The sequence below is a fragment of the Desulfomonile tiedjei genome, from assembly GCA_016212925.1.
GTDB lineage: Bacteria > Desulfobacterota > Desulfomonilia > Desulfomonilales > Desulfomonilaceae > JACRDF01.
In genome coordinates this window covers 1-357,100 of sequence record JACRDF010000025.1, presented here as the reverse complement: position 1 = coordinate 357,100, position 357,100 = coordinate 1, and the positions used below count along the sequence as shown (strand labels likewise).

General features: G+C 54.0%; 295 protein-coding genes and 5 tRNA genes. 169 read left to right on the top strand and 131 right to left on the bottom strand.

Features of this window, described 5'->3' with window-relative positions:
* Window positions 1-642 precede the first annotated feature (642 nt).
* The 7 genes from HY913_12040 to HY913_12010 all read left to right on the top strand — a co-directional run bounded on the left by HY913_12040 (window position 643) and on the right by HY913_12010 (window position 10,882).
* Window positions 643-3,402 (top strand): DUF4388 domain-containing protein, encoded by a 2,760-nt coding sequence (locus tag HY913_12040; protein MBI4963999.1) that lies wholly within the window; start codon window positions 643-645, stop codon window positions 3,400-3,402.
* A gap of 1,090 nt (window positions 3,403-4,492) precedes the next feature.
* Window positions 4,493-5,329 carry a roadblock/LC7 domain-containing protein gene (locus HY913_12035; GenBank protein MBI4963998.1) on the top strand — a complete coding sequence of 279 codons (837 nt, stop codon included), beginning with the start codon at window positions 4,493-4,495 and terminating at the stop codon, window positions 5,327-5,329.
* Window positions 5,330-5,331: 2 nt separating this feature from the next.
* Window positions 5,332-5,946, top strand: coding sequence for a GTPase domain-containing protein (locus HY913_12030; protein MBI4963997.1), 615 nt, complete (start codon window positions 5,332-5,334; stop codon window positions 5,944-5,946).
* A gap of 19 nt (window positions 5,947-5,965) precedes the next feature.
* Window positions 5,966-7,222: a hypothetical protein gene (locus HY913_12025; protein ID MBI4963996.1), complete on the top strand. Its 1,257-nt coding sequence runs from the start codon at window positions 5,966-5,968 to the stop codon at window positions 7,220-7,222.
* 348 nt (window positions 7,223-7,570) lie between these two features.
* Entirely contained in the window at window positions 7,571-7,933 is a 363-nt protein-coding gene (locus tag HY913_12020) for a PilZ domain-containing protein (protein MBI4963995.1), read from the top strand.
* A gap of 130 nt (window positions 7,934-8,063) precedes the next feature.
* On the top strand, window positions 8,064-9,686 hold the full coding sequence (locus tag HY913_12015) for an FHA domain-containing protein (protein ID MBI4963994.1): 1,623 nt from the start codon (window positions 8,064-8,066) through the stop codon (window positions 9,684-9,686).
* 188 nt (window positions 9,687-9,874) lie between these two features.
* The gene (locus HY913_12010; protein MBI4963993.1) at window positions 9,875-10,882 is read left to right on the top strand and encodes a hypothetical protein; all 1,008 of its coding nucleotides are present in this window, start codon (window positions 9,875-9,877) and stop codon (window positions 10,880-10,882) included.
* Window positions 10,883-11,088: 206 nt separating this feature from the next.
* Here HY913_12010 and HY913_12005 read toward each other — a convergent pair whose 3' ends face one another.
* Both HY913_12005 and HY913_12000 read right to left on the bottom strand, forming a co-directional pair.
* Complete coding sequence (locus HY913_12005) at window positions 11,089-11,520, bottom strand: hypothetical protein (protein ID MBI4963992.1); 432 nt, start codon at window positions 11,518-11,520, stop codon at window positions 11,089-11,091.
* Window positions 11,521-11,669: 149 nt separating this feature from the next.
* Window positions 11,670-12,515, bottom strand: a complete 846-nt coding sequence (locus HY913_12000) for an MBL fold metallo-hydrolase (protein ID MBI4963991.1) — start codon at window positions 12,513-12,515, stop codon at window positions 11,670-11,672.
* 133 nt (window positions 12,516-12,648) lie between these two features.
* Between HY913_12000 and bioF the strand changes: the two genes are divergently transcribed.
* The 18 genes from bioF to HY913_11910 all read left to right on the top strand — a co-directional run bounded on the left by bioF (window position 12,649) and on the right by HY913_11910 (window position 33,992).
* Window positions 12,649-13,857, top strand: a complete 1,209-nt coding sequence (gene bioF, locus HY913_11995) for an 8-amino-7-oxononanoate synthase (GenBank protein ID MBI4963990.1) — start codon at window positions 12,649-12,651, stop codon at window positions 13,855-13,857.
* A gap of 95 nt (window positions 13,858-13,952) precedes the next feature.
* The gene (locus HY913_11990) at window positions 13,953-14,258 is read left to right on the top strand and encodes a nucleotidyltransferase family protein (protein ID MBI4963989.1); all 306 of its coding nucleotides are present in this window, start codon (window positions 13,953-13,955) and stop codon (window positions 14,256-14,258) included.
* Window positions 14,248-14,619, top strand: a complete 372-nt coding sequence (locus HY913_11985; protein ID MBI4963988.1) for a hypothetical protein — start codon at window positions 14,248-14,250, stop codon at window positions 14,617-14,619. Before HY913_11990 ends, HY913_11985 begins: the two co-directional genes overlap by 11 nt.
* Window positions 14,620-14,849: 230 nt before the next feature.
* Window positions 14,850-15,758 (top strand): MoxR family ATPase, encoded by a 909-nt coding sequence (locus tag HY913_11980; GenBank protein ID MBI4963987.1) that lies wholly within the window; start codon window positions 14,850-14,852, stop codon window positions 15,756-15,758.
* 37 nt (window positions 15,759-15,795) lie between these two features.
* Window positions 15,796-16,977 carry a VWA domain-containing protein gene (locus HY913_11975; GenBank protein MBI4963986.1) on the top strand — a complete coding sequence of 394 codons (1,182 nt, stop codon included), beginning with the start codon at window positions 15,796-15,798 and terminating at the stop codon, window positions 16,975-16,977.
* Window positions 16,978-17,625: 648 nt separating this feature from the next.
* Window positions 17,626-19,008: a radical SAM protein gene (locus HY913_11970; GenBank protein MBI4963985.1), complete on the top strand. Its 1,383-nt coding sequence runs from the start codon at window positions 17,626-17,628 to the stop codon at window positions 19,006-19,008.
* A gap of 280 nt (window positions 19,009-19,288) precedes the next feature.
* Window positions 19,289-20,173 carry a branched-chain amino acid ABC transporter permease gene (locus tag HY913_11965; protein ID MBI4963984.1) on the top strand — a complete coding sequence of 295 codons (885 nt, stop codon included), beginning with the start codon at window positions 19,289-19,291 and terminating at the stop codon, window positions 20,171-20,173.
* A 198-nt stretch (window positions 20,174-20,371) separates the two neighbouring features.
* The gene (locus HY913_11960) at window positions 20,372-21,415 is read left to right on the top strand and encodes a branched-chain amino acid ABC transporter permease (protein ID MBI4963983.1); all 1,044 of its coding nucleotides are present in this window, start codon (window positions 20,372-20,374) and stop codon (window positions 21,413-21,415) included.
* 230 nt (window positions 21,416-21,645) lie between these two features.
* The gene (locus tag HY913_11955) at window positions 21,646-22,224 is read left to right on the top strand and encodes a transposase (protein ID MBI4963982.1); all 579 of its coding nucleotides are present in this window, start codon (window positions 21,646-21,648) and stop codon (window positions 22,222-22,224) included.
* A 163-nt stretch (window positions 22,225-22,387) separates the two neighbouring features.
* Entirely contained in the window at window positions 22,388-23,557 is a 1,170-nt protein-coding gene (locus HY913_11950; GenBank protein MBI4963981.1) for an ABC transporter substrate-binding protein, read from the top strand.
* Between the two features lie 377 nt (window positions 23,558-23,934).
* Complete coding sequence (locus HY913_11945) at window positions 23,935-25,827, top strand: AMP-binding protein (protein MBI4963980.1); 1,893 nt, start codon at window positions 23,935-23,937, stop codon at window positions 25,825-25,827.
* Between the two features lie 204 nt (window positions 25,828-26,031).
* Entirely contained in the window at window positions 26,032-26,856 is an 825-nt protein-coding gene (locus HY913_11940; protein ID MBI4963979.1) for an ABC transporter ATP-binding protein, read from the top strand.
* 16 nt (window positions 26,857-26,872) lie between these two features.
* Window positions 26,873-27,667, top strand: coding sequence for an ABC transporter ATP-binding protein (locus HY913_11935; GenBank protein MBI4963978.1), 795 nt, complete (start codon window positions 26,873-26,875; stop codon window positions 27,665-27,667).
* Between the two features lie 121 nt (window positions 27,668-27,788).
* Window positions 27,789-28,595 (top strand): hydroxyethylthiazole kinase, encoded by an 807-nt coding sequence (gene thiM, locus HY913_11930; GenBank protein MBI4963977.1) that lies wholly within the window; start codon window positions 27,789-27,791, stop codon window positions 28,593-28,595.
* A complete protein-coding gene (gene thiE, locus HY913_11925) occupies window positions 28,592-29,236 on the top strand; it encodes a thiamine phosphate synthase (protein MBI4963976.1) in 645 nt (214 codons plus the stop codon). Before thiM ends, thiE begins: the two co-directional genes overlap by 4 nt.
* An 836-nt stretch (window positions 29,237-30,072) precedes the next feature.
* Window positions 30,073-31,074 (top strand): thiamine-phosphate kinase, encoded by a 1,002-nt coding sequence (gene thiL, locus HY913_11920; protein MBI4963975.1) that lies wholly within the window; start codon window positions 30,073-30,075, stop codon window positions 31,072-31,074.
* A gap of 354 nt (window positions 31,075-31,428) precedes the next feature.
* The gene (locus HY913_11915; GenBank protein MBI4963974.1) at window positions 31,429-32,256 is read left to right on the top strand and encodes a tetratricopeptide repeat protein; all 828 of its coding nucleotides are present in this window, start codon (window positions 31,429-31,431) and stop codon (window positions 32,254-32,256) included.
* 146 nt (window positions 32,257-32,402) lie between these two features.
* Window positions 32,403-33,992 carry a PAS domain S-box protein gene (locus HY913_11910; protein MBI4963973.1) on the top strand — a complete coding sequence of 530 codons (1,590 nt, stop codon included), beginning with the start codon at window positions 32,403-32,405 and terminating at the stop codon, window positions 33,990-33,992.
* Window positions 33,993-34,013: 21 nt separating this feature from the next.
* Here the strand turns inward: HY913_11910 and HY913_11905 are convergent, their stop codons facing one another.
* The 5 genes from HY913_11905 to HY913_11885 form a co-directional block, all read right to left on the bottom strand.
* On the bottom strand, window positions 34,014-34,916 hold the full coding sequence (locus HY913_11905; protein ID MBI4963972.1) for a TIGR01777 family protein: 903 nt from the start codon (window positions 34,914-34,916) through the stop codon (window positions 34,014-34,016).
* 428 nt (window positions 34,917-35,344) lie between these two features.
* Window positions 35,345-35,926 carry an FKBP-type peptidyl-prolyl cis-trans isomerase gene (locus HY913_11900; protein MBI4963971.1) on the bottom strand — a complete coding sequence of 194 codons (582 nt, stop codon included), beginning with the start codon at window positions 35,924-35,926 and terminating at the stop codon, window positions 35,345-35,347.
* A 189-nt stretch (window positions 35,927-36,115) separates the two neighbouring features.
* Complete coding sequence (locus HY913_11895) at window positions 36,116-37,114, bottom strand: ABC transporter ATP-binding protein (GenBank protein MBI4963970.1); 999 nt, start codon at window positions 37,112-37,114, stop codon at window positions 36,116-36,118.
* Between the two features lie 360 nt (window positions 37,115-37,474).
* On the bottom strand, window positions 37,475-37,831 hold the full coding sequence (locus tag HY913_11890) for a hypothetical protein (GenBank protein MBI4963969.1): 357 nt from the start codon (window positions 37,829-37,831) through the stop codon (window positions 37,475-37,477).
* A 265-nt stretch (window positions 37,832-38,096) separates the two neighbouring features.
* Complete coding sequence (locus tag HY913_11885; protein MBI4963968.1) at window positions 38,097-38,882, bottom strand: enoyl-CoA hydratase/isomerase family protein; 786 nt, start codon at window positions 38,880-38,882, stop codon at window positions 38,097-38,099.
* 225 nt (window positions 38,883-39,107) lie between these two features.
* On the opposite strand from HY913_11885, the gene HY913_11880 reads away from it, so the two are divergent.
* On the top strand, window positions 39,108-39,719 hold the full coding sequence (locus HY913_11880; protein MBI4963967.1) for a HAMP domain-containing protein: 612 nt from the start codon (window positions 39,108-39,110) through the stop codon (window positions 39,717-39,719).
* Window positions 39,716-40,483 carry a sulfite exporter TauE/SafE family protein gene (locus tag HY913_11875; GenBank protein MBI4963966.1) on the top strand — a complete coding sequence of 256 codons (768 nt, stop codon included), beginning with the start codon at window positions 39,716-39,718 and terminating at the stop codon, window positions 40,481-40,483. Before HY913_11880 ends, HY913_11875 begins: the two co-directional genes overlap by 4 nt.
* A 463-nt stretch (window positions 40,484-40,946) precedes the next feature.
* Here HY913_11875 and HY913_11870 read toward each other — a convergent pair whose 3' ends face one another.
* The 6 genes from HY913_11870 to HY913_11845 form a co-directional block, all read right to left on the bottom strand.
* Window positions 40,947-42,584, bottom strand: a complete 1,638-nt coding sequence (locus tag HY913_11870; protein ID MBI4963965.1) for an AMP-binding protein — start codon at window positions 42,582-42,584, stop codon at window positions 40,947-40,949.
* A 595-nt stretch (window positions 42,585-43,179) separates the two neighbouring features.
* On the bottom strand, window positions 43,180-43,926 hold the full coding sequence (locus HY913_11865) for an ATP-binding cassette domain-containing protein (protein ID MBI4963964.1): 747 nt from the start codon (window positions 43,924-43,926) through the stop codon (window positions 43,180-43,182).
* Between the two features lie 212 nt (window positions 43,927-44,138).
* Window positions 44,139-44,900 carry an ABC transporter ATP-binding protein gene (locus HY913_11860; protein MBI4963963.1) on the bottom strand — a complete coding sequence of 254 codons (762 nt, stop codon included), beginning with the start codon at window positions 44,898-44,900 and terminating at the stop codon, window positions 44,139-44,141.
* Window positions 44,901-45,175: 275 nt separating this feature from the next.
* Window positions 45,176-46,183, bottom strand: a complete 1,008-nt coding sequence (locus HY913_11855; GenBank protein ID MBI4963962.1) for a branched-chain amino acid ABC transporter permease — start codon at window positions 46,181-46,183, stop codon at window positions 45,176-45,178.
* A 61-nt stretch (window positions 46,184-46,244) separates the two neighbouring features.
* Window positions 46,245-47,117, bottom strand: a complete 873-nt coding sequence (locus HY913_11850) for a branched-chain amino acid ABC transporter permease (protein ID MBI4963961.1) — start codon at window positions 47,115-47,117, stop codon at window positions 46,245-46,247.
* 292 nt (window positions 47,118-47,409) lie between these two features.
* A complete protein-coding gene (locus HY913_11845; GenBank protein ID MBI4963960.1) occupies window positions 47,410-48,684 on the bottom strand; it encodes an ABC transporter substrate-binding protein in 1,275 nt (424 codons plus the stop codon).
* 832 nt (window positions 48,685-49,516) lie between these two features.
* Between HY913_11845 and HY913_11840 the strand changes: the two genes are divergently transcribed.
* On the top strand, window positions 49,517-50,185 hold the full coding sequence (locus tag HY913_11840) for a response regulator transcription factor (protein ID MBI4963959.1): 669 nt from the start codon (window positions 49,517-49,519) through the stop codon (window positions 50,183-50,185).
* Here the strand turns inward: HY913_11840 and HY913_11835 are convergent.
* Both HY913_11835 and HY913_11830 read right to left on the bottom strand, forming a co-directional pair.
* A complete protein-coding gene (locus tag HY913_11835; protein MBI4963958.1) occupies window positions 50,160-51,347 on the bottom strand; it encodes a PAS domain-containing sensor histidine kinase in 1,188 nt (395 codons plus the stop codon). The two genes, HY913_11840 and HY913_11835, sit on opposite strands and share 26 nt — an antisense overlap.
* Window positions 51,348-51,386: 39 nt before the next feature.
* Complete coding sequence (locus HY913_11830) at window positions 51,387-52,310, bottom strand: hypothetical protein (protein ID MBI4963957.1); 924 nt, start codon at window positions 52,308-52,310, stop codon at window positions 51,387-51,389.
* A gap of 333 nt (window positions 52,311-52,643) precedes the next feature.
* Here HY913_11830 and HY913_11825 point away from each other — a divergent pair, with 333 nt between their 5' ends.
* From HY913_11825 to queA, 5 genes are all read left to right on the top strand, one after another.
* Window positions 52,644-55,313 carry a valine--tRNA ligase gene (locus HY913_11825; GenBank protein ID MBI4963956.1) on the top strand — a complete coding sequence of 890 codons (2,670 nt, stop codon included), beginning with the start codon at window positions 52,644-52,646 and terminating at the stop codon, window positions 55,311-55,313.
* A 310-nt stretch (window positions 55,314-55,623) separates the two neighbouring features.
* Complete coding sequence (locus HY913_11820) at window positions 55,624-56,382, top strand: biotin--[acetyl-CoA-carboxylase] ligase (GenBank protein ID MBI4963955.1); 759 nt, start codon at window positions 55,624-55,626, stop codon at window positions 56,380-56,382.
* A 57-nt stretch (window positions 56,383-56,439) separates the two neighbouring features.
* Window positions 56,440-57,219: a DUF1189 family protein gene (locus tag HY913_11815; protein ID MBI4963954.1), complete on the top strand. Its 780-nt coding sequence runs from the start codon at window positions 56,440-56,442 to the stop codon at window positions 57,217-57,219.
* A gap of 13 nt (window positions 57,220-57,232) precedes the next feature.
* A complete protein-coding gene (locus HY913_11810) occupies window positions 57,233-57,433 on the top strand; it encodes a DUF2065 domain-containing protein (GenBank protein ID MBI4963953.1) in 201 nt (66 codons plus the stop codon).
* Window positions 57,430-58,566 carry a tRNA preQ1(34) S-adenosylmethionine ribosyltransferase-isomerase QueA gene (queA, locus tag HY913_11805; GenBank protein ID MBI4963952.1) on the top strand — a complete coding sequence of 379 codons (1,137 nt, stop codon included), beginning with the start codon at window positions 57,430-57,432 and terminating at the stop codon, window positions 58,564-58,566. Before HY913_11810 ends, queA begins: the two co-directional genes overlap by 4 nt.
* A gap of 906 nt (window positions 58,567-59,472) precedes the next feature.
* On the opposite strand, the gene HY913_11800 is transcribed toward queA, so the two are convergent.
* On the bottom strand, window positions 59,473-60,111 hold the full coding sequence (locus HY913_11800; GenBank protein ID MBI4963951.1) for a tetratricopeptide repeat protein: 639 nt from the start codon (window positions 60,109-60,111) through the stop codon (window positions 59,473-59,475).
* 612 nt (window positions 60,112-60,723) lie between these two features.
* Here HY913_11800 and HY913_11795 point away from each other — a divergent pair.
* Together HY913_11795 and HY913_11790 are read left to right on the top strand one after the other, a co-directional pair.
* On the top strand, window positions 60,724-61,866 hold the full coding sequence (locus tag HY913_11795; protein MBI4963950.1) for an RDD family protein: 1,143 nt from the start codon (window positions 60,724-60,726) through the stop codon (window positions 61,864-61,866).
* 279 nt (window positions 61,867-62,145) lie between these two features.
* The gene (locus tag HY913_11790) at window positions 62,146-62,379 is read left to right on the top strand and encodes a hypothetical protein (protein ID MBI4963949.1); all 234 of its coding nucleotides are present in this window, start codon (window positions 62,146-62,148) and stop codon (window positions 62,377-62,379) included.
* Window positions 62,380-62,825: 446 nt separating this feature from the next.
* Here the strand turns inward: HY913_11790 and HY913_11785 are convergent, their stop codons facing one another.
* Window positions 62,826-63,446 carry a hypothetical protein gene (locus HY913_11785; protein ID MBI4963948.1) on the bottom strand — a complete coding sequence of 207 codons (621 nt, stop codon included), beginning with the start codon at window positions 63,444-63,446 and terminating at the stop codon, window positions 62,826-62,828.
* Window positions 63,447-64,316: a peptide chain release factor N(5)-glutamine methyltransferase gene (prmC, locus tag HY913_11780; protein ID MBI4963947.1), complete on the bottom strand. Its 870-nt coding sequence runs from the start codon at window positions 64,314-64,316 to the stop codon at window positions 63,447-63,449. It abuts the gene before it with no gap.
* 279 nt (window positions 64,317-64,595) lie between these two features.
* Here prmC (HY913_11780) and HY913_11775 point away from each other — a divergent pair, with 279 nt between their 5' ends.
* The 3 genes from HY913_11775 to HY913_11765 all read left to right on the top strand — a co-directional run bounded on the left by HY913_11775 (window position 64,596) and on the right by HY913_11765 (window position 67,872).
* Window positions 64,596-65,393 (top strand): electron transfer flavoprotein subunit beta/FixA family protein, encoded by a 798-nt coding sequence (locus HY913_11775; GenBank protein ID MBI4963946.1) that lies wholly within the window; start codon window positions 64,596-64,598, stop codon window positions 65,391-65,393.
* A gap of 1 nt (window position 65,394) precedes the next feature.
* Window positions 65,395-66,588 carry an electron transfer flavoprotein subunit alpha gene (locus tag HY913_11770; GenBank protein ID MBI4963945.1) on the top strand — a complete coding sequence of 398 codons (1,194 nt, stop codon included), beginning with the start codon at window positions 65,395-65,397 and terminating at the stop codon, window positions 66,586-66,588.
* A gap of 147 nt (window positions 66,589-66,735) precedes the next feature.
* A complete protein-coding gene (locus tag HY913_11765; protein ID MBI4963944.1) occupies window positions 66,736-67,872 on the top strand; it encodes an acyl-CoA dehydrogenase family protein in 1,137 nt (378 codons plus the stop codon).
* 306 nt (window positions 67,873-68,178) lie between these two features.
* Here the strand turns inward: HY913_11765 and HY913_11760 are convergent, their stop codons facing one another.
* From HY913_11760 to HY913_11695, 14 genes are all read right to left on the bottom strand, one after another.
* Window positions 68,179-68,943, bottom strand: coding sequence for a hypothetical protein (locus HY913_11760; GenBank protein ID MBI4963943.1), 765 nt, complete (start codon window positions 68,941-68,943; stop codon window positions 68,179-68,181).
* 667 nt (window positions 68,944-69,610) lie between these two features.
* Window positions 69,611-70,024, bottom strand: a complete 414-nt coding sequence (atpC, locus tag HY913_11755) for an ATP synthase F1 subunit epsilon (GenBank protein MBI4963942.1) — start codon at window positions 70,022-70,024, stop codon at window positions 69,611-69,613.
* A gap of 13 nt (window positions 70,025-70,037) precedes the next feature.
* Entirely contained in the window at window positions 70,038-71,483 is a 1,446-nt protein-coding gene (gene atpD / locus HY913_11750; GenBank protein ID MBI4963941.1) for a F0F1 ATP synthase subunit beta, read from the bottom strand.
* Window positions 71,484-71,558: 75 nt separating this feature from the next.
* Window positions 71,559-72,422: an ATP synthase F1 subunit gamma gene (gene atpG / locus HY913_11745; GenBank protein MBI4963940.1), complete on the bottom strand. Its 864-nt coding sequence runs from the start codon at window positions 72,420-72,422 to the stop codon at window positions 71,559-71,561.
* Window positions 72,423-72,488: 66 nt separating this feature from the next.
* Entirely contained in the window at window positions 72,489-74,015 is a 1,527-nt protein-coding gene (locus HY913_11740) for a F0F1 ATP synthase subunit alpha (GenBank protein MBI4963939.1), read from the bottom strand.
* A 5-nt stretch (window positions 74,016-74,020) separates the two neighbouring features.
* Complete coding sequence (locus HY913_11735; GenBank protein MBI4963938.1) at window positions 74,021-74,560, bottom strand: F0F1 ATP synthase subunit delta; 540 nt, start codon at window positions 74,558-74,560, stop codon at window positions 74,021-74,023.
* Complete coding sequence (locus HY913_11730) at window positions 74,557-75,135, bottom strand: ATP synthase F0 subunit B (protein MBI4963937.1); 579 nt, start codon at window positions 75,133-75,135, stop codon at window positions 74,557-74,559. The genes HY913_11735 and HY913_11730 overlap by 4 nt, the downstream gene beginning before the upstream one ends.
* Window positions 75,135-75,560 (bottom strand): hypothetical protein, encoded by a 426-nt coding sequence (locus HY913_11725; protein ID MBI4963936.1) that lies wholly within the window; start codon window positions 75,558-75,560, stop codon window positions 75,135-75,137. Before HY913_11725 ends, HY913_11730 begins: the two co-directional genes overlap by 1 nt.
* 212 nt (window positions 75,561-75,772) lie before the next feature.
* Window positions 75,773-76,273 (bottom strand): polymer-forming cytoskeletal protein, encoded by a 501-nt coding sequence (locus HY913_11720; protein MBI4963935.1) that lies wholly within the window; start codon window positions 76,271-76,273, stop codon window positions 75,773-75,775.
* 296 nt (window positions 76,274-76,569) lie between these two features.
* Window positions 76,570-77,697, bottom strand: coding sequence for a rod shape-determining protein RodA (gene rodA / locus HY913_11715; GenBank protein ID MBI4963934.1), 1,128 nt, complete (start codon window positions 77,695-77,697; stop codon window positions 76,570-76,572).
* A gap of 15 nt (window positions 77,698-77,712) precedes the next feature.
* Window positions 77,713-79,554, bottom strand: coding sequence for a penicillin-binding protein 2 (gene mrdA, locus HY913_11710; GenBank protein ID MBI4963933.1), 1,842 nt, complete (start codon window positions 79,552-79,554; stop codon window positions 77,713-77,715).
* Window positions 79,554-80,054, bottom strand: a complete 501-nt coding sequence (gene mreD, locus HY913_11705) for a rod shape-determining protein MreD (GenBank protein MBI4963932.1) — start codon at window positions 80,052-80,054, stop codon at window positions 79,554-79,556. The genes mrdA and mreD overlap by 1 nt, the downstream gene beginning before the upstream one ends.
* Entirely contained in the window at window positions 80,051-80,896 is an 846-nt protein-coding gene (gene mreC / locus HY913_11700; GenBank protein MBI4963931.1) for a rod shape-determining protein MreC, read from the bottom strand. The genes mreD and mreC overlap by 4 nt, the downstream gene beginning before the upstream one ends.
* Before the next feature lie 148 nt (window positions 80,897-81,044).
* Complete coding sequence (locus HY913_11695) at window positions 81,045-82,082, bottom strand: rod shape-determining protein (protein ID MBI4963930.1); 1,038 nt, start codon at window positions 82,080-82,082, stop codon at window positions 81,045-81,047.
* A gap of 163 nt (window positions 82,083-82,245) precedes the next feature.
* Here HY913_11695 and HY913_11690 point away from each other — a divergent pair, with 163 nt between their 5' ends.
* From HY913_11690 to HY913_11650, 9 genes are all read left to right on the top strand, one after another.
* Window positions 82,246-84,141, top strand: coding sequence for a SurA N-terminal domain-containing protein (locus HY913_11690; GenBank protein MBI4963929.1), 1,896 nt, complete (start codon window positions 82,246-82,248; stop codon window positions 84,139-84,141).
* Window positions 84,142-84,290: 149 nt separating this feature from the next.
* Window positions 84,291-84,366 (top strand) — tRNA-Gly (locus tag HY913_11685).
* A gap of 100 nt (window positions 84,367-84,466) precedes the next feature.
* The gene (locus HY913_11680; protein MBI4963928.1) at window positions 84,467-84,985 is read left to right on the top strand and encodes a ribosome maturation factor RimP; all 519 of its coding nucleotides are present in this window, start codon (window positions 84,467-84,469) and stop codon (window positions 84,983-84,985) included.
* Window positions 84,986-84,987: 2 nt separating this feature from the next.
* A complete protein-coding gene (nusA, locus tag HY913_11675; protein MBI4963927.1) occupies window positions 84,988-86,376 on the top strand; it encodes a transcription termination/antitermination protein NusA in 1,389 nt (462 codons plus the stop codon).
* An 85-nt stretch (window positions 86,377-86,461) separates the two neighbouring features.
* On the top strand, window positions 86,462-86,758 hold the full coding sequence (locus HY913_11670; GenBank protein MBI4963926.1) for a YlxR family protein: 297 nt from the start codon (window positions 86,462-86,464) through the stop codon (window positions 86,756-86,758).
* Entirely contained in the window at window positions 86,739-89,606 is a 2,868-nt protein-coding gene (gene infB, locus HY913_11665; GenBank protein ID MBI4963925.1) for a translation initiation factor IF-2, read from the top strand. Before HY913_11670 ends, infB begins: the two co-directional genes overlap by 20 nt.
* Window positions 89,607-89,634: 28 nt before the next feature.
* Window positions 89,635-89,922, top strand: coding sequence for a DUF503 domain-containing protein (locus HY913_11660; protein MBI4963924.1), 288 nt, complete (start codon window positions 89,635-89,637; stop codon window positions 89,920-89,922).
* 58 nt (window positions 89,923-89,980) lie between these two features.
* Window positions 89,981-90,349, top strand: a complete 369-nt coding sequence (gene rbfA / locus HY913_11655) for a 30S ribosome-binding factor RbfA (protein MBI4963923.1) — start codon at window positions 89,981-89,983, stop codon at window positions 90,347-90,349.
* Window positions 90,330-91,289 (top strand): bifunctional oligoribonuclease/PAP phosphatase NrnA, encoded by a 960-nt coding sequence (locus tag HY913_11650; protein ID MBI4963922.1) that lies wholly within the window; start codon window positions 90,330-90,332, stop codon window positions 91,287-91,289. The genes rbfA and HY913_11650 overlap by 20 nt, the downstream gene beginning before the upstream one ends.
* 569 nt (window positions 91,290-91,858) lie before the next feature.
* Here the strand turns inward: HY913_11650 and glgP are convergent.
* Window positions 91,859-94,417 (bottom strand): alpha-glucan family phosphorylase, encoded by a 2,559-nt coding sequence (glgP, locus tag HY913_11645; protein ID MBI4963921.1) that lies wholly within the window; start codon window positions 94,415-94,417, stop codon window positions 91,859-91,861.
* Window positions 94,418-94,870: 453 nt separating this feature from the next.
* Between glgP and HY913_11640 the strand changes: the two genes are divergently transcribed.
* The 3 genes from HY913_11640 (at window position 94,871) to HY913_11630 (ending at window position 97,669) form a co-directional block, all read left to right on the top strand.
* The gene (locus HY913_11640) at window positions 94,871-95,392 is read left to right on the top strand and encodes a response regulator (protein MBI4963920.1); all 522 of its coding nucleotides are present in this window, start codon (window positions 94,871-94,873) and stop codon (window positions 95,390-95,392) included.
* Window positions 95,393-95,928: 536 nt separating this feature from the next.
* The gene (locus HY913_11635; GenBank protein MBI4963919.1) at window positions 95,929-97,158 is read left to right on the top strand and encodes an acetyl-CoA C-acyltransferase; all 1,230 of its coding nucleotides are present in this window, start codon (window positions 95,929-95,931) and stop codon (window positions 97,156-97,158) included.
* A gap of 157 nt (window positions 97,159-97,315) precedes the next feature.
* The gene (locus tag HY913_11630) at window positions 97,316-97,669 is read left to right on the top strand and encodes a hypothetical protein (GenBank protein ID MBI4963918.1); all 354 of its coding nucleotides are present in this window, start codon (window positions 97,316-97,318) and stop codon (window positions 97,667-97,669) included.
* Window positions 97,670-97,720: 51 nt separating this feature from the next.
* On the opposite strand, the gene HY913_11625 is transcribed toward HY913_11630, so the two are convergent.
* Window positions 97,721-97,936, bottom strand: a complete 216-nt coding sequence (locus tag HY913_11625) for a hypothetical protein (protein MBI4963917.1) — start codon at window positions 97,934-97,936, stop codon at window positions 97,721-97,723.
* A 105-nt stretch (window positions 97,937-98,041) separates the two neighbouring features.
* Between HY913_11625 and HY913_11620 the strand changes: the two genes are divergently transcribed.
* The 6 genes from HY913_11620 (at window position 98,042) to HY913_11595 (ending at window position 103,254) form a co-directional block, all read left to right on the top strand.
* On the top strand, window positions 98,042-98,890 hold the full coding sequence (locus tag HY913_11620) for a diaminopimelate epimerase (GenBank protein ID MBI4963916.1): 849 nt from the start codon (window positions 98,042-98,044) through the stop codon (window positions 98,888-98,890).
* Window positions 98,891-99,058: 168 nt separating this feature from the next.
* The gene (locus HY913_11615; GenBank protein MBI4963915.1) at window positions 99,059-99,490 is read left to right on the top strand and encodes a prepilin-type N-terminal cleavage/methylation domain-containing protein; all 432 of its coding nucleotides are present in this window, start codon (window positions 99,059-99,061) and stop codon (window positions 99,488-99,490) included.
* Complete coding sequence (locus HY913_11610) at window positions 99,487-99,981, top strand: hypothetical protein (protein MBI4963914.1); 495 nt, start codon at window positions 99,487-99,489, stop codon at window positions 99,979-99,981. Before HY913_11615 ends, HY913_11610 begins: the two co-directional genes overlap by 4 nt.
* Before the next feature lie 328 nt (window positions 99,982-100,309).
* Window positions 100,310-101,605: a class II fructose-bisphosphate aldolase gene (locus tag HY913_11605; protein MBI4963913.1), complete on the top strand. Its 1,296-nt coding sequence runs from the start codon at window positions 100,310-100,312 to the stop codon at window positions 101,603-101,605.
* 201 nt (window positions 101,606-101,806) lie between these two features.
* On the top strand, window positions 101,807-102,988 hold the full coding sequence (locus tag HY913_11600; protein ID MBI4963912.1) for a hypothetical protein: 1,182 nt from the start codon (window positions 101,807-101,809) through the stop codon (window positions 102,986-102,988).
* Between the two features lie 2 nt (window positions 102,989-102,990).
* Window positions 102,991-103,254, top strand: coding sequence for a hypothetical protein (locus HY913_11595; GenBank protein ID MBI4963911.1), 264 nt, complete (start codon window positions 102,991-102,993; stop codon window positions 103,252-103,254).
* A 187-nt stretch (window positions 103,255-103,441) separates the two neighbouring features.
* Here the strand turns inward: HY913_11595 and purE are convergent, their stop codons facing one another.
* The 6 genes from purE to ndk form a co-directional block, all read right to left on the bottom strand.
* Entirely contained in the window at window positions 103,442-103,945 is a 504-nt protein-coding gene (gene purE / locus HY913_11590) for a 5-(carboxyamino)imidazole ribonucleotide mutase (GenBank protein ID MBI4963910.1), read from the bottom strand.
* Window positions 103,946-103,973: 28 nt separating this feature from the next.
* Window positions 103,974-104,579 (bottom strand): IMP cyclohydrolase, encoded by a 606-nt coding sequence (locus HY913_11585; protein MBI4963909.1) that lies wholly within the window; start codon window positions 104,577-104,579, stop codon window positions 103,974-103,976.
* A gap of 243 nt (window positions 104,580-104,822) precedes the next feature.
* Window positions 104,823-105,716, bottom strand: coding sequence for a tetratricopeptide repeat protein (locus HY913_11580; GenBank protein ID MBI4963908.1), 894 nt, complete (start codon window positions 105,714-105,716; stop codon window positions 104,823-104,825).
* Between the two features lie 99 nt (window positions 105,717-105,815).
* Window positions 105,816-107,387, bottom strand: a complete 1,572-nt coding sequence (locus HY913_11575; protein ID MBI4963907.1) for an AAA family ATPase — start codon at window positions 107,385-107,387, stop codon at window positions 105,816-105,818.
* The gene (gene rlmN, locus HY913_11570) at window positions 107,368-108,450 is read right to left on the bottom strand and encodes a 23S rRNA (adenine(2503)-C(2))-methyltransferase RlmN (protein ID MBI4963906.1); all 1,083 of its coding nucleotides are present in this window, start codon (window positions 108,448-108,450) and stop codon (window positions 107,368-107,370) included. The genes HY913_11575 and rlmN overlap by 20 nt, the downstream gene beginning before the upstream one ends.
* A complete protein-coding gene (ndk, locus tag HY913_11565; protein ID MBI4963905.1) occupies window positions 108,450-108,863 on the bottom strand; it encodes a nucleoside-diphosphate kinase in 414 nt (137 codons plus the stop codon). The genes rlmN and ndk overlap by 1 nt, the downstream gene beginning before the upstream one ends.
* A 186-nt stretch (window positions 108,864-109,049) precedes the next feature.
* Here ndk and HY913_11560 point away from each other — a divergent pair, with 186 nt between their 5' ends.
* A complete protein-coding gene (locus tag HY913_11560; GenBank protein ID MBI4963904.1) occupies window positions 109,050-109,742 on the top strand; it encodes a SagB/ThcOx family dehydrogenase in 693 nt (230 codons plus the stop codon).
* 336 nt (window positions 109,743-110,078) lie between these two features.
* Window positions 110,079-112,172, top strand: coding sequence for a sodium-translocating pyrophosphatase (locus HY913_11555; protein MBI4963903.1), 2,094 nt, complete (start codon window positions 110,079-110,081; stop codon window positions 112,170-112,172).
* Between the two features lie 493 nt (window positions 112,173-112,665).
* On the opposite strand, the gene HY913_11550 is transcribed toward HY913_11555, so the two are convergent.
* The 3 genes from HY913_11550 to HY913_11540 all read right to left on the bottom strand — a co-directional run bounded on the left by HY913_11550 (window position 112,666) and on the right by HY913_11540 (window position 116,899).
* Entirely contained in the window at window positions 112,666-114,405 is a 1,740-nt protein-coding gene (locus tag HY913_11550) for a VCBS repeat-containing protein (GenBank protein ID MBI4963902.1), read from the bottom strand.
* Window positions 114,406-114,737: 332 nt separating this feature from the next.
* Window positions 114,738-115,403: an MBL fold metallo-hydrolase gene (locus tag HY913_11545; protein MBI4963901.1), complete on the bottom strand. Its 666-nt coding sequence runs from the start codon at window positions 115,401-115,403 to the stop codon at window positions 114,738-114,740.
* 761 nt (window positions 115,404-116,164) lie between these two features.
* The gene (locus HY913_11540) at window positions 116,165-116,899 is read right to left on the bottom strand and encodes a FadR family transcriptional regulator (protein MBI4963900.1); all 735 of its coding nucleotides are present in this window, start codon (window positions 116,897-116,899) and stop codon (window positions 116,165-116,167) included.
* A 320-nt stretch (window positions 116,900-117,219) separates the two neighbouring features.
* Between HY913_11540 and HY913_11535 the strand changes: the two genes are divergently transcribed.
* The 6 genes from HY913_11535 to HY913_11510 all read left to right on the top strand — a co-directional run bounded on the left by HY913_11535 (window position 117,220) and on the right by HY913_11510 (window position 123,762).
* A complete protein-coding gene (locus HY913_11535) occupies window positions 117,220-118,248 on the top strand; it encodes a TRAP transporter substrate-binding protein (protein ID MBI4963899.1) in 1,029 nt (342 codons plus the stop codon).
* 55 nt (window positions 118,249-118,303) lie between these two features.
* Window positions 118,304-118,771: a TRAP transporter small permease gene (locus HY913_11530; protein ID MBI4963898.1), complete on the top strand. Its 468-nt coding sequence runs from the start codon at window positions 118,304-118,306 to the stop codon at window positions 118,769-118,771.
* On the top strand, window positions 118,768-120,069 hold the full coding sequence (locus HY913_11525) for a TRAP transporter large permease (GenBank protein MBI4963897.1): 1,302 nt from the start codon (window positions 118,768-118,770) through the stop codon (window positions 120,067-120,069). The genes HY913_11530 and HY913_11525 overlap by 4 nt, the downstream gene beginning before the upstream one ends.
* 174 nt (window positions 120,070-120,243) lie before the next feature.
* Window positions 120,244-120,729: a response regulator gene (locus HY913_11520; GenBank protein MBI4963896.1), complete on the top strand. Its 486-nt coding sequence runs from the start codon at window positions 120,244-120,246 to the stop codon at window positions 120,727-120,729.
* A gap of 200 nt (window positions 120,730-120,929) precedes the next feature.
* A complete protein-coding gene (locus HY913_11515) occupies window positions 120,930-122,105 on the top strand; it encodes an ABC transporter substrate-binding protein (protein MBI4963895.1) in 1,176 nt (391 codons plus the stop codon).
* Window positions 122,106-122,265: 160 nt separating this feature from the next.
* Window positions 122,266-123,762: an AMP-binding protein gene (locus tag HY913_11510; protein MBI4963894.1), complete on the top strand. Its 1,497-nt coding sequence runs from the start codon at window positions 122,266-122,268 to the stop codon at window positions 123,760-123,762.
* A 219-nt stretch (window positions 123,763-123,981) separates the two neighbouring features.
* On the opposite strand, the gene HY913_11505 is transcribed toward HY913_11510, so the two are convergent.
* The 4 genes from HY913_11505 to HY913_11490 form a co-directional block, all read right to left on the bottom strand.
* Window positions 123,982-124,608: a formylmethanofuran dehydrogenase gene (locus tag HY913_11505; protein ID MBI4963893.1), complete on the bottom strand. Its 627-nt coding sequence runs from the start codon at window positions 124,606-124,608 to the stop codon at window positions 123,982-123,984.
* 28 nt (window positions 124,609-124,636) lie between these two features.
* The gene (locus HY913_11500; protein ID MBI4963892.1) at window positions 124,637-125,290 is read right to left on the bottom strand and encodes a CoA pyrophosphatase; all 654 of its coding nucleotides are present in this window, start codon (window positions 125,288-125,290) and stop codon (window positions 124,637-124,639) included.
* Window positions 125,291-125,550: 260 nt separating this feature from the next.
* A complete protein-coding gene (locus HY913_11495) occupies window positions 125,551-129,402 on the bottom strand; it encodes a protein kinase (GenBank protein MBI4963891.1) in 3,852 nt (1,283 codons plus the stop codon).
* 4 nt (window positions 129,403-129,406) lie between these two features.
* A complete protein-coding gene (locus tag HY913_11490; protein MBI4963890.1) occupies window positions 129,407-131,407 on the bottom strand; it encodes an RNB domain-containing ribonuclease in 2,001 nt (666 codons plus the stop codon).
* Window positions 131,408-131,798: 391 nt separating this feature from the next.
* Here HY913_11490 and HY913_11485 point away from each other — a divergent pair, with 391 nt between their 5' ends.
* The 4 genes from HY913_11485 (at window position 131,799) to HY913_11470 (ending at window position 135,978) form a co-directional block, all read left to right on the top strand.
* Window positions 131,799-132,401, top strand: a complete 603-nt coding sequence (locus HY913_11485; protein MBI4963889.1) for an SIS domain-containing protein — start codon at window positions 131,799-131,801, stop codon at window positions 132,399-132,401.
* A gap of 301 nt (window positions 132,402-132,702) precedes the next feature.
* A complete protein-coding gene (locus HY913_11480; GenBank protein MBI4963888.1) occupies window positions 132,703-133,119 on the top strand; it encodes a hypothetical protein in 417 nt (138 codons plus the stop codon).
* Window positions 133,120-133,149: 30 nt separating this feature from the next.
* On the top strand, window positions 133,150-133,323 hold the full coding sequence (locus HY913_11475; GenBank protein ID MBI4963887.1) for a hypothetical protein: 174 nt from the start codon (window positions 133,150-133,152) through the stop codon (window positions 133,321-133,323).
* A 174-nt stretch (window positions 133,324-133,497) separates the two neighbouring features.
* Complete coding sequence (locus HY913_11470; protein MBI4963886.1) at window positions 133,498-135,978, top strand: AAA family ATPase; 2,481 nt, start codon at window positions 133,498-133,500, stop codon at window positions 135,976-135,978.
* Between the two features lie 90 nt (window positions 135,979-136,068).
* On the opposite strand, the gene HY913_11465 is transcribed toward HY913_11470, so the two are convergent.
* Window positions 136,069-136,428: a hypothetical protein gene (locus HY913_11465; protein MBI4963885.1), complete on the bottom strand. Its 360-nt coding sequence runs from the start codon at window positions 136,426-136,428 to the stop codon at window positions 136,069-136,071.
* Window positions 136,429-136,662: 234 nt separating this feature from the next.
* On the opposite strand from HY913_11465, the gene HY913_11460 reads away from it, so the two are divergent.
* The 4 genes from HY913_11460 to HY913_11445 all read left to right on the top strand — a co-directional run bounded on the left by HY913_11460 (window position 136,663) and on the right by HY913_11445 (window position 139,628).
* On the top strand, window positions 136,663-137,508 hold the full coding sequence (locus tag HY913_11460) for an RNA polymerase factor sigma-32 (GenBank protein ID MBI4963884.1): 846 nt from the start codon (window positions 136,663-136,665) through the stop codon (window positions 137,506-137,508).
* A gap of 405 nt (window positions 137,509-137,913) precedes the next feature.
* Window positions 137,914-138,444: a sigma-70 family RNA polymerase sigma factor gene (locus HY913_11455; GenBank protein MBI4963883.1), complete on the top strand. Its 531-nt coding sequence runs from the start codon at window positions 137,914-137,916 to the stop codon at window positions 138,442-138,444.
* Window positions 138,441-138,992: a zf-HC2 domain-containing protein gene (locus tag HY913_11450; protein ID MBI4963882.1), complete on the top strand. Its 552-nt coding sequence runs from the start codon at window positions 138,441-138,443 to the stop codon at window positions 138,990-138,992. The genes HY913_11455 and HY913_11450 overlap by 4 nt, the downstream gene beginning before the upstream one ends.
* A gap of 18 nt (window positions 138,993-139,010) precedes the next feature.
* Window positions 139,011-139,628 (top strand): hypothetical protein, encoded by a 618-nt coding sequence (locus HY913_11445; protein MBI4963881.1) that lies wholly within the window; start codon window positions 139,011-139,013, stop codon window positions 139,626-139,628.
* 60 nt (window positions 139,629-139,688) lie between these two features.
* On the opposite strand, the gene HY913_11440 is transcribed toward HY913_11445, so the two are convergent.
* Together HY913_11440 and HY913_11435 are read right to left on the bottom strand one after the other, a co-directional pair.
* Complete coding sequence (locus tag HY913_11440) at window positions 139,689-139,934, bottom strand: hypothetical protein (GenBank protein MBI4963880.1); 246 nt, start codon at window positions 139,932-139,934, stop codon at window positions 139,689-139,691.
* Window positions 139,935-140,425: 491 nt separating this feature from the next.
* On the bottom strand, window positions 140,426-140,701 hold the full coding sequence (locus HY913_11435; GenBank protein ID MBI4963879.1) for an HU family DNA-binding protein: 276 nt from the start codon (window positions 140,699-140,701) through the stop codon (window positions 140,426-140,428).
* 184 nt (window positions 140,702-140,885) lie between these two features.
* Between HY913_11435 and HY913_11430 the strand changes: the two genes are divergently transcribed.
* Entirely contained in the window at window positions 140,886-141,110 is a 225-nt protein-coding gene (locus tag HY913_11430) for a hypothetical protein (GenBank protein MBI4963878.1), read from the top strand.
* Window positions 141,111-141,168: 58 nt separating this feature from the next.
* Here HY913_11430 and HY913_11425 read toward each other — a convergent pair whose 3' ends face one another.
* Window positions 141,169-141,876, bottom strand: a complete 708-nt coding sequence (locus HY913_11425; GenBank protein ID MBI4963877.1) for a tetratricopeptide repeat protein — start codon at window positions 141,874-141,876, stop codon at window positions 141,169-141,171.
* 1,084 nt (window positions 141,877-142,960) lie between these two features.
* Between HY913_11425 and mfd the strand changes: the two genes are divergently transcribed.
* The 3 genes from mfd to HY913_11410 all read left to right on the top strand — a co-directional run bounded on the left by mfd (window position 142,961) and on the right by HY913_11410 (window position 148,940).
* Complete coding sequence (gene mfd / locus HY913_11420) at window positions 142,961-146,530, top strand: transcription-repair coupling factor (protein ID MBI4963876.1); 3,570 nt, start codon at window positions 142,961-142,963, stop codon at window positions 146,528-146,530.
* A gap of 18 nt (window positions 146,531-146,548) precedes the next feature.
* Window positions 146,549-147,823, top strand: coding sequence for a peptidylprolyl isomerase (locus HY913_11415; protein MBI4963875.1), 1,275 nt, complete (start codon window positions 146,549-146,551; stop codon window positions 147,821-147,823).
* An 85-nt stretch (window positions 147,824-147,908) separates the two neighbouring features.
* Window positions 147,909-148,940, top strand: a complete 1,032-nt coding sequence (locus HY913_11410) for a rod shape-determining protein (protein ID MBI4963874.1) — start codon at window positions 147,909-147,911, stop codon at window positions 148,938-148,940.
* Between the two features lie 28 nt (window positions 148,941-148,968).
* On the opposite strand, the gene HY913_11405 is transcribed toward HY913_11410, so the two are convergent.
* The 11 genes from HY913_11405 to HY913_11355 all read right to left on the bottom strand — a co-directional run bounded on the left by HY913_11405 (window position 148,969) and on the right by HY913_11355 (window position 162,817).
* Complete coding sequence (locus HY913_11405) at window positions 148,969-149,745, bottom strand: alpha/beta fold hydrolase (GenBank protein ID MBI4963873.1); 777 nt, start codon at window positions 149,743-149,745, stop codon at window positions 148,969-148,971.
* Window positions 149,746-149,786: 41 nt separating this feature from the next.
* Window positions 149,787-151,034, bottom strand: coding sequence for a glucose-1-phosphate adenylyltransferase (gene glgC / locus HY913_11400; GenBank protein ID MBI4963872.1), 1,248 nt, complete (start codon window positions 151,032-151,034; stop codon window positions 149,787-149,789).
* Entirely contained in the window at window positions 151,031-151,384 is a 354-nt protein-coding gene (locus HY913_11395) for a response regulator (GenBank protein MBI4963871.1), read from the bottom strand. Before HY913_11395 ends, glgC begins: the two co-directional genes overlap by 4 nt.
* A gap of 496 nt (window positions 151,385-151,880) precedes the next feature.
* Window positions 151,881-152,621, bottom strand: coding sequence for a membrane integrity-associated transporter subunit PqiC (locus tag HY913_11390; GenBank protein MBI4963870.1), 741 nt, complete (start codon window positions 152,619-152,621; stop codon window positions 151,881-151,883).
* 47 nt (window positions 152,622-152,668) lie between these two features.
* A complete protein-coding gene (locus tag HY913_11385; protein ID MBI4963869.1) occupies window positions 152,669-153,553 on the bottom strand; it encodes an MCE family protein in 885 nt (294 codons plus the stop codon).
* 123 nt (window positions 153,554-153,676) lie between these two features.
* Window positions 153,677-154,462, bottom strand: coding sequence for an ATP-binding cassette domain-containing protein (locus HY913_11380; protein ID MBI4963868.1), 786 nt, complete (start codon window positions 154,460-154,462; stop codon window positions 153,677-153,679).
* 29 nt (window positions 154,463-154,491) lie between these two features.
* Entirely contained in the window at window positions 154,492-155,652 is a 1,161-nt protein-coding gene (locus HY913_11375) for an MlaE family lipid ABC transporter permease subunit (GenBank protein MBI4963867.1), read from the bottom strand.
* Between the two features lie 696 nt (window positions 155,653-156,348).
* A complete protein-coding gene (locus HY913_11370; protein ID MBI4963866.1) occupies window positions 156,349-158,304 on the bottom strand; it encodes an ATP-dependent DNA helicase in 1,956 nt (651 codons plus the stop codon).
* Window positions 158,305-158,388: 84 nt separating this feature from the next.
* Window positions 158,389-159,801, bottom strand: coding sequence for a hydrogenobyrinic acid a,c-diamide synthase (glutamine-hydrolyzing) (cobB, locus tag HY913_11365; GenBank protein MBI4963865.1), 1,413 nt, complete (start codon window positions 159,799-159,801; stop codon window positions 158,389-158,391).
* Window positions 159,798-161,231, bottom strand: a complete 1,434-nt coding sequence (locus HY913_11360) for a cobyrinate a,c-diamide synthase (protein ID MBI4963864.1) — start codon at window positions 161,229-161,231, stop codon at window positions 159,798-159,800. Before HY913_11360 ends, cobB begins: the two co-directional genes overlap by 4 nt.
* 377 nt (window positions 161,232-161,608) lie before the next feature.
* The gene (locus tag HY913_11355; GenBank protein MBI4963863.1) at window positions 161,609-162,817 is read right to left on the bottom strand and encodes a hypothetical protein; all 1,209 of its coding nucleotides are present in this window, start codon (window positions 162,815-162,817) and stop codon (window positions 161,609-161,611) included.
* Between the two features lie 578 nt (window positions 162,818-163,395).
* Here HY913_11355 and dsrA point away from each other — a divergent pair.
* From dsrA to HY913_11340, 3 genes are read left to right on the top strand one after another with little or no spacing between them, the layout of a single operon-like run.
* Entirely contained in the window at window positions 163,396-164,682 is a 1,287-nt protein-coding gene (gene dsrA / locus HY913_11350) for a dissimilatory-type sulfite reductase subunit alpha (protein ID MBI4963862.1), read from the top strand.
* 16 nt (window positions 164,683-164,698) lie between these two features.
* Complete coding sequence (dsrB, locus tag HY913_11345) at window positions 164,699-165,817, top strand: dissimilatory-type sulfite reductase subunit beta (GenBank protein ID MBI4963861.1); 1,119 nt, start codon at window positions 164,699-164,701, stop codon at window positions 165,815-165,817.
* Between the two features lie 20 nt (window positions 165,818-165,837).
* On the top strand, window positions 165,838-166,074 hold the full coding sequence (locus HY913_11340) for a dissimilatory sulfite reductase D family protein (GenBank protein ID MBI4963860.1): 237 nt from the start codon (window positions 165,838-165,840) through the stop codon (window positions 166,072-166,074).
* 390 nt (window positions 166,075-166,464) lie between these two features.
* On the opposite strand, the gene HY913_11335 is transcribed toward HY913_11340, so the two are convergent.
* From HY913_11335 to HY913_11325, 3 genes are all read right to left on the bottom strand, one after another.
* Window positions 166,465-167,148 (bottom strand): 50S ribosomal protein L11 methyltransferase, encoded by a 684-nt coding sequence (locus tag HY913_11335; GenBank protein ID MBI4963859.1) that lies wholly within the window; start codon window positions 167,146-167,148, stop codon window positions 166,465-166,467.
* 382 nt (window positions 167,149-167,530) lie between these two features.
* A complete protein-coding gene (locus HY913_11330; GenBank protein MBI4963858.1) occupies window positions 167,531-169,060 on the bottom strand; it encodes an Rne/Rng family ribonuclease in 1,530 nt (509 codons plus the stop codon).
* 10 nt (window positions 169,061-169,070) lie between these two features.
* Window positions 169,071-171,533: a TIGR03960 family B12-binding radical SAM protein gene (locus tag HY913_11325; protein MBI4963857.1), complete on the bottom strand. Its 2,463-nt coding sequence runs from the start codon at window positions 171,531-171,533 to the stop codon at window positions 169,071-169,073.
* 55 nt (window positions 171,534-171,588) lie between these two features.
* On the opposite strand from HY913_11325, the gene HY913_11320 reads away from it, so the two are divergent.
* Both HY913_11320 and HY913_11315 read left to right on the top strand, forming a co-directional pair.
* Window positions 171,589-171,903 (top strand): hypothetical protein, encoded by a 315-nt coding sequence (locus HY913_11320; GenBank protein MBI4963856.1) that lies wholly within the window; start codon window positions 171,589-171,591, stop codon window positions 171,901-171,903.
* A gap of 216 nt (window positions 171,904-172,119) precedes the next feature.
* On the top strand, window positions 172,120-173,571 hold the full coding sequence (locus HY913_11315) for a CoA-binding protein (protein ID MBI4963855.1): 1,452 nt from the start codon (window positions 172,120-172,122) through the stop codon (window positions 173,569-173,571).
* A gap of 547 nt (window positions 173,572-174,118) precedes the next feature.
* On the opposite strand, the gene HY913_11310 is transcribed toward HY913_11315, so the two are convergent.
* From HY913_11310 to HY913_11290, 5 genes are all read right to left on the bottom strand, one after another.
* Complete coding sequence (locus tag HY913_11310) at window positions 174,119-174,289, bottom strand: hypothetical protein (protein ID MBI4963854.1); 171 nt, start codon at window positions 174,287-174,289, stop codon at window positions 174,119-174,121.
* Window positions 174,290-174,559: 270 nt separating this feature from the next.
* Window positions 174,560-175,519, bottom strand: a complete 960-nt coding sequence (locus HY913_11305; protein ID MBI4963853.1) for a glycosyltransferase family 2 protein — start codon at window positions 175,517-175,519, stop codon at window positions 174,560-174,562.
* 207 nt (window positions 175,520-175,726) lie between these two features.
* Window positions 175,727-176,713, bottom strand: a complete 987-nt coding sequence (gene moaA / locus HY913_11300) for a GTP 3',8-cyclase MoaA (protein ID MBI4963852.1) — start codon at window positions 176,711-176,713, stop codon at window positions 175,727-175,729.
* Between the two features lie 245 nt (window positions 176,714-176,958).
* Window positions 176,959-178,281, bottom strand: a complete 1,323-nt coding sequence (gene thiD / locus HY913_11295; protein MBI4963851.1) for a bifunctional hydroxymethylpyrimidine kinase/phosphomethylpyrimidine kinase — start codon at window positions 178,279-178,281, stop codon at window positions 176,959-176,961.
* A gap of 261 nt (window positions 178,282-178,542) precedes the next feature.
* On the bottom strand, window positions 178,543-179,922 hold the full coding sequence (locus HY913_11290; GenBank protein ID MBI4963850.1) for a hypothetical protein: 1,380 nt from the start codon (window positions 179,920-179,922) through the stop codon (window positions 178,543-178,545).
* Between the two features lie 720 nt (window positions 179,923-180,642).
* On the opposite strand from HY913_11290, the gene rfaE1 reads away from it, so the two are divergent.
* A complete protein-coding gene (gene rfaE1, locus HY913_11285; protein ID MBI4963849.1) occupies window positions 180,643-182,082 on the top strand; it encodes a D-glycero-beta-D-manno-heptose-7-phosphate kinase in 1,440 nt (479 codons plus the stop codon).
* 116 nt (window positions 182,083-182,198) lie between these two features.
* Here the strand turns inward: rfaE1 and HY913_11280 are convergent, their stop codons facing one another.
* Window positions 182,199-184,316 carry an SUMF1/EgtB/PvdO family nonheme iron enzyme gene (locus tag HY913_11280; protein MBI4963848.1) on the bottom strand — a complete coding sequence of 706 codons (2,118 nt, stop codon included), beginning with the start codon at window positions 184,314-184,316 and terminating at the stop codon, window positions 182,199-182,201.
* Window positions 184,317-184,577: 261 nt separating this feature from the next.
* On the opposite strand from HY913_11280, the gene HY913_11275 reads away from it, so the two are divergent.
* Both HY913_11275 and HY913_11270 read left to right on the top strand, forming a co-directional pair.
* Window positions 184,578-184,967, top strand: coding sequence for a hypothetical protein (locus tag HY913_11275; protein ID MBI4963847.1), 390 nt, complete (start codon window positions 184,578-184,580; stop codon window positions 184,965-184,967).
* Between the two features lie 258 nt (window positions 184,968-185,225).
* Window positions 185,226-185,561, top strand: a complete 336-nt coding sequence (locus HY913_11270; GenBank protein ID MBI4963846.1) for a hypothetical protein — start codon at window positions 185,226-185,228, stop codon at window positions 185,559-185,561.
* 23 nt (window positions 185,562-185,584) lie between these two features.
* On the opposite strand, the gene HY913_11265 is transcribed toward HY913_11270, so the two are convergent.
* The 6 genes from HY913_11265 to HY913_11240 form a co-directional block, all read right to left on the bottom strand.
* On the bottom strand, window positions 185,585-187,513 hold the full coding sequence (locus HY913_11265; protein MBI4963845.1) for an aconitate hydratase: 1,929 nt from the start codon (window positions 187,511-187,513) through the stop codon (window positions 185,585-185,587).
* Window positions 187,514-188,100: 587 nt separating this feature from the next.
* Complete coding sequence (locus tag HY913_11260) at window positions 188,101-188,832, bottom strand: MBL fold metallo-hydrolase (protein ID MBI4963844.1); 732 nt, start codon at window positions 188,830-188,832, stop codon at window positions 188,101-188,103.
* A gap of 70 nt (window positions 188,833-188,902) precedes the next feature.
* Window positions 188,903-189,934, bottom strand: coding sequence for a hypothetical protein (locus HY913_11255; GenBank protein ID MBI4963843.1), 1,032 nt, complete (start codon window positions 189,932-189,934; stop codon window positions 188,903-188,905).
* 448 nt (window positions 189,935-190,382) lie between these two features.
* Window positions 190,383-191,567, bottom strand: a complete 1,185-nt coding sequence (locus tag HY913_11250; protein MBI4963842.1) for an acetyl-CoA C-acetyltransferase — start codon at window positions 191,565-191,567, stop codon at window positions 190,383-190,385.
* A 195-nt stretch (window positions 191,568-191,762) separates the two neighbouring features.
* On the bottom strand, window positions 191,763-192,839 hold the full coding sequence (locus HY913_11245) for an aspartate-semialdehyde dehydrogenase (GenBank protein ID MBI4963841.1): 1,077 nt from the start codon (window positions 192,837-192,839) through the stop codon (window positions 191,763-191,765).
* Between the two features lie 86 nt (window positions 192,840-192,925).
* Complete coding sequence (locus HY913_11240) at window positions 192,926-193,288, bottom strand: hypothetical protein (protein MBI4963840.1); 363 nt, start codon at window positions 193,286-193,288, stop codon at window positions 192,926-192,928.
* A gap of 1,003 nt (window positions 193,289-194,291) precedes the next feature.
* Here HY913_11240 and HY913_11235 point away from each other — a divergent pair.
* The 5 genes from HY913_11235 (at window position 194,292) to HY913_11215 (ending at window position 199,238) form a co-directional block, all read left to right on the top strand.
* Window positions 194,292-195,077, top strand: coding sequence for an outer membrane lipoprotein-sorting protein (locus tag HY913_11235; protein MBI4963839.1), 786 nt, complete (start codon window positions 194,292-194,294; stop codon window positions 195,075-195,077).
* 123 nt (window positions 195,078-195,200) lie between these two features.
* Window positions 195,201-195,701 carry a hypothetical protein gene (locus HY913_11230; GenBank protein ID MBI4963838.1) on the top strand — a complete coding sequence of 167 codons (501 nt, stop codon included), beginning with the start codon at window positions 195,201-195,203 and terminating at the stop codon, window positions 195,699-195,701.
* A 514-nt stretch (window positions 195,702-196,215) separates the two neighbouring features.
* Window positions 196,216-196,413, top strand: a complete 198-nt coding sequence (locus tag HY913_11225) for a hypothetical protein (protein ID MBI4963837.1) — start codon at window positions 196,216-196,218, stop codon at window positions 196,411-196,413.
* 12 nt (window positions 196,414-196,425) lie between these two features.
* Window positions 196,426-197,361 (top strand): permease, encoded by a 936-nt coding sequence (locus HY913_11220; protein ID MBI4963836.1) that lies wholly within the window; start codon window positions 196,426-196,428, stop codon window positions 197,359-197,361.
* Between the two features lie 197 nt (window positions 197,362-197,558).
* On the top strand, window positions 197,559-199,238 hold the full coding sequence (locus HY913_11215) for a radical SAM protein (GenBank protein MBI4963835.1): 1,680 nt from the start codon (window positions 197,559-197,561) through the stop codon (window positions 199,236-199,238).
* Window positions 199,239-199,369: 131 nt separating this feature from the next.
* Here the strand turns inward: HY913_11215 and HY913_11210 are convergent, their stop codons facing one another.
* The gene (locus HY913_11210; protein MBI4963834.1) at window positions 199,370-200,590 is read right to left on the bottom strand and encodes an OmpA family protein; all 1,221 of its coding nucleotides are present in this window, start codon (window positions 200,588-200,590) and stop codon (window positions 199,370-199,372) included.
* A gap of 405 nt (window positions 200,591-200,995) precedes the next feature.
* Between HY913_11210 and HY913_11205 the strand changes: the two genes are divergently transcribed.
* Entirely contained in the window at window positions 200,996-202,372 is a 1,377-nt protein-coding gene (locus HY913_11205) for a sigma-54-dependent Fis family transcriptional regulator (protein ID MBI4963833.1), read from the top strand.
* A gap of 47 nt (window positions 202,373-202,419) precedes the next feature.
* On the opposite strand, the gene HY913_11200 is transcribed toward HY913_11205, so the two are convergent.
* Window positions 202,420-202,719, bottom strand: coding sequence for a hypothetical protein (locus HY913_11200; GenBank protein ID MBI4963832.1), 300 nt, complete (start codon window positions 202,717-202,719; stop codon window positions 202,420-202,422).
* A gap of 324 nt (window positions 202,720-203,043) precedes the next feature.
* The gene (locus HY913_11195) at window positions 203,044-204,285 is read right to left on the bottom strand and encodes a molybdopterin molybdotransferase MoeA (protein ID MBI4963831.1); all 1,242 of its coding nucleotides are present in this window, start codon (window positions 204,283-204,285) and stop codon (window positions 203,044-203,046) included.
* A gap of 478 nt (window positions 204,286-204,763) precedes the next feature.
* Between HY913_11195 and HY913_11190 the strand changes: the two genes are divergently transcribed.
* From HY913_11190 to HY913_11170, 5 genes are all read left to right on the top strand, one after another.
* Entirely contained in the window at window positions 204,764-205,864 is a 1,101-nt protein-coding gene (locus HY913_11190) for a site-2 protease family protein (protein MBI4963830.1), read from the top strand.
* Window positions 205,865-205,945: 81 nt separating this feature from the next.
* The gene (locus HY913_11185; GenBank protein MBI4963829.1) at window positions 205,946-207,523 is read left to right on the top strand and encodes an NAD(P)H-hydrate dehydratase; all 1,578 of its coding nucleotides are present in this window, start codon (window positions 205,946-205,948) and stop codon (window positions 207,521-207,523) included.
* 96 nt (window positions 207,524-207,619) lie between these two features.
* On the top strand, window positions 207,620-209,002 hold the full coding sequence (locus HY913_11180) for a DUF3696 domain-containing protein (protein ID MBI4963828.1): 1,383 nt from the start codon (window positions 207,620-207,622) through the stop codon (window positions 209,000-209,002).
* Between the two features lies 1 nt (window position 209,003).
* Window positions 209,004-209,567: a hypothetical protein gene (locus tag HY913_11175; protein ID MBI4963827.1), complete on the top strand. Its 564-nt coding sequence runs from the start codon at window positions 209,004-209,006 to the stop codon at window positions 209,565-209,567.
* Between the two features lie 210 nt (window positions 209,568-209,777).
* Window positions 209,778-210,527, top strand: a complete 750-nt coding sequence (locus HY913_11170) for a metal-dependent transcriptional regulator (GenBank protein ID MBI4963826.1) — start codon at window positions 209,778-209,780, stop codon at window positions 210,525-210,527.
* Between the two features lie 52 nt (window positions 210,528-210,579).
* On the opposite strand, the gene HY913_11165 is transcribed toward HY913_11170, so the two are convergent.
* The 10 genes from HY913_11165 to HY913_11120 form a co-directional block, all read right to left on the bottom strand.
* A complete protein-coding gene (locus HY913_11165) occupies window positions 210,580-212,025 on the bottom strand; it encodes a protein kinase (protein MBI4963825.1) in 1,446 nt (481 codons plus the stop codon).
* A gap of 166 nt (window positions 212,026-212,191) precedes the next feature.
* A complete protein-coding gene (locus HY913_11160; protein ID MBI4963824.1) occupies window positions 212,192-215,560 on the bottom strand; it encodes an AAA family ATPase in 3,369 nt (1,122 codons plus the stop codon).
* Window positions 215,561-216,304: 744 nt separating this feature from the next.
* Window positions 216,305-216,652, bottom strand: coding sequence for a hypothetical protein (locus HY913_11155; GenBank protein ID MBI4963823.1), 348 nt, complete (start codon window positions 216,650-216,652; stop codon window positions 216,305-216,307).
* 62 nt (window positions 216,653-216,714) lie between these two features.
* The gene (locus HY913_11150) at window positions 216,715-220,083 is read right to left on the bottom strand and encodes an AAA family ATPase (GenBank protein ID MBI4963822.1); all 3,369 of its coding nucleotides are present in this window, start codon (window positions 220,081-220,083) and stop codon (window positions 216,715-216,717) included.
* Between the two features lie 62 nt (window positions 220,084-220,145).
* Window positions 220,146-221,024: a peptide chain release factor N(5)-glutamine methyltransferase gene (gene prmC, locus HY913_11145; GenBank protein ID MBI4963821.1), complete on the bottom strand. Its 879-nt coding sequence runs from the start codon at window positions 221,022-221,024 to the stop codon at window positions 220,146-220,148.
* A 346-nt stretch (window positions 221,025-221,370) separates the two neighbouring features.
* On the bottom strand, window positions 221,371-221,688 hold the full coding sequence (locus HY913_11140; GenBank protein MBI4963820.1) for a hypothetical protein: 318 nt from the start codon (window positions 221,686-221,688) through the stop codon (window positions 221,371-221,373).
* A gap of 61 nt (window positions 221,689-221,749) precedes the next feature.
* Window positions 221,750-225,118 carry an AAA family ATPase gene (locus tag HY913_11135; protein MBI4963819.1) on the bottom strand — a complete coding sequence of 1,123 codons (3,369 nt, stop codon included), beginning with the start codon at window positions 225,116-225,118 and terminating at the stop codon, window positions 221,750-221,752.
* Between the two features lie 666 nt (window positions 225,119-225,784).
* The gene (locus HY913_11130) at window positions 225,785-225,976 is read right to left on the bottom strand and encodes a FeoB-associated Cys-rich membrane protein (GenBank protein MBI4963818.1); all 192 of its coding nucleotides are present in this window, start codon (window positions 225,974-225,976) and stop codon (window positions 225,785-225,787) included.
* A gap of 34 nt (window positions 225,977-226,010) precedes the next feature.
* Window positions 226,011-228,380 carry a ferrous iron transport protein B gene (feoB, locus tag HY913_11125; GenBank protein ID MBI4963817.1) on the bottom strand — a complete coding sequence of 790 codons (2,370 nt, stop codon included), beginning with the start codon at window positions 228,378-228,380 and terminating at the stop codon, window positions 226,011-226,013.
* Window positions 228,381-228,391: 11 nt separating this feature from the next.
* A complete protein-coding gene (locus HY913_11120; GenBank protein ID MBI4963816.1) occupies window positions 228,392-228,706 on the bottom strand; it encodes a ferrous iron transport protein A in 315 nt (104 codons plus the stop codon).
* A 478-nt stretch (window positions 228,707-229,184) separates the two neighbouring features.
* Between HY913_11120 and HY913_11115 the strand changes: the two genes are divergently transcribed.
* Together HY913_11115 and HY913_11110 are read left to right on the top strand one after the other, a co-directional pair.
* On the top strand, window positions 229,185-230,072 hold the full coding sequence (locus HY913_11115) for an MBL fold metallo-hydrolase (GenBank protein MBI4963815.1): 888 nt from the start codon (window positions 229,185-229,187) through the stop codon (window positions 230,070-230,072).
* A gap of 89 nt (window positions 230,073-230,161) precedes the next feature.
* Entirely contained in the window at window positions 230,162-230,500 is a 339-nt protein-coding gene (locus HY913_11110) for a hypothetical protein (protein MBI4963814.1), read from the top strand.
* Window positions 230,501-230,751: 251 nt separating this feature from the next.
* Here the strand turns inward: HY913_11110 and HY913_11105 are convergent, their stop codons facing one another.
* Window positions 230,752-231,096 carry a hypothetical protein gene (locus tag HY913_11105; GenBank protein MBI4963813.1) on the bottom strand — a complete coding sequence of 115 codons (345 nt, stop codon included), beginning with the start codon at window positions 231,094-231,096 and terminating at the stop codon, window positions 230,752-230,754.
* 280 nt (window positions 231,097-231,376) lie between these two features.
* The gene (locus HY913_11100) at window positions 231,377-231,637 is read right to left on the bottom strand and encodes a Smr/MutS family protein (GenBank protein MBI4963812.1); all 261 of its coding nucleotides are present in this window, start codon (window positions 231,635-231,637) and stop codon (window positions 231,377-231,379) included.
* Window positions 231,638-232,100: 463 nt separating this feature from the next.
* On the opposite strand from HY913_11100, the gene alr reads away from it, so the two are divergent.
* Window positions 232,101-234,707: an alanine racemase gene (gene alr / locus HY913_11095; protein MBI4963811.1), complete on the top strand. Its 2,607-nt coding sequence runs from the start codon at window positions 232,101-232,103 to the stop codon at window positions 234,705-234,707.
* 607 nt (window positions 234,708-235,314) lie between these two features.
* Here alr and HY913_11090 read toward each other — a convergent pair.
* The 8 genes from HY913_11090 to HY913_11055 form a co-directional block, all read right to left on the bottom strand.
* Window positions 235,315-236,544: a cofactor-independent phosphoglycerate mutase gene (locus HY913_11090; protein MBI4963810.1), complete on the bottom strand. Its 1,230-nt coding sequence runs from the start codon at window positions 236,542-236,544 to the stop codon at window positions 235,315-235,317.
* Window positions 236,528-237,598, bottom strand: coding sequence for a threonine synthase (locus HY913_11085; GenBank protein ID MBI4963809.1), 1,071 nt, complete (start codon window positions 237,596-237,598; stop codon window positions 236,528-236,530). The genes HY913_11090 and HY913_11085 overlap by 17 nt, the downstream gene beginning before the upstream one ends.
* Before the next feature lie 418 nt (window positions 237,599-238,016).
* The gene (locus HY913_11080; protein MBI4963808.1) at window positions 238,017-239,333 is read right to left on the bottom strand and encodes a homoserine dehydrogenase; all 1,317 of its coding nucleotides are present in this window, start codon (window positions 239,331-239,333) and stop codon (window positions 238,017-238,019) included.
* Between the two features lie 226 nt (window positions 239,334-239,559).
* A complete protein-coding gene (locus HY913_11075) occupies window positions 239,560-240,783 on the bottom strand; it encodes an aminotransferase class I/II-fold pyridoxal phosphate-dependent enzyme (GenBank protein ID MBI4963807.1) in 1,224 nt (407 codons plus the stop codon).
* A 148-nt stretch (window positions 240,784-240,931) separates the two neighbouring features.
* Entirely contained in the window at window positions 240,932-241,717 is a 786-nt protein-coding gene (locus HY913_11070) for a methyltransferase domain-containing protein (GenBank protein ID MBI4963806.1), read from the bottom strand.
* 91 nt (window positions 241,718-241,808) lie between these two features.
* Complete coding sequence (locus HY913_11065; GenBank protein ID MBI4963805.1) at window positions 241,809-243,131, bottom strand: DUF1015 domain-containing protein; 1,323 nt, start codon at window positions 243,129-243,131, stop codon at window positions 241,809-241,811.
* 200 nt (window positions 243,132-243,331) lie between these two features.
* Window positions 243,332-243,772, bottom strand: a complete 441-nt coding sequence (locus HY913_11060) for a DUF3887 domain-containing protein (GenBank protein MBI4963804.1) — start codon at window positions 243,770-243,772, stop codon at window positions 243,332-243,334.
* 56 nt (window positions 243,773-243,828) lie between these two features.
* Window positions 243,829-244,299: a YHS domain-containing protein gene (locus HY913_11055; protein ID MBI4963803.1), complete on the bottom strand. Its 471-nt coding sequence runs from the start codon at window positions 244,297-244,299 to the stop codon at window positions 243,829-243,831.
* Window positions 244,300-244,461: 162 nt separating this feature from the next.
* Between HY913_11055 and HY913_11050 the strand changes: the two genes are divergently transcribed.
* A complete protein-coding gene (locus tag HY913_11050; GenBank protein ID MBI4963802.1) occupies window positions 244,462-244,824 on the top strand; it encodes an STAS/SEC14 domain-containing protein in 363 nt (120 codons plus the stop codon).
* Window positions 244,825-244,872: 48 nt separating this feature from the next.
* Here HY913_11050 and HY913_11045 read toward each other — a convergent pair whose 3' ends face one another.
* Window positions 244,873-246,285 carry a restriction endonuclease gene (locus tag HY913_11045; GenBank protein MBI4963801.1) on the bottom strand — a complete coding sequence of 471 codons (1,413 nt, stop codon included), beginning with the start codon at window positions 246,283-246,285 and terminating at the stop codon, window positions 244,873-244,875.
* 803 nt (window positions 246,286-247,088) lie between these two features.
* On the opposite strand from HY913_11045, the gene ileS reads away from it, so the two are divergent.
* The 3 genes from ileS to HY913_11030 all read left to right on the top strand — a co-directional run bounded on the left by ileS (window position 247,089) and on the right by HY913_11030 (window position 251,342).
* Entirely contained in the window at window positions 247,089-249,905 is a 2,817-nt protein-coding gene (ileS, locus tag HY913_11040; GenBank protein ID MBI4963800.1) for an isoleucine--tRNA ligase, read from the top strand.
* A 393-nt stretch (window positions 249,906-250,298) separates the two neighbouring features.
* Window positions 250,299-250,793: a signal peptidase II gene (gene lspA, locus HY913_11035; protein ID MBI4963799.1), complete on the top strand. Its 495-nt coding sequence runs from the start codon at window positions 250,299-250,301 to the stop codon at window positions 250,791-250,793.
* Between the two features lie 168 nt (window positions 250,794-250,961).
* Entirely contained in the window at window positions 250,962-251,342 is a 381-nt protein-coding gene (locus HY913_11030) for a PQQ-binding-like beta-propeller repeat protein (protein ID MBI4963798.1), read from the top strand.
* Window positions 251,343-251,541: 199 nt separating this feature from the next.
* Here HY913_11030 and HY913_11025 read toward each other — a convergent pair whose 3' ends face one another.
* Both HY913_11025 and HY913_11020 read right to left on the bottom strand, forming a co-directional pair.
* The gene (locus HY913_11025; protein MBI4963797.1) at window positions 251,542-252,432 is read right to left on the bottom strand and encodes a 50S ribosomal protein L11 methyltransferase; all 891 of its coding nucleotides are present in this window, start codon (window positions 252,430-252,432) and stop codon (window positions 251,542-251,544) included.
* A gap of 229 nt (window positions 252,433-252,661) precedes the next feature.
* Window positions 252,662-253,009 carry a hypothetical protein gene (locus HY913_11020; GenBank protein ID MBI4963796.1) on the bottom strand — a complete coding sequence of 116 codons (348 nt, stop codon included), beginning with the start codon at window positions 253,007-253,009 and terminating at the stop codon, window positions 252,662-252,664.
* A 345-nt stretch (window positions 253,010-253,354) separates the two neighbouring features.
* On the opposite strand from HY913_11020, the gene mtnA reads away from it, so the two are divergent.
* The 4 genes from mtnA to dnaK all read left to right on the top strand — a co-directional run bounded on the left by mtnA (window position 253,355) and on the right by dnaK (window position 259,018).
* The gene (gene mtnA, locus HY913_11015) at window positions 253,355-254,422 is read left to right on the top strand and encodes an S-methyl-5-thioribose-1-phosphate isomerase (GenBank protein MBI4963795.1); all 1,068 of its coding nucleotides are present in this window, start codon (window positions 253,355-253,357) and stop codon (window positions 254,420-254,422) included.
* A complete protein-coding gene (locus HY913_11010; protein ID MBI4963794.1) occupies window positions 254,419-255,996 on the top strand; it encodes a nicotinate phosphoribosyltransferase in 1,578 nt (525 codons plus the stop codon). Before mtnA ends, HY913_11010 begins: the two co-directional genes overlap by 4 nt.
* 406 nt (window positions 255,997-256,402) lie before the next feature.
* Window positions 256,403-257,023 carry a nucleotide exchange factor GrpE gene (grpE, locus tag HY913_11005; GenBank protein MBI4963793.1) on the top strand — a complete coding sequence of 207 codons (621 nt, stop codon included), beginning with the start codon at window positions 256,403-256,405 and terminating at the stop codon, window positions 257,021-257,023.
* Between the two features lie 48 nt (window positions 257,024-257,071).
* The gene (dnaK, locus tag HY913_11000) at window positions 257,072-259,018 is read left to right on the top strand and encodes a molecular chaperone DnaK (protein MBI4963792.1); all 1,947 of its coding nucleotides are present in this window, start codon (window positions 257,072-257,074) and stop codon (window positions 259,016-259,018) included.
* Window positions 259,019-259,192: 174 nt separating this feature from the next.
* Here dnaK and HY913_10995 read toward each other — a convergent pair whose 3' ends face one another.
* Both HY913_10995 and HY913_10990 read right to left on the bottom strand, forming a co-directional pair.
* Complete coding sequence (locus tag HY913_10995) at window positions 259,193-259,483, bottom strand: type II toxin-antitoxin system RelE/ParE family toxin (protein MBI4963791.1); 291 nt, start codon at window positions 259,481-259,483, stop codon at window positions 259,193-259,195.
* Window positions 259,480-259,722, bottom strand: coding sequence for a type II toxin-antitoxin system ParD family antitoxin (locus tag HY913_10990; GenBank protein MBI4963790.1), 243 nt, complete (start codon window positions 259,720-259,722; stop codon window positions 259,480-259,482). The genes HY913_10995 and HY913_10990 overlap by 4 nt, the downstream gene beginning before the upstream one ends.
* 145 nt (window positions 259,723-259,867) lie before the next feature.
* Between HY913_10990 and HY913_10985 the strand changes: the two genes are divergently transcribed.
* Complete coding sequence (locus HY913_10985; GenBank protein MBI4963789.1) at window positions 259,868-260,266, top strand: type II toxin-antitoxin system HicB family antitoxin; 399 nt, start codon at window positions 259,868-259,870, stop codon at window positions 260,264-260,266.
* 81 nt (window positions 260,267-260,347) lie between these two features.
* Here the strand turns inward: HY913_10985 and HY913_10980 are convergent, their stop codons facing one another.
* Both HY913_10980 and HY913_10975 read right to left on the bottom strand, forming a co-directional pair.
* The gene (locus HY913_10980; protein ID MBI4963788.1) at window positions 260,348-260,956 is read right to left on the bottom strand and encodes a thermonuclease family protein; all 609 of its coding nucleotides are present in this window, start codon (window positions 260,954-260,956) and stop codon (window positions 260,348-260,350) included.
* Between the two features lie 134 nt (window positions 260,957-261,090).
* Window positions 261,091-261,375, bottom strand: a complete 285-nt coding sequence (locus tag HY913_10975) for an HU family DNA-binding protein (protein MBI4963787.1) — start codon at window positions 261,373-261,375, stop codon at window positions 261,091-261,093.
* 560 nt (window positions 261,376-261,935) lie between these two features.
* Here HY913_10975 and murA point away from each other — a divergent pair.
* The 15 genes from murA (at window position 261,936) to HY913_10900 (ending at window position 278,987) form a co-directional block, all read left to right on the top strand.
* Window positions 261,936-263,201 (top strand): UDP-N-acetylglucosamine 1-carboxyvinyltransferase, encoded by a 1,266-nt coding sequence (murA, locus tag HY913_10970; GenBank protein MBI4963786.1) that lies wholly within the window; start codon window positions 261,936-261,938, stop codon window positions 263,199-263,201.
* 102 nt (window positions 263,202-263,303) lie between these two features.
* Complete coding sequence (gene hisB / locus HY913_10965; protein ID MBI4963785.1) at window positions 263,304-263,891, top strand: imidazoleglycerol-phosphate dehydratase HisB; 588 nt, start codon at window positions 263,304-263,306, stop codon at window positions 263,889-263,891.
* A gap of 11 nt (window positions 263,892-263,902) precedes the next feature.
* Window positions 263,903-264,508 carry an imidazole glycerol phosphate synthase subunit HisH gene (gene hisH, locus HY913_10960; GenBank protein ID MBI4963784.1) on the top strand — a complete coding sequence of 202 codons (606 nt, stop codon included), beginning with the start codon at window positions 263,903-263,905 and terminating at the stop codon, window positions 264,506-264,508.
* A 17-nt stretch (window positions 264,509-264,525) separates the two neighbouring features.
* Window positions 264,526-265,359, top strand: a complete 834-nt coding sequence (locus tag HY913_10955) for a transketolase (protein ID MBI4963783.1) — start codon at window positions 264,526-264,528, stop codon at window positions 265,357-265,359.
* Window positions 265,356-266,285, top strand: coding sequence for a 1-deoxy-D-xylulose-5-phosphate synthase (locus tag HY913_10950; GenBank protein MBI4963782.1), 930 nt, complete (start codon window positions 265,356-265,358; stop codon window positions 266,283-266,285). Before HY913_10955 ends, HY913_10950 begins: the two co-directional genes overlap by 4 nt.
* Window positions 266,282-267,004 carry a glycosyltransferase gene (locus tag HY913_10945; GenBank protein MBI4963781.1) on the top strand — a complete coding sequence of 241 codons (723 nt, stop codon included), beginning with the start codon at window positions 266,282-266,284 and terminating at the stop codon, window positions 267,002-267,004. Before HY913_10950 ends, HY913_10945 begins: the two co-directional genes overlap by 4 nt.
* Window positions 267,001-268,206 carry a DUF4915 domain-containing protein gene (locus HY913_10940; protein MBI4963780.1) on the top strand — a complete coding sequence of 402 codons (1,206 nt, stop codon included), beginning with the start codon at window positions 267,001-267,003 and terminating at the stop codon, window positions 268,204-268,206. Before HY913_10945 ends, HY913_10940 begins: the two co-directional genes overlap by 4 nt.
* The gene (locus HY913_10935) at window positions 268,206-269,123 is read left to right on the top strand and encodes a sulfotransferase (GenBank protein MBI4963779.1); all 918 of its coding nucleotides are present in this window, start codon (window positions 268,206-268,208) and stop codon (window positions 269,121-269,123) included. Before HY913_10940 ends, HY913_10935 begins: the two co-directional genes overlap by 1 nt.
* 22 nt (window positions 269,124-269,145) lie before the next feature.
* On the top strand, window positions 269,146-270,102 hold the full coding sequence (locus HY913_10930) for a GDP-mannose 4,6-dehydratase (GenBank protein ID MBI4963778.1): 957 nt from the start codon (window positions 269,146-269,148) through the stop codon (window positions 270,100-270,102).
* A gap of 536 nt (window positions 270,103-270,638) precedes the next feature.
* Window positions 270,639-272,600: a DEAD/DEAH box helicase gene (locus HY913_10925; GenBank protein MBI4963777.1), complete on the top strand. Its 1,962-nt coding sequence runs from the start codon at window positions 270,639-270,641 to the stop codon at window positions 272,598-272,600.
* A gap of 935 nt (window positions 272,601-273,535) precedes the next feature.
* Complete coding sequence (locus HY913_10920; GenBank protein ID MBI4963776.1) at window positions 273,536-274,252, top strand: hypothetical protein; 717 nt, start codon at window positions 273,536-273,538, stop codon at window positions 274,250-274,252.
* Window positions 274,253-274,442: 190 nt separating this feature from the next.
* Window positions 274,443-274,895: a universal stress protein gene (locus HY913_10915; GenBank protein ID MBI4963775.1), complete on the top strand. Its 453-nt coding sequence runs from the start codon at window positions 274,443-274,445 to the stop codon at window positions 274,893-274,895.
* Window positions 274,896-275,308: 413 nt separating this feature from the next.
* The gene (locus HY913_10910; protein MBI4963774.1) at window positions 275,309-276,298 is read left to right on the top strand and encodes a cation transporter; all 990 of its coding nucleotides are present in this window, start codon (window positions 275,309-275,311) and stop codon (window positions 276,296-276,298) included.
* Window positions 276,299-276,764: 466 nt separating this feature from the next.
* Window positions 276,765-277,640, top strand: coding sequence for a dienelactone hydrolase family protein (locus HY913_10905; GenBank protein MBI4963773.1), 876 nt, complete (start codon window positions 276,765-276,767; stop codon window positions 277,638-277,640).
* A 198-nt stretch (window positions 277,641-277,838) separates the two neighbouring features.
* On the top strand, window positions 277,839-278,987 hold the full coding sequence (locus HY913_10900; protein MBI4963772.1) for an ABC transporter permease: 1,149 nt from the start codon (window positions 277,839-277,841) through the stop codon (window positions 278,985-278,987).
* A 135-nt stretch (window positions 278,988-279,122) separates the two neighbouring features.
* On the opposite strand, the gene HY913_10895 is transcribed toward HY913_10900, so the two are convergent.
* Window positions 279,123-280,316: an ABC transporter permease gene (locus tag HY913_10895; GenBank protein MBI4963771.1), complete on the bottom strand. Its 1,194-nt coding sequence runs from the start codon at window positions 280,314-280,316 to the stop codon at window positions 279,123-279,125.
* Between the two features lie 24 nt (window positions 280,317-280,340).
* Window positions 280,341-280,496, bottom strand: coding sequence for a hypothetical protein (locus tag HY913_10890; GenBank protein MBI4963770.1), 156 nt, complete (start codon window positions 280,494-280,496; stop codon window positions 280,341-280,343).
* Window positions 280,497-280,727: 231 nt separating this feature from the next.
* Between HY913_10890 and HY913_10885 the strand changes: the two genes are divergently transcribed.
* A complete protein-coding gene (locus HY913_10885; GenBank protein ID MBI4963769.1) occupies window positions 280,728-281,255 on the top strand; it encodes a hypothetical protein in 528 nt (175 codons plus the stop codon).
* Between the two features lie 332 nt (window positions 281,256-281,587).
* Complete coding sequence (locus HY913_10880; protein ID MBI4963768.1) at window positions 281,588-282,382, top strand: hypothetical protein; 795 nt, start codon at window positions 281,588-281,590, stop codon at window positions 282,380-282,382.
* A gap of 27 nt (window positions 282,383-282,409) precedes the next feature.
* On the opposite strand, the gene HY913_10875 is transcribed toward HY913_10880, so the two are convergent.
* Window positions 282,410-282,625 carry a hypothetical protein gene (locus HY913_10875; GenBank protein MBI4963767.1) on the bottom strand — a complete coding sequence of 72 codons (216 nt, stop codon included), beginning with the start codon at window positions 282,623-282,625 and terminating at the stop codon, window positions 282,410-282,412.
* A gap of 35 nt (window positions 282,626-282,660) precedes the next feature.
* A complete protein-coding gene (locus HY913_10870; protein ID MBI4963766.1) occupies window positions 282,661-283,971 on the bottom strand; it encodes a ferric reductase-like transmembrane domain-containing protein in 1,311 nt (436 codons plus the stop codon).
* Window positions 283,972-284,308: 337 nt separating this feature from the next.
* Between HY913_10870 and phnD the strand changes: the two genes are divergently transcribed.
* The 13 genes from phnD (at window position 284,309) to aroQ (ending at window position 301,774) form a co-directional block, all read left to right on the top strand.
* Window positions 284,309-285,271 (top strand): phosphate/phosphite/phosphonate ABC transporter substrate-binding protein, encoded by a 963-nt coding sequence (gene phnD, locus HY913_10865; protein MBI4963765.1) that lies wholly within the window; start codon window positions 284,309-284,311, stop codon window positions 285,269-285,271.
* Between the two features lie 16 nt (window positions 285,272-285,287).
* The gene (locus HY913_10860) at window positions 285,288-287,483 is read left to right on the top strand and encodes a sigma 54-interacting transcriptional regulator (protein ID MBI4963764.1); all 2,196 of its coding nucleotides are present in this window, start codon (window positions 285,288-285,290) and stop codon (window positions 287,481-287,483) included.
* 325 nt (window positions 287,484-287,808) lie between these two features.
* Window positions 287,809-288,231 carry a response regulator gene (locus tag HY913_10855; GenBank protein MBI4963763.1) on the top strand — a complete coding sequence of 141 codons (423 nt, stop codon included), beginning with the start codon at window positions 287,809-287,811 and terminating at the stop codon, window positions 288,229-288,231.
* A 42-nt stretch (window positions 288,232-288,273) separates the two neighbouring features.
* On the top strand, window positions 288,274-289,179 hold the full coding sequence (locus tag HY913_10850) for a 4Fe-4S dicluster domain-containing protein (GenBank protein ID MBI4963762.1): 906 nt from the start codon (window positions 288,274-288,276) through the stop codon (window positions 289,177-289,179).
* Between the two features lie 17 nt (window positions 289,180-289,196).
* Window positions 289,197-290,381 (top strand): polysulfide reductase NrfD, encoded by a 1,185-nt coding sequence (nrfD, locus tag HY913_10845; protein ID MBI4963761.1) that lies wholly within the window; start codon window positions 289,197-289,199, stop codon window positions 290,379-290,381.
* A gap of 8 nt (window positions 290,382-290,389) precedes the next feature.
* On the top strand, window positions 290,390-293,617 hold the full coding sequence (locus HY913_10840) for a molybdopterin-dependent oxidoreductase (GenBank protein ID MBI4963760.1): 3,228 nt from the start codon (window positions 290,390-290,392) through the stop codon (window positions 293,615-293,617).
* 277 nt (window positions 293,618-293,894) lie between these two features.
* Window positions 293,895-294,908: a 3-deoxy-7-phosphoheptulonate synthase gene (gene aroF, locus HY913_10835; protein MBI4963759.1), complete on the top strand. Its 1,014-nt coding sequence runs from the start codon at window positions 293,895-293,897 to the stop codon at window positions 294,906-294,908.
* A gap of 79 nt (window positions 294,909-294,987) precedes the next feature.
* Window positions 294,988-295,905 carry a prephenate dehydrogenase/arogenate dehydrogenase family protein gene (locus HY913_10830; protein MBI4963758.1) on the top strand — a complete coding sequence of 306 codons (918 nt, stop codon included), beginning with the start codon at window positions 294,988-294,990 and terminating at the stop codon, window positions 295,903-295,905.
* The gene (gene aroA, locus HY913_10825) at window positions 295,898-297,244 is read left to right on the top strand and encodes a 3-phosphoshikimate 1-carboxyvinyltransferase (GenBank protein MBI4963757.1); all 1,347 of its coding nucleotides are present in this window, start codon (window positions 295,898-295,900) and stop codon (window positions 297,242-297,244) included. Before HY913_10830 ends, aroA begins: the two co-directional genes overlap by 8 nt.
* Complete coding sequence (locus HY913_10820; GenBank protein MBI4963756.1) at window positions 297,238-298,110, top strand: shikimate dehydrogenase; 873 nt, start codon at window positions 297,238-297,240, stop codon at window positions 298,108-298,110. Before aroA ends, HY913_10820 begins: the two co-directional genes overlap by 7 nt.
* The gene (gene aroC / locus HY913_10815; protein ID MBI4963755.1) at window positions 298,088-299,275 is read left to right on the top strand and encodes a chorismate synthase; all 1,188 of its coding nucleotides are present in this window, start codon (window positions 298,088-298,090) and stop codon (window positions 299,273-299,275) included. The genes HY913_10820 and aroC overlap by 23 nt, the downstream gene beginning before the upstream one ends.
* 393 nt (window positions 299,276-299,668) lie before the next feature.
* Complete coding sequence (aroB, locus tag HY913_10810) at window positions 299,669-301,285, top strand: 3-dehydroquinate synthase (GenBank protein MBI4963754.1); 1,617 nt, start codon at window positions 299,669-299,671, stop codon at window positions 301,283-301,285.
* Window positions 301,286-301,336: 51 nt separating this feature from the next.
* Window positions 301,337-301,774 (top strand): type II 3-dehydroquinate dehydratase, encoded by a 438-nt coding sequence (gene aroQ, locus HY913_10805; protein MBI4963753.1) that lies wholly within the window; start codon window positions 301,337-301,339, stop codon window positions 301,772-301,774.
* A 98-nt stretch (window positions 301,775-301,872) separates the two neighbouring features.
* Here the strand turns inward: aroQ and HY913_10800 are convergent, their stop codons facing one another.
* Window positions 301,873-303,078 (bottom strand): LptF/LptG family permease, encoded by a 1,206-nt coding sequence (locus HY913_10800; GenBank protein ID MBI4963752.1) that lies wholly within the window; start codon window positions 303,076-303,078, stop codon window positions 301,873-301,875.
* Window positions 303,079-303,558: 480 nt separating this feature from the next.
* Here HY913_10800 and HY913_10795 point away from each other — a divergent pair, with 480 nt between their 5' ends.
* Complete coding sequence (locus tag HY913_10795; protein ID MBI4963751.1) at window positions 303,559-304,440, top strand: hypothetical protein; 882 nt, start codon at window positions 303,559-303,561, stop codon at window positions 304,438-304,440.
* A 424-nt stretch (window positions 304,441-304,864) separates the two neighbouring features.
* Here the strand turns inward: HY913_10795 and HY913_10790 are convergent, their stop codons facing one another.
* Window positions 304,865-305,863 (bottom strand): omptin family outer membrane protease, encoded by a 999-nt coding sequence (locus tag HY913_10790; protein ID MBI4963750.1) that lies wholly within the window; start codon window positions 305,861-305,863, stop codon window positions 304,865-304,867.
* 683 nt (window positions 305,864-306,546) lie between these two features.
* Between HY913_10790 and HY913_10785 the strand changes: the two genes are divergently transcribed.
* Together HY913_10785 and HY913_10780 are read left to right on the top strand one after the other, a co-directional pair.
* The gene (locus tag HY913_10785) at window positions 306,547-307,536 is read left to right on the top strand and encodes a hypothetical protein (protein ID MBI4963749.1); all 990 of its coding nucleotides are present in this window, start codon (window positions 306,547-306,549) and stop codon (window positions 307,534-307,536) included.
* A 368-nt stretch (window positions 307,537-307,904) separates the two neighbouring features.
* On the top strand, window positions 307,905-308,582 hold the full coding sequence (locus HY913_10780; protein ID MBI4963748.1) for a DUF3786 domain-containing protein: 678 nt from the start codon (window positions 307,905-307,907) through the stop codon (window positions 308,580-308,582).
* A 439-nt stretch (window positions 308,583-309,021) separates the two neighbouring features.
* Here the strand turns inward: HY913_10780 and HY913_10775 are convergent, their stop codons facing one another.
* Window positions 309,022-309,633 (bottom strand): tetratricopeptide repeat protein, encoded by a 612-nt coding sequence (locus HY913_10775; GenBank protein MBI4963747.1) that lies wholly within the window; start codon window positions 309,631-309,633, stop codon window positions 309,022-309,024.
* A 471-nt stretch (window positions 309,634-310,104) separates the two neighbouring features.
* Between HY913_10775 and HY913_10770 the strand changes: the two genes are divergently transcribed.
* The 3 genes from HY913_10770 to HY913_10760 all read left to right on the top strand — a co-directional run bounded on the left by HY913_10770 (window position 310,105) and on the right by HY913_10760 (window position 312,908).
* A complete protein-coding gene (locus HY913_10770; protein ID MBI4963746.1) occupies window positions 310,105-311,370 on the top strand; it encodes an IMP cyclohydrolase in 1,266 nt (421 codons plus the stop codon).
* Between the two features lie 46 nt (window positions 311,371-311,416).
* Window positions 311,417-312,106: a lipid-binding SYLF domain-containing protein gene (locus HY913_10765; protein ID MBI4963745.1), complete on the top strand. Its 690-nt coding sequence runs from the start codon at window positions 311,417-311,419 to the stop codon at window positions 312,104-312,106.
* Window positions 312,107-312,245: 139 nt separating this feature from the next.
* Window positions 312,246-312,908, top strand: a complete 663-nt coding sequence (locus HY913_10760) for a L,D-transpeptidase family protein (GenBank protein MBI4963744.1) — start codon at window positions 312,246-312,248, stop codon at window positions 312,906-312,908.
* A gap of 40 nt (window positions 312,909-312,948) precedes the next feature.
* Here the strand turns inward: HY913_10760 and HY913_10755 are convergent, their stop codons facing one another.
* The 6 genes from HY913_10755 to HY913_10730 all read right to left on the bottom strand — a co-directional run bounded on the left by HY913_10755 (window position 312,949) and on the right by HY913_10730 (window position 319,188).
* Entirely contained in the window at window positions 312,949-313,602 is a 654-nt protein-coding gene (locus tag HY913_10755; protein ID MBI4963743.1) for a hypothetical protein, read from the bottom strand.
* A gap of 13 nt (window positions 313,603-313,615) precedes the next feature.
* Window positions 313,616-314,809 (bottom strand): aminotransferase class I/II-fold pyridoxal phosphate-dependent enzyme, encoded by a 1,194-nt coding sequence (locus tag HY913_10750; protein MBI4963742.1) that lies wholly within the window; start codon window positions 314,807-314,809, stop codon window positions 313,616-313,618.
* A gap of 512 nt (window positions 314,810-315,321) precedes the next feature.
* Window positions 315,322-315,621, bottom strand: a complete 300-nt coding sequence (locus tag HY913_10745) for a hypothetical protein (protein ID MBI4963741.1) — start codon at window positions 315,619-315,621, stop codon at window positions 315,322-315,324.
* Window positions 315,622-315,633: 12 nt separating this feature from the next.
* On the bottom strand, window positions 315,634-316,890 hold the full coding sequence (gene sat, locus HY913_10740) for a sulfate adenylyltransferase (GenBank protein MBI4963740.1): 1,257 nt from the start codon (window positions 316,888-316,890) through the stop codon (window positions 315,634-315,636).
* Between the two features lie 510 nt (window positions 316,891-317,400).
* Window positions 317,401-318,330: a peptidoglycan DD-metalloendopeptidase family protein gene (locus HY913_10735; GenBank protein MBI4963739.1), complete on the bottom strand. Its 930-nt coding sequence runs from the start codon at window positions 318,328-318,330 to the stop codon at window positions 317,401-317,403.
* Between the two features lie 384 nt (window positions 318,331-318,714).
* Window positions 318,715-319,188 (bottom strand): hypothetical protein, encoded by a 474-nt coding sequence (locus tag HY913_10730; protein ID MBI4963738.1) that lies wholly within the window; start codon window positions 319,186-319,188, stop codon window positions 318,715-318,717.
* 425 nt (window positions 319,189-319,613) lie between these two features.
* Between HY913_10730 and pheA the strand changes: the two genes are divergently transcribed.
* The 5 genes from pheA to queC all read left to right on the top strand — a co-directional run bounded on the left by pheA (window position 319,614) and on the right by queC (window position 323,426).
* A complete protein-coding gene (gene pheA / locus HY913_10725; protein MBI4963737.1) occupies window positions 319,614-320,705 on the top strand; it encodes a prephenate dehydratase in 1,092 nt (363 codons plus the stop codon).
* A gap of 88 nt (window positions 320,706-320,793) precedes the next feature.
* Window positions 320,794-321,099 carry a rubrerythrin gene (locus HY913_10720; protein MBI4963736.1) on the top strand — a complete coding sequence of 102 codons (306 nt, stop codon included), beginning with the start codon at window positions 320,794-320,796 and terminating at the stop codon, window positions 321,097-321,099.
* Between the two features lie 123 nt (window positions 321,100-321,222).
* Window positions 321,223-321,555, top strand: coding sequence for a carboxymuconolactone decarboxylase family protein (locus HY913_10715; protein ID MBI4963735.1), 333 nt, complete (start codon window positions 321,223-321,225; stop codon window positions 321,553-321,555).
* Between the two features lie 104 nt (window positions 321,556-321,659).
* Complete coding sequence (gene arsS / locus HY913_10710) at window positions 321,660-322,637, top strand: arsenosugar biosynthesis radical SAM protein ArsS (GenBank protein ID MBI4963734.1); 978 nt, start codon at window positions 321,660-321,662, stop codon at window positions 322,635-322,637.
* 84 nt (window positions 322,638-322,721) lie between these two features.
* The gene (gene queC, locus HY913_10705) at window positions 322,722-323,426 is read left to right on the top strand and encodes a 7-cyano-7-deazaguanine synthase QueC (GenBank protein MBI4963733.1); all 705 of its coding nucleotides are present in this window, start codon (window positions 322,722-322,724) and stop codon (window positions 323,424-323,426) included.
* Between the two features lie 20 nt (window positions 323,427-323,446).
* Here queC and HY913_10700 read toward each other — a convergent pair whose 3' ends face one another.
* A complete protein-coding gene (locus tag HY913_10700) occupies window positions 323,447-324,238 on the bottom strand; it encodes a hypothetical protein (protein MBI4963732.1) in 792 nt (263 codons plus the stop codon).
* Window positions 324,239-325,204: 966 nt separating this feature from the next.
* Between HY913_10700 and cysK the strand changes: the two genes are divergently transcribed.
* From cysK to lepA, 4 genes are all read left to right on the top strand, one after another.
* Window positions 325,205-326,164: a cysteine synthase A gene (gene cysK / locus HY913_10695; protein ID MBI4963731.1), complete on the top strand. Its 960-nt coding sequence runs from the start codon at window positions 325,205-325,207 to the stop codon at window positions 326,162-326,164.
* A 114-nt stretch (window positions 326,165-326,278) separates the two neighbouring features.
* Window positions 326,279-326,707, top strand: coding sequence for an HIT family protein (locus HY913_10690; GenBank protein ID MBI4963730.1), 429 nt, complete (start codon window positions 326,279-326,281; stop codon window positions 326,705-326,707).
* 614 nt (window positions 326,708-327,321) lie between these two features.
* Window positions 327,322-328,881 (top strand): CDP-alcohol phosphatidyltransferase family protein, encoded by a 1,560-nt coding sequence (locus HY913_10685; GenBank protein ID MBI4963729.1) that lies wholly within the window; start codon window positions 327,322-327,324, stop codon window positions 328,879-328,881.
* A gap of 82 nt (window positions 328,882-328,963) precedes the next feature.
* On the top strand, window positions 328,964-330,763 hold the full coding sequence (gene lepA / locus HY913_10680) for an elongation factor 4 (GenBank protein ID MBI4963728.1): 1,800 nt from the start codon (window positions 328,964-328,966) through the stop codon (window positions 330,761-330,763).
* A gap of 16 nt (window positions 330,764-330,779) precedes the next feature.
* Here lepA and HY913_10675 read toward each other — a convergent pair whose 3' ends face one another.
* The 6 genes from HY913_10675 to HY913_10650 all read right to left on the bottom strand — a co-directional run bounded on the left by HY913_10675 (window position 330,780) and on the right by HY913_10650 (window position 335,195).
* On the bottom strand, window positions 330,780-330,935 hold the full coding sequence (locus HY913_10675; protein ID MBI4963727.1) for a hypothetical protein: 156 nt from the start codon (window positions 330,933-330,935) through the stop codon (window positions 330,780-330,782).
* Window positions 330,936-331,431: 496 nt separating this feature from the next.
* Window positions 331,432-331,782 (bottom strand): hypothetical protein, encoded by a 351-nt coding sequence (locus HY913_10670; protein ID MBI4963726.1) that lies wholly within the window; start codon window positions 331,780-331,782, stop codon window positions 331,432-331,434.
* 1 nt (window position 331,783) lies between these two features.
* Window positions 331,784-332,050 carry a hypothetical protein gene (locus HY913_10665; protein MBI4963725.1) on the bottom strand — a complete coding sequence of 89 codons (267 nt, stop codon included), beginning with the start codon at window positions 332,048-332,050 and terminating at the stop codon, window positions 331,784-331,786.
* Window positions 332,051-332,256: 206 nt separating this feature from the next.
* Window positions 332,257-332,724, bottom strand: a complete 468-nt coding sequence (locus HY913_10660; protein ID MBI4963724.1) for a hypothetical protein — start codon at window positions 332,722-332,724, stop codon at window positions 332,257-332,259.
* 648 nt (window positions 332,725-333,372) lie between these two features.
* Window positions 333,373-333,597, bottom strand: coding sequence for a hypothetical protein (locus tag HY913_10655; protein ID MBI4963723.1), 225 nt, complete (start codon window positions 333,595-333,597; stop codon window positions 333,373-333,375).
* A gap of 494 nt (window positions 333,598-334,091) precedes the next feature.
* Complete coding sequence (locus HY913_10650; GenBank protein ID MBI4963722.1) at window positions 334,092-335,195, bottom strand: sulfotransferase; 1,104 nt, start codon at window positions 335,193-335,195, stop codon at window positions 334,092-334,094.
* A gap of 391 nt (window positions 335,196-335,586) precedes the next feature.
* Here HY913_10650 and HY913_10645 point away from each other — a divergent pair, with 391 nt between their 5' ends.
* Both HY913_10645 and HY913_10640 read left to right on the top strand, forming a co-directional pair.
* A complete protein-coding gene (locus tag HY913_10645) occupies window positions 335,587-336,474 on the top strand; it encodes a MaoC family dehydratase N-terminal domain-containing protein (GenBank protein MBI4963721.1) in 888 nt (295 codons plus the stop codon).
* 59 nt (window positions 336,475-336,533) lie between these two features.
* Window positions 336,534-338,111 carry an acyl--CoA ligase gene (locus HY913_10640; protein MBI4963720.1) on the top strand — a complete coding sequence of 526 codons (1,578 nt, stop codon included), beginning with the start codon at window positions 336,534-336,536 and terminating at the stop codon, window positions 338,109-338,111.
* Between the two features lie 513 nt (window positions 338,112-338,624).
* Here HY913_10640 and HY913_10635 read toward each other — a convergent pair.
* Window positions 338,625-338,813, bottom strand: coding sequence for a hypothetical protein (locus tag HY913_10635; protein MBI4963719.1), 189 nt, complete (start codon window positions 338,811-338,813; stop codon window positions 338,625-338,627).
* Window positions 338,814-338,860: 47 nt separating this feature from the next.
* Between HY913_10635 and HY913_10630 the strand changes: the two genes are divergently transcribed.
* Together HY913_10630 and glgA are read left to right on the top strand one after the other, a co-directional pair.
* Entirely contained in the window at window positions 338,861-339,361 is a 501-nt protein-coding gene (locus HY913_10630) for a 3-isopropylmalate dehydratase small subunit (protein MBI4963718.1), read from the top strand.
* Between the two features lie 498 nt (window positions 339,362-339,859).
* Window positions 339,860-341,344, top strand: coding sequence for a glycogen synthase GlgA (gene glgA / locus HY913_10625; protein ID MBI4963717.1), 1,485 nt, complete (start codon window positions 339,860-339,862; stop codon window positions 341,342-341,344).
* A 7-nt stretch (window positions 341,345-341,351) separates the two neighbouring features.
* On the opposite strand, the gene HY913_10620 is transcribed toward glgA, so the two are convergent.
* Complete coding sequence (locus tag HY913_10620; protein MBI4963716.1) at window positions 341,352-343,514, bottom strand: ATP-dependent RecD-like DNA helicase; 2,163 nt, start codon at window positions 343,512-343,514, stop codon at window positions 341,352-341,354.
* 366 nt (window positions 343,515-343,880) lie between these two features.
* Window positions 343,881-344,381, bottom strand: a complete 501-nt coding sequence (locus HY913_10615) for a hypothetical protein (protein MBI4963715.1) — start codon at window positions 344,379-344,381, stop codon at window positions 343,881-343,883.
* Window positions 344,382-344,752: 371 nt separating this feature from the next.
* Between HY913_10615 and HY913_10610 the strand changes: the two genes are divergently transcribed.
* The 5 genes from HY913_10610 to HY913_10590 all read left to right on the top strand — a co-directional run bounded on the left by HY913_10610 (window position 344,753) and on the right by HY913_10590 (window position 351,128).
* Entirely contained in the window at window positions 344,753-345,187 is a 435-nt protein-coding gene (locus tag HY913_10610) for a hypothetical protein (protein MBI4963714.1), read from the top strand.
* A gap of 252 nt (window positions 345,188-345,439) precedes the next feature.
* Complete coding sequence (locus HY913_10605; protein ID MBI4963713.1) at window positions 345,440-346,807, top strand: TolC family protein; 1,368 nt, start codon at window positions 345,440-345,442, stop codon at window positions 346,805-346,807.
* Window positions 346,788-347,885 (top strand): efflux RND transporter periplasmic adaptor subunit, encoded by a 1,098-nt coding sequence (locus HY913_10600; GenBank protein ID MBI4963712.1) that lies wholly within the window; start codon window positions 346,788-346,790, stop codon window positions 347,883-347,885. The genes HY913_10605 and HY913_10600 overlap by 20 nt, the downstream gene beginning before the upstream one ends.
* Before the next feature lie 317 nt (window positions 347,886-348,202).
* Window positions 348,203-349,390 carry a glycosyltransferase gene (locus HY913_10595; GenBank protein MBI4963711.1) on the top strand — a complete coding sequence of 396 codons (1,188 nt, stop codon included), beginning with the start codon at window positions 348,203-348,205 and terminating at the stop codon, window positions 349,388-349,390.
* Window positions 349,391-350,576: 1,186 nt separating this feature from the next.
* The gene (locus HY913_10590; GenBank protein MBI4963710.1) at window positions 350,577-351,128 is read left to right on the top strand and encodes a hypothetical protein; all 552 of its coding nucleotides are present in this window, start codon (window positions 350,577-350,579) and stop codon (window positions 351,126-351,128) included.
* 21 nt (window positions 351,129-351,149) lie between these two features.
* Here HY913_10590 and HY913_10585 read toward each other — a convergent pair whose 3' ends face one another.
* Entirely contained in the window at window positions 351,150-351,320 is a 171-nt protein-coding gene (locus HY913_10585) for a hypothetical protein (GenBank protein ID MBI4963709.1), read from the bottom strand.
* Window positions 351,321-351,425: 105 nt separating this feature from the next.
* On the opposite strand from HY913_10585, the gene HY913_10580 reads away from it, so the two are divergent.
* From HY913_10580 to HY913_10545, 8 genes are all read left to right on the top strand, one after another.
* Window positions 351,426-353,282, top strand: a complete 1,857-nt coding sequence (locus tag HY913_10580; GenBank protein MBI4963708.1) for an ATP-dependent metallopeptidase FtsH/Yme1/Tma family protein — start codon at window positions 351,426-351,428, stop codon at window positions 353,280-353,282.
* Window positions 353,283-353,447: 165 nt separating this feature from the next.
* Window positions 353,448-354,047: a nucleotidyltransferase family protein gene (locus HY913_10575; GenBank protein ID MBI4963707.1), complete on the top strand. Its 600-nt coding sequence runs from the start codon at window positions 353,448-353,450 to the stop codon at window positions 354,045-354,047.
* Window positions 354,044-355,792: a 4-hydroxy-3-methylbut-2-enyl diphosphate reductase gene (gene ispH, locus HY913_10570; GenBank protein MBI4963706.1), complete on the top strand. Its 1,749-nt coding sequence runs from the start codon at window positions 354,044-354,046 to the stop codon at window positions 355,790-355,792. The genes HY913_10575 and ispH overlap by 4 nt, the downstream gene beginning before the upstream one ends.
* A gap of 239 nt (window positions 355,793-356,031) precedes the next feature.
* Window positions 356,032-356,107 (top strand) — tRNA-Thr (locus tag HY913_10565).
* A gap of 4 nt (window positions 356,108-356,111) precedes the next feature.
* Window positions 356,112-356,196 (top strand) — tRNA-Tyr (locus HY913_10560).
* Between the two features lie 36 nt (window positions 356,197-356,232).
* Window positions 356,233-356,308 (top strand) — tRNA-Gly (locus HY913_10555).
* A gap of 102 nt (window positions 356,309-356,410) precedes the next feature.
* Window positions 356,411-356,487: transfer RNA gene (locus tag HY913_10550), tRNA-Thr, on the top strand.
* 109 nt (window positions 356,488-356,596) lie between these two features.
* Window positions 356,597-357,100: GTP-binding protein (locus HY913_10545; protein ID MBI4963705.1), on the top strand; the 504-nt coding region annotated here is incomplete at its 3' end.

Sequence of the window (357,100 nt, the reverse complement as noted above, 5' to 3'; positions counted from 1 at the left end):
ACGTGGCCTTGCGGTCGGCCCCCATAGGGGGCCACTGACGTTGATTGAGGCAGCCTGCCTCTAGTGCGACGCCTTTTACCGTCATTCCTGCGGAAGCAGGAATCCAGTATTTTCATCGAATCCTGGACCCCGGCTTTCGCCCATAGGCGTTAACTTTGGGGTCATCTTCATCGGTGTTCCGGAGGAACACCTGATAGTAGGCCGGCGATTTATCGCCGGTAAACGGGCGGTCCAAAAGAGATTTTTCAGTCCCGGAGGGACGGCTGAACGGATACTCGCAGAACTTTGGCAATCAGTCGTCCCTCCGGGACGAGAGGTCCTTTTGGTCCGCTTTCCCGGCGATGAATCGCCGGGCTACTTTCGTTCCGTCCCTCCGGGACGGACGGGATTCAGAAATAAAGTTAGCGCATATGGGCTTCGCCGGGGCGACGTCCTGTGACTCCGAGCCTGCTCGGATACATCGGGGATTTTTCCGGCTGAGCCAACGAACTCTGACCACGTGCCCAGCACGTGGGATTCTGAGTTGAACTAAATCCGCACTTAGGAGATGTTCTGCAATCTTGACAAATTAGCTGCATAACTCTAGCATCTAAGCGTGTCATAGCAGCATCGAACGAATCCTCAGGTGTGGGAATTTTCCCAATGGCAGATGCCGACAAAAGGATTGTGGCTGTAAGTTCCCGGCTCACGAAATTCATAGGAGCCAAAGCCACCAAAGAGAAGAAAATGCAGGCCGCGGCCATGCAGGCCGAGTTCACACTGCGCGACACGCTAATAATACTCTGCTATCTCGGCCGCGATCCGGACCCCGAGATCTCATCACAAGCCAGGAAGAACTTGATTCCCGCTGCCCGTAACTGGTTCAACCGGCCCGATAAACCCGAATTGCCCGAACCGATATACGAAATCGTGATGAAGGTGATTGACAGGATCGGTGGGGGGGAGGCGGCTCCGGACCTCGAACCGCAGTCCGAAGCGGTCAGCGGCAATATCGGACTTTTTGGTTTGGGAGAAATACTCCAATCCATTGATCACAACAATCGCACATCTCGCATAGCTCTGAATAACGAAGGCGAGACAGCCACAATTTATACCGAGCGCGGAAGAGTGGTCGGCGCGGTAACCGACGACTCCGACGGCATGGAAGCTTTCTTCACCGCGTTTGGATGGAGCGGCGCCTCGTTCGAATACCAGCTTGCCGAACCGGGCGAATTTCGAAACAGGATAAAGGCGAGTACGCTGAATCTGGTCATGGACGCGCTCGATCGCATGCCGGACCATGACCCCTTTGATAGCGATATCAGCAGGACGTGGCGAATTCAGGGAAACCTGGGTGTCATGAATATCTTCGAGATTGCCGAAATCTTCGAGATGAATTCGAAGCAAGCTGTCTGCCGGATGACGCGTGAAGGGGTTGAAGGGAGTTTGTTCTTCAAGAGCGGCCGCGTAGCCAACGCCACCCTGGGGGAAATGACCGGCCTGGATGCGGCCTGCTATCTGTTGGCGTGGCCCAGCGCTCAATTTGCCATAAGCCGGGGAGAAGATGAAGTCCCGGACGTAATTCACGTCGGGATGCAGAATCTCATAATCGAAGCCATGCGACTACTCGACGAGGGCGTCACGGTCACCGAGAGAATCGCATCTGAACTGGCTTTGATAAATGAGCTTTTCGAGGGAAGAGACGTCGTAACTCTTCCCGTGCTCGAAAAAGTCCGCCTTGTATTCAGTGACGATCAGCGGGCCCGCGAGGTCTTGGAAACGGACAGCAACCCGCTGGTGCGCAAGGCCATAAGGGTAAAGATTTCAAAGACCGTCCATAAATACCTCAATCCCGCCACGGATCATGAAATTCGGATGAAGGCCGCCCGAGGAGTGGTACCGCTGTCCACCAACGAGAAGCTCGTGTTGCTGAGCTATCTGTCACACGATGAATCGGTGGAAATCAGAGAACAGGCGAAGAAGACTCTGGATGAACTGGACATGCCCACTTACCGCAAGGGTCTTGAAGCCGACCTTCACCCTTCGGTCGTGGATTTCCTTGTAAGAGAAACGATAAAAGACCCTGCTTTAATTAGTGTCGCCGCATCTTCAGACAACATTTTGGAAGAAACCGCCCTGCACATACTGGAGAATTGGTCGGACCCGCAAGTATTCAGAACCATATCCGAAAATAAGAAGCTTCTGGAAAGAAGCCCTTCCGTAGCGGCCAAAATCAAGCAGATGGCCCCGAATAATGAGGAGCTGCAAACCCACATTGATGCTTTCGAAGAATCCTTGTTGCAAGGGCAGTTTGACCTCAAAGTCGAAGGGCCTCTCAATATGGTCGGGCTCGGCGGATTGTTCCGTGCAGCTCGCCAGGGTAACCGTTCAGGCACGATTGTTGTGGAGAGACCGGGCCAGGTGGGGCGAATCTTCTTGAGGCGAGGCAAGGTGATAGGGGCCCTTTGCGGCGACCTGGAGGGCATGCCTGCTCTGGAGGACATCCTGCGGCACGCGGATCACCGCTTTCGATATACGCTCCGAACCAACTTCCATGTCGAAAACCTCGACAATGCAGCAGTCGAAGAAATTCTCACCCGGCCGTCGTTGGGACCAAGTTCCGGCGAGCACGAGGGCTTGCGATTGATCTCCGGAAGCCTTGTCGTCATGGACGTGTTTGAAGTCCTTTCGTCTCTGGAAGGCACCTCCGTGCCAATAGCCATCACTGTGATCGCAGAGGAGGGACTGGGGGAAATAGTCAGGGACCGCAGCCATATCCTTCACGTACGTGTGGAGGGAAAGGATAGTCCTCTACAAGCCATGGCGGCCATGATGTCGTGGAACGGGACCCGTTTCGTTGCGCGGAAGGCCGCTGATGACTTGACTGTAACGGTTGACAAGCCTGCCAACGATTTCTTTGCTGACGCGATGAGGCTGATCCCCGACGAGATGAAGTACATGACCAGGCCTGGGGAATTGCCCGAATGGGAATTGGCTGAAAGCGAGTTTGAAAGCCTGTACCACAGGATCCTTCAGATGGGGGTGACGGAGAAGATTAAGTGCGCCATGATGGGGACCAAAGAGGCACGCGATATACTGGTGCGAGACTCCAATAAATTGGTGGCGGTGGCTGTTGTCAAGTCGCCTAAGATACAGGAATCGGAAATAGAAGCCATCAGCAAGTCCCGCAACGTGTCCGAAGAAGTGCTCCGTCACATAGCTTCCAACAATGACTGGACCAAGTCTTATACGGTAAAGCACAACCTGTGCGCCAATTCGAAGACACCCATCCCCATAGCTATGAAATTCCTGAACCACTTGCGCGAGATGGACCTGCGAAGACTGGCGAGGAGCAAGAACGTATCGTCGGTTGTGGCCACCCAGGCCCGGCGTATCGCTGAGACGAAAAAGAGTCGTGTTTGATTCCGCGCGTGGTTGCTTGAAGCCAGTCCTTCGGGATTGCACGAAAGAGCCCACAATGTAGATGAGGTCGTACAGGGTCTCCACCTGAATGTCTCTCATACCAGGTCGCGTTCAAGCACTGAAGGATCAGGTAGATCCCGCACGGACCTGAGTGACCTCAGGTCCGTGGCACCCGAAGGCCGATGCTGATTGGCTGTTGGGTGCCACTGACCCGGGAACCAGGTCAGTGCTGATTTTGGATCAAACAATCTTCACCGTTTGAAAGCGAATCCGTATCCTACCAACTTTCATGACGGGAAGCGCCACAATGAAGGATGAAAATGCCTTCGTTCCGTATTGGTGCCACGGAGGTGCAGCTAGGCTCGTCCGTGTCCGTGCACGGATGAGCTGCGCACATCCGTGGCACCATGAAACAACGAACCCATGTCTCCTTTCAGCTATGGGCCTTTCATAGGAATTTGGTTCTCGTTCCCAGGCAGAGCCTGGGAACCAGATGAACTCCGGCACTGGAAAGGTGCGCAAAAAAATACAACTCTTGTCGCTTCGCGACCTGGACGTGTGACGTCCGGGCCACCCGGCCGAAGCAATCTCGTTTTCGGTAGGACCGGCATCCTGCCGGTCATTCAGTGCGTAGGACGTGGTGATTCCGCGGTTCGCTGGAGAACCGCATCATTCGAGTTCTTTCTCGTTTTTAAAGAGCCGAAGAGCAACAGAGACACAAGAAAAACACTCCTCTGCGAAAAGTTCTCTTTGCAGAAAGAGGTTTTTTGAGATAAGCCTCCAAAAAAACCGAGCTATGTGCTAAAGTTCGGGATGCAACAGAGAGCGAAGACTAGTTAACGAAAGGCTTCGCTCAGGGGAAGACCGATGGAGGTTTTCCAGGACCCTTTTGGGAGTTCGGTGCTGGGAGCAATAGCAGAGCCGGCCGGAGATGGACGGACTCATACGAATATGTTTTCAAACATATGACTCACAGGGAAGGCCTTTTCCCAAACCTGGCGGCACGTGGGCTCCTCGCGTTTTACACGTTTGAACGAACATTGGTATCATCCGCGCGTCTGGTTCAGTAATATCAAAGGACTAAACGGAAATGACGGCACAAGATCTCGGTATTGAGGACATCTTTCAGGGGGCGGAAAAAGTGGAGATCTTCGGCAAGCTCCCGGCGCTCCTGTGGGCCTACATAGACACCGGTCGCCAGGTGATCCAGGATCTCCAAGTCAGCCCGGGCAAATCTCCGGAATCGCTCCACAAGTTGCAGAAACTCTTGGAGATTCTTAACTCTGCGGCGGAACATCTGGGTAACAAAGAACTGAAGGGGAGACTGGACCCCCACTCGCAGATGCTCTCAGCTCTGACCTCCGGCGAGACGCTGCAAGAGAGTCTAGTCCAGTCCTTTACCTCCTGCCTCGCCAAACTGGAAGAGGTCGCGGGGCAGCGCACTCCGTCCGTGGTTGAGCGGTTCCTTGGCAAGGACCTGTTGGACCAGGAACTGGACAAAGTGGAAAGAATCAAGGCCGGCCGCAGCGCAGACATTGTTGTCAGTATTGACGTGTTGAACGACGTAAGGAATTACCTCAGCAGCGAGGTCATGACAGAAGGAATCTCATCAATACTGGTTATTGACAACGCGGGGTCTCTGATCGTCAACATGGGGAATAAGATCGAACTGGACGCTGTGTCCTTGGCCGCGGTGGCCGCGGCCAACTTCGCGGCAACCGAACAGATTGCCCGGCTGATCGGAGAGAGGGACTTTGTCCTACTGTTTTATAAAGGGCATAGTGAATCGTTCCATTTCAGCCGAGTCGGTGATGAATACATAATTGTCACCATCTTCAATAACGCTCTTTCGCTAGGATTGGTGAGGCTCAAAATTGCAGAGGTAGTCACAGTCCTTGCAAAGAAGCTCCCCAAAAGGGAGGGCTGAAGATGGCATTCATAAACAAAAGCGCAAAGGAAATACAGGTTAAAATCGTTTACTACGGACCGGGTCGGTGCGGCAAGACCACCAATTTGCTGTACGTCAATCAAAAGATGAACGCTCAGTTCATGGGGAAAATGATCTCCATAGACACCAGAGGTGACAAAACACTTTTCTTTGATTTTCTACCCCTGTCGCTCGGAAAGATACGAGGGTTTAGTATCAGGGTTCAACTCTATACGGTCCCCGGCCAGGTTTTGTACAACGAGAGCCGCAAAATGGTCTTAAAAGGGGTTGACGGGGTTGTTTTTGTCGCTGACTCCATGGAAGTTCAGCAGCAGGCCAACGTAGAGAGCTTGCAGAATCTCCGCGAGAATCTCGCTGACGACAACTTGGATCTTGACGAACTGCCCCTTGTCCTCCAGTTCAACAAGCGTGACCTGGAAGGCAGTGTTATTCCGGTCCTCGAGGAGTCGGTCCTCAACCGCGACTTGAACGCACTGCTCAAGACCCCTGCCCCCACTGTAATGGCCAGCGCGCTTCAGGGCCCTGGCGTTTTTGATACATTGCGTGAGGTAAGCAAGATAACAATTAAGTCCGTCCATCATAAACTCAGAACCTAAAATCCATGCGGGTGAATTGATGGCCAAGAGAGACGAGATTGACGAGCTGGATACACTAATTGAAGAAGCGGTGGACACCTACTTTGTGGAAGCCCCCTCGAATGAGGGAGGTCCGTCCGGATTCGCTCAAACCCGTGATGACTCGTCGGATCGAAGTGCCATAGATAGTGCCGCCCCAAAAGCCGCTGCCAGTGTTTCTCTGGATGAGGCAGTGGACTCGCTTTTCATGACTTCCTTTGAACCAACTCCCGTTAAGCATCTGAGCCAACCGACGACCGTCACATCGGGAGATCCCGAAATAGACCAGGCCATTGACCTGGCTGTGGACACCTTATTTGTGGAGGAGCCGGAGACTCCGCCACCCGAGACGGCTCAACTCAGGATGTCGGATTCCCCGAACGAAGACCAGTTGGACTACTATCCCGGGCCGGAACAATCGTATTCCGACCGCGTTGATTTCGCGGGGAAGGCATTGTCAGAGATGCCTCGGGAGAAAATGAGAAGCACGCGGCAGGCCGATCTGACCTACGATGACGTCATGGCTATGGAAATCGGCCGCCACATGCACACCATGTATGATGAGACGGCCAAGGCGGAGGAGGCAGCGGAGGCAGCAGAGGCCAAGCCTGAAAAAAGACCCGTTCCCGCGCCTGCGAAGGAACTTTCCAAGGACGACGCCCTGGCCCTCAGAAAACTTCAAGAGGCCATCCTCACACTCGAATGGGAGGTCTCCAGGCGCTCAGTCACGGTATTGGCCAACGAGCTTCATAGGGTGAGAACGCGGTTCCAAGAGAATGTCACGGTCGATTTTGCCGCAATGTCCATGCGGGTGGTCCTGGATTACGTGGTGAAGCGGATGGCGCGAGCCCACCCGGAATCAATCCGGTTTCTCCTGGAAGTTACCGAGTTTCTGGAGAGAATTCTGGTCTCGCCGGGCGAAGATCCGTTGCGTGCTTTTCATCAAATACTGACCCGGTACGAACGCTACAAATCCGCCGTGCGAAAAGCGGAAGGATTGCTTGATCGAAGGCCGGCTATCCTAAGCGAACTGGAGATCAAGGACCCGGAATCCTTTGCCAACCTGGTAGACGCTCACGCGTCGACTCTGATCAAAGCCAGCCATTCGCTGGCAAACGGACTGAAACGTGTAAGAGATCCCGAGAACCTTATCAGGTCGTTCAGATTTCTTGTCACCCGATCATTTGACCGCATCCTCGAAAAAACACACAGGCAGAAGGTGGAGAAAAAAGCCAAAAGTTCGGTTCCATCAGCCTGACGGCCAGGGCCGATACCGCACGTGGCCAACATACTCGAATAAGTGTAACAATCTAGTTAGGGGGGCAAGATCAGAAAAAATTCCCCTGTACCCCTCTAATTAGAAAAAGGGTGCGAGGAAGCTGGTGCCCTACCCTCTTTGTCAGGGGGGGACGAAGAGCCATTTTGGAATGAGAGGAGAAATCCTGCACAAAAATATTTTGTGTTTTTCCGCTCGGCAACTTAAGTTCACGGTACAGACTTGAAATGCTGGACGAATGGCGTCGGAAGAGGTTAAGATTATAACGGCCCGTGTAGGGAAGGGACGCTTACTTTTCGTACACGGATGAAAATGTCTCAGGAGCAAATGATGAGCGTGGAGAATCCCACGGGATCGGCCGACAATCGCAGGAGAGCCACCAGAAAATATATGTTGTTCAAGATCCCCGCTTACGATGGGCAGTCAAGGAGATTTCTCGGGCTTGTTCAGGATATCACTGATAGTGGGGTACAGTTGTTCGGGGTCCAAGTGGAGGCCAACACCACCCGGACTTTAATAATTCAGGCGTCGGATTACATCAAGAGCGCTCCCTTGGAGTTTGATGCGGTCTGCAGGTGGAGCAGAAGGGAAAATCCCCAGGGGTATTACGTTTCGGGGTTCGAGATAGTCAATATCAGTGCTGAATCGAGGGAGAGCCTGACCAAGCTGATAGATTTCATCACTCTGGGTTGACCATGCCGAAGATTTGGAACTCATCACGGTAAGAAGAGATTCGTAGCTCAAAAAAACCTTCTCTGTTTGAAAGCAAATCCGTATCATAGGCCTTGTTACAGGGCACAGAGGGGTCGGTTCGGGAATAAAGATGTTCCAGCTCACAATCGTTCGACCTGACGGTCAAGAGGTAGAGCAGTCCTTTACAGCTCACCGGACAGTGGTGGGGCGTCAGGAAAAATGTGACCTTTGCCTGATGGACAACATGGTTTCGCGGAACCACTGCCTGATATTGCAGGAGGGGCAAAGGGTCGTAGTGAAGGATTTGGACAGCCTTAACGGCACCTGGGTGAACGGTCGTAGAATCAAGAACCGACGCGGCATCAAGGAGGGAGATGTCCTACAGATCGGACCGTTTCGGCTTATTTTCCAACCGGAAGCCTCTGCGAACATTCCCTTGCAAAGCCAAACTCTCGACATGACGCAGCTCCAGCAGGAGACCTTCGTTCACAAGCATGAGACCGAAAATGTGATGAAGCCTCTCGGCATGATCAGCAATTACCTGTCTGAGACTTCAAGCGAGCCGACACCGGTCCCCACGAAGGTTCGCCGCGAGCGCTTAAATAGGAACCTGCTCACTCTATACAGTATTACCGAGCAACTGGTAGCTACCAAGGACCTCGAAGAAATCCTCGACTACATCATGGATCAGATCTTCGAGATCTTTTCTCCATCCCAGGCAACGATCCTTCTCAAAGAAAAAGACCCCATACCCGTTCCCAGAAAGCAGCGAACCGCAGATGGGGAAGGAATCGTCCGGCCGGTCAGCACGACCATAATCAACCGAATACTTGGCGATCGTGTTTCGGTATTGACCGACAACGCGTTGGAAGACCCGCGTTTCGAGATGGGAGACAGCGTGGTCATTGACGGCATCCGGTCGGTAATGGCGGCACCGATCTGGGAAGACCGCGTGATCCTGGGTGTACTTTATGTGGATCGATTGGACATCATCGGGGGCTTCAATCCCGAGGACCTGGACCTGCTGACGGCCATCGGCCATCAGGCGGCCCTTGCCATACAGCGGTGGAAACTTACTGAAAGGCTGCGAGAAGAAGCTGTCAAGAGCGCGGTAATCCGCGAGAACCTGAGACGCTTCCATTCGTCACGGGTGGTGGATCTGATTGTAGAGGGCATGGCCGATCTGGAAGTCAAAGAAACAGTTGCCAGCATCTTTTTTTGCGACATTGTGGGGTTTACTACGTTGTGCGAGACCAGCACACCTCGCCAGCTTCAGGAGGTGCTCAACCTCTTTTGCACCACGGTGAATCGCGCGGTCTTTCATGAGCAGGGCACGCTGGACAAATTCATAGGAGATGCGGCAATGGCCATTTTCGGCGCACCCTTGCAGCAAGAAGACGCTCCGGTACGTGCGATACGGTCGGCTCTGCGGATCCGAGAGGTCCTTTCGGAGGATGTCTCGAGCCTGCCTTTTGATCTGCGATTTCGGGTGCGCTACGGCATCAATACAGGTCCGGCAATTGTCGGCAACTTCGGCTCGGACGAAAGGATGGATTACACCGTCCTGGGCCACGCTGTTAATGTGGCTTCCAGGATTTCGCAGTCCGCGGAACCTGACCAGATCCTCGTCGGTCAAGAGACCTATGACCAAATTAAAGACAAGAACCTCTTTGTCTTGGAAAAGGTTGGGACCAGAGCCCTGAAGGGACTGAAGGGCAAGTTGAGGCTTTTTGAGGTGAAGGGCTTTCTGTGAACGAATCCGGAACGGCTCACGATTGTTTGCCAGCGTTCACTTTCCCTCCGCGACGCCGATCCTTCAATGTTTCGGCACCAAATATGCGCCTGCCGATCCTCGGAAATACTCGCTGTAATATCATCATCTCCTTTGAAGACATCCCCACCTGTGGTATTGTGCCGAAACTTTGAGCGGGGCACCCAATTATGGAACGCCGACTGACCTTCAGGCTTATTCTGGATTATCTCGTCTTTCTGGTGGTACGCCTCCTGGAGGAGGTCCTCAATCTCATACCTGAGAAGTGGGCTTTTGCAACAGGACGGTTCGTCGGCAGATTGATATACGTGCTTGTTCCTGATCGCAGGGAGGCCGCGATTGAGAACCTTACCATCGCTTTCGGCAAGGAAAGGTCACCGGCTTGGATTTTGTCCACCGCGCGGCAGAGCTTTGAACACGTCGGGCAAGTGGCTGTGGAGTTCTTTCTGTTGAGACGATGGACACAGGAAGACATGGCTCAAAGAATCATCTTCGAAGGTCGCCTGCCGTATAATCTCGCCATGATGCCGGGAAACCACGGTATTTGTCTATTAAACTCCCATTTCGGCTGTTTCGAGGTCAGCGCCGCGACCATCAAATTTCTCGGTATCCGGCTGAACCTGATCGCGACCGGCATGAAGAACCCATTCCTGTCCAGGTATTTTTTTAGTCGAGGCGGAGAAGAGTCTGGAGTGACGACCTTTCCTCACAAGGGATCGATAAAGGAGCTGATCCGATTGACGCGCGAGGGCCAAATGTTGGCCTGCCTTGCAGATCAGAGGGGAGACGCGGAAAGGGGCGTGTTCGTGGATTTCTTCGGGACCAAGGCCCCGGCAAACGAGGTCTTTGCGCGAATGGCTATCCAGGGAGAGGCCTGGATATTGCCGCTATGCACTTACCGTATCGGGGACGGGAAATATCGGAGCATCTTCGGCGATCAGATACGGTTTCAGCTTACGGGCGATCCCTTAACAGACTTGACCACCGTCAGCCAGCAGTTTCACGATCAGTTCGAGAAGTGGTTGAGGATAGACCCGAAACAAGGATTCTGGCTACAGCGGAAATGGAGGCGAAAGCCTTCCCGCAGGCACTCGCGGAAAGTGGCCGGGCACCCTACAACCACCGGGGAATCCGCCCGGGATTCCGAACCGGGAACCGCTCCTGTAGATCATAGTTAAGGGCAGGCCGTGCCCGCGTCAAGAACGGCCTATTCTGTAACCCAAATCCCAATCATATCAATTCGATTTCATAGAAGTAAGGAAGGCCGGCAGGGACGCCGGCCGCTACCATGATAGGGTGGTGGCGGGCTTCCCTGCCGGCCTTCAAGAATATTACCCGTCTGATCGCGCATTCGTATCAAAAGTGAGCGCAACCAAACCCGACGCTACAAAGCGCGGGTAGGCACCGGTACACGTTTCTTTTTGTATACCTTTTTCTTTGCCTTTGCCTTGGCCGTCTTCGTGGTCTTCTTTTTCACAGCGGCCGGCTTTGCTTCTTTTTCCTCTTTCTCCTTCAGAGCGGGAACATCTTCCTCGGGTGTGGGAGAGTCCGGAAGGGCCGCCACGGCCGGGGCTTCGAGCTGATCGGCCATGCCCTTGATGCCGACCGCAACCCTATCAAGGGCCACGGCGATCTGGGAGAAAGCGAAGGCCTCGCTTAGCTGGTTGAGGGGATCAGGTATGATTCCGCGTGCCACCAGGGGCGAGCATTTGCATCCCTCCTTGCCTACGGCGTATAAGCCTACAGCATCCGATTTTCCCGGGAAGCTTGCCGCCAGAACGATACACACCGCCGCAGCGATTAGAAAAGATCGCATCTCTTTTCTCCTGGTTATAATGGGGTAGGCAGATTATACCGAAATTCTAATAAAAATCAAGAAGTTCATTCATTAATGGCCACAGGAGCCGCTTTGTGTCAACATAAGGTTTCTTCCGGACCGGTTGGCCCCTCACGGTATTATTAAGATCAGACGGAAAAGGATGTGCCTTCCCGAGCGGCTTCGACCACGCAATTTGAACCGGCCCGGCGCAGGATTTCGCGGCAACGTGCTACCATTGCGGATACCGCCTCATCGGTCCGCCAGGGATCGTGGTGGAAAAGAAGCAGCTTCTTCACCCCGGCCTCCAATGCCAGCCGCGCGACCGAGGCTACGTCCGAATGGCCCCAACCCGTCTTGATTTTCATCTCCTCGGGGACATACTGGCAATCATGGACCAGGACATCCGCTTCGCTGCAAAACACTACGAAGTCCTTGAAGCCCGTTCCAGCCCACGCGTGCTCCAGCAGCTCGTTGTCCGTGAGAAAGATAAACATGCCGGTCTGTTCCTTGAAGCTGAAGCCCATGCCTCCCTGCGGATGCTGCAACTTGTGCGAGCGGATAAGAGTGTCGTCAAGTTCGAAATGATCCCGCCGAAACTGTTGGGTATGTTCTATTCGCGCTCTGAGATCTTCAAATCTGACGGGCCATGTTCCGTCGACATAATTGGAGCTGAAGACTCGTTTAAGACCCTCCATGCCTCTGCCGAACCCATCCACCACTATGTGGCTGTTTTCTCGGAAAAGGGGCCCAAAAAAGGGAAAGCCCATGACATGATCCCAGTGAATGTGAGTTATCAACAGGTGCATGTTCACGGGATTGTCACGCTGCAACAAGGAATCTCCGAGGCTCCTGATGCCTGTCCCCGCATCAATTACTACCGTTCGCCCGGAAGAAAGTGCAATCTCAATACATGTGGTGTTGCCGCCATATATCACCGTGTCTCGACCCGGAGCGGCAATTGAACCTCTTGTGCCCCAAAAAGTAATTTTCATGGTATTCTCTTGGAACAGTCCCCAGTCATCATCAGGTTATGTTTATCTAGCAGGTAACTCCGTATGCGTCATCAAAAATTGTATTCAGGGCTCTCCTGCTAGGGCCTTAGTCAGACTGGGAGAAGCGATGGAGATGAACAAGACGGCGAAAAATCATTGGGGCCCGGAAATCGAGAAACTAAGATTTCAGGGCCTTTACCGAACCATGCCTTCAGTCGCGGGATTGCCGGGTCGCGTTATAACGGTCAATGGCAAAGATGTCGTGAATTTCTCAGGCAACAACTATCTGGGACTTGCCGGCCACCCGGAGGTGGTTCGGGCCGCGAAGGCGTCGGTCGAACACTATGGAGCGGGGGCAACCGCGTCGCGGTTGATAGCGGGCAACACCGAACTGCACCTGGAACTCGAGACCTTTATCGCTGCTTGGAAAGGAACCGAAGCAGCTGTGGTTTTCGGGAGCGGTTACCAGGCAAATGTGGGAATCCTCTCTGCCTTAGCGGATAAGGAGGACCTGATCATTTCGGATCAGTACAACCATGCGAGCATCATAGACGGCTGCCGGCTCTCTCGAGCCAAAGTCATGATCTATCCTCATCTTGACGTTGACCGGGTCGAGCAATTCCTCAAGCTGAATGGTTTTCGACGTAAGCTGGTTGTGACTGAATCCGTATTTTCCATGGACGGCGACCGAGCCCCGCTCCGACAAATTGACGATCTGTGCAAGCGTTGGGGGGCTGTCCTCATGGTTGATGAGGCCCATGCCACCGGTGTCCTGGGGCCTCAGGGAAAAGGATTGGCCGCTGAGGTCGGCGTGGTCCCCGAGATACAAATGGGGACATTGGGCAAGGCTGTGGGCTCGGCAGGAGCGTACGTCGCGGGGAGCCGCGGCCTGGTGGACCTTGTAATAAACAGGGCTCGATCCCTCATATATACCACTGCTGGGCCTCCGGGCGTCATTGGGGCTTCGCTTGCCGCTCTGAAGATAGTGGCCTCGCAAGAAGGAAACCGGAGAAGAAAAAGCCTGAAAGAGAACACGATTCTGTTTCAGGGCCTGCTGGAACGCGAACTGGGATTTTCCGCCGAGGCGAGCCATATCGTACCAATAGTAATCGGCGATTCTCGGCGCACCATGGAAGTTAGCGCGGCCTGTTTGTCAGTCGGCATCTTCGCTCATGGAATTCGGTATCCCACGGTGCCAGAAGGCGCTGCTCGGCTCAGATTCACTCTCATGAGCGAGCATACCGCTCAGGACCTTAACAAAGCGGTAGCCGTGATGGCCGCGTCGATGAGTGCCGTGAACGAAGAGCAAGACGCTAGGGTCGCATCGGTAAAGAGTCGTTGACCGCGGGAAGTCGACGAGGGTCAAAAATCCCCATAGGGATTGCTTCCTTGACAAATACCCGGCCCTGTGCGGTCTGAATTCGGGAGTGCAGCCAAATGACCAAGCCCCAAGTCTATATCCCCAAGGACCGTATAGAGGCCTTCTGCAAAAAGTGGAGGGTCAAGGAGTTATCGTTGTTCGGGTCTGTCCTTCGCGGGGACTTTCGTCCCGACAGCGACGTGGATGTTCTGGTGGAGTTGCAGCCCGGGCACGGCCTTACGCTCTACGACTGGTTGGATATGATCGACGAGCTGAAAGACATCTTCGGACGAAATGTGGACTTGGTCGCCAAGAAAGGGCTCAAGAATCCTATCCGCCGCAAGGAAATCCTTCGAACCGCGGAGGTGATCTGTGCAGCCTGATGAGCATGATGCGGGGTATCTTCTCGACATGCTGCAGCATGCGCGGGGCGTTGCCCGAGCCGTTGAAGGCCTGACCGTCGAAGATTATCTCTCGTTCCCAGGCTCCAGCCTGGGAACGCATACCGAGAGGCTCCGCCTCCTCCAGGAGTTAAGAGGTGTCAAGTCCACCTTTTCTCAAGGGGTAATCATTCACTTACGTGCGGGAGCGTCTCCCATGCCCCGAAGGGGCAGCCCAACAGTAGCCACGGGCGTAAGCCCGTGGACAATGGTCCACACAATCATTTGGATCACCGACCCTGAAGGGGTCGACCATGAATGTGAGTTGGACTTCGGGATTGGTCGACCCCTCCAGGGTCGGTGATTCAGGGCTGTAGCAGTACTTCCGGTCCACGGGTTACACCCGTGGCTACCATTGGTACGCCCCTTCAGGGCTCAGAATCCCTTCTACCTCCGCAAGACTGAATGGTTACCTCAAGGGGCATTTAGGTCGGTTGACAGCTTTTTCTGACGCTGTCCGGGCAGGGAACCCGGACGACAAGCATTCCCAGGCTGAGGCCTGGGAACGAGACAGAATACATTTGGAAGAATTGAATGTTCGATTCTATAGAATCTGTTGAAAAGAGCCTGCTGAGAGAAAAGTACATCCCGGATCGCTCGCTCGCGACGGTGCTTTATCTTGCGTGGTCTCTGAAGAAGCCCCTCTTCCTCGAAGGGGAACCGGGTGTCGGCAAGACCGAAACCGCTGCGGTCATGGCCAAAGCGTTAAACACGAATCTTATCCGCTTGCAGTGTTACGAAGGCCTTGACGCGAATCACGCACTATACGAATGGAATTATCCTCGACAGATACTCGCGATCAAACTTGGAGAAGAATGCGGAACAGAGCGCGAATTGATCGGCCGCACGATCTTCACCGAGGAGTTCCTCATCAAGCGGCCCCTCCTCGAAGCTATCCTTTCTGCACGTGAAAGGGAGCCGGTGCTGTTGATCGACGAGATAGATCGGTCTGACGAGGAGTTCGAAGCTTTGCTCCTCGAAGTCCTGTCCGATTTCCAGATCTCGATACCCGAGATCGGAACGCTCAAGGCCGTGCGCCGTCCAATGGTCATACTGACCTCGAATCGGACCCGTGACATTCACGACGCTCTAAAGCGCCGATGCCTGTATCATTGGATAGACTACCCTACCCTGGAAAAGGAAAGAGAAATCATAGCCGCTCGCATTGCGGGTATTTCCGAAGATCTTGCCCGGCAGGTGGCCCTGTTCATGAAGCGACTACGGGAGGAAGACCTTGTAAAAAGGCCCGGTGTGGCCGAGACCCTCGATTGGGCGTCAGCACTGCTCGCACTGGAGAAGCAATACCTGGATGAGAAGACCGTGGAAGATACCCTCGGCTGCATCCTGAAATATAGAGAAGATATGGTGCGTTTTCAGGACCTCTGGCAACGCGCGGATTTCCGGGACGCCCTTTTGATGGACGTCATGGAAAAGATGTGCTGATTCTGCCAAGGTAGCGCCGCCAAACTTGATTACCACAATGAAACTTAATGGCGTGTCATCGGAGACCATTCCTGAATCCTCGCTGGCAGGTGCTGTGATTTCTTTCGGCCGAATGCTGAAAGAGGCCGGGTTCGCCGTGTCGACTCCTTCGGTAATGGATGCTCTGGAGGGGATTTTACGCGTGGGGCCGGGAGATCTTCAGGCGTTCAAAACCGCGCTGAAAGCCACCTTTATGACCAGAATCGAGGAATCCGCAGCCTTTGAACGGCTCTTCAACGAGTTCTGGATTCAAGGCATGGCGGGAAAGGCTGAACAAGACCTCGCGAATTCGGAACTCGGAGGTGATGATTCCCCACCTGACGGAGAGACCTCCGAGGAAGGGCCATTTCCAGCGGAGGCCGTGCTGTCGGCCTCTCAAGAGCAGGAAGCCTGGGGTGCTCAGGCCCACGTGATGTATTCCCCTCGTGAAATCCTCAGAGAGCACGACTTCAAAGACGTTCCAGCGGGGTATGACGAAAGGATGGCACGCATCATACGCGAGATCCTTGCGCCTCTATTCCGGCGGGTTGGTGTCAGGAAACGGGCTGTTCCATATGGGACTTCTCTTGATTTCAGAAAGCTGATGCGCCGGAATGTGCGATACGGCGGTGAAATTGTAGAATTGCCTCGCCTCAAGCCGCGGCGCCGGATCAGGAGGCTGGTTTTCCTTTGTGACGTGAGCGGCTCAATGAATCCATACCTCAGATTCATGCTCCGTTTCATAAAAGAAATCCAGCAGGTTCCGTCTCGTGTGGAGACCTTTGTCTTTGCGACTCGGTTGCACCGGATCACGCCTTTCCTTTCGCGGCTGCCTTTTGCCGCCGCGCTGCAAGAGGTCTCGGACATTGTCAAAGACTGGTCCGGCGGCACTCGCATCGGGTCTTGTCTGCACGAATTCAATGCCTTTCGAGGCGGAGGGATGCTCGGGTCGTCCACTGTGCTGCTCATACATTCCGATGGATGGGACCGAGGGGACATCGCTCTGCTGGAAAGCCAAATGGCGCGTATTCATCGACGAGTGTATCGAATACTTTGGATTAACCCGCTGCTCGGCGGTCCTTCTTACGAGCCAACCTGCCGAGGCATGCAAGCCGCTCTGCCGTATATCGACTCTTTCATCCCGGGACATAACATAGCGGGCCTGGAAAGACTCGCCGGCACCCTCAGAGGCATTTTGTGAGGGGAGAGAAGAAGAAGGGAAGAAAAGTTTCCGGGGAACCCTTTTTTGTGTAAAAAGGGGTTCCCCGGACCCCTCCCAAAAAACTCTATATGGCTTGTTGTTGGGCTTCCGCTGGAGCGGAAGCCCAACAACAAGCACAGTATAGAAGCTTGTTGCAGCGATGTGAATTCATCTGTACGGCGCGCTTCGAGGAGGCTGTCTCAAAACCAATGAATACGACGGAATCGTGTTACGCGACGGGTAGCCCGGACGTTACTACGTCCGGGTCGCGAAGCGACAGGAGGTCCGGTGGCCGAACAAATTCTTGAACCTGCTATTTTAATCAATGAATCCATTGCAATACCACAGGTTCAGGCCTCTTGTTCCTTCGGAACCTGGAGGCAGTGGCCTCCGGGCCACCTAGCGGAACCAATTCTTGTTGTAGGGGCGCACGGCCGTGCGCCCCTACAAGGATTGTTTCACCCAAAAGCCCTCCTGTCGCTTCGCGACCAGCGGGTGGTACCGGCATCTTTCGTTACCTCAACAAACAGGCGAGACGCCTGTCCCACCGTACCACTTGGCGGGCCTTTGACAATCCCGTTATTGGAATGGTAACCTGGTTAAACTTGAGGACGGCACTCTGGAATTGCCAATTGAGGAGCTAAATCTATGGAATCTTCTCCAATTAAGTTCAGAAACATTAAGGGCGCGGGTGTCTTGGCGCCTTACGCAAAGCTCTTTTTCCGAGCGCTCAATCTGATGCTCAAACCCGAGAATAGGGCGATCCGCAGATCTAAAGGCGTGAGCCCGGTAGACGCCCTGTTCAATTTCGTCAAGTTATCATTCCTGCAAACTACGGTGCTCAGATATAGGCGCATGGTGCGGTTCAACAACCAAATTATCCTGGACGGCAATTTCCCGCCTGTTCCATCACGTGCGTTTGATAAGCGAATCACCAATTACATCAACAACCTGGACTTGACTGAACTTCCCTCCGGGATTGTTTCCATGTCCACCACGAACTGCTGCCCTTACTCGTGCGCTTTCTGCTCTACCAACGCTCGCAAGAACACCGAAAACGACCTCGATGAAGAACTGCTCAAGAAAACCATAAAGCAGCTTGAAGGACTCGGAGTGCCTACGATCATCCTGCACGGCGGGGAGCCGATGTTCCGGTACGATCGGTTCCTCCGGCTGGTTAAGCACGTCAGCGATACGACCTGCTTGTGGATGTTCACCACAGGGTACGGCGTCACCCCGGAAAAGGCGCTGGAGCTTAAACAGAACGGGCTTTTCGGCGCGTGGGTGAGCCTGGATCATTACGAACCCTCGGTTCACAACCGGATGAGAGGACATCCTGAGGCGTTCGACAATGCCTGCCGGGCCGTGGAATCTTTCAAGCAGGCTGGTGTTTACACATGTCTGTCACTAGTGCCGCCGCCCGATTTCTTGGAGACTGAGAATTTCAAGAAATACTATGACCTCGCCAAAGATCTGGGCGTCGCGGAGATCAGGGTAATGGAAGTGAAGCCTACAGGACGGGCGTGTCGCGGGGTCATACCGCATAGCCCGATACTTGAACAGCTTCAGAAGGACCTGCACAGAGACCCGGCTTATCGGAATTACCCGCCTTTGAGCGGACTTTCCACATGGCTTGAAAAAGATCCTGCGCTTGGCTGCCAATGCCGCTTTGAATACCTGTTCGTCACCTCAACCGGAGAAGTCCAGCCTTGCGAAGCCACCGAGATTTCTTTTGGCAACATACAAGATGAGGATTTCTTGGAAATATACAAACGAGCTTGCAAGGCTTTCCCCAAACCTGCGACAGGCTGCATTCCCATGGTGATGTATCCCGAGGTGCGGGAATTCCAGAAAGTGAAGCCCGATTTGTCTTCCCCTGAGAAATCCAAAATTTCTACGGAAATCATGGCGGGGTTCCAGGCCAAGGGAGCGATTCCGGGAGCTTACAAGCACCTTTGGTCCATGTACGAGCGCAGACTCGAAGCTTATCGGAAGCGAACGGCACAGACCAAGAATTACCCGCAGATTTAGACACGGACCTCCGGTTCTTGTGGGGCAGTCCCGCGGCTCGCGGGACTGCCCCACAAGACCATTCCCCCCACAGAACCGAATGCTCCCGCATGAGCATCGAAATACAGTTGAATTCCGCCTTTAGTTACTGTATGCTCTCTCAATTGTTAGTGGTTCGCCAACATTGGCGTAGAACAAACACCCTTTGAACAACGGCTAACACCGGTCTTTTTCTCCAATAATCAAGAAACAGGCATGAATTAGAATCGTCGCTCCACCACTGTTGTGTACGGAGGATGAGATGGACATGATTCCTCAGATCATAGTAAGCGGGCTTGCCGCGGGCGGGGTCTATGGTCTGATCGCCTTGGGATTCGTCCTGATTTACAAGGCCACGAGTATCCTCAACCTTGCTACGGGAGAATTCATGACACTTGGCGCGTTTGTGTGTCTGAGTGTCATGACTCAAATTTCCGCGCCATTTTATGTGGCCTTATTGGTCACTGTCGTTTTCGCTAGCTTGCTGGGACTCGTTATCGAACGGGTCATTCTGCGCCCGCTGATCGGCGAGCCCATTATCGCTGTAATCATGGTCACCATTGGGCTTGCCAGCATACTCAAAGGGCTTACTCACATTATATGGTCCCCTGAGTACCGTTCATTCCCTCCAATTTTTCCACCGCAACCGCTTTTCCTGGGATTCGCGATCGTCCCTTCGGGACTGCTTTGGGGGTTCATTTTCGCCATTCTCGGCACGGTAATTTTTACAGTGATTTTCCGATACACACGAACGGGCCTGGCCATGCGTGCCACCGCTGCCAATCAGCAAGCGGCTCTGTCCATGGGGATCAGCGTAAAGCGCGTGTTTGCTTTATCGTGGATCTTCGCGGCCATAACCGCGGCCGTCGGCGGCATTATCATCGGGAACATAAGCGGGATAAGCATTCACCTTGGACACATCGGTCTCAAGGTGCTGGCGGTAATCATATTGGGTGGCTTGGACAGCATTGGAGGGGCCATTCTCGGCGGATTCATCATCGGAATACTGGAGAACTTCGCCGGTGTGTACCTTGACGCGTTTTTTGGCGGCGGGATCAAGGAAGTTGTTCCATTCGTTGTCTTGGTGATAATCCTCATGATTCGGCCGTATGGCATGTTCGGGAAACCTACCATTGAGCGGGTTTGATCGCGGAAGGGCGAGGAAGTTCGTCCTCTCGTTCCCAGGTTCCAGCCTGGGAACGCATACCGGGAGGCTCCGCCTCCTCAAAAATAACGCTCTGAGGGAACCCAGAGGATGTCCGGGCTGGAGCCCGGACCGCAGACATTCCCAGGCTGGAGCCTGGGAACGAGACCTAACCGGTGCTTCTTCTGTAGAGAGTGACTAATGCGCTGCGGTGATTTCAAAGAATCATATCTGGAAGATGAAAGGATTTTTCAGACGTGGTTCGTCAAGTTCTGGCTGGGCCTCTTGTTAATTTCTCTTTTGACCCTCCCTTTGATTGCCAGCTCGTACGTATTGTACGTGGCCAATATCATAGGCTTCGCCATCATTGCCGCGGTGGGCTTGAACCTGCTCACGGGTTTCACGGGCCAGATTTCTCTTGGTCACGCGGCTTTCGTGGGAGTTGGCGGTTATGCAACTGCAATCCTCATAACTCGCTGGGGTGTTCCTTTTTGGGTGGCCCTACCGGCCGCGGGGCTGATTTCCGCTGCCGTTGGAATGTTTATCGGGGTCCCATCCCTGAGAGTAAAAGGACTTTACCTAGTCATAGCGACCCTAGCGGCCCAATTTATCCTCGAGTATATCTTTGTCCATTGGGAATCCATGACGCGAGGGATTCGTGGCATCAATGTCCCGCCGCCTCATATAGGCGGTTTCGTCTTCGACACGGAAAAGAGTTTCTATTACATCACCTTGGCGCTTGTACTGTTGGGCCTGGGTTTTGCCAGAAATCTGGTTCGAACCAAATGGGGCAGAGCTTTTGTAGCCATAAGAGATAGAGATCTGGCCGCCGAGATCATGGGCATCAACCTTTTTCGTTACAAGCTCACGGCGTTTGCTTTGAGTTCCTTTTACGCGGGAATTGCAGGAGGGCTATGGGTGAGTTTCATGAAGGTCGTCACCCCGGAGCATTTTCCTTTTTCCCTGTCAATTCAATACCTGGCTATGGTCATTGTGGGCGGTCTCGGAAGCGTTCTCGGGTCGATCTTCGGCGCGGTTTTTATGACTTTGGTTCCGGAGCTTCTGAACGTCCTTACGGGGTACGCGAAGGCTGTTTCTCCCTCTTTGGGGCCGCTGTTCATCCCCATGAAGGACGTGATTTTCGGCGCGCTGATAGTGTCTTTCCTGATTTTCGAACCACACGGGCTTGCGGAGATATGGCACCGAATAAAGAATTCCTTCACGCTTTGGCCGTTCTCGTACTGAGGTGTGGTTGTTTAACAGTGGATAGGATGCGGTAACGCCGCGATGAACGTGGGGGACCGGAGGGCCACCAGGAGGGTTGCCCCTACATGACATCATTCGGCTGGCACGGCGCGCCCCTTGTGGGCGCCCACGATCATTGGAATGGGAGGGCAACCACGAGGGTTGCCCCTACCTGACCCACAAACACGTTCGAGGAATCTGCGTCGGCTCGCAAACACCGATAGTTGCCGATGAAATATGATCCGGACAACCACCGCAGGCATTCGATTCGTCTAAAGGATTACGATTATTCGACGGCCGGGGCGTATTTTGTTACGATTTGCGCCCATAACAGGGAATGCATTCTCGGGAAGATCGTGCGCGGAGAGGTGCGATTGAACGAGCCAGGCCTTATGATTAGGAACATATGGGAACAACTGGATCAAAGATTCCCTAAGATGAAGATAGACACCTACGTGATCATGCTTAGCCACGTTCATGGCATCGTTTGGTTGGTAGGGACGCCCCTTGTGGGTGCCCCAGATCGTCGGAATGGGAGGGCAACCACGAGGGTTGCCCCTACGTTGGGCGACGTCGTAGGGGCATTCAAATCAATTACGACGGGCCAGTACATACTGGGGGCGAAAATGCTGGGATGGGTGCCGCTATCGGGTCGCCTGTGGCAACGCAACTATTACGAACACGTCATCCGTAACGAAAATGCCCTGAACGCGATTCGCGAATATATCAAGGCAAATCCGTCGCAATGGCAGGAGGACCCTGAAAATCCGGATGTCATTGGGCAACCCTTTCCCTCGTTTCCAGGCTGAAGCCTGGGAACGAGGACGAACTTTTGTGCAGCCGGCGTCATATACTGTCGGCGCGGTTCGTGAACCGCCCGAAATCAGGGCGCTTCTCGAAGCGCCCCTACATTGAACAACTGCACTCTGGGGTTTTCTTATCCACACTCAACGGTGAAAGGAGAGGTGATTCATGAGAGGAAAAGTTTTTGGAATTGCGGCCCTTCTGATTCTTACCTTGGCGCTCATTGGTTCGACGGCCTTTGCACAGGAAGAGATCAAGGTCGGAGCTGTTCAGCCTATTACCGGCCGCTTCGCCTTTGCCGGCGGTCAAATCAATGCCGGACTGGAAGACGCGCTGATGATGGCTAACGAAGATGGAGGAATCAACGGTAAGAAAATCAAGTACATAATGGAAGACGGGCAATACCAGTTGGATGTGGCGACCGCGGCTTTCAAAAGGATTATGTCCAGAGACAATCCTCTGATCATGTACGGAGAGAGCACCGGACTGGGCAAGGCCATGGCTCCGGAGATAAAGGATCGATTCAAGATTCTTTACAGCTCCACCTCTTTTTCCAGCGAACTGGCGGATTTCGCCGCGAACCCGTACATATTCGTTCCCGGCCCTACTTACAGTGACATGATTGGGATTCTGCTCCAGTACATCGCTAAAGAAAAGCCCGGAGCAAAAGTCGCGTTTTTCTACAGTGACACCGAGTTCGGCAAAGACCCCATCCCATATGGCCGCCAGAAGTGCAAAGACCTGAAGCTCGATCTGGTGGCTGAAGGCGTAGCACAGGTGGGTGCAGTGGACGTGACCTCGCAGGTGCTGGTCCTGAAGCAGAAAGACCCCGACTATGTCATCTTTCAGGGATTTGTCGTGGACCCTGTGCAAACCGTCATCAAGCAGTGCCGTGATTTCGGGATGAAATGCAAGTTCATGGGAACGTTCTGGGGCGCGTCCAAGATGATCGTGGACAACCTCGGCCCGCTGGCTGAAGGTTACATGGCGGTTAATCCCTACATGTATTGGTGGAACGATGACGTGCCGATGATCAAAAAGATCAAGGCCTATACCGCGAAGGTGCATCCTAAAGTTACGTATAGGGACAATTCCTATATGCAGGGGTTCATGACCGGCCTGCTCTTTGTCGAGTGTCTTAAGAGGGCCGACAAGGCCGGGCAACTCAACGGAGAAGGCCTGGTCAAGGCCCTGCAATCGCTGAAGGACTTTGACAGCGGCGGGTTGTCCGCTCCTTTCACCATAAAAAACAACAAGTTTCCTGTCGCGCGGGTTTGGAAGGTTAATGTGGAGAAAAAGATCCTCGAACCTGCATCCGACTGGATGACGCTGGAATGACAGTATCGGCATAGCATAGCGCAAGACTGCGGGCACGGCACGCCGTGCCCCTACAGTTAATTCGACGGCCGCGGGCTTGGGTAGGGGCACGGCGTGCCGTGCCCGCATCTAAATAGTCCTGTAGGATGTGGTGAGCGAAGCGAACCGCATCGTTCGAGGAACGCTCGTGCGATGCGAACGATGCGGTTCCCGTTAGTTACCGCATCCTACGCGAACTACCCTTGCCCCAACGCTCTCCCAAAAGAAGGGGTGGGCGCTACGAAGAGGCAGGGTAAATGTAGCGCTGGCATCTTGCCGGTAATCGAATTAGGGGCAGCCGCGGGGACCTGCCCCCGCGTTCCAACCATTTAGGCCACAGGTTTGATAGACGGTTACCAATGACTCAAACGCTCCCACATTTGTTGATGGAAAACGCCAAGAAGTTCGGCCCGGAGAAGGTCGCTCTCCGGGAGAAAGAATTCGGCATCTGGCAATCCGTGAGTTGGCAACAATATTTCGACAATGTGCGGGACCTTGCTCTGGGGCTCCTGGCCCTCGGCTGTCAGCCGGGTGACAAGCTTGCCATCCTTGGCGACAATCGGCCTCAATGGGTCTACTCCGAGCTTGCCATCCAGTCGCTCGGCGGCGCGGCCCTTGGCATTTTTCCCGACAGCCACCTAGATCAGGTGAAGTACATTATCGACCATTCCGACGCCGTGTTTCTCATAGTGGAAGACCAGGAGCAGACGGACAAGTTCTTACAGATCAAGGAAGCGTGCCCCAAGATCAAGCATGTGATCGTGGACGATATGAAAGGGATGAGATATTACGACGATCCACTGCTTGTCCCCTTTACCAGAGTCCAACAAATGGGTCGTGATCTGGCGGCGGCTGAACCGGGCCTTTTCGAGCAGACCCTCAGCCGGGTTACGGAAGGCACGGTGGCTGTCCTGGCCTACACCTCGGGGACTACCGGGCTTCCCAAGGGGGCCATGCTGACCCATCGGAACATGATAAAGATGGCCGTCAATTATGATGAAATTGATCCGACATACGTCACGGACAATCATGTGTCATTCCTCCCCCTGGCATGGGTAGGGGAACAGATGACGGGTGTTTCGTGGCATCTTTACAAGGGATTCACTGTAAATTTCCCCGAGAAAGTCGAAACCGTCGCGGAAAATATCCGTGAAATTGGCCCGCAGCTTCTGTTTGCTCCACCCAGGTTCTGGGAAAAGATGTGCTCCGACATCCAGGTCAAGATCCAGGACGCGGCGTGGATAAAGAGGTTCTTGTACAACAGATGTATGCCGATGGGATACAAAATGGCGGAGCTGAGGCTGGCAAACAAGGAGCCTGGTGCTTTGGCTTCGCTTCTTTCCTGGACTTGCTATTACTTGGTCTTTCGCTCCCTGAAGAATTACCTCGGACTAAAGAACCTGCGGAACGTCTACACTGGCGGGGCCGCTCTGGGACCGGAGATTTTCAACCTTTTTCAAGCGCTTGGGGTCAACATTAAGCAGATCTACGGCCAGACCGAAACAGCGGGGATCTCCGTTGCCCACAGGAACAAGGATATCAAGCTCGACACCGTAGGAAAGCCGATTCCTGAAATGGAGATTAAGATCTCGGACACTGGAGAAATCCTTACACGTGGTCCCACGGTCTTTGCAGGCTATTACAAGAACGACGAGGCCACACGCAAGACCCTCATTGACGGTTGGCTCCACTCCGGCGATCAAGGGATCCTCGACGAGGACGGCCATCTGTTGGTCATCGACCGCATGAAAGATGTCATGAAACTTTCCGATGGCACCAAGTTTTCGCCTCAGCTCATCGAGAACAAGCTCAAGTTCAGTATGTACATCTCTGAAGCGGTTGTTGTGGGAAAAGAGCGTCCGTTTGTCGCGGCCTTGGTGAACATGGACATGAACAATGTAGGTAAGTGGGCTGAAAACAACAAGATCACTTATACGACGTACACGGACCTATCTCAGAAGGAGCAGGTCTATGACCTGATCGCTGAGGAAATCGCGGAAATGAACAAATCGCTGCCAAAAGCTGCGCAGGTCCGAAGATTCGTGATGCTCCACAAAGAACTGGATGCTGACGACGACGAAATGACCAGAACGCGAAAGGTCAGGAGGTCCTTCGTGGAACAGCGATACGCCCAGCTTATCCAGGCCCTGTACGGAGATCAAGAGGTGCTGGACGTGGCTACGGATATCCGATACCGCGACGGCAAGGAATTCAGAATGCAAACCTCGGTCCGCATCAAAGAGGTGCCGTAGACTGGAGATTGGAAAATTGCGGGGAGGACCTTTTTGTAAAAAGGTCCTCCCCGCACCCCTCTCCAAAAACTTTTGTATCATGCTCGCTGTTCGGCTTTCCCGTCAGGGAAATCCGAACAGCGAGACAATATATGAAGCTTTTGGAACAAGGTCGATCCTCGTTCCCAGGAGCCTGGGAACCAGACGACTTGAGGTGATTATTTAATGACAGTTCCTTCAGCCAATCCGGCAGAGAGCGAATTTCAGCTCTCCGTAGACGGAATTTTTCTCAGGTTCGGCGGAGTAAATGTCCTTGCGAATGTGAGCACAGGCGTTAGGAAAGGGGAGATCTTTGCCATCATAGGCCCTAACGGCGCGGGCAAAACGTGCCTGCTAAACTGCATCAATAGGTTCTATCAACCTAGCCAAGGGCGCATATTCTTTGAGGGCCGGGATATAACGCGCCTCAAGCCGTACCAGATTGCCGGCCTGGGGATTGCTCGAACCTTTCAAAACGTCGAGCTGTTCAAGGGTATGACTGTCCTGGACAACATTAAGCTCGGTCGTCACGTTCACCTGCAAACCGGGCTGTTGTCCGCGGGGTATTATTTCGGCGAGGCAAGGCGCACGGAAATGGCGCTTCGCAAGGAAATAGAAGAGACCATCATAGACCTCCTCGAAATAGAACACATTCGCAAGAAAAAAGTCGGGACCTTGCCTTACGGGCTGCAAAAGAGGGTTGAATTGGCTCGGGCCTTGGCAATGAAGCCAAAACTGCTTCTCCTGGACGAGCCTGTTACCGGCATGAACCTGGAAGAAACGGAAGACATAGCCAGATTCATATTGGACATACACGACGAGTGGGGCGTGACGATCATTCTTATAGAGCACGATATGGGCGTGGTGATGGACATTTCGGATCGCATCGCGGTCCTGGACTTCGGGATCAAGATAGCCGAGGGCGAGCCTCCCGAAATAAGACACAATGAGCTGGTCATCAAGGCATATCTTGGCGAGAAAGACCTGGCGTACTCAAGGCTGGGAGCGTAACTGTCTGATGCAACCGATGCTTGAAGTAAACAATATTGAAGTGATCTACAGCGAAGTCATCCTTGTTCTCAAGGGCATGTCGCTCAAAGTCCATGAAGGCCAAATAGTGGCAATACTCGGCAATAACGGCGCGGGCAAGAGCACGACTCTGAAGGCGATTTCCGGCCTGCTGAAATCCGAAGACGGAGAGGTTACCGACGGAGCCATCACCTTCATGGGAGAGCGCATCGACAGGATGGACCCCGAGAAGATAGTCAGAAAAGGGATCTTCCAGGTCATGGAAGGCCGAAAAGCCTTCGAAGATTTGACCGTAGAAGAGAACCTCCTGGTGGGAGCGCACACCATTAAGAGCCGGAAACAGATAAAGCGGGACCTGGAAACGGTTTACCACTATTTCCCGAGACTGACTCAGCGGAGAGGCGTTCTTGCCGGATACATCAGCGGTGGTGAACAACAAATGCTGGTCATAGGCCGCGGGCTAATGGCCCGTCCACGGGTGATGCTGCTGGACGAGCCTTCCATGGGACTCAGCCCCATGCTGGTCGGAGAGATCTTTGAAATAATACAGAGAATAAACCAGGAGGAAAAGGTGACCATCCTTCTGGTCGAACAAAATGCCCGCATGGCCCTGAGCATCGCGGATCACGGATACGTTATGGAGAGCGGCCGCATCGTCCTGGATGACGAAGTGGAAAAGCTTAGAGAAAACGAAGACATCAAGGAATTCTACCTGGGCCTGACGGAAATGGGCCAAAAGAAAAGCTACCGCGAGGTCAAACACTACAAACGCCGCAAACGATGGCTCACGTGAAACGCTAACGGGCATGTAGCCTCTTATCGCCTCGCTTTCAAACAGTATGGCTTTCCCGCATCCTCGCTTTTGCGCGATAATACCTGTTTGCAATATCCAGATATGTGAAAGGAGTGCATGAATGTCTGCGTATGCCCGAATGGCCGGTGAAATTCTGGCCCGAATCCGTGAGTCCAAGCCGGTGGTGCACAGTATTACCAATTACGTTGTTATGAACTCTACCGCCAATGTTCTTTTGGCCATGGGGGCCTCACCAATAATGGCTCACGCCCCTGAAGAGATTGAAGACCTTTCTCTCATAACGAGCGCCCTGGTGATTAACATAGGCACTCTTTCAAAGCCGTGGATTGAATCGATGACCTTGGCCGGGCGACTGGCCATTGTGGCCGGCAAGCCTGTCGTGTTGGACCCCGTAGGCTCCGGAGCCACCAAACTCCGCACTGACACAGCCCGCGGCATCATCAAGTCTTCGCTTCCGACGGTGATCCGAGGCAATGCCTCCGAGGTACTTTCCCTCTCGCCTCAGGGAGGCACGACAAGAGGCGTGGATTCCATCCACTCCATGGAAGACGCGGTGGATGCCGCTCGATCCATTGCGTCGTCTCTCGGCACGGTGATTGCGGTCACGGGCGAACGGGACCTTGTGACAGACGGGAACCGATCCCTGATCATCAGCGGAGGAAGCCCCTTGATGGGATACGTCACCGGGACAGGCTGCGCAGCCAGCGTGATTGTAGGGGCGTTTCTGGCCGCGGAAAAGGACGCTGTAACAGCCTCCGCGGCTGCTCTGGCCTTTTTCAAGTTAGCAGGCGAACGAGCCGCGGCTGAGGCCAAGTTTCCCGGGACATTCTGGGTCAAAGCACTCGATGCGCTTTACGAGATCAGCCCTGAGGAACTGGCGTCAAACGCAAGGATCTCTGAACAATGATCGACGTTGCGTCGTGGGAGGTCTACCTGGTCACGGACCGTGCTTTCTCCAAGGGGAGATCAACCCTGGAAATAGTGCAAGCCGCGGTCAGTGGAGGAGTGTCTGCTGTCCAACTCCGCGAAAAGGACCTGGAGACGCGTGCATTTTACGAAGAAGGCCTGAAAATAAGGGCCCTATTGCGTTCCAGCCGCGTGCCGCTTATCATCAACGATCGAATCGACCTGGCTCTGGCTCTGGATGCGGATGGCATCCACCTGGGCCAGGACGATATGCCCATAAGGATCGCCAGAAAGATCCTCGGACCTGACCGAATCATCGGGATCTCTGTGAACACTCCCGAGCAAATTGACGATGAAAGCATGTCAATGGCAGATTACCTGGCAATCAGCCCGGTCTTTTTCACTTCCACAAAATCGGATATCACGAAACCTTGGGGCCTGGAAGGTGTGAGAAAAGCCAGGGCCATGACCGACCTGCCCCTCGTTGCCATAGGCTCGATCAAGAAAGAAAACACAAGGGAAACGGTCGCCGCAGGCGCGGACTGCGTCGCGGTCGTCACGGCCATAGTCTCTGCCGACGACCCGGAACAGGCAACCAGAGAACTGCTGGAACAGGTCCGTGCAGGAAAAAGAGAGCGCTGAGGGTGGGGAGAAGGAATTCCGGGGAGGGCGTTTTTGCAAAAACGCCCTCCCCGGACCCCTCCCCAAAAACTCCTATAACTTAATTATCGAGGTTCTTGCCTTTGATTAGCTTGTGGACATAGCACACAGCCAGGGCGTAATTTGCGGCAGAATGCATGGAAACCGCGTTTCTCGTTCCAAGGCTCTGCCTTGGAATGCATATCGGGAGGCTCCGCCTCCCTGGCCTGGTTGAAATGACATGGGTTTCCGGGCAGAGCCCGGATGGTAAGGGGTCCCAGGCGGAGCCTGGGAACCAGAAAAACTCCCACAATTTACTTTATCGGCACACTGCCTTCGATTCGGTTAGGAAATATCCGGATTGGATCAAGACGGCGGCCACAGGCCGCCCTACACCACCAGGAAACAGGCCGGGAAGTACGAACGTAGGACGGGCCGTGCCCGCCAGTTATCATCATAAACATCCGCGACATCATCTCGCACGCATGAGCACCAATCATGGAACTTAAAGACATAGAAGCCCACTCCCGGCACCGATCAAGGCGGCGGCCACAGGCCGCCCTACAGCACCAGGAAACAGGCCGGGAAGTACGAACGTAGGGCGGGCCGTGCCCGCCAGTTATCATCATGAACATCCATGACATTATCCAGCTCGCATAAGGTCCCATCATGGAACTTAAAGACATAGAAGCGCACGCCCAGCATCGATCAAGACGGCGGCCACAGGCCGCCCTACACCACCAGGAAACAGGCCGGGAAGTACGAACGTAGGACGGGCCGTGCCCGCCAGTTATCATCATAAACATCCGCGACATCATCTCGCACGCATGAGCACCATAATGAAACTCAAAGACATAGGTGAATTCGGCTTCATAGACAGAATCGCGCCGTTGGGCAACATCCGAACCAAGGGTGTGGTCAAGGGAATAGGGGACGACTGCGCCGTGATATCAGTGGACGGACCCAATTACCTCTTGGTCACCACTGATCTTCTGGTGGAGCGGGTCCATTTTCTGAAACAATGGGCCTCACCCGAAATAATCGGAGCGAGGGCTCTCACAGCCAACTTGTCGGACATTGCCGCATGCGGCGGCACACCGCTTGACGCGTTTATCAGCATCGCCATTCCCGACAACCTCGAAGTGGAGTGGCTCGACGGCCTTTATCGCGGTATGGCGGAAATGGCGAGGGCCTACGATGTCAACTTGCTCGGAGGCGACACTACAGGATCGAAGAGCGACCTGGTGATCAATATAGCTCTGACAGGCACAGTGGCCCCTGACCAAGTGCTGTTTCGCCACACGGCGAATGCAGGCGACATTATTGTGCTTACGGGCCCCGCCGGGTTATCGGCCGCGGGCTGTGACGTTCTGCTCCACTCTCCCGATCTTCCTGGAGAGCTATCCCGCGTCTTGACACGGGCTCATTTGGAACCCCGGCCACACATCCTCCAGGGGCGTCTACTGGCCACCTCAGGCGCGTGTACAGCCGCAATCGACGTTTCCGACGGCATCTCTTCCGACCTGGGCCACATATGCCGCGACTCGGGCCTCGCCGCGGTGGTCTACGAGAAACGGCTTCCCATAAGTGATGACCTGATCCGTGCAGGAGTCTCATTGGGAAAGGACCCCTTGGCGTGGGTCTTGAACGGCGGAGAGGACTATGTGTTGCTCGCTGCTGTCAAACCGGACAAGTTAGCGGATTTGCAGGATAACTTCAGGGCGAACGCGTTAGACCTGTTCCCTATCGGGGAATTTGTCCGCGGGGACAGCATGTCTCTGGAGCGGTCGGACGGCCGGAGGGAAGCCCTGACTTGGGGCGGCTGGGACCATTTCAGATAATACAGCGGTCCAGTTGGACGTTTCTCGCAGAAAGCTCGCGGGCTTGCCAGAAAAATGACGATTAGGTATTGTGTGGTCCGTCGCCTTGTTGTAATAGGCCATCCGGGTCTTGGGACAATTCCCGGGCGGAATGAAAAGGACGCGGACAGCATCGGCTGAGTGTCCGAATGATCGTGGTGGGTATTGAAGATCCGATCTAGCGATCACGAATACATGACGGTCTTTTCGAACACCTCTGCTAGGCCTGTGATGCAGTGCCCACCAGTTGATCTCAACAGGGCCGTCTCACCATGTGATCCTCGCATCGGCTCGCCCGGAATCACTCTTGTTGTTGAAAACCGCGTCGGCAATGGAATGAGCAGCAAGCCCCGATCGTTTCTTCGAGGCTGCCTTCTGGGGCTTTGCGCACTTATCCTGGCAGGCGGTTGCGCCAAAAAGCCTGTGCGGACTGGTGTCCCCTTTGAACTGGACAAAGTCTTTTCGGGAAAATTCTCCCCACGAGAACAAGACTGGAAAGAAGCGGGGATGCGTCTAGCAAAGGACAAGGACTTCGATCAGGCAATTGACGCGTTCAAACGCTACGTGGTGAAAGAACCTGAGGACTTCTTCGGCTTCAATGCTATTGCCGTATGCTACAAGAATATCGGCGACCACACCCTAGCCATGAAGAATTTCGAGCGTGCCCTTGAATTCGCGGAAACGGCCGAAGACAGGGCCAAGGTATTGGCCAACATCGGAAACCTTTACTTTTCCGCGGACAAACCTCAGGTGGCACTGGGCTATTACCGAGAGGCAGCCGGCGAATCGCAGAAGAACCCATTATACCTCGTGTTCATTGCCAGGACCTTCGTGGCAATGGACGAACCCGACCGGGCACGAAAAGTGCTGGTCCAGGCCGAACGCATGCACAAGGACCTGGCAAAGTACGAGCGCGACGAGGACAGAGGCCTGGGTTCCTATCTCATGGCATATTCTTATCTCGCGCTCAACGATGAGGACAGGGTCTACAGGTATCTTGAGAACGCCCTGAAGGTAAACCCGGAAAAGTACGCGGCACGACTGGAAAAAGACATTTCCGATGAGAAAAGCCTTTTTTACACCCTTAAGGATGAGCCCCGACTCCGAAAGGCCTTGCAAAAGCACTCCTCGAAGACCGCCGAGGCGTCCGAGAGAGGCTTTTAGGCCCATACACAGCCGGTTTCCGGCGATTTCCCCTCAAAGTCGGCCATTAATACTCTGGACAATGAGTTCAATCATGATAATAATTGGCGTAGGATTGAATTGCGCGTTGCGCCCGGAACGCGACCAGGGCTGCCGGAGGGCTGGTAGTGTCTGACGTCTCTCTCACGGAAAGATTCGGAAGGCTGCTCGATGCTGCCGGTCAAATGTTCTGGGAGATTGACAAGACTTTTACGGTGCTGTACGCCAACGATCTCCTGAAAAGCGTTTTCGGGGATCCCGTCGGCCAAGTATGCCACCGGTTTATGGCCGGGATAGACAAAGTCTGCACTGACTGCCCGGTGCAAAGGGTTTTTGACGGCGAAGAGAGGGCAGTTTCCGAACGCATGAGATATGACAAGGACGGGCGGCTCGTCTGGCTCGAACACACAGCGACGCCCATCAGAAATAAATCAGGGCAAGTTATCGGGGCAAGTGAATTGACCGTCGACACTACTCACCGCAGAAAAACCGAAGAATGGCTCAAGGATTCGGAACGGCTGTACCGGAATCTCGTGGAACAGGTGCCGGATGTCATTTTTTCTTTGGATGAGATGGGAAAATTCACCTTTGTTAACACTCAGATAGAGAAATTTCTGGGATACCCGGTTCACCACATACTTGAAACGCCTCTCCGAGACCACGTTGTTCCCGAGGACAGAGACCTGCTTGACAGCATGCTCCGGATGGAACCCGAAGCGATCTGGGACGAAGAAGTAGCCATTTTGGACGTGCGAGGTGAACGGAAGTTCGCTCGAATCCGCTGCAAGGCCTCGTCCGGTCACGATGGCCGGTCCATGGGATTCGAAGGGGTGATGCGTGACCGCACGGTTCGAAGACGGCTCGAAGAGGAATTGAAAGCTTCAAAGGAAGCTTTGGTCGAGAAGATAAAGATCATAGACGAACTCTATGAACATATCGTTCAATCGGGCAAGTGCAAAGCCGTAGAGGAACACACTGCGGAGGTCGCGCACGAACTCAGACAGCCCCTGGCAATCGTGGGTGGTTTCGCCCGAAGAATGGCCAGGCAATTTGAATCGGGCCAGTTCCCTGATGTGGAAAAGCAAAAGCAATACACTGAAATCATCATTACTGAAATTCAGAGGCTCGAAAGAATTCTGGACGGCCTCATCGACTTCACAAAGCGCAACTACATCCACCTTCAAAAGATGGACCCCAACGAACTGATCGAATACATTCTGGGAATTACCGAGGGCCGCGCTCGAGAGCGAGGACTTGACCTAAGAGTTAGTCTCGGGCCTGAGATAGGTGAGATTCCCCTGGATCCGGGCCGTTTTCAGCAACTCGTGCTGAATCTGCTTTCCAATGCTATTGAGGCTTCACCTTCCGGCGGGGCGATAGAATTGGAGACCGGGGTCTCTATTCCCAGCGACAAGGCCTTGAAGGCCGGGGAGCTTGCCTCTGCCGGCTATTTTGAAATGAAAATTCGTAACACCGGCCCGTTGATTCCTTTTGAGGCCATTCAGAAGATTTTCAACCCGTTTTATACTACAAAACAACAGGGCACAGGACTCGGGTTGACGGTGACAAAGAAAATCGTTGAGGATCACTGCGGTTCTATCTCAGTGAGATCTGATCTGGATGGCACGGTCTTCACCATTTGGCTTCCTCTCACCGAAACGGACAGGCAGAATGAATTGTGCTTTTATGACAGCCCTGCGCCGCACGCCACAGTTTGAACTCACAGGCATCGTATTACTTCAATTTGACAGCAAATCTCTAAGCGCCTTTTCAATTTCAGGGAAGTCGAAGGAGAACCCCTTCGAGAGTAAGACACCGGGAACTACCCTCTGTCCTTCGAGGATTATCGAGCCGAACTCTCCCAGGACCAGTCTTATCATAAAGGCTGGTCCTGGCATGAATGAGGGCCGTCCCAGGACCTTGCCTATGGCTTGCGCAAAGTCGCGATTCCGGACCGGGCCGGGAGCCGCGAAATTGACGGGACCCTGGATATCCGCGTGTTCCACCACAAAAGCATAGGCTCTGCACAAATCCCGTATGTGGATCCACGAAACCCACTGCCGCCCGCTGCCGATCAGCCCCCCCACAAAGAAGCGGAAGGGCCGGACCATTTGAGCCAAAGCCCCGCCGTCCTTTCCGAGCACCACGCCAAACCGGGTAGTAACTACGCGGACACCTCTTTTGCGTGCCCTAAAAGCCTCAGCTTCCCAGTCCCGCGCCAAAACGGCAAAGAAATCGTGGCCCCCTTGGGCGCTCTCATCCAGTTCTTCGTCCTCTGTGAAGCCGTAATACCCCACTCCTGACGTACTGAAAAGGGTCACGCGGGAGGATGACGGAATCGCGTCCACGAGATTGCGGGTTGTCAGCAAGCGGCTGTCCCTGAGGAGCTTCTTGTAAGCTGCATTCCACCGCTTGAATGCGGTTGCACCGGCCAGGTTGATCAGAACATCGTGGCCCGCGACAGACTCCTGCCATGCACCAGGTTCCATGGGCGTTCCCATCACGCAGGAAACCTTCGGAGGAAGCTTGGCCCGCGCCTGTTCGTTACGAACCAGGCCTGTCACCTCATGGCCGGCTGCCAAAAAGAACCGGCTCAGGTTTGTTCCCACAAAACCATTCGCTCCGGTTATGAAGACTCTCATTGCGCCCGCTCCCCACCCTTACTAATTAGAATTGGATTATTCACTTAGCTCAGCCCATCTGCCATTACCACGTTTTGTTCAGAGGGCTCCGATCAAATGTACGGCGCGGACCCCCGCGTCCGCCCTCGGCTGGGTCTGCGGCCCGGCTCAGGGCAGGCACGGGGAAACTGTCTCAAAACCCTAAAATGGATACATTTCTGGGTAGGGGCGCTTCGAGAAGCGCCCTGATTTCGGGCGGTTCACGAACCGCCCCTACCGACCGGCCGGTGAAATCCTCAGTTCTGAGACAGCCTCCGGGGGCCTGCCCCTACAAGACCCGGTTTCACCTCTCGCCCCGCGTCAACTCCAACTAGTCAGGCGTCGAAAAGAACCGAGCAAGGTATTCAATCCAATTAGAAGTGGCATTTGAGTGCCGTGAGAATTGTCTATTAATTGACCTCCGGGTCTTGTGCTCCCAGAATTATTTGATGCGGAGACGAGCAACAAGGTTCCTCATCCCCACTCTTTTGTTCGTCCCATTCGGAGCACATATCCGAAGATGTCGCGGGACGCGCTTCCACTATCTCAAGGTCGTATTCGAGGGTTGCACCGGACAAAGGATGGTTGGCGTCAATAACAATGGAGTCCTCCCGCACCTCCCGAATGATCACCGTGTCAGGCGCGTTGTCGCCACCGGTAAGCAGGGGCAGTTCCATTCCCGGATATGGCTCCCAACCAGGCGGGAAGTGAAAGTCGCTCTTGCTCTTCTCTATGACCAGTTCCTGATGTCGGGGGCCGAAGGCTTCTTCGGGCGGGACCGAAAAGGAAAGCTTGTCGCCGACCTCGTGTCCAAGTAGACGCAGTTCCAGACCAGGGACGACCTGGCGGTACCCGGTTACGAAGTCCATGACCTCGGGTTCACCGGCCCCTTTGAGAACCCGACCGTTGGCCACTCGAACCGAGTATCTTATCTTGACGTAAGACTTGGAGTCCTCAATTTTGTGTTGGGTCTTAGCTATCTTGTCATCCATCAGTTTCTTTCCTCCGAGGAGAACGTCGCTTTCAAACGGTGAAGAAGACCTCGGTCCAAATCAGCACTGACCTGGTGCCCAGGTCAGTGGCACCCAACAGCCAATCAGGATCGGCCTTTGGGTGTAATGAACCTGAGTTTGCTCAGGTCCGTGCCGGACCTAACAGACCATTCACTATTTGAACACAACCTAGTGTTGGTCGGGTTTGGGGGCTGGATCGCGCATCCAACATCTCACCAAATGCCCTGAAGTCTTCTTTTCAAGGACAGGCGGCTGTTTGCATATCTCCTGCACCTCAGGGCATCGATCCTGGTAAGTGCAGCCTTCGGGCAAATGCCGCAGATCGGGGACCATGCCGGAAATCACGTGGAGTCGATATTTTTGCGCTGCCGCTCCTGTTTCTATTCTGGGTATGGATTTCAGCAAACCAATTGTGTACGGGTGTTGGGGCGATTCGAAGAGATCTTTCACCGGGGCCTCTTCAACTATCATTCCGGTGTACATGACTGCGACCCTGTCGGCCATTTCCGCGATGACCCCCAGATCGTGCGTTATCAGGATGATCCCGGTGCCCCTTGTGTTCTTGATGTTGTTCATCAGTTCGAGGATTTGCGCCTGTATGGTCACGTCCAGGGCAGTGGTGGGTTCGTCCGCGAGCATGAGCTTCGGATCGCAGGCCAGCGCCATCGCTATCACCACCCGCTGGCGCATCCCGCCACTCATCTGATGGGGATAATCATCAACCCTATTGTCGGGAGACGGAATCCCGACTTTCCTGAGCATATCTACCGAGGCCGCGCGAGCCTCCGAGCGGCTCATTCCCCGATGCACCCGAAAAACTTCTGCTATCTGGTCTCCAACTTTGAAAACCGGGTTGAGAGAAGTCATGGGCTCCTGAAAGATCATCGAGATATCGTCTCCGCGGATCTCCCGCATCTTCGATTCTTCAAGCCGAAGCAGGTCCTTACCTTCGAAGAAAATCTCTCCCGAAACTATTTTCCCCGGAGGCGAAACGAGCCGCATGATGGACAGCGCCGTGACGCTCTTACCGCAACCGGATTCGCCTACCAGGCCAAGCGTCTCGCCTGGCCGCAAATTCAGATCCACATGATCCACGGCGACTGCGATTCCCTCGTCCGAAGGGAAGATAGTCTTAAGGCCCCCTATTTTTAGAAGCTGATCAGCCATGTCTTCATGTTCCCGGGGCAGTGCAAAGTTGTCTCCGTCGGGTATATATCCATTTCCGGATTTTGTGTCCGGAACGCGTCCGGGCTATTGTCGGAAGCCCGCGACTTCCACGATATTCGTTGTCCAGCGCTGTTTTACGGCGGGCACGGCCCGCCCTACAGGAGGCGTGTCGCCCAATCGTAGGGCGGGCCGTGCCCGCCGATCGCATGGGCCGGAGATAGACTTGACTGACCCACCGTCTCGGACAAAGATTTTGCCAACCGCTATAGTATAGTCACGGGGGCAAAATCACAAGAACTCGGCGCGTTGCACCATCCGCGGAAGGATGAACCAGCCGCGACTTCCGACTATTCGACTTGCTCAGATATCCAAATGGGGAAGTATGAAAAAGGCCCCGAAGAACCCTGTCCCAAAGCAGAACAAAGAGACCAGAAGAGCGAGCACAAGGAAAGAGCTTCGGTAAAGGAACGCATCGAGCGCGGAGCATACCCAAACACCGACCGCAATCAGCAGCGAAGGCGTCTGAATATCGTATTCTACGTTATGGGTAATGAACAGAGGTATGAAGTAGAGCACGACATTGAGGAGAAACAATATTCCGGCAAAGAACCGCCCGCGGACCATTTGGCCCAGACCGGGGAAAATCAGCGACAGCACTGCGGAATATACCCTTGATCGACCTTTTTTTTGTGTGCCGTCGCCCGGATTATCGGTCATGCGGCTCCTCCCGGGATTCCATTTCTGACCTGAACGGTATAATAAAAGACCTCTTGCAAGTCAATGCGCATGATTACAGTAATCGTTCAGTTACGCGGGGGAAGGAGAAGAATTGCAGCGAATCAGACTTCATCCGTTTTCCCAAAATCCCCCCTAACCCCCCTTTATTAAGGGGGGGAACTGGCATCGACTTCTTACCCCCCTTTTCTAAAGGGGGGCGAGGGGGGATTTTTGCCTCCAAAGACTGAATGGTTACTGATTACAGCTACTGCGGGTTAAAAACTGGCTTACGCTTCTCAAGAAACGCGGTCAATCCTTCTCTCCCCTCGGCATGAGCGGCACAGGAGCGAAGCGCTGCTCGCTCAAGCTCCAGATGAGTCTCAAAGGAGTTGTTGAACGAATCGGTCAGAAGCTGTTTCGCGTACCCGAACGATTGAATCGACCTCTGAGCCAACACCTCGGCCATAAATATCGCTTCGTCCAAGGCTTTACCGTCTTCCACTACCTTGGTGACCAAGCCCCATTTCCGTGCCTGTTCCGCGGAGATCGGCTGATCGAAGGCTGCAATCTCAAACGCACGGGCCAAGCCCACTAGCCTTGGAAGAGTGAATGTTCCTCCACCATCAATGGAGAGTCCATTGGAAGTGTAAGCCTGCCTGAAAACAGCGGACTTTGCCATGACTCGAAAATCGCAAGCAAGCGCCAACGAGAATCCACCGCCCGCGGCAATCCCGTTGATTGCAGCAATGACAGGCTTCCTCATGCGCCGAATCTCAAGGATAGCCTGATGGTAGCGTGCCGCCAAATTGTGGAAAGCTGCGGCAGGACCGTCGGGCCAGCTATTCACCCACTTGAGGTCACCGCCCGCGCAGAATGCGTTGCCTTGACCGGAGATCACAACGCCTCGGATCGTCTCATCAGCCGCCAAGTTGATCAGATGCTCCGCGAATACGGTTATGGTGTCCAGGTCAAAGGCATTGAATGCTTTGGGGCGGTCCAACAAAACAGTGGCTATCTCGCCGCACAGAATCGCTTTTACCGCTTCTGCCATTTCAGTCCCTCCGGGGTTCTGCAATCGACGCAATAATAACAGATTGTCCGGCCGCAAGGAATGATGAACCACCACGGCGAGGTAATCATTTGTTTTGAGGAAATCGCTTCACCTCCAATCGTCATTGCCGGGGGCCGGCCTTGCAATTTTACATGCACGGGACTATACAAAGGGCTTATCAGGCTTTCCGTGTCTCATTAGAATCCGATTGGGGAGAGATCCGCCATGGAAAAACGTTACAGCTTGGAGAGAAAAATGCTCTCTTATTTTGGCCTGATTGCGGCCGCGTCACTCCTCATAACAATTGAATTTGTGTGGGCCATACGAGAAGCCACCCCTGGCCCGGAGACGGTGACCGAGTCTGTTGCCTCGGCTTCGACCATAGTCGAGAACGTGCGCCACCGGATGGAATCTTTACGGAACAAGGCGTTCCTGATGGGCGTCGTTCAAGCTGTCGTCACCTTGATTGTTCTGGTCATGTTTATCAGGAGGATCACCGGTCCCCTTCAGAAGATGGTGGAACATTCCAGGGCGATATCTGAAGGCGATCTCAGCAGGACTATCAAGATTCACAGACGGGACGAGATAGGCCTTGTTGGAGAAACGATCAACGGGTTGACCAGTAATATTCAAGAGATTGTGGCCCTCGGGCTGTCCGTGGAGTCTTCCGTTAAGCCTCAACTTGAAAAACTTCGGGCTCGAATGGAAGACGATCCTGCGGGCCGTGATCAGCTCGATGAAATAGAGGATACGCTGGCCGGATTCAACGAAATTCTGGAGGAGTTCAAACTGTTTCCCGCTCCATTGGCCGCATCGGAGGTGAAAGAAAACCGATGACTGGTGAGTGGATGGCCCTGCCCGCGGGCTTTATCATTGCAACTCTGGCCACGCTGGTCGGATTCGGTGGCGGCATACTTTGGATGCCTTACCTGATACTTGTGGCCCAGTTGGACCCTTCCAAGGCTGTGGTGACCTCATTGGTGATTCAGGTGGGGGGCATGGGATCGGGCAGCCTGGCGGTGATCAGAGCCAAAAAGACCGACTTGGGACTGTCTTTGTACTTGGCGGCCGCTGCATTCATCGGTGTTCCCATAGGCGTATGGCTGTCCAAACTGGTATCCGCGGACTACCTGGTTTTCCTTTTAGGGGTCCTCAGCCTGGCTCTGGCTCTGGTCTTTGTTTCCACACAGGACGATTTCGAGACCTCGCTCGTGAAGAAAGTCTCTTTTCGCCGGACCGCGCCGTATCTGTGGCTGTCCACGGTCTTCGCTGTCCTGACAGGCCTTTTGTCCATGGGTGTGGGCGACTTCCTGGTGCCTATCCTTCGCAATCGACTTCGACTGAACATGGAATCCGCGATGGGGGCCTGCCTGATTGTCATGGCCGCCAATGCCACCTTGGCTGCGATACTACACGTTGCAATAGGAGACAAATTCTCCGCGGGCCTGGTACTTTGGGCACTGCCGGGGGTTCTTTTGGGCGGGCAAATAGGTCCGCGGCTGGCCGGCCGAATACCCGATCAGACGCTTAAAGAAATATTCATCTTCGGCCTGTCCCTCGCGGGAATACATATGATGTTCAATATTCCGGGAGGACATTGATGGCATTGACTGGGGGAGGTTGAGATAGATCCGGATCGGTTAGACGAAGACGGCTGGGATTCCGAGGCATCTTGAGACTTTGTATGTGGGGCAGGCTTTCCAGCCTGCCTTTTCGCGAATGGCAGGCTGGAAAGCCTGCCCCACATGGGCTACAATTATTGCCCGTTAGTTTGACAGACAGGATTTCTTCAAAGGCACGCCTTGAAAAGACGCGGCAAACTTTTATCCTTTTTTCCGGGCGCAGCCCGGAAAAAGGCATAATAAAGTTTTTGGGAGAGGGGTGCGGGGCCACTCGGCGCGGGGCCATATCTGTCTTCGATGGACCCCTCGATTCGCTAAGGCCGCGGCGGCATAAAGGCTGGTTATCGCCCTGCGCGCAGCAGTTTTTACAAAAAGGGCTCTCCCCGCGCATTTCCTCTTCGCTTCCCTCCCCTTTCCTTCCCTTCGCTTCCCCCTCTTCTTCTTAGGTCTCCAGGCGTTTCTTTTCTTCGCTGCGGATTTCTCGTCGGAGGAGTTTGCCGACTTTGGATTTGGGGAGCATGTCTCGAAACTCGATGTATTGCGGGATTTTGTATTGAATGAGCTTGTCGCGGCACCACTTTAACAGGTCGTAACCTGTGATGCCTTTTACGTCTTTTTTTAGGACCACGAAAGCCTTGATGCGCTCTCCCACTTTGGCGTCAGGGATACCCACAACGCAGGACTCGATCACCGCGGGATGCTCCTGAAGCACGGCCTCGATTTCCGATGCTGAAATGCGGTAGCCCTTGTGTTTGATGGTATCGACAGCGCGGTCCACAAAGTAAAGGAACCCGTTCTCATCCCTACGGACTATATCTGACGTTCGGTACCACAGCCGACCGTCAATCTCTACAAACGAAGCTTCCGTCTCTTCGGGTTTGTTCAGGTACGAGCGAACCATCTTGTCTGACGAGACCGCCATCTCGCCGGGATCGCCTTCCTTTACCGGCTCCATTCCGCCCGGTTCCAGTATCCTTATATGCTTGCTGGGCATTTTTATTCCCATACTCAGGGGTGGACTCTCTCGATCTGTGGGGCACATGACGATTCCGCCGCAGGTCTCCGTCGCGCCGTAGCCTTGATAAATGTCCAGCCCGAAGCGGCTTTTCCAGCGCCTTGCCACTTCCACGGGGAGAACATCCCCTCCGGAGAAGCAGTATTTCAAGGAAGACAGGTCGTACTGGTCCACTCGGTCGTGTTCGAGGATCATCCGGTAAAACGCGGGCACGCCGATGAGGGTAGTGGCTCTGAGTCTCTGGATGGAATCAAAGATCGCATCGAGGTTCACCCTGGGTTGAACGACCACGGTGCCGCCTCCGACGACCACGGTCGACAGGCTGCATGTCTGCCCGAGGATGTGGAACAGCGGCGCCCCTCCCATGATTACGTCTTTATCCTTGGGGAAAAGAGGGTCTCGAACAGCAAGCTGCTCCTCGGAGGAAACAAGAAACAGCCCGTGAGTTATGGGCACACCTTTGGGATGTTTGGTAGTGCCACCGGTATAGAGGATTTCAGCAATGTCCTCCTCCTGACTTGCAGGGTCCGGAGCGGGCGGATGGGACGAGGTAACCATAGTCTTCATAAGGCTGACGAAAGGCGCTTTCTCGACTTTGCCCCGAGGCACCTTGTCCGCAAGAATGCCAAATGCACGCTTCCAGAAGGGAAGCAGGTCTGCCAGATTGGTGACGAACACGCGTTCTATGCCGGTATCAGGCATCGCCTGTTTTACGTACCCGAAGTTGCGATCGGAACATACAACCCCGCGGGCCCCCGTGTCATTGGCTATGTACTTCAGATCGAACGACGTGTAGATCGGGGTAATGGGCACAGCCACGGCTCCTAATCTCTGTATGCCCAGCCAAGAGACCACGAACTGTGCGGAATTGGGGATGTACATGACTATGCGATCGCGCTTTTTCATGCCTGTAGCGGCAAGGCCCGCGGCGAACTTTTCTGCCAACCTCAAAAGATCCTTGTAAGAGAACTGTGTCCCGAGAAACGACACAGCGGTCTTATCGGGATACTTCGCAGCATTGGCTTCAAACGCCTTGAAAATGCTCGGTTGTGCCGAAGGCAACATTAATTCAGAGTCCTCCGTTTTTAACAGCCGTGTTGAGATTTTTCGGTGAACCCTCTTTTTGCTTAGAAAAGAAGTTCCCCGGATACCATAGGCGTTAAAATAACAAGCCTCCTGGATTTGTGAGCCCCAGCGGGGCTCCATGATAGTAGCCCGGCAATTCATTGCCGGGTGAACGGTTAGGAATGATTCAGTTCAGCGTCCCCGAGGGGCGTCCGAAGGATTGATCCTTCGGACGCCCCTCGGGGACGCTGAAGGTTCTTTTGGCCCCTCATTCCCGGCGATAAATCGCCGGGCTACTATCGGGATGTCCCTCCGGGACAACAGCTTATTTTAAGGCCTAAGTCCCCAGACCCCTCCCAAAAAACGCCATCTGGGCAAGCTGCGTCGCTTTGCTCCGCGAGTTTGCGACCTTCCTAGACCAGTCCGCTCAAAGCCCTCACCTCGTCTTCGAGACCTAGGGTTATGATTTCCTCGGCCCTAGCGACGCCAGGCGCTAGGGCCCAAGATATGGGAGTTTTTGAAGAGGGTGTAGGGGGAAACTTTTTGCAAAAAGTTTCCTCCTGCAAGCCTTTTCAATAGCTTTCCTATCTTCCGTTTACACGCCGAAGTAGGCCCCTTTGACTTCGGGGTTGTCCATAAGCTCCATTCCGCTGCCTTCCATGGTCAGCATGCCGTTTTCTATTATATATCCGTGGTCGATCATCGGTAGTATGGGACGAGCGAACTGTTCTGCGATGACAATGGTGAGACCGGTTTCGGTCCTGATTTTCTTTATGGCATCGATCAGGGTGCTCTGCATGACAGGGCTCAACCCCAGCAGCGGTTCGTCCAAGAGAAGGAGGCGCGGTTTCACGATAAGGGCCATCCCGATTGAGAGCATCTGCTGCTCACCGCCGCTCAGGAACCCGGCCTTACGCGTCTTGAGACGCACCAGAGTGGGAAAAAGTTGGAAGACATAATCTATCATCTCGCGCACTTGCGATCTCTTCCGCAGATAGCCGGCTATTCTAAGGTTTTCCACAAGATCGGACTCGGGAAAGATGGGGTGGCGCTCTCGACACAGGACCATGCCGCGGCGGACCCTCTCGTTGGGGTACAGCGCGGTGACGTCCTCCCCGTCAAGGGTAACTGTTCCGTATACGGTTATCCGTTCGCCGCCTTTGCGTTGTTCTTTCACCTTGGTATCTATTATGAGCCCTGAAACGGTGTTCATCAGCGTGGTTTTGCCGGCACTGTTCGAGCCTATCACAGCCACAATCTGGCCGGCTTCCACTCGCATGTTGAAGTCGTTCAGCGCCAGGGCGTTCTCATAGAAGACCATTAGATTTGACAATTCCAGCATGATGGATTCCCGCACCAAAGAATCTGCGAATGAGACCTCTATAGAAGAATCTCCGCAGGCCCTTTCTAAAAAGCTCTATGTCCTGTCCCGCCGTGCAAACGTTGCTGACAGCAACGGTTGTACGGCGGGCATGATATAGAAGTTTTTGGAGAGGGGTGCGGGGGGAACCTTTTTTCAAAAAGGTTCTCCCCGCAAAATTCCCTTCTTCAGGCTCAGTCTTCCGACCCCAGGTACGCCTGTTTGACCTCTTTCATTTCCATGATTTCGGAGGGCTTGCCGTCCGCGATCGCACGTCCGAAATTCAGGACTACCGCACGGTGAGCGATTCTAAAAAGCTCACGCAGGCGATGTTCGATCATGATGATGGTCTTCCCTTCGATCATGAGCTTCTCGATGATCGGCAAAATACTGGCCAGTTCAGCGATGCTCAGTCCGGAAAACAGCTCGTCGAGTATGATAAGGTCCGCTCTCAGTGCCAGGCACTTAGCCAGTTCCAGACGCTTCAAATATCCGTGGGGCAGGCTGCCTGCGGCTTTGTAAGTTACCGAAGACTCTCTCTCGAAGCCGACTTCTTCGAGGAGGTCCTTCGCCACCGCATCACGGTCGCCGTATCGGCCGCCTGATAAGCTTTTCACACGAGGCGAAAAAAGAGGAATGATGAGGTTCTTGAAAGCCGGGAGTTCAGCAAAAGGCCGCACCATTTGGAACGTCCTGGCTATGCCCAGCCGCGCGATCCGATAGGGCATCCAGCCGGTAATTTCTTGGCCTCCGTACAAGACAGAGCCGGAATCCGGCGTCAGAAAACCGGTGATCAGATTGACAAGCGTTGTCTTGCCGGAACCGTTGGGACCTATTATGCCCAGCAACTCACCTCGCCTGAGGTCGAAGCTCACGCCTATCACGGCGCGGACTCCACCAAAGCTTTTGCTTAATTCGCGCACGCTTAAGAGTGTCTCTGGATCTTTTGCCTGCATCACAACAGCTTCCATGAACAGAAGACCTTTGGATCGATGTCACGTCGAGCGACAGGCCCTATTCGCATGGTCAATAGATTTATCGCCCCGTTTTGGGACTGGCAATTAATGCCTTCCGTAGGGCCGGCGTCCCTGCCGGTCCAACGCCCCGAGCTATGCCGGTGACCGGCAATCCCGCGTTCTGTGCGGGACGGTCCTACGGGAACGCGGGAGCTTACTTCAGGTCCCTTAGTTAAATCCAAGAATGCCGCATCGGATTCATGAAATCCGAATCTTTAGCTCTCGACCTCCACCCACCTCTCGAACTGCTGGTATTTTCTCTGGATGTAGTGAAAGATCCCTTCGGGCAAGGCCACGATGAACACGACCAGTGAGAGTGCATAGACTACGGTCCGAAGGCCGCCAAGGCTGCGCAATGCCTCGGAAAGCGGCACCAGTATAAAGGCTCCCATGAGCGACCCGGCGAACGTCCCCATACCACCCACCACTGCCGATGCTAGCGGAAGTATGGAGTAATCGAGGGCGAAGGCGGGCATGCCCACAAATCTGTACACATGCGTCACGTAAGCGCCACAGAACGCAGCCACGCAGCCGGCTACGAACAGGGCCTGGGCCTTGAGCCAATATATGTTTATCCCCGCGCTCATGACGGACCTGTCATTGTCCTTAATGGCCTTTAGAACCAAACCGTAATCAGTGGTTACAAGCCTTCTGAAGCCGAACAGGGCAACACACAGCACGGCCAGTAGGATGTAGATCTCGACCAAGGGGTTCCCGATGGATTGCAACCCGGTAAGTCCTTCAGTGCCGCCGAGCATGCCGGTAGCTTCGATGACCCGCTCCAGCATCAGGGGCAAAACAAGGGTAACCATAGAGAAGTAAACCCCTCGTAGTCTCAGCACGGGCAGCAGGCAAACGGTGCAGAGCGCTCCTCCCAGGACGGTAGCCAGAGGTATGGTTGCCCACATGGGCAGTCCCAAATAGTGGTCCAGAGAACCCGCCACGTAGGCCCCGACCCCAAAAAACAGGGCCTGCCCAAGAGAAACCATGCCCGCTGACACGAGAAAGTCCCAACTCATGGCCAGCAGAGCGAAGACAGCTGTGGAGATCAGGACCTTTTGCCAGTAAACGGGCAGGACCAAAGGAAGTATGATGAGTGCGATCACGGGCAGAACCGGCGGCACTGCCACGTAAAGCATCTCGCGATAAGACGTCAGTGCGAAAACGTCATCAGACCGCGCCTTTATTCCTCGATCAATCCGCTCTTTTCTTCCTCGTTTCACCGTGCCACCGTGAAAATGGGATTTCCGACGTCGTCGAAAGTATTACTGAAGCCCACCCGCGTCATATGCGCTCCTCCAGTTCCTTCTGCTTGCCGAACAGACCGGAAGGCTTGACGACCAGGATTATCAGGATAGCGACCAGTGAAACGATCATCTTCCAGTGCGGTCCTGAAAGCACATCCGTCAGCATCTGGGCATATCCGATTAAGAAAGAAGCCACAACCACCCCGACGGTGCTTCCCAGGCCGCCTATGATGCAGACCGCCATAGCGTTAATGAGGACATCATATCCTTCATTGACGGATATGGTCCCTCTGGGAAGGATAAGAATGGCCGCAACAGCCGCCAAACCCGAACCGAAGGCGACGCTGATCCCCGCGATTCTATCCGAATTGATCCCAAGTGAAAGAGCCGTCCGCTCGTCCTGAGCTATTCCCCGGAAGGCAAGCCCCAGCCTGGTGTGATGCGTAAAGACGTAGAGCCCCGCGGCCAGAGCTATCCCTACGCCTACAATCCAGAGCCTTTGGTGATCGATGTAGGTATCTCCGATCATCACGCTGCCGTCCGTGAATACCGGCAAAGTGTATTCAAAGCCTGTGTAGCCGAGGTATCGGAACATTTCGAGAATGGCCAATCCCACTCCGAAAGTGGCTATGACCTCGGAAATGACCAGTCCCCTGACCCGCAGCAGAACAAACCTGTAAAGGACAGCGCCGAGCGCGGCGGTCAACAGCACGGCAAGGATCGCGGCAGGAACAAACGGGATGGACAGCTTATTTATGAAAATCCAGACGGTATAGCCCGCTAGAACATACATCGCCCCATAAGCAAAATTGGAAACGCCGCTGATCCCGAACGTGAGGCTGAACCCAAGGGCTATCAGGGCCAGGATAATGCTGTTGACGAACCCGTAAATAAGAGTGACTTCAAGCATGGTTATTTGCCCACCTTCATAACCGCCATCAGCCTTTGCAGTATGGCGGGCACGGCCCGCCCTACGGGCCTGCGCTGCACGTAGGGGCGGTTCGTGAACCGCCCGCAATCAGGGCGCTTCTCGAAGCGCCCCTACATGAGGAATTCCGCCGGCAATAGTTTTGAGAAAGTCTCCGAATCGCAGGGCTACTTTCTCTCGTCCCTCCGGGACGAACTAGGTCTGTAAAAAAGACTGTCGTTTGTGGAGGTCCTGGAGGAGGCCCTTTTGCACAAAAAGCCTCCCCGGTGCTTTCCTATTTTTTGCCGGCCTTGATCCAATCCGGCAGTTTGACCTTGCCTTCCGCCAGGGACGCGGGGAAGACTATCTTTTGCTTGCCGTCGTCCGTCCACTGGAATACGCATCCAGTGGCGGTCTTGGTCGGGTCGTCACCGTATATGACCTGTCCGCCTTCATCGAATTTGATTCTGCCGATTGCGCCCTGGCGATCGGTCTTTTTTATTTCCGCAACTACCTTGTCGGGATCGAGGCTCCCAGCACGCTCGATCGCTTCGGCCAAAATGTACACTGAATCGTATGACGGCCCGGGACCATGCCCTGATTCTACGGGCACGCCGAATTTCTTCTTATAATCGTTATAGAATTTCATGGACGGGGGGTATTTGTCCGAAGCTATACCGCTGCCGAGTTCGTAGTTGCAGTTGAGCAGGCCACCGATCTTGCCGTCGAAGGTTTTCCACGCGCCGGGTCCGGTCATCGGGGAGATAAACCCTGAAACAAGAGCGGGTATTTTCATGCTCTGCCACTGCTTGAGCAGTATGCCGCTCTGAGGCATATCGAATATGGGCAGTATGATCTGGGCCCCCTGCGTCTTGGCTTTGACAAGGCCCGCTGAGAAGTCCGACGCCCCTGTGGGATAAACTTCCGTCCCCACGCTTTCACATTTGAATTTGTCCGTGGCAACTTTGGTGGTCCCTCCAGCGGTTAAGCGTGCCCACTCAACGTCCTGGTGCATGGCGTAAAATTTCTTGAGCCCGAATTCTTCGTTGAGGAATCCGAGGGTCTGTGCAAGGTATCCCACCAAATACTTGGCATTCAGGCATACTCGGAAACAGTATTTGTACTTTTCCGGATCTTGTTTTACCTTTTCCTCAGATTTTGGGGACATAGCGATAGTCCCAAGCATTGGGACCTTGTACTGGGCGAACAAATCCATTGCGGGCAGCAATGCTTCCGATCGGAAAGGACCCACGAGGATTGCGCTCACCTTTTTCTCGGTGATGATTTTCTCAATACCCAGCAAGGCCTCCTGCACAGGCACACCCGGTGAAGAATCCCTGATGTCGATGCTTTCGATCTTTATGGGACGCTTGACGTCTCCTACTTTTACGCCTCCCTTGGCATTGATTTCCTCAACGGCCATCTCGACGGCCTTGAGGGCCTCTTTACCCTCTATGGCGGTCAGTGACGAGGGTACACCCACAAGAATCGGGTCCGCTGCCATGGCGGGTATGATTGTCCAGGTTAATGAGATTATGCACGCTGCTACGACGATCAAAAGCCTTTTCATGCCTTTCCTCCCTGCTAACTGGAAACACGGTTGGTGAAACCACAAAGCCGGCCATTGAACAAATCACTGCACAGGGCTGCGATGCAAATCCGGTGCAACTTTTCTGTTTGCGTCCTTATCATTGTGACATTTTCCCGATCCGAAGCGGAACCCTCGGGAGTCAAAAAGATTTGGAGAAGAAACCGGCCCTTGCGCCAAAGATTATCGTCGAAGCTTAGTGTCTTGCTAGGAAAGTGTCAATCTGTAAAGAAGCACCACGAAAGTACTGCTGAGTTCAGATCACTGAACCTCAGATCAGACCCCCAGGTTTTAGTGTTATGACAATTTTATCATTTTTGAAGTCTGGGTCAATCAGGTAAATGCTCCATTTTCTCGCGAGAAATCCTGCATGGTCTTATGGGGTCTGTGCGGGACATTAAAACTTTAAACTGAACAGCGTGTCTTGAATTAAGTTCTGCGGCATGAGCAATTTGCCAGAATGACGCTTGCTGGGTAGGAGGATAGATCATGGACCTTATTCCAAGAGCCCTTTGCCGGCGATGCAGCTCTGACCCTCTTCAGAATAGCTCTGTAGCAGTGTTCCCGCAGTCGTGGGTGGCGAAACAGCGCAGCAAAGCGGTCTCCCAACTGCGGACGTTCCGCGGGATGTCACTCCTCGAAATGATAGATGATCGACGATTCTCCCGGTAAGTGATTAATTGCCTTTGGAATGCTACTATCATTGAGAAGCGAGAGCACGATATGATAACATTATCGTGGATTCTTCAAGCGCTTCGGCGCCGAAAACCACCTGTTGATGCGCGCACTTGTAGCCCCCCGTGAGGAAATAGCAATGGATCGGAAACATCGAATTGTCATAGCTGAAGATCACACGATCCTCCGGGAAGGCCTCCGGGCGCTGCTTGCTACACACCCTGATTTCGATGTCGTGGGAGACGCTGAAGACGGCCTTCAGGCTATACAATCCGTTAAGAGCCTAAGTCCCGATGTGGTGATCATGGATCTGTCGATGCCAAAGATGAATGGCGTGGGGGCCATCAAAGAAATCAAGAGAGTGGCGCCTGACACAAGAATCGTTGTTCTGACCGTTCACAGGAATGAGGAGTATATTCTTGCAAGCTTCCAGGCCGGCTGTCACGGGTACGTCCTGAAGCATGCAGGCCATGAGGAACTTGCCTCAGCAATTAGAACGGTCCTGGATGGGCAACCCTACCTGAGCCCTGCTGTTTCCGCCGTGGTATTGGAAGCGTATTTGGAGGGGCAGAAGGGTATGAGCTGCCATTCACCATTCCGAACGCTGACCGCAAGAGAGACAGACGTACTGAAATTGATAGCGGAAGGTTATAAGAACAAGCAGATCGCGGACCTTTTAGGTATAAGCGTTAAGACGGTGGAAAGGCATCGCGCTAATCTGATGAAGAAGTTGGATCTGCACACGGGGGCAGCATTGGCGGCTTTCGCTCTGGAAACAGGGCTTATATGCTCGGACCAGAGGCTTTGAGGGGCCACGACGCCTTTATGGAAGTCCCAACTCCGGGCTCTGTCTCGAGACGGAACTTACCTCCTGAGAATTCCGTCCTCTCTTTCATACTGGAAAGTCCGAATCCCTTCCCGCTGCCTGTGCTGGAAGCAGTCGCACTATCATCTATTCCTTCCCCGTTATCCTTAATCAGCAATTCAATTCGGTCTTTTCGCTTTCGGAGAGCGACGTGAACTCGCTTGGCCCGGCTATGTCTCGTCACATTGTTCAAAGCCTCCTGGGTTATTCGGAACATGACTATCTTGAGCGATTCAGGAATTTCCTGTTCTTCCAGCTCGATGCGATTATCGAGGAGAATGCCCGAATATGTGTTCTGAAATCGCCTCATGAACCATCTTAGTGTGGCAACCAGGCCGAGGTCGTCAATAATAAAGGGCCGCAGATCAACTGCTATTCGCTGAACCTCTTCGACGGTACTCTCTGCCATGGGCAGCAACATTTCCAGTCGCCCGGCGATTTCGGAGCCGGGGACCTCCCGGATTTGCTTCAAACAAGTCTCTATCACGAACTTCATGGCAGAAATTGATTGGCCGATTCCGTCATGAAGTTCTTGAGCCAATCTTTTTCTTTCATCTTCTTGCGCCCGAAGCAGTTGTGCGGAAAGATGGCGCAATGCATTTTCCGATTGTTCGAGTTTTTTTTCAGCCTTAACTCTATCAGTGATATCGAGAAGTGTACCTATCACAGCAGGCCTGGCTCGGTAGTCCGTGCGGGAGCCATAAACCTCGATGTGGACGACTTCCCCCGTCGGCTTTATGCCTCTGAAACGGTAAGTGATGGATTCCAATTCTCCGAAGATTCGCTTCCTCAAGTTCTCGTTGACGAGTGGCCAGTCCTCAGCCCAAACGACATCCTTGGGGCCTCTTACATCAACCAGTTCGGACACTTCGTACCCGAAAATCCCAGCCATCTTGGGATTTACGTAACGGAATAGATCATCTTGTATAAGGTAGACTCCCATCATGGATTTTTCCGTAATTTTTCTGAACATCGTCTCGGACTCGCGCAAAGCTTCTGAGACTCCTCTCCGTTCGGATTCCAATTGCTTCAATTTGGCCACCTCGCGTTTAACGCGAGCCAATTCCTTAGCCAATTCTTCCTTGGTCTGTAGACTACTTCTCACCAGGACATCCTATGGTAGATGGGCTTTGGCCGAGTAGAGTCAAAAAGTGTAAGTCGCACTGATCCCTGTCATGAACAGATGATGCCGCGAGTCCAAAGAAAACCTGGTCGATCCCTGCTGAGCTTGGACTTCCGTGGCGCCTCCGGAAAGCTGCAAGAAATCGTAATTCGCGAACACACCGAGCAGCGCGTTTGGACTTAAACGCCGGGACCACTGGAAATAGGACTCAAACCAGATCCCCGTGACCGAATGGCCTTCGATATTGGTCACGGCCCCCTGGACTCGCCTCTGCGCGTCCAGCCGTGTAAGGGCCAAAGGAGAGAAAAGAATGTCGAGCCTCACCACAGAGCCCATCATGGCGCTATTGGCGTAATAGACCCCCAGGTAAGGAATATGCACGTGAAAATGATCTTCGGAAGTTCCGGCAGGTTGTCCTACCGTCTTGGATTGGTAATCAAAATTGTTGTATCGGTACCCGGCCACGAGGCCCGCGGTGTAAGGCATTCCGCCCAGACCGAAATGATAGATCGCGGAAAGGTCCGCTCCCACATATTGGCCAAGACTATCCCAGGAGCGGGTTGAGCCATTTAAGTAGAAATCGCTGCGAATCTGGAAAGGGACGTTGATCCATCCCTGAATTCGCACCGCGAGGTCCTCCATGACAAAGGTTTCGCCTTCCAGGCCGAACACCAGCCCGTCCAAAGGCACCTCTCTCTTGCTGGGAGGAATATTGGCGTTGTCGCCGTCTCTCAGACGGATCTCGTTGAAACCGAACAGATACCCGAATCGGCCTTCCACCATGGATTTTTTCTTGGCCGACTGCCAATGCCCAACAATGGGGCCACCGAAATGGACCGGTCCGCCACCCAGGCCTGGTCCCGCGGCCAGGAAGAACAAAACCCCTACCATCACGGCCAGGCCGGTGAATCTAGACCACGATTCTTTGGGACCATTCGGATTCAATAGGCTGCTGCTCCAAGTAAGCTCAGTAAAGGCGTTTTCTTTGCCCAGTGCCTGACTCGAAAGCCGAGGTTCGTAAAGCCGGGTGGGACCGGGCCTGGTACCAATGCTTTTCGATGTGTAACGGCCTAGGCGAGAATTGTCAACATTTATAGCAGGTGCCGAGTAACCATTCACGTGTCCGCGGACGCTTCACCCACGTGAGCAAGAAATTTCGCACTGCAGAGAATAGGCACGGCGCGGCCGGCCCATGACATCGTTGTCTTCGGGGCTGCCGAGTGCTATTATCAGCGATTACCTCTAAGGAAACCACACAAATTATCGAGGAGCTTTTCAATGGGGCAGGATCTGTTACCCAAGGCGTACGAACCAGCGGAAATCGAAAAAAGATGGTACGCGTTCTGGGAAGAAAAGCAGCTTTTTCACGCAGGCGACAATAAAACCGGCAAGGAATATTCAATAGTCATCCCGCCTCCCAATGTTACCGGGTCCCTCCATATGGGTCATGCCTTGAACAACACGCTTCAGGACATCTTGATCCGTTACAAGCGCATGAACGGCTTCAACACTCTTTGGATGCCCGGCACGGATCATGCGGGCATAGCCACTCAAAACGTGGTGGAGCGGCAACTCGCGGAGCAAGGGCTCAAGCGTGAAGACCTGGGCAGAGACAAATTCATCGAGCGAGTGTGGGACTGGCGGCATCATTCGGGCGGAGTCATTATAAATCAGCTCAAAAGGCTTGGGTCGTCTTGTGACTGGGTTCGAGAGCGCTTCACGATGGACAAAGGGCTCTCACGTGCGGTCCGAGAGGTCTTCGTTCGTCTTTACGAAGAGGGCCTCATCTACAGGGGAGACTACATCGTCAACTGGTGCCCGCGATGCCATACCGCGTTGTCGGACCTGGAAGTGGAACATCACGACGCCCAGGGACATTTGTGGCACATCCGTTACCCGATTGAGAATTCGGAGGAGTCGGTGATTGTGGCCACCACCCGGCCGGAGACCATGCTGGGGGACACCGCGGTGGCGGTCAATCCGGAAGACAAGCGTTACTCTCACTTGATAGGAAAATACGCCATCCTGCCGACGGTAGGCCGACGGTTGCGGATCATAGCCGATCCTATTGTAGCCACAGAGTTCGGGACCGGCGCGCTTAAGGTGACCCCTTCCCACGACTTAACTGACTTTGAGCTTTCCCTTAGGCACAACCTGGAACATGTCACCATCATGGACCCGCAAGGGCGGATAAACGAAAACGGCATCCATTTCGCGGGAATGGATCGCTATGATTGCCGAAACGCCATCGTGGCGGAACTCGAACAAAAGGGATACCTCGTCAAGATAGAGCCCTACGTGGTAAGCCTTGGAAGGTGCTACCGTTGCAAAGAAGTGGTGGAACCGCTCATATCCAAACAATGGTTCGTAAAAGTGGCCCCCCTGGCCGAGCAAGCACTCAAAGCCGTTCAAGACGGGCGCACGCGAATCATTCCCGAACACTGGACAAAGACCTACTACGAGTGGATGAACAACATCCGGGATTGGTGCATTTCCCGGCAGATCTGGTGGGGGCATAGAATACCCGCGTGGACCTGTCAGGACTGCAACGAAGTGATCGTGGCACGGGAAGATCCCAAGGAATGCCCGTCATGTAAAGGCTCACGGCTGGTCCAGGAAAGCGACGTTCTCGACACATGGTTTTCGTCGGCTTTATGGCCGTTTTCTACTATGGGTTGGCCTGACAACACGCCCTTGCTGGGAACCTTTTATCCCACGTCCTGCCTCGTTACCGGGTTTGACATTCTCTTCTTCTGGGTTGCCAGGATGATGATGATGGGGCTGAAGTTCATGAACGACGTCCCGTTCAAGGACGTTTACATCCACGCCCTGGTGAGGGACGAGCAGGGCAAGAAAATGAGCAAGTCCCTGGGAAATGTCATCGACCCCCTAATGGTGATGGATAAATTTGGGACCGACGCGTTCCGCTTCACTTTGGCTGCGCTGGCGGCTCAGGGTCGAGACATACGGTTGTCGGAATCACGCATCGAAGGCTATCGCAATTTCATGAACAAGATATGGAATGCGGCCCGATTTGCATTGCCGTACCTCGATGAGAACCCCGCGGATTTTTCCTTGGATAGGTTTTCGGACTTCTCTCTTACGGAGCGATGGATCCTCTCGCGACTCAATAAAACCAGCCAGGAGGTTCATCAGGCTATTGAGACCTATAGATTCAATGATGCAGCCCAGACGCTCTATCACTTCACATGGCATGAGTTCTGCGACTGGTACATTGAAGAGGCAAAGATACCTCTAAATGGCAGCGTCCCGGAGGAGACCCGCCGCGCCGCGGCCGTACTGCACCACGTGCTGGATTCATTGTTGCGCCTGCTTCACCCGTTTATACCGTTCATCACCGAAGAAATAGCTTCCAAGGTTCCGGCTCACGGTGAAACCATAATGCGCGGCCCCTTCCCGGCTTATGATGATTCCAAAGTAGATGATGAGGCCGAACGCCATATGGGGACACTCATGGGCTTGATCACCGCGGTGCGCAGTATCAGAGCCGAAATGAATCTGCCCCCGTCAAAGGCCCTGCGCGTGCTTGCCGTTCCATCATCCGAAAACGAACGTACGCTTGTGACATCCAATAGCGAAATGGTTATCCTGCTAGGAAGAATGAGCGAATTGAGCGTGGCGTCGCCCGGCGAGAATACGGAGCCGCCTCACATGTCGGCTACAGCCGTTGTCGGAGACATGCGAATCTACGTGCCTCTAGGGGGCATTGTCGACCCGGACGCTGAAATCGCAAGGCTGGAAAAGGAATTGGCCAAAGTCGAAAAAGAGTTCGAGGCCGTGGACAAGAAGCTGTCCAACGAGAATTTCCTTTCACGCGCTAATCCTGAGGCTGTCGAAAAACAGCAGGAAAAGCGTGCGGAACTGTCCGCGAAACTCTCAGGCCTCGGTGACGGGCTGCAAAAAATGCGCAGCCTCAAGGGAGCTTGAGGCTCGGAACGAAGGAATTGCGGGGAGGCCCTTTTTGTAACAACTGCTGCGCGCAGGGAGATAATCCGTCTTTGTGCCGGCTCAACCGCTGTGGTAACCGGGGCGACTCGAAGGAAGATGTGGCCGCCCGCCGAGGGTACCCGCACCCCTCCCCAAAAACTTCTGTATGCTGCTCTCTGAGTCGCTTCCGCCAACGGCGCAAGCGACTCAGAGAGCAAAATATCGAGTTTCTTGAAGGTGGGCCAGAGGTCCAGTGTCCCGCGGGATTACGCCAGAAAGGTCCCCTCCAAATTCTAGATACCAGGAATTCATGCGAGAGCCCCCTAAAACAAGTGCTGAATTGACCGGAAGACTCACAATCTATCAGGAAGCGGAATCGACCCAGGACCTGGCCAGAGAGATGGCTGTCCGGGGGGAACCGGACGGCACCGCAATCATGGCCTTAAACCAGACTCTGGGTAGAGGCAGGGCCGGCCACACCTGGATCTCACCTCCAGGGAGGAACCTGGCCTTGTCCGTGATACTCAGACCTCGTGTCGCGGCAAAGGAAGCCCCTCTTTTGGGGCTCGCGGCGGCAGTGGCCGTCGCAGAAACCGTTGAAAGCAGAGGTGTTCCACGAGCGGAATTGAAATGGCCCAACGACGTGCTGGTGCAGGGTCAAAAAATATCGGGCATACTGTCGGAAGCCTCGATCAACAGCAACACCGTCGAATTTGTGATCATCGGAATCGGTTTGAACGTGAACTCGGTGAAAAGTGATTTTCCGCACGATTTGCGTTCCTCGGTAACGTCATTGTTGACGGTCACGGGAAGGCAATCCGACCTTGAGGAAGTCGCGCGGGAACTTCTGAGAGCTTTGGGGCATCTATATGACCGAGTACAAAGAGAAGGCTGCGGATTCGTTCCCGACCTCTGGGACGCCCGCTGGGCCCACCGGGGTTTGGTCCTGGTTCACGAGGAGGGGTCCGGAATTGCAGAGGGTATAGATGCGGACGGATCTCTTCTGTTGAGAGACGACCGGGGCAGCCTGATAAGAATTGCGTCCGGCGACGTTGAACCTACAGCATGATGTGAGATTGTCCGATTAGGTCAGGATTGAGGCTGGTTCCAGGCAAGGAATAAGCACATGACTCGAGGAATTGCTAGATGGATTTGTGCGCAATCTGCTGTAGTAGCGATTGCTGCCGTACTCTTCTGTGCGGCTATTAGCGCATTCGGTCTTGTGTGGGCAAACGCTCCGAGGCTTGAATCCTTCCTTAATTGGGCGGTCGAGAAATACGATGTCACGCTCCCGCAAATCACCTTCAAGAACGGCCACGCGTCCATACGGGAAAAGCAGCCATATATCATAGACACAGGCGGTGAAAAGGACGTGGCAATAGTCATCGACACTCGAGACGGCAAGGAGAACGAGGCCCCGAATTACCTGAAGGAGGCCGACTCCGGGGTTGTGCTGACGGGAGAAAGCCTTGTCACCAAGGATCGAGGTCAGATTCGAATCATCTCGCTGAAAGACATGCCGGATTTCGTCTTCAATTCGCGGAATCTTCAGGACTTGCTGGACCAATTCTTGCCCACAGTGATTTGGTACGGCACAATTGTGGTGATCCTTTATTTTTTACTGATGAAACCGTTACAAGTGCTGATTTTAGGCCTTATCCCGTATTTCGGAGCGCAAACCTACTCGGTTGCACTCACGTTTGGACAAGCGATGAAGATCGCGGCCATCGCCATGATACCTCCTGTGCTCCTGGATACCCTGGTTCAATTCGCGGATACTCGGCTCCCCTTCGCGTTTGTCCTCTATTTCGGCCTGTATATAGTACTCCTATGCCTGGCGGTCAGAGATCTAGTCCGGAGCCCCGAGAGGCAGACCGACCCGACCGCAGGGCTCACCCCTTCGTAAAGGCGATACCATGTTGGAATATTTTTTGTGCGTCCTTGGAATGGTGCTTGTTATTGAAGGCATGCCTTACTTTGGCTTTCCCGAGAAAATGAAGGCGTTCATGCAATACGTCCAGGAACAGGACGATACCACTCTGCGGGTCATGGGCGGGCTAACAATAGCTATCGGGGTGCTGATAGTCTACCTTGCCCGAAACGGGCTGTGTTATCTATGAAGATAATTTCCAGGAATCAAGGAGAAAGCGATCCTGAATCAACCCGGAATCCTATCCCCGCACCTTACCGCCTCTCCACCTATCGGTATCAACTCCCCGACAACCTCATTGCACAGGAGCCGAGCCGCGTCAGAGACGCCTCGCGTTTGATGGTCCTCCATCGCAACACGGGCGAAGTGCGTCATCACTCTTTCAGAGAACTCCCCGACCTGCTGCTGCCATCGGATCTTCTTGTAATCAATGAGACCCGTGTTACCCCCGCGGCCCTCTTCGGACGCAAGCCCAGCGGTGGCCGTGTGGAACTGCTCGTTTTGGACCCGGCCAACCGCTGCAACAAGTCTTACTCTAACGGATCGGCCTGCCGAGAGTGCCTCACCAGAAGCAGCAAGCCGATAAAGCCCGAGACCAGGATATCGCTGGACAACGGCCCTGAACTGACAGCAGCGGAAACCGTTTCCCCGGGCCGGGTTCAAATGATTTTCCCCGTGCCTGAGGAAGGCCTGCTGGGCTTCCTTGAAAAATACGGTTCCCCTCCCCTCCCGCCGTACATAAGCACAGACAGCCGAGATCTCGATCGCGACAGATCCAGATATCAAACGGTATACGCGAGAATTGCCGGCTCAGTGGCCGCTCCCACGGCAGGGCTTCACTTCACGGAAAACCTGCTCCATGACTTGTCGCTCAAAGGCATCCGGGTAGTTCCTATAATCCTCCATGTGGGGCCCGGGACATTTGTCCCGGTCCGGAACGAAGACATTCGGCTGCACCGAATGGAGCCGGAATTCTACGAAATCCCGGATCAGACAGCCGAAGCCATCCAAAAGGCCCTTCATGAGGACCGGCGGGTGATCGCGGTGGGGACGACCACAGTCAGAGCGCTGGAATCAGCCGCCGCGCTCGGCAAATTGCCACCGGGAAAGGGAGCCACGGAGCTTTTTCTCAAACCTGGTTACACCTTTAAAGCGGTCCAGGGCCTCGTGACCAATTTCCATTTGCCGGGATCCACTTTGCTGATGCTTGTATGTGCTTTTGGAGGGACAGAGTTTGTTATGAGCGCGTACGAGGAAGCGGTACGGGAAGAATACAGGTTCTACAGTTATGGTGATGCGTGCCTAATAGTTGGTAATTATTAATAAAATGTGGCCCAAAAAAAGGCGGGACCCCCTCCGGGGCATCGGGTAGGATGCGTGGCGAGAGTCTCAGGAAGGTTTATATGGTAGGACTGATGCAGGTGAGGACCTTCTAGTGGGATACCCCGTACTTGTCAAGTTTTTTTTATAAAAAAGATTCATCCACGCGTGATAACAGGGACATCGCGGGGTGCCGCTGTAAAGTGGATGTCATCTCTTGGTACTAACCTGATTTATCAATCCGATATCTACGCGCGGAATCACAGTTTAAGAAACTATCATAATTAATTGATTGAATTAGGCAACATACATTTAGATTGCCATGTTGATTAATTAATCTAATATCAATTTGTTATTATATATATAGATGTAATTATAACGGTAGCGTTAACAACTATGCTTGTTTATTAATCTATTTTTCTGGAGCAATTCAATTTCCTCCCGCCCCCCCGGCCATATGCTTTCACGCGCGGAAGCATGGCCGGCATCCCGCGGCGCGCGCGACAGGTACTCTATTACGGTACGCGCCGGTGTCTCGAGGCTGTTTCAGAATTCATCGGCGCGGAGAAATCGCGCTATGCCGGGTGACCTGGAGGCCACTGCCGGGTTCCGAAGGAACAGGAGGTGCTCGCTCATGGATAGGGGATCGTCTTTAGCTCGCTGCTGGAACGGCGCGCAGAAAATACACCTCTTGTCGCTTCGCGACCTGCGGGTGGGACCGTCCCGCGCAGAACGCGGGATTGCCGATCATTCTAATAGACAGGCTGGAAGCCTGTCCCACCGAACGTCCGAGCCACCCAGAAGGGACAATTGCCGTCCCCGTAACACTATTCTACCAGTTGGATGAGTCTTGAGACGCCTCTCCCCCTCTGTCCATGCTAGTATCGCTTATTTGATCGCAGATCGGTATCAGGCCTGTTCAATTGCCTTGAGGAAATCCTCATGAACCGGATACCCCAGATCTTTGGCCCGGTAGACGTGATGCTTGGCTTTTTCTTTCTTCCCCTTGTGGTACAAAGCAACGGCAAGGTTGTTATGCGCCATGGCAAACCCGTCCATCAAATCTACGGCACGGGTGAAGTGTTCTATGCTCTTGTCAAGGTCATCCAGCGCCAAATAAGTATTTCCGATGTTCAGATGGGCCGAAGCGGAATTTGGATCAATCCGGAGGGCTTTCTCAAAACTTTGAATTGCCGGCTCCATCATCCCCTTGCGTGTGAACGCAATACCGATGTTAATACACGCTTGTACAAGATCGGGCCTAAACTCCAGCGCTTTCAAACTTTCTTGTATGCAGCCGTCAAGGTCCCCTTTTTGGAGAAGCACCACTGCCAGGTTTACGCGAGCCTCTTCAAAGCCGGGTTTCAGCTTCAAGGCCTTACGAAATTCGTCTATACTGCCGTCCCACTCGCCTCGCTGAGCCATAGCCAATCCGAGATTGTAATGTGCAGGCGCGGAATCGGGCATGGCCACAACATTCTTTTCCAGTTCAGCCACTTCTTCATCACTGTACGCGCCCAAAATGGTATCCGACGGCTCGTCTGTCATTGTTCCTCCCGTAAAGTGCAACCGCGTTCGGTCGATAGATTCATTTACAAATGGATTATTCCTTTAGCTCCGCTTGATCATTCCGAATACAGCGAACATGTCATTGCGAGGGCGTAGCCTTAAGCAATCTCTATTGGTGGGACAGGCGTCTCGCCTGTCAATTTCAATGACCGGCAAGATGCCGGTCCCACCGAAGATGAGATTGCTTCGTCGTCTCACTCCTCGTAATGACAATGTTGGGCCACATATTTAAGCGAAGCCTCAGAGACACGTCTCCACAGCATCGGCAAAGCCTGCGGAGTTAAGGAAACAATCCACTAACAAAAAAAGGCTCGTGCACGTGCCCTCTTGTACAGATACACTCATGAAAAGGAGGCGTCAAGGCCCGCTGTTAGTTGTCAGTCTCGTCGGTAAAAAGTCAGGACCATTCAAGGGTAACCTGTTGTTCGTTTGTGGGCCGGTACGCGTTTTAGAAGAACTTACTCAATTGGGTTTATAATAGGGGCGTCCTCGTGGTGTAGACTATGGACCACTGAGCAGATCGTAAATAAGCCCGATCACGCGGACATAGACAAGAACCTTTGTCTACCGCGCGCAGCTTGAAGGATTCTAATGGCGGAAAAATCATACAACGTGATCCTGGAAGGAGCGACAATTCCCGAGCGGTCCCGACAGGACGTGGTGAAGAAGCTCTCGGCAGCTTTTAGTAAGGACACGGCCTTCGTTGAAAAGCTCCTTTCGGGCAAGCCCAAGCTGATAAGGCAAAAGGTAGACCATGCCACAGCGGAGAAGTACCGAAAGATCATAGAAAAAGCGGGCGCTGTTTGCCGAATCGAGCCTGTGAAGGAAGCTGAACCCTCTCCCGCGGCGAGGCCGGCTGAGGTAGCTCGAGAATTGGCACCCGCGGCCGCGTTGGCTACATGTCCGAGATGCGGGTATGAGGCGACAAAGGATACCGACGTCATGTTGGTTCGAGGCGACTGCCCCCGCTGCGGGTTTATGGCAAAGAAAGAAGTTGCCGAGGACCTTTTGCACGATGCCGGCGTGGAAGAGGAAGAATTTGCGGATACAGGTGAATTTTCGAGAGATCTGTTTGCCGAGAGGAGCCCCGCTTCAATGGGCAGACGCGCGTTGGCGTCCATCTATACTTTTTCGCAGTTCCTGACAGTCTATTGCATACTGGTTCTGCTCTTTATCGTCTCCTTTGTACCGCTGAATTCCGTTCCGGAGCACGTGGCAAAGAATTTCCTATTCTACGCATATACGGGATATCCGATGTTCTTGGGGGTCCTCAGCGTCTTAGCGGTTTCTTTTGTGGCCCCCCTGTTCAATGACGGCCGCTCCTGGGGCCAGAAGACCTTTGCCATAGAAGTGCTGTACACCGCGGAAGCCCAATTCGGTGGGCTCTTGTTGTCGCTCACGTTTCGGACCTTGGCCATCTGTCTGCTGACTTTCGGGCCCGGCCTATTGATGCGCTGGTTGGGGAACCCGGCGTTCGCGTCGAACACCCCGTGGGCCGGTCCGCTGGTTATGATCTCGTTGGGTGCGATAGCCTGGGCTGTTTCGTGGCTGCTTTTCCTCATCGCAGGCGGTAAAAGGAGCCTACTGGACGTTGCCGGCGGCACGGTCCAAATCGAAACCGGCCTGATGCCCCCCAAAGCTCTGCGAAAGGCCCTGCTCCCACTCTTTACAGTTCTTGGCATATTGATCGTTCTGGCAGCCTTGCCTGTCGCGTTGGAAAGGCTTAGGTGGTGAGGCAGTCAGATGGCACCAGGCCTTTGTGTGGAACAGCATTGGGTTTTCCTGAATGCCTCAAGGGGGCACGGCTTGTCATGCCCGCCGCCTGACAGCTCAGTAAGATGACGACCATGGGCCGCCGTACCAAATCATCGATCCTACCCTGATGAATGGCTGCGCGCTTTTGAATCCCCGCCACCGCGCGTCCGCAGCTCACTTCCATAGCCTTTTCTTGACTCCAACCTTACAGTGATTAACTAAAGATCAGGTTAAAGAATGTTGATGGGGGTGCTGTGAATGAACCCACTCGAACCTGATTATGGAAATTTCCTGGAATCCGACTACATGAAAGACCTGGCGGAAACTAATGATATCAGGATCGAAGAGGAATTGATCCGGCCCCGAATAGAGGTCTGGCCCGATGATGAATGGCAACAGTGGGTAGCTTCGCACGAACATGGGAGACGAAGTATCCTCTGCTCCCTGCGATCAATGAAAGCCAGCCCCTACTGCGCGCTCGGATATCACTGAAGTTGCCTTTCGAGGATTTACCGAAGTCTTGCCCCGTTTCTGTCCACGGGGCTTTTTGTTTGTTTAAGAAGCGGAATTGGGGGTTTACCCTTTTTGCAAAATGGGTCTCCCCGCACCCCTCCCCAAAAACTCTTATATCATGCTCGCTGAGTGCCTTCCGCCGGTGGCGGCAGGCACTCAGCGAGAAAGTTACAAGTTTCTTCCACAGGGCATTTGGCCCCACGTCCCGTGGGATCAGTCAGTGGTCTGTACCCCCTGGGACCGCCTGGTCCGGGAGGATTTGATGAACGAAATGGACCCCAGAGTTCAGGGTGTAGTTAAGCGGTGAGGGATGAGTTGGGCTGTCATACAACAGATGTGAGAGTTTTTGGGGAGGGGTCCGGGGAGGTCTTTTTTGCAAAATCGTACTCCCCGGGAGATTGTCCTCAAATTCTCCTCAGAATCTCTTACTCGGCTGCGTACGCGGTCATTATAGCGTGGCATCTGCATGAAGTGGCGATGATATGTTGGCCCGAGGTGATTTGATTTTCAAGGTCCAGAAGGTCAGCCAATGCGTAACCCCCTACACCGGGCAAGATCTGTGAACTGCGTAGAACCGAAACTTTGAACTCCGGAATGTGCAGTTCCTCCAAGGTTTTGTGCAGAGGGCTTCTTGGCTGGCCTGTGACCGTGCAACACAGTCCTTCGGGGCAATCATCAGGACACAAAAAATCTGCAACGCTGCAACAAAGGTCTGATTGACCGCTCGGATAGGGGTTGGGCACAAAGAGCGAAACCTCCAGGGGAAACGGTATGAGTTTCAGAGTCGATGATTTTTGCAGCAGATAAGTGGCTGCCAAATGAAAAGGCACCATCGGGACAATCCAGTCTTGTCCATCCAAGGGTTTTGAATTGAGCATGAACGAGACCGCGTCGTCGTTGAACGCTGTTACGTGGTCTGGGATGCTGTGCGGCAATTTTGCCGGATTTTGCTCCACGACAATTATGCCGGCAGCAGGAAAGGCTTGCCTGATCCTTTCCGCGGCCAAGCGCCCGAATTTACCATATCCGGCTATCAGGTAGTTCATCTATGCCTTTCCCTTCGCCACTCTGGTAATCCCCGCCAGGTCGGGGAAGAACTTGATCTCCCCGAACCCCGCGGCGTTCAACAGTTCTCTCACCGCTTCTTCCTGGCCGTCTCCTATTTCCATGATAAGCGCGCCGTTTTCTTTGAGGAAGCGCCGCGCCTCAGCGGTTATTCGCCGCACCACATCCAACCCGTCGGGCCCGCCGTCAAGGGCCGAGCATGGTTCATATCTGCAAATCTCCGGCGCTAGTGTTGGGATGGCATCTGCGGGGATGTACGGAGGATTCGAACAAATTACGTCGAAAACCGGCTCAAGCTTTAGGGCTGAGAACAGCTCCGATGCAACCAGACTGGGCTCGACCTCCGCTGACCGGGAATTGAGCAAAGCTGTTTCAAGCGCGACGCGGTTCACGTCGGTCGCCACGACCCAGGCATCGGGCCGTTCCGTCATAATCGCGACGGTTATCGCGCCGGAACCGGTACCGATTTCGAGGATGAGCGGAGACGTTTTCAGCCTGATTTCTTCGAGCACCGCCTCCACCAGGATTTCGGTTTCCGGTCTCGGGATAAGCACGCCGTTAACCACGCGCATAGGAATGGACCAGAATTCCTTCCTTCCGGTTATCAGCGCTACGGGCTCTCGAGCCGCCCGCCTGGCAACCAGGCCCCGGTATTTTGACCTTTCGTCCGGAAGAAGCGGGCGGTCCAGGTGGAGATACAAGTACAGCCGGTCTACTCCCAGACAGTGGGCCAGTAGCACCTCCGCGTCCAGACGAGCGGTCTGCACTCCTTTTTTCCCAAAGTATTCTGTTGTCCACTGCAAGACGTCACGAACGGTCCATCTGGCAGCGGATTTCTGCGCCTGATTCATGGTGGCCCAATATATTGCTTAATTGCGTGCCTTACCAGAAATGTTTGCACGATTGACGGAACCGGTCGTTCTCTTGTTTGTCGAAATAATTATCAACCTCCTACCCCCATGGACTCCCGGTGCTCCATCGGGAGTTCACCTTCCTCTATTAGTAGGCATGGCGGTGAATCAGGGCCCGCCGTGCCGCGGCTAAGAAGCCCCCTTATCCTTAACTTGACAAGGCTGTCGGCGCAAAGCTATTTTTAGACCCACCCACCCTTTGCTTCCGATGGAGATCTCATGAACATCATCGTTCTGGTCAAACAGGTCCCGAACACAAGTGAGGTCCGGATCGACCCTAAAACCGGAAACCTGATCCGGGAGGGCGTCGAAAGCATCATAAATCCCGAAGATCGACACGCGTTGGAGGCTGCAATCCAAATCAGGGATACCGTCGGCGGCTCAGTCACAGTGCTGAGCATGGGACCTCCACAGGCGATGGAGGCCGTATGTGAGGCCCTGGCCATGGGAGCCGACCGTGGCATACTCCTGACGGACAAAGCGTTTGCAGGCGCGGACACCTGGGCAACATCAACCACTCTCGGCATGGCAATAAGTCGGATCGGAGAGTTCGACCTGATTCTGGGCGGCAGGCAGGCCGTGGACGGCGATACGGCGCAAATAGGGCCGCAGGTTGCCGAATTCCTAGGCATTCCGCAGCTTACTTACGTGACGAAGCTGGACGTGCTTGAGGGAAAGGTCATTGCGGAACGAGCCTTGGAAGAGGGCTGCGAACGGATCGAGACTCCCACACCGGTTTTGGCCACTGTTCTAGCCGACCTCAACCAGCCTCGGCATCCCACTGTGGCCGGCATCCTGAGCGCCACAGCGGATCGTGCGCCCATCGAGATATGGAACGGCGCGGACATTGGTGCGAAGGCGCTGCAAATGGGGCTCATGGGTTCGCTCACTCAGGTGGTCCGGACATTCACCCCCAAGGAAGCCCGAAATACCCAGTACCTGGAAGGTTCACCCGCTTCTATAGCGGATCAATTGATCCAGGCCCTCAAGAAGCGGGAAATCCGCCTTGGAGATTGATATGGCCATCCGTATTGATCTTGAAAAGTGCAACGGGTGCACCATGTGCGCCCGGGCTTGCCCTTACCAGGCCCTGGAAATGCAGGACAAAAAGGCCCGATGGATAGAGGACCGCTGCACGCTTTGCGGCGCGTGCCTGGAATCTTGCAAGTTCGAGGCCCTTAGCGGTCAAATCCCTGTTCGTGAAGCACCGGACTTCAGCGACTATCGAGGGGTCTGGGTCTTTGTCGAGCAACATGACGGTGCGTTTCACAAGTCGGCCTATGAACTCCTCGGCTGCGCCCGAACCCTTGCCGATGACCTCGGCCAGGAGGTCGTCGGGGTAATCTTCGGAAATGACCTGCGTGAAAAAGCGCGAGATTTGATTCACTGCGGCGCGGACCGTTGCATTGTCGTAGAGGACCCTTCACTGGTCTATTACCAGACCTGCACCTACACCCACGTCCTCGGACAGCTAATAGTCAGGCACAGGCCTAACATACTCCTGGTGGCCGCAACGCACCTTGGAAGAGACCTGGCTCCAAGGGTCGCGCGCAGAGTGGGGCTGGGCTTGACCGCGGACTGTACGCGCCTTTCGATTGACCTCGAAGAGAAGATCCTTTTGCAAACGCGGCCCGCGTTCGGCGGGAACATAATGGCCACCATCGTGACTCGTTTTTCGCGTCCGCAGATGGCCACAGTCCGGCCGGGGATCATGAAGGCCTTGGAACCGGACCCTTCGCGCACAGGCGCAGTTGAACCGGAACAGGTCACCCTGGCCGACTGTCGAGAATTCACCAAAGTCTTGGAATGCGTAATGCGGGAGCGGGCCGGCGTGGACCTTGGCTCTGCAAAGATAATCGTGGCAGGCGGCAGGCCTGTCTGTTCGGATAGAGGCATCGCAGTGTTAGAAGAGTTCGCGGAAGCCGTCGGCGGGCAATTGGCCTGCACTAGGGTGGTAGCGGAGGAAGGCTTCATGTCGCAGGAACACCAGGTAGGTCAAACCGGGAAGAGCGTCAGGCCGGAAATCTACTTTGCTTGCGGCATTTCGGGCGCGGTGCAACACAAGGCCGGGATGGACGGATCACGATATATCATCGCGATCAACAAAGATCCGGATGCTTCTATTTTTGCCATAGCGGACTTCGCGATTGTCGGTGATATCTTTGAGGTATTGCCTGCCCTGACACGAGCGGTACGAGAGCAAAGGAGCTAATCGGGGGTTTCCCGTGGGACCGGCATCTTGCCGGTCATTCAGATAGACAGGCTGGAAGGTTGTCCCCGCTGTTTCTTGTTTGAACCCGGCCCCGCACACGTGGGATTCCGTTAACACCTTTTGAGGAAGGGCTCTGAAGTGAATGCCATCGCAAAACCAAAACCCGAAGAGCTAATCAGGAAGTCCTTCGCGCGGTTCGCTGACGAGGAAATAATTCCCAAAGCTCGCGAAATGGATGAAGCCGAGGAGTTTCCCCGGTGGATGTTCGACAAGATAGCCAAGACCGGCGCGTACGGAATCCGCTATCCCCCCGCCATCGGGGGCGCGGGAGGCACCACGACCCAGTTCTGTATTATGGTGGAGGAACTGGCGCGGGGTTCCATGAGCGTTGCAGCCTTCACGGCCATGCAGTGCCTGATGGGAACCAATTTCCTCTTCGAATACGGGACACCGGAGCAGCATGAACGCCTGTTAAAGCCTGCCATCCGAGGAGAAAAAGTCGCTTCGTTCGCTCTGACTGAGGCGGACGCGGCCACAGACCTCGCGGGCGTCAAGACAACCGCCAGACAGGACCAGGATAGCTGGGTGATCAACGGGTCCAAAACATGGATCACGAACGCGCCTGTAGCGGATTTCTTTACCGTCCTATGCCAGACGGACAAAACCAAGGGCTTGAGAGGCCTCAACTTCTTCCTGATGGAACGGGATACCCCTGGTCTCTATATTTCCAAGAAATTCGATAAGCTCGGAACCCGCGCCACTGAAATCTCCGAGCTGGCCTTCTCGGACGTTCGGGTGCCGTTGGAGAACAGGTTGGGCAGAGAAAGCGAAGGCGTCTCGAATCTGATGAGGATACTGGCGATCATCAGGGTAATGACGGCCGCGTTGTCGCTGGGATTGGCCCGCGCTGCTTTTGACCATTCAAAACGGTATGCAATGGAAAGGACGCAGTTCGGCAAGAAGATCGGCAGCTTTCAGTTGGTCCAACAGAAGATTGCGAACATGGCCACCGATATATGGGCCTCTAATTTGATGGTCTATAAGGCGGCTGAAATGGTCGACAGGAAGGAAAAGGCCCTTAAAGAAGCCTCTATGGCCAAGTATTTCGCGTCTGAGGTCGCTTGCCGGGCCGCGGACGAGGCCACGCGCATCTTTGGCGCTTACAGCTATTCAATGGAGTACGACGTTCAACGGTTTTACAGGGATTGCAGGTTCCTGCTGTTCGGCGGAGGGACCTCGGAAATACTCCAGACCATTATCTCACGAGAATGCGGGGTCGCGTGATACCAAACCGAATGGCCAAATTGATTTCTGATTGCTCTTGAAGATAGCCACGATCTGGCACAGCCCGCCGATTGGGATGGCCAACAACCTCGTTGGAAACCCCCCTGAGGGACTTCCTTTCCCAGCTGCGAAAGACTGTCATTGCGAACGCAGTGAAGCAATCTCAGCACCTGAAGGCAGGAGATTGTTTCGTCGTTTTACTCCTCGCAATGACAGATCACAATTGACTGAGCCGTGGTGCGGGACATTTTTGGTGACAACCGGGACAGTACTTTTGAGATTGCTTTGGCTTTAAGGCCTCAAGAATCACTTCTTCTTTTCTGCGTTCGCATCCATATCCATATCCAGTAGCTTCTGCAACTCCAGCTTGATCTGTTCCAAGGGGATCATCGTGGCCTTTCGAGATGTAGTAATCACTTTTCCTCGAACCAGCCCGTATTCGACGGTCTGCGGATAGTGGAATCTCCTTTTGGACAGTCTCCTCTTATTGAGCCACGGCGCCTGATGTATGGGAAGGTAGAACGAGAACCTGAACGGCTCCGTCACAATATGGAAATGGTAAAGGTCGAAATAACCTTCCTCAAAATCCACCTTGCATTTCGCCGTCAAGTACATTCGGATGTGGTGTTTATTGCCGTCGGTTTCGGCCTCCCATTTTTTCTTGGCGTCCGGGGAGAGATGATAGACTTCCCGATCCCCTCTCCTCACGTAATTTACGGTCAGGCAAGGGTGCCCGCTCTTGAATATTTTCTCCAGCGCGTTGTGCTTCAGCGGGAAAAGATCTGCGCTGGTTTTTGTTTCATGAACCAGGAAGCACAAGAAATAACATGCTCTAGCTATTTCCTTTTCCGGAGACGGCAATGCTTCGATCTCCAGGAGGTTCGCCTGGTGGAAGCGCACTTTCTCAGGGACAACCGGTTTGGTCTCCTTGGGCTTCTTGGCTTTTTGCTGGCCAGGAAGGGGCGGGGCCCCGAAACGGAATCCCCTGGATTTGGGAAGGAACGGCTTGAGCCCCTTCTCTTCCCTCTTGTATACGATAATCGGATCTCTTCTCGGAGGCTTTTTAGCCATCGTTTTCTCCTTGGCCCGGATGCGTTTTGCCTTGCGTCAATTTACCGTTTAATGACTGCTTTTGAAATTGATGTCTCTTCACCGACTCGCATAAATACAGGCGGTTCCATAAGGGGATTTACGAAGCCGCTCCTGCGTCATGTTCCAAGAATTTGACTGGATGCAGAATCAGCCCAGGAACCCGACACACGCGCTTCCCCCTTATTCAGCCGAATCGCATGAGTTAGCTGGGGAAGATTTTTTCAAGTGGGTTCATTGCGCCGGGCATCGTCAGAAGAGGATCTTACCCCTCTGGTCGTTCCAGTGCCCTACACGCATTAAATAACCTCTAAACGTTTAATCCAAAGGAATCAAGAGAAATCGTAAGCCCGATCGTCCGGCGATAAGCTTTCAAAACCAACGCACGATCGAACAGATAACAGCGACGCGGGCAGGCAGGGACGCCGACTCTTGCCACAACCTGCGAGCGGTCCCCTGGACGGCCCGCCATGCTCACTCGTATGAAAGAACATTGGTATAAGGTGCAGACAACCGCGCCATCTAAAAGTTTCGATCAGCACTGACCAAAAAGGCCGCTGACAGACATTGAAAAAGAAAGGCCCCTGCAGGACCGGAGACACCGGACCGGACGAGGGGCCTCGAAAAACCGGATGATTTCGGGCCGAGATCAGCTCATACCAGCCAGCGTTACTTTGAATCGGGCAACTTTGAGCTTGTCCGACGCGGCTTGATGAGCTTCGGGATTTGCCGCCGCGTCTATTTGGGCAATTTCCTGTTCAAACTGGGCCACTTCCGCTGCAGCCGCGGCCGCATCGATGTCTTCCCTGCTGTAGGCCTCACCTACCAGAACGGTAACAGCGTCCTTGAGGACCTCGCAAAACCCCGATCCTACAACGAACCTTGTGAAGTTGTCCCCTTCAAGATACGAGAAGATGCCCGGTTTGATAAAAGTCAGCATGGGGGTATGGCCGATGAGTACACCAAACTCGCCCATAGTGCCCGGTGCAATGACCTCTTCGACTTCCTTGTCGAGGATCACCCCTTTAGGGGTGACCAGTTCTACCTTGAATTTTTCCGACATGGATCTCTCCCGATCAGGCCGCTGCAGCCGCCAGTTTCTCAGCTCTCACCAGCACCTCGCTCAAGTCACCCACCATGTAGAAAGCTTGCTCGGGGATGTGATCCAGCTTGCCTTGAACGATTTCCTTGAACCCAGCGACAGTATCCTGGATTTTCACGTATTTTCCTGGCGTGCCCGTGAATTCCTGAGCCACAAAGAAGGGCTGTGACAGGAATCTTTGAATCTTTCTTGCTCTGGTAACGACCAGCTTGTCGTCTTCGGACAATTCGTCCATTCCCAGAATGGCGATGATGTCCTGAAGGTCTTTGTACCTCTGGAGCACCAACTGGATCGAACGTGCAACCTGGTAATGCTCCTCGCCCAAGACCCTCGGGTCCATGATCCTGGAGGTGGAGTCGAGAGGGTCAACCGCCGGGTAGATTCCGAGTTCCGCCACCTGCCGTGAGAGAACCACGGTTCCATCCAAATGGGCAAAGGTTGTTGCCGGCGCGGGGTCGGTGAGGTCGTCGGCCGGAACGTAGATGCATTCAACAGCGGTGATGGACCCGTTCTTGGTGGAGCAGATCCGCTCCTGCAACTCGCCCATGTCGGTTCCCAAAGTGGGCTGATAACCGACCGCCGAGGGCATACGGCCGAGAAGGGCCGAAACCTCTGAACCCGCCTGAGTGAAACGGAAAATATTGTCGACGAAGAGCATAACGTCCATGTTCATCTCGTCACGGAAGTACTCCGCGACGGTAAGGGCGGTCAGCCCCACTCGAGCACGGGCGCCGGGCGGTTCGTTCATCTGTCCATAGATCAATGCAGCGCGGTCGATAACTCTTTCGCCGGTAGGCTTGGGTTGACCCGGAAGCACGCCGCCCATTTCAAGGTAAAGGTCGTTGCCTTCCCTGGAACGCTCGCCAACACCAGCGAACACCGAAGTTCCACCGAACTGCTTCGCGATGTTGTTAATAATCTCCATCATGAAGACGGTCTTGCCCACGCCCGCACCGCCGAAGAAGCCGATCTTTCCACCCCTCATGAACGGGGCGATAAGGTCGACGACCTTTATACCGGTCTCCTGCACCGCGATCTCAGTGACCTGATCTTCAAAGGCTGGAGCCGAACGGTGGATCGGCCGGGATGTTTCCGCTGCGATCGGGCCTCCCTCATCCACGGGACGTCCCACCACGTTCATGATGCGGCCGAGGACCGCCTTGCCGACTGGAACCATAATGGAATCGCCGGTATCTTTGACCGGCATGCCTCTGACCAGGCCGTCGGTGGTGTCCATAGCGATCGTTCGGACCGTGTTGTCCCCTAGATGCTGCGCAACCTCGACAACGAGATTGTCAGGCTCGTCGCTGATAGCCGGGTTGGAGATCAAAAGACCATTGTAGAGGGTCGGAAGCTGGTTTTCCGGAAACTCCACGTCAACAACCGGGCCGATTACCTGAACTATTTTTCCCTCAACCATTTTAGGATATCCTCCTGATACCGTCTTCAAACGGGTTTGGTATTTCTCGCTGTACGAGGAGGCGGAGGGCCCTATCTAACCTTTGAGCGCCTCGGCCCCGCCGACTATCTCCATAAGCTCTGTGGTTATGGATTCCTGACGCAAGCGGTTATGCTTCAACGTCAGTTTGTAGATCATCTCCTCCGCATTGGTAGTCGCTGCTTCCATAGCGGTCATTCTGGCCCCAAGCTCGCTGGCCACTGAATCCAGGAGACCGGTAAATATCTGAACCTGAATGTACCGCGGGAGAATCTCCTTGAGCAACTCGTCCTCGGAGGGCTCATACAGATATTCTCTCCGTTTCGTCCACTCTTCTTCCTCCGGCCTTATCGGCATAAGTCTCTTGAGTGTAAGAATCTGTGTTACCGCGGTCTTGAAGCGGTTGTAGAGGGTCCAGACCTCGTCGTACTCTCCGGACATGAACCTTTCCGTGGCAGCGGTTACGATGTTTCCCGCGAGTTCGTAACTGATTTGATTCATCACGTTGATGAACTTCTCGGGGATGTTGACCCGGCGCCTCCGGAAATAATCGTTCCCTTTACGGCCGACCGTCAGCAGATCCACTTCTATTCCCTTGGCCTGCTTTTCCTTTATGAAGGCTTCGGTCCGGCGGTTTAGACTCGCGTTAAACGCGCCGCAGAGCCCTCTATCCGCCGTTATCAGGATGAGCAGGATCTTTTTCGGCTCCCGCGCTTCCAGTAGCGGATGCCCGGTCGGGTTGGTTCGGGCGGCCAGGGACATGAGCACGTCACGCATCTTGTCCGAAAACGGCCGCGCAGACTTTATGGCTTCCTCCGCGCGCCTGAGCCGCGCCGCGGAAACCATCTTCATGGCATTTGTGATCTTCTGAGTATTCTTGACACTGGCGATTCTTTTACGAATGTCTCTGAGGCTTGCCATTTCGACCTCTATATATCAAGGAGCGGAGTCCCGATTTCTCTCTTTGTAGTCTTCACCCGTGAATTGTCAGATAATAGAAAGCTCAGGCGGCGTGAAGATCCCCTTGAATTCCTCAAGGATACTCTTCATTTTGCCTTCGAGTTCGGCTGAGATAACCTTCTTCTCTTTGATCTCCGACAAGACCGCAGAATGATTTGTCTCCAGATGGCTCATTAGCTGCTTTTCGTATTCTGCAAGAGCCCGAGTATCATACTGGTCAACAAACCCGTTGGTGCCGGCAAAGATGATGGCTATCTGCTTCTCCACAGGCATCGGCTCGTACTGCGCCTGCTTGAGAATTTCGACCAGCCTGGTGCCCCTGGCAAGCTGCGCCTGGGTAACTTTGTCCAGATCCGAGCCGAACTGAGCGAATGCTTCCAGTTCACGGAACTGAGCCAAGTCCAGACGGAGTGAACCCGCGACCTGCTTCATGGCCTTGACCTGTGCATTGCCGCCGACTCGGGAAACGCTCAGACCGACGTTGACCGCGGGACGGATGCCCGAATAGAAAAGGTCCGTGGACAGGAAGATCTGGCCATCGGTAATGGAAATAACGTTGGTCGGAATGTATGCGGAAACGTCGCCGGCCTGTGTTTCGATAACGGGCAGAGCAGTTAGGCTGCCGCCGCCGTGGGTATCGGACAACTTGGCAGCACGCTCGAGAAGCCGCGAATGCAGGTAGAAAACGTCGCCAGGGAAAGCTTCACGGCCCGGCGGTCTGCGGAGTAGCAACGAGAGCTGGCGGTACGCAGTGGCTTGCTTGCTCAGGTCATCATATATGATCAACGCATGTTGGCCGCTGTCCCGATAGTATTCACCCATGGTAACACCGGAATAGGGGGCTATATATTGCATGGGAGCAGGATCGGAGGCTGTAGCCGACACCACCGTGGTGTATTCCATGGCCCCAAACCTCTCCAGAGTCGCGACGACCTGGGCCACCGTGGACCTCTTCTGGCCGACCGCGACGTAAATGCAGTACACATCGGTATCTTTCTGGTTGATGATCGTATCGACAGCGATGGCGGTCTTGCCGGTCTGGCGGTCACCGATGATCAACTCTCGCTGACCCCGCCCGATGGGGATCATGGAGTCAATGGCCTTTAGGCCGGTCTGCAAAGGCTCCTTAACAGGCTGTCTTTTGATGATACCGGGGGCCACGATTTCGACGACGCGAAATTCCTGGGTATCTAATGGGCCTTTTCCATCAATCGGGAGGCCGATGGAGCTGACCACGCGGCCCAGCATGGCTTTTCCAACGGGGACCTGCACGATGCGCCCCGTCCTCTTGACGATGTCGCCCTCTTTGATATGGACGTCTTCGCCGAGGATGGCCGCGCCTACGTTGTCTGCTTCAAGGTTGAGCACCATTCCCATGATGTTGCCGGGGAACTCCAACAACTCCCCTGCCATGGCGTTTTCGAGACCGTGGAGCCTGGCGATTCCGTCTCCGACGCTGATCACCGACCCTGTCTCACTGACTTCGACTTTCTTGTCGTAGTCTTGAATCTGCTGCTTGATGATCTCACTGATCTCTTCGGCTCTGATCTGCATTGTCCCTATCCCTTCAAGCTTTCCTTAAGCTGGTTTAACTGCGTGCGAATCGTCCCGTCAAAAACCATATCTCCGACTTTGGCAAACAATCCACCAATCAGTCCCGGGTCCACGCTGGTGGTAACCAGGACCTTTTTCCCGCTCATCTTGGACAAAACCTCGGTGACTCGACCCAATTCGCTCTCATCGAGGGCTTGCGCACTGGTCACCTGTCCCCGAGTGATACCGTTGATCTCGTCCACTTTTTCTTTAAAGGCCTTGTCTATGCCGGGCAACTGGTCGATGCGCTTGCGATCTATTAGCAAGTTGACGAAGTTAATCACCATCGGATCTGTGTCGGCCTGTTTCAGGACCTCGCCGGCGATCCTCTTCTTATCTTCCTTGGTGAATACAGGACTGATCAGGACTTCGCTGAAATCTCTGGACGCCTCCATCATTTGGGCCAAGGTGGTCAAGTCCTGGCCGTATTTTTCCAAGGCGTTTCGTTCCTGTCCGATTTCAACCAAAGCCCTGGCGTATCGCCTTGCTAGAGTGCTGCTGATCACTTCATACCCCCGACCTTAACAAGATAGTCTTCCACAATCTTCTTGCGGTCGTCATCGCTGATCTTCTCACGAATGAGCGATTCTGCCAGTTCCACAGCCAGGGTGACTGCTTCGTCTTTCAAGGCGACTTTGGCCTTCCTGACTTCCTGTTCCGCTGCGATCTTCGCCGATTCTATAATCGCTACGGACATTTTATCGGCGCTCGCAATGACCTTCTGGCTCTCGCCCTCGGCAGCCTTCTGGAGTTCGCCGCGCATCTTTTCGAGTTCTTGCTCCATGCCGGCCAACTTCATCTGATATTCCTTGATCAGTTCCTCTGCTTTTCGGCGCTGCTCGACGGCTTCAGCCAAATCTTGCTCAATCTTGGCTTTCCTTTCCTTGAAGAAGTTCACCAGCGGTTTCTTCAGGAAATATATGAGGAGAGCAAGCAAGGCCACCGTATTGACCACTCTCCAAAGGAGCATTGACATGGTCCAGGGAGAAGAGCCCGCTTCAGACGCAGCAAGGGCGCTTGAGGCGCAGATCAATATTAGGGGAAGGACCAGAAAAAGTGAAAGAGTGAGCCTAGCCTTCATTACACAGACCTCCCCAGGATTTTCTCGGTGATAGACTGGGCCAGCGGGGTCATTTGAGCGCTAAGCGTCCTACGGACTTCTTCCGCTTCCGTCTGGATGGTGGTTCTCATGCTTTCAACGATCCTGGAGGCTTCCGCTTTGGCTTTGTCCAGGATTTCCGCCTCTTTTTTCTTGGCTTCCGCCATCAGAGCGCCTTTTTCCTGGGCCGCAGTTTGTTTGGCCTTTCCAAGCTCTTGTTGATGCCGATTCTCCTGTGCTTCGACCTCTTTCTCCAGTTCGAGCGCCTTGGCCTGGTCTGCCTTTATTCGGGCTTCCCTTTCCCTGATTTTTGCGAGGACCGGTTTGTAAAGAAGGATGTTCAGGAGGTACAGCAGGACGAGAAAATTGATTATTTGAATGAACAGCGTGAAGTTGAGTTGAATCACTGGCGTAATCTCCCGGATTCGCGAAGTTTTTCGACCTTCCGGCATTCCTCCCCCAGCAGGGGCTCACCGGACAATGACTTCCAACTGCCTGAATGATTTTGATAAGGATATTTTAATGAGACCCAAATCTAAAATGAAGTCGCATGGTAACACCGCGTACACAAGGTGTCAAGATCTTTTTGCCAATGCGAGGAGGCAAGAAAAGGGGGGCATCACTCGTGTTTGGGCAAGGCTTTGTCAGGTACCGATTCGTCAACTTTGTCACTGACTTCATAGGTCGGGGGCCAGGCCTGGGCTGAGATCTCCTCCAGGGGTTCTTCGTCAGTCGCTTCGTGCCGCGGATCGACGAGCGCCGGTATTTCCGCGGACACCGACGACATCCTGCACGTGCCTTCAAAAATAACCCCCTCTTCAACCACCAAGCTGGGGGTACGTATATTGCCGTAGATTTTGGCTGGAGGATACAGCTCTATCTTTTCGGTCGCTATCAAGTCTCCATGTACCTCGCCGGCTATCTTGAGAATGCTGGAGTGAATCTCCGCATGAACGACGGATTCGCTCCCAACGACCAGCGTGCCTCGCGAGATTATTTCTCCCGTGAAATTCCCGTCCAGGTGTACCACCCCGGAAAAAGACAGTTTCCCGGCAAATTCCGTCTGAGTTCCCAAGAAGCCGCTTACGGCGTCAGGTTTCGCTTTTCTAAATCCAAGCATGTCTCCTCCACGTTTCCGCGGCGGCTCCCTGAAGGAACCTTAGATTATTAAGCCGCCCCTTCCTTAACACAGACAAATCCCATGTTCAAGGAGTAATTCAAGGAATTAGGCATTCAGTCACGCGGGGGAACCATCGGTTTTCTGTCATTGCGAGGATTGAAATCCCGCGTTGCGCGGGGAAGCGATCTCAGGCTTTAGGGGCAGAGATTGCTTCCCCCGCTTTTCAACGGGGTCGCAATGACAGTCTTTTTCCGCCTGTAACTGAAGGCTTACAGGAATCATCAAGCCCAAATCCATCAGTATGAAAATCGTCGCATGCTGACGTTTACCATGATGGCTATGCAAATGAACGAAGTGAGCAGCGCGGATCCGCCATAACTCAGAAAGCACAGAGGCACCCCCACGACCGGCGCCAGCCCCATAACCATTCCCACATTGATCGCAACATGCCAGAAAAGAATCACGGTACAGCCGAAAACCAGCAGTGCGCCGAAGTTATCGCGTGCCTGGTCGGCCACAGCCATTGCTCGCAAAAACAGAGCGCCGAATAGGATCAAGACAACTGCGCATCCCACAAAGCCCCATTCCTCCGCAAGAATCGAGAATATGAAGTCCGTGTGGTTCACCGGTAAAAACATGAGCTGATTCTGCGTTCCCTGCAAAAAGCCCTTGCCGAAGAGGCCTCCTGAACCTATGGCTATCTGAGACTGTATGATATGATATCCCGCACCAAGAGGGTCCGTATCGGGATTCAAAAACGTGATGAGCCGCTTCTTCTGGTACCCAAGAAGCAGCTTGTCCCCGACCAGCGCCAAAACCGGCACTATGGCCAGGAGCGCCCCCCCGGCCCAAAGCAGGGCCCGGCGGTTCAATCCGGCCACGGCAACCATCGACACGGCAACGAGGAACATCAGGCTCGCTGTGCCTAAATCCGGTTGGATCAGCACCAGAATTATCGGTAAACCCACAAGCAGCAACGGCTTGACCAAATCCGAAATTTGCCGCCCTTCGATACTTGGGGCATCTTGATAGTATTTGGCCAAAATGAGGACTACAGCCAGTTTCGCGAACTCCGACGGCTGGAACCTTAGCAAACCCAATTCAATCCATCTTCTCGACCCCGCGGTAACTTTTCCCAATCCCCACACCGCCACCAGGGCAATTACGACAGCAGCGAAGAACCATACGGCCCATCGGTCGAGAGAGTGATAATCAAAAAGCACGAACAGCGCCATCAAAACCAGGCCTAGACTGCACCACGTCATCTGTTTCAGTACCAGAGACCTTCCGACCTCGCCCATTGGCGCAGTCGCACTGAATATCAGGCCTATCCCTATTCCCGAAAGCATCAGGCTGATCAAGATGAGAGGCCATTCCACCGATCGCGGTGCATGCCATTTGGGTTTCAAGTCGGTTTGGGGCATTTCGCTGTACTCGCATCAGTCAGACGGATCGCCCGGATCGGGCCGTCCGTAGTACCTGGCTATTATTTTTCGGGCTATGGGCGCTGCGCTCGCTCCGCCGCCCCCGCCGTGTTCTACTATCACCACTAGAGCGAATTTCTTGGGTTGATCGTCCACGTACGCGACGAATATTGCATGGGTCCTCTCATGATACGGTATCCGATCTTCTTCCGCGATCCTTTCCTTAATCCTTATGACCTGGGATGTCCCTGTCTTAGCCTTGATGTTCAATCCCGGAATCCGGCATCGTTTCCCTGTCCCTCTCTTGTCCGAGACGACGTCTCTCATGGCTTCGCTCAGCAACGAAAACGCGCCGCGATCCAAAGGTAGAGTGCTCCGCACCAGGGGCTGGTGATCAAAGATCATCTTGCCGTCCAGCGAAACCACCTTTTGCACAATCGCCGGCTTCAGAAGCTTGCCCCCATTGGCCAGGGCCGCAGTCATCATCGCAAGTTGAACAGGGGTGGAAACCAGGTATCCTTGGCCAATTGCCAGTGTGACGGTTTCGCCGTCCTTCCAGGGTTCTCCGTATGTTCGCAGCTTCCACGCGGAAGTGGGCAGCAGGCCCGGAAGTTCCTGAGGTAGACCGATGCCGGTTGGTTGTCCGAGTCCGAAGTGAGAAGCCCACCGAGCTATCCGATCTCCGCCTAACCGAAGGCCAAGTTCATAGAAATAAATGTCGCATGATTCAACAATCGCGCGGTGAAGACCGACCTTCCCGTGGCCGTAGTGATTCCAACAACGAAAGACTTGACCTCTCAAGTCAAGACTTCCCTTGCAACTAAACCTGTGCTGCGGATCGATCCGGTCTTCGGCCAAACCGGCTGCAGCGGTCACTATCTTGAAAGTGCTCGCCGGAGAATACAGACCTCTTGTGGATCGGTTTTCCAGTGGATGCAAAGGATCGCTGTTAAGAGCTTTCCATTGGCGTTCGCTGATCGAAGGGGAGAACAAGTTCAGATCGAAACCGGGTTTGCTCACCATCGCGAGAATGCGCCCCGTGTCCGGTTCCACAGCCACAATGGAACCCGCACGGTGTATGAACACATCTTCGGCATAGCGTTGGAATTCGGCATCAACCGTGAGTATCACATCAGCTCCCGGCTGGGGAGCCTGACGGGACACCACGCCGAGTTGCCTTCCCTTGGCGTCGATCTCTATCTTTTCCCATCCCTCCTCCCCTTTCAGGTGTGTCTCATATTCCTTTTCAATTCCTGACTTTCCGAGAAGGTCCCCGGCTTGGTAGCCCAATTTGGGTCCTTTAGCCAGCGCCTCGGGAGAGATCTCTCCTAACGTTCCGGCCACATGGCACAGGGTCTCCTCCCAGGGGTAAACACGCCGCGGCCTGGCTTCCAGAGACACGCCTTTGAGGTCCGTGACCTGCGATTTCAGGAGAGAGACTTCTTCAAGGCTCATGTTTCTTTTCAGCGGGAAAGCCATGAAACGTGGAATGGTCCCGCTGCGCTCCAAGAGTCCGCGCAGCTTCTCCGGCGTCATGCCCAGCGCGTCTGAGCAAGTCCGGATCAACCTTTGCGGGTCCTTTAGTTCGCCCGGAATTATTGAGAAAGTGAAACTAGGGCTGTTTTCGGCCACTACATGGCCGGCAGAATCTACAATCTTTCCGCGTGGCGGCGGGAGTCGCACAACGCGGACCCGATTGCCCTGAGACATCTCAATGAAAGACTCGCCCCTTAAGAGTTGTAGTTGCCACAACCTAGCCGCCAGCAAACCCATTGCCAGCAGCATTATGACTATTGCCACCTTGATGCGGTTGCGGAGGTAAGCGAGTGAAGCATCTCTAATGGGCAACTCGGTCATCAGCGTTCCCCGATAATCCTCGAATAGCCTGCCCAAATCTTATCGAGGCAAAGGAATGCGGCCACCGCCGCCCCGGCTGTCACCAGAGATCTCACAAGGATCCACACGAACGTGTGTGCACTAAATTCCACCGGCCCCGCCAGCCACCTTGTCATCAGCACGAGGAACCCTGCCACGGCCGAGGCCAAGAAAACCGTCACAGCCCAACCCACCGGATCGTCTATCGGAACGACCGAGTCCACATAACCGGACGCCACGAAGGCCAGGCAATAGACCAACGCGAAAAGGCCTGCCGGAGACCCGGATAGAGTGTCCATGACCAGCCCTACTAAAAATGCGAAGCCCACTCCAGGCACAAACGTTACCCTCAGACCTGCCCACACGACGAGAGCGAGAATCAGATCCGGTTTGTAGGCTGACGGAACGAGGAACCCAAGCGACGTGGTTTGCAGCGTCAGAGCCACTATCCCGACAGCAAAGAGAAATACGATCTCTCTCAATGGTTATCCTCAAGGCCGGGGCGAATGTCGAACCCGCCCTGCTGTCCGAGTATGACCAACACTTCTTCTACTCCTGCAAAGTCCACCGCGGGCGCCACCTTTGCTTCCAAGAAGAGCCCTTGGTCCCCGTGCCGTATGGATTCGATCCTCCCCAGCGGCAGCCCCCGAGGGAAAATGCCGTCCAGGCCGGAGGTGACCAATTGGTCGCCCTGTTTCATTTCAGACTTAAGGCTCACGTAGCGCAGGACGCAGAAGCGATCAAGAGATCCGGTCAGCACGCCCCGGTCTCGGGTACGCGCTACGCGGCAGTCCGCGGAAAAATTAGGGTCTGTTAATAGCAATACCCTGGAAACATCGGCCGAGCTGTTGACAACTCTTCCCACAATCCCTTCGGCCACCGTCACCGGCATATCCGGCCTCACGCCGGCTTCCGTTCCTCGGTTAATGAAGATCGTGCTGTACCAGCCCGAGGCGTCTTCCCCTATGACTTGGGCAACCAAGGTGGGAAATTCATGCCTGGCTTTGAGGTTCAAGAGATTTCTCAGGCGCCTGTTTTCGCCTTCATAATTCAGTAGATCGGCCTTTTCGCGAATCAATTGACGTATCTGCAATTTAAGCGCGCGGTTCTCTTCCTGGACGCCCGTCAGGTTGATGTAGCTTTCCCAGGTAGTCTTTCCACGGTTGTGGACCGAAGCAGCGACTTGTTGAAAAGGGTGCAATACCGTGTAAATAAAACGACTTGCCACTCCACCCTCAGGTTTCGGCGGCGAGGAGAACAGTATGAGCAGTCCTCCACCGATGAGAATCAACAAGATTGCAATGTCACGAATGGATCTGGGCATTATGACGGATCGGCTGTAAATCCCGGGAGTGGGTAAGTTCTGACGCGCTCTCGCCACACGTCAAGGGCAAGTGAGTTGTTCAGGTAAGCGTTCAAGTTCGCGCGGGGACGCGCACGCACGGCGAAGCACCCGTATGACTGGTTGGTTACTAACATTTCACCAACACGTCTTTCAAGAGATGAAAATTTTCGAATATGATGCCCGAACCCACAACCACCGTTGAAAGGGGATCATCCGCCACTCTCACAGGCAAGCCGGTTTCCCGCCGGATGACAACATCGAGGTTTTTCAGGAGTGACCCTCCTCCGGTGAGCACAATCCCGTTATCTACTATATCTGCGGCCAGTTCCGGGGGCGTGCTTTCCAGGGCCGTTTTGATTGTCTCCAAAATGGCTCTCACAGGCTCGGTTATAGCTTCGGTAACTTCGCCGGATCTCAGCGCAATGATTTTCGGAATGCCCGCGATAAGGTCGCGCCCCTTGACTTCGATTATCGACTCTTCTGCCTCTTGGCAGGCGCTCCCTATCATCATTTTGACCATCTCCGCGGTCCTCTCTCCGATAAGGAGGCTGTATTTCTGCTTCACGTAGCGGATGACCGCGTTGTCGATCTTGTCCCCCGCGACCCTGAGGGACTTGGCATAAACTATGTCCGACATTGCAATGACAGCCACTTCCGTGGTACCGCCGCCAATGTCCACAATCATGCTGCTCGTCGGCTCGGTGATGGGTAGGCGAGCGCCGATGGCCGCGGCTATGGGTTCCTCGACCAGATAGACTTCTCTGGCGCCCGCGCTCTTCGCCGCGTCTCTCACCGCGCGCATCTCCACCTCCGTGATACCGGAAGGCACGCACACTACTATACGGGGTTTGACCAGGAATCGGCGATGATGAATCCGGACGATGAAGTGTTTCAGCATGGCTTCGGTAACTTCAAAGTCCGCTATCACGCCGTCCTTCATGGGTCGGATGGCCCTTATGTTGTCAGGGGTCCTACCCAACATCTTTTTGGCATCGGCCCCCACTGCCACGATCCGCGGGCCCCGCCTCAAATCGGTCTTCACAGCCACGACGGACGGTTCGGAAAGTATGACCCCTTTGCCACGCACGTACACCAGCGTATTGGCCGTGCCGAGGTCAATGGCCATGTCGTTGGAGAAAATCCCTGAAAGCGCGTCGAAGAACATTGCAGAAGTTTACCGAAAACCTTTCGAATTGAAGCGACGCTGCGAAATCTAACAGAAGGCTTCATCATGTTCAAGCGTTGATCGCGGCCGAGCCTCTCCATTGACAAGACAGTTCGAAATTCTTATTATCCGCTTCGATCCTAGGCGAGGAAAGGAGAATCCCGTGCTTGATCTGATGAGGAAACATGCCAAGTCGTGGTTCATCAAAATAGCCCTGGGCGGCATTGCCGTCGTTTTTGTATTATTTTTCGGTTGGTCGGGTCCTGATCGAACACGCCAGGATTACGTAGCAAAAGTTAATGATACCGTGGTGACTTACGATGAATACCGCGACGCCTACGATCTTGAGATGGAAAAAATCCGCGATCGGTTCAAGGGCTCTCTCCCCCCGGACCTTCTGGAAAAATTGGACCTGAAAAAAAACATCGTTCAGGCCTTGGTGACCCGCATAATCCTTCTTCAGGAAGCTCAGCGGCTCGGCCTGTTCGTCACCGATGAGGACCTTGCCCAGGACATCAAGTCCAATCCGAGGTTTCAGCGAAACGGTGTTTTTGACGAAGGCGTCTATAGGGCTTACTTGAGGGCCATCAAACTTTCCGTGGGCGCTTACGAGGAATCCAGGAAGAAGGAATTGCTGGAACAACAGGTGGTGAGGCTGCTTATCGATGGGATCAAGACCGATCCTGAGGAAATAAAAAATCTCTGGCATTTTCAGCATGACAAACTTGTCCTGTCCATGCTCGAGATAAAGCCGGAACAAAAAACGGAAGCTCCTGACACCAAAGCCCTTGAAGCATATTTCAAGAAAAATCAGTCGAAATACGAGATCCCACCGACCGTCAACCTTGAGTACGTGACTCTATCGCCGCGCGATGCTCGAAAAGATATCTCCGTCCCGGAAGATGAAGTCCAAGCCTATTATCAGACGCACCCAAAGGAATTTCTCGTACCCGACCAGATCAGGGCGAGGCAAATCGTGTTGAAGGTTCCAGGAGGCGCGGACAAAGAAAAGATTGAAGAAATACGCAAGAAAGTCGAAGAGATCCGCGAAAGAATCAATGGCGGGGAAGAATTTGAAAAGGTCGCACAAAAGGAATCACAGGATGAGGCCACGGCACAAAAAGGCGGCGACTTGGGATGGCTGTCCCGCGGCACTCTGAACCCTTCGTTGGAAAAAGTGGCTTTCAAACTGGAAGTCGGTAAGTTGTCGGAACCCTTGTTGACAGACCAGGGGTACCTCCTCTTGCGCGTCGAGGAAGCCAAACCTGAGACCCAGGTGGATTTCGAGACCGCGAAAGCAAAAATCGAGGAAAAACTCCTTGAAGAGAAAGCGAAGAGAAAGATAGCGGCCGACGCAGAAAAATTCTACGAGCAGGTGTATCGGTCCGAGGACCTCAGCGCTCCGGCTAAGCAATTCGGCTTTGCCGTCCACAGGGCGGATGGGGTCGCCAGGGCTGTCGGCGTCCCCGATCTGGCCGACTACCCGAAGATCATGGACGAGGCCTTTCAGTTAAGAACCGGGGGGGTCTCGAAGTTAATCAAGAATGGTGACAGATTCACTGTCTTAAAGGTGGTTGACAAAGCCAAAGAGCGTCTGCCCAATCTTGATGAGGTTCGAAGCGAAGTTGAGAAGGATTTCCTCAAGGACCAGGCCCTCGCGAGCGCGATGAAAAAGGCCGAAGAGGTTATTGCCGCGCTTAAGCAGCAGCCCGACAGCGCGGACAAGGTGGCCAAGGACTTCGGCTTGACATGGACCAAACTCGACCCTGTTTCAAGGACCTCGGGCTTTGTGACTCAGCTTGGAAACTCCCCTGAAGTCAACGAGATGCTGACATCGGTTTCCTCGGCAACGCCCCTATTCGCCAAGCCAATTCCCACAGCGCAAGGAGTTGCGGTGGTGAAGCTTTCCGAGGTCCAGCGGGCCGGCGACGAACAGTACGCAAAAGAAGCGGAGACGTTCCAGAAGTGGGTCGTCGAAGTGAGGCAAACCGAATTCCTGAAAGGCTGGCTCAGACTACTGGAAGAGCGTTCCCGGGTAACGATCTCGGAGAAGCTTTAGGAAATCGTCTCCGGAAAGGATTTCCGAGCGTCCGACGGTCCGGGACTGCCCTTACCTCTTCGACGGCCACTCTCTAATTGGGAACAGAGAGAAGGAACCCTTTCAAAGTGCTTGACATCACTGCGACTCGTTGCTAAATTTTTGATGGTGCGGGCATAGCTCAGCTGGTAGAGTGCAAGCTTCCCAAGCTTGATGTCGCGGGTTCGATCCCCGTTGCCCGCTCCAGAGAGTGGTTAAGTCCACCCGGGTTTTATCCCCGGGTTTTTTGTTGCCGTCCTTGCTGTGTGAAGTCGCACAGCCGTCCTTCGGGTTCCTGGACCTGAGGATGGAGAAGATGGACCAAGAATTGATTTATGCACTGTGGGCCATGATTGAGCCCATACTGGAACCTGAAGGCCTGGAGCTGGTTGAGCTTGAGTTCAAGCTCGAAGGGGGCCGCTGGATCTTAAGGCTTTATATTGACACCCCTGGGGGGGTGACGCTGGATGACTGCGAACTTGTGAGCCGGCAGGTGGGTGCCCTGCTCGACATAAAGGACCCCATTGATCGTCCCTATTCACTGGAAGTGTCCTCCCCGGGTATCAACAGAGTCCTTAGAAGAGAAAAAGATTTCAGGTCCTTTGCCGGGTCTCCGGTTCGCGTAAGGACACGTCGAAAAGTAGGCGGAAGTAAAAATTTCCGAGGGACGCTTAAAGGAATGGAGAACTCCAGGATCATCCTCGAGGTCGATGGAAATCGAGTGGAGATAAACCCGGAGGATCTTGAGAAGGCTCGACTGGACCTTCCTGAAGGAGAGTTGTTCCGACAGGATTTACGCAGAAGAGCAGGGACAACGGGAGATTGAGCATGGGAAATTTGAGCCGGATGATAGACCAGGTGGCTAAGGAAAAGGGCATACAAAGAGACACTCTCGTTGAGGCTCTGGAGGCTGCCCTGGTGTCGGCAGCACGCAAGAAGTACGGGGGAAGGGTCGAATTGGAGGCCCAGTACAGCGACGAAACAGGCGAGGTAGAGGTTTTCTTGTTCAAGGACGTGGTGGAAGACGTAGAGGACTCCACCGTCCAGATCGACCTGGAAACCGCGCGCCGCGAATTGGACCCTGAAGCCGAAATCGGTGACCAACTTGGAGTAAAGATGGACACCGAATCTTTCGGCCGAATCGCCGCACAAACAGCCAAGCAGGTGATCATCCAAAAAGTGAAGGACGCCGAACGTGAAAACATCTACGCGGAATACAAAGACCGCAAGGGAGATGTAATCACGGGAATGGTCCAACGCTTTGAAAAACGTAACCTGATAGTTAATATGGGCCGGGGCGAGGCCATACTTCCTTACAGTGAGCAAATCCCCCGCGAAAACTACCGCCAGGGCGACAGAATAAGAGCACTAATTCTGGATGTCCGAAGAACCCAGAAAGACCCGCAGATCATCCTTTCGCGGGCCAACCCGGCATTCCTGGTTAAGCTCTTTGAGCAAGAGGTGCCGGAAATCGCCGAAGGCATCGTGCGAATCATGTGCGCTGCCAGGGAACCGGGGCAGCGGGCCAAGATAGGCGTGCGATCTTCAGATGCGGATGTCGATCCGGTCGGCGCTTGCGTAGGGATGAAAGGCTCCAGAGTCCAGTCGGTCGTTCAGGAACTCAGAGGAGAGAAGATAGACATCATCCCTTGGAACGACGACCCGGCTCACTTCGTCTGCAACGCTCTGCAACCGGCGGAAATATCAAAAGTAATTATCGATCAAGATAACAATACAATGGAAGTAATCGTTGCCGACGATCAACTATCCCTTGCCATTGGTAAGAAAGGTCAGAACGTAAGACTGGCTGCTAAGCTGACCGGGTGGAAGATTGATGTCAGGAGCGAGTCAAAAGAGGAAAAGATCACTGGTGAATCCTTTGAGCGCCTCCTGGCAGTGGACGGTATGGACGAGGAAACAGCCACAATACTGTTTGACAACGGTTATCGTAACCCCGAAGACATTGCCAAAGCCACTCTCGCAGAGTTGACAAGCTTCATGGGAATCACTGAAGAAAAAGCCTCAACTCTTGTTCACGGCGCACTGAGGTATCTGGCCAATCCGCCGGAAGTGGTGGAGGAGGAAACCGAACAAGAAGTGGAAACAGCCGAAACCGAGGAAGTCCCGGAAACCGAACAAGAAGTGGAGACGGTCGAAACCGAGGAAGTCCCGGAAACCGAGGCTTCGGAGGCTGAACCGGCGGAGGCGGTCCACTGAGGAAACAGGGAGAGCAAGACCAAGCGGTCTTTCTAAGAGGACCTCGGGCCACTATTTTAATAAGAGGCAATGTCGGGCCTTCGGCATGAAGAAAGGGCACATACCCGTAAGGACGTGCGTTGCATGTAGAAAGAGGCGTCCGGCAGGGGAAATGATTCGATTTACAGCCTGTGGAGATAGGGTTGTCGTATCTCCGGGACGAGAAAACAAGCCGGGACGAGGATGTTACGCCTGTCCGACTGAACAATGTTTGGATGCTGCTCTCAAGAAAGGGCGCCTTGCGCGGGCTTTACGTCGCAGCGCCATAGCAGGTCCCTTGAAAGACGAACTTTTGAGAGGGCTCGAACAGAAGGGATTACTGGATGCCAATGTTGACCGTTGATGACCTGGCCAGAGACTTGAAGGTCAGAAACGAAGATCTCGTAAGGGAACTCGTAACCATGGGTTACCAGGTCGAAGGCCCCGAAAGTCCCCTGGAGACCGATGATCCGGCCGAATTGCGTGCTCGGCTCGTGACAGTACTTCCGCAGCGAGAAGTAGTGGAACAGCGGATTAAACCCACCGTTATCAGGCGAAGAATGAAAAAGGCTCCGCCTGAGGAGATGGCGGAAGAAGCCGCAGCCGAAGAGATCCAGGAGCAGGCCGCCGAGGCCACCGCAGTTCCGGAAAAGAGAGTTCCGCAAGAGGTCACAGGAGAGGCTCCTCAGGAGATACCGAAAAGGCCGGTCAAGAAAACCAAGAAGCCTGAGCCCGCCAGAATTATAGAAATGGCCCCCAAGCCTGCAGCCCCTCCAATCCGGCCGGTGACCCCACCTGTTGAGGGGGGCCCGACGCTAAAAGCGGAAAAGTTGCCCGAAGCTCCACCGCAGCACAAAGCCGAACCCAGGGCCGCGCATAAACGCGGCGAAGTCCCCCCCGAGACGCAGCCAACTGCTGAAGCTCCGGCCATGGCGGAAACCGCCCCCGGGGCGGCTGGGCCCGAACCCCTTGCTGAACCTTTGGAGGCCAGAGAAGGCGGCGAAGAGAAGCCGGCGAAGAAAAAGAAAAAGAAAGAGAAGAAAATGCAGCCGGCTCAAATTATCGGCAAGGTGGAACTCAAGAAGGAGCCACCACCCAGGGAGCCGGAACGTCCGGAACCGGCCAGGATAGTTCCTCCTGCGCCCGTGCGGCCGGCGGAGGCGAGGCCGGTGGAGGTGCGGCCGGTAGGCCCCAAAGTCTTTACCCCTGAGCCGACCTCCGAAGAGGCCAGAAAAAAGGCAAAGAAAAAAGACAAGAAGGGTCGCGACGTAGTCGAGGAACGAGTTGAGGAAGAAGCCAGCAAAATCCGTCGGCGCAAGGAAGTGCTGTTAAGAGACGACCTCTATGACGACAGGGGCCGGCCGGGCCGACTTCGAGGGAAGGGCAAGAAACCCAGACCGCGCAAAACGGAGATCACGACCCCCAAGGCAATTAAACGCCGGGTGAAACTCCCCGAAGTCGTATCTGTATCTAACCTGGCTCACAAAATGAGCGTCAAGTCTGCCGAAGTAGTGCAACACCTCATGACGCTGGGGGTCACAGCCTCGATCAATGAAAATATCGACTTTGACACCGCTACCATCGTGGCCGGGGAATTCGGGTTTGAGGTCGAATCCGCTTCCGCTTCCGAAACGGATCTTCTGCCCACGATTATCAAGGATACCGAACAAAACCTGATGTCAAGACCGCCCGTAATCACTGTCATGGGGCACGTGGACCATGGAAAGACCTCCCTGCTGGACCGCATAAGATCAACCCATGTTACGGATCAGGAGGCTGGTGGAATAACCCAGCATATAGGTGCTTACAAAGTCAAATTGGCCAAAGGTGAAGTGGTTTTTCTGGACACGCCCGGCCATGAGGCCTTCACGGCAATGCGTGCGAGGGGGGCACAGGTCACTGACTTTGTGGTTCTGGTGGTGGCTGCGGACGACGGAGTAATGGAGCAAACCCGTGAGGCCATTAACCACGCTCGTGCCGCGTCAGTTCCAATTATCGTGGCGGTAAACAAGATCGACAAACCCGATGCAGACAGGGACAGGGTTACCAGAGAACTGAGTGAACACAACCTGATACCCGAGACCTGGGGCGGGGACACCCTGTACTGTTATGTGAGCGCCAAAACCGGCGATGGTATTGACGAACTGATGGACATGATACTGCTCCAGGCCGAACTTATGGAACTCAGGGCTAACCCGAACAAAACCGCTAACGGCACGGTGATCGAAGCCAGACTCGACAAAGGGAAGGGTCCGCTGGCCACGGTGCTCGTCAAGGAGGGCACCCTTAAGGCAGGTGATGCATTCGTCGCCGGAACGACCTATGGCAAAGTGCGGGCCATGCTCGACCACGAGGGTCGAAGCGTTGACAAGGCCGGACCCGCCACTCCGGTTGAGGTTCAGGGGTTTGCAGGGGTGCCTGAGGCGGGGGATAGCCTCATCGTGTCGGACGACGAGAAGATAGCTCGACAAATCGCCGGCCACCGGGTCGAGAAGAAGCAGCGAGAACAGGAAGGGGTCATCACGGGTCCCGTATCGCTGGAAGATCTCCTTGCTCGTATGCAGGAACAGGAAACCAAGGAACTGGCCATCATCATCAAAGGAGATGTTCAGGGGTCTGTGGAAGCGCTGAAAGAAGCGCTGCAAGGTATATCAGCCCAAGAGATCAAGGTGAAGGTGATCCACGGCGGCGTCGGAGCAATCACGGAGTCCGACGTCATGTTAGCCAGCGCTTCAGGGGCCATTGCCATAGGGTTCAACGTGAGGCCCACCCCGAAGGCCACTCAATTGGCCGAGCAGGAAAACATTGATATACGGATGTACACCGTCATATATGACGCGATCGAAGACGTTCGCAAGGCAATGGAAGGCATGCTGGCCCCCGTGGAAAAAGAAACCGTGGTCGGTCGCGCGGAAGTTCGCCAGACCTTCCACGTTTCCAGAATAGGATCGATTGCCGGCTGCCTCGTTGTGTCCGGTAAGATTGAACGGTCCAATCAAGTCAGGCTTCTGCGCGACAACGTAGTTGTGTATCAGGGCCGAATCCTCTCCATGAAACGATACAAAGACGATATCAAAGAGGCCCAGGAAGGCTATGAGTGCGGTCTTGTCCTGGAGAACTACAAGGACGTCAAGGTCGGCGATGTGGTGGAAGCCTTTATCATAGAGAAGGAAGTTGCAAAACTGACCCGCGAACAGGTCCCCAGCCAATAATGCGACGTGGTTTACGGTCCGACAGGCAATGGTCGTAGGTGTAGGTGTAATTATACTGATTGTCCACAATTCGTCATCGCTCAAGGCGAAGCGGCAAGTGGTCAAGAGCATACTGGGCAGGGTCCGCAGCAAATTCGATATCTCCATTGCCGAGGTAGACGACCAGGATAAATGGCAAAAATGCACCATAGGATTCGCCGTCGTGACCAACGACGGCGGGCACGCCCATACATTGCTTGAAACAGTAGCCGATTATGTGGAAGGCCTGCATCTGGCCGAAGTTATTGACTCGCGCATAGAAATCATTCACTATTGATTTGATTTTATGGGGACGCGTGATCTGCCGCCACTGCGTCGGAATTGCATTTGCTACCATGCCAACATTCAGAAAAGACCGTGTTGCCGAACTGCTGCTCAGAGCGATTTCGGACATTGTGGTGCTCCGGATCAAAGATCCACGGGTTCAAGGCATAACCGTGACTTCCGTGAAGGTGAGCCCCGACCTGAAATCCGCAAAAGTGTATTTCAGCAGCCTGATGGACGGAAAAGCCGACACTCACCGGAAGGGTCTGGAGGCCGCGGAAGGATTCATCCGCCGCGAACTGCGCCGCGAATTGGACCTCAAGTACATTCCGGAGCTTTCCTTCTTTTATGACACCTCGTTCGACCACTTTTCCCGTATAAACAAAATACTCAGAGAGATCGGAGCATCGGAAACCAAAGATGATGCGGAAGATCGCTAAGATCCTGCGAGACGAAAATCACTTTTTGATAGTCACGCATGTAAACCCCGACGGCGACGCCATCGGGTCCTTGCTCGGCATGCACCTGGCTTTAACAGAAATGGGGAAGATGTCCCGGCCCGCCGCGGGCGAAACATTTCCGGAACTGTACGATTTCCTTCCGGGTACCGGGTCCGTTGTCACGGATCTCACCCTGCTGGACAGACCTCCTGAATGGATAATAAGCCTCGATGTTGCATCGGAGGAAAGGATTTCCGCGAATATTGACGGGCTCAGAGATAAGGCCCGGCTGATAAACATAGACCATCACCCCACTAACCCCGGATTCGGCGACCTGAACCTCGTTAATCCCACCGCCGCATCCACAGCGGAGTTGGTTTACAAAGTGCTCAAAGAGGCCGGTTACAAGCTTTCCACGGAAGTTGGCAAATGTCTGTACACAGGGCTGGTCACCGACACGGGCTGCTTCCGCTTCTCGGGTGTCACGAGCGAAACCCTGTCGCTCGGAGCGGAATTACTAAGCCCGGGATTCGGCTCTTTTGAAGTGACTCGCTACCTATATGAGGAGTTCCCTCTTCGAAGGCTCCAATTGGAGCAGATCGTGCTGCAAAGGATCGAGGTTCTGCTCGGCGGCAGGCTCGTTATAAGCACCCTATATCATGAAGATTTCGAGCGGCTGGGAGCCCACATGTCCGAGAGCGAAAATCTCGTCAACCGGCTTCGTGAATGCCGGGGAGTGGAAGTGGGACTTATGATCACCGAGATGCCCGATAAAGTGATCAGGATGAGTTTTAGATCCAAAGGCGCGGTCGATGTTTCCGAGGTGGCCAAATCCATGGGTGGAGGAGGCCATCGACAAGCCGCAGGAGCGAAATCCACCCTACCCTTGCCGGAATTAAAAGAAAAGATCATACAGGCCGTTGCAGCCGTCCTTCCCTGACATCACTCGCATAGTTGGTTAATGTTAGCCACAAATAATCAACCTAAATATTGACAAATCTCATATCATTTTGGTATAATTTAGCAAATTATGATTCGCCTCCATATTTGGAAGGCCTCAGGAGTACACATGTCCCGACTGCTCGTAGTTTCGGCCGCAATCGCAATTATCCTTTCCGCCGGTTTCGGACACGCGGATCCTGTTATGCCGCAGGCGCCGGCAAGTGATTCCTGGCTGCCGCACGGTTACGGCGGCAACATGCGCGTCCTGAATACGGGCTGCTCTTGGGAAAAAGGGTTACACGGATACCGTATGTCTCCTTCTCACATCGGGAGCTGGTCGCACCCGCTGTGGGGATGGGATGTGAACGGGTTCTACAAGGGTCCCCAAGTACCCTCCCCTGACCCGGGCCTTTGCCAACTCCCCATAGGGCTTATATATCCGGCAAACGGTCCCGCATTGCCTCCTCCGCCGGCAGCCCCAAGAAAAGTTCGGGCAGCGAACCAGTGACATCAAATGGTCCGGAACGGTTGTGGCATTATTTGTGAAACAGCAGTAACCAGTCCCGGCTATCCTCGATGGACAAGATACAATCGTTCCGAGAAAGCCAAATTAGGATGTTGAGGCGCGACACGAACCACGTACCCATACCTGCCTGTGTGGCTCAGAGGGATTAAGCCGGAGAAAATTCGGTCCCCATTCGCGTCCGGGTTTCCAGCATCCGCGGTCAGCCGTGTAATATGCCGGACTTTGAAGTTTTCCCACAGGTCGATCGGCCCATGTAACAATTCCACATTCAGCTCCTGGGGATCGTGGCCCGCTGTGTCCACGGTAACGACGACTTCCACTTCTTGCCCCTTAACCGCTTCTCTTTCCCCTCGGACTTCGACGGTTCGGATGGCTATCTTGGGCCAATCCTTGCTCATTCTTTTTTTCCACGCCACCATTTCGCGGAGCACCGCGTAGTTTCCCGCGCGCAGTTCGGAATACGCTCCGGCTGCGGGCACATAAGAAGTTTCAATATACTCGGACACCATTCTGTGCGCGTTAAAGACCGGGCAAAGGGTCCGAATGGACTGTTTCATCATCCCAATCCATTCCCTCGGAAGATCGTCCGCGCCTCTTTCATAAAACAGCGGTCGGACGCTCTCTTCAAGCAGATCATAAAGCGCGCGGCTCTCGATGTCGTCCTGGTAAACCGGGTTGTCGTATTCTTCTCCTGATCCGATTGCCCATCCGTTGTCGCCCGCGTACGCCTCATCCCACCATCCATCCAGCACACTGAGGTTCAAAGCCCCGTTGGCTGCGGCCTTCATTCCGGAAGTACCGCACGCTTCCAGCGGTCGTCGGGGGGTATTGAGCCAAACGTCCGCGCCCTGGACCATATACCGGGCAACGTTGATATCGTAATCTTCGATGAACACCACGCGGCTGCGGAACGGTTCTTGTTTGATAAGATCAACTATTTTCTTTATAAGCTCCTTGCCCGCGTCATCAGCGGGATGCGCCTTACCGGCAAGTATCAGTTGTACGGGTCTCTCCGAACGAGCCAGGATCCCGGCCAGACGTTCGGGCTCTTTGAAGATCAGCGTCGCTCTTTTGTACGTGGCAAAACGCCGGCCAAAACATATGGTCAATGCCTCGGGGTCCAACACTGTTTGGGCCGTATCCAACTCTCTTGCGGACGCGCCCCTTCTCTTAAGCTGCTGAGCAAGGCGCCTTCTTGCGAAGTGGACCAGTCGTGAACGGCATCTCTCGTGAGTACGCCAGAGTTCCGTATCGGGGATTTTTTCAGCCCGCTGCCAAATCTTTTCGTTGTCAGGGTCCTCGGTCCAGCCCGGCTCCAGGTAGCGATCGTAAAGTCTCAGCAGGTCCCGAGAAAGGTAAGACGGCATGTGGATCCCGTTTGTTATGTGCGCGATCGGCACATCCTCAAGGTCCGCTTGAGGCCAAACCTCCCTCCACATCTTTCTGGCCACTTGCCCATGCAGCATGCTCACACCGTTGGTCCGGGACGTCAACCTCAGGCCCAGTACGGTCATGCAGAAGCCTTCAGAAGCATCGCGGGGATGCCTTCTCCCCAGCCCCAGGAAGCTCTCAAAATCCATTCCCAACCTTCTGGCAAGCCCCCCGCAATACTTCTCCATAATCCCTCGATCAAAGACATCATTTCCGGCAGGGACCGGCGTGTGTATGGTCAAAACACCCTGGCTGGTCACTATTTCCCGCGCCTCTTCCAGGGACAACCCTTCCTCATCCATGAAATAACGAATTCTTTCCAGCGGGACAAAAGCAGCGTGCCCCTCGTTCAGGTGATAGACCGCGGGCTCTATCCCTAAAGCCTTCAGAGCGCGGCAGCCGCCCATAGCAAGAAGGATTTCCTGCCGAATGCGCATTTCCACGTCTCCGCCGTAGAGCTTTGCGGTAACGCTTCGCAGGCGGGGCGAGTTCTCCGGGATGTCTGCATCGAGGAGATACAGAGGGACGCGGCCGACACCGGCCTTGAGCACTCGCAGCCATACGGTTTCACCTGCCAGATCCACGCTGACGAGTAACGTATTGCCGGATGAGTCGGTCTGTTTTTCGAGAGCCAGGGTATCGAGGGCAATCGGCGGATAGAATTCCTGCTGCCAGCCTTCATTGGTGAGGGCTTGATGGAAATACCCAGCCTGGTACATCAAACCGACTCCGACGAGTGGCAAGTTAAGGTCGCTGGCAGACTTGAGATGGTCGCCTGCCAGGACCCCCAGTCCGCCGGAATAGATGGGGAGACATTCGACAAGTCCGAACTCCAGCGAGAAATACGCGGTGGTAAAGCCTATGGGTTCTTCGAGGTGGTATTCGTAAGCCCGAGTTCTCTTCATGTACGACCTGAATCTCTGCCGGACTCTTTCCGCGTGAGCCAGGTATCCCTCATCGTCACGGATTTCGTTCAGCCTATGACTGGAAAGGCGGATGAGGGTTTGCAGCGGATTGTGATTCGTTTCTTGCCAGAGGTTTTCATCCAAGTGGTCGAAGAGTTCCACCGCCTCGGTGTTCCAGGAGAACCAGAAGTTCCCGGCTATTTCTCTCAGGCTTTCCAGCCCTCCCTTCATGGGGGGGACCACAACGTATTTGCGTAATGCCATAGGAACCTCTCTGTCATAGCGAATCCCGAAAAAGTTGACTGATTCCCGCATCCGGAATTCAAAGCCGGTCCGGCCACAGATTGGCGGCCTGGTGCCACCGGCAGGGGGACTCTCCCCACCGGGCTTCCTCGGTATCGCTCATTAATTTTGGGACCTGTTATAAATCCGTCCGTGGGCAAGCGTATCTCATGAGAATTGCTGGGGTCAACCTCAACTTTTTCTCGCGTGACTAATTTATAAGGTGAAATAGTTGACTTCATGGTCCGGGATGAGTAAGCATGTTAGCGTGATCTTGGTTTCGTACAGCCTTGCGAGGCTGTGCTTTGGACAGTGCAAGTGAGGGGAAGGAGTTTGGGTTTCCTCGGCCTCAGTGGACGCTGATTCTCACACTCTTACGCAAGGAAACAACGCCAACAGGGTATCTGCAAAAAAAGCGAAAGAAAAGGATTAGCCATGCCCACTTCTGAAATCCTGCAAGACAAACTGATACTGGCGGTGGATGACGAGGAAGATGTCCTGGACATCATCGAGGAGGAACTGTCGGAGGCTGCAAACGTCACCTTGCATACTGCTACGACCTTTGAGAAAGCCCAGCAGTACCTTGTCTCCTACACCTACGACCTTGTCATTCTGGACATCATGGGAGTTCGAGGATTTGACCTGCTACAGATCGCAAACAACGCCGGGTTCCCTGTCGTGATGCTCACTGCGCACGCGTTCACGCCGGACGCCTTGAAAAAATCCATCGAACTGGGAGCGCGTGCCTATTTGCCGAAGGAAAAACTCGGTTCCTTGGTGCCGTTTCTTGAGGACGTGCTAAAGCTTAACTACCAGTCGGCCTGGAAAAAGGCGCTCGACAGCGTAGGTACTCTGTTCAACAAGAAGTTCGGGTCTGATTGGAGGAAATCCGAAGAAGAATTCTGGGAGGATTTCGAGAAAAAGCTTTCCGTAGAAGAAGCGGCCATCATTAAGTGATTTTTGCTTCAAGAGCCGCTGAAGGATCGGTCCAGTCATTGACTCAACCGGGCCGACAGGATGGCCTGTTGGCACGGGGAAGTTTGTTTTGCGCCCAATGGCCGGCCTGGGTGAATAATACCAATTCGCATTCGAAGAAGTGATCTAGATGGGAGCAGAAGTGAGGCCTTCGGTCAAAATCCCCCCTGACCCCCCTTTTGGAAAAGGGGGGAAAGTCATCATTTTACCCCCCTTTGCTAAAGGGGGGCCGGGGGGATTTTTTGGAGAATACTCCCTGCGCCCGCTACCATCGACATTACTTCTTTGATGGCGCATTGGGATAAGGGCTTTTGACCCCGAGGAGGTGGCACAGAAGTGCCTTGGGTGAAACCTCCCCTGGTGGGTCTGCGAAATGAAGTCCGCCCCGTTCAGGCGACGCGTTCGCAACGAATGAGATTTGCCGGAGCGGGCGATTAACCGGCTTTTCCATGTTGCCCGTATGAACACGCATTGGTATGAGGCGCTCCAGTGCTCAAACCATGTCGAAGGAGAGATTTATGACGGAAGTAGTAATCGTATCAGGATGCCGGACTGCCATTGGTGAGTTTGGAGGCTCGCTAAGGGACATGCATGCCGCCAACATAGCCAGTGTGCCGATGAAAGCGGCTGTCGAAAGGGCCGGCATCCCGGCAGATATTATCGACGACGTCCGTTTCGGATGCTGCTTGAATCCTACTGATGCGATGAACGTCACTCGCATCGGGGCTCTCATGGCCGGCATCCCGCAGAGCGTTCCCGCGGCCACCATAAATCGGGTCTGCATTTCCGGCATGGAGGCTACGCTGTCCGGCGCGGCAATGATCAAAGCCGGTGTTGCCGACGTAATACTGGCCGGCGGTGTTGAGCACATGTCCGGCGTGCCGTTCACGGTGGAAAAGGCTCGCTGGGGAGTGCGCATGGGCAACTCTGTGCTGACTGACGCCATGACCACCGGGCTCCACTGCGGGTCGCACATATTGCCGTATCCTCAGGACGGCCCTGTGGAATTCTTCAGGGGCAAACCGTACATCATGGGGCATACAGCGGAGTTCGTGGCCATGAAGTGCGGCATCACCCGGCAGGAACAGGACGAGGTAGCGCTGCGAAGCCACAATAATGTGGAAAGGGCCACCAACGACGGATCGTTTGCCGACGAGATGGTCCCGATACTTATTCCTCAGAAAAAGGGAGAACCCAAGGTCTTCGATAAGGACGAGCACTTCAGGCCGGGGCTTACCATGGAAGCTCTTGCAAAGCTGAGCCCGGCTTTCATACCGAAGACAGGCACTGTCACAGCCGGCAATTCCAGCGGAATCAACGACGGCGCCGCAGCGATGATAATAATGTCGGAGGCGAGAGCAAAATCCGAGGGCCTGAAGCCTCTTGCCAGAATCAAGGCGGTGGGAATGGGGGCCTGTGATCCGACGGTCATGGGTTTGAGCCCGGTTCCCGCGGTCCATAATCTCCTGCAGAAATCCGGACTGAGCTTGAGTGACTTCGACCTGATTGAACTCAATGAGGCTTTTGCCGCCCAGTACCTGGGCTGTGAAAAGGAGCTGAAGCTGAACCGTGAGATCACCAATGTGAATGGGTCCGGGATTGGGCTCGGCCACCCGGTGGGCTGTACCGGCGCCAGGCTGATGATCTCTCTTATTTACGCCATGAGGAAAAGAAACAAGAGCCTTGGACTCGCCACCCTCTGCGGTGGAGGGGGTGTTTCCATGGCATGCGCTCTGGAGATCGTGTAATAGGCAAGTGCAGCCAAGAGTGGAAACCGCGGGGGAGACCTTTGGTGTCAGAGGGCTCCCCCGCAGATTCTCTGGTGTGCAAAAAGCGGGGCTGCATGCGACGCGTTTAGACAGGGACGGGCCAAGTTGAAAAAGCCGGTGAGGGGTCCTGAGGGACGTGTCCGACCAAAAAACTACCAAGAAAATAAGCGCAAAGGCCATTATGAACGACCTGAAGGCCGGCCTCTCCGATTCCGAGCTGATGCACAAATACGGTATTTCATTTCAGGGATTACAGGATCTCTTTTCCAAACTCGTCGAAGCCAAACTGGCCACCCAGGCTTACTTTCAGAAGAGGGCAATGACACAGGCGACGCTTCGCCCCAAGGAAGACAAGAAGGGCCGCACATGTCCCTATTGCGGTTTTTCTTCAGGCGACCAGTTTACGAGTTGTCCGCGCTGCGGTCAGGATGTCACTGAATGGCTCGATACCGTCGAGCTAACCAAAATCCTCACAGGATCGTTCGAGTAGACCCCAGCGACAGAAGCCGGCGACTATTCCCTCATCCGGTCCGGCCGGCACTCAGTGCTGTTCCATCATCCCCAACAGCAATCTTGCCAGAAGGTAAAGTACGATCAATACAGCCATGACCCCTATTGTCAAATGAAAGCGCGTACCTAAATCTTTCAGCCTAGCACCTAGGGAATTCAACTTCACGGGCCCCTGATGCTTGAAAACCAATTCATTAAGCAACAGCAAGGCGACGGACCCAAAAACCAGCAAGACCAAGTACTTCATAACTGTCTTCTCGAAGAGAGCGCACGGGTAGGATTTTCGGGCAATCATTATCCCACGCGCTCGTCGCACCTTGCAAGCCGCGGGCGAATGGACTAATCTTGACCAATGGAAATCAGCTTTCAGAAAATGCATGGCACCCTGAACGATTTCGTGGTCTTCCATGATCTCGAAGGCGAGGTCAGACTGTCGTCCGAGCAAGTGGCCCGCATTTGTGATCGTCGCGGAGGAGTGGGCGCGGACGGTGTGATCGTGGTTCGGCCATCGTCGGCCGCGGACTTTTTCATGGATTACGTAAATGCTGACGGTTCGCTCGCTGAAATGTGCGGAAACGGGATTCGTTGCCTGGCCAAATACGTCTATGACAATGGCTTGACCGATAAACGACATCTGGCGGTGGAAACCAGGGCCGGCGTCAAAGCATTGGAGCTTCTGCCAGGTCTGAATGGCAAGATCGAGACTGTCCGCGTGAACATGGGGGAACCTATCTTCGACGCGGATAGAATTCCTGTGAACATCGAGCACAACGGCACACCTGCCATCGAACATGACATCCAAGCGGGTGACAGAGTTTTTCCCGCATCCATTCTGTCCATGGGGAACCCCCATTGCGTGATCGTGGTGGATGAGGACCTCGAATCACTGCTTCGCCGCTACGGCCCGACAATCGAGAACCTTCCCTTGTTCCCTGCCAAGACCAACGTTGAGTTCATCCGCGTCATGTCGCGGAGCCATCTCGTCATGAGGGTCTGGGAGCGCGGAAGTGGTGAGACGTTCTCGTGCGGAACGGGGGCATGCGCATCCGCGGTGGCAGCTCAGTTGAAAGGTCTGGTGGATTCCAGGGTGACAGTGGAGTTGCAGGGAGGCAACCTGGATATTGACTGGAAAGGTCCACATAATCCAGTGCTTATGGCAGGTTCCGCTGTATTTGTTTTTCAAGGCGCTATAATGGTTTGATTCTACGCCACAATGTGGCTTGACATATACCTCCCTCTGGTTTATTACACCACCAGACTTTGCGCCGGACCTTCGGCCGAAACCGAAGAGCGAAACACGTAGATTGGGTGGAATCCGTCGCACCTGACGGGCCTGGCCAAAGTTGATATCCTGAGGGAGAATACGGCGATGAAGGATACCAAAGCTGCGGCAGGTTTTACGGTCCTGGAGATGGCGGCGGCCATTGCAATTATTGCCGCGCTCGCGACAATTTATTTTTTTCTCATGGACTCTTACAAGGAACGCAGGATGAGCGAGCAGGCAGCGAGGGTCTTAATGCTCGCCGCCAGAGTGCAAGAAGAGTTTTTCGCCAAGGAACACCGTTACTTCGACGCGGAAGTGTCGGGAAATGGCGGGGACGCCTTCCTGACGACCCCTGAAGGGCGCAAAACGGACGTGAAAGTTCCGCCTAACGTAGTGTTGAGTCTCAAGTCGCGTGGTACTGGAAAGGCAGCCTTTACCGGTCAGGCATTTTACCTCGGCGGCAAGGTCTTACACCAATACACCTCAGAAACGGGCAAGATGACCACAGTTTCGCGAGCACAGGACCAGGCGGGATGAGAAGAAAATTCTTGGCAGCCTACAAACGTCACGAAATATACCTGGTGGCCGCGGTCATCGGCATAGTGTTCGTGGCAGCGATGGGCATGGTTGCATGGCTGCTTCGTAGTTCCATAGTCACCCCACCGTATGAAAGCCTCGGCGATGCTGACCTCAAGAAGGTATTCGCGACCGCTTACCTGCGATTCCGCGAAGATGACGGAAAGCCGTACCTGAAGATTGAACTTCACAACGGAACCCTGTGGTGGATTAAGCGCGTGGAATTTGATTTTGATGGAACGCGATACGTGCTGAGGGATTTGGATGCCTTTCGTCCTCTTCACTTCGGGGCCTTGAGGTGCAATCTCAATAAAATTCCTGCCGGGCCCGACCAGATCGAATATGATCTAAGAATAGTTAGGGCTGCCGGCTATCCTCCAGCCCACATGCAGCAAACACCCGTGTCCAAGAAAGTTGCCGGCCAATCTGCCAGGTCGGAATCCCGGAATTGATCTCCCCTTAACGCTCCAGTAGCCATTCAGTTGTCGGCGGCGAAAGACTGTCATTGCGAGCGCAGCGAAGCAATCTCAGCGCTCAAAGGCAGAGATTGCTTCGTCGTTTCACTCCTCGCAATGACAGAGAACGGCAAATTCCCCCGTGTAACTGGATGTTTACACGCTCCATCATCACCCCCTTGACTTCCCTCGAACAAAACTCCACGTTGGCAATCTGAAACTCTATGATTGTATGTGGGTTCCTCCGCAATTATACTGTAATACCAATGTGCTTTTCGGAATGAAGTGGTTAAACCTTTCTCGAAATAATCTCACGGAGGATGATATGCAGGGTCAACCGGTTGTTACAAAAAGCGATTTCGAACGAGCGCTGGCCGTCGGGCGCCCGCCAAACGTGGCCAAATTGTTTCCGCATTCCAGAGCACTTATTGTCAGCGGAAAGGTCATCGACCGGGCCATGATAGCCAAGGGCCATGCAATAGCCATAGCCGCGAGCGCCAGAAACTCCTTTGTCGCCTACGGAGCGCTCCGAGCAGCCCAGAGAGCGAACGCTGCCATAATAATCGAGATTGCCAAATCCGAAGGCGGCGCGGACGCCTATTGCGACGTTAGTCTCTGGAACATGGCCCGGTTGGTTGATGCCATATGCAATGAACTGAATATCACCGTTCCCGTGGCCATCCACGCTGATCATTACGGAATAAAGAAAGACGCTGACAGGGAGTCCGCGAGGACGGAAATCCCGAGCCTGTTCGACGCGGGGGTAACCTCCATAGCAATTGACGCGTCGCACCTGCCTGACGTGGACAATCTTCTGACCAACCTGGCGTTGAGCCAATTCGTCCCGGCATGGGCAGGTTATGAAACCGAAGTCGGCGAGATTAAGGGAAAACAGGGGCTTTCCACGGTGGCGGAGGCCCTCTTCCTGATCCAAGGTCTCAACGCGCACAATCTCCATCCGGATTGGATCGCCCTGAACAACGGCACCACACACGGCATCGAGGCCAGTGCTGCGGGTATCCAGGTGGAACTGACGGCTCAGATTCACAAAGCACTGGAGCCCTACCATACTTCAGGGGCTCAGCATGGCACCTCGGGGAACAGTTTCGAGCGATTGAAGCGCATCGCCGGCGAAACCCACACCACCAAAGCAAATGTCGCCACTGCGCTTCAGATGGTTTCCTGGGGGCTCAAGGTAAACGAGTATGGAAACGCCATCCAGGACGAGAACGGAAACTTCATCAAAATACGCGACGCGGGGGTTTCCGACCCCCTGTGGGAGCAGATGGTGGCGTACGCTCGGGAAAAGGGCTTGAAAGGCGGGGACTTCAAGAAGCTCAATAAGCCATTCGAGAACAAACTGCTCGGCCAGCCTCGGGAGTACCGCCAGAAGATGATCCAGGCGGTTGATGACTTCATTTTCATGCTGATCACGGAAGTCTTCAACGGCCACGACACAGCGCCCCTGGCTGTCGAGGCGATTCTAAAGGCCGGTTCTTACGACTTGGGCCCCAAGGCCTCTCGTATCGAAGATCCAGCCCAATGGACCGAAGAGAAAATCCGAGAGAAAGCTAATTCCCTCGAATCCGACAAAGGCCCCTCCGGCAATTTCGAGGATTAGGGGGAGAAGAACGAAATGCATGGGGGGAAACTTTTTTGCAAAAAAGTTTCCCCCCGCACCCCCCTTCCAAAAACTCCCGCAATTTTGTCAGCCCAAGCTCTTGGACTCCGGTCATCCCCGACGTCATTCACAAAAGGTTTTGTACAATTCGCCTAAACGTGATAGAAGGCGTCCGAGGAGTATCACTAGGGGGTAACGGAAATGACTTTTCGCAACGGCGCCCGTCTCCACAGAAACGTGCAGTTCATGTACGAACAGTCCCTTGCTGAAAGGGAACTGGAATCTTTCGGAATCACAGATTTCACTTCGGACAGGCTCAATCCATGGGATTACACTTTCAACGGAAATGGTGATATCGATGGGCTACTCAAGCGATCGGCATACTTTGGTACGGTAAACGGACAGGACTCAATCTACAAGAGGCTAATATTGCCAGGGTATCAAGGCGGTGAATACAACATAACTCGCTCCGTCAATCAATACCTCACGCACTGGATTTATCCGTACAAAGGCAAGTTTCATCCGCAGATGGTGAGAGCGCTTCTCAACCTATTGCATCTTAGACCTGGACAGGTCGTGATGGACCCCTTTCTCGGAAGCGGGACTACGGCTATCGAATGCATGATATTGGGCATTGACTTCGTGGGAATTGATATTTCGCCTTTGTGCGTGCTTATCTCTCGGGTCAAAACCCAAGCTTGGCGCAAGGCCAGCGAGATCGCTAACCTTGTGGCCACCGGTCGACGGCCGAAACAGGATTTTGACCCCATAATTGGTGATTTTTTCATGCTCGCGGACATGGTTACCGCCAGCGACGTGGCAATCCGAAAACGTGACCCGGATACCTACTACCAAAAGAATCTCACAAAAATGTCGCGATCCGTGACCCACATGGCATTGGCGAAGGAAAAGCTGAAAATTGACTTTGGTGGGATCTCAATGTTTCAAGCCGACTGCAGGGAAATGGCCAGCGTGGGCATCCAGGATGCCAGTATCGATGCCATAGTCACCTCGCCGCCATATTCTATTGCCCTTGATTACGTGAAGAACGACGCTCATGCCTTGCGTGCAATGGGTCACGATTTGCCCACAATACGTGAAAACTTTATCGGAGTCAGAGGAAAACCAAAACGCAGAATGGGGCTGTATACAGACGATATGAAACTGGTTTACCGGGAAATAGCTCGCGTTCTGAAACCAGGCGGCGCAGCGGCGGTCGTCATCGGTGACGCTACGGATGGGACTGAGGTAACCACCACTGAAGAAATGAAAGCGTGGGGTGCTCCGTACGGGCTAAGGTACGAGAGGGAGCTACGCAAAATAGTGTTTGGTCTTTATAGCGTTATGACGGATGAGAAGATCCTCTTCTTCAGGAAGGACTAGGCATGAAAACCATCGAAGTCAGGGTCACTCAAGAGATTGCTGATCAACTGATGGCTGATGTTCACGGTCAAGGGGGATTCCAAGATCTACTGCGTAAGCTTGGTAAGCAGCTTGATCTGAACCGACTCACCCTAACACTGGACGACACGGATTTGGAAAGAATACCCAGATATAAAAATTACGAGCCGGGGGGCTACGAGGACAGATTAGTGCCGCTCCTTCAGCTGCTGCGAGCCGAGGGGCTCGTAACACCGATGCCTGAATGAGATCGGCCTACGAAGTGAAGTTATAGACAACCGAGCCGTAGCCCATGCGGCTTCAGTCTCTGTTGCGCCCGGAACTCGGTCTCTGGGAAGTTGCTTCGACGCAACACCAAGAGTTTTTGGAAGGGGGGTGCGGGGGGAAACTTTTTTGCAAAAAAGTTTCCCCCCGCATGCATCTGTTCCTTCTACCCTATTCTTCTCTACCCTCCACGCGGGCTGCTTTTTTTTCTACTTCTGCGGCTTGTTCTTTTCGGTATTGTTTGAGCTTGTTTCTCAGGCTCGGATCGAATGCAGCCAGAATGTGAACGACGAGCAGGCCCGCGTTCTTTGCGCCCGCGGCTCCCAGTCCCATGGTCGCCACCGGTACGCCACCCGGCATTTGGACCGTTGACAGCAGCGCGTCCAACCCTTTCAGGGACGAGGAATCCATCGGTACACCGATCACCGGCACCACGGTATGGGCAGCCAAGAAACCCGCGAGGTGCGCTGCCATTCCGGCCCCTGCGATAAGGGCCTTCCAGTCTTCTTCTTCAGCTCTTTTAGCAAGGGCTGCCACCTTCTCGGGGGTCCGATGGGCGGAGGCAACGGTCATGAAATACGATATCCCGAAACGCCGCAGGATCTGGGCAGCCTTTTCCATGACCGCCAGATCCGAGTCACTCCCCATAATTATCCCGACCTGAATCTTTTTCATGGTGTCCTTTTGAGCCAATTGACTTCCCCTACCTGTCCGGGCCGGACACCGACGCCAGGTATCGAGTGATAGCACCGTCGTACTCGTGGGTCAGTTTGAAAACCTTTTTGGCCAGGCGGAAGTTCGTCGCTTCCGATACAGCTCCCTCGGAACGCTTCATCTCTTCCAGGACCGCTGCGTAGTCCGCAGGGTCGGTTATAACCGTGACAAAGGGATAATTCTTGGCCGCGGCCCTCAGTAAGGTAGGTCCTCCGATGTCGATGTTTTCTATGGCGTCGGGCAAAGCGCATCCCTGCCGAGCGACGGTCTTTTCGAACGCGTACAGGTTGACCACCACCATGTCTATGGGGAGAATCCCATGCTCATTCATGGCCTGAACATGCTCGGAGCGCGAACGAATGCCCAGTATCCCGCCGTGAATTTTCGGATGCAGAGTTTTGACTCTTCCGTCGAGCATCTCAGGAAACCCGGTGAAATCGGCCACCTCTTTGATTTTCACGCCGGCTTGCCCGAGCGTCTTGGCTGTTCCGCCGGTGGAGAGAATCTCCACCCCAAATTCGGCCAGGCCTTTCCCCAGTTCGTCGATTCCGGACTTGTTCGTAACACTGATTAACGCTCGCTGGATCTTCGGCATAGAAGTCTCCTGATAGAGGAAATGGTCGGGGAACCCCAGAAGGGCATAAACGCTGAAATTGGACAGTCTCATGACCCGGGACCCTCGTTCTCGCGAAAGCAGGAATCCGGATTAAGGCCTCGTGCAACCGTTTGCCCGGTTCCCGGGCGGAGCCTGGGAACGAAGACGGCAAGCTTGTTTCCATGCTGGTTTCTGCGAAGCGGGTCTAAGTAAACAATCCATGGTTGAAAAGGAAGCTCCTCGCTATGGTTTGGCGATACCTCTAAACTTCGACAGCTTCAGTTTCGCGATCTCATTCTGAGCTTCTTTGCCCAAGTTGCTCTCCGGATCGCTTTTCAGAACACGTTCCAGTTCTTTCACACCGTTGTCCACCTTTCCTATGCGGACAAGCGCCTTTCCCATCAGCAGGCGCGCGGCATGATAATCGCCATCAACTTCGAGGGCTTTCTTCATGGTGTCCACAACTTTGGCGTGATCGTCCTGAAGCTCTAACACCACACCCATGCGGTAATAGGCCTCTCTAAACGCCAGGTCCATGTTAGAGGCCTTCTTATAATAGTCGAGGGCCTTCTGGTAAGCCCTTTTTTCCTCGTAGCAGAACCCCAGGTTATACAAGGCATTGGGATTATTGTCTTTCAGAGCGATAGCTTTCTCATAGTGTTCAATAGCCTTATCCAGGTCCTTCATGTTGAAGTATGCCACGCCCATATTGTATGCGGCCTTTTCAGGTGTGGCATATGTGGGGTCCTTCAAACACTGCTCAAATTCCTTGACAGCTTCATCGTACATGCTTTTGGCAAGATAAGCCGTGCCGAGGTTGTTTCGAGCCTCACTTAACTTGGGCTCCAGTTCCAAGGCTTTTTTGTATTGCTCTATCGCCTTGTCGTTAAGTCCCTTCGCCTGATACGCAAGCCCTAGCGCATGCTCTACATCCGCATTTTTTGATGACAGTTTCTGCGCTTCCATCAGTTCCTTTATTGCTTGCGGGGTTTTTCCCTCGTTGAGATAGTTTATGCCCATCTGGTAGTGAAGCTGCACATCCTTCTCTTCTTTCCCCGGACCGGAAACCGTCTGAGGCACGCACCCTGCCAACAAAATAGACGCCAGACTGAAAGCAAGGATTTGACCGAAGCTCATTGCAAGCCTCCTCAAGAGATGACTGACTGCGGAAGCGCCGTCGAAAACGTGAAAATGGCTCATATGGTGTCCCACTGCGCTCCGGCCGCCACGCGACTATTAGGGACACATGAGGTCAAGAACCAATGAAGCCAGGAAAGAGTCTGCATTGGTGGTTGAATCCCACACGCGATGGCCTTGGCGTTCTTCCGGGCCTATGGGTTCGAAACGGACTTTCTGGTCGGGGAAGATCTCCCACGTTGCGTCCGAGGGCTCCTTTTTATTCTGGAGCCGGTCTTCGAGCCGTTGCCGAATGATCTCGTCGGGGCAGGCACATTCCACGATCCTGAAAGCCGCGTTGGTGGCCAAGGCAAGTTCACGTGCTGCCCGGCGATGTCGATACCGCATAAAAGAAGCGTCCAAGATAACGGATTCTCCACGATTAAGGCGCTGCCGGGCTTCAACCAGAAGCGCCTCATACGTCCGTTCTGTCGCATCCGGTCTATAGATCCCCTGGCCGTACTTGTCAAGTTGATGTTTTATTGGAGGTAATCCATGTATCTCTTTGCGAACTTTATCGGATCGCAAAGGCTCGACTCCAAGCCTCACCCCGAGCCTCTCTGCCAGGTGACTCTTTCCCGTGGCCATCAGGCCCGAGAAGATCACAAGCGCTGGTGGGGGTGGGGGCATCATGTACGCGAGAGCCAGTCGGAAATAGGCACCGGCCATCGCGCGAGAGGATTCTTTTTCCGCGAAGGAAACCTCGGGCTCATCCAAGGTAAAGCCCAGGACCTTGCCCCTCACAAAAGCGCGATAAGACTTGTAGAAAGGCAGCAGTCGTAGAATCTCGCGGTCTCCCGACGAATCCGCGTACCTATTGGAGATCTGCTCCGAAAAAGCAGGAAATCCCCTGAAATCCAGGTCCATGAGTAGAAAAGCCAGATCTGCCGCAGTGTCTCCGTAACGGAAGCGATCGTTAAATTCAATACAGTCATAGAGCATGATTTCATCGAGTATCACCACGTGATCCAGATGAAGGTCTCCGTGGCAATCCCGGATGAATCCTTGACGAATCCTTTGTCGAAAGAGATCTTTGTGCGTTTGAAGGAAATCCATTGCCAATTGTGAGACTTCTTTATGGGTCTCGGCATCGATGGTTTTCCCCACATAAGCTTCCGTTTGTTCAAAGTTCTCTCTAAGGTTCTGATAGATCACCTCGGGTGACCCGAAGCTAGATATCTCGGGTCCTGTGGCTGCCTGGGAATGAAAATAAGCCAGCCTGTCCGCGAGCTGATCGAGAATCTCAGGAGTTATGCGCTCTGCCTCCAGCATTTTCAGCATCGTCTGATCTTCGGGAACGCGCCGCATGAGCACCGCGGCTTCGATTTCGTCCCCTTCCCCGCGCAGGTTCACACCGGAGGGGCCCTCATAAATGGACTCCACTCCCAGGTAGATGCCCTCGGAGAAGCGCGAATTCAACTCCACTTCCTGCCGGCAAAAGAAGCGACGTTTTTCAAGTGTTGTGAAGTCCAGGAAACCGAAGTCCACTGGCTTCTTGATCTTGTAGACCAGGTCGCCCGCGATGAAGACCACTGAGATATGGGTCTGAAGCACCCTTACCGACTGGGGATTGTGGGGGTAGATCGAGGGGTGGGATAAGGCCCGAATCAGGTCATCCAGCCTGCCGCTCACCGAGGTCCCCTTTTTCAGCGGCCAATTGGCCACATGCGGCAAGTATGTCGCGGCCGCGAGACTTCCGAATTATTGCCATCAGTGACCGCGACATGAGGATTTCCTGAAACTTGAGGACCCGCTCAGGCTTGGGGGACTTCAGCCCTTCGGCCGCTTCGTCATTGAGGGGAATGAGGTTCACTTTCGCCCGGATCGGGTTAAGCAGCCGTACGAGCTGCCTGGCGTCCGCGTCCGAATCATTGAATCCGTCGATGAGCACGTACTCAAAGGTGATGCGATCTCTCCTGGGCAGAGGGTAATCCTTTAAGGCGGCAAGAAGCTCCGCCAGCGGATACTTCCGGTTGATCGGCATTATCGCGTCTCGCTGCTCATCGGTGACCGCGTTCAGGCTGACCGCCAACTTCACCCTGACGGTTTGCCCAAGCTCTCCAATGCGTGGAACAAGCCCCGCGGTAGACACGGTCAGACGCCTCCAAGAAATTTGTGGGCCATTGGGGTGGGTCAAGATGTTGACGGCCCTGACGGTCTCTCCGAAATTTGCCAGAGGTTCTCCCATTCCCATAAAGACCACATTGGTGATCTTAGAAGTTGGGAGGGTCCTACGTACGGTAAGGAGCTGGGACACAATCTCGCCTGCGGTGAGGTTGCGCTTCAGCCCCATTTTCCCGGTACGGCATATCCGGCACCCCATCGCGCATCCGACCTGTGTGGAAACGCAAAGGGTATCGTGGTCTTGTTCGGGAATCAGGACGGTTTCTATGCAATGCCCATCTTTCAGCCCAAGAAGGAACTTGCACGTGGAGTCGTCGGATCGGCTCACGTGCAGGACCTCGGGAAGGCCGATGCGGGCCCGGAGAGAAAGCTCTTCCCGCATGGCCTTGGAAAGATTGGTCATTCCTTGAAAGGAATCAGCCAAGCCCTGGTGAACCCACTTCATCACTTGAGCGGATCGGTACCTTTCTTTGCCGAGTCCACCGAGGAACTCCAACAACTCAGGATGCGTCATTCCGACCACATCCGGCAGTCCGCATGAATCAAGTTTTCCTGAGCCAATTAAATCCATCAAAAGACTTCTATGCCACTGAAAAAATGGCTTATCTCGAACATCGCACTCTCTTCCGAGTCGGAGCCGTGCACGATGTTGTTTTGTTTGCTGTCAGCCCAGCGAGCCCGGATCGTTCCATCCGCCGCTTCCGCTGGATCGGTGGCGCCCATTATTTCGCGGTTGCGCGCTATGGCATTTTCCCCTTCCAGTACCATAAGCACTACGGGCCCGGAAATCATGAATTCTATGAGTTCTCCGAAAAAAGGTCGTTCTTTGTGTACGTAGTAGAATCCTTCTGCTTCTTCGCGACTGAGCTTCTTCATCTTCATTGCGGCTATTTTCAAGCCTGCGCTTTCGAAAGTGCGGACCACTTCACCAATCAGTTTCTTGGCTACGCCGTCCGGTTTTATTATGGACAGGGTCCTCTGCATCGTTTACCTCCTTGATGCGCATAAGATCCATACAGCTATATAGCATTTAACAGGTGAAGAAAAGGCCCGGCCGCCCCGAGGATGGACGAACGGTTGGCCGGAGAGTTGAATTTATGATCGGGTTCAGCTATAGCTCTTTGCCAATGCATTCGATGTGAAGAAGGGCTTTCGTCCAAGGAGGCGACAATGAAGTTCACATGTCGCTTGTTTTTCATAGTCTGGGCCTCTGCAATGGTCTTTGTGCCTCATGCGATCAGGGCCGCGGACAATGACATCAAGCTGCCCAAACCTTCTCTCAGCGGGAAACTCTCCGTAGAGGCTGCGATGGCCGCCAAAAAGTCGGTCAGGAATTTCAGTGGTGCACCGTTGACCGAAGCCCAGGTTTCGCAACTCCTGTGGGCGGCTAACGGGGATCTGCCTCACGACGCGGTGACGGGGGCAACGACGAAAGTTATCCCTTCCGCAGGGGGGCTTTATCCTCTGGAAGTGTACCTTGTCACCGGAAAAGATTCTGTAGGTCAAATACCGGCTGGAGTTTACAGATACAATCCGGGGAACAATTCCCTTCAGACCGTTACCGCCGGAGACAATCGGGCTCCCCTCGCGCACGCGGCGCTGGGGCAAACGTGGCTGGCAAAAGCCCCGGCTTTGATCGTCATTGGAGCCGTATTTCAACGAACCACATCCAAGTACGGGAACCGCGGAATAAACTACATTTTCATGGAGGCAGGGAGCGCGTCTCAGAATCTTTATTTGGAAGCGGAATCCCTGGGGCTTCACGCGGGTTCGGTCGGCGCGTTCCAGGAGGCCAACGTGTCTGGTGCGCTGAAGCTTCCCCCGAATGTGAACCCATTGTTCATTATGGCCTTTGGCAAATGAGGCTTCGGCAGTAGGACCGGCAAGATGAAAATGTCTCAAAACCCTGGAATGGACATATTTCCGGGTAGGGGCGCTTCGAGAAGCGCCCTGATTTAGGGCGGTTCACGAACCGCCCCTACCGCCCATGTGTCGAAATTGTCAGTTTTGAGACAGTTTCAGATGCCGGTCCTACTGTATTTCCTGACCAGTACCCCCGATTTTCTCCGCGTAACCGAATCCTTACTGCTCGCTAGTCTTTATCCTTGACACAACCGGGAATTGTAGATAATCTGCCACGATACAATCGTGTTTTCCCATTTTAAATAGCCGTAATTTTGTCCTTAAGGAGGTAGGAGGATGGAATGGGTTGTCTATGTCGCGCTCATTTGTGGGGCGCTAGGGGTGGCCTATAGCCTGTTTACCGCGGGCTGGGTCTTCAAGCAGGATGCGGGTAATGCTCGTATGCAGGAAATATCCGGCTACGTGGCAGAGGGCGCGATGGCGTACCTCACCCGTCAGTACAAGGTGGTCGCCGTCATCGCGATCATCCTTATCATCGTCTTGAAGTTCACACTGGGATTCATACCCGCTCTCGGATTCCTCATCGGTCTGGTAGGTTCCGCCTTGGCAGGGTTCCTCGGGATGAAGGTTTCCGTGAACGCGAATGTGCGCGTGGCAGCGGCGGCTGGAAGGAGCCTATCTGATGCCATGGATGTGGCGTTCAAGGGTGGTTCTGTGACGGGAATCGTCGTTACGGGCCTTGCCCTTCTCGGTGTGGCCGGATTCTACTTGATCGCGAAGGCCTCTGACCCGGATCCGCACAAGATTTTCAGCGCCCTGGTCGGATTGGGCTTCGGTAGTTCGCTTATGAGCGTGTTTGCTCGTGTGGGCGGCGGTATCTACACCAAGGCTGCCGACGTTGGAGCCGACCTGGTTGGTAAGGTCGAAGCCGATCTGCCGGAAGACGATCCCCGCAATGCGGGTGTTATCGCTGACAACGTCGGTGATAACGTTGGCGACTGTGCAGGTATGGCCGCTGACCTTTACGAGACATACACAGTCACCCTCGTTGCTGCCATGCTTTTGGGAAGCACCATTTACGGGGGAGCGAAAACAGCGGCGTTTCATATGCCCCTGTTTATCGGTGGTATGGCGATTATCGCCTCCATTATCGGAACGTTCTTTGTCCGACTGAGCAAGACCAAGGCGGAGAAAGATCTCTACATAATGGGCGCCCTGTACAAAGGCCTGGCTGTGTCCGGAATCCTTGCCGCCATAGGCTTCTTTTTCGTGGCCCAGTTGCTTCCTCTCGGCGCACCTCCCAAGGGAGCGGCATACGTTATTTCTCCGGGAAGTATTTTCTGGATGGCGGTTCTCGGTCTCGTCCTGACAGGCGTTATCGTCATCATCACTGAGTACTTTACCGGCATGTATGGCCCGGTTAAGTTCGTGGCCCAGGCCAGCACAACAGGCCACGGCACCAACATCATCGCGGGTCTGGCCATCAGCATGATATCTACGGTGTTGCCGGTCGTGGCTCTGGGCGCTGCGATAATGATGGGTTACGCGCTAGGAGGCGGTTTCGCGGGTAGTCCGGGTACCGGCCTTTACGGCATCGCTGTTGTCGTTGTCTCCATGCTCTCCATGACAGGAATGGTGGTAGCAATCGACTCCTACGGCCCAATTACCGACAATGCCGGCGGCATAGCGGAAATGGCCGATCTGCCGGAAGAAGTCCGCAACAGGACCGATCCGTTGGACGCGGTCGGGAATACCACCAAGGCCGTAACCAAGGGGTATGCCATCGGCTCCGCGGCTTTGGCTGCATTGGTTCTCTTCGCCGAGTACACCAGGGCCATAGAGGAACTTTCCGGCAAGGCAATGTCCTTTGACCTTTCGAATCCCACGATTCTAATAGGATTGCTCATCGGCGGGATCATTCCCTATTTCTTCGCGGCTCTGCTTATGCTTGCCGTCGGTAAGGCAGCAGGCTCCATTGTGGACGAAGTGCGCCGTCAATTCAAGGAAATCAAAGGGTTGAAAGAGGGCTTGCCCGGTGTTAAGGCCGAATATGGCAAGTGCGTGGATCTGGTCACCGCGGCCGCGCAGAAACAGATGATTCTGCCGTCTCTGTTGCCCGTGGTCTTTCCGCTGATCGTAGCTTTCATTCCGGGCCTGGGCAAGGAAGCCCTTGGCGGTATGCTCATCGGTAGCATCGTTGTCGGTCTGTTCCTGGCTATTGCCATGACCACCGGCGGCGCAACCTGGGACAATGCCAAGAAGTACATCGAAGAAGGCAACCTCGGCGGGAAAGGGAGTGACGCACACAAGGCCGCTGTCACGGGCGACACCGTAGGAGACCCGTACAAGGATACAGCGGGTCCTGCGTTGAACCCGGCTATCAAGGTCTGTAACATGGTGGCATTGCTTATCGTGCCCTACCTTGTGTAGTAGATTGACTCGACGCGCACCCCGCGCGTCCTTGTAACAAAAAGCCCCGCGGTTCGCATGAACCGCGGGGCTTTTTTTGACCGGATCCCGCCACAAACGTCCATCGCACATCAGCTCCAGATTGAACAAAAAATCAATGTCCGACCTCGCTTTTGGCAACTGTCCTGATATGGCGGGCACGGCCCGCCCTACAAGGGACATGTCGTCCAACCGTAGGGCGTAGGGCGGGCCGGGCCCGCCGCCTATCGATGCCGATGACAGCCTTCACCGGACCACGTGTTCGGCCATATATCAGGTGCCACCATTTTTTGACCTTTGGTAAACCCAGCGCTATCAGGGGTCGGAGTCCCTCTCACGCCAGGGGCGTGATTGATTTGTATCCCCAACATGTGCCGGCACGGAGGCCGGCACCTACCAATTTGCACGAGGTGCTTTTCGCGATCGGACATTATTTTTGACACTTGGTATATACGTTTATGAAACCGAATTGATGTCAGGGGAAGATGTCGTAAGCGAATACCACGCTGCGAGGACCGGCCAGGAAGGGGAAGGCCCCTGGCTTCATCAGAATCAACACCAAGGATCGAGTGCCCTGGTTCTTGAAATCCCCGACCCTGAAATCGGATATTAGGCCGGGGCTGGTCACGGTTCTCCATTTTTCCGCCAGCTGGGTGCCATCCCAGACCAGGGCCTGGATCATGCTTCCGTCAACAGCCTGTTTGATAACCAGCAGCTCGTTTTCCCCGTCCCCGTCCGTATCTGCAATGAGGAGCGTACCCGGATAAGTGATTTCTTTGCGCCCGGTCTTCAACGGCAGGCGGATTCTCCTCTCGAGACCGTAGATCCTATCCGCGACACTGGCAAGAAGGCGATTCTCAGTATCGAATACCATCAACTTTTGATCCTGATTCAGGATTACCCTCAAAAACTCGCCCTTCTTCCCGAGCTTGCCGGCCACATAGCTCGGCAACAGAGTACCTGGCGGAAGAGCGACTCTGCCCGCGGGAGCCACATCGCTGCCTTGCACGTGATACCGGATCATTTCTCCGCTGAACAGGTTTTCTTCATCCGTTCTTTGGCCGACAAGGATGCGGGTCTTCTCGTCATCAGAATCTCGGATGGCACGCAAGATCACGTTAGGAAACTTGGCTTCTATTCTGAAATTTCTGTTGGTATACCGGGCAATCGCTGATTCCAAGCCCAGCGGCGTCTGGTAGCACAAAAGAAGCTCCGCTATGCCGTCGCCATCCAGGTCGGCAACCTCGGTGGAGATATACCCGGCAGGAGGCTGAGAGAACTGTGCCAGCTGGCGCAGCCCACCATTCTCAAACCGGCTTATTGTCAGGCGCCCTTCCTCCAGAAAAACTGTTTCCTGTTTCTTGTCCCCGTCCAGATCCCCTATATCCAGGGCGGAGATTGCCGCCGGAATGTCCGGACTCCTCCATGGACCGCCGTTGCGCGGGAGGCTCACCACATTAGACGGTCTGCCCGCGTGGCTGCCGCCTCCTGTCCCGCCTGATGGTTCGGTTCTGTAAAAAGGCAGCGCAGGAGCCCCATGTAAATGGGTATTGATGGAATTCACGAATACTTCCAAGATGCCCGGCAATCTGTGGATGTTGTCCACTTTGAGATCGGTTGACACCATCGCGCGGTCCGCCTGAACATCCCACATGACAGCTCGCATATGGTACAAGGGGCCCTCTTGGGCGAGAAATCCGTATACTACGAGATCCGCACCTGACTCCTTGCCAATTGCGCGCGCTTCGCGATCGTCTGCAGGCGCGGCCCTCCCTTCCAGCAATTGCTCAGTCTTGCGCTCGCTTTCAATGACAAAAGAGTCATTGCGCGGCACAATTCCCGCGCGAAGTCTCTTTTCCACGTGGTCCGCGAAAGTCTCAAGGTCTTTGTGTCCGGAGGTTGCAGGAAACGGCAAGACGAGAACAGTTCTCGGCTGAGCCGCAAGCGCGTCGGAAATGGCGCAGGAGAGCAAAATAAGCACCGCCAACAATGCCGGCACGAAAGCGTTTTCAAGCAGGGCGTCTACCGTGCAAACTGTTTTGTGCAGAGAAATCCCATGATCGAACCTGGCCCACGACGATCTCACACGGTGGAAAACGGCACTGTTCTTCAACCGTGGGATGGCACGCGACCCAGGGTCTGCAAAGTAGCTCCAACGCGATTGGGGCTCGAACCCCCTGACAAGAGCGGCATTTTTGCGAATGCCAAGGATCATAAAGGGCGCCTTCCGCCAAGCGGGAGATTCAAAAAAAAACCAACTGTTGTATTTACAGTTGGCGTAGGAGGAATAGATTCTTTTCTTGCCGATCTTTGTAGCAATTCACGTGCCAACCCGCCGGACTCTGTCACGCGTGGAGAGAACCACTCATTATTCCGCTGCGTTATTGGCAGTCGCGTTTCGCTGTTTGCCCGGATATCCGCCTCCGTCACCCTTCGACTTTTGTCCAAATTCTGGAACGATTTTCCTGTAATGTCGTATGTGGTTGATTTTCCGGCAAATTATGTGCGTTCAAAAAACAGGCTGGCTGCCGAATTTTTGAACATTATCTATCTAACCTGAAGAAAGGCCCTTTTTATGTAGTCGAAATTCTTGCGGACCATTGCCGCACTCTGAATTGCCGTTCCATGTCCGGGAATCAACAGCTCGACAGGCAACTTACTGAGACGATCGATGCTGGTCTTCAACAACTTGATATCTCCCCCTGGAAGATCGACACGTCCCACACTCTGCGAGAACACCACGTCGCCTGGGATAAGGACCTTGTGCCTGGGCCAATAAATGGAAACGCCGCCCGGGCTGTGCCCCGGTGTCAGCAGCACCTGAAGTTCCAATTTGCCAAGAACCAGCTCTCCGTCCTTCACGTAGAAGTCCACCCGGTAGTCAGGCATGGCCTGGCCCTGCTTCGCGAACATGGGCCGCCCCACATCTTCGATGAACCTCTCCTCTTGTTGAGAAATGGCGATCTTAACCGACCCGTCTTTGAACGCGCTCGCACCCTCAAAATGGTCGGGGTGTGCGTGAGTGCAAATAACCACCTTGATCTTGGACGGGTTAACCCCATCCGCTCGCATCCGGCTGAACAGGTCGTCCACTCTGTGCAAGTATCCAGGGTCGATCAAAAGCGGGACTTTTCCGTCAATGAACACACTGTTGCAGTTGTTTTCTTTCGGGTCGCCCCACAGGTACACATAAAGATGCTCTGTTACTTTCATAATCCTATGACTCGCGACAAGGAAGGTTCAGGCTATTCGCTTAAGAACATATCATCGGACAGGAGCTATGTCGAGCCCGGCCGCTCCGGGACTCGTGGAATGCTTAGAGTAGTTTCCAAAATCTTTTCCGATCCGGGAGGACGCCATCCCGTTATTCCTGCGGAATTCAGGATTTTTAGGGTCGTCTGGACCCCGGTGCCTGCCCCGGACTTTGATCCGGGGTTCGCCGGGGTGACGGCTTGGGCCTCTGGATTGCCACGAAAGCTTCGAGCAATCTACCGACCGAGCCAAGGGCCTCTGACCGCGTGCACAGGACGCGGGTTTCTAGTCCGACCTAACTTAGCTGCTTCTGTCGAGTGATTCCTTCTGTATTGGGTGCCACGGACCCGGGCCTTACCAAGTCCGTGCTTCCTGCCGGTTCTTCCGCCACAATAACTCAGAAGGTCTCCAGCTTCACCGTGCCATCGGCTCGCTTTTCAATTTGGTTTTCAACGCTGGGTACAATCTTGCTGTCTTTCAAGAGAACCGGCACGGACCTGACGGAGCCAAGGCCGTGTCACCCGCAAGCCAATCCGTGAAGACTTTCAGGAACTGCTTTATGCTTCGGTGGAGCCGGTAGATAACGATCGCTTCTGCCTCGTATACATGCAAGCCTTCAGTGAGGGTAAGCTTTCCGATTAGAGTCAGGGTCGGGAGGAGTTTCCTCGGTTGCCCGCGGCTAACTGCCTTCTCAATCTCACAGTTACGAAAGCGCATTGGTATCAGATAACGACCGGAAAGGGCCTCTGACGGAATTCTTCCTCCATGCCGATGAGGATCACGCCGAATTCCTCTGTGTGCCTTCTCATTGATTCGGCGGCGGCATCCCCTTTTCCTCCCAGTACCGCTTCAACAATCGGCCTGTGCATTCCGGCGGGGTGCATGGACTTAACATCAGGCCGGACGGAGGCCACGAATCGCGTGGTCATTCCCATCAGAGATTTGACGAGAGCTTCAAGCAAGCGATTGCCGCACATTTCCGCCAGAATGAAATGGACCATGGTCTTGGCTTCAAAGTCCTGGAGCAGCGACTTTACGGGTAATTCCTCGGCCTTAATGGCCTCCAAAAGCCGCTTTCGGTAATCCGGAGAGACTTTGGCAGAGGCCATACGGGCGATTTCCGGTTCGATGACGCGCCTCACATAGACAAGCTCCGGGACTGAGATCTTCTCAGCCATGAAAAGGTCTACGAAGGCATTGGACAGAGTTTCGAAAGTGAGATCCGTCACGTATGCGCCACCGCTGACGCCTTGTTTGACAGTGACGAATCCGGAACCTTCGAGTGCCCGCAATGCCTCTCGAATGGCCACGCGACTCACCTGGAATTCTTTAGCCAGTTCCCGTTCAGGGGGTAGCCTGTCTCCTTCCTTGAAGTGGCCTACGATGAACGCCTGTTTAAGCTGTTCGATGACTTCTTCAGATACTCGCGGTTGGCGAATCGGTTTGAATCTGCCCATTATGAACCTCTGTAGGGACACTATAAATGACGAATGTTTTTTTCAACAGTTTTTTAAATTGGGCTATATTTTTCTTGACAAAAAATATTAGACCTTTAACTTTGCGATATTCCCCCTTGGCTTCTGTGAACGCAGTTCGCCGAGATAGAGGACATGGTGAATCCCTCCAATAAACCGGCCCTTTTGCGCTCTTGCCCTCTCCGGCCGGTCTGCTAAGGGCAGGCGTTGGGACGTCATGGTAGGGTGGGAAGAGGTGATGACTGAGTCAAGTCGATTGGCTTGGCTCCCAACCGTACAAGAAAGGACGTGTGGTCATGAAGATGACAAGGGCTTTTGGCATGTTATCTGTGTGTTTGGTCATCGCTGTTCTGTTCCTCATCGGAGCAGCCCCTCTCCAGGTGCAAGCGCAAGAGAAAGTGATCAAGCTCAAGTATTCGGACTTCTTTGCTCCCTCACATAAGAACGGCTTACTTGCTCAGCAGTGGTGCAAAGAGGTAGAAAAGCGGACCAACGGCAGGATAAAGATCACCCATTTCCCCGGAGGCACACTGACTCCCCCGCCGCAGACCTATGACAGCGTGGTCAAAGGAATCGCCGACATCGGTCACACTTTGGCGGCCTACTCGGCAGGCAGATTTCTTTTAACGGAAGTCCTAGGCCAGCCCATTGGTTTCACCAGCGGATACCAGGCCACGAAAACCGCCAACGAGTATTACAAGAAGTTCAAGCCTAAGGAATTCGACGACACGAAGATCATGTATATTCATGGCCATGGGCCCGGCATGTTCCAGACGGTGAAACCCGTATCGTCCATTGATGAGGTCAAGGGCCTTAGGATCAAAGCCAACACGGAAAACGCCGCGATTGCCACCGCACTGGGCGCCGCGCCGGTTGCCCTTCCCATAACCGAGACCTATGACGCCTGTCAAAAAGGATTGGTGGACGGACTCCTGTTGCCCATCGAGCCACTCAAGGGGTGGAAATTCGCCGACGTCATTAAGACCGTAATTGATTGTCCCACAATGGCGTACACGGCTCCTATTTGCGTATTCATGAACAAGGACAAGTGGAATTCTTTGTCTAAAGAAGATCAAGCGACCATAGAGAAGATCAACGAAGAGTGGGTCGAGAAGCAGGCCAAACAGTGGAATGAACTGGATAAGGAAGCCACGGAACTCGCCAACCAGAAGGGCATCAAGCTAATCAAGGCAACCCCGGAGCAGGCGAAGAATGTAGGCGAAAAAATGAAGGCCGTAAAGGAAGAGTGGGCGAAGAAGACCGCGGCCAAAGGACTCCCGGCCCAGGAGGCTCTGGATTTCTGTATTGAATATGTGAAGAAGAATCCGTAGCTGGGTTAGGCCGGGGCCGTTGACAAGAAAGGGGGCACGACAGGTGCAAAAGTTTATGAAAGTGGTACTGACAGCGGATTACGCTCTCTTCGTGGTCGGCGGTCTTGGCTTGGGCCTTATGATGGTCGTGACTCTTACGGATGTCTTGATGAGGCACCTGGGCAGGCCGATGTTCGGGGCCATGGAACTCGTCTGTTTTACCAGTGCAGTGGTTATCGGCTTCGCGATACCGTACACATCGTGGACCAAAGGGCACATCATAGTTGATTTTATGTTGGAGAAGCTGTCCCCCGGGACAGTCAGAATCCTGCGGATCATAACGAGGCTCATGGGCATCGCTTTGTTCCTGTTCGCAGGTTACAATTTTATCTCCTATGGATTGGACCTTATAAGGACAGGGGAGGTGTCCCCCGGATTTCGAATACCTTACTACCCGATCACTTTCGGGTTGGCTGTGAGCTGCTTTCTTCAGGCAGTGACTCTGCTATGCGATCTATATACGACCGTAAGGGGTGAAGCATGAGCGAAGTCACTGTAGGGATCATTGCTTGTTTAGTCCTGCTGGTTCTCTTCCTTTCAGGTCTGGAATTGGCCTTTGGGATGGCCCTCCTTGGGTTCGTAGGATTTGCTTACCTCGTTTCCTTCAGCGCCGCGTCGAACCTTCTGGTGAAAGACTTCTTTGATACATTTACCTCGTACGGGTTTACCGTAATACCCATGTTTGTGCTCATGGGGCAGATCGCTTCGCATTCGGATATTGCCAAACGGCTTTACCTGGCGACACACAAGTTTGTGGGCCATATCCCAGGCGGTCTAGCAATGACAACGGTTGCCGGCGCAACCCTCTTCAAGGCCGTGTGTGGATCGACATTGGCCACGGCCGCGGCTTTCGCGGGGATCGCTATTCCGGAAATGGACCGTTACGGGTACGACAAGAGGCTTTCTACCGGGGTAGTGGCTTCGGTGGGCACGTTGGGCGTGCTGATTCCTCCGAGCATCGTCTTGATCATTTATGCCATTATCGTCGAAGAGTCCATCGGTAAGATGTTTCTGGCCGGAATTGTCCCCGGAATTATTATCGCTTTGTTCTTCATGTTAGTCATTTACGGGTGGGTGAGAATCAATCCTGCGGTGGCACCGGGAGCGGAACCCGCCCCGTGGTCCGAAAGGCTGCGCACGCTCCCTGAATTCCTGTGGATTGCCGTAATCTTCTTTGTGATAATCGGCGGGATGATGAAGGGGATATTCTCCCCGACCGAAGCCGGGAGCATCGGCACATTGTCGGTCTTGATCCTGGCTGCCGCGAGAAGGGAATTGACGTTAAAGGGGCTTGTAGCATCGGTCACCGAATCGCTCCGGACCGCTTGCATGGTTCTCACCCTCATCGCCGGATCGATGGTCCTCGGCCATTTTCTTGCCGTCACGGAAATCCCTTTCATCGCAGCAGATTGGATCTTAGGGCTGCCGCTTCACCGGCATCTCGTCATGTGCCTTATTATTCTGGTCTATCTTATCGGGGGTTCATTCATCGATGACCTGGCATTCCTGATACTTGCCACGCCGATCTTCTTCCCAGCAGTGGTGAAGCTGGGTTACGACCCCCTATGGTTTGGCATCATGCTTCTCGTTACCATCATGATCGGGGTCATAATTCCTCCGGTTGCGATGTGCGTGTTTGTGGTGAGAGGCATCACCGGTGTATCAATCAACGTCATCTACCGGGGCTGCCTGCCGTTCATTTTGAGCCTGGTGGCCTGCGGCATATTGCTGTTCGCGTTTCCACAGTTGGCTTACTGGTTGCCGAATCTGCTCATGAAATAGTTTGGGACTCATTGTGATCGGATGCTCTTACAAGAAAGTGAACCGCGCCGGGCGCAACAATGCGAGCGAATTTCCAAACCGCATTCCTAATATATTTGGCATGCCGCCCACACCTGGAAAAGTGCTGTGGGGAGGCGGCAACCCAAACCTATACGAAGATCGAGGAGAGCCCGAATGGGAACTACTGAAATAATAACAGGCAAGCGGATTCTCGCAGTGGATGATGAGCCGGATGTGCTCGAAATGATTAAGGCCCAACTCGAAGCATGTGAAGTTACAACCGCTTCGAGTTATGAGCAGGCCGAGGAGATATTATCCGCAGACCCTTTTGATCTGGTGTTACTGGATATCATGGGCGTCAACGGATTTGCCCTGCTCGAAATCTGCAGAGAAAAGGGATTCCCCGCGGCAATGCTCACAGCTCATTCCCTCACTGTTGACAGCGTCAACAAGGCCCTGGGCCTTGGGGCTATTTCATTCCTTCCCAAAGAAGAGTTGGCAAATCTGGACGTAAACGTGGCCGAGATTTTCGAGGGGCTCGCGGAGGGCAGGAGCCACTGGAGAAAGTTGTTTGATAGACTGGGGCCCTTCTTCAAGGAGCGGCTCGGACTTACATGGGAAGAAATAGGAAAACCCCCTAATCCGCCGTGGATGTATTGAGTGCTCAAACTAGGGCATTATCCTATGGTTACCTATACTATTCAGCAATCAGACAGAATGTAAAAGAGAGAAGTTAGACTGTACAAAACGCGGCAGTATCGGGAGGAGCAAAATAAGGGTCGAAAGCACAAACAACTTCAATCACAGGACTGCCAGACGTCTGTGACGTCTTATTTCTTTTTCGATTAGGGGAGGGAGTCATGAAGAAATGCAGCGGGACATTGTGTTTGGTTGTAGCTTTGATTTTCACTTTCGCCATGGCGAAGGCGGCCACGGCACAGGAAACGATTACTGTGGGAATGAGTTTGTCCCCGACCGGTCCCCCGGCTATTGCTGCTACGAGCGAGGTGCTTGAAGCCGGCATAAGAGATGCTCTCGGGATAGCCAATGATGAGGGAGGAATCAACGGTAAGAAACTCCGGCACGTTATGCAGGACGATCAGTACAAGCCCGACGTGGGCGCGAGGATTTTCGAAGAAATGGTGTCCAAATATAATCCGCTGTGTTTCTTCGGGTCAGGGACGCCGGTGGCATTGGCTACTGCGCCGCTGATTCGGGATCGTTATAAAGTGCTTTATACTTCCACCTCCTTTTCAGCGAAACTTGCGGTCAGCGGTATCCCTTCAATGTTTGTCGTCGGGCCCACTTATGGCGACCAGTTTGCTGTTGCGCTCAAGTACATCGCTCAGCAGAAGAAAGAGGCGAAAGTAGCCTTCTTTTACTCCAAAGGCCCGTTCGGCGAAGATCCCTTGGCTTACGGCCGTGTAATGTGTCAACGGTTGAAAATGGAATTGGTCGGCGAAGTGGCAGGAGACATCAGAGGTGGTGACCACACAAATCAAATTGAGCAACTAAAGCGGCAGAACCCGGATTTTGTCATCATGCAGGGTTGGGTCGGGGCCTCGCACGCCACATTGATGAAACAGTGCCGTGATCTTGGACTGAAGAGCGAATTTGTGCTCACAGTTTGGGGAGCGGATAAGAGCGTTGTAGACGCGCTGGGGCCCGATGGGCCTACATTCTTGGCAGTAAGCCCATACGCCTACTGGTGGATGGATGACGTGCCCATGATCAGGAAGGTTAAGGCCTATATCGCGAAGCATTATCCTGACGTCACTTACCGGCCCTTGAACTATTTCGTGACATTCACTGCGGGGAAGGTTTTTGTGGAATGTCTCAGGAAAGCCGATGCTGCCGGAGAGTTGAATGGGGAGGGAGTGACGAAGGCCCTACAATCATTACGCGACTTCGATACAGGGGGACTCACCCCGCCATTGACCATAAGGAGCAACAGATTTCCCGTGGCCCGCGTCTTGAAATCCAATCCCAGCAAAGGGACATTGGAGCCGGTGTCGGACTGGATCACGTTTTATTGAGAAATCCCAGGCTGGAACTCATGGCCGGTAGTTTCCCAGGTTGGAGAGGATTAATCCAATACCGGCAGAATGCGGCCTGTGGACAAGTCCAAGATTTCTGGCAATCCGCATCGGCGCGAATTGACGCGGAACGGAATTATTCTTCTCGAGGAGAGACAATATGAATTTGGCCACAAACTTGGAACGGTCTGCGCTCTTCTTCCCCGGACGTCCGGCTATTAGCGAGGCGGGGACGGAGATCAGCTACGCGCAGCTCAATGACCGCTCCAATCGGATAGCGACAGGGCTAATTAGAATGGGTGTTAAACCGGGTGATCGCATCGGTCTTTTTGCTCCAAACTCGGCCGACTGGGTCGCGTTCTACTTCGGCGTGCTCAAAGCCGGCGCCGTAGCTATCACCCTATCCAGCATCCTAAGGCGGGACGAACTCACCCTGTTGCTCAACCATTCCAAACCGAGGCTGGTTTTTACTGCGGATGAAAAGCTCGGGGACCTCGAACCTCTGAGGACCTCGGCAGGCTTTCAGAAAACCATCTGCCCGGATGGTGATGTACCCCTGCAACAGATTCTGGAACAAGGCACAGGGGCCTTCAAAGCCGTAGATTGCGTTCGCACGGACACGGCTGCGGTCCTTTACACCGGAGGCACAACAGGGATTCCCAAGGGAGTTATGTTGAGCCATGAAAACATCAACGCGGGTAGTCACAACGTCGCCTTCTGCGAGCACTCCTCCGAGACGGACCGGGCCCTGTGCTTTCTGCCTTTTAATCATGTCTTCGGGCAGATCCACATCATGAACGCTACGATACTCAGCTGCGGATGCGTTGAGATTCTTCCGAAGTACGATTTGGACCAGGTTTTGGAAGCCACAAGCACCGGACGGGTAACAAAATTTTTCGCGGTGCCCACGATTTATGCCCGCCTGCTTACGATCGATCGAATTAAAGAGAAGCTCGGGAGAATCCGGTATTGCTTTTCCGCTGCTGCCAGCATGGCTGCCGAGATAGTCCGGCAGTGGAAAGAACAAACCGATTTGACCATCCATGAAAGCTATGGACTAACCGAGTCCGCGACGGCTGTCACTTATAACCATTACTACCGCCACGTTGTCGCTTCGGTGGGGACCACGGTTCCCGGTGTGGAAGTGCAGATCAGAGATAGCGCAGGAAATCGGGTGGCACAGGGCCAGGAGGGTGAAATCTGCATTTGTGGACCCAATATAATGAGAGGATATCTGGATAATCCCGAAGAAACAGAAAAAGCCTTCTGGGAGGATGGCTGGTTTCGTTCAGGGGACATAGGTGTTTTTGATGATGACGAGTACCTCTTCATCGTTGATCGGCTCAAGGACATGATCATAACCGGCGGGGAAAACGTGTACCCGCGAGAGGTCGAGGAGGTGATCTACACCAGGCCGGAAGTGCAGGAGTGCGCCGTTATAGGACTTCCGGACAAAGAGTGGGGCGAGCGCGTGACCGCAGTCGTCGTGCCCCGACCGGGACGGGAAGTGGATTGGAAGGAACTGCAACTCCTACTTAAGGCACAATTATCCCCGTTCAAAGTGCCCAAAGAGTGCGTAACGGTAGAAGAAATGCCTAAGAGCGCGACGGGAAAGATTTTGAAACGGGAGCTTAAGAAACAGATTTCCGGCGAATGAGCTTGCCTGGGTTCCCGCCTTCGCGGGAACGACGGGGTGAGCAAAGCAGAAATGGCAGGAGGGCCGTTGGGGGCTAACGAACATTATTTTAGTCGGTTGCTTAAGACGCGATTGCAGATCATAGAGGTTTTCGAACGGGGTGCCGGGATAACTTTCTTCAAGAAGTTTCCCCGCGGCGTGCCTGCAAATGCTTCTGACGTTTTTCACCCGCTTGATGCCTCAGGAGGCCTCCGCGCATCCCAGGCAGATTTTTCGGCCCATCTTTTCGACGAGGCGATTCGAGACGGTCATTTCTCCGCAAATTTCACACGGCAGGGTTTGGACAACTGCAGCACGGGGCGGAGCCTCGATTTGCACTTCCCGCACTTCAAATAGTTCTGTGCCGTCGGATCCAATCAACTCGTTGACAGCCCTGATGCGCAAATCCTCCCACCTTTTCCTGTCGTCAGCGGTAGCGTCACCCGCGTCAATCTTCTTCTTCAGGGCGTGTCGCTCTTCGCGAAGGGGCATGGCCCCTCTGAGGGATACCCGCACTCCCTTGCCGGTATTCCTGTCGAAAAAGGTGAAGACCTGTTTGCCCCAGTCTCTGAAGATCAGGTTGCCTTTTCCAAAGGTGCATCCAAGAAGTACTTGCACCGCGTCGACAGCGCAGGAATTATTTTCAACAATAGCCACAACCTCTTCGTCCTGTGACGGAGCCACTCTGAGAGCCGCGACGGCTGCTTTTGCCGCGGCATAACCGATTGCCAGGCCGGGGCAAACGTGTCCGTGAAACCGCACACAATCCTTAAAATCTTGAGTAAAATCAGGGAGGTCTGTCATTTGAGTCACCTCGTCCAAATTCATGGTTGTTCGTAGGTGATGCCGCGTTTCTTCAAGTGTTCTCGAACGAAGCGCCTGGGTTCTTCCCATTGTCGACCCCGCAATTCGGCATCTCCTCCAAGACTTCGGTAAAATGCTTCATGATTCTCGCGGTGGCGCCCCAGATGTTGTGCCCCTGCCAACGATAGGAAATCACGCTAATCGGCTGGCCCTTCAGCATCCAGATGGCTTCTGTCATGCGGTCCGGGTCGAAGAACACCTCCAGGGGAACCCCAAGCAAATCGGCAATCTCCCTCTCGCTGGGCTTGAATTCATAAGGATATGGAATTATGCCGACAAACGGCACCACCAGGAAATGGGTAGCGACCGTGTAGAAATCGTCCAACTCGCCTATGACCCGAACGTCATCCGGCTTTATTCCGACTTCCTCCGCGGCTTCCCTGAGCGCGCAGTGCAGCAGGTCCGGATCTGTCGGGTCAAGCTTCCCGCCTGGGAACGAGATCTCGCCCTTGTGGTGTTCCACCAGATCAGACCTTTTAGTCAGCAGCACATGAGGGGCACCGTTTTTCAGGAACAGAGGCATCAAGACTGCTGCAACCGTCATGCCCTCAACAGGGAGCGCCTTCTTGTCACGGGATGCCAGGACGCCCCTTATGATCTTCTCAAAGCAGGGTACGTCGCGGGATGATGATTTGTCGTTGTTCATTATTATTGCGTCGAAACTTCCCTTGTACCGATGCGCCTTCAAAGAAGTGACATTAGCAATGGCCGGCAGGGACGCCGGCCGCTACCATAATGTGGTGGTGGCAGGCCTCCGTGCCTGCCCTAAGCCCAACGATAAGCCAACACAAAGGCGGACTCGGGGGTCCGCCCCTACAAAAAATCCGAGACCTACAGTCGCACTCAGTTTCGAGAAACAAATCGAAAAAAAATCTTGGCAACTACTATAGCACCGACGGCCTATGATCAGGCAAACTGATCAGGCCTGGGGTCTGTCTTCCTTTCATCAAACCGCCACTCCCAGTCCAGCTCCCAGATCATAACGAGGCCGTCCGCGGATGAACTTATAACGAAGCGCTCGTTTGGAGAAAACCCAGCGGACGTTATTTCACGGGAATGCCCCTGAAACTCCCTCAGCAGGCCACCTCGTTCCACATTCCATACCCTCAGGACCCCGTCGTTACCTCCTGTTACGAGGAACATCCCGTCAGGGGAAAAGGCAACGGTTCGCACACCTCCCTTATCGGCCTCCAACACTCGTATGGCGCCTCCTGTCCTCAAGTCCCATACGCGGGCCGTCCCGTCCATAGACCCGCTAAGCAGGAGATCGGAACCGGGGGAAACGGCTAAACTCATTACTTTGTCTTTGTGGCCCTTGAGTTCGCGCAGGATCCTTCCGGACGGCACGTCCCACATTTTTAGGGTCCCGTCAAAGCCCGCGGACACGATTCGATCCGCACCGCCCAGGAAGCCGGCAGAGGTTATTTTGTCATTAGGTCCTTTCAGGGTCTTGACGAGGTTCCCTTCGGGATGTCGCCACAATCTAAGTGAGCCGTCCCACGACCCGGACAGAAGCAGGGTCCCATCCGGGGAATAGGCGATAGTGCTCACGCTGTCGGAATGCCCCTTCAGGATTGCCAGGTTTTTTCCGGTGTTCAGGTCCCAGATCCTGACCGAACGGTCATCGCTTCCCGATGCGGCTTCCCGGCCGCTAACCGAGAAACACACCGACGCGACCAGGTTAGTGTGGCCCTTCAGGACCTTGAGGCAGTCGCCCGTTTTTGTGCTCCACAGGCGTACGGTGTGGTCGGCTTGGGCAGTCAGGAAGCTTATCCCTGACGGGGAAAACAAGAGATTCCTTACTCCTGACCCCGTATCGGTGGTTTTGCGATTCCATCCTCCCCTTAGTCCTATTCGGGTCCCGTGGTTCTTCATTCGGATAATCAATTCTAATGCAATATCGGATCGTTCATAGCCCGGGACCTGCCGGGACCCTTCCAACATCGAATAAGCGGTTGCATAGGCACCCCGTTTGATAGCTTTGGCTGCGGCTTCCACCATGACCCTGAACTTTCGATCCGATTTCATTTGCTTCTTAGCCGCTCTTACCTTTGCCAGAGCGAGTGAAGGAACTATAGTGCGACCGTGCACCGGCCAGATTCTCAAGGTCATGTCTTTGCCACCCGCCATCAATCCTTCTCCGTCCGGAGTAAAAGCCATGCAATTTATCTCCGCGTCTCCCGGCGGAAAGGTCCTGAAGACTGCGGCGGTGGCCAGGTCCCAGACCTTGATGCCAGCTTTGGGATCGTAAGTTGCTGCCTGGCGCCTTACCGGGTTGATAGCGATTTCACTGATATATTCCTGGTGGGGCTGAAACGCGGAGGCAATACGACCGGTCGAGGCATCCCAAGCAATGGCTTGCTTGTCACGGCCGGCCGTCAACACAATACGGCCGTCAGGGGACGCTTTCAGGGCTGTAATGGGTTCTCGGTGTCCCTTCTCAAAAGGCAGGGCCTCAGGATCCGAGGGGCGCACCTTCTTCACAATACGGTCCAGTCCCGCGACAAAAAATTCCGGATTTGACTGCTCGTCGAATGAGATGGCTGCTGCCGAATGCGACGGCACTTTGTAAGTGATCGCAACTTTGAACTGCGCGGTTTCCCAGACCCGCACAACTCCCTTGTCTTCCACCGTGAAGATGCTCTTCCCATCCGGCGAAAAACCTACTGAGGTTACACGGTCTTGCGCCAACAGGTTCCCGACAAAACGTCCGGAGGCTAGATCCAACACCTTCACGGGGGCCGTATGGTGAGATGACGCTATGGCCACCAGACTCTCGTCGGGAGAAATCCAGAGAGCCACGGGAGGTTCACCGACCAGTGTGAACGTCTTTTTCTCCTCCCCGGTCACAGTGTCCCATATCTTAAGGGTGCGATCGCGTGTTCCGGTGATCAAGGCTTGAGACCTGGGAAAATGCGAAACACAAGTTACCCAGCCGGGATGGCCGTCGATAACCATTGTTTCGGACAATCCTGAGTACTTGAATCTGACCGCGAAATCCTCCGGCTTCAAACCCGCTATGTCGGACCCTTTGGACAGAGATTGCAGCCTGGAGGAGGCCTCCTCCATCTGTCCATTCCGAACCAACGCGCCGACCAGCCACCCAATGGCCTCGTCATCATCGGGGAATTCCTTGAGATATGTGCCAAGATGGCTTACAGCGTCTTTGTCCTGGCCTGCTCCGATCAGGGCAATCGCGTAAGGCTTGAGCCATTCTTCGGTGGCGTCCTCCGCCGACAAAGACCGCTCACAGGCCTGCAAAGCCCTGGTGGCGTCCCCGAGGATCAGTAGACACCGGCCCAGCAATTGTGATGCACGACCCAAGTATTCCGGAGTTGTCACGACCTCTTCCATCCGCATCACTATGTCCCAGTCCGGGTTGCCTGAACGCAGCCAGCCGAGAACTCCGTGATTGTAAACCGCCTCGGGATGATGAGGGTCGGATTCGAGAGCCCTCTTCAGGGCCTCTTCAGCTTCTTCCTCATGGTTCAAGTCCATCAAAGAAACAGCTCGATTGTTGAGCGCGTCCGGGATGAGTTTTATTTCGTCAGGACGCTCACGAGGGTATCGTGTCTTGAATCTTTTCTCGTAGACCGTTTCCAGTTCTTCCCGCATGGCCAGAAACGACGGGTAGCGATCTTCCGGGCTCTTCCTCAGGCATTGGAGAATAACTTTTTCCACCTGCGGCGGAATATCGGGTCGCAAAGCGCTCGGTTTGGGCGGCTCCATTTTCACGTGGGCCAGGGCCAGCTTGCTGCGACTCTCGCCCGGTTTGAGAATAAAAGGCTTGCGACCACAACAGATCTCGAAAAACATGACTCCGAAGGCGTAAACATCCGCTTGGGGCCCTACCTCGGAATGAGGGATCCACATCTCCGGGGCCATATAACCGGGCGTACCCATGCCGGCAGCAGTAATTTCTTCCCTGGAGGTGACGGCGGTCTCCAGGCCGTGGGATTCCAGTGCCGCTGCGGGGCTCTGCCGTTTGGTCAAACCGAAATCGGTGACTTTCAGAATTCCCTCTTTGGTCATCAAGCAGTTGGCCGGTTTGACATCCCTGTGCACCAGTCCTTTGGAATGGGCATGGTCGAGCCCATCACCCACCTGTACCATCAAATCAATCACAAGATCCCAGCCCACCGGCCGGCGAATGCTCAACCACTCGCTGATGGAGCCTCCATCAATGTATTCGATGAAAATTCTTGGACTCTCCTGGATGTTTCGCACGTAGTAGCATGAGGCTATATTTGGGTGAAATCCTATGTCAATCCAGGTCTCAGCTTCTTTTACGAATAAAGCTCGCTCGTCCTCGTTTTCGATCAAACGGGGTAGCAGCGACTTGACGGCCATCATGGTATTCCATCGGCGATGACGAACCACGTAGACAGCGCCCATGCCTCCCTGCTTGATCCTTTGGACCTCGTAGAGGTTCTCGATTACGTCTCCAACCTTCCACTCGGTTTCAGGCTCTTTAACGCCGGCTCGTGGCCTTCCTATACGCCCATGGCCCCGCCTTGCAGGGTCTTCAGTCGGTCCTGTGGTGACGGAAAAACCGACCGACCTGATCAGGGTCACTAATTCTTCGACCTTCGGGTGATCCTCCGCTATCAAGGTCAAGGCTTTGCCGCTGGAGATTCTATCCCTGAAGGCCTCCGGGTCCACCTTGACGATCCTGGCCAATTTCAGCAGGGTCTTGTGGGAGATATCCTGTGTGGCAGGAGTGGGGATTATTCGAATGGCTACTTTTTTCTCAGCCATGGCCTCACAACAACTTCACTAGGGCGAGACTTAGCTTGTCTTCCCTTGGACTGATTTTCTCTATACGTATTATAGCTCTATCATGGGGATTCAGCGCAAGATTGTTCGGAGTATTCAAAGCGGCATTAATTCCGAACTCTGTTATCTGCACCAGGTGAAAGCGGGGAAATTTCTGCAAAACCACGGCCTCAAATTCATCACCCCGCCTCTTGGCCATCAAGTATTTCAGAAGGAAATATCTTTGACGCTCTCGCTCAACCAGCGCGGCCCTCTCCACTCGATATGAAATCTGATCCAAAATTCTATCCAACTCGTCCCTTGACAGAAGAGGCCTGCCCGTGTCCAGAGCCGAAATAACTTGTCGTTGCACCAGCAAGTCGGGATAGCGACGTAGAGGAGAGGTTGCTGTAGTGTAAACGTCCAGGCCGAGAGTTGAATGCGGCTCCGGTTCGGTGCCCAGGCTCCCTCGAGCCAGCGATTTCTTGCAGCGATAAGATAGGACCGGGTCATGTCGCTCACTGAGTTCCACCTTTTCCAAAGGAGGGGGCTGGACGCGATATATTCCCGGAAGTTTTTGGTCCCTCATAAATCTGGCGAAGAGGTTGTTCGCCAGAATCATCATCTCGGACACCAGGATTTGGGCCGGGGTTTCCCTGTCTCTGGTGGATACCTCTATGTCGCCGTCCTCGGCTATTCGGACTGACAATTCCAGGTCCTTGAAGATCAACGCGCCGGACGCTACGCGTCCTTCTCTCAGGGCCGAGGCCACGGCAAACATTTTTGCTTCCGCGGAATCCGCCTCCAATATTCGTGCATCGGCTTCTTCGTACGAGAGCCTTTCTCGGACAAGGATTTTCGATCTGACGATTCTGAAGTCCTTAACCGAGAAATCACTTCCTAACCGGACCATGACGCTCAGAGCGGGCCGGGCCTGACCGACTGACAGGCTGGCGGCCTGTTCGGAGAGGACCGGCGGGATCATCGGTATGGTCATTTCGGGCAAGTAAATGGACGTGGCACGCTGCCGGATCTCCGCATCAAGCTCGGAATCGTGTTCCACGAAATTGGCGACATCCGTTATGTGTATGCCGATGACGACATCGTCACCTTCGTGCTCTATGGAGAGCGCATCGTCCACATCGCGAGTGAATTCGGAATCTATGGTAATAACATTGCGGTCAGAGAGGTCTTCCACAAACGCGGGTAGCGGTTTGAGCGCAGCCTCCCCAGCCAGTTTTTCGGCCTCCGGAGAAAACTCGACGGGTATCCTTTCCGCGCGGAGGCTTACATTCTCGTCCTCATGCCACACCCCCAGCTTGACAAGGACGCGGAACGGGTCCCACCTGGGGCCGAGCCCTGCATGCGAGAACATGTCTTTTATCGGCTTCACCTCAGCCCACTCACGTCCGTACAGGGCTGCTTCTTCGAGCATCTCGATCAATCCCTCGGGTGCTGAAGCCGGATCAATCTCCTCAGAATCCTTCAATCGGGCCAAAAGCTCCGCGGAACGAGCGACGAAATTTTGGCGCTCCCTTTCTTTTTCTCTTTGGAGAAGAGCCTGTTCCACTCTTTCCGGACTGGGGATCTCGATTCCCTCCGGTCGAATCTTGAAGTAAAGCCGATCTTCAAAAATGGCTCTGAGTAGAGATGCCGGCCCGTCGGGGTCCGGTCGCGCGCTAAAGACCAGTTCCGCCAGATCTCTGCTGTCGATCTCGCCGGTCTCCGGGCCTACCACCTCCCAAAGCTCCTTCAGGTCAATGCGGCCTTTTAGCTCTTCCCTGCGTGCGGAAATTTCCTTGAGCGCCCTAACTTGGTCGTCACGGCTTCTCACCAACGGGAATTGAGGATGTTTTTCGGAGATAAGCACTCGATTCGGTGAAATCTTCACCTCCTTGCCCTGATCAGTGAGCAACCTCAAGCGGCGATCATCCAAATCGAGTATCAATCCACATGAAATCTTGCGACCGTCGTAATAATCGACAACGTCGTTTTTTTGAACATGCATAGATAAACGCTTCTTACGAATGTGGCTTTAAATACGAGATTCACGGGGCGAGGCTCTTTTCGCCCAAGTATGCCCGAGGCCTCTTTAAGTCAGGCGATTGCCTCCCAAAGAAAACCAAGTGAGCTTCTTTCATCCGATCTCGACTCTATCCAACTTATCAGCCGGGGGGGCGGCACGCCACTCATTTTTTCCTCGTCGACCGGAGGCCCTGTCGGTAAACCAAGCATGTTCGCTCAAGATGAAAAGGGTGAGGACCTGCTTGCCCTCGACTGCCTCAGACCACCCGAAATCTGATATTGTTGACAACGCGTCGTAATTCCCCGTTCATTATTCGAACTTATTGTGATAAGTAAAGCTAAGGGAATCACCCCGAAAAGTGCCGAAGCGCAGAATGCGGAAGGCCGAGCCCTTGAAAAGCGAAATTCTGGAAATCTTCAAAGAGAGTATAAGGCTCCAGGAACATTTCCTAAAAGAAAACCTAGACGTCCTAGACGAAACAACGCATGCTTTGGCAGGGGTGCTGGGCCGCGGAAACAAAATCATGCTCTTCGGTAACGGCGGATCAGCCGCTCAGGCACAGCATGTTGCAGCTGAATTCGTGAACAGGTACATGATCGACCGACCCCCACTGCCGGCCCTGGCGCTCAGCACCGACACTTCCGTGATCACTTCCATATCGAATGATTTCAGCTACTCGGATATATTTGAGAAACAGATAAAGGCCCTTGGCAGAGAAGGCGATGCCGCGGTAGGCATAAGCACGTCCGGCAAGTCCGTTAACGTCCTTAAAGCACTTCAGGCCTCACGGAACCTGGGCATCATAACCGTCGGCATCGGTGGCCCCGCCGCGAGTCCGATTAAAGACGCCTGCCAGTACTACCTTGGTGTGGAAGGCGGTACCACTCCCCGAGTCCAGGAGGTTCATTCGATCATTCTCCACGCCATGGTGGAGGTTGTTGACACAATACTTTTCGGGGTGGGCAAGGAGCATTAGCGATTGCACATTCGCGGGCGATTCCGTGGACCGGAGCGGATCCTCTCCGGTTTCTGCGGTTCGCGAGGGGCTACCCATACGACAATTCGGAGAGCCTTGACATAGGCGACTGAAGTTGCCAAAAGCATGGGACCTTGATCGAACGTGCGCGGGAATACTCGCGAAATTCGCGATGAATCGGCGTCCAGGAACACGGGGCGCCAACTGAGGTCTTTACAAATAACATTTATTTGATACCGCTCAACCACTTTGGAACGGTTAGTGCCAAAAGGAATGGCGGTAAGAGCGAAGCTGGCTAACCATGAGTGACCGAACCAAATCACGTCCCCCTGCGGTACTGACGGCCGAGGTTCAAGTTCCGTTCAAGTACGCGATCGTTCACGGCGGCTCTCCCTCACGCCGCTCAGCCGAGCAGAAGGCCCAGACCAGATCTTTAAACCTGATGGGATTGGTCTTTGAAACGTCCGACATGGAGAAGGACGGCCTGCACCTGTCATTTGCGGATTCCACCTACGGCCGCAATTCCCTTGAGATCAAACTGGACCTTGGGAAGAAATTCAGGACCGTAGAGGTTGTCGGCCAGGTGGAGTGGTATGAGAGGCGGTCAACTGCAATGGGGCACGCTTTCATAGTGGGGGTGGGCTTCCTTGACGTTGCAGCGGACGTGTTGTCGCTGCTGCGAGACTATCTGCAACAGGTAAGGGGCCTTCTCGAGTAGCCCTTCTTATCGATTACCGCGGGGTTTCAAATGGAACAAGATTACTTCGGGTTTAATCTGGGACAGGTGGTGGTAGGTCTGATCAGAGTGATGAAGCAAAGGGGAGTATTGGAGGAGAAGGAGATTCTGGACATCTTGTGGGACGCCAAGGAACCGATGTTCCCGTGGGATAGACAGGAGATCAAGGAGTTGCTCAAGTTGTAAACCTGCTCGCTGAGAATGGTCGCAGCCAAACCGAATGGGGCGTTGCCCATCGCCTTCGTTCAAAGGGCCGCCTACCAAGCAACCGCTTGGCAGGAAGGCTTCCAGATCAACGCAATAATTAGACCCAGTCGGGGAAGCTTTCCCTGAATCAATTCCTTTACGGAAAGTCAAATTATGAGTGATTTGAAAGATAAGCTTCGTTTGCCTTGGGAGGACCTCACCTGGATAGCGCCTGCAGAGGCCAAGCCGGAAAAATCCACCGCGGACATAAAGCCCCTTGAGGAAATCATAGGGCAAGATAGAGCTGTGAAAGCCATTAGACTGGGGCTCGCAATGAAGAGCCACGGGTACAATGTCTACGTCGCAGGTACCAACGGCACAGGAAGAACCGCTACCGTCGAAAAGCTCCTGGAGGAGCATAACGTCAGCGGCCCTGTCCCCGAAGACTTATGCTACGTGAATAATTTCAAGGCTACGGATCAACCGCGGCTCATCAGGTTTCACGCAGGGAAAGGCGTGGCTTTTCGCCAACAAATGGAAGACCTGATCAATACGTTGAAGAAGAAAGTCCCGGCCGTCTTCGAGAGTGAGGAGTTTCAAGCAGCGCGTAACGAAATCATTAATCGGCGTATGGGAGCCCAAAAGGCGCTGTTCAAGAATTTCGAGAATAAAGTCAGCGAAGAAAACTTCATGATGATACAGGTTCAGGTGGGGCCGTTTACGCGGCCTGATCTGGCTCCAGTCGTAGTCGGCAATCCCAGGAAAATCGAAGAGCTGGAAGCGCTGGTGGAAGAAGGCAAGTTTTCCGCTGAAGAGCTTGAGAAACTCAAGGGCAAGTACAAAGAGCTGACTCAAGAGATGGAGAAGATCTTCAAAGAGGCCCGGCAAATAGATAAGAGCATCCAAGAGGAGGTCGAAAGCTTGGCCAAAGAGTGGGTCAAGCCGCTGGTCCGTGATTCCTTGGCCCCGCTGTTGGAACAATATGATGTGAATGAAGCTGTCAAAGCTTATCTGGAAGAAGTTGAAACCGACATTATGAACCACCTGGACCGGTTTCGACCCAGGTTGGTAACTGCGCCGCAGGGAGCCGAAGGAGCCGGGACTCCTATGCTCGTTCCGCCGGATCCCGGCGCGTTTTCAGAGTATGAGGTCAACGTCCTGGTTGATAACTCGGAAACCACCAAGCCGCCGGTGGTGACTGAGACCACACCGACGTTCCGCAATCTGTTCGGCACCGTCGAACGCGTCGTGGACCGCCAAGGAATGTGGGCCTCCGACTATCGTCACATCAAGGCCGGCAGCTTCCTGAAATCCAACGGCGGCTTTCTTGTCATCAACGCGAGGGACATGTTGATGGAGGTGGGAGTCTGGCCCATGCTAAAGCGAAGCCTCCGGACCAGCGCGTTGGAAATTCAGTCCGACCCGTTCAGCTTTCTTTTTACCTCAGCGCTGAAGCCGGAAAAGATACAGATTAAGGTCAGAGTCATATTGATCGGAGATTCTGAAATTTATGACCTGCTCCACTGGTACGACGAGGATTTCCGCAAAATCTTCAAGGTGAAAGCGGAGTTTGACTCCAACATGCCCAATGATCCGGAAAACCTTAATAAACTAGGCCGCTTCATGGCTCAAGTATGTTCCGAGGAAGAACTGCTGCACTGTGACGCCTCGGGCGTAGAGGCGATATCCAGATTGGCTATACGGTGGGGAGGCAGAAAAAAGAAGATTACCGCTCAATTCGAGCGAGTGGCGGATCTTATCCGCGAGGCGGATCTCAAAGCCCGCGAAGACAATGCTGAGTTCATATCTCGCGAACACGTGGAGCGCGCTCACGCGGACCGGATTGAGCGCGTGAATATGATGGAGGATAAGATTCACGAGTACATCACGGAAGGCATCCTTATGATCGACACTGACGGCGAAAAGGTCGGCCAGATCAATGGATTGAGCGTGTACTCGTTTCCCGAGTTCTCTTTCGGCCGCCCCTCCAGGATTACAGTGAAAACCAGCATGGGGAAGGTCGGTATCATCAACATAGAAAGAGAAGCGGAGATGTCCGGGCAGAGCTACAACAAAGGTGTGCTCATTCTTTCCGGTTTTCTCAGAGACCGATTTGCCCAGGACAAGCCTCTTAATGTAACAGCCAGTATCACATTTGAACAATCTTACAGCGGGGTGGACGGTGATTCCGCTTCATCGACGGAGCTGTACGGCCTGCTGAGCGCCTTGTCGCGCAAACCCATTTACCAAGGCATAGCCGTGACAGGTAGCGTGAACCAGAATGGCGATGTTCAGCCCATTGGCGGGGTCAACCAAAAAATCGAAGGCTTCTTCAAAGTCTGCGAGGCTCAAGGCCTTAACGGCAAGCAGGGCGTGATGATTCCGTCCCGAAATGTGGGCGACCTCATGCTTGCTCCCGAAGTAATAGATGCAGTGAAAGAAGGGCAATTCCACATTTGGGCCGTTGAACACGTGGATCAAGGAATTGAACTGCTGACCGGCATCCCCGCGGGAGAACCGGACGCGGAAGGACTATTCCCCGAAGGCACTATCAACTTTCTGGTAAATGAACGACTTGACGACCTGGCCCAAGGAATCAAGGAATTTGAATCCCCCAGCGGAGAAGAGCCCAAGGAAGAAGACCCTGAGGAATAATATAGCAGAGCGGGCCCATCCGACCCCACGAGGCGGGACGACGTAAGTCTGCCATTCCGACAGAATTTTAGAGAAATGCTCTGTGCACGTTTACCCGAGCTTACGAGGATTTGGGGGAGGAGGTGTCCCGGAATCCTTTGATTTTTCTCCCGTTTCATCCCTAAGCTTCACAAGCTCTTCCCACTCGCGACGAAGGTCCTTCAAAGCCGCATGTTCGCGGTCTTCGGACGCAGCGCTCGTTCCGGAGGCTGCATCGCGTTCCTCTGATCCTTTGGAGGAGTGACTCTCCTGATTTCCTTCCCTTGTCTCAAGCTCTTTGTCTTTGACTAGTTCTTCCAGTCTTGCCAGCAGAATGGACGCCTTTTCGCGAAGACTGGCCCCTGCCGCAAGGTCATCCTTCATGATCAGCAAATCGCCCTTAATCCGTACCCACAATTTGTCCAAGAACATGGCTCCATCCTAACTATCGTGAAGATGCGTCACTTCCGACACCAGTGCAAATTCCCTTGCAGCGCTCCACAGTATGCCATATCGGACGATACGGACAATTCCCGCCAACGGTTGTACAACGGCCCGGCACCGCACCATGCCACCCTTTCGATCTTTCCAGGCCTGTGAAACCTTTTGTCGGCATAGGCATCCAATTGTATGGACAGAAACTCGGTAAATCCCGGAGGTGAAAGTATGAATTATCCCATCGAGACCGACGGTCTTAAGATATACCTTTCTCAAATTGAGCGCTACCCGGTGTTAAGTCGTGAAGAGGAAACGGAGTTGGCACTTCGTTACAGAGACCGGGGGGACAAACAAGCCGGACAGATATTGATAACCTCGAACCTGAGGTTTGTGATCAAGGTCGCACTTGGATACCGCAATTACGGCGTGAGGCTTATGGACCTGATACAAGAAGGGAACATAGGCCTAATGAAAGCCGTTCAGAGATTTGATCCTGACAAAGGCTTCCGTCTTATCTCCTATGCTATATGGTGGATCAAGGCTTACATTCAAAATTACATTATCCGCTCGTGGTCGTTGGTAAAAATCGGTACAACTCAGGCCCAGCGCAAACTTTTTTACAGAGTTGGGGACCTTCCCGAACCTCGCGACCCCGAAAATCATCTTGACAATGTGGCAAAACTTGCCGACAGAATCCACGTTACCGAGGACGAGGTAATCGATATGGCGGCGCGGCTCAAGGCCCACGACCTTTCATTGGATGATTTCATCGGTGACAGGTCACGGGACTCTTTCGCGGACACACTGAGGGATAATAGGCCTGACCAGGAAGTGATTCTAGCCGAATTGGAGGAGCAACTGGATCTAAAACTGTGGGCTGACCGTGCGCTGGAGACGCTCAACCCTCGAGAGAAGTACATAGTCGAGAAGCGCATCTTGTCGGAAGATCCTGTGACACTGAAGGAACTGGGAAAGCACTTCGGCATTACAAGGGAACGGGCCCGGCAGATAGAGAGGGCGGCCCTGGATAAACTGCGGGGCAATTATATTAGATCTCAGCCGGCCGCAGCTTGATACGGGCTCGATTCTCGATCTCATCGGCATATTCAGCGCCCGGGGGCGCGCATTCTGTCAACCGATAGGTATGACGCGGCCGCCCGGCGTTTTTTTTGTTTCCACGGAGTAATTCTCGGCCACGTGGGATTTCATGCAAATCTGTGAGGTAACCAATCCGTTGCGCGCCGGGACGTGGGCCCGCCACAGCCTCCGTCATTCCGGCAATCCCCGAGTTTATCCCGATGAAAACCCGGGCCGGAACCCGGGCTTTTTAATCCTGCGCACCGCACGGGACGGAGGCCATCTCTTGCCTTTACAGAGGAGAGATAAAGCTTCGAGCCAAATTCTATCGGGCTTTTTTTTCATCAGAATATATAACGTTCCAGCCCAGCATCCGTCCAATATAGCAGAAACGGGGAGACCATGAATGACGCGGATTTGGTAGACTCGTTTCGGAGAGGTGAGGCGGAAGCGTTTTCGGAACTTGTGAGAAGGCACTCGAAGCCGCTGACTATGATGATCCTCAGAATTGTCAGGGATGAGGAAGAGGCTAAGGACCTCTCTCAAATAGCTTTTCTGAAGGCTTACGAGGGTCTTCCGAGATTCGCGCGAGCTTCTTCCTTCAAGACATGGCTTTATAGCATTGCCATGAACACGGTAAGAGATCATCTCCGAAAGAGAAGACCGCCGATGGTTCCGGAGGCTTTGGAGAAGTTGTCCGATCCAACGGAATCGGCCCCTGAAAGACTGGATAAGGAGCGCCAAACGATGCGGCTGCGCTCTGCTATGGAAGAGCTTCCCGAAAAACAACGCTTTACGGTTCAGCTCAGGATCTATGAAGGTCTCGATTACCGAGAAATTGCGGAAATTCTGGGCGGCACCACAGGGGGCGCTCGCGGAAACTTCTTTCAAGCAGTGAAGTCGCTCAGAGAAAAGCTCGGATCAAGAAAATGAAAACCATACCTTGTGCCAAAGCTACGGATCTTATTGTCAGAGAGCTGGACGAAGGGCTCGACAGCCTGGACAAACATGCACTTGAAAGTCATGTTCGAGGGTGCACGCATTGTCAAGAGTGGCGGGAAGAGACCGCGGGCATTTTGGCTTCGATCGCCGCGGACGTTCCTGAAGATCCGGGAGAGCAGTTCTGGAAGTATTACGATTCCTCTCTGCAAGCTCGCTTGCGGGAGATTGAGCCCAAGAATTCGTGGGGCTTCTTCTGGAAAGCCTTTGGGGCAGTTGCCTTGGCAGGAACGGTTTTCGCGGTAATCTGGTTGGCAGAGTTCGATCCGAGTACAAACCGGCTCGATCAGAGTGGGACAAACATGGCCGAGGCCTTGTTTCAAGAACTTGAAGAGCTTTACGGACCAGTTGCCGACGAGAATTTGACTTCAACTTTGGTCCACGATTACAAGGTTGCTTTTTCCGACCTCAAGATCCCTCAAAGTGACGAGGAAATACCGGGCTGGTTCGAGGTGGAAGACGAGCTGCATCAATTACTTTGACCCGAAAAGGGGGAAAAAATGAGGCGAATGTGCCTGGTTGTCGTGGTTGCTTTGGGACTGGCTCTCAGTGGGATCGCGGCACCTGTGTACCCACAGCAGACTAAGGACAAAGACAAGTTTCTGGATAGATTGGAAACCCTGACTGTCTGGAAAATGATTGAAGCGTTGGACTTGGACAAGCCGACGTCCAACAAGGTCATGGAAATACGGAGCAAGTTCCTGGCGGAAAGGAAACGGCTGCAGAAGGACCTGAAAGACGATTTTCAAAGGCTGCGCCAATTGCTTCAGCAGCCCGCCAAATCAACCGACGAGGCCGAGCTTTCTCGAATCGTCACAGATGTGCGAGAAAAGCGAAAAAGGCTTTCTGAGCTGTATGATGCGCAGTACGACGAAGTGGCCAAGGTCCTGTCCGTTCGCCAACAGGCCCAATTGATCCTTTTCCTCAAGGAATTCCGCAAAGAAATCCATGCAATTCTTGACCGCCAGCCCGGCCCGCCAAGGGAGCCGGGTAAAGGGGGTGGCCTGCGGCAGCCTTTCGGACAGCCTCACTCGGGATCGGGCCCTCCGCCTGGGTCAGCCGGTCCCTCGGGCCGACTACAGGGTTCGGATGTCTTGTCAGATGGGGGCGAGGAATAAAGCCGGTCGGCATTTAAGGTGATAAACAGGTTTTCGGAATGGGGCTTCTTGGGGGCAAGGTTATTCCCTTGCGGTGGGATCTCGCGGTGGCTCGTAAGGATTATGAAGTGGCTTGAACGGAGTCTCCTTACCGTCTCGGGGGACGAACTTTCCGTCAAGAAGGGAAGCGCAACCGCTTAGTACAGGGAGCAATGCGCAGATAATCGCCAGGGCCAGCTTCAAAAGGCGCCGTCGGCCCGGCAGAATTGCCCGGCGAGTGGCTTCTGCCGCGGTTGCCTCGCACTGTTGTGTATCCAGATCTTTCATGGGCGTGTCATACCGATGCGCTTTCAAGAATATTAAACCGGCATCAGGTTTCTTCCCGCACTGACTTGGTTCCCGGGTCAGTGGCGCCCGACAACGTCGATGTTTCGCGGCTTTGGGTGCCACGGACCGGCGCAAGCAGGTCCGTGATTTTTCATTCAAGGATTCTACGTCTGCTTGTGCATTGGTATTACTGGCATAAAAGCGCATGGGTATTAGGTCCGTTTTGACGAAGTTCATGATTGGTGTGCTACCCTGTTAAAGCAAATAGGGACCATCTCTGATGGAGACAGTCCCTATCTATTGAGAGTCCGGTCGAATCGACCTTCCGCCCGCATTGCCCCAAATCTCCTGACAAAGAGTTCTCGGATAAGATTTGACCGGCAGGGCGAGTGGTCAACACCCGGCTGTCGTACCGTAGACACAGATTTTCTGACAATCCCGCCGGTTCTTGGAATCCGGCCGGTGCAAAGAAGCGGTGAGATCGGCAACCGCTATTTCTTAACAGTGTCCTTCAGGGCCTTGGCGGCCGTGAACTTGGGAACCTTGGTAGCAGGTATTTTGATCGGCTTACCTGTCCTGGGATTCACTCCTTGGCGAGCCTTCCGCTGAACCACGCTGAAACTGCCCAGGTCTGAAACCCTGATTTTCGATCCCTTCTTCAGGACGTCGTGAATCGCAGAGATCACTGAATCCAGCGCAGTCCCCGCAGCCTTCTTGGAAATCCCGGCTTGCTCCGCAATACGGGAAACCAGATCCGCTTTGGTCATCTTATTCCTCCTTTCACCAATGCCAATACATCAATACAGTTGAGAGCAAAATCCCCCCCCGGTTTATACCTGCTATCAAATTGGCTGTCAAGATATATCCGGCTGTTTCAACCGCACCGTTTGGCCGTTCTAGCGGGTTGACGCGGTCATTCCATTGCCCTATCCTCTCTTACAGAGAGGCATCATGGATTCCATACCGTTCCTGCACGCAGGCCAAGTATTCACGATCATCTATGAAGACGACCTTGCGTTCGCAGAGGTCAGAGGCATTTTGGACTATTTGCTGTCTCAGGAGGCCTTCAGCCTGCACGTTCAGCAGGCACGGAGGGAGTCATACCTGATTGACTTGGAAGATTCCTCGTTCCAGGTATGGGTTTCTGAAATGGATGTTGTTGTTCAGAAGCAGTGAACAAGTTGGGAAAGGCTTTTCCGGGACCCTGCGCGGCGCCTGAGATTCCGTACAGACCTCAACCCTCTCCACTGAGGTCAGCGATTCTGGCTTTAACAAAAGCAGCGTCCGGCGCCTCCGGAAACATTTTCAAATACTGTTTGTAAGCCTGGACCGCCTCCTTGTTCTTGTTCATCGCTTCATATATGCGTGCGACAGAGGCGTATGCCTCGCGGCGGTATGGCGAATTCGTGTCTTTGGCAAGGTCCTCGAAAAGCCGTTTGGCCTCTTCGTACTCCTTCAGAGCGAAGCGCGTGGTGGCGATGTGATAGAGCATCAGAGCCTCCAGACCGCTCTTTGCCAGGCTGGTGGACTGCGATCTGGTATAGCGCTCCAAAGCTCCCGCGTAGTCTTTCTTCTGGTAAAGGACATGACCGCTGTACAGCAGCGCCATCTCGCCGGAGGGGAAAGCGGGATATTCCTTGGCAATGGAATCAAAACGCTCAAAAAGAGCGTCAAGCTGTTCAGATGATGCCGGCGACGGTCCTCTCACCAGGGCTTCGTAATCTCCCGCTGCCTTTTCAAAGAGTTCGTGACCTCGCGCTTGCTGTTGCTTCTTGTAAGCAAAGAAGACCACCACCGCCACAACGCACGCCACGGCAACGATCGCGGCCATGCTCACCACACGTGGGTTTTCCCGAACAAATGTAATCACCTGGCCGGTAGTGGTCATAAATTCGTCAGGCTCTTTTAGAAGCTCTTTGCGTGTAACTTTTTTCTCGGCCACTATCTCACCTCACTGTTATCGGTTCATCCGCTCCGTGGCTCGGGCTGCAACTACGAGCAGGAGGCCGGCCGGCGGCGGATAGCAGGAAAATCTCTTGGTGATGCAGCCACCGGATCGCCATCGTCAGTTGGTCTCGGGCTGCTGCGCGGAGAAGTTTTGACCTCCAGCGGTTAACCGTTTATGGATAGCCCATTACAGGGTCCAAGTCAACGCAATCCTGCGCGTGTTTGTCACCGGTCAGGTACGCGGAAAATTGAAAGTTCTGCGCAGGCGACTCCAGTAGGACCGGCATCTGAAACTGTCTCAGAATCCCTCGGCGCGGAGAAATCGTGCTGCGCTGGGTGGCCCGGAGGCCACTGCCACCGGGTTCCGAAGGAACAGGAGGGGCCAGCTCATGAATACGGGATTGTTTTGACGCTGCTGCTGGAACGGCGCGCAGAAAATACACCTCTTGTCGCTTCGCGACCCGGACGCGTGGCGTCCGGGCCACCCAAGAGGGACAATTGCCGGCCCCCTAACACAATTCCGCCAATTGGATAAGTTTTGAGACAGTTTCTCCCTGCCGGCCCATGCTAATATCATCTGTTTGATCGCTCATTCCTATGAAACCGCCCCGAAGGCGACCGGCGAGATGGCGGCGGTTCCGGCGTTTTATAGTAGTTGCCAAAAATCTTAGCCCATTTTCAAGGACCAGATTTCGTCATTCCGGCGGAAGCCGGAATCCAGAAAGGACCGCACTGCTGGGCAAGCCAGCAGTGGCACCCAAAGTATGATCCTCAGTGCTGAATGTCACAGGAAAGGGACAGAAATTCTGGCAATCGCTATAATGCTTCGCTGTGGCGCTTTGCGCCATGGAAGTTGGTATGAGTCCAGACCCTATTTGATCGTTCATTCTACCCTGTAGACGTGAGAGATAACCTATTTTCGTGACCGCAAATCGCTTTAGAGGAAGCCCGGTGGCGTTGCAGGGGGCCGGACATTTTGTGGCGGTCAGCACCCGCGCGTGGGGCTAGTCTCTTTTCATGTTATGGGGGGTGTGATAGGCTTGCTCTAGCTATTCGGCATGGGAAGAAACTACGGCTTAATGAATCCTTCTCCTCTAACATATAGATCTTCCACACCATTTGAACAGGCTGTCGGGATTCTTGCTCAGGCTACCGAGAATGGAGGAATTTACGGCCTTCAAGGCTCCGCCCCATCCTTTGTGGTTTCTGCCGCAATCGCCAACGGCGCGCGATCCATGGTGGTTGTTTTACCGGACGGTGAGGCCGCGTCGGTTTTCTCGGAGGATGTGCGTTTCTACCTGGGTGAAGAAGAGACTACCGGCAGTCCTCTCGAAGATCGGGTCCTGTTTTATCCGTCCTCCGAGGTTCTGCCCTACTCCGCGGGCGGCTTCGAAACGGACGTGTGGACCGGGCGCATGACTACACTGTTCCGCCTTGCGGAAGGGACACCCCCCAAGGTCATCTGCATAGGTCTTGACGCTCTCATAAGGAAGGTCTTGCCTCGAAATGCCATTCAGCGAACAAGCTTTTCAATAGCCGTCGGGCAGGATTTGGATAGGGACAGACTGCTGGAGAGACTCGTTGCCGCCGGGTACTCCCGCGCTCCGCTTGTGGAAGATACAGGCGATTTTTCGGTACGAGGTTTCATTATAGACCTGTATCCACCGCTGTACCCCTTTCCGGTGCGTATCGAGCAGACAGGCGACCGGATAGAGTCAATCCGTTTCTTTGACCCGACCAATCAAAGGTCTCGCCAAAACCTGCGCGAGATTCAGGTCTGTCCGATCCACATGTTTATTCCTGACGAGGCGCACCTGACACAAGGTTTAGCGGAATTGCTGACGGCTTGCGAGGAACACGGGGTAGAAAAACGCGTTCGTCAAAGGCTCATGGACGATTTGAAGAATCGCCTTCGATTCCCCGGCGCGGAGTTCTATTTGCCTTATTTCTTCCCAAGAATGGAATCGGTGTTGGATTATCTTCCGCGAGACGCCACCTTGGTACTGCCGGATGCCGACACCCTTGGCCGCGCGTTTGAAGACCTCCAGGAAGAGATCTTTCGAGGGTGGGAATCCGCTGCCGCGGAAGGGTTGCCGGTCCCGCATTCCGAGAATTTGTACGTGTCACGAGAAGATTTCGTCTTAAAGGCCGGACAATTCAGAACAGTGACATTGTCACCACTGGAGCTTGAAGACAAGGGCTTGACCGCGGTCCGCGTACCATGTCATGCCAACACTGACCTTCGATCCGACCTCCTGAGAGCAAGGGCGTACGACACGGGAATGGCCAGACTTGTTAAGCGTCTGAATGAATGGCGGGAAGAAGGGAATGAGGTCTTTCTCGTCAGCCATACTCAAGGACAGGCTCACAGGCTCCTCAAGCTTCTGGAGCCGTATCCGTTAAACGTGGATTTCAGAGGCGGCTTCGAGGCATCCAACCTCATCCAAGACCCCACCCCTGGAATTCGGCTTCATGCCGGGCCCCTCTCGGCAGGGTTCCGAATGCAGCCTCTAGGCCGCATCGTGGTGACCGAGGAAGAGATCTTCGGCGCCAGGGTCAGGACTCCTCCCCGTAAGCACGCCAGGGGCTCGTTTATTGCTTCGTTAACCGACCTGGTGGAAGGCGAAGCCGTGGTGCATGAAGACTACGGAATCGGAATTTTCCGAGGATTGCTCCGCAAGGAATTCGACGGCGTTGCAGGCGAGGTCATGGTCATTGAGTATTCCGGAGGGGACATACTGTACCACCCTGTGGATCGCTTGCAGGTCATTCAGAAGTATGTCTCGGGTGCCGAGGAGCCGCCGCGAATAGACCGGCTGGGAGGCAAGGGTTGGGCGAAAACCAAAGCCAAGGTGAAGCAATCCATAAGGGAGATGGCAAAGGAGTTGCTCAATATTTACGCGAACCGGTCCGTGAGCAAACGGTCCCCTTATTCGATGCCGGACGAACACTTCGCAGCCTTGGAAGCGTCATTCGAATTTGAGGAGACGCCCGACCAGTTCAGAGCTATCCAGGATGTCATGGAATCTCTGGATTCAGACGTGCCCATGGATCGGCTGGTTTGCGGCGATGTGGGATACGGCAAGACCGAGGTTGCGATTCGAGCGGCGTTCAGGGCAATCATGGATGGCAAACAAGTGGCCGTACTGGTCCCCACCACGGTTCTCGCTCAACAGCATTATGATACATTCAACCGACGTTTCAGCGGGTGGCCCATTGTAGTGGAGGTGTTGTCCAGATTTCGTACGGCCGTGGCTCAAAAGGACGTTGTCAAAAACCTGAAAGAGGGAAAAGTCGATTTGATCGTGGGCACGCATCGACTCTTGCAGAAGGACGTGGTGTTCCGAGACCTCGGGCTGCTCGTTGTGGATGAAGAACAGCGTTTTGGGGTTGTCCACAAGGAGAAGATCAAAAAGTACAAAGCTCACGTGGATGTCCTCACTTTGACGGCCACGCCTATTCCCAGGACCCTCCATCTGTCTCTAACGGGGATTCGTGACCTGTCCGTTATCGAAACGCCGCCGACAAATCGGCAGTCCATACGAACCCATGTAATGAAGCAATCCGACGAGGTTATCCGCGAGGCGTTGCTCAGGGAACTCAACCGGGGGGGCCAGGCTTTTTATCTCCATAATAGAGTGGAAACTATTTATCGGCGGGCGGCGGGACTTCAGAGGCTGGTCCCCGAGGGCCGTTTCGGAGTCGCTCACGGGCAGATGATGGACCGGGACCTGGAACGGGTGATGTTGGAGTTCGTTTCCGGCAAGATCAACGTGTTAGTTTGCACGAGCATAATCGAATCCGGCCTGGACATTCCAAGGGCCAACACTATTATAATCGAGCGCGCGGACACCTTCGGACTGGCGGACCTGTATCAGCTGCGCGGTCGCGTCGGCCGATCTCACATGCGGGCGTACGCTTACCTGCTCACCCCCCCCGAGACCCTGATGACTCCGGATGCAGTTAAGCGCTTGGCTGTGATACAGGAATATTCCAACTTGGGGCAGGGCTTCAGAATAGCTATGAGGGACATGGAGATCCGCGGCGCGGGCAATATTCTCGGGACCTCGCAGTCAGGGCATGTGGCGCAGGTAGGCTATGAAATGTACCTCGATCTGCTGGAGCAAGCGGTCCAGGAGATAAAAGGGGACGCGCCGCCGCCACGAATAGACCCGGAAATCCACCTCAAACTGGAGGCCATCATTCCTGAGGATTACGTTCCCGATACGCAGCAGCGGATGAACCTGTACAAGAGGCTCTCCAGGGCTTCTCAGGGTTCCGAGATCGACGAGATCGAGGCTGAGATCTTCGACCTCTACGGCAAGCCCCTTAGGGAAGTCTCCCAACTAATCCAAATCATGAGGGTCAGATTGGCTATGAAGGAAGTGAGGGTCCTGAAGCTGGATTACAACGGTCAGGATCTGATTCTCGTCTTCGATGTTGAAACTCCTGTGAATCCGGCGGCCTTGGTGGCATGGGCTCAACAGGATCGCGGGGTAAGACTGCTCCCCGGTGATCGACTTGCCTACCGTATCGGAGACGTTGGCGCACAGCCCCGAATAGACAACTGCTTCCAACTCCTGGCAAGCCTCCAAAAGTTGGTTCATTCGGGTGGCTCGGCCTTGCCGGGGAATGTTTCTCTTCGCTAGAAAAGGAGAGAAGGCAACATGAACGTCAAAATATCATGCCTTTTCGTTTTCTTGCTCATGACGACCGGGTTGACCAACAGTCTCTATGCAGCCGCTTACAGCGACAGGATAGTCGCGGTGGTAAACAACGATGTCATCCTTGAGTCGGACTTGAAGAAGCAAAAACAACCATTTATGCGGAATGCTCTACGCCTCCCCCTCGGAATCGTCCCTCCCGGGAAATGGCCCACCGAGAAGGAGATCCTCGACGAACTCATCGTGGTACGTCTTCTTGAACAGGAGGCGGCAAAGAAGGGAATCAATGTCGACGAGAAAGGTGTAGACGCGTCCATTGATTCGATCAAAAAACGAAACAATCTCACGCAGGATCAGTTCTTGCTGTTCCTCGCCGGCAACGGCATCACGTACGATGACTATCGCAACATGCTCAAACGCCAGGTCAAACTTACCAGGCTGATCAGCAGCGAAGTCGTCCAGAAGGTCCCGATGAGCGAGGAAGACGCGCAGCAATACTTTAAAAAGAACAAAGACAAGATTGATGAGGAATTTCAAAAACTTCTCGAACCACAGGCCGGCCCCGCTCAGCAGGGGCAACAGGACAAGCCGGACATCCCCACTGAGGAAGAGATTTACACAGGCGGAACGCTTAGACTTCAACGCATAGTGTTGAAGATGCCGAGGGGCGGGAAGAAACAGGACCTTCAGAAACTGCAGAACACGGCGAGAGAGATTTACAAGCAAGCTATGACCGGCGCCGATTTTGGGAAACTCGCCCAAAAATACTCTCAGGAACCTCTGGCCAAGAAAGGCGGGGACCTGGGATACATGGAGTACAAAGACCTGGTACCCCAAATCCAAAAAGTGGTCCAGCGCATGAAGCCCGGCGCCATTACTCCTCCGCTCATGGGTGGTGAAGGACTCATGATGCTCTATTTGGCCGATGCCAAGAACAGAACCACCAAGACGATTCCCATTCCGAAAAAAGAACGGGAGGCAATGGAGAAGCAGTGGTTTGAGGCGAAAAAGAAGCGCGAGGCCGAGTTGAAAGAGAGAGCCACGAAAAGCGCCAAAGGCAACCCCAGGGAAGAAAACCCTGGAGAAATGGATGCCCCTTCGAGCGAAGCCGACAGGCCCAAAATGCCCTCGGGAATTCTCACACCCGCGGAAGAAAAAGAGTATCTCAAGGTACGAAAAAAAGTGATCTCTATATTGAGAAACGATAAGATACAGGGCCGAATGAAGGAATGGGTGGAAGAACTTAAGAAGAACTCCATAATAGAGGTCAAGCTCTGAACCGGCTCGGGAGTTCGGCGTTTTGTTTCAAGCTGCCCCCTGAAACGTCAGCCCTTCATGACGACCACTGTCCGCAAGGCAACCGATGCTTCTCGATTTCATAGCCTCTCGTATATCAAAGGATCTTGCTATAGACTTGGGCACGGCCAACACCTTGGTTTACGCTCGAGGGAAAGGCATAGTCCTCAACGAACCGTCGGTTGTAGCGGTTCGTAAGAGGGATAGGAGAACCTCAGAGATCTGGATCGGGGAGGAAGCCAAGAAAATGATCGGCCGTGTTCCTCAGTCGATCGAGGTTTTCCGCCCGCTCAGGGAAGGCGTCATCGCCAATTTTGAGATGGCCAGCCTCATGCTGAAGTTTTTTATCCAAAAGGTTCACAATCGTAAGGCTTTTGTTAAACCTCGGGTAATTATTACCGTGCCTTCGGGAGTAACTCCGGTGGAACGGCGGGCTGTGAGGGACTCCACGCTCAGCGCGGGGGCTCACGAGGTTTTCGTTGTAGAAGAAGCTATGGCCGCTGCCATGGGCGCCGGACTCCCCGTCACCGAACCGTTGAGCAACATGATCGTAGACATAGGCGGCGGGACCACGGAAGTAGCAATAATTTCGCTCACCGGGGTTGTTTACAGCAACTCCAGCAAGATAGCCGGAGACAAGCTGGACACGGACATCCTCAATTATATCAGGAAGAACTTCAGCATATTAATTGGGCCTTCTACTGCGGAACAGATTAAGATTCTTGTCGGCCGAGCTTTTCTTGATGACGAAGTGGAAGAGGTTGACGTCAAGGGCCGAGATCTGATGGACGGCATTCCCAAGACCATAACGATCACTTCTACGGATGTGACTCAGGCGATCATGGATTCGGTGAACTCGATGGTGGACTTGGTAAAACAGGCAATGGAGCAGTGCCCCCCCGAGCTTGCAGCCGACATAATCGACACCGGGATCGTGCTTACCGGTGGTGGAGCGCTCCTGAAGAACATGGATATGCGCGTCCGCCAGGAGATAGGGGTACCGGTGGTCGTGCCCGACGATCCTTTGTCTACCGTGGCCCGAGGAGCGGGGAAGATGCTCGACGATATCGATCTCTTGAGAGAAATCACCTATACTTGAGTCGGCACGGACCAGTCCGTCCGGAGCCTCATTTCTTTAGCTCGCCAAGGAAGTCGGCCAGAAGCATATTGAATACATCAGGCTTTTCCAGCATTGCCATATGCCCCGCCCCGGGAATCACAGCCAGCCTCGATCCGTTTATCGCGTCATGAAGGAACCTTGAATACTTGACGGGAGTAAGGCGATCATCCTCTCCCACCAAGATCCAGGTAGGCAACGAAATCCCTCCGACTCTTTCCATTACGTCAAATTCATTACACGCGCTCAGATCGGCATGGATCAGCTTTGCGGAAGTCTTGTGAAACTTTTCCCCGAGCCGCTCACGCAGCGCCTTGTTGGCTGACGGTGACAGGGTAAAGTCCGCCATTACCGCCATAGCCTTTTCCTCGTCCTGTAGCAGGCCGTCGAGAATGGCCGGATGCACCTTGAGCCTTGCTCCCGCGCCGACAAGACCGATCGCGGAAAGCCAAGGCGGTGGCGAGAGAGCTATCCACTGTGTGATTGCGCTTCCAAGCGAACAGCCCACTAATACGACTTTTTCCAATCCCATAGCCGCGATGAAATCGAGCACCCATTGCGCGTACGCGGGCACGGTACTCTCTCCAGGCGGTTCAGAAGACCCGTGACCCGGAAGCTCAAGCGCGATGATGGTCGCACATTCCGACAGCCCGTCCAGTTGCCCTCGCCAGTCCTCACGATCGCCGCCGGAACCGTGAATGAATACCACAGCCAGGGCCGACTTGTCGTAATTCGACGGCCTGACTTCGTATGCCAGCCGACGCCCTCGTATAGTTACATCGGGCATAACAACCTCCCCTATTTTCGTGCAAAAAACCTGTCAAGGAATCACTTCAGGCTGATGCCTCCGGGCACCATGACAACACCACCCGGCGAAATAGAAAAACGCTTTTGGTCCTGGTCAGGATCATATCCGATCACGAATCCGTCAGGGACGGCAACCTCCTGGTCAATGATGGCCTTTCGGATTTTAGCCCCGCGGCCTACTTGGACCCCATCCAGGAGCACTGATTTCTCCACCACACTGCCGTTACCCACGAAAACATTGTGGGACAGCACCGACTCGGTAACCGTACCCCCCGAGATCACACATCCACCGGATATGACTGAGTTCAGAGCCACGCCGCTTTGGAGGTGTTCGCCATCGTCGCCGAGACCTGACACGGTTTTTGCCGGAGGGACCTGCTGTTGATACGTGCGTATCGGCCACTTGTCATCATAGAGATTGCATTGCGGCGTGACCGAACAGAGATCCATGTTGGCTTCCCAGTACGCGTCCAGAGTTCCGATGTCCCGCCAGTAACGTCCCTCTTCGTTGTTCGCCTCTTTGAAATTGTGCACGTAAACCCTGTTCTTGTTCGCGATCATGGCAGGAACCACGTCCTTGCCGAAATCATGGTTCGATGAGGCATTCTTGGCATCACCGATCACCGCCTTCACCAGGGCGTCCGTATTGAAAATGTAAACACCCATCGAGGCAAACGCTTTGTCCGTCTTGCCCGGGACGTGTTTGGGATCCGCCGGCTTTTCTTCCCAGTCTATAATCCGAAACTGATCGTCGCTTCCGATAACCCCGAAAGCCCGCGCCTCCAACCGGCCAACTTCCACTCCCGCCACGGTGAGTTCGGCGTTTTTTTCCAAGTGATCCGACAGCATGTGGTTGTAATCCATCTTGTACACATGATCACCCGAAAGGATCAGCACTCGCTTGGGCCTTTCACGCTGGAGGAGGTAGACATTCTGGTAAATGCTGTCAGCGGTCCCGCGATACCAACGATCCACGTTTCGTTGCTGAGGCGGCACGCACTCTATAAATTCCCCCAGCTCATGATTGAAGACGCTCCACCCCAATCTGATATGGCGGTCAAGGGACAGCGAGCGGTACTGGGTCAGGACGTAGATGTTGCGAATATCCGAGTTCAGGCAATTAGAAAGCGTAAAGTCCACTATCCTGTAAATGCCTCCGAAGCGTACAGACGGCTTTGCCCGGGCCTTGGTCAGTGGATAGAGGCGCTCCCCCTTCCCTCCGGCCATCAGGATGCAGAGAGTATCCTTCATTTCCTTTGTGGTGCTCATTCCCCCAGCAACCTTTTAATTTCCTGTTTGAGTTTGGACGTATCCGATGATTTGACCACGTAGGCGTCCGCGCCCCATGTGGTGAAATCCTCTTTGTAGTGGCTGTATGCGGTATTCAAGATGACCGGGATCCCCTTGTCCCGGCCAAGTAGCTTTTCCAGCGTCTCGATGCCGTCCATCCCCGGCATCTGAATGTCCAGCACTATCAGGTCGGGAGGATTCTTCTCTACCGCGGTCAGGGCCTCTGTACCGGAATTGGCCAGGGTAACGTGATATCCTTCGTCTTCGAGTTCGCTCCTGTACAGCTCGCAGATATGCTTCTCATCATCAACCACAAGGATATGTTTCATCGTTTCCCTCTGGGGTTAAATTGTATGCTGATGAAAAAATGACACGCGTCGGCGGTCCGGGCCCCGGGCAACATTTCTTCGGGCTTCGTTCCTATACCGATTCGCGATGAAATAAATGACTTCGCGTGCCGGCAAAAGGCCTCCCCACTGAGAACACCACGCCTGGAGCGAGCCTGACTTCGCTCCGTAGGTCCGCCGCTTGCCTTATTATGACTAAAGTGAAACGGTATTAAAGGCTTACCGCCAACAGCCGCCCCGCGTTCGACCGTTTCGTTAGCGAGGGGCTATTATATCTAAATTATGGGCAGAGACAAAGCCCCGCATTTCCCCTGAGTAATCCCTCAATTATACCGATCCGCCTTCAAAGAAGTGACTTTAGCAATGGCCGGCAGGGACGCCGGCGCTACTTGTTTTCTGGCCCTGTTGGCAGGCTGCCCTCCCCACCCGTAACTGGGGGTTACCCTCTGAGTAATCCCTCAATTAGGCGGGGCGACTATCACTTTTCCGTCCTTGCCTGCAAGAGCAGGTCCGCGCTCCTTGGCTTCCATGTTCCCTGAAATTGCGAATCGGCACCGGGCATCCACAAGTCCGCCTTCCGTCGCATGCGTTGCTTGATCTTGGGGGCTTCCATTTCCATTGCTGTTTTTATGTCCGCACGGAGCCTCGAGGAAAACTCTTGCACAGCCAAATTAAGCGCACGAACTACCGCGCCCGCGGTTGCATCCCCGCTGGTCGTCTCCATCTTATAGGATTGAGTCATTAAAGCCTTCTGCCCTGCCCGCGGGGGATCAAAATCCGTCAAAGTCGCTTCCGCTTCGAGCGTGGCAAAGACCTTGCCGTCCCTTGCAGCCCCTTGAAGCCGCCGTACGGTGCCTTCAAGCGCGTACCGATAACGGGCGTTGCTTGTCTGGTCTACCACCTTCTCAAAAAGGCCGGAGCTTTCAATATCGCGCAGAACAAGTTCGGTGATCATGTCCGCGGGATTGTCTTTCCAGCGGTGAAGCGACATCGATTCCTCCGCTCCCTTTGAATTGGCCAGTACGAGGGAGTAAATGTCCACAGCCGGATCGAGGAGGAAGCGATACACCATCAACGTTTCAGGAATGGTTACGCCGGACTCTTTGGACGGGGGGGGATATTCAAAAGCATGATAGATGATGGCTTCGCGGGACTTAAGACTACACCCGCCGGCGAGCACGACCAGCCCGAAGATCATCGCTACGTGCAAGGAATTCAAGCAACAGTTCCTTAATCAGAAATTCATCCCGCGTGTGGCAGCTCGCATCAGCGCTTTGGAGCCGCCTTCTCCTCGGCCCCCCCAAAAAAACTGGGAAGGATGCTGGAAGGTTTGAGCTTTATGGTCCGCGTAAAGTCGATAAGGTTGTCCGCACTTCGATCAAGTTTTTGGCTCAAGAGATTGAGGTTGTTATCCTGCCTGCGGATAAGCCGGTCCGCGCTCCTGGCCGTCTGAGTGCTCTCCTGGAAGAAGTCGGAAGCCTTCTCCATTGTCCGGGTAAAGTTTCTCGAGGGCTGCGCGCGGGTCAATTCGTCATGGACTTTTCTGGCGGCTTCCTTGATTTCGCGCAACGCATCCGCCGTGTCGGTGCCCACCGTATCCACTTTGGGATCGGAAAGTATCTTGTCAAGCTTGGAGGCCACCCGGAGCATGTGGCCGGACATCGCTTCCACATCCACGGCATTCACCTTTTGGAAGAGCTTTTCCAACGCGGTCCCGATTTCGCGGATATCCGAGGGATAGGTGGCAATGACAGGATAACGAGGCTGAAAGTCCAGGGTCAGGGCCTCTTTCCTTTGTTCGGGCCGGAAGGTGTCCATTTCGATATACTTCAGGCCCGTCAACCCCAGAAGATTCATTTTCACTCCCAGGTCTTCCGTGACTTGAAAATTGCGGCTTAAACTCATTACAACTTCTATCAACCTGCCGTCGGGCGCCATGCGGATACCTCGCACCCTGCCTACGGGAACGCCTCTGAATTTGACCGTGCTGTCCGCTTCCAAACCCTGAACGCTCTCAGTGAAGTAGGCGACCGCCATCTTGGAATCCTCGAAGTATCGCGAGGCTCCCAGCCAGATGACTATCCCGGTCCCCAAGACCACGCTCGCCACCACAAAGAGACCGATCTTGAATTTATCCACTTGGCTGAACATGTTTTTCTCCGCGACCTAAAGGAAAAGCGCCTTCGCCCGCAAGGGAACTCGAAGTCCAGGTTGACACGCCTTCCGGTTTTCCGGATTTGGGGCCCGCGATCCTGTTTGTAGATCGCGTTTCTACTATTCCCCTTCGGGTGAACGATTAAAGAACCCCTGTACCCGTGGATCGGTCGAATGCTCCTTGAGTTCGGCCGGGATTCCTTCGGCAATGACGGTTTTTTCTTCGGCGTCCAGCATGATCACGCGCCGCGCCACGTTAAGAACACTGGCAATCTCATGAGTGACTATGACTATGGTGGCGCCCAGGCTCTCATTAATCCGCAGAATAGTTCGATCGAGCCCCGCGCTGGTTACCGGGTCCAGGCCCGCGGACGGTTCGTCGAAGAACAGGATCTTTGGATCAAGCGCCATGGCCCTGGCCAATGCGCCTCTCTTTTGCATCCCGCCGCTCAGTTCCGACGGAAGTAACCTCTCAGATCCGGCCAGTCCTACTTCAGCGAGCTTGAGAACGACGAGTTGTTCGATGATTCTTTCCGGCAGTTCCGTGTACTGCCGAAGCGGAAGGGCCACGTTTTCCGCCAGACTCATCGAAGTGAACAGAGCGCCCGACTGAAACAATACTCCGATTTTTCTCAGCACCCGCTCGGCCCCCCCTTGCGCGACCGGGATTACTTTATCCCCTTCGACCGCGACATAGCCACTCGTTGGTTCCAAGAGCCCGATCATGGCCTTGAACAATGTGGTTTTGCCGCAGCCGGACCTGCCGATAATGGCCAGAATTTCGCCGGACTCCACATCGAAGGAGACATCCTCGATGATGTTTTGGTCACCGTATCCGGCTGTGAGGTTCCTCACTGATATGACCGGCGAGGCCCCACCTGTGGGTGGTTGTGCTTCATTAGCCATTGGGGTGACGTCTGCCGCGTACATAACCATCACCACGGAACTCCTGGAAGATAGTGGAACAAGGCAGCAAAGAAAGCATCAGTGACCGTCAAAAGAAAAATGCAGGTCACTACGGCCGATGTGGTAGCCCGGCCCACATTCTCAGCCCCTCCCCGGACTTGAAATCCCCTGAGGCAGCCAATCATCGCTATCTCGATGCCGAACGTAAAGCTCTTCACCAATCCTTTCACCACGTCGCTGACTTCCAGAATTTTGTGTACCTGGTTGAAATAACTCAGTGGAGTCAGGTCCAGAGACACAACCGCCACGATGCAGCCCCCCACGACGCCCACCAGGTCCGCGAAAAGTGTAAGGCACGGGAGGACAAAAGCCACAGCTATGATCCTCGGGACCACGAGGTAACGAATGGGATCGATCGCCATTATGCGCAGCGCATCGATTTCCTCGTTGACTTGCATGGTGCCGATTTGAGCCGCATAAGCAGCTCCCGAGCGGCCGGAGACAATAAGGGCCGTCAAAAGCGGCCCCATTTCCAGGCAAATGGAAACACTTACGAGATCGGCCACAAAGATGTTGGCGCCGAACTTGCGGAGCTGAATCGCGGCCTGGAACGCCAGAATCGCGCCCTGTAGGAAGTTCAGAATGGTTACAATTGGAATCGCGTCGGAGCCGCTCCGCTCTATCAGTTTCCATAGGGGATCCCACTTAACCTGTCTTGGCCGAGCCAGGTCCTGGGCCGATGCCACCACCGCGGCCCCAATGAACGTGAGGATATCCACCGCGTTGTTATAAAATTTTAGAGCCCCATCGCCAATTTGGGTCAAAAGGCTTGGAGCGGGCCGAGGCCCCAGGATGCTTGCGGTTTGGTATTCCTCAAATCCGATGAGATCAAGAAAGGTCTGAATCCGCTTCGGAACGTGCTCGAGCTTTAGAGAATTGTCCAATTGTCTGCAAACGCTCTGAACCTCCATCAAAACTGCCGCGCCCGCGCTGTCGAAATACTCTACAGCCCCAAGGTCTATGACCACGTTCTTGAGTGGTTGAGATCTTACCTGTGCGACAAGCTCTTCCCGCACCAGTTCTGCATTTTGCATGGAAATTTTTCCGGAGAGCCTCAAATAGAGCCGATCGAAGGTTTTCTCATCGACCTTGATCGCGAAGTCCTGCGAGCCGGCATGTTCACCAGACAAAGCCTCTCCTGTCCCGGCGCCGGCGAGCGCATTGGCTCCTCCATGGCCTTTACTTCGGGGTCTCAACCTGTCAATCAGTCGCCGCACATAGCCTCCGGGGGGTTCGTCGCGCCGCCGTGAATTGGCCAAATCTCCTTTGAGCCCCTTGTATCGCAAATACAAACGTCAAGCAACCTGCAACTCTCCAGAAGCAGTTGCAAAATCTAAGATTTCTTGAAAGGGCCGCGGATGGGCCTTCCAGGGAGTCTATACCGGTTGCCAAGAGTAATGTCCGTTTGGCCATGAGAGGTTCAGTCCGGTTTTCATAACGTATCGAAAGAGCCTACTTTGTCGGACCGCTTTGACGCCTGTCGTTCCCGCGAAGGCGGGAACCCAGGAAATCCCGCGAGACGCGGGACTGGATTCCTGCCTTCGCAGGAATGACGGAATGGAGTGCCTGCAAATCGGACAAGAAATATGGCAACTGCTATATACCGGTTCTCGAAAGTAATCACGGATTGAATTGGGGTGCCACTGCTGGCTTGTCCAGCAGTGCGACTCCATTCGGAAAAAACTTTTGAGAATCACTATAAATGTGAAAAGACGAAGAAGTCCCCCATACCGCCCATGTTTGGCGATTGCTTTGGGCTTGCGCCCTCGCAATTGTTCCGTCGGTTTTTGTCAACCGTCAGATGCCGTACCGTGTGCAACCGGACGCTAATTCTGACAATCGCTATGATCCGTGGAGAAAAACTCGTCGATGGCCTGATGGTCTCGACTCAAGGGACTGTCGTGAAGGCTGGCTCGAAAGACCCGGCCATAAGGCTTGGTGAGGATACGAATATCAAGTATGCACAGGACCCCCCGGTCGGAACGGGTCCGGATCAACCTGCCAAGGCCTTGCTTGAGCGCCAAGACGGCCATCGGAACCTGAAAGGAGTAAAACGGGTCGCCACCTTGCCGGCGTATCCTTTCGGTCCTGGCCGCCACTATCGGGTCGTTCGGCGGAGAGAACGGGAGCCTATCTATTATGACACAGGACAGGGCTTCTCCTTGAACGTCCACCCCCTCCCAGAAGGATGACGTGGCAAACAGCACAGCTCCTTTGCGCTCCCTGAACTCGCTCAGAAGCTTGCCCTTGGGTCTGGAGCCCTGAAGCAGCAACGGAAACGGAACAACGCCTTCAAGCTTTCCATAGACGATTTCCATGTTCCGGTAGGACGTAAAGAGGACAAAGGCCCTCCCGTGCGTAGCCGCCAGCACCTCCTGGAGAATACCCGCCAGCGCGTCAGTGAATCCCGGAGCATTGGGCTCCGGGATCGAACGAGGAATATAGAGCATGGTCTGAGCAGCAAAATCGAACGGCGAATCCAGAATGGTCTCCGAGGGTTGGGGGTCTCCATCGAGACCCAGGCGCGATTTGAAGTAGTCGAAGGTACCTCCGGAAGAGAGAGTTGCCGAGGTAAATGCTATGGAAGGGACTTTCTCGTAAAGTCTGGATCTGAACATTCCTCCCACCTCCACCGGAGACGCGTGGAGCACTGGATTTCGATCCCGCCGTTCAACCCAGCAAGCATAGTCGCCTGTGGGTTGTTCCGTTATTATGGTTTCGAGTTCACCCCGCAAATCCACCGCTCGGTGGGTCAGGCCCTCCAATTCCTCTGAGACCTCGGGGAGGTTGGGTACCATGGACGCGAAAACCGCCAGGTTGGAGCAGAGGGCGTCGCGGATCTCGATAAGTTCGGCATCTATCAAATTCAAGACGTTGGTGGGTGTAGTGACATCCTGGAATTTTCTGAAAAGCCTGCGGATCAAATCCTCGCCGTCTGCCAATAGGGTCTGAAACTTTGCCGATTTGGGGCCTCGCGGTCCCAATTCGGTGCGCACGTCCCGGAAAAGCCTGGAGAGGCGATGATAGCTGACGTGAAAGCCAAAATGCTGGGTGGCCGCGTCCTCCAGGCCGTGGGCTTCGTCCGCAATTAAGGCTTCGTACCGAGGGATTACCTCGCCGAAGCCGGACTCCTTGACCGCGAGGTCCGATGCCAACAGATGGTGATTTACTATCATCAGATCCGCGGCCGCGGCTTTGGATCTCATTTTGTGAACAAAGCACTCGTCCCTGTCTGAACATGCCTTTCCGAGACAACTCTCGGAGGTGGAACAGATTTCCATCCAGACCGGATCGTCATCAGGCAGATTGTGCAGTTCCGCTCGGTCCCCTTGCCCTGTCTTGCGGGTATCTCGATACCATTTAAGGATCTGCTCCACTGACTGGGAGCCGACAAACCCCTGCAAGTGCGGCTGGCGAAGGTATGTTCGCATTCTCGCGTGGCAAACGAAATTTCCCCGCCCCTTTAGAAGGGCTGCTTTCAGCTCAGGAAAGATTCTCTCGCGGACGAATGGGATATCCTTGTAGAAGAGCTGTTCTTGAAGGTTTTTCGTTCCCGTGGATATGGCGACCTTTTTTCTGGAAAGCGAAGCCGCAACCAGATAGGCCAGAGTCTTGCCCGTCCCGGTGGGGGCTTCTATCACCAGGCGATCCTCTGAAACAAGGGCCTCGAATACCTCGATCGCCATTCGCACCTGTTGCTCGCGGTGTTCGTATCCTGTCATGGAAGAAGCCAGGATTCCGCTTGGTCCCAAGATTGCCCGGATTTTTTTGGCGTGGTCCATGGAGAAGGCTCTATCCGCTGATCTTTGCGATGTCAATGAGGTTGGGAGACAGGGCTGCTAGTAGCCGGTTTTTAATGGGGAAGTTCAGTGGGCCCGACGGTACGCCCGGAACTCATCCGCTTTCTTAAGAATGCCTTCGGCCCACAGAGGCTCACCGAGGGCGTGCACATGCACGTAAGTCCCCATAGCATTGGCGGAACATATGCCGTCGCGGACGCCGTCCATGCCGTGGCCTCTTAAGACCCTGAACGCGTAACAACCCACATCGTCGGCCTGTGGAGTGACGTACGAATAGTGAAACTCATGCCCGGTGAGCACGACTCCTTGCGGATAGAAAGGATTCGGACCTGCAACTTCCACTCGGATGTAACCGTGTCCCTGCGGCCTTCTCTCCAAGACGGAGTCCACGGGGAATATCCCCACCATGGGAAAGATATTTTCGTCCATGCGAAGACTGCGAGACAGATACATCAGACCGCCGCATTCCGCGTAAACGGGCAAGCCCTTATCGACCGCGGCCCTCAAAGACTCCTTAAGCCCGATATTACCGGCCAAACGTTCGGCATGAGTCTCAGGAAAACCGCCCCCAATATACAGTGCGTCAAGTTCCGGAAGTTCTTTGGCTGAAAGAGCGCTGATTTCAACCAGATCAGCTCCCTTGTTCGTAAGGGCTTCGAGATTCTCAGGGTAGTAAAACTGAAACGCTGAGTCCTTCAAAATGCCGATGCGAATTCCGGAAGAGCCGCGCGGGGCTGTGACTTCCGGCAGCCTGCCCAGTCCAGCAGGCACTAATTCCTCAGCAGTTGAGCCAATTTCAACGACCTTGTCCAGATCAACGCACTGCTTCACCACGCGCGCCGCATCTTCAACAAACTCCAGGGCTTGAGGATGCTCGTGCAACGGCAAAAGGCCCAGATGCCTTTGTGGAAAGTTCTCTAGGGGCAATTTCAGGACTGAACCGATTACCGGAATTGATGTTATGTCTTCAATCGACTCTCTTAGGACCGTTTCATGGCGCGTACCGGCCACTCGATTCAGTATCACACCCTTAATGTCCAGATCACGGTCCAGGATCCGACACCCCAAAACCAGCGCGGCCGCAGTCCTCGTGACTTTGGTTGCGTCCACGATCAAGATGACAGGGGCCTTCAAGAGCTTTGCCAGCTCCGCCGTGCTGTAGCTCCCCGATGAATCCACTCCGTCGAAAAGCCCACGGTTTCCCTCCACGAGGGCAAAGTCCTTGCCAAGGGACCTTGCAGCGAAAGAAGCCCGCAAGGTGTCACTGTCAAGAAGGTATGCGTCGAGATTGAAACAATCCCCTCCCGCGGCCAGTCCAAGCCACCCCGCGTCGATGTAATCGGGGCCTTTCTTGAACACTCCCAGCGAGAGGCCCCGAGCCCGAAGCGCGGCTATCAGGCCAACGGAGAGGACCGTCTTTCCTGCACCGCCTTTGAGAGCCGCGATCATTACTCTTGGAACTTTCATCTTCCCCATCATGTGCAGGAATCCATTTCCGCGGCGCCGGGTTGCATGGCACGGAATTCCAGGGCCCTGTTGATTATGCCTTCGGCCCAAAGTGGTTCCCCGAGCGCATGAATGTGGACGTAAGTGGCCAAAACATTATGTGCGCAAATCCCGTCTCGAATCCCGTCCATTCCGCGGCCCCTCAAAACCCGAAATGCGCAGCCGGACTCCGCTTGCTCCATGTTGCCTACTGAAGAGTAGTGAAATTCGTGTCCGGTCAACTCCACGCCTCGCGGATAAAACGGATTCTGTCCTGTCACTTCCACTCGCACGTAACCCAGCCCCTGAGGCTTTCTATGCAGGACAGTGTCTATAGGAAATACCCCGACCATCGGATAAAGCTTCTCGTCAATAATAAGATTCCGAGAAAGATACATCAAACCGCCGCACTCCGCGTAGACCGGCAGCCCACGGCGCACCGCCTGGACCAGAGAATCCTTGAAGACCCGATTCTCGGCAAGCGGCACAGCATTTGTCTCGGGAAATCCACCGCCTATGTACAAGCCGTCTATATCCGGAAGCTCACGTGGCTCTAATGCGCTTATTTCCACCAGTCGCGCGCCGCTTCTTTCCAGCGCCTCCAGATTCTCGGGGTAATAAAACTGGAATGCCGAGTCCTTAAGTATCCCTATTCTCACACATGACCGTGGGGATAGCTTGATGTCCGGACAGGATTCGGAAATATCCTGCACAGGAAATTGCTCGGCAGCGCGCGCGATTTTCATGACACGCTCGATGTCCACAGATTGCTCGACCACGCTTACAGCCTCTGAAATGAACTCCTTGGCCCCCGGGTGTTCGTGCAAGGGCAGAAGTCCAAGGTGTCTTTGAGGAAAATTCTCCATCCTCAACTTCCTGATCGATCCGATCACAGGAATCCCAGACGCGTCTTCGATGGATTCTCGCAGAATGCTTTCATGCCGAGCACCGGCTACTCGGTTCAGGATTACTCCCCTCAAGTCCAGTTGCGGGTCTAACGCTCTACAGCCCACAACAAAGGAGGCCGCGGTCCGGGTCACCTTGGTCGCGTCTATGATGAGTATCACGGGAGCTTTGAGCAGCTTGGCAAGTTCAGAGGTGCTGTAACTTCCAGCGGAGTCAACCCCGTCGAACAGGCCTCGATTGCCTTCCACTACAGCCAAACCCTTGCCGGAAGACCTGCGCACAAACGAGGCTTTCACAGTTTCTTGATCGAAAAGGTAGCTGTCCAGGTTGTAGCAGTGATCGCCCGCGGCCAACCCAAGCCAGCCCGCGTCTATGTAATCGGGCCCCTTCTTGAACGCGGCCGGGGACAAGCCGCGCTTTCGGAACGCGGCAACGAGGCCTACGGTGATGAACGTCTTGCCTGCTCCTCCTTTGAGGGCCGCAGTAACAATGCGGGGAATCTCACGTTTCACTGGCATGAACCATCACACATCATTGCTTCGGGGTTTGGACTTGCAAAAGAGGTGTTCAGCACAAGCGGTAGCGGCACGGGATGGAGACTGTCTCAAAACTGACGATTTCACCTGACCTTCGGTAGGGGCGGTTCGTGAACCGCCCGGAATCAGGGCGCTTCTCGAAGCGCCTCTACCCGGGAATTCCGCTGGTCTCGGGTCTTGAGACAGTTTCGATGCCGTGCCCCTACATGAAATCCTGCAGCGTCTTCATCCGTCCTGCAACGCGTCGCGCGGAGGCAGGGATGCTCCCTCACCGCTCCACTGTAAAAAACCCAGAGTTCCGAGTCCGAAACTGAATTCCATAATAGATAATTCACGGGACAAAAGAAAGCATCGGCCGATCATGGTCGTTCCGTTCGGCTGCGGATCGCGCTGTAGACACTGAAGATGTGGTCGGCCAGATTCTCTCTGATAACCGGCACATCAGGGGCTGATGGATCATAGGACTCGGCCACAAACTGGAACAACTCAGCCCATTCCACCGGAGACATTGCTTCCAGAGCCCCTAACAAATCGTCGACGACTTGTTGAGAGCAATGGCCTTGGGCCACTTTGGTTTTCATAGCGTCCAAGAACCCCTGGATGGTGGCTTCCACACAGTGGTCGGCCGCCCACGCTATATCGCCCACTCCGTCCAGTCTGTCGAGTCGCATCCTAATGGTGAGGTTTGCAAGAAAGACCATGAGCGCATTCACGCTGTTTTCCGGGGCTTCATGGTGAAATACGGTCCGGGCCTCGTACTGCCTCACCGTGATCATCTTGACATCCAATGCCTCTCGGCCCAAATGAACGACAAAATCACCCGAGGCATGGTGCCACGGAAAGACTTCGCGAAACGTGTGCACGTCATAATAATAGGTCAGAATAAGTGACGCCTGCCTGTAGACCTCTCCGGACTGAGGCTCTGACAAAGAGCCGTATCCCCGGTCCATGTCCCAAACAACCGTTTCAAGAGTGCCTTGCTCGACATTCCTGGACAGATGAAATTCATGATAGCCCTCCAGCCATTCTGCCACGAACATCACAAGGTCCATCTCTTCGCCGTCTGTGTCAAAGATCGTTTGCCGGCCGAGGAAATACGTTTGGGGAACAAAAGAGTTTTGGAAATTCAGGCGAAAGTGCTTGAGCCATTGATAGTCCTTGTCCAGCCGATCTCTACCTCTGTCCGTGATTGCCACGTTCGCCACGAAGCACACCGTGAGCCCGTTTGCATGCACTCTGATCCGAGCGGGATGATAGTCGCTGCCGTGCTTCTCGGCCACAATTTCGATGAGGTCGATGTTGTTCACCGGGGTTGCAGCCTGCTCGGACACGGCTTCGGCGAACCGGTCCCAATGTCGGCGGATAAATGCTTCAATACCTTGCAGAAAAACTCTGTAGGTTATTTTTTCGGACGCGGTTTCGTCAGACGCAGGTCGTGCCAAAGGAACGGCCGTGTCCAGCACTTGGTCGTTAAAGGGCATGAGCCCGCGTGGAGAAGCCAAGGAGAAACGAATGAGAGGGAGACGGTCATTGTTCATGGTAATGTTTGCCTTGAAGAAGAATCTCATGTTCGGGACGACACCGGGGTGCAGTTAAAGGAACGTCCAGGAATATCGCGTGCTCATGATACTCCCGGCAGTGCTTCGCGAGAACCCCCAAAGCGAAAAAACCGCGCCGGGAAGCCGGACCTCGACGATTCTTCGGATTCTAGCCGGGAGGTACGGGCAAAACCTTTGGCAACCGCATCTAAGTGATTCTCACGGTTCGAGGCCGAACCGGCATAAGGTGTGCGGATGCCGCGCAGTTGCCAAAAACCTGTTCAGGCAGCGGCTGAAATGGAAAGGAGGCGGTAGTTCTTGCAGCCCGGTTCATTGAGCTCAATGACCGGCTCTTTATCTTAAATGTCCGAATTTTTTTCTTGACTTGCCTCTGTGGGTTGAATTAAAGTCTGTTGAATCTACGTTTGGGTGATCTGAACCATTCACGTTCACTCAACCCGCCAGTAAATCGGAGCCGCTGACTCGGAGGAAAGCACGTGTGGGAAGGGGCTTTCTTCAATGCTTGTTCTATTTTTATAGGCTCCATCGAGAAGAAAGCAAGATCTAGTCTAGATGAAAGATCCAAATGAAGAGAGGAGGAACCTTTAATGGCGAAACGCAACACCCCTATGCTTGATGAATTGGAAAAGGGTCCGTGGCCCAGCTTTGTTTCCGATATCAAGCAACAGATCAAGGGGAAACAGGTTTTGAAAGAGGCTCCGGAAGACCTTCTGGGAGTCCTGGAGCTTTCCTATGAGGACAAAATAACTCACTGGAAGCATGGTGGTATCGTAGGCGTATTCGGGTACGGCGGAGGCGTCATCGGTAGATATTGTGACCAGCCCCAGAACTTCCCGGGTGTTGCTCACTTCCACACGGTTCGCGTGAATCAGCCGACGGCCAAATATTACACTTCGGAATTCCTTCGAAGTCTGTGCGACGTGTGGGAAAAACACGGCAGCGGTCTGACCAACATGCACGGCTCGACCGGTGACATCGTTTTCCTCGGCACGACTACCGATCACCTGGAACCGCTCTTTTTCGACCTGACCCATAACCTGAATCAGGATCTTGGCGGCTCGGGCTCAAACCTCCGAACCCCTTCGGCCTGCCTAGGGAAATCCCGGTGTGAATTCGCCTGCTATGACTCGCAGGAAGCCTGCTTCAACATGACCAACGAATATCAGGACGAATTGCACCGGCCTGCATTCCCGTACAAATTCAAATTTAAGTTTGATGCGTGCCCTAACGGATGTGTGGCGTCCATTGCTCGTTCCGACATGTCAGTCATTGGAACCTGGAAAGACGACATTCGCATTGACCAGGCAGCGGTGAAGGCTTATGTAGGCGGAGAGCTGAAGCCCAATGCCGGCGCACATGCCGGAAGAGACTGGGGCAAGTTCGACATTAACAAGGAAGTCATTGATCTGTGTCCCACCAATTGTATGTCCTGGGATGGCAGCAAGTTGACCATAAACAACAGAGAGTGTACCCGTTGCATGCACTGCCTCAACGTTATGCCGCGAGCCCTGAGAATCGGAACGGAAACTGGCGCATCCGTGCTGTTCGGCGCGAAAGCTCCGATCTTGGAAGGCGCTCAGATGGCCACCTTGACCGTTCCCTTCCTGCCCATGGAGTCCCCGTTCTCCGAACTCAAAGAGTTGATCGAGAAAGTGTGGGAATGGTGGATGGAAGAGGGCAAGAACCGCGAGCGGCTCGGCGAGCTTATTCAGCGCAAGAGCATGCAGGAGTTCCTCCGGGTTATCGAACTGGATCCCGACCCCAGAATGGTTCTAGAACCAAGGTCCAACCCGTACATCTTCTGGAAAGAAGAAGAAGTCGAGGGCGGCTGGACCCGCGATATCGTCGAATACCGCAAGAAACACCAGAGATAACAGGAGGTCAAATACCATGCCTTACGATCCCAACGATCCTCTAAAGGATAGAATTACAGATATAGGACCAAGATATTTCAGGGACTTCTTCCCGCCCGTCATCGAGAAAAACTTCGGCAAATGGCTCTATCACGAGATACTGGAGCCGGGCGTGCTGGTCCACGTCGCCGAAAGCGGTGATGAAATCTACACAGTTCGCGTGGGCGCCGCGCGGCTCATGAGCATCGAACTCCTTCGCGAGATCTGTGACGTCGCAGACAAACACTGCAACGGTTACCTGCGCTTTACCACGAGGAACAACGTCGAGTTCCTGCTGGATAGCAAAGATAAGGTAAAACCGCTGCTCGACGACCTCAAGGGCAGAAAGTTTGACGGTGGCTCGAACAAATTCCCGGTCGGCGGCACCGGCGCAGGCATCACCAACATAGTCCACACCCAGGGTTGGGCGCATTGCCATACTCCGGCCATTGACGCATCCGGTGTGGTCAAGGCGGTGATGGACGGTATCTATGATGAATTCGGGAACATGCGGCTCCCCGCTCCCGTAAGAGTCTCCTTGGCGTGCTGCCTGAACATGTGCGGCGCGGTCCACTGCTCTGACATCGCGATCCTTGGAATTCACCGTAAACCCCCAATGATCGACCATGAGTGGATCGACAAGCTTTGCGAGCTTCCGCTTGCAATCGCGGCCTGCCCGACCGCGGCCATCAAGCCTGCCAAGACCGAGGCAGGCGGCAAGACGTTGGAAGTCAATGCCGACCGCTGCATGTTCTGCGGCAACTGCTACACCATGTGTGCAGCAATGCCTCTGGCCGACGAACTGGGCAGCGGCATCGCCATCCTGGTCGGCGGCAAGCTTTCCAACAGGATGAGCAGACCAAAGTTCTCCAAGGTGGTCATTCCGTTTATTCCCAATGAGCCCCCGCGCTGGCCGAGCACTGTTAACGCAGTCAAGAAGATCGTCGATGTCTATGCGAAGGATGCCAAGAAGTATGAGAGACTCGGCGACTGGGCGGCGAGGATAGGATGGGAAAGGTTCTTTGAGAAAACCGAAATCCCGTTTACCCATCATCTCATTGATGATTATCGGTTCGCGTACACCACCTGGCGCACATCAACTCAGTTCAAATTCTAGGTGGTCAAAAGGAGCTTTTTATGACCCCGGATGAAGCAAAACAGGTAATACTGGACACCCTAGAATCGAAAAGCAAGTCCAAATCCAAGTTCTATCTGAAGGACTTCTACGCGATGCTTCCGGACATGAAGGTCAGGGACGTGAAGAACCTGGTCAATAAATTGGTCCAGGAAGGGAAGTTGGAGTACTGGTCCAGCGGAAGCACGACGCTGATCGGCCTCAAGGGCATGGGCAAGCAGCACACGGAAGAAGACTAGAAATCTCCCGGCTGCAAAGCCCTTCGCCAAGATTGGATACTGAAACAAGCGAGGAGGGGTTAAATAGCCCCTCCTCGCCTTATATAGCCTTATCTGTGCAGCTCGCCCTGCCTTAATAGCTTAATCATTCATACTCCCGACTGCCAAAGCCACCGCGGGTCCCCTCTCTCAATATCTAGTGCCAAAATAAACGTCCGAAACGAGCAATTCTTTGTCCGCCAGGCGGCGGGATCGAAGGTCTGTTGATAGCTGCACTCGGCGGGCACGGCCCGCCCTACAAGAAGGCTCCGGCCCCATCGTAGGGCGGGCCGTGTCCGCCAGTTTACTCAAACCGCCTGTCAAAAGGCCGACCATCGATATTCTTTTGGAGATAGCGCATGCACGAATCGATCAAAACTTCGGGCAATCGCCACAATTCCCGCGGCCAAATAGCACTGAATTCCATCCGTTTTTTCGAAGCCTCTTGATAACATTCAGTCCGGTGGCCTGGTACGCGGTCAACACTTTATCCGCCATTGGGTCGGCAATTCCGGACAGTACCAGCAACCGTCCGACACGATCCGTCAATTGCTCCAACATCCTCATCAGCACCGGAGCGACCAGATTGGCTGCTACAACGTCGAAAATTCCCTTTGTCGGGTCGATCCCCCCGACAAAGATTTGCAGGGAATCGTCCCCGTCGCTGGCCGTTCCCCACAATCCGTTGAGCTGAAAGTTTCGTCGCGCACTAAAGACCGCGGCAGGGTCCACGTCGAAAGCTACGGTCAGGCCTGTGCCGAGCGTTTTTCCAGCGATGGCCAGGACGCCGGTTCCAGTGCCTACGTCAAGAAGGGAAGGAGAATCTATGTCTTTGTGCAGAATTCCGATGGCGGTTTCCAGGAGTTCGACCGCCATGACAGTGGTGGGATGATCGCCTGAACCGAAAGAGGGGCCGGGATCGATTATCAACTCAGTCCTTCCCGAAGGACTGGCTGCTCGTTCCCAGTATGGGACCAAACGCAATTGCCGTCCCACATCCACGGGGCGCACCCTGCCCGTCCACCATCTCTCTCTGTCGTTCGTCTTGCTCCTCAAGGGTGTCCCCGTTTCAATGCGTTCTGGTTCCCAGGCTTCGCCTGGGAACCCTTACCTTCCTGGCTTTGCCCGGAACCATGTTAATGCAACCCGGCCAGGAAGGCGGAGCCTCCCGATATGCATTCCAAGGCAGAGCCTTGGAACGAGAAACGAATTATGAAAACGCCCCGAAGGCAACCGGTAATCCCGCGTTCAAAGCGGGACGGCGCTACCGGCGCTTTCATAATTCGTTGTGGCCGGGTGCCACTGACCTGGGCACCAGGTCAGTGCTGATTTGGCCCGAAGTCATTTTCACCGTTTGAAAGCGAACTCGCATCACGCGGTCCATCGTATCACAAGCTTGAAAATCACGGCATTGGCAATGTTTCAGAATGGTCAAGCTTCAGCAGGGTACGATTTCGTACTGTTCCTGGAACAGGTTGGGGTCGGGATTGAGTTGAATTTTGGTGTGGTACTTTTGCTGAATCTCTTCGAGTTGATCGACCTCCTGCTCAAACAGAAGCTTTACCACCTCAGGATGAGCCGTGACCTTGATGCATGGCGAACCGTCATTGGCTATGTGGAGTGAGATGGAGCGCAGGATTTCATAACAAACGGTGGTCTGAGATTTCATGAACCCCTTGCCCTCGCAATAGGGGCACTGTTCGCACAAGGTCCTGGTTAAGCTCTCCCGCGTTCTTTTGCGGGTCATCTGGACTAAGCCCAGCTCAGAGATTTTCAGGATGTTCGTCTTTTGCTTGTCCCTTCTCAAGGCCTCGACCAGGGCGCTGAAGACCTTTTCTCGGTCTGCCGGCCGCTCCATGTCGATGAAGTCCACGATAATGATTCCACCTATGTTGCGGAGCCGGAGTTGATACGCTATTTCCTTCACCGCCTCCAGATTGGTTTTGAGAATTGTCTCTTGAAGGTTGCGTTTCCCTACGAATCTTCCCGTGTTCACGTCAATGGCCACCAGGGCCTCGGTGAAGTCGATGTTGATATAGCCACCTGATTTCAGCCACACCTTCCTTCCCAGAGCTTTACTCAATTCCATTTCAATGCCGAATTTGTCGAAAATGGGTTCCACTCCTTCGTACAATTCTACACACGGCTTGAGAAAAGGCATAAAAGTATCCATGAAATCAAGGATTCTCTTGTGATAATCTTTGGAATCCACCACTAATTTGGTCACATTTTCGGTAAAGAGGTCTCGAACGCCCCTTAGACAAAGGTCCAGGTCCTCGTAGATCAGGGAGGGAGCCGGACCTCGTTTCTCCTTCTCCAAAATTCTCTGCCATGATCCTTCGAGAAAACTCAGGTCTGCCTTAAGCTTGTCCTCGTTCTCGTGCTCACTGACCGTGCGCACTATGATCCCACAGGATGCCGGCTTTATGTGGGTGATTATCTCCTTTAGCCTCTGGCGCTCCAGCTCGTTCTCAATTCGCCGGGAAATTCCGACATGCTCTACCGTGGGCATAAAAACCAGATGTCTGCCAGGTATGGAGATGTGAGAAGTTATCCTTGCGCCCTTGCTGCCAAGCGGTTCTTTGGAAATCTGAACGAGAATGTCCTCCCCTTCCTGGATCAGGTCTTCAATCGGCGCAAAAGGCGGTCCGGGCTCCGCTATGGCCTCGGTTATAGCCTCTTCTTCCGGCTCGGTCTCCTCGTTCTCTTCTTCATTATCCATGAAGTCCAGGTCTCGGATATGGTGGTGAATGTCCCCCACGTAGAGAAAGGCCGCGCGCGGGAGCCCAATGTCCACGAAAGCCGCCTGCATCCCCGGCAGCACTTTGATAACACGTCCTTTGTAGATATTCCCTACGATGCCGCGCTCGCCCTTACGCTCTAGATGAATCTCGGCCACTTGGCCATTTTCGACAAGGGCTAAGCGAGTCTCGCGAGGGGTGACGTTTATTATTATCTCATTGCCCATAACATTAACCTTATCCGCTACTTTCGGCAGCCTCCAATATTGCGGATGTCTTCAATATCTTCATTGTTCTTATCTTGTCCCTGCCCTGCCCGAGGATGACGCAAAGAGCATCCAACGGATGTATAGATCCCGAAGGACCTGATGCGACACTCATTTCCAAGCGATTATCCGCGAACTCAAGACTCTCCACCCAATCTTTCAAATTGCGGGTGTCGGTCTTTCCACCGCGTTCTCTGTTCAGTTGGACGGTCGGCGAAGATTTGAATTCGGCAACCCTTCGCCTTATCTCTTCAACCGGCAGAGAGCCCTCAACCGAGATCTGATACTTAAACTGTCGAATTTTACCACAAATAGACGGATCGCTCAAAGAAATTTCATCGAGTTTCAAAGGCTTAACACCTTCGGGAAGAGCCCGAGCAAGAGCGTGAAAAATCTCCTCATGGGTGAGATGACAGTTAACAAGGTCAAAATCCAAATATTCAGCGACGCTCTCCAGGCCCAGAGCAAGCGGCGGAGAGAAGCGCAATCTGGGATGCGGATGGAAGCCCTTGGAATAATCCAGCCGCAGGCCTAACCTGCGGAAGGCCCTATGGAAGAGTCGAATAATATCCTGATGGCCGAGGAATCTCATTCGTCCGATCTTGCCGTACCGCAGGCGAAGGCGCCGCGGTGATTCCGAAGCCGGCAACTCGCCGGGCCTGAATTCGGGGAGCTCCCGGTCTGAAGCCAGGCGAGGAAAAATTTCATCGAAGTCGCACACTCCGCAACCGCCGCACTCTCCGAATCGACAATCAAGCGTCGCGGCTTCTGATTTGGCTTTTTCCCACTCCTCAATCAGGTATTCGGTCCGGACACCTGCATTCACGACCGCCCACGGCAATCCCTCCTCGACTGGTCTGGCAAGGAGATAATTTGCGGGGTCTATCCCTTCCTCTTGAAAAGCTTCCATCCATAGGTCGAACTTCAAGTGCTCATCCCATCCATCCAGTCGCGCACCTTTGAAGAAGGCTCGTTCAATCACGCCCCCCAGGTTTTCGTCACCTCTGGCAATGACCCCTTCCAGGAAGGAGACTCTCGCGTCGTGAAACTTCACCCGCACCCTTCCCTTCTGGAAATAGCGTCTGATGTACTGCTGTCTCCGTCGTGTCTCGTCAATGGAGATCTGTTCCGCCCATTGAAAAGGGGTATGAGATTTGGGGACGAAAGTGGAGACCGACGCGGTGATTTTCCCGCCCTTGGCCCATTTGGAGGCCTTTCGGATGAGGTTTGCTATGCCGTCCAGGTCTTCGTCGGTCTCGAAGGGGAGACCGACCATAAAATACAGTTTGACCGACTTCCATCCTGCCTCAAACGCAGCGGTAACCGCGCGCTCCAGGTCTTCCTCGGTATTCCCTTTGTTGATGATTCTGCGCAGCCTGTCGGTCCCGGCTTCGGGAGCCAGGGTGAACCCGGTCTTGCGCACTTTGCGTATCTGCTCCGCCATTTCGGCTTCGAATGTATCCGTGCGCAAGGATGGCAGGGAAAGAGCAACCATTGCCGGCGCGGTTTCCTCGGACATCCGCTTGATAAGATCTCCTATGCGAGAATAGTCCCCCGACGAAAGGGAGAGCAGCGCGATCTCGTCCCAGCCCGTGGCAGCAATGTTTTCCCTGGCCAATTGTAAAATGGTCTCCGGTTCCCTCTCCCGAACCGGCCTGTAAAGCATCCCTGCCTGACAGAAACGGCAGCCACGCGTGCAGCCGCGCGAAATCTCCACTCCCACGCGGTCATGAACCACCTCCGAGAAGGGGACCAGGAATCGGCACGGAAACAGGGCCTTGTCCAGGTCAGGTACCAGCCGTTTGAAGACAACCTCACCTTTGCGGTGCAGCGCGGGAACAAATACTCCCGGGAGGCCTTTCCACCGTTGGAGAAGCTCTTCCCTAGCACCGCCTTGCTCCTTCCATTCTATATAGGTGTCGGCCAACTCCAGGATTATCTCTTCCCCGTCCCCCACAACTAGAGCATCGAAAAACGCGGCCAACGGCATTGGATTGAAAGCCACGGGCCCGCCCCCGACAATCACAGGGTCTCCATCTACTCGGTTTTCGGCCCGCAGAGGAATGCCTCCTAGATGAAGCATCTGGAGCACCGTGGTTGCGCAGAGTTCGTATTGCAGAGAAAACCCGACGATGTCCAAGTCCGCGAGCCGCGTCCCCGTCTCCAGAGTCACCAAAGGACTTTGCCGCTGCCTCATCAGATCTTCCATATCCGGCCAGGGAGCGAACACCCGCTCCGCATAAAGATCGGGTCTGGCGTTTACGATTGAGTAAAGGATCTTAAGCCCCAAATGGGACATCCCCACTTCGTAAACGTCCGGAAACGCAAGACCCATTCTGAGCCTCACTGACGCAAGATCTTTGTGAACAGCGTTTATTTCGTTTCCTATGTACCGAGACGGTTTTTGAACAAGCGGCAGGAATTCATCCGACAAGCCGGAGGGCTTGGACCGTCCGCTGTCGACTGAACAGGGGGCCGAATTATTTATCATGATGGGAAAGATTGGACTCCTCAATCGGGTTAGATTTGCAATGGAATCAATGATAACATATCGGCCCATGTCGCGCACACGGGTGATAGCTTTGGCAGTCGGGGGGATTGTTACCTTGGCCGTTTTTGTTCTGGCTATGGTGGCGCTGATATTTGGAGGCTTTTTTTCTGAGAGAGAAATGCTCTTTTACGTCTCCCTTGCTCTGGCGCCTGTGGCTATGGTCTCTGTCATGGTAGGATACGCCGTGTGGTGGCTGGTTGTTTTTCTCCTCACCCTGTTCCTTCCCAACCGGAGCCCCGACGACACTCCGTAAAGTGTGGGACTACCCGTTAACCGGAACAGTCATGGCGGCTCGGAATCACGATGGGGAGGTTTGGAGTAGGAGATGGTCTCCTCCTTCACCCCCACCGGGCGTACCACGCCGAGGCGTGGAATCCCAGTGAACCATTGGGTCCAGGAGAATCAAGGCTGCAGGAAGCCCAGTCTCAAAGGTTCTTCCGCGCTGCCTTTATCCATGGAGGTATGCTTGATGAATCGTTTTGAACAGAGCCCGCTTTACAGGCTTATGCACCCGCGGAGCGTGGCTTTTTGGGGTGCTTCTGCTAATCCTGTCGGCATGGGAAGCGTTCAGTTGTCGCAACTCTTAGCCTTGGGCTATGAAGGGTCCGTGTATCCGATTCACCCCAGTGAGAAGGAAATCCAGGGCCTAAAAGCTTACGCGCATATTTCCGAGGTCCCGGGACCTGTGGACCTCGCAGTTTTCGTCATCCCCACCAAGATAGTCCCCGAAATTCTGGAAGAATGCGGAAAGGCCGGCGTTAAGCGGGCCATCATAGTCTCTGCCGGTTTTGCGGAAGTGAGTTCGGAAGGGAAAGAGCAACAGGGTCGCCTCGTAGAAATAGCCAAGCGATACGGCATTTATTTCCTTGGGCCCAACTGCATCGGCGTGGCGAACCCTTACGCGAAGCTGAACACGACGTTCTATCCCTACGAGACAGTCCCCGGTTTCATCGGGATGGCCTCTCAAAGCGGAAGCTTCATCACCCAAATGTTCAGTTATCTCCAGAACTTCGGACTGGGATTCAGTCAAGGCATGAGCGTCGGCAACGAAGCGATGATGGGTCTGACCGACTGTCTGGAATACCTGGGCCAGTGCCCTAATACCAAGGTCATCACGCTTTACATTGAGGCAATACGGCGCGGCAGGGAATTTGTAGAGATCGCTCGCGAAGTATCAAAGATAAAGCCGATTGTGGCCTATTATGTGGGCGGCTCCAAGGCAGGCAGCCGAGCGGGCCTGTCTCATACGGGCGCGCTGGCAGGCCCGGACCCGCTCTATGACGGCATGTTCAAACAGAGTGGGATCATTCGAGCATATTCCATAGCGGAACTGTTCGATTTCGCTTATGTGCTGGGCAGTCAACCCCTTCCCAAAGGAAACAGAGTCGGGATACTGACTCATTCAGGGGGGCCTGGAGCATCCGCTTCCGATACCGCGGAACGAAGCGGCCTGGAACTGGCGGATTTCTCGGCTGCCACCCAGGAAAGGCTTAGGCCGCTGCTGCCCGGCACGGCCAGCATCCGCAATCCCGTGGACATAACCTTTACCAGAAACTACAGCGACTACACGGAAACAATGCCCAAGATCATCCTGGAGGACGAGGGCGTTGATGGTTTGTTTCTCTACTGCCTTATGCCGCACCGTAGAGTCATCGATTCCGTAATCACCATGATAATGGGAGACTCTAAGAGCGCCGAGGCCCTGGCCGATGAGTACATCAAAAGCCAATGTGCGTTCGCGGCCGGTTTGTCTTCGACCTATGGCAAGCCCGTGGTAGGGGGGACTTTCGCCACGCGCTCCGAACTTTTTGTCCGCGAGCTTCAGGACCGTGGTTTTCCGTGTCTGCCGAGCCCTGAGAGGGCTGTGCACGCTCTGGCCGCGCTGGTGCGCTATGCGCGCTGGCGAGAGAGCCACTCGTAGGGACCGTTCTAGCGAGCACTAGTGTGTAAAGGGCTATGCCCTCAGAGCACCCTCTTGTAACAGGCTAGTGGTTGCCACAAATCTTAGCCCTTTGCAGGACCCGCGTCCTAAGAGAACCGGCAGGGCCCAGAGCCTTCTCCGGACCGTGATCCGGCGCCCCTGCCGGGCCCAACTAGTTGGTGTGTATATGAAAAATGTGCCGGCACGGAGGCCGGCACCTACCAATTTCCGAGAGGCGCTTGTTGCAATCGGACTCTGTTTTTTGGCTCCTGCAATAGTTGAGAATTGCCCCGCCGAAATGCGGCAAACCGTTTTTTTGCCTAGTGGGAACAAAGGGCCCGAAGCAGCTTCCGCGATCCGGCAGACGTTGTGATGGCTGGGTTCTAGATACCCGGCACAGGCGCCTGTGAATCTTCTTCAAATTTCGCCAAAGGCCCCAATTGCCCCCACTCTGCTGCGTGACGCTCAACAAACTGACCATTTCCACTGGTCGGCTGCAGGAATACTTACCTCGTCCCGTAATTTGGACGGCCTTTCAAGATTTCGGTCATTCGAGGCGTTTCAGAACGTCCTTCAGAAAGACCTCCCTCTTCTTCAGCTCCTCCCGAAAAGACATCTTTTCCGTGTCCGCGACCTCAAGCCGAAGATCGGAAAGATAGCTTTGAAGTACTTCCCGCAGCATGCCCCTTTCTTCCGGTTTCAACTCAATATGAGTCATGGATTTTCTCCTTTCCCCATGGGAGTCCATCTGCCTCAACATGCACACCGGGGCCAGCCATCGCTTTTGTACATTAAGACAACCGAGATTTATGTTTGAAACTCATCTATTTAAAAATTAGTGGTAGGTTTTTGGGAAAGAGGTGTTCAATATAATTCAATGCAAAATAGGGACTTGCAGCTAACTAATTACCGATTTGGTTATTTCTGTTTCAAGTCGTGCGAGCTGTTTTTTATCGCTGTCGCGTGTGAGGCTTGCACTACATGGCCATCAATTTCTGGGCAGCCCCGGACCTGGGGGGCACCCTTGAAGATGCCATTTCCACAGAGCCGCCCTGACGCGCAAACTCTCCCCTAAAGAATGAACCCGTCCCAAAGTGACGAAAGTGGCAGCGCCTAAAACCAACACATTCAAGGTGAGATTCAGAGTCAGAACAGCGGATAGTATATTTCGAGCGCCATTGCCGTAATGCTTTTGAAAAAAGAGATAACGAGAGCGGTAGAACTCGATACGCGCTGCCTCGTGGACAGCCTTGGCGGTTGCCCCTTGCAGGTGAATGGCTCTGGCCCGAGGCTCGTGAACAACCCTCCAACCTGCGTGGCGCATTCGCACAGCGAGGTCGGTCTCTTCGAGAAAAAAGAAGTAATCCTCGTCAAACGCGCCGACTTGCTCCAGTGCTTTGCGCCTTATCATCATAACCGCGCCGATCAGCGCTTCGACCTGTTCCGGCCCTTCGAGTCGGCAGCTCTTGCTTGGAAATCGGGAAGGGAAGAGACGCTTGAGCAGACTCCGGTTCAATGTCTCTGTGGCAAGAGTCGGAACAGCCTCATACGATGTCTGAACCGTTCCATCCTCGTTCAGAAGCTGGGGGCCGACCATTCCGACTCCGGGGTCCGCGTTCATCAGGTCCAGGAGCTTTCGAGCGCAATCCTTTTCCAGGAGCGCGTCGGTGTTCACAAGGAGGAGGAAATCGCCGCTTGCCTTCTCAAAGGCCCTGTTGTTGGCCGCGGCAAAACCCAAATTCCTGCCCGCTTCTATAATAGTTACTTCTGGAAACGCGGCTTTTGCGCGAGCCACGGAACCATCGGTAGACCCGTTGTCCACGACGATCACTTCAGGCTTGCCGCTGAGATCGGACCTGAAAACGTGATCAAGGCACCTCACCAGGAGATCCGCGGTGTTCCTGTTCACAATGATGACAGAGAGAGTGTTCGGAAGAGAATCGCTCATGAGGGAAACATTAGCATGTCCTGACGGTCAGTGCCAAAAACCTCCTGTAGCTTCAATACACGGACGCGATGACATTTGGGCTACCTTGCGGCAACAACTAAGTACCCCCTTTATGCGCTACAAGATTATGGAGTTTTTTGAAGGAGGGGTGCGGGGAGGAAACTTTTTTGCAAAAAAGTTGCCTCCCCGCAACTTTCTTCTTTCTCCTCACCCGCCGATCATGTTCATTCCGTCGTTGATGGCAGTGTGTTTGGACTGATTCCCGACGGGTTTGGCCAGAACCGCGGCCTGAATTATATCGGCCAGTTCCTCATCAGAGGCTCCCGTACGGAGCGGAGTCTTGATATCGATCTCACGGTTGCCCAGCAAGCAAGGCCGTAATGTGCCCCGAGCGGTCAGTCTAAGCCTGTTGCATGTTCCACAGAAGTGGCCGGTGATGGGGTCTATTATTCCTATCCGGCCTCGGGCCCCCGCGAGTTTGAACATGGTCGCGGGCCCGTCCAGAGAATTGCGCTCCATTGGCACCAGGTCCCCAAATTCTCTTTGTATTATCTCCAGTGCCTTCGCAGCGCTGAAGGATTCCGGGGACTTCGGGACCGATTCGTTTCCGAAGGGCATGCGCTCGATGAATCGGATATCGAGAGGATCGTTCACGGTAAGTCGGGCGAATGCCGGAACGTCCTCTTCATTGATCCCTTGGAGCAGCACCACGTTTATTTTGACCGGACTGAACCCTACGGCAAGAGCGCTCCGGATTCCGGAAAGAACTTCGTCCAGGTTGTCGCCGCCTGTGATGGCCTTGAAGGTATCACGGCGGAGAGAATCGAGGCTGATGTTGAGCCTGGTGAGCCCGGCACCCCTGAGATCTTGCGCCATGGAAGGCAAAAGCACGCCGTTCGTAGTCAGGCCGATGTCCTCGATGGCTTCGATTTCGTGAAGGCCCGAGAGAAATCCCAAAACTCCGCGGCGGACGAGGGGCTCGCCTCCCGTGACCCTGATTTTCCGGATTCCCATCTCAGCAGCAACCCGAACTATGGCCAGAATCTCTTCGTATCTGAGGATCTCATCGTGGGCGATCAGTTGCACCCCTTCAGGAGGCCGGCAATAAACGCACCTTAGGTTGCACAGATCTGTGATAGAAACCCGGAGGTAATCTATGACACGGTTATATGGGTCCATTAAAACACGCGACATTGACCTTATCCAATCGGAACGATCAGTTTTCTCGTTCTCCCGAGCCTTTATCAAGCGGGCGCGGTCCCGCAATATCGCGGAATTTCCCTGCCCGGCACCCGGCCGACGAATGGAGCTGTAGGGGCGCGGCGGTCCGTGCTGCGAGGCCGCCAGCCTTAAGGCAACGGTTGCACGTTACCGCAATTCTCGACGCGAAGCACCGTACTTATAATAGACTGTAAGAGAGGTTTTTTGAAGATCGTCCACTAAAGTTTTGCTATCAAGTTTACGATTGAAGCAGGATCGTTGCCGAAAATTCTGATCATGGGCACCTTGCCCACCGCGCCGCGATCGAAAATTGCGTCCGGCACACGCCCCAGTTCTTCCATCACGTCTTGAACCCCCCACGCAAGGGTACTCCCTTCCTCCTGCTGCAAATCCGGAGGAGTGCGGTTTCTGTCGAATTCTGCCACCGTGAACCCCAGCGCCCGGATCCTTTTCACCAGGTGGTCCGAATAAGCCACGCTCATCGCTGACCTTCGTTCGGGGTCATAGTCCATTGCGGCCAAGACCAAGTGATGTATCTGCCTGGACGCGCCGAAGCGCGCTGAGGCCAATGTTGCGACACTATTGCCCAATCTAATGATTCTTCCAGGGAAAGACGCCACATCATCCAACGATTCCGCAAAGGGAATCGCATAGGCAAGATTTGTCTGAACCTCAGGGATCAAGTGGCCAATGCTCAATCGTCTTAGGCGCTGGAAGGCCTTGTCCAATTCCTCAATCACGTGGGTTCTTGCTATTTCTCTGGTAATGGAAGCAAAGTGGTTGCACGGACCGATTCCTCCTCCTATTGGAAGCGAAAACCGAAGGGCCCTGTACAAGTACCCCTTGGCTTGGTCAATGCACTCCATGAGTGGCAGCCCTCTCGCCAACAGGGTAGCTATGGCTGAAGCCAGCGTGCACCCGGTTCCGTGAGTGTGGCGCGTTCGCACTCTTTGCGAGGAGAACTCATAGGGCTGAGATCCGTCGTGCAAGACATCGACAGGAGACTCTTCCAGATGGCCACCCTTCACCAGCACGTACCTTGGGCCCATCTTTTGGAGGCCTTTCGCCGCCCTGGTCATTTCGGCTACGGTATTGATCTTTTTGCCCGTCAGAATTTCAGCTTCGGGAATATTGGGAGTGAGCAAGTAAGTCAGCGGGAAGAGCTTTTGCCTGAGCGTCTTTCTTCCTTCCTCGTCAAGCAAAGTTGTCCCGTCCTTGGATGCCAGAACAGGATCGACGACTACTTTCTCCATTTTGAAATGCTTAATCTTTTCAGCGACAACCTCGACTATTTTGGCATTTACCAGCATTCCGGTCTTGATCGCGTCCGCTCCTATGTCGGAAAGCACAGAGTCCAGTTGCATGGCCACGAACGCGGAATTGACGGGAATCATCCCCTGCACGCCGATGGTATTCTGCGCGGTGAGCGCGGTTACCACGCTCATCCCGTAACCACCAAGTGACAGAATAGTCTTCAAGTCAGCCTGGACGCCGGACCCCCCACCCGAATCCGAGCCGGCAATTGTGAGAACTTTGTTCATCGTCGGTAGCTACCCCGCCCTGTAGTATCTTTGTTTCCGTTGCCCAAAGTCTTAGCCCATTCTCAGGACCGAACCAGGTGGCGACGTCGAAAACGGATCGGTTGAACAGGCGTTCCGCGGTGGGCTGCCCCACCGGGTCGTTTTCAGTTTTAGGCCGCTAATTCTGGAATTCAGTAAATCTATAATTACCACATAGCCGCGGGGAATCGAAGGATTTGAAACGAAACCGGCCCTACAAGGCCGGAGTTGAACAATGCCGGATTAAAGGCTGGCGAAAGCGGACGGGAAGTCGCGTTGTCTTTCTCGTTTCTTAGGCGGATCTTCCTCGATATGAGGCTCGACCCACGTAATTTCCAAGATTTCCGGGATAGCGTTCAATGCCGCATCAGGCCCGGACAACTCCATCTCAAGCGTGTCGATGTCGGACAGAGAATCTGAGGCCTGGCGCGGTTCGAGGGCCTCAGGAGTAACAACATCCGGCCTTTCTGAAGCGTTGTCCATGCCGGAAACCGAGGCACCGGAAGGCGGGTCCGGTGCAGGACATCGTGTTATCGTGTCACACGCCGGGCCCTCCGTCTTTTGACACCGTTGCAGCATCGGCTGTGTTTCAGCCTCATCGAGACACAGATCATCCGGCAATAGGTTCATTTGCTCGGGGGAACCAGTCTCCGTGGCAGATTCTTCTACGATGGGGGTCTCCCGGATACTCGGGTCAGGCGAGTTGCCGGCAACAGCTTCTTGCGGGGAGTTCGCGGGCAACTGATTCGACGTGAGTGGCGTCCGGCCGGCTGCTTCAGTTGCGCCGCAGTGGCTGCTTGCTTTTCCCAAAATAGAGGCTCGACGGTGTATCAGGTAGCCCAGTCCCAGAGCAAACAAGATTGCTCCCAGAACTGCCGCCAGGTGGCGCGACAAAGGCGACCCCGCCGGCTTTGCCTTAAGAACGATCATCCATCCAGGAGAAACCAACTGGACCTCTGCCTTGGCTTCGGAAGCCCACCAGCCAGTGAAACCTTTGGCCGCGGGCGCGCAATTGGCAACAGATTGAAGCTCCGCGATCCTGTTGGCATTGACCGAGGCCAGGGCCGTTTCAATGGGCTTACGAGCGAATCTGGTTCGCGTAAACCAGGTAGTCCCATCGGCCGCCGTCTGCCTGGTGGTGACAAAAAAGCAGTCTCCTTGCGGATGATCCTGAAAAACCTCTTTAAAGGAATCTTGCCCGGAAACAGGCGAAGCGGTATCCTCTACTCGGGTTTTTCGCCCCGCATCGGAAAGAGACAAATCACCGAACATGGCCAAAATCTGGTTTCCCTGGTCCATCACCTCAAGGCTCAGGAAATCAGGGAACTGGTCTTTTAGAACACCTGGCAGTTGGCTGCCTCCATTTTCCGATACCAAGTTGTCCAGATCCAGGACTCGTGCGGCTGTGGCGACCGAAGCGCTTCTCGCCTTCACGATCGCGTCGACAGCTTGAGCTATACCCCGAGCCTGTTCCTCCCAAACTTGTTTTTTCAACTGAGCGACCAGAGAAAAATATCCGACAACCCCGGCCAGTAGAACAAAAAGGCAGGCCGCAATAAGCCATATTATAAGCGGCCGACCATAACCTGCCGGTAGCCGGTCAATTTGGTTTTCGGATTTCATTCTCCCGGGTCCTTTTCGTGGCTCCCATAGTGCTGACATCTTGCCCATTGGTTCTCATCCATATCGGTCGGTCCGCGTTTTGAAAAGCTTGACAAGTCTTGCCCATGATGAATAACTAGAAGTGACTGATTTAAAACACCTCCCACAGGGAAAGGAGGGCGCCGTGAAGAGATACAGGATACCGCGTGTGGCCCATTGCAAAGAGGGCTGCCCTAGCAGGTCCTGAGCAAGACCCAAAAAGGCTCGTCGGAATGGAAATTCGGGCCGGAAACCGCTTTTCAGCGGGCATTTGCCGGCTCGAGCTTTTTGGGGACTAAGGGTTCGCGCCCATTCCAGCCAGCCACTGCGATAACTATCAGACAATCCACAAAAAAGCAAATATAAATTAATACATTATCGCTATTTGTTAATGTATTTTATGTTGTGCGGCTCGCACTGCCATCGGTAAGTTGCGCAAAGATGCCGGGAAGGGTGAAGAATGGCATTTCATACCAAGGCGTCTTCTATAGCTATTCTCGAATGAGATCGGCCCGCGTGGTGGAGACACCCCGGATCAATCCGCGCGGTTACTTCCGAGAACTACTGTACGTTTGGCCTGGACGGGCCCCCAGGAATGGGATATCTTTACCCGAAGCAGCGGCTTGCCCGCTCGTGGCAGCTGCAACTTTTGGGACCCGCTGGAGGGGATCACTCTTTTGTAATTATCCGGGAGGCTGTGGATTGAACGAAGCTCTGATCAGGAGATTGAAACCGGCGCCAATACTGGTGGCCGGTGATGTGATGGTGGACGAGTATATTCTCGGAGACGTGGAACGAATATCGCCCGAGTCTCCTGTACCGGTTGTCGTGGCCAGGGACAGACTGCGCAGACTGGGAGGGGCTGGCAACGTGGTCCAGAACCTGGTTTCAATGGGCGGGAGCGTGGCCTTGTTCGCGGCTGTGGGAGATGACAACGAGGGCAAATGGTTCAAGAGGCATTGCGAAGAGATGGCTGTGGAGAGCTTTTGGATCAAGGAGGACAGCTCGCGGCCTACCACTATCAAGACCCGCGTTGTTGCCAGGAACCAACAAATTGTGAGGATAGACGAGGAACACGTGGCCGACATCCCCTCAGACCTGGAAAAAGCATTTGCCGAGGACATCAGATCGGTCATGCCGCAGGTCAAGGCCGTGATCGTATCGGATTACGGCAAGGGCTTCATCACTGACGGGCTGCTAAAGGCCATGTTGACCGAGGCCCGCTCCAATGGCATCCCGGTCCTTGTGGACCCAAAGGGGATGGATTACAAACGCTATCGCGGAACCACATACATAACTCCAAATGTGAGAGAGGCTTCCCTGGCTTCAGGAATAGAAATCCGAAGCGAAGAATCGTTGGCTCGCGCGGGGGAGATCCTGCTCGGTGAGACAGCCGCGCAGGGCGTGATAATCACCCGTGGCAGAGAAGGGATAACCCTGGTGACTCCACGCAAGGTCCAAAATTTTCCCGTCAAACCGGTGGAAATCGTTGACGTGACAGGCGCGGGCGACACGGTCATATCCACCTTGGCCTTGGCCGTCGCGAACGGGATGTCCATAGACAATGCGGTCAGCCTGGCCAACCTGGCGGCTTCCCTTGTCGTGGCGCGCTTTGGCGCTGCTTCGGTAACCTTGGAAGAGATGGTCGATGCACTGAAAGATGAAGCCCTTAGCAATAAAATAGTACCCATGAGCGACATAGGGGCGGTACTGAGAAGCCACAGGCTCCAGGGCCATAAAATAGTCTTTACCAACGGCTGTTTCGATCTATTCCATACCGGCCACCTTGAACTACTTCGCAAAGCAGCCGCCTACGGGAATGTATTGGTCCTTGGAATAAACTCCGACGCGTCTGTGGCTCGGATAAAGGGCGCAGGCCGTCCGATCGTTCCCGAATCGGATCGAGTCGAACTGGTGTCGGCTCTCAATTTCGTCGATTACGTGGTGGTGTTTGATGAAGATACGCCCCTGAACCTTATCAAGGAGGTTCGGCCTGATGTCCTGGTCAAGGGCGAAGACTGGATGGGCAAACAAGTGGTCGGAGAGGACGTTGTCACAGCGAGAGGCGGCAGGGTCGAATTCGTCAAACACATTCCTGGCATTTCCACAAGTGAGTTGATCAAAAAGATTCGCTGCCAGTAGAGCATTTCTCTAAAGTTTCATGGCAACGGCACACGTCCGTCGTCCCGGCCGTCGGTTCAAGGCAATAACATCGGGGTGTGAAGAGTTCCTTCACAAAAAAAGCCCCCTCCGCGTGACTATCTTCGATCGCCTCTGGGCCTGGGTCTCTGTCGTTCACGGGGTCGTTGTTCGGGGGGTCTCTGAGGTCTGGGCGGCCGCTTTATATCCTCGACGGCGACCCCCAGCACGCCCCCTGGGACCACCGCGGTGCTTATTTCTCCGTTGTTTATAATGCTCAAAGTAACCTGTTCGGCCCGAGCAAATTCCTCCACCAGTTTCTTGAAACCTATAACTCGGAAGCCCGTTTCCCCTGCATATTCGATTATCACGTCCCCGGCGACGATTCCTGCTTTGTCGGCAATCCCTCCCTTTTTCACCTGTGCGACCTTAACTCCTGGAGAGGACTCAAGTTCTTCCAGGCGCGCAAGTATTATACGCGCACTCGTTGTATCGCCGATCTTACGAAATTCAGCCAGAGATTGAGTGTATAATTCCTTACTCTTATAGGTCCGATTCCTTTCCGCGTAGATGCCCGCGAGAGTGGCCTTGACCCTGGCGACCCATTTGTCGTCCTCGCGCTTTTCAGAGATTTTTAGGGCCTGCTCCAGATCCTCCGTGGCATTGTCCCACTGCTGCTGTTGTGCGGCAAACATGGCCTGGCGGAACAAGCGAAGCCCATCATCTTCGCTTGGAGGAAAACTCGCTGAGGTTTGAGATTTGCCTGACGAGGCTTTCGTGTCGGCCCCTCCGGCTGTGGCAGTTTTGCCGGGGTCCTCCTTGTCCTCCATGACTACACGAAAACCAAGGTTCCAGAAACTCATCTCCGGGCCGGAGAAGCCTCGGAACGCACATCTGCAATCAGCCGGACTCGCATACCAGTTTCCGCCCTTGTTAACCCTTCCAGACCCTGTGCCAGGGCCGGTCGGGTCTTCGATCGGGGAGTTCTCATAGTAGTTCCTCTCGTACCGATCATTGACCCATTCCATCACGTTCCCTTCCATGTCGTAGAGCCCGTATCCGTTGGGCGGGAAGCTTCCAACCGGCGCGACGTATTCATATCCATCGTCCACGGTGGTTAAGCTTTCGGGCAGCTTGGGATTGCCGTCACCGAAATTCATGTCGCGGTCCCCGGGAAGGCGGTCCCCCCAAGGGAATCGGACCCAGGAGGAGCCACCGCGACAAGCCATTTCCCACTCCGCTTCAGTCGGCAGGCGGTACGTCCTCTTCTCCTTTCGGGTCAACCATCTGCAAAAGGCCTGGGCGTCGTTCCAGGACACAAACACCACGGGCTGGTCGTCACTGATCTTCCACGGAACCGAATCCCATTTCATTTCCTTTTGCGGGACCCATCGCCCCTCCTTCTTACTGAAAATCATTCCCCCATCGCCCTTTTCAGCATCGGTCTTGTGTTTCGTATCCTTCACAAACTGGCGGAACTGGCCCACCGTGACCTCGGTTGCGCCGATATAAAAGGACCGGGTGATTCGAACAGGATGGAGCGGAAGTTCGTCTTGAAACCACTGCTTATGACCTTCTCGCCAGATTTTTTTGAAGGTCAGCCTGAGCCAGTCCGTTTCCCGCTTCGGGCTTCCCATCATGTAATCACCGGCTGGAATACGGACCATTTTCTGGCCGATCGAGTTGGACACAACTATCTTGTCGGCCGGTTTGCCCAACAAATAGTTGAGCCCCTGCAATGACCTCATCCATTGGGAACAGTCGCGCACGTCGGCCTGACCGCTCTCGCATTCTCTTATGGCTTCCTGGATAACTTCCTTTGCTCGGGCAGCTTCCCCTGCGACCAGAAGTTCACCTGCGATGCGGGCTCTCTCGGACAGACCGGCTGTTGATACGGTGGCTGTGTTACCGGTGACCTCGGGTTGGGCTTCTTCCGCTGCTGCGATGAGTCTCACTATGTCCAGGCCACAATCTTTGGGGGCCAATTCGTGCGGTGCAACGCCCGCATGCGGGAGGCGGCTCGGGCTGGGGGGGAAGACGGCTGTCACATTGTGATAATTTTCATTAGTTATTCCAATGACAAATAAAGGTTCCACAAAACAAAAGCTGATCGTAACCGCGCAACACATTGCGATAATGACTTTTTTTTTGATAACAGCTCGATACCGCAGGGAGCTGTGAAAAAGGGGTTTTGCGGCTTTCTTCGATGCCGGGGCAGGTGTATGGTCCGATCTCATATGGAAAATTTCCTTGACTAAGGATAGAAATTGGTAGAATCCTATCAAAGCGGCGGGGTGAGTCAAGGGCAATTGATGCCTGTCGACTCCCGGCCGGCGGGACAAGACGGAGGCCGCAAATCGCAAAAAAGATTGACAACGACCTTCATCCGTGGTAGCGATTAATAACACCTTGTCCTATGTCCATAACAAAGGGAACACCTGTTTTCGATTTGAGAACAGAGAATTGGGACTTTCATTTCTTGAGGAGGTAACGGCTTAATGAAAAGATTTGCAGTGACGCTCGCGGTTATCGGTATGGTTATGTTGTTCGCGTCCTATGCTGTGGGCTTCTACGCCTGGGCTCCGTTTGCATCATACGGGGGCGGCGGTTACGGCGCATCCAGCAGCGGATGGTACGGCGGCAGCTCATCCAGCAGCGGTTACTGGCCCGCGGCATCGTCCAGCAGTGGCTACACCCAAGCTTGTATGCCCGCTTCGAGCAGCAGCGGTTATAGCTATGGCTGCATGCCCGCATCAAGCAGCAGCAGTGGCTACAGCTACGGCTGCATGCCTGCTTCGAGCAGCAGTGGCTACGGCTATGGTTACGGCTACGGCTCATCCAGCAGTGGCTATTGGCCTGCGAGCAGCTCGTCCAGCGGCTGGTACTAAGATGCGATCCCTCTAGCGAGGGATCGTTCTAACCGATTGAGAATCGAATAACGAGGCGACCAATCCTCGAAGGATGGTCGCCTTGTCTCTTTAACACCCTTTGATTAGTGGAACATGCAGACCTTCAAGTCCCCTTCAACTCGTAATTCTGCCCTGGTTCTTTGTCTCGTGAGCCTCCTAACTCTTTCGTGTTGCTCTGACAAGACGGCAAAAGTTGAAAAGAACGACAAGGCATCCCTATTGGCCGGGACCTGGACCATGAAATTCCGTCTCGTGGAGGACCGAGAAGAGCCTGTCGATCAGCGATTCCTGAGGCTTCATCTGAAGGAAGGCGGCACTTTTCGCGCTGATTTCCGAGGAGAAGAAAACCAGAAATGGATACGTGCGGGCGAGGGAGGCTTCTCTTACGATCCCCCCCTACTGACTCTTTTTTGGGATTCCGGACAGGTGAATTCCCTCTTGGTCCGCGAAGTCCAACCAGAGCAGCTTGTGATCCACCACGGCCGGAACTTGGCTCCGCTCAAGGACCAGGAACCGGACGAGGTCTTTGTCAGGCAAAAGGACGCCAAAGGCCCTACTCGAGGGCCTTCATAGAGCCACACCTGCCCCCCTCAGACCTATTTTACCCCTGAAGCCAGGTTTATGAGGCCTCCAGCCAAAAGGATGCGCCTTTCTCGATCCGTAACATCCAGCCGTAGCTGAATTTTTCGGCCGGACGCCGGCAGCTCAGCCACTATGGTATCGGCCCCCCCGGCTATGGCGCTTCGGACCTTCTCAAGCCTCACGGTCTCGCCCTGGGCAACGGCCTCGTAATCACCGGGATCTGCGAAGGTCAGCGGCAGGATGCCGAAATTTATCAGGTTGGCTTTGTGTATCCGAGCGAAGCTTTTGGCAAGTTTGGCCCTGATGCCGAGAAAGCGCGGAGCGATGGCCGCATGCTCTCGGGATGAACCTTGCCCGTAGTTTTCGCCGCCCACCACGAGCCCTGTGCCCGCATCAAGGGCCCTTCCGGCAAAATCCTCGTCAAGATTGCTGAACACGAACCGGCTTATGGCTTCGATATTGCTCCTGAAAGGAAGAACCTTACTACCTGCAGGCATCACGTGATCGGTGGTGATGTTGTCTTCCACCTTGAGGATGACCGGCCCCTCGATGGTTTCTTCGAGCGGTCCGAATTGCGGGAATGGTTTTATGTTCGGCCCCATGGCAATTTCCACGCCGGAGGAATCCGCAGGCGGATAAACCAGATTCTCGTCGTTGACTTTGTAGTGCTGGGGATTTGACACTTCCGGGCAGTCGCCGAGCTTCCTGGGGTCGGTTATCTTCCCGAAGACAGCAGCCGCTACGGCTGTCTCCGGCGAACAGAGATAGACGCTGTCCGGTACGGTTCCGCTTCGCCCGGGGAAGTTCCTCGGAAAGGTCCTCAAAGAAACCGTTCCTGTGCCTGGTGCCTGGCCCATGCCTATGCACCCCAGGCAGCCGGACTGATGAATGCGCGCCCCGCTCAGAATCAGGTTGGCTACTCCACCGTTTTCGGCCACATTAAGAAGGACTTGAGTGCTTCCCGGATTAATTTCGAAGCTCACGTCAGGATGGCAGTGACGCCCCTCGACAGCCTTTGCCGTGATCATTAGGTCTCGAAAGGACGAATTGACCGAAGAGCCTATGATTACCTGTTGGACGTCGATGCCTTCCACTTCGGAAACCTTTTTCACATTGTCCGGAGAGCTGGGACACGCGATCAGGGGCTCCAATTTGCTGAGATCGACTTCCAATATTTCGCTGTATTGCGCGTCGGGGTCCGGGAGGATTTCCGTCCAGCAATCCCCGCGGCCTTGACTCACAAGAAATTCCCTGGTCCGGTGGTCCGAGGGGAAGATGCTGGTCGTCGCGCCAAGCTCCGCGCCCATGTTTCCTATGGTGGCCCTGTCGGTTACGGATAAAGTCTCGACCCCGGGCCCGAAATACTCAAACAGCTTCCCCACGCCCCCTCTAACCGTGAGGCGGCGGAGCATTTCCAGTATTACGTCCTTCGCTGAGACCCAAGGCTGCAAAGATCCTGTAAGCATGACCCCCACGATGTGCGGCATGGTCAAATAAAAGGGCTGTCCGGCCATCGCCATGGCAACGTCCAGGCCGCCCGCTCCGATGGCCAGCATGGAGCTGCCCCCATTGGTAGGAGTGTGGCTGTCCGATCCGAGGAGGGTTTTGCCCGGGACACTAAAGCGTTCCAGATGCACCTGATGCGAAATACCGTTTCCCGGACGGCTGAAGATTGCGCCGTACTTTGCCGCCACGGTCCTCAAGAAAGCATGATCGTCGGCATTCTTGAAGTCGGTCTGAAGAAGGTTGTGATCCACGTAGCTCACCGCAACCTCGGTTTTGACTCTGGGTACGCCCATGGCCATAAATTCGAGGTAGACCATGGTCCCGGTGGCGTCCTGAGTGAGCGCGTGATCTATTTTAATGGCGATCTCCTCGCCGGCTTGCAGTTTTCCTCTTGTCAAATGGGCTTCAATTATCTTTTCAGCTACCGTCTTCCCCATGGAGAATTCCTCCTAATCGTTTACGGTGGATATTTTTAGCGATTCGCTAGAACAATTTCCAATTGTGTATTCGCGTCATTCCCGTGAAGGCTGGATTCCGGACGTCGTCCCGACGAAAATCGGGAACCGGATCTTCCCGGACCTCGGCTTCCGGCGGGATGACGGGTCCGGGAGGGCGCCGCGACGACGGAAATGCGCCATTCGCAGGGGACTTTGGAGAAACGGCATAAAACCGTGGCCGAAACAAATGTCCGTGTTAACAGGGAGCGGCATCCAAAAGCTGCCAATTGCGGAAAATGCCGTCGCCCGAGGTTGCTAGCCCGAGGCAATCTCCATTGGTGGGACAGGCGTCCCGCCTGTCGGTTTGAATGACGGGCAAGATGCCCGTCCCACCAAGAATGAGATTGCTTCGTCGCTTCGCTCCTCGCAATGACTGCATACCCAAATCGGACAAGAATTTTGCCAAATGCTACAAATGTCCTAGCACGCGGCCCTGTGAAGGCTTTTAGCCCACCTGTCAATTCAAAACCAATACACGGGGACCGTGCGGCCAAGCAAACCGAGGGTCATTGGCCCAGCCCCAGGCATCAATCCCCAATGAGACCCAGCCACTGCTTCACAGTACTTTGCACCATAGGGCCGGCTCCGCGTCTCACAATTCTATTGTGGCACGGTAGCAAGATCTCGACCCCCAGTTCGGCGATAATGCCCAAAGAACGTTTCAATTCCGCGGGATTGGCAGAAAACAGGTCGTATCGGCCGATGGCTCCGTCAGCATAGATAGTGTCGCCGGACATCAACATCCTGTGCTCTTCGTTGAACAATCCTATGCTCCCCGCGGAGTGGCCGGGAAGATGAATAATTTTGAACCTGACACCGCCAAGCGACAGGTCTTCTCCGCCTTCTAGCTTTTTATGAACCTTAGTGGTGAAGTACCCGTCAGGGATCGCGTATTGTGATCGTATCATCGACTCGAACATGTTGTTGCCGAATACAATCCTGTCGTCGCCTCGTTCCAGGTATGCGGCTTCGTCTTTGTGCGCCCAGACCTCCACATCCGGGGCGGCCTTCAAGATCTCGGCAAGACACCCGATATGGTCCAGATGGGTATGGGTCATTATAACGCGCTTTACTTGTTTGAGCGGTATTCCGCCCCTATCCAGCTCTTCGAGCTTGTACGAGCCCATTTCCATGAGCCCGCAATCTACAAGCGTAAAATCGCCGGAGTCGGGCAGGCCGATCACATACATATGGGAATCAGGCAGGAATTTGTCTCGTCCCGGTATCCACCAAACGCCGTCGACAACTTTTTCTATCACTCTTGTATCCTATTCGTTTTGTTGCAGCCGCCCAGTTTCCGACCTTTTGCCGGACCTTCGGATCGGGCCCTCACGACTTGTCGCCCCCGAAAATCCAGGCCCAATCGTTCTCAGGCAGGAGGTTCTTTTTGATCTGTTCCGTATACAGATCCATGATAACCCATTCTCCACGCCCGTAAGCGACCGGTTCCGGCCGTTGCGGATCGCCCATGGACAGGATCGTTCCCTCGGCAAGAAAAAAGCGGGGAGCACGCGGATTTCCACGCGTTCCGGTGGGCTTGCCGACGAAAAGAAGCTTCTCGTATTGGCTCACAGGGCGCCGCAGGGTCAGTTCGAGACGCACCGACAGGCCCGCGGTCCTTGTCAGCATGAATCCTCCCCAGGCGGTGTTCTCGTCAAAGATGGAAATCAAGACGGCAGGGTGCAGCTCATCTTTCCCGATAAGGAAAGACGCGGCTCTGTCCTTGTCTTCGTCGTTGTATCCCCAGGGTGTGGTTATGATGGTGCTGCCGTTGGAGTCATGGACACTGAACCTCCTCTGGAGCCCAACTATCGTTCGATGATGTCCGCAGACGAAACAGTTTCTGTAGTACGGGAGCGGACGACCCTCTTGCGATACCGGTGGAGGGAGCGGTCTCGACTCCTCCGGACCGTCCGCGGCCGAGATTTCGGCCCTGAGATAGGGGGTCTTGTCCCCGTCCTTGGTCAATCGGGCAACCACTTGCGACCGGCCGTCCCGAGCCCCTCGTTCAACGGCAAACGAGGCTGTGTCTCCAATTGAAATCCCCGAGCCTCCGAACTTGAAACGCACGTTGACAGGATAAGCAGGTTCCCCGATTCTGCGCCAGGCATCCAGACAAAGGCCCATTGCGAGACCCCCGTGAGGTATGCCCAAGAAGCCTTCGTGTTGAACGGCAAAAGTCAGCCTCTGTTCCACTCTCTCCGCAGATTCCACAACCGCCGCAGTTGGAAGAAATGGCTCATCTCCCGTTAGGAATGAATGCGGATTATGTCTCATGAACAACATGGCTCCACCATCCAATGCAACATTTTGCCTCGTACCGCGAGAAAGCTTAAGATCACCCATGATGGATTTGCTCAAAAGCCTCTTTCCCGGTTACCGGCTTGTCCGGGACATCCGAACCGACGTAATTCGCTAGGGCCTGAAATGCTGTGTCCCAGTCTCAGGACTCCCCGCTTTTTGTTGTTCCGTATCATGGACTATCTGAAATATCAATGCGACCCGTCCTTCGCAGGTAAACAGTCAATTACGGACATGGCGCCAACAATGGCAGACTTTTCGAAACGGTCTCAGAATTCGGGAGCACTTCCGAATCGTGGCACGACTGACGTTGGGGTGAGGGCCATTCGTGCTACCATTTCCGCCCAAATTTGAATTCTGAGACAGTCTCTTCCAACCTGCCACCAAAAAGTTCGACCTCGAAAGACTGAAGGGTTAACAGCTAACGTGAGAGCAAGCAGTCACAAAACCCTTTCTGCCAAGAGCGCTTCCTCCTGCTCTTCACCCTGGCTGTCACACCCGGACTGCTTCAACGATCAATGTACAGCGTCACGGCTTCTCCGCCACCCAGACACAGAGAGGCCATGCCTGTCTTGGCTCCCCGGTTTTTCATCGCGTAAATGAGTGTGGTCAGCACGCGGCCGCCACTCGCGCCGATGGGATGTCCAAGAGAAACCGACCCGCCGTTGACGTTGCACCGATTCTGGTCCAGGCCCAGCTCACGGATCACCCCCACCGTGGAACCGGAAAATGCCTCGTTAATCTCCATCAATTCAACGGATCGGCAGTCCACGCCCTCTTTCTTGGCCACCTTTGGGATGGAGTATATGGGCGCCATGAGAACGTATTTCATGTCGATCCCCGCGCTTCCCTGAGCGCCGACGCGTGCCAGGATTTCCAGACCCCTCTCCTTGGCCTTTTCCTCGGCCATCACACAAATCGCGCTGGCCCCGTCGGAAATTACCGAGGCGTTTCCTGCTGTGGCAAATCCGTTTTTCTGGAACGCGGGCTTCATCTGGCTCAGGATCTCGTACGAGGTCTCCCGTGGGCACTCGTCGGTATCAAAGATCTTGGGATCGCCTTTCCTCTGCGGGATGGTCACGGAAACTATTTCTTCCTTGAACCTGCCCTCTTTGATGGACTCCAGGGCGCGGACATAACTGAGCGCTGCGTAGCGGTCCTGGTCTTCCCGGGAGATGTGGTATTTCTCGCTGCACAGGTCGTTGCTTATACCCATGTGGAAGTCATTTACAATATCCCAGAGGCCGTCATGGACCATGTGATCTACCAGCTCGCCGTTACCCATCCTGTAGCCGAGCCTCGCCTTTTCCAGGTAATAGGGCGCGTTGGTCATGCTTTCCATGCCACCGGCTATCACCACGTCCGCATCGCCAAGCTGAACGGCCTGCGCGGCCAGCATAACCGCCTTCAGGCTGGAACCGCAGACCTTGTTTATGGTGAAGCATTGGGTTTCGAAGGGCAGTCCTGCCTTTAGAGCCGCCTGCCGAGCCGGATTTTGTCCGTACCCGCAAGGCAGCACCTGGCCCATTATGACTTCATCCACGTCCGTTTTGTCTATCTTGGCGCGTCTGACGGCCTCTTCGATGGCAATCCCCCCAAGCTGGGTGGCACCGAAGGTTGTTAGACTCCCGTTGAATGCTCCCAACGGCGTCCGAGTGGCGCTGACGATGACGGCTTCGCGCTTGGCGCTCATGCGCACTCCTTTCGTTCTCGACGAATTGATGAAGAGATTACGGGACACTTGATCCCGATGAATGGCGACTTTAATTCCCGCGGAAAATCAGGGCGAAAATTCAGCGGGCACTCGGATCGGATGGATGCACCGCTCGATAGAATGTCAGGCTTTCATCTCCCTGCCTGCGCGGTCAAATATCCGTCCACGGGGCTTTCACAGATACCTTTCGACCAGTATCTCGGCAATGTGCACCGCGTTGAGAGCCGCTCCCTTTAGGATATTGTCCGACACGACCCAGAGGTTCAACCCATTGGCAATGGACTCGTCCTCACGAATCCGCCCCACAAGGGTGTCATCTTCCCCGGCGCAGAGCGCCGCGAGGGGATACTGGTTTCTCTGCGGATCGTCCACTACTCTTATGCCCGGCGCTCGGGACAATACATTTCGCGCCTCTTGCGCGGTGATCTTCTTTTCGGTTTCTATGTTCACTGACTCGGAATGTCCGAAAAAGATTGGAACGCGAACCGCTGTAGCCGTCACCTTTATGGCAGGGTCCAGTATCTTGCCCGTCTCCCACACCATTTTCATTTCTTCTTTTGTGTAACCGTTCTCGAGGAACACGTCTATGTGCGGCAAGCATTCAAAGGCAATGCGATGCGGATAAATCTCGGTAGACATAGTCTGGAAGTTGCACAGAGAGTCGTGAAGCTGATCCAGGCCGTCCTCTCTCGTCCAGTTCGTAGCATTGGCAATCTGTCTGGACTGTACCAGCATCTCTTCGATGGCCTCTTTGCCCGTTCCGGAAACCGACTGGTACGTGGAGACCACAATGCGCTTTATGGTGGCAGCATCGTGCAGCGGCTTTAAGGCCACCACCATCTGGATGGTGGAGCAGTTTGGGTTGGCGATAATGCCTTTCTTCGTGTAACCGGCGATGGCTTGAGGGTTCACTTCCGGCACCACGAGCGGCACATCGGGATCCATGCGGAAATGGGCTGTATTATCCACCACCACACATCCGGAATCCGCGGCTATGGGAGCAAACTTGGCGCTTATGGACCCGCCGGCGGAAAAAAGGCCGATATCCACTCCCTTGAATGATGATTCGTTAAGTTCCTGAACAGGGTATTCCTTCCCCTTGAACTTGAGTTGCTTCCCGGCAGAACGTCCGGACGCGAGCAAGACGATCTCGCTCACCGGGAACGCGCGTTTCTCCAAAACCCTTGCCATCGTGTTGCCGACCGCTCCGGTCGCGCCTACCACGGCTACTTTATATCCATCCTTCTTCATGGCTGAGCCTCACGTTTTACTTTATCAGTGGGAAGTTCCGAAGAACGGGAAACAGGCCGGCCACTTTCCTGCGCCCGGTAATGGTCTTAATTGCCACGGGACGTTTCAGATTTGCCGCTCTCCGTTGTCTTTGATGGCGCCTTGCCGGTCTGGACTCCGTCCACTTGCTCCACCGGGATCCTCTGCATGGAGAAGTCACCGGAGGCGCTGTCCTTTTTCAACACCCAGATCTTGCCGGTGTCGGTGTCCAGCATGAACGTATAGCCCTTCGCTTGCGGCGAAACGAAGATTTGAAACCTTCCTGTCACCGTAACGTTCGGGCCGTGTTGCTCGTCCGACTTCGCTCCTACCTGGGGCATTTCCCGCCCCAAAGGCCATTGCGCCTGTGCCCACACGACCGCACTCAGGAGGACGACCGGAACCGCAGCAAATCGGATGAAACTAAGCATGGTTATCTCCCCGACAGTCACATGAATCATTATATACCAGCCTGGAAACAAAGCGTCAAACTCCTTGCGCCAACTATTCTCTCATTCGGGTCCGCTTTTGACCGGCGGCGGTAACCCCCTAGGTGGGACAGTCCCGCCATTAGCGTGATCGCATGTCTGTTGGAATGACGGGCAAGATGAAACTGTCCCAAAATTAGTGGCCGGAAGATTTCTTTTGTACGGCGCGCTTCGAGAACGCTGTCTCAAAAGGCCACCAACTCGCGGACCCGCGTTACGGGGCCGGCAATTGTCCCTCTTGGGTGGCCCGGACGTGTGGTGGGACAGGCTTCCTGCCTGTCTATTGGGATGACCGGCAAGATGCCGGTCCCACCAGCGGGTCGCAAAGCGACAGGAGGTGATTTCCAGCCTGCGAGTGGCACCGGCAGTCTTTGGACAGGGTAATGTCCTCGCAACAGCCCCTCTTGTTCCTTCGGAACCCGGAGGCAGTGGCCTCCGGGCCACCCCGCGCTATACCATTTTCCGGCGCTGATAAATTCTGAGACAGTCTCGGATGCCCGTCCCGCCGAAAACCAAGATTGCCCGCCCGCGTTCCGCGGGATTTCGCCACTCGCAATGACAGGACAACGCCCACCCGTAACTGAAAGCCTGCGACACCACGCACGTCGAGCTTGAAATAAACCCCTTCTCTATGGTAGATTACACCCTCGAAAATGCGGAATCATCAGTAACAGAAGCTGCTATTCACGCTGTGTCGCCGCGCGGCAACGGTCGCCCTGCCGAATCCGCGTGCCGGCCCAAACATGCGAAGAGTCAGGCCTCCTGGCTTTCCGCGGTGGCCGCTTTTTGAGTTTTCCGGTGACAGTATCCGGTTGACAAAATCAGTATTTTTATGATATTAAGTGAAATACACATATTTGATCATCTGAGATCTGTGTAACCTAGCGTTTTATCACAATACTTTCGCGCGCCGCTCCTTGCCGGCGCGGTCGTGGATTGAAGCGTAATGTTTCGTACTTACAAACGATTTACCCTTGCCCTTCTCGGGCTAGTTCTTTGGTGCGTTCCGGCTGACCTTTGCGCGTTGACCGCGCAAGAGATCCTAGACCAGGGTGCGAAGCAAAACTTGGGAGATAGTTTCCGCATTGCACTGTCGGTCAAGACGTTCAAGGCCAAGAAACTTCTGTCCGATCAGGTCCTCTGGTTGATGGCCCGAATTGACCAGGGGGCGGCCCACATCTTTGTAGATTTCGACGCTCCGCCGGAATCCAAAGGAATGCGCTTCCTTCTGCTCGTAAAGGACGGCCAGGACCCAAAGGCACTCATGTATCTACCGGCGACAGGACGGACTGTACCCTTGGCTGTTGACGAGCCGTCAGCGGATATTGGCGGCACAGGGCTCACCATGGAAGATATTCAGGGCTTCATGCCGAAGGGCGGCGACGCGCCTGAAATCGTGAGAGAGGAAGCACTGGATGGCCGGGACTGTTACGTGATCCGGGTGAAGCTTCCTAACGGAGCTGGTGAGCGCCTTCTGTGGGTCTCCAAGAATGACCTTCTGGTAGTCAAGTCACAACAGGTGGATTCCGCGGGGACGGTGAAAAGGATCTTCCGAGTGGTGGAATTCTTCAAGACCGACCAAGGCAAAGAATTTCCCAGGGAGGAAGAAATACTTATCCCCGATAAGAATATCCGGATACAGCTAAGGCAGGATAGCGCCGTGTTCGGAATCGAGATACCCGAAGGGGTAATGGACCCCGAAAAATTCGGGACCTTCAACTGGAGAGGGTGATTACGGGATTGGAGGCCACATAGGCTCTTGCCCACGAAGCAGACCGTAGGGCCGGGTGGTCGTGAAATCTCAAATTTAATGTCCTGATGAAAGGGCGAACAGCCCGATCAGAGGAATTCAGCCGTGAAGAAGAACCTCCTGAAGCTTTTGGCGGCCTCGTTTGTTCTTGTTGCGTGCGGGTGCGCGCGCATCCTCCCTGATGTGAACAAGATCCAGTCCAACATGGATTCCATGGTCCACTACATGGGCGTCATGGCATCGGGGATGCCTATCATGGTGAGCAGTACCGCGCGCATGGCCAACAGCGCCGAAAGGATGGAACGTAAATCCGACGGCCTGATGGCGGACCTTGGAAAAAAGGGCGAGGATGTGGGACGGTCCATCCAGAATTATTCCCAGGCATTCATAGACAATGACAGGGCTGTAGTGAAAAACCTGCAAGGCATCAAGATGGAACTCGGCGAGCTTAAGCAGAATCTCCGACAGCCTGCAGCAGCGGCGGAGCCCCAGGAGCAAGCCAGAGTCAATGCCGCTGTCCAGACTCGCCTCAACAATCTGGAAGCGAAGTTGACAGCCATAGCATCCAAGATGGAAAAGATGAATAGTACCCCCTCGCAAAAATAAACACATAATTTCTTGCTTTGTTCCAAGCCCGTCCCCTTAAGAAGTAACTCCGCTTGAGTGTTCGCGCAGTTCCGGAATCCGGCCCTTGAATCCATCTTGTAAGTTTGGCGCGGTCATTGCCACTCTCGACAGTTGCCACGGATTGACTCCCGGGTGCCACGGACCTGGGCTCCGCCAGGTCCGTGCCGGCGTTTCTGGAAAACGGTAAGGTCGTCCCGCGTATTAACCTCCAAATTGAAAAGCGAGCCGATGGTACGATAAGGCCGGGAATCTTCCGAGTTATCGTGGCGATAGAACTGGCAGGAAGCACGGACCTGGTAAAACCCAGGTCCGTGGCACCCAATACAGAAGGGATCGCTTGACAGAAGGCACTACAATAGATTTTCCCAAAAACTCTTCCCGAATGAGTTCGTCCCGCGCTGGCGGGACACCAGCAAATTCGTCTGTGGTTACTTTCGAGAACTACTATAGGCGGGTTTATGGCTTTATGGCCTGGCTGTGTTATTATTAGCTTATGGAACTCATTGTCGAAATTCTCTCCGCGTCATGGCAAGTTTTTCGCGAAGCAGCGTTGTACATCCTGTTCGGCTTAGGCATCGCCGGGATCATGCGCGTGTACATCACTCCGGATTCGGTCAGCCACTATTTTCGGCGCGGCCGATTCAAATCTGTACTGTACGCGTCGTTGCTGGGCATTCCCATTCCGCTCTGATCATGCGGGGTGGTGCCCGCAGTTGCGGGCCTGAAGAAACAGGGCGCGAACAACGGAGCATGCCTGTCGTTTCTTATATCCACGCCGGAAAGCGGGGTAGACTCCATTGCGCTCACCTATTCTCTCCTGGACCCCATAATTACGGTGATGAGACCGTTCACCGCGTTTGTTACCGCACTGGCCGCGGGGCTCGTCGAGAATTTTGCCGGTGGAACCTACCAGAGGGGGCGAGACATTGAAGCATACCGAACCTGCCTCGTTGACGCTTGTTGCGACGGGACAGATTGCACTCCAAGCGAGCACGCTAAACACCATACTGCGACTGAAAAACTGGTGGCCGGATTTCGGTTCGCCTTTGACGAGCTGATGAACGATCTCGCTGGATGGTTTATTCTTGGAATTCTTTTGGCCGGCATCATAAATGCTCTGGTACCGGAATCGTTTGTCTCTGCAAATCTGGGATCAGGGTTTCTCGCGTATTTGGGCATGCTGGCTGTGAGCCTCCCCATGTATATTTGCGCTTCAATGTCAACTCCTGTCGCCGCGGCCTTGATCCTTAAGGGAATGAGCCCCGGAGCAGCGCTTGTGCTGCTCATGGCCGGGCCGGCGACCAATATGGCCACCATTGCCATGGTGGGAGGCATACTCGGAAGGCGTACCCTGGGCATCTACTTGGGGTCAATCGTGATTTGCACCATGGTGGCGGCCTTTGTCCTGGATCTTATCTATGCATGGTTGGGGATCTCGGCAAAGGTAGCAGCGGGAGCCTCCGCGGGCGAACTCGTCCCTGTCTGGCTGGAATGGCTCGCGGCGGCAATTCTTGCGGGTTTGATCATTCGGGTCCTTTGGAAGAAAGTTGACGGCGCGCGGAGAACAAGGCCGTCAGCTCTTGAGGCTAGTTCGCCGCAGACGCCTTGCTGTGACGATCCCAAAGCCGGGGGAACCTGAAAGGCCTGATGCTCCCCGTGTGGGAGAACCTGACTGACACCTGTTGCTTCCGAACAGAGAGAATCAGTTAGAAACGAAATCAGCACTGACCTGGAAACCAGGTCAGTGGCACCCGGCACCCAATCCACATCGGGCTGGGGGTGCCACGAACTTGACCTTTGTCGGGTTCGTGTTCGTTCTACCGGATTATTCCTGATTTGACCGCGCACCGGTATGGCGCGGCATTGCTGGAGGATATCATTACCTACGGAGCATGCCCGAACCGGTCTCCAAAGGACCCTCGCGTCGTGCTGATTCATCCACCCGCGATCAGCAAACGCTACCTTCAAACAAAGTTCATGCCTTACGGCATGGCGGTTCTGTACGCATTTCTCAAGGAACATTCCGTTCCGACGGTTCAATACGATTTCCTCATGGAATACCTGTTCGACGCGGAGGAGGATATTGATTATCACAACCCCGAGAAGACCTTTTCGGACAGAGATTTCTTTGGGGTCCTTGACGGAGGAGGGTCGCATCAGGGACTCGCAGCATTTGTGGAAAAGTACGGCAGCCGGTTGATTCAAGGCGCCGGGATTTACGCCTTCTCCATCGTGGCCTATCATCAGTTCTGGGCTTCGCTGCTCCTTGCGAGGTACATCCGCAAAGTCAACCCCGATGCGGTCATAGTTTTCGGCGGTCCTTTTATCACCATCAAACCGGTGAAGTCGTTTGTCCCATACGGGCAGGCTGACTACTGGGTTAAGGGCAGCGGTGAGGTCCCGTTGTTGATGCTCCACAGACTTCATCAGGAGACAAGCCTGGCCTCCAAGGGAGATATCCCCGGTATAATCTTCTTCGATAAAGGGAATCTGTTTCAGGCGCCTCGGTCCCGCCTTGCCGCGGAAGAAGAGCGTGCACCTGATTTCGAGGGATTGGACCTCCATCGGTACCGATACAACCACCCTTTGACAGGCGAGCAAACCTTCTTTCTGCCGTATCGTATCTCTAAAGGATGTCCTTCCAGGTGCACGTTTTGCACCGGCCGTCTTGTTGACCGATATGACGTGAAATCCGTGGACAAAGTGGTTGCAGAACTCTCAGGTCTTTCCAAGAAGTACCGCACAAGCCTTTTTCAATTTGCCGACGCGTCGATTAACGGCAACCCGCGGCGCCTTGCAGAACTGTGCGACAGATTGGCCGAGGTCCTCCCGGACATCCGTTGGTACTCTTACGCAAAGGTCAACGGCTTCACTCCGGACCTGTTGAGGAAAGTAAAGAATGCCGGCTGTTTTAGCCTTTTCTGGGGCGTGGAGTCTGCTCATCAGCCCACGGTGCATCTGCTGGGCAAACGTTTTGACGTGGACAAAATGTACGACCTGATTGATGAGGCGATTTCAGCAGGTATCAAGAGTTATATTCACCTTATGTACAACACTCCCCATGAATCCGCCGGGGATGTCGAAGGCTTCATCCGCCTGGTGGACCGCTACCTGAGATCGGAGCAAGTGGTTTTCCTGCCCCAGCGCTTCCTGTTGGAGCCTCAATCCTTGATGACGGAAGCCCCGCAAGACTATGGTTTGACTAACCTTCGAGAGGTTGGCGGTTCAGTCTTTGAGCGGGAGCAATTTCTTTACGAAGAGATCGACGGTTCGGATCACGAAACTATTGAGGCGAGAAATCAGCGCAACCGGGACGTGCTCGCCTATCATCTCGATTTGATCCGCTACCGAAACATGCTGGACGACCAGCGGTCGGGGCTGTTCAGATTGTTCTCCCCAAGGCTGCTGGTCCGTTCCGGGCGACTCCTGGCCAGGAATCGCGTCACAGACAAATTACACACCGCCTTCGTCCGATGGATTGAATCCAATACGCGTGCAATAAAAGAAAAGCTGTGATTCAGGAAAGGTTTATTTTGGAGGGGGTTGTTGCGCTCTGCGGCAGAAGCCGCTCAGCGGACAGGCTATGGAGGTTTTTGAAAGGGAGTGCGGGGAAACCCTTTACAAAGGGTCACCCCGCAGTTTTGACATCACCTCTTGACCCCACGCTGTAGACGGCGGACTTGGACCGGCATTTTAGACCCCGGTGCAGGCTTGTCCGGCCACGCCCACTCGGTGTCCTTGTCCCTTTCCTGGGTATTGTAAATGTCGCCCACGGCCGTGACCCCGAAGGTGTGCAGCTTCTTCTCGTCGTAAGGGAATTCTCTCAAAGGCAGCATCAAGTAGAGGTTTGCCTGATCATTGCGCAAACGCACGTCAGGATTCTGGTTGTCGTAACGGGGCAGCTCTTCACCCCACGTCCGGAGGAGTATCCTATCCGGGTTTATTCCGTAGATTTTTATCAATGCGTCTTTCACATTGGCTGCCCGGGCATGTCCGAGCCGATGATTGTCGCTGGTGTTTCCCAGAAACGTGGTGTGTCCGTCTATCTGCAAGCAGTATTGCGGAATGGCGTGGAGGAAGTTAGCCACGCTCTCCAGCTTGAGCGCCTCCGACGGTATCAGGTCGGCGCGTTTGGCCTTGAAAAAGATCTCGGGATAAGGGAACATTATTTCGCGTATCGTGATGTCCCACACGAATTCCTTCATTTGGGCCTTGGTGCGAACTTCCTCCCATTGACGCGCATATCCTCCGGTAAGCTTGCAGGCCTCGTACAGATTTCGCCATCCCACTTCCATGGCCCCGAGCCATATTCCGAAAATCTGGACCTTGTCGCCGTAAGAGTCCTTCAGAGCAGTGGCAGTCTTCTGCGGGCACTCTCCCTGAGAGCCGCCATCGGTAATAACGACTATCGCAGTGCGGCCTGACGCCGTGGCAATCATGGATCCGGCCAACTGAAGGGCGTCTTGAAGAGTCGCAGTTCTCTTTGGGAAAAAACCTTCTTTGCGCATGCAGTTGTAGAACTGCCAATATTTCTTCCTGTCCCACGGGCCGAGAGGACTGAGTAACTTTGGTGTATCACAATCTCCGAACGTTATCAGCGCGGTGTTCAGATCGTACTGCCACCTTGGAACGTGAGGCATGACGCGGTTGAATAATTCCAGCCCCCTGACGCCAATGAAGAGCCGTGAAGTGTCATAGTTTTCCGGATGCCCCGCCAACATGGAATCAGACACATCGAACAAAAAAATCACATTGTGGAATCGCGCAAGATAGTCATGATTTTTTTCCATGAAATGGCCTGAAAAGGATTCAATGGGGAGCAGCATCAGGAGAGCCGCCAAAGCGACGGCATGCAGGCTTGTTTTCATCAACCGTCCTCCAGGTAACATCATGTCAATCTTTATTAAAAGACACATGATGTCCAATATATGCAGTGCTATATTAAAGTAATAACTGAATTATGTCAAGCGGAATGTGAAGCTGATTGTGAGCATTCAATCTTAGGGTTGGTCTGCATCACTGTGGCGATGTCATGGAATCGTGGAGCAGGCTTTCCAGCCTTCCTGCCCAAAAATGCCGATGATGGCAGGCTGGAAAGCCAGCCCCACAAAAACACTCCACTCCTCCCGAAAGACTGAATACTTGCTGCTGCCTCCGGCGCCCGCGCTTCTTCACCCCTAGCTTATTCAGACATGACAGGTTAAACTGTGACTCCGGACTCGGCGGCGTTTTCATCAATATCGTTGGACCCGATTCTCTTAGGCTGGACCACAATGCCTGATCCCCCTCACAAAATACTGATCGTTGACGACGAACCGAATATGCTCCACATGCTCAGTGCCATCCTCAGGAACGACGGCTTTGATCCCGAGTGCGCTTCGTCCGCCAAAGAGGCGTTGGACCTCGCGGCGACTGCGGGCTTTGACTTCATACTTTCCGACGTTCGGATGCCGGGAATGGACGGGATTCAGCTCGTGGAGGCGCTCCGGGCGCGCGGGATAGAAGTCATAGTGATTCTTATGAGCGCTTACGGCACCATAGAGTTGGCGCTCGAAGCCATGCGCAAAGGAGCCTACGACTATATTTCCAAGCCCTTCAAAACCGACGAGGTGGTGCTCACCTTGCGGAAAGCCTCTGAACGGGAACGCCTGCGCCGGGAAGTCGTTCGTTTGAGACGGCGGCTGATGCGCACCGAGCGCAGTCCCGATATCGTCGCGGAATCTCCCGCCATCAAGGCCGTGCTTGCCACAGCTCACCAGGCTGCCCCTTTTGAATCCTCAGTGCTTATAACCGGTGAATCGGGCACCGGCAAGGAACTGATGGCTCAAGAGATCCATCGCTGTTCATCCCGTGCCGGCGGCCCATTTGTCGTAATAAATTGTGGCGCAATACCCGCGGGACTTCTGGAAACCGAGTTGTTCGGTCATGCGCGGGGAGCTTTCACGGGTGCGAACGATGAGAAGCCGGGCCTTTTCGAGGAAGCCGAAGGAGGGTCGATCCTTCTGGATGAAATCGGCGCGACGGACGACTCGCTTCAGGTGACGCTTCTCGGGGTGTTGGACAAAGGGGAATTCAGAAGAGTAGGCGAGACCGCGACTCGCAAGGTGTCAGTAAGGGTTCTCGCGGCCACCAACGAGGACCTGGAAGGAGCCATGGCTCAGGGCCGCTTCCGCAAGGATTTGTTCTACCGTCTTAATGTAATGCACATTCACGTGCCGCCTCTCTCGGAACGCAAAGAAGACATTATCCCTCTGGTGGAACACTTCGTAGGCGTATTCAACAAAAAAATGGGCCTTAACATAGGGCTGATAACACGAGAAGCGCAGGAGGCGTTACTCTCTTACCGTTGGAGGGGAAACGTCCGAGAGCTTCAGAATGTCGTTGAACGAGCCATGATCCTCACTACCGGAAATTCGATTACTCTGGACAGCCTCCCTTACGACATCCGCGTCGGCGGTAAAAGGGTGGTCTGTTTCACAGAGGACGAGGATTCGATCTCGCTCAAGAAAGCGTGCAAGGATCTCGAGAGGACCCTGATTGTGAGGGCCCTCAACAGAACGGGCGGGAACCGTTCCCAAGCCGCGGCTCTCCTCGAAATCAGCTATCCGTCGTTGCTGCAAAAGATCAAGGATTACGGTGTAACCACCTGACCGCACAAACGGACTGACACTCTCGGCTTCGACAAATTAGCAATCAGTCAGGGTACGTCCCACTCGATCATCAACCAGTTGTCCCAGCCATAGTACTGGGCTATTTCGTGGATCTCCCGTGAGATTTCTTCGTCGAGAAGCTTGACCACGTCGGCCGGGACTCCCTGGAGATGTCTGACTACGGGGATGATGGTGTCAGGCTCTTTGAATTTGAAAAACACGCGGATGTCGTCCACTGATTTCTGTTGCTGGAGCATCCGGAGCTGGGACAAGAGCATAGGGATTTTTGACTGAATGTTGAGCACAATCCATTCCAACCTGGTGGGTGTGTACCGTTCCGCATCCATGGCAAGGCCTCCGTTCCGGTATTCTTGTTTCTCAGCATAAGCACCAATGCCGCGGAGTCAAATTGTCGGGGGCGCTTAAACCCCTAATACCAATGTACGATCAATCAAGTGATGTTAACGGTGGGCCGGGAGGGACCACCACCTTGCTACAACATGGTAAGGCGGGCACGGCCCGCCCTACGTGTGTGCGACGCGCCTCCTGTAGGGCGGGCCGTGCCCGCCGTGCCAGGGCTATGTTACTTGTGTGACCGCGGAAAACGGCCTCTCCCCCACTAAAGGTCCCAATACAAAGCCTTCGCGATGAATGGTTACCACGGGACGTTGTCACTCATATGGGGAGTGCGGGCTCAAGGGGCTGTTTGCGTGGAGCAGTTGAATCTTGACGGTCTTCCCGGCAACAAAAGGAGCGTCCTCAGGCTGTAAAATCATCAGGCCGTCAGCCAGCACCATCGATCGCAGGGCGCCGGAACTCTGGTTTCCGGTAGTAGTCGCCATCATTTGGCCGTCTTTTTCAAAAAGTTTGCAGCGCACCAGGTGGAGACGGTCCGTCGCGACGCCGGCGTCTTCAGCGAGAGTAGCTTCGATTAGTGGGCGGAAAAGATTTGCATGCCCCATCATCTTCAGCAGCGCGGGCCTGACGAATTGCTCGAATGATATCATCACGGATGTCGGATTGCCCGGCAGGCCAAAGACAGGCTTGTTTCCGATGGTGCCGAAGACTAACGGTTTTCCCGGCTTCATGGCCACTTTCCAGAACTTTACTTTCATTCCCAATTCCGACAGCGTGTCTTTTACCAGATCATACTTGCCAACGGACACCCCGCCCGAAGTGAGTATTACGTCCGCCCTCAAACCGTCCGAGATCCTGCTGCGCTGATCGGATTCCTCGTCGGTTGCAATTCCCAGAGAAAGCGGGATTGCGCCGCATTCCGCCACTTGAGCGGCCAGGCTGTAACTGTTGGAGCAGACCACTTTCCCGTCGCTGAAAGGTTCGTCCAGGTCGACCAGTTCGTCGCCCGTAGACAAAATAGCCACCACCGGCCGCTGATAGACATACACGTACGCATGGCCCAGCGTGGCAAGCATCCCCACTTCAGGCGGCCTTATAATATCCCCGGCGGACAGCACTATCTCTCCGGCTCGGACATCTTCGCCGCGCCTGCGTATATGCTTGGCCGGACCGGGATCTTTGAGGCATACGATCCGGTCCCCTTCCCCTTGTGTGTACTCCAGCATGATCACCGTGTCCGCGCCCGGAGGGATCAAGCCGCCTGTCATGATCCTCACCGCTTCGCCGGGGCCCACTGTTCCTTTGAAGGGCTTTCCAGCGGGGGAGTCCCCGGTCAGCCGCAGGGTGACTGCATTGGTTGGGCTTGCACCCGCCAGATCTTCGTGACGGCAACAAAAGCCATCCATGGCCGAGTTGTCCGCGGAGGGCACATCGCGAATAGCTGCCACGTCCTGCGCCAGAACGCGTCCCAGCGCCTCCAATATGTGTATTCTTTCCCGACCGAGGAGAGGGATCTCCTCGAGCACCTTTTGCTGCGCTTCACCAATTGAAATCACTTTCAAGCCTCACGTGATGGGGTCTCTTTTTTGCGCCTGTTCTCCGTCCCGCCTTTCCTTCAGGCCGTTTGGCATGGACGTGCAGGCGATTTACGCTAGTCCGCTGCCAGACAGTTAGAATCAGTGGGAAGCAAAACCGGCACTGACCTGGTGCCCAGGTCAGTGGCACCCAACATCCAATCAACATCGGGCTTGGGGTGCCACGGACCTGAGCGTTGTCAGGTCCGCGTTTCATTTAGGGGATTACCCCTTGTTTGACTGCGAATTTGCATTAGGCTGCTGTTGTCCGGTACGAAACTAAGAGTACTACAAACTTGGTGGGTTTGCAAAGACGCGAGCGCGGTTAGGGACGGTGCTGACCCATGATTGATTATGTGATAATGATGAATGGCCTCTTGCAATAATGAGATTTCGCGCGCACGTACTGTACGAGGAAATACGTTAATCGAAGCGGATTTGGCTGGAGGAGGCCCATCTTATGAAATGGTCTTTTGGCATAGGGAAAATACTGGGAATACCGGTCAAGGTGCACATCACTTTCCTGCTGTTGCTTGCCCTGGTCTTTTTCGTGGGCCAGTCCATAATTGGCATCGGAGGATTCCAGGGTGTGCTCTTCGTCGTGCTCGTATTTGCTTCGGTTGTCTTTCATGAATTGAGCCATGCAATGGTAGCCCGCTATTACGGGATAGAGGTTTCCGACATCACCCTGCTCCCGATAGGCGGAGTAGCGCGAATGGCAACCCCTCCGGATCAGCCTCGGCAGGAAATGATCATATCCGCCGCGGGGCCTGTGGCGAGCCTCGTTCTGGGCTTTTCGTTATGGTTTGCGGCTGACTTACTTGGCCATCCGGTGACCCTTTCCGACCTGTCAATCCGCGGGAATCTGTTGGCTCAGTTATCCGCGGTCAATTTCGTCCTCGCGATCTTTAACCTCTTGCCCGCATTCCCTATGGACGGTGGGCGTGTTCTCAGGGGGTTCCTGGCTCTGTACCTCTCCCCTTGGAAGGCCACACGGATTGCCGTCGGCGTGGGACAGGCTTTCGCGATAATTCTGTTCTTCGTGGGGCTGTTAGCCGGCAATTTTTTCATGATCCTCATAGCTTTGTTCGTATATCTGGGAGCCGAAGCCGAAGAGCGCCAAATGGGAATCATGCTCTCGTTGGGCCACGCAACAGCCCAGACAGCCATGATTCGCGACGTGGTGACTCTTTCTCAGGGTCAAACTGTAGGCGAGGCGGCAGAGCGTTATGCCCACGGCTTTCAATCGGATTTTCCCGTCACGGAGGGCCACAGAGTGCTCGGACTCGTCACACGCGACATCCTTGTTGAAACTCTCCACAAACAGGGGCCATCTGTGCCGGTCGAAGAGATCATGGTCAAGGACTTTCCAGTGGCTGCCGAACAAACTCCGCTCATCGAGATCCTCGAAAGGATGCAGAGTTCGGAGAAAAAAGTGGTCCCGGTAATGCGCGGAGGCGAATTAGTGGGGCTTGTTACCCTGGAACAGATCGGGCGGTACAACATGCTCTGCTCAGGCTTTTCTTGCGAATTCCTTGAGTCCGGTAAGACCGGCGCGTAAGGGGGATTCTTAGGGGGAAACTTTGTTCAAACAGGTTCTTCCCTCAATGTCCGGCCCTTTAGTTTACGGAGGCGATTTCTCATGTATCTGGTCACTGCCGAGGAGATGCGGGCTTTTGATGCGACGGCCATTCAGGAGTACGGAATACCCGGTGTTGTCCTTATGGAAAACGCGGGCCGCACGACGTTCCATATTCTGAGGACCCATCTTGGTGGGGATGTGCTGGGCTTGAATGTCGCGGTGGTCGCTGGTCCGGGAAACAATGGAGGCGACGGGTACGTCATCGCGCGCTATTTGATCAATCATGGCGCGCAGGTTGACACATTCTTGCTCGCTCCTCGGCAAAAGATCAAAGGCGATGCGCTGACAAATCTGAAAATCCTCGAGAAGATGACCTCCAGGATTTTTCAAGTAACGGATGAAGGGGCTTTGGAACAAGCCTCGTGTATGTGGCAGGATTCCGACCTGATTGTGGACGCAATTCTGGGCACGGGGTTAAATTCGGAAGTTCGGTCCCCTTACAAGGAGGCCATCGAAGAGATCAACGCAGCTCCCGGTTTCCGTCTCGCGGTGGATCTGCCTTCCGGCCTCGACGCAGACATGGGCCAGGTTCTTGGCGTGGCGGTTCAAGCTGATCTGACTGTCACTTACGGGTTTCGAAAACTGGGAACAGCTCTTTATCCAGGGGTTGAACACTGCGGAAAAGTGGAAGTCGTGGACATATCCATTCCTCTGCAAGCAATCGCGTGTAACCCTCCCAAAGCCGTGCTCTATGAAATGCCTGAGGTCTGGGAGTTTTACAGCCTGCGCTCGGACCCTCAAGGGCACAAGGGGAAATTCGGGCATCTCGTCATAATCGGAGGCTCTCCCGGCAAGACCGGTGCGCCCGCCATGGCTGCCATGGCCGCTTCCCGCATCGGCGCCGGCCTAGTAACCGTTGGTGTTCCGGCTTCACTTAACCCGATCCTGGAGATTAAACTTACCGAAGAAATGACCGAGCCTCTCCCTGAAACCATTACAGGTTTTCTTGGCGAAAACTCCGCGGATCGAATTCTGTCCCTGGCTGAAGGCAAGCGATGCATGGTCCTGGGACCGGGCATGTCCACGGCCGAAGGCATCCCGGAATTGATCGCAAAGGTGCTGGCCGGCTTCGATGGATGGGTTGTCATAGACGCTGACGGGCTTAACGGGCTGTCGCACAACATGGAGTGCCTCAAAAACACAGCGGCTAAAGTTGTCTTGACACCTCACCCCGGTGAAATGGCTCGAATCACAGGCAAGACCACCAAAGAAGTTCAGGCGGATCGTGTCGGGATGGCCCGAAAGATTGCCAAAGAATATGGCGTCTGGCTCATCCTGAAAGGGGCCGCGACAGTGACCGCTTCCCCTGAGGGAGCCATATTCGTGAACACAACCGGCAATCCCTGGATGGCCTCCGGCGGCCAAGGTGACGCTCTGAGCGGCATACTGGGAGGACTCCTGGTGCAAGGAATTCCGCCGGAACATGCCCTGCCCTTCGGCGTGTACCTTCACGGTCTTGCCGCTGACAGCCTGGTGGAAAGAAACGGCCCCGCGCCGGTCATCGCCACCGACGTTATCGCGGAAATCCCTAAACTCCTGGGCGAAGGCCTGAGGGAAGGCGAGGAGGAAGAAGAATAGAAGACACCGGGGGGAAACTTTTTTGCAAAAAAGTTTCCCCCGGACCCCCTTCAAAAAACTCCCACATATTTGAATCCTCCAGAGGGGAGGAATCCCATGCCTAGAAAAAGTAGTACTGAAAAAAAGCTGCAGGATGAGAGCCCAAAGAGCATAACGGCGATTACCGTAGGAGGGTTCAAATCGCTCTGCAAGAAACAAGCACTCGAAATACGTCCCCTCACTATTCTTGCAGGAGCTAATAGCTCGGGTAAGTCCAGTTTCATGCAGCCTTTGTTGCTTATGAAGCAGACTCTTGAGTCGAAGTTTGAGCCGGCAGGTGCATTACGCTTGGACGGACCGAATGTGGAATTCTCCTCCGTTGACCAACTACTCTGCAGAGAGGGTGAACGGGGTTACAAAAATGCCTTTTCCGTACGTTTGCAAGTGGATTCCGAGAGCTTTCTGGAGGACGTTTTTGAACGAAAACCTGACCGCGAACATTTCGACATAAAACAAATGACATGGAAGACCAGAGGCAGAAAATATACACTGCGACCTGGGGTGAACGAAGGTGAAATTGCGGCGGAGGCTGGGCGTTTATTAGGGGCTGAATTCGAGAAACTGTCCGAGCGCTCGAGTCACAAGGTGTCTTGGTCTATCCTGCCTTACGGCTTCTTGGGGCCAGCCTTGGTACGCTGGCAAGTTCCAACGCAGAAGACCACTCGGGGAGAACAAAGAACCACAATAATCAAAATGGAACCTAGCGTCACGGTCGACTCGCTGTTGCGAGGATTGATTCATCTGCCAGCGGTACGCGGGACTCGGGAGCGGAGCTATCCGTCAACTGCTGTAGGTCCTACGTTCCCCGGAACGTTTGAGCAATACGTTGCCAGTTTAGTAGATTATTGGCAAGCCAGCAAAGATAACAAGATTATTCGGCTAGCCGAGGCGCTGGAGGATTTACGGCTTACGTGGAAAGTCGAAGCCAGACGAATTGATTCCACTCGCTTCGAACTGCTGGTAGGCCGGCCGCGTAGGAGGCCAAGTCAAGGTGCAGATAAGGACCTCGTAAATATCGCGGATGTTGGATCGGGGGTGCCACATGTCCTACCTGTATTGGCAGCACTAATCGAGGCCGTTCCAAGCCAAATGGTTTTCGTTGAAGAGCCTGAGTGCCACCTGCACCCGAGATCACAAATTGGCCTGGCGAGACACCTAGCAGCAGCTGCTAAACGTGGGGTAAGGATTATAGCTGAGACTCACAGCTCACTCTTGCTTCTGGGAATTCAAACTCTTGTAGCTGAAGGAAAGCTCTCGCCGGACCTGGTAAAACTGCACTGGTTTGAACGTGACAGAAAGGGCTTCACGAAGATTACTAGCACAAACCTCGATAGCGCCGGCAGATTTGAAACCGAGTGGCCGGAGGATTTTGGGGATGTAGAATTGGAGGCCCAAAGTGACTATTTGGACGCTTCTGCGAAGCGTCAAATGGGCCTGTAAAATGCCTGCACGATCTTCCAAACGGCTCGTCGTAGATGCCGACATTCTGTTGAGTGCCGGCGGTGAGAAGGCCACGCATCCTCGCGCAATCAGTAGCCGCGATTTTCTCAAGGCCATTCGGAGAATATGTCATAAGGTGGTGACGACACCGGAGATTGCGGCGGAATGGTACAAGAAACCAACGAAAAAGCGGAAGAGTCGACGACTCCAAGCCTTCGCTAGTACATGGCTCACGAGCATGCACGCGAAGAAGAAAATAATCTTCTTGAACCCGCCTCGGAAAACCTCTCTGCGCAACAAGGCCAAGAGGTTGGTTGCCAAGAAAGGGGACTTGGAAACGCTGCTCAATGATATGCACCTCATTGAGGCGGCTTCTAGCGCGGACACGATAGTGGTATCTTACGACGAGGCGGCACGAAAGCTTTTTCACCAAGCTGCGTCAAATCTTGGAGAGCTTAGAAACATCGCCTGGGTTAATCCGGAAAATGAAGCTGAGGAGCCTATAAAGTGGTTAGAGGCTGGGGCTCCCAAAGATCAGTCTCGCTTGCTAGGCTCCAACCCTTAGCGTCATAAAACACAATCAGCTCTGCAATTGGGAGAGGAACTCTGGCCCGTGTCCAGGGACATTCCTGAACCTTCGCTCTGGGAGGTCGTTATGGTTTCCGGTCAATAGAAAGAAATCCTTTCTGCACCGGAACCAAAGCCAGACCAGAAAACTTGACAATAGGCGCGGGGTTCTTCATACTCGGCGTGGATCACACCCAAGGGGTTTCCTATGCCACAATCCAAGCCTGCAGCCCCTCTCAGTTCGGCCATGGAGGACTACCTGGAGGCGATCTATCACCTTGAGCAGGAGCGGCGCATCGCGCGAGTGCGCGATATTGCCAATAGGCTCGGGGTGAAGATGTCGTCGGTGAGTTCCGCGCTCAAGATTCTGGGATCGAGAGGTTTGATTCAATACGATCCGCATCAATTTATCACTCTGACCGACCGCGGCATAAAAAAGGCTGAGGAAATCGTACGCAAACATGAGGTGCTCAAGCGTTTCCTAGTCGGCGTCTTGCAGATTGAGCCGGAAGTCGCTGAGGACAATGCCTGCCGCCTGGAACATCACCTGGACCCTGAGGTGATGGAGAAACTGGTCAGGTTCGTGGAATTCATGGAAATGTGCCCGGTGGATCAGACCAGGTGGTTGGAAAAGCTGGCCGATAGCTGTAATGAATGCCTACCCTGCCTCGAAGAGGCGCGAAAGAAGCTCATAACGAGGGCCGAAGCTCAGAAGGCAGCCCTGCAAGATGGTTTGACTCTGGCCGAAGCGGATGCGGGGTCTCAGGTCATGATAGCCAGCATCAAGGGACCGGCAAAATTGAAAAAGGTCCTGTCGGAGAAAGGCCTGGACACCGGCGCAATAGTAGGGATAGAAAAACGTGACAGGGTTTCCGGGGACCTCAACGTCAATACCAAGGGGTATCATATCTCCGTGAGCAAAGCGGACGCATCCAAGATCCTTGTGAAACCCATCTGAGACAAGCAAATCAACGCATACGCCCGCCGAACCCTGTCATCGTCATCGGACACTACTCTTGGCAATCACTCGTACCCCGCTTGGGACCGGTCACGCTGAGCTCTACTCCCAGGTTTTTGAGTCGCTCTGAAAAATCTTCGACCAAACGTGCCAATTCACTTCGATCCGCGTCACGGTAGGACATCCGTAGGACCATTTGCTCCATGCCGGGACCGCCTGCCTCTGCGTGGCCTGTGAGGTACTTCTCGGCTAAAGGTTTGAGGTCTTCCAGCACCTCCGCCATGCTCTGATGTCTCATGGCCGGGTCTTTTTGCGTGGCCCTCTGGATGAAGGTATTGAACTCAAGCGGCAGATCCGGGTTCAGTGAACGTAAATCGGGGACCGGCTGTTCTTTGTGCGCTCTCAACATGTCGCCAACGTTAGGCCCAGGAAATGGCTTCCGGCCAGTGACCATTTCAAAGGCCATGACGCCAAATGAGTAGATGTCCGTCCTTTCATCGATCGAATCTCCTTCTATCTGTTCGGGCGCCATGTAGTAAGGTGTTCCGACAAGATCCAAGTTTTCCCCCATGCCAACGTGGCAGGCAAGGCCGAAATCGACTATCTTCGCTCGCTCTCCTGTCTGCATGAATATGTTGGAAGGCTTTATGTCCTGATGAATAATGCCTTCCCCGTGGGCATAGCTCAATCCGCTGCTCACCTGCATTAGAACGTCCAGTGCCTTCGGGAACGGCAGCACCGCCATCTCCTCCAGCATTGATTCCACGGAGAAACCGGAAAGACACTCCATAACGATGAACGCGGTGCGATACAGATGCTCGATATCGTACACCCGTACGATGTTGTCATGGTTCAAGCGAGAGACGATGCTGGCCTCGTTGCGAAACTTCTTCTGGAAGTCCGGGTCCATGGCCAGGGTGTGTTTCAGCATCTTGATGGCAACCGGCATATTCAGGGCGTGGTGAATGCCCTTGTAAACGATGCTCCATCCGCCTTCGCCAATCACTTCGTTTATGATGTACTTTCCCACGGATCTGTGAAGCACGAACTTGGAACCGGCAATCCGGTCACTCACGATCTCGGTGATGAATTCTCTGAGATCGGGATAGGCCAGACACATTTCATCGAATTCCGCCCTTGTTATACGCCAGAGCTTCATTTCCGCGTCCGCATCGACGTGTGCCGTCCTTTTTTCGCCTGTGCAGAGGGCCATCTCACCCACCAGATCGCCCGGCTTGCGTTTGACCACGAGAGTTTCGACGCCGTCTCTCTCGTCTATGATCGTGCAGGTCCCGTGCTGAATGAGATACATGCTGTTGGCTTCTTTTCCGCGCTCGATAAATCGCTCACCTGCCTTGACAGTTACCGGCGCCACGCACGCGAGGAGATGCGTCTTGGCCGATTCCGGCATTGCCCTGAAAATGCCGCTTCCATATAGGAAATCCACGTCATCATCGGAAACTTTTTTCTTCTTGAGCCATTTGGGACGCGTGCCCATCTTGCACCTCTCACAGTCGGATCGGTGTCTTGCCCATTCTCGTGGTAGGACCGGCATCTTGCCGGTCCTCTTGTATCCACTGCCTCCGGCGATATCACGGAGGAGGTGACTGCTAAGATGCCTCAAATGACCGGCAGGATGCCGGCCCTACCATGGAACAAAGCGTTCACAGCCTGGCTAACGCCTCTTGAGCTTTGCCCAGCCAATAGTCCATCTTCATCTCCTGCAACATCGTCTCGGCTTTTTTCAGTGTTTCCAGGGCCTCTTCCAGTCGGCCCGACTCAGCGTAGACCTCACCGAGCCACAGATAACCGCAACAGTAGAACGCTGCCGCTCCAAGCTCTTCGAGCATGCTTATCCCCTGCAGTAATTGCTGGTCCGCGGCCTCGATGTGCGCTGGGTCCGTTTTGGCAACTACCCTCCCAAGCCAGGCCCTAGCAATGCCTTCACACTGTCTTTCTTTGTTTTCAATTGAAAATTGCAGCGCCAGATCGGCATGTGTTCTTGCTTCTCCCATGTCGCCCAGCTCGAATTTGGCATAGCTGCGGAACCAGTGGTGCATGGATCGCCAATAGGACATCCCAAGATCGGCGTGCATCTTGAGCCCCTTCTCTGCGAACTCAACCGCATCCTTGAACTGCCCCATCAAGCAGTTCGCGTATCCTAGCCAAGCCCATGCATGGCCCAGTAAGTATATAGTCTGCGATTCTTCCAAATGCCTGATCCCATTTTCAAGATGCTCTGCTGCCCTTTGTCCGTTCCCCCTAAATGCAATCCAGCAGCCGTATCCCCATTCTACAGCTCCCAGCGTGGCCGTGTGATTGATTTCACGCGCAAATGAAAGGGCTTTCTCAAAAAAATTCTCGCCCTGGTCAAAATTCCCAGACCCTGACGTGCTTACCCCCCACAGCATGAAAACAGCTGCGTACACGTTGAAAGACTTGCCAAAGAATTCGGCCTGCGTTCGAGAGGTCTCGATCAGGCTAATGATCGTAGGAGCGATTCGGTTTACTCTCCGGTAATCCCCTGTCACCGCACATAGTGTGCACAGGTCATATCCGACCGGAACCATGAGTTCAACATCCTGTATTATTTCCGGATGTGCCATACAACTCTCCAAATATTTCCATGCTAGCTGCGGGTCACCCCCCTTCATAATATAATAGACCCCTAGAACGCTCCTGATTTGCTGTCTCTCCCTCTCATCGCCAAGCTCTTCGGCCATCGCTTCGGCCTTCTGAAGCATAGGGAGGTAATCCTCCGAATAGCCGATCCTCCTCCAGGGCATCTGCATTGCCAAAACGAGGTCTATCTGCTCTTTTTTATTCTCATCGGTCGGGGGCAGATGGGAGAGGACCTCCATCGCTTCCTTGTAGAACCGAACTGCTTCGAACGCTGCGTCATTTCGGAGAGTCTTCTCCGCGGACGCTTTTAGATACTCGTACGCCTTGGCCGCATTTCCGCTCTTTGAGTAATGATAAGCCAGCATTTCGCAGAATTCTTCGAGTCTCTGGGGGTATAGGCTCTCAATGGCCCTGCCTATCCTCTCGTGAATCTCCTTTCTCCGGTTGATAAGCAGGCTGTTGTACGCGACCTCTTGCACTAGCGCATGCCGGAAGATGTACTCAAGGTCGGGGAAAAGGCTCTTCTCGTAGATGAATTCCAGCCCTTGAAGGTTGACCAGCCCTGATTTCAGCTCCTCTTTCATCTCAGTGATGGTTTCAAGGATGCGAAAGGCAAATTCCCGCCCTATAACCGCGGCCACTTGCATTATCCTTTTGAGGCTTTCCTCCAGACGGTCCATCCGAGCCGCTATGATCCCTTGAATGGTTTCAGGGACCTGCATGCTGGAGACATCACGGGCCAGGACAAATCGATCATTCTTTTTCTGGATAGAGCCGTTCTGAAGCAGGCTATGGGTAAGCTCCTCCATGAATAGCGGATTTCCTGCGGCTCTCTTGAGTATCAGTTCCCTCAGCTCGGGGACCACATCTCCACCCTCAAGGATAGCTGCCACGAGTTCTGCGCTTGTGCTCGTAGAAAGGTGCCCCACTCCAATCATGGTGTAATAAGATTTGCTCCCCCACTGATGCGTGTATTCGGGCCGGTACAGAAGCAGGAGGAGAATTCGGGTTCGTGGGAGCCAGCCGATCATGTAGGTGAGGAACTCTTCCGTGGTCTTGTCTATCCAATGCAAGTCTTCAACGACCAGAACGAGCGGCCGATCTTGGCTGCCGCGGATCAGCAGGTCCCGGATGGCCTCAAAGGTCTTTTCCCTCTTCTGTTTCGGCTCTAGCTTGGCGAATTCTTCATCATCGGCCTTTAAGGACAACAGTTCTTGGCATGGCGGAATAATGTGTGCAAGGTTCTCGTCCAGCCCAAGGATTCTCTCTTTCAGCTTCTGCCTGATTACGTGCTCTTGCTCGCCTTCTTTGACCCCGATAAAGGACCTTGTAACGTCGAGTATGGGCAAATAGGGCATGGAACCGCCGTAGTGCAGGCAGCGTCCTTCAAAATAGGTGAAATCCCCCTTGGGAAGCAGATTTCGGAACTCCAGCAAGAGCCTCGATTTGCCTACTCCTGCCTCGCCCACGATGCCGACGACCTGGCCTTCTCCTGATTGAACCTTGTCGAACGCCTCTTTGAGGGTTTCCGTCTCACGGTCGCGACCCACAAATCTGGTAAGGCCCTTGGCAGCAGATGCAGCAATCCTTGTTTCAACCTCCGTTGGCTTTACGAGCCGGTATGCCTCGACAGGCTCTTCTTTGCCTTTCACATGGAGTTCGCCCATCGGCTCGAACTCGAAAAACTCTTTGGCTTGTCTGTATATGTGGTTTGATACCAGCACGCCACCGGGCTGAGCATTGCTCTCCATTCGAGCCGCAAGGTTTGCCGTATCCCCTTGGGCGGTGTAGTCCATTCTTAGATCGTCACCGATGGAGCCGACAACCACAGGACCGGAATTGAGGCCTATTCGCATAGTGAAATCAATCCCGTGCCGGTTTTTAAGGCTCTCTCTATAAGGCTTCAGGGCCTTCTGTGTAGCGAGGGCTGCATAGCAAGCTCTCTGTGCATGGTCCTCGTGAGCGATGGGAGCACCGAAGAGGGCCATGAGCCCATCCCCGCGAAACTGGTTGATGGTTCCCTCGTATCTGTGGATCTCGTCCATCATGAGGCGAAAGCACCCGTCCATGACCTCGTGAACCGACTCGGGATCGAGGTTTTCGAACATGGCCGTGGAGTTGGCAACATCCGCGAAGAGGATCGTGACGATCTTCCGTTCGCCCTCGATGGAGCTGCGAGTGGTGAGGATCTTCTCGGCTAAATGCTTCGGGGTGTACGAATGAGGCTGGTCATAGTCCAAAGGCCTGGCCTCTTTTGGCTTGCGCAGATCGTGGCCGCAGTCATCGCAGAAAACGCTGCCAGGGTCGCAAGGATGCGCACAGGAAGGGCATTGCAATTGAAGTCCTTTGCCGCACTGCTTGCAAAATTTTGCCGCTTCTCTATTCTCGAACCCGCATTCCACGCATTTCATCGGAATCCCTCCCCGTTGGCAATATCCTTATTGCGATTGTCCAAATCTTTGACCAAGTTGCATGGGCCACATACCTTCATTTCGGCGGAAGCCGGAATCCAGGAAGGATTGTGCTGCCGGGCAAGCCAGAAGTGGCACCCAAAGCATCATCCTCAACCACGGCATCTCACATGAAAAAAGACAAAGTTCTTGGCAATCGGTCTTTCCCCCTGCTCTGCCGTTCTGGTAGGGCCGGCATCCTGCCGGTCATTTAAGGTCCTCGATCACCCCACTGGGGGCCAGAAGAGGACCGGCAGGATGCCGGTTCTACCGGTTGTCGGTCCTACGGGGCCAAGGGCAGCTCTACCTCGAATATGGTTCCCCGGTGTCGATGCAGTCTTGCGAGGACCTGCAATACGGACAGCGGTCCACACCTTTCCGCATTCACTCAAGGATGCGATGAGGCGCTCACTGCGGCCACAGCCCGCCTTTAGCTTTGGCGAACGTAGCCCTTTCTCCGGCGCAACACGGCCTTTGGGACAGGAAAGCTGCGTACGCCAATGGCCACCGAAACCAAGGCCGTCCCGGACCACGGGCGTGCCTGGACCAGTTGCTTGCCGGGATATTTGTTCCACAACTCGTGTCCGCCGCGACCACAGCCTATTCACAGAACTTTGATGCGCTGCTTGCGGAGGACCGCTTTTTCCTGGTCGCTAAGTTTCCTCAGCGAGCCCCTCTTGGATTACCCTACACAGTGGCAGAAGGCTAAGGGGTTTTTGGGATGGGCTTCGCTGCTTCATAGCCTTCCACAGCATGATAAACATTGGCGTTAATGAGCGTGTCGCGAATAACGGATGAACAGAATCGCTGCAGCCCCGCCCCGGACTTGGTGTAGCCAACGACCAGAACAGTCCGCGCTCCTGTTAAATAATAGAACTGGGCTGATTCCGAATCAATTTCCATCTCAGGCGGGAACTGGTGGCCAACGTAAGGAGTCAACCTCTGGACGGCCACATTGTCTTCCAGGCCGGTCCAGGTGAACAGAACCACAAAACGGTAATACTCCGGGGGAAGCTGATCCACTTGAGTTCTTAGTACGTTCGGTTTTCCCATGATCGTAATCCTCCTTTCAGTCCTTTATCCCTTTGGGATGGATACGCGCGGACGGCTTTTGTTTACCCTTCCGCGCAACCTGTCTCTATCCTGCGGTGCCATCCTTCAGCACCGCATTCTTTGAAGAGCAACAGGGACTTGAGTAAACACTCTTTTCCCTCGGCCGCCCGACCCTGCATTTTCAGGAATTGCCCAAACACCATATAATCACTAGCCAAATCCCACTTCATCTCCAGTTCCTCGTGGCTGACAATCGCTGCCTGGATCCAGGATTCGGCCTCTGCAAAATGGGGTTCGCCCAGATGGAAGAGAATGTCAGCCAGGTGGCGCGCCATTCTCCCATAATACAACCTCGATTTATTGGACCTTAGAAGTTGCACCAGCGAGGGAAGGTCAAATTCCCTTTCCCCCGCTGCCCGGGCAGCCCTTGCCAGGGCCATCTTGTTGAGGTTGACACAAGAGGGATAAATCCCCACCCTCTGGCGAAACAGGATGGCCTGCCGGTAGTGCGTTCGGGACTTTTTATAATCCCCTATTTCAAAATAGGCATACCCCAGGCCCTGATGGCCGATCGCCAAGAAAGAATTCAGTTGGATCCTTTCAGAAAGGTCTATTCCTTTGAGCAGATGCTCTTCTGCCGCTGTGAAAAAGCCCTTGTAAAAACAGGAGAGCCCATGGCAGACATACGCCATGGCCTTGGAGTATATGTCCCCACTGATTTCGGCTATTTCCAGGGCTTTGAGACTGGTACCAAAACCCTCCTCCACCTTACCTTGATTGTTATACGCATAATGGCTAAGATTGCTGTTCATGGCCGAAACCCCCCAAAGATTTTGAGTGGCTTCGTAGATCCGAAGTGCTTTCCGGATGCTTTCCGCTCCTCTCTTGAAGTGGCAGTCCCAGCATAGAGCCATCCCGTAGAAGAAATGAGCCAGCATGGCTAAGACTTGATCGGTCGACTCCTCGGCGTTCTGTATGGCCTTTTGCAAGAGTTCATAGCCCGGCGCAAGGTCCTCCTCGACGGCAGATTGGTAAAATCCCAATATGAGGCAGGCTTGGGCCATCAATCTCTTGTCGCCTTGGTTGAGGGTCATCTCGACTATCGGCTCTATGGCCTCCTTAGCCCCTGCCGGGTCACCCTCTCTTAACAAGGTCAGACCATGCCAGATCCTGGCGTCAATACGTTGTCGTTGAACTTCCGGTGTTGGAGGCAAAAGCTCCAGAGCATCGATTCTTTTTTGCGCGTACGCAATCGCCGATGAAAAGGCTGCCTGCGCACGGGCCCGCTCAGAGGTTAGTCTTGAATAGTCCGCGCTTTTTTGAAAATCCCCACCGATCATGAAATGGTCGGCCAAGATACTGTGGTGGGAGTCTAGGCTGTCCCCATACAGTTCCTCAATGGCTTTGCCGATCCTTTGATGAAGCAGTTTCTTTCTGCTTGTAAGTATCGAGCCATAGACCACCTCGCGGGTGATCGCATGTTTGAAAACGTAAAAGGATTCAGGGTAAATCCCGCGTTCGTAGAGAAGTTCCGCTTCCTTGAGAACCGACAGATGAGAGAGCAATTCTTGTTCGGGAAAGTCGGTAACCGCCTTTATGAGCTCGTAGCCGAATTCCCTCTCTATTGTGGATCCAATTTGGAGCACCTCCTTCGCAGGTTCAGGCAACGAATCCACTCGCGCCATGATGACTTCCTGAATTGTAGAGGGTATGGCCACATGATTAATTTCTCTGCTTAGTCGGTACGCCCTGTTCGGTCCCATAATGATTGCCATGTCCTTAAGGGCCCGGACGAACTCCTCGATGAAAAACGGCACCCCTTCCGTTTTTTCCAGTATGAGTTCCTGAAGCTCAGGCGCGATCTCTTTGTCGCCCAGCATGTGCGCGACCATAGCCAGGCTTTCTCGATTAGAGAGGCGGTTGAGAGTAATTTGACTGTGATAAGACTTACCACCCCAGGGGTGAACAAACTCAGGGCGATAAGTAAATACCATCATGATCCTGGCGCCTGGGATACTCTCCAGCAGGTGCTTGGCCGAGTCCTCCGAACTCTTATCCATCAAATGCAGGTCTTCAAAGGCTAATACCAGCGGCCGCTCCTGGGATTCCCTCAGGACTTTTCGCTTTAAAGAACCGAGAATCCGGTGCTTCTTTGCTTGCGAACTCATGAGGAGACTGTCTAAGCCGCTATCTTTGACGGCCAGTAGTTCCAGAAGATACGGTAGGGTGGACGCTTCATCGACTCCCAAGCTGGTCAGCTCTCTTTTGACTTTCTCCGTTACTTCCGCGTCCCCGTCCCCGTCCGCGATGCCAAAGTTGGCCTTCAGCACTTCGACTATCGGGTGATATGCCACTCCCCGGCTGTAAGAAAGGCATCTTCCTTCAAGGAAAATCATGTCTTCGTTGGCTATGGCTTTTCTGAATTCGTATAGAACCCTGGATTTGCCGACTCCAGCCTCACCCACAATGGAGACGGCTTGCCCTCGGCCTTCCTTGCACCGCTCGAAACCATCGAGCAATAGTTCAAGCTCTCGTTGCCTCCCCACAAAGCGGGTCAATCCCCGCTCTGCGCTCACATCAAACCTGGTCCTGCCGCCGCTGGGGCCGATTACACGGTAAACCTTGGCCGGTTCTTTCTTGCCTTTGATCACCTTTTCGCCGAGCGCCTCAAAGCGAAAAAGTCCTTCGGTGAGCTTGAAGGTCTCTTCGGTGACGTAGATTGTCCCCGGCTCAGCCAGTTGTTCCATCCGGGCGGCCATATTGATCGTGTCACCGACCGCGGTAAATTGGACTCGAAGATCATTGCCCACACTCCCCACGACCACCGGCCCGGAGTTGATACCGATCCGTAGCTGAATCGGAGGAATTTTGCGCTCACTTGCGATCCTCTCGCTGAATCGCGCGATGTCGCGGTGCATGGCCAGCGCTGAGCGGATCGCCCTTTGGGGAGCATCTTCCAAGGCTATGGGCGCGCCGAAAAAGGCCAGCACCCCGTCTCCTCGCAATTCATTCACCGTGCCCTCGAACTCGTGAACCTTAAGAATGAGGATCTCAAAGACCTTGTCCATAAGAGCAAAGGTCTCGTCGGGGCCAAGCCTCTCGGTGAGAGCAGTAAATCCCTTCATGTCCACGAACATGATGGTGACTTGTCTGCGTTCACCCTCTATCTTGTCTTTCTGTGAGAGGATCTTTTCCGTGAGCCCGCTGGGGAGATACTTCTGAAGGTTTGCAAGCTTTTCATCGAAGGAGAGTCCTCCGGCCGGAGCACTTTGCGCTGGTGAGGTGAGGATGGCCCCGCATTCCCCGCAGAATTTGAACCTGGGCGGATTGGTGGCACTACAGTTGACACAAATCACTTCCAGCTCAGCGCCGCACTCGCCGCAGAACTTCATCTCCGGAAAATTCTCGAACTGGCATTTCCGGCATTTCATAGCTTCCCCCCGCCGGATTGTGGATTTTACTGTCGGCCAAACCGTGCGATAACGACCTTGTCTTAGAGTCGCCCTCTGACGACGCGAGGCGTCCCGGCCGGGTCCCCGAAGGTTCGAATTTCGGTGAGCCCACCCAGGGAGGCAAATATGTCTCGTACAGCCTCGTTCTGGCCGTCGCCGATTTGGAGTATCAATGCTCCTCCCGGCCTGAGATAATTCCTGGCCTCTTCGGCTATTCGGCGGATCACGTCAAGTCCATCCCGACCGCCATCGAGTGCCAGAAAGGGTTCAAAGTAGTTGATTTCACGCGGCATGGTTGGGACCACACCCCGTGGGACCCAAGGCGGATTGGAACAGATCACATCGAAAGTGATCGAGCGCCGCACAGCCCCGAACAAATCGCTGGCCAGGAAACTAATTGATTTCGCAGCACCGGCATCCTTTGCATTAAAGCTTGCAATAGTCAAGGGAAGAGGATCGATGTCTGTGGCGACTACCGAGGCATCGGGTGCTTCCGAGGCTAACGCCACCGCAACCGCTCCCGACCCGGTCCCTATTTCGAGAATTCGCGGGGCGGCCTGTCCGTGAATCTCCTGTAAGACCGCCTCGACGAGGATCTCGGTTTCCGGCCTCGGTATCAAGACCCCTGGAACGATCTGAAAGCGAATGGACCGGAATTCCTTTTGCCCTGTAATCAGAGCTACCGGCTCTCTCATTGCCCGCCGGTGGATGAACTCACGGTATCGGGCCATTTCCTCGGATGTCAAAGGCCGATCCGGATTCAGGAACAAGTGCGGCCGATCCGCGTTCAGGCAGTGGGCAAGCAGAGATTCCGCATCGAGGCGCGGTGTTGGAATACATATCCTTTTGAAATGATTCTCAGTCCATTCCAGCACGCTTGTCACAGTCCATCGCGTGGCGCCTGTATGTTGTTCCACCATGGTCGGCCCCGATTACGCAAAGAACTCCTTAAGCCAATGCGCGATCAAAGAAATAACATCCAAAGTCGCGGGTACATGAAGTGTTATCAAAGAAATCCCCCCTGCCCCTTTTTTGCAAAGGAGGGTGACATCTTGACTTCCCCATCTTTTTTAGCGGAAGGTCAGGGGGGATTTTGATCAAGGGCCTCACTTCTGCTCCCATCTAGATCACTTCTTCCTATGCGAATCGATATCGCACCGTGGAAGATCGCTGTTTGTCTCCAAAGAAACCGAAGCGCGGCTCAGGCGGTGGACTCCTCTTACTCGGCCACCGCCCCCCTCAGTGGCCCCATTTTAGATCAGCACGCTACAGTGGCAACACCTGGCTGATCTCGTTAGCATCCACGGCATGATAAAAACTGACCTCAATGGCAGTGCCGAAGACGATAGACGAACAAAAGCGCTGCAGCCCCTGCGCGGAAGTCGTAAAGCCGGAAAATATGACAGTTCGCGCGCCGGTTAAATAAAGGCAGACCGCCGTTGCCGCATCAATGCCCGTTCCTTCGAAGGAGTGGCTAAAATACGGCTGAAACCTTTTGAGGGCAATCTCATCTTCCTGGTAGGTCCAGTTGAAAATGGCCACAAAACGGTAAGCCCCTTCCTGTCGAGAAAATGCAACTCCCATAATCTTGATCCTCCTTTCGTATCCCTACCCCTTTACAACGGATAGTCACATCCCATTCCGGTTACCCCTCCGGGAAACCGGTTTCCACGTTGCGGCACCACCCTTCCGCGCCGCATTCATTAAAAAGCAACAGGGCCTTGTCCAAGCAATCCTTCTCTTCTGCCGTTCGACCCTGCAATTTCAGCAATCGCGCAAGGAGAATATAGTCTCTGGCCAAATCCCACTTCATCCCGAGTCGCTCGTGGTTGAGAACCGCCTCCTGTAACCAGGATTCGGCCTCCGAAAACTGGCTTTGGTCCCGCTGACAGAGAATTTCAGCTAAGTGGCGCGCCATTATCCCGTAATACAACCTTGACTTGTCGGTCCCCAAAAGTTGCACCAAAGACGGAATGTCCAAATCGGCGTTTCCGGCAGTCCCAACTGTTCTGGCCAGGGCTATCCGGTTCAAGTCAAGACAAGAGGGATAAATTCCGGTCCGCCGGCGGGACTGGATGGCTTTCCGGTGATGGGTCTCGGATTTGCTGTAATCCCCGGTTTCAAAAAAGGCATACCCCAAACCCTGATGGCCGATGGCTGCAATCGCATCTGATTGGATCCTTTCACACAGAGATATACCTTTTAGCAGATGCTCTTGCGCCTCCGGGAAAAACCCTTTGTAAAAACAGGAAATCCCGTGGCAAACATACGCCATGGCCCTGGAGAGTATGTCCCCGCTGGACTCGGCTATTTCCACGGCTTGGAGACTGGTGGCAAATCCCTCCTCCACCTTGCCCTTATAATTGTAGGCGTAATAACTTAGATAGCTGTTCATTACCGAAACCCCCCAAAGATTTTGAGCGGCTTCATTGACTCGCAGGGCTATCTGAATATGCTGGGCTCCCTCGTCAAATTGGCTATCCCAGCATAGAGCGGTCCCGTAAAAGAAATGGGCCAAGGTGGCTAGAGTCACATCGGCAGCCTCCTCGGCGTTTCGTATGGCCTTTTGCAGGAGTTCAAAGCCCGGCCCAAGATTCTCCTGAATTATGAATTGGTAGGCCCCCAATATGAGGTTGATTTGGGCCAGTCGCCCCTTGTCCTCGCTATTTTGGGTCATCTCGACTATCGGCTCGATAGCCTCTTTAGCCCCTGCAGGGTCGCCAGTCATAAACAGGGTTAGAGCATATTGGGTCCTGGCATCAATCAATTGTGATTCGATCTCCGCTGTTAGCGGCAGGCGCTCCAGCGCTGCGACCCTTTTTTGCGCGTACGAAATGGCCGACGGAAGAGCGGCCTGTTTGCGGGTCCGCTCGTAGGTGAGTCTTGAATAATCGGCGCTTTCTTGAAAATCCTCGCTGACCATGAAATGGTCGGCCAAAATGCTGTAATAGGCATCGAGGCTTTCCCGATACAACTCCTCAATAGTTTTGCCGATCTTTCGATGGAGCATTTTCTTTTTGTCGGCAAGCATTGAGTTATAAACTACCTCGCGGGTGATCGTATGTTTGAAAACGTAGGTTGCCTGAGGGAAGATTCCTCGTTCGTAGAGAAGTTCCGCTTCTTTGAGAACAGACAGATGGGAGAGCAACTCTTGTTCGGAATAGTCGGCAACCTCCTTTATCAGCTCGTGAGCGAATTCCCTCTCTATTGCCGATCCAACGTGAAGCACTTCCTTTGGGGCCTCGGGCAAGGAATCTACTCGCGCCAGGATGATATCCTGGATCGTGGAGGGAATGGCCACACGATCGATGTCTTTGCCCAGATGATACGCCTGGTCCGGTCCCTCGATCACTGCCATGTCCCTTAGAGTTCGGACGAATTCCTCGATGAAAAAGGGGATTCCTTCCGTCTTTTCCAGTATGAGTTCCTGCAGATCGGGCGAGACCTCGGTGTCACCCAGCAGGTGGGCCACCATAGCCAGACTTTCTCGATTGGAGAGGCGGTTGAGAGTAACTTGACTGTGAAAGGACCGGCCACCCCACGTGTGAACGAACTCAGGACGATAGGTAAATATCATCAGCACTCTGGCGCCCGGGATACTCTCCAGCAAATACTTCACCGTTTCTTCCGAACTTTTATCCATTAAGTGCAGGTCTTCAAAAGCCAATACCATCAGCCGCTTCTCTGATTCCTTCAGGACCTTTCGCCGTAGGGAATCGAGGATTCGGTCTTTCTTTGCTTCCTGACTCATGCGGAGGCTGTCTACCCCGCTGTCTTTCAGGGCCAGCAGCTCCAGAAGATACGGCAGCGTGGAAGCTTCATCGAGCCCCAATGTGCTTAGTCCGCTCCTCAGTTTGTCCCTGATTATCGAATCCTCGTCGTCGTCTTCCACGCCAAAGTTCGATTTGACCACTTCTATTATCGGGTGATAGGCCAGTCCTTTACTATAAGAGAGGCACCTTCCCTCAAGGAAGGCCACGTCTTCGTTGGAAATTGCTTTTCTGAACTCATAAAGCAGCCTGGATTTGCCAACGCCGGCCTCACCCACAATGGAGACGGCCTGTCCTCGGCATCCTCTGGACCGCTCAAACCCATCCAGCAATATCTCGAGTTCTCGTTGTCTTCCAACAAACCGGGTCAGCCCCCTCTCTGCGCTAACATCGAACCTGGTTCTGCGGCTGTTGGGCGCTATTACGCGGTAAACCTTCGCGGGTTCCTCCTTGCCGCTGATCTCCTTTTCACCGAGGGCTTCAAAACGAAAAAGCCCTTCGGTAAGTCTGAAGGTCTCGTCGGTGACATAGATGCTCCCCGCGCCTGCGAGTTGTTCCATCTGTGCCGCCATGTCGAGCGTGTCCCCGACCGCGTTGAATTGGACCCGAAGATCACTGCCGACGCTCCCCACAACCACCGGCCCTGAGTTGATGCCGATCCGTAACTGGACCGGGGGAATTTGGCGCTCGCGCTTGATTTTCTCGCTGAATCGGGCCATTTCTCGGTGGATGGCCAGGGCTGAGTAGATCGCTCTCTGCGGAGAGTCTTCCAAAGCTAGGGGCGCGCCGAAAAAGGCCAAAACCCCTTCCCCTCGCGATTCATTCACCGTGCCTTCGAACTCGTGAACTTTAAGGACGAGTTTTTCAAAAGCCTCATCCATGAGGGAGCGGGCCTCGTTGGGGCTCAGCGCCTCGGTGAGAGGCCCCAACCCTTTCATGTCCACGGACATGATGGTCACCTGCCTGCGCTCACCCGCTATTTTGTCTTTCTGAGAGAGGATCTTTTGCGTGAGCCCGCTGGGGAGATACTTCCGGAGGCTGGCAAGCTTTTCGTCAAAGGGGAACCCTTGGGTCGGATCACTTTGCGCCTGTGAGGTAATTGTGCTTCCGCACTCTCCGCAGAACTTAAAATGCGATGGATTGGGGGCGTTGCAGTTATCGCAGACAATTTGCAGCTCGGCACCGCACTCTCCGCAGAACTTCATCCCGGGAGGATTCTGGAACTTGCATTGCCGGCATTGCATGGCTTCCCCCGCCGGACCGCCGAAAAAGGGACAGCTAAGTCCCTAACCTTTGAAGAATTGGAACGCAGTGAAATGAATGATGATTGCTCTACCCCCTAATGCACCTGGTTTACTGTAATTTGCATCGTAACCTTTGTCAATCGGTTCTCTGGCGGGAATGGAGTTGCAACTCGTCTCAAGCCAAGCTTTTGTCAAATGGATTATGCCCTTAGCTCAGCCAATCTTTCGGAATCCGATTATGTTTTCAGGAATTGGAGAACACGGAGGTGTCCGCGGAGGGTAGATCGTTAATCAAACGCAGGGGCAGGCCCTCGTGTCTGCCATGAACTGCGCCGCCGGGCCGAACTAATTGATTTGTATCCCAAGAACGTGCCGGCACGGAGGCCGCGGCGTACCAATTTCCACGGGGCGCTTTAGGTAATGGGACATTATTTTTGACACTCGCTATAACGCCCATGTGCCGCCAAACAATGAATAATTCGCTGAATCAGACACGGGCCTGCCAAAGAGCCCAGGTCCGTGGCACTCCCGGGCCGATACTGATTGGCTGTTGGGTGCCACTGACCTGGGAACCAGGTCAGTGCTGTTTTTGATCCGAGATTGTCTTCACCGTTTGAAAGCGAACTGGCGTAATCCGTTCCTAAAAACGCGTTCCGGAATTACCAACTACTTGCTACCAGCCCGCGCACGGTCCGGCTGACACTCGGCATTGGGTTCCCCACCCTGCGAGCAACCGGAGCAACCACACCCGCAGTCCGAGCCAGGGGTCCCGGCTCCCTTGAAGTTTTTCCAAAACCGCTTTCCAATGAACAGAGCAGCGGCTATTACAAGTAGTCCGACTATTATCTCTTGCCACATGATGAACTCCGGGGCTATCAGCCTTCGAGATTTCCTACGTCCCTAATTTCAACATGGTACCGCCCCAATGCACCACCAGGGCCACGCAATAGGCCAGGATCGTGGTGTAGCCCATGGCGAACAGCACCCATCGCCATTTCGTTGTTTCTTTTTTTATGGTTACCAAAGTGGCTACACAAGGGTTATAAAGCATCACAAACAACAGCAAGGTGAAAGCCTTCAAAGGGTTCCAGTGGGGGTCTTTGCTGAGCTTTTCGGAAAGGCTCTCAGCCTTTTCCGGTTCCACTTCGCCGAGACTGTATGCGGTTCCGAGTGTGGCTACAATGACCTCTTTCGCGGCAAAACCGCCCAATAGGGCAACATTTGTTCGCCAATCGAAGCCCATAGGGCTGAACAGACTTTCCAGAGCCACCCCTATCCTGCCGCCTATGGTGTTTCTCAGCCTCGCGCTTTGTTTCTCGCCTTCCAATGCCGTCTTTTTTTCGGAGTAATCCTCGTAAGCCTCTGCCAATCGGCTCACAGGTGCCGAAGCTGACTCGCGCCGACCGGCTTTCTTTTCTCGTTCCCTCAGAGCCGAGGCCAATTCAAAAAAGATCGGGTTTTGCTTTTTGAGTTCCGAAGCCTTTTTTTCGTCAAACACCTTGCGGAACTTCTCGAACGACTCCAGATCGTTCTCGGACTTGAAAACAGGGGCCGCCACGGGATCGGCAAGAAACGCGGCGGTAAGGCTCGCTTCATTGTCCTCGAAAGGTTTGGCCTTTTCCGCGGGCAAAGACGGGAAAGACATCATGGCCCAGAGAACAACGGACACGGCCAACAGGATAGTTCCCGCCTTCTTTATGAACATCCACGTCCGCTCCCAGGTGTGGATGAGAAGGCCGCGCATGGTCGGCACTCGGTACGGGGGCAACTCAAGGACAAACGGCGCCGTAGGACCGGCCAAAACCGTTGAGCGTATGACCTTTCCCGCAGTGAGCACCATGACCCATGAAATCAAGGTCAAAACAAACATTACCGTAACTTTGTGTTCCGAAAAGAAAGCGCCGATGAGAAGCGCGTATACCGGCAATTTGGCCCCACAATTCATAAGAGGGGAAACCAATATGGTGACCAAACGTTCCTTGGGCTCTTTCATCGTCCGGGTGGCCATTATCCCCGGCACAGCGCATCCTCCCGCGATTCCGCCCGCGACCATCAAGGCCAGCATCGAAGCCCCATGAAGTCCGAATCCACGCAATACCCGGTCAAGCATGAACGCAATGCGCGCCATGTATCCCGTGTCCTCCAAAATGGCTATGGCGAAAAACATAAAAGCGATCAACGGCGTGAATTTTACAACGCCTCCCACGCCGTCTATGACCCCACTGACCACGAGGGATTTGAAAGGGCCTTCGGGCAAAGCCCCGCCCGTGATCCCGCCAAGCCATTTGAAGAATATATCCAGGCATCTCACAAACGGCTCGCTGCCTTGAAAAGTGAACATGTAAACCAAATACATGACTGCAAGGAGAATCGCCGGCCCCAACATTCGATTGGTCAGCACCTTGTCAATGGATTCGCTCAAATGCACCCGGTCGCTGATCTCCACGCTGACCGACTGCCTTATGGCCCCTGCGATGAATCCGTAACGAGCGTCGGTGAGGATTATTTCCGGTGGGTCTCCAAAAATGTCAGACAGATGCTTTCGACTCTCTTCCACCTGTTGGACAAGGCCACTGCCGCTAATCTGGGCTTCGACCTTCTTTGCTATTTCAGCGTCTCCCTCAAGGAGCTTCATGGCAAGCCACCGGTTGGACAACCCGTTGCCGGCTACCTGCCCGTTGGAAAGCCGTTCCTCTATTTTTGCCAGCTCTTCCTCAACCTCAGTGCCGTAGTGGAAATCTCGACGCTCCGCTGAACCGTCCGCGTCATCAGCTACCTGTACGGCTCTGTCCATCAGCTCTTGGATGCCAACGCGCTTTTTCCCGTTCGTGGGAATCACCGGCACGCCCAACAATGCAGAGAGTTTTTTGTCATCAATATCGATGTGCCGTCCTCGAGCAACATCAATCATATTGAGGGCTATCACGACCTTAGCCCCCATTTCGAGGAGTTGAACCGACAGATACAAATTGCGTTCCAGATTGGACGCGTCCACCACGTCCACAACCACATCGGGAGCGTCATTGACTATGAAATTCCGGGCAATGATTTCTTCTATGGAATAGGCGGTAAGCGAGTACGTACCTGGAAGATCCACCACATGGATCTCCCTATCGCCGTGTTTGAGGGTGCCTTCTTTTTTTTCGACGGTTACGCCGGGCCAGTTGCCCACATGTTGTCGGGCCCCTGTAATGGCGTTGAAGAGAGTGGTTTTTCCTGCATTGGGGTTGCCCGTGAGGGCAAGGGTGATTGGACTGCGCATAGTTACTTCGATCAGGCGGCCTTCTCCGGCTCGTTCATGAGTATGTCGGCAGCCTGGTCTTTTCTCAAGGTCAGGTGGTACCCTTTGACGATGAACTCCATGGGATCGTTGAGAGGCGCGTACTTCACCACCTCGATTGTGGTACCTCTGACAAAACCCAGTTCCATCATCCTGAGCCGGAAGTCAGGTTGTCCGCAAACCTGGAATATGGTCCCCTTTTCTCCCGGTTTATATTCAGAGAGCTTAAAGGTCTCATGGACAAGGCATTTGTTGCCGGAGAAGGACGGGCAATCTCCGCATTGGTCTTCAGCAATTGAATGGGGCATCTAAAACTCCCGGTCATCGGTACTGAGATGGAGCATTGCATGCAACCATCTATGAGTCATAGCCCTATCATAGTTAGTTGCATCGAACTTATTTTTAATGGTCGCTTATGCGTTTGTCAAGCTAATTTTTTCGATGACCAATATCTCGACAGATCTTTTGTGATATCCTGCGTGTAACTGTTCAGCGAGAAGTTGCCTTTTCAGGTCCCATTGGGGGAGCGAGGCAACCTCCCCCGAAGGGCGCACTGGCCGATCGGCTACTCTTACGTTAGGGGTGCGCGGCAATTGGCTGGGGCCTAATTCATACCAGGTCGCGTTTAAACACTGAAGGATCAGGTAGATCCCGCACGGACCTGGGAACCAGGTCAGTGCTGATTTTGGATCAAACAATCTTCACCGTTTGAAGGCGAATCCGTATCAGATGGGACCTGAACCCCCATCTCTTTGGAATTCGTTTTTTTTGAGGGGGATCAGAGTAATGACAGAGGACAAATCCGACACTTTTCCGCGGCTTCTTACAGACGGTCTGTGGGTCGTGGGGAATTATTACTTCAACTCGTACCTTGTCAAGGGAGAGCAAGCGACCGCTCTGATCGACGTCGGAGTTTCCGCAGTTGTGGACGACGTGATCCGGCAATTAGATTCTCTGAGGATTGCTCCGACCTTTCTCGTGGTGACCCATCCGCATACAGATCACGTCACCGGGCTTGACGGGCTCCAAGTAAGGTACCCCCAGGCGCTGATCGTCGCGGCCGAAGGCGCTGCCGATTTCCTCGCGCATCCCAAAGCCGGGGAGGTTATGGCGCTTGAAGACCTCCACATGGCCGATTTCCTTGCATCGAAAGGGCTGAATCCTGGCCGTCGGCCCATTGAGGAGCCTCCTTCGCTGAACAATTGCCTGATCGCCAAGGACGGATACGAAATGGACCTTGGAGGCCTGACGCTTCGCTTCATCAGTGTCACAGGACACGCGCCGGGGGAAATAGTTGCCCATATTCCCGAGATAGATGCTTTGATCTTGTCCGATTCGTTGGGATTCAGGTACCCGGGTCGCGGGGTTTTCCCGCTCTTTTTTACAAATTATTCGGATTATATTGCCTCTTTGGATCGCTTGAGAAATCTCCGCGCAAAAATCGTGGGCGTGGCTCATCAGGGGCCTCTCTCCGGAGCGCAGATTGAAAAGGCCTTCGAGGAGTCCGGCCGTGAAGCGATGAGACTTCGAGACAAGATTCGTCTGGATTCAAGGGACGATGAAGAGGTGGCAGCCGACGTGTTTAAGGAATACTACAAAGACGAGCTGATGATTTACACACCCGAGAACATCATGAATTGCGCTAGACTATTGGTTCGACGGGCAAGGGAATAGGTGGGAGAAGGTTAGGAACCAAAGTGCTCTGCCGCCGGGCAAACCATGAAGCGTTCTACTCCTGAGCACCCACGAGGTAGTAAGAAGATATGGATTTCAGAGCAATCCAGGTAATTTGCATGACGGTTTCCACTCTAATGGAGGAAATGAAGTGGGACACCTATGGATCACAAGGACTGCATTCCCCTTTGATCAGTGACGAGGAGGATTGCCGGCGTCTGGACTCGCTCATGGATGTCATGGGAACCTTATCCAGAATGATGGATACCCGCATTGCCTACGTCACGTCAGAAGGGAAAGTCATCCGAGAATGGATCGAAACCATCCTTGAGATAGGCACGCGCTACCGCAAGGAATTGGAAACCCTGGAAAAACTTGAAAAGAAGGCCCGGATCCGTCCCCTGCCCTCCAACGACCGCAAACGATAGCAAGTGTCAAAAACAGCGTCCGCTTACGAAAAGCGCGTCTTAGAAATTGGTAGGTGCCGGCCTCCGTGCCGGCACATTTTTTCATATACACATCAATTAGTTAGGCCCGGCAGGGACCCCGGATCGCGGTCCGGGGCAGGCTCGGGGCCCTACCGGTTCTCCTGGAACGCGGGCCGTGCAAAGGGCTGAAATTTGGGGCAACCGCTATAAATCCACAATCCATTGTGACCTAAAGAACTCTTGCAATCTTTCTAGCCTTCTGGCGGATCTTGTTCTCGGGCTTTACGGTCGCGGATACGTTTTCGTATGCTTTCGAGGTTTTGTGCCGACCCTTCCGGAGCATGAACAGAACCGATTTCCCCATGTCCATCCAAGGTTTGATGAGAAGACCGGCCTTTTCGCGCTCTTGCCCGGTATAGCAGGAAAATGAGGAGGCCTCCAACCAGATACACTAGCCAGGTCCATTTTTCTGAGGCAAACGCGGGAGAAACGAGCCCCATACCGACGACCGCCACCAGGGCGATCACCATGAAAAACATGATGATCCCGATGGGTGTGAGCACCTCCAACAACGGCTTCCACGGCTGTTTTTTCATGCGTTAGGTTCCGAGACAACAAATAGGAAAATCATCTTGAGCTATTTCAGATAAGTTGGCTTCGGTTTCCGCGACAGGTTCCAGAAGCTTTTCTTTAACCCTCTGAGTGAAAAAGACATCCGCGTTTCCTGCACTACACCATTGTTGCCATGAGGCGACAATGGTCCAAAATCATGGGAGTCCCGCGCGGAACGCGGGATTGGGGAGGGGCCTGGGGAGGCCCTTTTTGTTCGGCCTCCCCAGAAGCTCTTCCGGAAAGTCGCAGGTTTTGAACCCATTTCTAGTCCCTCTTCGCCCTCAACCGCACCAGGGTGGCGCCCCAGCCACCGGCCTCTAGCGGCGCCTGGGCAAAGCTTTCCACAAGAGGATGCTTTCTCAGAAGTGATCGTAGCCGATCGCGAAGGATTCCCTTGCCCTTGCCGTGGATAATTCTAAGATCCAAGATCGAGGCTTCCAAACAAGCTTCAATATAATCATCGAGCAACTGTGGAAGGTCCTTCGGCGAGAAAGTGTGGAGGTCCAAAACGCCATCGATGGGCATGACCACCGCCGGTTCCTCCTGCGGTGTCTGAGAGGGAGTATTTGGCTCTGATGAAGGCTGGTTCTCGTTTCCCATGTGAACCTTTCCCCAGGTCCGGGTGACCAGGATCATGGCGGTGTCGGAATTCTCGCCCGATAAGGCGGTTCAGTCAAGTCGGTCGCCGGCAGCCACAAACGGCGGGCACAGCCCGCCCTACGATTGGATGAGACGCCTCCTGTAGGGCGGGCTGTGCCCGCCGCTAGATAGAGGTTGACGGCTGGGGCATTGGAGATCGCAGGATCTTGACGACCGGCCGAACGCGATTCAGACAAAAATTTGGCAACGGATGTGATCGGCTCAAAGGCCCAGCCTGTTGTTTTTTTCCCCGTCTCATGGTAGACGCTTGCCTTGAGAAGGACTGGGCCAACCCGGTTCCCATGATCCGCCTCACGTGAATTCTTCGGAGATATGGTAGACTGGTTGAATGGAGTTTAGTAGCCCTTCATGCCCGACCGCCTCGGACGTCCCTGAACCGGCGTCCACGCGGGTCCGCTCTAATTCTGTGGAAAAGCACGGCATTGAGAATGTCGGATTCCTAGACCTCTCCCAGGTCATAGATATCATCAAGCCCACGCGCGTCAAGGGGCCCGTCCAAGGAGCCCTGTCAGGCGTGTCAATCGACACGCGCAAGCCTATGGGCGAGGATTTTATATTCTGGGCCATCCAGGGCCAACACTTCAACGGGAATGACTTTGCAGAGGAGGCTTTGACCGGCGGCGTAAGGGCCGCGGTAGTCAATCGGGCCGATCTTTTTGAAAAAGACATCCCCGAACGTGCGACCCTGATCCAGGTCCCGGACACGCTGACTGCTTTGCAGGACTTGGCTACATGGTATCGGAATTGCTTCCGGTTTCCGGTTGTCGGCATAACAGGCAGCAACGGGAAAACCCTCGTAAAAGAAATGTTGGCCTCGATCCTTTGCCTGGAGCGAAAAACCTACAGGTCCCCTCTTTCCTATAATACTCAGGTTGGGGCTGCGCTTGGGCTCCTGGGCATGAGGCCGGAACACGAGGTGGCCTTGATAGAAGCGGGGATCAGTCTTCCAGGCGAAATGGACCGCCTCGAAAGGATGATTCGGCCCGATCACGGAATTCTCACCATAATCAGTAAGGCCCACATAGGCGGCCTTGGCAGCCTGGAAAACACTCTGGAGGAAAAGCTGAGGCTCTTTCGGCACCTCAGTAGTGGTTCATTTCTGCTCCTCAATGCGGATGACCCGCTAAGTGCACGGCTCAACGGAGGTTTCCCCGCCAGGGTGGTCACGTTCGGGCTGTCTGAAAGCGCCGACGTCAGGGCCGAGGACGTGGCTTCTCTTCCTGAGCGAGGCCACAGCTTTGTGTTACGGCTCTTCGACAAGAAGGTGGATGTTACGCTTCCGGTGCCGGGGAGATTCAACATATTGAACGCGCTCGCGGCATCCGCGGCCGCGACACTTCTTGGCGCATCCCCTGAAGCCATAAGAAAGGGTTTGAAAGAGTTTCTCCCTTCGCCTATGAGGCTGGAGATGCACACCACAGTGACGGGCGTAACGCTCATCAACGACACGTACAATTCAGACCCGGCTTCCATGAAAGGGGCCCTGGACGTTTTGGGAAAGGTGGGAAAAGGGCGGCGAAAAATAGCCATCCTCAGCGAAATGCTTGATCTGGGCCTGCACAGCCGAGAAGAACACCTCGCTGTGGGCAAAGACGTGGTTCGCGGAGAGGTCGATCGTCTCATAACCGTAGGCGAGAACGCAGCGCTGATCGGCCTTGCCGCGGAACAGGAAGGGATGAATTCCAGGTTCATAACCAACACCCGCAGCTACACCGAAGCGGCTGCAGAGCTGGACAAGATAATGAACCGCGGGGATGTGGTCTTGTTTAAGGGCTCCAGGTGGTTCCGCCTCGAACGCATAGCAAAAGAACTCGTGGGTTCCATCGGCCCCACTAGACTTGTTGTCAATCTCGACGCCATCGCGGCCAATATCAAGACCGTTCGGGGGATTGTCGGCGACAACGTGGAATTGATGCCCGTGGTCAAGAGCTTCGGGTACGGGAATGATTCGATCCGCGCTTCCAAAGTGGCGCTCGAAAATGGAGTGAATTATTTGGCTGTCGCGTTCCCCGATGAAGGGACCACGCTCAGGGAAAACAGAATCGACGCGCCCATATTGGTGTTCAACGTCCTAGCGGAGGAAGCCGATAAAATTGTCAGATACGGCTTGAGCGCGGAGGTTTCCTCCCTTGAATTAGCCGAGGCCCTCAACCAGGCTGCTACCGGTCGCAGGAAGGTGCTCGTACATATCAAGGTCGATACCGGGATGGGAAGGTCAGGTGTCTGGTGGGAAGAGGCTGTTCCTTTTGTCGAACAAGTGGTCCGCATGAAAAACCTGACCGTAGAAGGCCTGATGACGCATTTTTCCAGCGCGGACGATCCCTCGGCTGATGAATACACTCTGGGACAGATCAGAGCGTTTGACACTTTGTTGGCAGAGCTGAAAACCGCGGGGCACAGCTTCCGTTACGTCCATGCAGCCAACAGCGCCGCGGCGGTGCGGTTCCCGCAGACCCGCTATAACATGGTTCGGCCCGGTCTGGGCATTTACGGCCTGTATCCTTCGGACGCGCTCCGTTCAATGGTTCATCTGGAGCAGGTCATAACCTTTTCCACCAAAATAGCACAGATAAAGGAACATCCTCCCGGACGCCCCATCTCTTACAACCGCAGGTTTACCACCACCAGACCGTCCCGCATCGCCACAATCCATGTGGGGTACAATGACGGATATCCGCGGTTCCAGTCCAACATCGGCCAGGTGCTCGTGCGCGGGCGTCGAGTCCCGGTTGTGGGCACAGTATGCATGGATGCCACAATGATCGACATCACCGACGTGCCTGAAGCCAAGGTCGGCGACGAGGTGGTCCTGATAGGCAAGCAGGCCGCGGAAGAAATTCTCGCGGACGAAATAGCTGCCAACGGCAACACCATCAATTACGAAATAGTCTGCAAGATCTCACCACGAGTAACGAGAATTTTCGTCCAGACGTAAAGAAAAGCGGAAAAATGCGGGGCGCTGCGCGAGACGGCGGCCATAGGCCGCCCTACAAGAAGGATTTCGGTCTGCGTAGGGCGGCCTGTGGCCGCCGATTCATGGCTTCTGGAAACGTAGCAATTGCCAAGAATAATGTCCTATTCTGAAGAGCGCTGTAGTATTTGGTAGCCACCGGCCTCCGTGCCGGTGGACAATCCGCAGGCAAATCAGCTACGCGGTAGGGGAGGTCCGGCAGGGACGCCGGACCCTATCAATTCTTTGGAATCAGTCTTTGCGAAAGGGTCCAAGGCTTTGGCAACCATCACAAATGCAAGTCTGCGTAGCGCGTAGGATGCGGGGAGCGAGGCGAACCGCATCGGTCGCGAAAAAGACCTCGAATGATGCGGTTCCCTTTGGCCACCACATCCTACCTCAACTTAGGAATCGCTCAATGATATCAAGGGAGGCCATGTAAACACGCGGCTGCGCAAGACGGCGGCCACAGGCCGCCCTACAAGAAGGATTCCGGTCTGCGTAGGCGGCCCGTGGCCGCCGATTCACCAATATTGGGCAGCGGTGAGGAATTTTCCTGCGCCCGCGCCGTCCCGTTCAGCAGGCGACCGGCCTAAATCTTCTCCCGATTAAGAAGTATCTCAATCATCTTTGTGGCGTCTTCTATCATCTTTCCAGACGCGGTGGCAGCGTCTTCTGAAAAACCATCCGCCTTGTTTTCAGGCGCTTTTTTCCACTGCTTGGAATCCAGCACAATGAACGGCACCGGGTCCGCGGAATGGACTCGTGTCGCGGTTGGCGTGTGATGGTCAGGCATGAGAAGAATTCTCCACCGGGGGAACTTTGCCAGGCCTGCGAGCATTGGGCCGACGATCTTCTCGTCGAAGTCCTCGATGGCTTTCATCTTCAAGTCCAATTGGCCTGAATGGGAGGCCTCGTCCGGCGCTTCCACGTGGAGAAAGACAAAATCCTGCTCTTTCAACGCGTTCAGGGCCGCATCGACTTTTCCCTGATAGTTGGTGTCCAGGTACCCGGTGGCCCCTTCAATTTCCCGCAAATCCAGCCCCGCGTACTTGCCGATTCCGCGTATCAGGTCTACAGCGGCCACAACCGATCCCGTGATCCCGAACCGCTCTTTGACGGTCTTAATGCGCGGAGGCCTGCCTTGTCCCCACGGCCAGATGGAATTGGCAGGTCCCTGGCATCTGGTTATGCGTCGCTTGTTCACCGGATGCTCTTCAAGCAGCTTCCATGACTTGATAATGAGCCGCAACAGCACGTCCGCGCCGTTTCCCGTGGGGAAGCGGCCGGCCACCGGTTCGCCGGGGAAATCGTGCGGAGCATGGGTGATGCAGCCTTCAGGGCCGTCGCGCCAAACCAGGAGGTTCCTGTACGAGACCCCAGGCAGCACCGACAAGCCCATGGATTCAATCTCCGGCGCGAGATAGGCTATTATTTCCCGAGCTTCCTGCGTGGAGATATGATCCGCGCTATGATCGGCCATCATGGTGTAGTTTCGTTCGAGGGTTACCAGATTGAGCCTGAACGCTAGGTCGTTTTCTCGCAGCCTGACCCCCATGGAAGCCGCTTCAAAAGGGGCCCTGCCCGTATAGACCTGCGACGGCGGATACCCCATGATCGAGAGGTTGGCAATATCGCTGCCCGGGTCCATTCCTTGGGGGACAGTCCGAGTCAGGCCTATGTGACCGGCTGAGGCCATGCGATCCATCCAGGGGGTTTTCGCGGCCTTGAGAGGAGTAATGTTATCCAGTTCCGCAACAGGCGAATCGGCCATGCCGTCAGGAACCAGGATCAGGTATTTGGTTTTAGAATCCGAGGACATCAAGCACCTTCTTCATTTCGGGTACGCAAGAAACCGGCTCACATGTGAGCGGTTCGGAAGTTGCCACTTTTATGGCGGTGTCGGGGTCTTTCAGACCGTGGCCGGTGAGCGTGCACACAACGCGTTCACCACCTTCAAACAGACCTTGATTGGCCTTCTTTATCACTCCAGCGATGGAGGCCGCGGAGGCCGGTTCACAAAACACACCTTCAGTGGAAGCTACCATCGCATAGGCTTCCAGGATTTCGTCGTCACTTACCATGTCTATGATCCCGGTCGATTCGTCACGCGCAGCCTCGGCCTTCTTCCAGGAAGCGGGATTGCCAATACGAATCGCTGTGGCAACGGTCTCCGGGTTTTCAATCGGATAGCCCCTTACTATCGGCGCGGCCCCTTCAGCCTGAAACCCCATCATTTTGGGGAGGGTCTTAGACTTACCCGCGTCTTTGTAATCCTTGTATCCCTGCCAGTACGCGCTTATGTTCCCCGCGTTGCCAACCGGCAGAAAGTGGTACTCGGGCGCGTCACCAAGGACATCGCAGATCTCGAACGCGGCTGATCTCTGGCCGTCCAGCCTGTGCGGATTGATAGAGTTGACCAGGGTAAGAGGATAGTTATCCGCAATTTGTCGCACCACCTTCAAAGCTTCGTCGAAATTGCCCAAGACCTTCACAACAGTGGCGCCGTGTATCATGGCTTGAGCCAGCTTCCCGAGGGCTATCTTCCCTTCGGGAATCACAACGAAAGCTCTCATGTTGGCGCGAGCTGCATAAGCCGCGGCAGCAGCGGATGTATTCCCGGTAGACGCGCATATTACTGAACTGGAGCCTGCTTCCAGCGCGCGTGAAACCGCCATGGTCATACCCCTGTCCTTGAACGAACAAGTTGGGTTCAAGCCTTCGTACTTGAGAAATAGGGAGATCCCCGTGTGAATTCTCGCGGCCAACCGCGGGGCTGGAATCAGCGGCGTGTTTCCTTCCAGCAATGTAACAATATGTTTGTCGTTTGCGAAGTGAAAGAAATCAGAATATCCCCTGATGATGCCATTCCACATTGTCAGTCTCCTGTCCTGGGGCAGTCGGGCCTTTCGTGGTGAAAAAAAGACCCTGTCAAGCGCTCCCAAATAAATTGACCTTATAATATATCAAATGATTTCTAGGGGTGCACAGGCTTTCTTTTAAAAGATTTTTTGGTCAAACTCCAGTGATTCACGCAGAGGCGGGGCAGACTGTCATTGCGAGCGGAGCGAAGCAATCTCAGCCTTCATAGTGATTCTGAAAAGTTTTTCCGAATCGAATCGCACTGCTGGGCAAGCCAGCAGTGGCACCCCATAAGTTATTCCCGTGATTACTTTCGAGAATTGCTCTAGCTGTTGAGATTGCTTCGTCGTTTCACTCCTCGCAATGACAATGGGCCAACATTTCCTCACATTGGTGCATAGCTGCCCCTATTTTTTGTTGGCGGCCCAGCCACTAATCCAGGGTTTCGTCGTCGATCCTGATTATGACCAGCGGACCTTCCACCACGTCGAGGTCGCTGATTTTCTTGCTCGCGGTCTGGATGTCGGCTTCCTTGGCCAGATGAGTGAGAAAAACTACCGGGACCGTCCCGGATCGCTGCCTTCGCTTCTGAACCACGGAATGTATGCTGATTCCGTAGTCGGCCATTATCCCTGCGACCTTGGAAAGCACGCCGGGACGATCGAGAGCCTGAACTCGCACGTAATAGTTCGTGACTATGTCATCCATAGCTAGGATGCTGCCCCGCGCCTTCCAATCCTCAGGATAGCCTAGGGGCGGGACCCCCCCTGCCTCACCGCGGGTTATATTGCGGGCCGCCTCAACTATGTCGCCGACGACTGCGGAAGCTGTCGGCTCTTTGCCCGCGCCGCGGCCGTAGAACAGTTGTTCGCCCACCATGTCCCCGCGCAGATAAATGCCGTTGAAAACGCCGTCCACTTGGGCAAGCGGATGATGTTCGGGGATCATTGTCGGGTGGATACGAGCCTCGACCATGTCACCATGACTTATCAAAATCGCCAGCAACTTTATCTTGTAGGAAAACTCCCTGGCCATGACAACGTCAAACGGATCGATGCCCCGGATACCTTCCACATAGATCTGTTTGACCGGCACCCGTATGCCGTGGGTGAGGCTCAGCACCAGGACGAGCTTATGAGCCGTGTCTATTCCATCTATGTCCAGGCTTGGGTCAGCTTCTGCATAGCCCAGTTCAGTGGCCTGTCGGAGGACCTCGTCGAAAGATATGCCCGGATTTTGGTCCATGGCCGTGAGGATAAAATTGCACGTCCCGTTCAATATCGCCAATACCTTCTCGAAGCGGTTGGCCAAAAGTCCTTCCCGCAGTGATCGGAGTATTGGTATGCCTCCGCCTACCGCGGCTTCGAAGGCTATGTCCACGCCTGCGTCATGGGCCGCGCGAAAAATCTCCGGCCCCTGCTCGGACAAGAGCGCCTTGTTGGCCGTCACAACCTGCTTGCCGTTGCGCAAAGCCTCGAGGATGAACTTGTGAGCGGGCTGGTACCCACCCATAAGCTCCGCCACTATGGATATCTCCGGGTCTCGAAGGACCTCATAGGCATCGGTAGTAAGTATCGCAGGATCTACAGCCACCCCGCGGTCCGACGTAATGTCAAGGTCTGCAATGCGCTTGAGGCGCAAAGGAAAGCCAACCCGCGCCTCAAGAATGTCGCGGTTCTCCTGGAGAATCTTGACGACGCCCGACCCGACGGTCCCAAATCCTATTAAACCAATGGAAATCTCTTTCATTTGATATCACCGTGTCACGTCCGTGCTTACCCAAGTTGCACGGCTGATACTAAGTCTCTTTAAATGGGATGATACCAGCAATGGCCGGCAGGGACGCCGGCCCCACCACGATATGGTAGGCGGCACGCCGTGCCCCTGGAGTTTGCGGAAAAGGGCAACGGGAACCTGACGGCCTTCTTCCCTTATAAAGGGGAGAAGGTGTTCCGCGAAATGCTCTTGCCAGCAATCACACCGCGGCGGATCGAACCTCATCCTCTGCCGGCGCTGAAACAGCGTCCCCGTGGGACAGGAAAGACCTGATACCTCGAATCGCCTGATTGATCCGCATCCTATTTTCGACCAGAGCAAATCGCACGTACTCGTCGCCAAACGGGCCGAACCCAATCCCCGGGCTAACCGCTACCTTGGCCCCTTCGGTCAGTATTTTGGAAAATTCAAGCGATCCCTTCGAGCGATACGGTTCCGGGATCTTGGCCCAAACAAACATTGTCCCTTTGGGAGGCTCCACTGTCCAGCCACAATCATTCAGGCCGGCACACAGAGCATCACGGCGGTCCTTGTATTCGTCCACAATTTGCTGGACGCATTCCTGGCTCTCGTTCAGCGCGATTATGGAAGCGATTTGTACGGGCTGAAATATTCCGTAATCAATGTAACTCTTCAGCCTTCTCAGCGCCTCTATCATCTGTGGATTGCCCGCCATACAGCCTACTCGCCAGCCGGCCATGGAGTAGCTCTTGGACATCGAGAAGACCTCGACGCCTACTTCCTTTGCTCCCGGAACAGCCAGAAAACTCGGCGCACGATAACCGTCGAAAGTCAGGTCCGCGTATGCAAAGTCGTGAACGATCATAATTTTGTATTCATGCGCGAATTCTACAAGGCGCTTGAAGAATTCCTCGTCCACAACCATGGTCGTCGGATTATGCGGAAAAGAGATGATCAGCATCTTGGGCAAGGGCCATCTCGTGCGCGCCGCGGCCTTGAGATCTTCGAAAAAGTCCCGGTCCGTGCTTATCGGAATGTGCTGCAAGTCCCCACCCGCAATCACCACCGAATAGGGGTGAATAGGATATGTCGGGGAAGGAACGAAAACCACGTCTCCCGGAGTGATGGTGGCCAATACCAGGTGAGCGAGGGCGTCCTTGGCGCCCATCGTGGCGACGATTTCCTTGTCCGGGTCGAGTTCCACACCATAGCGTCGTTTCCACCATGACGCGAAAGCTTCCCGCAGTTTCGGGATCCCCATGGACGCGCTGTATCTATGATTCCTGGAATTCTGGACCGCTTCTACGACCTTATTCACAATATGCGCGGGCGTTGGGATGTCCGGATTGCCCATCCCGAGGTCGATAACATCTTCTCCTGCCCTTCGCAGTCTCATCTTGAGTTCGTTGACTACCTGGAAAACGTAGGGGGGAAGTCGCTTAATCCTTCTGAACTCTTCCATCTTCACCTCCCGTCGGGACTCGCACCGACAGCGTGGTTTTGCCGGACGCTTTCATTTACTGCTCGTCAGCCTTCTTCGGCGACCCGGATATTGCGGGTGAGAGCGTCTCAGCATTTGTAAACATTTTTATTCAATTCTGAGCGGAAGTTCAATCCCGCGAGCCAGGCGGCGTCTCCGTCCGGTTGGGGACATTTTCTCCCGCCAGAACCGCCTCGGCTTCTCGGGTCCGCAGGCCGGGGTGTTCATAGAGAACCAGACACTCCTCCGCCAATGGTATGTCACTTAGACCTACGCACGCCTCTACACATACCAAGGAGGGATCCAGCCCCTTCTGAGGGTGAATCCATAACACACGTGAGCGCTTTAATCCAGCCTCTTTCGTGGCTTCCGCAATTTGGCCGAGTCCTGATGCGGGATAGATCAGCGAGACTCTGCCGTTAGGCTTGAGCAACTCCGCGGACACCTGAAACAGGGCTCGTAAGGGCATCATGAGTTGATGCCTGGCCAGGGCCTTTTCGTGCTGAAGGCTTATACGGCCCGTCCCCGCCTGATGATAGGGCGGGTTGGAGACAATCACGTCGAATGAGTGGCCCTTTAGAAAGGAATCGGCGTCCCGGACATCACCCCGAACGATGCTGACACGCGATTCCAGATGGTTCAAGCGGACCCCCCTTCTCGCACGATCCGCCAAATCTCCTTGGATCTCCAGCCCAACAACGAACGCGGACGGCTCTTTGACCGCAAGGCCGAAGGCGATGGCCCCGGAGCCGGTTCCCGCATCGAGTATAACCTCGCCGGGCCGCGGATTAGTGAACCAGGCCAGGATCACAGCGTCTTCGCAAACGCGATATCCGCGCAAGGACTGTATAATCCGCACCTTGTTTCGGAACAGGCCGTTTACAGACTCGCCTTGCTTTACGTCCAGTGATTCCACGCTGTTAGATGCCGTATTATGCCGATACGCGTTCAAACGGGTAATTGACGGGGGAAACCTTCAGAGAATTTCCTTGAAAATCATCCACAGTTCAAAATACGTTCAGCACAAGACCTGAGGAAATCTTGGGATAGAAATACGTCGACTTGTGGGGCAACTTATGTCCCAATTCCGCAGCCGCCCGCATTTGATCGACCCGAGTGGGATTAAGTATGAAACTCACCTGGATGTCACCTTTCAGGACCTTGTTTAGGGCCTCTCTCACCAGAGGAGTGTACTCGATTTGGCCTTCAGCGTTCTCTTTATCCATGCCAAGCGCATGACCCAGTATGATCTCACGAAGAATGGTCACGTCCAGCCCGCGCAGGGATGATGGGATTTCAGCATCCATCAGGGAATCGATCGCCTGGAAATCCTTGAGCCTCAGCAGCCTAAAGCAGTTGTCCCCCTGGACGACCATCCCGAACTTTCCACCTACGTTGGAATACGATCTAATCCTGTCTATAAGGGTTTGAGCCACTTCCTGGCGGTTGGCCTCGGAATAGCACAGGTCCTCGATCTCGAAGTACGGATCGAGTACGCGCAGCATTATAGGCACGTCCACATTAGGCAAGCCCTTTATCATTCTGTGCGCGGGCAGAATGGTAAGGCCCGGGTGACTCATAGATGTCAGATACATCATCACGTATTCGTGCGCCGCGCCAGGATCGGTATGGCCAGCGGCGCGCATCTCGTCCCTGAAAGCGAGCGCGGTTTCGTACCGGTGATGCCCGTCTGCAATAAACAAGCTTTTGTCGTAGAGCATTCCCACAATCTTGGCAATTGCCTCGGTATCCTCAATGGTCCAGGTCCGGTGCACGGTGCCGTCAGCTTCAGTAGCCTCTTGATCAGGCGGAAACTGCAAAAGGCTCTTGTAAACGGCGGCTACCTCATTACGGTCGTCGCCGAAAAGTGCGTGAATAGGTGTGAGGTTGGCTTTACAGGCTCGCATGAGGCTTAACTGGTCCTGCTTGGGGCCTTTGTAGGTCTTTTCGTGAGGCAGCACCTTGCCCTTGCCATAATCGTCGACCTTCACCAGGGCTACTATTCCGTCTATCTTGGAGCGGCCGCCGCCGGGTTCAGCAAAATCCATACGGTAAACAGTCAGTCCCACACGCTCCCGGCGTTCGAGTATTCCGCTTTCCATCCACTGTTTAAGGGTTGCAGCCGCGCGAGCGTAACGATTGTTCGCGGCGTCGTCCTCCGCGAATCGCTTTCCCAAAACCAGCCTTATGACATTCAGAGGATGAGTCTGGTAGAAATCCTCCTGCTCCTCCGGAGAAATTACGTCGTAAGGCGGCGTGATCAGCTTGTTCAAATCACCCGCAAGATTTCTGCTGTAATGAACCGCTCTGAAGGGCTTTACGTCTGCCATTAGGTTTGACCTCTGACAAAAGGACTTATGAAGTTAGATGCAGCGGCATGCCCGCGTTGCCCAGGAGCGAAAAGCTGCTAAGGTCTCGGGGCTATTTGGCCGCAGCATCGGGGAATGCGGCACTGCACAAAAATTATCAGAATTATGTAACATGCGCAGCGTGGGCAGGTCAACTTCGTGGGGATAATCCACGGAATGGATTACTTCTCCAGAGACGGAGAGTCGAACCAGAAGCCGGTGACCTGCGGAGGCGATTTCTTTCGATCCAGAACCAGCCTGATGAGCACGTCCTCTTTTTCTTTCCCGAAGCGCGCTTTAAACAGAGTGACAGTGCCGCCGTACTGAATGTAGAAACCGAGGTACTCCATAGACTTGAATTTCCCCAATCCCCTCTGCAAATTGGACTGCAACTGCAGAAAGCTCTCCCGATTCTGCGAATCCTTCATCTGCTTGGAGAAATCCCGAGTGTATTGAGCGTAGTCCCCTTCCGCGATCGCCCGCATCATGCCTTCCAGAACGGCGGTGGCCCGATCCTTGACCTGCTCCGTGTCGCCGGACATTTCCGCGGCCGTGACAGGACCGGACAGGAAAAATGTCAAGGCCAATACGGGCAAGAAAAGGAATTTAACGTTCCTGAACATGGGGATCAAACCTTCCACTCAAGGCCAACGAATCTCGACTCGCTGTCAGCCGCGGTTCATTTTGCCTTTTCCAGCACGCCAGGCCAATTCTTGTTCGCGCGCTCGATGTTAGGGGCCATGTCCTTTTGCCACTTGGTTCTGATATCGAGATTGTAATTCAAGTAAAGCTTGCCCTGGGAAACGGTCCACGCGTTTGGATCGATGTCCGCGGTGTACCCCTCCGCTACGGCCCAGGCGCAGTAACCTCCGTACTGAGGCACGTATTTTTCCGGGTCGGCCTTGAACAGGTTGAGATTCTCAGCACTGGAAAACTGCCACACAGCGCCATCCCATTTGAACTCAAATTCTTTCGTCCCTGAAGTGGGCTTTCCCTGAATGAAATAGGCTACAGGGTCATAACCTTTTATAGCCCTGCCCTGAACGTCTTTATTTATGGGATCTTTCTTGGCCAATGCGCATGTCTCGGCAACCGCTGCAATAAGAAATGCCGACAAGGCTACATGAACAACCGTCTTTAACAACTTCATGTCCCGGTCCTCCAATTTCACAATTGAGAATTCTTGGACTAATTCGATGAGGGCTTCACACCCTTCCCAATAGTAAGAGACAAACGGCCCCTTCGATAGTTTGACTGCAAGATCAACGATTACCACACTAATGACAAGACGTGAAGCAAAGGAGACCGAGCAATGTTAGAGATTCTCCCGCAAAGTCACGACAATATTCTGGCCGTAAGGGGCACGGGCAAGCTGAGTCGAGAGGATTACGAGGATGTTCTGATCCCGCGTTTGGAAGCCATGGTCAAGGAGCACCCCAAGGCGCGCTTCCTATTCCAAATGGACGACGACTTCAAGGGCTGGGATCTTGTAGCAGCCTGGCACTATGCTAGGTTCGGTTTCAAGCATAAAGATCGATTCGAGAAAGTGGCCGCGGTGTGCGGTCCAAAATGGGTCCACGCCAGCATGAAACTTCAGTCCTTTTTCGTCCACGGCGATATCAGGACCTTCCCGTGCGAAAAAAGCGTCGATGCCTGGAACTGGATCGAGGCGTGAAGAGCGGCCCATGCCGCTGGTAGGAGCTTTCAATCGACGGTCCGACCTTCAATAGAGGTCGTTAGGCCTCGCCCTATGCCTGCGTCTGGCCTGAAAGAGTTCGAACTCTTGCTTATAGCGGCTAGCTGCCATGAGAAATCTTTCCATGCTTCCCTCAAACAACCCGGCTTTCAATGGTGGCCAGGCGTCACGAGTGGAGGTAGCTTCATTGACGATCTTCTGAAGGAGGGATTGTCCATAATCAGGGGCAAAGGGATCGTCGTGTCTAACGGCAAAAAGACCCAGTGGCGAGTCCTCTGTGGGGCGGCGGGGTTTGGAGTTTAGCGCGAGATCAACGTTGACCATGCCTAGCAGACATTCGAATGTGTCAAAAGCGGTCTGGTAATCGGTCTCCAGAGAAAACAAACGCTTCAAGTTTTCTCCCAAGCAGCCATAGAGCCGGCGACTGAGTGGCACGCGCCAATGGATTGCTCCTCGGGGGTACTTGTGCTTTTCCATAATCTCGCATGTAGTCAGAGCAAGTGCCGGGCATGCACACGAGCTTCCCTCTGGAATGCGCGGTTTAAGCAGCAGCGTGGCAACCATGTCATAATGGCTTTTCGCCATAGCCCCAATGCAACCTGAGTAGAGGAGAATCAGGGCTGGATAAAGCGGTATGTTTACTGCCCAGCTAGCCCCTTTGCCTCGTGTCTCCAGGTTCGCCGCTCGCTCCAGGGACTGCACCCAGAGAGAGTCATAGTCAGTTCCGGTCCAGTAAATGCCGTTCGCGAATAGGGCCGACAAAGTGTCTGTCTTGGCTTCACATTCCTGCAATCTTGCTTCCAATTTTTCAGCATCCGCTGTTGACTCAAGGGGTGGAAGCGACTCTTCCGCAAGGGAAATTACTAGCTCGTCCGTGCGTTGACGAACGAAATCGTGAATCCCAATGCGATTCTTGTCCTGGGCAAGTTTCTTCAGGCGCTCGATGGCTTCCTCTTTCGAGGCGGGACAGGGCCGGTCAGAAAGTTGGATTCTGTATTTGCGGATCAATTCGCCTTTCCCAGCAACCAATCTCCCTAAATCCGGTTTTTCCCAATACCTGATTTTGAAAGTGGGCCTATTGGACTGCGAATACTCCTGTAGATATTCCTTCGCAGGATTGGACAGGAAATTCGAGACTATTATGAGTAGCCAGTCAGGCCGTTTTGCCGTGGCCCACGTTAAGGCACCATCTAGCTTGTCAGGAGATACCCCCTTTTTGTGATGTTTGCATTCTACGAACCACTTTTCAGTGTGCTCCTTTCCATCTACCTCTTTGACCCTCCGTTCGCATTCGATGTCGCGCCCTCTGTCCGACGGACTCGCCGGCAATCCTGTGCCTTTTCTCCAGTCGACATTCACGAAACCCAGTTCATGTAACAAGTCATAACAGAACTCTTCAAATTCAGTTGGGGTCAGATGATCTAACGAAAAGGGGTCCATTGTCCCCACCTCCTGGCAGGCATCAGACCGAAGTGAGCAATGACTCATCCGATGCAATGCCAATTATGGCTGTGGTTACACCGTTTATCTTATCACAGTGCCTTTTTCAACAGCAGAGTTTGGTGAATCCGCCGCACCTTTTGTAATCATTCACTTACGTGCGGGAGCGTCTCCCATGCCCCGAAGGGGTAGCCCAACAGTAGCCACGGGCGTAAGAAACTGTCTCAAAACTGGCAATTTCACCGTATCGTCGGTAGGGGCGGTTCGGGAACCGCCCGAAATCAGGGCGCTTCTCGAAGCGCCCCTACTCTAAATTCCGTCCATTTCAGGGTTTTGAGACAGTTTCGTAAGCCCGTGGAGAATGGTCCATACCATCATTTGGATCACCGACCCTGGAGGGGTCGACCAGAATGTGAGTTGGACTTCGGGATTGGGCGACCCCTCCAGGGTTGGTGATTCAGGGCTGTGGCAGAGCTTCCGGTCCACGGGTTACACCCGTGGCTACCATTGGTACGCCCCTCCAGGGCTCAGAATCCCTTCTACCCCCATAAGACTGAACAGTCACTACCTTTTCGTCATTTGGGTTGACTTTCAGGCCTCCGCTGGTAGTTTAATATGTTTCGATCAAGGACCACACGCCGGGCCAGTAAGACCCCGAGAGAGGCAAGGCGACTCGTGAAAAAAGATACGGGAGTTTTTTGAAGGGGGTCCGGGGTCCCGCGTTTCGCGGGATTTGCAAAAAAGTTTCCCCCGGAAACGATTCTTCTTCTTACCACACCCCCGGCACCTTGGAGGGCATTGTTATGGATTACAAGGATACGTTGAATTTACCTAAAACTTCGTTTCCCATGAAAGCGAACTTGCCCAAGCGCGAGCCCGATATGCTCAATGCCTGGGAATCACAGAATATTTACAGGAAGATCCTTGAGGTCAGCAAAGGTCGGGATAAATACATTCTCCATGACGGCCCTCCGTACGCCAATGGCCACATACATTTGGGGACGGCTCTGAATAAGATCCTGAAGGACATGATTGTCAAATCCAAGTTCATGGCAGGGTATGACTCGGACTACGTGCCCGGATGGGATTGTCACGGCCTGCCGATTGAGCATCAGGTGGACAAGGAGCTTGGCGACAAAAAGGCGCAAATGACCAGCGTGCAGATAAGGCAGCAGTGCAGAGCTTACGCGGAGAAGTTCATCGATATCCAGAGAGAGGAGTTCAAGCGCCTCGGAGTTTTCGGCGAGTGGGAAGACCCTTACCTGACCATGGCCTATCCATATCAGGCTACGATCGTACGGGAGTTGGGGAAATTCTTCGCGGCGGGATCGGTTTATCGCGGCAAGAAACCCGTGTACTGGTGCGCGTCCTGCGTAACAGCGCTTGCGGAAGCTGAAGTGGAGTACATGGATTCTTCTTCACCGTCCATTTACGTGCGATTCCCCGCGAGGGAGGACTTTTCCGCACGAATTCCGGAAGTCAAAGGCAAGCGTGTTTACATGCTTATCTGGACCACCACGCCTTGGACCATTCCGGCGAACCTGGCCATCGCTGTGCATCCTGATGAATCCTACGCGGCTGTGGAAGCCGGCGACGATGTGTACATCCTCGCCGAACGGCTCGTCGCGATTAACATGGATGCATTCGGCATCAATAATTATCGAGTGCTGGCCACCTTTCCGGGCAGTTTGCTCGAAGGCCTCAAGGCCACTCACCCCATCTATGACAGAGAATCACAATTGATCCTGGCCCCGTTCGTGACGCTGGACACCGGCACAGGCGCGGTTCACATCGCGCCCGGCCACGGGCAAGAAGACTACGAAGTCGGGCTGAAGTACGGCATCGAAGTTTACGCGCCGGTTGACGATCACGGGCGCTTCACTGATGAGGCCGAATTCTTTACGGGCAAGTTCGTTTTCGACGCGAATAAGGATGTCAGCGCCAAGCTCAAGGAACTCGGAGCCCTCATGGCCGAAGAAAAAATGGAGCACAGCTATCCGCACTGCTGGCGCTGCAAGCAGCCCGTGATCTTCAGAGCGACCCATCAGTGGTTCATTTCCATGGAACGTACCGGGCTGCGGCGAGACGCGCTTAGCGCCATCGACACCGTGAAATGGATACCCAAATGGGGACGGGACAGGATTTACGGCATGATCGAGCATCGGCCCGACTGGTGCATTTCACGCCAGAGAAGCTGGGGTGTTCCCATTACGGCCATGCGATGCGCTGAATGCGACGACATTGTGGCCCCGCCGGAGTTGTTCGAAAAGGCCGCTCGGCTCTTTGAAGAAAAAGGCGCGGATGTATGGTTTGGGTCCGATGTCGAGGACCTCGCGCCCGCGGGCCTGACTTGCCCTTCGTGCAAGAGTTCGTCCCTCATAAAGGAAACGGACATCCTGGATGTCTGGTTCGACTCGGGAGTCAGCTGGGCAGCTGTTTGCGAAAAACGCCCGAATCTGAATTATCCCACTCAAATGTACCTTGAGGGTAGTGATCAGCATCGCGGCTGGTTCCACAGCGCTCTGCTCACCTCCGTCGGCACGCGTGGGGGAGCGCCGTACCGAAACGTGCTCACCCACGGATTTGTGGTAGACGGCCAGGGCAAAAAGATGTCCAAGTCCTTGGGTAACGTGATTCAGCCTCAGGAAATCATCAACAAATATGGCGGTGATATTTTGCGGCTGTGGGTCTCCGCGGAAGACTATCGGGACGATATCCGGATCTCACCGGAGATTCTCGAACGGCTGTCCGAAGCATATCGACGCATTCGGAACACTTGCCGCTTTTTGTTGGGCAACCTCGCGGACTTCAATGCCGACGAGCACATGGTCCCGGTCGATCAGATGAGGGACCTGGATCGGTTCGCGCTGGACAGATTGAATAGAGTCATCGAACGGGTCTGCAAGGCTTACGATGAATTTGAATTCCATATTGTATTTCACACGCTCTACAACTATTGCACGGTTGATCTGTCTTCCCTTTACCTGGACATCTTGAAGGACAGGCTTTATGTGGAAAGGTCGGACGGCAGGCTCAGGCGGTCCGCGCAGACAGCTCTCCATCACATCCTGTCCAGTCTGGTCAGGCTCATGGCCCCCATTCTAACGTTCACCGCGGAAGAAGTTTGGGCAAGTTTTCAAGCCTCCGATACCAAGCCCGAAAGCGTCCATCTGACCGGGTTCCCGGAACCTATTGCCGGAGTCAAATTGACGGAAGAAGAAAGCGACCGATGGGAGACGATGTTGGCGCTCCGCCAGGAAGTGTCTCGAGTGCTGGAACAGGCGCGAGCGGCAAAGCTTATTGGGTCCTCTTTGGAAGCACGTGTGCTCATTGAAGCCCCGCCCAAGATCATTGACGCCATGAGCAAGCTTGAAGATCCCGAAGGTTTTTTCATCGTGTCGCACCTCGACGTGGACACTGTGGCTGCCGCAACCGCGGAAGCTCAAGAAGAAGACCGACTGGCCGGCGTACGAGTCCAGGTATTCAGAGTCGAAGGAGACAAGTGCCCCCGCTGCTGGCTTTGGACTTCCGACGTGGGGTCGGACAAAGACTACCCGCACGTTTGCCAAAGATGCGCGGGAGTGCTGAGAGAATCGGGCATCCAAGTCGAGGAAGGATAAGAATATTTCGGGGAGGCCCTTTTTGTAAAAAGGGCCTCCCCGAACCCCTCGCCAAAAACTTTCACATCATGGCCGCTGGGTTCCCCCCGCTGTTAGCGGAGGGAACCCAGCGGCACAAGACGTTGCTTTCTTTGAAAGAGGCACGCGGAAACTTTCTTACACAAGAAAAGTTTCCGCCATATGTGACTTGCCAAAATTGCTGTCCGATTTGCATGGGCGACGACCCGTCATTCCGGCGAAAGCCGGAATCTAGAGGAAACTGGGTCCCGGCTTTCGCCGGGACGACGCACACAGCCCTTCGGGAACAATTTTACTTCTCAGGGCGGGCACGGACTGCCCTGCACATGTAAGCCGATTTTGGATGCATCATACTGGACAATCAGGGTGTTTTGGATGGCAGAGTTACAAGTTAGTCGGATAAATAGACTCACCTTTCTGGGGTCAATAGCCTGTCTCCTTCTAATTGCCGATCAGGTCACCAAGTTTCTGGTCTTCTCTCGAATTCCACTTAACCGAGCAATTGAGCTGATCCCCGGGGTACTGGATTTGGTTCACGCGAGAAATCCCGGCGCGGCCTTCGGCATGATGGCGGGCTCCGCGTGGGAGTTCCGGTCACTTTTTTTTATCGTCGTTTCCGTAGTTGTGCTGGTAATAATTGCGTTAGTAGTGGCCTTCTCCAAGGACATGGATTCTTACTTGCTGCTGGCATATTCGTTGTTTTTTGGCGGAGCGCTGGGAAATCTGGTGGATCGGGTACGTTTCGGTGAGGTTATCGACTTCATCGACGTTCATTGGGGAGACCTGCACTGGCCTGCGTTCAACGTGGCAGATTCCGCGCTCAGCGTGGGCGCGGTCCTATTCGTCTTTCATCTCTTATTGAAACGATGATTCGTGGCGGGGCACGCTTTCTTGCGTAAGAAAAAGGGAAATTCTTTTTACCAAATTCATTCGGGATGAAGTCGTGGAAAAGAAAGACTGTCCCAAAGGCCTATCCCGGAATCGTTTGGATTTCGATGAGGCGTTACGAATCGCTGAGGTATGGAGGGGGACACGGAAATGAATGAATTCCTGTACGTGGGACTCAAGGCTCAGGTGCTTGCACTTGATCGCGAAACAGGGGAGGTAGTCTGGCGAAGAAGTTTGCCCAGTTGGAATTGGTTCGGAGATTCTTTCGTTACTATCGCCTTGGACAATGGGAGTATCTTCGCTCACACCGTAGGTAGGCTATACTGTCTGGACGCAGAGACTGGAATAATCAAGTGGCAAAACAATCTGAAGGGGGTCGGATACGGCACAGCGAATCTCGCCACCGGCAACTCATGGACCAAGAACGCGGAGGTCGCCCAGAGAAAAATGCAAAGGGCGGGGAAGATTCCAGTCCTTGCGAGCGCTCTTTTGTTCGCGGTTGCCATTGGGAGGCTACTTCTACTGGCTTAGTCGTAAATTGGGTCTGTTCCTCGTTCCCAGGCTCTGCTTCCAAGAGCGGCGTGGTCGCGAGCCCTTGATTCCAGAGACAACTGTCCTAACCAAACTCGGCAGTGTCCGGGCGGAGCCCGGACGGCATGGGTTCCCAGGCAGAGCCTGGGAACCAGAGTGACAGGCTGAGCAAACGTGCCTACAAAAAGGGGCTCCCCGATCACCGCCCAAACAACCCGCTGCCCCACTCGGATCGGACGATCTCTTTCTTCAGGGATATGCCTCGGTTAAGGAATTCTGCCTTAATGTTTTCCCACTCCTCGACAGGGACCCCGGAAATTATGAGATAACGGGTGAACAGGTGGAAGAGTTGAGCCTTGCTCCCTCTCAGAGTCATGGGGTCCAGGTTGGCTGCCACAATGTCCGCGGGTTCCTTCAGTTCTTGAACCGAAAGACAGTCAAGTCGAACTTTTTTACCCACATCATTAAGAGCGACGTTCTTCCGAGCAGCCTCTACCGCCACCGGATCATTATCCACGGCCCTGACTTCTTTGGCTCCCAGTTTGGCCGCGGCAATTGCCAGAATTCCCGAACCGCAGCCCACGTCAAGCACGGTGAAGCTCTCCCCGGCCTCGTTATACTCGTCGGTCGCTTCTTCCAATAACTCCAGACACCCCTGGGTGGTCTCGTGAGTTCCCGTGCCGAATGCTTCCGCGGGCTCAATGATAATGGTAACGCGCCCGTACGGCTCCGGCTTGATCCACGGCGGTGTGACAAGCAATTTGCGTCCTATGGGGAGCGGCTTGAAATTAACCTGCCAGGCTATGGCCCAGTTCTCGGACTTGAGGGGAGCCGTTCTCGCTTCGGGTTCCCTCGCATCGGGAAAGATCTCGCGCAGATGGTGGAGAAAAGCCTTCAATTCTACCAACACGGCCTGCCACCTGTCTTGTGGCAGATACGCTGTCACAAGGCTTCTTTCCGCGTCTATCTCGTCCAGGACCACGCCGCTGGCCTGATGCTCATGAAAGAAGTTGGCAACCCCATCCACCATGCAGGGATCAAGGGCGACCTCGAAGGTCATCCATTGCTGTTCTCGTACAGAGGTAGTCATTTCTGACATATATATCAAAGGGATTCCCGAAAGCATAGGAGGATCGCGTGCAAGGGTGTCTGTTTAGCTGCGCGGAGACGTCGAGAAGATTGTAGAGTGCATTTTCGCCGGAGAGAATGAGGGGTGCAATGGCACGGCATGGAGCTTGTCTCCCGCGAAAAAAAAACAGGCCGGTCCTGACAGGAGGAACCGGCCCGCGCTTGGCCTTTTTGGGATGTCGGAAGCAGGTTCAATCCACCCGCTTCATGCATCTTTCGGCTTCTTCGCTAGTCTGTCGGTACAGCTCTCTGAACTTTATCTCCAGGAGCCGGTTCTGATCGTACTGCGAAAACAGGCTGTCCATCGCGCTTATGGTGCCCTGGTTTTTGGGCTGTTTGGACATGTTCTCGATTTGCATTTGGTAGCCCTTGGAAACACTATTGTGGAACGAGGCCCTGGCTTCGTAACTGCGCGCCTGGTTTACCAGTTCCTGGCACACATTCAAGTACAGGGTCCTGTCCGGATACGCGGGGCCGGCTGCCAAGATTAACACGAGGGAACAAATTGCAAGGGGGATTATGAGTGATCTGGGGTTCATGGAGACCCTCTCGTTTTTTGTTTATTCTATACCAAGATCTCCATAATTTCTCAAGTATTATTTTAGATAATTGGTATAAATTTATAATTTTAAAACTATTTTTAGTTAAAAGCCTCAAGACGGCCGACCCCGCGCTCCGCCAAAAACCGGGGGATTGACTATTTCGAAGGCTATCGGTAGGGTGAAGGTCTGCGCCGGAGACCGGCGAAATCAGGCCTATTCCATGATACCGATGTGTTTTCAAACGTAGGATTTGCAGGAAATCCCTCGGTCAACGGGATTACTCCAAAAGGTCGGTTTTTAGGATTTCCTGCTTGAAGGCACATTCGCATTACAGGAGGACCATTGTCAGACCCATTCAGGACCATTGAGTGGAAAGGCGATCACATAAGGCTGTTGGATCAAACCCTTCTTCCTCAAGAAGACAAATACATAGAGATCCGGACCGTGGACGAGATGTGTGACGCGATCAGACGTCTTGCGGTAAGAGGCGCGCCGGCCATCGGTATCGCAGCGGCCATGGGCATAGCATTGGGCATGCTCGAAGGGCCTGACAGTGACCGCGAGGCGTTCGATAGGCTATTTGGCGAAGTATGCGATCAGATAGCTGCCACTCGACCGACCGCGGTCAATTTGTTTTGGGCCGTGGACCGAATCAAAGCCTTGCGCCGAGTTTCCGCCGACCTGCCCATTTCCGAACTAAAACGGCTCCTGGCAGAAACTGCGGTGTTGATGGAGCAGGAGGATCGGGCGCTGTGCGAGCGCATCGGCTCGGCCGGAAGCGATCTGTTGAATGACGGCGATACCGTTCTGACCCATTGTAACGCCGGGGGGCTGGCCACGGCAGGATACGGGACGGCCCTGGGAGTGATCAGAGCTGCCTTTGAGCAGGGAAAGCGGATCACGGTAGTGTCGGACGAAACCAGGCCCTTAAACCAGGGCTCACGAATCACGGCCTGGGAACTGAAGAAGTTGGGTATCCCGGTCACCTTGATCCCTGATAACACGGCCGGAGCGCTCATGCAAAGGGGAGAAATCCAGAAGGCGATTGTGGGCGCGGACCGAATCGCGGCCAACGGAGATGCAGCCAACAAGATAGGGACTTACTCGGTGGCCGTTCTGGCGAATTACCACAAAATCCCATTCTACGTTGCCGCTCCTCTTTCCACTATAGACATGTCGCTTTCTTCCGGCAGCCTTATCCCCATAGAGGAACGCGACCCAAAAGAAGTTACACATCTGTGCGGAGTCAGGATAGCTCCCGAAGGGATAAATGTCCGGAACATAGCTTTTGATGTCACTCCACACGATCTTATTCACGGTATTGTCACTGAATGGGGAGTTGCCTCTAACCCTTACGAAGAAGCCTTCAAGCGTTTTTTCGAAAGGCAAAAAAGAGAGGCGAAGTCATGAAGCCGATTCTTCGCGACGCCTCCACAGGACAGACGCTGAACGTGGTCGAGCTGGTTGATTCCGAATCCGGACAGCAACTGGGAATGATTGACGCGGAACGAGCTATGGAGGGCCTGAGGTGCGGGAACTACACGCTCGACACGGACCTTTACGAACTGACCATGGTGGCCGGTTACCGTAGCCTGGGCAAGAAAAACCAGCGTGCGTGTTTCGATCTGTATTACCGCCAGAATCCCGATGACGGCGCGTTTTGCGTGTTTGCAGGCCTGGAGAGCGTCATCAATTATGTCAACAACTTGGGCATCTATCCTGACGACATCGAGTATTTGGCACGCACGGGCGTCTTCTCTCCTGAAGCCCTCGATCAATTGGCTTCGGGCATAGAGTTCACCGGTGATATCTGGGCCGTGCCAGAGGGCAGCGTGGTGTTTCCCAACGAACCGCTCATACGAGTGGTCGCTCCTATTCCACAAGCACAGATTTTGGAAACCACCATGCTCGCGCTGGTGGGCCATCAAACTCTTATAGCTACAAAAGCGGCCAGACTGTGCATCGCGACGAAAGGCGCGCCCGTTATCGACTTCGGTACTCGCCGGGCTCACGGTGTGCAGGCCGCGCTCTACGGCGCGAGGGCCGCATACATCGGAGGATGCGCAGGAACGTCCAACACGAAAGCAGGCAAGCTCTTCGGCATCCCTGCGAAAGGAACGCACGCTCATAGCTGGGTGGAGAGCTTTGACGAGGAGATTGATTCTTTTAGAGGGTTTGCCGAGGTTTTCCCTGACAATTCGGTATTCCTGGTCGACACGTACGATACGCTGGAAGGGGTACGCAAGGCCGCTGAAGTAGCAGAAGAGATGAGAAAAGCAGGAAAGCGTCTTATGGGGATTCGGATCGACAGCGGGGACCTGGCTTATTACTCCAAAGCCGCTCGCCGAATACTGAATGCCGCAGGTTTCCCGGACGTGAAGATCCTGGCCAGCAGCGATCTCGATGAATGGCTGATAGAGAGTCTCCGAGACCAGGGAGCACAAATAGACATCTGGTGCGTAGGTACCCGCCTGATCACTTCCTATCAGACCCCGGCCCTTGGAGTGGTGTACAAGCTGATGGCCGCGGATAAAGGTGACGGAAAGCTTTTGCCCAAGATCAAGATCTCGCAAAATCCCCAAAAGGTAACCAATCCGGGAGTGAAAAAAATCATCCGTTTCTACAACGGCAATGATCGGATGATCGGCGACCTTCTGGCTCAAGAGGATGAACCGATCCCGTCAGGCGAGTTCGTACGTGCTCATCATCCCATGTACGATTACATGAAAAAGACCTACAGGCCGCCCTACTCTGCGGCAGAGCTTATGGTCCCGATCTTTCTTGACGGCAGACAGGTCTATCAGCCTCCCAGTCTAGAGGAGGTCAAAGCGAGGGCTGCAAAGGACATTGGCAGCCTGGAGCCTGAGTACAAGCGCTTCACCAATCCTCACATCTACAAGGTGTCTCTGTCTGACCGGTCCTACCAAATCAAGAAAGGCCTACTCGATTTCTATCAGGACAGAAACCAAACCAGCAAAGAATAGCACGAGGCGGCCTGCACGCTGCTGCGTTCGGGCCGCCAAACGATAAGAGGGCCGCACCTGGCACTCTCGTCTCCGCAATATTCTCCTCCAGCCCGCGCTCATTTCTCAACACGCAGGTGGTTGACCACCTTTCTTGGGTTCCTGGCGGCGCAGGTCCCCTTGACAAGAGGGGCCGCTGTGTCCAAATGTATTGGTAGACTGCGTTAGCAGGTAAGCCCCGAGTATCATTGGTATAATTTAGGTTGAGACAGGCTTGCCTCACGCGGATTCAACAGACCTCATCGGATGCGGAAACCGTCTGAAACAAGGCCTTTGGAGCATTTTCAAGGTGTATTTACGCTTGCGACCCGGAAGACCCTTCCGGACGATTCCCGCGAAAAGATAACCGGCTTTCCGGGAGGTGAAGGTGACAGAACAAGACGTCAACAAAGTAAAGATCATTACTTTATCTGAAACCGGACCATCGGGCCGGGAAAGGGAAACGGCCCTCGAGGAGCATAAAAAGACCGAACCCATGAAAGTTTCCGGGACACGAGAGCCCGGGGAGAAAGGGCCTGAAGCCGAAGCGGACCCGCTGGAAGCGGCGAAAAGAGAGGCCGAGGAGAACCGTGATCGATGGATTCGCTCTGTAGCCGACCTTGAGAATTATAAGAAACGAGCCTTGCAGGAAAGGAGTAACCTCCTCAAGTATCGTAACGAAGAACTCCTCAGAGACTTTCTTCCGGTTCTGGACAACATGGAGCGGGCTCTGGCCCATTGTGAAGAGAGCGGGCGTTCGGATTCTTTGACAGAGGGTGTCTGTCTGGTAGTAGGGATGTTCCGCGAAGTCCTGGAAAGATACGGCGTCAAGGAGATCAAGGCTTTGGGCGAAGCGTTCGATCCGCATTTGCATGAAGCCATCGCGCGCAGCCCCGCCGAGGGCATGCCACCGAACGTGGTGGTACAGGAACTGGAAAAAGGTTACATGTATCAAGACCGCCTGCTGAGGCCCGCCAAGGTCGTGGTCTCGGTCGCCGGGACTCAGTGATGTCACGAAAAAGGAATAAACTTAAGAAATAACGGGTAGGAGGAAAAGATGGCCGGCAAAGTAATCGGGATTGATTTGGGAACCACGAACTCTTGTGTAGCTGTTATGGAAGGCGGGGACCCGGTGGTGATGCCCAATTCGGAAGGTGGCCGAACCACGCCTTCCATGGTTGCATTTGCGGATTCGGGTGAACGCCTCGTGGGGCAGGTTGCCAAAAGGCAGGCAATTACTAACCCGGAGAACACCCTTTTCGCGATCAAACGGCTGATCGGGCGAAAATTCACTGCCCCGGAAGTCCAGGGAGACATCAAAATTCTTCCCTACCAGATCGTCGACGGAAAGGGAGGTGATGCGTACGTCAAAGTTCGAGGAAAGGAATACTCTCCCGCAGAGATATCCGCAATGATCCTCCAGAAAATGAAACAGACCGCGGTCGACTATCTAGGTGAAGACGTGACTGATGCTGTGGTCACGGTTCCTGCCTACTTTAATGATTCCCAGCGACAGGCTACCAAGGACGCAGGTCGAATCGCGGGCTTGAATGTTCTTCGGATCATCAACGAGCCTACTGCCGCTTCATTGGCTTACGGCCTGGACAAGAAGAAAGACGAAAAGATAGCCGTATTCGACCTCGGGGGCGGCACCTTTGACATATCGATTCTGGAAATCGGTGAGGGAGTCTTTGAAGTCAAAGCGACCAATGGTGACACCCATCTCGGAGGGGAAGACTTCGATTTGCGGGTAATGGATTACCTGGCCGCGGAGTTCAAAAAAGATCAGGGCATTGACCTGCGAAACGACAAGATGGCCTTGCAGCGACTCAAAGAAGCCGCGGAAAAGGCCAAGATAGAGCTGAGTTCGTCCATGGAGACGGACATCAACCTTCCGTTTATTACGGCTGACGCGTCCGGGCCCAAACATCTCACCATGAAGCTTAATCGCTCCAAACTCGAGGGCCTGGTAAACGAACTGATCGAGAAAACGGTCGGCCCTTGCCGGACCGCGTTGAAAGACGCGGGGCTGGGCACCAACCAGATCGACGAGGTGATTCTGGTCGGTGGCATGACGCGCATGCCTGCGGTTCAAGCAAAGGTGAAAGAGCTTTTCGGCAAGGAGCCGCATAGGGGGGTCAACCCTGACGAAGTAGTGGCCATCGGTGCGGCCATCCAGGGCGCGGTCCTCAAGGGCGACGTCAAGGACGTGCTCCTTCTGGACGTGACCCCGCTGTCGCTCGGAATCGAAACTCTTGGCGGTGTCTTCACTCGTCTGATTGAGAAAAACACGACAATTCCCACTCGAAAGAGCCAGATATTCTCGACCGCTTCGGACAATCAACCGTCCGTGTCGATTCACGTGCTACAAGGCGAAAGGCAGATGGCGGGAAATAACAAGACCCTGGGGCGTTTCGAGCTTGTGGGTATTCCTCCCGCGCCTAGAGGTGTCCCGCAGATCGAGGTCACGTTCGACATCGACGCCAACGGAATCGTCCATGTCTCAGCCAAGGACCTTGGAACCGGCAGGGAGCAATCCATCAAGATCACAGCCTCCAGCGGGCTATCCGAAGAAGAGATCCAGAACATGGTCCGTGACGCGGAATCTCACGCTGAAGAAGACAGGAAGAAGCGCGATCTGGTGGAAGCGCGCAACCAGGCCGATTCCATGGTCTATATGACCGAGAAGACCCTTAAGGAGCACGGCGACAAGGTGGATGCCGCTACCAAAAGCGCGATCGAAGCCGCGCTGGGCCGGGTCAAGACGGCTATGGAAGGCTCCGATACCGAAGAGATCAAACGAACCCTGGAAGAGCTGCAACAGGCCTCGCACAAGCTTGCGGAAGCCATGTACCAGCAGGCTGCCGGAGCAGAAGGAGCCGGGCCTGGGGCGGGAGCAGCCGGAGCAGGCGCAGGCCCGGGTGGACCTCAAGCCTCAGCCAAACCCGATGAGGACGTGGTCGACGCGGAATACGAAGAGGTCAAAGAGGAACGCAGAAAATAGACCATTCGCTTCGGTCTGATCGGTCAGAAAATTACCTCGATTTGAATTCCCGGCCCGGGAGTGCACTGCTGGCTTGTCCAGCAGTGTTTCTTGCACTTTCGCTGATGCAACGATTCCACCTGTCGCTTCGCGACACGGACGCGGTGGCGTGCGGTTCCCCCGTGTACAAAGTTATTATTTCAAGAGAGTGGAGTAGTCTCTGGAACCGTGCAACACTCGAACAATGTCCACCCGTTTTTTGCCCGCTCGATAGAAAACGATGTAAGTCTTGACAGGAAAGCATCGCAATTCGGGGGCAAGATCATCTCGAACGGGCCCAATTTTCGGGAAACGAGCAATTCGAATGCAGACGTCTTTGATCCTTTTCACAAAGTTTATTGCAGCAGATGGGTCGTCCTGTGCGATATGATCAAGAATACGGTTAAGGTCTCCCCGAGCTGACGGAGAGAAGTAAAGTCTGCTCATTGTTTGGCTTTGGAGATCTGTCCGGCCCTTTCTTCGAGTTCATGCAAGACTTCATCCCCTTCGATGCTTTCGCCGCTTTCAATCTCCGAGAGCCCTTGTTTGATGTCCAGACGGAGTTGATCACGCTTCCGGAGCAAATTCAAGGCCTCATGGATTATTTGAGATTCGCTCTCGTACTGGCCGGTGCGAAATAAGGTATGGACTATTTCCTCAATTTCAGGGGTAACTTCGAGGCTCATGATTTCACACCTCCATTTATGAAAACAATAACACGATACCCAAGGCCGGTCAAAGACATCCCGGATGGGACCTTGGCCGGCATCAAAAGGCAATCAGGGCTGACTCTGATAGAGGATATCAAGACTCTGAAACGGAAGGAATGAGATGGGAACCTCTATAGCATTGCTTCGGAAGGAAAAAGATAGCGACTTTGGCGTGGATTTTCCTGACTTCCCAGGGTGCATTACTGCGGGAAAGACTTTGGACGAGGCTAACAAGAGGGCATCAGAGGCTCTGAAATTCCATATCAAAGGAATGCTTGAGGACGGAGACCCCATCCCCGAACCGAGTTCCCTTGACGAGATTATGGCTGATCCGGCCAATGATCACGCTGTGCCATTCCTTGTTACTGTCCCGGACACCAAGACCAAACGAGTCAATATCACACTTCCGGAGAACGATTTGGAAGCTATTGACGACTATGCAAAGCGGCACAAAATGTCCAGGTCGGCTTTCTTGCTTGAGGCAGCAAAGCGGGCCCTGGGTTCCGAGAACCGGGCTTAATGGCCTGCCCTACACTTTGAAGGACAGGCCCTTGGGATGGAACGGTGGCGCCACCTTCATTGCGCGGCGCCGACCGGTTAACTATCTGTTATCCATTTGAGAACCGTGGTCCTGATGGGGCAGGGACGTTATACGACCCTCCGAAAGCGCGCCCCACAGGCCTCGGCGGTTGCTCCTGGCTTCGTTTTCAAGGCCCTTGTAGTCCACAAAGGTGACGTGAACGTAATCCCTGGTGACAAAGCCCAGGCCCTTTTTGATTATTTCCGCGTTTACATCAATCGGCTCGCCCGAGATACCGGGAACCAGGACGTAAGCCAACAGTCTATTCTTGTCGTCGAGCCTATCCCATTTTCTTATCCAGACCTCCGCGGACTTGCCATCCAGCAGGGACCGGACAAAATCTCGGGCCGTCTCCCAAATGTCGTTTCTTCTAATGTAGGACAGCACCTGGTGGTCCAGGCCCTTGATTCTGTCCCTGTTGCGTGGCGAGCCTACCCCCAGCAGCCGCACGGTGACGACTCGGTCTTGCTCGAGCATTTTAAGCCTCAGCAAGTTAGGAGCTTCCACCGCGACAAGGCGGGCCCGACCGTACAGCATATATCGCGGACTCATGGACCAGGACGAGCCGAGGAGGCCCAGCACAAGAAACAAGACAACGCATGAGCCGAAAAGTCCTCTAGACGTGAGCATCCCCTCCTCCAACCATGCCCTCACGCACATAAGTTCTCCATCGGTCCGAAGCCCGAGGAAAGCTTACAATCGTCACTTTGTCTTAATGAGGTTTTGCGACTTCACAGCATCCCACATCGAGTTGCCGCTGGCAACTATTTTTTCCCCTTTACAATCTCTTTGAGAGCCTTCGCCGCGGTGAATCGAGGCAGTCTCATGGCTGGAATAGTCATCTTCTTCCCTGTGCGAGGATTGACCCCTTTGCGAGGATTCATCTCGATCACTCTGAAAGTCCCCAGATCCGAGATGCGGATCCTCCCTTTATTTGTTTTCAGTGAAGAGTGAATCGTCTGCACGATGGTGTCCAGTACCGTTGCGGCAGCCTTCTTCGTGATGTCCGCTCGTTCCGAAATCAGGGACACTATTTCAGGTTTTGTCATCGAATCGTCTCCTTTCCATTTTTAATGCAGCGAATAAAACCCAAAACAAAAAGTCTTCAACGCATCAGGGCGCCTGCTGGCAGACCTCTACCCTGCCACGCCCCTCCGCAAAGAAAATACCCATATCAGCGCGTTACGCCTCAGGATGATCCGTGTTATACTGTTACCCTGCGTTGTTGAAATCGCCCATATGACGATGCAAGAGATGCACCAAGCTCGTCCCGGCACGCAATGAGCGGTATGGAGAGAGGCTGCCGAGTCTGTGCTGAAAATGGCACAATTGTTGCCCTATTTATGGTCTGCCAATTAGCTTGACACAAATGTCCACCAACTTTACGGTCCGTTTGGTCCGGCTTCCCATCAAAAGCCTTCGCAGAGCCCCAACATCCCCTTTCGAGCCTAAGCGATCTCAACCTATTGCGCCTTCGCCTTGTTGGTGGTATACAGCGACGGGACAGGCCTTGACCTGCTGTGGCACAAGCAAATGGGAATTTGGCTATTCGAGTGCAACGGCTTGCTCAAGCCAACGAGACCGGTCAAAGCCGTGAGGAATTAGCGCCATGGAGAAGATGGTCATCCGAGGCGGGGCGCCTCTAAAAGGAACGGTGGAAATAAGCGGTTCCAAGAATGCCGCGCTGCCGATCATGTGCGCCTGTCTGCTAACCAGAGATGAGATGACCTTGCACAGAGTGCCGGCGCTGAGGGATATTCTCACCGCAAAACAGCTTCTCTTGCAGCTCGGCGCTCAGCTTGACGACTTTACCTCCGGCACGGTCAGGATAAAAGCCTGCAACATCACGGATCATATCGCTCCGTACGAGCTTGTGAAGACCATGCGGGCTTCGGTCATGGTCTTAGGGCCGCTCATGGCACGGGAAGGCAGGGCCGACGTGAGTCTTCCCGGCGGTTGCGCGATCGGCGCCAGACCGATTGATCAGCATCTTAAAGGTCTTGAGGCGATGGGCGCCACCATAGATTTGGAAAACGGCTACATCCTGGCTCGCGCGGGAAGGCTCAAAGGGGCTGATATCACCTTCGACATGAAGACCGTCACGGGAACCGAAAACCTAATGATGGCCGCGGCGCTGGCAAAGGGAACTACGATCCTCCGGAATTGCGCGGTGGAACCCGAGGTGACGGAATTGGCCCATTTTATAAATCGAATGGGCGGCAGTGTGGATGGAGCAGGAACGGAAACCCTGATCATAGACGGGAGAGAAGAACTGCACGGAATCGTCCATCCGGTAATGCCCGACCGCATTGAGGCCGGGACATACCTCATGGCAGGGGCCATAACGCGCGGGGACCTTCTGGTCCGAGGATGCGTCCCTTCCCATCTTGGAAAGCTTTTGGAGCTTCTGGATGAGGCGGGGCTGCGATTGGAGGTCGGCGAAGACGAAATTCGCGTGATTTCCAACGGCAGGGTCAAGAGCCGGGACGTGGAAACCGACCCGTTCCCGGGATTCGCCACCGATTTTCAAGCTCAGTACATGGCTTTGATGTCATTGGCTGATTCTCGGTGCCGAATTACCGAAAACGTATTCGAGAACCGTTTTATGCACGTGCAGGAATTGGTCCGGATGGGGGCTCGCATAAGGGTATCGGGGAGAACGGCCCAAGTCGACGGTGTGGAAAAGCTTTCCGGAGCCCACGTCCAGGCAACGGACCTGCGAGCCAGCGCATCGTTGATTCTCGCCGGCTTGGCTGCTGAAGGGGTGACTGAAATCCACCGGGTGTACCATTTGGACAGGGGCTATGAGCGAATCGAGGAGAAGCTTTCGATGTTGGGGGCCGATATACGCAGAGAGAAGGACGAAATACTCTGAATCGTCAGCGGAAATGCCACTGACACGTTATCGCCGCGGTCATTCTTCGTTGTCATTCTTAATGATCCTCCGCACCACTGCCATACGCAAAGTTGAACTATCATGAGAACTGCTGAAATAACACGCAAGACATCCGAAACCAGGGTCAAAGTCAACCTGACTCTTGATGGAACGGGGAAACGGTCCATTTCCACAGGCATCGGTTTTTTCGATCATATGCTGGATCATGTTGCCCGCCACGGCATCTTTGACCTCGAGATATCCGCCAAAGGCGACCTCCATGTTGATCATCACCATACCGTGGAAGACGTGGGGCTCTGTCTTGGCGATGCGTTGCGAAAAGCCCTCGCTGACAAAGGCGGAATTAGGCGGTACGGCGCTGCCACTGTACCAATGGACGAGGCATTGGCTTCCGTGACACTTGACCTTTCCGGCCGAGCCTTGCTGGTCTTTTCCAACCCGCTTGCAGATCGCTCCGCGGGCGATTTTGCCATGGATCTTGTGCCCGTGTTCCTGCAGGCCCTGTCGGATCGAGCGGGAATAACCATGCATGCTTCGGTTCACACCGCGGAGAATCCGCATCACGCGGCTGAAGCTATTTTCAAGGCGCTGGGAAGAGCGTTAAGAGAGGCTGTGGAAATAGACCCCAAAGTGAAAGGCATCCCTTCGACCAAGGGGATTCTGGAATAGAGTTTGTATTAATGATTGTAGTAGTTGATTACGGCATGGGCAATTTGCGTAGCGTGCAGAAAGGCTTCGAGAAAGTCGGGGGCCGCGCTGTCATCTCCCGGGACCCGGACGAGATAAAAAATGCCGGACGACTGGTACTGCCGGGCGTCGGTGCATTTCCGGAATGCATGAGGAACTTGACTCGTTTGAACCTCGTGGACCCGATCCTGGAGTTCATGGAATCAGGAAGGCCATTCCTGGGCATCTGCCTCGGGTTACAGCTCTTGTTCGATGAATCCGAGGAATTTGGACGGCACGAAGGGCTCAAGCTGGTTCCCGGAAAAGTGAAAGCCTTTGACCACAGCATGGGCCTCAAAATCCCGCATATGGGATGGAACCAGGTCTTCTTCCGCAAGGAGGCCCCCATTTTTAAAGATATTGAAAACGGCTCTTTTTTCTATTTTGTCCACTCGTATTACGTCGCGCCCGAAGATCCTTCAGATGTGGCCGCGGAATCCGAATACGGGATAACCTTCACTTGTGCTATCGCCAAGGAAAATGTTTTTGCCGTTCAGTTCCATCCCGAAAAGAGCCAGGACCATGGGCTCAAGATCCTGTCTAATTTCACCAATCTCTGAAGGAGCATCTTCAGCCAGTGCCAGAGAGCGCCCGGAAAATAACAGTAAGCAGTCAGGCCGTTACTCCACGAAAGATACGGCAGATCATCATCGAAGAGTCAAAACGGGCAAACGTAGGGCACATAGGTTCCGCTCTGTCCGTGGCTGATATCATCGCGGTACTCTTCGAGCATGGGTTGCGCCTTCCAGGAACGGACGCGTCGGATCGCGACCGGTTTGTACTTTCCAAAGGCCATTCGGCCTTGGCGCTTTATGCGGCGCTTCACCTCAAAGGCATCCTGCAGCCCGATCAGGTGCAGACTTATTGTTGCGACGGGAGCTTGCTGGGAGTACATCCCGAGCATCAGTTGGACGGCATTGATTTTTCCACGGGCTCCCTGGGCCACGGATTAGCCTTCGGCGCGGGGGTGGCCCTGGCCTCGCGGCTTAGCGGCCGGCCCTACAGGGCCTTCGTCCTGGTCAGCGATGCAGAGTGCAACGAGGGCTCCCTGTGGGAAACGGTAATGTTTGCAGCCCACCACAAGCTTGCCAATCTTGTGGCCATCGTGGACAACAACGGGCAGCAGGCGCTGGGAAAAACCAAAGACGTGATTGACTTGCATCCCCTTGGCGAAAAATGGCGCGCTTTCGGCTGGAAGGTCCATGAAATTGATGGGCACAACCCCGCTGAGTTGAGGCAAACACTGGCAGGTTTGGAAACCGCGGACGGGCCTCCAAATGTCCTCATAGCCAATACGATTAGCGGAAAAGGCGTTTCCTTCATGGAGGGCAAAGTGGAATGGCATTACCTGCCGCTCTCCGATGATTTGTATGCCCAGGCCCTAAAGGAACTGGAGGCAAGTGAGTCATGAGACTTGCCTGCACGAGGGCGCTCACCGAGATTGCCCGATCCGATCCACGAATTTTGCTTTTGACGGCAGACCTGGGCTTCATGGTTTTGGAGGAGTTTTCAGAGGCGCATCCCACCCGGTTTTTCAATGTTGGAGTGGCCGAAGCGAACATGATCGGCCTTGCGACCGGTCTTGCAGCGTCGGGCTACGTTCCTTACGTCTATTCGATCGCTACCTTCGCTTCCATGAGGGGTTACGAGCAGATACGCAACGGACCGATACTTCACAAACTTCCGGTGCGCATTATCGGCGTGGGAGGCGGTTTTGAATATGGGCACGCGGGTATCACGCATCACGCTCTGGAGGACCTGACCATAGCCCGAGTCCAGCCCGGCCTGACCGTGGTAGCCCCTGCCGATCACGAGCAGGCATCCGCTGCCATACGAGCGACGTACGATCTACCGGGGCCTATTTACTACCGTATTGGCAAGAGGGACGACTATGTGCTTCCCGGCTTGGGCGGGCGATTCAGGCTGGGGAGAATCGAAACGGTCAGGGACGGCGACGATGTTCTGATTCTTGTGCTTGGCAGCATAGCCGCTGAAGCCATCAAAGCATCCGACATTCTTTCCCGAAAAGGAATTCAGGCCAATGTGTCGGTCGTGTCTTCTCTGAGGCCCGCGCCTGTAGAGGACATTCACCGGATGCTGAAACGTTTTCCGCTGGTGGTGACTGTGGAGGAGCACTACGTGGATGGAGGTCTCGGTTCCCTTGTTGCTGAGATTGCGGCAGAAAACGGAACTTGCGGCCGGGTCTTCAGATGCGGTGTCCGGACGCCGCCCTCGGCAACATGCGGCGGAGAGGCTTGCCTGCGGGAGGTAAACGGTCTTTCGGCCCGGAGTATATCAGACAGCGTGGTAAATGCGCTCAAAGAGTTTGGAGAATGATTGAAACCCCGCACGTCTCAGTTGTCCTACCGGTCTATAACCAGGCGGATCACATCGAACACATTGTCAAAAACTACTTGGCCGCTCTTGACAACTTGAAACAGTCGATCGAGATCATACTTGTGGTCAATGCAAGCCGAGACGGCTCTCTGGAACGCTGCGAGTCTCTAACCGGTTCGTATCCGCTGCTAAAGGTCCTACACAACGATCTGCCCGGATGGGGGAGAGCGCTGAAGGCCGGCTTTGCCGCGTCAAGTGGAGAAATACTGTGTTACACGAACTCGGCGCGCACCAGTTCATACGCCCTGGCTCTCCACATCATGCTGGGATTGGCTAATCCGGGCCTGGTGATCAAGGCTAACCGTAGGCTTCGCCACCCGTTCGTGAGGAGAATGGGATCGGTGTTCTACAATGTTCAGTGCAGAAACCTATTCGATCTCCCTGTTTGGGATGTGAACGGGACCCCGAAGGTTTTCAGCCGAGATACATTGGATAGTCTCGATCTGAAAGAAAACGGCGATCTGGTGGACCTGGAATTCATTGTCAGGTGCAAGCAACTCGGGCTTCAAATCCTCGAAGTGCCCATAGTCTCCACCGTGCGGCACGGCGGAGAATCCACCACTAACTGGGCCTCGGCCGTTAGAATGTATTGGGGGGCGTTTCGAATGTGGCGCTCGACCGCGAGCGATCAGAACCCTGACCGAGGGTCTGAAAATTGAGCAAGCCGGACCGGGATGGCGAGCGGGAAGCCATGTGGGAGCGCCAAAACGAAGAATTTCGTGATCCCGCGGAGATCGTCGCTTACTGGCAAGGGGCTCGGAGTGTCGACCGGCGGCTTCTGGAATTCGAGACACAGGGGAAGTGGTGGGAAACCCTACACGATCTTGACATAACCCTGCTTGTAACTCGGGAATACGAACATCTTCTGCTTGGCATGAGCACGGACGAATCCGCGGGTCCGGTCACGTCGCTAATGAGGCTACCTCATCCTTCAGGACTGGCGGTTGATCGCGAAAATGGGGTGGTTCATGTAGCGAGCACGCGCAATCCGAATCAGATATTCGACTTTGCGCCGTTGAATGGATTGATGTCTCGTCTCGACGTGCCGGAAACGCGATTGGAAGACAAGCTGCTGGTCCCTGTCCGCACACGAATTCTGCCGGGGTGTCTTTACATTCACGATCTGGCCATGGTGGGCGGGGAACTCCATGCCAATTCGGTCGGACAGAACGCTGTAGTCAGACTGCACGCCTCAGGCAGACACGAACGGGTTTGGTGGCCCCGGTGCATTGAAACCGATGACGGGCCGGTGTTTGGCCAAAACCATCTCCAACTGAACTCCATTGCAGCGGGCGATAATTTGGAGTCCTCGTTCTTCTCCGCGTCAACAGACGAGGTCACCGACCTCCGGCCGGGAGATCCTGATTTCCCTGTGGACCGCAGAGGCGTGATCTTCTCCGGAGAGTCAAGGGAGCCCGTAGCTCGCGACCTTACGCGACCTCACTCCGCGCGATTTTACAAAGGTGAGATCTGGGTGGACAACAGTGGTTACGGAGAGGTCGGTTTCATCGAGGGAGAAAAGTTCCGCCCGGTATCCGGCTTGCCCGGATGGACGAGAGGACTCTGTTTCAGCAAAAACACGATGTTCGTCGGCACGTCCCGCGTACTGCCGCGTTTCAGGCAGTACGCTCCGGGCCTGGATGTGGATTCCAGCCGGTGCGGCGTTCACGCGATTGATACAGCCACGGGACGGCTGTTGGGGAGCATCTTCTGGCCTTTTGGAAGCCAGATCTTTTCAGTGGACTGGCTGCCTCGGGGTTTCGCCAAGGGCCTGCCATTTAGTGTAGGGAGCGATACCGCGAACCATAGAGAAAAATTGCTCTTCTATTCATTTCAGGTCGAGGATTTACAGGAGGATTGATGGAATTTCGGTTTCTAATGCTTTCGGCTATGTACGAAAACGGTGGCAACACGGTTCACCGGTTCTTGGACGGCCATCCCCAGATGTACGTTTATCCCTTTGAATCACAGGTGGGGAGCCATCTGGTGCATGACCATCTCACTTCCATGTTTCCTGTGAAATACCGTTGGCCTGTTTTTGATCTTGCTGCCACGCCTTTTCAGGACTACAAAGCCATCATCGACGAAGAGTGCAAGGTCCGCGCACGCACGCCGCTTGTGAGCAAGTTCCAGCACATGCCCTTTGATTTGAGCGACGAGGAACGGTGCGATCTCTTCGTGAAATACGTGAATCAAACCGGCCGGTCCAGGGGCGGCAATGTGGCCGCGTTTTTCCGCGCTACTTTCGACGCGTGGAAGGATTATAAACGTTCCGGCGAGGAACAGTTCTATGTGGGGTACAGCCCTATTATCGCGGTGGACGCGGACAAAATCCTGCAAGATTTGCCTCATGCACATGTACTTCACGTAGTCCGCAATCCGTGGTCAGCTTATGCCGACACCAAGAAACGGCCCGTCCCAATGTCCTTGGAGCGATATTTGACGGCCTGGGTCACCACTCAGTATCACGCGTTGATGAATCATAAGCTCAACCCGGACCGAGTTCACCTGGTGCGCTTTGAGGACGTGGTTGCCGATCCGCAGCGGGCCTTGGGAGAAGTGTGTTCCAAGCTGGGTCTTCGAGCTGAAAGCTCTTTGCAGCGGCCCACATGGAACGGTGAAGCCTTGGAAGAGGTCTATCCCTGGGGCACTATCCGAAGAGCTTCGCCGGAGGCTAATAAGGCTACGGCCCATGAGTTGTCCAAGGAAGAGATCGAAGCAGTGAAAGCATGGGCTCAGCCCTACATTGAGACTTTTGACTACGGGAGTTTTCTCTAACCGAGTGTCGGAGCCTCTATCCATGGCCAACGTCGTCATAACAGGAGCCTCGGGCTTTGTGGGGGCCAATCTTGCCCGCCACCTTCTAGGGCTCGGCCACAGAGTCAATCTCATTCTCCGGGAGCGACATGCGGATTGGCGAATCAGGGACATCCTGAACGACGTGATTGTCCATTTGGCGGACCTGCGGGACTCGAACCTGCTCACCCGCGTTATTAAGGGGATTCGGCCGGAATGGGTTTTCCATCTGGCTGCACACGGCGCGTACTCGTCTCAGAGCGATGCAAGGCAGATTCTGGAAACCAATTTAATGGGGACTGTGAATCTCGTTCATGCGTGTATGGAAACCGAGTTTGAGGTTCTCGTCAACACAGGGTCATCCTCGGAATATGGCTTCAAGGACCATGCTCCCACGGAAACCGAAATGCTGGAGCCTAACAGCTATTACGCGGTGGGCAAGGCCTCTGCAACCATGCTTTGCGGATACATTGCGAGAAGCCGCGGAGTAAGGATTCCCACACTGAGACTTTATTCAGTTTACGGACCGTATGAAGAGCCCACGCGCCTTATGCCCACGCTTGTCCTGAAGGGTCTGCAAAACGCACTGCCGCCGCTTGTAGATCCTGACATCGCTCGCGATTTCGTTTACGTGGACGATGTGGTGCAGGCTTATCTCCTGGCAGCGATGGTCCAGGATCAAGACCGGGACGTAGTTTACAACGTCGGCACAGGGGTACAGACCAGCATCCGGGAGGTCGTCGCGATCGCGCGGAGACAGCTCAACATAACAACGGAGCCTAAATGGGCTTCCATGACAAATCGAATCTGGGATACCGGAACATGGGTGTCCGATAGCGGACTTATAAAACAGAAGTTAGAATGGAGGCCCCGGTATTCATTTGAACAAGGTTTCTCAAAAATGGTGGAGTGGTTTGGCAATAATCCCGTCGTAATGAAAGCCTACCGATCATCGATATAAGCATTCGCTACATATTGATTTTGCGGTTTTTTGATTTGGCGGAAGGATCCGACAGCATTGGGCAGACAATGCAATTGCAAAAGTTTATGTTCGATTGCGGAGCCGAATAATGGCAGTTGGTAGCAGCCGGCCTCCGTGCCGGCTGATTATAGCCACGCAAATCAATCACGCCCCTGGCGTGACAGGGACGCTGGACCCTACCGATTTTTTTGCAGCACGACTATCGGATAAGGTCCAGGATTTTGGCAACTGCTATTCTGTGTAGTTTTGCCGTGCCCAACGGCGCGCCTCCTCCACTGGGAGTAGCCAGTCTGCCCTCGACCAGGGGTTATGCCTCGGGTCTCACTTGATGGAACGCACAGGGGTGTGAAGGCCGAATCCTCGGTCAATTCTATTGAAAGGTAAAACGGACATTCAAAACGAAGAATAAAAAATCATTCCCTAGAAAACGAGCTTCCTTTCGAGGGGCCCGCAAGGAAAAGCCGGCCCCTGTCCAGGACAAAAGGCCCCCTACCCTTCACCGGGAGGCGGCCCAATTGTTGGCTGATATTGGGAAGCCCGAACCGACTCCGTTCATCCCGGACCCTTTCCAGGTTGAGGCTCTGGAAAGAATTCAGATGGAGGATGTGGTAGTCAGCGCGCCAACCGGTTCGGGAAAGACCTGGATAGCCTTGGAGGCTACCAAGAAGTACCTTAGCCGCGGCTCGGGGGGGATTTGGTATGCCACACCTTTAAAGGCGCTTTCCAACGCAAAATATGGAGAGTTCGGGGAGTTGTTCGGCCGGGACAGGGTCGGGATTCTGACGGGAGATCGCAAAGAGAATTCCGACGCGGCGGTGATTGTCGGCACAACGGAGATCCTTCGCAATCAACTCTACGACGCCATGCAGGCGGGGGTGGATCTTGACATAAGTCTCGTGATTCTCGACGAGGCCCATTATTTGGGAGATCTCGACAGAGGAGTCGTGTGGGAAGAGGTCCTTATCTATCTCCCTCCCCGCGTCAGGATTCTGCTGCTTTCCGCGACCATTTCCAACGCGGAGACTTTGGCGGGCTGGCTGTCTCATATCCGAGGCTCTCATTGTTCGGTGGTTTTTTCTGATGAGCGCCCCGTGCCTCTGCACGTGCTTTTCAGGACCCCGGAGGGAGACCTGACACCGTTCTTCCGCGGCCAGCGGCTCTTTCCTGCGGCGGCGGCCCAAGCCAAGGCTGACAAGGGCCGTAAAAGAGGCCGTGATTCCGGCTTTCCGGACGTAAATGGAATAGTGGAGACCCTTCGTGAGTTCGATCTGCTGCCCGCGATAGTTTTCCTGAAATCCCGATCTGAGTGCGACAAGGCCATGGACAGGCTCTTGCCCTCTCCTCAACGGCCCAGCCACGGGGGTTTTTCCAAAGAACTGAAGGCCCTCGTCGAGACTTACCCCGAGTTGAAAACCCACCGCCAGCTCGATCGGCTGCTGGAATCCCGCGCAGGGTCTCACCACGCGGGCCAGCTTCCTACGTGGCGATTGCTGGTCGAGAAGATGATGGTCCAGGGACACCTCGAGGTAATCTTTTCCACCTCGACGGTCGCAGCGGGCGTCAATTTCCCGGCGCGAACGGTGGTCTTGTTGCAAAGCGATCGGTTCAACGGACGCTCTTTTGTGGACATGTCAGCCACCGACATACACCAAATGACCGGTCGCGCCGGCCGACGCGGGATGGACAAAGCCGGATTCATTTTGGTGGTCCCCGGAAAATTTCTGAACATTCCTCTGGTGCAGGAGCTGCTTCTGTCGGAACCTGAACCGTTACAGTCCAGGATAGCCGTCAACTTTTCCATGACCCTCAATCTGCTGCTTTCGCATGATCCGCAGGGTGTGGAGAGGCTCCTGGGTTTCTCTTTCGCCGGATTCCACGAGAGTCGTCGAGAGGCGGACAGGGTTCACAAGCGACTGATAAAAGGCTTTAGGAAGCACCTGAGCTTGCTCCGCGAACTGGACTATGTTGATGAAAAGGGTGTGCCCACTTATGACGGGCGATGGGCCGCGCGCCTTCGACTGGACCACCCGCTGCTCATAGCCGAACTTATCCGGGAGGGCGAGTTCAATAAACTTACTCCCGAGGAACTTGCCGCGCTCATCGCGCCGTTTGTGGTGGACAAAGATAAGGAAGTCCTGCTCAGCCGCGAATTGTGGCAAAACACGAGGCCGCTGTGGAAAAGGTTCCGCAGCATGGTGAAAAAACTCAAGCCCGTTGCCCAGTTCATGGTCATGCGAGGCTTTGAGGTCCCGCCGATTTTGTTCTGGCCCTCGGCCGCAGTATACCTTTGGGCTCAAGACGTCGAATGGGATGAATTGAGCCGCCACTTGACTGCGGATGAAGGCGACCTGTCCATGATGATCTTGCGGACCGCGGATCACCTCCGCCAACTTCTTTCCCTTCAGGATGAAGAGCCGCAACTAGCGGCCACCTCGCGCGAGGCCTTGTCTCTGTTGGTAAGATCTCCCCTGGTGTGATACCGATTCGCCTCTGAAAAAGTGACTCGGATGTGCATCGTGTCCGGCACTGACCTGGTTCCCAGGTCAGTGGCACCCAATATTTTCAACTTCGAAAGGGTGTAATAGCGGCTCCCGAAAGTAATCACGGATTGGCTAGCGGATTCCTGTGCCGGCTTCATCTTGACTCGCCCCGTAATTTGCGGCGGCCAATAGGCCGCCCTACGTTTGTAGTCCCAGGCTTGGTGTCATCTCCCGTAGGGCGGCCTATTGGCCGCCGTTCGCCCAGGCGCCACTGTGGCTTCATTCCGCGAAAACTTTTGAGAATCACTATAAAATTCGGAAGAGGTGTGGACAAGACCCTTGGCAATCAGTCCACGTTAACCTGTCAGCCATTTTTACACGACGTAAAAGAAACTGACAGAACCGCGCGGGTCAAAGGGGATTGTGCTCCACATTCGCATCGGCCAACCTTCCGGATTTCGCAATCTTATCAGTACTCATTTGGCCATCATCCATTGGCATACAAGTTGCTCTTTCATGGTGCAGCCTCCCTTAGAATTAGGCGCAGGTACGGTTGATCCCACTCGTTTTATTTTCCGCCTCGATGCGTTTTCCAAGCCAAGCGCATCGTCCGTTGTAGGGGCACCATAGGGTGCCCCTACTTTGCTTTCCCCCGTTGACGAAACTACGATGTGGGCAGTTGTGTTAAGAGATAAATTGTGGTATCAAATGCTTTCAATTCTTTCCGGTCAGCAAGAAATGAATGCACGCCCTGGGAACCCTGCAATCCAGGGACTGTTTCGACTTTATTCAGATAGCTCAGGAGGGCACGGTAAAGTGTCTAATATGACCTTGCAGTTGCCCCGGCCATAACCAGCAAAGAAATCCATCCGGATTAAGATGGGTTAAATACATTGCCACGGCACCACTGAGGAGGGAGGAAGCTACCACCTATGAAAGACAAGCGCATTGTGGTCAACCCATTTCGTATGATGAGCCCCAAGCTCGACTCCGAGGCCTTGAAGATCGAAGAGCTGCACAAGAGGCCGGTTTCCGAGTCTTTTGGCCTGGATGAGGGCCTATTGGTCATGTTAAGCAAGCTGATTGAAATGGCCCGCCTTGTTAACGAAGGCTTCATCAGGAATTGCCCGGAAGAGATCAACGCCTGCGATAAACTGGCGTCAGAAGTTCATCAGCAGGAAAAAATGCTGACGAACATCATTGCATGCTCCATCAACGTGCCCAAAGAGGTTTGTCGCACCTTCATTCTTTTTCCGGGTTATGTGGAACGAATCGGCGATTTTATGGAAAGCATTCTGACTTGTTGTCGCATAAAGTGCAACGAAGACATTACGTTTGACGACCGAGCCAATGATGAAGTGCAGCAAATGTTCAAGATCACCCGAGGCCTTCTGGGTGACTTTCGGGACTGCATTGTAACGCCCAATAAGAATTTGCTTGAGCATGTGATCAAGTCTGCCACCGCCATTGACGAGAAGTGCCAGGAATGGGAATTGGCGCACGTAGAGCGGCTGTTGGCCGGAGCTACAGCGCCCAAGTCCTCCTCGCTTTACCTTGACATGCTGGAATCTACTCAGTCGGTTAGCAGGCATCTTAAAGACATGGCGCAAAAGCTTCTGGATTTGATTTCAGGGCTGGAAGCCGCTTAGTCAAAGAAGGCAAAGAACCCGGCGCTGCGATTCCTAGTGCCACTCGGGGAGTCGCGTTGTTTCTAGGCTATGATCTTGGCAATGTCGGTTTTCGACAACCGGCGTCGAATTCTTTTTTTGAGGGCGCTCTCCAAGAGACGACGCGATTCCTTTCAGGCCCACTCCAGGCGCCGATGAAGGAGATCCGACCATGATCCCCAAGAAGGTCCTGGCCTGCACAGATTTCTCGGAGAATTCGGTGCCCGCCCGAATTTCCGCCATAGAGTACGCAAAGGCTTTTCGTGCTGAGCTTCTGATTTTGCACGTGGTAAACTCGCGTCTCTTGGGCTACCCCACCCTGGCTAACAGAGTTCCCACCGAAACCGCGCTGATTCAGGAAAACATTCGCGAAGGTGTTGAAGAAGAACTGGAATTGCTCGCCAATGATTGCAGACGCGAAGTGGAAAAAGTTAGCACTCATTACCGAACAGGAGCCCCGGCCGAGGAAATAGTGCGTTTTGCCGAAGAACAATCGGCGGATCTCATCATTATGGGGACTCACGGATGGACCGGGGTGCGGCATCTCATAGTGGGGAGTGTCGCGGAAAATGTGGTTAGGACGGCCAATTGTCCAGTCCTCACTGTCAGGTCCACTGCCGGCTGATGCGCACTCATGGTGCCGGTTCGAGATGAAAGATAAGATGTGACAGTTCACCGGGACAAGCTAAGCCGGTCGGAATCACGATGGGGGAGGCTTGGAGGGGGAGATGGTCTCCCCCTCCATCCTCACCGGGCGTACCACGCCACGGCGTGGAAGCCCGGTGAACCAATACGATAAGATTTCGGGCGGACAGGCGTCATCTCTCCTGTTTAAGAGAATTAATTACGAGCCGGTGCGAATCCCTCCGACTGCTCCGGGTGACTTATCTGTATAGGTCCTAATTGCCGTTGAGAAAAGGCTCAACAAGGTGAAAGGGAGACGGGGATTTGTGCGCGAACGCACGCCAAGGCGGCGGGGATGCTTCAGAGATGTCTAATTTAGGCGACGCGGAGGGTTTCAAGCTCAACCGGAGCACCATGGCCACAGCGCTTGTTGTGGGCACGGTGCTGATGGCTTTGAAGTTCTACGCCTACTGGATAACCGGCTCCTCAGCGATCTTATCGGATGCTCTGGAGTCCATAATCAATGTGGTGGCCAGTGCTTTTGCGCTTTGGAGCGTCTTACTCGCGCACAAGCCTCCTGACGAGACCCATCCTTACGGGCACGGTAAGATAGAGTTCTTTTCAGCGGGATTCGAGGGCGCGCTGATCATCCTGGCCGCAGTGGGGATTTTCCAGCAAGGCTTGCGTCAAATCTTGCATCCGCAAGAGCTTCCTCAACTTCAAGAAGGACTGATCATTCTCGTCGGCGTGAGTTTGGTTAATCTTGCACTGGGATTGTTTCTGGTTCGAGTCGGCAAACGGACGAGATCACTTGCCCTGGTTGCGGACGGGAAACATGTTCTGACGGACGTGTACACGTCGGGAGGCGTTTTTGCCGGGCTCATTCTGGTCTATTTCACGGGCCGGTACAGCCTTGACGGGGTGGTGGCCTGCGCGGTCGGCATCAACATAGTCATTGCCGGCGTACAGCTGGTTCGTCAGGCCTTTGGAGGTCTCATGGACACCTCCGACCCCGACCTGCTGGACGAAATCAGCTCCTTACTGGCCCGCAACAGGAAAGACATTTGGATAGATGTGCACAAACTCCGAGCCTGGCGTTCCGGAAGGCATGTGCATGTGGATTTCCATCTGATTCTGCCCAGAGAACTGGCGCTTGAAGAAGGTCATCGCGAGGTCAAAGAGCTTGAGGATATTTTCAATCGGCATTTTCGGGGTCTGGCTGACATTCTGATACATTTGGACCCGTGCACCGATCCGGAATGCCCGGTCTGCTGGTTCGATCCGTGTGAAACCCGCCGGAAAGGCAGCGCACAACAACGGCCTTGGCACCGCGATACTTTGACCTCCGATATACCGACCCACCAGCGGCTCACAGTTCCGGAAAAAGGAAAACCGTTCGGCTGAGAATCGAAGCGAGCCTCCGCGCCGGCCCATTCCTCGGGGTAGCCGTCAAGGTTAATCTTGACACTTGGCCTTGATGAACAGTATGTCTAGAAACCCATGGGAAATGGGCTTTTCATACTCGTTCGCGACAAAAGAACGGACTTTGGCCCGAAAGAGTGCACACCTGTGCAGCGAGGCCGGATGGGGTCGTTAGTAGTGGGAGGAGTTTGGCGCGTTCCTTAGAAAACTCCTGGCGCACAGTAATAGGCCGGACAGCGCAAGAAATGCCGGCCATCCGATCTATGAACCGAGCAAACCGAAGGCCCGCGGCATGATTCCGGTTGAGGCCCCACATGGTTTCTTCCGCGAGAGTTTTTCCCGCAGGTAGTTTGCGCCGAAACCTTTGGCTGAAGAGGACACAACAGCTGGGGAGGAGAGCCGGAGCAAACTGTCATACTAAGATCCTCTTGCCCTTCGAGGTTCCACAATGAACCGCCGTCCATTGGAAAAGGCATCGCCCACGATTTTGACTATTTTCCTTGTATTCGCCCTCTGCTTTGTTTCCCACGCGGAGAGAACAGATGTTGAAATCCCTCTGACGGGGCGGGAGACGCTTCCAGGTTATTACTTTTTGCCGGACACATCGGTTGACAACCCGTGGCCAGGAGTGGTGGTGGCCGCGAACGCCGGGGGAGCGAAATTAATCCAATTCCACGCGTATTGTAGGAAGCTGGCGAAGAACGGTTATGCAGTGCTCCTGTTGGACGCTTCGGGTTATCCGCCATGCCTGACACCAGGACCGGATAGTTGGAGGAAGATGCCACATCATATTTGGGCATGGATAAACCATTTGTCTGTGGTTGCCCGGCTCGCGATGGGCCATCAATGGTATATTCGGAACATCGATAGCGCGGTGAGTTACCTGGCCAGTCAGCCCAGAGTGAACTCGGCAAAAATAGCGGTTTCGGGATTTTCCCAGTCGGCAAACGCTGCGCTGGCTTATGCCAACAAAAACTCAAGAATAAGGTGTGTCGTTTGGAACAACGGTGGATGGCCCTGGATTCTCCCTTATGAGCCGGCGGAGTTGCCTCCGGTATTGATATTCCATGGAGAAGCCGATGGGGTATACGATGTGCGGTATGCACGCGAGCTGGCCGCGCAGCTCGAAGCAGCCAAGAGGAACTTCGAATGTTGCATCTATCCTGGGGAGCGACACATGTTCAATGTGTATTACCAACTTGACCAGCCGGGAGACGATGACAAACCTGTCCTAACCTCCAGCTTGCAAGTCCTTGTAGATTTTTTGGAGCGCTTCCTAAAAAGGGATGCGGTAACCGCATCTCAAGCCGTTGGCGGACCATAACGTCCATTCGCCTTTGAGCCAGTAACGAGGCTTATTGGTGGTTCCCACGAGTCTCCGTTGCAAGGTCGGGAGTTGGGCCTTTCGTGGCAGGGGAACCCGTCGGATCAGCCTCATCAAGCGGAGCAAATATTTGCAGTTTTGAAGCGAAGCGGTATGACAAAATCGAGCTTTCACGATGTGCTAAAACTATCTTGGAGAATGGTTTTTCGAAACCGTAGACGGTACAAATTTGTGTTGGTGGCAATAGGAGTGGGCGTATCGGGTGTTATTATTCTTATCAATGTAAGCGATTCGGTTGATCACAGGATAGGCGAGCACCTCGTCATTTTGGGGGGCGCAACGATCATTGATGTTGAGCGTTCCGATTTTGACAGCCCTCACCAGGGGGAATTCTTCGCAAGCGACGTAGAGCGCATGAAAAAAATCCCTCATGTGGTCGAAGTTGCCCCAGTTGTGTCAATGGGCAACATCGAGGCCGCTGTAGGCCCAACGAGAATTATGGTCCGACTGGCAGGGGTTGAGGCCTCGTTCTGGAGGACGATTATGGCTCACTGCCGCGAAGGACGACTGATTGAAAATGAGGATGTGGCTACCGGCACCATGTACGGGGTTTTGGGAGAGCACGTGGCCGTGGATCTCTTCGGGGGAACCGATCCTTTGGGAAAAGCCATCCAGATTGACAATATGAGCGTCACGGTGATCGGAGTTCTGGGAGGCATCCAAGGTCCGGACACCCTCCGTACCATTTTTGTCCCCCTGACCGCAGCTAGGAGACGCTTTCGCGACATGTATCCCATCAGGCATTTGCGAATCCGAACCGATCATTGGAAGGAAGTGGCGACCGTCAGTGAGACGATTCGCACTATGCTGAAAGCCTCGCATCCGGGCTATGAAAGCGGCTTGAAAGTTACCCATTATCCTGAACGTATCAAAAGGGTTCAGGACACGGTAAACCTCGTCAAGACCCTAATCTACTTGATCTGTACAGCGGTGACGGGACTCGGGGGATTCAGCGCCGCATATCTGATGCTCGCGTCGGTAAATGAGCGAACGCGAGAGATCGGACTCAAGAAGGCTTTGGGTGGAAGCGACACAATGGTAATGGTCCAGTTCATCATGGAAGCGCTCATTTTGTGCCTTGCCGCAGGGGTCGCAGGCGCGCTGTTTGCTTGGATCGGATGCGTTGTTACTAAAGCAGTTATGGGATTCGAGATCGACGGAGGTCTGCTGTTCCTCAGCTCTGTGGGAGGGCTTTTTGCTACCGTTGTTATCGGCGTTTTCTGTGGAGCAAGTCCAGCGCTCAAGGCTAGTCGCATGAGCCCCACGGAAGCCATGCGTTTCGAGTAACTGGACATCCCGTGGCGACTTATTCGAGACGGTCCAGGAGTCCGACGTGCCTTCGGCGCAGGAAATAGGGTCCATTCCATCGGCGTCCGTTTTATAGGGAGCAGGAACCGTGCAGGAGCGCTTGACGACTGACCGTCATTCGAATCTTACTGCCTGAATCGGATCGAGATCTTTGGCCCTTCTCGCCGGCTCGAGGCCGGAGACAGCGCCCAAACAGGTCCCGAGGAGGACTCCGCCTATCACACCGAGAACTGCCATTTCATAATCGGGGATCATGTCGAACAAAAGTCTTAGCAATGCGGTCACTCCGACCGCGAGGACGATCCCTGCCACTGTGCCTGCCAACCCGGTCGCCACGGCTTCTGTCAAAAACTGCCTGAGGATCACCTTATCCGTAGCGCCAACCGCCTTACGCAGCCCAATTTCCCCGGTACGCTCCTGAACCGATAGATACATTAGGTTGCTAATCCCCAAACCACCCAGAAACACCACGAGTAGCAGGCCCCCGTACAACAGGAATTTGACGAGAAATTCGATGGCCCGGATAGTTTTTAGTTTTTCGGGGTAATAGGTTACTTCTAGGCCGTCAACGTAACCGGCATGATTCCGCGCCAAGGTATTAAAAACATCGTCGCTCAGCCTAGAAACCTCGTGCCAGTTCACTGCCTTCACGTAGATCCCATTGATAGAGGGCTCCGCGGAGAAATGACCCCAGGCGACCGTAATGGGCACAAACAATGTTCGGCTGTGCTCGGTGTCTTCAACTCCTCCAAGCACTCCGACTACCCGAAAAAGCTTTCCTTCAAGCCATATGGCTTGATCCAGCGCCTTGTCCAGGCCGTTCAGCAAGTCATCCCTAATTCGAGTTCCTATCACACAGACATTCTTGCGCGTGGAGACCTCTTCTTCGGTGATCTCACGACCCTCGGAAAAGGCCATGTGAAGGGCAGCAAAAAAGCCGGATTCGACCCCCATTAGCTGTCCCTGCATTTTGGCCTGCTTGAACGTCAGCGTCTGGTCACACTTTTGCACAAACCCCGTCGTCTCCGACGCCCGGCTCAGCTTCCTTAAATCTTCGAGGTCCTGAGGCCTGAACTGACCGTGGTGCCATCGGGTCTTCTTATCAAAATCCCAGTTCGCTTTTATGATGGTGGCTCTTCCGAGTAGTTCCAGATTGGTGGCGACTTTCTTCTCAATGGCGTCACCCATGGTCATGACCGTTATGAGCCCGGCAACCCCAAGCGCTATATTCAGCGACACCCCCCTGTATCGGCGTTGATTTCTCACAACCTGCGCCAATGATGTCCTTAAAAGGTCCGCTAAAAGCATATCGGTTCCTGGTCAGCCTATCGGTCACTTCTCGCCGGATTTTTTCTCAATCTCTTTGCAATCCGCCGCCTTCATAGCCTTGCGTGCATCTTCTTCGCTGGAGTACGGTCCGCCGATGATGGTGGGGGTGCCGCGTTTTGTTTTCATGATTTTGCACACACCGGCCTTGTCCTTCACCAAGAGCCATTGTTCCGCTAGTACCATGCTGGAGGCCGGCCAAAGGATCAAAAAAATTGTAAAAACCGCGAGCCGATACATTTTGTTAACCTCCGGTAAATTATGAATTCGTCCGACCCTTCCTAGCACGAAATCCCTGGGGCCTCAATAGCGGCCGCGTTCCCACATGATGGAACGTGTCCATATCAGATTTGTCCTAGAGGACAAATAGTATCAGAAGGGAAGGTAATTCCGATGAAGGCTCGATTGAAAAGCGCTGTGTCGATTCTGGGGGTTCTCTTTTTCTGTGTGGCAATTGTCTTGGGAACCCATGTCCCGGCAGTGGCCCAGAGTGAATCCAAAGGCGCGCCAACAGAACAGGTGGCCAATCCCCAAAACATGATTATGGACAGCTCCAGAAAAATGATGAAAGGGGCCGCCATGATGCGCGAAGCTATGAAAATGATGAAAGAGAATAAGGACGTTCCAAAAGCCGAGCAAATGATCGCGGATGGCTCCAAGATGATGGAGGAAGCGGACAAGACCATGTCCGGTGCCCAAGACATGATGGCAAAGAAGCCTGAAATGATGGGCAACATGAAAAAGATGATGGAGTCCTGCATGAAGATGATGGAAGGCTCCAAAATAATGCACCAGGGAATGATGATGATGAAGGACAAGAGCAAGGCTGAATCGGGCCAAGAAATGATGATGAAAGGTCACGGAAAGGTCGAGGAGGGGCATAGCGGTGTTGAAGAAGCCGCAAAAGCCTCTAAGCCATAAATCCCGGTCGTTGGGCGATTGAAGAAGAACCCCTTGGTGCTAATACCGATTCGCTATAAAAAATACAACATTCCCGACTGTTGTCATTGCGAGGGCGTCAAGCCCGAAGCAATCTCAGCGGTGAGAGATTGCTTCGTCGCTTCGCTTCTCGCAATGACAGCTCACAAACGTATTTTACAAAAATAATAGCGAACTGGTACAAACTGCCGGATGTCCCGGAGAAGTTGCGGAACCTTCCAGGACCCTGCGATTGCCAACTTGAATTGACCGCCTCGTTGTGTCATTTTTGCCAATATCAACAGGTTCCCGTTGACACAATGGGGAGGATTTGGATGGACAGAAATCTCCAATCGTTGGCCGACGATAATTTCATTGAATCAATCCGTGAACACGCCCGTTGGCAGGACCGGTGCGAGTGCATAGAGGAACACGGACTGCTATTATTGGCCGGAGCCACCTCGCTTCCGTTTCCGTATCAAAATTGCTTGGTCCGCACTGATGGGGCATTATCGGCCCAACAAGTTCTGGATCGAGCGCGAGAATTCTTTGGCTCACGTGGTCGGGGATTCATCCTGTTCGTACGCACCGGTCAGGATGAAGATTTGGATTTGCTTTGCCAAACAAGCGGTTTGAGGCTTCTGTCCGACACTCCTTGCATGCTGATTACCAAACCATTCCAGTCAGTGGATTCACCTGACAGTATCCGCATAGAGAGTATCACAGCAGAACAACATGTCCGAGATGCTATATCCATCAACTCCGAGGCGTATCGGGTGTTCGGCGCCCCGCCGAAAGCGATTACCGCAACGTACGGAAACCCTTCCAAGCTTTTGTCATCGCCCAACGTAACGGGATATGTTCTTTATCGGGAAAACAGGCCTGTTTCAACAGCTTTAACAATTTTCAGCGGTAAGGGAGCGGGCATTTATTGGGTCGGAACGGTCCCTGATGCCGAACGGACCGGATTAGCGACAATTAGCACTCGCCTTGCCACAAATGCGGGTTTTGATCGTGGCGCCTCGGCAGTCACCTTGCAGGCCAGTTCTTACGGGGAGCCGATTTATGTGCGGCTCGGGTACCAGACCTATGATCACCTGAAATGGTACATGCACGGGAAACCAAGCTAATTAGTTGTCTTACCGTTCTGCCTCAGCCTACGTCGTCTTGTTGCCCGAGCATGCCATGCCTTCGTCGCGAAAGACCTCAGGCGAACAACCGAGGGTGGCGGTCGCCACAGTAGCAGGGGGTGCGGCTGAACTCGATGGTGGAGGCTTGAACACGTAAGTCCTTAGAAGTGCTAATCCGTAAACGGCGATGACTACAAGGATTACAAAGAACACGGTAAAAATTTTCAGCTTTCTGATTCTCACGGCGGTCTCCTGATTTCCAGTTTCCGTTTTGCAGCTTAAAGCGAGAACTCCTCGGTGCGCATGCGTGAATAAGGCACTCCCATGGAAAGGAGATCCTGGATGACAATTTTGGCCATCGGTGGCGGCGCGCAAATGTAGTACGCTGTCTGTTCTCCAGTGCCTCCCAACAAACGGGTAAGTTTGTCGCTGCCAACGCGGCCGGATTCGCCTGTCCAGTCAGCTTCCGGTTGGCTCAAAATATGGATTACCCTCAGTCGAGGCCATGAGCCGATTTCGATTTCGGCCAGTTCAGCCCTAAATGCGATGTCCTTTTCCGTTCTATTCGCGTACAGCAGCAGAACGTCAACCTCTTTTCTCGTGTCTCGCATGTGGCGAATCATGCTCATGAGAGGTGTAATTCCGATCCCGCCTGCGATGAAAACGAACTCCTTGTCTTCCGGATAAAGGGTATAGCAGAACCGCCCGAACGGCCCCTCAACCAAGGCGCTATCGCCTATTCGCGTCTTGCCTATGGTGGCGGTAAAGTCACCGGATTCCTTTATTGTCGAGCTTATGAAGTCTTTGTTTGTAGGAGTCGAGGAAATGGTCCAGTGGTGCTCCTCGACTGGCAGCCCACCCGATCGTTGAAAGGTCAGGAAGTGGAACTGGCCGGGATGATAGTCATGGATCCGTTCCCCTTCCGGAGGTGTAAGCCTAACTGTCCACACGTTGTGGGTTTCCCGATCCACACTTACCACCTGATAGGGACGTTGGCGTAAACGTTTTGGCTTCAGTATCTTGTGGTCTATGTACGCGCAGGCGGTCAGCCCGAGGAGAGCAACCCAGAGGATTCGCAAAGCGGGCGGGCCCAGGTCGTATCCGGCTCCCAAGCTGTGAACGAATGCCACTGAAAGAACTGCGACTCCCAGGACATTGTGGACCCGTCGCCATTTCTCGAAGGTCAACCCGAGATTTTTTGAAAAGACGCTCAATAACACGTGAACGATCAATATTAGCAGTAGCGCTTTGCCCAGCAGCACATACCAGGGCTGTTCCAAGCTATAGAGCAATCCCAATCCTGCCCCGCCATAAGCCATCAGCGGCGGGTGAGTCAAAAGCAGCGCAAGAGCAAAGACCCCCATATATTTGTGGAACCGGGACATGATGTCCATGCCGAAAGGCCGCTCCAGGCACTTCCATCGAGCGACAAGGACCGGTTGCAGCGCGATGATCGCGTACGCGGCAAGCGCGGCGCTCGTGCCGGTCTCGTGCATGAGGGACATTTCGCCCTTCATCCATAGAGCGGCCACAACCAAAAGAGGACTGAGAGCCACCAAAACATAGAGTGCTGCCAAGACTGCGCCCATAGCAATTACTCCAATCGTGGGGTCCGGTTTGTCTGGAAAGGAATCTTGCTGTTACTATGTTTCCCGAAACCAAAATGGCTGTTGAATCGCAAATAACTGTAAGGTTTCTTAATTAATCTCTATCACTTTGATTAACGTCAGTTCAATTATGCTAACTAGAGAATATCACGAGCAAGACTGATGGACAAGCCATATCGCAGCAACTCAAGGCAATCCGGCTACGATCGCGATGCGACGATAGTAAGGCATCGGCCCGCACCGGTCCTTGACCAGTTGAAGCATGAGCCGTAAACTGTTTTCAGATGTCGCCATGTTAGTTGTTTATGAGGTTTTGACTATGGGTTTCTCTCGGCTTCGGTCGACAGCTCTGGTTCAGGCTCACAGGCGACAAATGCAAATTCCCCTGATAATCATTTCTTTCCTCTTCCTGGCTGGTTGTACAAGCGATGGTGACTCTCGGCTCGTTGACTTTGGAAAAACCATAGATGTGGCTCGGCCTGAAACGCCTTCAACCGACTCAAAACACCTGAGGGTAGCGGTAGCGGCAATGATATCTCCCAAAGAGACGTTCGTTCATTATAGGGAGATGCTGGAGTATATAGGAGAGAAACTGAATCGAGAAGTCCTGCTCGTTCAACGAAAGACTTACGGTGAAATTAATGAACTCCTGGGGAAAGGCGAGATCGACTTCGCTTTTCTTTGCTCGGGCCCGTATGCCTTGGAGAAGGACAAATACGGTTTAGAGCTTTTGGCAACACCGGAAATCAATGGAAGTCATTTCTATCATGCTTACTTGATGGTTAATGAGAGGAGTTCGTTCAAGGATCTGGAGGATCTTCGAGGAAAGACTTTTGCCTTCACCGACCCGGATTCCAACACGGGCAGATTGGTCCCCACCAATTGGCTCGAGGAACTGGGAGAACGCCCGGAGACATTTTTTGGGCAGACCATTTACACTTACAGTCACGATAATTCCATTATGGCAGTAGCAAAGGGCATGGTGGATGGGGCGTCTGTCGACGGTCTGATCTGGGATTTCTATAACCGGAGAAACCCGGCGATAACGAACTCGACTCGGGTGATACGCAAGTCCGCCCCGTATGGCACCCCTCCGCTGGTTGCATCAAAGAACCTGCCCGCCGAAGCCAAGGGGCAAATCCGCAAACTGCTGTTTTCGATGCACCAGGATGTCAAAGGCAGAAGAATCCTCGATCAGCTCATGATTGACCGATTCATCGAACCCAGCGATGATTGGTACGAAGGCATCAGAGAAATGTCGCGCAAAACTGCACCACGTTGAAGAGGCTCCCATGGGAATGAAAAGCCTTGGTGGCAGATTGCTCATAGCAGTCTTTGCTCTTGTAACCGGCAGTGGCCTCCTCATCTCTTTGTTGGTCACCCAGCGTTATGGAGACAGTCTCCGTACAGCAATCACGGGGCAGGCGGAAAGCCTCGCGCATGCGGTGGCGCTTGAAGCAACGGAAAAGATCTTGATCAACGACCTGGTGTCACTGCAAAAGATGTTGGACCACCAGATGCGGAGCAATCCATCTTTGGCATACCTTTTCGTTTACAGAGACGGCAGAGTCCTGGCCCACACGTTCACCAAGGGCGTTCCTGCCGAGCTGATAGACGCAAACCGGGCGATTTCCCAGGATCAAGGAGAATTGCGGAGCCTCGTCTCCACGGTAGGTGACCACTACCTGGATATTGCCTGGCCGATCTTTTCGGGCCGGGCCGGTGTGCTCCGTCTGGGTTTCTCAGAAAAACCTTTCAGAGAGCAAGTCACTCGGCTTTGGATCCAGATGAGCCTGGTTACTCTTGGGATTCTATTGCTGGCCGTGATTGGTAGTCTTGTTTTCGTGCGGCGAATCACATTGCCCCTGTCCAAACTCGCGCGGGCCACGCAGAAAATAGACAGGGGCGAGCTTGACATTACGGTGGATATAAAGGGTCAGGATGAAGTCGGAACGCTGGCTTCTTCTTTCAATCAAATGGTCACACGGTTGAAGGACTACACTCGCCGCCTCGAACGGAAAGCCAAAGAACTGGAGCGCAGTCACAACCAGACCAGGACCTTCTGTGAAATTGTTCGAGAAATTGGCGCCCTACCCACCGTTAATGAAATCGGTCCGGCGCTTATAAAAAGATTTCAAAAGATACTGATATGCAAGCAAATGGTTCTGATCCTGCTAAACGAAGACCGGACGGCGCTTTTTTCCGTGTCGGAGGATCATGTCAAAATGGTCAACGACCCCAAAATAATAGACTCTGCTGCGGAGCCCCTCCAAAGCGCCAGTGGCTGCACTGTCTTTGGTCGGTCCATTTTTCGACCCCCCTTGGTTCCGGAATCTTTCCGGTTCTCCCCCCAACAGGTGCTTGCTCCTTTGACGGGAGAGACTCAAATCCTCGGAGGCCTTGTGATCGCTTGCCCCGGAGACTGCGAGTGCGAACCAAAGGACATTGAACTAGTGGGTCTGATCCTTACCCAGGCGTCTGGGGTTATCAGGCGGGCCGTCCTGCACGAGCAGTCCATAAGCGAATTCCGGGCAAGGATAGAAAATACCGCTGAATTCTGCGGGATAATCGGCAAGGACCCCAAGATGCAGGTGGTCTACAGGCTGATTCAAGATATCGCTCCGACTGACGCCACTGTTCTCATTCAGGGTGAGAGCGGTACAGGTAAAGAACTTGTTGCAAGGGCCATACATCAACAGAGTGAGAGAAGGCACAATAGTTTTGTGGTGATCAACTGTTCCGCGTATCCGGACAGTCTTCTCGAAAGTGAGTTGTTCGGCCACGAGAAAGGGGCCTTTACCGGAGCCATCCGACAGCGTGCGGGACGTTTCGAGCAGGCTGACGGCGGCACGGTCTTTTTGGATGAAATCGGAGAGGTCCCCCCCTCCAGCCAAATAAAGCTTCTGAGAGTCCTCCAAACGCAAAGTTTTGAACGCGTAGGCGGTGAGCGCACACTAAAGGTCAACGTCAGAATTCTAGCGGCCACCAACAAGGACCTGGTCAAGGAAGTGCAAAAGGGAAGCTTTCGAGAGGATCTCTACTACAGGTTGAACGTCATCCCGATCAGTTTGCCTCCACTTAGAAATCGCCCCAATGACATTCCTTTGCTTGCAAACGGTTTTCTGAAGAAGTTCGCTACGGACCAGGGCAAGAGCATCGAGGAGTTCAGCCCCGAATCCATGCGTATTCTGCTCGATCACGGCTGGCCGGGAAACGTCAGAGAACTGGAAAACACGGTAGAGCACTCAGTGGTCCTTGCCAAAGGGCGCCGTATTGAAACCTCAGACCTCCCCGCAGCACTTCGGGGCCACTCAAGGCCTAGTCCCTCGAACGATCTGCCGCTCATGGTGGAAAGCGAACGCGCACTGATTGAGCGGACACTGGAAGAGACCAATTGGGACAAAAAGAAGGCCGCTCGCCGCCTCGGCATTGGGCGTACAACCCTGTACTCTAAGCTCAGAAAGTACCATATCGTTAAGCCAACCTTGCAGTAGCATCCTATCTCTCTGTACCGCACAGGGATTGTGCACACTTTCGGGACACTGCATCTAACTTATATCACTATATTATCTACATAAAGTCTCTTTTGTGTTCCGAATCGGAACATCCCTCCCCGCCTTTCATTTCCCCGCAGCGAGAGGCCATTGCCCATTCTCGTTACACGTCGTCGCATTTCCCAATTAACTTAGCTAGCTATTTCAGGATGATAGCCCCTCTCCGTTCTCATGGGCTGTCTACGATTCGGGATTCTGAATGCATCTTCCAGAATTGGCATCCCTTTCGCAAGGCATGCTCCAGAATCGCGCGGGGAGAATAATTTTGAACCAACCGATCATTTTGGTTGGCACCAGCAAAAAGCAGTCCTCTGAGCTGGCGACGACCCTTGAGGCGAACGGTTTCCAGGTGCTGCGATACCGTTCGATTTCGGATCTGGAAAAGCTCGGCCAGGAAAAGGATCGGTTGGTGGTAATCCTGGATCTTGACAAAGCGTCGGTCAGCAACCGTGTGCTCAGGAATCTCAAGAGGAAGCGTCCTGCTCTGCAAATTATAGGGATTTCCAGTTTGCCTTTTCATCCCGAATTAGGGGAGGCCATCAGTTCATACCTTTTCGCCTGCATTTCCAAGCCGGTGGACACCGAAGAATTGATGTACCTGCTAAAAAGCATCGTTCGCGATCTGCCGCCTGCTTCAAACGCTTGCCGGCGATGCGCAGAAACAAGGTTTCGGAGACCCATTCCTTGATGGAGACTAGGAGATGCACAGATGAAGAAATTGGACAAAATCATGGAGCGAAGAGAATTCCTTCTTACCGGAGGACTAGTCGGTGGAGCAGCAGCCGTCGGCGTTGGAGTGGTGGTGAAGGACCGTTTGCCTTCACCTCCGCAAGATCCGACCGGCGAGGCTACCGTGCGCAATCTGACCGTGTTGAAAAAACTGAAACCCCAGGATTACGAGGATGTGCACGTGCGAATGCAGCGTGAGTTGGTAAAAGCCATGGCTAAGCCGGTCGAAAAGAGACGCTGGACAATGGTTATTGACGTTCGCAAGTGCATCGGCTGCCACGCCTGCACCATTGGCTGTGTCGCCGAAAACAAACTGCCGCCGGGCGTGGTCTACCGGCCGGTGGTCATCCGGGAATTCGGTGAATATCCCAACGTGCAGATTCGCTTTCTTCCACGACCCTGTATGCAATGCGAGAACCCTTCGTGCGTGCCGGTTTGTCCGGTAAACGCCACCTGGAAACGACCCGACGGGGTTGTGGCTATCGATTATGACAAATGTATAGGGTGCAGGTACTGCCTCAATGCCTGTCCTTACGGCGCAAGGACTTCCGATTTCGGCAGATACTATTCAGCCGGTGAGGCCGCGGGCGATTCCTCGGGGAAGGATCGGCCGCTGGAAGGATCACCTGCTTCATGGGAATTCGAGCCGAGCAATGAATATGCGAAGAATTGGAATCGAAAGGATCATGGTTCGCCGGTAGGTAATGCTCGAAAATGCCATTTCTGCCTGCACCGTCTGGAAGTGGGGCAACTTCCGATGTGTGTGACGACCTGTATCGGACGTGCCACGTATTTCGGAGATTCTAACGACCCCGAAAGCCTGGTAGTGGAATTGGTGACCAAAAACAATTTTCAGACACTTCTCCCGCACCTGGGGAATAATCCTCAGTGCTACTACATCGTATGAAAGGAGAGTACAGCGCCATGACCAATGTGACACTTTCAGCCCCAAATCCGGGACACGGTGCTTCCAACTCTCCGTGGACCAAAATTCTTTGGGTCATCTGGTCAATCCTAATAGTCGGGGGCGTTATAGGCGTCGCCCAGCGATTTACTTCCGGCCATTTGGCCGCGGGCTACGGATCGTACGTGCCCTGGGGCCTGTGGATCGGACTCTATTTTCTCGCAATAGGCATTTCAGGAGGCGCATTCATAATTGGAGCCGTGGGCTATATCCTTGACGTGCCGGGATTTGGCAGGCTGTCGGAATTGCGGACCGCCATCGTGTTAAGTGTTTCAGCCATTATCCCAGCCTTTGTCGGCGTTGGGCTTGATCTCGGGCACACGGAACGCCTTTTCAAGGTCCTAACTTCACCTATTTTCACTAGTATGATGGCTTTCAATGCCTGGATGTACAATGTTTTCATCATCATAGCGGTGGTTAGCTGGCTGCTCACATTCAAGGGCGCCTCCCTGTGGCTGAAGCCGTTGTTGGTCGTCGGTGCATTGTTGTCCATCTTGTTCCCGAGCCAAAGCGGCGTTTTCTTCGAAGCGGTGCGCACAAACGAGTTTTGGCACAGTCCCATTCTATCGGTACTGTTTCTGGCGTCCGCCATTGCGCTAGGCGCGGCTGGACTCTTGATCGTCAGGGTGCTGCTTGGACAAGCTGCGGGCGATCAAACCGGTAACGAAAACGCTCTCCGGTGGCTGCGTACCATTGCTGTGACTGCGATGCTGGTTTATCTGGCATTTGAATTTGCTGAGTTCTCCATCGTGCTCTGGAATCCGGGACAGCACTCACCGAACGTGGCCTTTTTGCTCTTTGGTGGCTATTGGCAAGTTTTTTGGCTACTTCACCTGCTGTTTGGGGTACTCGTTCCTTTGGCACTTTTTGCCTCGACACAGAAGAGACTGTGGGCTCTTGGGGCTTTTCTCGCAACTGTAGGCTTTGCTGCAGCCCGAATGTGCATTCTTGTTCCCGGCCAGATCAGCGGGCAGATTCCCGGTCTCCAACAAGCATTTCAGGATCAGCGCCTCCAATACAGCTACCACCCGACACTGATGGAGTACTTGGTTGGCTTTTTCATGGTGGCTGTCGGCATGGCGATCTTTTACGCGGGAATCAGACTGAGCCAAACTTTAGCTTCCAGCTCGGAACAGAAGGCGTGAGGTGAATAATGAGCAATAAAAACACAAAGATAACGAACAGGAGGGGATTCCTGGCCGGCGGGGCACTCTTGGGAAGCGGGCTCCTCATTTCCGCTCCGAAGGTGTTGGCAGCTCCAACCGCACAAAAGCCTAATGCGGTAATGAACAGCAGCCGGCCCGACGCATCCTATGATCTGGTTAAACCCGCAAACATGATCTATTCCGCGTGCTTACAATGTAACACCGGCTGCGGAATCTCATGCAAGCAGCAGAATGGGGTAATAACAAAAATTGACGGCAATCCTTACAATCCATGGACACTGCTACCTCACTTGCCTTACAGCACCCATCCGGAAGAGGCCGCGCCGGTGGACGGGTCCATCTGTCCCAAGGGCCAGTCAGGTCTCCAGAGCGCTTATGATCCCTATCGAATTCGCAAAGTGCTGAAACGCGCAGGGAAACGAGGGGAGAACAAGTGGGTGGCCGTACCATTTGAGCAAGCGGTCCAGGAGATTTGCGAAGGCGGAAAACTATTTGCCAAGGTACCCGGCGAGGAAAGCCGTGAGATTGAAGGTCTGGCAAGGCTCCGAACTCTCACTGATCCCAAGGTCTCAAAGGCAATGGCCACTGACGTAAAGGCCATTTTGGACGAAAAGGATAAGGACAAAAAGAAAGCGCTGGTTGAAGAATTTAAGGCCAAGCACGCTGAACATCTGGACAAGCTCATCGATCCGAACCATCCGGACCTGGGGCCCCGCAACAATCAGATTGTCTTGGCCTGGGGCCGGCTCAAGGGAGGACGAGCCGAATTGTACAAGCGTTTGGCCGAAGGCCTAGGCACCACCAACGCTCACGGTCACACCACCGTTTGTCAAGGGTCTCTGTATTTCACTTGCAAGGCCATCAGCGAACAATATGTGGACGGAAAATTCACTGACGGAAAGAAATTTTACTGGCAGGCAGACACTGAGAACAGCCGCTTCATATTTTTTGTGGGGGCTAACCTTTTTGAAGCCAATTACGGCCCTCCCAACCGCGCGGTAAGACTCACCGGCAACCTCGTCAGCGGTTACACCAAGATCGCGGTAGCAGACCCGAGGTTCAGCAAGCTCGCATCCAAAGCATGGAAGTGGCTGCCACTGAAACCGGGAACCGATGCCGCGCTCGCTGCAGGCATGATCCGATGGATAATCGAAAACAAACGCTACGACGCGAAATTCCTTTCCTGTGCAAACAAAGCCGCTGCTCTTGCGGCCGGAGAAAACAGTTGGTGCAACGCCACATGGCTGGTGGAGATCAAAGACGGCAAGCCGGGGAAGTTCGTCAGAGCCACGGACGCGGCCTTAGCTCAACCCGAGACTCGGAAGACAAAAGACGGCAAGGACTACCAGGAGAAGTTCCTCCTTGCCACGGTTCAGGGAAAGCCGGTGGCATTCGATCCGAATGACACTAAGAGCCCTGTTTATGGCGATCTCTTCGTTGACACGAAGCTACCGGACGGCACCGTTGTAAAGAGTGGTCTGCAAGTGCTTCTCGAATCTTCCCAACAGCGCAGCCTGAAAGAATGGGCTGAGATCGCAGGGGTGAAAGAAACGGACGTGATTGCAGTGGCCCGTGAACTGACGAGCTACGGGAAAAAAGGGGCCGTTGATATTCACCGCGGACCCGCACAGCATACCAACGGCTTTTATAACGTCCTCTCTTGGATGACCGTCAATATGCTCCTGGGAAACTTTGACGCCAAGGGAGGGATGATAAAAGCTTCTACGTACGATTACATGGGAAAAGGAAAACTGTACGATCTCGCTGCGCAACCCGGTAAAACAGGGGCATTCGGTATTAGCTCGATCCGACACGGCGTGGATTATGAGAAAACCACTCTGTTCTCGGGGTATCCCGCTAAACGAAACTGGTACCCTCTGAGCAGCGACATTTATGAAGAAATCATCCCGTCCATTGGTGATGCCTACCCTTATCCGGTAAAGGCACTTTTCCTTTACATGGGCGCACCCACCTACTCTTTGCCCGCAGGCGATACGAACATAAAGATTCTCTGCGACACAGCGAAGGTCCCGCTCTTTGTGACGAACGACATCCTGATCGGCAGTACTTCCATGTACGCGGATTATGTTTTCCCGGACTTATCGTTCCTGGAGCGATGGGAATTTCAAGGAAGCCACCCTTGTGTTCCAAACAAGGTTCAACCTGTGCGCCAACCCGCTATGGCTCCCATACCTGAAAATTGCACCGTGTACGGCCAGAGTGTGCCCATGAGCTTTGAGGCCATGATTCTTGCTATTGCTGAAAGACTCGAGCTTCCCGGGTTCGGGGCCGATGCGTTTGGAAAAGGTCTGGACCTGAAGCATCCCGACGATTTCTACATTCGGGCGTTGGCGAATCTCGCGTTCGGGGAGAAGCCCGACGGTTCGGAAGCTGTGCCTGATACCGATGAGAATGAAATGAAGATCTTTCGAGAAGCCCGCCGCTATCTTCCCACCGGAGTATTTGAAGAAACCAGATGGAAGAAAATCGCAGGGGAAAAACTGTGGCCCAAGGTCGTGTACGTTCTTAATCGAGGCGGCCGCTTCGAGGATTGGGCGAAAGGGTACAAGGGCGACAGAGTTGCACATCCGTATGGGGCCTTGCTCAATCTGTATCAGGAAAAAACGGCTTCCACAATACACGCAGGAACCGGTAAAAAGAACGCCGGTTATGCCACCTTTGTGCCGATCAGGGATTACCTCGGCCGAGAGCCCAATGAACTACGCAAGGGTCATGACCTGGCTCTGATAACCCACCGCACTATTTCCCAGTGCAAAAGCCGTACGGTGGTAGACCAGTGGCTCACGCCTATTATGCCGGAAAACGGTGTCTTGCTGAACCCCGAAGACGCAAAACGGCTGGGATTAAAACAAGATCAACCGGTCAAAATCGTCAGTGCCTCAAATCCGTCGGGAGAATGGGATTTGGGGGCGGGCAACAAGAAACCCATGATCGGCAAAGTAGTGCTCACTCATACGGTGAGGCCCGGTGTCGTCAGCTTTGCTCTCGGGTTCGGGCATTGGGCCACCGGTGCTGCTGATGTGACCATTGACGGCAAGGTTATAAGACGAGATCCCAGGAGAGCGGCCGGCATTCATGCTAACGCTGCCATGTGGATCGACCCGGCGCTGAAGAACACTTGTATGGTCGACCCTGTAGGGGGGAGTGTGAGTTTCTACGACACGACCGTCAAGCTCATTCCGGTCAATTCATAGGCCTGTCCCAACTCGAGCGCTCGCTACCGGGCGCAGAAAACAGCGGGCTGAAAAAAGTATTGACAAGGCTGAGCCAATGGGGTATCCAATACTTTAACGTTGAGGTTTTTGTACCTATGATCAATTCCTGGCAGTTTAGCGCATTTTCTCAGTTTTTTGGGTGGTATTATTTTACCTCCCTAGGCGGCTGACGCGCGCTCCGACTGTCCGGTAATAACCCCATAAAAAAGAAGATGCGGAGCAAGCGCTCCGCATCTTTTTTTTTGGAGGAAAAAAGATGGTAGTCGTCATGAAAAAGGAAGCGAAGGAAGCTCAGGTATCCCGGGTCTTGGCAAAAATAGAAGACCTGGGGCTAACGGCCCATGTATCCAGAGGGAAAATCCGTACCATCGTGGGGGTGGTAGGCGACAACAGCGGGGTGGAGTCCACCGCGTTCGAGTCGCTCGGCGGTGTGGAAAGGGTGGTCCCTCTTCTCGGTCCCTTCAAACTTGCCAGTCGGGATTTCAAGAAGGAGGACACGGTATTCTCGATCGACGGTTCCCATATCGGGGGCAAGAAGATCATCGTCATGGCCGGTCCTTGCGCAGTGGAGAGCAAGGAGCAGATCATTCAGTCCGCGCTGGCGGTCAAGAAAGCGGGAGCTGTGGCCCTCCGAGGAGGTGCTTTCAAACCAAGGACTTCGCCGTACAGCTTCCAGGGGCTTGGCGAAGAGGGATTGAAGTTGTTGGCAGTGGCCCGGGACATGGCCGGATTGGCAGTCGTGACTGAGGTCACCACTCCGGAGCAGGTGCCTCTCGTAGCACAATACGCGGACGTCCTGCAGGTTGGAGCGAGAAACATGCAGAACTTTGCCCTACTGCACGCCGTCGGTGAGGCTCACAAGCCGGTCCTCCTCAAACGAGGCATGTCCAGCACGATTGAGGAATTTCTCAACGCAGCGGAGTACATCCTGAGCCACAACAACCCCCGCGTCATTCTCTGCGAACGTGGAATACGCACTTTTGAGACTTACACCCGGAATACCCTTGACATTAATGCCATTCCCGTCCTGAAATCGCTCAGCCACCTTCCTGTTGTGGTAGATCCGAGTCACGGAACCGGTAAACGCGAATATGTAGCCGCGGTCAGTCGCGCGGCCGTCGCCGCGGGAGCCGACGGTTTGATCGTTGAGGTTCATCCCAACCCGGAAAACGCTTTGTCTGATGGAGCGCAGAGCCTTACACCGGACGAATTCGAGTCCTTGATGAGCGAATTGAAACCCGTCGCCGAGGCGGTTGGGAGAACGATGTAATTCTGAAGAGGCCTGAACACGCAGCGAGCGAGCAGTCCCAGGAATTATCGTATTGTAACTAATGACGCGGGGGGTCTTGATGAAAGGACTTGAGTTGACACTGTCAAAAACTAGCATCGCGATCGTTGGCATGGGGCTGATGGGAGGCAGCTTAGGCAAAGCCCTGGTCAAACACAGAGCCTGTAGAGAAGTTCGCGCGTTGGTACGCCGTCCCATGGCCGCCCGCCAGGCCGTTGCGTCCGGAGCCGCTCATATCGCCGGGACAGATCCGCAGCAGATACTGGCCGATGCACATATTGTGGTCTTCGCGACCCCCGTGAGGACTATCGAAAAGCAGATCGGCTCACTCAAGGGGTTCCTGAAACCGGGAGCGGTAGTCACGGATCTTGGCAGTGTTAAGAAGGGGGTAGCAAGTGTCATGGAAGACCTGCCCGACGGCATTTTTGCCGTGGGAGGGCATCCCATGTGCGGAAAGGAAAGCTCGGGACTTGCTGAGGCAGATCCGGACCTGTTTGCAGGCAAAGTATGGGTACTGGTCCCCCTGAAAAACAGCAATACTGGAGCCATGAAACTGATCAATGAATTGGTAAGCGTTGTGGGCGCGCGTTCCGTGAAAATGAACGCGCCGGAGCACGATGAAGTGGTGGCGTGCATAAGTCATCTTCCATATCTTCTTGCCACTACGTTAGTCTCAGTGGCCGAGGAAACCTCCAAAGACCAGCCGTCCATATGGAATCTGGCATCAAGCGGGTTTCGAGACACTTCGCGCGTCGCAGCGGGCGACCTCTCAATGATGATGGATATTATGGCAGCCAACCGGGCCAACATAACCCGTTCGGTGGAGAAGGCTTTGCGGCATCTGGAAGTGGTAAGGCAATCACTGGTGAGTGGAGACGAAAAGATCTTGCGCGATCTGTGCTCCGATGCACGGGACAGAAGGCTCCAACTGTTCAAAGATCACGATGGCGTCGGTGCGGGGAAGGTCTCCCATGCATGATGTCTCGGTTCTGCGAATCCAGCCTGCCGGAGCGCTGACCGGCAAAGTATGGCTTCCCGGCGACAAATCGCTCTCTCATCGAGCACTCATCCTTTCTTCGCTGTCCGACGGGGTCTCTAGAATAGGCAACTGTCTGGTAGCCGGGGTCACAGAGGCAATGATAGACTGTCTCGAAGGCCTTGGAGTCAAAATAAAGATTGAAACAGATCGGTCGGTCGGCGATTTTGAAACCGCTGAGGTCTCTGTGCACGGTTGCGGCCTGCGAGGATTCGCTCGCCCGGCCAAAGAGCTGAACTGCAGAGGGTCGGCGACCACCATGCGTCTTCTGGCCGGTGTGCTTGCGGGTCAGCCTTTTCAATCCACGCTTGATGGAAATGACCGGCTCCGATTGCGCCCGATGGATAGAGTGATCGAGCCGCTTCGAGAAAAAGGCGCACGCATTGAGACGAAAAACGGCAACGCACCTCTGACCTTTCTGCCTTCGGTCCTGAAGTCCTCTGAGCATGTCTTAAGCGTCGCCAGCGCGCAGGTGAAATCAGCTTTGCTTCTTGCCGGGCTTTTTTGCGAGGGCCCGACGACCGTGGTCGAGCCTCATGTCAGCCGAGACCACACGGAACGAATGTTGCGGAACCTGGGCATAGGAGTTACCCAATCAGAGGATGGCCAGGGACGCCACGTCGTCACGATGTCCGGAGGGATTCCGCGATTGCCCGCGATGGATCTTACTCTTGCATCCGATCCGTCGTCCGCGGCCTTCCTGACAGTGGCAGGCCTGCTGGTACCAGGCTCCTCCGTGCAGATTCCGAATCTTTGCCTGAACCCTGGGCGTGCAGGGCTGTTCGAGGTCCTTCAGTCCATGGAAGCAGATTTGGACATGGTGGTCGAGTCGGATTCAACCGGTGAGCCCGTTGGAACCGTGGATGTCCGGGCCAGCAAACTCCATGGTGTTGAGATTAAGGGACCTGTGGTCACCAGGATGATTGATGAGTTTCCCATACTTGCGGTGGCGGCAACTCAGGCATCCGGGGCCACCGTGGTGAGCGACGCCCAGGAGTTGAAGCTGAAGGAGAGCGACAGGATTCAGGCCTTAGCGGAAGAGCTTAACAAAATGGGCGCCGGCATTCAGACCTTGACCGACGGCTTTGTCGTACCCGGATCCGCGCGCCTCCAGGGGGCCGTGGTAAACGCCCGAGGGGATCACAGACTGGCAATGAGCCTCACTGTGGCCGGATTGGTAGCACGCGGGGAAACCTTGATACACGGATGGGAGGTCATGCGTGAATCCTTCCCGAATTTCCCGCATGTTCTCAGGCAGATGGGGGCGAGTGTAGAATGGTAGCCAAGGATACCATACGAGCCGGTGTCATCGGGTACCCGGTGGCCCACAGTCTCAGTCCGGCCATGCACAACGCGGCGTTCGACTCTTTGGGTATGAACTGGCGTTACGTGCCTATCCGCGTGAGACCGGAAAGATTGCGGGACATCGTGTTGGGCCTCGAATCGAAAGCGTTTCGTGGAATAAATGTAACGATTCCACATAAAGAGAACGTGATCCCTTTGTTGGACAAGGTTTCGCCGGAGGTCACACGGATAGGCGCGGTTAACACTGTTACTCTCAAGGACGGAAAGCTCTCGGGAGAGAATACTGATTGGTCGGGCTTTCTGGCCGCACTGGAGGAATTGAACTTCGATCCTGCGGGCTGTAATGCTCTCATTTTGGGATCGGGCGGGGCCGCTCGGGCCATTGCTTACGCCTTGGCTTCTTGCAGTGCGCGGATCCTGATGTCGTCCAGAAACAGGGCGGCCGGCGACGATGTAGCCAAACAGGTTCGAAGGGCCTTTCCACGTGCCTCGATTACATGGGCCCACAACCAGGCACTGCGCGGCATGAGTATTCGTTGCGATTTGCTGGTAAACGCCACCCCCGTGGGCATGAGCCCCCGCGGGGAATTCTCCCCGTGGCCCGATGAAGTCCCCCTGCCTCAGTGCTCCTTCGTTTACGACACAGTTTACAACCCTTCTAGAACACGCCTTATGGAGCAGGCATCCAGCCGCGGGATGAAATGTGCAAACGGATTGAGTATGCTTGTCCATCAGGCGGCTCTGTCGTTCAGCATCTGGACGGGCAGATCTGCACCGATTGATGTCATGCGAAAAGCAATCTCCTATGGTGATGAGAATGTTGCGGTTTCTCACTGCGGGTGAATCCCACGGGCCGGAGCTTACAGTTATCTTGGAAGGTCTTCCTGCGGGCATTCCTTTGACCACCGACGACATAGACTTTCAACTCGCGCGCCGCCAGAAAGGTGAAGGCTCGGGCGGTCGCATGGCGATAGAGCAAGACCGCGTCCGCATTACGGGCGGGGTTATGGCAGGCTGCACCACAGGCGCGCCAATTTCCATGGTAATCTCTAACAAGGACTTCGCGGCCTGGGTTGAGCGAGATATTGCACCCATGACGATTCCTCGTCCAGGGCACGCTGACCTTACCGCGGCCCTGAAGTATGGATACCGTGACCTGCGGCTCGGCCTGGAAAGAGCTTCAGCGAGAGAGACCGCGGCTCGGGTTGCCATGGGTGCGGTTTGCCGAATGCTCCTCCAGAATTTCGAGATTGTCATAGGGTCGTACGTTCTTTCCATTGGGTCTGTTCAGGCTGTTGTGCCGGCAGACTCCGATTTTGCTACGCTTCTTTCACGTGCGGAAGCAAGCCCAGTGCGCTGTCCGGATGAGGAAGCCGGCAGGAAAATGCTCGAAGAAATAGCCGGAGCGCGAGCCGCGGGAGACACCCTCGGCGGTGTTCTCGACTGCGTAGCCTTGAACCTTCCTCCCGGCCTGGGGAGCCACATACACTGGGATCGGAGACTGACTACCAGGCTCATGGCGGCTGTGGGTTCTATTCCTGCCATCAAAGGAGTCCAATTTGGAAACGCTTTCGGCGACGCGGCCAGCGCGGGCACCGATGTCCACGATGAGATATTGTGCGATAGTCAAGGAACCCTCAGTCGCGCTTCAAATCGAGCTGGAGGGCTCGAAGGAGGAATTACCACCGGGCAGCCTCTGATTGTTAGAGCCGCAATGAAGCCCATAAGCACTACTATGAAGGGACTGGGGTCGGTTGACCTTGCCACAGGCCAGCCGGCCAGGACCGTTTATGAACGTAGCGACATCTGTGCGGTCCCAAGGGCCTGTATTGTGGCCGAGGCTATGGTCTCTTTTGTGCTGGCGGACGCCCTGATGGAAAAGCTTGGCGGCGACAGCCTGGATGAAATGGCCGCGCGATACAAGAATCTCAGGCGCAGCACAGTGGGAGACCTCCCCATGGACAGCACTTCGTGGAGATTCGGATACAAAACACCCGATAGCAAATAATACCCTCGGTCTCTCAGACGTGGCGTATAGGGAGGAAACCCTCTTGCAAGCTTAGCCTGAGAATTGGGTGCCACTGCTGGCTTGTCCAGCAGTGCATGCTTATAGCAGTTGCCATAAATTTTGACCTTTTGCACAGCTCGCGCTCTAAGTGTACCCGTAGGGCCGGCGTCCCTGCCGGCCCGAACGAGTTGATTTGTATCCGAAAAATGTGCCGGCACGGAGGCCGGCACCTACCAATTTTCAAGAGGCGAATTTCGTGATCGGACACTGTTTTTGACACATGCTATAGGAACACTGCTGGACAAGCCGGCAGTGGCACCCAGATCAACAAGAAGGCAAGCTCCTCAGCTCATGGGCGTGACCCAAAAAGTAGAGAACTCGGGAATACCGGCCATGAAAGCAACTGCACTGAGATCCCTTATGACAAACTACAACGGAAACATAATTCTCGCCGGCTTCATGGGCACAGGAAAGACCACGATAGGCCGACGCTTGGCCCAGACGCTCGGGTGGGAATTCCTCGACACAGACGCGACAATTGAAGAACGAGAAGGACAAAATGTTTCGCAGATCTTCAAGACCCGCGGCGAAGAACATTTCAGGTTGTCGGAGAGAATGATCTGCCGTGAAATAGCCCTATTGAGAAATACCGTTGTCGCTACCGGCGGTGGGATGCTGCTTGACCCCGAGAATCGCCGCCTTCTGTACTCATCGGGGGTCGTTTTTCGTCTGAGCTGCCCGGCCCCTGAAATCCTCCAGAGGGTTGGTTCCAGTACGAAGCGTCCCCTGATTGAAAGAGATCCCGTGGAGCAGGTTTCGCGGCTCATGCAGGAAAGGGAGCCCGTTTACGCGTCTCTCCCCTTTCAAATTGACGCCACGGGACTGAATGCGGATACCGTCTCGACGCGCATACTGCGAGTCATGGCCCGAGGGACCGACGAAATAAGGTTCGTTCCCGTAAGCCTTGCCGAAGGTGGGGGCTATACATTAGCCATCGGGCCCGGGGCACTGGATTTTCTGGGCGACATGATCAGTGACCGGGGCCTCACCGCCAGAGTTGCGGTGGTGGCCGATGAGAACGTCGCGCGACTTCACCTGGGGTCCGTGATGACCAGCCTTGAGGGGGCCGGCTTCCAGCCGTTTGCGTGCACCATCCCTGCCGGGGAACAGAGCAAGAACCCTATACAACTGGAAGCCCTGTACAACTGCTTCCTCGACAATAGATTGGATAGGCGAGGGGCCGTGGTCGCACTGGGTGGAGGCGTTACGGGTGATCTGGCGGGATATGCCGCCGCGACCTATATGCGCGGGGTCACGCTCATTCAATGCCCCACAACTCTTTTGGCCATGGTAGATTCCAGCGTGGGAGGCAAAACCGGCATTGACCTGCCGCAGGGTAAGAACCTGGTCGGCGCGTTCAAGCAACCATTGATAGTGATCTCCGACGTTGAGACGCTCAAGACGCTTCCAGATTCCGAAATACGCATGGGCATGGCAGAGGTGATCAAGCACGGTGTTATCGGGGACCCGGACCTGTTTGAATTGCTGGAAGCCTCCGGGAGCGCCATACTTCTGGACTCGGATATGATTGCACGGGGCGTGGGAGTGAAGATTAGTGTGGTAGAAGCCGATCCGTTTGAAGGAGGGCTCCGCGAAGTCCTGAACCTCGGGCACACTGTCGGCCACGCGCTGGAAAAATGTAGCCGATACACTTTGGGTCACGGGGACGCTGTAGCCGTGGGTTTGCTTGCCGTCGCGCGCATTTCGGAACAAATGGGATTGTGCGGCGGCGAGTTGGCCGATAGACTCGAAGCGCTACTGATTAAAGTGGGCTTGCCTGTTCGACACAATGCCTCTCCGGAAGAAGTTGTTCAAGTTATGGCTTCCGACAAGAAAGTGGTTGCAGGACGCGTCCGTTTCGTGCTGATAAGAGACATCGGAAAAGTCGAACCTGGTTGGAAAGTCGAACCTGAACAATTGAAAGGGATCTTGGAGAGTCTCAAAGGATAGCCCTTTCCCGAACCCTTCTGATGGGGTCTTTGACCACGAGAGGACTCGAATATGAAAATCCTGATATTGCACGGCCCGAATCTCAACGCGCTCGGCAAGAGAGAACCTGAAGTCTACGGCAAAGCCACTCTCGATGATATAAACAAGCGGCTGATTAAGAAGGCAAGCGGTCTGGGGATGGAAATACAATGCCTCCAATCCAACCACGAAGGCGCCCTCATAGACGCCCTTCATGAGGCGGTAAAGTGGGCTGACGGCATTATCATAAATCCCGCGGCCCTAACGCATACAAGTGTGGCGCTGCGAGATGCTATTGCGGCAACCGGCCTACCTGCCGTTGAAGTTCATTTAACCAATATCCACGCTCGGGAACAATTCCGCCGCCGATCTTTGACGGCCGGTGTCTGTGCGGGACAGATCGCGGGGTTCGGAGCCGACTCCTACTATCTTGCTTTGCTGGCATTGAAGGAGATTGTGGAGAAGAAGTAGCGCCGGTGCGGAGTATGGGCAGGGCGTGGAGTCTCTGCCCAGGCTGTGACCCTGCACCTACGCGATCTCCGCGGCAAAACGGTATTCTGCAACCAAGGCTATGGCGAATCTCTCCGGATTCGCAGTATTAGCCGTTGAGCCAGGCGAATGATTCCCGGGACGCGTTCCTGCGCCACGCAATGCATAAAATATGCGCCCGCGAAAATGAAAACCAGCGGAGGCAGCGGGATCACCAATTCCGGAGCGGCCAGGCCCGACCGAGCCAATCGTTCCGTGGCCAGCGTGAACGCGTAGTACGCGAAGACGACCACCAACCCCACCGAGACATTGTTCAGCCGACTCCGTCCCATGTTTAGCACGCCCAGCGGGAATGCGACCACGGCTAGAGCTAGACATGCCAGAGGATAGGTGAATCTCTGGACGATCAGCATCCTCGCGAAGGTGCGAACGCGCTGGTAAAATGCCAGCACCTCCGGAGTGTCGGTTGGCTTCACCTGCGTGACACGCTCTACGTGTTTCACGATTTCCCGCACCGACATTTCCTCGAGCGACATTTGGGTCCCTGTGTCCGCCTGGTCCAGAGGATATCGGAATGTATAGGTTTCAAACGCGAGGCTGCCCGTGGAATCACCGTGCCGATCCTCCGTCAACATGGTGCCGTTGCGGAGGTGCAGCACAAAAGCCTTTCCTTCAGGATCAGGAGCGGCCTTCCCCTCGTGAGCCAATATTGTTGTCACCTCGTTCGGTTGTGAAGACTCCTGTATAAACACTCGACTCATGATCCCCGTGGCGGGATCGATCTCCTCCACAAAGAGGATCAAATTCTTGAGCTTGTCGAAGAAGGTCCGCTCTTCTATCCCGGCATCGACTCTCTTCGTAAGGGCTTCGTGCATCAATCGGCGGCCTTCGGAAATTCCTTTGGGAATAAGAACCAGCGTACAAAACAGGCTTAGAGCCAAACCGATGGTTCCTAGTGTAAGAACAGGCGGCAACAGCCGGATTACCGAAATCCCCGATGACTTGATGGCTGCAATTTCATTATCCGCGGCGAGCCTTCCCAAGCCCAGCAAGATGCCGATGGTCATTGACAGCGGCAGCACAGTGACCAAAGTTCCCGGCAAGACGTTAATCAATACCTGAAACATAATCACGGTCAATCCCATGTCGCGCCCAATGACCTTTTGAAGAACAGGCAAGAAACCGGCAATAAGACCGGCCATTAAAAAGATCGCCAGGCAAAATAAAAAAGATACCGTGATCTCACGGAACACGTACCGATTGATTATGCGAGGACCAACCGCCAAGGTGCGACCCCTGCTTGAATATGGATAAAATGTATCCCGACCGGCCCGAAAGCCTGCAAAATATGCCGGGCTATGACGCCCCGGGTTGACGAAGTTTACACCAATACTTGCGGCAGAGAAAGGTTAGCTGTGATAGGCTTGTGCCGGATTCAAACGAGGTCGGGAAAAATCATTCCGTCACGCGGGGTGAGCACGCACAGCGGTTGACCTAAGCCGCCTGCGCTTTTTGCGGAAGCTCTCACCGTCATTCCGACGAAAGCCGGATTCCAGAAAAACACTGGACCCCGGCTTTCGCCGGGGTGACGATCACGCCCATGGTAGGACTGGTGGGATTGTCTTTGACCGGTCGGCATTGCGGCGTTCACTTGCCCCCGGACAACTGAGCGATTACATCAGGAAGCTTAAAGAGCTTGACGAGGCCCCGGAAATTGTGATTAAATACGAACGCTGGAATTTATTTGGTATTCCATGAAGGGCTGCATGAAATTAATCGACCGCAACGCCATGGTGAAGGCTCTAGTAAAGAGTCTTCTCACTTTAGTGCTGATATGTGCAGTGGGGGTGGCTCCTTGCAGCGCCCAGTCTCACGCGGCCGCGTTAGGGTCTTACCTGCCAATTGCGGGCTTGGAGCGTTTCATCGGGCCGATAATCCCTGCATGCGGCATCGGGAGCACATTCCGCAGTGAAGTTTCCGCGGGAATGGGCGTCGGTGACGTCAGGGGGGCCAAACTCACAGGCTCCAGTATAGGAGAAATAAGCCTCAGGAGGTCCCTGCTGGACGAGGCTCCGCTCCGCCTTGAGGTGTTGACGAACCTTCGTCTTTGGCGTTTTGGTTTTCGAGCCGCTTACACCAATTTCGAGACGAGAGCAAAACACGTGAATCTCGGGAGAGTTGACTTCACCGGGTTGACCCTCGGTGGTGACGTGGACGTAGTGCAGTTCCCGTGGCTCTCGGCGGGCGCGTGTGTGGACTTCTACCTGTACGACCCGAGTTTTCAAGGACCGATTTTTAATCCGGACAACAGCACTGAGACCTTACAGATAGTTGGGCGCAAACCTTCGACAATCGGAGCGTACTTGCGCTATATTCCCCCGGAAATCCTTGGCTATCCATTGCACCTGGAAGCCTGGTACAAAGCCCCCTTGGGGGGATCGAAATTCACCGCCTATGGTGCGGCATTGGTCTTCAGGCCGCAAATATACCGTTTCGACGTTGCCGCCAAATTGGCCCTGGAAAGGGAACACCTCAAGTTTTCCGCTGAACCGCGCACGCAGTTTCCAGTTCTTTTGTTCCCGGATCAAAAGTGGGAAATCGATATGGAGTGGAACCTGTTCACCGTGGATGTTGCCATTTATTTTTAGAATGGTCCGACAACTGCCAAACATCTCTTCCAGTTAGCGCTCGCACGGCCGCCCTGCCCTGACAAAACCATCCTATTCCTCGGTACGACCACGCTGTTGACAGGAATCATGTCGTTAGTTGGATGACATGCGCCAACTCCAAAATTCTTGATTGCATGGCACATATTTTACAGTGTTTGAATTTTTGATGTGTCGCTAGGTACGAGTAGGATGCGGTGAGTGAGCGAACCGCATCCCTCTCGCTAGGACGAAAGCGCATTGGTATTATTCCTGTAGCGCCGGCGTCTCGCCGGTAACAATGCCTTCTTGGCGCAAACGCACGAGCCTGTACCGCTAAATTGTGAGGTTAGATGGCTTCAAGGTTGGAGTCCGAGGGTTACTTGGAATTCTGAGACAGTTTCAGCAGGGGCGGCCGCCAATCCGGCTAAAATTTCACCTCTGCGAACGCGGAAATTGTGGCCTGATCGGACCACACTTTTGATCCCCCGAAGGAAAAATCAATGTTGAACAAGCTATTGGTCAATTGATGTGAGCCGTTGGTCAACAGTCTCTTGAAATCTCCGTCCAGGCCGACCCAGACGGTTTGCTTCACCATGCAGGTAGCTCGCAGGGAAATGTGCCAACAATGCCCGCTTGTTCTCTCACGCGTGATACGCTCACCGCTCCGCAGAAGGTGTAGGTCCTCATTTCGAGCGGTGATGAAAGCATAATCCGCCTGAAAGAGCAGATCAATCTCCGGGAGTGATACCGCGCCGCCCGACCCGTTAAGATGCGTGTTCAACATACATCCTACGTAATAATGGGAAAAAGATTGCGCAAATTCAATTCCATCTCCGTGAAGATCTGCGACCCCGCCCCCAAGGACCGCCTGGAACCCATCATGGGTGGTAAAGAAGAAATACTCGTTTCGATAACCGAATACCGGGCGAAGGTTGATCAACTGCTCCAAAGGTGTGGCCGCCGATAACCTGACGTCGAAAAGCAAACCGCGATTCAATCGGCATTTGGATTCACTGAAAATCGTTTTTTGATCAGGAGCGGCTTCATCGTCCCAATCGCTGTCCTGCATCTTCAATGATCCATCACGGCTCACATTCATCCATCCCTGAAACTGGAGCGACCACCACCGGCTGGTGTAGCTGGTTTCAATTCCCATGAACCATTGATCAATGGGAAATTCCAACCTGCTTAGAGGGTCTTGCTGTGTGGCAAAAGGGTTGGGAAACTGATAGGAAGTGAAACTGTTAAGATACTTTTTTATGCCGAGAGAGCAATAATGTCCGTATGCTCTTCCGGCATCGTCCGGGGCCCAGTTTGGAGCTAAGGGAAGCTGCAAGCCGCGAATATATGATTCGGATCTTTCAGCTACCCCTAGACACGACATGACACAAATGGCGACCCACACCGCCAGGCGTCGAACCATACCCATTCCTCTGAAAAACAGCCGGAAGCATCCGGCAGATCACTAAAACGTTTAAGTGAGATTACCGGCGCTACGCGTAAGCCTCGCTTCAGCCACTCCAAGGGCCGAAATCGACGAGCCGGTTCCTCTTTGGTCGCGGGTGACACCTATTTGGGTCTCTTGGGACAGGACCGATTTCAGGGTCACCCTTCATCTTATTGCTTGCTTTAAATATACAATAACATAAACATGATGCGCTGTCAACTTTGATTTATCATTATGTATTACTATCTATCGACATTGGCATTTGTACATAACATCCAGTTTTTACTATGTAACATTGTGCGAAACTCCGGCAAGGCGACAACGAAAACCCATTTCGCAGTCAGAAGCGTTCCGAGCGGAGCCATCCCACCAGAGCTGCCAGGGGGACGGGCGCACGCCTATTCTGACTGCCTGTAAAGAATACTATGATATTTCCATATATTATAGCAATTTGTTAATTAATTACATTATAGTGTTACACAAAGGCCTTAATAATGGTTCACCATGCAACAAAAGCCAGCCTGGGACTTATTATTGCTTGACAAAAAGAAGCTATTATCCTAGAAGTTTAGCATACGAAAATTTTGGTGCAAGTGGGGGTTATTCGCTCTCTGAAGTGAGAGAGGGTGTTGTTTTCTTCTTTTTAGGAGGATGAGGATATGGCTATAAGACGTGTCGCTGTTCTTTTTGTTGGAATTTTGGTTTTGGGGCTGGCTCCTACTCTAGTGTCTGCGCAGGGCACATTTGGAATGGGCCTGCCCGGATTTCCTTCATTTTCAGGATTACTTGGCGAACGTTTAGGCTGTGGGCAGGAAAAGACGGCCTTTTCGTCATTAAAATTCTATGTTGGATGGGGGGACGATCGGATTGGAAACCGTTTCGGTGAGTCGGCTGCCGACTTGCCGCTGGGTGGCACTTCCGACCCCCGCAACTGGCGACATCCCAATCGGGGACTGTGGCTTGGCCTTGCGGATCAACTGCAATTTACCGAGAGGATCGGTGTCCTGGTTAGCGGTTGGTACCTCATCCCTTCAAACCGAAATGGAGAAGAGCAAGTTACTTCCTCCGGATTTGTGCGAAAGACTTGGGAAACTAAGAACAGATGGTACTGGCTTGAAGCGGCTTTGAATGTTGATGTAGGAATGGGATCTGTTGTGGGCGGTTTCCGGTACGACTACAACACGGCCAGTTTTAAAGACCCATTCAATATTGTTAGCCTCAACCAGAGTGACACTCCGGAAGCGGACTTTACTTTCGAGAACTTCATCCCATTCTTTGGCATTCAATACTCGTGTGCCAACTTGACCGCTCGTGTCATTGGATTCCCTGCCTTGTTCGGGACTGCCAGATATGGGGAAACAAATCTGGCATTTGCGAACCCGGCGATTTTCAGCAGAATCGAAGGCACAGGCACGTACAAGAACGGTTATTTCTTCGAAGCTTTTCTGGAGTACTCTCGCGCTGTCTTCGGTACAGGGCAAATCGGAGCGTTTGGACGATACACAGCGATTCACAGCCAGAGCACCACCGATTTTGAAGGAGCGCTCGCCGGTATCATTCCACCGACGGCTTCCACCAATTTGTTTCTGGACCGGCAAAACTGGACCGTCGGCGGGAGCTTGCGGCTTGACTTTAGTCTGCCTATGTAGGCTTCGGAGCGCATAAGCATTGGGTCCGCGGGCAATCAATTCAATTTACGCGGGAAGCCGTATTTGACACGACAAAACGTGGGATGAGTTCGGCCCGTGACCTTAAGAGTAATCCTGGGCCCCGCAGCTAAACGCGTGGGGACCCTCCTTTAATCAATGTACGCTTGGCAATAGATTGAATGAAGCCCTCTGAACAGAGGGCTTTTTTATTGGTGCAGACTGGATCGCGCTCACGGAACGCTGCACGCGCCAGAGTTGGTAGGGCATAGTGAGAGGCATTGAAATCGCGACAAACACGGCGCGAAGATAGGCCCTCCGATGAACCGCCATTTTTCAATGAATATCCCTGTGATGGACTGGTGATGGGAATGACCGATCTGCCTCCCGATGAATACACAATGTGGGTGGAACGCGAAAGACAAGGCAAGAACCTGGAAGAACTGGAAAAACACCACAAGGAACTTCTGGAGCGCGTTAAGAGAATAGACCCACTCACCATTGTCGAAATGACCGACGCTATCTACAAGGGAGACGGGACTCCACGGGTAATGGTCTCCTTTCTGCACAGTTGGTTCGTTCTGGATCTGCTCCCGTACCGCATCCGAGCAGGCCACCCTGAAGTGGATACCTTGGCAATGAAGGTGCTGGTCTTGCAGCACTTCATTGCAGCCGCAGAAAACCAAGGTACCGCAGTGAGAGTCATGGGCCAGTGGATCGACTGTCGTTCCCTGCGCTACGGCGCTGTGATGGGCGCGCATTTCCTGAAAACCACCACCGAGATCCTGGGACAGTTTTTCGCTCGGGGCGAGGATCAGCGCATTGCCAAAGTGCTACAGTGGGGTGGTAAACCAATAGAGTTAGGTGACTACGGCTATATCTTCAAGTTCTTTCCTAGATTACCCGTGGCCTTGATCCATTGGGAGGGCGATGACGAGTTTCCCGCGTACAGTAAGATCCTGTACGACGTGTCCGCCAGCAACTACATGCCGACCCACGGACTGGCCGCCTTGACCGACTTCCTCCTGCACAAACTCGCCGAACCGTAGGAAAATATCTGGGGAGGCCCTTTTTGTAAAAAGGGCCTCCCCAGACCCCTCTCCAAAAACTTCCATATCCTGTCCGCTGGGTGCCTTCCGCCATCGGCGGAGGCTGCCCAGCGGGCAGGATATGGAGTTTTTTGAAGGACGCCGGGGGAAACTTTTTCACAGAATGGATTATTGCCTTAGGTCCGCAGATAGCTCTGAGGCCAGGCTGTCTGCTTCCCAGTCTCGGCCTGAGAACGAGAATCGCAGATTCGTCTTACCTTGCAGTTACCGCATTGGCATGACGGGCCAGCGATCTCCCATTCGGTTGCACGGAAGACCGACAGGCAGCTAAAAGTGTTTGCAGGAATGGGGAGTTTTTGAAGGGGGTGCAGGGGGAAACTTTTTGCAAAAAGGTTCCTCCTGCATGCCTTCAAATACTTCCGAGGCTTTGCAACCACTTCTACTGTTTGCTGCCGCTGCCGGTTGTTTCGCTTGCTTGGCCGAGTTTTTCCTGGAGTTGTTTGACCCAAGGTCGGACCATGACTGCATGGGGTGAATCCGGGGCTTGTTTCAGGAATTCCTCCCAGGCCTTGAGGGCTTCAGCCGGATCTTTAAGATCGTCTCTCAGGACTATGCCCAGGTTGAACAGGCTCACTGTGTGGTTAGGGTCTACTTCGTGCGCCTTTCGGAAGGCTTTGGCCGCGTGCTGGGCCTTGCCGCTGCGGCGATAGCTGATCCCCAGGTCTGTTAGTACATCGGCATTCATGGGGTTTATCAGCAGGGCCTTCTGATAGGCCACGATGGCCTTGTCATGATTCCCCAGGTCAAAATAGTCGTTTCCCAGTTGAATGAGCGCATCAACTTGCTTCGGGTTGACCGCCAGCATCCGCTCTATGGCTTCAATTCTGGCCTGCAAATCACTCTGGCCGCTCTGTTGGGGGCCACGATCAGACACTGGGGACACTGTGCGATCGCCGAAGGATTCGAGTTTCCACGCAGAGAAAACCACCCCCGCCAGAAACCCTGCAACAAATATGGCCACAAAGGGTATCAACGATCGAGGCTTCTTCACGAAATTCGCTCCAACGAGTTTTCCTGTAGCCTATCATAGGTGACACGATCATGGAATGGTCCCGGCTCTGAACCCGACAAGCGCTACAAAGGAACTTCCCCTTGGAATAAGACCTGTGGTAATGTTTATACCCGTTGCCAACAGAATGGCCGTTTCACTAGAACTGGTTGCAAAACCTCGATAACACATGAAGCGGTTTCAGGGCTTTGTACGGTGCGGTTCGGGAACCGCCCGAGATCAGGGCGCTTCTCGAAGCGCCCCTACTGTAACAATACCAGCCAGAGAGGTCTTGCAACCACTTGTAGAGAATAGACTGAGGCGCTTACAGCAACCGAAGGCCTTCGCTGGAATGACAGGATAATGACGGGCAAATCGGACACGAATTTTGGCGATGGTTGTAGAGATGGTGGCCAATCACAGGGGTTTTCAGACGGGACGCGGGTAGGGCTGACCTGGCCATAGGAAGGGCACATGGAAGACATAAAGAAGAAATACAAGACCATCATGGATGATCACTTCCCTGACACCATCAAAATCAGTTTCGATGAGCAGACACTTGTGTACAAAAAGAGAGCCTGGAAAATCCCTGATGAATCGGGAAATCTGGTAGAAAAAGGCCTCCGGTACGGCGAGAACCCCGGGCAAGAAGCGGCCCTGTACCAACTCGTGGACGGCAACCTCACTCTGGGCGGATGCAAATTCATTTCACCGGGCCGCGGGCTTGTAAGTTCGCTTACGGAAGCCGAAATGATCCAGTCCGGAAAGCATCCGAGCAAGACCAATTTCACCGACGTAGACAACGCCTTGAATATACTTAAATTTATTCATAAGTCCCCTGCCTGTGCCATAATGAAACACAATAATCCTTCGGGTGTGGCAATTAGTGACAGCATCACCGAAGCATATCGGCGAGCTAACATGGCGGACCGTATTGCGGCTTTTGGTGGAGCCGCGGTCTTTAATCGTCCGGTTGATAAGGCTAGCGCGGAATCGATCGCGGAAAATTATCTGGAAGTGGTGGCAGCGCCGGATTACGAAGCGGGGGCGGTCGAGGTCCTCAAGAGCCGTAAGAACCTCCGTATTCTGGCGATTCCACGCATGGACCGCCTCGAGGATTACCTTGCAGTCCGCTTCGTGGAGTTCAAGTCGCTCATGGACGGCGGAATCGTAGTGCAACAGTCTCCGATCAATGCGATCCGATCGCCGGAAGACCTCATGCCTGCCAAGGCAATCTATCAAGGCCGTGAGTACATCGTGGAACGTTCCCCTACGAGGCGGGAGCTTGAGGACATGGTCTTCGGTTGGGCGGTTGAACAGGGCGTGACATCTAATTCGGTCATTTACGTCAAGGACGGATGCACCGTTGGGATAGGTACCGGCGAACAGGACAGAGTTGGAGTGGCGGAGCTGGCAGTGATTAAGGCTTACGTGAAGTATAGAGACCGGCTTTGTTTTGAACGTTTCCAGGTCCCCTTCAACTTGATGCAGGATGCCCGGATTGCGCAAGAGCTGGATAACGAGGTGCGGGAACATAAGGCAGGCTTGATAGGCTCCGTCATGGTCTCTGACGCGTTTTTCCCATTTCGAGACGGCGTGGAAGTAGGCATCAGAGAAGGCGTCTCCGCTATAGTCCAGCCCGGAGGGTCGGATCGGGATTTCGAATCTATAGAGGCCTGCAACGAAGCTGACCCGAAGGTGGCTATGATGTTCACCGGCCAGAGGGCTTTCAAGCATTGACCTTTGGTCCATCCATTCCGGCAAACACTACGGGAAGAGCACGGTGATGCGAATCGTTCCAACCTTTTGTGTGAGTCTTGCAGCCATACTTTTTCAGCCGATTTTGTGTTCCGGACAATCGATGGAGGAGCTGGACCGAAGAATCCTTGACTGCAACGCTGTGATACAAAACGTTTTGGAAATGCCCGATCGGGGGATACCCAAGGATCTGCTACAGCGTTGCAGGGGCCTGGCAGTTTTTCCGGGTGTCCTCAAGGTGGGCGTGGTTGTCGGAGTAACCTTGGGAAACGGCTTGATCGTGCGACGAGATGAAAATACTGCCGAATGGAGCCGGCCCGCGTTCGTCACAATTCGCGGGGGCAGTTTTGGATTTCAGGCAGGAGTTCAGACGGTAGATCTGATTCTTCTTATCATGAGCGACAAAGGCCTCGAAAACCTGCTGGAAGACAAGATCACTCTCGGAGCGGATGTGTCCGTCGCAGCGGGACCGATTGGCCGTGACGCTTCGGCTGAGACGAATCTTAGGTTTGATGCCGGAATACTCTCCTATTCCAGGGCCAAGGGTCTGTTTGTGGGGCTTGCTTTGACGGGTGCGTCCCTGGAACCGGACCTCCAGGCCAATTGGGCGTACCATGGCAAGGGCGTCACGGTTCAGGACGTTCTCTACGAGGGAAAGGGCGCGCTGTCCGATAATGCCCGAGTCCTGGTCCGGACACTTGACAACGCGACTAAGTGATGGTCGAAGGTAAGGTGCCGCAAGAAGAACCGGCCCCTTCCCTGCCCGTAATTGAGTTATTGGTTCCCCGTGTTCAATGGGAATTGACATTTGTTATAAATTACGCTATGTTATGGCTTCGGTCATGGACATGGCTCATATGAAATTGAACATCAGGCTTTTCACCCTCTCAAAGGGACCCGCACCAGAGCGGCCAGGTAGTGGCTCCTCGTTTCTTCGGCCCTTAACCTGGCTATTTCCGGTTCTCTTTCTCTGTTTTCTCCAGGCCGCGTGGGCCGAGACCAATTCACGGACAACAAACGGCGCTAAGATCGTAATTCTTAAGGAAGAGCAGCTGCTTCAACTCTACATCAACGGCAACCCGGTCAAATCGTACAGGGTCTGCCTCGGTATCAATCCATCGGGTCCCAAGAGGGTGATGGGTGACCAAAAAACCCCCGAAGGCGAGTACGTGATTTGTTACAAGAGCGAATCCAGCCGCTTTCATCGTTTTCTGGGGCTCAGTTATCCGAGCGCGGGAGATGCTCAGGCATCCTTTGAAAACGGCCTGATATCACTCGATGAATTGCATTCTTTGATCAACACCATTCGAGATGAAAAGGCCCCTCCCTGGGATTCAAAACTCGGGGGATGGGTGGGCATTCACGGGTACCCGACAAATGGTAATCAGCGCAGATGGATCTCGCTGCTGTACCCCAAACCGCATAATTGGACGGACGGCTGTATAGCAATGTGGAACTTTGAAATAGATGAGCTGTATTCGCGCGTTTCAGTCGGAACCCCGGTTTCCATCCGCCCTTGAGGCCAGACTGGCCCCGCCGGTCGCGCTTCTTTCACGCATGTCAGGTCTGGTCTTTTTCGGCCTTACTCCCGCGGCGACCGGTCTTTTCCAGGTCGGCTTCGTTCTGTTTCAAATAATTCTCGGCTTGTTGGATCAGGTTTTTCAGGTCCGGAACCGACATCGTGTGCAGGTAATCAATCTCTCCCTGTATTTCTTTCAGAATATGCGCCAACTTTGCCTGGCGCTCTTCGACCAGCAAGAGAGTGGTAGCCAGTTCCGGCGAGAGGCCGGAAAGACCCAGGATCCTTTTCTTGCTCATTATCCAAATGGTGAGTGGGAACACCACAGCGATTACGACAAGGGCCACAACCACCAGCCGGACATAACGGATGAGTTCTCTGGACATCATCTTAATGTCGTACGATCTGTCATCTTTTGGTCCGTCAGTGTTCTTGATTGATTGAAGAGTCTTTTCGATCTCTTCTATTCGCTGTTCCGCGGTCAAGTCCACCGGCGAGGCAACAGCTTCATCGGTACGTTGGCCGACTCGGGCGGGGCTGGAAGTCGTCTGGTCCGCGGCGAAGGCGACGGTGTTTCCCGTCGAATCCAACACAAAAGGGAATAAACAGAGCGCTGCTACAAGCATCATGCTCAGAGATGCCGCACGAAGCAGAAGACCTGTCCGTCCACGGTTGATTAGCTTTTTCAGGGTCATGTTCGGAACTCCGTCAATGGATTATGCCCATTTCCTTTCCGACACGCGCACAAGCCTCAGCTACCTTCTCCAGCTCGTCACGCGTGTGAGTAGCCATGCAACACATTCTTATCCTTTGCTGCCCCTCGGGAACTCCAGGAGCCACCACGCAGTTCGTGAAGACGCCGTAGTCTAGAAGACGTTTCCAGAAAAAGGCGGTTCGAATGTCGTCGCCTATGATTATGGGAATTATTGGCGTCTGAGTGTGGCCTGTTTCGAAGCCGAGAGACGCTATGCTGTCTGCAAAGAAACGAGTGTTCTCCCAAAGGCGTTCGCGAATTTCAGGTTCCGTCTCAATGACCTCCAACGCGGCCTGCACCGCAGCGATTGCCGATGGCGGCATGGCGGCAGAAAAGATCAAGGCGCGGGAATGATGTTTGATATAATGAATAACGCGTGCGTCTCCGGCTATGAATCCCCCCAGGGAGGCGAACGATTTGCTGAATGTTCCCATCACTAGATCCACCTCGTCCGTCACCCCGAAATGTTCCAGCGTTCCCCTGCCATTACTTCCCAGGACACCTATCCCATGGGCGTCGTCCACCATCAGCCGCGCCCCAAATTCCTTCGTGACTGCCACAATCTCGGGGAGTGGAGCGATATCCCCGTCCATGCTGTAAACACCGTCAACAATAACCAGTTTCCCATGATTTTCCGGACAGGCTTCCAAGTTTCTCCGAAGAGATTCAATGTCACTGTGCCGGAATCTACCGACTTTGCCGAAGCCCAATCGGACCCCATCGACGATGCTCGCGTGAACGAGCCGATCGATTATGACTGTGTCACTGCGACCGACGAGTGGGGCGATAGCTCCCTGATTGGTAATGAAGCCGGTGGAAAATACCTGTGCCGCCTCCTTTCCCATGAAGCGGGCCAGGGAAGCCTCCAGCTTTTCGTGAAGATCGAGTGTACCATTGGCGAAACGGGATCCGGAACAACTGGTCCCGTATTCTTCAAGCGCCTTCAACGCAGCCGCTTTCACCTTAGGATGGGTGGTTAGTCCCAAGTAGTTATTCGATCCTGCCATTATCGTGTCACGCCCGTCCACGATGACGTGGGTGCCGTTTAATCCGGATATGGCTTTGAAGAACGGGTAGATTCCCAGAGAAATAGCCATAGCCTCTGTGTCACGATTGTAGGAAAAACACTTTTCGAAAAGATCCACCATCAGCAAATGGCCCTGTTCATCGTTTTATTGAAAACCGTCGCTGCTTCTCCGGCGGGTCACCACAGTGCCGGAACAAGATCCTTCGATCGCGTCCTTTTCTTAAAGACCCTGCCTCCTGAAACAGCCCACAGGTGCAGACCACCTTCCGTTATGCCCAATGAAAAGCATTTCGTCAAGCCTCTGAACGAAGGCGCGGATCGGGCAGGCGGGCTGTTTCACAGAAAATCCTTAGGCTTCTCATGGCTTAGAACATGTCCGCCCAACCAATGAGTTATTACGGAGACTCTCGAAAATACCTTCGGATTGAGTAATAAGGTCATTCCGGAGGAAGCCGGAATCCAGACGAGCTGGGTCCCGGCTTCCGCCGGTACGACGCCAGTGTGCCATTCCGACAGAACTCTGGGAAAATGCTGCAGAAAAAACGCTATGCCAGATTTTGGCAGAAAAGGAAAAGAGGGCCGGTAGAGCCCTCTTTTTTGCTTTCAAATGCCGACGTCTAGAGTCTGCTTCTATTAGTACGCCGCGAGGAAATCGCTCATGATGTCGATTGACTTTTTCTGGACGACCTTATCGAACATCTTGTCTTTGACTTCCCGGGGAAGCAGCTCGATGCTCTTGGTTGTCGCACTGTCATACTTGGCGGTGGGAAAAACCTTGAGTATTTTGTCCCTTTCAACCGCATTCGCGTAAACCCTGAGCACTTTAAGGCCTGCCAGCATCTCCTCGGGCAGTTCGCCCAAGCCGGCCTGGCGCAGCTTCTCAAGTCTGTCTTCATTGATCCAAATATTTATCGGGAATTTCTCCTCGGCCATAGTTTTCACCTCCTACTTCATCGGCGGAATTTCGAAGACGGGGATTCTTTTCGCGAGGTAATCGTCCCCCACAAACGGTGAGCCAAAGCCGTATTTCTCTCCGCATTCCATCATGACGTCAAAGACCTCAGGTCTGTAAATGAGGCGCGGCGGCTTGACACCGTCCTGGACTATACTTCTGATAACTGTCCCGCTGAACTTCTGCCATTCCTTTTTGTGGTTGCAGAGCCCCTCCGATGTGATTTCACCGCAATGGGGGCAGAAAAGCCAGTTCATGGAATAAACGGGGACGATGTCCAGTTCGTCTTGGATTGTAGCCAGAAGGTGGTGGGCATCGTACGCGCCGTAGTATGTTCCCACACCCGCGTGGTCCCTGCCGTACATGTGGTGAGTCAGTCCCAGGTTGGTCCTCAAAGCCGCATGGAATACGGCCTCTCTCGGCCCTGCGTAACGCATATCCCAGAAGGTAAGGGACGTCAGGTGGTTGTGATCACCGAAATAGCCGGACTTCCTCAACTCGTCCTGGGTCAGAATAATGGCTTCGTCAATGTAGTCGCCTTTGCGTTTCTCGCCTATTATTGCGTTTACCAGGACACCAACCAGCGGCTTTTCAATCGGTAGCTCGGCATACGCCTGGAACCAAGCCCCTTTCATGAGCCACTCGTGGCCTGTGTGCGGCACATTCCTGGTCTGGTGCGCCACAATTCGCTCCCAGCCCTTTTCCTTAAACTTCTTTCTCATCTCCAGAGGGGGAATGAAATAAGGATCGTAAGGCGGGTTGATCTTCGGTCGATTGACAAGGGTTACCTTGCCCGCGACGAATTTGTCCTTGTAACTGTAAGTACGGGAACATCCTGGGTGCTTCGGGTCGTCCGTGCCGTAAACTGCCTGGCACATGGCCTTCTTGTCGTAGTCGTAAACTTCCTGGACTTCCATGATGGCCATTGGGTTGTTGTTGTAGGTAAGCAGCACCTTGCTACCCGCCTTTACGCCGTACTTGGCGACTTCATCGGCTGACAAGTCGAACACAATGGGAATGCTCCACACAACCCCATTGGCCAGCTTCATGTTCTTGCACACGCCGTCCACGTCGGCCTTGCCCATGAATCCTTCAAGCGGTGTGAAGAAACCATAGGTTATTCCGATTACCTCATTCGCGATCTGGCTCCGGATCGGAATTTCCACGAGACCCTTAATCGCCTCTTTGGCCTCAGCAGGCCCCATAATCCGCTCGACAATTTCTTTCTTGCCGTGTCCTATTTCCGCCATATTCTTTCTCCTTTCTCCACCTTAAAGCCGTTACTCGACTTTAGGAAGAAGTCATTTGACTTCGCATAGACCCCACCGGCAATAAACCTCGGCATTCTCCTCCGAAGTTCATTCCTACCAGTGCAGTATTCTGTTACGCGTAAGATAGAAACGGTAGTCCCAAAAGCATCTTTTTTTAATGAAATTCGTGCCTTTTGTCAAGAACAAAACCCCTCCACCGCGAAAAAACACCGAGCGGTCGGTCGAGGATAGCCCAAACCGCAAACCGTTTGTGGAAGCCCCTTAACTGTCACCAGAATGTTTCGTGTGCCAATCACTGAGGCCCGGTGCCCTTGGCCGATTCCAAATTCCGGAGCAATCACCATGCCAAAGGTAACGGGCAGTTCGGGCTGTGGTCAAGGTGCCGACACCAGGACGCTTTCGTCCATCTTACCAGAATCTTGCTCTTCGATGCCGAGACTGGACCTGTCAGAATTCTTTACAGTCTATAAAACAGCAGGCAGTGCTAAGTCAGCGTTTGGCCGTCAGCAAGTCCGGAATACGCCATCGGGCACGCACCGGCCCCATTGGGGAACCGGAAAAATTCTTGGCGAAACGCGTTCGAGAAAGTTCGGCAGGTGCAAAATAGGCAAGTGGGTTGTACATCTTGTTGGCCACCCGAACCTCCAAATGCAGGTGAGGCCCGGTGGCTCGGCCTGTTTCTCCGACCAAGGCGATCTTGTGACCCTGACGCACTTTTTGATTCTTCTTGACCAAAATGTCGCTCAGGTGCGCGTAGTACGTGTAAACGCCTTTCCCATGATCAATTAGCACAGTATTGCCGTATCGCCTGAACCGTTTGCGCGTCCCCGTGAAGACCACTCGGCCGTCCGCACACGCCAGAACCGGCCTCCCCACAGGAGCGGCAATGTCCAATCCCTGGTGGAACCGGCCCCAACGGTGACCGAATGGAGAACTGAGGATCCCGCTCGGTACCGGGAACTTCAGCGAAGGCACGATGGGGTCACGTTGGCCTCGCATCACGTCTGCTAAGATCGAGCAGGCTTGCTTTTTCGTCACTTTCTCTTCAGTACGCTTTCCACGGGAGCCTGCAGATTGGTTCCAGGAATCCGAGTCCGCGCACAAAAGAGCTTGGGCGGGCAAAAAAACTGTCTCACCCTCCTTCAAGCTATGGGGAGGAAGAATCTTGTTGATTTTAGCTACCTTGTCCAGGTCAAGACCGTAAACGTCGCAGATGTGGCGAAGGGTTTCTCCCGGCCCGACGATATGAAAAGCCCCATCTTCTTTGGTTGCAATTGCCGGGGCCTTGTCCGTCGAGCTGGCAGCTTGTTGAGATTCTTGCTTCAACTCTGGATTTTTCTTGACTATTCCTAGTGGAGACGAACAGGAGGCGACCAATGGCAGGAGCAAGGCCATCAACCATTTGCACTTATGATCCATACCTTCTCCAGTTCAGAGATTGAATCCATTGAAGCGCCATTTTATATCAGTATTCCAGAAAAAGTCAATAATAAATGATTATAATACTGATATTCTAGATTTTACATTAACATGTGCGTTCGACGCAATCGTCCCATTTTCTCCGGCCGGTGCCGAAAAAGACTCTCCATCCCCTCACCTGACACTGTGCTGGTTCCGGAACCGGCGGGTTCCCTCATCCTGAACTGGATGGAAGGACCAACGGCTGAACAGATCCCGCCCCAAGCCGACAACTAAGCTACAAGAGGGTAAAAGGCCTGGGGGTTAATACCAATTAGCGGTCGCTTCATTCCTGACCACATCCCAGACCTGTACCTTGAGGTGGGATCGTTCACCGACAATAAGTTAGTTCCGTTCAGGCGCAGGCACCGCGGTAGCCTGAGGAGCCACCGGTGGAGCCGCCTGTGGAGCCGCCTGTGCAGCCGTTTGCTTGGACACGTCTGCGCTCTTCTGAGCGACCATTCCGGAAATTTGCTGTTTGACCGTCGTGAGTTCAACCTTGTACTGCTGAACCTGTTTCTCCAGGCTGGACTGAGCGCTCTTCTTCATATCCGCCATCTGCGATTCCAGCTTGCCAATGTGCGCGTCAAGTTGGACTCTCTGATTTACCAGGCTGTCAATGGTAGCCTGGATGGCTTTTACCTGTTGGTCCAGTCCGGTCTGAGCCTGTTGTTTCGCTTGATTGATTTGATTCTGGATGCGGTCCGCCTTCTGCTCCAGAGTTGTTATCTGGCTCGTGAAATCTTGCGCAAAGCTGTTCAAGGAATAGGCAACGATGAGGATCGAAAAGATCATCGTCAGGATGGCGGTCTTTTTCATCACTCAACTCCTCTTTCAAAGATTTGAGACTTGAGTCTCGTTCCGTGGGGGGTATTCATATCACACCGAGAAACTAATGCAAGAATATTTTTCAATAATGCCAGTTTGTTCTGACAAATATATAAACTAATACTTAATTAAAATCGCTGAGAGCGCCTTTGACAACTGCACGCTGCGATGAGGAAGAATCGTTCGTTTACGCGAGGGAAATCAAAAGCCTCCACAGTAGGGCCGGCGGGCTACGGTCCCGAGAGTCGGGGAATGATTAGGAAGGCCTGTCCGGTCAGACTTGATTTTCCCCACCGATCTATGAATAATTCAAAAAAATGTGCCGTATTCCCAGAAAGGCCGACCTGGCAGGTTTTTGGCGAACGATTTTGGGGGTGATTTTTTTGTAGGCCGTCGGCCGGATTGCTGCGAAGACCATGAGTATTCACGACCTGGAAAATCTCCGTGCACAAATCGACCAACTCGACAGAGAGGTGTTGGAACTTCTCAACAGGCGTATGGCCCTTTCAGAAGCGATTGGACGCCTGAAGGCCGCTCAGGGCCAAGAAGTGGTGGATTCGGATCGAGAGGAAGCGATTCTTCGGGATTTAGTTTCTCTGAATTCAGGGCTTCTTCCCGAGAAGACCCTTCGGGCGATCTACCGAGAAATCTTTTCCGGGTCGAGGGCCTTGCAGATGCCTTTGACTGTGGCGTTTCTGGGGCCCGCGGGCACCTACTGCTACGACGCCGCGGTGGAAAAGTTCGGTCATTCGGCTTCGTTCATCCCGTGTGCCACCGTTGCGGAAGTATTCGCCGAGGTGAATCGGGGCGGCGTTTCCTTCGGTGTGGTGCCTGGTGAGAACAGCATTGAGGGCTCTGTTAGGGAGACTCTCGATCTGCTGATGACCTCGTCAGCCGGGGTTTGCGGTGAGATCTGTCTCAGGATAAGCCACGCTCTGATGAACCGTTCAGGGCTCACGGAGGACATCCGAGCAATAGTGTCGCATCCCCAGGCGCTGGCTCAGTGTCGCCAATGGTTAAAAGGGAGGTTCCCCGGGGCGTTGCTGCAGGAGAGTTCCAGCACCGCGCATGCGGCTGAGAAAGCGGTCGAAGACGGCGGCGTAGCAGCCATAGCCAATGAAAGTCTCGCCGCACGACTGGGGCTAAAGGTGATAAGGAGGGGTATCCAGGACAAGGTCGAGAACATAACGCGTTTCCTCATACTGGGCGATTTGAAGCCGATGCGAACCGGAAATGACAAGACCTCGATAGTGTGTTGGACGGAAGACAGGCCGGGTTCGCTGTACAGGCTTTTGGAGAAATTCGCAAAATATGAAGTTAATTTGACCCGAATCGAATCGAGGCCGGACAGAGGGGCTATGCCGTGGAAATATGCCTTCCTGGTTGATTTGGAGGGCCACCTAGATGATCCCAAGATTGCAGAATGCTTGCAGGAGCTGTCGAACCGAAGCGCCCTGGTCAAGGTGCTGGGATCTTTCCCAATCTGCTCTGAACCCGTGTCTGCGTGATATGCGCTGATAGGCAGTGGCACAGCAGAAAATTTGGCAGGCATAGCCGATCACAGTCCCAAAATACTGTCACCGAGGGAGGTAGATCATGCCTGATTTTGGCAATGCGTTCTCAGGATTGGCCAACGATCGCAAAGTCACGCACTCTGAGCTGGTAAGGGCAATCCGATTTATGATTGCGGCAGAATATGAGGCGGTTCAGCTTTACGAGCAACTAGCCGAATCCACTGACAACGAATTGGCTCGGAAAGTGCTCCTGGACATAGCCAAGGAAGAGGTCGTGCATGCGGGCGAGTTCCTAAGGCTGCTGAAGGAATTACAGCCCGACGAGCAGACAAACTACGACGAAGGGGTTGAGGAAGTGGAAGAGATGATCCGGGAACTCAAGAAATAGAGCCGGAGTCAAGGGTTGGTGTAATGAAATTGCTGCACTGACCTTTGCCGACACAGTCGGGGCACGAGGCCCACAGGGATTTGATCTCTCTTTTTTCGGGGAATGAACACGGAGGTTGTGAGTATGGAATCGTACTACGATCGCAAGGATCTGCCCAAGTTCGATGAAATTGCCAAAGAAGCTCCGGAGCTTGGCAAGAAATTCTTTGATTATTATGCCTCTGTTTTTTCAGAAGGTGATTTGACTGAGAGGGAGAAGGCCCTCATTGCGCTGGCGGTGGCCCACACCATTCAGTGTCCGTACTGCATCGACGCGTACACTCAGGCCTGCTTTGAAAAGGGCTCCAACCTGGCCGAAATGACCGAGGCACTTCATGTTGCGGTGGCCATTCGAGGCGGGGCTTCGCTGGTTCACGGCCTTCAAATGCGTAACGTCGCGGCGAAGATTTCCATGTGACGGCCATGGTCTGACCAAGGAAATGTTGCTGCAACAGACAGGGCTTTGAAATACCTTGCGCCTGATGATATCGGGAGGCGCCCAAAATGAGTACGGGAACCCTTATGACTGATCTGGACGACGCATTAAAGGAATTACCGCGATCTGTCGATCCTTTTGCGCTTACCCTGCACCGCCACAATCTTGAATTGAAGCGCGCGCGAACCACCATCCTCCAAGTGAACGTGGCACTGCTCTGCAACCTCACGTGCAAGCATTGCCATCTGGAGGCAGGGCCGCAGCGCAGCGAAGAGGTCATGAATCTGGGGACCATGGAGAAGGTGGCTGCGTTTGCGGAACGGGGATCTTTTGAGGTTGTGGACGTAACTGGAGGTGCGCCGGAACTTAACTCGAACATAGTAGCGTTCATAGAGTTATTGGCCGCCGGCCAAAAGACCGTGATGTTCCGCTCCAATCTCACGATTTTGACGGACGAAAAGCGACGCGAACTCCTGGAATCCTGTTGTAGACATCGAGTAGCCATTGTGGGCTCCTTGCCCAGTTTGAACGTGAACCAACTGGAAGCTCAGCGAGGCTCGGGGGTCCTGGAAAAGATCCTTACGGCGTTAAAAAGACTCAACTCGATCGGGTACGGCCAACCGGGTACCGGCCTTCAGTTGGATCTGGTGTGCAACCCGACAGGAGCGTTTCTTCCCTCTTCTCAGCATGGGACTGAAAGAAAATTCCGTTTCGATCTTCAAAAGAAATGGGGGATTGTCTTTAGCAATTTGTACACTTTTGCCAATGTCCCGTTGGGCAGATTTCGGCAGTGGCTGTCTGCGTCAGGCAATATTGACAAATACATGGAAAAACTTGCGTCGAGTTTCAATCCCTGCACCCTTGAGGGACTGATGTGTCAGAAACTCGTTTCGGTCTCCTGGGACGGTTATCTATACGACTGCGATTTCAATCTGGCCGCGGGAATACCGTTGGGAGGAGCGAGGAACCATGTTTCTGCCATGGAAGGCCCGCCGATGCCCGGGACCCCTATTGCGGTTTCCGACCACTGTTACGCATGCACTGCCGGCGCAGGGTTTACTTGAGGCGGAGCGATCCTCGCCTGAGGCCAGGCGAAGACTTCGCTGACAATGTTGCAGCGACCGATGGATTCTAGGGACCGGTTGTCGATGGACGAAAAGCATGGATCAACTGGAGCTGTGGTTTTGGTGTCCGGTGGAATTGATTCCACCACATGCCTGGCCATTGCCCGAAATCAAAGCTACGAGCCCTACGCATTGACCTTCCGGTACCAGCAAAGGCACAGCGTAGAGATCGAAGCGGCTCGCCGAGTCGCGCGGGCCATGGGCGTGACACGTCATTTGATCTTGGACCTGCCCTTTAGCGAAATTGGGGGATCCGCGCTGACTTCCGACCTGGAGGTTCCGAAGAACAGACGCATCGAAGAAATGACCAAAGAGATTCCCATAACCTATGTTCCGGCCCGGAATACCATTTTCCTATCTTTTGCACTGGCCTGGGCGGAGGTTTTGGGAACAGAGCACATCTTTATAGGTGTAAATGCTTTGGATTATTCCGGATATCCCGATTGCCGTCCGGAATACATTGAGGCCTTTGAGCAGATGGCCAATCTCGCGACCAAAAAGACCGTAGAAGGGACGCTGAGAATCCGAATACACACTCCTCTGATCGAATTGACAAAAGCCCAAATAATAACAAGAGGCGCAGAACTGGGAGCGGACTACAGCCTCACGCATTCTTGCTACGATCCTGATCCTCGCGGGAGGGCATGTGGCTTGTGCGACAGTTGCATTCTTCGAAGGAAAGGCTTTTCAGAAGCGGGGATCGCCGACCCCACGATTTATACAAAGTAGTATGGACTTCAGGAATTTCGTTAGAAGTCAAGTAGGCTGGTGTCCACGCTTTTGGCAAGACGGCCGCGGATCTTTTCCAGCGAAGAACCTACATAAAGGTTTATTGCCGGCGCGGGCGTGTGCAGTGCCGCCAGGAAAGTGTGGTTTCTGCAGTGCAGGAGCACAAGGCGGGCTTTTTTCCGAGGCTGAGGGCCAGGCTCTCCGAGGTTCGCCTCAACTGCCCTGCTCTCGAGATACGCGGCCCATCCGTGACGCGATATGAATTCCAGCGCCTGTTCCCGTTTCGACTTGTCATTGGCTTGGCCGGAATCGGCCGTAGCCAGCATCTCTACCTGACCGCGAAAAAGCATCTGTTCCACTATGAACGCATACTTCTTCCCATGCAGGTTAACCTTGAACTGGGCTCCCTTCATTCTTTCTCTTTGAGTGGAAAAGAGTTGCAGAGCCCATGAATTGTTCATTTCGGGCTCGGTTATGACGAAGGTCTTGACGTTGTGGTGAAGTCTTTCAGGCACAGGAGAGGGAGCTACCCCTTGGCCGGCCGCTTCCGGTTCCGAGGCTGTCTGTGCAACGCGGTGAGCCTTCCAGACCTTGAACTCATCTTTGGTCAACAGTCCTTTGCGGATTAGCCCCTTAAGCAATCCCTCGAATTGGCCGAGAGTCAGTCCGTACTTGGTCAGGAAACCCCTGGTCCGGAGCCCCGCGCGCAGGTCTTCCAGGATCTCCTCCGCACTAATTGTTTTGGCGGAGGACTCCATCTCTTCGGCAGTGAATCCCGAGAAATCTTCGTGTGGATCTCTAGGCGGTTTCATACAAGGAAAACCATCTCACCTTCAAAGGTCTGGTTCAACCGGGATGGCGTCCTGGTCATTCCTGATTGACCTAAGCGGCTACATTTCCTGCCCTGCAACAAATCCATCTTGCCCGGGCGAGGCATGGGCCTCAAATACTACGCACGGTTCCGACCTTGCTTTTCCATATCCCCAGTTACTGAAATTGTTTCCAGCGCCTCTCGAAGTGACAGCAGGTAAGCACATAATCTGCGCGAAGGGCCTTGGGTTCAAACCATCCCTGGAAATATCTTGAGGCTCTTCCCACAGGACACTAAGTTATCATAACATATTCCACCGTAACCAGGACAGACAAAACTAGCCGGATTTTGGACCGGCCGGTCAGGTAGCACACACATGCCTGTATTTGCAGCGTAGTCGCGGACATTGATCAAAGACATTTCCGTGGATAGCAGAAGGTTTTTTGACTTTACGGGACCGAACTTATATGAGACACTTTTGCACGAAAATTGGGATTCCAGAAGACCACCGGTCTAGTTAAGGAAGTCATATCCACAGTTCTTGGACAAAAGCTCAGGACCTTGACCACTTCTTGTCTGAAGCGCAAAGAAATGAATCGTCTTCTGCCGCAAATGTGCGCGAAGGGAGCCGAGTTGTCTTGAGGCGGATTTTCCTGGGACGCCATATTCGGGATCACGCGACCGACTTCGACTTACAAAGAGATCTTTGGTAGGCCTGCGGGTTTTGGGGCTCGCTTTGCCGTGGCTTGGGCTAAGGCGTCCGAGAGCGACAGTTTGCAGCAAGAGGAAGGGAAACCGGCGCTGAAGGGTCTCGATTCGCAGCATTCGCTCTGAAATAGTCAAGGAAGTTTTCCCGTTTCTTCGCGGGCCGCGGAATACGTTCGGCAAGACCCCGCCAGGCTGGACGCCGCAGCCGTAGCGGCAAGAGATTGACGTGAGAACACCGGGGTACAGGAAAGGCTTCGCAATGAAAAAATACTTCAAAGACAATGCTGACGCTGTCGGACATACCCCCTTGGTAAAACTTAACAGAATTTCAGGAACCGCTGAAGCCGTGATCCTCGGCAAGGTGGAGGGCCGCAATCCGGCTTTTTCCGTGAAGGATCGAATCGGCGTTTACATGATAAGAGATGGAGAAGAACGGGGCCTCATCCGCCAGGGAGTGGAGATCATAGAGCCTACCAGCGGCAACACCGGTATTGCTCTGGCATATGTCTGTGCGTTGAAAGGGTATCCGCTCACACTCACCATGCCGGACACAATGAGCATTGAAAGGCGAAAAGTCCTCAAAATGTTCGACGCCAAAGTCGTTCTCACTCCTGGAACCAAAGGTATGCGGGGCGCGGTGGAGAAAGCCGTGGAGATTGCGGCCGCGGACCCGGAAAGGTATTTCATGCCTCAACAGTTTAGCAACCCCGCCAACGTGAGGGCCCACGAAGAGACCACCGGACCGGAGATCTGGGAGGACACTCGGGGGGAGATAGACGTGCTGGTATCCGGGGTGGGGACTGGAGGCACGATCACAGGGGTTTCGCAATTTATCAAGAAAACTAAAGGCAAGAAGATCCATTCAGTGGCGGTTGAACCGGCGGAAAGCCCGGTCATTACTCAAAGCCTTGCGGGACAGGACCCCATCCCGGGGCCCCATAAGATTCAGGGTATCGGAGCCGGATTCCTTCCCGAGATCTTGGATATGAGTTTGGTAGATGAAGTCCAACTTGTTTCGAGTGAAGAGGCGGTTTCATTTGCACGATTGTTGGCTCGCAAAGAAGGCCTTTTGTGTGGGATATCTTCCGGAGCCGCGGTTGTAGCCGCGATCCGGATCGCCCAAAGGAGGGAGTTCAGGAACAAGGTCATCGTCACGGTGCTTCCCAGCGCGGGCGAGAGATATCTAAGCTCTGTGCTTTTCGAGGGAATTACGGAATAATAGTAGTCCGCGACCGGCCATTCGGTTGCGCGAGGAAAATCCCCCTTTTGTTGAGAGAGATGAGGGAGCCTCTTTCTCCCCATTTTCAGAGAGGGTTGCTGGAGGTAAGACCTGATGAAGACGAGGGACGACTGCATTTTCTGCAAAATAGTCTCCGGTAGCATACCGAGTTCCAAAATTTATGAGGATGACAAGACTTTCGCGTTCATGGATATCAGCCCCCTTAACAAGGGACATCTGCTGGTAATACCAAAAGAACACGTAGAGAATATCTTCGAGATCGATCCGGACCTGTACGGCCACCTGATGTCCGTCATCTGCCGAATAGCCAAGGCCGTGAAGTCAGCGGTAGCTCCTGATGGAATGAACGTCCTGCAACTCAACGGAAAGGCCGGAAACCAGGTGGTGCCACATCTTCACATACATATAGTGCCGAGGTGGATGGGTGACGGGCTCACAATAGCTGCTTGGGAACCGGTCATGGGCGACATTGCAGAGATCTCTGCAACAGGGGAGATCATTAAATCGAAGCTGTCCGGCTGAAGGGTTATATCGGGGATTGTGTGTCCGTGCCTTTGAAACGCTAAGTCAGAGCAACTTAGGAGTGGCTTGCCTCATCCCTTTTCCCTACTCAGTGCGCGCTGATGCTATGGCGATTTACGAAAGTCATGTCCGATTGGCTGGTGGGAGACGCTGTTGGCTCATCCACCGGTGATATTCCTTTGGGGCGGGACTTTTGAGAACAGCCGTAATATCGCTGCCGCGGACCGTCCTTCAAAGCGACATCTTTCTCGAAGGGCAGGCCGTGCCCGCCGATTAAGGCCATGCAGCAACCATTCGGAAATAACTTGAGAGAAATGCTATAATATTCCCCATGGAAAAATGGCAAAGTACGATTATCGGTGACCAGGAATCCATACCGTGGTATTAGCCGCGAGGTCCCCTGGCTTGACAGCGAGACTTTCAGGCAAGATCCAATAAACCGTTCACCGGACAAAGCCAGGCGCCTGGAATTGAACTGAGGGATGTCCCCGCGGGGAGACACTCTCCCCGTCATGTTCGCCGGCCGCGCCATCCCGAGACGTGGAAGCCCGGTGCCCCAATAGGTCCAAGGTTCGTCGGCTTTTTTAAAATTCATGTCAGGAAACGCTAAAAAGATGCCCGAAGAAAGCTCTTCAGGATTCAAGTCAAGCCCTTATTCCGGCTCGCTGAACTACTTCGGGAAGGACAAATATGTCCACGCGTGGCTCGCTGAGAAAAGGACCAAGCTCGGAGCCGCGATTTTCCCTCCATTTGTGCGATTGGGAGTCGTGCCGGATACCATTTCGTACGTGGGCATTTCCTTGCTCGCGGGAGTGATCTTATATTTTGTCAGGGACCCGGTGATAGCGGTGCTGTTCCTGGCCGGTCACCTCCTTTGTGACGGCTTCGACGGGGCCTATGCCCGCCACACGGGAAAGGCATCCCAATCCGGAGCCTTTACGGACTTGGTCTGTGATCAGCTCGGCATGGTGGTGGTGTCAATAGCAGCGATTTTCCACCATTTGGTGACTCCCTTGGTGGGAACTGTGTACGTGTCGCTATATCTGATCGTGGTCGTTTTCGGGGTCATCATAAACGTTATGGGCCTCGGAACACGGATCACTATTACAAGCAAGTATTTCCTGTACGTGGTCTACGCGGTCTGGGCCGGATGGGGAATGAATTTTTTCTCCCCCATGATGTCGTTCTTTTCCGCAGTAATGGCTGTAGAGGTAGTTATTGGATATCTGAGGCTCAAGAGGGGAATTAGGAGAAAATTTGACACCCAGGTCCGGTTTGCCGAAGGAGACCAGTACTCGGGAAAACTCAATTACGCCCTCAACGTGGCGGTTCCCCTGGCGGTTTTGACTGTCATCGTGATTGGAGCGAACCTGATCCCGATCCGCTCCGTCGTGGACAGCCCGAGATTTCATGCGGCTTGGAAGCAGGGACCGGCGATAGCGGTGCCAAATGCTGCGGGAAATATTCTGGGAGTCGCGGTACGAGACCAGGATTTTCTGATATTAGCGGGAGAGGAAGAGGGAACCAAGAAAATCAAACGATTTACTTCCGAAGGAAACGACACTCAGGACTATTTTGCTGTGCCTGATTATGTGGCACCGGCATTCAGCAGCCTTCCGGTTGATGGGAACGTGCTCCTATTGGCGGATGGCTCGACGCGCTTGTTGATGGGCATCGATCTGGATGCATCTTTCGCCTCAAAGAGAACCGTCACGGTATTGACCCTGCCGTTGGGCTATCTGCGCTTGACCGCCATGGCCGTGGCAACATGGAACGGAAAAAAGGTGTGGCTTGCCGCCAACTATCTCTACACACGCAAAACGTACGTGATTGACCCAAAAATGGCCCTCAAAAAGGGATCCATCCTGGCGGGAGTCATAGGGTCGTACACCAATGGCGCGTTTCCTGCCGGCATCACCGTACACGAAGACACGGTCATGGAATTGAACAGATCACCTTTCAAGGCTATGATCTATGTAGCATCCCTGAAGAAGATGATTACCGGATCCGATCTTCTGGACGCGGGGCGGATTTCCTTTGAGCCACCCCGACTCGAAGCACTAGGACCTGTGAAATTAGGGGACGATCTGATCATGCTGTCCCAGCAAGGCCAGGTTTTCCGGCTGCCGTTTGCTTCTTTTCTTCCAAATCCGCCTGCCGGGGGAAAACAATAACCGAGGGGCTCAGTTCCATTCCGCGTCGGCCCCCTGTTGGACACCCCCAAAAGCAATTTTGAAAGTAACTCAGGAAACTTGAATGGATCATATAAGAAACTTCTGCATAATAGCCCATATAGACCACGGAAAATCCACGCTGGCCGATCGTTTGCTCCAGATAACCGGAGTCGTGGGGGACCATGAATTCCATGACCAGATGCTCGACACTATGGATATTGAACGAGAACGCGGCATCACCATCAAAAGTCAGACTGTGGCACTGCCGTACCGGGCTTCCGACGGGAAGGACTACGTCTTGAACCTCATTGATACGCCCGGACACGCGGATTTTTCATACGAGGTTTCTCGCGCGCTGGTCTCTTGTGAAGGCGCTCTGCTGGTGATTGACGCGAGCCAGGGTGTTCAGGCTCAGACCCTTGCCAATTTCTATATGGCTGTGGAGCAGGACCTGGAAATCATCCCGGTAATAAACAAGATCGATCTCCCTGCCGCGGATGTTGATACAGTAAAGCACCAGATAGAGAAAGACCTCGGACTGGACTCCGAGACCGCCGTATCCATCTCCGCCAAGGAAGGCACAGGGATTGACGAAGTCCTGGAGGCAATAGTGCTACGGGTCCCTCCGCCAAAAGGCGATCCGGCCGCGCCTTTGAAAGCCTTGATCTTTGATTCTCATTGGGACCCCTACCGCGGGGCAATCGTGCACCTGAGACTCTTCGACGGGGAATTGAAGCCTGGAGATACGATTCGGTTCTGGTCCAATGGAGCGAGCTACAGAGTTGAAGAAGCCGGAATTTTCCTCATCGAAAGAGAGCCGCGCAAAGTGCTTCGAGCAGGCGAAGTCGGCTACATTGTAGCGGGCATAAAAACCGTGAGCGACACGCGAATAGGCGACACCGTGACCCTGGACAATCGCCCTTGTCCGCAGCCTTTGAAGGGGTTCAAGGTCGTTAAGCCCGTGGTTTTTTCGTCCTTTTATCCGATTTCGTCGGATGACTACGAGGAATTGGCCGAGGCGCTGGAAAAGCTGAAACTCAATGATGCTTCACTCACCTGGGAAAAAGATCACTCCGAAGCCCTCGGGCACGGCTTCAGGTGCGGATTCCTGGGCTTGCTGCACCTCGAAGTGGTGCAAGAGCGATTGGAGCGAGAGTTTGACCTTTCACTGATTCTCACCGCTCCGTCTGTTCAGTATGTCATAGTAGCCAGGGACGGGACCGAAGCGATCATCGACAACCCTGCCAAATACCCGGACCCGGTTCAAATAGCCGGCGCCAAGGAACCTTTTATCCGCGCGTCGATCATCCTGCCCGAACAATACCTCGGCACGGTTATAAGCCTGTGCATAGACCGTCGCGGGGTCCAAAAGGACATCAATTATCTTGATTCAAACCGCGTCGAATTGGTCTTCGATCTGCCATTGGCGGAAGTTCTGTTCGATTTTTACGATAAGCTGAAGTCAGTCTCCAGGGGTTATGCCTCGTTCGACTACGAATTCCTTGAATACCGAGCCACAGACCTGTCAAAGGTGGACATCTTTGTTGCGGGCGAAAAGGTGGATGCGCTCTCTATGCTTGTCCACAGGGATAGGGCCTACGCCAGGGCTCGCCGCGCGTGTGAACGGCTGAAAAACGAGATCCCCAGACAGTTGTTCAAGGTGCCCATCCAAGGTGCCATAGGAGGGAAAATCATTTCCAGAGAGACTGTTTCCGCTCTTCGCAAAGATGTTACTGCGAAGTGCTATGGTGGGGACATCACTCGAAAGAAGAAGCTGCTGGAAAAGCAGAAGGAAGGCAAAAAGAGGATGAAACAGGTTGGCAGCGTGGTCATACCGCAGTCTGCATTCCTCGCGGTCTTAAAGTCCGAAGAGGATGAATAACCCGATCAAATCACGCCTATAACAGCCACTTGACGGCCAGACTCACCAGCACGATCATGACAGCGGCAAAAAGCAGATAAGGGCCTGCCTGGATTTCCTCGGACACCTTCTCCTCGGTGTGCCTGGCCGCACATCCTTGGGAACAAGCGTCGCAGCTATGTTCATCAGCCATATTGAACTCCTTGTTACTCAATCCATTATCGCTCTTTTTTCACAGAAATTGAAGTCCTTCCCCAAGTCCCTCATGTTGGAATAACCTTCCCTCTGACCGTTATGTCGAAGTGACCTGCTCCTACAGCGATGGGTGGGATCGGATCGCGTAGGATGTGGTAAGCGAAGCGAACCGCATCGTTCGCGCGACACTAGCTGAGGCTCGTGGACGACGCTGTTTTCGTTATACCAATTGCCACAATTCTTGACCTTTTGCACAGCCCTGGGTCTGAGATAACCGGTGGAGGCCAGAGCCTGCCCCGGACCGCGATCCGGGGTCCCTGCCAGCCCGAACTAGTTGATTTATATTGGCAAAATGTGCCGGCACGGAGGCCGGCACCTACTACTTTCCCGGAACCTCTTTGTGCAATAGGACATTATTTGTGACACTTGCTATAACCGGCCTGCAAACGGGGAAGAGCAACACGGTGTCGCGAAGCCTCGTTCGTCTCCTGGGTTCAAGGATGCGGAGTTATCGCAATTATGGTTATTTCTTCTTGTCGGGGACCATAGCACCAGAAGATTCGGTAAGCGCCCGGTGTTTTCTGCTGGACGTACGCCTCGAAAACCTTTTGGCCTTTTTGGTAGGGGTTCGGTATGGCGGAGAACTCGTGGGTCTGCAATCCCGGATGTCTCGGGTTTTGCTGTAGCAACTCTAAACACTTGCGAACCTGCTTGAAAAGCCCCTCGTCCCTGCTTGCTTTCTTGTGCCGAGACTTTTCCCTGACCGCTAGTGAAGCCTCAGCTTTGCGCTTAAGAGCGGCATATACGTCTTTGGCTCTCCGGTCCCAAACGAGAGAGAACTTCATATCAGTCCTCAAGCCGTGACGCTAGTTCTTCATCAGCTTCGAGATCTGGTGGGTTTTCGGCAAACTCTCCCCTCCTTAGTCGTTCCAGCGCAGAGAACACCAATTCCCTCGCTTCCGGATTTTGAAACAGCCACATTTCCCGTTCCGGGATCACACGGGCAAGCGAGACCTTCACTTCAGTGTCGCTGATGCTCTCAATGATCACGGGCTTGTTGGCAAAGCGCTGGCCAAGGCTGATTCTACCCTTTGAATCTGCAGTTCTAATCATGGTGGGATTCCTCCTGTCCCCTTGATATACCACAATTCCAAAAAGGTCAAGTGGGAAAGTGGGCATTTCCTAAATTCTTGCACCGCGGCTGACCCTGCCGTCACGGCGTCACTACGGCCAACGAAAAGGCCGGTAATACCAGGTCGGAACCTCCCTCTTGCAGCATGTCATTTAATGATTGCGTCACGAAGGGAATGTGCAGGTCCTCACAGACCTTCTTGCTTGGGTTTATCGTGGCCGTCGGATTCTTTGGCACGGGTACGCCACCTTGGAAGGTCCTTCCTCCCGACCCTCATGCCGAGGTAGCTTGCTCCCACAGCGATAGACGGGACCACCGCGAAATAGAAAAGGAATAATAAGACGCCATGACCGCTTAAACCTACAAAGCCCAGCATAAAAAGCCACACGCAGCCCAAAACGCCGATGGGTGGCTCCCACAGAATGTTGCGTGGAGCGAAGCGCCCGAGAATAACGCCGGAGAAAAAGTATCCGATGAAGGTGGTCGGGACGCCGAAGTAGGCAGGAACCTTGGCCCCGACAGACCCCAGCACAGCGGCGATCAGGAGGGTGTCGACGAATCCCAGGAAAAAACCAAGTATAAGGCCGGCAAGGACCCATTGCAGCCGGGACAGCCGGGACGCTGCGGGCTTGAGGTATTCCTCCGTTAGAGCCATTTCTCTCCTTTCCATCCCATGGGGGCCAGCCTAAAGGGCCACTGAGCCAAGTGCAAGTATTCACTTTGATGACAAGCACGATCGACATCCGTGTGAGGCGTCGAAAGGCCCATCCTCGCTAGCTCATTCAATCATCCGTTTCATTTATAGCATGTGGCAAAAACAGTGTCCCAATATGAAAAGCGCCTCCCGGAAATTGGTAGGTGTCGGCTTCCGTGCCGGCACATTTTCCTGATACACATCAATCACGCCGCTGGCGTGGCAGGGACACCGGCCCCTACTGGTCCTACTACAGCTGGTTGCAAAATCTCGATAACACGTGCACCAGTTTCCGGGCTTTGTACGGCGCGGTTCGGGAACCGCCCGAAATCTGGGCGCTTCTCGAAGCGCCCCTACTGTAACTCTGCCGGCCAGCAAGGTTTTGCAACCACTTGTAGAACGCGGGCTGTGCAAAAAGTCAAAAATGGTGACAACTGGTATAGTCGAACGAAAGTTCTCCCCGGATGTTCCAAATTCAATCCAGGAGCAAACACCATATTACGGCTTAAGTCGCGTTGCGCAGCTCTTGGGAACAATGGATGGAGCAATTAGAGCCCGCCTGAAACTCCCAATTATGCCTTGTGCCAGGGTTAGTCAAGTTAGACCGTCTCAGCTTAAGAAGCCGGGTTTGACCTCAGCTTCTCTGATTCGGTAGCGGTGTTTGCGGGAAGGTGCGCCTGCCCCGTCGCTCCAGGCGAGCTTCACATATCCTTCCTCGAAACCGAGGATCACGTAGTCCCCATCCGGCAGAGTGCAAGTGGAAAAGCGATCGCGGCCAAAAAGGCTGTATTCGGCCTTAAGACCGTCCAAGTGGATAACATCCCCGATCTGCATGTTCCCTCCTTTGTAAAAAAGCAACCCGTCCTAATTGCCCGTACCGCCAAACCTCGGTACGCGGCGGCATGCAGAAGAATTCCGCGGACCCTATAAAACCTGGGCGAAAGCTATCTCAACATCCCTTTTCCGGCCAAGAACGAAAGGTCCCGATCATACGGTACCTCTGTCTTGACATGTCCACGGCTTATAGGTTAAAGGAAGCCTTTTGTCCAGCAATATTGTTAAAAATCTCAACAAAACCAACCACCCGCGCTCGTGGAGAGGGTTTCCGGCAAGTTCAATTCATTATACCGTCTTGCGTTCAAAAAGGGAACTCTGGCCTCAATCTTGTCCGGCCCGGCAGGGCCCCGGATCGCGGTCCGGGGCAGGCTCTGGGCCCTACCGGTTCTTTTAGAGTGCGGGCTGTGCAAAAGGTCAAAAATTGTGGCAACTGGTATAGTCCTTGAGATCCAAACCCATCGGAACCTACTCCAGAAGATTAACACTCCGAATCACACCGGGTAACCGTAACGGTCAAACGTTGAGCGCCAACGAAGCGCGACCTTTCGGCGACTTACTTCGTCAAGGCTGTAGTGGTTTTTCTCATATTTCTTGATCTTTTCCAGATAAGGACAAACCCGAGCCTCAAACTGGTCGAACCCGCCCAGGTCGAACCTTTCGTACAACTTTTTCAGTGTACCCATCGGATCGGCTTCAAGGTCCTCAAACTTCATTTCGTGCAGCGCCCCGTCAGGAATTAATGACCGATCCCGGTGAAACAGAGTGAACAACTCGCAATAAGAGGAAAGGATCGTCTCGTCCAGCTGCTCCGGACTCGGTGCCTGGAGCCATGCAAAGGCGAGTGAATCCGCCCAGAGCTTACGTGTGGACAGGTAAACCATATATGGGTCTCGCACGATATGGATGAATTGAGCCTTTGGGAACAATTCGAGCAACGTGCGCAGCCTTGCCATGTGCGGAGGGGACTTCAAAACTATTCTCTTGCCCTCGGACAGAGTGACCTTCTTCAGAAACATCGTGAAGGATTTTTTCCATCTTTCCAGGGCCTCAGGTGGCAACTCGCAGGGGTCGAACTTTGAGTAGCCGTCAGCCCCGGTGACCGGGAATATAAACCGCATGTATGGTGAAATTGTGGAGTGAGCGACCAGCGCAAATTCGTCTTCATGGGGGACCAACGAGGAAAAAGCCATATTGTCCATCGGACGCTTTCTTGGAGCTAAGCGGTCGAAAAGCGGTCCACCCACCTGGGAGAAGATAAAATGGTTAGGGAACAAGGCCTGATAAGCTGTAGGAAATGCAAAATTCGGATCGTGGCTCAGCAGGTTGTGCAGGTGCGTGGTGCCGCTTCGCCAATGACCGAGTACAAAGAGCGGGGGGTGTTCTATTTGGACTTTGCTGATTTCCCGAGCATTGAAAAATGTCTCGCATCCTCCGTAAACGGAATTGAATATGCCAAGGGCCAGCAGATGAGCTAACCGACCAAGGCAAGAAGCATCTATTTGAAAGTCGTGTCGTGCCAGCACTTCCAGCACATTTCGGAGAGTCATTCCCTGAATGATTTGCGGTCCCACACGTTTTGCTCCCCGAATGGCCATCTTAACAAGGCTCCCAAACCTAACAACGATTCTCATTCGTACCAAAGTGCATTGAAAGCCTGGCCCGGCCAAACACACAACACTGACCTCGCTGGCCGGCGGACCATTTTCAACGCCTCACTGTTTAACATATCTGGATTTTCCAGACGGGGCAAGCTTTAGGCGATTGAGATGTTTTCCCGGAGTATATGAGCCAAAGGCTGTTGGCTGCTTGTGCGCAGGCTCTGCGGGAAGTGCGTGGAATTTCAACCCGGTTAAAGAAGCAGTACCTGCTGAAATGCATCCCCGTCAATCCTACTGCATTGACCATACGGAGGGAGATAAAGTATGCTCGGAGAGTCGAAAAGACTAACAGCCGCACACAGATGATTCGGGACAAGTGAGGGTGATCGTGAAGCTCGATACCGACTTCGCCGGCATGTGTTTCAGAGACTTCCATACAGAAATCACCTGGCGCCGTACCATGAACTATGCGGCGGCAGTAGGTGACCCCAATCCCTTCTACTTCGACGACGAGCGTGAAAGGGGTGTCATCGCTCCCCCGATGTTCGCTGTTGCAGTGACATGGCCGATTTCGGAGAGGATTTGGGACTATATAGATGCAGACAACTTCCCAAAGGAAATCCTGGCCACCCAGGTCCACTTTACGGAGCACCTCCTCTTCCACAGGCCTGTCCGGCCCGGCGACAAATTGACGATCAAAGGTTCCATAGCGGAGATCTCCCCGCACAAGGCCGGCACACTGGTCGTCATACGTTATCGCGCGGTGGATGAACAAGGCCGGTCGGTTTTCACCGAATATTTGGGCGGTCTCATGCGAGGGGTGGAATGTTGCGGCGAGGCCAAAAACTCTGAACCACTTCCTACAGTCCCAGAGCATAAGGGACAAGGCCCGCCCCTCTGGGAGACCCCGATTTTCATCGATCCGGTCGCTCCGTTTGTGTACGACGGCTGCACAAACATCTTTTTCCCGATTCATACTTCAGTCGCGTTCGCTCGCGGACTCGGCCTTCCAGGAATCATTCTCCAGGGAACAGCCACCCTGGCCTACGCGATACGCGAAATCATCAATCGTGAAGCCGACGGCAATCCTTATGCCCTACGTTCTGTGGCGTGCCGTTTCACCGGCATGGTTGTGCCGGGATCCGAAATTCGGATGATTCTGTCGGGTCGCAGTTCGGATGGCCCAGGCACGGACCTTTTTTTCAAGGTCCTCAATGCCGCCGGATCACCCGCCATCAGCGGCGCGTACGCGCGCCTTGAACGCAGCAACGTCTAGGCAACATCTGGCAACCGATCTTCATCAGAATGGATCTCTTGCGACAAAAGGAGGGAACTGTGAGCTGGAAGCGTCTGACCCAAACATGGCACTTTGTGGAAAAATGGGCTGAAGCTAGGCCCCAGGCCGAAGCTCTGGCATTCGAAGACGACAGGCTGACCTGGACCGATTTCAAGAGCCGTATGGACCTTATAGCCAAAGCCTTTCTCGATATTGGAGTCCGGAAGGGGGACCGGATTGCCATGCTGTCCATGGCTCGCACAGAGTTCTTGACTACGTTCATGGCCGCGGGGAAAGTCGGCGCCGTGTGGCTGGGCCTGTCTCCCAAGTTCACACTGGATGAGCTGCGGTACTTGATTGGGGACTGCCAACCCACGGTGGTCATCACTTTGCGGCAACATCTGGGCATCGATCTTGGCTCTACGGTCAAAAGCCTGATAGAGGAGTTTCCCTGTCTCAAGAAGGTGCTCGTTATGGGGGAACCTTTCGAAGGAACAGAGGGATTCCCGGAATTCGCGTACCGGCAACGACCCCACTTGGACGGCGCCCTGGAAGCGCGCTGCACGGAAGTCGCCGAGCAGGACCCAACATTGCTGCTCTATACCTCCGGGTCTACAGGCAAGCCTAAAGGAGTGGTGCACACACACTCGAGCATTGTCAAAAACATCGAAGTAGAAGTGAAGAAGTTCTCTTTTGATGAACAAGCGCGGGGGTTGATACACTTCCCCATCAACCACGTAGCAGCGGTTGTCGAGTTGGGTTTTGCAGGGATCATGGCAGGAGGCTTCCTGATGTGTATGGACAGGTTCGATCCAACAGAAGCCTTGAAAACGGTCCAAAGAGAAAGGATTACACATCTCGGCCAAGTTCCGGCGATGTTTTTGCTTCAGTTCAGGGACCCACAGTTTGCCCAAACAGACCTGAGCAGTATCCGGCATTTTCTGTGGGCCGGCGCAGCGGCTCCGAACATAATGGTCACCGTCCTGTCCCAGATCTGTGCAAAGACCGGGGCTTCAATGGTAACAGGGTACGGAAGCACCGAGGTGTGCGGATTCGTGACTTACACTGAAAAGCTCGATGACCTGAACAAACTTGTGCACACCGCGGGGAAAATTGCAGCGCCATTTGAACTGAAAATCGTTAACCCGGACCGTCAGGAAATCCCGGATGGAGAAGTAGGAGAGGTGGCTGTTCGAGGGCCTTTCATGATGAAAGAATATTACAACAACCCTGAAGCCACGAAAGCAGTTATTGACGAAGACGGATGGTACTATACATCGGATTTGGCCTTCAAAGATTCCCAGGGGTACATCCATCTGACCGGTCGAGCATCGGAAATGTTCAAGAGTGGAGGCGAAAATGTGTACCCTCGAGAGATTGAGGAAGTGATCGAATCCCATCCAAGCATCCTGTTCGCCGCGGTAATTGCTGTTCCGGACGAAGTGTACCAAGAAGTGGGATGGGCCTTTGCGATGCTACAGCCTGGCAAGGAAGTCTCTGAAGAAGAGCTTAGGGAGTTCTGCCAATCCAGGCTGACGAACTTCAAGGTCCCGAAGAGGTTGTTCGTGCGGCCGCTTCTGCCTTTACTGCCAACCGGGAAAGTCGACAAAGTGGCCCTTCGAAAGGAAGTTGTGTAACCCCTTCCCCGAGTGATCGATCGGGGCCCGCAATTACGACGCAGGGGCTTGGAGGGGCGGCCGGCCATTGCTGGGGCCGCTTCCTTGACCGCGCTTCAGTATGAAGCGTACTTAGGAGAAGATTCAGATCGTGCCACGATGGCGCGAGGTTTCTCGTTCCAAGGCTCTGCCTTGGAACGCATAACGGGAGGCTCCGCCTCCCTGGCTTGGTTGAAATGACTTGTGTTTCCGGGCAGAGCCCGGAAGGTAAGGGTTCCCAGGCGGAGCCTGGGAACCAGAACGCTAAAGAACTTGCGTGCCACATTTCTAAGCGGGAGATTAGGTTTTGGGGGAGCCTCTCCGTGCCCGCCAGGCTTACTCGCATGAAGGCGCATTCCTATGAAAAGGCCCATAGCCGAAAGGAGACATGGGCTCGTTCTTTCATGGTGCCACGGATGTGCGTAGCTCATCCGTGCACGGACACGGACGAGCCTAGCTGCACGTCCGTGGCACCAATACGGAACGAAGGCATTTTCATCCTTCGTTGTGGCGCTTCCCGCAATGAAAGTTGGTATGAGATATTGTGGCCTCTTCCTGCTGATCGTGAAAAAGCCTCTTGCAAACAAAATGTGATAGTGTAAAAAAATCCTTCTGGCCCGCGGCATAGCACCTGAGGCCAAAAAAGAACTCTTCCGGTCGTCGAGCAAGAGGTGCTTCTTTCACGGAAAGCCTCTTAACGGGCCGGACCGACTGTCCATTAGGAGGCAGGAATGGCTTTCAAAGGCAAAGCATGGAAATTTGGCGATGACGTCAATACCGACGAAATAATACCTGCTCGGTATCTCAGCCTTACAGAGGCCGCGGACCTCGCCAAACACGTCATGGAAGACGCGGACCCGTTGTTCCCCTCGAAAGTGCAAGAGGGTGATGTCATTGTGGCTGGGAAGAACTTCGGGTGCGGCTCGTCGAGAGAACATGCCCCGGTGGCAATCAAGGGAGCAGGAGTGTCATGCGTTATTGCGAAGAGCTTTGCGAGGATTTTCTTTCGCAACTCTTTTAACATGGGCCTACTGATATTTGAGTCCCGCGAAGCAGTGGAAGGTATCAACGAAGGGGACTTGGTGGAAGTGGATCCGGATGAAGGTGTGATCCGCAATCTCTCGACCGGTGAAACATACAATACTGTGCCCATTCCTCCCTTCATGAGAGAATTAGTCAGGGACGGGGGTCTTATAGCGCATATCAGAAAACAGGACGAAACGAGCCGATGACTATTTTCGATGCGGCCACCATGCTAGGTTGTCCAGGATACAAAACCCTTTCGTTAATTTCATTTGGAATCTATAATAAAGGGCGCGTCTTCCCCAACAAAGGTCCGGCCTGCAAGTGTTGCGGTAGATTTTTATTTTCCGGGCAAATTAGGTAAATGCCATAGGCGCTCTTCCGGGAGCCGTGACCCTTGTAGTACGTCCCAGGGGAATAGAGGCCATTTACTCAGATTCGGCTATCTCTATGGTTTTTCTTGACTCGCCGCCAGTCCGGCATTCCAGCGAGAACTAGTTCTCGCGCATAAGGCAAAAGGCGGCTGTATTGGTTGGCAGCCATAGGCAACATGTAATGGTTCACCGGGCTTGAGGCGGCTCTGCGCCCGGTGAGGATGGAGGGGGAGACCATCTCCCCCTCCAAACCTCCCCCATCGTAGTTTCAAGGCGTCGGGGCGGTCCCGGTGAACGGTTACGGCAACATATCTGCTCGTTAGGAGATCAAAAGTGCGAGTGCTAATGATAACTCCGGAGGCAACTCCTTTTGCTCAGACAGGTGGCCTAGGAGAGGTTTTGTCGGCTCTTCCATCGGAGCTTGCGGAATTGGGCCTGGAAGTGGACGTCGTGATGCCCAAGTACCGTGGTATAGATGCGGACCACTACGATTTGGAAAAAATGGACGCAAAGATCGAGGTCACGCTTAACGCCAAGAATTTGTCCGCTTCCTTGTGGCAGCACCGAGACCAGAGGGGAGCGCGCTATATCTTTCTGGAATGTGACGAGTATTACGACAGGGAATACCTTTACGGCACTCCTGACGCGGATTACGAAGATAACTCGGAGCGATTCGTTTTCTTGGCCCGTGCCGCAATCGAGATGGCGCTGGCACGCAAAATCCACTACGACGTTTTTCACTCCCACGATTGGCAGGCTGCTCTGATACCGGTTTACCTGCGGACGCTGTATGCCTGGGAGCCTCTTCTGCATGAAAGCTCTTCGGTCATGACGATCCATAACCTCGGCTATCAAGGGATCTTCTGGCATCTTGACATGCCTCTGGTGGGAGTGGGTTGGGAGTTCTTTACCCCTAGGCATATGGAATTTCATGGCAAGCTAAATTTCCTAAAAAGTGGGATCGTTTTTGCGGATGAGGTGAACACTGTCTCGCCGGGCTATCGAAACGAAATCCTCACGCCGGAATTCGGATTCGGCCTTGAGGGAGTGCTGCAAGAAAAAGGTAACCAGCTTTCAGGCATTCTCAACGGAGTGGATTACACGATCTGGAATCCGGCAACCGATTCTCTGATCTCCGCCAATTACAGCCCCGACGATCTCTCAGGCAAAGCTGATTGCAAGGCCGACTTGCAGCGGGTTGCGGGGCTGCCGCAGAGACCTGAGATCCCATTGATCGGGGTGGTTAGCCGGTTGTCCAGCCAAAAAGGGGTGGACATAATTGAAGCGGCAATACCTGCCCTCATGGCCAACGATTTACAGATGGTCCTTCTGGGTACAGGCGATGCTCGCTATCAGACGACCTTCTCGGACATCAGCAGACGTTACCCTCAAAATATGGGGGTCTTCCTTGCCTACGACTATGGATTGGCTCACAAAATCTTTGCAGGGGCCGACGCGCTGTTGGTCCCTTCCAGGTACGAACCGTGCGGCATCAACCAACTCTATGCATTGAAATACGGGACAGTACCGATTGTCCGGGCCACCGGCGGTTTGACGGACACGGTTGACCAATTCGATCTACAGAGGGATTCGGGCACAGGCTTCAGGTTTGCCGAACCGGATCCCAAGGTGCTAACAGAAACAATACTCAGTGCACTTAAGGTATTTGTTCAGAATCCCAAAGCTTGGAAAAGGTTGATGGTCAGAGGAATGACAACCGATTTGTCGTGGAGTCGCTCGGCCGGGGAGTATTTGAAGCTCTATGAAAGGGCCATTGCAGGGAGAAAGACTACGCTCGGCAATAGGCCGACCACCTGATCCGCGTCTAGATCTTGTGAGCCAAATAGGTATGTCTGGGTTCGACGCTGCGGTTTTCCACGGCCATTTTCAGGGCCTTGGGACTGCCGATCAGAATGACGAGTTCTCTACCACGCGTCATGGCCGTATATAGGAGATTCCTGCGCAAGAGCACAAAATGCTGAGTATTCAGAGGGATTATCACGGCGCGATATTCACTCCCCTGAGATTTGTGAACTGTCACCGCGTAAGCAAGAATCAGTTCATCAGTTTCTGAAATGTGATACTTGACCGGCCTTCCGTCGAATTCTACCTCCACCTCGTCCCATTCAGCATCGTAGGACACGATTTTCCCAACGTCGCCGTTGAAAACCTCTTTGTCGTAGTTGTTGCGAGTTTGCATCACGCGATCGCCCACGCTGAATCGCCCCCCTTTTACCGGCTTACCTTCGGGATTGAGCAGCTGCCTAAGCTCTCTGTTGAGATTTTCGGTTCCAAGCGTTCCCTTGTGCATTGGACTGAGTATCTGAACGTCCTCAACCGGGTTGAAGCCGAATCGCTCGGGGATCCTGCGGGAAACCATTTCTTTGATTAGCCGCAGAGCTTCGTCAGGATCGTTTTTTTCAATCAGGTAAAAGTCCGAGCCACCCTCCCCTTCGGGTTCGTTTGCAGGCAACTTGCCCTGATTCACCAAGTGGGCATTGGTAACGATCAGGCTTTCTCGAGCTTGCCTGAACACGGTTTCAAGCCTGAACACAGGAATGTTCCCGGAATCTATGAAGTCTCCCAACACATTGCCGGGACCTACCGATGGAAGTTGGTCCGCGTCCCCCACGAGAACAAGCGTGCTCTGGGGGTGAATTGCGGCGAGCAGATAGTTCATCAGAGAGATATCCACCATGGAGACTTCGTCTATCACAATGAATTCTCCTTCCAACGGCCGTGAGATTCCCCGCTGAAAACCTCCTTCTGAGGGAGAATATTCCAGGAGCCGATGCACAGTCTTCGCTTCTCTCCCCGTGGCCTCAGCGAGCCTTTTGGCAGCCCGCCCAGTGGGGGCACCGAGAAGCACTCGCAGCTTCTTGGCTTCGAGAATCTCTATAAGACACCGCAACAGGGTGGTCTTACCGGTTCCAGGTCCTCCGGTCAGAATCAATACTTTGTGATCCATTGCCGCGGCCACGGCCTGCTTCTGCGCGTCGGAAAGATTGAGCCCGCTCCGCCTTTGCACCCAGTCCACCGCAGCTTCCAACCTGATCGGCGGAAGAAAGTGGGGTGAGCTGATAAGATTTCGCAACCTCAGCGCCACAGAATTCTCGGCCCTGGCCATCATCTGAGGATAGACTCTGTCTTCCTCAGCGACTACCTCTCCGGACCTCTCCAGTTGTTCCAGGGTCTTTCCTAGGGTTTGAACCTCAATGCCCAGAAGCTCACGGGCTTTCTCCAGAAGCTTGGCCCTCGGGTAGAAGCAATGCCCTTCCCCTTGAATCGTGTCGAGAACGTGCAGGATGCCCGCGTGCGCGCGCATGGGTGATCGCATGTCGATCCCCATGCTTCCAGCAATCTTGTCGGCGGTCCTGAAGCCTATTCCTCGAATATCCGTAGCCAGGCAGTACGGATTCCTGGACACAACATCGACCGCACTATTTCCGTACTTCTTAAAGATCTTGTATGCGAAGGTTGACGATATGCCGTGAGTTTGCAGGAAGAGCATGACCTCTCTGATATTTTTTTGCTCCCGGAAAGCGTCGGAAATCTTTTCAGCACGCACGGAACCTATTCCAGGCACTTTGAAGAGTTCCTTCGGTTCGTTCTCAATAACCTCCAGAGTTCTCTGACCAAACGTGGCGGTTATTCGCCGCGCCATCTCGGGGCCGATCCCCTTTATCAGGTTGGATGCCAGGAATTTCTCGATTCCGGCAACAGTGGACGGTGCTCTGGAGCTAGCGTTCTGAAACCGGAACTGTTCGCCGAATTTCTTATCAAATTCCCAGCGGCCCTCCAGGACAAGAGTCTCCCCGGGGTGCGGCCGTGGGAGGCTTCCGACCACGGTCACGGGCTCTCTTCTTCCGCGGACCGTTAGCCTCGCAACAATAAAGTCGCTTGTGTCCGAAGCAAACACGAGCCGATCCAGTACGCCTTCCAGGATCAGAGCGCGGTCTTCAGGGTCACCATTCAGAGAGAGCGTCATAGGATTTCTCGGCCTAGGGATCTTGTGTCGCTATTATTCATACTAAGGATTTTGGGAAACAGCGTCCACTCCCGAAAGGCGTCAAAGTACCACACGAGGCTTTCTTGCACCACTCGGCATGCAAGCACCAAGATCGCCGCCCGACAATCCTCGGGGTCTCCGAGCCGAAGTCACCGCAGTTTACCACGCTTCAATAGCGTCATGGGCGGAACCTGGGCCATGATGCTATTTGGAAAAAAAATCGGGGACATATGTCCCCGATGTGGAATGGAAAGAGTGCGATTTTCGGGCAGTTGGCGCCCTTGGAAATGGGTCGGCGTGCTGATTGGCAATCAATGATTGCGTGCCGGACATAGGATAAGGAAATCAGTAAAAGAGGCCGGGGCCCCCACCACCCATTCCGAGAAGGCTCGAGCAGAGTTCGAGGCACGGAAGTCCTGAAAGAATCCCTCCCCCGTATGCGGCCGGACCGTACGCAGGCGGACCGTATCCAGCAGGACCGCACGCAGGCGGAGCACACCCGGGCGCGGCCGGAGGTGCGTAGACCTTGACAGGAGGAGGGCAGGGAGCCGGAGCGCCTCTGTACGCGTATCCGGGGCCCGGTACAGGCGGATAAGGTCCCACAGTGTTGCCACCCAAAAGGCTACCTACTACCAGAAAAGGCAGGGCCACTATCCCACCACACAGTCCCGGGAAGGGAGCGTCACCCCAATAAGCGCATGGATTGCCGGCAGGAGCATAAGCCTTGGCAGGATATGCCGGAGCACAGGGCGCTGCCGCTACTGCCGGAGCGCCACCGGCAAAGGCTAGGGATGCTGTGCTCAGCATCATGACACAGAGGAAAATACTGAAGACTCTCTTGACCATTACACCCTCCTTTTATTCCGAACATGTCTGTATGTACGCATACGGTATTTTTCAATCGCGGGAAGTGCGGAACGCCCCTTCCCCCCTTCAAGTCCTGGTGGCGGGAGGTATCACGGCCCATAATATGTGTCAAGTAAAATATTTGATGTTGAGATGTTAGCAGTTACATACCATATTGACAATGAATTACATGTGTTAAAATATTGAAAATATGCCATTTATATGGTATCACCCTGCCAGCAGCGGTTCCTCTTGACTTCAAACCGCTGAAAGGGAACGATATGTACGCAAAAATGGCCTGGAGCCCCCTTGGCACCGTTGGCCAATCCTAGTCAATTGCAAGAACAATGGAGTATAAATGCGGAGGATTTATGAAACTCTTGGCTAGCAGGCTTCTTCTTCTCCCTCTGGTAATTCTCGTCACTGCATCTGTCCAGGACGTTCGAGGGGCGGGGGGGATAGCCCCGGAACAGATTTTTCAGGAAATCGTCAAGCCGGAGAGCTTGATTGGAACCTGGGAGGTATTGCCTGATGAGACTCCACTTGCGGAACAAGAAGTCCGAGAGGCCAAATCGCGGCCTCGGACATTGTTGACACTACGAAAGGACTTCACGGGCAGAATATTTGATCTGGATCACCCTTCGGGTTCTGATGGATCGTGGATCTTTGAAAACCACGCACTGCTCATCACCTTGCAATCCGGAGCCAAAGTCGAATTCTACGTTTACGGCGTTAAAGGAGATTTCATGGTTACACGATCCCCCATAAAAGGCGGAAAAGATCAGTTGTGGTCACGTGTCAAATGATGCAGGGCTCATCGGAATGCGCAGCAATTCGCGTAGTTTCTCAAGTGGAAAACCTGTGCAGTGAAAACATTTCGACACGATGGATCGGCGGAAAAGCTGGTTGACATTTGGATATCCTTTCGATATACTTGCGCCAAGAGCTTTAGACCGACATCAGCGTCATTTTAGTTTAAACATTTGCGTATGTTGTGCTCAGTCCCCAGATTTTGTCTCAACTGGGATCTGAGGGTATGGAAAACTTGTGATCAAATTATGATGAGGGCTGCGGGAAATCCTTTTTCTTTCAGGAAAGTACCCATCCGGTATCGGGGTGCAAACAACCCCCATGCCTGCTTGATGGTGCTGGGGATGGTGGCTTGTGCGCTGCTATGGGCAATCCCGGCCACGGCAGGCCCAGAGATAAAGCCCGCATCTTACGGCTATTTCGACTTCCCAACCTGCGTGAGATATGCTCTGGTCCATTCGGAGTCTTTCGTTAAGAATCGTCTCGAAATTCAAATCAAGTCAATTGATGTAAAGGACGCTCACGCCGATATACTTCCTACTATCACCGTGTTGAGCCGTTATTATTTTGCGCGGGCCACTGGCGACATCACCTCAAACCCGGTCAACGTGTCGCTGTACATGACAAACTGGAACCCGTATCTGGCCTTGATCAAAATGAAGGCCTCTTCAATACTTGTGGACGGCGCAAAACTTACGCACCTGGACAAGATCAATCAAAACGTAGGAGAGATGGCAAAACTCTTCTACCGCATTCACATATTGGAAAGACTTATCAGAGCAAACAAGCAGATCGAGGCGCTTGAAAGAGATAAAGTTGACTATGGTAAAAGCCGAGCTGAGCAGGGCGCTATCGATCCTTTGGAACTTCAGATTTGGCAAAACAAACTGAAAGGCCAGCGGATCAAAGTCTCGGAACTGCGCAATGAGATAGACGAAAAAGTCACTCAACTAAAGGCGCTCATGGGTTATCACCCGGACTTTCACCTCCCCCTCGACACGCGAGACGCGGCCAATCAGGTCCTGAGTGGCTTTAACGGCCGATACGTCACATTCGCTGATGTCCAGGGAGCAAATCTGGGCCTGAAAATCCTTGCGAAGAATGAGCAGTTTCAATCAAACAATGTGACCGCGGCCTATCTGGCGCTACTTCCCAAACCCGGTCTTGTCCTCGAAAATATTAACAACCAGGTGGACCGAACGTCGGGTTTTAACTTCGGCTTGGGATTGGACTACACATTGTGGGACGGATTTACCAGAGTGCGTGACATCAGGCGCCAAAAGATGAAAGCGCAGCAAATCAAGTCCGAACGGGAGTTGCTCTCTCAAAAGCTCTATGGAAACTTTAAGCAGCTGCGAGGAAACTTGACGCTCTCCGGAGAGAAAGAGTCCTATAACCGTGAACAAGCCAAGCTCGCCGAGTTGAGCGAAGAGAAGGCCTTTATCAGCTACAAAGGGGGCTCCCTCTCGTACGAAGAATACGTGGAGAAACGCATCGGGAAAGTTGAAGCGAGCCTGAGCGTTGTCAGCGGTTCCCAGGACCGGGTGTTCTCTCTCATAGAACTGGCCACTGTTGCAGGAGGTTTGAATAGGTACAATGCGAGAATTAGACACTGATAAGCCCCGGCGCCGTTCAAAAGCGTTTGGGGTTCTCCTGGCGGCTGGCGTGGCAATTGTCTCACTGGTGCTGGTGGCTATCACCCATGAGCCGAAGAAAGCTGTTTCAAGCCCCCCTCCAGCAAAGGCAGCCATCGTTCCTCCGATAGCGGACGCCAAATCGGAAGCGGAAATCATTTTTCGCGGCAAAAGCTATCCAGTTCTGAAACGAACCGTCGTCATGCCCTTTAAGGGAGAAATCCTGAGCATGGACGTAAAAGAAGGGCAGACCATGAAAGAGCATGACACCCTGGCCTCTTATAAGCTCGACAGGGAGGCCATGATGCAGGTGCATTCAACTCTTTATCCGGAAATGGTCCTAGGTCTCAAAAAATCGGCATTTGATCAGAAGTCCTCCATAGAAAAGTTGAAATCGGTAGACCTCAAGATTAAGCAAATCGAAGTCGAGAGAGTCCAGAAAGAGCTTGCGGATCTGCGCGAGCTTTTCGCCAAGCAAATGGCCCAGGAAGAGGCGGTAAAGAATAAAGAGCGCCAGTTGGAGACCTTGAAGAAGGAGATTTTGGGTATTCACGATTCAATTAAGCAGACCGAATCGGGGCTCGAGAAAACCAACGAAGACCTACGATTCTATGAAGCGAAGCGCAAGAGGGACATCGAACTGCTGGAATGGCAGACCCGCAGGTCCTATTCCGACTCGCAGTTGCCGATGGATACGGCCTTCCTCAAGGCCCCCATAGGCGGTCAGGTGATCTGGATCGCTCCTGATTTGCGAACTCAGGCTGAGCCACCGGCCGGCTTCCCTGCATTTACCATCGCTCCCATGGGTTCGGTGGTGGTGCGTTGTAAGGTTCACGAACTGGATTTGGTCAAGTTGAATGCCGGTGATCGCGGAACGGTTGTCTTCGACGCCATTCCGCAGAAGAAATACCCTTGCACCGTCAGCCGAATCCCGTGGATAAGCCGCAACGCCGCGTTGGAAGTGCCGGCGGATTATGACATCGAATGCCAACTGGAAAACGTCGACGGTCTGATCAAAGACGGTCTGACCTGTAATGTCAAAGTAAGCATTACCCAGTAGCGGGTAGGCACCCGATCCAAGGTGGGAGGAGCGATTCGCTTCAGAGTGCGCACTGGTGGCTCACTCAATCGGCACAACCTGCCGCAACCTCGGATCGTTGAAGCCAAGATATCCAAAGGGACGGCCCGCACGGGCAATGGATTTCCCGGGACCGGTTCTCTTATACCCTCGAATAACTGTCTAAGCTCCATGTTCCTGTCCGCCCACGTTCCCATGATTCATTCCCGAAGGCAGGTCTTATAAATTGCGCGGAGTTTTGTCTTCCCGCCCGGTTATGGTATTGCCTTCTTGTGGCCTATCCGAAGGTTGATGAGGACATGAGCGTATTAGAGCTGGTGTTATCGACTTGGCTCCTCATTACCGTATCTTCCATGGCATTGGCCATATCGATCGGTGTGTTCAAGATCAGCCGCGCGGCCAAATGCCGACAACCAGGGGAATCAGAACAGCTTTTGCCGCCACTGGAAGTCCTGGTCCCGATCAAAGGGGTGTTCCCGAATCAGGAGGAGATTCTCAGGTCTTTGCTGACCCAGGACTATCCGAACTTCCACCTGTCGTTCATTCTTGAAAATGAACAGGACCCCGCTAACGAAGTTGTGGAAAGTCTCTGCCATAATTACCCCCATGCTCGCAAGGTCCTGAGCGGTCCTGCCACTTTGTGCGCTCAGAAAAACCACAATCTTGTTGCAGGCGTAAAAGCCCTACGGACCGACACGGAAATAGTCGTCCTGTGTGACAGCACTAACAAGGCCGATTCTGATTGGCTGAAACGTTTTGTTAAGCCGCTGGTAACGAACGAAATTCAGGTGGTCACAACTTTCCGGGCTTTCCAACCAGAACCCGAGACAATTGGAGGCGTTTGCCAGGCCATTTATGCCGCGCTTCTCAGGACTCTGGCCACAATGAAGCCCACGCCATGGGGCGGAGCCACCGCACTGCGTCGAACGATTGTCGACAAGCCCAAGGTACTGGAGATGTGGTCCCGAACTGTAGTTGATGATTTGGTACTGGGGAATGTGCTTGAAGAAGCCGGTGTAAAGGTATTAATGGATCCGTGCAATTTGTTGGCCTCGCCGCTGCCCGGTCAGTCGGTGCAGGGCTTTTTGGCCTATCTGGACCGGCAGGTCCTTTTCCCGAAATTCACCAATCCGGGAATCTGGCTGCTAACGGTTTCGGTCATGCTGAACCTGGCTTTGGCGATTGTGGCCGCGGTGATTCTAGGGGCGATGTTTGTCGCCGGTTTGGCCCCTACCCTCGTCGGATGGGCCTCCGTGGTATTCTGGTTGGGTTTGCTGGCCGGCGCGTTGTTGCTCCGTCACATGAATCCTTCCCAAATTTCCGCGCGGAGTTGGCTGAAATGTGTCCCTCCCTGCATACTTTTAGCTGCATTCATTTGCCTGCGATCAGTATTTGTAAATCATATCGACTGGCACGGTTTAAGGTACTGGCCTGGAAAAGCCGGTGTGGTCCTTCGGACTGAACGGCTGTCAGGCGACCGTCACTAGGGAAAACTGCCACGTCCCGATCCGCTCAGCCTCCAGATCATAGTTAAGAAGGAGATGTCTTCCATTCTCCCCTTCTTGCAGCCCGGTGTGCTAAAGGATTCTCGAAATAGACGTGGCGCGCTCGTTTTCCCTCCGTTCCGTTGAATGATCTAGTCGTTGACTCGAAGCCGGAGATCATGACATCTTTCCCGACCCGAACCGCCTTAGGGGTCCCTCAATTCACGGCAAAAGCCTCAGGTAACTCCTTAGAATTCTCATTGACCCGCAACCCTCGAATAGGATAACCTGACTCTTATAGGGGCTTTCACCCACGAATTTGCTTTAACACAGCTATTTTGAGCGTCATCAGGGGTCTGACCTTGTGGGCAGACCAGGGGGGTGCGATGAACGGCGTTCAGAAAATTGTGGTGACTGCATTTGTTGTAGCGACATTTGTGTGTGTCTCCGTCAGCGCGTGGGGTCAGTTCAAAGTGTCACCGGGACCTCCACCGCCGCCACCGGGGTCCAAATTCCCACATCCAACTCCATTTCCTCCGAATATAGGATTCACTAATACTGGGCAATTGACTTTGCCTCCCAGGCCAGACTGGGGACAAGGGCCTGTATTGCCAACACTGTCACCAGTACCGACAGTCTATGTCCCCCCCGAAGCAGTCCCTGCAAGATGAACCGACTGAGGCTTAAGTCTGTTTGGTTAGGTCTCTAACGGGCATTTTAAGAAGGGAGTTGTCCTATGCGTGCCATCCTTGTCCTGTCTTCTTTGGCTGCATGTCTAGCCTTGCCTGTCGCGAGCCCTAATTGGCTGCTGGCTGACCCTGGGTGTCCTCCACCGGACCATCCGAATTTCACTCAGGCATGCCCCAACCGAGGTTGCACTCAGCCCGGTTGGCTTTGCTGTCCATCCCCTGGGAAAAGCTGCCCGCCAGGCTACAGGTTTGGCTGCCGAAATCGCATAAAGTGCTATGACACAGAGGAAAAAGCGAGTATCGCTTGTAATGGAGACTATGAGGTTTGCTCTCCTGCCGCACCTTCAACTTCAAGAGAGCCGCGGAGACCTAATATTGCTGGCCCGCCGCTACACGACGTACAGGACAGGTTCGAAAAAACTTACCTCAAAGCTATTATCAAATGGGCACCCGGTTGGAATGAAGAGGAAAAAGAAGATGTCGCAAAAAGTCTTGTGGTATTGAAGGACGAAAAATTAAAGAACTGGATCGCTGAAAATGCCGATTTTCAACGAGCGACGAACATTACCCACAGCCCATACGTCTGGGGAAATAAGGACAAACCTTCTGTAGGAGGCAAGACAACGGAAAAACGGTTCGTGGGAATTCCGCCTGACAAGGGAATAACAGCCGACGGCACTGTTCTCAAGTTCAAAGGCCATTTCTTCCAGAACAACCCAGCCAAGCGAGATAATTTGATAGCCTTTGAAGCGGGTAAGGTTTTTTGGAACAGAATGAAGGACAGGGCGGTTGGCGATGGCAGGTCCCTGGGGAGGTGGTTTTCAGACGAGTTGGCCGGGAACAACTCTGCAATCAAGGCTATGCAGGCGGCCAGACATGGGGGCGACGACCTCTCCGAGCTTGACGACTGGGACACGGCCTCACAGTTTGCCTATGTATTCCGCGCGCAAGCACTTGGGTTGAAAAAACCTAGACACTCAGGAGAATGGGACGAAGTTATTGACGAGTTTAGAGAAAATGTTAATCCCCTTTTGAAGGTAAGGACAAGATAGGAAGAGGGCGCGGGGTGGTTTCTAACCGCCCTTCTTTTTTATCTCAGCCAGCCGCCTCTCGGCAATCTCACAAAACTCCTGCTCCCGCTCTACACAATCAAAGTCGACCCCCAGCTCTTTACATGCCAGTGCCGTCGACCCTGAACCTGTAAAAGGATCAAGGATGAACTGAGCAAAAGGGGGCGTTGTCACGTTTGGTGCATGACTCTACCCCCTGGTTGACGGTTCATGTTGACAAGGGGCTGAACAATGGCCAAATGGTCTCAATAGATGGGACGTTTGGAGGAATGCTGATAAATGGACGGGGCAAAAAACATCAAGAAAAGGACTTCTTTCTCAATTATCTACATTGTTCTTGCCTTTCTTGTCTTTGCATTACTTCAAGTGTGGATAGCCCCGAATGTGGAAAACGTCTCGTATTCCCAGTTCAAAAAGTACATCACGGAAGGTAAGATCAATGCGGTTGTGGTGTCACAGAAGTTTTTGAAGGGTTATGAGAAAGTGCAGGACGGCAAGAAAGAACCACTTTTCCCCGCCCGTTTGTATATGACCCCGCGCGTGGATGACAAGGACCTGGTCCAATTCCTCGAAAAGAATAACACTGAAATCATTGCTGAAAATGAAAACACTTTCCTCATGACTCTCCTGTCCTGGGTGCTTCCTGCCCTGATATTTGTCGGGGTTTGGGTGTGGGCCATGAAAAGGATGGGACAGGGCACGGGAATTATGACGCTTGGAAAAAGTAAGGCCCGCATTGTCGCGCAAACGGATGTCGGGATTACATTTAAGGACGTGGCAGGCCAGGATGAAGCCAAGCAAGAGCTGGAAGAGATCCTCGAGTTTCTCCGCAATCCCGAGCGGTTTACCCGATTGGGAGCGAAGATACCGAAGGGCGTACTCCTCGTAGGACCGCCCGGAACGGGAAAGACACTCCTGGCCAAAGCAGTGGCCGGAGAGTCTGGCGCACCGTTCTTCTCCATCAGCGGGTCGGATTTCATCGAAATGTTCGTTGGTCTAGGTGCGGCCAGAGTAAGGGACCTGTTCGAACAGGCGAGCAAGTTGGCTCCGTGCCTGGTTTTTATAGATGAACTGGATGCTCTGGGCAAAGCGCGTGGCGCTGGCGCTTACGGAGGTCACGACGAACGCGAGCAGACGCTCAACCAACTCCTCGTCGAAATGGACGGATTCCAGGCCAACCTTGGAGTGGTGATTATCGCCGCAACAAACAGGCCGGAAATCTTGGACCCTGCCCTGCTGCGGCCCGGAAGATTCGACCGCCACATTCTGGTCGATCGGCCGGACTTGAAGGGTCGCATCGACATTTTGAAGGTGCATACAAGAAATGTGATCATGGGCCCTGATGTGGACCTTGAAGTCATTGCTCGGAGAACTCCCGGATTCACAGGAGCGGACCTGGCCAACTTGGTAAATGAGGGCGCTCTGCTGGCGGCACGGAAGAACAAGACCCAAGTCGGTTCCCAGGAACTGGAAGAAGCCATAGACAGGATTGTGGCTGGTTTGGAGAAGAAGAACCGCGTTCTTAACGAAAAAGAAAAAAAGACCGTCGCGTACCACGAAACAGGCCACGCCCTGGTAGCCACCTTCCGGCCAACTGCAGAAAAAGTCCACAAGATTTCTATCGTACCGCGCGGGATAGGGGCGCTGGGGTTCACCATGCAGCTTCCCACCGAGGACAGGTACCTGATGTCCAGACAGGAACTCCTGGAAAAAATTGACGTGCTCCTCGGCGGCCGAGCGGCGGAGATGATCATCTTTGAAGATATTACTACAGGGGCTCAAAACGATCTCCAGCGTGCCACGGAAATAGCTCGTAGCATGGTGACGCTGTACGGCATGACAGACAAACTTGGGCCCGTAACTTACCAGAGCCAACCGAATCCGTTCTTGCAGCAGCAGCCCAACTATTTCCCCACCAGAGAGGTTAGCGAAGATACGGCTCGCCTCATCGACGCTGAAGTTAGGTCCATCATTGATGCCAGGCTGGGCGAGGTTTTGGAAACACTTCGGAAATACCAGGATCTGGTTCACCGGGTCGCAGAAAGGCTTCTGGTTAAAGAGACGCTCGAGGCGGACGAATTCCTTGAGCTTATCGGCAGGAAAGAGGCGGCGAAAACAGCCGCGGGGACGATTTAATCACGCAGTCCCACCCTTGACGCAAATAATTCCAAACACTGTCCTTCAATGGCCCAAAGGTCCCCCATGGATCGGACGATCCGCGACGAGCGGGCAGCGTAGCCTTGCTAAAGTAAAATTTCATGCTAACCTTTAATCATGGAGCCGATCGTCGAAGGCATTATTTTGGCTGCAGGCCTTTCAACGCGGATGGGAATTCCCAAAACCTTGATTCAGCTTGACGGTGACACGGTCATCGGCCGCGTGGTGAGAGCTGCCCTGGGATCAGGGTTGCGAAGGGCAGTGATTGTGGCAGGTTCGTCAACCCTGCAGACAGCTGAAGCTGTGGCGGCTTTGAAGAGTTCTCGACTGTCCGTAGTTGTGAATCCTCGCCCCGAAAAAGGAATGTCGTCCTCTCTGCGGATTGGACTCGCCGCTCTCAGTCCCGACGCGGGCGGCGCCATGATTTTGCTTGGAGATCAACCGCTTATTACCGCGAAAACAATAGATCGACTCCTTGCGGCTTTTCAATTGGACAGTGACAAGATCGTGGTCCCGGCGATCCATGGCCGAAAGACGACCCCCGTAATTTTTCCTGCGCGGCTCTTCCCGGAACTTATGACAACGGAAGGCGACATAGGAGGCAGGGACGTCTTGAAAAGTCACCCGGACGAGATCGTAAGAGTGGAAATGGGCTCCAGTTACGATGACACGGACTTGGACACACCGGATGATCTGGAAAAATTCACAGGCAGTGCATTCCAGGACAAGCGACTGAGATCATGAAGATACGTTTGGCAAAAACCGCTGGATTCTGCATGGGCGTCCGACGGGCGGTCGAGATGGTTCTGGACCTTCAAAGGATCTCTCCGCCAACGCCCATTGTCACGTACGGCCCGCTCATACATAATCCTCAAACTCTGGAACTGCTCCAGTCGCGCGGCATCCTGGAGGTGGATCGTCTGGAAGAAATTGAATCCGGAACCGTGGTGATCCGCGCGCACGGGATCTCCCCCCAGGAAAGACAACTCCTGGAACAGAAAGGTGTGGGCATCATTGACGCCACCTGCCCACGAGTGGCGAGAGTCCAGGCGGTGATACGAAAACATGCCGCCAAAGGACATTTCTGCGTGATCGTTGGCGACGAAGACCATCCTGAGGTTCGCGGTCTAATGGGTTTTGCTTCCGCGGGAGGTCTAGCCGTCCCGGGCGGGGATTCAATAGAAGCGCTGGATTCGGTCCCGACCGATCGGGAAATCTGTGTGGTGGCCCAAACCACTCAAGAGGAGCAGACCTTTGAAAAGGTCGTGGAGATCCTCGGAACGCGCGGAGGCAAGATCCATGTCCACAACACCATCTGTGACTCCACCAGGAAGCGCCAGGCAGAAGTCAGCCGAATGGCCGGGCAGGTGGACTTCATAGTGGTGGTGGGGGGCAAGGGATCGGGCAACACGAGGAGGCTTGCCAAAGTTGCTCGAGCACAGGGTGTGCCCGCGCTGCATGTGGAGACGGACGAAGATATACCCGCCGCGGCTCTGACCGGCGCAAAGACGGTCGGTGTGACCGCGGGAGCGAGCACACCGAATTGGCAGATTCGGCGAATCATCGGCAAGCTTAGAGAAATAGGCATGAGCCGAGCGGTCGGGCCTCTGAGGGCTTTCCGGGCCATAGGCGATATCGCAGTCATGACATACTGTTGGGCGGCAATGGCGGGCGCGGGTCTGACAGCCACATGTCTTGTTCTCCAACAGCGCCGAATTACCTGGTTGCCACTCGCAGTAAGCATGCTTTTCGTATTTTCCATGCACCTGTTCAACAGGCTACAGGAGCGGGCCGGGGCCGTCCGCTTCAACACTCCCGAGATCGCGTCGTTTTATACGCGGCACAGAAGCCTGCTGGCAAGCTTAGGGGTGCTATCGTCCATCGCTGCTGTGATTCTCAGCCTTCAGATGGGGCTCTATGCTTTTGGTATTCTTGTGGCCATGCTTGTCACGGGAATGATGTATACGGTACCGATTTTGTCCAAATCTCCCTTCCGAAGGATCCGGTGGCGCAGTCTGAAGGACTTGCCCGGCTCCAAGACCCCGCTCGTTGCAGCGGGATGGGCAGTTTCGGCCGCTGTACTGCCCGTGATAGGGTCAGAATCCGGAGTTTACTTTCCAGGTTTGATCGTGGCGTTCGTGGTGGCAGCAGGAATGGTCTTCTGGCGCACAGCTCTGTCTGACCTGCTGGACGTTCAGGGAGACCGAATTGTAGGCCGTGAAACCATTCCCATATTAATAGGTGTCAAAGACACAAGGAGGCTCCTGGTGGGTTTGCTGGCATTTCTCACCGTCTTGCCGGTGGTCTCCGCGTGGGCCGGATGGGTCCCCGCTGTGGGGTATTGGCTGGTTGCCAACACGTTAGTTTTCGGTATTCTGTTCATGGTGTACAGGGGGGGGCATATGGTGGACCGGCTCTCCTTCGAGGCCATGACGGACGGGAATTTTTTGCTTGCGGGTGTACTTTCAATGATCTATGGGATGTCATGAGGTGGCGAATAGTTCTTCAGTTACCGGATGGCACGAACCGCTCGTACCAATGTCGGTGATTCGCGGGTTAGTGTTGCGAGTAGCGGGATTCCAGCCTACCGTTATCGAGATTTTGGCCAGGGAAGCCTATCAAAGAGGCGTTGGCTCCAGAAAGAGGGGTTGCAGGCCTTGCGGAGAAAAATTGCTTGACACCACTTTACACGCGTGGTAAAAAATATAGTTTTATAGAGGAGCCTTTTGCTGGCGTAGCTCAACCGGTAGAGCAGCTGATTTGTAATCAGCAGGTTGCGGGTTCGAGTCCCATCGCCAGCTCCAAGAAGGAGGGGTTCCCGAGTGGCCAAAGGGGGCAGACTGTAAATCTGTTGGCTCAGCCTTCGGAGGTTCAAATCCTCCCCCCTCCACCAGCAGCCCTTGCAGGCGCGCGGGCAGCGGCAGACCATGCGGGAATAGCTCAGTTGGTAGAGCGTCAGCCTTCCAAGCTGAATGTCGCGGGTTCGAGCCCCGTTTCCCGCTCCAAATTATCGATGCCACTTCAAGTGCCTGTGACCGGAAGTGACTAAGGCTCTACCGGGGATGTGCCAGGGTGCTCAGACAGAATAAACACTCGGACAGCGTCGGGCCCACGTAGCTCAGTAGGTAGAGCACTTCCTTGGTAAGGAAGAGGTTCACCGGTTCGATCCCGGTCGTGGGCTCCATAGACCGCTTGATCCCCCGGGGCCAAGAATTAATCCACTTGGGCCGTTCGTCAAAAATTGATCAGGCCCCCAGAATATTTTGCCGGCTATTTTCCCTAAGGAGGAGCCCATGGGCAAGGCGAAGTTTGAGCGAACAAAGCCGCACGTGAACGTAGGGACCATAGGTCACATAGATCACGGCAAGACTACGCTGACAGCGGCGATAACGCGGGTGTTGGCCAAGAAGGGTTTGGCCAATTATGTGCCGTTTGAGGAGATAGACAAGGCTCCCGAGGAGAAGGAGCGCGGTATAACCATAGCGACGGCCCATGTGGAGTATCAGACGGACAAGCGTCATTATGCGCATGTGGACTGTCCGGGTCATGCGGACTACATCAAGAACATGATAACCGGTGCGGCGCAGATGGACGGTGCGATACTGGTGGTGGGAGCCAACGACGGTCCCATGCCTCAGACCAGGGAGCTCATACTTCTTGCGCGCCAGGTTGGAGTGCCGTACGTAGTGGTCTTTTTGAACAAGACGGACATGGTTGACGATCCTGAGCTTATAGAGTTGGTGGAGCTGGAGCTTCGCGAGTTATTGAGTTCGTATGATTTTCCCGGTGATGACATT

Bases quoted from the DNA above. Each gene is read 5' to 3' on its own strand.
- HY913_12040 (MBI4963999.1), top strand. From the start codon at position 643: ATGGCAGATGCCGACAAAAGGATTGTGGCTGTAAGTTCCCGGCTCACG.
- HY913_12035 (MBI4963998.1), top strand. From the start codon at position 4,493: ATGACGGCACAAGATCTCGGTATTGAGGACATCTTTCAGGGGGCGGAA.
- HY913_12030 (MBI4963997.1), top strand. From the start codon at position 5,332: ATGGCATTCATAAACAAAAGCGCAAAGGAAATACAGGTTAAAATCGTT.
- HY913_12025 (MBI4963996.1), top strand. From the start codon at position 5,966: ATGGCCAAGAGAGACGAGATTGACGAGCTGGATACACTAATTGAAGAA.
- HY913_12020 (MBI4963995.1), top strand. From the start codon at position 7,571: ATGAGCGTGGAGAATCCCACGGGATCGGCCGACAATCGCAGGAGAGCC.
- HY913_12015 (MBI4963994.1), top strand. From the start codon at position 8,064: ATGTTCCAGCTCACAATCGTTCGACCTGACGGTCAAGAGGTAGAGCAG.
- HY913_12010 (MBI4963993.1), top strand. From the start codon at position 9,875: ATGGAACGCCGACTGACCTTCAGGCTTATTCTGGATTATCTCGTCTTT.
- HY913_12005 (MBI4963992.1), bottom strand. From the start codon at position 11,520: ATGCGATCTTTTCTAATCGCTGCGGCGGTGTGTATCGTTCTGGCGGCA.
- HY913_12000 (MBI4963991.1), bottom strand. From the start codon at position 12,515: ATGAAAATTACTTTTTGGGGCACAAGAGGTTCAATTGCCGCTCCGGGT.
- bioF (MBI4963990.1), top strand. From the start codon at position 12,649: ATGAACAAGACGGCGAAAAATCATTGGGGCCCGGAAATCGAGAAACTA.
- HY913_11990 (MBI4963989.1), top strand. From the start codon at position 13,953: ATGACCAAGCCCCAAGTCTATATCCCCAAGGACCGTATAGAGGCCTTC.
- HY913_11980 (MBI4963987.1), top strand. From the start codon at position 14,850: ATGTTCGATTCTATAGAATCTGTTGAAAAGAGCCTGCTGAGAGAAAAG.
- HY913_11975 (MBI4963986.1), top strand. From the start codon at position 15,796: ATGAAACTTAATGGCGTGTCATCGGAGACCATTCCTGAATCCTCGCTG.
- HY913_11970 (MBI4963985.1), top strand. From the start codon at position 17,626: ATGGAATCTTCTCCAATTAAGTTCAGAAACATTAAGGGCGCGGGTGTC.
- HY913_11965 (MBI4963984.1), top strand. From the start codon at position 19,289: ATGGACATGATTCCTCAGATCATAGTAAGCGGGCTTGCCGCGGGCGGG.
- HY913_11960 (MBI4963983.1), top strand. From the start codon at position 20,372: ATGCGCTGCGGTGATTTCAAAGAATCATATCTGGAAGATGAAAGGATT.
- HY913_11955 (MBI4963982.1), top strand. From the start codon at position 21,646: ATGAAATATGATCCGGACAACCACCGCAGGCATTCGATTCGTCTAAAG.
- HY913_11950 (MBI4963981.1), top strand. From the start codon at position 22,388: ATGAGAGGAAAAGTTTTTGGAATTGCGGCCCTTCTGATTCTTACCTTG.
- HY913_11945 (MBI4963980.1), top strand. From the start codon at position 23,935: ATGACTCAAACGCTCCCACATTTGTTGATGGAAAACGCCAAGAAGTTC.
- HY913_11940 (MBI4963979.1), top strand. From the start codon at position 26,032: ATGACAGTTCCTTCAGCCAATCCGGCAGAGAGCGAATTTCAGCTCTCC.
- HY913_11935 (MBI4963978.1), top strand. From the start codon at position 26,873: ATGCTTGAAGTAAACAATATTGAAGTGATCTACAGCGAAGTCATCCTT.
- thiM (MBI4963977.1), top strand. From the start codon at position 27,789: ATGTCTGCGTATGCCCGAATGGCCGGTGAAATTCTGGCCCGAATCCGT.
- thiE (MBI4963976.1), top strand. From the start codon at position 28,592: ATGATCGACGTTGCGTCGTGGGAGGTCTACCTGGTCACGGACCGTGCT.
- thiL (MBI4963975.1), top strand. From the start codon at position 30,073: ATGAAACTCAAAGACATAGGTGAATTCGGCTTCATAGACAGAATCGCG.
- HY913_11915 (MBI4963974.1), top strand. From the start codon at position 31,429: ATGAGCAGCAAGCCCCGATCGTTTCTTCGAGGCTGCCTTCTGGGGCTT.
- HY913_11905 (MBI4963972.1), bottom strand. From the start codon at position 34,916: ATGAGAGTCTTCATAACCGGAGCGAATGGTTTTGTGGGAACAAACCTG.
- HY913_11900 (MBI4963971.1), bottom strand. From the start codon at position 35,926: ATGGATGACAAGATAGCTAAGACCCAACACAAAATTGAGGACTCCAAG.
- HY913_11895 (MBI4963970.1), bottom strand. From the start codon at position 37,114: ATGGCTGATCAGCTTCTAAAAATAGGGGGCCTTAAGACTATCTTCCCT.
- HY913_11890 (MBI4963969.1), bottom strand. From the start codon at position 37,831: ATGACCGATAATCCGGGCGACGGCACACAAAAAAAAGGTCGATCAAGG.
- HY913_11885 (MBI4963968.1), bottom strand. From the start codon at position 38,882: ATGGCAGAAGCGGTAAAAGCGATTCTGTGCGGCGAGATAGCCACTGTT.
- HY913_11880 (MBI4963967.1), top strand. From the start codon at position 39,108: ATGGAAAAACGTTACAGCTTGGAGAGAAAAATGCTCTCTTATTTTGGC.
- HY913_11875 (MBI4963966.1), top strand. From the start codon at position 39,716: ATGACTGGTGAGTGGATGGCCCTGCCCGCGGGCTTTATCATTGCAACT.
- HY913_11870 (MBI4963965.1), bottom strand. From the start codon at position 42,584: ATGTTGCCTTCGGCACAACCGAGCATTTTCAAGGCGTTTGAAGCCAAT.
- HY913_11865 (MBI4963964.1), bottom strand. From the start codon at position 43,926: ATGCTGGAATTGTCAAATCTAATGGTCTTCTATGAGAACGCCCTGGCG.
- HY913_11860 (MBI4963963.1), bottom strand. From the start codon at position 44,900: ATGCAGGCAAAAGATCCAGAGACACTCTTAAGCGTGCGCGAATTAAGC.
- HY913_11850 (MBI4963961.1), bottom strand. From the start codon at position 47,117: ATGCTTGAAGTCACTCTTATTTACGGGTTCGTCAACAGCATTATCCTG.
- HY913_11845 (MBI4963960.1), bottom strand. From the start codon at position 48,684: ATGAAAAGGCTTTTGATCGTCGTAGCAGCGTGCATAATCTCATTAACC.
- HY913_11840 (MBI4963959.1), top strand. From the start codon at position 49,517: ATGGATCGGAAACATCGAATTGTCATAGCTGAAGATCACACGATCCTC.
- HY913_11825 (MBI4963956.1), top strand. From the start codon at position 52,644: ATGGGGCAGGATCTGTTACCCAAGGCGTACGAACCAGCGGAAATCGAA.
- HY913_11820 (MBI4963955.1), top strand. From the start codon at position 55,624: ATGCGAGAGCCCCCTAAAACAAGTGCTGAATTGACCGGAAGACTCACA.
- HY913_11815 (MBI4963954.1), top strand. From the start codon at position 56,440: ATGACTCGAGGAATTGCTAGATGGATTTGTGCGCAATCTGCTGTAGTA.
- queA (MBI4963952.1), top strand. From the start codon at position 57,430: ATGAAGATAATTTCCAGGAATCAAGGAGAAAGCGATCCTGAATCAACC.
- HY913_11800 (MBI4963951.1), bottom strand. From the start codon at position 60,111: ATGACAGACGAGCCGTCGGATACCATTTTGGGCGCGTACAGTGATGAA.
- HY913_11795 (MBI4963950.1), top strand. From the start codon at position 60,724: ATGGCGGAAAAATCATACAACGTGATCCTGGAAGGAGCGACAATTCCC.
- HY913_11790 (MBI4963949.1), top strand. From the start codon at position 62,146: ATGAACCCACTCGAACCTGATTATGGAAATTTCCTGGAATCCGACTAC.
- HY913_11785 (MBI4963948.1), bottom strand. From the start codon at position 63,446: ATGAACTACCTGATAGCCGGATATGGTAAATTCGGGCGCTTGGCCGCG.
- prmC (MBI4963947.1), bottom strand. From the start codon at position 64,316: ATGAATCAGGCGCAGAAATCCGCTGCCAGATGGACCGTTCGTGACGTC.
- HY913_11775 (MBI4963946.1), top strand. From the start codon at position 64,596: ATGAACATCATCGTTCTGGTCAAACAGGTCCCGAACACAAGTGAGGTC.
- HY913_11770 (MBI4963945.1), top strand. From the start codon at position 65,395: ATGGCCATCCGTATTGATCTTGAAAAGTGCAACGGGTGCACCATGTGC.
- HY913_11760 (MBI4963943.1), bottom strand. From the start codon at position 68,943: ATGGCTAAAAAGCCTCCGAGAAGAGATCCGATTATCGTATACAAGAGG.
- atpC (MBI4963942.1), bottom strand. From the start codon at position 70,024: ATGTCGGAAAAATTCAAGGTAGAACTGGTCACCCCTAAAGGGGTGATC.
- atpD (MBI4963941.1), bottom strand. From the start codon at position 71,483: ATGGTTGAGGGAAAAATAGTTCAGGTAATCGGCCCGGTTGTTGACGTG.
- atpG (MBI4963940.1), bottom strand. From the start codon at position 72,422: ATGGCAAGCCTCAGAGACATTCGTAAAAGAATCGCCAGTGTCAAGAAT.
- HY913_11740 (MBI4963939.1), bottom strand. From the start codon at position 74,015: ATGCAGATCAGAGCCGAAGAGATCAGTGAGATCATCAAGCAGCAGATT.
- HY913_11730 (MBI4963937.1), bottom strand. From the start codon at position 75,135: ATGAAGGCTAGGCTCACTCTTTCACTTTTTCTGGTCCTTCCCCTAATA.
- HY913_11720 (MBI4963935.1), bottom strand. From the start codon at position 76,273: ATGCTTGGATTTAGAAAAGCGAAACCTGACGCCGTAAGCGGCTTCTTG.
- rodA (MBI4963934.1), bottom strand. From the start codon at position 77,697: ATGCCCCAAACCGACTTGAAACCCAAATGGCATGCACCGCGATCGGTG.
- mrdA (MBI4963933.1), bottom strand. From the start codon at position 79,554: ATGACCGAGTTGCCCATTAGAGATGCTTCACTCGCTTACCTCCGCAAC.
- mreC (MBI4963931.1), bottom strand. From the start codon at position 80,896: ATGCCCAGATCCATTCGTGACATTGCAATCTTGTTGATTCTCATCGGT.
- HY913_11695 (MBI4963930.1), bottom strand. From the start codon at position 82,082: ATGTTCTTCGACGCGCTTTCAGGGATTTTCTCCAACGACATGGCCATT.
- HY913_11680 (MBI4963928.1), top strand. From the start codon at position 84,467: ATGGAGAAGATGGACCAAGAATTGATTTATGCACTGTGGGCCATGATT.
- nusA (MBI4963927.1), top strand. From the start codon at position 84,988: ATGGGAAATTTGAGCCGGATGATAGACCAGGTGGCTAAGGAAAAGGGC.
- HY913_11670 (MBI4963926.1), top strand. From the start codon at position 86,462: ATGAAGAAAGGGCACATACCCGTAAGGACGTGCGTTGCATGTAGAAAG.
- infB (MBI4963925.1), top strand. From the start codon at position 86,739: ATGCCAATGTTGACCGTTGATGACCTGGCCAGAGACTTGAAGGTCAGA.
- HY913_11660 (MBI4963924.1), top strand. From the start codon at position 89,635: ATGGTCGTAGGTGTAGGTGTAATTATACTGATTGTCCACAATTCGTCA.
- rbfA (MBI4963923.1), top strand. From the start codon at position 89,981: ATGCCAACATTCAGAAAAGACCGTGTTGCCGAACTGCTGCTCAGAGCG.
- HY913_11650 (MBI4963922.1), top strand. From the start codon at position 90,330: ATGATGCGGAAGATCGCTAAGATCCTGCGAGACGAAAATCACTTTTTG.
- glgP (MBI4963921.1), bottom strand. From the start codon at position 94,417: ATGGCATTACGCAAATACGTTGTGGTCCCCCCCATGAAGGGAGGGCTG.
- HY913_11640 (MBI4963920.1), top strand. From the start codon at position 94,871: ATGCCCACTTCTGAAATCCTGCAAGACAAACTGATACTGGCGGTGGAT.
- HY913_11635 (MBI4963919.1), top strand. From the start codon at position 95,929: ATGACGGAAGTAGTAATCGTATCAGGATGCCGGACTGCCATTGGTGAG.
- HY913_11625 (MBI4963917.1), bottom strand. From the start codon at position 97,936: ATGAAGTACTTGGTCTTGCTGGTTTTTGGGTCCGTCGCCTTGCTGTTG.
- HY913_11620 (MBI4963916.1), top strand. From the start codon at position 98,042: ATGGAAATCAGCTTTCAGAAAATGCATGGCACCCTGAACGATTTCGTG.
- HY913_11615 (MBI4963915.1), top strand. From the start codon at position 99,059: ATGAAGGATACCAAAGCTGCGGCAGGTTTTACGGTCCTGGAGATGGCG.
- HY913_11610 (MBI4963914.1), top strand. From the start codon at position 99,487: ATGAGAAGAAAATTCTTGGCAGCCTACAAACGTCACGAAATATACCTG.
- HY913_11605 (MBI4963913.1), top strand. From the start codon at position 100,310: ATGCAGGGTCAACCGGTTGTTACAAAAAGCGATTTCGAACGAGCGCTG.
- HY913_11600 (MBI4963912.1), top strand. From the start codon at position 101,807: ATGACTTTTCGCAACGGCGCCCGTCTCCACAGAAACGTGCAGTTCATG.
- HY913_11595 (MBI4963911.1), top strand. From the start codon at position 102,991: ATGAAAACCATCGAAGTCAGGGTCACTCAAGAGATTGCTGATCAACTG.
- purE (MBI4963910.1), bottom strand. From the start codon at position 103,945: ATGAAAAAGATTCAGGTCGGGATAATTATGGGGAGTGACTCGGATCTG.
- HY913_11585 (MBI4963909.1), bottom strand. From the start codon at position 104,579: ATGCCGAAGATCCAGCGAGCGTTAATCAGTGTTACGAACAAGTCCGGA.
- HY913_11580 (MBI4963908.1), bottom strand. From the start codon at position 105,716: ATGAGCTTCGGTCAAATCCTTGCTTTCAGTCTGGCGTCTATTTTGTTG.
- rlmN (MBI4963906.1), bottom strand. From the start codon at position 108,450: ATGGATTTAATTGGCTCAGGAAAACTTGATTCATGCGGACTGCCGGAT.
- ndk (MBI4963905.1), bottom strand. From the start codon at position 108,863: ATGCAGAGGACCCTGTCCATAATAAAACCGGACGGCGTAGCCAAGAAA.
- HY913_11560 (MBI4963904.1), top strand. From the start codon at position 109,050: ATGAAGTTCACATGTCGCTTGTTTTTCATAGTCTGGGCCTCTGCAATG.
- HY913_11555 (MBI4963903.1), top strand. From the start codon at position 110,079: ATGGAATGGGTTGTCTATGTCGCGCTCATTTGTGGGGCGCTAGGGGTG.
- HY913_11550 (MBI4963902.1), bottom strand. From the start codon at position 114,405: ATGATCCTTGGCATTCGCAAAAATGCCGCTCTTGTCAGGGGGTTCGAG.
- HY913_11545 (MBI4963901.1), bottom strand. From the start codon at position 115,403: ATGAAAGTAACAGAGCATCTTTATGTGTACCTGTGGGGCGACCCGAAA.
- HY913_11540 (MBI4963900.1), bottom strand. From the start codon at position 116,899: ATGGGCAGATTCAAACCGATTCGCCAACCGCGAGTATCTGAAGAAGTC.
- HY913_11535 (MBI4963899.1), top strand. From the start codon at position 117,220: ATGACAAGGGCTTTTGGCATGTTATCTGTGTGTTTGGTCATCGCTGTT.
- HY913_11530 (MBI4963898.1), top strand. From the start codon at position 118,304: ATGAAAGTGGTACTGACAGCGGATTACGCTCTCTTCGTGGTCGGCGGT.
- HY913_11525 (MBI4963897.1), top strand. From the start codon at position 118,768: ATGAGCGAAGTCACTGTAGGGATCATTGCTTGTTTAGTCCTGCTGGTT.
- HY913_11520 (MBI4963896.1), top strand. From the start codon at position 120,244: ATGGGAACTACTGAAATAATAACAGGCAAGCGGATTCTCGCAGTGGAT.
- HY913_11515 (MBI4963895.1), top strand. From the start codon at position 120,930: ATGAAGAAATGCAGCGGGACATTGTGTTTGGTTGTAGCTTTGATTTTC.
- HY913_11510 (MBI4963894.1), top strand. From the start codon at position 122,266: ATGAATTTGGCCACAAACTTGGAACGGTCTGCGCTCTTCTTCCCCGGA.
- HY913_11505 (MBI4963893.1), bottom strand. From the start codon at position 124,608: ATGAATTTGGACGAGGTGACTCAAATGACAGACCTCCCTGATTTTACT.
- HY913_11500 (MBI4963892.1), bottom strand. From the start codon at position 125,290: ATGAACAACGACAAATCATCATCCCGCGACGTACCCTGCTTTGAGAAG.
- HY913_11495 (MBI4963891.1), bottom strand. From the start codon at position 129,402: ATGGCTGAGAAAAAAGTAGCCATTCGAATAATCCCCACTCCTGCCACA.
- HY913_11490 (MBI4963890.1), bottom strand. From the start codon at position 131,407: ATGCATGTTCAAAAAAACGACGTTGTCGATTATTACGACGGTCGCAAG.
- HY913_11485 (MBI4963889.1), top strand. From the start codon at position 131,799: ATGCGGAAGGCCGAGCCCTTGAAAAGCGAAATTCTGGAAATCTTCAAA.
- HY913_11480 (MBI4963888.1), top strand. From the start codon at position 132,703: ATGAGTGACCGAACCAAATCACGTCCCCCTGCGGTACTGACGGCCGAG.
- HY913_11475 (MBI4963887.1), top strand. From the start codon at position 133,150: ATGGAACAAGATTACTTCGGGTTTAATCTGGGACAGGTGGTGGTAGGT.
- HY913_11470 (MBI4963886.1), top strand. From the start codon at position 133,498: ATGAGTGATTTGAAAGATAAGCTTCGTTTGCCTTGGGAGGACCTCACC.
- HY913_11465 (MBI4963885.1), bottom strand. From the start codon at position 136,428: ATGTTCTTGGACAAATTGTGGGTACGGATTAAGGGCGATTTGCTGATC.
- HY913_11460 (MBI4963884.1), top strand. From the start codon at position 136,663: ATGAATTATCCCATCGAGACCGACGGTCTTAAGATATACCTTTCTCAA.
- HY913_11455 (MBI4963883.1), top strand. From the start codon at position 137,914: ATGAATGACGCGGATTTGGTAGACTCGTTTCGGAGAGGTGAGGCGGAA.
- HY913_11450 (MBI4963882.1), top strand. From the start codon at position 138,441: ATGAAAACCATACCTTGTGCCAAAGCTACGGATCTTATTGTCAGAGAG.
- HY913_11445 (MBI4963881.1), top strand. From the start codon at position 139,011: ATGAGGCGAATGTGCCTGGTTGTCGTGGTTGCTTTGGGACTGGCTCTC.
- HY913_11440 (MBI4963880.1), bottom strand. From the start codon at position 139,934: ATGAAAGATCTGGATACACAACAGTGCGAGGCAACCGCGGCAGAAGCC.
- HY913_11435 (MBI4963879.1), bottom strand. From the start codon at position 140,701: ATGACCAAAGCGGATCTGGTTTCCCGTATTGCGGAGCAAGCCGGGATT.
- HY913_11430 (MBI4963878.1), top strand. From the start codon at position 140,886: ATGGATTCCATACCGTTCCTGCACGCAGGCCAAGTATTCACGATCATC.
- mfd (MBI4963876.1), top strand. From the start codon at position 142,961: ATGAATCCTTCTCCTCTAACATATAGATCTTCCACACCATTTGAACAG.
- HY913_11415 (MBI4963875.1), top strand. From the start codon at position 146,549: ATGAACGTCAAAATATCATGCCTTTTCGTTTTCTTGCTCATGACGACC.
- HY913_11410 (MBI4963874.1), top strand. From the start codon at position 147,909: ATGCTTCTCGATTTCATAGCCTCTCGTATATCAAAGGATCTTGCTATA.
- HY913_11405 (MBI4963873.1), bottom strand. From the start codon at position 149,745: ATGCCCGATGTAACTATACGAGGGCGTCGGCTGGCATACGAAGTCAGG.
- glgC (MBI4963872.1), bottom strand. From the start codon at position 151,034: ATGAGCACCACAAAGGAAATGAAGGATACTCTCTGCATCCTGATGGCC.
- HY913_11395 (MBI4963871.1), bottom strand. From the start codon at position 151,384: ATGAAACATATCCTTGTGGTTGATGATGAGAAGCATATCTGCGAGCTG.
- HY913_11385 (MBI4963869.1), bottom strand. From the start codon at position 153,553: ATGTTCAGCCAAGTGGATAAATTCAAGATCGGTCTCTTTGTGGTGGCG.
- HY913_11380 (MBI4963868.1), bottom strand. From the start codon at position 154,462: ATGGCTAATGAAGCACAACCACCCACAGGTGGGGCCTCGCCGGTCATA.
- HY913_11370 (MBI4963866.1), bottom strand. From the start codon at position 158,304: ATGGACCACGCCAAAAAAATCCGGGCAATCTTGGGACCAAGCGGAATC.
- cobB (MBI4963865.1), bottom strand. From the start codon at position 159,801: ATGATGGGGAAGATGAAAGTTCCAAGAGTAATGATCGCGGCTCTCAAA.
- HY913_11360 (MBI4963864.1), bottom strand. From the start codon at position 161,231: ATGCCAGTGAAACGTGAGATTCCCCGCATTGTTACTGCGGCCCTCAAA.
- HY913_11355 (MBI4963863.1), bottom strand. From the start codon at position 162,817: ATGAGATTCTTCTTCAAGGCAAACATTACCATGAACAATGACCGTCTC.
- dsrA (MBI4963862.1), top strand. From the start codon at position 163,396: ATGGCGAAACGCAACACCCCTATGCTTGATGAATTGGAAAAGGGTCCG.
- dsrB (MBI4963861.1), top strand. From the start codon at position 164,699: ATGCCTTACGATCCCAACGATCCTCTAAAGGATAGAATTACAGATATA.
- HY913_11340 (MBI4963860.1), top strand. From the start codon at position 165,838: ATGACCCCGGATGAAGCAAAACAGGTAATACTGGACACCCTAGAATCG.
- HY913_11330 (MBI4963858.1), bottom strand. From the start codon at position 169,060: ATGGGCAATGAGATAATAATAAACGTCACCCCTCGCGAGACTCGCTTA.
- HY913_11320 (MBI4963856.1), top strand. From the start codon at position 171,589: ATGATGGGAAAGATTGGACTCCTCAATCGGGTTAGATTTGCAATGGAA.
- HY913_11315 (MBI4963855.1), top strand. From the start codon at position 172,120: ATGAATCGTTTTGAACAGAGCCCGCTTTACAGGCTTATGCACCCGCGG.
- HY913_11310 (MBI4963854.1), bottom strand. From the start codon at position 174,289: ATGACTCATATTGAGTTGAAACCGGAAGAAAGGGGCATGCTGCGGGAA.
- HY913_11305 (MBI4963853.1), bottom strand. From the start codon at position 175,519: ATGAGCGATTCTCTTCCGAACACTCTCTCTGTCATCATTGTGAACAGG.
- moaA (MBI4963852.1), bottom strand. From the start codon at position 176,713: ATGTCGCGTGTTTTAATGGACCCATATAACCGTGTCATAGATTACCTC.
- thiD (MBI4963851.1), bottom strand. From the start codon at position 178,281: ATGAACAAAGTTCTCACAATTGCCGGCTCGGATTCGGGTGGGGGGTCC.
- HY913_11290 (MBI4963850.1), bottom strand. From the start codon at position 179,922: ATGAAATCCGAAAACCAAATTGACCGGCTACCGGCAGGTTATGGTCGG.
- HY913_11280 (MBI4963848.1), bottom strand. From the start codon at position 184,316: ATGAGATCGGACCATACACCTGCCCCGGCATCGAAGAAAGCCGCAAAA.
- HY913_11275 (MBI4963847.1), top strand. From the start codon at position 184,578: ATGAAAAGATTTGCAGTGACGCTCGCGGTTATCGGTATGGTTATGTTG.
- HY913_11270 (MBI4963846.1), top strand. From the start codon at position 185,226: ATGAAATTCCGTCTCGTGGAGGACCGAGAAGAGCCTGTCGATCAGCGA.
- HY913_11265 (MBI4963845.1), bottom strand. From the start codon at position 187,513: ATGGGGAAGACGGTAGCTGAAAAGATAATTGAAGCCCATTTGACAAGA.
- HY913_11250 (MBI4963842.1), bottom strand. From the start codon at position 191,567: ATGAGCGCCAAGCGCGAAGCCGTCATCGTCAGCGCCACTCGGACGCCG.
- HY913_11245 (MBI4963841.1), bottom strand. From the start codon at position 192,839: ATGAAGAAGGATGGATATAAAGTAGCCGTGGTAGGCGCGACCGGAGCG.
- HY913_11240 (MBI4963840.1), bottom strand. From the start codon at position 193,288: ATGCTTAGTTTCATCCGATTTGCTGCGGTTCCGGTCGTCCTCCTGAGT.
- HY913_11235 (MBI4963839.1), top strand. From the start codon at position 194,292: ATGTTTCGTACTTACAAACGATTTACCCTTGCCCTTCTCGGGCTAGTT.
- HY913_11225 (MBI4963837.1), top strand. From the start codon at position 196,216: ATGGAACTCATTGTCGAAATTCTCTCCGCGTCATGGCAAGTTTTTCGC.
- HY913_11210 (MBI4963834.1), bottom strand. From the start codon at position 200,590: ATGAAAACAAGCCTGCATGCCGTCGCTTTGGCGGCTCTCCTGATGCTG.
- HY913_11205 (MBI4963833.1), top strand. From the start codon at position 200,996: ATGCCTGATCCCCCTCACAAAATACTGATCGTTGACGACGAACCGAAT.
- HY913_11200 (MBI4963832.1), bottom strand. From the start codon at position 202,719: ATGGATGCGGAACGGTACACACCCACCAGGTTGGAATGGATTGTGCTC.
- HY913_11190 (MBI4963830.1), top strand. From the start codon at position 204,764: ATGAAATGGTCTTTTGGCATAGGGAAAATACTGGGAATACCGGTCAAG.
- HY913_11185 (MBI4963829.1), top strand. From the start codon at position 205,946: ATGTATCTGGTCACTGCCGAGGAGATGCGGGCTTTTGATGCGACGGCC.
- HY913_11180 (MBI4963828.1), top strand. From the start codon at position 207,620: ATGCCTAGAAAAAGTAGTACTGAAAAAAAGCTGCAGGATGAGAGCCCA.
- HY913_11175 (MBI4963827.1), top strand. From the start codon at position 209,004: ATGCCTGCACGATCTTCCAAACGGCTCGTCGTAGATGCCGACATTCTG.
- HY913_11170 (MBI4963826.1), top strand. From the start codon at position 209,778: ATGCCACAATCCAAGCCTGCAGCCCCTCTCAGTTCGGCCATGGAGGAC.
- HY913_11165 (MBI4963825.1), bottom strand. From the start codon at position 212,025: ATGGGCACGCGTCCCAAATGGCTCAAGAAGAAAAAAGTTTCCGATGAT.
- HY913_11160 (MBI4963824.1), bottom strand. From the start codon at position 215,560: ATGAAATGCGTGGAATGCGGGTTCGAGAATAGAGAAGCGGCAAAATTT.
- HY913_11155 (MBI4963823.1), bottom strand. From the start codon at position 216,652: ATGGGAAAACCGAACGTACTAAGAACTCAAGTGGATCAGCTTCCCCCG.
- HY913_11150 (MBI4963822.1), bottom strand. From the start codon at position 220,083: ATGAAATGCCGGAAATGCCAGTTCGAGAATTTTCCGGAGATGAAGTTC.
- prmC (MBI4963821.1), bottom strand. From the start codon at position 221,024: ATGGTGGAACAACATACAGGCGCCACGCGATGGACTGTGACAAGCGTG.
- HY913_11140 (MBI4963820.1), bottom strand. From the start codon at position 221,688: ATGGGAGTTGCATTTTCTCGACAGGAAGGGGCTTACCGTTTTGTGGCC.
- HY913_11135 (MBI4963819.1), bottom strand. From the start codon at position 225,118: ATGCAATGCCGGCAATGCAAGTTCCAGAATCCTCCCGGGATGAAGTTC.
- HY913_11130 (MBI4963818.1), bottom strand. From the start codon at position 225,976: ATGTGGCAAGAGATAATAGTCGGACTACTTGTAATAGCCGCTGCTCTG.
- feoB (MBI4963817.1), bottom strand. From the start codon at position 228,380: ATGCGCAGTCCAATCACCCTTGCCCTCACGGGCAACCCCAATGCAGGA.
- HY913_11120 (MBI4963816.1), bottom strand. From the start codon at position 228,706: ATGCCCCATTCAATTGCTGAAGACCAATGCGGAGATTGCCCGTCCTTC.
- HY913_11115 (MBI4963815.1), top strand. From the start codon at position 229,185: ATGACAGAGGACAAATCCGACACTTTTCCGCGGCTTCTTACAGACGGT.
- HY913_11110 (MBI4963814.1), top strand. From the start codon at position 230,162: ATGGATTTCAGAGCAATCCAGGTAATTTGCATGACGGTTTCCACTCTA.
- HY913_11105 (MBI4963813.1), bottom strand. From the start codon at position 231,096: ATGAAAAAACAGCCGTGGAAGCCGTTGTTGGAGGTGCTCACACCCATC.
- HY913_11100 (MBI4963812.1), bottom strand. From the start codon at position 231,637: ATGCCCATCGATGGCGTTTTGGACCTCCACACTTTCTCGCCGAAGGAC.
- alr (MBI4963811.1), top strand. From the start codon at position 232,101: ATGGAGTTTAGTAGCCCTTCATGCCCGACCGCCTCGGACGTCCCTGAA.
- HY913_11090 (MBI4963810.1), bottom strand. From the start codon at position 236,544: ATGTCCTCGGATTCTAAAACCAAATACCTGATCCTGGTTCCTGACGGC.
- HY913_11085 (MBI4963809.1), bottom strand. From the start codon at position 237,598: ATGTGGAATGGCATCATCAGGGGATATTCTGATTTCTTTCACTTCGCA.
- HY913_11080 (MBI4963808.1), bottom strand. From the start codon at position 239,333: ATGAAAGAGATTTCCATTGGTTTAATAGGATTTGGGACCGTCGGGTCG.
- HY913_11075 (MBI4963807.1), bottom strand. From the start codon at position 240,783: ATGGAAGAGTTCAGAAGGATTAAGCGACTTCCCCCCTACGTTTTCCAG.
- HY913_11065 (MBI4963805.1), bottom strand. From the start codon at position 243,131: ATGGCAGACGTAAAGCCCTTCAGAGCGGTTCATTACAGCAGAAATCTT.
- HY913_11060 (MBI4963804.1), bottom strand. From the start codon at position 243,772: ATGTTCAGGAACGTTAAATTCCTTTTCTTGCCCGTATTGGCCTTGACA.
- HY913_11055 (MBI4963803.1), bottom strand. From the start codon at position 244,299: ATGAAGTTGTTAAAGACGGTTGTTCATGTAGCCTTGTCGGCATTTCTT.
- HY913_11050 (MBI4963802.1), top strand. From the start codon at position 244,462: ATGTTAGAGATTCTCCCGCAAAGTCACGACAATATTCTGGCCGTAAGG.
- HY913_11045 (MBI4963801.1), bottom strand. From the start codon at position 246,285: ATGGACCCCTTTTCGTTAGATCATCTGACCCCAACTGAATTTGAAGAG.
- ileS (MBI4963800.1), top strand. From the start codon at position 247,089: ATGGATTACAAGGATACGTTGAATTTACCTAAAACTTCGTTTCCCATG.
- lspA (MBI4963799.1), top strand. From the start codon at position 250,299: ATGGCAGAGTTACAAGTTAGTCGGATAAATAGACTCACCTTTCTGGGG.
- HY913_11030 (MBI4963798.1), top strand. From the start codon at position 250,962: ATGAATGAATTCCTGTACGTGGGACTCAAGGCTCAGGTGCTTGCACTT.
- HY913_11025 (MBI4963797.1), bottom strand. From the start codon at position 252,432: ATGACTACCTCTGTACGAGAACAGCAATGGATGACCTTCGAGGTCGCC.
- HY913_11020 (MBI4963796.1), bottom strand. From the start codon at position 253,009: ATGAACCCCAGATCACTCATAATCCCCCTTGCAATTTGTTCCCTCGTG.
- HY913_11010 (MBI4963794.1), top strand. From the start codon at position 254,419: ATGAAGCCGATTCTTCGCGACGCCTCCACAGGACAGACGCTGAACGTG.
- dnaK (MBI4963792.1), top strand. From the start codon at position 257,072: ATGGCCGGCAAAGTAATCGGGATTGATTTGGGAACCACGAACTCTTGT.
- HY913_10995 (MBI4963791.1), bottom strand. From the start codon at position 259,483: ATGAGCAGACTTTACTTCTCTCCGTCAGCTCGGGGAGACCTTAACCGT.
- HY913_10990 (MBI4963790.1), bottom strand. From the start codon at position 259,722: ATGAGCCTCGAAGTTACCCCTGAAATTGAGGAAATAGTCCATACCTTA.
- HY913_10985 (MBI4963789.1), top strand. From the start codon at position 259,868: ATGGGAACCTCTATAGCATTGCTTCGGAAGGAAAAAGATAGCGACTTT.
- HY913_10980 (MBI4963788.1), bottom strand. From the start codon at position 260,956: ATGCTCACGTCTAGAGGACTTTTCGGCTCATGCGTTGTCTTGTTTCTT.
- HY913_10975 (MBI4963787.1), bottom strand. From the start codon at position 261,375: ATGACAAAACCTGAAATAGTGTCCCTGATTTCGGAACGAGCGGACATC.
- murA (MBI4963786.1), top strand. From the start codon at position 261,936: ATGGAGAAGATGGTCATCCGAGGCGGGGCGCCTCTAAAAGGAACGGTG.
- hisB (MBI4963785.1), top strand. From the start codon at position 263,304: ATGAGAACTGCTGAAATAACACGCAAGACATCCGAAACCAGGGTCAAA.
- hisH (MBI4963784.1), top strand. From the start codon at position 263,903: ATGATTGTAGTAGTTGATTACGGCATGGGCAATTTGCGTAGCGTGCAG.
- HY913_10950 (MBI4963782.1), top strand. From the start codon at position 265,356: ATGAGACTTGCCTGCACGAGGGCGCTCACCGAGATTGCCCGATCCGAT.
- HY913_10945 (MBI4963781.1), top strand. From the start codon at position 266,282: ATGATTGAAACCCCGCACGTCTCAGTTGTCCTACCGGTCTATAACCAG.
- HY913_10935 (MBI4963779.1), top strand. From the start codon at position 268,206: ATGGAATTTCGGTTTCTAATGCTTTCGGCTATGTACGAAAACGGTGGC.
- HY913_10930 (MBI4963778.1), top strand. From the start codon at position 269,146: ATGGCCAACGTCGTCATAACAGGAGCCTCGGGCTTTGTGGGGGCCAAT.
- HY913_10920 (MBI4963776.1), top strand. From the start codon at position 273,536: ATGAAAGACAAGCGCATTGTGGTCAACCCATTTCGTATGATGAGCCCC.
- HY913_10915 (MBI4963775.1), top strand. From the start codon at position 274,443: ATGATCCCCAAGAAGGTCCTGGCCTGCACAGATTTCTCGGAGAATTCG.
- HY913_10910 (MBI4963774.1), top strand. From the start codon at position 275,309: ATGGCCACAGCGCTTGTTGTGGGCACGGTGCTGATGGCTTTGAAGTTC.
- HY913_10905 (MBI4963773.1), top strand. From the start codon at position 276,765: ATGAACCGCCGTCCATTGGAAAAGGCATCGCCCACGATTTTGACTATT.
- HY913_10900 (MBI4963772.1), top strand. From the start codon at position 277,839: ATGGTTTTTCGAAACCGTAGACGGTACAAATTTGTGTTGGTGGCAATA.
- HY913_10895 (MBI4963771.1), bottom strand. From the start codon at position 280,316: ATGCTTTTAGCGGACCTTTTAAGGACATCATTGGCGCAGGTTGTGAGA.
- HY913_10885 (MBI4963769.1), top strand. From the start codon at position 280,728: ATGAAGGCTCGATTGAAAAGCGCTGTGTCGATTCTGGGGGTTCTCTTT.
- HY913_10880 (MBI4963768.1), top strand. From the start codon at position 281,588: ATGGACAGAAATCTCCAATCGTTGGCCGACGATAATTTCATTGAATCA.
- HY913_10870 (MBI4963766.1), bottom strand. From the start codon at position 283,971: ATGGGCGCAGTCTTGGCAGCACTCTATGTTTTGGTGGCTCTCAGTCCT.
- phnD (MBI4963765.1), top strand. From the start codon at position 284,309: ATGGGTTTCTCTCGGCTTCGGTCGACAGCTCTGGTTCAGGCTCACAGG.
- HY913_10860 (MBI4963764.1), top strand. From the start codon at position 285,288: ATGAAAAGCCTTGGTGGCAGATTGCTCATAGCAGTCTTTGCTCTTGTA.
- HY913_10850 (MBI4963762.1), top strand. From the start codon at position 288,274: ATGGAGCGAAGAGAATTCCTTCTTACCGGAGGACTAGTCGGTGGAGCA.
- nrfD (MBI4963761.1), top strand. From the start codon at position 289,197: ATGACCAATGTGACACTTTCAGCCCCAAATCCGGGACACGGTGCTTCC.
- HY913_10840 (MBI4963760.1), top strand. From the start codon at position 290,390: ATGAGCAATAAAAACACAAAGATAACGAACAGGAGGGGATTCCTGGCC.
- aroF (MBI4963759.1), top strand. From the start codon at position 293,895: ATGGTAGTCGTCATGAAAAAGGAAGCGAAGGAAGCTCAGGTATCCCGG.
- HY913_10830 (MBI4963758.1), top strand. From the start codon at position 294,988: ATGAAAGGACTTGAGTTGACACTGTCAAAAACTAGCATCGCGATCGTT.
- aroA (MBI4963757.1), top strand. From the start codon at position 295,898: ATGCATGATGTCTCGGTTCTGCGAATCCAGCCTGCCGGAGCGCTGACC.
- HY913_10820 (MBI4963756.1), top strand. From the start codon at position 297,238: ATGGTAGCCAAGGATACCATACGAGCCGGTGTCATCGGGTACCCGGTG.
- aroB (MBI4963754.1), top strand. From the start codon at position 299,669: ATGAAAGCAACTGCACTGAGATCCCTTATGACAAACTACAACGGAAAC.
- aroQ (MBI4963753.1), top strand. From the start codon at position 301,337: ATGAAAATCCTGATATTGCACGGCCCGAATCTCAACGCGCTCGGCAAG.
- HY913_10795 (MBI4963751.1), top strand. From the start codon at position 303,559: ATGAAATTAATCGACCGCAACGCCATGGTGAAGGCTCTAGTAAAGAGT.
- HY913_10790 (MBI4963750.1), bottom strand. From the start codon at position 305,863: ATGGTTCGACGCCTGGCGGTGTGGGTCGCCATTTGTGTCATGTCGTGT.
- HY913_10785 (MBI4963749.1), top strand. From the start codon at position 306,547: ATGGCTATAAGACGTGTCGCTGTTCTTTTTGTTGGAATTTTGGTTTTG.
- HY913_10780 (MBI4963748.1), top strand. From the start codon at position 307,905: ATGACCGATCTGCCTCCCGATGAATACACAATGTGGGTGGAACGCGAA.
- HY913_10770 (MBI4963746.1), top strand. From the start codon at position 310,105: ATGGAAGACATAAAGAAGAAATACAAGACCATCATGGATGATCACTTC.
- HY913_10765 (MBI4963745.1), top strand. From the start codon at position 311,417: ATGCGAATCGTTCCAACCTTTTGTGTGAGTCTTGCAGCCATACTTTTT.
- HY913_10760 (MBI4963744.1), top strand. From the start codon at position 312,246: ATGAAATTGAACATCAGGCTTTTCACCCTCTCAAAGGGACCCGCACCA.
- HY913_10755 (MBI4963743.1), bottom strand. From the start codon at position 313,602: ATGACCCTGAAAAAGCTAATCAACCGTGGACGGACAGGTCTTCTGCTT.
- HY913_10750 (MBI4963742.1), bottom strand. From the start codon at position 314,809: ATGGTGGATCTTTTCGAAAAGTGTTTTTCCTACAATCGTGACACAGAG.
- HY913_10745 (MBI4963741.1), bottom strand. From the start codon at position 315,621: ATGGCCGAGGAGAAATTCCCGATAAATATTTGGATCAATGAAGACAGA.
- sat (MBI4963740.1), bottom strand. From the start codon at position 316,890: ATGGCGGAAATAGGACACGGCAAGAAAGAAATTGTCGAGCGGATTATG.
- HY913_10735 (MBI4963739.1), bottom strand. From the start codon at position 318,330: ATGGATCATAAGTGCAAATGGTTGATGGCCTTGCTCCTGCCATTGGTC.
- HY913_10730 (MBI4963738.1), bottom strand. From the start codon at position 319,188: ATGAAAAAGACCGCCATCCTGACGATGATCTTTTCGATCCTCATCGTT.
- pheA (MBI4963737.1), top strand. From the start codon at position 319,614: ATGAGTATTCACGACCTGGAAAATCTCCGTGCACAAATCGACCAACTC.
- HY913_10720 (MBI4963736.1), top strand. From the start codon at position 320,794: ATGCCTGATTTTGGCAATGCGTTCTCAGGATTGGCCAACGATCGCAAA.
- HY913_10715 (MBI4963735.1), top strand. From the start codon at position 321,223: ATGGAATCGTACTACGATCGCAAGGATCTGCCCAAGTTCGATGAAATT.
- arsS (MBI4963734.1), top strand. From the start codon at position 321,660: ATGACTGATCTGGACGACGCATTAAAGGAATTACCGCGATCTGTCGAT.
- queC (MBI4963733.1), top strand. From the start codon at position 322,722: ATGGACGAAAAGCATGGATCAACTGGAGCTGTGGTTTTGGTGTCCGGT.
- HY913_10700 (MBI4963732.1), bottom strand. From the start codon at position 324,238: ATGAAACCGCCTAGAGATCCACACGAAGATTTCTCGGGATTCACTGCC.
- cysK (MBI4963731.1), top strand. From the start codon at position 325,205: ATGAAAAAATACTTCAAAGACAATGCTGACGCTGTCGGACATACCCCC.
- HY913_10690 (MBI4963730.1), top strand. From the start codon at position 326,279: ATGAAGACGAGGGACGACTGCATTTTCTGCAAAATAGTCTCCGGTAGC.
- HY913_10685 (MBI4963729.1), top strand. From the start codon at position 327,322: ATGCCCGAAGAAAGCTCTTCAGGATTCAAGTCAAGCCCTTATTCCGGC.
- lepA (MBI4963728.1), top strand. From the start codon at position 328,964: ATGGATCATATAAGAAACTTCTGCATAATAGCCCATATAGACCACGGA.
- HY913_10675 (MBI4963727.1), bottom strand. From the start codon at position 330,935: ATGGCTGATGAACATAGCTGCGACGCTTGTTCCCAAGGATGTGCGGCC.
- HY913_10670 (MBI4963726.1), bottom strand. From the start codon at position 331,782: ATGAAGTTCTCTCTCGTTTGGGACCGGAGAGCCAAAGACGTATATGCC.
- HY913_10665 (MBI4963725.1), bottom strand. From the start codon at position 332,050: ATGATTAGAACTGCAGATTCAAAGGGTAGAATCAGCCTTGGCCAGCGC.
- HY913_10660 (MBI4963724.1), bottom strand. From the start codon at position 332,724: ATGGCTCTAACGGAGGAATACCTCAAGCCCGCAGCGTCCCGGCTGTCC.
- HY913_10655 (MBI4963723.1), bottom strand. From the start codon at position 333,597: ATGCAGATCGGGGATGTTATCCACTTGGACGGTCTTAAGGCCGAATAC.
- HY913_10650 (MBI4963722.1), bottom strand. From the start codon at position 335,195: ATGGCCATTCGGGGAGCAAAACGTGTGGGACCGCAAATCATTCAGGGA.
- HY913_10630 (MBI4963718.1), top strand. From the start codon at position 338,861: ATGGCTTTCAAAGGCAAAGCATGGAAATTTGGCGATGACGTCAATACC.
- HY913_10620 (MBI4963716.1), bottom strand. From the start codon at position 343,514: ATGACGCTCTCTCTGAATGGTGACCCTGAAGACCGCGCTCTGATCCTG.
- HY913_10615 (MBI4963715.1), bottom strand. From the start codon at position 344,381: ATGGTCAAGAGAGTCTTCAGTATTTTCCTCTGTGTCATGATGCTGAGC.
- HY913_10610 (MBI4963714.1), top strand. From the start codon at position 344,753: ATGAAACTCTTGGCTAGCAGGCTTCTTCTTCTCCCTCTGGTAATTCTC.
- HY913_10605 (MBI4963713.1), top strand. From the start codon at position 345,440: ATGATGAGGGCTGCGGGAAATCCTTTTTCTTTCAGGAAAGTACCCATC.
- HY913_10600 (MBI4963712.1), top strand. From the start codon at position 346,788: ATGCGAGAATTAGACACTGATAAGCCCCGGCGCCGTTCAAAAGCGTTT.
- HY913_10595 (MBI4963711.1), top strand. From the start codon at position 348,203: ATGAGCGTATTAGAGCTGGTGTTATCGACTTGGCTCCTCATTACCGTA.
- HY913_10580 (MBI4963708.1), top strand. From the start codon at position 351,426: ATGGACGGGGCAAAAAACATCAAGAAAAGGACTTCTTTCTCAATTATC.
- ispH (MBI4963706.1), top strand. From the start codon at position 354,044: ATGAAGATACGTTTGGCAAAAACCGCTGGATTCTGCATGGGCGTCCGA.